The 453,564-nt window shown below is 55.0% G+C and carries 444 protein-coding genes, 2 tRNA genes, 6 pseudogenes and 1 other annotated feature (2 of these 453 only partly in view); of the genes and pseudogenes, 247 read left to right on the plus strand and 205 right to left on the minus strand.

Annotation, left to right across the window (positions count from 1 at the left end):
- Both D5067_RS09560 and ldcA read right to left on the minus strand, forming a co-directional pair.
- A protein-coding gene (locus D5067_RS09560) for a potassium/proton antiporter (RefSeq protein ID WP_119937285.1) crosses the window boundary here: on the minus strand, positions 1-995 show its 5' portion. It extends 739 nt beyond the left edge of the window; only the first 995 of its 1,734 coding nucleotides appear in the window; its start codon is at positions 993-995; its stop codon lies beyond the left edge, outside the window.
- Between the two features lie 97 nt (positions 996-1,092).
- Positions 1,093-2,007, minus strand: coding sequence for a muramoyltetrapeptide carboxypeptidase (gene ldcA, locus D5067_RS09565; protein WP_119937286.1), 915 nt, complete (start codon positions 2,005-2,007; stop codon positions 1,093-1,095).
- 106 nt (positions 2,008-2,113) lie between these two features.
- On the opposite strand from ldcA, the gene emtA reads away from it, so the two are divergent.
- Positions 2,114-2,725 (plus strand): membrane-bound lytic murein transglycosylase EmtA, encoded by a 612-nt coding sequence (emtA, locus tag D5067_RS09570; protein WP_119937287.1) that lies wholly within the window; start codon positions 2,114-2,116, stop codon positions 2,723-2,725.
- Positions 2,726-2,762: 37 nt separating this feature from the next.
- On the opposite strand, the gene ycgR is transcribed toward emtA, so the two are convergent.
- On the minus strand, positions 2,763-3,494 hold the full coding sequence (ycgR, locus tag D5067_RS09575; RefSeq protein WP_119937288.1) for a flagellar brake protein YcgR: 732 nt from the start codon (positions 3,492-3,494) through the stop codon (positions 2,763-2,765).
- Between the two features lie 206 nt (positions 3,495-3,700).
- On the opposite strand from ycgR, the gene D5067_RS09580 reads away from it, so the two are divergent.
- Together D5067_RS09580 and D5067_RS09585 are read left to right on the plus strand one after the other, a co-directional pair.
- The gene (locus D5067_RS09580) at positions 3,701-3,955 is read left to right on the plus strand and encodes a GlsB/YeaQ/YmgE family stress response membrane protein (protein ID WP_119937289.1); all 255 of its coding nucleotides are present in this window, start codon (positions 3,701-3,703) and stop codon (positions 3,953-3,955) included.
- 118 nt (positions 3,956-4,073) lie between these two features.
- Entirely contained in the window at positions 4,074-6,176 is a 2,103-nt protein-coding gene (locus D5067_RS09585; protein ID WP_119937290.1) for a TonB-dependent siderophore receptor, read from the plus strand.
- Between the two features lie 184 nt (positions 6,177-6,360).
- Here D5067_RS09585 and D5067_RS09590 read toward each other — a convergent pair whose 3' ends face one another.
- Both D5067_RS09590 and D5067_RS09595 read right to left on the minus strand, forming a co-directional pair.
- Positions 6,361-8,043, minus strand: coding sequence for an alpha,alpha-trehalase (locus D5067_RS09590; protein ID WP_119937291.1), 1,683 nt, complete (start codon positions 8,041-8,043; stop codon positions 6,361-6,363).
- A 159-nt stretch (positions 8,044-8,202) separates the two neighbouring features.
- Positions 8,203-9,159: an AraC family transcriptional regulator gene (locus D5067_RS09595; protein WP_119937292.1), complete on the minus strand. Its 957-nt coding sequence runs from the start codon at positions 9,157-9,159 to the stop codon at positions 8,203-8,205.
- Positions 9,160-9,274: 115 nt separating this feature from the next.
- On the opposite strand from D5067_RS09595, the gene D5067_RS09600 reads away from it, so the two are divergent.
- Positions 9,275-10,462 carry an MFS transporter gene (locus tag D5067_RS09600; RefSeq protein WP_119937293.1) on the plus strand — a complete coding sequence of 396 codons (1,188 nt, stop codon included), beginning with the start codon at positions 9,275-9,277 and terminating at the stop codon, positions 10,460-10,462.
- A gap of 38 nt (positions 10,463-10,500) precedes the next feature.
- Here the strand turns inward: D5067_RS09600 and D5067_RS09605 are convergent.
- The 4 genes and pseudogenes from D5067_RS09605 to D5067_RS09620 all read right to left on the minus strand — a co-directional run bounded on the left by D5067_RS09605 (position 10,501) and on the right by D5067_RS09620 (position 14,200).
- Positions 10,501-10,982: pseudogene (locus D5067_RS09605) on the minus strand (Hcp family type VI secretion system effector).
- A 210-nt stretch (positions 10,983-11,192) separates the two neighbouring features.
- The gene (locus tag D5067_RS09610; RefSeq protein WP_119937295.1) at positions 11,193-11,897 is read right to left on the minus strand and encodes a hypothetical protein; all 705 of its coding nucleotides are present in this window, start codon (positions 11,895-11,897) and stop codon (positions 11,193-11,195) included.
- 233 nt (positions 11,898-12,130) lie between these two features.
- A complete protein-coding gene (gap, locus tag D5067_RS09615) occupies positions 12,131-13,141 on the minus strand; it encodes a type I glyceraldehyde-3-phosphate dehydrogenase (RefSeq protein WP_119937296.1) in 1,011 nt (336 codons plus the stop codon).
- Positions 13,142-13,219: 78 nt separating this feature from the next.
- Complete coding sequence (locus D5067_RS09620) at positions 13,220-14,200, minus strand: GlxA family transcriptional regulator (RefSeq protein WP_119937297.1); 981 nt, start codon at positions 14,198-14,200, stop codon at positions 13,220-13,222.
- Positions 14,201-14,437: 237 nt separating this feature from the next.
- Here D5067_RS09620 and D5067_RS09625 point away from each other — a divergent pair, with 237 nt between their 5' ends.
- Complete coding sequence (locus D5067_RS09625; RefSeq protein WP_119937298.1) at positions 14,438-15,409, plus strand: fatty acid desaturase; 972 nt, start codon at positions 14,438-14,440, stop codon at positions 15,407-15,409.
- Positions 15,402-16,190, plus strand: coding sequence for a phosphate/phosphite/phosphonate ABC transporter substrate-binding protein (locus tag D5067_RS09630; RefSeq protein WP_119937299.1), 789 nt, complete (start codon positions 15,402-15,404; stop codon positions 16,188-16,190). Before D5067_RS09625 ends, D5067_RS09630 begins: the two co-directional genes overlap by 8 nt.
- On the opposite strand, the gene D5067_RS09635 is transcribed toward D5067_RS09630, so the two are convergent.
- From D5067_RS09635 to D5067_RS09670, 8 genes are all read right to left on the minus strand, one after another.
- A complete protein-coding gene (locus tag D5067_RS09635; protein WP_119937300.1) occupies positions 16,170-17,510 on the minus strand; it encodes an LLM class flavin-dependent oxidoreductase in 1,341 nt (446 codons plus the stop codon). The two genes, D5067_RS09630 and D5067_RS09635, sit on opposite strands and share 21 nt — an antisense overlap.
- Before the next feature lie 44 nt (positions 17,511-17,554).
- Complete coding sequence (locus D5067_RS09640) at positions 17,555-18,454, minus strand: ABC transporter substrate-binding protein (RefSeq protein WP_119937301.1); 900 nt, start codon at positions 18,452-18,454, stop codon at positions 17,555-17,557.
- 36 nt (positions 18,455-18,490) lie between these two features.
- Positions 18,491-19,162 (minus strand): ABC transporter permease, encoded by a 672-nt coding sequence (locus tag D5067_RS09645; RefSeq protein ID WP_119937302.1) that lies wholly within the window; start codon positions 19,160-19,162, stop codon positions 18,491-18,493.
- Positions 19,162-19,791 (minus strand): ABC transporter permease, encoded by a 630-nt coding sequence (locus D5067_RS09650; RefSeq protein ID WP_119937303.1) that lies wholly within the window; start codon positions 19,789-19,791, stop codon positions 19,162-19,164. Before D5067_RS09650 ends, D5067_RS09645 begins: the two co-directional genes overlap by 1 nt.
- A complete protein-coding gene (locus D5067_RS09655) occupies positions 19,784-20,872 on the minus strand; it encodes an ABC transporter ATP-binding protein (RefSeq protein ID WP_119937304.1) in 1,089 nt (362 codons plus the stop codon). The genes D5067_RS09650 and D5067_RS09655 overlap by 8 nt, the downstream gene beginning before the upstream one ends.
- 160 nt (positions 20,873-21,032) lie before the next feature.
- The gene (locus D5067_RS09660; RefSeq protein WP_119937305.1) at positions 21,033-21,353 is read right to left on the minus strand and encodes an AzlD domain-containing protein; all 321 of its coding nucleotides are present in this window, start codon (positions 21,351-21,353) and stop codon (positions 21,033-21,035) included.
- Positions 21,343-22,095 carry an AzlC family ABC transporter permease gene (locus D5067_RS09665; protein ID WP_119937306.1) on the minus strand — a complete coding sequence of 251 codons (753 nt, stop codon included), beginning with the start codon at positions 22,093-22,095 and terminating at the stop codon, positions 21,343-21,345. The genes D5067_RS09660 and D5067_RS09665 overlap by 11 nt, the downstream gene beginning before the upstream one ends.
- 13 nt (positions 22,096-22,108) lie before the next feature.
- Complete coding sequence (locus tag D5067_RS09670; protein ID WP_119937307.1) at positions 22,109-24,397, minus strand: FdhF/YdeP family oxidoreductase; 2,289 nt, start codon at positions 24,395-24,397, stop codon at positions 22,109-22,111.
- Between the two features lie 857 nt (positions 24,398-25,254).
- On the opposite strand from D5067_RS09670, the gene D5067_RS09675 reads away from it, so the two are divergent.
- From D5067_RS09675 to D5067_RS09875, 40 genes and pseudogenes are all read left to right on the plus strand, one after another.
- Positions 25,255-25,749 carry an SH3 domain-containing protein gene (locus D5067_RS09675; RefSeq protein ID WP_119937308.1) on the plus strand — a complete coding sequence of 165 codons (495 nt, stop codon included), beginning with the start codon at positions 25,255-25,257 and terminating at the stop codon, positions 25,747-25,749.
- 21 nt (positions 25,750-25,770) lie between these two features.
- Positions 25,771-26,274, plus strand: coding sequence for a type VI secretion system lipoprotein TssJ (gene tssJ, locus D5067_RS09680; protein ID WP_119937309.1), 504 nt, complete (start codon positions 25,771-25,773; stop codon positions 26,272-26,274).
- A 28-nt stretch (positions 26,275-26,302) separates the two neighbouring features.
- A complete protein-coding gene (gene tssK / locus D5067_RS09685; protein WP_119937310.1) occupies positions 26,303-27,646 on the plus strand; it encodes a type VI secretion system baseplate subunit TssK in 1,344 nt (447 codons plus the stop codon).
- Positions 27,647-27,663: 17 nt separating this feature from the next.
- Positions 27,664-28,902, plus strand: a complete 1,239-nt coding sequence (locus D5067_RS09690) for a DotU family type VI secretion system protein (protein WP_119937311.1) — start codon at positions 27,664-27,666, stop codon at positions 28,900-28,902.
- A 3-nt stretch (positions 28,903-28,905) separates the two neighbouring features.
- A complete protein-coding gene (tssM, locus tag D5067_RS09695; RefSeq protein WP_119937312.1) occupies positions 28,906-32,526 on the plus strand; it encodes a type VI secretion system membrane subunit TssM in 3,621 nt (1,206 codons plus the stop codon).
- Between the two features lie 16 nt (positions 32,527-32,542).
- Positions 32,543-33,259: a type VI secretion system-associated protein TagF gene (gene tagF, locus D5067_RS09700; protein ID WP_119937313.1), complete on the plus strand. Its 717-nt coding sequence runs from the start codon at positions 32,543-32,545 to the stop codon at positions 33,257-33,259.
- A gap of 11 nt (positions 33,260-33,270) precedes the next feature.
- Entirely contained in the window at positions 33,271-34,287 is a 1,017-nt protein-coding gene (gene tssA, locus D5067_RS09705; protein ID WP_119937314.1) for a type VI secretion system protein TssA, read from the plus strand.
- Positions 34,288-34,362: 75 nt separating this feature from the next.
- Positions 34,363-34,887 carry a type VI secretion system contractile sheath small subunit gene (gene tssB / locus D5067_RS09710; protein ID WP_119937342.1) on the plus strand — a complete coding sequence of 175 codons (525 nt, stop codon included), beginning with the start codon at positions 34,363-34,365 and terminating at the stop codon, positions 34,885-34,887.
- A 3-nt stretch (positions 34,888-34,890) separates the two neighbouring features.
- A complete protein-coding gene (gene tssC / locus D5067_RS09715) occupies positions 34,891-36,387 on the plus strand; it encodes a type VI secretion system contractile sheath large subunit (protein ID WP_119937315.1) in 1,497 nt (498 codons plus the stop codon).
- A gap of 98 nt (positions 36,388-36,485) precedes the next feature.
- Positions 36,486-37,151, plus strand: coding sequence for an Ssp6 family T6SS pore-forming effector (locus tag D5067_RS09720; protein WP_235843301.1), 666 nt, complete (start codon positions 36,486-36,488; stop codon positions 37,149-37,151).
- Positions 37,144-37,356, plus strand: a complete 213-nt coding sequence (locus D5067_RS09725) for a hypothetical protein (RefSeq protein ID WP_119937317.1) — start codon at positions 37,144-37,146, stop codon at positions 37,354-37,356. The genes D5067_RS09720 and D5067_RS09725 overlap by 8 nt, the downstream gene beginning before the upstream one ends.
- Before the next feature lie 476 nt (positions 37,357-37,832).
- Positions 37,833-38,315: an Hcp family type VI secretion system effector gene (locus D5067_RS09730; RefSeq protein ID WP_119937319.1), complete on the plus strand. Its 483-nt coding sequence runs from the start codon at positions 37,833-37,835 to the stop codon at positions 38,313-38,315.
- 57 nt (positions 38,316-38,372) lie between these two features.
- Positions 38,373-38,915: a hypothetical protein gene (locus D5067_RS09735; RefSeq protein WP_119937320.1), complete on the plus strand. Its 543-nt coding sequence runs from the start codon at positions 38,373-38,375 to the stop codon at positions 38,913-38,915.
- Positions 38,906-39,313, plus strand: coding sequence for a putative T6SS immunity periplasmic lipoprotein (locus D5067_RS09740; protein ID WP_119937321.1), 408 nt, complete (start codon positions 38,906-38,908; stop codon positions 39,311-39,313). Before D5067_RS09735 ends, D5067_RS09740 begins: the two co-directional genes overlap by 10 nt.
- Positions 39,314-39,425: 112 nt before the next feature.
- Positions 39,426-39,779, plus strand: coding sequence for a T6SS amidase immunity protein Tai4 family protein (locus D5067_RS09745; RefSeq protein WP_119937343.1), 354 nt, complete (start codon positions 39,426-39,428; stop codon positions 39,777-39,779).
- Between the two features lie 42 nt (positions 39,780-39,821).
- Positions 39,822-40,811, plus strand: a pseudogene (locus D5067_RS24145) (hypothetical protein).
- Position 40,812: 1 nt separating this feature from the next.
- Positions 40,813-41,211 (plus strand): hypothetical protein, encoded by a 399-nt coding sequence (locus D5067_RS09760; protein ID WP_119937322.1) that lies wholly within the window; start codon positions 40,813-40,815, stop codon positions 41,209-41,211.
- A gap of 111 nt (positions 41,212-41,322) precedes the next feature.
- Positions 41,323-43,080 carry a type VI secretion system-associated FHA domain protein TagH gene (gene tagH, locus D5067_RS09765; protein ID WP_119937323.1) on the plus strand — a complete coding sequence of 586 codons (1,758 nt, stop codon included), beginning with the start codon at positions 41,323-41,325 and terminating at the stop codon, positions 43,078-43,080.
- The gene (locus D5067_RS09770; protein ID WP_119937324.1) at positions 43,077-43,874 is read left to right on the plus strand and encodes a PP2C family protein-serine/threonine phosphatase; all 798 of its coding nucleotides are present in this window, start codon (positions 43,077-43,079) and stop codon (positions 43,872-43,874) included. The genes tagH and D5067_RS09770 overlap by 4 nt, the downstream gene beginning before the upstream one ends.
- Before the next feature lie 16 nt (positions 43,875-43,890).
- A complete protein-coding gene (locus tag D5067_RS09775; protein ID WP_119937325.1) occupies positions 43,891-44,883 on the plus strand; it encodes a hypothetical protein in 993 nt (330 codons plus the stop codon).
- A 9-nt stretch (positions 44,884-44,892) separates the two neighbouring features.
- Entirely contained in the window at positions 44,893-45,705 is an 813-nt protein-coding gene (locus D5067_RS09780; RefSeq protein ID WP_119937326.1) for a type VI secretion system accessory protein TagJ, read from the plus strand.
- On the plus strand, positions 45,698-46,261 hold the full coding sequence (gene tssE / locus D5067_RS09785; RefSeq protein ID WP_119937327.1) for a type VI secretion system baseplate subunit TssE: 564 nt from the start codon (positions 45,698-45,700) through the stop codon (positions 46,259-46,261). The genes D5067_RS09780 and tssE overlap by 8 nt, the downstream gene beginning before the upstream one ends.
- Before the next feature lie 2 nt (positions 46,262-46,263).
- The gene (tssF, locus tag D5067_RS09790; RefSeq protein ID WP_119937328.1) at positions 46,264-48,135 is read left to right on the plus strand and encodes a type VI secretion system baseplate subunit TssF; all 1,872 of its coding nucleotides are present in this window, start codon (positions 46,264-46,266) and stop codon (positions 48,133-48,135) included.
- Complete coding sequence (gene tssG / locus D5067_RS09795; RefSeq protein WP_119937329.1) at positions 48,132-49,175, plus strand: type VI secretion system baseplate subunit TssG; 1,044 nt, start codon at positions 48,132-48,134, stop codon at positions 49,173-49,175. Before tssF ends, tssG begins: the two co-directional genes overlap by 4 nt.
- Positions 49,176-49,207: 32 nt before the next feature.
- Positions 49,208-51,823 (plus strand): type VI secretion system ATPase TssH, encoded by a 2,616-nt coding sequence (gene tssH, locus D5067_RS09800; protein ID WP_119937330.1) that lies wholly within the window; start codon positions 49,208-49,210, stop codon positions 51,821-51,823.
- Positions 51,824-51,847: 24 nt separating this feature from the next.
- Complete coding sequence (locus tag D5067_RS09805; RefSeq protein ID WP_119937331.1) at positions 51,848-53,263, plus strand: serine/threonine protein kinase; 1,416 nt, start codon at positions 51,848-51,850, stop codon at positions 53,261-53,263.
- 21 nt (positions 53,264-53,284) lie between these two features.
- A complete protein-coding gene (locus D5067_RS09810) occupies positions 53,285-54,088 on the plus strand; it encodes a DUF8093 domain-containing protein (RefSeq protein WP_119937332.1) in 804 nt (267 codons plus the stop codon).
- On the plus strand, positions 54,072-54,518 hold the full coding sequence (locus D5067_RS09815; protein WP_119937333.1) for a hypothetical protein: 447 nt from the start codon (positions 54,072-54,074) through the stop codon (positions 54,516-54,518). The genes D5067_RS09810 and D5067_RS09815 overlap by 17 nt, the downstream gene beginning before the upstream one ends.
- A gap of 19 nt (positions 54,519-54,537) precedes the next feature.
- The gene (locus D5067_RS09820; RefSeq protein WP_119937334.1) at positions 54,538-55,005 is read left to right on the plus strand and encodes a hypothetical protein; all 468 of its coding nucleotides are present in this window, start codon (positions 54,538-54,540) and stop codon (positions 55,003-55,005) included.
- Positions 55,006-55,070: 65 nt separating this feature from the next.
- Complete coding sequence (locus tag D5067_RS09825; RefSeq protein WP_243544826.1) at positions 55,071-57,029, plus strand: type VI secretion system Vgr family protein; 1,959 nt, start codon at positions 55,071-55,073, stop codon at positions 57,027-57,029.
- A gap of 21 nt (positions 57,030-57,050) precedes the next feature.
- Entirely contained in the window at positions 57,051-58,121 is a 1,071-nt protein-coding gene (locus D5067_RS09830; RefSeq protein WP_119938560.1) for a PAAR domain-containing protein, read from the plus strand.
- Positions 58,122-58,145: 24 nt separating this feature from the next.
- Positions 58,146-58,592 carry a hypothetical protein gene (locus D5067_RS09835; protein WP_119938559.1) on the plus strand — a complete coding sequence of 149 codons (447 nt, stop codon included), beginning with the start codon at positions 58,146-58,148 and terminating at the stop codon, positions 58,590-58,592.
- A gap of 14 nt (positions 58,593-58,606) precedes the next feature.
- The gene (locus D5067_RS09840; protein WP_119938558.1) at positions 58,607-59,680 is read left to right on the plus strand and encodes a hypothetical protein; all 1,074 of its coding nucleotides are present in this window, start codon (positions 58,607-58,609) and stop codon (positions 59,678-59,680) included.
- Positions 59,681-59,824: 144 nt separating this feature from the next.
- Positions 59,825-60,262, plus strand: coding sequence for an immunity protein Tsi6 family protein (locus D5067_RS09845; protein ID WP_233606838.1), 438 nt, complete (start codon positions 59,825-59,827; stop codon positions 60,260-60,262).
- Between the two features lie 186 nt (positions 60,263-60,448).
- Positions 60,449-62,377: a type VI secretion system Vgr family protein gene (locus tag D5067_RS09850; protein ID WP_125913533.1), complete on the plus strand. Its 1,929-nt coding sequence runs from the start codon at positions 60,449-60,451 to the stop codon at positions 62,375-62,377.
- 11 nt (positions 62,378-62,388) lie between these two features.
- On the plus strand, positions 62,389-63,183 hold the full coding sequence (locus tag D5067_RS09855) for a DcrB-related protein (protein WP_119937655.1): 795 nt from the start codon (positions 62,389-62,391) through the stop codon (positions 63,181-63,183).
- A gap of 2 nt (positions 63,184-63,185) precedes the next feature.
- Positions 63,186-64,526 (plus strand): PAAR domain-containing protein, encoded by a 1,341-nt coding sequence (locus D5067_RS09860; RefSeq protein ID WP_119937656.1) that lies wholly within the window; start codon positions 63,186-63,188, stop codon positions 64,524-64,526.
- Entirely contained in the window at positions 64,526-65,626 is a 1,101-nt protein-coding gene (gene tri1 / locus D5067_RS09865; protein ID WP_119937657.1) for an ADP-ribosylarginine hydrolase Tri1, read from the plus strand. The genes D5067_RS09860 and tri1 overlap by 1 nt, the downstream gene beginning before the upstream one ends.
- A gap of 129 nt (positions 65,627-65,755) precedes the next feature.
- On the plus strand, positions 65,756-66,103 hold the full coding sequence (locus D5067_RS09870) for an immunity protein Tsi6 family protein (protein WP_119937658.1): 348 nt from the start codon (positions 65,756-65,758) through the stop codon (positions 66,101-66,103).
- Positions 66,104-66,214: 111 nt separating this feature from the next.
- Positions 66,215-66,652 carry a hypothetical protein gene (locus tag D5067_RS09875; protein ID WP_119937659.1) on the plus strand — a complete coding sequence of 146 codons (438 nt, stop codon included), beginning with the start codon at positions 66,215-66,217 and terminating at the stop codon, positions 66,650-66,652.
- Between the two features lie 597 nt (positions 66,653-67,249).
- Here the strand turns inward: D5067_RS09875 and ychF are convergent.
- Positions 67,250-68,344, minus strand: a complete 1,095-nt coding sequence (gene ychF, locus D5067_RS09880) for a redox-regulated ATPase YchF (protein ID WP_119937660.1) — start codon at positions 68,342-68,344, stop codon at positions 67,250-67,252.
- A 126-nt stretch (positions 68,345-68,470) separates the two neighbouring features.
- Complete coding sequence (pth, locus tag D5067_RS09885; RefSeq protein ID WP_119937661.1) at positions 68,471-69,055, minus strand: aminoacyl-tRNA hydrolase; 585 nt, start codon at positions 69,053-69,055, stop codon at positions 68,471-68,473.
- A gap of 273 nt (positions 69,056-69,328) precedes the next feature.
- Here pth and ychH point away from each other — a divergent pair, with 273 nt between their 5' ends.
- The gene (ychH, locus tag D5067_RS09890) at positions 69,329-69,604 is read left to right on the plus strand and encodes a stress-induced protein YchH (RefSeq protein WP_006175911.1); all 276 of its coding nucleotides are present in this window, start codon (positions 69,329-69,331) and stop codon (positions 69,602-69,604) included.
- 122 nt (positions 69,605-69,726) lie between these two features.
- The gene (locus tag D5067_RS09895) at positions 69,727-70,785 is read left to right on the plus strand and encodes a MerR family transcriptional regulator (RefSeq protein ID WP_119937662.1); all 1,059 of its coding nucleotides are present in this window, start codon (positions 69,727-69,729) and stop codon (positions 70,783-70,785) included.
- On the opposite strand, the gene dauA is transcribed toward D5067_RS09895, so the two are convergent.
- The 4 genes from dauA to lolB form a co-directional block, all read right to left on the minus strand.
- The gene (gene dauA / locus D5067_RS09900; RefSeq protein ID WP_119937663.1) at positions 70,771-72,450 is read right to left on the minus strand and encodes a C4-dicarboxylic acid transporter DauA; all 1,680 of its coding nucleotides are present in this window, start codon (positions 72,448-72,450) and stop codon (positions 70,771-70,773) included. The genes D5067_RS09895 and dauA overlap by 15 nt on opposite strands.
- 124 nt (positions 72,451-72,574) lie before the next feature.
- Entirely contained in the window at positions 72,575-73,522 is a 948-nt protein-coding gene (gene prs, locus D5067_RS09905; protein WP_003856663.1) for a ribose-phosphate diphosphokinase, read from the minus strand.
- 125 nt (positions 73,523-73,647) lie between these two features.
- Complete coding sequence (gene ispE, locus D5067_RS09910; RefSeq protein WP_119937664.1) at positions 73,648-74,517, minus strand: 4-(cytidine 5'-diphospho)-2-C-methyl-D-erythritol kinase; 870 nt, start codon at positions 74,515-74,517, stop codon at positions 73,648-73,650.
- The gene (gene lolB / locus D5067_RS09915) at positions 74,514-75,125 is read right to left on the minus strand and encodes a lipoprotein insertase outer membrane protein LolB (protein ID WP_119937665.1); all 612 of its coding nucleotides are present in this window, start codon (positions 75,123-75,125) and stop codon (positions 74,514-74,516) included. Before lolB ends, ispE begins: the two co-directional genes overlap by 4 nt.
- Before the next feature lie 223 nt (positions 75,126-75,348).
- On the opposite strand from lolB, the gene hemA reads away from it, so the two are divergent.
- Genes hemA through kdsA form a run of 6 tightly spaced genes read left to right on the plus strand, consistent with a single transcriptional unit; the run spans position 75,349 to position 80,652 of the window.
- Positions 75,349-76,605, plus strand: coding sequence for a glutamyl-tRNA reductase (gene hemA / locus D5067_RS09920; RefSeq protein WP_119937666.1), 1,257 nt, complete (start codon positions 75,349-75,351; stop codon positions 76,603-76,605).
- A 41-nt stretch (positions 76,606-76,646) separates the two neighbouring features.
- The gene (prfA, locus tag D5067_RS09925) at positions 76,647-77,729 is read left to right on the plus strand and encodes a peptide chain release factor 1 (RefSeq protein WP_119937667.1); all 1,083 of its coding nucleotides are present in this window, start codon (positions 76,647-76,649) and stop codon (positions 77,727-77,729) included.
- Positions 77,729-78,559 (plus strand): peptide chain release factor N(5)-glutamine methyltransferase, encoded by an 831-nt coding sequence (gene prmC, locus D5067_RS09930; RefSeq protein WP_119937668.1) that lies wholly within the window; start codon positions 77,729-77,731, stop codon positions 78,557-78,559. The genes prfA and prmC overlap by 1 nt, the downstream gene beginning before the upstream one ends.
- Entirely contained in the window at positions 78,556-78,948 is a 393-nt protein-coding gene (sirB2, locus tag D5067_RS09935; RefSeq protein WP_119937669.1) for an invasion regulator SirB2, read from the plus strand. Before prmC ends, sirB2 begins: the two co-directional genes overlap by 4 nt.
- A gap of 3 nt (positions 78,949-78,951) precedes the next feature.
- Positions 78,952-79,761: an invasion regulator SirB1 gene (gene sirB1, locus D5067_RS09940; protein ID WP_119937670.1), complete on the plus strand. Its 810-nt coding sequence runs from the start codon at positions 78,952-78,954 to the stop codon at positions 79,759-79,761.
- 36 nt (positions 79,762-79,797) lie between these two features.
- Positions 79,798-80,652, plus strand: a complete 855-nt coding sequence (kdsA, locus tag D5067_RS09945; protein ID WP_119937671.1) for a 3-deoxy-8-phosphooctulonate synthase — start codon at positions 79,798-79,800, stop codon at positions 80,650-80,652.
- Between the two features lie 94 nt (positions 80,653-80,746).
- Here the strand turns inward: kdsA and chaA are convergent, their stop codons facing one another.
- A complete protein-coding gene (gene chaA / locus D5067_RS09950; RefSeq protein ID WP_119937672.1) occupies positions 80,747-81,847 on the minus strand; it encodes a sodium-potassium/proton antiporter ChaA in 1,101 nt (366 codons plus the stop codon).
- 270 nt (positions 81,848-82,117) lie between these two features.
- On the opposite strand from chaA, the gene chaB reads away from it, so the two are divergent.
- Together chaB and D5067_RS09960 are read left to right on the plus strand one after the other, a co-directional pair.
- On the plus strand, positions 82,118-82,348 hold the full coding sequence (gene chaB, locus D5067_RS09955; protein ID WP_119937673.1) for a putative cation transport regulator ChaB: 231 nt from the start codon (positions 82,118-82,120) through the stop codon (positions 82,346-82,348).
- A gap of 177 nt (positions 82,349-82,525) precedes the next feature.
- Entirely contained in the window at positions 82,526-83,221 is a 696-nt protein-coding gene (locus D5067_RS09960; protein WP_119937815.1) for a gamma-glutamylcyclotransferase, read from the plus strand.
- A gap of 30 nt (positions 83,222-83,251) precedes the next feature.
- Here the strand turns inward: D5067_RS09960 and D5067_RS09965 are convergent, their stop codons facing one another.
- The 3 genes from D5067_RS09965 to D5067_RS09975 form a co-directional block, all read right to left on the minus strand.
- Positions 83,252-83,491: a DUF1883 domain-containing protein gene (locus tag D5067_RS09965; protein WP_119937674.1), complete on the minus strand. Its 240-nt coding sequence runs from the start codon at positions 83,489-83,491 to the stop codon at positions 83,252-83,254.
- 194 nt (positions 83,492-83,685) lie between these two features.
- A complete protein-coding gene (locus D5067_RS09970; RefSeq protein WP_119937675.1) occupies positions 83,686-85,470 on the minus strand; it encodes a methyl-accepting chemotaxis protein in 1,785 nt (594 codons plus the stop codon).
- Positions 85,471-85,576: 106 nt separating this feature from the next.
- Positions 85,577-85,930, minus strand: a complete 354-nt coding sequence (locus tag D5067_RS09975) for a DsrE/DsrF/TusD sulfur relay family protein (protein ID WP_119937676.1) — start codon at positions 85,928-85,930, stop codon at positions 85,577-85,579.
- A 115-nt stretch (positions 85,931-86,045) separates the two neighbouring features.
- Between D5067_RS09975 and D5067_RS09980 the strand changes: the two genes are divergently transcribed.
- Positions 86,046-86,174 carry a hypothetical protein gene (locus D5067_RS09980; protein ID WP_279400998.1) on the plus strand — a complete coding sequence of 43 codons (129 nt, stop codon included), beginning with the start codon at positions 86,046-86,048 and terminating at the stop codon, positions 86,172-86,174.
- A gap of 155 nt (positions 86,175-86,329) precedes the next feature.
- Positions 86,330-87,736: a YchO/YchP family invasin gene (locus tag D5067_RS09985; protein ID WP_119937677.1), complete on the plus strand. Its 1,407-nt coding sequence runs from the start codon at positions 86,330-86,332 to the stop codon at positions 87,734-87,736.
- A 1-nt stretch (position 87,737) separates the two neighbouring features.
- On the opposite strand, the gene narL is transcribed toward D5067_RS09985, so the two are convergent.
- Positions 87,738-88,388, minus strand: coding sequence for a two-component system response regulator NarL (narL, locus tag D5067_RS09990; protein WP_119937678.1), 651 nt, complete (start codon positions 88,386-88,388; stop codon positions 87,738-87,740).
- Complete coding sequence (narX, locus tag D5067_RS09995; protein WP_119937679.1) at positions 88,381-90,177, minus strand: nitrate/nitrite two-component system sensor histidine kinase NarX; 1,797 nt, start codon at positions 90,175-90,177, stop codon at positions 88,381-88,383. The genes narL and narX overlap by 8 nt, the downstream gene beginning before the upstream one ends.
- Before the next feature lie 308 nt (positions 90,178-90,485).
- Here narX and D5067_RS10000 point away from each other — a divergent pair, with 308 nt between their 5' ends.
- The 5 genes from D5067_RS10000 (at position 90,486) to narI (D5067_RS10020) (ending at position 98,924) form a co-directional block, all read left to right on the plus strand.
- Positions 90,486-91,883: a NarK family nitrate/nitrite MFS transporter gene (locus D5067_RS10000; RefSeq protein WP_119937680.1), complete on the plus strand. Its 1,398-nt coding sequence runs from the start codon at positions 90,486-90,488 to the stop codon at positions 91,881-91,883.
- Positions 91,884-92,264: 381 nt separating this feature from the next.
- Positions 92,265-96,008: a nitrate reductase subunit alpha gene (locus D5067_RS10005; protein ID WP_119937681.1), complete on the plus strand. Its 3,744-nt coding sequence runs from the start codon at positions 92,265-92,267 to the stop codon at positions 96,006-96,008.
- Complete coding sequence (narH, locus tag D5067_RS10010) at positions 96,005-97,540, plus strand: nitrate reductase subunit beta (protein WP_119937682.1); 1,536 nt, start codon at positions 96,005-96,007, stop codon at positions 97,538-97,540. Before D5067_RS10005 ends, narH (D5067_RS10010) begins: the two co-directional genes overlap by 4 nt.
- On the plus strand, positions 97,537-98,247 hold the full coding sequence (gene narJ / locus D5067_RS10015) for a nitrate reductase molybdenum cofactor assembly chaperone (protein ID WP_119937683.1): 711 nt from the start codon (positions 97,537-97,539) through the stop codon (positions 98,245-98,247). The genes narH (D5067_RS10010) and narJ overlap by 4 nt, the downstream gene beginning before the upstream one ends.
- Positions 98,247-98,924 carry a respiratory nitrate reductase subunit gamma gene (gene narI / locus D5067_RS10020; protein WP_119937684.1) on the plus strand — a complete coding sequence of 226 codons (678 nt, stop codon included), beginning with the start codon at positions 98,247-98,249 and terminating at the stop codon, positions 98,922-98,924. Before narJ ends, narI (D5067_RS10020) begins: the two co-directional genes overlap by 1 nt.
- Here the strand turns inward: narI (D5067_RS10020) and D5067_RS10025 are convergent.
- Positions 98,921-99,817, minus strand: coding sequence for a DMT family transporter (locus tag D5067_RS10025; RefSeq protein WP_119937685.1), 897 nt, complete (start codon positions 99,815-99,817; stop codon positions 98,921-98,923). The two genes, narI (D5067_RS10020) and D5067_RS10025, sit on opposite strands and share 4 nt — an antisense overlap.
- 107 nt (positions 99,818-99,924) lie before the next feature.
- Between D5067_RS10025 and D5067_RS10030 the strand changes: the two genes are divergently transcribed.
- Complete coding sequence (locus D5067_RS10030) at positions 99,925-100,368, plus strand: Lrp/AsnC family transcriptional regulator (protein WP_119937686.1); 444 nt, start codon at positions 99,925-99,927, stop codon at positions 100,366-100,368.
- An 84-nt stretch (positions 100,369-100,452) separates the two neighbouring features.
- On the opposite strand, the gene D5067_RS10035 is transcribed toward D5067_RS10030, so the two are convergent.
- The 4 genes from D5067_RS10035 to D5067_RS10050 form a co-directional block, all read right to left on the minus strand.
- Positions 100,453-100,537, minus strand: a tRNA-Tyr gene (locus D5067_RS10035).
- Between the two features lie 34 nt (positions 100,538-100,571).
- A tRNA-Tyr gene (locus D5067_RS10040) sits at positions 100,572-100,656 on the minus strand.
- A gap of 157 nt (positions 100,657-100,813) precedes the next feature.
- Positions 100,814-101,656, minus strand: a complete 843-nt coding sequence (gene purU, locus D5067_RS10045) for a formyltetrahydrofolate deformylase (RefSeq protein ID WP_119937687.1) — start codon at positions 101,654-101,656, stop codon at positions 100,814-100,816.
- A 46-nt stretch (positions 101,657-101,702) separates the two neighbouring features.
- Positions 101,703-102,161, minus strand: a complete 459-nt coding sequence (locus D5067_RS10050; protein ID WP_119937688.1) for a YchJ family protein — start codon at positions 102,159-102,161, stop codon at positions 101,703-101,705.
- Between the two features lie 114 nt (positions 102,162-102,275).
- On the opposite strand from D5067_RS10050, the gene rssA reads away from it, so the two are divergent.
- The 3 genes from rssA (at position 102,276) to galU (ending at position 105,389) form a co-directional block, all read left to right on the plus strand.
- Positions 102,276-103,178 carry a patatin-like phospholipase RssA gene (rssA, locus tag D5067_RS10055; protein ID WP_119937689.1) on the plus strand — a complete coding sequence of 301 codons (903 nt, stop codon included), beginning with the start codon at positions 102,276-102,278 and terminating at the stop codon, positions 103,176-103,178.
- 90 nt (positions 103,179-103,268) lie between these two features.
- The gene (gene rssB / locus D5067_RS10060; RefSeq protein WP_119937690.1) at positions 103,269-104,282 is read left to right on the plus strand and encodes a two-component system response regulator RssB; all 1,014 of its coding nucleotides are present in this window, start codon (positions 103,269-103,271) and stop codon (positions 104,280-104,282) included.
- A gap of 198 nt (positions 104,283-104,480) precedes the next feature.
- Positions 104,481-105,389, plus strand: coding sequence for a UTP--glucose-1-phosphate uridylyltransferase GalU (galU, locus tag D5067_RS10065; RefSeq protein WP_119937691.1), 909 nt, complete (start codon positions 104,481-104,483; stop codon positions 105,387-105,389).
- A gap of 206 nt (positions 105,390-105,595) precedes the next feature.
- On the opposite strand, the gene hns is transcribed toward galU, so the two are convergent.
- A complete protein-coding gene (gene hns, locus D5067_RS10070) occupies positions 105,596-106,009 on the minus strand; it encodes a histone-like nucleoid-structuring protein H-NS (RefSeq protein ID WP_119937692.1) in 414 nt (137 codons plus the stop codon).
- A gap of 551 nt (positions 106,010-106,560) precedes the next feature.
- Between hns and tdk the strand changes: the two genes are divergently transcribed.
- Positions 106,561-107,175, plus strand: coding sequence for a thymidine kinase (tdk, locus tag D5067_RS10075; protein ID WP_119937693.1), 615 nt, complete (start codon positions 106,561-106,563; stop codon positions 107,173-107,175).
- A gap of 74 nt (positions 107,176-107,249) precedes the next feature.
- Here the strand turns inward: tdk and adhE are convergent, their stop codons facing one another.
- Positions 107,250-109,928 carry a bifunctional acetaldehyde-CoA/alcohol dehydrogenase gene (gene adhE / locus D5067_RS10080; RefSeq protein WP_119937694.1) on the minus strand — a complete coding sequence of 893 codons (2,679 nt, stop codon included), beginning with the start codon at positions 109,926-109,928 and terminating at the stop codon, positions 107,250-107,252.
- A gap of 479 nt (positions 109,929-110,407) precedes the next feature.
- Here adhE and D5067_RS10085 point away from each other — a divergent pair, with 479 nt between their 5' ends.
- On the plus strand, positions 110,408-111,055 hold the full coding sequence (locus D5067_RS10085) for a YchE family NAAT transporter (RefSeq protein ID WP_119937695.1): 648 nt from the start codon (positions 110,408-110,410) through the stop codon (positions 111,053-111,055).
- 195 nt (positions 111,056-111,250) lie between these two features.
- Here D5067_RS10085 and D5067_RS10090 read toward each other — a convergent pair whose 3' ends face one another.
- Positions 111,251-111,601: a hypothetical protein gene (locus tag D5067_RS10090; RefSeq protein WP_119937696.1), complete on the minus strand. Its 351-nt coding sequence runs from the start codon at positions 111,599-111,601 to the stop codon at positions 111,251-111,253.
- 227 nt (positions 111,602-111,828) lie between these two features.
- Between D5067_RS10090 and oppA the strand changes: the two genes are divergently transcribed.
- The 6 genes from oppA to D5067_RS10120 all read left to right on the plus strand — a co-directional run bounded on the left by oppA (position 111,829) and on the right by D5067_RS10120 (position 118,296).
- Positions 111,829-113,460 carry an oligopeptide ABC transporter substrate-binding protein OppA gene (gene oppA, locus D5067_RS10095; RefSeq protein WP_119937697.1) on the plus strand — a complete coding sequence of 544 codons (1,632 nt, stop codon included), beginning with the start codon at positions 111,829-111,831 and terminating at the stop codon, positions 113,458-113,460.
- A gap of 84 nt (positions 113,461-113,544) precedes the next feature.
- Positions 113,545-114,465 (plus strand): oligopeptide ABC transporter permease OppB, encoded by a 921-nt coding sequence (oppB, locus tag D5067_RS10100; protein WP_119937698.1) that lies wholly within the window; start codon positions 113,545-113,547, stop codon positions 114,463-114,465.
- 12 nt (positions 114,466-114,477) lie between these two features.
- A complete protein-coding gene (gene oppC, locus D5067_RS10105) occupies positions 114,478-115,386 on the plus strand; it encodes an oligopeptide ABC transporter permease OppC (protein ID WP_047348245.1) in 909 nt (302 codons plus the stop codon).
- An 11-nt stretch (positions 115,387-115,397) separates the two neighbouring features.
- Positions 115,398-116,411 (plus strand): ABC transporter ATP-binding protein, encoded by a 1,014-nt coding sequence (locus D5067_RS10110; RefSeq protein WP_119937699.1) that lies wholly within the window; start codon positions 115,398-115,400, stop codon positions 116,409-116,411.
- Complete coding sequence (gene oppF / locus D5067_RS10115) at positions 116,408-117,412, plus strand: murein tripeptide/oligopeptide ABC transporter ATP-binding protein OppF (RefSeq protein ID WP_119937700.1); 1,005 nt, start codon at positions 116,408-116,410, stop codon at positions 117,410-117,412. Before D5067_RS10110 ends, oppF begins: the two co-directional genes overlap by 4 nt.
- Positions 117,413-117,426: 14 nt before the next feature.
- Positions 117,427-118,296, plus strand: a complete 870-nt coding sequence (locus D5067_RS10120) for an ion transporter (protein WP_210433806.1) — start codon at positions 117,427-117,429, stop codon at positions 118,294-118,296.
- 31 nt (positions 118,297-118,327) lie between these two features.
- Here D5067_RS10120 and D5067_RS10125 read toward each other — a convergent pair whose 3' ends face one another.
- Together D5067_RS10125 and cls are read right to left on the minus strand one after the other, a co-directional pair.
- Complete coding sequence (locus D5067_RS10125) at positions 118,328-118,657, minus strand: HI1450 family dsDNA-mimic protein (protein WP_003856748.1); 330 nt, start codon at positions 118,655-118,657, stop codon at positions 118,328-118,330.
- A gap of 33 nt (positions 118,658-118,690) precedes the next feature.
- On the minus strand, positions 118,691-120,151 hold the full coding sequence (gene cls, locus D5067_RS10130) for a cardiolipin synthase (RefSeq protein ID WP_119937701.1): 1,461 nt from the start codon (positions 120,149-120,151) through the stop codon (positions 118,691-118,693).
- Between the two features lie 142 nt (positions 120,152-120,293).
- Here cls and D5067_RS10135 point away from each other — a divergent pair, with 142 nt between their 5' ends.
- From D5067_RS10135 to leuE, 4 genes are all read left to right on the plus strand, one after another.
- Entirely contained in the window at positions 120,294-120,467 is a 174-nt protein-coding gene (locus D5067_RS10135) for a YciY family protein (RefSeq protein ID WP_125913554.1), read from the plus strand.
- Between the two features lie 118 nt (positions 120,468-120,585).
- Positions 120,586-120,714, plus strand: a complete 129-nt coding sequence (locus D5067_RS24150; protein WP_210433807.1) for a KPN_01571 family protein — start codon at positions 120,586-120,588, stop codon at positions 120,712-120,714.
- Between the two features lie 12 nt (positions 120,715-120,726).
- Complete coding sequence (locus tag D5067_RS10140) at positions 120,727-121,137, plus strand: Exc2 family lipoprotein (protein WP_119937702.1); 411 nt, start codon at positions 120,727-120,729, stop codon at positions 121,135-121,137.
- A gap of 68 nt (positions 121,138-121,205) precedes the next feature.
- Positions 121,206-121,841, plus strand: a complete 636-nt coding sequence (leuE, locus tag D5067_RS10145; protein WP_119937703.1) for a leucine efflux protein LeuE — start codon at positions 121,206-121,208, stop codon at positions 121,839-121,841.
- A gap of 36 nt (positions 121,842-121,877) precedes the next feature.
- On the opposite strand, the gene D5067_RS10150 is transcribed toward leuE, so the two are convergent.
- On the minus strand, positions 121,878-122,174 hold the full coding sequence (locus D5067_RS10150) for a YciI family protein (protein WP_119937704.1): 297 nt from the start codon (positions 122,172-122,174) through the stop codon (positions 121,878-121,880).
- 221 nt (positions 122,175-122,395) lie between these two features.
- Here D5067_RS10150 and tonB point away from each other — a divergent pair, with 221 nt between their 5' ends.
- A complete protein-coding gene (gene tonB, locus D5067_RS10155) occupies positions 122,396-123,118 on the plus strand; it encodes a TonB system transport protein TonB (RefSeq protein ID WP_119937705.1) in 723 nt (240 codons plus the stop codon).
- A gap of 38 nt (positions 123,119-123,156) precedes the next feature.
- Here the strand turns inward: tonB and yciA are convergent, their stop codons facing one another.
- The 5 genes and pseudogenes from yciA to D5067_RS10180 form a co-directional block, all read right to left on the minus strand.
- Positions 123,157-123,552, minus strand: coding sequence for an acyl-CoA thioester hydrolase YciA (yciA, locus tag D5067_RS10160; RefSeq protein ID WP_119937706.1), 396 nt, complete (start codon positions 123,550-123,552; stop codon positions 123,157-123,159).
- 98 nt (positions 123,553-123,650) lie between these two features.
- Positions 123,651-125,837, minus strand: a complete 2,187-nt coding sequence (locus D5067_RS10165) for a TonB-dependent siderophore receptor (RefSeq protein WP_119937707.1) — start codon at positions 125,835-125,837, stop codon at positions 123,651-123,653.
- A 180-nt stretch (positions 125,838-126,017) separates the two neighbouring features.
- Positions 126,018-126,557, minus strand: coding sequence for a septation protein A (locus D5067_RS10170; RefSeq protein ID WP_119937708.1), 540 nt, complete (start codon positions 126,555-126,557; stop codon positions 126,018-126,020).
- A gap of 13 nt (positions 126,558-126,570) precedes the next feature.
- Positions 126,571-127,314 (minus strand): YciC family protein, encoded by a 744-nt coding sequence (locus tag D5067_RS10175; RefSeq protein WP_119937709.1) that lies wholly within the window; start codon positions 127,312-127,314, stop codon positions 126,571-126,573.
- Positions 127,315-127,339: 25 nt separating this feature from the next.
- Positions 127,340-127,432: pseudogene (locus D5067_RS10180) on the minus strand (YkgJ family cysteine cluster protein); the annotation flags it as partial.
- Positions 127,433-127,600: 168 nt separating this feature from the next.
- On the opposite strand from D5067_RS10180, the gene ompW reads away from it, so the two are divergent.
- Positions 127,601-128,233, plus strand: coding sequence for an outer membrane protein OmpW (gene ompW / locus D5067_RS10185; protein WP_119937710.1), 633 nt, complete (start codon positions 127,601-127,603; stop codon positions 128,231-128,233).
- Between the two features lie 40 nt (positions 128,234-128,273).
- Here the strand turns inward: ompW and D5067_RS10190 are convergent, their stop codons facing one another.
- The gene (locus tag D5067_RS10190) at positions 128,274-128,504 is read right to left on the minus strand and encodes a hypothetical protein (RefSeq protein WP_233606839.1); all 231 of its coding nucleotides are present in this window, start codon (positions 128,502-128,504) and stop codon (positions 128,274-128,276) included.
- Between the two features lie 319 nt (positions 128,505-128,823).
- On the opposite strand from D5067_RS10190, the gene ymcF (D5067_RS24235) reads away from it, so the two are divergent.
- Complete coding sequence (gene ymcF, locus D5067_RS24235; RefSeq protein WP_509161687.1) at positions 128,824-128,994, plus strand: cold shock small protein YmcF; 171 nt, start codon at positions 128,824-128,826, stop codon at positions 128,992-128,994.
- 38 nt (positions 128,995-129,032) lie between these two features.
- On the opposite strand, the gene yedF is transcribed toward ymcF (D5067_RS24235), so the two are convergent.
- From yedF to trpL, 8 genes are all read right to left on the minus strand, one after another.
- A complete protein-coding gene (yedF, locus tag D5067_RS10195; protein ID WP_003856774.1) occupies positions 129,033-129,266 on the minus strand; it encodes a sulfurtransferase-like selenium metabolism protein YedF in 234 nt (77 codons plus the stop codon).
- Entirely contained in the window at positions 129,263-130,474 is a 1,212-nt protein-coding gene (yedE, locus tag D5067_RS10200) for a selenium metabolism membrane protein YedE/FdhT (RefSeq protein ID WP_119937712.1), read from the minus strand. The genes yedF and yedE overlap by 4 nt, the downstream gene beginning before the upstream one ends.
- 171 nt (positions 130,475-130,645) lie before the next feature.
- Entirely contained in the window at positions 130,646-131,455 is an 810-nt protein-coding gene (trpA, locus tag D5067_RS10205; protein ID WP_119937713.1) for a tryptophan synthase subunit alpha, read from the minus strand.
- Positions 131,455-132,648, minus strand: a complete 1,194-nt coding sequence (gene trpB, locus D5067_RS10210; protein ID WP_119937714.1) for a tryptophan synthase subunit beta — start codon at positions 132,646-132,648, stop codon at positions 131,455-131,457. The genes trpA and trpB overlap by 1 nt, the downstream gene beginning before the upstream one ends.
- Positions 132,649-132,658: 10 nt before the next feature.
- Entirely contained in the window at positions 132,659-134,017 is a 1,359-nt protein-coding gene (gene trpCF / locus D5067_RS10215; RefSeq protein WP_119937715.1) for a bifunctional indole-3-glycerol-phosphate synthase TrpC/phosphoribosylanthranilate isomerase TrpF, read from the minus strand.
- A 3-nt stretch (positions 134,018-134,020) separates the two neighbouring features.
- Entirely contained in the window at positions 134,021-135,616 is a 1,596-nt protein-coding gene (gene trpD, locus D5067_RS10220) for a bifunctional anthranilate synthase glutamate amidotransferase component TrpG/anthranilate phosphoribosyltransferase TrpD (protein ID WP_119937716.1), read from the minus strand.
- Positions 135,616-137,178: an anthranilate synthase component 1 gene (locus D5067_RS10225; RefSeq protein ID WP_119937717.1), complete on the minus strand. Its 1,563-nt coding sequence runs from the start codon at positions 137,176-137,178 to the stop codon at positions 135,616-135,618. Before D5067_RS10225 ends, trpD begins: the two co-directional genes overlap by 1 nt.
- A 23-nt stretch (positions 137,179-137,201) precedes the next feature.
- Positions 137,202-137,296: a sequence feature (Trp leader region), on the minus strand.
- A complete protein-coding gene (gene trpL, locus D5067_RS10230; protein ID WP_119937817.1) occupies positions 137,273-137,317 on the minus strand; it encodes a trp operon leader peptide in 45 nt (14 codons plus the stop codon). It overlaps the preceding feature by 24 nt.
- Positions 137,318-137,457: 140 nt before the next feature.
- Here trpL and rnm point away from each other — a divergent pair, with 140 nt between their 5' ends.
- The 3 genes from rnm to rluB all read left to right on the plus strand — a co-directional run bounded on the left by rnm (position 137,458) and on the right by rluB (position 139,928).
- A complete protein-coding gene (gene rnm / locus D5067_RS10235; protein ID WP_119937718.1) occupies positions 137,458-138,339 on the plus strand; it encodes an RNase RNM in 882 nt (293 codons plus the stop codon).
- On the plus strand, positions 138,336-138,956 hold the full coding sequence (locus D5067_RS10240; protein WP_114977039.1) for an L-threonylcarbamoyladenylate synthase: 621 nt from the start codon (positions 138,336-138,338) through the stop codon (positions 138,954-138,956). The genes rnm and D5067_RS10240 overlap by 4 nt, the downstream gene beginning before the upstream one ends.
- Before the next feature lie 96 nt (positions 138,957-139,052).
- A complete protein-coding gene (gene rluB, locus D5067_RS10245; RefSeq protein ID WP_028013408.1) occupies positions 139,053-139,928 on the plus strand; it encodes a 23S rRNA pseudouridine(2605) synthase RluB in 876 nt (291 codons plus the stop codon).
- A gap of 36 nt (positions 139,929-139,964) precedes the next feature.
- Here the strand turns inward: rluB and cobO are convergent, their stop codons facing one another.
- Entirely contained in the window at positions 139,965-140,555 is a 591-nt protein-coding gene (cobO, locus tag D5067_RS10250) for a cob(I)yrinic acid a,c-diamide adenosyltransferase (RefSeq protein WP_119937719.1), read from the minus strand.
- A complete protein-coding gene (locus D5067_RS10255) occupies positions 140,552-141,313 on the minus strand; it encodes a YciK family oxidoreductase (protein WP_119937720.1) in 762 nt (253 codons plus the stop codon). Before D5067_RS10255 ends, cobO begins: the two co-directional genes overlap by 4 nt.
- A gap of 251 nt (positions 141,314-141,564) precedes the next feature.
- Between D5067_RS10255 and sohB the strand changes: the two genes are divergently transcribed.
- A complete protein-coding gene (gene sohB / locus D5067_RS10260) occupies positions 141,565-142,611 on the plus strand; it encodes a protease SohB (protein ID WP_119937721.1) in 1,047 nt (348 codons plus the stop codon).
- A 35-nt stretch (positions 142,612-142,646) separates the two neighbouring features.
- Here the strand turns inward: sohB and D5067_RS10265 are convergent, their stop codons facing one another.
- Entirely contained in the window at positions 142,647-142,898 is a 252-nt protein-coding gene (locus tag D5067_RS10265) for a YciN family protein (RefSeq protein ID WP_119937722.1), read from the minus strand.
- Between the two features lie 399 nt (positions 142,899-143,297).
- On the opposite strand from D5067_RS10265, the gene topA reads away from it, so the two are divergent.
- The 6 genes from topA to acnA all read left to right on the plus strand — a co-directional run bounded on the left by topA (position 143,298) and on the right by acnA (position 150,785).
- Entirely contained in the window at positions 143,298-145,895 is a 2,598-nt protein-coding gene (topA, locus tag D5067_RS10270) for a type I DNA topoisomerase (protein ID WP_119937723.1), read from the plus strand.
- Positions 145,896-146,081: 186 nt separating this feature from the next.
- Positions 146,082-147,056, plus strand: a complete 975-nt coding sequence (gene cysB / locus D5067_RS10275; RefSeq protein ID WP_010431770.1) for an HTH-type transcriptional regulator CysB — start codon at positions 146,082-146,084, stop codon at positions 147,054-147,056.
- A 337-nt stretch (positions 147,057-147,393) separates the two neighbouring features.
- A complete protein-coding gene (locus tag D5067_RS10280; protein WP_233606840.1) occupies positions 147,394-147,534 on the plus strand; it encodes a YmiA family putative membrane protein in 141 nt (46 codons plus the stop codon).
- A 2-nt stretch (positions 147,535-147,536) separates the two neighbouring features.
- The gene (locus tag D5067_RS24240) at positions 147,537-147,707 is read left to right on the plus strand and encodes a YciX family protein (RefSeq protein ID WP_263069894.1); all 171 of its coding nucleotides are present in this window, start codon (positions 147,537-147,539) and stop codon (positions 147,705-147,707) included.
- 138 nt (positions 147,708-147,845) lie between these two features.
- A complete protein-coding gene (gene ymiC, locus D5067_RS10285) occupies positions 147,846-147,944 on the plus strand; it encodes a small membrane protein YmiC (RefSeq protein WP_374208610.1) in 99 nt (32 codons plus the stop codon).
- 165 nt (positions 147,945-148,109) lie between these two features.
- Positions 148,110-150,785 carry an aconitate hydratase AcnA gene (gene acnA / locus D5067_RS10290; protein WP_119937725.1) on the plus strand — a complete coding sequence of 892 codons (2,676 nt, stop codon included), beginning with the start codon at positions 148,110-148,112 and terminating at the stop codon, positions 150,783-150,785.
- Between the two features lie 37 nt (positions 150,786-150,822).
- Here acnA and ribA read toward each other — a convergent pair whose 3' ends face one another.
- The gene (ribA, locus tag D5067_RS10295; protein ID WP_119937726.1) at positions 150,823-151,413 is read right to left on the minus strand and encodes a GTP cyclohydrolase II; all 591 of its coding nucleotides are present in this window, start codon (positions 151,411-151,413) and stop codon (positions 150,823-150,825) included.
- Positions 151,414-151,610: 197 nt separating this feature from the next.
- On the opposite strand from ribA, the gene pgpB reads away from it, so the two are divergent.
- The 5 genes from pgpB (at position 151,611) to yciH (ending at position 155,263) form a co-directional block, all read left to right on the plus strand.
- A complete protein-coding gene (gene pgpB, locus D5067_RS10300) occupies positions 151,611-152,378 on the plus strand; it encodes a phosphatidylglycerophosphatase B (RefSeq protein WP_119937727.1) in 768 nt (255 codons plus the stop codon).
- Positions 152,379-152,526: 148 nt separating this feature from the next.
- Positions 152,527-152,835: a LapA family protein gene (locus D5067_RS10305; protein ID WP_119937728.1), complete on the plus strand. Its 309-nt coding sequence runs from the start codon at positions 152,527-152,529 to the stop codon at positions 152,833-152,835.
- 6 nt (positions 152,836-152,841) lie between these two features.
- A complete protein-coding gene (gene lapB, locus D5067_RS10310) occupies positions 152,842-154,011 on the plus strand; it encodes a lipopolysaccharide assembly protein LapB (RefSeq protein ID WP_119937729.1) in 1,170 nt (389 codons plus the stop codon).
- 188 nt (positions 154,012-154,199) lie between these two features.
- Entirely contained in the window at positions 154,200-154,937 is a 738-nt protein-coding gene (pyrF, locus tag D5067_RS10315; RefSeq protein WP_119937730.1) for an orotidine-5'-phosphate decarboxylase, read from the plus strand.
- A complete protein-coding gene (gene yciH / locus D5067_RS10320; RefSeq protein WP_119937731.1) occupies positions 154,937-155,263 on the plus strand; it encodes a stress response translation initiation inhibitor YciH in 327 nt (108 codons plus the stop codon). Before pyrF ends, yciH begins: the two co-directional genes overlap by 1 nt.
- A 105-nt stretch (positions 155,264-155,368) precedes the next feature.
- On the opposite strand, the gene osmB is transcribed toward yciH, so the two are convergent.
- The 3 genes from osmB to D5067_RS10335 all read right to left on the minus strand — a co-directional run bounded on the left by osmB (position 155,369) and on the right by D5067_RS10335 (position 156,823).
- Positions 155,369-155,587, minus strand: coding sequence for an osmotically-inducible lipoprotein OsmB (osmB, locus tag D5067_RS10325; protein WP_008501216.1), 219 nt, complete (start codon positions 155,585-155,587; stop codon positions 155,369-155,371).
- Positions 155,588-155,849: 262 nt separating this feature from the next.
- On the minus strand, positions 155,850-156,602 hold the full coding sequence (gene yciT, locus D5067_RS10330; RefSeq protein ID WP_119937732.1) for a DNA-binding transcriptional regulator YciT: 753 nt from the start codon (positions 156,600-156,602) through the stop codon (positions 155,850-155,852).
- 38 nt (positions 156,603-156,640) lie between these two features.
- A complete protein-coding gene (locus tag D5067_RS10335) occupies positions 156,641-156,823 on the minus strand; it encodes a YciZ family protein (protein ID WP_119937733.1) in 183 nt (60 codons plus the stop codon).
- 193 nt (positions 156,824-157,016) lie between these two features.
- On the opposite strand from D5067_RS10335, the gene D5067_RS10340 reads away from it, so the two are divergent.
- A complete protein-coding gene (locus D5067_RS10340; protein WP_119937734.1) occupies positions 157,017-157,886 on the plus strand; it encodes a crotonase/enoyl-CoA hydratase family protein in 870 nt (289 codons plus the stop codon).
- On the opposite strand, the gene pdeR is transcribed toward D5067_RS10340, so the two are convergent.
- From pdeR to pspF, 13 genes and pseudogenes are all read right to left on the minus strand, one after another.
- Positions 157,883-159,874 (minus strand): cyclic di-GMP phosphodiesterase, encoded by a 1,992-nt coding sequence (pdeR, locus tag D5067_RS10345; protein WP_119937735.1) that lies wholly within the window; start codon positions 159,872-159,874, stop codon positions 157,883-157,885. The two genes, D5067_RS10340 and pdeR, sit on opposite strands and share 4 nt — an antisense overlap.
- Before the next feature lie 323 nt (positions 159,875-160,197).
- On the minus strand, positions 160,198-162,132 hold the full coding sequence (locus D5067_RS10350) for an exoribonuclease II (RefSeq protein ID WP_119937736.1): 1,935 nt from the start codon (positions 162,130-162,132) through the stop codon (positions 160,198-160,200).
- Between the two features lie 88 nt (positions 162,133-162,220).
- Positions 162,221-163,207: a CMD domain-containing protein gene (locus D5067_RS10355; RefSeq protein ID WP_119937737.1), complete on the minus strand. Its 987-nt coding sequence runs from the start codon at positions 163,205-163,207 to the stop codon at positions 162,221-162,223.
- A gap of 156 nt (positions 163,208-163,363) precedes the next feature.
- Positions 163,364-164,152 carry an enoyl-ACP reductase FabI gene (gene fabI / locus D5067_RS10360; RefSeq protein ID WP_119937738.1) on the minus strand — a complete coding sequence of 263 codons (789 nt, stop codon included), beginning with the start codon at positions 164,150-164,152 and terminating at the stop codon, positions 163,364-163,366.
- Between the two features lie 412 nt (positions 164,153-164,564).
- Entirely contained in the window at positions 164,565-165,200 is a 636-nt protein-coding gene (locus D5067_RS10365; protein ID WP_119937739.1) for a DUF421 domain-containing protein, read from the minus strand.
- On the minus strand, positions 165,200-165,655 hold the full coding sequence (locus tag D5067_RS10370; protein WP_119937740.1) for a DUF3290 domain-containing protein: 456 nt from the start codon (positions 165,653-165,655) through the stop codon (positions 165,200-165,202). The genes D5067_RS10365 and D5067_RS10370 overlap by 1 nt, the downstream gene beginning before the upstream one ends.
- A 196-nt stretch (positions 165,656-165,851) precedes the next feature.
- The gene (sapF, locus tag D5067_RS10375; protein WP_119937741.1) at positions 165,852-166,658 is read right to left on the minus strand and encodes a putrescine export ABC transporter ATP-binding protein SapF; all 807 of its coding nucleotides are present in this window, start codon (positions 166,656-166,658) and stop codon (positions 165,852-165,854) included.
- Between the two features lies 1 nt (position 166,659).
- The gene (sapD, locus tag D5067_RS10380) at positions 166,660-167,652 is read right to left on the minus strand and encodes a putrescine export ABC transporter ATP-binding protein SapD (protein WP_119937742.1); all 993 of its coding nucleotides are present in this window, start codon (positions 167,650-167,652) and stop codon (positions 166,660-166,662) included.
- On the minus strand, positions 167,652-168,542 hold the full coding sequence (gene sapC, locus D5067_RS10385; protein ID WP_119937743.1) for a putrescine export ABC transporter permease SapC: 891 nt from the start codon (positions 168,540-168,542) through the stop codon (positions 167,652-167,654). The genes sapD and sapC overlap by 1 nt, the downstream gene beginning before the upstream one ends.
- Positions 168,529-169,494, minus strand: coding sequence for a putrescine export ABC transporter permease SapB (gene sapB, locus D5067_RS10390; protein ID WP_119937744.1), 966 nt, complete (start codon positions 169,492-169,494; stop codon positions 168,529-168,531). Before sapB ends, sapC begins: the two co-directional genes overlap by 14 nt.
- Complete coding sequence (gene sapA, locus D5067_RS10395; protein ID WP_119937745.1) at positions 169,491-171,131, minus strand: ABC transporter substrate-binding protein SapA; 1,641 nt, start codon at positions 171,129-171,131, stop codon at positions 169,491-169,493. Before sapA ends, sapB begins: the two co-directional genes overlap by 4 nt.
- Before the next feature lie 66 nt (positions 171,132-171,197).
- Positions 171,198-171,365, minus strand: a pseudogene (locus D5067_RS10400) (site-specific integrase); the annotation flags it as partial.
- 1,824 nt (positions 171,366-173,189) lie between these two features.
- Positions 173,190-174,182 (minus strand): phage shock protein operon transcriptional activator, encoded by a 993-nt coding sequence (gene pspF / locus D5067_RS10405; RefSeq protein ID WP_162497945.1) that lies wholly within the window; start codon positions 174,180-174,182, stop codon positions 173,190-173,192.
- Positions 174,183-174,333: 151 nt separating this feature from the next.
- On the opposite strand from pspF, the gene pspA reads away from it, so the two are divergent.
- The 15 genes from pspA to D5067_RS10480 all read left to right on the plus strand — a co-directional run bounded on the left by pspA (position 174,334) and on the right by D5067_RS10480 (position 188,777).
- Positions 174,334-175,002, plus strand: coding sequence for a phage shock protein PspA (pspA, locus tag D5067_RS10410; RefSeq protein ID WP_119937747.1), 669 nt, complete (start codon positions 174,334-174,336; stop codon positions 175,000-175,002).
- A gap of 54 nt (positions 175,003-175,056) precedes the next feature.
- A complete protein-coding gene (pspB, locus tag D5067_RS10415; protein WP_119937748.1) occupies positions 175,057-175,281 on the plus strand; it encodes an envelope stress response membrane protein PspB in 225 nt (74 codons plus the stop codon).
- Positions 175,281-175,640 carry an envelope stress response membrane protein PspC gene (pspC, locus tag D5067_RS10420; protein WP_119937749.1) on the plus strand — a complete coding sequence of 120 codons (360 nt, stop codon included), beginning with the start codon at positions 175,281-175,283 and terminating at the stop codon, positions 175,638-175,640. Before pspB ends, pspC begins: the two co-directional genes overlap by 1 nt.
- A gap of 12 nt (positions 175,641-175,652) precedes the next feature.
- On the plus strand, positions 175,653-175,874 hold the full coding sequence (gene pspD / locus D5067_RS10425) for a phage shock protein PspD (RefSeq protein ID WP_119937750.1): 222 nt from the start codon (positions 175,653-175,655) through the stop codon (positions 175,872-175,874).
- A gap of 199 nt (positions 175,875-176,073) precedes the next feature.
- Positions 176,074-177,771: a sugar phosphorylase gene (locus D5067_RS10430; protein WP_119937751.1), complete on the plus strand. Its 1,698-nt coding sequence runs from the start codon at positions 176,074-176,076 to the stop codon at positions 177,769-177,771.
- Positions 177,772-177,786: 15 nt separating this feature from the next.
- Complete coding sequence (locus tag D5067_RS10435) at positions 177,787-179,079, plus strand: ABC transporter substrate-binding protein (protein WP_119937752.1); 1,293 nt, start codon at positions 177,787-177,789, stop codon at positions 179,077-179,079.
- Positions 179,080-179,101: 22 nt separating this feature from the next.
- On the plus strand, positions 179,102-179,983 hold the full coding sequence (locus tag D5067_RS10440) for a carbohydrate ABC transporter permease (protein ID WP_119937753.1): 882 nt from the start codon (positions 179,102-179,104) through the stop codon (positions 179,981-179,983).
- Positions 179,970-180,812 carry a carbohydrate ABC transporter permease gene (locus D5067_RS10445; protein WP_119937754.1) on the plus strand — a complete coding sequence of 281 codons (843 nt, stop codon included), beginning with the start codon at positions 179,970-179,972 and terminating at the stop codon, positions 180,810-180,812. Before D5067_RS10440 ends, D5067_RS10445 begins: the two co-directional genes overlap by 14 nt.
- 28 nt (positions 180,813-180,840) lie before the next feature.
- Positions 180,841-181,893, plus strand: coding sequence for a D-guloside 3-dehydrogenase (ycjQ, locus tag D5067_RS10450; RefSeq protein ID WP_119937755.1), 1,053 nt, complete (start codon positions 180,841-180,843; stop codon positions 181,891-181,893).
- A 16-nt stretch (positions 181,894-181,909) separates the two neighbouring features.
- Entirely contained in the window at positions 181,910-182,698 is a 789-nt protein-coding gene (gene ycjR / locus D5067_RS10455; protein WP_119937756.1) for a 3-dehydro-D-guloside 4-epimerase, read from the plus strand.
- Positions 182,699-182,709: 11 nt separating this feature from the next.
- Positions 182,710-183,768 carry a D-glucoside 3-dehydrogenase gene (ycjS, locus tag D5067_RS10460; protein ID WP_119937818.1) on the plus strand — a complete coding sequence of 353 codons (1,059 nt, stop codon included), beginning with the start codon at positions 182,710-182,712 and terminating at the stop codon, positions 183,766-183,768.
- Positions 183,762-186,044: a glycoside hydrolase family 65 protein gene (locus D5067_RS10465; RefSeq protein ID WP_119937757.1), complete on the plus strand. Its 2,283-nt coding sequence runs from the start codon at positions 183,762-183,764 to the stop codon at positions 186,042-186,044. Before ycjS ends, D5067_RS10465 begins: the two co-directional genes overlap by 7 nt.
- Complete coding sequence (pgmB, locus tag D5067_RS10470; protein ID WP_119937758.1) at positions 186,034-186,711, plus strand: beta-phosphoglucomutase; 678 nt, start codon at positions 186,034-186,036, stop codon at positions 186,709-186,711. The genes D5067_RS10465 and pgmB overlap by 11 nt, the downstream gene beginning before the upstream one ends.
- Positions 186,712-186,713: 2 nt before the next feature.
- Positions 186,714-187,796: an ABC transporter ATP-binding protein gene (locus D5067_RS10475; RefSeq protein WP_119937759.1), complete on the plus strand. Its 1,083-nt coding sequence runs from the start codon at positions 186,714-186,716 to the stop codon at positions 187,794-187,796.
- A gap of 66 nt (positions 187,797-187,862) precedes the next feature.
- Complete coding sequence (locus tag D5067_RS10480; RefSeq protein ID WP_119937760.1) at positions 187,863-188,777, plus strand: OmpG family monomeric porin; 915 nt, start codon at positions 187,863-187,865, stop codon at positions 188,775-188,777.
- Positions 188,778-188,811: 34 nt separating this feature from the next.
- On the opposite strand, the gene D5067_RS10485 is transcribed toward D5067_RS10480, so the two are convergent.
- The gene (locus D5067_RS10485; RefSeq protein ID WP_119937761.1) at positions 188,812-189,822 is read right to left on the minus strand and encodes a LacI family DNA-binding transcriptional regulator; all 1,011 of its coding nucleotides are present in this window, start codon (positions 189,820-189,822) and stop codon (positions 188,812-188,814) included.
- A gap of 154 nt (positions 189,823-189,976) precedes the next feature.
- Here D5067_RS10485 and D5067_RS10490 point away from each other — a divergent pair, with 154 nt between their 5' ends.
- The 3 genes from D5067_RS10490 (at position 189,977) to tyrR (ending at position 194,077) form a co-directional block, all read left to right on the plus strand.
- Positions 189,977-191,374 carry a YcjX family GTP-binding protein gene (locus tag D5067_RS10490; RefSeq protein WP_119937762.1) on the plus strand — a complete coding sequence of 466 codons (1,398 nt, stop codon included), beginning with the start codon at positions 189,977-189,979 and terminating at the stop codon, positions 191,372-191,374.
- The gene (locus D5067_RS10495) at positions 191,371-192,423 is read left to right on the plus strand and encodes a YcjF family protein (RefSeq protein ID WP_119937763.1); all 1,053 of its coding nucleotides are present in this window, start codon (positions 191,371-191,373) and stop codon (positions 192,421-192,423) included. Before D5067_RS10490 ends, D5067_RS10495 begins: the two co-directional genes overlap by 4 nt.
- Before the next feature lie 112 nt (positions 192,424-192,535).
- Positions 192,536-194,077: a transcriptional regulator TyrR gene (tyrR, locus tag D5067_RS10500; RefSeq protein ID WP_119937764.1), complete on the plus strand. Its 1,542-nt coding sequence runs from the start codon at positions 192,536-192,538 to the stop codon at positions 194,075-194,077.
- A 37-nt stretch (positions 194,078-194,114) separates the two neighbouring features.
- On the opposite strand, the gene tpx is transcribed toward tyrR, so the two are convergent.
- On the minus strand, positions 194,115-194,621 hold the full coding sequence (gene tpx, locus D5067_RS10505; protein WP_119937765.1) for a thiol peroxidase: 507 nt from the start codon (positions 194,619-194,621) through the stop codon (positions 194,115-194,117).
- A 107-nt stretch (positions 194,622-194,728) separates the two neighbouring features.
- Between tpx and ycjG the strand changes: the two genes are divergently transcribed.
- On the plus strand, positions 194,729-195,694 hold the full coding sequence (gene ycjG / locus D5067_RS10510) for an L-Ala-D/L-Glu epimerase (protein ID WP_119937766.1): 966 nt from the start codon (positions 194,729-194,731) through the stop codon (positions 195,692-195,694).
- Here ycjG and mpaA read toward each other — a convergent pair.
- Positions 195,685-196,398 carry a murein tripeptide amidase MpaA gene (mpaA, locus tag D5067_RS10515; protein ID WP_119937767.1) on the minus strand — a complete coding sequence of 238 codons (714 nt, stop codon included), beginning with the start codon at positions 196,396-196,398 and terminating at the stop codon, positions 195,685-195,687. The genes ycjG and mpaA overlap by 10 nt on opposite strands.
- Before the next feature lie 185 nt (positions 196,399-196,583).
- On the opposite strand from mpaA, the gene D5067_RS10520 reads away from it, so the two are divergent.
- Positions 196,584-198,200 (plus strand): peptide ABC transporter substrate-binding protein, encoded by a 1,617-nt coding sequence (locus D5067_RS10520; RefSeq protein WP_119937768.1) that lies wholly within the window; start codon positions 196,584-196,586, stop codon positions 198,198-198,200.
- Positions 198,201-198,373: 173 nt separating this feature from the next.
- On the opposite strand, the gene D5067_RS10525 is transcribed toward D5067_RS10520, so the two are convergent.
- From D5067_RS10525 to D5067_RS10535, 3 genes are all read right to left on the minus strand, one after another.
- Positions 198,374-198,556, minus strand: coding sequence for an Ecr family regulatory small membrane protein (locus D5067_RS10525; RefSeq protein WP_119937769.1), 183 nt, complete (start codon positions 198,554-198,556; stop codon positions 198,374-198,376).
- A gap of 30 nt (positions 198,557-198,586) precedes the next feature.
- Positions 198,587-199,819 carry a sensor domain-containing diguanylate cyclase gene (locus D5067_RS10530; protein ID WP_119937770.1) on the minus strand — a complete coding sequence of 411 codons (1,233 nt, stop codon included), beginning with the start codon at positions 199,817-199,819 and terminating at the stop codon, positions 198,587-198,589.
- Positions 199,820-199,911: 92 nt separating this feature from the next.
- Entirely contained in the window at positions 199,912-202,041 is a 2,130-nt protein-coding gene (locus D5067_RS10535; RefSeq protein ID WP_119937771.1) for a putative bifunctional diguanylate cyclase/phosphodiesterase, read from the minus strand.
- Positions 202,042-202,654: 613 nt separating this feature from the next.
- Between D5067_RS10535 and D5067_RS10540 the strand changes: the two genes are divergently transcribed.
- On the plus strand, positions 202,655-203,650 hold the full coding sequence (locus D5067_RS10540) for a methyl-accepting chemotaxis protein (protein WP_374208611.1): 996 nt from the start codon (positions 202,655-202,657) through the stop codon (positions 203,648-203,650).
- Positions 203,651-203,682: 32 nt separating this feature from the next.
- Here D5067_RS10540 and D5067_RS10545 read toward each other — a convergent pair whose 3' ends face one another.
- On the minus strand, positions 203,683-204,861 hold the full coding sequence (locus D5067_RS10545; protein ID WP_235843314.1) for a GGDEF domain-containing protein: 1,179 nt from the start codon (positions 204,859-204,861) through the stop codon (positions 203,683-203,685).
- 151 nt (positions 204,862-205,012) lie between these two features.
- On the opposite strand from D5067_RS10545, the gene zntB reads away from it, so the two are divergent.
- The 3 genes from zntB (at position 205,013) to dbpA (ending at position 207,855) form a co-directional block, all read left to right on the plus strand.
- A complete protein-coding gene (zntB, locus tag D5067_RS10550; RefSeq protein WP_119937774.1) occupies positions 205,013-205,996 on the plus strand; it encodes a zinc transporter ZntB in 984 nt (327 codons plus the stop codon).
- Between the two features lie 275 nt (positions 205,997-206,271).
- On the plus strand, positions 206,272-206,454 hold the full coding sequence (gene ynaL / locus D5067_RS24065; RefSeq protein ID WP_119937775.1) for a proline-rich small protein YnaL: 183 nt from the start codon (positions 206,272-206,274) through the stop codon (positions 206,452-206,454).
- A gap of 27 nt (positions 206,455-206,481) precedes the next feature.
- Entirely contained in the window at positions 206,482-207,855 is a 1,374-nt protein-coding gene (gene dbpA / locus D5067_RS10555) for an ATP-dependent RNA helicase DbpA (RefSeq protein ID WP_119937776.1), read from the plus strand.
- A 42-nt stretch (positions 207,856-207,897) separates the two neighbouring features.
- Here the strand turns inward: dbpA and ttcA are convergent, their stop codons facing one another.
- From ttcA to D5067_RS10615, 12 genes and pseudogenes are all read right to left on the minus strand, one after another.
- Entirely contained in the window at positions 207,898-208,833 is a 936-nt protein-coding gene (gene ttcA / locus D5067_RS10560) for a tRNA 2-thiocytidine(32) synthetase TtcA (RefSeq protein ID WP_119937777.1), read from the minus strand.
- 49 nt (positions 208,834-208,882) lie between these two features.
- On the minus strand, positions 208,883-210,121 hold the full coding sequence (locus tag D5067_RS10565; protein WP_119937778.1) for a site-specific integrase: 1,239 nt from the start codon (positions 210,119-210,121) through the stop codon (positions 208,883-208,885).
- Position 210,122: 1 nt separating this feature from the next.
- Positions 210,123-210,335, minus strand: coding sequence for an excisionase family protein (gene xisR, locus D5067_RS10570; RefSeq protein ID WP_014884030.1), 213 nt, complete (start codon positions 210,333-210,335; stop codon positions 210,123-210,125).
- A 64-nt stretch (positions 210,336-210,399) separates the two neighbouring features.
- Complete coding sequence (locus D5067_RS10575; protein WP_047651440.1) at positions 210,400-210,642, minus strand: DUF4060 family protein; 243 nt, start codon at positions 210,640-210,642, stop codon at positions 210,400-210,402.
- Positions 210,639-211,472, minus strand: coding sequence for a DNA adenine methylase (locus tag D5067_RS10580; RefSeq protein WP_119937779.1), 834 nt, complete (start codon positions 211,470-211,472; stop codon positions 210,639-210,641). The genes D5067_RS10575 and D5067_RS10580 overlap by 4 nt, the downstream gene beginning before the upstream one ends.
- 34 nt (positions 211,473-211,506) lie before the next feature.
- A complete protein-coding gene (locus D5067_RS10585) occupies positions 211,507-212,592 on the minus strand; it encodes a RecT family recombinase (RefSeq protein ID WP_119937780.1) in 1,086 nt (361 codons plus the stop codon).
- 9 nt (positions 212,593-212,601) lie between these two features.
- Positions 212,602-215,811 carry a RecE family exodeoxyribonuclease gene (locus D5067_RS10590; protein WP_119937781.1) on the minus strand — a complete coding sequence of 1,070 codons (3,210 nt, stop codon included), beginning with the start codon at positions 215,809-215,811 and terminating at the stop codon, positions 212,602-212,604.
- Positions 215,812-215,951: 140 nt separating this feature from the next.
- The gene (locus tag D5067_RS10595) at positions 215,952-216,116 is read right to left on the minus strand and encodes a YdaE family protein (RefSeq protein WP_235843308.1); all 165 of its coding nucleotides are present in this window, start codon (positions 216,114-216,116) and stop codon (positions 215,952-215,954) included.
- Positions 216,109-216,264, minus strand: a pseudogene (locus D5067_RS10600) (hypothetical protein); the annotation flags it as partial. The pseudogene D5067_RS10600 and the gene D5067_RS10595, both read right to left, overlap by 8 nt.
- 355 nt (positions 216,265-216,619) lie before the next feature.
- Positions 216,620-217,462, minus strand: a complete 843-nt coding sequence (locus D5067_RS10605; protein ID WP_235843309.1) for a DUF6414 family protein — start codon at positions 217,460-217,462, stop codon at positions 216,620-216,622.
- The gene (locus tag D5067_RS10610; RefSeq protein WP_235843310.1) at positions 217,425-217,604 is read right to left on the minus strand and encodes a hypothetical protein; all 180 of its coding nucleotides are present in this window, start codon (positions 217,602-217,604) and stop codon (positions 217,425-217,427) included. Before D5067_RS10610 ends, D5067_RS10605 begins: the two co-directional genes overlap by 38 nt.
- 102 nt (positions 217,605-217,706) lie before the next feature.
- Positions 217,707-218,120, minus strand: a complete 414-nt coding sequence (locus tag D5067_RS10615) for a helix-turn-helix domain-containing protein (RefSeq protein ID WP_119937782.1) — start codon at positions 218,118-218,120, stop codon at positions 217,707-217,709.
- A 72-nt stretch (positions 218,121-218,192) separates the two neighbouring features.
- On the opposite strand from D5067_RS10615, the gene D5067_RS10620 reads away from it, so the two are divergent.
- The 4 genes from D5067_RS10620 (at position 218,193) to D5067_RS10635 (ending at position 220,665) form a co-directional block, all read left to right on the plus strand.
- The gene (locus D5067_RS10620; RefSeq protein ID WP_119937783.1) at positions 218,193-218,420 is read left to right on the plus strand and encodes a transcriptional regulator; all 228 of its coding nucleotides are present in this window, start codon (positions 218,193-218,195) and stop codon (positions 218,418-218,420) included.
- Between the two features lie 2 nt (positions 218,421-218,422).
- Entirely contained in the window at positions 218,423-218,974 is a 552-nt protein-coding gene (locus D5067_RS10625) for a toxin YdaT family protein (protein WP_119937784.1), read from the plus strand.
- 84 nt (positions 218,975-219,058) lie between these two features.
- The gene (locus D5067_RS10630) at positions 219,059-219,976 is read left to right on the plus strand and encodes a phage replication protein O (protein ID WP_162844791.1); all 918 of its coding nucleotides are present in this window, start codon (positions 219,059-219,061) and stop codon (positions 219,974-219,976) included.
- On the plus strand, positions 219,973-220,665 hold the full coding sequence (locus D5067_RS10635) for a replication protein P (RefSeq protein ID WP_119937786.1): 693 nt from the start codon (positions 219,973-219,975) through the stop codon (positions 220,663-220,665). The genes D5067_RS10630 and D5067_RS10635 overlap by 4 nt, the downstream gene beginning before the upstream one ends.
- A gap of 187 nt (positions 220,666-220,852) precedes the next feature.
- Here the strand turns inward: D5067_RS10635 and D5067_RS10640 are convergent, their stop codons facing one another.
- Positions 220,853-221,206 (minus strand): DUF1304 domain-containing protein, encoded by a 354-nt coding sequence (locus D5067_RS10640; protein ID WP_119937787.1) that lies wholly within the window; start codon positions 221,204-221,206, stop codon positions 220,853-220,855.
- A 67-nt stretch (positions 221,207-221,273) separates the two neighbouring features.
- The gene (locus D5067_RS10645; protein ID WP_119937819.1) at positions 221,274-222,467 is read right to left on the minus strand and encodes an MFS transporter; all 1,194 of its coding nucleotides are present in this window, start codon (positions 222,465-222,467) and stop codon (positions 221,274-221,276) included.
- A gap of 356 nt (positions 222,468-222,823) precedes the next feature.
- On the opposite strand from D5067_RS10645, the gene D5067_RS10650 reads away from it, so the two are divergent.
- A complete protein-coding gene (locus D5067_RS10650; protein WP_235843311.1) occupies positions 222,824-223,549 on the plus strand; it encodes a hypothetical protein in 726 nt (241 codons plus the stop codon).
- A gap of 170 nt (positions 223,550-223,719) precedes the next feature.
- On the opposite strand, the gene D5067_RS10655 is transcribed toward D5067_RS10650, so the two are convergent.
- Positions 223,720-224,091: a nuclear transport factor 2 family protein gene (locus tag D5067_RS10655; protein WP_308446514.1), complete on the minus strand. Its 372-nt coding sequence runs from the start codon at positions 224,089-224,091 to the stop codon at positions 223,720-223,722.
- 147 nt (positions 224,092-224,238) lie between these two features.
- Here D5067_RS10655 and D5067_RS10660 point away from each other — a divergent pair, with 147 nt between their 5' ends.
- Together D5067_RS10660 and D5067_RS10665 are read left to right on the plus strand one after the other, a co-directional pair.
- Positions 224,239-224,679 carry a GNAT family N-acetyltransferase gene (locus tag D5067_RS10660; protein ID WP_119937789.1) on the plus strand — a complete coding sequence of 147 codons (441 nt, stop codon included), beginning with the start codon at positions 224,239-224,241 and terminating at the stop codon, positions 224,677-224,679.
- Between the two features lie 277 nt (positions 224,680-224,956).
- Complete coding sequence (locus D5067_RS10665; RefSeq protein WP_119937790.1) at positions 224,957-225,175, plus strand: hypothetical protein; 219 nt, start codon at positions 224,957-224,959, stop codon at positions 225,173-225,175.
- Between the two features lie 341 nt (positions 225,176-225,516).
- Here the strand turns inward: D5067_RS10665 and D5067_RS10670 are convergent, their stop codons facing one another.
- Positions 225,517-226,698, minus strand: a complete 1,182-nt coding sequence (locus tag D5067_RS10670) for a diguanylate phosphodiesterase (protein ID WP_119937791.1) — start codon at positions 226,696-226,698, stop codon at positions 225,517-225,519.
- Between the two features lie 487 nt (positions 226,699-227,185).
- On the opposite strand from D5067_RS10670, the gene D5067_RS10675 reads away from it, so the two are divergent.
- From D5067_RS10675 to D5067_RS10850, 36 genes are all read left to right on the plus strand, one after another.
- Positions 227,186-227,635: a VOC family protein gene (locus tag D5067_RS10675; RefSeq protein ID WP_023324738.1), complete on the plus strand. Its 450-nt coding sequence runs from the start codon at positions 227,186-227,188 to the stop codon at positions 227,633-227,635.
- Between the two features lie 364 nt (positions 227,636-227,999).
- Positions 228,000-228,224: a DinI family protein gene (locus D5067_RS10680; protein ID WP_119937792.1), complete on the plus strand. Its 225-nt coding sequence runs from the start codon at positions 228,000-228,002 to the stop codon at positions 228,222-228,224.
- 106 nt (positions 228,225-228,330) lie between these two features.
- A complete protein-coding gene (locus D5067_RS10685; RefSeq protein ID WP_235843312.1) occupies positions 228,331-228,573 on the plus strand; it encodes a hypothetical protein in 243 nt (80 codons plus the stop codon).
- 39 nt (positions 228,574-228,612) lie between these two features.
- The gene (locus tag D5067_RS10690; RefSeq protein WP_119937793.1) at positions 228,613-229,215 is read left to right on the plus strand and encodes a DUF1367 family protein; all 603 of its coding nucleotides are present in this window, start codon (positions 228,613-228,615) and stop codon (positions 229,213-229,215) included.
- A gap of 5 nt (positions 229,216-229,220) precedes the next feature.
- The gene (locus D5067_RS10695; RefSeq protein ID WP_119937794.1) at positions 229,221-229,421 is read left to right on the plus strand and encodes a hypothetical protein; all 201 of its coding nucleotides are present in this window, start codon (positions 229,221-229,223) and stop codon (positions 229,419-229,421) included.
- Between the two features lie 2 nt (positions 229,422-229,423).
- A complete protein-coding gene (gene rusA, locus D5067_RS10700) occupies positions 229,424-229,786 on the plus strand; it encodes a crossover junction endodeoxyribonuclease RusA (RefSeq protein WP_119937821.1) in 363 nt (120 codons plus the stop codon).
- Entirely contained in the window at positions 229,783-230,616 is an 834-nt protein-coding gene (locus D5067_RS10705) for an antitermination protein (RefSeq protein ID WP_119937795.1), read from the plus strand. Before rusA ends, D5067_RS10705 begins: the two co-directional genes overlap by 4 nt.
- A 205-nt stretch (positions 230,617-230,821) precedes the next feature.
- A complete protein-coding gene (locus D5067_RS10710; RefSeq protein ID WP_072049799.1) occupies positions 230,822-231,133 on the plus strand; it encodes a hypothetical protein in 312 nt (103 codons plus the stop codon).
- A gap of 125 nt (positions 231,134-231,258) precedes the next feature.
- Positions 231,259-231,450: a hypothetical protein gene (locus tag D5067_RS10715; RefSeq protein WP_119937796.1), complete on the plus strand. Its 192-nt coding sequence runs from the start codon at positions 231,259-231,261 to the stop codon at positions 231,448-231,450.
- A gap of 706 nt (positions 231,451-232,156) precedes the next feature.
- Positions 232,157-232,375, plus strand: a complete 219-nt coding sequence (locus D5067_RS10720; protein WP_048979552.1) for a class II holin family protein — start codon at positions 232,157-232,159, stop codon at positions 232,373-232,375.
- Positions 232,359-232,853, plus strand: a complete 495-nt coding sequence (locus tag D5067_RS10725; RefSeq protein ID WP_048979553.1) for a lysozyme — start codon at positions 232,359-232,361, stop codon at positions 232,851-232,853. The genes D5067_RS10720 and D5067_RS10725 overlap by 17 nt, the downstream gene beginning before the upstream one ends.
- Positions 232,850-233,311 (plus strand): lysis protein, encoded by a 462-nt coding sequence (locus D5067_RS10730; protein WP_095449126.1) that lies wholly within the window; start codon positions 232,850-232,852, stop codon positions 233,309-233,311. The genes D5067_RS10725 and D5067_RS10730 overlap by 4 nt, the downstream gene beginning before the upstream one ends.
- Positions 233,312-233,674: 363 nt before the next feature.
- Entirely contained in the window at positions 233,675-234,088 is a 414-nt protein-coding gene (locus tag D5067_RS10735; protein WP_119937797.1) for an Ivy family c-type lysozyme inhibitor, read from the plus strand.
- 451 nt (positions 234,089-234,539) lie between these two features.
- Entirely contained in the window at positions 234,540-235,526 is a 987-nt protein-coding gene (locus D5067_RS10740; RefSeq protein ID WP_119937798.1) for a terminase small subunit, read from the plus strand.
- Complete coding sequence (locus D5067_RS10745; RefSeq protein WP_119937799.1) at positions 235,504-236,811, plus strand: terminase large subunit domain-containing protein; 1,308 nt, start codon at positions 235,504-235,506, stop codon at positions 236,809-236,811. Before D5067_RS10740 ends, D5067_RS10745 begins: the two co-directional genes overlap by 23 nt.
- Before the next feature lies 1 nt (position 236,812).
- Positions 236,813-238,201: a DUF4055 domain-containing protein gene (locus D5067_RS10750; protein ID WP_119937800.1), complete on the plus strand. Its 1,389-nt coding sequence runs from the start codon at positions 236,813-236,815 to the stop codon at positions 238,199-238,201.
- Between the two features lies 1 nt (position 238,202).
- Complete coding sequence (locus D5067_RS10755) at positions 238,203-239,300, plus strand: phage minor head protein (protein ID WP_119937801.1); 1,098 nt, start codon at positions 238,203-238,205, stop codon at positions 239,298-239,300.
- Between the two features lie 80 nt (positions 239,301-239,380).
- Positions 239,381-240,151, plus strand: a complete 771-nt coding sequence (locus D5067_RS10760; RefSeq protein WP_119937802.1) for a hypothetical protein — start codon at positions 239,381-239,383, stop codon at positions 240,149-240,151.
- A 12-nt stretch (positions 240,152-240,163) separates the two neighbouring features.
- Positions 240,164-241,114: a major capsid protein gene (locus D5067_RS10765; protein WP_119937803.1), complete on the plus strand. Its 951-nt coding sequence runs from the start codon at positions 240,164-240,166 to the stop codon at positions 241,112-241,114.
- Between the two features lie 2 nt (positions 241,115-241,116).
- Positions 241,117-241,395, plus strand: a complete 279-nt coding sequence (locus D5067_RS10770) for an Ig-like domain-containing protein (RefSeq protein WP_263069989.1) — start codon at positions 241,117-241,119, stop codon at positions 241,393-241,395.
- Positions 241,396-241,431: 36 nt separating this feature from the next.
- The gene (locus D5067_RS10775; protein WP_119937804.1) at positions 241,432-241,914 is read left to right on the plus strand and encodes a DnaT-like ssDNA-binding protein; all 483 of its coding nucleotides are present in this window, start codon (positions 241,432-241,434) and stop codon (positions 241,912-241,914) included.
- Position 241,915: 1 nt separating this feature from the next.
- Entirely contained in the window at positions 241,916-242,266 is a 351-nt protein-coding gene (locus tag D5067_RS10780; RefSeq protein ID WP_119937805.1) for a hypothetical protein, read from the plus strand.
- A gap of 1 nt (position 242,267) precedes the next feature.
- Complete coding sequence (locus tag D5067_RS10785) at positions 242,268-242,852, plus strand: hypothetical protein (RefSeq protein ID WP_119937806.1); 585 nt, start codon at positions 242,268-242,270, stop codon at positions 242,850-242,852.
- Positions 242,849-243,259, plus strand: coding sequence for a DUF4128 domain-containing protein (locus D5067_RS10790; protein WP_020690993.1), 411 nt, complete (start codon positions 242,849-242,851; stop codon positions 243,257-243,259). The genes D5067_RS10785 and D5067_RS10790 overlap by 4 nt, the downstream gene beginning before the upstream one ends.
- A gap of 68 nt (positions 243,260-243,327) precedes the next feature.
- On the plus strand, positions 243,328-243,999 hold the full coding sequence (locus D5067_RS10795; protein WP_119937807.1) for a phage tail protein: 672 nt from the start codon (positions 243,328-243,330) through the stop codon (positions 243,997-243,999).
- A 60-nt stretch (positions 244,000-244,059) separates the two neighbouring features.
- Positions 244,060-244,371, plus strand: a complete 312-nt coding sequence (locus D5067_RS10800) for a phage tail assembly chaperone (protein WP_023344275.1) — start codon at positions 244,060-244,062, stop codon at positions 244,369-244,371.
- 92 nt (positions 244,372-244,463) lie between these two features.
- Positions 244,464-244,682 (plus strand): DUF1799 domain-containing protein, encoded by a 219-nt coding sequence (locus D5067_RS10805; RefSeq protein ID WP_308446515.1) that lies wholly within the window; start codon positions 244,464-244,466, stop codon positions 244,680-244,682.
- Positions 244,679-247,591 carry a phage tail tape measure protein gene (locus tag D5067_RS10810; RefSeq protein ID WP_119937808.1) on the plus strand — a complete coding sequence of 971 codons (2,913 nt, stop codon included), beginning with the start codon at positions 244,679-244,681 and terminating at the stop codon, positions 247,589-247,591. The genes D5067_RS10805 and D5067_RS10810 overlap by 4 nt, the downstream gene beginning before the upstream one ends.
- Positions 247,592-247,711: 120 nt before the next feature.
- Positions 247,712-248,068: a hypothetical protein gene (locus tag D5067_RS10815; RefSeq protein WP_119937809.1), complete on the plus strand. Its 357-nt coding sequence runs from the start codon at positions 247,712-247,714 to the stop codon at positions 248,066-248,068.
- A gap of 62 nt (positions 248,069-248,130) precedes the next feature.
- Positions 248,131-248,478, plus strand: a complete 348-nt coding sequence (locus D5067_RS10820) for a phage tail protein (protein WP_119937810.1) — start codon at positions 248,131-248,133, stop codon at positions 248,476-248,478.
- On the plus strand, positions 248,475-249,230 hold the full coding sequence (locus tag D5067_RS10825) for a phage minor tail protein L (RefSeq protein WP_119937811.1): 756 nt from the start codon (positions 248,475-248,477) through the stop codon (positions 249,228-249,230). The genes D5067_RS10820 and D5067_RS10825 overlap by 4 nt, the downstream gene beginning before the upstream one ends.
- Before the next feature lies 1 nt (position 249,231).
- The gene (locus D5067_RS10830; protein WP_119937812.1) at positions 249,232-249,945 is read left to right on the plus strand and encodes a C40 family peptidase; all 714 of its coding nucleotides are present in this window, start codon (positions 249,232-249,234) and stop codon (positions 249,943-249,945) included.
- A gap of 39 nt (positions 249,946-249,984) precedes the next feature.
- Entirely contained in the window at positions 249,985-250,632 is a 648-nt protein-coding gene (locus D5067_RS10835) for a hypothetical protein (protein WP_119937813.1), read from the plus strand.
- 97 nt (positions 250,633-250,729) lie between these two features.
- Complete coding sequence (locus tag D5067_RS10840; protein WP_235843313.1) at positions 250,730-251,326, plus strand: tail assembly protein; 597 nt, start codon at positions 250,730-250,732, stop codon at positions 251,324-251,326.
- A 52-nt stretch (positions 251,327-251,378) separates the two neighbouring features.
- Positions 251,379-255,233, plus strand: coding sequence for a TipJ family phage tail tip protein (locus D5067_RS10845; protein ID WP_243544827.1), 3,855 nt, complete (start codon positions 251,379-251,381; stop codon positions 255,231-255,233).
- A 66-nt stretch (positions 255,234-255,299) separates the two neighbouring features.
- On the plus strand, positions 255,300-256,778 hold the full coding sequence (locus D5067_RS10850; protein ID WP_235843290.1) for a phage tail fiber protein: 1,479 nt from the start codon (positions 255,300-255,302) through the stop codon (positions 256,776-256,778).
- A gap of 2 nt (positions 256,779-256,780) precedes the next feature.
- Here the strand turns inward: D5067_RS10850 and D5067_RS10855 are convergent, their stop codons facing one another.
- The gene (locus D5067_RS10855; protein WP_119936517.1) at positions 256,781-257,605 is read right to left on the minus strand and encodes a tail fiber domain-containing protein; all 825 of its coding nucleotides are present in this window, start codon (positions 257,603-257,605) and stop codon (positions 256,781-256,783) included.
- Positions 257,606-257,687: 82 nt separating this feature from the next.
- Between D5067_RS10855 and D5067_RS10860 the strand changes: the two genes are divergently transcribed.
- The 3 genes from D5067_RS10860 to D5067_RS10870 all read left to right on the plus strand — a co-directional run bounded on the left by D5067_RS10860 (position 257,688) and on the right by D5067_RS10870 (position 260,108).
- Complete coding sequence (locus D5067_RS10860; protein ID WP_119936739.1) at positions 257,688-258,245, plus strand: recombinase family protein; 558 nt, start codon at positions 257,688-257,690, stop codon at positions 258,243-258,245.
- Between the two features lie 172 nt (positions 258,246-258,417).
- On the plus strand, positions 258,418-258,837 hold the full coding sequence (locus tag D5067_RS10865; RefSeq protein WP_119936518.1) for a translesion error-prone DNA polymerase V autoproteolytic subunit: 420 nt from the start codon (positions 258,418-258,420) through the stop codon (positions 258,835-258,837).
- 2 nt (positions 258,838-258,839) lie between these two features.
- Positions 258,840-260,108, plus strand: coding sequence for a Y-family DNA polymerase (locus D5067_RS10870; RefSeq protein ID WP_119936519.1), 1,269 nt, complete (start codon positions 258,840-258,842; stop codon positions 260,106-260,108).
- A 373-nt stretch (positions 260,109-260,481) separates the two neighbouring features.
- On the opposite strand, the gene D5067_RS10875 is transcribed toward D5067_RS10870, so the two are convergent.
- Together D5067_RS10875 and D5067_RS10880 are read right to left on the minus strand one after the other, a co-directional pair.
- A complete protein-coding gene (locus D5067_RS10875; RefSeq protein ID WP_125913632.1) occupies positions 260,482-260,820 on the minus strand; it encodes a hypothetical protein in 339 nt (112 codons plus the stop codon).
- Positions 260,821-260,993: 173 nt separating this feature from the next.
- Positions 260,994-261,221 (minus strand): hypothetical protein, encoded by a 228-nt coding sequence (locus D5067_RS10880; protein ID WP_108417350.1) that lies wholly within the window; start codon positions 261,219-261,221, stop codon positions 260,994-260,996.
- 147 nt (positions 261,222-261,368) lie between these two features.
- On the opposite strand from D5067_RS10880, the gene D5067_RS10885 reads away from it, so the two are divergent.
- Positions 261,369-261,533: a YnfU family zinc-binding protein gene (locus tag D5067_RS10885; RefSeq protein WP_213729873.1), complete on the plus strand. Its 165-nt coding sequence runs from the start codon at positions 261,369-261,371 to the stop codon at positions 261,531-261,533.
- A 241-nt stretch (positions 261,534-261,774) separates the two neighbouring features.
- Here D5067_RS10885 and D5067_RS10890 read toward each other — a convergent pair whose 3' ends face one another.
- Complete coding sequence (locus D5067_RS10890) at positions 261,775-261,993, minus strand: cold shock domain-containing protein (protein WP_119936520.1); 219 nt, start codon at positions 261,991-261,993, stop codon at positions 261,775-261,777.
- A gap of 287 nt (positions 261,994-262,280) precedes the next feature.
- Between D5067_RS10890 and cspF the strand changes: the two genes are divergently transcribed.
- Positions 262,281-262,493 (plus strand): cold shock-like protein CspF, encoded by a 213-nt coding sequence (cspF, locus tag D5067_RS10895; RefSeq protein WP_119936521.1) that lies wholly within the window; start codon positions 262,281-262,283, stop codon positions 262,491-262,493.
- A gap of 51 nt (positions 262,494-262,544) precedes the next feature.
- On the opposite strand, the gene D5067_RS10900 is transcribed toward cspF, so the two are convergent.
- Positions 262,545-263,219, minus strand: coding sequence for an SOS response-associated peptidase (locus D5067_RS10900; protein ID WP_119936522.1), 675 nt, complete (start codon positions 263,217-263,219; stop codon positions 262,545-262,547).
- Between the two features lie 720 nt (positions 263,220-263,939).
- On the opposite strand from D5067_RS10900, the gene D5067_RS10905 reads away from it, so the two are divergent.
- Positions 263,940-264,137 carry a hypothetical protein gene (locus D5067_RS10905; RefSeq protein WP_119936524.1) on the plus strand — a complete coding sequence of 66 codons (198 nt, stop codon included), beginning with the start codon at positions 263,940-263,942 and terminating at the stop codon, positions 264,135-264,137.
- Positions 264,138-264,140: 3 nt separating this feature from the next.
- Positions 264,141-264,557, plus strand: a complete 417-nt coding sequence (locus D5067_RS10910) for a GFA family protein (RefSeq protein ID WP_119936525.1) — start codon at positions 264,141-264,143, stop codon at positions 264,555-264,557.
- Here D5067_RS10910 and D5067_RS24070 read toward each other — a convergent pair.
- The 4 genes from D5067_RS24070 to nifJ all read right to left on the minus strand — a co-directional run bounded on the left by D5067_RS24070 (position 264,554) and on the right by nifJ (position 270,086).
- Positions 264,554-264,679, minus strand: coding sequence for a hypothetical protein (locus tag D5067_RS24070; protein WP_263069568.1), 126 nt, complete (start codon positions 264,677-264,679; stop codon positions 264,554-264,556). The genes D5067_RS10910 and D5067_RS24070 overlap by 4 nt on opposite strands.
- 31 nt (positions 264,680-264,710) lie before the next feature.
- Complete coding sequence (locus D5067_RS10915; protein ID WP_119936526.1) at positions 264,711-264,923, minus strand: KTSC domain-containing protein; 213 nt, start codon at positions 264,921-264,923, stop codon at positions 264,711-264,713.
- Between the two features lie 139 nt (positions 264,924-265,062).
- Positions 265,063-266,172, minus strand: coding sequence for a porin OmpC (gene ompC, locus D5067_RS10920; protein WP_119936527.1), 1,110 nt, complete (start codon positions 266,170-266,172; stop codon positions 265,063-265,065).
- A gap of 389 nt (positions 266,173-266,561) precedes the next feature.
- Positions 266,562-270,086 carry a pyruvate:ferredoxin (flavodoxin) oxidoreductase gene (nifJ, locus tag D5067_RS10925; RefSeq protein WP_119936528.1) on the minus strand — a complete coding sequence of 1,175 codons (3,525 nt, stop codon included), beginning with the start codon at positions 270,084-270,086 and terminating at the stop codon, positions 266,562-266,564.
- A 271-nt stretch (positions 270,087-270,357) separates the two neighbouring features.
- On the opposite strand from nifJ, the gene D5067_RS10930 reads away from it, so the two are divergent.
- The gene (locus D5067_RS10930) at positions 270,358-270,624 is read left to right on the plus strand and encodes a putative hemolysin (RefSeq protein WP_119936529.1); all 267 of its coding nucleotides are present in this window, start codon (positions 270,358-270,360) and stop codon (positions 270,622-270,624) included.
- Here the strand turns inward: D5067_RS10930 and hslJ are convergent, their stop codons facing one another.
- The 4 genes from hslJ to D5067_RS10950 all read right to left on the minus strand — a co-directional run bounded on the left by hslJ (position 270,625) and on the right by D5067_RS10950 (position 273,727).
- A complete protein-coding gene (hslJ, locus tag D5067_RS10935; RefSeq protein ID WP_119936530.1) occupies positions 270,625-271,062 on the minus strand; it encodes a heat shock protein HslJ in 438 nt (145 codons plus the stop codon).
- Between the two features lie 126 nt (positions 271,063-271,188).
- Complete coding sequence (locus D5067_RS10940) at positions 271,189-271,317, minus strand: DUF2474 domain-containing protein (RefSeq protein ID WP_032666970.1); 129 nt, start codon at positions 271,315-271,317, stop codon at positions 271,189-271,191.
- On the minus strand, positions 271,317-272,327 hold the full coding sequence (cydB, locus tag D5067_RS10945) for a cytochrome d ubiquinol oxidase subunit II (protein WP_119936531.1): 1,011 nt from the start codon (positions 272,325-272,327) through the stop codon (positions 271,317-271,319). Before cydB ends, D5067_RS10940 begins: the two co-directional genes overlap by 1 nt.
- The gene (locus tag D5067_RS10950; protein WP_119936532.1) at positions 272,327-273,727 is read right to left on the minus strand and encodes a cytochrome ubiquinol oxidase subunit I; all 1,401 of its coding nucleotides are present in this window, start codon (positions 273,725-273,727) and stop codon (positions 272,327-272,329) included. The genes cydB and D5067_RS10950 overlap by 1 nt, the downstream gene beginning before the upstream one ends.
- A 392-nt stretch (positions 273,728-274,119) precedes the next feature.
- On the opposite strand from D5067_RS10950, the gene ymcF (D5067_RS10955) reads away from it, so the two are divergent.
- The 7 genes from ymcF (D5067_RS10955) to patD all read left to right on the plus strand — a co-directional run bounded on the left by ymcF (D5067_RS10955) (position 274,120) and on the right by patD (position 281,442).
- Positions 274,120-274,308, plus strand: coding sequence for a cold shock small protein YmcF (ymcF, locus tag D5067_RS10955; protein ID WP_119936533.1), 189 nt, complete (start codon positions 274,120-274,122; stop codon positions 274,306-274,308).
- Positions 274,309-274,390: 82 nt separating this feature from the next.
- Positions 274,391-275,800 carry an aminotransferase-like domain-containing protein gene (locus tag D5067_RS10960; protein ID WP_119936534.1) on the plus strand — a complete coding sequence of 470 codons (1,410 nt, stop codon included), beginning with the start codon at positions 274,391-274,393 and terminating at the stop codon, positions 275,798-275,800.
- A gap of 274 nt (positions 275,801-276,074) precedes the next feature.
- A complete protein-coding gene (ydcS, locus tag D5067_RS10965) occupies positions 276,075-277,220 on the plus strand; it encodes a putative ABC transporter substrate-binding protein YdcS (protein ID WP_119936535.1) in 1,146 nt (381 codons plus the stop codon).
- Positions 277,221-277,237: 17 nt separating this feature from the next.
- Complete coding sequence (locus D5067_RS10970; protein WP_119936536.1) at positions 277,238-278,251, plus strand: ABC transporter ATP-binding protein; 1,014 nt, start codon at positions 277,238-277,240, stop codon at positions 278,249-278,251.
- A 1-nt stretch (position 278,252) separates the two neighbouring features.
- Complete coding sequence (locus D5067_RS10975) at positions 278,253-279,197, plus strand: ABC transporter permease (protein ID WP_119936537.1); 945 nt, start codon at positions 278,253-278,255, stop codon at positions 279,195-279,197.
- The gene (locus D5067_RS10980) at positions 279,187-279,993 is read left to right on the plus strand and encodes an ABC transporter permease (RefSeq protein ID WP_119936538.1); all 807 of its coding nucleotides are present in this window, start codon (positions 279,187-279,189) and stop codon (positions 279,991-279,993) included. The genes D5067_RS10975 and D5067_RS10980 overlap by 11 nt, the downstream gene beginning before the upstream one ends.
- A gap of 24 nt (positions 279,994-280,017) precedes the next feature.
- Positions 280,018-281,442, plus strand: coding sequence for an aminobutyraldehyde dehydrogenase (gene patD / locus D5067_RS10985; protein WP_119936539.1), 1,425 nt, complete (start codon positions 280,018-280,020; stop codon positions 281,440-281,442).
- 40 nt (positions 281,443-281,482) lie between these two features.
- Here patD and D5067_RS10990 read toward each other — a convergent pair whose 3' ends face one another.
- From D5067_RS10990 to D5067_RS11000, 3 genes are read right to left on the minus strand one after another with little or no spacing between them, the layout of a single operon-like run.
- Positions 281,483-281,665, minus strand: a complete 183-nt coding sequence (locus D5067_RS10990; RefSeq protein ID WP_014070439.1) for a DUF1869 domain-containing protein — start codon at positions 281,663-281,665, stop codon at positions 281,483-281,485.
- Positions 281,666-281,668: 3 nt separating this feature from the next.
- Positions 281,669-282,022, minus strand: a complete 354-nt coding sequence (locus D5067_RS10995; RefSeq protein WP_119936540.1) for a TehB family protein — start codon at positions 282,020-282,022, stop codon at positions 281,669-281,671.
- 27 nt (positions 282,023-282,049) lie between these two features.
- Positions 282,050-282,376 carry a TehB family protein gene (locus D5067_RS11000; RefSeq protein ID WP_119936541.1) on the minus strand — a complete coding sequence of 109 codons (327 nt, stop codon included), beginning with the start codon at positions 282,374-282,376 and terminating at the stop codon, positions 282,050-282,052.
- A 252-nt stretch (positions 282,377-282,628) separates the two neighbouring features.
- Between D5067_RS11000 and D5067_RS11005 the strand changes: the two genes are divergently transcribed.
- Both D5067_RS11005 and D5067_RS11010 read left to right on the plus strand, forming a co-directional pair.
- Positions 282,629-282,802: a GhoT/OrtT family toxin gene (locus D5067_RS11005; RefSeq protein WP_119936542.1), complete on the plus strand. Its 174-nt coding sequence runs from the start codon at positions 282,629-282,631 to the stop codon at positions 282,800-282,802.
- Positions 282,803-282,888: 86 nt separating this feature from the next.
- Positions 282,889-283,641: an alpha/beta fold hydrolase gene (locus tag D5067_RS11010; RefSeq protein ID WP_119936543.1), complete on the plus strand. Its 753-nt coding sequence runs from the start codon at positions 282,889-282,891 to the stop codon at positions 283,639-283,641.
- A 34-nt stretch (positions 283,642-283,675) separates the two neighbouring features.
- Here D5067_RS11010 and D5067_RS11015 read toward each other — a convergent pair whose 3' ends face one another.
- From D5067_RS11015 to D5067_RS11025, 3 genes are read right to left on the minus strand one after another with little or no spacing between them, the layout of a single operon-like run.
- Positions 283,676-285,850: a virulence factor SrfC family protein gene (locus tag D5067_RS11015; protein WP_119936544.1), complete on the minus strand. Its 2,175-nt coding sequence runs from the start codon at positions 285,848-285,850 to the stop codon at positions 283,676-283,678.
- Complete coding sequence (locus tag D5067_RS11020) at positions 285,847-288,828, minus strand: virulence factor SrfB (RefSeq protein ID WP_119936545.1); 2,982 nt, start codon at positions 288,826-288,828, stop codon at positions 285,847-285,849. The genes D5067_RS11015 and D5067_RS11020 overlap by 4 nt, the downstream gene beginning before the upstream one ends.
- Before the next feature lie 4 nt (positions 288,829-288,832).
- On the minus strand, positions 288,833-290,164 hold the full coding sequence (locus D5067_RS11025; protein WP_119936546.1) for an SrfA family protein: 1,332 nt from the start codon (positions 290,162-290,164) through the stop codon (positions 288,833-288,835).
- A 282-nt stretch (positions 290,165-290,446) separates the two neighbouring features.
- Between D5067_RS11025 and D5067_RS11030 the strand changes: the two genes are divergently transcribed.
- Together D5067_RS11030 and D5067_RS11035 are read left to right on the plus strand one after the other, a co-directional pair.
- Positions 290,447-292,045 carry an ABC transporter substrate-binding protein gene (locus D5067_RS11030; RefSeq protein ID WP_119936547.1) on the plus strand — a complete coding sequence of 533 codons (1,599 nt, stop codon included), beginning with the start codon at positions 290,447-290,449 and terminating at the stop codon, positions 292,043-292,045.
- Between the two features lie 103 nt (positions 292,046-292,148).
- Positions 292,149-292,382 carry a YdcY family protein gene (locus D5067_RS11035; RefSeq protein WP_119936548.1) on the plus strand — a complete coding sequence of 78 codons (234 nt, stop codon included), beginning with the start codon at positions 292,149-292,151 and terminating at the stop codon, positions 292,380-292,382.
- 3 nt (positions 292,383-292,385) lie between these two features.
- Here the strand turns inward: D5067_RS11035 and D5067_RS11040 are convergent, their stop codons facing one another.
- Entirely contained in the window at positions 292,386-292,835 is a 450-nt protein-coding gene (locus D5067_RS11040; RefSeq protein WP_119936549.1) for a DMT family transporter, read from the minus strand.
- Positions 292,835-293,350, minus strand: a complete 516-nt coding sequence (locus tag D5067_RS11045) for a GNAT family N-acetyltransferase (protein WP_119936550.1) — start codon at positions 293,348-293,350, stop codon at positions 292,835-292,837. The genes D5067_RS11040 and D5067_RS11045 overlap by 1 nt, the downstream gene beginning before the upstream one ends.
- Positions 293,351-293,500: 150 nt before the next feature.
- On the opposite strand from D5067_RS11045, the gene D5067_RS11050 reads away from it, so the two are divergent.
- The 3 genes from D5067_RS11050 to D5067_RS11060 all read left to right on the plus strand — a co-directional run bounded on the left by D5067_RS11050 (position 293,501) and on the right by D5067_RS11060 (position 296,106).
- Positions 293,501-294,076 (plus strand): helix-turn-helix domain-containing protein, encoded by a 576-nt coding sequence (locus D5067_RS11050; RefSeq protein WP_119936551.1) that lies wholly within the window; start codon positions 293,501-293,503, stop codon positions 294,074-294,076.
- Positions 294,077-294,144: 68 nt separating this feature from the next.
- Complete coding sequence (curA, locus tag D5067_RS11055; protein ID WP_119936552.1) at positions 294,145-295,185, plus strand: NADPH-dependent curcumin/dihydrocurcumin reductase; 1,041 nt, start codon at positions 294,145-294,147, stop codon at positions 295,183-295,185.
- Between the two features lie 252 nt (positions 295,186-295,437).
- Positions 295,438-296,106: a GntR family transcriptional regulator gene (locus tag D5067_RS11060; protein WP_119936553.1), complete on the plus strand. Its 669-nt coding sequence runs from the start codon at positions 295,438-295,440 to the stop codon at positions 296,104-296,106.
- Between the two features lie 137 nt (positions 296,107-296,243).
- On the opposite strand, the gene pqqU is transcribed toward D5067_RS11060, so the two are convergent.
- Positions 296,244-298,358, minus strand: a complete 2,115-nt coding sequence (gene pqqU, locus D5067_RS11065; RefSeq protein ID WP_119936554.1) for a TonB-dependent receptor PqqU — start codon at positions 298,356-298,358, stop codon at positions 296,244-296,246.
- A gap of 242 nt (positions 298,359-298,600) precedes the next feature.
- On the opposite strand from pqqU, the gene yncE reads away from it, so the two are divergent.
- A complete protein-coding gene (gene yncE, locus D5067_RS11070; protein WP_119936555.1) occupies positions 298,601-299,662 on the plus strand; it encodes a 7-bladed beta-propeller protein YncE in 1,062 nt (353 codons plus the stop codon).
- A 91-nt stretch (positions 299,663-299,753) separates the two neighbouring features.
- Here yncE and ansP read toward each other — a convergent pair whose 3' ends face one another.
- Both ansP and D5067_RS11080 read right to left on the minus strand, forming a co-directional pair.
- Entirely contained in the window at positions 299,754-301,250 is a 1,497-nt protein-coding gene (ansP, locus tag D5067_RS11075) for an L-asparagine permease (protein WP_119936556.1), read from the minus strand.
- A gap of 331 nt (positions 301,251-301,581) precedes the next feature.
- The gene (locus D5067_RS11080; protein ID WP_119936557.1) at positions 301,582-302,469 is read right to left on the minus strand and encodes a LysR family transcriptional regulator; all 888 of its coding nucleotides are present in this window, start codon (positions 302,467-302,469) and stop codon (positions 301,582-301,584) included.
- A gap of 112 nt (positions 302,470-302,581) precedes the next feature.
- Between D5067_RS11080 and D5067_RS11085 the strand changes: the two genes are divergently transcribed.
- From D5067_RS11085 to pptA, 11 genes are all read left to right on the plus strand, one after another.
- The gene (locus tag D5067_RS11085; RefSeq protein ID WP_119936558.1) at positions 302,582-302,980 is read left to right on the plus strand and encodes a (R)-mandelonitrile lyase; all 399 of its coding nucleotides are present in this window, start codon (positions 302,582-302,584) and stop codon (positions 302,978-302,980) included.
- Positions 302,981-303,109: 129 nt separating this feature from the next.
- Complete coding sequence (locus D5067_RS11090; RefSeq protein ID WP_119936559.1) at positions 303,110-304,111, plus strand: LLM class flavin-dependent oxidoreductase; 1,002 nt, start codon at positions 303,110-303,112, stop codon at positions 304,109-304,111.
- Entirely contained in the window at positions 304,108-305,229 is a 1,122-nt protein-coding gene (locus tag D5067_RS11095) for an amidohydrolase (protein ID WP_119936560.1), read from the plus strand. Before D5067_RS11090 ends, D5067_RS11095 begins: the two co-directional genes overlap by 4 nt.
- A gap of 16 nt (positions 305,230-305,245) precedes the next feature.
- Positions 305,246-306,562: an LLM class flavin-dependent oxidoreductase gene (locus D5067_RS24245; protein WP_119936561.1), complete on the plus strand. Its 1,317-nt coding sequence runs from the start codon at positions 305,246-305,248 to the stop codon at positions 306,560-306,562.
- A 14-nt stretch (positions 306,563-306,576) separates the two neighbouring features.
- Entirely contained in the window at positions 306,577-307,509 is a 933-nt protein-coding gene (locus D5067_RS24250) for an ABC transporter substrate-binding protein (protein WP_119936562.1), read from the plus strand.
- A 9-nt stretch (positions 307,510-307,518) separates the two neighbouring features.
- Positions 307,519-308,028 carry a GNAT family N-acetyltransferase gene (locus D5067_RS11105; protein WP_119936563.1) on the plus strand — a complete coding sequence of 170 codons (510 nt, stop codon included), beginning with the start codon at positions 307,519-307,521 and terminating at the stop codon, positions 308,026-308,028.
- A 9-nt stretch (positions 308,029-308,037) separates the two neighbouring features.
- The gene (locus D5067_RS11110) at positions 308,038-308,964 is read left to right on the plus strand and encodes an amino acid ABC transporter permease (RefSeq protein WP_119936564.1); all 927 of its coding nucleotides are present in this window, start codon (positions 308,038-308,040) and stop codon (positions 308,962-308,964) included.
- Complete coding sequence (locus tag D5067_RS11115; RefSeq protein WP_119936565.1) at positions 308,948-309,721, plus strand: amino acid ABC transporter ATP-binding protein; 774 nt, start codon at positions 308,948-308,950, stop codon at positions 309,719-309,721. The genes D5067_RS11110 and D5067_RS11115 overlap by 17 nt, the downstream gene beginning before the upstream one ends.
- Positions 309,722-309,731: 10 nt before the next feature.
- Positions 309,732-310,619 carry an ABC transporter substrate-binding protein gene (locus D5067_RS11120; protein ID WP_162497939.1) on the plus strand — a complete coding sequence of 296 codons (888 nt, stop codon included), beginning with the start codon at positions 309,732-309,734 and terminating at the stop codon, positions 310,617-310,619.
- 41 nt (positions 310,620-310,660) lie between these two features.
- On the plus strand, positions 310,661-311,278 hold the full coding sequence (locus tag D5067_RS11125; protein ID WP_119936566.1) for a glutathione S-transferase family protein: 618 nt from the start codon (positions 310,661-310,663) through the stop codon (positions 311,276-311,278).
- Between the two features lie 37 nt (positions 311,279-311,315).
- Entirely contained in the window at positions 311,316-311,546 is a 231-nt protein-coding gene (gene pptA / locus D5067_RS11130; RefSeq protein ID WP_039028695.1) for a tautomerase PptA, read from the plus strand.
- Between the two features lie 52 nt (positions 311,547-311,598).
- Here the strand turns inward: pptA and D5067_RS11135 are convergent, their stop codons facing one another.
- Positions 311,599-312,495, minus strand: coding sequence for a LysR family transcriptional regulator (locus D5067_RS11135; RefSeq protein ID WP_119936567.1), 897 nt, complete (start codon positions 312,493-312,495; stop codon positions 311,599-311,601).
- A gap of 130 nt (positions 312,496-312,625) precedes the next feature.
- Between D5067_RS11135 and D5067_RS11140 the strand changes: the two genes are divergently transcribed.
- From D5067_RS11140 to D5067_RS11150, 3 genes are read left to right on the plus strand one after another with little or no spacing between them, the layout of a single operon-like run.
- Positions 312,626-313,933, plus strand: a complete 1,308-nt coding sequence (locus D5067_RS11140) for an MFS transporter (RefSeq protein WP_119936568.1) — start codon at positions 312,626-312,628, stop codon at positions 313,931-313,933.
- 15 nt (positions 313,934-313,948) lie between these two features.
- Positions 313,949-315,016 carry a tartrate dehydrogenase gene (locus tag D5067_RS11145; RefSeq protein WP_119936569.1) on the plus strand — a complete coding sequence of 356 codons (1,068 nt, stop codon included), beginning with the start codon at positions 313,949-313,951 and terminating at the stop codon, positions 315,014-315,016.
- A 4-nt stretch (positions 315,017-315,020) separates the two neighbouring features.
- Positions 315,021-316,283, plus strand: coding sequence for a glycerate kinase type-2 family protein (locus tag D5067_RS11150; protein ID WP_119936570.1), 1,263 nt, complete (start codon positions 315,021-315,023; stop codon positions 316,281-316,283).
- A gap of 61 nt (positions 316,284-316,344) precedes the next feature.
- Here D5067_RS11150 and D5067_RS11155 read toward each other — a convergent pair whose 3' ends face one another.
- Positions 316,345-316,644, minus strand: a complete 300-nt coding sequence (locus tag D5067_RS11155) for an ArsR/SmtB family transcription factor (RefSeq protein ID WP_119936571.1) — start codon at positions 316,642-316,644, stop codon at positions 316,345-316,347.
- 160 nt (positions 316,645-316,804) lie between these two features.
- Between D5067_RS11155 and fusA the strand changes: the two genes are divergently transcribed.
- A complete protein-coding gene (gene fusA, locus D5067_RS11160; RefSeq protein WP_119936572.1) occupies positions 316,805-318,904 on the plus strand; it encodes an elongation factor G in 2,100 nt (699 codons plus the stop codon).
- A 62-nt stretch (positions 318,905-318,966) separates the two neighbouring features.
- On the opposite strand, the gene D5067_RS11165 is transcribed toward fusA, so the two are convergent.
- On the minus strand, positions 318,967-319,539 hold the full coding sequence (locus tag D5067_RS11165; RefSeq protein ID WP_119936573.1) for a flavin reductase family protein: 573 nt from the start codon (positions 319,537-319,539) through the stop codon (positions 318,967-318,969).
- A gap of 135 nt (positions 319,540-319,674) precedes the next feature.
- Here D5067_RS11165 and D5067_RS11170 point away from each other — a divergent pair, with 135 nt between their 5' ends.
- The 4 genes from D5067_RS11170 to nhoA all read left to right on the plus strand — a co-directional run bounded on the left by D5067_RS11170 (position 319,675) and on the right by nhoA (position 323,944).
- Positions 319,675-320,367 (plus strand): ABC transporter ATP-binding protein, encoded by a 693-nt coding sequence (locus D5067_RS11170; protein ID WP_119936574.1) that lies wholly within the window; start codon positions 319,675-319,677, stop codon positions 320,365-320,367.
- The gene (locus D5067_RS11175; protein ID WP_119936575.1) at positions 320,364-321,332 is read left to right on the plus strand and encodes an ABC transporter substrate-binding protein; all 969 of its coding nucleotides are present in this window, start codon (positions 320,364-320,366) and stop codon (positions 321,330-321,332) included. Before D5067_RS11170 ends, D5067_RS11175 begins: the two co-directional genes overlap by 4 nt.
- A gap of 39 nt (positions 321,333-321,371) precedes the next feature.
- Positions 321,372-323,027, plus strand: coding sequence for an ABC transporter permease (locus D5067_RS11180; RefSeq protein ID WP_119936576.1), 1,656 nt, complete (start codon positions 321,372-321,374; stop codon positions 323,025-323,027).
- 71 nt (positions 323,028-323,098) lie between these two features.
- On the plus strand, positions 323,099-323,944 hold the full coding sequence (gene nhoA, locus D5067_RS11185) for an N-hydroxyarylamine O-acetyltransferase (protein ID WP_119936577.1): 846 nt from the start codon (positions 323,099-323,101) through the stop codon (positions 323,942-323,944).
- Between the two features lie 119 nt (positions 323,945-324,063).
- Here nhoA and narI (D5067_RS11190) read toward each other — a convergent pair whose 3' ends face one another.
- From narI (D5067_RS11190) to D5067_RS11215, 6 genes are all read right to left on the minus strand, one after another.
- A complete protein-coding gene (gene narI, locus D5067_RS11190) occupies positions 324,064-324,744 on the minus strand; it encodes a respiratory nitrate reductase subunit gamma (protein ID WP_119936578.1) in 681 nt (226 codons plus the stop codon).
- Positions 324,741-325,436 (minus strand): nitrate reductase molybdenum cofactor assembly chaperone, encoded by a 696-nt coding sequence (gene narW / locus D5067_RS11195; protein ID WP_119936579.1) that lies wholly within the window; start codon positions 325,434-325,436, stop codon positions 324,741-324,743. The genes narI (D5067_RS11190) and narW overlap by 4 nt, the downstream gene beginning before the upstream one ends.
- Complete coding sequence (gene narH, locus D5067_RS11200; RefSeq protein ID WP_119936580.1) at positions 325,436-326,980, minus strand: nitrate reductase subunit beta; 1,545 nt, start codon at positions 326,978-326,980, stop codon at positions 325,436-325,438. Before narH (D5067_RS11200) ends, narW begins: the two co-directional genes overlap by 1 nt.
- The gene (locus tag D5067_RS11205) at positions 326,977-330,717 is read right to left on the minus strand and encodes a nitrate reductase subunit alpha (protein ID WP_119936581.1); all 3,741 of its coding nucleotides are present in this window, start codon (positions 330,715-330,717) and stop codon (positions 326,977-326,979) included. The genes narH (D5067_RS11200) and D5067_RS11205 overlap by 4 nt, the downstream gene beginning before the upstream one ends.
- Before the next feature lie 67 nt (positions 330,718-330,784).
- Entirely contained in the window at positions 330,785-332,170 is a 1,386-nt protein-coding gene (locus tag D5067_RS11210) for a NarK family nitrate/nitrite MFS transporter (protein ID WP_119936582.1), read from the minus strand.
- A gap of 211 nt (positions 332,171-332,381) precedes the next feature.
- Entirely contained in the window at positions 332,382-332,957 is a 576-nt protein-coding gene (locus D5067_RS11215) for a TetR family transcriptional regulator (RefSeq protein ID WP_119936741.1), read from the minus strand.
- A gap of 116 nt (positions 332,958-333,073) precedes the next feature.
- On the opposite strand from D5067_RS11215, the gene D5067_RS11220 reads away from it, so the two are divergent.
- On the plus strand, positions 333,074-334,561 hold the full coding sequence (locus D5067_RS11220; RefSeq protein ID WP_119936583.1) for an MFS transporter: 1,488 nt from the start codon (positions 333,074-333,076) through the stop codon (positions 334,559-334,561).
- A gap of 80 nt (positions 334,562-334,641) precedes the next feature.
- Here D5067_RS11220 and D5067_RS11225 read toward each other — a convergent pair whose 3' ends face one another.
- Genes D5067_RS11225 through D5067_RS11255 form a run of 7 tightly spaced genes read right to left on the minus strand, consistent with a single transcriptional unit; the run spans position 334,642 to position 341,102 of the window.
- Positions 334,642-335,868: a Zn-dependent hydrolase gene (locus D5067_RS11225; protein WP_119936584.1), complete on the minus strand. Its 1,227-nt coding sequence runs from the start codon at positions 335,866-335,868 to the stop codon at positions 334,642-334,644.
- Positions 335,865-336,347: an L-2-amino-thiazoline-4-carboxylic acid hydrolase gene (locus tag D5067_RS11230; protein WP_119936585.1), complete on the minus strand. Its 483-nt coding sequence runs from the start codon at positions 336,345-336,347 to the stop codon at positions 335,865-335,867. The genes D5067_RS11225 and D5067_RS11230 overlap by 4 nt, the downstream gene beginning before the upstream one ends.
- Before the next feature lie 17 nt (positions 336,348-336,364).
- Entirely contained in the window at positions 336,365-337,522 is a 1,158-nt protein-coding gene (locus D5067_RS11235) for a branched-chain amino acid ABC transporter substrate-binding protein (protein ID WP_119936586.1), read from the minus strand.
- 38 nt (positions 337,523-337,560) lie between these two features.
- A complete protein-coding gene (locus tag D5067_RS11240; RefSeq protein WP_119936587.1) occupies positions 337,561-338,280 on the minus strand; it encodes an ABC transporter ATP-binding protein in 720 nt (239 codons plus the stop codon).
- Positions 338,273-339,040 (minus strand): ABC transporter ATP-binding protein, encoded by a 768-nt coding sequence (locus tag D5067_RS11245; protein ID WP_119936588.1) that lies wholly within the window; start codon positions 339,038-339,040, stop codon positions 338,273-338,275. The genes D5067_RS11240 and D5067_RS11245 overlap by 8 nt, the downstream gene beginning before the upstream one ends.
- On the minus strand, positions 339,037-340,143 hold the full coding sequence (locus D5067_RS11250) for a branched-chain amino acid ABC transporter permease (RefSeq protein WP_119936589.1): 1,107 nt from the start codon (positions 340,141-340,143) through the stop codon (positions 339,037-339,039). The genes D5067_RS11245 and D5067_RS11250 overlap by 4 nt, the downstream gene beginning before the upstream one ends.
- Positions 340,144-340,151: 8 nt before the next feature.
- Complete coding sequence (locus tag D5067_RS11255) at positions 340,152-341,102, minus strand: branched-chain amino acid ABC transporter permease (protein ID WP_119936590.1); 951 nt, start codon at positions 341,100-341,102, stop codon at positions 340,152-340,154.
- Positions 341,103-341,273: 171 nt separating this feature from the next.
- Between D5067_RS11255 and D5067_RS11260 the strand changes: the two genes are divergently transcribed.
- Complete coding sequence (locus D5067_RS11260; RefSeq protein ID WP_119936591.1) at positions 341,274-342,218, plus strand: LysR substrate-binding domain-containing protein; 945 nt, start codon at positions 341,274-341,276, stop codon at positions 342,216-342,218.
- On the opposite strand, the gene D5067_RS11265 is transcribed toward D5067_RS11260, so the two are convergent.
- The 3 genes from D5067_RS11265 to yddG form a co-directional block, all read right to left on the minus strand.
- Positions 342,208-342,648: a GFA family protein gene (locus D5067_RS11265; protein WP_119936592.1), complete on the minus strand. Its 441-nt coding sequence runs from the start codon at positions 342,646-342,648 to the stop codon at positions 342,208-342,210. The two genes, D5067_RS11260 and D5067_RS11265, sit on opposite strands and share 11 nt — an antisense overlap.
- Positions 342,649-342,726: 78 nt before the next feature.
- Positions 342,727-343,809, minus strand: coding sequence for a porin OmpC (ompC, locus tag D5067_RS11270; protein ID WP_119936593.1), 1,083 nt, complete (start codon positions 343,807-343,809; stop codon positions 342,727-342,729).
- Between the two features lie 632 nt (positions 343,810-344,441).
- Positions 344,442-345,320: an aromatic amino acid DMT transporter YddG gene (gene yddG, locus D5067_RS11275; RefSeq protein WP_119936594.1), complete on the minus strand. Its 879-nt coding sequence runs from the start codon at positions 345,318-345,320 to the stop codon at positions 344,442-344,444.
- Between the two features lie 221 nt (positions 345,321-345,541).
- On the opposite strand from yddG, the gene fdnG reads away from it, so the two are divergent.
- From fdnG to fdnI, 3 genes are read left to right on the plus strand one after another with little or no spacing between them, the layout of a single operon-like run.
- On the plus strand, positions 345,542-348,589 hold the full coding sequence (gene fdnG, locus D5067_RS11280; protein ID WP_160117941.1) for a formate dehydrogenase-N subunit alpha: 3,048 nt from the start codon (positions 345,542-345,544) through the stop codon (positions 348,587-348,589).
- An 11-nt stretch (positions 348,590-348,600) separates the two neighbouring features.
- The gene (fdxH, locus tag D5067_RS11285; RefSeq protein WP_119936597.1) at positions 348,601-349,488 is read left to right on the plus strand and encodes a formate dehydrogenase subunit beta; all 888 of its coding nucleotides are present in this window, start codon (positions 348,601-348,603) and stop codon (positions 349,486-349,488) included.
- Positions 349,481-350,137 carry a formate dehydrogenase-N subunit gamma gene (gene fdnI / locus D5067_RS11290; protein WP_119936598.1) on the plus strand — a complete coding sequence of 219 codons (657 nt, stop codon included), beginning with the start codon at positions 349,481-349,483 and terminating at the stop codon, positions 350,135-350,137. The genes fdxH and fdnI overlap by 8 nt, the downstream gene beginning before the upstream one ends.
- Positions 350,138-350,202: 65 nt before the next feature.
- Here fdnI and ppk2 read toward each other — a convergent pair whose 3' ends face one another.
- A complete protein-coding gene (ppk2, locus tag D5067_RS11295; RefSeq protein ID WP_233606846.1) occupies positions 350,203-351,045 on the minus strand; it encodes a polyphosphate kinase 2 in 843 nt (280 codons plus the stop codon).
- A 178-nt stretch (positions 351,046-351,223) separates the two neighbouring features.
- Here ppk2 and D5067_RS11300 point away from each other — a divergent pair, with 178 nt between their 5' ends.
- Both D5067_RS11300 and araJ read left to right on the plus strand, forming a co-directional pair.
- Entirely contained in the window at positions 351,224-351,868 is a 645-nt protein-coding gene (locus D5067_RS11300) for a QnrE family quinolone resistance pentapeptide repeat protein (RefSeq protein ID WP_119936599.1), read from the plus strand.
- Between the two features lie 120 nt (positions 351,869-351,988).
- Positions 351,989-353,164, plus strand: a complete 1,176-nt coding sequence (araJ, locus tag D5067_RS11305; protein WP_119936600.1) for an MFS transporter AraJ — start codon at positions 351,989-351,991, stop codon at positions 353,162-353,164.
- Between the two features lie 7 nt (positions 353,165-353,171).
- Here the strand turns inward: araJ and D5067_RS11310 are convergent, their stop codons facing one another.
- From D5067_RS11310 to D5067_RS11340, 7 genes are all read right to left on the minus strand, one after another.
- The gene (locus tag D5067_RS11310; protein ID WP_119936601.1) at positions 353,172-354,263 is read right to left on the minus strand and encodes an alkylhydroperoxidase domain protein; all 1,092 of its coding nucleotides are present in this window, start codon (positions 354,261-354,263) and stop codon (positions 353,172-353,174) included.
- 10 nt (positions 354,264-354,273) lie between these two features.
- Positions 354,274-355,263: a putative FMN-dependent luciferase-like monooxygenase gene (locus D5067_RS11315; protein ID WP_119936602.1), complete on the minus strand. Its 990-nt coding sequence runs from the start codon at positions 355,261-355,263 to the stop codon at positions 354,274-354,276.
- Entirely contained in the window at positions 355,260-356,867 is a 1,608-nt protein-coding gene (locus tag D5067_RS11320; RefSeq protein ID WP_119936603.1) for a dipeptide ABC transporter ATP-binding protein, read from the minus strand. Before D5067_RS11320 ends, D5067_RS11315 begins: the two co-directional genes overlap by 4 nt.
- Positions 356,864-357,715, minus strand: coding sequence for an ABC transporter permease (locus D5067_RS11325; RefSeq protein ID WP_119936604.1), 852 nt, complete (start codon positions 357,713-357,715; stop codon positions 356,864-356,866). The genes D5067_RS11320 and D5067_RS11325 overlap by 4 nt, the downstream gene beginning before the upstream one ends.
- Positions 357,712-358,656, minus strand: coding sequence for an ABC transporter permease (locus tag D5067_RS11330; RefSeq protein WP_119936605.1), 945 nt, complete (start codon positions 358,654-358,656; stop codon positions 357,712-357,714). The genes D5067_RS11325 and D5067_RS11330 overlap by 4 nt, the downstream gene beginning before the upstream one ends.
- A gap of 10 nt (positions 358,657-358,666) precedes the next feature.
- On the minus strand, positions 358,667-360,286 hold the full coding sequence (locus tag D5067_RS11335; RefSeq protein ID WP_119936606.1) for a TIGR04028 family ABC transporter substrate-binding protein: 1,620 nt from the start codon (positions 360,284-360,286) through the stop codon (positions 358,667-358,669).
- A gap of 140 nt (positions 360,287-360,426) precedes the next feature.
- Positions 360,427-361,629: an NAD(P)/FAD-dependent oxidoreductase gene (locus D5067_RS11340; RefSeq protein WP_119936607.1), complete on the minus strand. Its 1,203-nt coding sequence runs from the start codon at positions 361,627-361,629 to the stop codon at positions 360,427-360,429.
- A 130-nt stretch (positions 361,630-361,759) separates the two neighbouring features.
- Here D5067_RS11340 and D5067_RS11345 point away from each other — a divergent pair, with 130 nt between their 5' ends.
- The gene (locus tag D5067_RS11345) at positions 361,760-362,266 is read left to right on the plus strand and encodes an RrF2 family transcriptional regulator (protein ID WP_119936608.1); all 507 of its coding nucleotides are present in this window, start codon (positions 361,760-361,762) and stop codon (positions 362,264-362,266) included.
- A gap of 43 nt (positions 362,267-362,309) precedes the next feature.
- Here the strand turns inward: D5067_RS11345 and adhP are convergent, their stop codons facing one another.
- On the minus strand, positions 362,310-363,320 hold the full coding sequence (adhP, locus tag D5067_RS11350) for an alcohol dehydrogenase AdhP (protein ID WP_119936609.1): 1,011 nt from the start codon (positions 363,318-363,320) through the stop codon (positions 362,310-362,312).
- 244 nt (positions 363,321-363,564) lie between these two features.
- Between adhP and D5067_RS11355 the strand changes: the two genes are divergently transcribed.
- Entirely contained in the window at positions 363,565-364,164 is a 600-nt protein-coding gene (locus D5067_RS11355) for an inorganic diphosphatase (protein ID WP_119936610.1), read from the plus strand.
- A gap of 37 nt (positions 364,165-364,201) precedes the next feature.
- Here the strand turns inward: D5067_RS11355 and D5067_RS11360 are convergent, their stop codons facing one another.
- The 7 genes from D5067_RS11360 to D5067_RS11390 form a co-directional block, all read right to left on the minus strand.
- The gene (locus D5067_RS11360) at positions 364,202-365,911 is read right to left on the minus strand and encodes an ABC-F family ATP-binding cassette domain-containing protein (protein WP_119936611.1); all 1,710 of its coding nucleotides are present in this window, start codon (positions 365,909-365,911) and stop codon (positions 364,202-364,204) included.
- A 359-nt stretch (positions 365,912-366,270) separates the two neighbouring features.
- Positions 366,271-367,380 carry a glycosyltransferase family 9 protein gene (locus tag D5067_RS11365; protein WP_119936612.1) on the minus strand — a complete coding sequence of 370 codons (1,110 nt, stop codon included), beginning with the start codon at positions 367,378-367,380 and terminating at the stop codon, positions 366,271-366,273.
- Positions 367,381-367,490: 110 nt separating this feature from the next.
- On the minus strand, positions 367,491-369,188 hold the full coding sequence (locus D5067_RS11370; RefSeq protein WP_119936613.1) for an NAD-dependent malic enzyme: 1,698 nt from the start codon (positions 369,186-369,188) through the stop codon (positions 367,491-367,493).
- A 175-nt stretch (positions 369,189-369,363) separates the two neighbouring features.
- Complete coding sequence (sra, locus tag D5067_RS11375) at positions 369,364-369,501, minus strand: stationary-phase-induced ribosome-associated protein (RefSeq protein ID WP_013096533.1); 138 nt, start codon at positions 369,499-369,501, stop codon at positions 369,364-369,366.
- Between the two features lie 95 nt (positions 369,502-369,596).
- Positions 369,597-369,812, minus strand: coding sequence for a biofilm-dependent modulation protein (bdm, locus tag D5067_RS11380; protein WP_119936614.1), 216 nt, complete (start codon positions 369,810-369,812; stop codon positions 369,597-369,599).
- A 139-nt stretch (positions 369,813-369,951) separates the two neighbouring features.
- Positions 369,952-370,473, minus strand: coding sequence for a VOC family protein (locus tag D5067_RS11385; protein ID WP_119936615.1), 522 nt, complete (start codon positions 370,471-370,473; stop codon positions 369,952-369,954).
- A gap of 51 nt (positions 370,474-370,524) precedes the next feature.
- Positions 370,525-371,376: a Vmh family MBL fold metallo-hydrolase gene (locus D5067_RS11390; RefSeq protein ID WP_119936616.1), complete on the minus strand. Its 852-nt coding sequence runs from the start codon at positions 371,374-371,376 to the stop codon at positions 370,525-370,527.
- A 111-nt stretch (positions 371,377-371,487) separates the two neighbouring features.
- Between D5067_RS11390 and D5067_RS11395 the strand changes: the two genes are divergently transcribed.
- On the plus strand, positions 371,488-372,366 hold the full coding sequence (locus tag D5067_RS11395) for a LysR family transcriptional regulator (protein WP_233606847.1): 879 nt from the start codon (positions 371,488-371,490) through the stop codon (positions 372,364-372,366).
- 75 nt (positions 372,367-372,441) lie between these two features.
- A complete protein-coding gene (locus D5067_RS11400) occupies positions 372,442-372,870 on the plus strand; it encodes an OsmC family protein (RefSeq protein ID WP_119936618.1) in 429 nt (142 codons plus the stop codon).
- Between the two features lie 23 nt (positions 372,871-372,893).
- Here the strand turns inward: D5067_RS11400 and D5067_RS11405 are convergent, their stop codons facing one another.
- Entirely contained in the window at positions 372,894-373,799 is a 906-nt protein-coding gene (locus D5067_RS11405; protein WP_119936619.1) for a LysR family transcriptional regulator, read from the minus strand.
- Between the two features lie 142 nt (positions 373,800-373,941).
- On the opposite strand from D5067_RS11405, the gene D5067_RS11410 reads away from it, so the two are divergent.
- A complete protein-coding gene (locus D5067_RS11410; protein WP_119936620.1) occupies positions 373,942-374,691 on the plus strand; it encodes an SDR family NAD(P)-dependent oxidoreductase in 750 nt (249 codons plus the stop codon).
- Here the strand turns inward: D5067_RS11410 and D5067_RS11415 are convergent.
- Genes D5067_RS11415 through D5067_RS11450 form a run of 8 tightly spaced genes read right to left on the minus strand, consistent with a single transcriptional unit; the run spans position 374,688 to position 382,498 of the window.
- Positions 374,688-375,665, minus strand: a complete 978-nt coding sequence (locus D5067_RS11415) for a mannuronate-specific alginate lyase (protein ID WP_119936621.1) — start codon at positions 375,663-375,665, stop codon at positions 374,688-374,690. The two genes, D5067_RS11410 and D5067_RS11415, sit on opposite strands and share 4 nt — an antisense overlap.
- Positions 375,665-376,594 carry an oligopeptide/dipeptide ABC transporter ATP-binding protein gene (locus tag D5067_RS11420; protein ID WP_119936622.1) on the minus strand — a complete coding sequence of 310 codons (930 nt, stop codon included), beginning with the start codon at positions 376,592-376,594 and terminating at the stop codon, positions 375,665-375,667. The genes D5067_RS11415 and D5067_RS11420 overlap by 1 nt, the downstream gene beginning before the upstream one ends.
- Complete coding sequence (locus D5067_RS11425; protein WP_119936743.1) at positions 376,587-377,573, minus strand: ABC transporter ATP-binding protein; 987 nt, start codon at positions 377,571-377,573, stop codon at positions 376,587-376,589. The genes D5067_RS11420 and D5067_RS11425 overlap by 8 nt, the downstream gene beginning before the upstream one ends.
- Positions 377,573-378,466, minus strand: coding sequence for a D,D-dipeptide ABC transporter permease (gene ddpC / locus D5067_RS11430; RefSeq protein ID WP_119936623.1), 894 nt, complete (start codon positions 378,464-378,466; stop codon positions 377,573-377,575). Before ddpC ends, D5067_RS11425 begins: the two co-directional genes overlap by 1 nt.
- Complete coding sequence (locus D5067_RS11435) at positions 378,463-379,485, minus strand: ABC transporter permease (protein WP_119936624.1); 1,023 nt, start codon at positions 379,483-379,485, stop codon at positions 378,463-378,465. The genes ddpC and D5067_RS11435 overlap by 4 nt, the downstream gene beginning before the upstream one ends.
- A 22-nt stretch (positions 379,486-379,507) precedes the next feature.
- Positions 379,508-381,040 carry an ABC transporter substrate-binding protein gene (locus D5067_RS11440; protein WP_119936625.1) on the minus strand — a complete coding sequence of 511 codons (1,533 nt, stop codon included), beginning with the start codon at positions 381,038-381,040 and terminating at the stop codon, positions 379,508-379,510.
- A gap of 15 nt (positions 381,041-381,055) precedes the next feature.
- A complete protein-coding gene (gene ddpX / locus D5067_RS11445) occupies positions 381,056-381,631 on the minus strand; it encodes a D-alanyl-D-alanine dipeptidase (protein WP_119936626.1) in 576 nt (191 codons plus the stop codon).
- A gap of 12 nt (positions 381,632-381,643) precedes the next feature.
- Positions 381,644-382,498 carry a MurR/RpiR family transcriptional regulator gene (locus D5067_RS11450; protein ID WP_119936627.1) on the minus strand — a complete coding sequence of 285 codons (855 nt, stop codon included), beginning with the start codon at positions 382,496-382,498 and terminating at the stop codon, positions 381,644-381,646.
- A gap of 266 nt (positions 382,499-382,764) precedes the next feature.
- Here D5067_RS11450 and D5067_RS11455 point away from each other — a divergent pair, with 266 nt between their 5' ends.
- From D5067_RS11455 to dsbG, 11 genes are all read left to right on the plus strand, one after another.
- Positions 382,765-384,267 carry an alpha/beta hydrolase gene (locus tag D5067_RS11455; RefSeq protein ID WP_119936628.1) on the plus strand — a complete coding sequence of 501 codons (1,503 nt, stop codon included), beginning with the start codon at positions 382,765-382,767 and terminating at the stop codon, positions 384,265-384,267.
- 74 nt (positions 384,268-384,341) lie between these two features.
- Positions 384,342-385,553, plus strand: a complete 1,212-nt coding sequence (locus D5067_RS11460; protein ID WP_119936629.1) for a diguanylate phosphodiesterase — start codon at positions 384,342-384,344, stop codon at positions 385,551-385,553.
- Positions 385,554-385,631: 78 nt separating this feature from the next.
- Positions 385,632-386,534, plus strand: coding sequence for a fructokinase (gene cscK / locus D5067_RS11465; protein ID WP_119936630.1), 903 nt, complete (start codon positions 385,632-385,634; stop codon positions 386,532-386,534).
- Positions 386,535-386,706: 172 nt separating this feature from the next.
- Positions 386,707-388,224, plus strand: a complete 1,518-nt coding sequence (locus tag D5067_RS11470) for a carbohydrate porin (protein WP_119936631.1) — start codon at positions 386,707-386,709, stop codon at positions 388,222-388,224.
- 67 nt (positions 388,225-388,291) lie between these two features.
- Positions 388,292-389,662: a sucrose-specific PTS transporter subunit IIBC gene (locus D5067_RS11475; RefSeq protein WP_119936632.1), complete on the plus strand. Its 1,371-nt coding sequence runs from the start codon at positions 388,292-388,294 to the stop codon at positions 389,660-389,662.
- Positions 389,662-391,068: a sucrose-6-phosphate hydrolase gene (locus D5067_RS11480; protein ID WP_119936633.1), complete on the plus strand. Its 1,407-nt coding sequence runs from the start codon at positions 389,662-389,664 to the stop codon at positions 391,066-391,068. The genes D5067_RS11475 and D5067_RS11480 overlap by 1 nt, the downstream gene beginning before the upstream one ends.
- Before the next feature lie 26 nt (positions 391,069-391,094).
- On the plus strand, positions 391,095-392,111 hold the full coding sequence (locus tag D5067_RS11485; protein WP_119936744.1) for a LacI family DNA-binding transcriptional regulator: 1,017 nt from the start codon (positions 391,095-391,097) through the stop codon (positions 392,109-392,111).
- 95 nt (positions 392,112-392,206) lie between these two features.
- A complete protein-coding gene (locus tag D5067_RS11490) occupies positions 392,207-393,751 on the plus strand; it encodes a methyl-accepting chemotaxis protein (RefSeq protein WP_119936634.1) in 1,545 nt (514 codons plus the stop codon).
- A 132-nt stretch (positions 393,752-393,883) separates the two neighbouring features.
- Positions 393,884-394,303, plus strand: a complete 420-nt coding sequence (locus D5067_RS11495) for a hypothetical protein (protein ID WP_119936635.1) — start codon at positions 393,884-393,886, stop codon at positions 394,301-394,303.
- 5 nt (positions 394,304-394,308) lie between these two features.
- Positions 394,309-394,866: an RNA polymerase sigma factor gene (locus tag D5067_RS11500; RefSeq protein ID WP_119936745.1), complete on the plus strand. Its 558-nt coding sequence runs from the start codon at positions 394,309-394,311 to the stop codon at positions 394,864-394,866.
- A gap of 40 nt (positions 394,867-394,906) precedes the next feature.
- Positions 394,907-395,683, plus strand: a complete 777-nt coding sequence (gene dsbG / locus D5067_RS11505; protein ID WP_119936746.1) for a thiol:disulfide interchange protein DsbG — start codon at positions 394,907-394,909, stop codon at positions 395,681-395,683.
- A gap of 43 nt (positions 395,684-395,726) precedes the next feature.
- Here the strand turns inward: dsbG and D5067_RS11510 are convergent, their stop codons facing one another.
- The 3 genes from D5067_RS11510 to D5067_RS11520 form a co-directional block, all read right to left on the minus strand.
- Entirely contained in the window at positions 395,727-397,019 is a 1,293-nt protein-coding gene (locus D5067_RS11510; RefSeq protein ID WP_119936636.1) for a glycoside hydrolase family 10-like protein, read from the minus strand.
- Between the two features lie 7 nt (positions 397,020-397,026).
- Entirely contained in the window at positions 397,027-397,314 is a 288-nt protein-coding gene (locus D5067_RS11515) for a VF530 family protein (protein ID WP_119936637.1), read from the minus strand.
- A 134-nt stretch (positions 397,315-397,448) separates the two neighbouring features.
- Positions 397,449-398,930 carry a UbiD family decarboxylase gene (locus D5067_RS11520; protein WP_119936638.1) on the minus strand — a complete coding sequence of 494 codons (1,482 nt, stop codon included), beginning with the start codon at positions 398,928-398,930 and terminating at the stop codon, positions 397,449-397,451.
- 113 nt (positions 398,931-399,043) lie between these two features.
- Here D5067_RS11520 and D5067_RS11525 point away from each other — a divergent pair, with 113 nt between their 5' ends.
- Positions 399,044-399,928, plus strand: a complete 885-nt coding sequence (locus D5067_RS11525; RefSeq protein WP_119936639.1) for a LysR substrate-binding domain-containing protein — start codon at positions 399,044-399,046, stop codon at positions 399,926-399,928.
- Here D5067_RS11525 and D5067_RS11530 read toward each other — a convergent pair.
- The 4 genes from D5067_RS11530 to D5067_RS11545 form a co-directional block, all read right to left on the minus strand.
- Positions 399,919-400,830, minus strand: coding sequence for a LysR family transcriptional regulator (locus D5067_RS11530; RefSeq protein ID WP_119936640.1), 912 nt, complete (start codon positions 400,828-400,830; stop codon positions 399,919-399,921). The two genes, D5067_RS11525 and D5067_RS11530, sit on opposite strands and share 10 nt — an antisense overlap.
- A gap of 11 nt (positions 400,831-400,841) precedes the next feature.
- A complete protein-coding gene (locus D5067_RS11535) occupies positions 400,842-401,819 on the minus strand; it encodes an MBL fold metallo-hydrolase (RefSeq protein WP_119936641.1) in 978 nt (325 codons plus the stop codon).
- Between the two features lie 106 nt (positions 401,820-401,925).
- The gene (locus D5067_RS11540; RefSeq protein ID WP_119936642.1) at positions 401,926-402,810 is read right to left on the minus strand and encodes an SDR family oxidoreductase; all 885 of its coding nucleotides are present in this window, start codon (positions 402,808-402,810) and stop codon (positions 401,926-401,928) included.
- A 111-nt stretch (positions 402,811-402,921) separates the two neighbouring features.
- Complete coding sequence (locus D5067_RS11545) at positions 402,922-403,449, minus strand: GNAT family N-acetyltransferase (protein WP_119936643.1); 528 nt, start codon at positions 403,447-403,449, stop codon at positions 402,922-402,924.
- Between the two features lie 132 nt (positions 403,450-403,581).
- Between D5067_RS11545 and treZ the strand changes: the two genes are divergently transcribed.
- Genes treZ through glgX form a run of 3 tightly spaced genes read left to right on the plus strand, consistent with a single transcriptional unit; the run spans position 403,582 to position 409,922 of the window.
- Positions 403,582-405,369 carry a malto-oligosyltrehalose trehalohydrolase gene (treZ, locus tag D5067_RS11550; RefSeq protein ID WP_119936644.1) on the plus strand — a complete coding sequence of 596 codons (1,788 nt, stop codon included), beginning with the start codon at positions 403,582-403,584 and terminating at the stop codon, positions 405,367-405,369.
- Positions 405,366-407,834 carry a malto-oligosyltrehalose synthase gene (gene treY / locus D5067_RS11555; protein WP_119936645.1) on the plus strand — a complete coding sequence of 823 codons (2,469 nt, stop codon included), beginning with the start codon at positions 405,366-405,368 and terminating at the stop codon, positions 407,832-407,834. Before treZ ends, treY begins: the two co-directional genes overlap by 4 nt.
- A 15-nt stretch (positions 407,835-407,849) precedes the next feature.
- Positions 407,850-409,922: a glycogen debranching protein GlgX gene (gene glgX / locus D5067_RS11560; RefSeq protein WP_119936646.1), complete on the plus strand. Its 2,073-nt coding sequence runs from the start codon at positions 407,850-407,852 to the stop codon at positions 409,920-409,922.
- Between the two features lies 1 nt (position 409,923).
- Here the strand turns inward: glgX and D5067_RS11565 are convergent, their stop codons facing one another.
- Positions 409,924-410,469, minus strand: a complete 546-nt coding sequence (locus D5067_RS11565; RefSeq protein ID WP_119936647.1) for a winged helix DNA-binding protein — start codon at positions 410,467-410,469, stop codon at positions 409,924-409,926.
- Positions 410,470-410,713: 244 nt separating this feature from the next.
- On the opposite strand from D5067_RS11565, the gene D5067_RS11570 reads away from it, so the two are divergent.
- The 3 genes from D5067_RS11570 to D5067_RS11580 are packed head-to-tail and all read left to right on the plus strand — an operon-like array spanning position 410,714 to position 413,424.
- Positions 410,714-411,436 carry a DUF969 domain-containing protein gene (locus D5067_RS11570; protein WP_119936648.1) on the plus strand — a complete coding sequence of 241 codons (723 nt, stop codon included), beginning with the start codon at positions 410,714-410,716 and terminating at the stop codon, positions 411,434-411,436.
- Positions 411,433-412,419 (plus strand): DUF979 domain-containing protein, encoded by a 987-nt coding sequence (locus D5067_RS11575; RefSeq protein WP_119936649.1) that lies wholly within the window; start codon positions 411,433-411,435, stop codon positions 412,417-412,419. The genes D5067_RS11570 and D5067_RS11575 overlap by 4 nt, the downstream gene beginning before the upstream one ends.
- Before the next feature lie 9 nt (positions 412,420-412,428).
- Entirely contained in the window at positions 412,429-413,424 is a 996-nt protein-coding gene (locus D5067_RS11580) for a DUF2891 domain-containing protein (RefSeq protein WP_119936650.1), read from the plus strand.
- Positions 413,425-413,466: 42 nt separating this feature from the next.
- Here the strand turns inward: D5067_RS11580 and D5067_RS11585 are convergent, their stop codons facing one another.
- The gene (locus D5067_RS11585) at positions 413,467-414,855 is read right to left on the minus strand and encodes an MFS transporter (RefSeq protein ID WP_119936747.1); all 1,389 of its coding nucleotides are present in this window, start codon (positions 414,853-414,855) and stop codon (positions 413,467-413,469) included.
- 117 nt (positions 414,856-414,972) lie between these two features.
- On the opposite strand from D5067_RS11585, the gene D5067_RS11590 reads away from it, so the two are divergent.
- Complete coding sequence (locus D5067_RS11590) at positions 414,973-415,896, plus strand: LysR family transcriptional regulator (RefSeq protein WP_119936651.1); 924 nt, start codon at positions 414,973-414,975, stop codon at positions 415,894-415,896.
- 25 nt (positions 415,897-415,921) lie between these two features.
- On the opposite strand, the gene D5067_RS11595 is transcribed toward D5067_RS11590, so the two are convergent.
- Positions 415,922-417,187 (minus strand): MFS transporter, encoded by a 1,266-nt coding sequence (locus D5067_RS11595; protein WP_119936652.1) that lies wholly within the window; start codon positions 417,185-417,187, stop codon positions 415,922-415,924.
- A gap of 253 nt (positions 417,188-417,440) precedes the next feature.
- Here D5067_RS11595 and D5067_RS11600 point away from each other — a divergent pair, with 253 nt between their 5' ends.
- On the plus strand, positions 417,441-418,511 hold the full coding sequence (locus D5067_RS11600; protein WP_119936653.1) for a LacI family DNA-binding transcriptional regulator: 1,071 nt from the start codon (positions 417,441-417,443) through the stop codon (positions 418,509-418,511).
- Positions 418,512-418,520: 9 nt separating this feature from the next.
- On the opposite strand, the gene D5067_RS11605 is transcribed toward D5067_RS11600, so the two are convergent.
- Both D5067_RS11605 and D5067_RS11610 read right to left on the minus strand, forming a co-directional pair.
- Positions 418,521-419,144, minus strand: coding sequence for an NUDIX hydrolase (locus D5067_RS11605; RefSeq protein WP_119936654.1), 624 nt, complete (start codon positions 419,142-419,144; stop codon positions 418,521-418,523).
- An 89-nt stretch (positions 419,145-419,233) separates the two neighbouring features.
- Positions 419,234-420,610 carry a PTS transporter subunit EIIC gene (locus D5067_RS11610; protein WP_119936655.1) on the minus strand — a complete coding sequence of 459 codons (1,377 nt, stop codon included), beginning with the start codon at positions 420,608-420,610 and terminating at the stop codon, positions 419,234-419,236.
- Positions 420,611-420,889: 279 nt separating this feature from the next.
- Between D5067_RS11610 and D5067_RS11615 the strand changes: the two genes are divergently transcribed.
- On the plus strand, positions 420,890-422,089 hold the full coding sequence (locus D5067_RS11615) for an enolase C-terminal domain-like protein (RefSeq protein WP_119936656.1): 1,200 nt from the start codon (positions 420,890-420,892) through the stop codon (positions 422,087-422,089).
- Here D5067_RS11615 and D5067_RS11620 read toward each other — a convergent pair.
- Entirely contained in the window at positions 422,077-422,796 is a 720-nt protein-coding gene (locus tag D5067_RS11620; protein WP_119936657.1) for a GntR family transcriptional regulator, read from the minus strand. The two genes, D5067_RS11615 and D5067_RS11620, sit on opposite strands and share 13 nt — an antisense overlap.
- A 203-nt stretch (positions 422,797-422,999) precedes the next feature.
- On the opposite strand from D5067_RS11620, the gene D5067_RS11625 reads away from it, so the two are divergent.
- Positions 423,000-423,653 carry a LysE family translocator gene (locus tag D5067_RS11625; protein WP_119936658.1) on the plus strand — a complete coding sequence of 218 codons (654 nt, stop codon included), beginning with the start codon at positions 423,000-423,002 and terminating at the stop codon, positions 423,651-423,653.
- Between the two features lie 243 nt (positions 423,654-423,896).
- Here D5067_RS11625 and D5067_RS11630 read toward each other — a convergent pair whose 3' ends face one another.
- The 8 genes and pseudogenes from D5067_RS11630 to D5067_RS11660 all read right to left on the minus strand — a co-directional run bounded on the left by D5067_RS11630 (position 423,897) and on the right by D5067_RS11660 (position 428,932).
- Entirely contained in the window at positions 423,897-425,003 is a 1,107-nt protein-coding gene (locus tag D5067_RS11630) for a PTS fructose transporter subunit IIC (protein WP_119936659.1), read from the minus strand.
- A 42-nt stretch (positions 425,004-425,045) separates the two neighbouring features.
- A complete protein-coding gene (locus tag D5067_RS11635; RefSeq protein WP_001028229.1) occupies positions 425,046-425,357 on the minus strand; it encodes a PTS fructose transporter subunit IIB in 312 nt (103 codons plus the stop codon).
- Between the two features lie 55 nt (positions 425,358-425,412).
- Positions 425,413-425,877, minus strand: a complete 465-nt coding sequence (locus tag D5067_RS11640) for a PTS sugar transporter subunit IIA (RefSeq protein ID WP_119936660.1) — start codon at positions 425,875-425,877, stop codon at positions 425,413-425,415.
- Between the two features lie 83 nt (positions 425,878-425,960).
- Positions 425,961-426,089: pseudogene (locus D5067_RS24155) on the minus strand (transketolase-like TK C-terminal-containing protein); the annotation flags it as partial.
- 131 nt (positions 426,090-426,220) lie between these two features.
- A complete protein-coding gene (gene alsE, locus D5067_RS11645) occupies positions 426,221-426,898 on the minus strand; it encodes a D-allulose 6-phosphate 3-epimerase (protein ID WP_119936661.1) in 678 nt (225 codons plus the stop codon).
- Positions 426,899-426,920: 22 nt separating this feature from the next.
- Entirely contained in the window at positions 426,921-428,183 is a 1,263-nt protein-coding gene (gene ulaA, locus D5067_RS11650) for a PTS ascorbate transporter subunit IIC (protein ID WP_119936662.1), read from the minus strand.
- Between the two features lie 31 nt (positions 428,184-428,214).
- Positions 428,215-428,481: a PTS sugar transporter subunit IIB gene (locus D5067_RS11655; protein WP_119936663.1), complete on the minus strand. Its 267-nt coding sequence runs from the start codon at positions 428,479-428,481 to the stop codon at positions 428,215-428,217.
- Positions 428,482-428,491: 10 nt separating this feature from the next.
- A complete protein-coding gene (locus tag D5067_RS11660) occupies positions 428,492-428,932 on the minus strand; it encodes a PTS sugar transporter subunit IIA (RefSeq protein WP_119936664.1) in 441 nt (146 codons plus the stop codon).
- Between the two features lie 222 nt (positions 428,933-429,154).
- On the opposite strand from D5067_RS11660, the gene D5067_RS11665 reads away from it, so the two are divergent.
- Positions 429,155-430,207 (plus strand): LacI family DNA-binding transcriptional regulator, encoded by a 1,053-nt coding sequence (locus D5067_RS11665; protein WP_119936665.1) that lies wholly within the window; start codon positions 429,155-429,157, stop codon positions 430,205-430,207.
- Between the two features lie 58 nt (positions 430,208-430,265).
- On the opposite strand, the gene D5067_RS11670 is transcribed toward D5067_RS11665, so the two are convergent.
- Positions 430,266-431,468, minus strand: a complete 1,203-nt coding sequence (locus tag D5067_RS11670; RefSeq protein ID WP_119936666.1) for a multidrug effflux MFS transporter — start codon at positions 431,466-431,468, stop codon at positions 430,266-430,268.
- Positions 431,469-431,847: 379 nt separating this feature from the next.
- On the opposite strand from D5067_RS11670, the gene D5067_RS11675 reads away from it, so the two are divergent.
- Together D5067_RS11675 and D5067_RS11680 are read left to right on the plus strand one after the other, a co-directional pair.
- Positions 431,848-432,219 (plus strand): VOC family protein, encoded by a 372-nt coding sequence (locus tag D5067_RS11675; RefSeq protein WP_119936667.1) that lies wholly within the window; start codon positions 431,848-431,850, stop codon positions 432,217-432,219.
- Positions 432,220-432,373: 154 nt separating this feature from the next.
- The gene (locus D5067_RS11680; protein WP_119936668.1) at positions 432,374-432,736 is read left to right on the plus strand and encodes a TIR domain-containing protein; all 363 of its coding nucleotides are present in this window, start codon (positions 432,374-432,376) and stop codon (positions 432,734-432,736) included.
- Positions 432,737-432,740: 4 nt separating this feature from the next.
- Here D5067_RS11680 and D5067_RS11685 read toward each other — a convergent pair whose 3' ends face one another.
- The 4 genes from D5067_RS11685 to D5067_RS11700 form a co-directional block, all read right to left on the minus strand.
- On the minus strand, positions 432,741-434,078 hold the full coding sequence (locus D5067_RS11685) for a type II toxin-antitoxin system HipA family toxin (RefSeq protein ID WP_119936669.1): 1,338 nt from the start codon (positions 434,076-434,078) through the stop codon (positions 432,741-432,743).
- Complete coding sequence (gene hipB / locus D5067_RS11690) at positions 434,078-434,344, minus strand: type II toxin-antitoxin system antitoxin HipB (RefSeq protein ID WP_119936670.1); 267 nt, start codon at positions 434,342-434,344, stop codon at positions 434,078-434,080. Before hipB ends, D5067_RS11685 begins: the two co-directional genes overlap by 1 nt.
- Before the next feature lie 145 nt (positions 434,345-434,489).
- Complete coding sequence (locus D5067_RS11695; protein ID WP_119936671.1) at positions 434,490-435,782, minus strand: glycoside hydrolase family 28 protein; 1,293 nt, start codon at positions 435,780-435,782, stop codon at positions 434,490-434,492.
- Between the two features lie 113 nt (positions 435,783-435,895).
- Complete coding sequence (locus D5067_RS11700) at positions 435,896-436,657, minus strand: DeoR/GlpR family DNA-binding transcription regulator (RefSeq protein WP_119936672.1); 762 nt, start codon at positions 436,655-436,657, stop codon at positions 435,896-435,898.
- 86 nt (positions 436,658-436,743) lie between these two features.
- On the opposite strand from D5067_RS11700, the gene D5067_RS11705 reads away from it, so the two are divergent.
- Positions 436,744-437,328, plus strand: coding sequence for an NUDIX hydrolase (locus D5067_RS11705; protein ID WP_119936673.1), 585 nt, complete (start codon positions 436,744-436,746; stop codon positions 437,326-437,328).
- An 83-nt stretch (positions 437,329-437,411) separates the two neighbouring features.
- Complete coding sequence (gene tam / locus D5067_RS11710; protein WP_119936674.1) at positions 437,412-438,170, plus strand: trans-aconitate 2-methyltransferase; 759 nt, start codon at positions 437,412-437,414, stop codon at positions 438,168-438,170.
- 10 nt (positions 438,171-438,180) lie between these two features.
- Here tam and D5067_RS11715 read toward each other — a convergent pair whose 3' ends face one another.
- The 5 genes from D5067_RS11715 to D5067_RS11735 form a co-directional block, all read right to left on the minus strand.
- The gene (locus D5067_RS11715; protein ID WP_119936675.1) at positions 438,181-439,371 is read right to left on the minus strand and encodes a cytochrome c biogenesis protein DipZ; all 1,191 of its coding nucleotides are present in this window, start codon (positions 439,369-439,371) and stop codon (positions 438,181-438,183) included.
- 137 nt (positions 439,372-439,508) lie between these two features.
- Complete coding sequence (locus tag D5067_RS11720) at positions 439,509-440,807, minus strand: ATP-binding protein (RefSeq protein ID WP_119936676.1); 1,299 nt, start codon at positions 440,805-440,807, stop codon at positions 439,509-439,511.
- Positions 440,804-441,544, minus strand: coding sequence for a response regulator (locus D5067_RS11725; RefSeq protein WP_119936677.1), 741 nt, complete (start codon positions 441,542-441,544; stop codon positions 440,804-440,806). The genes D5067_RS11720 and D5067_RS11725 overlap by 4 nt, the downstream gene beginning before the upstream one ends.
- Positions 441,545-441,588: 44 nt before the next feature.
- Complete coding sequence (locus D5067_RS11730; RefSeq protein ID WP_119936678.1) at positions 441,589-442,584, minus strand: alpha/beta fold hydrolase; 996 nt, start codon at positions 442,582-442,584, stop codon at positions 441,589-441,591.
- 171 nt (positions 442,585-442,755) lie between these two features.
- Positions 442,756-443,226, minus strand: a complete 471-nt coding sequence (locus tag D5067_RS11735) for a GNAT family N-acetyltransferase (protein ID WP_119936679.1) — start codon at positions 443,224-443,226, stop codon at positions 442,756-442,758.
- 118 nt (positions 443,227-443,344) lie between these two features.
- Between D5067_RS11735 and D5067_RS11740 the strand changes: the two genes are divergently transcribed.
- The gene (locus D5067_RS11740; RefSeq protein WP_119936680.1) at positions 443,345-443,893 is read left to right on the plus strand and encodes a GNAT family N-acetyltransferase; all 549 of its coding nucleotides are present in this window, start codon (positions 443,345-443,347) and stop codon (positions 443,891-443,893) included.
- Here D5067_RS11740 and D5067_RS11745 read toward each other — a convergent pair.
- The 9 genes from D5067_RS11745 to D5067_RS11785 all read right to left on the minus strand — a co-directional run.
- Complete coding sequence (locus tag D5067_RS11745; protein WP_119936681.1) at positions 443,881-444,795, minus strand: bestrophin family protein; 915 nt, start codon at positions 444,793-444,795, stop codon at positions 443,881-443,883. The genes D5067_RS11740 and D5067_RS11745 overlap by 13 nt on opposite strands.
- Before the next feature lie 201 nt (positions 444,796-444,996).
- Positions 444,997-446,448 (minus strand): tagaturonate reductase, encoded by a 1,452-nt coding sequence (locus D5067_RS11750; RefSeq protein WP_119936682.1) that lies wholly within the window; start codon positions 446,446-446,448, stop codon positions 444,997-444,999.
- 118 nt (positions 446,449-446,566) lie between these two features.
- Positions 446,567-447,094, minus strand: a complete 528-nt coding sequence (locus tag D5067_RS11755; RefSeq protein ID WP_119936683.1) for a GNAT family N-acetyltransferase — start codon at positions 447,092-447,094, stop codon at positions 446,567-446,569.
- An 81-nt stretch (positions 447,095-447,175) separates the two neighbouring features.
- Positions 447,176-448,141, minus strand: coding sequence for a sensor domain-containing diguanylate cyclase (locus tag D5067_RS11760; protein ID WP_119936684.1), 966 nt, complete (start codon positions 448,139-448,141; stop codon positions 447,176-447,178).
- A 53-nt stretch (positions 448,142-448,194) separates the two neighbouring features.
- Positions 448,195-449,187: a sensor domain-containing diguanylate cyclase gene (locus tag D5067_RS11765; protein ID WP_119936685.1), complete on the minus strand. Its 993-nt coding sequence runs from the start codon at positions 449,185-449,187 to the stop codon at positions 448,195-448,197.
- Positions 449,188-449,367: 180 nt separating this feature from the next.
- Positions 449,368-450,816 (minus strand): GGDEF domain-containing protein, encoded by a 1,449-nt coding sequence (locus D5067_RS11770; RefSeq protein ID WP_119936686.1) that lies wholly within the window; start codon positions 450,814-450,816, stop codon positions 449,368-449,370.
- 114 nt (positions 450,817-450,930) lie between these two features.
- Positions 450,931-451,287 carry a DUF4186 domain-containing protein gene (locus D5067_RS11775; protein WP_119936687.1) on the minus strand — a complete coding sequence of 119 codons (357 nt, stop codon included), beginning with the start codon at positions 451,285-451,287 and terminating at the stop codon, positions 450,931-450,933.
- Positions 451,287-452,189 (minus strand): glutaminase B, encoded by a 903-nt coding sequence (glsB, locus tag D5067_RS11780; RefSeq protein WP_374208613.1) that lies wholly within the window; start codon positions 452,187-452,189, stop codon positions 451,287-451,289. The genes D5067_RS11775 and glsB overlap by 1 nt, the downstream gene beginning before the upstream one ends.
- 86 nt (positions 452,190-452,275) lie before the next feature.
- Positions 452,276-453,564, minus strand: partial view of a methyl-accepting chemotaxis protein gene (locus tag D5067_RS11785; protein WP_119936689.1) — the 3' portion only. 301 nt of this gene lie beyond the right edge of the window; only the last 1,289 of its 1,590 coding nucleotides appear in the window; its start codon lies beyond the right edge, outside the window; its stop codon occupies positions 452,276-452,278.

Raw genomic sequence — 453,564 nt, forward strand, 5'->3', positions numbered from 1 at the left:
TCGCGCAGGTTGAAGCCGCGAAACGGCAGCAGACCCGCAAACACCGACAGCGGTCGCGCAAAGAAAATCATCCAGGCCGACAGCAGCAGCGCCGGAACGGCGATCGGCAGGAGATCGGAAGGGGTGACCAGCAGGCCGAGCACGAGGAACATGCCAATCTGCGCCAGCCAGGCCAGGCCGTCGAAGTTCTGCAAAATGGCGTGGCGGTTGCGAATCGGGCGGTTACCCAGCAGGAAGCCGCACAGGTAAACGGCAAGAATGCCGCTGCCGTCCAGCGCCGTGGTCACGGCAAATATCAAAATCCCGCCGCTCAGGGCCAGCAAGGGGTATAGCCCGGCAGGCAGAGAAATGCGGTTGATCATCTGCTGCAGAAGATAGCCGCCGGAAAGGCCGATGATAATCCCCAGGCCAAACTGCTGAAGGATATGCCAGGCAAACATCCAGCTTAATCCGGTTTCGTGCTGCTGGATCATCTCAATCAGCGTAATGGTGAGAAACACCGCCATCGGGTCGTTGCTGCCGGATTCAATTTCAAGCGTGGAGCCCACGCGTTCGTTCAGTCCTTTGCCGCCGAGCAACGAGAAGACCGCCGCCGCGTCGGTGGAGCCGACAATGGCGCCAATCAGCAGGCCTTCCATCATATCCAGCTTAAACAGCCACGCCGCCATCATGCCGGTCAGTCCGGAGGTGATAAGCACGCCGACGGTCGCCAGCGACAGCGCCGGGCCTAAGGCAACGCGAAAGGAGCTCGCCTGGGTGCGCATCCCGCCGTCCAGCAGGATCACCGCCAGCGCGAGGTTACTCACCATGTAAGCGAAAGGGTAGTTATCGAATGGGATACCGCCGATACCATCAATGCCGGCCAGCATGCCGATGGCAAGAAAAATGACAAGAATAGGTATGCCGAGACGCGATGAAAATGAACTTAATAAAATACTACAGGTTACAAGCACAGAACCCAGAATGAAAAGACTGATAATCGCTGCGGCATCCAATGTTGTCTTACTCCCACCTCAATGTTAATGCTGTTATTAAAACCCTAACATATTAACGACAGAAACAGCGTTTTATTGAGGCGGAAAGACGGCTTTTTTATGCCTTTAAGACCGGATGGCCGCTGATTGTGAGCCGACTGCCCGCATCGTCGTGTTTCAGGGTCGCCCGAGCGCCCAGCGGCAGGGTAACGGTTTGCTGCTCATGGCCAAAAGCCAGCCCGGTGATGACGGGAATATCCAGCCGGGAGCGGATGAAATCGACCATCGTCTCAAGAGAATATCCGGCATCGTAATCATTGGGCTGTGCGCCGCTAAAACTGCCCAGCACGATGGCGGACTGACGCGCAAGAATGCCCGCGTGGTAAAGCTGCAGCAGCATGCGCTCGACGCGGAACGGGTGCTCGTTAATATCCTCCAGCACCAGAATGCCGTCTTCAATCTGCGGTAGCCACGGCGTGCCTGTCAGCGACACCAGCATTGCCAGGTTGCCGCCCCACAGCTGGCCTTCACACTCCCAGTGCGGCCCGTTACCCTGCCACTCCACGCTGAAGGTTGGGTTTTGCAGGGCGCGCCAGAAATGTTCATAGGTGAATGCATCCAGTTCCGGCGCGCCGAAGTTACCGGCCAGCATCGGGCCGCTGAAGGTAATGACGTTATGCAGGGCCAGAAGCCCAAGCTGAACGGCGGTGAAATCGCTGTGTCCGCATATCAGCAGCGGATCCTGCTGCTGGCGCGCCGCCAGACCCTGCCAGTCGATGCTCTCCAGCAGCCGGCTCGCCCCGTAGCCGCCGCGTACGGCGAGGACGACGGTGTTCTCACCCTTCAGGTTTACCAGGTCGTTGATATCACTCAGCCTCTGCGCCTCGGTACCGGCAAAACGCTGCTGGCGGCGGGGTATAATGGTCTGATTTTCTACCCGATGCCCGGAATCAAGCAAACGCTGAACGCCCCGCTGCGCCGCGTCCTGGTTGATGCAGTAGCCCGACGGTGCGATGAGATGAAACTGAGACATGGCAATTCCTTGCTGAATGAGAATCTAATTGTCTATATCATGCCGCGTATACGCTGCCTGCTTCAAGGGGGGCGTACCGCGATGACCGGCTATAAGGATAGATGACGTGAAATTGAGATGGTTTGCTTTTTTGATTGTGTTGCTTGCAGGCTGTAGTTCAAAACAGAACTATCAAAATCCGCCCTGGAACCCTGAAGTGCCTGTGAAACGGGCCATGCAGTGGATGCCAATCAGCGAACAAGCCGGCAAGGCCTGGGGCGTCAGCCCGCGGCTGGTGACGGCGATCATTGCGGTGGAATCTGGCGGCAATCCTACGCTTGTGAGTAAATCAAACGCGGTGGGACTGATGCAGCTTAAGGCCTCAACGGCCGGGAAAGAAGTGTATCGCTATATGGGCTGGAGCGGGCAACCGTCGACCAGCGAGCTGAAAAACCCGGAGCGCAATATCTCAATGGGAACCGCGTATCTGAGTATTCTGGAGCACGGTATTCTGAAGGGCATTGACGACCCTGAGGTGATGCAATATGCGCTGGTGGTGTCGTACGTTAACGGCGCCGGAGCGCTGCTCAGAACCTTCTCTTCGGATCGCAAAGAGGCGATTGAAGAGATCAACGACATGGACAAAGATGAGTTCTTTGAGCACGTGGTGAAGAACCATCCGTCACCGCAGGCACCCCGTTATATCTGGAAAGTTCAGAAAGCGATGGATGCCATGTAATGCCGCCGTCGGGCGGCGGCACGCTGCCCGACGCTCTTCACAACACCTTATTCGCACGCTCCCGCGCTTCTCGTTCCAGCGAAAAGATAATGCGCTGCAGCTCGCGTTCAGCTCCCGGCCCCACGTTCAGGAAGCGGAAGCTCAGGCGTGGCGTGGAAATGGTTTCGTTTTTGCTGTCCACGACCTTACGCTCGCTGATGGCAATCAGCTGGGCGTCAAAGTAAAACCGTCCCCAGCCTCCCATATCCAGTTCAATCTGCGAGAAGCGCATTCCTTCGATCAGCCCGTCGGGCTTTGGCGTGTCCATCAGAGCGCCCATCCCACCGAGCGAGAGATCGAAGAGGCGAAAGCGAAACTCTTTTTTGTCCGGCATTTTGGCTTTGCAAAAATAGGCCGGCTGGAGCGGGGCGCTGATGCGAAAATACTCGCGGCGCTGTACAAACCAGAGGTTCGTGGGAAGCGGTGTCACAAACGCGGGTAGCCCCTCATACTCGCTCAGCGTCAGCTGCGGCAGAACGAACTCCACTTTTGCGCCCTGGGTTTCAGCCATCACCGAGATTTTTTCCGCCCGCAGCACGGCGCGGTTCTCATATTCCTGACTACCCAGGTCGATGACAAGGCGATCCGACGAGGCGTCCAGGATCCTGCTGATGAACTGATTGGTCGTCCAGCTCATGCGCAGCGGCACTTCACCTTTTTTCAGATCGCGCAATACCCCTAATACAGCCAGCGGATTTTGTTTCAGGAATTGCTCACTGTAATTACTCACGCCAGATGGCTCCTCGATGTGTGACAGACTGTCTGAGAATTATCGGCAGACTGAATTGAAACTTAATACAAACCGGTGAGTTTTTTTTATTACGACGCTATTTTAAGTCGGTGAGATGAAAATGATTTTCTGCCGATCGCCTATACTTAAGTCACTTGCGCAGAAGGTTTTCTGCGTATGCGTTAAACCTGTAAGAGGGCATCGCTATGGGTATCATCGCCTGGATTATCTTTGGTCTTATCGCCGGCACCATCGCTAAACTTATCATGCCGGGGAATGACGGTGGCGGCTTCATTTTGACCTGCGTTCTTGGGGTTGTTGGTGCGGTTGTTGGCGGATGGCTGGCGACCATGTTTGGAATGGGAGGCAGCATCAGCGGGTTCGATCTGCACAGCTTCCTGGTGGCCGTGGTGGGCGCAATAGTCGTCCTCGGCATATTCAGGCTCCTCAGACGGGCATAAATAAAATGCGTAAAGGCGGCCCTCACGGAGGGCCGTTTTTTTTGGTGCGCGTATTGATTTGCTAATCGAAATGATAATAATTGTCGTTCCCAGTTTGTTCTCATAACAAGATGACAATATGAACACCTCACGTTTTGCGTTATGTGCGTTGGCAGGAGCCGTGGCGCTGGCATTGCAGGCACAGGCTTTCGCCGAAGAATCTACCATCGTGGTCACAGGAGCAGAGCAGGGAAGTGAGCTTCCTTCCTGGACGAACAGCGCGACCAAATCCGCTGTTGCGGAAAGTAAAACACCGCAGGTCATTAACACCCTCTCTGCTCAGGAGATTGCGCAGCGCCACGCGAATTCCGTGAATGAAATTCTGCGCTATGCGCCCGGGGTTTCAACCGAAGTGCGCGGTAACACCTCATATATGAGTGAATATAAAATCCGTGGCTTCACCGTCGATCAGGAGTTTTATAACGGGCTTCAGTTACCCTATAACGTCACCGGGAACACCAAAGCGCGTATCGATCCGCTTTTGATTGAGAGCGTGGATATTCTGAAAGGGCCATCGTCAGTGCTGTACGGTGGCGGGTCGCCGGGCGGGCTGGTCAACATCCAGAGTAAAAAGCCGCAAAAAGAGGCCAAAACCGAGCTGGGCTTCACCACCGGGACGCGCAATCTCAAAGAGGGCTATCTCGACTCAACCGGACAGATTGCAGACAGCGACTGGAATTACCGCCTGCTGGGGAAAGCGACGGAAGGCGACGATCAGCCACACACCACGCGTTACGAAAACTATCTGGTTGCCCCCTCTGTTACCTGGCAACCGGACAGCAAAACGCGCCTCACTCTCGATGCGCTGGCGCAAAACACCCCGAGCCTGTCACCGTCTAACCCTCTGCCGCTCACGTACCTGCGCTCGAAATATGCCGATCGCCGCGACTACGCCGGCGACGAGTGGAGCGGCTTTAAGCAGCGCCAGTGGATGCTGGGCTACAGCTTTGAGCATGAATTTGATAGCGGCTGGGGCTTTACGCAAAAAGCGCGTTACTTTGACGTGGACACGCATCAGCGCAGCGTCTATTCAACGGGGACAGGCGCAGAGGTTTATCAGCTGAACCGTTTTGCCTACACCACGGATGAAGACCTGCAAAGTTTTAATATTGACAACCAGGTGACCAAAACGGTCGCCCTGGGGGAATGGAAACACCATCTGCTGGCCGGGTTTGACTACCAGAAGCTGAACTCCCACTTCCACTATCGCTACGCCTCGGCAACCCCGGGAATCGACATGCGTCATCCTGACTACTCCCAGATTGATAACGGGGCGCTGGGGCTGTATACGGCACAGAAAAACCGACTCAGCTATCAGCAGAACGGTTATTACCTGCAGGATCAGGTGGAGTTCGGCGGGTTAAATCTCCTGGGGAGCCTGCGTTATGATGATTACCGCTCCGTCACCACCGACTATCTGCAAAGCGGCGATAAGGCCTGGGTATCCCAGGATCGCGTGACCAAACGTCTCGGGGCGCTCTACGCCTTCGAGAACGGGCTCTCGCCGTTCATCAGCTATTCAGAAGGTTTCGCACCGGTGTCGCCTCAGGGGACGCTGACGGCAAAAGACGTCAAGCCAACGACCAGCAGGCAGGTTGAAGGCGGGGTGAAATATCTTCTTGAAGAGTACGCCACGACCTTTACCGCGTCGGTGTTTAACATCCGCCAGAAAAACGTGGTCACGAGCGACCCGGGCTTCCTGAACTATCGCCAGACCGGGGAGGTGGAGTCCAAAGGTGCCGAACTCTCCGCTGTCAGCCGTCCGACGGATAATCTGACGCTGATTGCCAATTATGCCTACACGCATGCCATCAATACGGAAGATGACAAGTACCAGGGCAAGCGCCCGACGCAGGTGCCTGAAAATGCCTTTAACCTGTGGGGAGACTACACCTTCGACGGCACGCCGTTTAAAGGGCTGACGCTGGGCGCGGGGGCACGCTACACCGGCCCGATGGAAATCTCGCAGAGCAACGACGCGGGTAAACTGGGCGGCACAACCCAGTACGACCTGGCGGCCTCTTATCGCATGGGTGAAATCGTGCCGTCGCTGGCAGGGTTAACGCTCAAGGCGAGCGCGCAGAACATTACTAACAAAGAGACGCTGACCTGCTACGACGTAACCAACTGCTGGATTGGGCGTGACAGGACGTTGCAGGTTGGGGCGAGCTACAGCTTCTGATGACCTTTTCCCTCTCCCCCCAAATAATGTCTGCACGGACGACCGCCTCTCCCTTGTGGGAGAGGGCTGGGGTGAGGGGGGAACATACGACTCAGGTGGTCATTCCGTTCACTAATCGCTTCCAGTTTAAAAAAATACTGGGGAACTCTCTCCCCGTACGGGAAGAGAGTGATGAGGAGGGGAATTACTGCGCCGCACTCTTTGCTGGCGCCACATCGTCATTCGCCGCAGGCTGATTTTCCGGCACTACGTCACAGGGTTTCTCTTTCGGACACACCAGATCGAGCATTTTCAGCGTCACGCCGTTGCTCCAGCCAAAGCCGTCCTGCAGGGGATACTCGCCGCCGCCGCCGCCCGTACCGGTGGTCGAGACGTCATATTTCTCCACCAGCTTCTGCTCGCGGTCGTAGGTATGCTGAACGTTTTTCAGGAAGCGCCAGGTCACGTCCATCGCCACCTTTTTCTGCCCGTAGTTCTGCAGCCCTTCCGCTGCGACCCACTGCAGCGGTGCCCAGCCGTTTGGCGCATCCCACTGCTGGCCGCTGTTGATGGTGGTGGTGGAAATGCCGCCCGGCTTCAGCAGCCGTGAGGCGGTCGCCGCTGCCACTTTATCCGCGCGGTCCTGCGAGGCGGCTTTCACGTAAAGCGGGAAAAGGGCGGCGGCGGTCAGCTGATTACGCACCTTTTTGCTTTTCAGATCGTAATCCGCGTACCAGCCCTCTTTAGCATTCCACAGGTTGTCTTCAATCCCCTTCTGGCGCGCGGCTGCCAGCGCCTCGTACCTGCTGGCGGCTGCGGCATCGCCATCCTCCTGGCCTGCGCGAGCCAGCAGTTTTTCCATCTTAAACATCAGGGCGTTGAGATCTACGGGCACAATGCTGGTGGTGCGGATCGTGCCGAGTTTCTGCGGGTCGTCCATCCAGCGGGAGCTGAAGTCCCAGCCGGAGGCGGCGGCTGAACGCAAATCGCGGTAGATCTCCGTTGCCGGACGGTTAGGGTTATTTTTGGCCGTCGTGACGTCATCCAGCCAGGATTCCGGGCGTGGCGTATCGCGATCGTCCCAGTAGCGGTTAAGAATTGCCCCGTCGTCCAGCTTCACGACGCGTTTATTGGCCTGGCCCGGCTGCAGGGCATCGGCACCCTCCATCCAGTAGGCATACTCTTTTTCCATCTGCGGACGGTATTTTTTCAGCGCGTCGCTGTCGTGCGTAGCCAGCAGTTCCACCATCAGGGAGAAGAACGGCGGCTGCGAGCGGCTAAGATAGTAGCTGCGGTTGCCGTTAGGAATGTGGCCAAAGGTGTCCAGCTCGTAGGCGAAGTTGTCTACCATATCGCTGATTTTGTCCCAGTGGCCGCTCTCGGCTAAGCCCAGCATGGTGAAATAGCTGTCCCAGTAGTAGACCTCGCGGAAACGGCCGCCGGGTACAACGTACGGCTTCGGCAAGGGGAGGAGCGAGTCCCATTTGGCGGCTTTGTCCGTAGTGCGCGTCAGCACTGGCCAAAGATCGTCGATGTGCGCGCGTAACGTTTGGCCAGCGGGCGGGACGTATTTTTCACCTTCCGCGGGCAGGGTAAAGTTCATTTCAACAAAGTGCCGCAGGTCAAAGCCGGACTGGGTGTGCTGCATCCGGTAGTCCGCCAGGATCATCAGCGGGTCGCTTTTGGGCACCGCATCGGCAAAGGTTTTTTGATCGGGATAAAGTTTGGCGCTCTGAACGTCGTTAAAAAGGGGGCCGAGCAAAATGTCAGGGGGAGTTTTCTGGCTCGCTGGCTGTTCCTCAGCATAACCCAAAGCGGCAACACCGAGCAGCGCGCCGCCTAACGCAAGGGGCAAAAAGGCGGGGCGTAGTGTACGAGGTCTTATCATCGGTTCGTCTCCTGTCTTCACTGAGCAGCGTGACCGCTGTGGTCAATTACCTGAAAACCTTAGACGAATATCCTTCACTTCGCGTGTCGAATATCCCATTTTTCGCATAACCAGACAATTCGCCCGCGCGTGAGATATCTGTTCGCTTCTGGAAAAGGGTTAGATCGCTTCCTGGGTCTGGCCGGCTTCCCGCAAGGATCCTGGCGCATGCCCGACGATACGCTTAAATGCCCGGCTAAAGGCCGCCAGCGAACCGTATCCCAGGCGGAGCGCCACCGTTTCGATGGGCTGGTTTTCGTAGCGAATGTACTGAATCGCCAGGCGCATCCTCAGCTCGCTGAGATATTTTGCCGGCGTGGTGCCGGTGGCCGATAAAAACCGTTCGGCGAAGACGGAGCGTGATGTTCCGGCCTCTTTCGCCAGGTCCGCCACGCTCCAGTTCACGCCCGGCTGCTGGTGCATTGCGTAAATCGCCCGGCTGAGTCGCGGATCGCGCAGCACCTGCACCCAGCCGGTCGCTTTCCCACACCCCGCTTCGACCCAGCCGCGCACAATCAACGCGGCAACCACGTCCGCGAGGCGAGCCAGGATCCCGGCGAACCCGACCTGACGCGTCATTGACTCCCGTTCCATCGCCGCCAGCAGCGGGTGGATTTCCGGCCAGGTCGACATTAGCCGGCTTACCATCATCACTTCCGGCATCGCTTTGATCAGGGGCTGCATTCCACCCAACTCAAAATCCATGCATCCGCTGAAGATAACGGTGTGCTCCTTCTCCGGACACGGCTCACAGGTGATGGCACAAACAGAACTGCAGATTGGCTCGCTTGGGAAGGCGCTGACCGGGGTAATGTCGGCGTGTTCGTCCGAGAGCAGGGCATGGGCGTTGCCGTTTGGGATAAACAGCGCGTCGCCGCCGTTCAGTTCGAACGTCGCGCCGCTCTCCATGCGCAGCAGGGCAGTACCGTGGCTAACAAAGTGGAATTGCGCCTTGCCCGGGGCCTGATGAAAGGCCACGCCAAACGGGGCGCTGGCTTCAATCCGCCGGTATTTCACGCCGGACAGGCGCATGCCGCGCAATAGTTCGCTGATTAAATCGGGTGACTGAACGGTCATGGCGCAACTCCGGACGAATAATCAATAAGTGGAGATTATATGTCATAGATCGTCCAGGGTGAACACACTATGCTTCTGCGACATTAGTCACATTTTTATAACGGGAGTACAACAGATGAATGCATGCGTTGCGGCGAGAGAGGCAGTCGCCCCTGCAAAACCCGCCTGGCGAGCGGTCTATTCACTGGGGCTGGGCGTTTTTGGTTTAATCACGGCGGAGTTCCTGCCCGCCAGTTTGCTCACCCCTATGGCCGCGAGTCTTGGCGTAACGGAGGGAATGGCCGGGCAAGCGGTGACCGCAACGGCGCTGGTGGCGCTGGTTACCGGGCTGCTGATTACCTCTGCGACGAAAAGTATCGACCGCCGCTGGGTACTGATGTTTTTCTCGGTGCTGCAAATCATCTCCAGCCTGCTGGTGGCCTTTGCGCCCACGCTCCACGTTCTGCTGATGGGGCGTTTGCTGTTGGGCATCGCCATCGGCGGTTTCTGGGCGATGTCGACCGCCACGGCGATGCGTCTGGTCCCTGCGGACAAAGTGCCAAAAGCGCTGGCGGTGATCTTCTCCAGCGTGTCTATTGCGACGGTAGTGGCCGCGCCGCTGGGGAGCTATCTCGGCAGTTTGATCGGCTGGCGTAACGTCTTTATTCTCTGCATCCTGCCGAGCGTGCTGGCGCTGCTGTGGCAGCTGTGGGTACTGCCGTCGATGAAGCCGGAAAGCAACGGCAGCCTCGGCACGCTGTTCCGCGTGCTCCGTCGTCCGGGAATGATCGGCGGAATGCTGGCGACTATCCTGATCTTCAGCGGCCATTTTGCCTTCTTTACCTATCTGCGCCCGTTCCTTGAAACGGTAGGACAGGCGAGCGTGGAGAGTATTTCGCTGATCCTGCTCGGTTTTGGCCTGGCTAACTTTGTCGGCACCTCTATTGCCGGGCATCTGCTGGCCCGCAATCTGCGCCTGACGCTGGCGCTGGTGCCGTTCGTGATGGGCGTGCTGGCGCTGACCATGGTGGCGTTTGGTCATCTGGCAATGCTCGACGGACTGCTGGTCGCGCTGTGGGGCTTTGCCTTTGGCCTGGTGCCGGTGGGTTGGTCAACGTGGCTTGCCACCACCGTTCCGGATGAAGCGGAAAGCGCAGGCGGTCTACTGGTGGCATCAATTCAGTTCGCAATCGGTGCGGGAGCGGCAGGCGGCGGGGCGGTGTTTGACCTTAACGGTGCGAGCGGCGTATTTGCCGGAAGCGGTCTACTGCTGGTGAGCGCGATGGTGATTGTGCTGATGGGCGTGAAGGTGAAGGCGGACTGATGGCTGTCCCTCTCCTGTGGGAGAGGGACTCTGTATATTCATGCAATTGCTCTTTCATTCCAGGTATCTTTGAACGTTATGTTTCCGTCGCAATATTTCCATTCAATAGATTCATAACGTAGCTCGACTTCTTCCATATGTGTACTTGCGATACCCAGCGGGTGTAGTACTGGAGAGATTCTGGTGATTATTACGTTTTCAAGGATCACGTTGAAGTATTCACGTTCGATTCCGGCATCATCAATTTTGTACATCTTAATTAGTGCTGATTTAAATGTTCTCCCCGTGCAGACAGCGCGAAATAAGTAGGGTGTGATGCGATCTATTTCTTTCTCAAAGGTTATAGGTACATGAAGACGCGTTGCCGTGAGTTTCCCGGTGTTAGGGCTTGTCGGTATCCAGACCGAGTGGTTAAGTGATTTTAGTTCAGTAGACCCCAATCTGGTGGGAATTAAACACCCCCCCCCAGAATAGGGCTATTATTTTCATCGGTGAACCATATGTGTGCGGGTATAGACATTTCCTTATTCGTTCCATTTATAGAAATAGGTAATATAAATAACGGCTAAAACAATCAATCCGACGACCGACATTGCTGTTTTAGGATTTTCAATAAAGGTTGCAGGTATCGTTGATAGAAGCAGAATGATGAAAACCATCGCGCATGCTTTTATATCATTCCTCATGTCTTCCAGTATGAGATTAAAAATTCCTCTAAAAAATTTTCGCATTATTTTGCCATTTTCATCAATGCATTGGATATATCATTATTGGATGCTGTGGAAACATTTATGTGTCCGGCTTTCGTTACGACTGGCTCAATAAGGAAGTACATCATTTCAATTTGCTCCATATAGAGTGCATTATAAAAGAGAGGTAGAAGGTTTTTGAGGTTGTTTGCACTGTCAGCCGCGTGTTGAACCATTGCATAGGCATTTAGCGCTAAAATTCCCCCACCCACTCTACCAGCATTTTTTTTCATGAATGCACTCTGTACTGCGGCATTCATCTTATTGCCATAGCAGATATATTTTGCAACTGCATAGATTAGGCTGAATTTTGAGGCTTGCTTGATTGAATAATTTGTCGTAAAGGGGATGACCTTTTCGAGGATGCTTTTTTTATCGTTTTCACTTTTATTTTTAAGCAAGGTTTCTATGTATATCTTAACCATGCGGAATACAATATCTTTATGCTTAATTAATTCTTCAATCCCAAATAGAAACCTCTTATCTTCTGAAGCCAATCGTTTACACTCATCCTGATAATTATCAGTAAGGCACGATGTATAATAAAGCAAGCGTGTAGCGGCATCTCCCAGATTGTTTACATAATCACTAACGCCATCCTTTACTCCTGACACGGCGCGATCGAGCCTTAAAGCCAGTTCTTTATCGGAACCTATTCGTTCTATGATTGATTTACTGTAATACATAACATTTCCCTGTTTTATAGAGAAATAATGATGGCTATGCTAGTGAATAAGAAAAGTGATCTTTCTCTCATTTAGTAAAACTAACAGGTGAGAAATAATTATTTATTCTTTTAGTTAATGAGATGGATATTACAATTGACGGTATGAATTAGGGGCTTACTACGTTATTTTCATTTATCAGGTAACCATGTTTAATGCAGGCCGGGTAAGCGCAAGCGCCACCCGGCTCCGGTTTACAATCCTTTATTCTCCATCAGCACCGCCAGATCAACCAGGCGGTTTGAGAATGCCCACTCGTTGTCATACCAGGCCAGGATTTTAACCATGTTTCCGCCAATCACCAGCGTGGAGAGCCCGTCGATAATCGAGGAGCGAGGATCGCCCTGATAATCGCTCGAGACCAGCGGTTCATCGCTGTAGCCCAGTATACCTTTCAACGGGCCGCTGGACGCGGCCTGGCGGAAAGCGTTATTAACCTCGTCGGCGGTCACCTCCCGGCTCAGCGTCACGGTCAAATCCACAATCGACACTACGGGAACCGGCACGCGTAAAGAATACCCGGTCAGCTTACCCTCTAACGACGGGATCACTTTCCCCAGCGCCTTCGCCGCGCCGCTGGAGTAGGGCACAATCGACAGGGCCGCAGCGCGGGCTCCGCGCAAATCTTTCTCCGGCTGGTCGTGCAGCGCCTGGCTGTTGGTGTAGGCGTGCGTGGTGTTCATCAGCCCGTGCTCTATACCAAACTGCTGATGCAGCACCTGCGCCGCCGGAGCCAGCCCGTTAGTGGTGCAGCTCCCGTTACTGACCACATAGTGCTGCGCAGGGTCGTACAGCTCGTGGTTCACGCCCATCACTACCGTCAGGTCGTCGTTCTTACCCGGTGCGGAGATGATGACGCGCCTGGCGCCGCCGCTCGTAATATGCACCGCCGCTTTTTCTCGTTCGGTGAAGAAACCGGTCGCTTCAATTACCACGTCAACACCCGCGTCGCGCCACGGAATGTTCGCCGGGTCACGTTCGCTAAACACGGTGATGCGCTGGCCGTCCACCTGCAGCGCGCCGTCTGCGGCTTCAACGGGCGCGGGCAGGGTGCCGAGGAGAGAGTCATATTTGAGGAGATGGGCGAGAGTTTTGCTGTCCGTCAGATCGTTAATGGCCACAATCTGAAGCTCCGGGTTGCCCAGCGCCGCGCGCAGAACGTTACGTCCAATACGGCCGAAACCGTTAATACCGACCTTAACCATGATGCACTCCTTATCTGTGTTGTCTGGAGTCACTCTAGGCTTCAGGTCAAATGGCGTAAACGACAAAAAAGGATCATATTACGCCATCTTGCGGCAGTGGAAGCGCTGGCGATACTCGCCCGGCGTAAGGTGTAGCTGTTTCTCAAACACGCGACGCAGGTTGATGCTGGTGCCAAATCCGCTTTTTTCAGCAACCGTCTCAAGCGAATCGTGGGTCTGCTCGAGAAGCTGTCGGGCGGCAGCGAGGCGAGCCTCTGATACGTACCGGGCCGGAGAGGCGGCGGTATCGCGGGTAAAAACGCGGGTGAAATTGCGCGGGCTCATGGCGGCTTTTTCTGCCAGCTTTTCTACGCTGAGGTCGGCGGTCAGGTTTTGCAGGATCCAGCCTTGCAGCTCGCTGATGGGGCCGCTTGCGCCGGACGGCTGCAGGCTATAGCGGCTGAACTGCAGCTGGCCGCCGGGGCGGCGCAGATACATCACCATATCCTGCGCCACGTCGCGGGCGAGGGAAAAACCATAGTCGTCTTCCACCAGCGCCAGCGTCAGGTCAAACCCGGAGCTTACGCCGCCGGAGGTCCAGACGGGGCCGTCCTGAATATAGAGCGGGCCACCTTCTACCCGGATGGACGGGTAGGCTGCCTGCATGGCGTCAAGCAGCCGCCAGTGGGTGGTCGCACGCCGCCCGTCGAGCAGCCCGGTCTGCGCCAGCAGCATCGCGCCGCCGCAGATGGAGGCGATCCGTCGGGCATGCGGCGCGGCCAGATGCAGCCAGTCGACCACCGCGGTGCTCTCAAGCTCGTTCATGCCGCGCCCGGTAATAATGATGGTATCCAGAGGTTCACGCGGATCCAGCTCCGGCAGGCGATAGTCCGCGAGCAGGTTTAAGCCGGACTGGCCGTGGATAACCTGATGGGGCTGCGTGGTGGCGATAATAATGCGGTAGCAGGGCTGAGCGAGGCCTTCCGGGTGCAGACGGTTGGCCTGCATCAGAATGTCTGCGATACCGGCGGCTTCAAACAGCATGCCGCCGTCGGGTACGATAATCAGGATTTTCTTCATGTCCTGAAAAGTACCTTCATCGCAAAATAAGTCAAGCGGCCGGTGAAGGGGCGACCTCCGGGGAGCTGACCTTTTTCATCGGGATGGCGGCGACGCCCTTGACGATCCAACCCGCGGTGGCGGACAGCCGTTACCCGCTTTTTTGGCAAAGCAAAGCGATTTAACTTCTTTGTTATTTCAGGCGTTATCCCGGATTGTCAGAGCATATTATCACCGACGGAAACGGCGTCTGAAGGCATGGGTAAACGGCACTCCCTCTATTTACACGAGCAGCAGCGAAACCATATTCGCCGCCTCGCCGCGGGTTTCCTGTGGCGAAGCGAGCTGCCCACCTGGCTTTTAATCATCACGATTTATGGCGGCTGGTTTACCAGCCTGGCGCTCTGGCAAACCCTCGGCCTGCTGCCCGCCACGCTGTTGCTTATCTGGTTTACCGCCTGGTATATGTCGCTCCAGCATGAGCTGATCCACGGGCATCCAACCCGCGTCGCCTGGCTGAACCAGCTTTTCGGCACCCTGCCGCTGGCGGTCTGGTATCCGTATGGCCTGTACCGTGATTCCCACCTCGCGCATCATCGCCACCACCATCTGACCGTACCGGTAGACGATCCGGAATCCTACTATTTTACCCACGAGAGCTGGGCGCGCTTTAGCCCCTGGCAGAAGCGCATCATTCATCTGCGCAATACCTTCGTTGGCCGGCTGTTGCTGGCTCCGCTGCTGGATATTGTGCAGACGCTGGGTAGAGCCGTCGCGGCCTTTTGTGACCTGAACGTGCGGGCAATGGTGATGTGGCTGGTGCACGGTTTACTGCTGGCGGGGTTATTTGCGTGGATGGTGCGCATCGGTTTCTCGCCCGTCTGGTTTGTGCTGGCCGTGAGCTATCCTGCACTGGCGCTCACGAAAGTACGCTCGTTCCTGGAACACCGCGCGGCGGACGACCCGCTGGCGCGCTCGGTGATTAACGAGGCCGGGCCGTTCTGGCGGGTACTGTTTTTGAATCTCAACTACCATTCAGTGCATCATGATTTGCCGGGCGTGCCCTGGTACGGGCTCAAGGCGGTCTACCTGCAAAACAGGGAAGCGTATCAGCAGCGCAACCACGGTTTTCTGGTAAAAGGCTACGGCGAATGGCTGCGCCAGTTCTGGCGCAAGGCGGTAGACGTCACCGTACATCCGCAGGGTAAACAGGGGGAGGGGCATGAGTAATACGCTGGCGTTTCCAATGTACGCCGTCAATCGCGCCGATAACGAGGCGCTCTGGCAGGCGGTCCAGAGCCTGCTGCTGGCGCGCGGCGTGTCCGCAGGCCCATCGTCAGAGACTGACCTGCTGGCGCACTGGCAAGAACCCGACGTGATCCTCAGCCAGACCTGCGGCTACCCGCTGGTGACGTTGCTGCCGGACGTGCAGGTGGTCGGCTGTTTTCACTACGTCGCGCCGGGGTGTGACGGGATTCATTACCGCAGCTTTCTTGTGGCGCGCGAGGAGGATAAACATCGGACGCTGGCTGATTTCCGCGGGCGGCGGGCGGTGTGCAATTCGCTGGACTCTCAGTCCGGCTACAACGTGCTGCGAAAAATGGTGACGCCGCTTGCGGTTAACGGCCGTTTTTTTGCCCATGCGCACGTGAGCGGCAGCCATCGGCAGTCGCTGATTGACGTCAGGCGCGGCGTGGGGGATATCGCAGCGATTGACTGCGTAACCCACGCCCTGCTGCTCCGCCATGAACCGCAGCTGCTCGACGGGCTGGCGGTGATAGACCGCAGCCCGCTGGCGCCGGGGTTGCCGCTGATAACCTCCCCGGGAACCACGCCAGCCACCCTCCGCGCCCTACGCGAGGCGCTCAACGCGCTGGTCACTGCGCCAGAATACCGTGCGGTCTGTGCCGCAACGCTGATAGGTGGGTTTAGCGAGGCATCGCGCCAGACGTACAGCCTGTTGCTCGACTGGCGCGACGAAGCCGAAAGGTCAGGACTGCTGGGGCTCTGACGACGAGGAGAAGCGATTTTTCGCAGCCGGCAGCCCCAGCTTCTCGCGCAGCGTGCCCGGCGCATATTCGCTTTTCATGACCCCTTTGGCCTTCAGCAGTGGGACGACCCGGTCAGCAAAACGGTCAAAATCGCCCGGCAGCAGAGGGAACATCAGGTTAAACCCGTCCGCTGCGCCAGAAAGATAGATATCGGCCAGCGTGTCGGCGACCTCCTGAGCCGTGCCGATGACCAGCCAGCTGTCTGAACTTTGCAGCAGCAGCCGCCCCAGTTCAAGAATGCTCAGGGAAGGGTCGTAGTCCCGAATTAACGACAGCGTTGTGCGGATGCCGTCAAACGTGGCTTCATCAGGCAGCGGCGGCAGCGGCCTGTCGCTCGGGTAGGGGCTGAGATCCAGTTTAAGGTAGGCCGAGAGCAGATCGATGGCCATCTGGTCACTCATCAGCCGTTCGTTCAGCCGCTGACGTTCCGCTTTTTCCTCGTCTGAATCCACCACTACGGGGAGCACCCCGGCAATGATTTTGAAGTGCTCCGGACGGCGGCCCAGTGCCGCAAGCCGCTGGTCGATCTCCTGGCGATACGCCAGCCCCTGTTCGACAGATTTTATAAATACGAAGTGCATATCTGCCCAGGCTGTCGCCAGCCGTTTTCCCGCCTCAGACGAACCCGCCTGAACCAGAACGGGATGGCCCTGCGGTGGACGCGGCACGTTTAAGGGACCGCGAACCCTGAAAAAATCACCCCAGTGCGCCAGATGATGTACGCGGTTTTTGTCCGCAAACAGGCCGGCGCGTTTATCAAAGCGCAGGGCGTCATCGTCCCACGAGTCCCACAGCCGGGTCACGACGTCGATAAACTCCCCGGCGCGCTGATAGCGAGCGTCGTGCTGGGGGATCTGCTCCAGGCCGTAGTTCGCCGCTTCTTCTTCCAGCCATGAGGTCACAATGTTCCAGCTGGCGCGCCCGCTGCTGAGAAAGTCGAGCGAGGCGAAGTAGCGAGCCAGATTATACGGCTCGGTATATGAGGTGGACGCCGTCGCCATCAGGCCGATGTTTTCCGTGACGGCAGCGAGGGCTGAGAGCAGCGTCAGGGGTTCAAGGCGCGCGTTGGCATAATGGGATAAACCGCTGTCCCAGATGCCCGTATGGTCGGCGATAAAAATGGCGTCAAGGGTGGCGGCCTCGGCCTTACGGGCCAGGTCGGCATAGTATTTCAGGGTAAAAACTTCACGTTCTGGCGCATCGGGATGGCGCCAGGAAAACCGGTAATCGCCCTGGGGATTGAAGAAGAACAGATTCAGGATCATGGTGTTGTGCGACATGTTGGGCCCGCTTCAGGTTACGGCCGCTCCCTGGCCTTCTCATCTTACTGTGTTGTCAGGTTGCTGTTGACCCAGCTCTCCGCTACGGCGGTGGGATCTTTGTGCTGAAGGTCAACCTGCTTGTTGAGCTCTACCAGCGCCGTGTTGTCGAGCCTGCGGGACACGTCGTTAAGAACGGCGTCGATCTTCGGCGTGAGCGCGGCTTTGCGCACCAGCGGGACAACGTTCTGGCTTGGCTGCTCGTGTTTGTCATCCTGCAGAACTACCCAGTCTTCTTTCGCCAGCGAACCCTGGGTTGACACCACGGTCGCGACGTCGATTTTTCCCGCGTTCAGCGCCAGACGAGAGAGTGGTCCGCCCATATCCAGCGACTTCACCTCTTTAAACTCCAGACCGTAGACGCGCTTCAGCCCCGGCAGGCCCAGCGCGCGCACCGGCAGCTCCGGTGGACCGCCGATGACCAGCTCATGGGCAATGGGGGTGAGATCGGAGAGTTTGGTCAACCCGTATTTTTTCGCCGTCTCGGCACGCACTGCCCAGGCCGTCACGGAGCTGGCTGAGGAGGGGGTCAGGAGGGTAAAGTCGCCGGGTAAGACCTTAGCGAGTTCAGCGCTAACGTCGCTCTGGGTCGTCGCCAGGGTTTTGCCGTCATAGTAGTTAAGCAGCGCGCCGATGTATTCCGGGACGATATCGATCTCGCCGCTCTGCAAAGCCGGAATAATAATTTCGCGGTTGCCAAGGTTAAGACGGGTTTTGACATCAATATTATTTTTCTTCAGGGCGCTGGCATAAATATTGGCGAGAATAGAGCTTTCGGTAAAATTCGCGCCGCCGACAGTGACCGTTTCCGCTAAGGTAGAAAAGCTTAAGCTGAATAATCCCGCCGCCAGAAGGGAGAGTTTAAATCCACGGCGGTGAAATGCGTGCCAGAATGTTTGCTTCATATTGCCTCTTATTATTGCAGGTGGTGTTTATTGGCGTTAATTCACCGCAGGCACGGCCTGAGGTTGAAATAACCGTTTATTGATAAGGGAAAATAACAGCTCACAGGCGACGGCCAGCAGCGTCACGACGAGAGAGCCCGCGATGACCTGCGGCATATCGCGCTGGCCGAGGCCGTCTATCAGAAAGCGTCCGAGCCCGCCCAGTCCGGCGTAGGCCGCAACAACCGCGGTTGCGATAAGTTGAAGCAGTGCGGTACGAACCCCGGCAAAAATCAACGGGATCGCCAGCGGGATGCGCACTTGCCACAGGCTCTGTAACGGCGTCATACCCAGCGCCGTGGCGGCATCGCACAGTGTTCGGTCGGCATGATAAATCCCGACCCAGGTGTTAGTCAGAATCGGGGGGATCGACAGGGCGACCAGGGCAAGGAAAACGGGGATATCGTTGAACCCGAAAAGAATGATGCAGAGTAAAATCAGGCCCAGGGACGGGATCGCCCGGCCAATATTGAACAGGTTGATGACGATGAATGCCCCCTTGCGCCAGTAGCCCAGCGCCACGCCCAGCGGCAGCGCGATAAGTGCGGCTATCGCCATGCTGATCAGGACATACCACAGGTGTTCGCGCAGCCGTATAAGTATGCCGGCTGTGCCGAACCAGTGTTCCGGCAGCATGAACCAGCTGAAGGTGGCCGTTATGATCTCCATCATCGTGTCCAGGGGGTAATCCAATAGCCGAGGCGCGCTATCAGAGAGTCAAAAATAAACGACAGCATCAGGCTCAGCGCCACGCTGACGACAATAGGCGTCAGAAAATCCTGGTTAAAGCCCGAGAGCAGCAGCTGCCCCAGACCGCCCTGGCCAATCAGCGCTGTAACGGTGACCAGCCCTACCAGCGTGACCGACGCAATGCGCAGCCCGGCAAACAGGGACGGCGCAATCAAATGCAGCTCCACGTCAACAAAACGATGCCAGCGCGTGTAGCCCAGCGCCCGGGCCGATTCCAGAACGTCGACGGGCAGTTTTTCAATCCCAGCCACAACGTTGCGCAGCAGGATCAGCAGGGAGTAGAGCGTCAATCCGATGATCGAGGTGGTCATCGACAGCCCCGTGAAGGGGATCAGCAGGATAAACAGCGCCAGCGAGGGGATCGTGAATAACATGCCGCACAGGTAGAGAAGCGGCGGGGCCGCAGCGGGCCAGCGCAGCGTGATACCGATGAGCATGCCGGTCAGGAGGGTGCCGAAGAACAGCGACACCACCACCAGCTGCGTATGTTGCCAGAGCAGAGCGGCAATCGGCATCTGGTTATCCACTATCCATTGCCAGTCAATCATAGCGGTGAATGTCCACGTGCCCGTCCAGCACGCGCTGGAGCAACGTATGAGAGACGCTGCCCTGGTACTGCCCGTCGCCATCGACGCGGACCAGCACGCCTCCCGGGGCATCAAGCAGCGCGCTGTAGGCAAAACGCAGGGTGTGCAGCGCCTTCAGCGTCAGGGACACCGGCAGCGTTACGCGGCGCTCGGGATCGAGCCAGTACAGCGGGCGCTGATGTTTATCGAGCACCAGCCGTAGCGGGCTTACCACCGTCGGATGTTGGCTGGAAATCGGCGTGAGCGCCTCATCGACGAGGGTCACATCGTGGCGCGGAAGTTGGCCAACCTGCAGCCTGCCGAGGCGCTTCAGGTTTGGCTCAGGCCCGATGAAGCGCGCCACAAAATCGTTGGCCGGATGCGCCAGGATACGATCGGGCGTATCGAACTGGACCAGCACGCCGCCTTCCTGGAAAATCGCGATTTTATCGCCGAGACGAATGGCCTCGTTGATGTCGTGCGTCACCAGGACAATGGTTTTGTGCAGGCGCTGCTGCAGCGCCAGCAGCTCGTCCTGCAGCTTTTCGCGAACGACCGGGTCGATCGCTGCGAAAGGCTCGTCCATCAGCAAGATCGGGGGATCGGCAGCCAGGGCTCTGGCAATCGCTACGCGCCCCTGCTGTCCGCCGGACAGCTGATGTGGAAAGCGAGAAAGCAAGCTCGGGTCGAGGGACATCACCTCAACCAGTTCTTCTATACGCTGCTGAATATGCTTTTTATTCCAGCCCAGCAAACGCGGTACGGTAGCAATATTTTGCGCAACGCTACGGTGCGGAAATAAGGCCGCACTTTGCATCACAAAACCTATTTTACGGCGCACCTGAATAATGTCAGCCTCGGCGATTTTAATTCCCTGCACGTAAACCGAGCCCGCGTCGGGAATATCCAGCTGGTTGATCATCCGTAACAGCGTCGTTTTTCCGCAGCCGCTTGGCCCAACGAAAGTGCAAAACTCGCCGTCGCTGATGTCGATATTTAAATTACGAATAGCGGCATGCGTACTGCCAGGGTACGTTTTGTTTATGTTTTCAAGTTTGATCATGGGAAACAATTGCGCCCTGGGATTATTGCAGTGACATAAAGCACAAATTACAGAGGCGAAGGGAGGGCGGCAAATATGATATTTGCATTTATATTGCCGCTAATTGTCTTTGCCGGAGGCGCAGGGTAGGCCCCTCTCACCGGCGGAGAGAGGGAGCACGCTACATCAAAAAATAGCTCAGGCCGGAAAAGGCCACCATGCCCGCAATGACGGTTGCGAAGAGGCTGCGGGACACGATGCCCGCGAAAGCCGCGATTGCGGCGGCCAGAAGCGAAATACTTACTCCGGATGGCGTCAGCGCCGGTTTGCCCAGCAGCTCTGCGGTGACGATTGCCGCCATGATGGCCGCCGGAATAAAGCTCAGCCATTGCTGTACAACCGGAGCCAGCCGGAAGCGCGACAGCAGCAGAATGGGTACCGTACGCATCAGCGCGGTGATCAGGGCTGAAATGAAAATCGCGAGCAGAATATTACGCTCCATCCTGTTTGCCTCCTTTCGGGAAGAAACGTAGCCCCAGCGTAGCCAGCGTGGCCGAAACGGAGGCGGCAACGATCACCACCACGCTGGTATCCATGTGCGGGGTGCTCAGCACGGTAATCACCACCGCGGCAGCAATACTGAACGATTCAAGGGCTTTTTTCCGGCTGGCAAACCAGATAGACAGCACCAGGCCGATAAACATGGAGACCAGGCTGAAGCTCAACCCCTCCATTAATGACGCTGGAAGGGCAGAAGCCAGCACCGCGCCCACGACGCAGGCGAGGATCCAGTTCAGCCATGCCGCAAGGTTCAGCCCAAGCATCCAGGCGTAGGGAACGTGACCGTGCTGGCTGCCTCGCTGCACGGCAACGCCAAAGGTTTCATCGGTGAGCAGCAGGCCACTGATAAGTTTGTGCGCGGTGCTCTGTTCGCGGAAGAAGACGCTCATGGCCGAGCTCATCAGCAGGTAGCGTAAATTGACCAGGAAGACGCTGAACACGACCGAGGCAACTTCCGCCCCGGCAGCCCAGAGCGAATAAAAGAGAAACTGCGCCGACCCGGTATAAAGCACGCTTGCCAGCAGCGCGGTTTGTACCGTCGTAAAGCCGGAAAGGGTGCCGATCGCACCGGCGGCAAAGCCAATGCTCCAGTATCCGGGAATGGTGGGCAGGCAGGCGGTAATTCCTGCCCTGAATTCTGCTCTGGCCTCCGTCTTATGGGAGGCTCCGGTTTTCATTAACATCCATGCTCCAGGGTTACAGCTGTCGAATGTCTTTTGAACGCAACCTGATGTTCACCGGCACCGACTTATAGGAGGGTGTACCACTCTCTTTATCAAGATAATCAAGCGGTACCAGCACGTTCGCCTCAGGATAGTAAGCTCCGACGGTGCCGGAAGCAATGTTATACGCCACCAGCGTTATGTCGTTCAGACGCTGAAGCTTACCCGGCAGCGCGGTTTCGATGTCCACCCGGTCGCCGTGCTCAAGCCCCAGCAGTGCCATATCCCCTTCGTTCATAAACAGCACATCCCGGCGGCCAAAGACGCCGCGGTAGCGGTCATCGAGAGCATAGATGGTGGTGTTGTACTGATCGTGGCTGCGCAGCGTAATCAGGCGCAGGACGTTATCGCCTTCACCGCTGACGTTTTCGTCCACGCCGTCAAACACGGAGAACATCGCCTTGCCCGTCGCCGTCGGCCAGACGCGCTGCGTGGGCGGAAGCGGCATGCGAAAACCGCCGGGGATACGGATTCGTTCGTTATAGCGATCGAAGCCCGGGATCGTCTGTTCGATCAGGGTACGGATGCGATCGTAATCCGCCACCAGCTCGAACCAGTCTACGCGGGTATTTTTGAGGGTGGCTTTCGCCATGCCGGCCACGATGGCCGGTTCGGCGCGCAGCTGCGGGGAGGCTGGCTTCAGCTTGCCGGACGAGGCATGCACCATCGACATGGAGTCTTCTACAGTAATCGACTGACGCCCGGTCGCCTGAAGGTCCAGTTCGGTGCGGCCCAGACACGGCAAAATATAGGTCTCTTTGCCGACCAGCAGGTGGGTACGGTTCAGCTTGGTGCCAACGTGGACGCTCAGATCCAGCGTATTCATTGCCGGAAAACCCCTCTCGTGATCGGGCATCGCTACCGCGAAATTGCCGCCGAGGCAGAGCAGCGCTTTCGAGCGCCCGTCGATCATCGCCTGCGTTGCGGCGACCGCATCATGGCCGTGCTGAGCAGGAGGTTCAAAGCCGAATACGTCCTTAAGGCGGCCCAAAAATTGCGCGGTGGGCTTCTCGGTGATCCCAACGGTGCGGTTGCCCTGCACGTTAGAGTGGCCGCGCAGGGGACAAATCCCCGCGCCGGGCTTACCGATATTGCCGCGCATCAGCAGCAGGTCGGCGATCAGCCGCACGTTCGCGGTCCCCTTGTTGTGCTGCGTGATGCCCATTCCGTAGGTGATGATGGTGGCGTTCGATTTGGCATACGCTTCGGCGACGCTTTTCAACGCCGCCCGCGCCAGCCCGGACTCACGTTCGATATCCTCCCACGCTGTCCGGGTGATATCCGCCGCAAAATCATCAAAACCGTGGGTGTGTTCGGCAATGAACGCGCGATCGAGAACGTCGCCGCGCTCGGCTTCCATCTGCAGAAGATGTTTGGCAATGCCTTTTAGCGCCGCCGCGTCGCCCCCTGCCTTAACCTGAAAATAGGTTGAGGCGATATCCGTCGACCCGTAGGTCGCCATCTCGATAACGCTTTGCGGATCGGCAAAGCGTTCCAGCGCGCGCTCGCGTAACGGGTTAAAGACAATAATGGGCACGCCGCGGCGGGCCAGCTCGTGCAGGGTCCCCATCATACGCGGGTGGTTTGTACCGGGATTATGACCAATTGAGATCACCAGCTCCGTTTTATCAAAATCATCCAGCGATACGGTTCCTTTGCCGATGCCAATCGAGCGCGGCAAGCCGACGCTGGTGGCTTCGTGGCACATGTTGGAGCAGTCCGGGAAGTTATTGGTCCCGTACTCGCGGGCGAAGAGCTGGAACAGATACGCCGCTTCGTTAGAGGCGCGGCCGGATGTGTAGAATTCAACGCTATCCGGCTCAAGCCCGCGCAGGACTTCACCGATGCGCTCAAAGGCGTCATCCCACTCCACGGGCTGGAACGTGTCGCTGTCGCGGTCATAGCGCAGCGGGCGCGTGAGTCGACCGTAGCCTTCCAGTTCAAAGTCTGATTTTGCCAGCAGCGAGGTAACGGTGTTTTTTGCCAGGAATTCCGGCGTCACGCGTTTGCTGGTGGCCTCCCAGGTGACGGCCTTCGCGCCGTTCTCGCAGAACTGGAACGTGGATTTATGTTCTTTATCGGGCCACGCGCAGCCCGGGCAGTCGAAGCCGTCCGGCTGGTTGGTGCGCAGCAGGGTGGCGGGCGCGTCAAGGGTATCCATTTGCGTACGCACGGCGATGGCCGTGGCTTTCAGCGCACCCCAGCCGCCAGCAGGCCCGTCATAGTGCCTGATTCCGGGGACGGCGCGTCTGTTCTTGTTCATACCAACTTACCTTATTTTTACAGCGGGCTATGCGCAGTTCAGACCAAAATTATAACGAATTATTATCATTTTTTTAATAAGTCTCATCATCTGTGTTGCCCTCCCTGAAGGTTCTGGCACTCAGGTGACTATGTAGCAGTAGTAACATTTCTACTGCGTGAGAATAGGGGGGTTAACGTTTGGTAGCGGAAGAGAGCGTCTTACAACAGGCATAAGCGTATTGAAGGTTTAGTCAGGCTTAATTGTTAATTGATGAGTGAAAAGAGAAGAGGGCATGAAAAGGATTAAATTGTGGGGGTTATTTTGCAGGGTGAAATAAACGTTTCTCATGGCGCCTGAGAAATTTCATTAAAGTGATAGAACCAAAAATTAATAAAACATACTTTGCAGATGCAACAAAAAATTCATGAAGGATATATTCAAAGAAACCTCAGAAAATCGATAATCTACTAATTATGGTAGTGGTTGAAATAACGTAATTGCGTTATTGATAGCGATTCTCTCTTGTGTTTTTTGTTTATTAATCATGATGTTGCGAGATTTGCACCTGTGTGAATAAGAAGATTTCACCTAAGGGCTAATTAACCTAGGATTAATCCTATAATGAGCTGGCGGCGTCATTTAACATCCGTTATGAAAAACGAAATATTGAATTGATGACACGCTTATGTAAACTTGCTTACCGTTTGTCAAAATATGTCAGGAATGCGTTGGGCCTTATTCTGAGAGGTTCGTGCGGTAGCTATGCCTCAAAATAGTTACGCTGTGAAATTAACCTGATTATTTTAACAATAGCACTTAAGTCAAATTTGACCTCCCTTATCTTTATTCATCTCAAAATCGCTACGGAAAAGCATATGAAAATGCGCGTACTGTTTTCACTTCTGTTTGTTATGGCAGTGGCGGGCTGTAAAGCGCCGCAGAAACCTGCGATCACCGACGATACTGTCGTGACCAGTCAGGTCAATGGCGTCACGTTAACTCACCGCCACGCGGTGCTTCCTCCCGCGGAGTTTTCCCCGGTGAACGAGCCATACCGTGCCATGTATCCTGCATCCCTGATGAGCCGCCCTGACTACGGTGGAAAAGTGATTCGCACGCTTGAAACCGGCAAAACCTACGTGGTTTTGGGCCAGGTTGAGCATTTCTGGATGGCGCTTGCCGATGAGGGAAGTGAACAGCTGATTGGTTACGTTCCGATGCGCGCCGTCATCAAGGCCGATCAGTATGAAGCCACGGTGCGTAAACAGGCCATACGTCCAAAAGCACGCAAGAAAACAACCTGTGTCGATGTGGATGGTAACAGTAAAGCCTGCAAAGACAGCGCTAACGGTACCTGGATCCTGAACTAACGGGTTTCCTGAGCATATTTTATGAACAATAAAAATTTTCATAAGCTGTGGTTAGCCTTTTACGCGGTGATTTTCGCCCTGGTCAGTGGTTGTACGTCGTCTTCACACAGCGACCCCTCCCGCTACAATCTGCAGTTTCAGGCTCACCCCCAAATCAACGATTCTGCGCCGCTTAAAGTGAGAGTGCTGCTGCTTAAATCCGATGCGGATTTCATGTCCAGCGACTTCTATTCCCTGCAGAACAACGCGTCAGCCACGCTTGGCGCCAACCTGCTCAACAGCGATGTTTTCTTCCTGATGCCGGGCCAGCTTTCGAAAACGCTGAGCGGGCAAAGTTCGCCTGAGGCGCGCTACATCGGCGTAATGGCGGAATATCAGGCGCTGGATGGAAAAAAATGGCGCGTCTCACTCCCTTTGCCTGTTCCCGGCGAAAACCATCTCTACCAGTTCTGGAAATGGTCAGCAGATGAACTCCAGGCCAACGTTTTTCTTGACGTAAATGGTATTCGGGTCATCAGCCAGTAACGCGCTTCATAACAGGAATCACAACATCATGACGAAAGCAGAGAAGGTCGTCTGGACCGAAGGCATGTTCCTGCGTCCACACCATTTTCAGCGGACAGAGAGCTACCTGCTCAACCACGTTCGGGAATGGGGTGCGCTGCAGCGGTCCTACCTGTGGGGTTTTCTCGACGTTGAGCTGGATGAGGCGATGCTTCGCCAGGGCTGTGTTGCCCTGAGCTACTGCAGCGGTTTGCTGCCTGACGGCACCTTTTTCCAGGTGCGCCAGGATCGTAACGGCCCGGTGCCGCTGAAAATCCCCGATAATCTCACCAATGAAAAGGTGGTGCTCGCGCTGCCGGTTCGCCGGGGCGATCGTGAAGAGGTTATTTTTAGTGAAGAACAGGCGTCGCTGGCGCGTTTCATCACCTTTGAACAAGAGGTCGAAGACGATAACGCTATAGCCGTTGGTGATGCAACGGTGCAGTTTGGCCGCCTGCGCCTGACGCTGATGCTGGAAAAAGATTTGACCGCCGAATGGACGGCGATAGGGGTGGCGTTCGTCACGGAAAAACGCAACGACAACCATGTGCGGCTGGATAACAGCTACATCCCGCCGATGCTGAATGCAAACAACAGCCCGCAGCTGTACGGCATGGTTAACGACCTTCACGGCTTACTGGTGCAGCGAAGCCAGCAAATTGGCGGTCGTTTGCGCCAGCCTGGCCGCTTCAACACTTCCGAGCTGATTGAATTTACATTGCTCTCTCTGGTTAACCGGCATCTGGGTGACGTCTCGCATTTAAAAACCCTGCCTCTGCTTCACCCGGAATCGCTCTGGCGCAGCTGGCTGCCGTTTGCCACCGAGCTTGCCACCTGGACCTCCCAGCGCAGTGCCGAAAGCGTATTGCCGGTCTACGACCATGATGACCTTGCGGTTTGTTTCAGCAAGCTCATGCTGATGCTGCGTCAGGGGCTGTCGCTGGTGATGGAAGACCATGCTATTCAGCTGCCGCTTAACGAGCGTTCCCACGGGCTTAATATCGCCACCGTGCCGGAAACCAGCATGGTGCGCGAGTTTGGTTTTGTACTGGCGGTCAAAGCCAACGTCCCCGGCGACCATCTGCAGACCCATTTCCCTGCACAAATGAAAGTTGCACCGGTGTCTAAAATCCGCGATCTGGTTCAGCTTCAGCTGCCCGGCATTATGCTGCGCGCAATGCCCGTTGCGCCGCCGCAGATCCCCTGGCATGCAGGTTACAGCTACTTCGAACTGGAGAAGGGCAGCGAGCTGTGGCACGAGATGGATAAGTCCGGTGCCTTCGCCCTGCATCTTGCAGGGGAGTTTCCGGGGCTGGATATGGAGTTCTGGGCCATCCGTAGCCCGACAGAATAATAAAGCGAGCGCTTAATATGCAGGAACGACAGGACACCGGCAGCGATGCCGCTTTTACCGGAGCCAATAGCAACAACCATCTGGTGGCGGCCGCCAGCCCGCTGCTCAATGCGATTCCGCAGATCCGTCATTCGGTATCCCATGACGACCAGGTCGCGTTACGCCAGCGTCTGATCGATGAGATTCGCCGTTTTGAAGTTCGCTGCCAGCAGGCGGGGCTGCCCTACGAAGTGATCGTCGGGGCGCGTTACTGCCTGTGTACGGCGCTCGATGAGGCCGCCGCGCTCACCCCCTGGGGCAGCAGCGGCGTCTGGTCAAGCAACGGCCTGCTGGTCACGTTCCACAACGAAACCTGGGGCGGTGAGAAGTTCTTCCAGCTGTTGGCGCGCCTGTCGCAAAACCCGCGTGAACATATTCTGCTGCTGGAGATGATCAACTACTGCCTGCTGCTCGGTTTCGAAGGACGCTATCGGGTGCTGGATAATGGCCGCACCCAGCTTGAGACCATTAAGCAGCGCCTGTGGCAGATGATCCGCAGCGTACGCGGCAGCTACCCGCCACCGCTTTCACCCCACCCGGAAGACAGCCCGGTGCTGCGCAAGCTGTGGCGCCCTATGGTGCCTCTGTGGGCCTGCGTGGCGCTGGTTGGGTTTATTGCCTGCCTGTTCTACATCATTCTGAACTGGCGTCTTGGCGACAATACCAACCCGGTGCTGGCGAAAATTTACCAGTCGCAGCTGCCGGAAACCACTATTCAGCAGCCCGCCCGCCAGCTGCCTGCCGTACTGAACCTGCGCGGCTTCCTGAAGCCGGAAATTGATGCCGGCCTGGTGGCGGTGAAGGATGAAGCCGATCGTAGCGTGGTGATCCTCAAAGGCGACGGGCTGTTTGCTTCGGCTTCAACCGTGGTACGCGATCGTTATCAGCCCGTCATCAACCGTATTGCACAGGCGATGAACAACGTTAGCGGAAAAATTTTGGTGGTGGGGTACAGCGATAACGTGCCGATCCGCAGCGCGCGCTTTGCCTCTAACTATGAGCTCTCGCTGGAGCGCGCCCGGTCTGTGCAAAAACAGCTGCAGGGTAGCCTCTCACAGCCCGATCGCGTGAAAGCCGAAGGGCGGGGCGAGATCAACCCGGTAGCACCAAACAATACGCCTGAAAATCGCGCCCGTAACCGCCGTGTGGAAATTACTCTGCTGGTGTCGCCTGAAAATACCCAGGCTGAGCTGAACGGATTGCCGCAAGGAAACTAAGGAATGCTGACTACTCTTCTATCTATATTGACCAATCGCATTCTGTGGAGCTTCCTCGGCGTCACGGCGTTCGCGGCGGTGATCTGGATGATTGGCCCGCTGTTGTCCATTGTGGACACCCGCCCGCTTGAATCTGAGCAGAACCGCGTTATCAGCATTGCGTTGGTGTATCTTATCTGGGCCCAAAGCCACATCCTGCCGCGGCTGTACAACGCCTGGCTGAACCGTAAGCTGATGGACAAGCTCAACGAGAACGCCGCTGACCCGGACGCGGCGGATCCGCAAAAACGTCTGAACAGCGAGGAGCAGATCCTCGCCGGGCGTTTTGATGAAGCCGCGCAGATGTTAAAAAAGGCCCACTTCAGCAAAGCGGGCAACAGCGCGCAGTGGACGCAGCGCTTTAGCTCTCAGTATTTATATCAGCTGCCGTGGTATGTGATTATCGGCGCGCCGGGTTCAGGTAAAACAACCGCGCTCGCCAATTCTGGCCTGCAGTTCCCGCTGGCCGATCGTTTCGGCAAGACCGCGCTGCGCGGCATTGGCGGGACCCGAAACTGCGACTGGTGGTTCACCAACGAGGCCGTACTGCTGGATACCGCAGGACGCTACACCACCCAGGAGAGTGAGCAGGTCCAGGATGCCGGCGAATGGCTGGAGTTCATCGGGTTGCTGCGCAAGTACCGCCGTCGCCAGCCTATCAACGGCGTCATCATCACCATCAGTATTTCCGACCTCCTTACGCAGTCTGCCGAAGCGTCCCGCCAGCAGGCGGTGAACCTGCGCCAGCGGCTTTCCGAGCTGCACGAGCAGCTGGGCATTCGCTTCCCGGTCTACGTCATGGTCACAAAAGCCGACCTGCTCAAGGGTTTCCGCGCCTGGTTTGCTGAATACGACAAAGCGCAGCGCGATCAGATTTGGGGCTTTACGCTGCCGTGGGAGCAAACCCGCCACGCGGATTACGATCTGATGGGTAACTTCCAGCAGGAGTTTTCCCTGCTGCAGCAGCGTCTGGATGCCGGTCTGCCGGAAACCATGCTGAAAGAGCACGATGCAAAAACGCGCGCCGAGGCGTATCTCTTTCCGCAGGAGTTTGCCGCGCTGCGTCCGCTACTGGCCGATTATCTGAGTACGGTGTTTGCCCGCTCTAACTTTGAAACCGAGTTCTCGCCGCGCGGGATCTACTTCGCCAGCGGTACGCAGGAAGGCATGCCGTTTGACCGCGTGATGGGGGAGCTGAACCGCGCCCTGTCACTGCCGGAGGGCGAGGAGAGCGTACGCTGGGATTCGGTCAGCAAAGAGGCGCCGATCCCCGGGGCAAAAGGACAGAGCTTCTTTATCAAGAACCTGCTGCAAAACGTCATTTTCCAGGAAGCGGGTATCGCGGGTGAAAACCGCTGGTGGGAGCTGCGTAACCGCGCGGCGATCTGGTCTGGCTACGCGGCGCTGCTGGCGCTGCTGGTGATCCTTGGCGGACTGTGGCTGACCAGCTACGCCAAAAACAAGGCCTACCTGGAAGAGGTTGACGCGAAGGTGCCGGTGCTGGAACAGCAGAGCAAGGCCCTGCAAAATCAGCCCCAGCGCGATCTTTTTGCACTTCTGCCGCTGCTTAACGGCCTGGTGGATCTGCCGAAGAGCGACGCATTTGACGTTAACGATCCGCCGATTTCTCGCCGCATGGGGCTCTACCGGGGAGATGACGTCAGCGATGCGTCGCAGTCTTTGTACCAGAAAGCGCTGGATCAGATGCTGCTACCCGCCGTGGCGATGCACATCACCACCTGGCTACGCAACGACAGCGGCAGCGACGTGGAGTACAGCTACGAGGCGCTGAAGGCCTACCAGATGCTCTATCAGCCGAAGCACTATGACGGCAAATTCCTGCACTCGTGGGTAATGCTCAACCTGCAGCGTAACCTGCCGCAAAACGTCACTCAGGCACAGCTCCAGCAGCTCGAATGGCATCTGACGCAGCTGCTTGAGCCGCAAATTCAGTCTTCCCCTTATGCGCTGGATGAGGAGCTGGTCGCGCGGGAAAGGGCGCTCATCAACCAGCAGCCGCTCTCAACCCGCGTATATGGTCGCCTGAAACGTCTGCTTGAGCATGATGAAAACCTGAAGCCGGTATCCCTCTCTGACCTCGGCGGCCCGCAAAGTGAGCTGGTTTTTTCCCGTAAAAGCGGCAAGCCGGTGAGTGAAGGCGTACCGGGACTCTTTACCCCGGATGGCTACTGGAAAAGCTTCAATGGTCAGATTGACAGCGTAACCAGCGCCCTGCATGAAGATGACGCCTGGGTATTGGGCGCAACGTCGGACGATGAGGACAAACAGCAGATTGATAACGCCGTGCGCCAGCTCTACATGCGCGACTTTATCGCCAGCTGGGATCGCTTCCTTGCCGACATTCAGCTCAACAGCAGCGCCGATCTCTCCCAGCGTATCAATACCGCGCGTTTGCTCTCGGGCACAAACTCGCCGCTGCGCCGTCTGGTGCAGAACCTGAGCAAGGTGCTGACGCTGTCGCGCGAAGCGCCAGCGCCAGCGGATGCAGATAAAGCGGAAGAGCAGAGCAACCGCGCTACGCGTACTCTGCAGGCGCTATTCAGCAACAGCGATGGCGCGCCAGCGCAGGGCGCTGTAGAGATTCAGGCACCGGAGCAGCTGGTAACCGACCACTATGCGCCGATGATTGAGCTTGCGCAGCCGCTGGAGAAGGGCGGTAAGACCATCGTTTTTGACGATTTTCTCAAACAGGTTGATGAGCTCTATCGCTACCTGACGGCCGTTCAGGACGCTGCTAACAGCGGTATGCCTGCGCCGGGCGGCGACGCAATTAGCCGCCTGCAGGCCAGCGCGGGGCGTCTGCCGGGCGGGTTGCAGACGATGTTCAGCAATATGGCCGTAGGCGCCAGCAGCGATACCCAGCGCCGGGATCTGGAAAACGTACGTAAGCGAATCAACGTGGAAGTGGGGGGATTCTGCCGCCAGGCGATTGCCGGGCGCTACCCGCTAGTGCGCAGCGCAAGTACCGAGGTAACGCCAGACGACCTCGCCCGCATGTTTGCCCCCGGCACCGGGCTAATGGACTCCTTCTTCCGCGACAATCTGACCAATAAGGTTGACACCACTCAGGCAAACTGGCGCTTTATGCCGGGCATAGACGGTAAAACCCTGCCGGGGAGTGAAGGACTGCTGCGTCCGTTCCAGCAGGCGCAGTCTATCCGCGATGCCTTTTTTGCCAACGGTGCCACCACGCCTTCTTTTAAGGTGACGGTACGTACCGTGCGGATGGATAACACCATTTTGAACCTCACGCTGGACGTTGACGGGCAGCTGTTGCGCTATAGCCACGGCCCGCAAGCCGTTCAGATTATGAACTGGCCGGGTCCGGGCGGTACGAATCAGGTGCGTATGCAGCTGGGGCTGGCCAACGGCAGCACGGCGACGCTGGTGACCAACGGTGCCTGGGCGCTAAACCGCTTCTTTGATAAAGCGCGCACCAGCCCGGGTGCGGGCAGCCTGAGCCGTCAGGCGACATTCAACGTTGACGGTCATCAGGTCACGCTGGAGTTTGCGCCAAACAGCATTCGCAACCCGTTCCAGCTTCCCCGTTTCTCATGCCCATAACCGCAAGGACAGCCGTATGACGAATACCCCTGCGATGAACCGCTACAGCTGGTATGGCAAATTGCCCAGCGCCGGTGACTTTCTGCAGCGTCGCTTTCCTGACTCCTTACAGCGCCAGTGGTCACACTGGTTTCAGGTCGGCCTGCTTGCCTGGCAGCAGGAAGAGCAGCGCAGCGGCGAACGCCGGTTTACGAAAGCCCCCGTGTGGAATTTTGTTGTTCCGCCGATGCTGGGAAGCCAGATGATCCAGATGGGGTGCCTGTTGCCCGGACGCGACAGCGTTGGCCGACATTATCCTGTTTGCATTCAGCTTAGCTTCACGCCCGCTGAGTGGTCATCCTGCCTGCTGGGTCAAGCTGAAGGCTGGTATCAGCAGCTTGGACGCGTGGGTTTACACGCGGTGCGCAACAGCTTTTCCGCTTCACAGCTGGATGAGGTGCTAATGGCGATCCCCGCACCGCAGCCGGTAGAGCCGCAGAAGCGCTCTGATATCCTGGACGTGATTGGTTACGAAGAGGATGGTCAGACGACGCTCGGCTGGCCGCAGGCGGCAGAGTGTTTCGATCCGCTGCGACAGACCAGCTTCTGGTGGACAAACCGCTGCGACGGTTACCCGCTATACACCCACGTTCACAGCGGCAACTTCACCGGGCAGCTCTTTACGCTGCTGTTCGATCCGGCAGGCGGCGCCCGACCGGGCCGTCATGGCCTTTATCCGCCCATGTTTGAATAAGCAGGGACTTCATGAACATCGAAGAATTTCTCGCGCCGATAAGCACCGACCGCCCGTGTGGTGAAAATCTGGAGTATGACGCTGACTTCCAGGCCATGGGGCAGGCGAGCCAGGGCAAAGCCGAGCAGCAGTTCGGCGACACCATTATCCCCGCGGAACCCGCAGACTGGAACACGGTAGAAAAACATGCCACCAGCCTGCTGAGCCGCACCAAAGATCTTCGCGTCATGCTGGCATTAACGCACGCGTGGACGCGCCGCCGGGGGCTGCCCGGCTACGCAGACGGCCTGCTGCTCGTGCAGGAGGCGCTTTCCCGCTACTGGGAGACGCTCTACCCGCTGCTGGAAGAGTATGGCGAAACGGATCCTTTTTACCGTATCAACGCGCTCGCCGGGCTGAGTGATAAATCAGACCTCACGCTTGCGGTGCGCAACGCCTCGCTGCTGCGTTCAAACGGCGATGAGATTTCCCTGCGCGACGCCCAGGCGCTGCTTGACGGCAGCAAAACCGAATGCCCGGATTATCCCGGCGGCCGCCCGCGTCTGATCGACGAGCTGGCCCGCGGCGACCAGCCGGGCACCGCAGCCGTGCCGTTGATCAACGCGCGCCTGTTGGCCATCCGCTCGCTGCTGATCGGCCACCTCGGTGAAAGCGGCGTACCGGAAATGGAGCAGCTGCTGAAGACCACCTCACTGGTTGCCAGCGCCTGTGAGGTCACCGATATCAGCAAGCTACTGCCAAACCGCGAAACGCAGGCCGGGCAGCCGGACGCGCCTGCCGCCGCTGCCCCTCAGGCCGTACAGCCGGTGGCTGACTGGCGCAGCATGCAGGTGACCAGCCGCGCGGATGCGCAGCTCATGCTGGAAAAAGCAAAGCAATACTTTGCGCAGTACGAACCCAGCCACCCCGCGCCGCTGATGATCGAACGGGTGCAGCGGCTGTCTGAACTGAACTTTATGGACATTATCCGTGACCTGGCGCCAGACGGCGTTAACCAGCTGGACAACATCTTTGGACGCCGCGAATAGCGCGTCCTGGCATTATGACGACAGGCATGGAGCCTGCCGTTTCATCTTCAACGCGCATCTTTGATGGAGAACATCATGGCAATGAGTAACAGTGGACAGAAATTCATCGCACGTAACCGTGCTCCCCGCGTGCAGATCGAGTACGACGTAGAGATCTACGGTGCAGAACGCAAGATCCAGCTGCCGTTTGTGATGGGCGTTATGGCCGATCTGGTCGGCAAGCCGGTGGAAAACCTGCCAGCCGTCGACGAACGTAAATTCCTCGAAATCGACGTTGATAACTTTGACGAACGCATGAAAGCGCTGAAGCCGCGCGTGGCGTTCCATGTGGACAACACGCTAACCGGCGAAGGGAAGCTCAACGTCGACCTGACCTTCGACAGCATGGACGACTTCCTGCCGGATGCGGTGGCGCGCAAGGTTGAACCGCTGAACAAGCTGCTGGAGGCCCGTACTCAGCTTTCAAACCTGCTGACCTACATGGACGGCAAAAACGGTGCGGAAGAGCTGATTGCGAAAATTCTGCAGGATCCGACGCTGCTCAAATCACTGAGCCAGGTGCCACAAAATGACGATAGCGTGAAAGGTAGCGAGGAATAATCCATGAGCAATCAGACTCAACACGAGCAGCAGGCCGGTCAGGCATTCAGCCAGGATGAATTCAGCGCGCTGCTGAATAAAGAGTTTCGCCCGAAAACCGATCAGGCGCGTTCTGCCGTTGAGAGCGCGGTAAAAACCCTGGCGCAGCAGGCGCTGGAAAACACCGTCACCTTCTCAAACGACACCTACCGCACCATTCAGAACCTGATCGCCGGTATCGACGAGCAGCTCTCGCAGCAGGTAAATCAGATTATTCACCATGACGAGTTCCAGAGGCTGGAAAGCGCATGGCGCGGCCTGAGCTATCTGGTGAATAACACCGAAACGGACGAGATGCTGAAAATCCGCTTTATGAGCATCTCTAAACAAGAGCTGGGACGTACCCTGAAACGCTATAAGGGCGTGGGCTGGGACCAGAGCCCAATCTTCAAGAAGGTATACGAACAAGAGTACGGACAGTTCGGCGGCGAGCCGTTTGGCTGCATCGTGGGCGACTACTATTTCGACCACAGCCCGCAGGACGTTGAGCTGCTGGGGGAGATGGCGCGCATCGGTTCTGCCGCGCACTGCCCGTTCATCACCGGTACCGCACCGGGCGTGATGCAGATGGAGTCCTGGCAGGAGCTGGCTAACCCGCGCGACCTGACTAAAATCTTTCAGAACACGGAATATGCGGCCTGGCGCTCGCTGCGTGAATCCGAAGATGCCCGCTATCTGGGCCTGGTGATGCCGCGCTTCCTGTCGCGCCTGCCGTACGGCATTCGGACAAACCCGGTCGACAGCTTCGATTTTGAAGAGCAGACCGACGGCGCGAACCACAACAGCTACTCCTGGGCGAACGCCGCCTATGCGATGGCGGCAAACATCAACCGCTCCTTCAAAGAGTTCGGCTGGTGTACCTCAATTCGCGGCGTAGAGTCCGGCGGGGCGGTGGAAAACCTGCCGTGCCACACCTTCCCGAGCGATGACGGCGGCGTGGACATGAAATGCCCAACCGAAATCGCTATCAGCGACCGTCGCGAAGCCGAGCTGGCGAAAAACGGCTTTATGCCGCTCGTTCACCGTAAAAACTCCGACTTCGCTGCCTTTATTGGCGCGCAGTCTCTGCAAAAACCGGCCGAGTATCACGATCCGGATGCGACCGCCAACGCCCGTCTGGCCTCGCGTCTGCCGTACCTGTTCGCCTGCTGCCGCTTTGCCCACTACCTGAAGTGCATCGTGCGCGACAAAATCGGCTCCTTCCGCGAGCGTGAAGAGATGGAGCGTTGGCTGAACGACTGGGTCATGAACTACGTGGACGGCGATCCGGCTAACTCCTCTCAGGAGACCAAATCGCGTAAACCACTGGCGGCTGCGGAAGTGCAGGTGCAGGAGATTGAAGACAACCCGGGCTACTACGCCGCGAAGTTCTTCCTGCGCCCGCACTACCAGCTGGAAGGTCTGACCGTTTCCCTGCGTCTGGTTTCTAAACTGCCGTCGCTGAAGACGAAAGACGCGTGATGACGAGTGCCGACCCAGGAGGGTCGGCAAAGTAAGCTACATTGGCATAATTCATACAGAAAACCATCGACATTCATTAACTTCAGAAGGAATCAACATTGGGAACGCGTTCACCAAAAGAAATTGCAGATGGCATGTTGAAGATTTTTGATACGCGTAAACAGAGTGGCCCAGAAATTTTCGCTCGCAGCGCGGTCGATGGTTTTATGTCAATCCCAGAAGACCTGTGGATGTTAACCAAAGATTTTCTGGATACAGACCATCGGTGGCGAAATGAAACAGATAAAATTAGGTTGTTGACGCTAATCAAAAAAGGGCTTACATCAGAAGATGTGCGTCGGTTAATCAATACAGTGGTCAAACGCTATCTGTCTGGTTTATCTGAAGAGCAATCTAAGGAACTCCTCCTTAAAGTAGGTGGGTCGCAAGTAGGTGGTATAGCCTTTAAAATGGTTTTCGTGAATGAATTAATTACGCTATTCGTTTCAAAAATTGTTCCGCGATTTCTTGTTTCTGCAGGGCTTACCGGTGTATTAAGCGTGGGAGCTTCAATTTCTCGCTCAGTTTATACCTCATACGATCTGTTAAAATTAAACAAAAATATTTACTTTGAGTTGCGTGGGGCGGGTGATTTAGATTTGTTATATTTTCTCGTTGAAGATAATGTTAAGCCATTTATTGAAGCTATAAATTTCCAACAGAGTCATGGTGCTATAGATAAAGAGATTTTTAGCCAATTTTTAGCAGGAGTTACTCGTGTTTGAAAAAGCATCAAAGTACGTTATAGTCTATCTCATGCTTATTGTTTCATTTATGCTTTTTTTCTCAACTCTTGGCTATTATATTTTTGTTTATGATTGGTCGGCATCTACCATAGAAATAACGATAAATGCAGCTCTGTTAATCATTCTTTTAGTTGCATCTATCGCTATTTACTATTTTGCGGAAAAAATTAAGTCAAGGCTTTGATTTACGCAAGAACTTAAGCGAGAAGTAAAATGCCAAAAGGATGACTAGCAGGAAAACTAATTTCCCAAAAAGTAAGCCTGCAGAAGTTGTAGTGATTTTTTCTAATGAGAATACATACCAGGCTGATTGGAGAAGATCTATAGTTGTGAAAATTGCGATAATCAAAAATACAATGGTAAGTATTAATAACAATATTTTCTTCATGTTCTGTTGCCTTAGATGAATGATAGACGATTGAAAATATTCTAGATGATACAGTGAATCATTGTCTAGCGCTTAGTTACCATGAAGTGTGACTAACAAAATTTAGGGTGGTTGCAATTGCAGGCACTCTGAAGAGTCTGTACGAAGTTCGAATTCGTCAGGCTAGAGGCAGAGGTAAAATATGGACGGTTTTATTCAGCCCCATGCTTTCCTGTTTGCCATATAAGGGCTTTTTCGAAAGCATTATTGTTCATCCACGAAGAGTAGATATTATGGCTATTGATATGTTTCTGAAGGTTGAGGGTGTTACGGGCGAATCTAAAGATTCTAACCACACCGGCTGGACTGACATTACCTCCTTCTCCTGGGGCGCGTCCCAGCCGGGTAATATGAGTGTTGGCGGCGGCGGCGGTGCCGGTAAAGTTAACTTTAACGATCTGCACGTTAATGCCCTGATCGACAAATCTGCTACAGCAATCCTGAAGCACTGCGCAAGCGGTAAACACCTCACCAAAGTTGAGCTGTCCGTGTGTAAAGCGGGCGGCCAGCAGGTTGAATACACCCGCATCACGCTGGAAGACGTACTGGTGACCTCTGTTCAGTACACCGGTGCCGACAACGGCGATACCGTGGGTGTAACCTACGCATTCCAGGCTGCGAAAGTGAAACAGCAGTACTGGGAGCAGACTACTGCCGGTGGCAAAGGTGCTGAAAGCAGCGCTGGCTGGAACATCAAAGAAAACAAAGAAGCATAATTGCATATGTGGCCGGGGAATTTTCCCCGGTCTTTATCATTCGGGAAGGAAGGTAGCATGGCAAGTTTGCAGGAAGGAGTCGCCCGTCCTCTCACCATTGGCGAAATCGCGCTGGCGCGCTCGGTTTTTGGTGACGCAATAAAGTATTCTGAAGTTAAAGTCCATAATAAAAGCTATTTGCCGTTTAATATGCAGTCGACAGAAGTCGCGATGACTCCCAATGGTGAGCTCTATTTTCGCGAGCCGCATTATCGGAATGACTTTTCAATAGAGGTTCCGCGATATAAACACTGGTTTATTCACGAAATGGTGCATGTACTGCAGCATCAGATTGGAATGAATGTTCGAACCCGAGGCGCATTCAGTTGGGCAGCAAGTTATAATTATTCTCTGCCCCCCGAAAAAAAATTATCGGACTTTGGTATGGAGCAGCAGGCTTCTATCATTTCAGATTTTTATTATCTGATAAATTACGGTCTGGGTGATTTCCGAAACATTGCAGGTTTTGAGGGAATTATCGGGCCCGACCTGAAGAATAAATATCTGCAGGTATTATCGTTGTTTATTCAAAATCCTAAAGACCGGCGGGTATGGTTATGAAACAGTTACTCAGTGTTGTAGCAATCGCATTAACGGTGAGTGCCTGTGTCTCTCATCCTGCACAATATCAGTCGCTTACGGTTACGCTAAAGAACAACGACCCCTGCTTTGCTATTCCCGCTAACTCCGGGTTAGACACGCCTGTCACCAGCCATTCGCCCACCATAATGAAACGCGCGGGAAATGAATGGAAAGCGATATCGCCGCCGTCAACGTTTAGCCCTGAGGTGACGTTAACGACCCAACAGTGTCACCAGTGGAAGGGGATTGCGTGGAAAGCGGGAGAATATGATGTTGTCCTGAAGGTGTCAGGCAAAAATGATTCTATTCGCTATGCGGCCCGCTTCACCTTACAAGAAGGTCCCTCAGGCCAGTTTAAGCTTACGCAGACTGAATAGAATGTGTTAACCCCAAATGCTGCGGTTCACGCCCCGGGCGGATGCCGATATTCTCGGTATTGATGACTACTGTTTACCGGGCACGTACCAACGCAACATTTTGGAGCCTGAAATGAAACGTTTACTGCTGCTCGTGTTGCCATTAAATGCCTCTGTGGTTTATGCCCAAACGCTGCCTGATATCAGCGCTTTTTCGCAGCAACAAATTTTTGAAAACTGGGTGCAAAACCGGTGTATCGGTAAGATTGCGGACAGCAAAGCCCTGAAAGCTGATGCAGAGGCCAGCGCCGCCGCCTGGCTCGAAGCAAGTAATCTCCCTGCTGAGAACTTTGAAAAAGCCGACAAGGTGATTGTTTCTTTACTGAAAGAGAAAGTAGGCGGTACTGAACCGGGTCATTATCAGGTATTGAAGTGCAGCTTAATCGCCATTAGCGACGCGATTCGTCCGCTGAATTCCCTAAAGTAGCATTTCACCATTTATTTATGCATTAGACTTAAGGAGTTTTTCATGGCAAATCAGTCAAAGGTTGCTCCGGGTTACTGTGTGGTACAGCAACCAAGTACGCTTGATTTACAGGCAAGACAACTGTTTGGGAATTCACGTAATGAAAAATCCGAATATTTTATGCAGCTGAATAAAGATACAGCTTGGGTTAAACCTGGGCAGATATTAATTGTTGCTGATCCGCAGAGCGTTAATCAATCTCATCAAATTAATGACTTGGCTATTGCCAAAAAGAAAGTAAATAACGCGCTTGCAACGATTGATGGGGATGCGGCGGAATTTTTAAAGAATAATTTTGATAATATTGCTGCCATAACTGCATGGGGTGATACCTTAGTAGGAAACGCAAGCAGTGCGGGGGAGTCTTACTTTAAATAAATTGAAAGCATTTTGATTAAAATTGAAAAGACATATCAAAATCAGTATCGAACGCAAGGTGCTCTTATTGGGCAGCAGTTTTATGCAGAACGTAATGCCCTTCTTGCACAACTCAAGCCGCTATTAAATAAACTAACGAAAAAACAGCTCAAATTTAGAGATTATGCAGATCTTAAAAGAGCATTGGGACTTTCCACAAAATCAATTGTTCATGAATGGAGTACGGTTGGTATTGGTGCGATTCCAGGGTACTCAACGTATATCGACCGGGCGTCAAAAATTACGGTTTATATGAAAGCAGGTGGATGGGTTGCATTAGGTTTTTCTTTTGCGAATACGACTAACGAAGTCTATCATGCATGCACCCTTGGTAGAGAACATGAATGTGGCAAGGTTGCAGTGAGCGAATATAGCAAATTTGGCGGCGGTGTTGCTGGTGCAGCGTTAGGCTCCTCACTTGCTGCTCCTATTTGTCTTGCATTAGGCGTACCAACAGCGGGAACAGGCACCCTCGTTTGTGGTCTTGTCGTCGGCGCAGTGGGGGCCGCCGGGGGAACAAAGGTTGGAGGATTTGTAGGAGAGCAAATGAATAACTTAATATTTAGCGGAGAATAGTGTGATTACTGATAATTTTTACTCTGCTTTTATTATCTGTGTTTTTGCCGTTTTTATAGTTCTTGTGCTAACGTTCTATGTTGATTACCGGAAACATTCCGATCAGGTTGATAAAATCTATGAGTTGCTCATTCAGAAGAATTTTCTCAAGGAAGAGGATTATCAGACCTGGAAAAATCTTGGGTTTTGGGGATTTGGTTTTCGCACCACAATTTTATCAAGGCTTGTGCGGGGCAAGCGTATAAAGTTAACTCAATCACGTTGGCTTGAACCTCAATCTTGCAACAATGTTTTATCTAACTTCGAATTATCCTGGATTAATTTATATAACAGAAAGGTTAAAGTTGCCACGGCTTTGTTTGTACTGCTTTTAATACTAGCAGGCGTTAATGAAATTTAATTATACATTAAAGATTTAAATAATGCTTTTTTTGGGGTGACCCCAAACGCCGCCGTTCTCGTCCCGAGAGCGGCAGCGTTTGAGCGCTAATCATACCAGCAGGAATACGCCATGCGATTCACGATTATTTCTACGAAACCCGGTCATCAGCCGCCGCAAAGCAGCTGTGATTTTTATGCTCCCGGGGGCACCATTGGTCGCGGTACGGATAACAATCTGGTGTTGCCGGATAATGACCGCACCATCTCTCGTCTGCAGGCTATTGTCCACGTTGACGCCCAGGGCGAATGCCGTATCACCAACCGTGGCAGCGTCACCCGCGTGGTATTAAATGACATTCCGCTCGAGCGGGGGCGTCAGGTAGAGCTGCAGGATGGCGACATCCTCGGTATCGATGACTACCGCATCGAAGTCAGCGAACTGATCCACGACACGCAGCCGGTGAGCCGTATGGCTGCCAGTATGCAGCAGCAGACCCGACCGGCTATTTCACCTGCAGCGGTACCTGCCGCAGAGCCGAAGCCGGCCAGCACCGCACCGCGCGGGAAGTCTGAATCGACCGCCGTGCCGACGGAAATCTGGGACAGCCTGATGCAGGAGTTCTCGATCTCTGACAGCATCTCCAGCAACCGGGCAAAACCGCAGCCCGCAGCGTCATACGATCCGTTCTCACAGCCCGCTGCGCCGGAACGTAACACCGACGATCCCCTGGCGATGTTTAACGACGCGGATCCAAAGCTCGATCGTCAGAATGTTGACCCAGACTCGCTGTTTGCCGATGAGGCGCTGTTCAAAAAAGAGAGTATTTTTGACGACGTCACCCCGTCCGCGCTGGTGCCGCCTGATGAGCACACGCCGTCCCAGCCAAAAGACGAAGCGTCGGATGAGCTCGATCCGCTGGCGCTGTTTGGCGGTTCGGCCAGCGCACCGGCTGCACGGAATGATGACCCGCTCGGCCTGATGGGCGGTGCGCCGTTGACGCCGCCTGATGAGAAGATTGCTGAAACTCAGGAGCCCGCGCCGCAGGAGGACGTGCTTGCCGAGTCTCCGCTGTTTGCGCCTGAGCCGCAGGAACAAGCCCCTGCGGAGGAAGAGCAACCGGCGCGTCCGGACTACGCAGGTTTCACCATGCCAACCCCTCAGGCGGTCGCCCGCAGCAATGCACAAACGCCAAAAGGCCGTTTGCGGATCGATCCGGTTCAAAACGCCGCGTCAACATCCTCTGCGCACAGCGCCGAGAAGGGCGAGGTGCTTCAGGGCGAGCTGCTGGATGCCTTGCTCGAAGGCATGGGCCTGAGCGAAATGCAGCCGGTCCCGCAGTTTGACCGCGAGAATATGCGCCAGCTGGGGCAAATCCTCGGGATGTTCTCTCAGGGCACCGTGGCGTTGCTCTCTTCACGCTCCATTCTGAAGCGCGGCGTTAAAGCCGATATGACGATGGTGCTCGACGACGCCAACAACCCGTTCAAGCTGTTGCCGACCGGCAAAACGGTCTTGATCCAAATGTTCGGCACGCCGATGCCGGGCTTTATGCCGCCGACAAAATCCGTGCGCGACGCGCTTATCGATCTGCAGGCGCACCAGCTGGGGATGATCTCCGGTATCCGCGCCATTATCGCGGCGATGCTGCAGTCCTTTAATCCGGAACAGCTGGAGGAGCAGGCGAAGCAAAACGGCATGACTTCGCGACTGGCGCTGCCGGGCAGCCGAAAGGCCGCGCTGTGGGACTACTTCGTTCGCAGCTATGGCGAAACGGCAGGTGAGATTGAGGATGACTTCCATACCCTGTTTGGCGAAGCCTTCCTTCATGCCTACGACATGGAGGTTAATCAGTACAAAGACTCACAAAGCGGATCGGAAGAAAAATGAATATCGCAACGGCTTCTCTCTCCCGCCAGGGGACGCGCGCCAGCAACCAGGATCAGACGGGAGAAACCATAGGGGAACGTTCGGCCTGCTTTGTCGTCTGCGACGGCATTGCCGGGCTGCCTGGCGGAGACGTTGCTGCGGAACTTGCCCGCAACAGCATTATTTCCCGCTTCGACGGGGAAAAACACCTCAACGCGCAGCATATTCGCGACTACGTGCAAACGGCAAATCGCACCATCCTCAGCGAGCAGCAGGCGGTGCAGGACTATCGCCGGATGGGCACCACGCTGGTCAGCCTGTTTATCGACAGGGATTACCGTCTGGCCTACTGGGCGCACGCCGGGGACAGCCGCCTGTACCTTTTTCGTCGCGGCTGGCTGTGGCATGTCACCACCGACCACAGCCTGGTGCAGCAGATGAAGGATGCCGGGCACCAGACCGATAACCTGAACAGCAACCTGCTTTATCTTGCGCTGGGCATTCAGAACGGCGGGCCGGAAGCAAGCTACAGCGACGTGGTGCAGGTGGAAGACGGCGATGCTTTTTTACTCTGCACCGATGGTTTCTGGCACGGCGTCAGTGAAGATCAGATGAAGCAGTCGCTGCACATGGTCAACACCCCGCAAGAGTGGCTGACGTTGATGCACCAAATAATTCAAAAGAATGCCGAAAAGGAGGGGAATGCTCAGGATAACTATACCGCCGTGGCGGTGTGGATGGGCAACCCTCAGGATACCACTTTACTGCATACGCTCTCTGACGCAGCGCAGTTCCTTCCCTGCGGAACTGATTAGACACACAAGGACTGATATGAAACTTTGGCTATCGGGTTTGGCTCTTCTGGCGGCGACGTCCACCGCACAGGCAGAAAATTTCCGCATCGTGCAGTCGCCTGCGCAGAAGCTGGATATCTGGATTGACGGCATTAAAGACAACACGCCGCAAAGCTGGTGTAAATCTGACGTCGCGCTGCGTATCGTCGCGAACGGTAATAAGGACATCTCTGTACTCGAAAACTTCGTGCCGCGTCTGGGCTCGCTGCTGGAGCACCAGTGCAGCAAGCTGAATAAGCTGAACTGGACGCTTAACGATCCCGCGGGCGTCACGCTCGCACAGGGCACTGCAGGCAAAGCGCAGGACTGGGCGCTGGTGGTGAAACAACAGGAGGCGGCCGCTGCTTCCACCTCTGCCTCACCTGCTGGCGCATTGCTGCCGCCGGAGCAGAACCCTGAAACCCACACGGTTACCGCCGACCGTACGCCGTGGCAGGAGTTTACCCTTCAGGATGGCTGTCACCTTCGCACCTTCTGGGAAGGCGGTTCCTCTGCGCCCGCGCTGTTCATCCCGGATTCAGACACTACCCGCTGCGGCAACGGCAGCTGGCTGAGCGGCCATACGGTTATCTCCCAGACCCGCAACGGCACGCAAAAAGAGATGCCCGTCACGTACATTCACGGCTTCCCGGTGCTGGGTCTGAATAAAAGCGCCGACCCGGAAAACGCCCTGATCACCTCCGTCAACAAAGAGCGCATGGTCTTCAGCACCCCGAACAGCGATCAAAGCTGGATGATCCTGCCCTACGACAGCAGCCTCAGCGGCTGGAAAAGCAACGGCACGGTCGCGGTGGAGATCTCCCGGGAGACCGCAAGCGACGACGCAAAACTGCAGGCGCGTATTGCAGCGGTGAAAAAGACCTGGAGCGCCTGGGTGGCGCCGGGTACCTCGCTCAATATTGTTCTGATTGATACCCTTCGCCCGCAGCTGCGTGATCCGGCCGTGGGTGCATGGCGCGCGGCAAACTAAGGAATGGCTATGAATACGCTTTATCAACAGCTGGCGGGTGAATCGCTCAGTGACGCGTTACAGCGCATTGAAGCCGGGATCAAAGCGCAGCCGGCGAATGCCGACCTCCGCGCCGCGTTTGTACAGTTTTTAGCGCTCAGCGGCAACTGGACGCGGGCGCTGACCCAGCTGAAAAGCTGGCTGGCGCTGAAGCCTCAGGCTAAACCGACCGTGACTCTGCTGGAACAGGCCATCCAGGGCGAGCAGCAGCGCGCGCAGGTCTTCGCGGGACAGGCGCGACCGTCTATGCCGGACGCGCAGTGGCCCTGGATGTCCCTGCTGGCGGAAGCGCTAACCGCGAGCGGCGAGCGCGCACGGGCGCTGCGCCTGACGGCGCTGGATCAGGCGCCTGCAACACCCGGTCAACTTCTCTTTGAAAACGATGAAACGCGCGCTTTTGAATGGCTAATGGATGGCGATGCGCGGCTCGGGCCCGTGTGTGAGACCCTGGTTAACGGCCGCTATTTCTGGGTGCCGTTTTGTGCCATTGAGGCGATCCGCTTTCAGGCTCCCGCCAGCGTGACCGATCTGGTCTGGCGACACGCGCTGGTGCGTCTGACTGACGGGACGGAGCAGGTTTGCCAACTCCCGGCGCGCTATCCTTTCGGTGATGACGCGTCTGATGCGGTCAGACTTGCCCGCACGACGGAATGGCTGCCGCTCGACGTCGACGGCGCGCTGTACGAAGGAATGGGGCAAAAGGCCTGGCTCAGCGAACAAAGCGAAAGCCCGCTGCTGTCCCTGAGCCTTGTGACTTTTGCAGCGGATGGGGAAAATGAGTAATTCCGCAGGCGAAAGCGATCTGCTGCGCAGCGGCTGGCAGGCCCGCGGCAGGCAGGAGAAAGTGGGGGCGCGTGACAAAATGCAGCCCTCGCTGCTGGATCGCCTTACGGATAACCATCCGGAAAAAAAACGCGAGTCGGCCAACAGCAATCTGATTACCCATGCCGCCCTGCGCCAAAGCGTCCTGCGGGACCTGCAGTGGCTCTTTAATACCATCAACCATGATGCCTCCCGCGATCTCAGCGCGCTGCCGCAGGTGAACCGTTCCGTCATCAACTTCGGCGTGGCGCCCCTGGCGGGAAAACGCATGTCGGATATCGAATGGCAGGATATTCAGCGCAAGCTCACCGAAGCAATCGTTAATTTTGAACCGCGCATTTTGCCCCAGGGGCTGCAGGTTCGCTGCGTGTCGGACACCTCCTCGCTGGATCTGCATAACGTGCTGACCATCGAGATTAAAGGGCGTTTGTGGTGCGTACCGTACCCGCTGGAATTTCTGTTCCGCACGGATGTCGATTTGGAAAACGGCCATTTTGAACTCAAAGATGCGGGGTAATCATGGAAAGTAAACTGCTCGATTATTACAACCGCGAGCTGGCCTATCTGCGCGAGATGGGGGCCGAATTTGCCGAGCGTTACCCGAAGGTGGCCGGGCGCCTGGGTATGCGCGGCATCGAGGTGGCGGATCCGTACACCGAACGCCTGATGGAAGGCTTCGCCTTTCTGACCTCTCGCGTGCAGATGAAAATGGACGCCGAGTTTCCGCGCTTCTCCCAGCGCATGCTGGAGATGATTGCGCCGAATTACCTCGCCCCAACGCCATCGATGGCGATTGCAGAGATCCAGCCTGACAGCAGCCGCGGCGACCTGAGCAACGGTTTCGTGGTGCCGCGTGGCACCATGATGGACAGCCTGGCGCTAAAGAAAACCGGCGTCACCTGTAGCTACTCTACGGCGCACGAGGTCAACCTGCTGCCGGTGAAAATCGAAAAGGTCGAGCTGGGCGGCGTGCCCGCCGATTTGCCGCTGGCACAGCTCGGCCTGAGCCAGCGCGGCATTAACGCGGCCTTACGGATCCGCATTGCCTGCGATGGCCCGCAAAACCTCGGGCATTTGAACTTTGATCGGCTGGAGTTTTTCCTCAGCGGCCCGGATATCGACGCGCTCAAGCTGCTGGAACTGGTGATGGAAAACCACGCCGGAATTGTCTGCCAGACCGTCAGCCCGCAGCCGCAGCGCCAGCTGCTGACGCCGGACGCGCTGCGTCAGGAGGGCTTTGAGCCAGAGCAGGCGCTGCTGCCCGACGATTTGCGCAACTTCGACGGCTACCGTCTGCTGCAGGAATATTTCGCCTTCCCGGCACGCTTTCGCTTCATTAGCCTGAGCGGCCTTGGCAAGCTTGTCAGCCGCTGTGAGAATGAAAAAGCGTTTGATATCTTTATCCTGCTGGATAAAACCGATACGCAGCTTGAGCGCGTGGTCGATGCCAGCCACCTGGCGCTGCACTGCACGCCGGTGATCAATCTGTTTCCCCGCGTAGCGGCGCGTCAGAAGCTGAATGAAGGGCAGCATGAATATCATCTGGTGGTCGATAACATTCGTCCGCTGGATTACGAGATATACGCGGTCAATAAAATCCATGGCAGCGCCGACGGTCAGCGTGACGACCGGACGTTTCGTCCCTTCTGGAGCACCTGGAGCGGCGACAGCGGCAACTATGGCGCCTATTTCTCGCTGCGCCGTGAACAGCGCGTGCTGTCTGAGCATGCCCTGCGCTACGGCACCCGTACCGGCTACATCGGTTCGGAAGTTTTTGTTTCCCTGGTGGATGCGCAGCATGCGCCGTGGCAGGACAACCTGCGCTATATCTCCGCTGAGGTACTGTGCACCAGCCGCGACCTGCCGCTGATGCTGCAGCAGGAGCTCGGACAGTTCATTATGGCCGACTCCATGCCGGTAAAATCCCTGACCCTGCGTAAAGGCCCGACGCCGCCGCGCCCGGCGCTGGCCGAAGGGTTCAGCACCTGGCGGCTCATTAGCCAGCTGCAGATGAATTACCTCAGCCTGATGGACAGCGAAAATGAGGACGGCGCTGCGGCGCTGCGTCAGCTCCTGGGGCTGTATGCCAGCCTGGCGGAGACGCCTGTGGCGCGCCAGGTGGACGGCGTTCGCCACTGCCTGCTGGCGCCGGTTCACCGCCGCGTGCCGGAGCCGGGACCCGTCGTTTTCGCCCGTGGGATAGGCATTACCCTGACGGTGGACGAACGCGCGTTCTCCGGTGCCAGCCCCTGGCTTTTCGGCAGCGTGCTGGAGCGCCTCTTTGCCCGCCTCGTGTCTATTAATAGCTTCACAGAGTTCACGCTGAAAAGTCAGCAGCGCGGCGACATTGGCTACTGGGCGCCGCGCATGGGTAAAAGGGCGCTGATATGAGTGACCTCACCACCGTACCGCTGCGGGTGCACCGCCTGACGCCTCTGCCGGATGCATTCTGGCAGGGCGTGCGCGAGACGCCGTGGCGCTACGACCTGTTTCAGCTGTTAAGGCGCATTGATGCCCAGGGCGGCGAACGTTATCCGCTGGGACGCGCACCTTTGCCGAAGTTTGAACCGCTGCGTATCGGCCAGCAGCCCTATATGGGGTTTGCTCCTTCGACGGTGGCGGACGCTCGCCAGCGCGACGGGAACGGTCTGCACGACGTGTCGATTTTGAGCTTCGGCCTGTTTGGTCCAAACGGCCCGCTGCCGGTGCACATGACCGAATACGCCCGGGAGCGCATTCATCACCATCAGGACTACAGCCTCAGCGCGTTTGCCGACCTGTTCCACCACCGCCTGACGCTGCTGTTCTACCGCGCCTGGGCGGATGCGCAGCCCACCGTGTCGCTCGATCGCGCCGACGATAAACGCTTTGAGGGCTATCTGGCCTCGCTTATCGGCATGGGACAGCCCGGTCAAATGAGCAAAGGCAGCCTCAGCGGGCATGCGCGTTTTACCCATGCCGGACACCTGACCCGTAACGGACGCGATCCGGAAGGGTTGGGGAAGATCCTGCGCAACTATTTTAAAGCCCCGGTGAACATCGTCGGCAACGTGCCGCAGTGGATGCCGCTCTCCCGGCGCGAACAGGCGCAGCTGGGGGAAGGGCGTCGCCTGCCGCGCATGGGCGAGTCTGCGTTTCTTGGCGTAGCGGTACGCGATGTGCAGCACAAGTTTCGCATCGAAATTGGCCCGCTGGGTAAGCAAGAGTACAACCGCTTTTTGCCTGGCGAAGCGTGGGTCACCGAACTGCGCGACTGGGTACGCGAGTACGTCGGGGTTGAATTCGAGTGGGATACGCGGGTGATCCTGCGCGCCGACGCGGTGCAGGGCGCCGTGCTCGGCGGCGAGGCGCGTCTCGGGTACAACGCCTGGCTGGGCGTTCAGCCTCAGCCCGCCCCTCGTGGCGATCTGGTTTATCGCACAGAGCGATAATTTTCAAACGAATGTTTTTAACGGAACAGAACATGTCAGAAATTAGCCGTGCCGTGCTTTTCGGCAAACTGGATACGCTGTTATTTACCTCTCTTGAAAGCGCAACGGCGTTCTGCAAGCTGCGCGGTAACCCCTACGTTGAGCTGGTGCACTGGCTGCATCAGCTGATGCAGCAGCAGGACGGCGATCTGCAGCAGGTGATCCGACATTTCGCCCTTGATGAACAACAGCTGACGCGCGACGTGGTTTCGGCCCTGGATGCTCTGCCGCGCGGGGCCAGCTCGGTGTCCGACCTGTCTGAACATATCGACAGCGCCGTCGAGCGCGCCTGGGTGTTCGGTTCGCTGAAGTTTGGCGTCAGCCGCATTCGCGGCGGGCATTTGCTGATTGGTATCCTGAAAACCTGGAATCTGGCGAACGTGCTGAAAGGCATTTCGGCGCAGTTCACCCGCCTTAACGTCGAAGTCTTGATCGAACAGTTTGATGTCATTTGCGCTCAGAGCAAAGAAACGCAGCAGGCTGCGGCAACCGTGGATGCCCCCGCCGGTACGGTACCTGCTGCGCAGGGAACGCTGGCCCAGTACGGTCAGGACCTGACCGCCCGCGCCCGCGAAGGCAAGATTGACCCGGTCGTCGGGCGCGATGAAGAGATCCGCCAGATGGTCGATATTCTGATGCGCCGCCGTCAGAATAACCCGCTGCTGACCGGGGAAGCCGGGGTGGGTAAAACGGCGGTTGTTGAAGGACTGGCGCTGCGTATCGCTGAGGGCGACGTCCCGGAGCCGCTGCAAAATATTCAGCTGTGGCTGCTGGATATCGGCATGCTGCAGGCTGGCGCAGGCATGAAGGGCGAGTTCGAGGCCCGGCTGCAGGCGTTAATCAATGAAGTTCAGTCCAGCGCGACGCCGATAATTTTATTCATCGATGAGATCCACACCCTGATCGGTGCGGGTGGGCAGCAGGGTACCGGCGATGCCGCCAACCTCCTAAAGCCCGCGCTGGCGCGCGGGCAGCTGCGAACCATCGGCGCGACCACCTGGGCGGAATACAAAAAGTATATTGAGAAGGATCCGGCGCTGACCCGTCGCTTCCAGACGGTGCAGGTGCACGAGCCGGACGAAGCTAAAGCCGTCCTGATGCTGCGCAGCACCGTCTCGCCGCTGGAGACGCACCATCAGGTCCTGCTGCTTGACGAAGCGGTCAGCGCAGCGGTGAAGCTGTCCCATCGCTATATCCCGGCGCGCCAGCTGCCGGACAAAGCCGTTGCGCTGCTGGATACCGCCTGCGCCCGCGTCGCGGTCAGCCAGAGCGCGCCGCCTGCGCAGCTGGAAGACTGCCTGCGCCATCTTGCCGCGCTGGACGTGGAAATTGAGATTGCTGAACGCGAAGCGCGCGTCGGTGCAGGTGACGCTGAGCGCGTAGCGACGTTACGCGTCGAACGCGACGCGTATGAAACAAAACGCGAAGCCCTGGCCCAGCGCTGGGAAGAAGAGCGCAGCCTGGTGCAGGAGATTATTCGCCTGCGCGCGGCGCTGTTCGCGGCGAGCGATGAAGATAGCGCTGAGCTGCGCGGCCAGCTGACGGAACAGCAGCAGGCTCTGAACGCCTTACAGGGCGATGAACCGCTGCTGTTTGCGGCTGTGGATGAAAACGTGGTTGCCGCGGTGGTCTCAGACTGGACCGGGATCCCGCTGGGCCGGATGGTGAAAAACGAGATCGACGCGGTGCTCAACCTCGCCGACACGCTGAACCAGCGCGTTATCGGCCAGCGTCACGGTCTGGATCTTATCGCCCGCCGCGTGAAAACCTCGCGGGCGAAGCTCGACGATCCCAACAAACCCGTTGGCGTCTTTATGCTGTGCGGCCCGTCCGGCGTCGGTAAAACCGAAACCGCGCTGGCGCTGGCGGAGTCGCTGTACGGCGGCGAGCAGAACGTTATCACCATCAACATGAGCGAGTTCCAGGAAGCGCACACCGTTTCCACCTTAAAAGGTGCGCCTCCGGGGTACGTAGGGTATGGTGAAGGCGGCGTGTTAACCGAGGCCGTGCGTCGTCGCCCTTACAGCGTGGTGCTGCTGGACGAAATTGAAAAAGCGCACCCGGACGTTCACGAGATATTCTTCCAGGTCTTCGACAAAGGCTGGATGGAGGACGGCGAGGGGCGTCATATTGATTTCCGTAACACCATCATTATTTTGACCTCTAACGTGGGTACCGAGCTGATTAGCGCCATGTGTGCTGACCCGGAACTGATGCCCGACCCGGACGCGCTTAGCGGCGCGCTGCGTCAGCCGCTGCTCCAGGTATTCCCGCCGGCGCTGCTGGGCCGCCTGCTGGTGGTGCCGTACTACCCGCTCAGCGACGAGATGCTGGGGCTGATTGTTCGCCTGCAGCTCAAGCGCATTCAGCGTCGTCTGGAAGAGAATCACAGCATTATTTCTGAGTTTGACGACAGCGTGGTGGAACAGATTGTTCAGCGCTGTACCGAGGTGGAGTCCGGCGGCCGCATGGTGGACGCTATTCTGACGAACACCTTACTGCCTCAGATGAGCCAGATTTTACTTACCGCCAGCCGCGGCGACGAGCAGTATCGATGTCTGCGCGTCACCTGCGAGCAGGGCGAGTTTCACTGTCAGTTTGCCGCGTAATAATCATCAAGAGAACTGTAAAAGATGACGGATAATGATAACAATCGGACTGTCCCCAACGCGCTCCCGGTCGGGTACCGCTTCAACGAGTTTGAAATTAAAGAGGTGATCGGCGGCGGCGGTTTTGGCATCGTCTATCGCGCCTGGGATCACCAGCTCGAACGCACTATCGCTATCAAAGAGTTTATGCCTTCTTCGCTCGCCGTGCGCGGCGACGATATGACGCTGGTGCTGCGCAGCGAGCGCTTCGGCAAAGCCTTTTCCGCAGGCCTGAACAGCTTTATTCAGGAGGCGCGCCTGCTGGCGCGCTTCAACCACCCGAATCTGCTGCACGTGCTGCGCTTTTGGGTGCAAAACGATACGGCCTATATGGGCACGCTGTTTTACAGCGGCACCACGCTTTCCCGTCTGCGGGAGGAAAAGCCGGAGCTGATCAACGAGGCCTGGATACGCCGCATGCTGCCGATGCTGTTTGGCGCGGTCAAAACGATCCACGACGAAGGGTATCTGCACCGCGATATCTCGCTGGATAATATTCAGATCCAGGACAACGGCCTGCCGGTCCTGCTTGATTTCGGCTCCGCGCGCCGCACCATCGGCAACCTCTCAGATGAAACGGAAACCATGCTGCGTCCGGGCTTTGCGCCTATTGAGCAGTACACCGACGATAACGAAAGCGAGCAGGGCCCGTGGACGGACATTTATGCCCTCGGCGCCGTGCTGCGTACCCTTATTGTGGGTTCGCCGCCGCCGGTAAGCGTGGTGCGTTCAATTCAGGATACCTGCAAACCGCTGGTGGAGATCATGCCGCAGGGGTACTCCATCCCGCTGCTGCAGGCCATAGACCGTGCGCTGGCGCTGCACATGGAAGATCGTCCTCAGACTATTGAAGAATTCGCGGCGCTTATCGACATGCCGGTTGCGGGCATTGGTGACGTGCTGACGGCCAAAAAGCCTGGCACGATGCTGGTCCCCGTGGAAGAGGATGCAACGACGGCGCTGGACTGGCGACGCTACAAAATACCGGCAATGGTCGCCGCAGGCGTGCTGGTTGGGGTTGTCGCGGGCGCAATGCTCTTTAGCGGGGGAAGCCACGATGCGCCCGAGCAGACGGCACAAGCACCTGTCGAAAATCGCCCGGTGGAAACGGCCGCACAGGCACCGGAGGTGAAGCCGGAAACGGCGCAGGCGAGCGAGCAGGCTGCGAAACCTGCCGCTGTGGCTGACGCCAGCCCGGTCGCGTTGGTGTATATCCACATGCTGGACGGCGAGACGCTGAAGGTTAATGGCGAGCCAAAAGCGCTGCGTCCGGCGAATAACGGCTATGCGTCGCTTAAGCTGCCCGCGGGCGAAACCACGATTGAACTGCAGGGAAATGGGAGAACGCGTTCCCAGACGTTGACTATCGGCCAGCCTGGCACCTGGCTGGTGAATCCGTAAATACGACAAACAGGGATCCTTATGGAAGTGTACGATCTTCGAAGCCAGAGGCTTCAGCCAAAAGAATTTGAAAAGATTGTCGCTCCTGTTTATGCACGGAGCGATATTGGGCGTGAATTTGTTGTTGTGCGCGGAGCATCAAATCCGTTTCACAGCATCGATGGATTGACGTTACGACATCGCTTCGAATTTAACCCTAACGCGGTGTTTGATCCGCTTTACGCGCAGAATCTTAATAAGATTGAACGCTTGATTGATTCAGGCGAAGTCGTGTTAATCGATCGTCGCCAACGAACGAAAGCCATCTACCCCTTCTATATCTCTGAGTCTGGAGAGTTATTTTGTGTAGATGAGGCTATGTACCGTCCGGCTTTTGTAAATTTTGTCCTCGAACGATACCGACACAATGTTGCTCTGTTTGGAAAACCCGCGCCAACGAGAGATGCTTTTATCCCCTCCACGGCTAAATATGGTCCTGGATACTGGAAGACGGTAGATAATGATTATCATGGCACGAAAAATGTCGTAATTATGGCGATTAACCGGCTGACGAGTATGGGGGATGAGGGGCGAGTGTTTGGTTCTGATGGCAAAGATTATATGAATACCTCGCGGGACAAAATCCAACACTGGACGCCTTTACCCGGCGATTTGGATGGTGATTCACGCGCATTATTGTCTGAAAAGTCGGTCATCAGGCGATTTGGGGAAGAGCGATCGATTTATCAAAAGTATCAGGAAGGGGATGATGCCTGGGCTGTAAGCGGTAAATCCTGGCAATGGATACCTGGAGTCAGAGAAGAGGATTATGAATTTAAAAAGTAAATTATGGTATTTCTGGGGCGGGATGGATATCCTGGCGATTTTGTTCTACTGCGTTAACGCAGGCCTGCAGAACAGGATCCCATTTATTTCAGATATCATGGCGTTTAGCGGACTTGCGAATACGGTTTCAGGTGGTGGTTACAGCGGCCTGGTAATGGTGTTTTTTATTTTTGACCTGCTCTTGCTCCTGTCACTCTTTGCTTCCGCCTGGTTTTTCTTCAAGCGAAAAGCCTTTGCGATTAAATTTGCGCTTGTTCAGGAAGTGTTTCGTCTCATTTCGTTCCGGTGTTCAGTTTCGATTTTCCCAGTAGCGTTGAGTTTGTTTGGTATATCAAATGTCTGGCTGAACTTAGGCTTGTTTGTTTTGTCAGAGGGTCTAAAAGTCTATTCTCTACTTTTTTTGATGAGAGAGAAAGAAAGCGTGCGTTGAGTTTCTTGTCAGGATAAATATGACTGCGAAAGAAAAAGTCTTTTACTTCTGGGGAGTGATGGATGCCGTTGGAGCAGTCTATTACTCCTATGGTTCATGGGAGTTTCTTGGCGGGAATTGGGTTTTAGCAACGGTTAACCTGGGGATGATATTCTATCTGGCGATGTTTGGCGGGGTAGATGAGATGCTGAAAGGGACTTATTATCTTATTTATACGCTGACACCGCTTACGCTGATTCTTTCTTCCTGGTTCTTTTTCAAGAAAAAATACTATGCCGTCGAGTTCGCCATGGCACAGGAGATTTTTCGCATTATTGCCTTACGATGCTCATTACCTCTTCTCCCCATGATAGTGAGTGGATTCGGATGGAGTGGGTTAACAATAAATATTTCCATTCTTGTTTTTTCTGAAATATTAAAAATTGGCTCACTGATTTATGTCATAAAAAAACAGCCAGCCACGAATATCACGTCTGAATCTAAATAGCATTCTGCATCGCAGGTTTACCGTTCCGCTCATTTGTACCGCATAAGCCATATGGAATAACAATTATGCTCAACCGAATTACCGTTCAGCTCCCGGTGGAGGGGCTTCTGTTCTGGAAACTGACGGGCCGCGAGGCGATGTCCGAGTCGTTTGCGCTGACGCTGACCGTGCTCGGCACGGACGCGCGCATCGACCGCAGCAAGCTGCTGGGCCAGCCGGTTACGGTGACCATCCCGACGCAGAGCCTGCTGACGTTCCGCTATGTTAACGGCAAGATTACCCGCGTGGCGGTCAGCGCCGTTGAGCTGACGGGCACCCGCTATGCGGTGTACCAGCTGACGGTGGAGCCGGACCTGTGGCCGATGAAGCGCGACCGTAACCTGCGGATCTTCCAGGGGCAGACGGTGCCGCAGATTGTGAAAACCCTGCTGGGCGAGCATCAGGTTAACGTTGAGGATAAACTCACCGGCAGCTACCGGGTGTGGGACTACTGCGTGCAGTATCAGGAGTCGAGCCTGGACTTCATCAGCCGCCTGATGGAGCTGGAGGGGATTGCCTATCACTTCCGCCATGAGGCCGACAAGCACACCCTGGTGCTCACCGACGCCGCCACGCAGCATCAGCCGTTCAGCGGCTATGAGGTTATTCCTTACCACCAGACGCCGTCAGGCGGCAGTACGGACGAAGAGGGCATCAGCCAGTGGGCGCTGGAGGACAGCGTGACGCCGGGGATTTACAGCCTCGACGACTATGACTTCCGCAAGCCGAACGCGTGGCTGTTCCAGGCCCAGCAGAACCCGGCGTCGCCGAAGCCGGGCAGCATCGACGTGTACGACTGGCCGGGGCGCTTTGTGGAGCAGGGGCACGCGGAGTTCTACGCCCGCATCCGGCAGGAGCGCTGGCAGGTTGAGCATCAGCAGATTCAGGCCACCGCCACGGCGGCGGGGATCGCGCCCGGGCACACCTTTACGCTGACCAATGCGCCGTTCTTCAGCGACAACGGTGAATATCTGGTGACGGCGGCGGGCTACCACTTCGAAGAGAACCGCTACGCCAGCGGCGAGGGGGATACCATTCACCGCACCGATTTCACGGTGATTCCGTCGGCGGTGGTCTACCGTCCGGCGCAGACCACGGCGTGGCCGCGCACCTACGGCCCGCAGACGGCGAAAGTCGTGGGGCCGAACGGCGAGAGCATCTGGACGGATAAATATGGCCGCGTGAAGGTGAAGTTCCACTGGGACCGCCTGGCGAAGGGGGACGACACCAGCTCCTGCTGGGTGCGCGTGTCGAGCGCGTGGGCGGGCCAGGGCTACGGCGGGGTGCAAATCCCGCGCGTCGGCGATGAGGTGGTGGTGGACTTTATCAACGGCGATCCGGACCGGCCGATTATCACCGGTCGCGTGTACAACGACGCGAGCATGCCGCCGTGGGCGCTGCCGGCGGCGGCGACGCAGATGGGCTTTATGAGCCGCAGTAAGGACGGCCACAAAGATAATGCAAATGCCCTACGATTCGAGGATAAGGCCGGGCAAGAGCAGATCTGGATTCATGCTGAAAAAAACATGGACACCGAGATCGAGAACTGCGAGACACATGACGTAGGGGTAGACCGTAAAAAAATTATCGGCCGGGATGAGCACGTAACTGTTAAGCGTAACCGCGACGTCAACGTGGGGGCGAATTCAACCAGCAACACGGGTAATCAGCACAAATTCAATGTAGGTAAAAACCAAACCGTATTGACTATGGATAAAGAGGGAAATGCTCTGCTGGAAGCGACAACCTCGATTAAGTTAAAGGTGAATGATAATTACATTCTTATCACGCCATCGACAATTGAAATTATCGTTTCCGAAGGCACACTCAAGGCTGAGAGTATTACTGAGGCATCCTTCAAAGGGACGGAGTTGACGAAGTTAGGCGGTGGGATAAATACCGAGATAAAAGCTAATGATACTCTTAATCTCAATGGTACAAACCTGACAGATATTAAAGGCGCTGTTGTTAAAATAAACAGCTAATATGTAGAAGGATTTTTGAATATGGGACAGCCTGCCGCCAGAGCGACCATAGATGTCAGCGGACATTCGGGGCCAATACAGTCGGGAAGCCCGGACGTCATCGTCGGTGGTTTTCCCGCCGCTCGAAAGGGGGATACGTTATCCTGCTCGACACACGGCAGCGGTATTATTGTGGGGGGGGCCGGTACCGTCTTCGTTAACGGTATGCCGCTTGCACGTCAAGGAGACAGGACGAAGTGTGATGGTAGCGGCTTACCGACGCCTGCCATACTGAAAGCAGCAGCACCTCAATATTGGGGGGGCACGCTGGCGAAAAATGCCGGCGAAGATGGGATGATGCACGGCAAACATTATGATGCTCGTGTTCTGGGTGCGTACGCCAGCCTCGAAGATAAAAACCTCAACGGTGATTTTGATACCGCTTCAGCTGGTTTTGCGTTGGCGGATATTACCATTGGGAATATGAAAAGCAAGGATCTGCTGCGGGCAGAAATGCGTAATAAACTCGCCGTCGCCAATGCGACGGGGTCTCTGTATGGTGGCGGCAACAATATTTATGGCTTGAATGCGAATGCCGCTGCGACAGGTGAGCAATACGGCGGTTCGGTAGCTGCGGGTAAAGAAGGAACGTTGTATGGTGGAGTATCAGGGGATGTAACTATCGGTACAGCAGAAGCAAAAGCCGTATTAGAAGTTTATACCGGCAATGATGGGAAGTATGGTTTGACGGCTGACGCTGGTGCGGAAGCGAAAGGGGTGAAAGGCGAAGTTTCGGGTAACCTTGATATTCTGGGCATCGTTTCCGGAGAAGCAAAAATCGACGGTAGCTTAGGGTCTGCTGGTCTCGCGGGAGGTGGAAGCGCTTTCTGGGACACTAAAGATTATTCCGTTAACGTCAGGGTGACTGGTGGGGCCGCAGGGCTCGTTGGGCTTAAGGGTGATGCAAGTCTGAAAGTGGCATTTAAGCCTATACTGGATTTCTTTGACTATTTGTATGGCGAAGAGGATGAGCCAGCCGTCACCTCTGTTACGACAGAAAGCGGGGATGGGACAATTATTACCGGGTGTGTTACTGTTTTGATCGGCGATTAAAGGATGTGAGAGGACAATGAAATAATGAAATGGGCTGGCTTAACGATTTTTATTTTAATCACTTTGATCTATATCTGGAATGGAAAAGATCTGTATACAAAACAAGAATGGCGCGGTTTTGGAATAAAATTCATTTCAGTACTGATTGGTGCATTTGTATTGGTCATTGTTTTGGTTGGCCTTTCTAAGTTCATCCCGTTGCTTACCAGAGAAACTGCACGGTCATTATCAGTAATAATACCTGCTTCTTTTATGGCAGTGCTTCTATCGAAATTTTTTGTCGTGATGTTGAATAATATTTTCGATATTATTATGCGATTCCACAGGCGCTATAACACGGCAGCAAACTATTCAAAGTTATTATCGCTATCTGGTAAGTATGGGGCAAAATTACGCCTGGTAGTAAAGTGTCTAGCATCGTTAGGCTGTATCTTAATGTTCTATGGCATCTGGTTTGGCAGCACGGTCTGAGTTGAAGAGGTTTTATGAACACTGATAATAATTATGCTTTTCCCGTCGTCTCAACCGCAAGCAATGAAGAGATTAAGGCGAACTACTGGAAATGCCTGTATACCTCTGCTGATAAAAAAATGCTTCAGTACTGGGTGATTTTGCCAAATCGTGTTAAACCAGCTGAACTAACACCGCAGCACCTTCCTGAAGTCGGCTTGACGAACTTGGGTCGCTATGCCAGCGATGATGCTCAGCCCTATATGGAAGTTTGGGCCGCTTATGAACGCTGTCAGTGGGAGATGAATCCCTCGGATTGGCTGTTTAATAAACTGGAACTGATGGGCGAGAAAGTGTTGAACCAGCGCTTGATTGCGCATCCTTCCGGTAGTGGCCTTTTTGCAGATGTGCTAACTCTCAAAACGCACTCGTCCGGCGACGAGGTCATTTCACGTTATACCGTACAGAAAGATTACAATCCGCAAGAAGGTGGCGGGAATTATTTCCTGATTAAAGCGGCCTGTGCCGCTCGTGACTACCCTGCGCTGGCGAATGATATTTACTTGACTGTAGTGAACTGGGATTTACTGCATCGTAGTAACCTGGCTCTGGCTGAACTGCTTAAGACCGTGAGCCTCAGCGCTAAAAACAGCAGTGGATTTAAAGTACCGGAATCCTGGCAGGTGAATCCCCTTACAGAAACGCGTCTGGTGGTCGAGCACTCGTTTGATGGCACTAACTACGGCGTCATTAATCTTTGCTTTTTTTCGCAGGAGATGTTGTTTACCGCGCAGGATGTTTTTAGCGTTTCGATTAAACGGTTTCACGATCGAGAACCTGCCGTTACGCTTAAGACTGAAGCACTTGCTACTATTCCAAATGAGTTTAATCCATCCCTGGGAAAAACACTGTGGACATGCCGGGGGGAAATGTTCAGCGCAGAGGAAGAAATGCGCGCTGTTTACCAGTGCTATATTTTTAGCGTGGGCAAAGTCTGGTGCTATGCTGAACTGATTGGCAGACACCGTAACTATCTTGATTACCACTTCGAGGCGAATAAGCGCTGCCTCGAAATCATCCTGTCAACATTCCATATAGAAAATGTCTAATCTTTGACTCGATATTGAGGACAAATTCATGCGTAAGCGTAACTTTTCTTTTTTTTAGATGATCGGTGACTTTGGCGATTTCCCTGCATTGTTAATATCATCTCCAGCCTAAACCGTCACGATCAGGAGTCGAGGCTGGACTTCATGAGCCGTCTGACGGCGCGCTGGAGGGATTATGCCAGAGCAAGCTTTCACAGATGCTTTCAAGCGAAAAGGATATATTTAAGGTGGAGCATGCGTAAAGAAAATTACACTGCGCTGGATTATATCAATGATGCTATTGATGCAATTAATCATCGATTAGAACAAAACCCTATATTTTCTTTATATGTTATGGCGAAGAATCAGTTAGATTATATTAAATCTATTCTCGTCGGTATTGAAAAAGATAAAGGTAAATTACACACATTAAATCTTGGAGTGCTTGCGTCCAAAGAATTTCATACTACCGATGCCGAACTTGCTCAGCATTTGTCTAATGCTAATTATATAGCTTCGCAGATGTTACAAGGATTGAAGATTATTCTTCCCCATGAGCAAGACCTGGAGTACTTGAAAAGGCAAAGAAGATATCGCAAGTGATAAGCAACGTTTGATTAACGATTTAAATGTAAACGTTCTGATATCGAAACGGAAAAGTAGTTTTATTTTTTGGCAAGCGAAGTCAATCTTACAGTTACTCATTATCACATCAAGGGCGTTTCCGCTTTGCATATTGAGATGAGTTAACTTCTGGTACTGAGATTCGTCCATAGTGGAATAAAGATTATGCTCAACCGAATTACCGTTCAGCTCCCGGTGGAGGGGCTTCTGTTCTGGAAACTGACGGGCCGCGAGGCGATGTCCGAGTCGTTTGCGCTGACGCTGACCCTGCTCGGCACGGATGCGCGCATTGACCGCAGCAAATTGCTCGGGCAACCGGTCACGGTGACCATCCCGACGCAGAACCTGCTCTCCTCCCGCTATATCAACGGCAAAGTCACGCGCGTGGCGGTGAGCGCCGTTGAGCTGACGGGCACCCGCTACGCGGTGTACCAGTTGACGGTGGAGCCGGACCTGTGGCCGATGAAGCGCGACCGCAACCTGCGTATCTTCCAGGGGCAGACGGTGCCGCAGATAGTGAAAACCCTGCTGGGCGAGCATCAGGTCAACGTGGAGGATAAACTCACCGGCAGCTACCGGGTGTGGGACTACTGCGTGCAGTATCAGGAGTCGAGCCTGGACTTCATCAGCCGCCTGATGGAGCTGGAGGGGATTGCCTATTACTTCAGCCACGAGGACGATAAACACACCCTGGTGTTGACCGACGCCGCCACCCAGCACCAGCCGTTCAGCGGCTACGAAGTCATCCCTTACCATCAGACGCCGTCCGGCGGCAGTACGGACGAAGAGGGGATCGGGCAGTGGGCGCTGGAGGACAGCGTGACGCCGGGGATTTACAGCCTCGACGACTATGACTTCCGCAAGCCGAACGCGTGGCTGTTCCAGGCCCAGCAGAACCCGGCGTCGCCGAAGCCGGGCAGCATCGACGTGTACGACTGGCCGGGGCGCTTTGTGGAGCAGGGGCACGCGGAGTTCTACGCCCGCATCCGGCAGGAGCGCTGGCAGGTTGAGCATCAGCAGATTCAGGCCACCGCCACGGCGGCGGGGATCGCGCCCGGGCACACCTTTACGCTGACCAATGCGCCGTTCTTCAGCGACAACGGTGAATATCTGGTGACGGCGGCGGGCTACCACTTCGAAGAGAACCGCTACGCCAGCGGCGAGGGGGAAACCATTCACCGTACCGATTTCAGCGTTATCCCGGCGTCGGTGTCGTACCGCCCGGCGCAAAGCACGGCGTGGCCGCGCACCTACGGCCCGCAGACGGCGAAAGTCGTGGGGCCGCAGGGGGAGAGTATCTGGACGGATAAATATGGCCGCGTGAAGGTGAAATTCCACTGGGACCGCCTGGCGAAAGGTGATGACACCAGCTCCTGCTGGGTGCGCGTGTCGAGCGCCTGGGCGGGCCAGGGCTACGGCGGGGTGCAGATCCCGCGCGTCGGGGATGAGGTTGTGGTGGACTTTATTAACGGCGACCCGGACCGTCCGATTATTACCGGCCGCGTGTACAACGAAGCCAGCATGCCGCCGTGGGCGCTGCCGGCCGCGGCAACGCAGATGGGCTTTATGAGCCGCTCGAAAGACGGCTCCGTGGACAATGCGAATGCCCTGCGATTTGAGGACAAAGCGGGCGCAGAGCAGGTGTGGATCCAGGCCGAGCGCAACTTGGATATCAACGTCAAAAACGACGAGTCGCATTCTACTGAAAAAAATCGTACTCAGTTTGTTGGGGAAGATGAAACCTTACGGGTAGCAAAAAATCAGACCGCGGGGGTTAAAGAGAACGTCATTTGCCTGACGGGTAACAGTCGCAGTGATAAAGTGGTTAACGACTATATTCTTTCGGCGGGTAATACGCTGAGGCTGGAATGCGGTGAAAGCGCCATTGAATTATCGAAAGATGGCAGCGTTAATATCATTGGCAATAACTTTAACTTTACCGCTAAGCAGAATGCGCAAATAAACACGCTTTCCGGCGAACTGCATTTAAACCCTGATGATGGAAGCAATGCCATCGATCCTCCTGGCGCATCCCATCAGGGTGAAATCCAGCAGGAAGTGGATAGTTTTTTTGTTATTAATGGCAATAAGTAAGAGTAACCTGAATGGCTGAATATATTCTTCAGGAAGCATCCCTCGCCTTACCTGATGTGTTTAAAGACAGAACCATGAATTTATTTACCCTGAGTGATAACGGAGCCAGCGAGTTTACTTTTGTTGTTTCTCGTGCGAGTGCTAAAAACGAAGATAAAGTTCATGATGCGGCAACACGGCTGGTACGTGAACTGGAAATTACGGTGCCCGATTTTCGTCTCGAATCCTCTCAGATGACCTCTGTTGATGGTCACCCGGCGGTTGAGCTTTTTTATCAGTTCAAAAATGATAATGCGATCATCTTCCAGAGGCAGACCGTTATTTTGCTCGGTGACCATCCTGGCGGCCAAAAGATGGTGTGTTATATCGGTACTTGTCCGGGCGAGTTTAGTGATTATTATCATAATCAATATCAGGAAATTATCCGCAGTATTAAGTTCCACAAACCTGCTGAGACTGAAACCCAAGAAATGCTCGCTGCCGACAGCCAGGGGCCATTTTTTGCGCTTGATAGTGAGAGTAAGGTACTGAGTGTCTTTGAAAACATTCAGGAACTGTATGGCCACCTTTCGCTTCAGCGGGCGAAAGAGGGGCAGTATTTGCTTTTTGAAAAGCGGGGTAAACCACTCAGTATTGCACCCGTTCCGGACAGCCAACCCCTTCGTTACGCGCTCTGGACGACTTCCTCAGACAAATCACATCACTTGCTTTCACAGCTTTCCGTATGCCGCCAGGTCTCTGGTTCTGACCAACTTAATACACCCGATCGGATACGTGGGTATCTGATGGCACAGCGAGCCGAATAGTCATGTCTGAATGTCTGGCCGCTCGCGTAGATGATGAGATTGCTCATACAGCCTCAAAAGGCTGGATGATCGCGGGATTGGTTGGTGGGGCAATTCTGGGCGCAGCTGCCGTTGTCGTCACCGGAGGGACCGCGCTGGTTGCTGTTTCTGCCGTTGCGGCTGGGGCATGTGCTGCGGGTGGGTTGGGTGAGCTCCTCGGTAGTATGTCATGGGCTCCACGCCATACAACCGGTACGCTAAAAGAAGGTTCTCCCAATGTCTTTATCAACAGCCGAAAGGCTATCCGCGCTCATCTGTCAGCCGGAGAGTGTGATGAGCACAGCGGTAGCCTGCAACGGGTTGCGGAAGGTTCGATAAAAGTTTACATCAACAACTTTCCCGCCTCTCGCACAGGCGATAAGTTGACTTGCAGCGCCGAGATTAGCCAGGGATCGCGAAATGTTATTATCGGTGGAAGCAGGGTTCAGACAGATGAAATAAGTCCTGAAATACCGGAATGGGTGAACTGGACGATGCTCGCCGTTGGTGCCGGAGCCATGGCGGTGCTGGCCAGTCCGGCAATCGCACTTCTGAGTACACTCGGTGCGATGGGCGGTGGAACTGTGGGTAGCTACGCGGGTGGAATGCTGTTTGGCGAAGGCAGCGACGGTCAGAAATGGGGGATGCTGATCGGCTCCGTTATCGGCGGTGGAGCTGGCATCAAGGGTGGGGCAAGGCTTGATGCGTGGCGGGCTGGTAAAATACCGGCAGTCAGACCTGTCGAAGCAAGCCCATTAGGCGCTACAGCTTTAAATAAACCGAAGATAAGTTTATCCGAGGCTGTAGGTAAAGACCTGTCGAATACATGGATAACGAAGGGAAGACAACTTGCTGAACAAGGGGATAAACGACTCTCCTCCCTGCTAACTGATGATGAAGTAGGGGCTCTTTATGGTTATACTACGAATGAAGGTTATCCGATGGTTAACAATGCGCTAAGAGGTCAGGCTGAACTTACACCAGAAATACAAGCCTTTGCGGATCACGCCACTAACGCGCTTGATAAGCTTCCTTCCTATAAGGGGATAACATATCGAGGCGCGATGTTACCTGAAAACGTACTAATGGAAAACCAGGTGGGTAATGTTGTTTCTGATCCAGCATTTATGAGCACCGATCAGAAAGTTCCTTTTTCAGGAGATATCACGATTAAAATTAATGGTAAAACAGGTAAGCCTATTGATTTTCTTTCTGAATATAAAGGAACTGAAACGGAAGTGCTTTTCAAACCAGGTACCAAATTTGAAGTTGTTGAGCGTGTTGATTCTGGTGGTAAAACCGCGCTTACATATAAGGAATTATAATGATCGATCTGCACACTGATTTAAATACGTTACTAAAGTATGTGGACAAATATCGACACTACTTACCCGTTAGCAGTCCTTTGGTTCAGCGGAGGATGCAGTATACTTATGATAATAAACCCTTAGAATCATCGTCGAATAGTGATGCACAAAAACAATGGGACTTAACACCGTCATGTAACATCTCACTAGCGGAATCGCGAGATCGTGCTGTTGGTGCGCTTATTGGTCTTGCTGTTGGAGATGCTGTAGGGACGACACTCGAATTTTTACCTCGTGACAAAGCACACGTCAAAGATATGACAGGTGGTGGGCCATTTCGACTTCGCGCAGGCGAATGGACGGATGATACATCCATGGCATTATGTCTTGCGGAAACGCTTCTTGAGAAAGGTGATGCGGATACTATATGCTTCCGGAATAAGCTTTTGGCATGGTATCAGCATGGTTATAACAGTTCAAATGGCGTCTGTTTTGATATAGGTAATACAACGCGATTTGCTTTAGAACAATATTTAACAATTGGCCCAGGATGGAGCGGAAATACTGCGCCAGAAACTGCAGGTAATGCTTCTATTATCAGACAAGCCCCTGTCTCTATTTTTTTTAGAAAGTCATTAAGCAAAGCGTTTTATGAAGCTAAAAAACAGAGTATCGCAACACACGGTGCCGCGGAAGCAATAAATAGCACACAGTATTTAAGTTATTTGCTTGTGCATATGATTAACGGTAGCAATAAAGATTTTGTTTTTTCTCCGCACGTTATGCCGCTTCAGCCACGCGTAATGATTATCAACGCGGGTGAATATAAGCAAAAAACTCGCGATCAGATTCGTTCAAGTGGTTATGTTATCGATACGCTTGAGGCAGCGATGTGGTCGGTATGGAATACGGATAATTTCCGAGATGCAATTCTACTGGCCGCCAATCTTGCCGATGACGCTGACAGCGTTGCGGCGACGGCGGGGCAATTAGCTGGAGCATTATATGGTTATTCCGGTATTCCGCAGGATTGGAAAAATAAACTCGTGCAACACGAACGTATCGCCACAATGGCAGGTGAGTTATTCGATAGAGCACCTGAGGACAATTTTTTATAATTGTATAATCCCTATGGCACGGCTATTTTTCCGTGCCTGATATTTGGTCAGTAAAAAAATATCTCTTCTAGTCATTAGGTGGAGGATTACAGTATATTTTCAATATAAAAGATATGTGTAAGATTGCTCATGAATAAAGAAAATTATACCGAGTTGAATTATATCAATGATGCCCTTGATATAATCAATCAACGATTGGAAGCAAAGCCTGATTTTTCACTGTATGTTATGGCGAAGTGCCAGTTGGATTATATCAAATCAATTTTAATAGGTGCTGAAAAAGATAAAAGTAAATTACATGCATTGAATCTTGGAGTGCTCGCGTCCAAAGAATTTGATACAACAGATGCCGAGCTTGCCCAGCATTTATCTAATGCTAATTATATAGCTTCGCAGATGGGGCAAGGATTAAAGATCATTCTTCCTCATGAACAAGATGTGGAATATTTGAAAAGACAAAAAAGATATCGCAAGTGATTGAGGTTTTTTTGTTTTAATGTCTGATAGACTGTGAACATTCTAGCCCCGATTGGTTTTATTTTTACTGTTTGCATGGCGACGAATAAAAAATGAGTGGAGAATGAAAAGATGAAATGGATTGGTTGTATGTTTTTCATTCTTATCACTTTAGCATACATCTGGAATGGAAAAGATTTTTTCGGCAAAAAAAAACAATGGTTTCTGGCTGGGCTGATGTTCGTTCTGGTGCTAGTGACTACGGTTATTATTGGCTTTACGTTGAAATGGATCGCTCTGTCAATGTCATTATTCTCCGTCGCAACGGCGAAACAATATTCGATTATCTTTTCCATGTCTTTCCTGTGTGTATGGGGATTAAAGGTTACCGTTGTGCTGCTCTGCACGATTTTTCACGGGGTCATAGGGGCGCATAAAAAATACAATGCAGAAAATTATGAAAAAATATCGTCTATAACACGCGTCGTTGGGCCTGGCTTGCTTATCGTTGCTAAAAGCGTAGTTTCCCTGGCTTGCGTCCTTATGTTTTCAGGTTTATGGCTTAAATAAGCACGATATTAACTTAAAAATATCTCAGTGAAACTACAGGAAAAGTAGTTTTATTTATTGGCAAGCGAAGCAATCTTACAGCTACTCATTATCACATCAACGGCGTTTCATCTTTGCATATTGAGCTGAGTTAACTTCTGGCACTGAGATTCGTCCATAGTGGAATAAAGATATGCTCAACCGAATTACCGTTCAGCTCCGTTGAGTTGACGGGTGGTATATTAGCTGATGGTGGAGCCGGACCTGTGGCCGATGAAGCGCGACCCACCTAAATGCTGAGCACTATTCCTAACGTGTTTAATGCCTCTTTGGGTGACAAGCTTTGGACCTGCCGAGGAGAGATCGTTAGTGCTGAAGAAAAAATGCGTGCTGCAGACCAGAGTTATATTTTCAGTACAGTAAAACTCTGCTGCTATGCGTAACTGGTGGGTAAACGCCGTAACCATCGCTATTATCACTTCGAGGCGAACAAACGCTGTCTTGAAATTATCCTTTCAACCTTGATGTTATAAACGGCTTTAATTCATTTTGACGCGGTAGCTTATTCTGTAGAAAAAAATCCACGCCAGGGCGTGGATTTTTTTGACTCAAGACGAATCAGACGTTGAACAAGAAGTTCATCACGTCGCCATCTTTAACGATGTAATCTTTACCTTCTGCACGCATTTTGCCGGCTTCTTTCGCGCCCTGCTCACCCTTGTAGGTGATGAAGTCTTCGAACGCGATAGTTTGCGCACGAATAAAGCCTTTCTCGAAGTCGGTATGGATCTTACCGGCCGCCTGTGGCGCGGTTGCACCAACAGGGATGGTCCATGCACGCACTTCCTTCACGCCAGCGGTGAAGTAGGTTTGCAGGTTCAGCAGCTCGTAGCCCGCGCGGATCACGCGGTTCAGGCCCGGCTCTTCGATACCCAGCTCGGCCATAAATTCTTCGCGGTCGGCATCGTCCAGCTCGGCAATGTCGGATTCGACAGCCGCACACACGGCCACCACCACAGAACCTTCCGCCGCGGCGATTTCACGCACTTTGTCCAGGTATGGGTTGTTTTCGAAACCGTCTTCGTTAACGTTGGCGATGTACATGGTTGGCTTCAGGGTCAGGAAGCTCAGGTATTTGATCGCCGCTTTGTCTTCGTCGGTCAGGTTTTTCAGCGCACGCAGCATGCCCGCGTTTTCAAGCTGTGGCAGACATTTTTCCAGTGCCGCCTGCTCGGCTTTGGCGTCTTTGTCGCCACCCTTGGCACGCTTCTGCACGCGGTGTAACGCACGCTCGCAGGTGTCCAGGTCAGACAGCGCCAGCTCGGTGTTGATAACATCGATGTCGTCAGCCGGGTCCACTTTGTTGTTCACGTGGATAATGTTGTCGTTTTCAAAGCAGCGCACAACGTGACCGATAGCTTCGGTTTCACGGATGTTGGTCAGGAACTGGTTACCCAGACCTTCACCTTTAGACGCGCCTTTTACCAGACCCGCAATGTCCACGAATTCCATGGTGGTTGGCAGAATGCGCTGCGGCTTCACGATTTCCGCGAGCTGGTCCAGACGCGGATCGGGCATAGGTACAACACCGGTGTTCGGCTCAATGGTACAGAACGGGAAGTTTGCCGCTTCAATACCGGCTTTGGTGAGCGCGTTGAACAGGGTGGATTTGCCAACGTTAGGCAAACCGACGATACCGCATTTGAATCCCATCTCTAAATCACCTTAATATCTTGATAATCAACCAGTTAGGGGTAACCGATTGAAGAAAAGTAAATAACTACGCCTATTATACACGTAACCCGCATCCCGCGCGGTAAAAAAGCCGTATGACGCCGATTATTGCGCCTTAAAGGCGTGGAGGCGGTTAGTTGCTTTTGTCAGGCCGTCTTTGATCCAAATTTCGGTACAGCGCGCCGCTTCGTCGACAGCCTCATCTATTAATTTCTGCTCAGAAACCGGCGGCTTACCGAGCACGAAACCGACAACTTTGTTTTTATCGCCCGGATGGCCGATTCCCACGCGCAAACGGTGAAAATTCGGGTTATTCCCCAGCTTGCTGATGATGTCTTTCAGACCGTTGTGGCCGCCATGGCCGCCGCCCAGTTTGAATTTTGCGACGCCCGGGGGCAGGTCTAGCTCATCATGAGCAACCAGAATTTCATCTGGATTAATGCGATAAAACGTCGCCATGGCGGCAACAGCTTTGCCGCTGAGGTTCATAAAGGTCGTTGGCACAAGCAGACGCACGTCCGCGCCGGCAAGGTTGATACGTGAGGTATACCCGTAGAATTTCGGTTCTTCACGCAGGGGGGCACGTAACCGTTCAGCCAGCAGATCAACGTACCAGGCACCGGCGTTATGGCGGGTGGCTGCATACTCTGCGCCAGGGTTGGCGAGGCCGACAATCAGTTTAATCGTCACGATTCACTTCCTAATGGGTTCCGGATCTGGCGCGTAGTTTACTGTCTGACGCGCCGCTTGACAAAATTCTGCGCCATCAAGGTCAAAAAGCGAATAATTACTCATTTGAACCATTAGAATTTCAAGCTGTTCAACGTCTTATTTGTAAACTTTTGTCTGGGCGTTATCCGTAAATGTGATCATTCACGCAACTCATATAAGCGGTGTTGTCTATACTTTACACACAAGGAATAGGGACTTATTCCCTACAACCCAAAGTTCCGGAGGTGACACATGAAACGCAAAAACGCTTCGTTACTCGGTAACGTCCTGATGGGGTTGGGACTGTTCGTGATGGTGGCCGGTGTGGGTTATTCTATTTTAAACCAGCTACCGCAGCTTGACCTCCCGCAATACTTCGCGCATGGGGCGGTGCTGAGCATCTTCCTCGGTGCGGTGCTGTGGCTCGCCGGAGCGCGTGTGAGCGGCCATGAGCAGGTCAGCGACAGATACTGGTGGGTGCGCCATTACGATAAACGCTGCCGCCGCGACCAGCACAAGCACAGCTAGCGTGTGAATATAACGAACACCGAAACGACTCTTTGCGGAGTCGTTTTTTTTTGCATGATGGGTTGACCCTCACGTAACGTAAGGCTCCAGAGTAGCGCTGATGGCAAAGAAAAGGAGCAGTTATGTTGATTCAGGTGGGGGAGCTGGCAAAACGCGCCGGGATCACCGTGCGCACGCTGCATCATTACGAACAAACAGGCTTACTGCTGCCTTCTGCCAGAAGTGCGGCGGGTTACCGGCTTTATAACCTGGCGGATGTACAGCGTCTGCATATGATCCAGGCGCTGGCAAAAGCGGGGCTGGAACTTGCTGAAATCCGAGGTTTCCTCGAACAGGAATCGCTTTCGCTAATGGAGCTTCTCGATGCGCAAATCAGCCTGCTGGACAAGCAGCTACGCAGCATTCATACGCTGCGTGAACGACTGGTGGAGTTGCGTACCGGGCTTGCCGTTGACGAGGCACCTGACCTGGAATCCTGGCTACAGACTCTGGAGTTAATGAACATGTACGATCGCTGGTTTAGCAAAGAAGAGTTACAGCAGCTGCCGTTTGCCGTGCAGAAAGAGGCGCTGGAGGCCATCTGGCAAGCGTTGGTCACAGAAGCAAAAACGCTGCTGGAACAACACATCGATGTCACCGATCCGCGCGCGATGGAACTTGCCACGCGCTGGATGGTGCGTCTTGAGCAAGATACCGCAGGAAAGCCGGAATTTCTTGCCCGACTGAATGAGATGCACAGCGTTGAGCCTCAGATGCGCGAACAAACGGGGATCACCGCGGAGATAACGGATTACATTACGCGGGCGTTCGCGGAGTCAAAGCTTATCATCTGGCAGGACTATCTTTCGTCTGAGGAGATGGCCTTTACCCGGGCGCACTATTTTGACCGGATGATGGAGTGGCCGCCGCTGGTGGCGAAACTGCATCAGGCGCAGCGTGATCGGCTTGAGCCTTCGTCCGAAGCCGCGCAGACGCTGGCTGAAAACTGGCTGGAGCTGTTCCAGTCCTATGCGGGCACTGACCCGGCAACGCAGCAAAAGTTTCGCCTGGCGATGCAGCAGGAACCGCATCTGATGAAGGGAACATGGATGACGCCTGCCGTGCTTGGCTGGCTCCAGCAGGCCATCGCAGTGATGATGCAGAGACGTTTCTCTGCATCAGGCGGCTCACAGATCCGCTAACGCCGCTTCGCGGTCAGGATAAAAGGCAAGGCGGCCAGGGATTGGCTGCACGCCCGCACGCGCCATGGTGCGCAGAGGCTGGAATTCAAGGTTACTGACCCGCAGCTCGCAGCCTTCCGGCAAACGCTGAACAAAGCGCTGGAAGGCATCCAGCCCGCCTGCATCAAGTACCGGTACGGCATCCCATTTCAGCACCACAATCCGTTTGCCCGCGATGCGGGACTCAAGGTCGCTGAACAGCCCCTCCGCAGCGGCAAAGAACAGCGGACCTATCACGCGCAGTACCAGCACATCGTCAGGCACCTCGACGTTAACCGGGGAAAGGCGCGTCATTTGCGCGATGCGGCGCATAAACAGCAGCGACGCCAGCACAATACCCACGCTGATGGCGATAACCATGTCGAACAGTACGGTCAGCGACATACAGATCAGCATCACGATGATGTCGTCCTTCGGCGCGCGGCGCAGCAGGTTCACCACCTTGTGCGCTTCACTCATGTTCCAGGCCACCATCAGCAGCAGCGCCGCCATTGCCGAGAGCGGGAGCCAGGAGAGCCACGGAGCAAGAATGAGCAGGGCAAGGATCACCAGCACGGAGTGGATCACCGCGGAGACGGGTGACGTTGCCCCGGCGCGCACGTTAGCCGCCGAACGGGCGATGGCTGCCGTTGCCGTAATACCGCCGAAGAACGGGGCGATGATGTTGCCAAGACCCTGACCGACCAGCTCGCTGTTCGCTTTGTGCTTGGTGCCGGTCATGCCGTCGAGCACGACGGCACAAAGCAGGGATTCAATCGCCCCCAGCATGGCCATGGAGAAGGCGGCGGGAAGCAGGGCGCGCAGCGAATCCCAGCTAAGCGTAAAGCTGGAACCCGGCATATCCCACGGCAGAACCAGCTGCGGCAGCAGTTGCGGAATACCGCTGCCCTGAGAACCGTCCGCCAGAACATAGTGGAACTGCGAGCCGATGGTGGCGACATGGCCACCGAACATGTTGACGATAGCCATTACCGCGCAGCCCAGCAGCAGCGCAGGCAGGTGGCCCGGCAGGCGAATGCCCAGCCGCGGCCAGACGATCAGCGTGCCAAGCGTCACAATTCCGATGGCCGCATCGCCCAGGTTGGCGGTTGGCAGCGCCATCGCCAGCGCCCCTACTTTTTGCAGATAGTGTTCAGGGACGTGGGCCATCTGCAGGCCCAGGAAATCCTTGATCTGCATGGTACCGATGGTAATACCGATCCCGGATGTGAACCCCAGCGTCACGGAAAGGGGGATGTACTCGATCAGCCGGCCAAAGCGCGCCAGACCGAACAAAATCAAAAAGACGCCGGACATCAGGGTGGCAACCAGCAGCCCTGCCAGACCAAACTGCTGGGAAACGGGGTAGAGGATCACCACAAAGGCGGCGGTCGGGCCGGAGACGCTAAAGCGCGATCCCCCCGTCAGGGCGATGACAATACCGGCAACGGCCGAGGTGTAAAGGCCATACTGCGGCGCAACGCCGCTGCCAATCGCCAGCGCCATCGCCAGCGGGATAGCGATAATACCGACGGTGATCCCGGCAATCAGGTCACGAACAAAGCGTGACGAGGTGTACTTCTCTTTCCAGCAGGCGTCGATGAGGGCGCGAAAGGGCAGAACATGTGAGGAGGTTACGTTTTTCACAATTATCTATCATCCGTGTGCGCATCATCTGTCATGTGAATGGCAGGTGATTATTGCATTAGTCATACAAATAAATATCAGAAATAAAAAAACCCGCCGCAGCGGGTTTATCGGCCGTGTTCGATCAGTGTTCGAACATTGCTGAGATGGATTCTTCGTTGCTGATACGACGAATCGCTTCGGCCAGCATCCCGGACAGGGTCAACGTACGCACGTTTGGCAGTGCTTTAATCTCGTCGCTCAGTGGGATGGTATCGCACACCACAACTTCGTCAATAACGGAGTTGCGGAGATTGTTTACGGCATTACCGGAGAAGATTGGGTGAGTTGCGTAAGCGAACACGCGCTTGGCACCACGTTCTTTCAGCGCTTCAGCCGCTTTGCACAGCGTACCGCCGGTGTCGATCATGTCGTCAACCAGCACGCAGTCACGGCCCGCAACGTCACCGATGATGTGCATCACCTGAGAAACGTTAGCGCGCGGACGACGTTTGTCGATGATCGCCATGTCGGTATCGTTCAGCAGCTTCGCGATAGCACGGGCACGTACCACGCCGCCGATGTCCGGAGAAACCACAATCGGGTTGTCCAGGTTCAGCTGCAGCATGTCTTCCAGCAGGATTGGGCTGCCGAATACGTTATCAACCGGAACGTCGAAGAAGCCCTGGATCTGCTCTGCGTGCAGGTCAACGGTTAGTACGCGGTCAACGCCAACGCTGGACAGGAAGTCAGCGACAACTTTGGCAGTAATTGGCACACGCGCGGAACGGACGCGGCGGTCCTGGCGGGCATAGCCAAAGTAAGGGATTACAGCAGTAATACGACCTGCGGAAGCACGGCGCAGGGCGTCGACCATAACAACCAATTCCATCAGGTTGTCGTTCGTTGGAGCACAGGTGGACTGGATGATGAAAATATCACCACCGCGTACATTTTCGTTAATTTGTACGCTGACTTCGCCGTCGCTAAAGCGACCTACAGCGGCGTCGCCGAGGGAAGTGTACAGGCGGTTGGCAATACGTTGTGCTAGTTCCGGGGTGGCGTTACCAGCAAAAAGCTTCATATCAGGCACGAGAAGAACCTCAGGCATGCGTCCAGTGGTGGATAACCTTCGCCAAAAACTGTGCGGGCCAGGCGAATGCTATCCAGGCGGTGTATTAAAGAGCGCGATGCAACGTCTGGAACAGGGTGACGTTGTCACCGAAACTCAGTCTGCGCCAGAATGGTCTGCTGTAGGGGGGAGGTGTTCATCCCGCGTGCTACAAAACCATGCAGCCAAACCGGCGCTTGCTCAAGCACCTGACGAGCGGCGGATTCGGTGTCAAATTCAGCAAAGACACAGGCCCCTGTACCAGTCAGGCGCGACGGCGCGTATTCTAACAGCCAGGAAAGCACCGCATCAACCTCGCGAAAACGTTTTCTTGCGATATCCTCGCAATCGTTGCTGAATTCACAATTTAATAACGTTTCTATTGACCGCACCGGGGTATCTCTTTTCAGGTCCGGATCGTTAAAGATAACCGGGGTCGGAACGTTCACGCCAGGGTGAGCCACGAGATACCATTTTTCCGGCGGTTCGACCGGGGAGAGAATTTCCCCCACGCCTTCGGCAAACGCCGCATGACCGCGAACAAATACCGGCACATCAGCCCCCAGCGTTAACCCCAGGCGGGCCAGTTCGTCTGTAGACAGCCCGCAGCCCCAAAGAGAGTTTAGCGCAACCAGCACGGTGGCGGCATTCGATGAGCCTCCGCCCAGCCCGCCTCCCATGGGCAGACGTTTCTCAATGCTGATATCCGCACCGCTTCCTGCGGGCAGCCGGCCGGACTCTGCTGCCGCTTTCATCAACAGCCGGGCAGCGCGCACGATCAGGTTATCTTCCTGCGCCACGCCTTCCACGGGAGTCAGAAGGCCAATGTGGCCGTCCTGACGCAGCGTTATGGAGAGTGTGTCGCCGTAGTCAATAAACTGAAACAGCGTCTGCAGCGTGTGATAACCATCAGCACGCCGTCCGGTGATATATAAAAACAGGTTGAGTTTTGCCGGTGAAGGCCAGTGGGTCATCATTTAACGATCCAGTTGTCCATCTTCAGCTTGATGCGCTGGCTGCCCTGGGTCAGCTCCATGTTGGAGGGCAGAGAAGGCTGCGTTTTGCTGTCATAGGCGCTGTAGACCACCTTCCAGGTTTTGCCGTTCTGGGTGTAATTCACCTGGCTCAGACGGTATTGATCGTCGAGGGTGTAGTCGGTCGCCTCACCCGGGAGGCCGAGGATCCACTGGCGCAGGCTGTTCAGCGGGATTGGCATCCCGGTCAGTTTGCCAATCATCTCTTCGGCATCGGTCGCGGTGTAGTGCTGGCCTTTATTGTCGGTGATCTGCGCTTCACCCGGTTTGGCAATAAGCTCCAGTTCAGTGCTGCCCAGTGGGTTCAGCAGCAGCAGGCGATAGTTATCCTGCCCCGTTTGCTGCCAGAAGAAACGCGCATACACTTTTTGCTCGTCAGACAGATAGGCGAAGGCACCGCGGGTCTGGTACTGACTCAGGTTACGCACGTCCTGCTGGTGTTGACGCCACTGCGGCGAGTCAGGGCTTTTGCCCGGGCCCTTGGGTTGATTAACAGAACAGGCGGTCAGAACCAGGGCCGCCAGAGGCAGCAGGCGAATCAGTCGGGTCATAATGATGACAAATCCTTGAGATACGTTGCAGTTATAACTGTTAATGCTAGCGTCCCACAGTGCTACCGTCTACGTTCAAATTATCTCAAAGCGTTGTATCAGCTTGAAGTATGACGGGTATAAGCTATTACTCCGAAAGGGGGCAGTCTCTTTTATTGATCTCGCGCATCCTGTATGATGCGTCCTGCTAACCTTATTAACGCTGGTACTACTCCCGCTCAACATGACCTTATTAGCACTCGGCATCAACCACAAAACGGCCCCGGTTTCGCTGCGAGAACGCGTTACGTTTTCGCCGGATACGCTCGACCTGGCGCTGGACAGCCTGCTTGCACAGCCCATGGTGCAGGGTGGGGTGGTGCTCTCGACGTGCAACCGTACCGAGCTTTATCTCAGCGTAGAAGAGCAGGACAACCTGCATGAAGCGTTAATCCGCTGGTTATGCGACTACCACAACCTCAACGAAGAAGAGCTGCGCAAAAGCCTGTACTGGCATCAGGATAACGATGCGGTCAGCCATCTGATGCGCGTGGCCAGCGGTCTGGATTCGCTGGTGCTCGGCGAGCCGCAGATTTTGGGGCAGGTGAAAAAGGCGTTTGCCGATTCGCAAAAAGGGCATCTGAAGGCCAGCGAGCTGGAGCGTATGTTCCAGAAGTCGTTCTCCGTGGCGAAGCGTGTGCGAACCGAAACCGACATTGGTGCCAGTGCGGTTTCCGTTGCTTTCGCAGCCTGTACCCTCGCACGCCAAATCTTTGAATCCCTGTCCACCGTCACGGTGCTGCTGGTGGGCGCAGGCGAAACCATCGAACTTGTGGCGCGCCATCTGCGCGAACACAAGGTGAAAAAGATGGTTATCGCTAACCGTACCCGGGAGCGCGCGCAGGTGCTGGCGGACGAAGTGGGCGCGGAAGTGATTGCGCTAAGCGATATCGATGAACGCCTGAAAGAGGCGGACATTATTATTAGCTCAACCGCCAGCCCGCTGCCGATTATCGGTAAAGGAATGGTGGAGCGCGCCCTTAAATCCCGCCGGAATCAGCCGATGCTGCTGGTCGATATTGCCGTTCCGCGCGATGTCGAACCGGAAGTGGGCAAGCTGGCTAACGCCTATCTTTACAGCGTGGATGACCTGCAGAGCATCATTTCGCACAACCTTGCCCAGCGTAAAGCGGCGGCGGTTCAGGCGGAAACCATTGTCGAGCAGGAAACCAGCGAGTTTATGGCCTGGCTGCGCGCGCAAAGCGCCAGCGAGACGATCCGCGAGTACCGCGGGCAGGCAGAGCAGGTGCGTGATGAACTGACTGCCAAAGCGCTGGCGGCCCTTCAACAGGGCGGCGACGCAAACGCCATTATGCAGGATCTGGCCTGGAAACTGACCAACCGCCTGATCCATGCACCAACCAAATCTCTCCAGCAGGCAGCCCGCAACGGGGATGATGAACGCCTGACTATTCTGCGCAACAGCCTCGGGCTGGAATAGCGCCCTATACCCATTTTCTATTACAAGGTGCATTTACGCCTATGAAGCCTTCTATCGTCGCCAAACTGGAAGCTCTGCACGAGCGCCATGAAGAAGTACAGGCGCTGCTCGGTGATGCCGGGACTATTGCAGACCAGGAACGTTTTCGCGCGCTGTCGCGTGAATACGCGCAGTTAAGTGATGTTTCAAAATGCTTTACCGACTGGCGACAGGTTCAGGAAGACATTGAAACCGCGCAGATGATGCTCGACGACCCTGAAATGCGCGAGATGGCGCAGGAAGAGTTGCAGGACGCGAAGGCGCGTTCGGAAGAGATGGAGCAGCAGCTCCAGGTCCTGCTGCTGCCTAAAGATCCTGACGACGAGCGCAACGCGTTTGTTGAAGTCCGCGCCGGGACCGGCGGTGACGAAGCCGCGCTGTTTGCCGGCGACCTGTTCCGCATGTACAGCCGCTACGCCGAAGCGCGCCGCTGGCGCGTGGAGATCATGAGCGCCAACGAAGGCGAGCATGGCGGTTACAAAGAGGTTATCGCGAAAATCAGCGGTGACGGCGTTTATGGGCGCCTGAAGTTTGAATCCGGCGGCCACCGCGTGCAGCGCGTTCCGGCGACCGAATCACAGGGGCGAATTCATACCTCCGCCTGCACGGTTGCGGTCATGCCGGAGGTGCCGGAAGCGGAACTGCCGGATATTAACCCTGCGGACCTGCGCATCGATACCTTCCGCTCCTCGGGGGCGGGCGGTCAGCACGTTAACACCACCGACTCCGCCATCCGCATTACCCACCTGCCAACCGGCATCGTGGTAGAGTGTCAGGACGAGCGTTCCCAGCACAAAAACAAAGCCAAAGCCTTGTCCGTTCTGGGTTCACGTATCCGCGCCGCTGAAATGACGAAGCGCCAGCAGGCGGAAGCCTCTACCCGCCGTAACCTGCTGGGCAGCGGCGATCGCAGCGATCGTAACCGTACCTATAACTTCCCGCAGGGCCGCGTGACGGACCACCGTATCAACCTGACGCTGTACCGTCTGGATGAAACAATGGAAGGCAAGCTCGATATGCTGATTGAGCCTATCGTGCAGGAATATCAGGCCGACCAGCTGGCGGCGCTGTCCGAGCAGGAATAATGGATTTTCAACACTGGTTACGCCATGCCGCCAGTGCGCTTTCTGAAAGTGAAAGCCCGAAGCGCGACGCCGAAATTTTGCTGGAGTACGTCACGGGGAAAGCCCGCACGTATCTGCTGGCTTTCGGCGAAACCGAGCTGACAGCTGAACAACAGTCGCAGCTTGACGCGCTGCTTGCGCGCCGTAAAATCGGCGAGCCGGTGGCGCATCTGGTTGGCGAGCGCGAGTTCTGGTCGCTGCCGCTTTATGTCTCGGCCGCCACCCTGATCCCGCGTCCGGACACCGAGTGCCTGGTGGAGCAGGCGCTGGCGCGTCTACCCGCAGCGGGCTGTTCGATTCTCGATCTCGGTACCGGCACGGGCGCGATCGCGCTGGCGCTGGCCAGCGAGCGGCCCGACTGCACGGTGACGGCGGTGGACGTGATGCCCGACGCCGTGGCGCTGGCGCGGCGTAACGTGGAACGTCTTGAGGCCAGCAACGTGACGGTGCTGCAAAGCAGCTGGTTTACCGCGCTGGACGATCGGGCGTTTGACATGATAGTCAGCAACCCGCCTTACATCGACGAACGCGACCCGCACCTGGCGCAGGGCGATGTGCGTTTTGAGCCGCTCACCGCGCTGGTTGCAGCCAACGCGGGTTTGGCCGATCTTGATCACATTGTGACAACGTCACGAAAGCATTTGCTTCCCGGCGGCTGGCTGCTGGTGGAACATGGCTGGACGCAGGGCGAAGCCGTGCGCGCGCTGTTCGCCACTGCAGGTTACACCGCAGTGGAAACCTGTCGCGACTATGGCGGCAATGAGCGCCTGACGCTGGGCCAGTGGTCATGAGTTTGTTTAACGTGCTGCTCGCCGTTCACCTGATTGCCGTTGCGCTCACCATCGGCTTTTTTGTCGTCCGCTACGGCTGGCGCTACAGCAATAATCCCATGATTGACGCCCGCTGGGTGCGCATTGCGCCGCACTGTATAGATACGGTGCTGTTCCTTTCAGGCGCAGGCTTAATGTGGAAGACCGGCTATCTGCCATTTACTGATAAAGGCGCATGGCTGACTGAAAAGCTGTTTGGCGTTATCATCTACATCGTTTTGGGTTTTATCGCGCTTGGGCGTCGTCGTCCGCGCAGCCAGCAGGCGGGCTTTATTGCCTTTATGCTGGGTCTGGTGGTGCTGTACATCATCATTAAACTCGCCACCACTAGAATACCGTTACTGGGGTAAGTCATGAGGTCCTTAGCCGATTTCGAATTTAACAAAGTGCCGCTCTGCGATGGCATGGTCCTGATTTCTGAGATGATTCGCGACGATTTTACGTCGCAGTACGTCTACGACGAGCTGGAGAGTCTGGTCAGCCTGGCGCGTGAAGAGATCAATCAGGCGCGTCCGCAGGACTGGCAGTTAGAGAAGTTAATTGAACTTTTCTACGGCGAATGGGGTTTCTGCGACACGCGTGGCGTGTATCGCCTGTCTGACGCATTATGGCTGGACCAGGTCTTAAAAAATCGTCAGGGCAGCGCCGTTGCGCTGGGGTCTATTTTGCTGTGGGTCGCGCACCGTCTGGATATTCCGCTGGTGCCGGTCATCTTCCCGACGCAGATGATCCTGCGCGCGGAGTGGCTGGACGGGGAGATGTGGTTAATCAACCCGTTTAACGGCGACACGCTGGACGAGCACACGCTTGACGTGTGGCTGAAAGGCAACATCAGCCCGGTCGCCGAGCTCTTCAACGAAGATCTCGACGAAGCGGATAACGCCGAAGTGATCCGCAAGCTGCTGGATACGCTGAAGTCTGCGCTTATGGAAGAGCGTCAGATGGAGCTGGCCTTACGTGCCAGTGAAGTGCTGCTGCAGTTTAACCCGGAAGATCCGTACGAAATTCGCGATCGTGGCCTGATTTATGCGCAGCTGGACTGCGAGCACGTGGCGCTGAACGACCTGAGCTATTTCGTCGAGCAGTGCCCGGAGGATCCGATCAGCGAAATGATCCGCGCGCAGATTACCGCTATTTCGCACAAACAAATTACACTGCATTAATCTTAATTCCGATTCACACCTGAATAAGGCGATCCTATGAAACAAAAAGTGGTTAGCATTGGTGACATCAAGGTAGCAAACGACCTGCCGTTCGTGCTGTTTGGCGGCATGAACGTGCTGGAATCCCGCGATCTCGCCATGCGCATCTGCGAGCACTACGTGACCGTGACCCAAAAGCTGGGCATCCCTTACGTGTTCAAAGCCTCTTTTGACAAAGCCAACCGCTCCTCTATCAACTCTTACCGCGGCCCGGGCCTGGAAGAAGGGATGAAGATTTTCCAGGAGCTGAAGCAGACCTTTGGCGTGAAAGTGATCACCGACGTGCACGAAGCGTCTCAGGCGCAGCCGGTAGCAGACGTGGTTGACGTGATCCAGCTTCCTGCGTTCCTGGCTCGCCAGACCGACCTGGTTGCCGCGATGGCGAAAACCGGTGCCGTGATCAACGTGAAAAAACCGCAGTTCGTGAGCCCTGGCCAGATGGGCAATATCGTCGATAAGTTTATCGAAGGCGGCAACGACCAGATTATCCTGTGCGACCGTGGCGCTAACTTCGGTTACGACAACCTGGTTGTGGACATGCTGGGCTTCAGCGTGATGAAAAACGTCTCCGGCCAGTCTCCGGTGATCTTCGACGTGACCCACGCTCTGCAGTGCCGCGACCCGTTTGGCGCGGCATCAGGCGGCCGTCGCGCCCAGGTGACCGAGCTGGCGCGTGCGGGCATGGCGACCGGCCTGGCGGGCCTGTTCATTGAAGCACACCCGGATCCGGCCAACGCGAAATGCGACGGCCCGTCCGCGCTGCCGCTGGACAAGCTGGAGCCGTTCCTGAAGCAGATCAAAGCGATTGACGATCTGGTGAAGAACTTCGAGGAGCTGGATACCAGCAACTAATAAAAAAACCCGCTTCGGCGGGTTTTTTTATGTTTTCTCCCTCTCCCACCGGGAGAGGGTTGGGGTGAGGGCATCAGGCCGCACCGGATCAATTTCACGCAAAGATCGTCATCAAATACGCAATAAACAAGGCCATATGCGCCGCACCGTTCAGCACATTCGTGCGTCCGGTGGAGAACGAAATCTGGCACAGCAGCAGCGACGCCACCATCACAATCATCTCAGGCGCACCCAGCGCAAAATGCAGGTCATTACCGGTCATAAAGGCAATCAGCGTTACTACCGGAACGGTCAGGGATATGGTCGCCAGCACGGAGCCGAAGAACAGGTTCATCGCACGCTGCACCTGATTGTTCAGTACCGCTTTCAGCGCGCCCAGGCCTTCAGGTGACAGGATAAGCAACGCGACCAGGAAGCCGGTAAACGCCACCGGCGCGTTTAGCTCGGTTAACAGGGTCTCCAGCGGGTTGGCGTTCATCTTGGTAACGGCGATAACCGCAATAAGATGCACGATCAGCCAGACGGTATGCCAGGCGCTGCTGTGCGCTGAGGGCTTGCCATGGTGCGGGTCGTCGTCGTCGCCGTCGTCTTCATGCTCGTAAACAAACAGGCTCTGGTGCGTTTTGGTCTGAATCAGCAAGAATACGCCGTACATGGCCGCAGAAATCAGCGCGACCAGCAGCGCCTGGCCGGTAGTGAAGTTTGCACCCGGCAGCGCCATCGGGAACACCAGCACGATAATCGCCAGCGGAAAAAGGGCGATGAGATACTGCTTAATGCCAAACAGGTTCATATACTGAGTGGCGAATTTGCGACCGCCCAGCAGCAGGGAAAAGCCGACCAGACCGCCGGTGACGATCATGATGATGGAATAGAGCGTATCGCGCATCAGGGTTGGCGCGGCGTCGCCGGTTGCCATCAGCGCAGAGATCAGACTGACTTCAAGGATCACAACGGACAGGCTGAGGATTAATGAACCGTACGGCTCGCCCAGACGGTGGGCTAAGACATCCGCGTGGCGCACCACGCTAAAGGCGCTGGTTAAAATGCCCACCAGCGCAAGAATATTGATACCAACCACCACTGGCAGTGACTGACTGCTTCCCCAGAAGACCAGCACAGCCAGTGCCAGAACCGGGAAAATGAGAGACGTCTCCTTGTGGCGGGTCTTTACCGCCTCGTGTGCTGCTGTCATGTGCTTCTCCATCAATGCAGGTGCTTGTAATTATAGATAGATTTTTGAGGTCATTAAACTAACAGATCTCTGTTAAATACCCTTGAATTTTTACTCACTTTTACTGTTAATAGGAAAAAGACAATCTGATGCTTATAAAAATGAGTTATCGCTAAATAGCTATTATATAACAGATGATTAGTTCAGTGATGTACGCATAATTTAAATTGCACTGGCACCTGGCGGTATCGTCGCCCACACTTAACTCTTTAGCAAAAAGAGAGGTTAGCGATGCCGTACAAAACGAAACGTGAATTACCCGAGAGCGTACAACACGTGCTCCCCGCCCATGCGCAGGATATCTATAAAGAAGCCTTTAATAGCGCCTGGGATCGATACAAAGACAAGGACGATCGACGGGATGACGCCAGCCGCGAAGAAACCGCACACAAAGTCGCATGGGCCGCCGTAAAGCATGACTATGAGAAAGGTGACGATGATAAATGGCATAAAAAGAAATAGCCGCGAAATAATAAGCTGCCTTCATTTTGACTTTTCAGGCGGTTCATCTTCCGCTGTATTGCAACTGGCCCGTGAATTGCTTATCGTTGACGGACTGCTGTTAAAATGAACAGCAACTAATGCCGGGAAGGCGAATTACAGATGTCGCAAGGAAGCATGCAGTGGCGGAGGTGGAAAGTGTTAACGCGTGATTTCTTAATGAAGGCAGATTGTAAGACGGCATTTGGTGCTATTGAGGAATCGCTTCTCTGGTCGGCTGAACAACGTGCGGCGTCGCTTGCTGCGACGCTGTCGTGCCGTCCGGATGACGGCCCGGTATGGATTTTTGGCTACGGTTCACTGATGTGGAACCCGGCTCTGGAGTTTGTCGAATCGGCAACGGGTACGCTCCCGGGCTGGCATCGCGCATTCTGTCTGCGCCTGACGGCCGGACGCGGCAGCGCATGTCAGCCGGGACGGATGCTTGCACTGAAAGAGGGCGGGCGCACCACGGGCGTCGCCTATCGCCTGCCGGATGTGACGCTTGAAGATGAGCTAACGCTGCTCTGGAAGCGTGAAATGATCACCGGCTGCTACATGCCGAGCTGGTGCAGGCTGGAACTTGACGACGGTCGCCTCGTCAACGCGCTGGTGTTTATCATGGACCCGCGCCACCCGCTGTATGAAGCGGATACCCGCACGCAGGTGATTGCTCCGCTGATTGCCGCCGCCAGCGGGCCGCTGGGGACCAACGCGCAGTATCTCTTCTCACTCGATCAGGAGCTGACTCGCCTCGGCATGAGGGACGACAGCCTGAATGAGCTGGTGATGAAGGTAAAAACGCTGCTCGAAGGAAACTCGCTGAATAACCCGCTGCGTCCGGGGTTTGCCTGAAAAAACGCCCGGCTGGCCGGGCGTCTGTTTTTATGCGGCAACGTAGCTGACGGAATGCTCCAGCGACTGGCTGTGGCTGTCAATCAGGACGTCCCACGTGCCGGTATAGGGCACGGTCAGCCACGCCTTGTCATCCTGCACCGTCAGAATATCCGCCTGCGACTGCGTTTGCGTCGTTGAACTCATCAGATGAATACGGCAACGCTCTGAGCAGCGTACCACTACCGTATCCCCGCCAAACAATTTCAAACTTGTTTTCACCCGTGCCATGTTTTACCCCGTCGTTAATGCGCTTTCTGAGCGTGATGTTGTTCACAAATTACTCACTGCATAACACCAAAGGGGAGGCTGACGGATGCTGATTTTGATCAAAAAATGGCATAACGTTTAAACAAAAATGACAAAATCCCTGAAAGCATTCAGCTTACGCGCGTTTCGCCTGCGAAACGCGCGCGGGAAGAAAATTAAATGCGGAAATGCCCGGCCGTTTCAGCAAGGTCGCCCGCCTGGCTCTGCAGGGCGCTGGCTGCCGCAGCGGACTGCACCACCAGCTCGGCATTCTGCTGAACCATGCGGTCGAGGTGCGTTACCGCATGGTTGATTTCGTGAATGCCTTTCATCTGCTCGCTGGTGGCGATAGAGATTTCGCGCATGATGCCGGTCACGCTGACGATGCTTGAGCGGATCTCATCCATGCTTTCGCCCGCCAGGTGAACGTAGCGAGAACCAGTAGCCACGCTGTGGGTCGTGGAGTCGATAAGCGTCTTGATCTCCCTGGCCGCCTGGGCGCTCCGGCTGGCGAGGTTACGCACTTCGCCGGCAACCACCGCAAAGCCGCGCCCCTGTTCACCGGCACGCGCCGCTTCTACCGAGGCGTTCAGCGCCAGAATATTGGTCTGGAAGGCAATACCGTCAATAACGCTGGTGATATCACCGATTTTGGCTGACGCCACTTCAATCGACTGCATGGTGCTGATGGCCTGTGAGACCACGTCGCCGCCGCGCGACGCGGCCGCGGAGGCAATGCCCGCCTGATCGTTGGCCTGCGCCGCGGACGCGTTCGACTGCGTCACCGAGGCGGTAATTTCCTCAACGGCGCTGGCGGTTTCGCGAAGGCTGGAGGCCGCCTGCTCGGTACGCCCGGAGAGATCCTGATTACCTGCCGCAATTTCCCGCGCCGCGTTTTTCACCGAGTCGCTGGCGTCGCGCAGCTGCACCATGACCACCGCAAGCTTGTCGCTGAAGGCGTTAAACGCCTGCGCGATCTGCGCCACTTCATCCTCGCCGCTGTCGGGCAGGCGCCGGGACAGATCGTTGGTGCCGTTGGCGATGCTATGCATGGCGTCGCGGATTTCCGACAGACGTTTCAGCAGGCGGGCAATCAGGAAATGAACGATGGCGCCGCTCAGCAAGGCCAGGATCACCAGCGAGAGGGCCGAGGCTTTCAGTAAAGAACGCATGCCGGAAGTAGCGTCGTTGTTATCGAGCGCGACGATCAGCATCCACGTGGTGCCCGGCACCGCCGTGGCGGCAAAGGTTTTTTCCACCCCGCTGAACGTGCCGTCGACCAGGTTTCCGCTTTTCAGCGCCGCCAGGTCGACGCCCTTGATGGCTTCACTAAAGGGCTTCAGCGTGAGCACCGGATCGTTGGCGGCAATAATAGTGCCATCGCTGTCGATCAGTAGGCCGCTGCTGGCCGGTGTCGGGTGGATGCCGCGCACGTTAGCGACCACGCTGTCCATCGCCACATCCCCCGCGACGACCGCCTTCAGCTCGCCATTCTTTTTCACCGGCAATGCGAAGGTGACCACCAGCTTGCCGGTACCGGCATCGACATACGGCGCGGTAACGACGGGCGCACCGGCGCTGGCCGCCTGCTGATACCACGGGCGAACGGTTGGGTCGTAATCCGCAGGCACGCCGGCAGGATCGGAGAATTTTGCCGTTTTACCGGCATAGCCCACGTAGACGTTAGTGAACCCGCCCGCCTGCGCAAGCTGTTTAAAGACGGGAACCGGATCGTCGCTCAGGGCAATGGGCTGGGCTGAGGCGATTACCGCCATTTTGCTGCCTACCCAGTCGGCAATCGCCATGTTGTGGCTGGCGCTGGTGCTGTTCAGGATATCGCGCTGTGACTGCTGGTTATCCTGACGCGTGACCTGGAAGTTAATGACGGTATTAAGAAGAAGGGCGACGACCAGACAGCCTGTCGTCGCGGCGATGATGCGAGCACGAATGGACCTGAACATAAGTGAAATACCTGCTGTGTTGTTTCCATGCCTATCGGCAGGCGAGCAGGTAAACTTGATGCTGAAACCGCGTCCATAAGAAAATAATATTTTTATATGTTTATTATTAGAAAGTTAATACTTTGTCAGCGGTAAGAGTCCATTCTGCCAGCTCGACAAGCGTGCCAATTTCCACGCCCTCAATCAGCGGAAGAGCGGTAATGCCGCGCCCGTCCGTGCAGGTTTTACACAGTTTGACCGGGACATCCTGCGCCGTCAGGATCTCGAGCATCTGCTGAATATTGTAGCCCTCGGCCGGTTTCTGCCCCTTCAGTCCCGCCGTGACGGCGTCAGACATCAAAAAGAGGCGCAGTTCGGGCGCACTGTCTCGATCGCGCAGGGCAATGGCCAGCCGCAGGCTGTTAAAAAGTGATTCGCTGCCGTAGGCTGCGCCGTTGGCGATGATGACAATCTTCTGCATGATGACTCCTGTTCTGTTAAAAGGCGCGGATAATGCTTAACTCCCCGAACTGTACCGATCCGGAGGAGATAAAATGACGATAGTGGCAGGCTAATCGCCCGGCGCGCTAGTGCATATGCTCAGTATCGTCCCTCAGCTCAGCGACAGCATTGACGATCCGCAAATCGCGGGCCGTTTTGTTGCACTTTACAGCCTGATGCAGGGCAAAGAGCTGGTGGCGCTCACGCTTACCCGAACTGCATAAGCGTGCCGACCCCGTAGGTCGGGTAAGGCGCAGCCGCCACCCGACAGTAGTTTTCAGGTTATTCCTGAAATTTCCAATCAGACTGCAATTCGCGCGTGATGGCGTTAACATAATAAGAGTTTATTCATTTACACAGGCTTAGATTTACGACCTTGATGGCTGTTTGGTCCCGCATTCGTTCGCTGTTCTTACTCCCCCTTATTTCGGCTGGAGCCGTTTACGGTGCGCCGAATTCCTTTATGCAGCAGGCGCAAAATCCGTTTGATAATAACGGTGATAACCTGCCGGATCTCGGCATGGCGAAACCTACAGCTGAAGGCGAGAAACACCTGGCCGAAATGGCAAAAGCCTTTGGCGAGGCCAGTATGACCGATAACGGCCTGACGACGGGCGAGCAGGCACGTCAGTTCGCGTTTGGTCAGGTCCGTGACGTGGTGAGCGGGGAAGTTAACGATCGCATTGAATCCTGGCTCTCGCCGCTGGGTAAGGCCAGCGTGAATCTGCTGGTGGATGACGAGGGGAGATTCAACGGCAGCAGCGGAAGCTGGTTTATTCCATGGAGTGATAATAATCGCTATCTGAGCTGGAGCCAGCTTGGCCTGACCCAGCAAAAGGACGGACTGGTCAGTAATGCCGGAATAGGGCAGCGCTGGATCGCCGGACGCTGGCTGCTGGGCTACAACACGTTTTACGACAATTTGCTGGATGAAAACCTCCAGCGTGCCGGGCTGGGTGCCGAAGCGTGGGGAGAAAATCTCCGCCTCTCTGCCAACTACTACCAGCCGTTTGCCAGCTGGCGAGACAGCTCGGACGTTCAGGAGCAGCGTATGGCCCGCGGATACGATGTCACCGCCAAAGCCTGGCTGCCCTGGTTCCATCATCTGAATACCAGCGTCAGCTTTGAGCAGTATTTTGGCGACAGCGTCGATCTGTTTAACAGCGGGACCGGGTATCACAACCCGATGGCGGTCAACCTGGGGCTGGATTATACGCCCGTTCCGCTGGTCACGCTTTCTGCCGCGCACAAACAGGGCGAAAGTGGCGTCAGCCAGAATAACCTGGGGCTGAAGCTAAACTATCGCTTCGGCGTTCCGCTGGCGAAACAGCTCTCTGCCAGCGAGGTGGCGGCAACGCGCTCGCTGCGCGGCAGCCGCTATGATTCACCAGAGCGGGATAACCTTCCGGTTATGGAGTTTCGTCAGCGCAAAACGCTATCCGTTTATCTTGCCACGCCGCCGTGGGACCTGAAGGGCGGGGAGACCGTGATGCTGAAGCTGCAAATTCGCAGCACGCACGGCATCCGTCAGATCCACTGGCAGGGCGATACGCAGGCACTGAGCCTGACGTCACCGGCGAAAAGCAACAGCAGCGAGGGCTGGAGCGCGATCATGCCTGCCTGGAATGACGGTGACGGTGCGAAAAACCAGTGGCGCCTGTCGGCAGTGGTGGAAGATGAGAATGGGCAGCGTGTCTCTTCCAATGAGATCACGCTTACCGTGGTGCAGCCGCTCGTTGCATTGCCGAACGACGATCCACGGTGGAAGTTGCTGCCGGAGGAGTAAGTTAAAAAATGCGGTCCTGATGCACCCACACGGCGGCTTCGACGCGGGATTTTAACTTCATTTTCTTCAGCATGTGTTTCACATGCACTTTCACCGTACTTTCAGTGATATCCAGACGGCGGGCGATCATTTTATTGGGCAGGCCCTGGGCAATCAGCTTCAGAATATCGCGCTCACGCGGGGTCAGCTGGCTGACGTCACGGTCTGAGGTTGCGCGGTTTGCGCGCAGGCTGGCGGCCAGTACGGGCGTTAAGGCTTCACTTAGCACCATCTCACCGGCGGCGGCCTGCTGCAGTGCCTTGAGCAGATCCTCTGGCTCCATATCTTTCAGCAGATAGCCGTCCGCGCCGCGTTTCAGCGCCGTGACCACGTCTTCCTCATGATTTGAAACGCTAAACACCACCACGCGCCCGGAAAGGGATTTTTCGCGCAGCTTGTCCAGCGTCTCCAGGCCGTTCATGCCCGGCATATTGAGATCGAGCAGAATTAAATCAGGATCGAGCGATTCGGCAAGTTCAATACCCTGTTCGCCGTTACTGGCTTCACCGACGACGGTGATATCTGGCGCCATGCTGACAAGTTGCTTAACGCCGGTGCGCAGCATCGGATGGTCATCGATCAACAGGATGGATGCCGGTTCCTGATTAGTCATGGTTTTCTCCTTGAGCAGTTGTAAGGGGCTTTTCGGGAATGAAGGTGACGACGACGTCGGTGCCACCTGACTCTCCCTGGCGAACCTGGCAATCACCGCGCAGGCTCTGCGCGCGATCTCGCATGATGATTAAACCATAGTGGTTCGTTCTTTCGGCATTTTCCGGCACGCCGCAGCCGTTATCCTGAACCGTGAGCTTCACCTGATTATCGTGGGCGCTTACGGTCACGGTTACCGCCGTCGCGCCGGAATGCTTGAGCACGTTGCTCAGGGCTTCACGGGCGATTTGCAGTAAATGAATGGCCTGATGGGAGGGAACAAAACGCGGCGGAAGCTGGTAATCAAGCTTCACCGGGAACCCCAGCCGGGCACTGAATTCATGGCAGCTGGACTCCAGGGCTGGGCGCAGGCCCGGCTCGGTCAGCTGCAGGCGGAAGGTGGTCAGCAGCTCGCGAAGCTGGATCCAGGACGTATTGAGTTCGTTGCGGATCTGGCTAAGCAGCTGTTTGCTGTTTTCCGGCATGCCCGCGTCCTGCATCTGCAGGCAGCTCACCTGCATTTTCATACAGGAGAGGGACTGCGCGATAGAGTCGTGAAGTTCGCGGGCGATGGTGGCGCGCTCCTCCATAACGATCAGCTGCTGCTGTTTCTCCTGATGCCGGTCAAGCGCCAGCGTGGCCGTAAGTTGCTCAACCAGCGTATCGACCAGCTGCTGCTGGTCATGGCTGAGATGACGGCCGATAGGCAGCGTCGCCAGCAAAATACCGTACTGGGTATGGCTGTCCGTCAGGCGCCACTTCAGCGTAGTGCCGCCGGTTGTCAGAGGTGGCATTCCGCGCGGGCAGAGGTGACAGCCTTTATCGTCGCAGGACATGTCCGACTGGCAGGTGAACTCCTGGTGATTTTCTTCGTCTTCAACGTCGTAAACGCGCAGCTCCAGATCGTGCAGCAGCGTAAGATTTTGCAGACCGTTCAGCACCGGCGAGAGGCGCTCGCACAGCGGAACCTGCATATGCAGACGTCGGTTAGCCTGCCAGAGGAAAGAGAGGATTTCGTTTTTCTGCTCAAGCCCGGCGGTTTTTTCCTGAACGCGTTGTTCCAGTACCGCATAGCTTTCGGAAAGCTCTTCCGACATGGTGTTGAGCGCCTGGCCCAGCATCGCCATCTCGTTACGCCCGCTGATGTGCGTGCGCTGGGTGAAATCTCTGTCCGTAACGGCCCGCGCCATTGCCAGCAGCTGTTTCCACGGATTCAGCAGCCGCGCGCGCAGCCAGATGATGGTAAAGATCAGCAGCAGGCCCATAAAGAGCGCCATTGCCCGGTGAACCATCACCACGCGATCGATGCGCATTTCGGTCGTTTGGTCGAACGAGGAGACCAGCGCATCAATGCGCGCAACAAAGCCGGCAACGTCATGAGCAACGGTATCAGCGCTTTTCGCCTGTTTTAACCCCGGCTGAAGCTGCGTGTGCCAGTAGCCCTGGAGCGCCTTAAGCTGGGATTCCTGACCGTCGCGGTGAGCCGCTCTTTCCAGCTCCGGGCTGAAGGCGGTACGCTCCATTTCGTCGATCAGCGGCTGGTCGTCCTGCGTCAGCGGCACTGCCGCCAGCAGGCGGTAACTCTGCATACGTAGCGACCCTGCCTCGTTAATGGCATGCGCATTACCCTGTACGCCCTGTACCAGCCAGCCGGAAATAGCCATGCCGGTCACGCCGATAGCGGTGGACAGCAGAACGATAAGCGCGAGCTGGTTAACCAGCGTGAGCGGGGAAAGACATCTTTTTAACATAGGGGGGCCGGGCTCCTGACGTGACCTGTTGCAGGAATGGCGCTATTCTCGTGCATACCCTGGAGTATACCCATACCAATAAAGGATTACCTCTAAATTGCCAGTGGGGTAATGGTTGGGGGGAGGGAGTAGCACGTCACCCTCAGCACTGTGATAAACCACATCTTTTTTGCCGGAAATACCTACTCATTTAGAGTGATGCTTTTATTTTGACCGCAATTCCTCCCACTTTTCCTTTGATTTATATCAACTTACCGCCGCGCTAAAACCCTAATGTTTGCAGCATCTTTCAAGAATCAGAGGTGTCTATGAGTCACTCATCCGCTCCCGAAAAGGAAAGTGGTTCCGTTATTACAGAATGGCGTCCGGAGGATCCGGCATTCTGGCAACAGCGCGGCCATCGCGTTGCCAGCCGTAACCTGTGGATTTCCGTCCCGTGTTTGCTGTTAGCGTTTTGCGTATGGATGTTGTTTAGTGCTGTTGCGGTAAATCTGCCAAAAGTTGGCTTTACCTTTACCACTGATCAGCTGTTTATGCTGACCGCGCTGCCGTCATTGTCGGGAGCGCTTTTGCGCGTGCCTTACGCCTTTATGGTGCCGGTCTTTGGCGGCCGCCGCTGGACGGCGTTCAGCACCGGGATCATGATCGTTCCTTGCGTTTGGTTAGGTTTTGCGGTGCAGGATACCTCTACGCCGTTTAGCGTGTTCGTGATTATCTCTCTGCTGTGCGGTTTTGCGGGTGCAAACTTTGCGTCGAGCATGGCGAACATCAGCTTCTTCTTCCCGAAAGCGAAGCAGGGCGGAGCGCTGGGTATCAACGGCGGCCTGGGCAACATGGGCGTGAGCGTGATGCAGCTGATTGCACCGCTGGCGATCTCTGTATCCATCTTCGCTGCCTTTGGCGGCGGTGGCGTGACGCAGCCGGACGGTTCCTCTCTGTTCCTGCAGAACGCGGCCTGGATTTGGGTTCCGTTCCTGGTGATATTTACGCTGGCGTCCTGGTTCTTTATGAACGACCTGTCTGCGTCTAAAGCCTCCCTGAGCGAGCAGCTTCCGGTCCTTAAACGTGGTCACCTGTGGGTGATGGCGCTGCTCTATCTGGCAACCTTCGGCTCGTTCATCGGCTTCTCGGCAGGCTTTGCCATGCTGTCGAAAACCCAGTTCCCGGAAATTCAGATCCTGCACTTTGCGTTCTTTGGTCCGTTTATCGGCGCGCTGGCGCGTTCTCTGGGCGGGATGATTTCTGACCGTCTGGGCGGAACCCGCGTTACCCTGGTGAACTTCGTGGTGATGGCTATCTTCTGCGCGCTGCTGTTCCTGACGCTGCCGGTCGACGGGCAGGGCGGTAATTTCTTCGCCTTCTTCGGCGTGTTTATGGTGCTGTTCCTGACGGCCGGGCTGGGCAGTGCCTCTACCTTCCAGATGATCTCCGTTATTTTCCGCAAGCTGACCATGGATCGCGTAAAGGCGCAGGGTGGAACGGAAGAGCAGGCTATGCGTGAAGCGGCGACAGATACCGCGGCGGCACTGGGCTTTATCTCCGCTATCGGCGCCATTGGCGGCTTCTTTATCCCAAAAGCGTTCGGGATCTCGCTGGACCTGACCGGCTCCCCGGCAGGGGCAATGAAAGTGTTCCTCGTCTTCTACATCGCCTGCGTAGTGATTACGTGGCTGGTGTATGGCCGTAATACCAAGAAAAATAAGTAAGATTGATTATCCGTTTGCGCGGCCTCAGTGCCGCGCTTTTTTTATGACTTCATTAGTTACAACATACTTATCATGTCTGCGCCATGTCGCAGCGCGTAACACTGTGACCGCCATCGCTTTGCAGCGGTTTCTACCCCTTAATACCTAAGATGTTAAATTTAGCCCTGCTTTTTGTACGATAAATAAAAAATATCCATATAAATCATGAATATAAAAAATTAAAAAATCTACCGCTTTGGTGGTATGCGATGTAATACCTCCCTCATCAGACCCCGCTCGCCTTGATCGTTATCAATTCTCACCATCTTTCATAGCGTTACCTTCGCTGCAAATCAGCAATGTCGATTTAGAGAGCCACAGGCTCCATACAGGAGATACCCGATGAGCAAATTTTTGGACCGGTTTCGCTACTTCAAACAGAAGGGTGAAACTTTTGCCGATGGGCACGGCCAGGTTCTGGAGACCAACCGGGACTGGGAAGACGGTTACCGCCAGCGCTGGCAGCATGACAAAGTCGTCCGTTCTACCCACGGCGTAAACTGCACTGGCTCATGTAGCTGGAAGATTTTCGTTAAAAACGGCCTGGTGACCTGGGAAGTGCAGCAGACGGACTATCCGCGCACGCGCCCGGACCTGCCAAATCATGAGCCTCGCGGCTGCCCGCGCGGCGCAAGCTACTCCTGGTATCTCTACAGCGCTAACCGCCTGAAATACCCGTTGATGCGCAAACGCCTGATGAAAATGTGGCGTGAAGCTAAAGTTCAGCACAGCGATCCGGTAGAGGCATGGGCATCCATTATCGAAGACGCCGACAAAGCGAAAAGCTTCAAGCAGGCGCGCGGTCGCGGTGGCTTTGTCCGCTCCTCCTGGAAAGAAGTCAACGAGCTGATTGCCGCCTCTAACGTCTATACCGTAAAAACCTACGGTCCTGACCGCGTAGCGGGCTTCTCGCCAATCCCGGCGATGTCGATGGTCTCTTATGCCTCCGGCGCGCGCTACCTCTCCCTGATTGGCGGTACCTGCCTGAGCTTCTACGACTGGTACTGTGACCTGCCGCCTGCGTCTCCGCAGACCTGGGGCGAGCAGACCGACGTGCCTGAATCCGCCGACTGGTATAACTCCAGCTACATCCTGGCATGGGGCTCCAACGTTCCGCAGACCCGTACCCCGGACGCCCACTTCTTTACCGAAGTGCGCTACAAGGGCACCAAAACCGTTGCGATTACCCCTGACTACGCCGAAATCGCCAAACTCTGCGACCTGTGGCTGGCACCGAAGCAGGGTACCGATGCGGCAATGGCGCTGGCGATGGGCCACGTAATGCTGCGTGAGTTCCACCTTGATAACCCAAGCCAATACTTCACCGACTACGTGCGTCGCTATACCGACATGCCGATGCTGGTGATGCTGGAAGAGCGCGACGGCTATTATGCCGCAGGCCGTATGCTGCGCGCCGCTGACCTGGTGGATGCGCTCGGTCAGGAAAACAACCCGCAGTGGAAAACCGTTGCCTGTAACAGCAGCGGCGAACTGATCGCGCCAAACGGCTCTATCGGCTTCCGCTGGGGCGAAAAAGGCAAGTGGAACCTGGAACAGCGTGACGGCACGTCCGGTGAAGAGACCGATCTGCGCCTCAGCATGCTGGGCAGCCAGGACGAAATCGCCGACGTCGGTTTCCCGTACTTCGGCGGTGAAGGCACCGAGCACGTCAATAAAGTTGAGCTGCAAAACGTCCTGATGCATAAGCTGCCGGTGAAACGCCTGCAGCTGGCCGACGGCTCTACCGCGCTGGTCACCACCGTGTACGATCTGACCATGGCCAACTACGGCCTGGAGCGCGGTCTGAACGATGAAAACTGCGCAACCGGCTACGACGACGTAAAAGCGTACACCCCGGCATGGGCTGAGCAGATCACCGGCGTCCCGGCGGCGCAGATCACCCGCATCGCGCGTGAATTTGCAGAGAACGCTGATAAAACGCACGGTCGTTCGATGATTATCGTCGGTGCCGGTCTGAACCACTGGTATCACCTCGATATGAACTATCGCGGCCTGATCAACATGCTGATCTTCTGTGGCTGCGTCGGCCAGAGCGGCGGCGGCTGGGCGCACTATGTGGGCCAGGAAAAACTGCGTCCGCAGACCGGCTGGCAGCCGCTGGCGTTTGCCCTCGACTGGCAGCGCCCGGCGCGTCACATGAACAGTACCTCCTACTTCTATAACCACTCCAGCCAGTGGCGCTACGAGACGGTTACCGCGCAGGAATTGCTGTCACCGATGGCGGATAAATCCCGCTACAGCGGACACCTGGTTGACTTCAACGTGCGTGCTGAACGTATGGGCTGGCTGCCGTCCGCACCACAGCTGGGTACCAACCCGCTGCGCATTGCCGAAGAGGCGAAGAAAGCAGGCATGACCCCGGTGGATTACACCGTTAAATCCCTTAAGGAAGGTTCTATCCGCTTCGCGGCTGAACAGCCTGAAAACGGTAAAAACCACCCGCGCAACCTGTTCATCTGGCGTTCAAACCTGCTCGGTTCTTCCGGTAAGGGCCACGAGTTCATGCTGAAGTATCTGCTCGGGACCGACCACGGTATCCAGGGTAAAGATCTTGGCAAGCAGGGCGGCGTGAAGCCTGAAGAAGTGGAATGGAAAGACAACGGCCTGGACGGCAAGCTGGATCTGGTGGTGACGCTGGACTTCCGTCTGTCGAGCACCTGCCTGTATTCCGATATCGTTCTGCCAACGGCGACCTGGTACGAAAAAGACGATATGAATACCTCGGATATGCATCCGTTTATTCATCCGCTCTCTGCTGCCGTTGACCCGGCGTGGGAATCGAAAAGCGACTGGGAAATCTACAAAGGCATCGCCGAGAAATTCTCCGAAGTCTGCGTAGGGCATCTGGGCAAAGAGACCGACGTTGTCACGCTGCCAATCCAGCACGACTCCGCAGCCGAGCTGGCGCAGCCGCTGGACGTGAAGGACTGGAAAAAAGGTGAATGCGACCTGATCCCAGGCGTGACCGCGCCGCACATCATTCCGGTTGAGCGCGACTACCCGGCAACCTACGAACGCTTTACCTCTATCGGCCCGCTGATGGAGAAAATCGGTAACGGCGGTAAAGGGATTGCCTGGAACACCCAGAGCGAAATGGACCTGCTGCGTAAGCTCAATTACACCAAAGCAGACGGCCCGGCCAAAGGCCAGCCGATGCTGAATACCGCCATTGATGCCGCTGAGATGATCCTCACCCTGGCACCGGAAACCAACGGCCAGGTAGCCGTGAAGGCCTGGGCAGCGCTGAGTGAATTCACAGGGCGCGACCACAAGCACCTGGCGCTGAATAAAGAAGACGAGAAGATCCGCTTCCGCGACATTCAGGCCCAGCCGCGCAAAATCATCTCCAGCCCGACCTGGTCAGGGCTTGAAGATGAGCACGTGTCCTATAACGCGGGCTACACCAACGTTCACGAGCTGATCCCGTGGCGCACCCTGACCGGTCGTCAGTCTCTTTATCAGGATCACCAGTGGATGCGTGACTTCGGTGAAAGCCTGCTGGTCTATCGTCCGCCGATCGACACCCGTTCGGTGAAAGCGGTAATGGGCGAGAAGTCCAACGGTAACCCTGAGAAAGCGCTGAACTTCCTGACGCCACACCAGAAGTGGGGTATCCACTCCACCTACAGCGACAACCTGCTGATGCTGACGCTGGGTCGCGGTGGTCCGATTGTGTGGATGAGCGAAGCGGATGCGAAAGATCTGGGCATTGTGGACAACGACTGGATTGAAGTGTTCAACACCAACGGTTCGTTAACCGCGCGTGCGGTAGTGAGCCAGCGCGTGCCGGCGGGGATGACCATGATGTACCACGCGCAGGAACGTATAGTGAACATTCCTGGCTCAGAAATCACCGAGCAGCGCGGCGGTATTCATAACTCTGTCACCCGTATTACGCCGAAGCCGACCCACATGATTGGCGGCTATGCGCAGCTGGCCTACGGCTTTAACTACTACGGCACCGTAGGATCTAACCGCGATGAGTTCGTGGTGGTACGTAAGATGAAGAATATTAACTGGTTAGACGGCGAAGGTAATGACCAGGTACAGGAGAGCGTAAAATGAAAATTCGTTCACAAGTCGGCATGGTGCTGAATCTGGATAAATGCATCGGCTGTCATACCTGCTCAGTCACCTGTAAAAACGTCTGGACCAGCCGCGAAGGTACCGAGTACGCGTGGTTCAACAACGTTGAAACCAAGCCGGGCACCGGCTTCCCGACCAACTGGGAAGATCAGGAGAAATACAAGGGCGGCTGGATCCGCAAAATTAACGGTAAAATTCAGCCGCGCATGGGTAACCGCGCGATGCTGCTGGGTAAAATCTTCGCTAACCCGCACCTGCCGGGCATTGATGATTACTACGAGCCGTTCGATTTTGACTACCAGAACCTGCATAACGCAGCGGAAGGGAAACATCAGCCGATTGCCCGTCCTCGCTCGCTGATCACCGGTCAGCGCATGAACAAGATCGAGAAAGGCCCGAACTGGGAAGACGATCTGGGCGGCGAGTTTGAGAAGCTGTCGAAAGACAAAAACTTCGAGAACATGCAGAAGGCGATGTACGGCCAGTTCGAAAACACCTTCATGATGTACCTGCCGCGCCTGTGCGAGCACTGCCTCAACCCGGCGTGCGTGGCGACCTGCCCGAGCGGCGCCATCTACAAGCGTGAAGAAGACGGCATCGTCCTGATCGACCAGGACAAGTGCCGCGGCTGGCGTATGTGCATCACCGGCTGCCCGTACAAAAAAATCTACTTCAACTGGAAGAGCGGCAAGTCAGAGAAGTGCATCTTCTGCTATCCGCGCATTGAAGCAGGCATGCCGACCGTCTGTTCTGAAAGCTGCGTGGGCCGTATCCGTTACCTCGGCGTGCTGCTGTATGACGCGGACGCGATTGAAAGCGCAGCGAGCACCGAGCACGAGAAAGACCTCTATCAGCGTCAGCTCGACGTGTTCCTCGATCCGAACGATCCGAAAGTGATCGAACAGGCGCTGAAGGACGGCGTGCCGCAGAGCGTGATCGACGCCGCGCAGCAGTCTCCGGTCTACAAAATGGCGATGGACTGGAAGCTGGCTCTGCCGCTGCATCCGGAATACCGCACGCTGCCGATGGTCTGGTATGTGCCGCCTCTGTCACCGATTCAGTCTGCCGCTGACGCGGGTGAACTGGGCAGCAACGGCATTCTGCCGGACGTAGAAAGCCTGCGTATCCCGGTTCAGTATCTGGCGAACCTGCTCACCGCAGGCGACACCCAGCCGGTCCTGCTGGCGCTGAAGCGTATGCTGGCGATGCGCCACTTCAAACGTACCGAAACCGTAGACGGCGTGATCGACACCCGTGCGCTGGAGGAGGTGGGTCTGACCGAAGCGCAGGCGCAGGAGATGTACCGCTACCTGGCGATTGCTAACTACGAAGACCGCTTCGTGGTGCCGAGCAGCCACCGCGAGCAGGCTCGCGAAGCCTTCCCGGAAAAAAGCGGATGTGGCTTTACCTTCGGTGACGGTTGCCACGGTTCAGACACTAAATTCAACCTGTTCAACAGCCGCCGCATCGACGCGATGGATGTGACCAGCAAAACGGAGCCGCACCAATGATTGAACTCGTCATTGTTTCGCGTCTGCTCGAGTACCCGGATGCTGCGCTTGCGCAGCATCAGCAGGAACTCTTTGATGCACTCGCGTCATCTGAAAACCTGGACAAAGAGGATGCCCAGACCCTGGGCGTTTTCCTGCGCGACCTGTTAGCACGCGATCTGCTGGACGCCCAGGCGGACTACAGCCAGCTGTTTGACCGCGGTCGCGCCACCTCGCTGCTGCTGTTTGAACACGTTCACGGTGAGTCCCGCGACCGCGGCCAGGCGATGGTGGACCTGATGTCCCAGTACGAGCAGCACGGCCTGCAGCTCGACAGCCGAGAGCTGCCTGACCACCTGCCGCTGTATCTGGAATATCTTGCGCAGCTGCCTAAAGAAGAGGCGCTTGGCGGTTTGCAGGACATCGCACCGATTCTGGCGTTGCTTAGCGCGCGTCTTCAGCAGCGCGAAAGCCGCTACGCCGTGCTGTTCGACCTGCTGGTGAAGCTGGCAAACGCCTCGGTCGACAGTGAGAAAGTGGCGGAGAAAATAGCGGACGAAGCCCGCGACGATACTCCCCAGGCGCTGGATGCGGTCTGGGAAGAAGAGCAGGTGAAATTCTTTGCTGACAAGAACTGCGGCGAGTCTGAAATCTCTGCTCACCAGCGTCGTTTTGCCGGGGCCGTTGCTCCGCAATATTTGAATATCTCTAACGGAGGACGGCAATAATGCACTTCCTGAATATGTTCTTCTTTGACATCTACCCGTATATCGCGGGCACCGTGTTCCTGGTGGGAAGCTGGCTGCGTTATGACTATGGCCAGTACACCTGGCGCGCCGCCTCCAGCCAGATGCTGGATCGTAAAGGAATGAACCTGGCGTCTAACCTGTTCCACATCGGGATCCTGGGCGTGATTGCAGGCCATGCATTCGGAATGTTGACGCCGCATTGGATGTATGAAGCGTGGTTGCCGCTGGAAGTGAAACAGAAGATGGCAATGTTCGGTGGCGGTGCGGCGGGTCTTATGTGTCTGGTTGGCGGCCTGTTGCTACTCAAACGCCGCCTCTTCAGTCCTCGCATTCGCGCTACGACAACCGCAGCAGATATTCTGGTGATGTCGGTACTGGTTATCCAGTGTGCGCTGGGTCTGCTGACCATCCCATTCTCTGCGCAGCATATGGACGGCAGCGAGATGATGAAGCTGGTCGGCTGGGCGCAGTCCGTCGTGACCTTCCACGGCGGTGCGTCTGAACACCTGGACGGCGTGGCGTTTATTTTCCGCATGCACCTGGTGCTCGGCATGACCCTGTTTGTGCTGTTCCCGTTCTCTCGTCTGGTACACATCTGGAGCGTGCCGGTGGAATACCTGACGCGCAAATACCAGATTGTGCGCGCTCGTCGCTAATTGACCGTTTTGACCTCAACCCCGCACTCGCGGGGTTTTTTTTCGCCCCAGCCCAGATTGTTGCCCGCGGCAGCAAACAAAATTAACGCGCCGCCCGCCAGCTGCGTGAGGTTGAGCGAGTGCCCGAACACCAGGTTATCGACAACAATTGCGACTACCGGATAGATAAACGATAGCGAGCCGGTGATGGGGGTTGGCAGTTTCTGAATGGCGCTATAAAGCAGCTGGTACATGATCCCCGTGTGCACGATACCCAGCGTCAGCAAAATCGGCCATGGGAATTCCGCGCCGAAAGTGGGCAATTGCGCCAGCGGCAGAAGCATCACTACGCCCGTCACCACCTGAATAAAGGCAATATGCTGCGGTGCGATGGATTTTAGTTTGCGTGCAATGATAGCCGTCAGCGCATAGAAGAACGCCGCACCCAACGCCAGCCCGATACCCGCGAGCCATTCGCTGCCATGAGCGTTAGTCAGCTCGCTGGAAAGCAGAATGACGACACCACCGAATGCCAGGAGCAGCCAGCCCCATTTCACCAGGCTGACGCGTTCGCCTAAGACGATCCCCATTATCACCAGCATAAACGGCTGAGTGTTATAAACCACGGTCGAAAGGCCGATCGAAATACGCTCGTAGGCCGCAAACAGCAGCAGCCAGTTCACCACGAGCGCTACGCCACCGAGAATAGCCAGCAGCAGCGTGGTGCGGGTGAGGGGGCTGAACGGTTTTTTGCTTATCCGGATGAAAACAAACAGCGTGATGGCGCCAATCAAGCATCGCCAGAAAACAACCTCTGTTACCGGCAGGCCTGAGAGGAGCACAAAGGCTCCGATTGAGCCGGAAATTAACATCGCCAGGCTCATTTGCCAGACGCCTTTCTGTATATCACGCATCATCCACCTCCTGATTAATGACCCTATTGTCGAAAATCGCTGTCGGGTTTTACAGGGCTGATATAAGGTGAAACAGGTTAATGGCTTTTTAAAATTAGGTGAAAGTGATGGAATGCCTGCTTGATGATATCGATCGGCAAATATTGGCTTGTCTGGTAGAGGATGCGCGAGTGTCGCTGAAGGTGCTGAGTGGTCGTGTGGGGCTGACCTCGCCCAGTACGGCAGAGCGTCTTAAGCGGCTGGAAGAGCGAGGAGTGATTCAGGGATATGGTGCGCGGGTGAATCTGGCGGCGTTGGGATATACGCTGCAGGCGCTGGTGCGCGTGCGGCCTTTGCCTGGGTTACTACATAAGGTGGATAAATATATTCAGGCGATGCCAGAGTGCATTGAGAGTGACAAGGTGACCGGAGAAGATTGCTTTGTGATTCGGCTGGTGGTGCGCTCGATAGAGCAACTGGATGTATTGCTGGACGGCCTGGCAGAGCATGCACAGTGTAATACATCGATCGTGAAGAGTTCGCCGGTGAGGCGTCGTTTGCCGCCGATGTAGCCCTCTGTCGCCGGGTGACGGCTGCGCCTTACCCGGCCTACGAAGGTGGACTCGGTTCGATTTTGTGATGATTTTTGAAAGTGATGGTGGTGGGGGAAGGATTCGAACCTTCGAAGTCGATGACGGCAGATTTACAGTCTGCTCCCTTTGGCCGCTCGGGAACCCCACCAGGGGTATTCATATTTTGAGGTAACGCTGAGAGATGGTGGTGGGGGAAGGATTCGAACCTTCGAAGTCGATGACGGCAGATTTACAGTCTGCTCCCTTTGGCCGCTCGGGAACCCCACCACGGGGTAATGCTTTTTACTGGCCTGCTTCCTGCTGGAAGCGGGGCGCATCATATCAAATGAGACGCCCCTGTAAAGCATTCCTTTAGGTAAATGCAGTTGTTTGCCTGCTTTTTATCCGTAAAGGTGCAAAGCTAATCAATTCATTTTCCGAAGGATTAAAGAATGATCGTTCTGTTACCGTAAACGAAGACGCGCTGGGCCAGCACCTGATACAGCGCACGGCTTAACACATTTTTCTCAACGTCACGTCCGGCGCGCATCATGTCTTCTGCCGTGTAGGTATGATCCACGTGGATCACGTCCTGCATGATGATGGGACCTTCGTCCAGATTATCATTCACGTAGTGCGCCGTTGCGCCGATGATTTTTACGCCGCGCTCGTAGGCCTGGTGGTAAGGACGCGCGCCAATGAATGCCGGCAGGAACGAGTGGTGGATATTGATGATCTTGTTCGGGAAGCGCGACACGAAAGAAGGGGTCAGTACGCGCATATATTTCGCCAGCACCACGTAGTCTGGATTATGCGCTTCAATGGCCTGGGCCATCAGGTCGTCGTGTTCTTCACGCGTGTGGCCTTCGTGGCTCACCAGCTCGAAGGGTATATCAAAACGCTCAACCAGCGTTCTCAGCGTCTCGTGGTTGCCGATGACGGCGGCGATGTCGACATCCAGGCCACCATAGTTCGCTTTCATCAGCAGGTCACCCAGGCAATGCGCCTCTTTGGTCACCAGAATCACGATGCGGCGACGGCCCGCAGGCGTCAGCTCACGGACGGAACCCTCCGGCAGGGCGCTATCCAGGTCCGCAAGCAGGGTCGTGTCGTTGAAAATGCCTTCCAGCTCGGTGCGCATGAAGAAACGACCGGTACGGTGGTCAACGAACTCGTTGTTCTGCACGATATTCAGTTCATGCTTGTAACAAATGTTGGTAATTCGTGCGATCAGCCCTTTTTGATCGGGACAGATGGTGCGCAGCACTTTACGTTGTAGTGATTGCATTGCCGGGAAATCCTGTTTGTATTTGCGAAGTCTGGGTTGTCAGGCACTACTGCCCGCAACACTTTTTAAATTTTTTACCTGAACCACAAGGGCAGGGATCGTTACGACCGAACTGAGGGCGCGTTCCGTCAATATAATACCATCGCCCGCCTTCCTTTAAGAACCGGGAACGTTCGATAATAGCGCCAGGCTTGTTGTGTTCGGTAAACCGGGCGGCGAAACTCACGTAACCTTCGTTGTCATCGCGTCCAGGTGCAGCCTCAAAGACGGTCAGTCCAAGCCAGACGGTGTTGGCGAACCCGGCTTCAATGTCATGCCGGAAATCGACAGCATGGCAGGACGGATGCCAGGTCTTGATTAAATAGTCTGCGTCTTTGATCACAAAAGCAGTATACCGCGAACGCATTAGGTGTGACGGGTCTGGTGCAACCTGCTCGCCAGTAAGATATCGCTGGCAACATAGGCTATACTCCAGAGCGCTACCACAGGGGCAGAGTTGAGACACGATTCTCTTCCTGGAACAAAAAATAAGGGCGTTAAACGCTTAAGGTAGCACCATGTTAACTGAGCAGATGCGTTGACGCTATGTTGGGGATCCAGGGGAAGTAAAACAGGGCTAATGAGAAAAGTAAAAATTGGACTGGCGTTGGGCTCAGGTGCAGCCCGGGGCTGGTCACATATTGGCGTTATCAATGCCTTGAACAAGATGGGTATTGACGTTGATATCGTAGCAGGGTGTTCAATTGGTTCGCTGGTCGGGTCCGCCTATGCCTGCGGTAAGCTTCCGGAGCTCGAAGGCTGGGTTCGCGCCTTTAGCTACTGGGACGTGCTGCGCCTGATGGACCTGTCCTGGCAGCGTGGCGGCTTGCTGCGCGGTGAACGCGTCTTTAACCAGTTCCGTCAGATCATGCCCCTTGATGACTTTAGTCATTGTCAGCTGCCGTTTGGTGCCGTCGCCACGAACCTCAGCACGGGACGAGAGCTTTGGCTTACCGAAGGCGATCTTCATCTTGCCGTGCGTGCATCCTGCAGTATGCCTGGGCTAATGGCGCCCGTGCCGCATAATGGCTACTGGCTGGTCGATGGCGGTGTGGTCAACCCTGTGCCCATCTCCCTGACGCGGGCAATGGGCGCAGATATTGTCATCGCCGTGGATTTGCAGCACGATGCCCACCTTATGCAGCAAGATCTGATGCCTGTGAATCTTCAAAACGAAGATGCTGAAGGTGAAAAGCTCGCCTGGCATGAGCGTTTACGAGGTCGAATTGGGCGCATGGCGGCTCGTCGTGCGGTAGCGGCTCCAACCGCTATGGAAATCATGACGACGTCGATTCAGGTGCTTGAGAACCGCCTTAAGCGAAATCGCATGGCCGGTGATCCTCCCGATATTCTGATTCAACCCTATTGTCCTCAAATCTCAACCCTTGATTTCCATCGGGCTGAGGCCGCCATTGCCGCAGGTGCCTTAGCCGTCGAAAAAAAAATAGATGAACTGTTACCGTTTGTGCGAACAGCACTTTAAGCATCTTATTTGATTACTTCAGCAAAATCTGACAGGCGATAGTACCAATAGCATGCCACTATTGAGTTACTGTCAGCCAGGGGAGGAACCATGACGCAGCCATTGGCCGGAAAACACATTTTGATTGTTGAAGACGAGCCCGTTTTCCGCTCACTGCTGGATTCGTGGTTATCTTCGCTAGGGGCACTGACGTCCCTTGCTGAAGATGGTATCGACGCGCTGGAGAAAATGGTCACGGTCATTCCCGATCTGATGATCTGCGACCTTGAGATGCCGCGCATGAATGGGCTTAAGCTGGTTGAACACCTGCGTAATGAAGGTAACCAGACGCCGATTCTGGTGATCTCGGCGACGGAAAATATGGCCGATATTGCCAAGGCATTGCGTTTGGGGGTGCAGGATATTCTGCTCAAGCCCGTTAAGGATTTAAACCGCCTGCGTGAGACCGTTCTGGCCTGTCTGTATCCCAACATGTTTAATTCCCGGGTTGAGGAAGAAGAACGCCTGTTTCAGGACTGGGACGCCCTCGTCAGTAATCCGCTAGCCGCCGCAAAATTGTTGCAGGAACTCCAGCCTCCTGTGCAGCAAAATATTTCCCATTGTCGGGTAAATTATCGACAGCTGGTGGCCGCCGATCAGCCAGGCCTGGTGCTGGATATTGCGCCCCTATCCGATTCCGACCTGGCGTTTTATTGCCTGGACGTCACCCGGGCAGGGGACAACGGTGTATTAGCGGCGTTGCTACTTCGTGCGCTATTTAATGGTTTATTGCAGGAACAGTTGTCGCATCAGGGACAACGGCTGCCTGAGTTAGGCAGTTTGCTAAAACAAGTTAACCAACTTTTCCGCCAGGCCAATTTACCCGGGCAGTTTCCTCTTCTGGTTGGTTATTATCACAGCGGATTGAAAAACCTCATTCTTGTCTCTGCGGGTTTAAACGCCTCTCTGAATACGGGGGAGCACCAGATTCAGGTGAGCAATGGTGTTCCGCTGGGAACAATGGGAACGGCTTATCTCAATCAAATTAGCCATCGCTGTTCCTCCTGGCAGTGCCAAATTTGGGGGGCAGGCGGGCGGTTACGCTTAATGTTGTCCACGGAATAAGCAGTTGAGATTTATTCCTCAGATTGCTTTACCTGAGGTTTGTTGGCGGTGCTACTATCACGGCCAGATTCATTCGTATTTATCCTAATTGATCGGCAACGCGTTGTTTTCAGACCCGCGCTCATGGGGGAGGCTGATATACTCAACGCGTTATTTAATGCATAAAAGTTCAAAACTTGAACAGCTCAGGAGAATTCAATGGCTGCCCTAAATTCGAAAGTCAGAAAGGCCGTCATCCCGGTAGCGGGATTGGGGACCAGGATGTTACCAGCAACAAAGGCAATCCCTAAAGAGATGCTGCCTTTGGTTGATAAGCCATTAATCCAGTATGTCGTTAATGAATGTATCGCAGCAGGCATTACTGAAATTGTGCTGGTGACGCACTCATCTAAAAACTCTATCGAAAACCACTTCGATACAAGTTTTGAACTTGAAGCAATGCTGGAAAAACGCGTTAAGCGTCAGCTGTTAGCGGAAGTTCAGTCTATTTGTCCTCCACACGTTACGATTATGCAGGTTCGTCAGGGCCTGGCTAAAGGCCTGGGCCATGCGGTGCTGTGTGCGCATCCTGTTGTCGGTAATGAGCCTGTGGCGGTTATTTTGCCAGACGTTATTCTGGATGAATTCGAATCCGATCTTTCTCAGGACAACCTGGCAGAGATGATTAAACGCTTCGACGAAACCGGCAGCAGCCAGATTATGGTTGAGCCTGTAGAAGACGTTACCGCTTATGGCGTCGTGGATTGCAAGGGTGTTGCCCTACAGCCGGGTGAGAGTGTTCCTATGGTCGGTGTTGTTGAAAAACCGAAAGCTGACGTTGCGCCATCCAACCTTGCGGTTGTTGGCCGCTACGTACTGAGCGCCGAAATTTGGCCACTGTTGGCGAAAACGCCTCCGGGAGCCGGGGATGAAATCCAGTTAACCGACGGCATCGATATGCTGATCGAAAAAGAGACCGTAGAAGCCTACCATATGAAAGGTAAGAGCCACGACTGCGGTAATAAACTCGGTTATATGCAGGCGTTTGTTGAATATGGTATTCGCCATAATACCCTGGGCGAAGAATTTAAAGCCTGGCTTAAAGATAGCGTGGGTATTAAGAAATAGTCTGATATTCGGCTGAACAAAACCGGTGTGGCGATGCCCACCGGTTTTTTTTATGCCCATAACGGCTGGCTTGAAGTCTGAGGCACGATTGTAAGGGACGTAAAAGAGTCTGTTATCGCATATGACAGACTGTAAAAGGTTGTACCGCGCAAATTGCGGACATAAAAAATCCCGCATTTAGCGGGATTTTTCAGAATGTATCCAGATTAATCCTTAATCAGGAAGTCATCCAGCTGTTTACCTTCTTCATCCATCGCTTTTTTGATAACAGCAGGAGTACGGCCCTGGCCGGTCCAGGTTTTCTCTTCGCCATTCTCATCGATATAGCTATATTTAGCCGGACGCGCAGCGCGTTTTGCTTTGGTGCCGGTTTTAGCAGCAGCCATGCTGTTCAGCAATTCGTTTGGATCGATACCATCTGCAATCAGCATTTCACGGTATTGCTGCAGTTTACGAGTGCGTTCTTCGATTTCAGCAGCAGCAGCGCTTTCTTCTTCACGACGCTCATTAACTACAACTTCTAATTTTTCCAGCATTTCTTCAAGCGTTTCAAGGGTACATTCTCTTGCCTGCGCACGAAGAGTACGGATGTTGTTCAGAATTTTAAGTGCTTCGCTCATTGTAGTAATCTCAAACTTATAATGGGGGGTGGTTTGTTGTCCTAATAATAGAGCGATAAATTCAGATGTGCAATAGCTGGGAATGTAAGGAATTCAAAAAATACTAAATAATCGCGACTATTATTAATTACGCTAACTTAAATTTCGATGCTTGTCTGGCCAGTAAGATATCACCTCAAACGGCAAAAGCCTGCGCAACGCATGTTTGTTTTTGTGACATTTCCCCCAGGAATTATAGTTGCGCCTGATAAATATCAGCCTTTTGTATTACCCGGTGAGCGGGCGACCAGAGCAAAAATAGTTAATAAATAGTGAATTTTAATGATTGCCGATACCAGTATAAAAAGAAGTGTTAAGTTTGGCTGGCCAGTTTGGTTATTCACCGCGTAGTGAAGGGTTACTCTCTGTTTTAACGGATTATTTTCTCTATCTCCCGATGGCTTATAGCATACCAGGCCGCATAGTCTGTGCGGTGTATCGCTGATGGCAAGACAAAATATGGTACAATGATTCATCGGGAATATTACACATTGATTAGGGTTCTTCGGCCAATGGCACAACTTTATTTCTACTATTCGGCAATGAATGCAGGGAAATCGACGGCGTTACTGCAATCCTCATACAATTATCAGGAACGAGGCATGCGCAGCCTTGTATACACTGCAGAAATCGACGATCGGTTTGGTGCAGGGAAGGTAAGTTCGAGAATAGGGCTCTCGTCGCCAGCGCGGCTGTATAACCCGACAACTGACCTGCTGGAAGATATCCGTGCCGAGCATGCGTTGAAGCCCATCCACTGTGTGTTAGTAGACGAAAGCCAGTTTCTGACGCGTGAACAGGTTCATGCGCTTTCTGAGGTCGTTGACGAGCTTGATATACCCGTTCTTTGCTATGGTCTGCGTACAGACTTCCGTGGCGAGCTATTTCCAGGCAGCCAGTACTTACTCGCGTGGTCAGATAAGCTTGTTGAACTTAAAACCATCTGTTTTTGCGGCCGTAAAGCCAGTATGGTGCTTCGTCTCGATCAGTCGGGTAAACCCTACGCCGATGGCGAGCAGGTGGTGATAGGGGGCAATGAACGCTATGTCTCTGTCTGCCGCAAGCATTATAAAGAGGCACTTGCTGTCGGCTCGCTGACGGCTATTCAGACTGATAACCGGAAGTAATGCTCAAAGCTAATGGCCCTGATGAACAGGCATAAAAAAACCCGCCACTGGCGGGTTTTTTATTTGGCTGTCAGTTAAGCGCTTTTCTTCGCTTTCTTGTCAGCTTTCACGACGGGTACTTCAATCTTTGCTGCAGCAACGCCGCCTTCGCTAAACTCGCGACCGTAGTAGGTATCCAGCAGGATCTGTTTCAGCTCGGAGATCAGCGGGTAGCGCGGGTTCGCACCGGTACACTGGTCATCGAAGGCATCTTCAGACAGCTTATCCACGTGAGCGAGGAAGTCAGCTTCCTGAACGCCTGCTTCACGGATAGATTTAGGAATACCCAGTTCAGCTTTGATGCTGTCCAGCCATGCCAGCAGCTTCTCAATCTTCGCAGCAGTACGGTCGCCCGGTGCGCTCAGACCCAGGTGGTCAGCGATTTCTGCATAACGACGACGCGCTTGTGGGCGGTCATACTGGCTGAATGCAGTCTGCTTGGTTGGGTTGTCGTTGGCGTTATAACGGATAACGTTGCTGATCAACAGGGCGTTCGCCAGACCGTGAGGAATGTGGAACTGAGAACCCAGCTTGTGCGCCATTGAGTGACAAACACCCAGGAAGGCGTTCGCAAACGCGATACCGGCGATGGTTGCAGCACTGTGTACACGCTCACGCGCAACCGGGTTTTTAGACCCTTCGTTGTAAGACGCTGGCAGGTTTTCTTTCAGCAGTTTAAGAGCCTGCAGCGCCTGACCGTCAGAGAACTCAGAAGCCAGTACGGAAACATAAGCTTCCAGGGCGTGAGTCACCGCATCCAGACCACCGAATGCACACAGTGATTTCGGCATGTCCATCACCAGGTTGGCATCAACGATAGCCATATCCGGCGTCAGCGCGTAGTCAGCCAGCGGGTATTTCTGACCTGTTGCATCATCAGTTACAACCGCAAACGGCGTCACTTCTGAACCGGTACCGGAAGTGGTGGTGACGGCGATCATTTTCGCTTTCACGCCCATTTTCGGGAACTTGTAGATACGTTTACGGATATCCATAAAGCGCAGCGCCAGCTCTTCGAAGTGGGTTTCCGGATGCTCATACATGACCCACATGATTTTCGCGGCGTCCATTGGGGAACCGCCACCCAGTGCGATAATCACATCTGGTTTGAAGGAGTTTGCCAGTTCAGCACCTTTACGAACAACGCTCAGGGTTGGGTCTGCTTCAACTTCAAAGAAGACTTCAGTTTCAACGCCAGAGGCTTTCAGCACAGAGGTGATCTGGTCTGCGTAACCGTTGTTGAACAGGAAACGGTCAGTCACGATGAGCGCACGTTTGTGGCCATCAGTAATCACTTCATCCAGCGCGATTGGCAGAGAGCCACGGCGGAAGTAGATAGACTTAGGAAGTTTATGCCACAACATGTTTTCAGCTCGCTTAGCAACGGTTTTCTTGTTGATCAGATGCTTAGGACCAACGTTTTCAGAGATGGAGTTACCACCCCAGGAACCACAACCCAGAGTCAGGGAAGGTGCGAGTTTAAAGTTGTACAGGTCACCGATACCACCCTGAGATGCCGGGGTGTTGATCAGGATACGGGCCGTTTTCATCATCTGACCGAAGTGCGCGACGCGTTCTGGCTGGTTATCCTGGTCGGTATACAGGCAAGAGGTGTGACCGATACCGCCCATGGCTACCAGTTTCTCCGCTTTTTGTACCGCGTCGTCGAAATCTTTCGCACGGTACATTGCCAGCGTTGGAGACAGTTTTTCGTGAGCAAACGGTTCGCTTTCGTCAACAATGTTGACTTCACCGATCAGGATTTTGGTCGTTGCAGGTACGGTGAAACCAGCGAGTTCAGCAATTTTGTATGCTGGCTGACCTACGATAGCAGCGTTCAGCGCGCCATTTTTCAGGATGATGTCCTGAACGGCTTTCAGCTCTTTACCCTGCAGCAGGTAGCCGCCGTGGCTGGCGAAACGTTCACGAACGGCATCGTATACGGAGTCAACAACCACAACAGACTGCTCGGACGCACAGATAACGCCGTTGTCGAAGGTTTTAGACATCAGTACAGAGGCAACTGCGCGTTTGATATCTGCAGTTTCATCGATAACAACAGGGGTGTTACCTGCGCCTACACCGATGGCTGGTTTACCGGAGCTGTATGCAGCTTTAACCATACCAGGACCACCGGTCGCGAGGATCAGGTTAATGTCCGGGTGGTGCATAAGCGCGTTGGACAGTTCAACGGAAGGTTGGTCGATCCAGCCGATCAAATCTTTTGGCGCACCAGCGGCGATTGCAGCCTGCAGAACGATATCTGCTGCTTTGTTGGTAGCGTCTTTCGCACGTGGGTGCGGGGAGAAGATGATGGCGTTACGGGTCTTCAGGCTGATGAGCGATTTGAAGATGGCAGTAGACGTTGGGTTGGTGGTTGGCACGATACCGCAGATGATGCCGATAGGTTCAGCAATAGTGATGGTACCGAAAGTGTCGTCTTCAGACAGCACGCCACAGGTTTTCTCATCTTTATAGGCGTTGTAGATATACTCAGAAGCGAAGTGGTTTTTGATCACTTTATCTTCAACGATACCCATGCCGGATTCAGCAACGGCCATTTTAGCGAGAGGGATTCGAGCATCTGCAGCAGCCAGAGCGGCGGCGCGGAAGATTTTATCAACCTGTTCTTGAGTGAAATTGGCATATTCACGCTGGGCCTTTTTCACGCGCTCGACGAGTGCGTTCAGTTCAGCGATATTAGTAACAGCCATAATGCTCTCCTGATAATGTTTAAACTCTATTAGTAAACCAGCGCTCGATACGAGAATCAGTATAGTCAGAGCCACTAGTACTTGCGTAACACACAATAAAACAACGGGTTACTTACCGCTCCTGCGCACTAATTTACTAAAAGAGCCTTACTTAAGCATCATCCTTTTTTGATAGGTTCCTCCTCCAGGGTGTAATCAAGATTACTCACTTCTGAGTACGAAAATCATGATCTACGTCAATTTTCCCCTAAGCTGATACCTTTCAGCAGGGTTATTTTGCCATTAATTTTCCACTGTTAATTAATTACGTAACTATTGGAAGTGGCGCTATCATTGATTATACAAATATTTAACATGATGAATTGATACCAATTTGCCACAGATTTCTGGTGAAGTGTGCTGATAAAAAGCGTATCTTCTGCGCGGATTTACCTTAATGAAATAACTGTCCCTGACCCTGCTCATTCGCGGAGCTACATGTGATTCAAACGCTTTTTGATTTCCCTACATATTTTAAGTTTTTTATTGGCCTGTTTGCGCTGGTCAACCCGGTAGGGATCATTCCTGTCTTCATTAGTATGACCAGCTACCAGACGGCAGCGGCCAGAAACAAAACTAACCTGACGGCCAACATGTCTGTTGCCATCATTTTGCTGACCTCGCTTTTCCTCGGCGACGGAATACTTCAGGTTTTTGGCATCTCTATTGACTCATTTCGTATAGCCGGCGGGATTCTGGTGGTTACCATCGCAATGTCGATGATCAGCGGCAAGCTGGGAGAAGATAAACAAAACAAGCAGGAAAAATCAGAAACGGCGGTCCGGGAAAGTATTGGCGTCGTGCCGTTGGCATTACCGCTTATGGCTGGCCCGGGGGCAATCAGTTCGACTATCGTGTGGGGGACGCGCTACCACAGCCTGATGCATCTTATTGGTTTCTCCATCGCCATCGCACTTTTTGCACTCTGCTGCTGGGGCGTATTCCGCATAGCACCCTGGCTGGTAAGGTTGCTGGGGCAGACCGGCATTAACGTCATTACGCGTATCATGGGTCTGCTGTTAATGGCGCTCGGTATTGAATTTATCGTTACCGGCCTGAAGAGCATTTTCCCCGGATTACTGCACTAATCCTTCATGTGAAAGAACGGAGCCAGCGGCTCCGTTTTTTTTACGTGATTATCAGCAAATCATATAAATAAAGTTGAAATGGGCACATGCCATAATAAATTCTACTAATAATAGTCTTTACTGATATTTCAATGAGTTAATTATTCCGCACCCTTCCGCCTGCGCAGAAATCCTTCGAACGCTCTGTTATTTTACTCACATGATACTCTGGGGCTTGCTGAGCGATAACCGAAATGATATTAGTAATTTCAACGCTCCCTTAGAGGAATGTGCTAAATAATAACCAGTTGTTAAATTTTCGTACAAAACCATTCGATGATAGCGCAGCGACGCGCTCATAGAGGGAATTCCCTCTATCGTATTGAATAACAGGGCGATTCCCTGGTGTTTGATGTCTGGCAGGGCTGCCCCCGAAGAAACGGTAATCACCGTAAAAGAGAATTGCTTAACAAATTTGCAAAATGTATTGGCGAGAGTTGACGCCATTTGGTACTTTCCGGCCTTATATTTTGCACCGTTAAACAAGTAGATGAGAATTATTTTCATATAGTCCTCTTCTCACGTATCCAGCGCACCTCACGGACAGGGTAGAGGTGTTATGAATCGACGCAAGACGGCCATACGAGCGGTCAGTAATAAAGAAAGTCGGTGATAGCAAGAAGTAAAAAAAGAACCTGACAGCAGCAAAAAAAACTCCTGCGCTGTACAGGCCCCAACAGGGGATTACACAGCTGGCGAAGGCCAGTAATTATAATGAGTGGAGTATCAACACAATGTCCATCATCACAAAAAAAAGTTTGGTAGCGGCGGGGATTTTAACTGCGCTAATCGCGGGAAACGCTGCAATGGCTGCGGACGTTCCTGCAGGTGTCCAACTGGCTGAGAAACAAACGCTGGTACGTAACAACGGTGCGGAAGTTCAGTCACTTGACCCGCACAAAATTGAAGGTGTTCCCGAGTCTAACGTCAACCGCGACCTGTTCGAAGGCCTGCTGGTCACCGACGTAGACGGCCACCCGGCTCCGGGTGTGGCAGAAAAATGGGAAAATAAAGATTTCAAAGTCTGGACCTTCCATCTGCGTAAAGATGCAAAATGGTCCGACGGTACTCCGGTCACCGCCGAAGATTTCGTGTATAGCTGGCAGCGCCTGGCGAATCCAAATACCGCCTCTCCCTACGCGAGCTATCTGCAGTACGGTCACATTGCCAATATCGATGACATCATTACCGGCAAAAAACCTGTTACCGACCTGGGCGTAAAAGCCATCGACGCTAATACCTTTGAAGTGACGTTGAGCGAACCCGTTCCGTACTTCTATAAGCTGTTAGTACACCCGTCCGTATCTCCGGTTCCGAAAGCGGCCGTGGAGAAATTTGGCGAGAAATGGACCCAGCCTGCCAATATCGTTACCAACGGTGCGTATAAGCTGAAAGCATGGGTGGTTAACGAACGTATCGATCTCGAGCGTAATACCCAGTACTGGGACAACGCAAAAACCGTGATTAACCAGGTGACCTACCTGCCAATCGCCTCTGAAGTGACTGACGTTAACCGCTACCGCAGCGGTGAAATCGACATGACCTACAACAACATGCCGATTGAACTGTTCCAGAAGCTGAAAAAAGAGATCCCTAAAGAAGTACACGTTGATCCGTACCTGTGTACTTACTATTACGAAATCAACAACCAGAAAGCGCCGTTCACCGACGTGCGCGTGCGTACTGCACTGAAGCTGGCACTGGATCGCGATATCATCGTGAATAAAGTGAAGAACCAGGGTGACCTGCCTGCCTATAGCTACACTCCTCCGTACACCGATGGCGCGAAACTGACCGAGCCAGAGTGGTTCAAAATGACGCAGGAACAGCGTAACGCAGAAGCGAAAAAGCTGCTGGCCGAAGCGGGTTATACCGCTGACAAGCCGCTGACCTTCAGCCTGCTTTACAACACGTCCGATCTGCACAAGAAGCTGGCTATTGCCGTCTCCTCGATCTGGAAAAAGAACCTGGGTGCGAACGTTAAGTTGGAAAACCAGGAGTGGAAAACCTTCCTGGACAGCCGCCATCAGGGCACCTTTGATGTGGCGCGTGCGGGCTGGTGTGCGGATTACAACGAACCGACTTCCTTCCTGAACACCATGCTGAGCGACAGCTCAAACAACACCGCGCACTATAAGAGCCCGGCGTTTGACAAGCTGATTGGCGACACGCTGAAAGCGACTGACGAAGCGCAGCGTACTGAGCTGTACTCCAAAGCTGAGCAGCAGCTGGATAAAGATTCCGCGATCGTTCCGGTTTACTACTACGTTAACGCCCGTCTGGTGAAACCGTGGGTGGGTGGTTATACCGGTAAAGACCCGATGGATAATATCTACGTTAAAAACTTGTATATTATCAAGCATTAATGGCAATGAGTGGGGCGAGGTTGCTCGCCCCACGGTGTCTAACCAACGTCACATAATATAGGCACACGCCAGAAGGTACGGGCAATGTTGAAATTTATCCTACGTCGCTGTCTTGAAGCGATTCCAACGCTATTTATTCTAATTACGATTTCCTTCTTTATGATGCGTCTTGCACCGGGAAGTCCATTTACCGGTGAACGTACGTTGCCGCCAGAAGTCATGGCCAACATTGAAGCGAAATATCATTTAAACGATCCTATCTCCACGCAGTACTTCAATTATCTGAAGCAGCTGGCGCACGGTGATTTCGGACCGTCATTCAAATATAAAGACTATTCCGTTAACGACCTGGTAGCATCAAGCTTCCCGGTATCGGCAAAATTAGGTGCTGCTGCATTTATCCTGGCCGTTGTTCTCGGGGTCACAGCGGGCGTTATCGCCGCGCTAAAACAAAATACCAAATGGGATTACGCCGTAATGGGGGTCGCAATGACCGGGGTCGTCATCCCCAGTTTCGTTGTCGCGCCGTTACTGGTCATGATATTTGCCATTACCCTTAAATGGCTGCCCGGAGGCGGCTGGAACGGGGGGGCGCTGAAGTTCATGATTTTGCCGATGGTGGCATTATCACTGGCGTACATTGCCAGCATCGCGCGTATCACCCGTGGTTCGATGATTGAAGTGCTGCACTCTAACTTCATCCGCACCGCGCGCGCAAAAGGGCTGCCGATGCGTCGGATCATTTTCCGCCATGCGCTCAAGCCTGCACTGCTGCCTGTGCTCTCATACATGGGGCCTGCTTTCGTCGGTATTATTACGGGTTCAATGGTTATTGAAACCATCTATGGCCTGCCGGGTATTGGTCAGCTGTTTGTTAACGGTGCGCTTAACCGTGACTATTCGCTGGTGCTGAGCCTCACGATCCTCGTGGGTGCGCTGACTATTCTCTTTAATGCCGTTGTCGATGTGCTGTATGCCGTTATCGACCCGAAAATCCGTTACTAACTGGAGCACGCCATGATGTTGAGTAAGAAAAACAGCGAGGCGCTGGAAAACTTCAGTGAAAAACTGGAAGTAGAAGGTCGCAGCCTCTGGCAGGACGCCCGTCGTCGTTTTATGCATAACCGTGCCGCCGTCGCCAGCCTGGTTGTTCTGGTGATCATTGCACTGTTTGTGACCCTGGCGCCGATGCTGTCACAATTCACCTATTTCGATACCGACTGGGGCATGATGTCCAGCGCGCCAGATATGGAGTCCGGTCACTATTTTGGTACCGATTCCTCGGGACGTGACCTGCTGGTCCGCGTGGCGATTGGTGGCCGTATCTCGTTGATGGTCGGAATTGCCGCCGCGCTGGTGGCCGTGATCCTCGGCACGCTTTACGGCTCGCTTTCCGGCTATTTAGGCGGAAAAGTGGACTCGGTGATGATGCGTCTGCTGGAGATCCTGAACTCCTTCCCGTTCATGTTTTTCGTGATCCTGCTGGTGACCTTCTTTGGTCAGAACATCCTGCTGATCTTCGTGGCCATCGGGATGGTGTCCTGGCTGGATATGGCGCGTATCGTACGTGGCCAGACGCTGAGCCTTAAACGCAAAGAGTTCATCGAAGCCGCACAGGTTGGGGGTGTTTCCACCGGCAATATCGTGGTTCGCCATATTGTCCCTAACGTGCTGGGCGTGGTCGTGGTGTATGCCTCACTGCTGGTACCAAGCATGATCCTGTTTGAATCTTTCCTGAGCTTCTTAGGCCTTGGCACGCAAGAGCCGCTGAGCAGCTGGGGCGCGCTGCTGAGTGATGGCGCAAACTCCATGGAAGTGTCACCGTGGCTGCTGCTATACCCGGCGGGTTTCCTGGTTGTGACCCTGTTTTGTTTCAACTTTATCGGCGATGGCCTGCGTGATGCCCTCGACCCGAAAGACCGTTAAGGAGCGCCGTCATGACAATTATTGAAACGGCCACAGCGCCACAGGCGCAGCAGCAGAGCTCGCTTCTGCTGGACGTTAAAGACCTCCGCGTAACGTTCAAAACGCCAGACGGGGATGTGACCGCCGTTAACGATCTCAATTTTAACCTGCGCGCAGGCGAAACGCTGGGGATCGTAGGGGAATCTGGCTCCGGGAAATCGCAAACGGCGTTCGCGCTGATGGGGCTGCTGGCGTCTAACGGTGTTATCGGAGGGTCTGCGACATTTAACGGTCGTGAAATCCTCAACCTGCCCGAGAACGAGCTGAACAAACTGCGCGCCGAGCAAATCTCGATGATCTTCCAGGATCCGATGACGTCGCTGAACCCGTACATGCGTGTGGGCGAACAGCTGATGGAAGTGCTGATGCTGCATAAAGGGCTGGGCAAGGCTGAAGCCTTTGAAGAGTCCGTTAAAATGCTGGATGCGGTAAAAATGCCGGAAGCGCGTAAGCGCATGCGCATGTATCCGCACGAGTTCTCCGGCGGTATGCGCCAGCGCGTAATGATTGCGATGGCGCTGCTCTGCAGGCCAAAGCTGCTGATTGCTGATGAACCGACGACCGCGCTGGACGTGACGGTCCAGGCGCAGATCATGACGCTGTTGAATGAGCTTAAGCGTGAATTCAATACGGCGATAATCATGATCACCCACGACCTGGGCGTGGTTGCAGGCATCTGTGACAAAGTGCTGGTGATGTATGCCGGACGCACCATGGAATATGGTCAGGCGCGCGATGTGTTCTATCAGCCTGCCCACCCGTATTCCATTGGTCTGCTGAATGCCGTACCGCGTCTGGATGCCGAAGGGGAATCTCTTCTGACGATCCCGGGTAACCCGCCGAACCTGCTGCGTTTGCCAAAAGGCTGTCCGTTCCAGCCACGCTGTCCACATGCGATGGAAATCTGCAATAGCGCTCCGCCGCTGGAGGCGTTTGCACCAGGCCGCCTGCGCGCCTGCTTTAAGCCGTATGAGGAGCTGGTATGAACGCACTCGATCAAAAAAGAAATGTGCTGCTTGAAATCGCCGATCTGAAAGTACATTTCGACATTAAAGACGGCAAACAGTGGTTCTGGCAGCCGGCTAAAACCCTTAAAGCGGTCGATGGCGTCACGCTTCGCCTGTACGAAGGTGAAACCCTGGGCGTAGTAGGCGAGTCTGGCTGCGGTAAGTCGACGTTTGCCCGTGCGATTATCGGCCTGGTGAAAGCGACCGACGGTAAAGTGGCCTGGCTCGGCAAAGACCTGCTGGGTATGAAACAGGACGAATGGCGAGCAGTACGCAGCGATATTCAGATGATTTTCCAGGATCCGCTGGCGTCCCTGAACCCGCGTATGACCATCGGCGAGATTATTGCCGAGCCGCTGCGCACCTATCATCCTAAAATGGCGCGTCAGGAAGTGCGGGACCGCGTAAAGGCAATGATGATGAAAGTGGGGCTTTTACCCAACCTCATCAACCGCTACCCTCACGAGTTCTCCGGCGGCCAGTGCCAGCGTATCGGTATTGCGCGCGCGCTGATCCTGGAGCCGAAGCTGATCATCTGTGATGAACCGGTTTCCGCGCTGGACGTGTCAATTCAGGCGCAGGTGGTCAACCTGCTGCAAAAACTGCAGCGCGAAATGGGGCTGTCGTTAATCTTCATCGCGCACGACCTGGCGGTGGTGAAGCACATCTCTGACCGCGTGCTGGTGATGTACCTTGGCCATGCGGTAGAGCTGGGCACCTACGATGAGGTGTATCACAATCCGCTACATCCTTACACCAAAGCGCTGATGTCTGCGGTTCCGGTCCCGGACCCGGATCTGGAAAAGAATAAAACTATCCAGCTTCTGGAGGGTGAATTGCCTTCGCCGATAAATCCGCCTTCGGGCTGCGTATTCCGCACGCGATGCCCGATGGCCGGGCCAGAATGCGCGCAAACGCGGCCGGTTCTGGAAGGCAGTTTCCGCCATGCGGTTTCCTGCCTGAAAGTAGACCCGTTATAATCGCAAGGGCTGACATGATGTCAGCCCTATTTTTTTGCGAGGTTAAGGTGTCGCGATTGTTTACGTCGGCCCGTCAGCGGCTTTATCACATTTTATTCGATCCAAAAACGGTCTCCGGGCGTCGCTTCGAAGGGGTTTGCGGGTTATTCGCGCTGCTGAGCGTGATTATCATCTTCGTCGAGTCGGGAGCCGGGACGCAGTACCATCTGACGTTTGATGAATGGCACGTCTTTGTCTGGCTGGAGCTGTTTGTCACCCTGGTCTTTACTCTAGAATACGTGCTGAGGGTTGTCAGCTGGCCGAATCCGGCGAAATATGTCTTCAGCTTTTGGGGGCTAATTGATTTAGCCACTATCCTGCCGCTATACGTCATGTGGCTATGGCCGGAAATCAGCCTGAGTTATGTTTTTGCCTGGCGGGCAATGCGCGTTATTCGCGTGCTGCGTATTCTCAAACTGCTGCGATTCATGCCCTCGCTGCGGGTATTCTGGAGCGCTATAGTCAGCGCCCGTCATCAGCTGATCCTTTTCTACTCGTTCATCGCCATTGTGATGGTGGTTTTCGGCGCGCTGATGTACCTGATAGAGGGGCCGAAATACGGTTTTTCAACGCTGAATGCGTCCGTTTACTGGGCCATCGTGACGGTCACGACAGTAGGCTACGGCGATATCACGCCCCATACGCCGCTTGGGCGCATTGTGGCATCGGTATTGATTCTGATTGGTTATTCGGTGATTGCTATCCCTACGGGGTTAATTACTACCCATATGAGCAGTGCCTTTCAGAGCCGAAAGCAGCAGCGTAAATGTCCGAACTGTCGGCAGGGGGAACATGAGCATAGCGCGAGGTTTTGTAACCGCTGCGGAAGTGAATTACCGGATTAAATAAAAAAGGCTGCAAACGCAGCCTTTTTTATTATTCGCGCCAGAGTATATGGCACAGCTTGTGGTCTTTTTCACGACAGAGCAGGACGCGCGCGAATATATCGTTAATTTCGCCGCCGTCTTCATCCGCCAGGCCGATGACAACCTCAGCAAAGAAGTCAGGGTTGAGGTCGAAATCTACATGTTCAGCCCAGTCTTCCGCTGGATCAAACAGCTCGGCGCCGCCGCGCTCTTCAAACTGAAGGTTGAAGAGAATGACGTCTGCGGGATCGAGGTTATCAACCGCCAGTTCGAGAAAAATGTCATAGGCCTGCTCGAGCGTTTCGTCTTCGGTCAGGCGATTGTTCAGATCCATTTCCATGATGACTACCTGTTTAACATCGTTGGGCACGTTTTACAGCAACGGGCTGAAGAAGTAAAACAGTCGTTCGGCAATTCTCTGCCACAGCGGACGTTTCACCCACAGTCTTGCATCCAGCAGACGGGAGCGGGAGATATAGTCGTCCTGAACCGCCGCCAGATCGCCGCCGAAGCCGGCGTCATCGATCACCAGGGTTATTTCAAAGTTCAGCCACAGGCTGCGCATATCCAGGTTAACGGTACCCACCAGGCTCAGTTCACCGTCGACCAGCACGCTCTTAGTGTGCAGCAGGCCACCTTCAAACTGGTAGATTTTCACCCCGGCAGCAAGCAGCTCGCTGAAGAACGCCCGGCTTGCCCACCCCACCAGCAGCGAATCGTTTTTGCGCGGCATAATAATGCTCACATCGACCCCGCGCTGCGCGGCGGTACAGATGGCGTGCAGCAGATCGTCGCTCGGCACGAAGTAGGGCGTTGTCATGATCAGGTACTCACGCGCGGAGTAGGCCGCGGTAAGCAACGCCTGATGGATCAGGTCTTCGGGGAATCCCGGCCCGGAAGCGATAGTGTGAATGGTATGCCCGCTGGCCTCTTCAAACGGCATGATATTGCCGTCGGGCGGCGGAGGCAAAATGCGTTTTCCGGTTTCGATTTCCCAGTCGCAGGAATAAACGATCCCCATTGATGTTGCGACGGGTCCCTCCATGCGCGCCATGAGGTCGATCCACTGTCCGACACCGGAGTCCTGCTTGAAGAAGCGAGGGTCAACCATGTTCATGCTGCCGGTGTAGGCAATATAGTTATCGATCAGGATCATCTTGCGGTGCTGGCGCAGGTCCATACGGCGCAGGAAAACGCGCAGCAGGTTCACCTTTAGCGCCTCGACTACTTCAATCCCGGCATTACGCATCATGCTTGCCCACGGGCTGCGGAAAAACGCAACGCTGCCCGCGGAATCCAGCATCAGGCGGCAATGGATGCCCCGTCGCGCGGCGGCCATCAGCGATTCCGCTACCTGATCCGCCATGCCGCCCGGTTGCCAGATATAAAACACCATCTCGATATTGTGGCGAGCAAGCTGTATATCCCGTATTAGCGCCTGCATAACGTCATCAGAAGAGGTCATTAACTGCAGCTGATTGCCTTTAACGCCCGCAATGCCCTGGCGACGTTCGCAGAGTTTAAATAGCGATGAGGCAACGCTGCTGTTCTCTTCAGCAAAGATGTGCTTGCAGGCTTTGAGATCGTTAAGCCATTTTGCCGTCGAGGGCCACATGGCGCGGGCACGTTCGGCGCGGCGTTTGCCCAGGTGGAGCTCGCCAAACGAGAGATAGGCAATAATGCCCACCAGCGGCAGAATGTAGATAATCAGAAGCCAGGCCATGGCAGAAGGGACGGCCCGGCGCTTCATCAGGATGCGTAACGTCACCCCCGCGATTATTAGCCAGTATCCCAAAATGACCAGCCAACTCACCACGGTGTAGAAGGTTGTCATAGGTAAAAAATCCTTTTGAAAGCGTATTGTTATGAGTGTACGCATCAGGATTCATCTGGCAAATAAAAACGGCAGATAAAACGCTGGTTTGCTGCAGGGTTGGGTTTATAATGACGTTTCTGTTAGAGGAAGAGTTGTAGACATGAAGCGCAGTAGAACAGAAGTAGGGCGCTGGCGCATGTTGCGACAGGTGAGCCGTCGTAAGGCTCGTTGGCTGGAAGCACAATCCCGCCGCAATATGCGTATACACGCCATCAGAAAATGTGGGCTGAGCAGACACCGTAACGCGTTGCTGTTTGCAGTTCAGGATATCTGAGAACCAAGAGGGCACCGTCAAGGTGCCCACTGTTTATACAGGGACTATCAATTTTCGCACTCTTTTCCCGCCTCGTTCCACGCTATAATGTGCTCGCCTTACACCATGAAATTATAAAATGAATCCATATCTCTGGGTATTTATTGTGCTTTTAGCGCTGGACGCGCTCAGGGAAAATTTAGGGCTGTCGTCACTTCTCTCTCTGGCTGAGTCTATTTTTGCCTGGGTGATACAGTCGCTTAACTAAAAGGAACAAGGGATGAAGGGAAAAGCGATCGCTGTAATCCTTGGGATTGCGGTATTAAGTGGCTGTGCCGGTACAAAAACTTCACCAGAAAGGCACGCGTATTATTTTGTCTCGCACAAAACCAGCTTCACTGGCGGTAATTTTACCTCTAGCGTGCCTGAAAATTACCGGCTGAACGTTCCGCAGTTCCGCGAGCTTAATGCACGGGGAAAAGCTGACCGTGCTGAAGGACGCACGCTGGCGGAAGCTAACGAATACGCACAAAGCATTCGTGACCAGCTGAAGGAAAATGCGAAATCTCAGCAGTCCTTCTCAGGCAATGCGAATGATAAATGGTCTTCGGATATGGATATGAAGGATGCCATTCTCTTTGGGAACGAACTAGCCGCGACTTATCTTGACGGCTATAACGGCGTACAATAGCGCGACTGATTTTGGGGATACCGTTTTGCAGCGGTATTCTCGTTGTTTTTTAGCAAAAGGAGGGAGAAGTGTTTACGGAGTTTGGAGTACTGAATTTCTGGACCTATGTCGTCGGCGCGTTTTTCATCGTGCTGGTTCCCGGTCCGAATACCCTGTTTGTGCTGAAAACAGGGATTGGTCATGGGGTTAAAAAAGGTTACCTCGCGGCTACCGGTGTGTTCATCGGCGATGCCGTTCTGATGTTTCTGGCCTGGGCTGGCGTCGCCGCACTGATCCAGACCACACCCGTTCTGTTCAATATTGTTCGCTACCTTGGCGCGTTCTATCTTCTGTGGCTCGGCGGGAAAATGCTGTGGTCGGTAATTACTCATAAGAGCAACGCGCACGAGGGCGGTACCGAACCGGCAAGCATGATCATGAAACGCTCGCTGGTGTTGAGCCTGACGAATCCAAAGGCGATTCTCTTTTACGTTTCGTTCTTCGTGCAGTTTATTGATGTACGCGCGGAAAACACCGGCACCTCATTCCTGATCCTTGCCACCACGCTGGAATTGATTAGCTTTATGTATATGAGCTTCCTGATCTTCTCCGGGGCATTTGTCACTCGTTACCTTAAAACGAAAAAGAAACTGGCAAAGCTGGGGAACGGGCTGATTGGCCTGCTGTTCGTGGGGTTTGCGGCAAGGCTGGCGTCGCTGCATTGATTTTGTTAAAGGCTCCTGAGGGAGCCTTTTTTAATATCAGAACACTTTCTTATAAGGTCGTACCGTTACCTTTGCGTAAACGCCGGCGGCAACATAGGGGTCGGCTTCTGCCCAGGCGTTGGCGGCTTCGAGAGACTCGAACTCGGCAATCACCGTTGATCCTGCAAAACCCGCAGCGCCGGGATCGTTGCTGTCGACGGCAGGCATCGGACCTGCGGTAACCAATCTGCCTTCATCCTGCAAAAGCTGCAGGCGCGCCAGGTGGGCAGGGCGCACGGAGAGACGTTTTTCCAGGGAATCAGCGACATCTTCGGAATAAATCACGTAAAGCACGGTGAAGCTCCTTAACCGTTAAAAGTGTCGTTTACGTTATGTGAAAGCTGAAATGTCTGCAATGTAAAGATAGAAACAATGTTAATACCCTGATCTGGATGCGCCTTTTTTAGCCTCTCTTGCGCTTAAATTGCGTCAGAACAAAGTGTCTTATTGAATATGATTGCTATTTGCATTTAAAATCACAGTTCGGTTTTTTAACGTTGATGATTATGACTTCGATGACCCTGGATTTACCTCGCCGCTTTCCATGGCCGACACTGCTGTCAGTCGTTATTCACGGTGCTGTCGTGGCAGGTCTGCTCTATACTTCGGTTCATCAGGTTATTGAAATGCCAGCGCCCGCGCAGCCAATTTCTGTGACCATGGTATCGCCCGCAGATCTTGAACCGCCGCAGGTTACGCCTCCACCGCCAGAGCCGGTTGCTGAACCCGAGCCAGAGCCAGAACCGATTCCGGAGCCACCTAAAGAAGCCCCGGTAGTGATCCACAAACCGGAGCCGAAGCCAAAACCTAAGCCGAAGCCAAAACCGGTGAAGAAGGTCGAGGAACGCCCGAAACGTGAAGAACGTCCGGTAGAGCCTCGCGCGACGCAGCCTGTCGAGAATGCTGCGCCATCACGTCCGGTAATGAATAATTCTCCGACGGCCGCTAAGCCGACGGTTACGGCTCCTGCCGGTCCGCGCGCTCTGAGTCGTAACCAGCCGCAGTATCCGTCACGAGCCCAGGCACTGCGTATTGAAGGACGAGTACGTGTGAAGTTTGACGTTACGTCGGACGGTCGCGTTGAGAACGTTGAAATTCTGTCTGCCCAGCCTTCTAATATGTTTGAGCGCGACGTGAAATCGGCGATGCGCAAATGGCGTTATGAACCCGGAAAGCCCGGTCGCGGATTGATTGTGAACATTGTCTTCCGCCTGAACGGCGGGGCACAGATGGAATAAAAAAAGCCTCCGAAAGGAGGCTTTTTTTTGCCTGACGATCAGGCTTTAGGGAACTGCCGAGGTTTACCCTCGTTGTCGACCGCCACGTAAATAAACAGCGCTTCTGTAGCTTTGTAACGCTGTCCAATCGGTTCGGATGAAACCTTCTTCACCCACACTTCGATATTGATGGAGATTGACGTGTTGCCGCGTTTAACGCATCGCGCATAGCAGCACACCACATCACCCACGGCCACCGGACGCAGGAAGGTCATACCGTCTACCCGGACCGTCACCACTCTCCCGTGCGCAATCTCTTTTGCCAGGATTGCGCCTCCCATATCCATTTGCGACATTAACCAGCCGCCAAAAATATCGCCGTTGGCATTCGTATCCGCAGGCATTGCCAGCGTGCGTAAAACCAGTTCGCCCTGAGGGGCGTCGTTTATTGTCATTGTTTTTAACTCGTAACTGAAGACTTCAGGCGGGATGCTACTATGAATCGTGGCTATAGAGAATAGGGTATAGCGCCCGCACAGCGGGCGCTTGAGGGTTAGAAGGAAAGGGTTACGCCTGCATAGTATGCGCGGCCGGGTTCGTTGTAGGTCGATGCGCCGTCATTTTCTCGGTAGATCTGCTTATCAAACAGGTTGCTAATCCCGGCGTTCAGGCGCAGTTTTTTAGTGAGCTGATATTGGCTGCCAATCCCGACGATGGAATACGCGCCGATCTCTTTATCTGACATGGCGCCTTTCTCATTGCGAATTTCAGCATTTTCACGCGGCTTCTGGCGTCCGTACATTGTCCAGCTGACGTTCGCTGAAAGCTTGCTGTTAACCTCCCAGTCGAGCATCGTGTTGACGGTATATTTGGGGATAATCGACAGCGGGTTGCCGGTGTCTTTATTTTCAGACTGGATCATATATGTCGCATTGGTACGCCAGGTAAGCGCGTCGCGGATAACCGGTACGGTCAGATTCCCTTCCAGCCCCTCAACCACGGCTTTTCCGCCATTCTCCCACTGGAGAATATTCACGCCGCTGCTCGTCTGGCCCAGTACGTCAGTGCCTGAAACGATCTTGTTCTTGTAATCATTTCGGAACCAGGTGATGCCTGCCTCGTATCCTTCCAGCGCAAAGGCCAGGCCAATCTCTTTGTTAACGCTGATTTCAGGATCCAAATCCGGATTACCTAGCAGGTAACAGCTTCCCTCGCTAACGTTCGTCGGACAGCCGTTGCCGCGGGTCGAAAGTAAATACCCTTCGCTTGACTGGTAAAGGTTAGGCGCTTTAAACACCCGGGCGATGCCCGCCTTAACCTTGAACATTTCGCCGAGATCCTGGGAAACGTTCAGGCTGGGGCTCCAGTTGCTGCCGAATGCGTTGTGATAATCAAAGCGGATCCCGGGAATGAGGTTGGTGCCCTGGCGCGCTTCAATATTGTCCTCAAGATAGATGCCGGTGAGGTCAGCGCTGTTTTTGCTGTTGCGCTCGGACGCCGTGCCTGGAACGCCGTTAATCACTTCCCCGGAGACGTTTGTCGCCTGCATGGAGGCAGGGTCATTAAGCTCATCGCGGTTCCACTCTGCTCCGACCGTCAGAGTCTGTTCAACCAGCCAGAACAGCGGAATGTTCAGCTCTCCGGTTGTACGGTATGACTCGAGCCGGCTGGTGTTGTACTTGTCGCTATTGATCATCCCCTCAACTTTGCCCGTTGAGCCTTCCTCCAGGCGGGTATTATTGGTCTTCTCATAATAGACGCCGACCTTTGACTGGCCCCAGTCCCAGATCCCGTTGTGGGTCAGGCCATAGCTCTGGCGGTACATGCGGTTGGTTTCGTGCCCATACAGGGACGAGACGACGCCATTGGGGCTAAGGTTGCCGTTGCTGTACTGGGTATCGCCTGCATAGATGTTGCCCTGGCGGCTGTAGCCGTAATCAAAATCGATAATCTGCAGCGGTGTGAGTTTCCAGGAGAGCAGGGCGTTGATGTCTTTATTGCGTACGCCTTCGCGCCCGGCGGCATAGGAGCCATTTTGTGCCGTGTTGATATCCTGAGCGTCCGCGTCGGTTTTATTGATGTTCCCGTACAGGCGCATGGTCAGCGCATCGCCTGCTAACGGCCCGTTGATATCAAAATTTGCGCGCCTGGTCGCCCCCTCTTTGTCATTTTCGGGCTGATTGGTGTAAAGGGAGAGCGAGCCGTGCCAGTCTGTGGTCGGGCGTTTAGTAATAATGTTGACGACGCCCCCGGCAGCGCCCGAACCATAGCGGGCGGCTGCAGGCCCACGAAGCACCTCAATGCGCTCGACCATTTCTGGCGGTACCCAGTTCGTATCACCGCGGCTATCGCGCTCGCCGCGCCAGCTGTAGCGTACCGAGTTGCGGGAGGTTACCGGAACACCGTCAATCAGAATCAGGGTATTCTCCGGTCCCATGCCGCGAATGTCTATCTGACGGTTATTACCACGGCTGCCCGTCGCGCTGTTACCGGTGAGGTTAACCCCGGGCATTTTGCGAATAATTTCTGACAGGTCGTTAACCAGTGGATCTTTCTCAATGTCCTTTGCCGTGATGATGGAAACCCCGGGCTGTTGCTTCAGCGCTTCTTCGGCAGTCGCCTGAACGACCATGGTTTCACCCTCGGCGAGGGTATCATCTGCTGCGTGCGCGCCATGGCTTAATGCCGTAAGAATGGCCAACGTAAGTGAAGCGGGGGCAAATCTTATTATATTGTTCATCAACTCATTTCCATTTGTTAAAAATGCGATGAAGAATATTAATGATAGTGATTCTCATTACAATAAAGTGACAGCAATCTCCACAAAATCTTCATGATTCAGACATTGTTGAAGAAGACGGTTTAGATTGTGAAAGGAAAGAGGAGAAGGCCAGACCGTGCCGCGATCTGGCCAGGAACATCAGTTTTTATCGTCCTGAGGCATGTGTCGGTAGATATAGACGCCACTTAACAGCGTGAAGATAAGCGTCAGCGCCGTGAGACCGAAGACTTTAAAATTGACCCAAATATTCTGCGGCAGCCAGAAAGCGATGTAGATATTGGCCAGGCCACAGAGGATAAAGAACACAGCCCAGGCGATATTCAGACGGGACCAGACCTCCTGCGGCAGCGTCAGCTCTTTACCCAGCATGCGCTGGATCAGCGGCTTTTTCATCACCCACTGGCTGATCAGCAATGCGCCCGCAAACAGCGCATAAATCACCGTGACCTTCCACTTGATGAACTCATCGTTGTGGAAAAACAACGTCAGGCCACCAAAGACGGCGACCATAAGGAACGTGATCAGCGCCATTTTTTCAACTTTGCGATAACGAACCCAGCTGTAGATCAGCACGATGGCGGTAGCGATAATCAGCGCCGTCGTTCCGGCATAAATGTCATACAGCTTGTAAAACGCGAAAAAGACGACCAGCGGTAAAAAATCAAGAAACTGCTTCATTCTGCGATCCCAGTTACTGACGAATTAACATATACAGGCGGAACAAGTAGACCAGCAGAACTGCTGAAATCAGGTTGCTCAGCGTATTGGCAACGACCGCGCCGACGTTTGGCGTTAATACAGCGAAATTCGGTGCAAATAACAGCAGCAGCGTTTTGGCAAGAAGCCAGCCGATAACGGCCGGTGCCACCAGACGCATATTCGCCCACGCCAGCCTCATGCTGCTGCGCATGGCGGTAAAAATACCCATTTTGTCCTGCACAACCATGATTGGGGCGAAAGAGAGCACGATGGCCAGTAACACGCCCGGTACCACGACCAGCATAATCCCCATCTGAACCAGCAGAGTGGTCAGGAAGATGAGGATAAACAGTTTGGGTAAGACGGGGGCGCTGGCACCAATCGCACGAAGAGCACTGATACGTTGTCCTGCTGAAACCAGCTGAATCATCAGCAGGACACCGCCCGCCAGAACCGCATTCCCGATCAGACCCGAAAACGTGGACGCAGCGGATGCCCGCAACAGGATTTGCTGCTGCTCCGGCGTCATGTTCTGCACAAGGTCAAACAAACCTACGCTGCCTGCAAGATGATCCCCCTGGCTCAGGCTGGCTATCTGTTCATCACTGGGTGAGAACGCATGACCCAGCACCACCGTAATAAAGGCGCACAACAACGCGATCAGTAAAAAGGTAATGAACTGATTGCGGAAAAAATTTCCCGTGTCACGGTAGACAGACTTCGCCGTGATAGACATGCACTCTCCTTGAGTATTGCAGGTGTTAATTAGCCGGCAATTGTACACCGGATAGGACGCTGGTGGCAGCATCAAGGCTTGTATGGAAAAGCATATCTTTGTAAAGCAGGAGTAATCCAGCAATTCATGAGCGCATCAAGATTCGCGTTGAGTCAACGTTCGTAAAAATTAATCTGGATCAATAAATGTTAAGTTACTGGTTTTAATGTGATCCAGGTTAGATCACTTATTACTTATTTGTAGGTATATTCACCTCCGCTATTAAAACCACAACGATGGAGCGGATATGAAAAAATTAGCGGTGGCAGCCCTTGTCTTAAGCAGTCTCTCTGGCGGCGCGTACGCGCATGAAGCAGGCGAATTCTTTATTCGTGCCGGTTCGGCAACGGCGCGTCCAACGGAAGGCTCAGACAGCGTGCTGGGAATGGGCGGTTTTAACGTCAGCAACAATACCCAGCTGGGCTTGACTTTCACCTACATGGCAACGGATAACGTTGGCGTCGAGCTTCTTGCGGCCACGCCTTTCCGTCACCGCGTTGGCTTAGGGCCGACCGGAGACATCGCCACGGTGCACCATTTACCGCCAACGCTGATGGCGCAGTGGTACTTTGGTGATTCCAGCAGCAAGGTCCGCCCGTATATTGGCGCAGGCGTGAACTACACAACCTTCTTTGATGAGAAATTTAACGATACCGGCAAGGCTGCCGGGCTGTCTGACCTCAGCCTGAAGGACTCATGGGGCGTGGCGGGACAGGCCGGGGTGGATTATCTGATTAACCGCGACTGGTTAATCAACGCCTCGGTCTGGTATATGGATATCGACACTGACGTCCGCTTTAAGGCGGGCGGCGAGCAGCAGAGCATTAGCACTCGCCTGGATCCGTGGGTATTTATGTTCTCGGCGGGTTATCGTTTCTAATCAGAAAGATTCAGCTGGCCGCATTGCGGCCAGTTTTCATTCAGAACGAGGGAAAAACAGGTCTTTCATCCAGCTTTGCGCAGTGCCTGAGCTGCGATTCGCCATCATATAAGTAGCTGAAGGCATCGCTTGAAATAGAATGGAACAAAATATCACCGTTCGCGAACGGAATGATTTCCGTATCTCCGGAACGCTTGTGTCCTGCGCCGGTTTCAAAATTACCGCGCCATTTTTCCTGAGTATGTCCATATACGTGCAGGATAACTTCCACCAGCCCTCTGTCAGGGCAGTTCAATCGTAGAAGCGTTGAAGAGAAATTCAGAGACGAAGCGTGAAGCGGAACCAAAAGTATAAAGCACAGCAAAACTCTAAAAAACATTAACCCAACAAAACCTTACTCAAACCAGACGTGAGATTTTACTTAGGTAAAAAAAAGATGCTTTGCCGTGGATCAATAACACATATTTTTCAAGAAGATGGCCGCTTTAGCTGAAGCCAGCGCCTGATAATCCAACGATATATCCCTGTTAGCCTGATAATTACGGTATGGTGGTTCTTCAATACATCTGGATGGAGGGGATATCCCCAACATTAAATTTGAGTGTCCGGTATGTGCGGGAAAACATTTTCATTTCACCCGTTTTAGCACAACACATAACCAACCTCATGGTGCAGTTTGCTCAGTCTGCGGAACGCGGCTCACCACACATTCTTGCCTCCCGAAACTAAAGCGACGACGGTGGCTGAAGCCAGTGATTTAAATTAAAGGCCTCCCCAGAGGCCTTTTTTGATCGCGGCGTTACTTTTGAATCAAATACCGAATGGTGGGGCCATCCTGCTGTATATCGAGCACGGTGTAACCGTGGTTTTTAGCATCCAGCGGAATGTTATTAATGGACTGCGGACAGTCGCTCACCACTTCCAGTATTTCACCTTTTTTCAGCTGCGGTAGCGCTTCAAGGGTGGCAACGGCCGGATAAGGGCAGGGTTCACCCACCATATCAAGCCGGTAATCAGGCACAATCTCTTTCATGCAGCGTTCTCCTGCGTTTCAGTTTTAACAGCGGCACGGCGAAAGAAGCGTTTCTCCTGCGCAACTACCAGTAAAAAGGCGATCAGTAAAAGGGCATAGGTCACCATGTGGCCGCCAAGTGGTCCAAAGGTGTTAAGCAGGTTGACCTTGTCCCAGTTCGTGGCCAGGACGGGAGACAAGTCATCCCAGTAGTACGCCAGGATCGTAGAGCCAATTACATTCCCCAGACCTACCCACCAGTAATGTACCTGGCCTTCAACGGCGCGATACATCCAGCCGGTTTCACATCCGCCTGCCAGCACAATGCCAAAGCCGAACAGCAGCCCACCGATTACGGCATTCGGGCCGGCCCACATGATTTTCGGTTCCACGCCAAGCTGCACGTAGCTGAAGATACCGATTGCGCTGACGGCCATCCCGGCAATAATGGCTTTTGCCATCATGGTGCGCCCGGTGATCCACATGTCGCGAAACGCTGAGGTAAAGCAAATCTGTGCACGTTCGATCAGCAGACCGAAGCCTACGCCAAATAACATCGCAAGGCCCAGCTTGGGTTGGTTGAGCGCGGTGCAAATAGCCCAGGCAACCATGGCGAAAAAGACCAGCATACCCAGCCGGAAGCGGCGGCGCGCCTGCGCAGGTTTCTGCGTTAAGGGCGATGCGGCGCTGACTTTGGTCATTTTTACCGGAATACGGAAAAACGGCAGCAGCGTGAATTTTGCGCCGAAGTAAGAGCCAATCGCGGTTGCGACGGCAAAGAACCAGGCGTGAAGAGAAAACTGCGGAATGCCGGTAAAGAAGGCGGCAAGGTTACAGCCCATAGCCAGACGTGCGCCAAATCCGGCGATGATCCCACCGACAACCGCCTGCAAAATACGAACACGGCTTTTCGGCATTCTCAACTTAACGTTGTTTGCCCACAGCGCCGCCGCGAAGCACCCGCCAAACATACCGATAATCATCATCCCGTCGATTCGCGTCAGCGGCGTGCCGTCCAGATGAATCAGTTTGAAATATCCCCACTCTTCGGCGTGCACGCCCGCCAGCTGCAGCAGCTGCCCGCCCCAGCGGGTAAATTCGCCGGTGACGGCCCAGAAGGTGCCGGTAATTCCGAAATAATAAGTAGATAAAATGCCCGCCGCGATAACGGCCGGAACAGGTGACCAGAACTTAACCAGGTAAGTCTGCTTGAAGTGATGCCATGACATGTGTAAGCCTCTGAACTCAGAAGGTATCAACAGAAAGAAACCGAATCATACGCTTACGTCAGAGTTTGAAAAGCCAGTCACGCCGAGAATATCGATGCGATCAATTTTCACATAACCCTTAAGGAGGGGAAGAAGAAACCGTCTGGCAGAAGCGCCAGACGGGCTATAGCATCAGGCCTTACGGGTTGCCGCTTTCATCTCGGTCACGAATGTTTTCAGCTCAGGCAGCATCTGCTCTGGTTTATCCACGTTCTTTTCGATGATTTTCACAATTGCGGAACCGGAAATGGCGCCGGCTGCCTTCGCATCAATTGCCGCAGTAACCTGCTCCGGAGAAGAGATACCGAAGCCCTGCAGAGGCGGCGCCGCGTGATACTCGGCCAGTTTTTCCACCAGATGGTGCAGCGGCATCGCAGCTTTATTCTCTGCGCCGGTCACACCTGCACGGGAGAGCAGGTAGGTATACCCGCGACCATAGGAGGCAATCTGGCGCAGCAGTTCGTCATCGGCGTTTGGCGGGCAGATGAAAATCGGCGCGACGTTATGGCGCATCGCAGCCTGACGGAAAGGCGCTGACTCCTCAACAGGTACGTCGGCCACCAGCACGGAGTCGACGCCCACGCGTGCGCACTCGGCATAAAACTCATCGATGCCACGGCTAAACACCAGGTTGGCATACATCAGCAGGCCAATCGGAATGGTCGGGTGCTTCTGACGAATGGTCGCCAGCATTTCGAAACACTGTGTAGGCGTAACGCCTGCAGCGAACGCGCGCAGCGTCGCGTTCTGGATAGTCGGACCATCGGCCAGCGGATCGGAGAACGGGATACCCAGCTCCAGCGCATCGGCACCCGCTTCAATCAGGGTATCGATAATTTTCAGCGACTGCGCCGGGCCCGGATCGCCCAGGGTTACGAAGGGAACGAACGCGCCTTCCTGGCGAGCCTTCAGCTGTGCAAATGCATTATCGTAGCGTTCCATCAGATTTCCCCTCGTGCTTTCAGAATATCGTGAACGGTGAAGATATCTTTGTCACCGCGGCCGGAAAGGTTCACCACCAGCAGCTGTTCTTTTTCCGGGTTCTCTTTAATCATTTTCAGCGCATGCGCCAGAGCGTGTGAAGACTCCAGCGCCGGGATAATCCCTTCGTTGCGGCACAGGGTTTTAAAGGCTTCCAGCGCTTCATCATCGGTAATGGAAACATACTCCGCACGACCGGTGCTGTTCAGGTACGCATGCTGCGGCCCCACTGACGGGAAATCCAGACCGGCAGAAATGGAGTAAGATTCCTCAATCTGGCCTTCATCAGTCTGCATCATCGGGGATTTCATACCGAAATAAATCCCCACGCGGCCATGCTTCAGCGGCGCACCGTGCTCGCCGGATTCAATCCCGTGACCGGCAGGCTCAACGCCAATCAATCCGACGCGGGTATCGTCGATGAAGTCTGCAAACATGCCGATGGCGTTAGATCCGCCGCCGACGCAGGCGATCACCGCATCCGGCAGGCGCCCCTCTTTTTCAAGGATCTGCGCTTTTGTCTCTTCGCCGATCATGCGCTGGAATTCACGCACGATGGTCGGGAAGGGGTGCGGTCCTGCGGCTGTACCGAGCATATAGTGCGCGGTGTCGTAGCTGCCGGACCAGTCGCGCAGCGCTTCGTTACAGGCATCCTTCAGCGTCGCGGAGCCGCTGTGTACCGGGATCACTTCGGCACCCATCAGGCGCATACGGAACACGTTCGGGGACTGACGCTCAACGTCTTTCGCTCCCATGTAGATGCGGCATTTCAGGCCGAGCAGGGCGCTGGCAAGGGCTGACGCCACGCCGTGCTGTCCGGCACCGGTCTCAGCGATAATTTCGGTCTTGCCCATGCGTTTGGCGAGCAGCGCCTGCCCCAGCACCTGGTTGGTTTTGTGCGCGCCGCCGTGAAGGAGATCTTCACGCTTGAGGTACAGCGTGGTTTTTGTGCCTTCCGTCAGGTTCCGGCACTTGGTTAACGCGGTAGGGCGGCCCGCGTAGTTTTTTAGCAGGTCGGTAAATTCAGCCTGAAACGCCGGGTCTTTCTGCGCGCTCACAAACGCTTCTTCCAGCTGGCGCAGGGCAGGCATCAGGATCTGCGGAACGTACATTCCGCCGAACTCGCCAAAGTAGGGGTTTAATAATGTCGTCATCTTCTCTTCCTTAATATGCACGCAGAGTTTTAAATACCGAGGCCAGCTTGCTGGCATCTTTAATACCCGGTTCTGACTCTACGCCTGAATTGAAATCGAGGCCTGCGCAGCCGGTTTTGGCAGCTTCTACGCAGTTATCCGGGCTTAGCCCGCCCGCCAGCAGGACGTTGCCGAGCTTTTCGCCGTTCAGCAATGACCAGTCAAAACGCTGACCAGTGCCGCCCTGACCGTTGTCGAGCACGTATTTATCAACATGATTCAGGTTGCGTGCTGGCAACATGTCGCCGACGCTCTGCGCTTTCCAGATTTGCACCTGAGGTGCCAGCGACGCGCGCAGTGAATCAATGTAAGCCTGGTCTTCATCACCGTGCAGCTGCACCGCGCTCAGGGACAACCTTTCGGCTTTCGCCGCCACGTCGGCGATCTCCGCGTTACGGAACACGCCCACATAGCTAAGCGGCGCGGCCGCCATCACCTTGCGCGCCTGCTCTTCGCTTACTGCGCGAGGGGAAGAGTCCACAAAGATCAGCCCGCCGTAAATCGCCCCGGCTTCGTATGCGGCCTGCGCATCCTGTTCGCGGGTTAAGCCGCAGACTTTGTTTTCACCCAGCAGCACGCGGCGCACCGCGGCGTTGAGATCGTCATGCTCCATCATGGCAGAGCCAATCAGAAAACCGTTGGCAAAGTGGCTCAGCTCGCGCACGTTGGCATAGCTGTTAATCCCGGATTCGCTGATCACCGTGACGCCCGATCCCAGACGCGGCGCCAGCTGACGGGTGCGGTTCAGGTCAATCGACAGGTCGCGTAGATCGCGGTTGTTGATGCCAACCACTTTGGCCTTCAGCGCAATGGCGCGTTCCAGCTCTTCTTCGTTGCTCACTTCGGTCAACACGCCCATATTCAGGCTGTGCGCTACGGCAGAGAGCTGGCGATACTGTTCGTCGTCTAGTACTGAGAGCATCAGCAGGCAGGCGTCGGCCTGGTAGAATCGCGCCAGCCAAATCTGGTATGGGTCGATAATAAAGTCTTTGCACAGGATCGGCTGCGGCGCGATGCCGCTGACGATGGGCAGGAAATCGAAGCTGCCCTGAAAATATTTTTCATCCGTCAGCACGGAGATGGCCGACGCATGGTGCTTGTAAATTCCCGCTATACGCGCCGGGTCGAAATCGTCACGGATCACACCTTTTGACGGGGAGGCCTTTTTGCACTCAAGAATAAATGCGGTGCGCGCGCCCTGCAGGGCATCGTAAAAACGACGCTGGCTTGGGACGACCTCATTCTGGAAACTGGCAAGCGGCTGTTGCTGCTTGCGTGCTTCTACCCAGATGGCCTTATCGGCAACGATTTTCGCTAAAACGGTCTGCATTCTTTACCCTCTTGCCGCAAGTGCGGTAACGCGATCGTAAGCTGCGCCGGAGCGCAGTACGTCCAGAACTTTTTGGGCGTTGGCCTTCAGGTCTTCCTCACCGTGCAAACGCATCAGCATCGCGACGTTGGCAGCAACGGCGGCCTCGTGGGCGACCTCACCTTTACCTTGTAATAAGCGCGTGAGAATGTCACGGTTTTCTTCAGGCGTACCGCCGGCCAGCGCCTCCTGATGGTACGGCGCCAGGCCGAAGTCAGAGGCCTCGAGCTGGTAGCTCTGAATTTCGCCGTCGCGCAGTTCAGCAACCAGCGTAGGCGCATGGAGAGACACTTCATCCATCCCCCCGCTGTGGACCACCGCGGCACGTTGATAACCCAGAACGCGAAGGGTCTCCGCAATCGGCAGCACCAGCTCAGGGCTGTAGACGCCAATCAACGCCAGCGGCGGATGAGCCGGGTTAATCAACGGGCCGAGGACGTTAAACAGCGTGCGGGTCTTGAGCTGCTGGCGAACCGGCATCGCATGGCGAAAACCGGTGTGATACTTCGGTGCAAACAGGAAGCATACGCCCAGGTCGTCCAGCGCTTCACGGGAGCGTTCGGCCTGCATGTCCAGATTAATACCGAAAGCCGCCAGTAAATCGGACGATCCAGAACGGCTGGATACGCTGCGGTTACCGTGCTTCGCCACTTTCAGGCCACACGCTGCCGCGACAAAGGCGCTGGCGGTAGAGATATTAATACTGTTGCTGCCGTCTCCCCCCGTGCCGACGATATCCGCAAACTGATAGTCGGGACGAGGGAACGGGGCGGCATTTTCCAGCAGAGCCGTGGCGGCGCCGGCAATTTCCTGCGGGCTCTCGCCGCGCACCTTCATGCTTACCAGCGCGGCGGCGAGTTGTTCAGGCTTCAGCTCGCCGCGAACGACGGCGGAGAAAAGCTGGTGGCTCTCCTGCTGGGTCAGGGTGTGTGCCTGATACAGCTTTTCCAGAATCGGCTGCAGGGTGTTGGTCTGCTCCAGTTTCAGTAACGCCCAGTCGAGCGTCTGCTCCAGCAGGCGCGCGCCGTTTGAGGTCAAAATTGATTCCGGGTGGAACTGCAGGCCGCAAACGCGATCGACATCGTGACGAACTGCCATCACCATTCCCTCAAACGAGGCGTTGATGGTCAGGCCGGCCGGAATGTTACTGCCCACCAGCGAGTGGTAACGGGCGACCGGAAGGGGATTCGGCAGCCCGGCAAACATCGCCTGGCCGTCGTGTTCAATGCTGGACGCTTTACCGTGCAGGATCTCCCCCGCCTGACCCACGTAGCCGCCATAGGCTTCCACAATGGCCTGGTGCCCAAGGCAAATACCGATAATCGGCAGCTTGCCGCGCATACGGGTTAAGAGCTCTGGCATACAGCCCGCTTCGCTCGGCGCGCCGGGCCCTGGGGATAGCATCAGCACCGGGTTTTGCATGGTGCCCAGACGTTCAATCAGCGTCTGCGCCGGAACATGGTTACGGTAAATAACGACGTTGTGGCCATTCGCACGCAGCTGATCTGCCAGGTTGTACGTGAAGGAGTCGATATTATCGAGCAGCAGAATGTCAGCCATCAGAAAATCTCCTGTGCATGGTGTGCGGTAGCAATGGCGCGAAGTACCGCGCGCGCTTTACTGCGTGTTTCGTCAGCTTCAGACTGGGGCACTGAATCAAGAACAATTCCTGCGCCTGCCTGCACGGTGGCAATACCGTCTTCAACGTACGCGGAGCGGATCACGATGCAGGTATCCAGATCACCGTGCGCGGTGAAATAGCCCACGGCCCCACCGTAGCTGCCGCGACGACGGCCCTCGGCTTCAGCGATCAACTGCATAGCGCGCACTTTCGGCGCGCCGCTCAGGGTGCCCATATTCATGCAGGCGCGATAGGCGTGCAGCACGTCGAGGTCGTGACGCAGTTCACCGACCACGCGCGAAACCAGGTGCATCACGAACGAGTAACGGTCAACTTTGGTCAGATCCGCCACGTAGCGGCTGCCGGGAGTGCAAATACGCGCCAGATCGTTACGCGCCAGGTCTACCAGCATCAGGTGTTCTGAAAGCTCTTTATGGTCGGTACGCATCTCCAGCTCGATGCGGCTGTCGAGGTCGCGATCAAGTGAACCATCGGCACGGCGGCCGCGCGGACGGGTTCCGGCAATCGGGTAGATCTCAATCTGGCGGCTGGTGGCGTCGTACTTCAGGGAGCTTTCCGGTGACGCGCCAAACAGCGTGAAGTCGTTGTCCTGCATGAAGAACATATAGGGGCTTGGGTTGCTTTTCTTCAGCACGTCATAGGCGGCCAGCGGCGACGGGCAGGGCAGGGAGAAGCGACGGGACGGTACCACCTGGAAAATTTCACCGGCGCGGATCGCCTTTTGCATTTGACGAACGACGGCACCGTACCGATCGTCAGTCTGGTTCACGTCGCAGGCCATTTTCTCAATGCGCTGTACCGGCAGCGCAGGCGGTTCTTCCGTCATTTGCTGTTGTAATTGCGCGATGCGCTGCTCAAGGCGGTTCTTTTCACCGGCAGACGGCGTGAACAGGCTCGCCTGGACGCGGGTGTATTTTTTCTGATGGTCGATCACCAGCAGGGTTTCGGCCAGGTAGAAGCAGTAATCCGGGCAGCGGTTGCCCTGTTCGGTTTCAGGTAAATCTTCGAAACCGGCGACCAGATCGTAAGCAAACAGCCCGCCAAAGAACATGGCTTCACGTTCATCTTCAGGCACAGAGACCAGATTTTGCAGCAGGCGGAAGGCATCAAAAACAGACAGTGAACAAAGACGCGCGTCTTCGTCTAACAGCTGGCTGACCGGCGGAAAATGAAGGACGCGCATTTCCGGGTGACGTTCGTTGTCGATGCCAGACGGCAGGGCGGCATCCAGCAGAGGCAGCAGGGAGGCGCCATTGTCCGACAGCGCTTTGATGGTAACGGTGTCGCCTAATGCGGTAATGCGCAGCGCGCTGTCGACGAGCAGCAGGCTCTTAAGATCGTCCTTGCTGTCGATATCCGCAGATTCCAGCAGCAGGGTTGCCGGACGTGCACCGCACACCTGATGAAACAGCGCAGTTGGGTTGTGGCGATAGGCCGCCTCGCAGGTAAGCAGTTCGAGGTGTGGTTTGGCTGTTTGCATGATGTTGTTCTCATATTTTGTTCAAAAAAAAGCCCGCTTCGGAGCGGGCTGGGTATCTGTTTGCGTTTCGCAGACGAGTGACACTGCCCGTTAATCAGGAAGTGCGCCACCAACCGTGCAGAGCAAAATATGCAGTCATTTTCAGATACCTTTCTCGTGTGAACTTGCGTACTAGTTAACTAGTTCGATGGCGTGTTGTCAACCCTTGATTTCAGAATTTCGCGGCAAGTCGTTATCATAGGGTCTTTGCGTTGTCTCCAACCTGTAACGGGAAGTGCTTTGAGCGATACCACCTACGCCATAATTTACGATTTACACAGCCATACTCAGGCTTCTGATGGTCTGCTTACGCCCGAAGCGTTGGTTCATCGCGCCGTTGAAATGCGTGTTGGCACGCTGGCAATAACCGATCACGATACGACTGACGCCATTCCGGCCGCGCGCGCTGAAATTGCCCGCAGCGGACTGGCGCTGAATCTGGTCTCCGGCGTGGAAATCTCAACGCTTTGGGAAAACCATGAAATTCATATTGTTGGTCTGAACATCGATATAGAACATCCGGCAATGTGTGCCTTTTTGCAAGAGCAAAAAACGCGACGCAACCATCGCGCAGAGATGATTGGCGAGCGCCTGGAAAAGGCGAATATTCCGGGCGCGCTGGAAGGCGCGCGCAGTATGGCAAACTGTGGGGCGGTGACCCGCGGTCACTTTGCGCGTTTTCTGGTTGAGGCGGGAAAAGCCACGACCATGGCGGATGTCTTCAAAAAGTACCTGGCACGCGGGAAAACAGGATACGTTCCGCCACAGTGGTGTACAATAAAACAAGCTATTGATGTCATTCATCATTCTGGCGGAAAGGCTGTGCTGGCCCATCCTGGGCGGTATAATCTTTCTGCTAAATGGCTGAAAAGACTGCTGGCACACTTTGCCGAATGCGGCGGTGAAGCGATGGAAGTCGCTCAGTGTCAGCAGGCTCCCAATGAGCGTGCGCAGCTTGCGGCCTACGCCCGTCAGTTTGGCCTGCTTGGGTCGCAGGGGTCGGATTTCCATCTTCCCTGCGCGTGGATTGAACTGGGGCGCAAGCTCTGGTTGCCCGCTGGCGTTGAGCCTGTCTGGCAACTCTGGGAACAGCCACAGCACATTGAAGAGAGGGAAGTATGAGTCAGTTTTTTTATATCCATCCGGATAACCCACAGGCGCGTTTGATCAACCAGGCCGTGGAGATCGTCCGTAAGGGCGGCGTTATCGTCTACCCAACCGATTCCGGCTACGCGCTGGGCTGCAAAATTGAAGACAAAGGGGCGATGGAGCGTATCTGCCGCATTCGCCAGCTGCCGGACGGCCACAACTTTACCCTGATGTGCCGCGACCTTTCCGAGCTGTCGACCTATGCTTACGTCGACAACGTCGCATTTCGCCTGATTAAGAACAACACGCCCGGCAACTACACCTTCATTCTGAAAGGGACGAAAGAAGTGCCGCGACGTTTGCTGCAAGAAAAACGTAAAACAATCGGTATGCGCGTGCCGTCGAACCCGATTGCGCAAGCGCTGCTGGAAACCCTCGGCGAACCAATGCTCTCTACCTCACTGATGCTGCCGGGCAGCGAGTTTACTGAATCCGATCCGGAAGAGATTAAAGATCGTCTGGAGAAGGTGGTTGAGCTGATCATTCACGGCGGTTACCTTGGCCAGCAGCCGACGACAGTCGTCGACCTGACCGAAGACGCGCCGGAAGTGATTCGTGAAGGCGTGGGCGATGTTAAGCCTTTCTTGTAAAGGTGTAAGCAGCTATACTACGCGGCCATCAAAACACGGCTCAGCCCTGTTTTGACCTGATTCGACGCCTGTGAAGGCGACACCTGAGGAAGCTCAATGAGCGAGAAGTTACAGAAAGTGCTGGCGCGCGCCGGCCACGGTTCACGCCGTGAAATCGAAGCCATTATTGAAGCGGGCCGCGTGAGTGTGGACGGTAAAATCGCCACGCTGGGTGACCGCGTTGAAATCGTGCCGGGGCTGAAAATCCGTATTGACGGGCATCTCATCTCCGTAAAAGAGTCCGCTGAACAGATCTGTCGCGTGCTGGCTTACTACAAGCCGGAAGGCGAGCTGTGTACCCGCAATGACCCTGAAGGTCGCCCGACGGTATTCGACCGTCTGCCTAAACTGCGCGGCGCCCGCTGGATTGCCGTGGGTCGCCTGGACGTGAACACCTGCGGTCTGCTGCTGTTTACCACCGATGGTGAACTGGCAAACCGTCTGATGCACCCAAGCCGTGAAGTTGAACGCGAATACGCCGTGCGTGTCTTCGGCCAGGTTGATGAAAATAAGCTGCGCGACCTGTCGCGTGGCGTTCAGCTGGAAGATGGCCCTGCGGCGTTCAAAACCATCAAATTCACCGGCGGCGAAGGCATCAACCAGTGGTACAACGTGACCCTGACCGAAGGCCGTAACCGCGAGGTTCGTCGCCTGTGGGAAGCGGTAGGCGTGCAGGTTAGCCGCCTGATCCGCGTCCGCTATGGTGATATCCTGCTGCCGAAAGGGTTACCGCGTGGCGGCTATACCGAACTGGATCTGACCCAGACTAACTACCTGCGCGAGCTGGTAGGGTTAACGCCGGAAACCACCTCTAAAGTGGCGGTGGAGAAAGATCGTCGTCGCATGAAAGCGAACCAGATCCGTCGTGCGGTGAAACGCCATAGTCAGGTGAACAGTAATCGCCGCTCTGGCAGTCGTAATAACAACGGTTAAAAATGAAAGCCCGGCTAACAGAGCCGGGCTTTTTTCTTAATAATCAATGCCGATTTGCGCCTTGATACCTGCATCAAAAGCATGTTTAACCGGACGCAGCTCGCTGACGGTGTCCGCAAGCTCCAGAATATCCCGATGGCAACCGCGCCCCGTAATAATCACCGTCTGATGCGCAGGACGGTTTTTTAACGCCTCCAGTACGGCTTCCAGCGGCAGGTAGTCATAGGCCACCATATAGGTTATCTCATCCAGCAGCACCATATTGAGCGCGGGGTCGGCCAGCATACGTTTGGCATGCTCCCAGACGGCCTGGCAGGCGGCGGTATCAGTTTCCCGGTTTTGCGTATCCCACGTAAAGCCTGTCGCCATCACCTGGAATTCAACGCCGTGCGGCTCCAGTAAATTACGCTCACCGTTAGGCCATTCGCCTTTAATGAACTGAATCACGCCCACCTTCTGCCCGTGTCCGACGGCGCGCGTGGCGGTGCCAAATGCGGCCGTAGTTTTGCCCTTGCCGTTGCCGGTAAAGACGATGACGATACCGCGCTCGTCCTGCGCGGCCGCTACGCGAGCATCAACCTGTTCTTTCAGGCGCTGCTGACGCTGCTGGTGACGTTCTTCACTCATTGCGATATCCCCGGTTTACGGCCCGGCTGGGCGTCAAAGGTCATCCCGGTTTTGCGGCGGCTGTCGTCGCCCATCAGCCAGAGATAGACCGGCATAATATCTGCGGGCGTTTTAAGCTTCTGCGGATCTTCCGTCGGGAACGCGCTGGCGCGCATTTTCGTGCGGGTACCGCCGGGGTTAATGCAGTTCACGCGCAGATGACGGCTTTGATACTCTTCGGCCAGCACCTGCATCATTCCTTCTGTGGCAAATTTTGAGGCCGCATAGGCTCCCCAGTTGGCCCGGCCCTGACGGCCCACGCTGGAGGAGGTGAAGACCAGCGAACCGGATTCCGAATTGAGTAATAAAGGAAACAATGCCTGGGTCAGGAAGAAGGTTCCATTAACATTCACCTGCATGACCTGCTGCCAGACCTCCGGGTCCTGCTCGTCCATCGGGCGAACTTCACCTAACAGGCCAGCATTATGTAAAACGCCGTCCAGTCGTGGATAGTGCGCGCCGATACGCTGCGCGAGGGCTCTGCACGTTTCGGGCGTGCAGGTGAGCAAATCGAGGGTATACCAGGGAGTTGGCGTGCCGCCCGCCCGTTCAATTTCCTGCGCGACGCCTTTCAACTTTTCTTCGTTACGGCCTGTCAGGATGACGCTCGCGCCATATTCAGAATAGGTCAGCGCGGCTTCGCGACCAATCCCGTCGCTGGCCCCGGTGACCAGAATAATCCGGTTCTGCAGCAGATTTTTTTGCGGTTGATAATGCACGGTGACTCCTCAGACGCAGCGGCATAAATTGCGTCTTCTTATTATGACTTTTCGGCTTTATGCCCGAAATAACATGAGAATTCAATCAGTCTACAGGAGGCAACGCTGCGAAATTAACAATTTGCAAATATTTAAACCAGATTCGGGGATTTCTGAAAGCGGCTCGCACGGGTAATGTCATGAGCGAGACGCCCGTGCAGGGCTGTTGTACACTGGCGTGTAGGAATCGTGGTTAAATCAAGGTGGAACGCGTGGAATTACTTTCTCAATATGGGTTGTTTTTGGCCAAAATCGCGACGGTGGTGATCGCCATCGCGGTGATAGCCGTTCTGATTGTTAACCTGACGCAGCGCAAGCGTCAGCGTGGTGAGTTACGCATTACCCGCCTGAGCGAGCAGTATCAAGAGATGCAGGAAGAGATGTCGCTGGCGCTGCTGGACGAGCATCAGCAAAAGCAGTGGCTGAAAGCGCAGAAGAAAAAGCACAAGCAGGAAGCGAAAACTGCAAAGGCGAAAGCGAAGAGCAATACGCCACCGACGGACGTAAAACCGCGCGTTTATGTGCTCGATTTTAAAGGCAGCATGGATGCGCATGAGGTCACCTCGCTGCGTGAAGAGGTAACGGCCGTACTTGCTGTCGCCAGAGCGCAGGATCAGGTGGTTGTGCGTCTGGAAAGCCCGGGCGGCGTGGTGCATGGTTACGGGCTGGCCGCATCACAGCTTCAGCGCCTGCGTGACAAGCAGATCCCGCTCACCGTGGCGGTGGATAAAGTCGCGGCAAGCGGCGGCTATATGATGGCCTGCGTGGCGGATAAAATTGTCGCGGCACCGTTCTCTATCATTGGCTCTATCGGTGTTGTTGCCCAGATCCCCAACTTTAACCGCTTCCTGAAAAACAAAGAGATCGACATCGAGCTGCATACGGCAGGCCAGTACAAACGTACCCTGACGCTTCTGGGCGAAAATACGGAGGAGGGCCGTCAGAAATTCCGTGAAGATCTGAATGAAACGCATCACCTCTTTAAAGACTTTGTGCACCGTATGCGCCCAGCGCTGGATATTGAACAGGTTGCTACCGGTGAACACTGGTACGGTACGCAGGCCCGGGAGAAAGGGCTTGTTGATGACGTCGGCACCAGTGACGATCTGTTGCTGAACCTGATGGAAGGGCGTGAGCTCGTTGGCGTGCGCTTTACGCAGCGTAAACGGCTTCTTGACCGTTTCACCAACAGCGCCGCTGAAAGCGCCGACCGCCTGCTCCTGCGCTGGCTGCAGCGCGGTCAGAAGCCGCTGCTGTAAACAAAAACGCGAGGCTTATGCCTCGCGTTTTTGCATTAATCGACCAGGTGATATTTCTCTGAGAGCGTGTGCGCCAGGTATTTAAACATGTTAAATACCGCGGTGCTCTTTGGCGTCGGTAACCCTTGTTCATCAAGGTAGTACTCGCCGCTGAATACCAGCACGCCGTTTCGTTGCTCTACGCCGGTGGCTTCAATACCCGCCAGCGTATCTTCATGGTTGCGGATCAGTTTGTTCGCTTCGATAAGCAGAGAAGCGCGATCGATAGGTTGGGTCGTATTCTGCATAATCTACTCCTTAAACAGTGGCATTAGTCTACGCCGAGGGCGCTGTGGGGGCAAATTTTCCCTGATATCTGAGAGGTTAAGGGGCAGGGGGGCGGCTGGCGGGATTTGCTTTTGCATGCTAATAAAGTTGCGTAACGAATTTTATCAGGTACAGTGTGCGCTTTCGTCATTCTGGCAACAGAATTGCTTGACATTCCACCGGGAATTCGTCACGAATTATATTGGGTGTGAGAAAAATACCTAATAACTCAATGACCTGGGTGTCATCTGTTTGACCTCCGGCACGACAAAGGGGTTGATATCCCCTGACACAGTCGCAATATCATTGGCTCGTCGTCAGCGGAAGGGAAATCAACGTGCGGCGTATTCCTGGAAGAATTAAATTAGGTAAAGGTGAATATGGGTAAAGCTCTCGTCATCGTTGAGTCCCCGGCAAAAGCCAAAACGATCAACAAGTATCTGGGTAATGACTACGTGGTTAAGTCCAGCGTGGGTCATATCCGCGATTTGCCGACCAGTGGCTCAGCCAGCAAAAAGAGCGCAGACTCTACCTCCACCAAAGGGGCTAAAAAGCCTAAAAAGGATGAACGTAGCGCGCTTGTCAACCGCATGGGTGTTAACCCGTGGCACAACTGGGATGCACAATACGAAGTGCTGCCAGGCAAAGAAAAAGTCGTTAACGAGCTGAAGCAGCTTGCTGAAAAAGCAGACCACATCTACCTCGCAACCGACCTTGACCGCGAAGGGGAGGCCATTGCATGGCACCTGCGGGAAGTGATCGGGGGTGACGACAAACGCTACAGCCGTGTGGTGTTTAACGAAATTACAAAGAATGCGATTCGTCAGGCCTTCGAAAAGCCGGGTGAACTGAATATCGACCGTGTAAACGCGCAGCAGGCACGCCGCTTTATGGACCGCGTTGTGGGTTACATGGTTTCTCCACTGCTGTGGAAAAAGGTTGCGCGTGGTCTGTCAGCAGGCCGCGTACAGTCCGTTGCCGTACGTCTTGTTGTTGAGCGTGAACGCGAAATTAAAGCATTCGTTCCGGAAGAGTTCTGGGAAGTGGATGCCAACGTCACCACGCCAGGCGGCGACGCGCTGCCGCTGCAGGTAAGCCATCACAACGACAAACCTTTCCGTCCTGAAAACCGCGACCAGACGATGGCCGCCGTGGCGCTGCTGGAAAAAGCGCGCTATCAGGTACTGGATCGTGAAGACAAGCCGACCAGCAGCAAACCGGGTGCGCCGTTCATAACCTCCACGCTGCAGCAGGCCGCGAGCACGCGTCTGGGCTATGGCGTGAAGAAAACCATGATGATGGCCCAGCGTTTGTATGAAGCGGGTTATATCACCTATATGCGTACTGACTCTACAAACTTGAGTCAGGATGCGGTCAGCATGGTGCGGGATTACATTAGCGATAATTTTGGTAAGAAATACCTGCCAGAAAACGCAAATCAGTACGCCAGCAAAGAGAACTCTCAGGAAGCGCACGAGGCCATTCGTCCTTCTGACGTCTCCGTCCTGGCTGAATCGCTAAAGGATATGGAAGCGGATGCGCAGAAGCTGTACCAGCTGATCTGGCGCCAGTTTGTAGCCTGTCAGATGATGCCTGCGAAGTACGATTCCACGACGCTGACCGTCGGTGCGGGTGATTACCGTCTGAAGGCTCGCGGCCGTATTCTGCGTTTCGACGGCTGGACGAAGGTGATGCCTGCGCTGCGCAAAGGCGATGAAGACAGAACGCTGCCTGCGGTAAACAAGGGTGATGAACTGTCTCTCGTTGAGCTGATTCCGGCGCAGCACTTCACCAAGCCGCCAGCACGCTTCAGTGAAGCCTCGCTGGTTAAAGAGCTGGAAAAACGCGGTATTGGCCGTCCGTCCACCTATGCGTCGATTATTTCGACCATTCAGGATCGTGGCTACGTCCGTGTTGAAAACCGTCGTTTCTACGCTGAAAAAATGGGTGAGATTGTCACCGACCGTCTGGAAGCAAATTTCCGCGAGTTGATGAACTACGATTTCACCGCGCAGATGGAAGACAGCCTCGACCAGGTTGCCAGCCATCAGGCCGAATGGAAAAAAGTGCTCGATAGCTTCTTCAGCGACTTTACCAACCAGTTGGATAAAGCCGAGAAAGATCCTGAAGAAGGCGGCATGTTGCCTAACCAGATGGTACTGACCAGCATCGACTGCCCAACCTGCGGCCGTAAGATGGGGATCCGTACCGCCACGACGGGCGTATTCTTGGGCTGTTCTGGCTATGCGCTGACGCCGAAAGAGCGCTGCAAAACCACCATCAACCTGGTGCCGGAGAATGAAGTTCTCAACGTGCTGGAAGGTGAGGATGCAGAAACCAACGCACTGCGCGCCAAACGTCGCTGTCAGAAATGCGGCACGGCAATGGACAGCTACCTGATCGATCCAAAACGTAAACTGCACGTCTGCGGTAACAACCCGACCTGCGATGGATACGAGATCGAAGAGGGTGAGTTCCGGATCAAGGGTTACGACGGCCCGATCGTTGAGTGTGAGAAATGTGGCTCTGAAATGCACCTGAAAATGGGGCGTTTTGGTAAATACATGGCGTGCACCAACGACGAGTGCAAAAACACGCGTAAGATCCTGCGTAACGGCGAAGTTGCTCCGCCAAAAGAAGATCCGGTTCCGCTGCCAGAACTGCAGTGTGAGAAGTCGGACGCCTATTTCGTGCTGCGTGACGGTGCTGCGGGGGTCTTCCTTGCGGCCAACACCTTCCCGAAATCACGTGAAACGCGTGCTCCACTGGTGGAAGAGCTGCATCGCTTCCGCGACCGTATGCCGGAGAAACTGCGTTATCTGGCCGACGCGCCGCAGCAGGATCCTGAAGGCAACAAGACCGTTGTGCGCTTCAGCCGTAAAACAAAGCAGCAATATGTCGCGGCAGAGAAAGACGGTAAAGCGACCGGCTGGTCTGCCTTCTTTGTTGACGGTAAATGGGTCGAAGGTAAGAAATAATCTTCCCTTACCGCCACTTACCCGTGAAAGGGCCGGACTTCCGGCCCTTTTTTATTACGCTGTTATTATTTTTTGTTCCGTACTATACAGTCGAGCTATAAATGATATAGTGGTTATAGTTAACCCTTTTCTTATTATCAAATCGTCTTAAACGATTGACCCGTGCGCTAATTCGGATGGTCTGGCATGAAACTACAGCAGCTCCGCTATATTGTTGAGGTCGTCAATCACAACCTCAACGTCTCTTCTACCGCAGAAGGACTCTATACCTCGCAGCCCGGCATCAGCAAGCAGGTGCGCATGCTGGAGGATGAGTTAGGCATTCAAATTTTTGCTCGCAGTGGTAAACACCTCACTCAGGTCACACCGGCAGGGCAAGAGATCATCCGAATCGCGCGGGAAGTGTTGTCCAAAGTGGACGCCATTAAATCCGTTGCGGGTGAACACACCTGGCCAGACAAAGGCTCACTCTATATCGCGACCACACACACCCAGGCGCGCTATGCGCTGCCCGGCGTGATTAAAGGTTTCATTGAGCGTTACCCGCGCGTGTCGTTGCATATGCACCAGGGGTCGCCGACGCAAATTGCGGAAGCCGTCTCTAAGGGCAATGCTGACTTCGCTATCGCAACGGAAGCGCTGCACCTCTATGACGACCTGGTGATGCTGCCGTGCTATCACTGGAACCGTTCAATTGTGGTTACCCCAGACCATCCCCTGGCCGGGAAAGGGTCAGTAACCATTGAAGAGCTGGCACAATATCCGCTGGTGACCTACACCTTCGGCTTTACCGGCCGCTCCGAGTTGGATACGGCCTTTAACCGCGCAGGGTTAACGCCGCGCATTGTCTTCACGGCGACAGATGCGGACGTCATTAAGACATACGTACGCCTGGGGCTTGGGGTAGGGGTTATTGCCAGCATGGCGGTTGACCCGGTCTCCGATCCGGATCTGGTGCGTCTTGATGCGCATGATGTTTTCAGCCACAGCACGACGAAGATCGGTTTTCGTCGCAGCACTTTCTTGCGTAGCTATATGTATGATTTTATTCAGCGCTTCGCTCCGCATTTAACGCGTGACGTTGTCGATACCGCCGTTGCATTACGCTCGAATGAAGACATCGAAGAGATGTTTAAAGACATTAAGCTTCCTGCTAAATAATCACACCCGGTATCTTTCCCCCGCGGAGAGATACCGAAATACCCTCTCAAACCTAAATTAGAATTATCATCATCTACCCGCCGCTGCCATATAATGTCATTACCCATTTAATCTTTAAGGTTTTACTGTCGCAAATTTGCGACAAAAGTAGAAAGTAATTTACGGCTTCGCAAATTTTTCTTTTCAATTATTTATTTCTGGTCAAAAGAATGAATTTTTCCTTATGCCATAAGCACAAATTCACTGGCTTTTCGGCTAAAGTTTCTTTAGGATTTATCTCAACAGATGATTAATTGTACCAATTGTTTGGTCTAAAATGATAAGCGATGTCGATTGTATGAGGTTAGCAATGCCTTCAGGAAGTGAAGAACCGCAAAGGGATCCTGCGCTAAAGCGTAAAGCCTGGCTGGCGGTCTTTCTCGTCTCCGCCTTGTTCTGGGCGGTGGTTGCTCTCCTCGCCTGGAAATATTGGGGTTGAATATGACAGTGACGGTACGGACAGAAACGGTTAAGCAAATGTGTCAACATCGTGACAATGGTCATCAAGCGCGAAAAGCGCCTGCGACCACCGTTCCCGCATCATGGAAGCTAACGGCGCAGCAGCAAGCCTTTATTGATGTGTTCGCAGAAGACGAACCCAAAAAACAATAATTTAGTTAATTGCGTAATGATGCAAATACATTGAATAATGTCTTTGCGCTTTTGTACTCGTTTAATAATACACATCAGCAATATAGAACTGAGGGCAGACCTCAGCATGTTTAATAATTAAAGCCTGGTGTCCCTATGATGAATAACATGACAATTCCCAAATACTGGTCGTGGATCGGCGTGTTCTCCGTATCGATTCTCTTCTGGTGTCAGCTCATCTGGCTGGCCTTCCTCTAAATCCTGAAACCTCGCTTTGGCGGGGTTTTTTGTTTCACACGCCGCGCGGGATCAATCCGAAATTTATCAATTCGGGTTGTTATCAAAACGTTACGACATCTATGTGTTATCTTTAAATACAGCCCTGATGATTGTCAGGACATCTCTGTAATTAAGGAGGAGCTTATGTCGTTAACCCTACGCGAAGCCAGTAAGGACACATTACAGGCAGAAAATAAAACCTGGCACTACTACAGCTTACCGCTGGCCGCCAGAACGCTTGGGGACATTTCGCGTTTACCCAAGTCCTTGAAAGTTTTGCTCGAAAACCTGCTTCGCTGGCAGGATGGCGACTCCATCACCGAGGAAGATATCCAGGCGCTGGCGGGGTGGCTGAAAAATGCCCATGCCGACAGAGAAATCGCCTATCGCCCGGCCAGGGTCCTGATGCAGGATTTCACCGGCGTGCCTGCCGTCGTTGATTTGGCAGCCATGCGCGAAGCCGTTAAGCGCCTTGGTGGCGATACGGCAAAAGTTAACCCGCTCTCTCCCGTTGACCTTGTGATTGACCACTCCGTGACCGTGGACCACTTTGGCGATGACGACGCCTTTGGCGAGAACGTCCGCCTGGAGATGGAACGTAACCACGAGCGCTACGTGTTCCTTAAATGGGGGCAGCAGGCATTCAGCCGGTTTAGCGTGGTACCGCCGGGCACGGGGATCTGCCATCAGGTTAACCTGGAATATCTCGGTAAGGCCGTATGGAGTGAGCTGCAGGATAAAGAGTGGGTCGCGTATCCCGATACGCTGGTGGGGACAGATTCCCATACCACCATGATTAACGGCCTGGGCGTGCTGGGCTGGGGCGTCGGCGGGATCGAGGCCGAAGCGGCCATGCTGGGTCAACCCGTCTCCATGCTGATCCCCGACGTGGTAGGCTTTAAGCTGACCGGTAAGCTTTCGGAAGGCATTACCGCGACAGACCTGGTTTTAACCGTGACGCAGATGCTGCGCAAGCACGGCGTCGTCGGTAAATTTGTTGAATTCTACGGCGACGGGCTAGATTCTTTGCCGCTGGCGGACCGCGCCACCATCGCGAATATGGCGCCGGAATATGGCGCAACCTGTGGCTTTTTCCCGATTGATAGCGTCACGCTGGAGTATATGCGCCTTAGCGGCCGCAGCGAGGAGCAGGTCGCTCTGGTTGAGGCCTACACCAAAGCCCAGGGAATGTGGCGTAACCCAGGCGATGAGCCGGTGTTTACCAGCTCGCTTGAGCTGGATATGGGCACCGTTGAGGCAAGCCTTGCGGGGCCAAAGCGTCCGCAGGACCGCGTTGCGCTCAACAACGTGCCAAAAGCCTTTGCTGCCAGCAGCGAACTGGAAGTGAATACCGCGCAAAAGGATTGCCGTCCGGTCGACTATGTCCTGAACGGACATCAGTATCAGCTGCCTGATGGCGCCGTCGTGATTGCGGCGATCACCTCCTGTACTAATACCTCAAACCCAAGCGTACTCATGGCCGCCGGGCTGCTGGCGAAAAAAGCGGTAGAGCTGGGCCTGAAACCGCAGCCTTGGGTCAAAGCCTCTCTGGCGCCCGGCTCCAAGGTAGTATCCGATTATCTTGCGCAGGCGAGACTGACCCCGTATCTGGATGAGCTGGGGTTTAACCTGGTCGGCTATGGCTGTACCACCTGCATCGGCAACTCTGGCCCGCTTCCTGAGCCAATAGAAGTGGCGATCAAGCAGGGCGATTTGACCGTTGGCGCGGTGCTCTCCGGCAACCGAAACTTTGAAGGGCGTATCCATCCGCTCGTTAAAACCAACTGGCTAGCCTCACCGCCGCTCGTCGTGGCGTATGCGCTGGCCGGTAACATGAATATTAACCTGGCCACCGACCCGATTGGACACGATCGTAAGAATGATCCTGTCTATCTTAACGACATCTGGCCGTCGTCGCGCGAGATTGCGCGGGCAGTAGAGAAGGTCTCGACGGAGATGTTCCGCAAAGAGTATGCCGAGGTGTTTGAAGGCACGCCGGAATGGAAGGCGATCGGCGTTACGGGCTCAGACACTTACGGCTGGCAGGATGATTCAACCTATATCCGCCTGTCGCCGTTCTTCAACGACATGCTGGCTGAGCCTGCACCGCTGAAGGACATCCACGGCGCGCGCATCCTTGCGATGCTCGGTGACTCCGTCACTACGGACCACATCTCTCCGGCGGGCAGCATAAAAGCCGACAGCCCTGCGGGACGTTATCTGCAGGGACGCGGCGTGGAGCGAAGAGATTTTAACTCCTACGGATCGCGACGGGGTAACCATGAAGTGATGATGCGCGGGACATTTGCCAACATCCGCATTCGTAATGAAATGGTGCCGGGCATCGAAGGGGGCATGACCCGCCACTTGCCGGGGTCAGAGGTGGTCTCGATATACGATGCGGCGATGAAGTATCAGCAGGAAGGGACGCCGCTGGCGGTCATTGCCGGGAAAGAGTACGGCTCTGGCTCCAGCCGCGACTGGGCGGCAAAAGGGCCGCGCCTGCTCGGCGTGCGGGTGGTCATTGCGGAGTCCTTTGAACGTATCCACCGTTCTAACCTGATCGGGATGGGGATCCTGCCGCTGGAATTCCCGCAGGGCGTTACGCGCAAAACGCTGGCGCTAACGGGGGAAGAGCAGATTGATATCAGCGATCTGCAAAGCCTGCAGCCGGGTAAAACGGTGCCGGTTACGTTAACGCGCGCGGACGGGAAAACCGAGGAGCTGGCGTGCCGGTGCCGCATCGATACGGCAACGGAGCTAACCTATTACCAGAACGACGGCATTTTGCATTATGTGATTCGTAAAATGCTAGATTGAGGAAGCAAGCCCGGCTTTCGTGCCGGGCTTTTCGCGATCACTCGCTCAGAAGGTGGCCCATTTTAGCCGCTTTGGTATCGAGGTAGTGCGCATTCTTGGGGTTACGCCCAACGATCAGCGGCACGCGTTCAACGATATTGATGCCCGCTTCGGTCAGGATTTCCACTTTCTTAGGATTATTGGTCAGCAGGCGAACTTCATCCACGCCCAGCAGCTTGAACATATCTGCGCAGAGGGTGAAATCACGTTCGTCAGCGGCAAAACCAAGTTGATGGTTGGCTTCAACCGTGTCGTAACCCTGATCCTGCAGCGCGTAAGCGCGGATTTTATTCAGCAGACCAATATTACGACCTTCCTGACGGTGATATAGCAGAACTCCACGGCCTTCCTCTGCAATATGAGTCAGGGCAGCTTCCAGCTGGAAGCCGCAATCACAGCGCAGGCTGAACAAGGCATCGCCGGTCAGACACTCCGAATGGACGCGAGACAGTACCGGTGTCTGTCCTGAAATGTCGCCAAATACCAGCGCGACGTGATCTTGTCCGGTTGCCAGTTCTTCAAAACCCACCATCAGGAAGTCGCCCCATGGGGTTGGCAGTTTGGCTTCTGCCACACGTTTAAGCTGCATGTGATTCTCCAGAGTAGGCTGACACGTTTCGTGCCTTCCGCCCGTTTTGCTTTCTGTATTCGATCATTTTGCCACAAGCTCGGTAAGTTCGCCTAATCAGCACCATGCTATATGAACGTTAAACGCACGATCCGACATATCCACCCGGTCGACGAATTTCAGTTATGATTGTGACGCTTAGCGTAAAAGGAGAGGACATGTTTTCAATCGCCAGACGAACGGCAGCCGGTGCAGCCGTATTGCTTATTATGCCCGTGGCTTTATGGTTTTCCGGCTGGACGTGGCAGCCCGGTCAAAACAGCACGTGGCTTAAAACCCTGTACTGGATAACGGAGACGGTGACGCAGCCGTGGGGCATTATCACACACGTTCTGCTGTGTGCCTGGTTTCTGTGGTGTCTGCGTTTTCGTCTGCGCCCAGCGATCGTGCTGTTTGCCATTCTCGGCGGCGCCATCATTATTGGCCAGGGGGTGAAATCCTGGGTGAAGGATCGCGTGCAGGAGCCGCGGCCCTTCGTCGTCTGGATGGAAAAAACGCACCATGTTCCGGTGGATGAGTTCTACAATTTAAAGCGTAAAGATCGCGGTGCGCTGGTGAAAGAACAGCTTTCGGAACAGCCGGACATTCCAAAATTTTTGCGTAAACACTGGCAGAAAGAGACCGGTTTCGCGTTCCCTTCCGGACATACAATGTTTGCCGCAAGCTGGGCGCTACTGGGTGTCGGCCTGCTGTGGCCGCGCCGTCGCACGGTTACCATCGCGATTTTGCTGCTTTGGGCAACGGGCGTGATGGGCAGCCGCTTGCTGCTGGGTATGCACTGGCCGCGTGATTTGGTGGTCGCTACGCTAATTTCATGGCTGCTGGTCACGCTGGCGACCTGGCTTGCTGAACGGTTCTGCGGGCCGCTCATGCCGCCGCCGGAAGAGAAGAAAGAAATTGCCGAAAGGGAGCAAAGCGGAGGCTGAAGGTTGATTTTCCGCATTTAGCCCATAAATCCATGGCTGGCGCGTCACTTTTTCCATTTCGCGCCTGTCGCTAAAATGGTAGTTTATAAGGCTGATTGCGGTGAGTTGAACACACTTTATTCGCTTGAACCACATAACGGGAAGTCATGTGAAATATTTACTCATTTTCTTACTGGTGTTGGCGATTTTTGTCATTTCCGTCACATTGGGTGCACAAAACGATCAACAGGTAACCTTTAACTATCTGCTGGCGCAGGGTGAGTACCGCGTATCGAGCCTGCTGGCCGTTCTGTTTGCGGCCGGGTTTATCATCGGCTGGCTGGTGTGCGGCTTGTTCTGGCTTAAAGTTCGTGTTTCTTTGGCGCGCGCTGAACGTAAAATTAAACGACTTGAACATCAAATTGCGCCCGTGACTGACATTCCGGAAAGCTCTGGTGTGCCGGTAGTCAAGGAATAATCGAATATGCTGGAGTTGTTGTTTCTGCTTTTGCCTGTAGCCGCAGCCTATGGCTGGTATATGGGCCGCAGAAGTGCGCAACAAACTAAACAGGATGAAGCTAACCGACTCTCCCGTGACTACGTTGCGGGGGTGAACTTCCTGCTGAGCAATCAACAGGACAAAGCGGTAGACCTGTTCCTCGACATGCTTAAAGAGGACACCGGAACCGTAGAGGCGCATCTCACCCTGGGGAACCTGTTCCGCTCACGCGGCGAGGTTGACCGTGCCATTCGTATTCACCAGACGCTAATGGAAAGCGCGTCGTTGACCTACGACCAGCGCCTGCTTGCGGTTCAGCAGCTGGGCAGGGATTACATGGCCGCGGGTCTTTATGACCGCGCGGAAGATATGTTCTCACAGCTGGTGGATGAAACCGATTTTCGCATCAGCGCACTTCAGCAGCTCCTGCAAATTTACCAGGCAACCAGCGACTGGCAGAAGGCCATTGAGACGGCAGAGCGCCTGGTGAAGCTGGGCAAAGATAAACAACGCGTCGAGATTGCGCACTTCTACTGCGAGCTGGCCCTCCAGCAGATGGGAAGCGATGACATGGATAAAGCCATGACGCTGCTGAAAAAAGGCGCCGCCGCGGATCGCAACAGTGCGCGCATCTCCATTATGATGGGCCGCGTTTTCATGGCGAACGGTGAGTTTGCCAAAGCGGTAGAAAGCCTGCTGCGGGTGATTGACCAGGATAAAGAGCTGGTCAGTGAGACTCTGGAAATGCTGCAAACCTGCTACCAGCAGCTGGGCAAGCAGGACGAGTGGGTTGCGTTTCTGCGTCGATGCGTAGAAGAGAATACCGGAGCGACGGCAGAGCTGATGCTTTCAGACGTCGTTGAGCAACATGAAGGCAGCGACACGGCGCAGGTATACATTACGCGCCAGCTGCAGCGTCACCCGACGATGCGCGTATTCCATAAGCTAATGGACTACCATCTCAATGATGCAGAAGAAGGGCGCGCCAAAGAGAGCCTGATGGTTCTGCGTGACATGGTGGGCGAGCAGGTGCGCAGCAAGCCTCGTTATCGCTGTCAGAAGTGCGGTTTTACCGCATATACGCTTTACTGGCACTGCCCATCGTGCCGCGCCTGGAGTACCATAAAGCCTATTCGTGGGCTCGACGGGCAGTAATACTTTTTTTAAAACGCATCATTTTAGTTACAACATACTGTGATGTTTTTTGACTTGCCGACCACCGTGCGGTCCCGGGTCAGGCAGGAAAGGAAATCGATTCTGTCAATTTGCGGCGCCGGCAGGTAGAATGCTGGCCGTTTATCTGTTCCGCGCCGCTGCGCGCCCATAGACGAAAAGGGCTGGTCATGACGTCTGTTACTTCTTTCACTTCCCGCGTAAGTACCGATTCTCCCGTTGTTGTCGCGCTCGATTACAATAAGCGCGATGCTGCGCTGGCCTTTGTCGATGGTATCGATCCTCGCGATTGCCGCCTGAAGGTTGGTAAAGAGATGTTCACGCTGTTTGGCCCGCAAATCGTACGCGATCTGCAACAGCGCGGGTTCGACGTTTTCCTGGACCTGAAATTCCACGATATCCCAAACACCACCGCGCATGCCGTTGCGGCAGCAGCAGAGCTGGGCGTGTGGATGGTTAACGTTCATGCTTCGGGTGGGGCGAGAATGATGACGGCCGCGCGAGAAGCGCTTGTGCCCTTTGGCAGCGACGCGCCGTTACTGATTGCGGTGACCGTGCTGACCAGTATGGATGAAAGCGATCTGCGCGACCTCGGCGTGACGTTGTCACCTGCCGAGCACGCCGAGCGGCTGGCGCGTTTAACGCAAAACTGTGGCCTTGACGGAGTTGTCTGCTCTGCGCAGGAAGCCGTGCGCTTTAAAACCGAACTGGGGCACAATTTCAAACTGGTAACCCCGGGGATCCGCCCGGCGGGTAGCGAAGTGGGCGATCAGCGACGTATCATGACGCCGGAGCAGGCGCTGGCTGCGGGCGTTGACTATATGGTTATCGGGCGTCCTGTTACCCAATCTGCACACCCGGCAGACACGCTTAAAGCGATCAATGCTTCACTGAAAAAGGGGGCCTAATGTCCGATTCCAATAGCCGTCTGGTCTATTCCACTGATAGCGGGCGCATTGACGAACCGAAAGAAAAAGTAGAACGTCCGAAGGGGGACGGCATTGTACGTATTCAACGCCAAACCAGCGGGCGAAAGGGAAAGGGTGTCTGCCTGATTTCCGGGATTGATCTCGAAGATACAGAGCTGGCGAAGCTGGCGGCTGAGCTGAAAAAGAAATGTGGCTGCGGTGGGGCCGTAAAAGACGGCATTATCGAGATTCAGGGCGATAAACGAGATTTAATTAAATCCCTGCTCGAAGCCAGAGGCTTGAAAGTAAAACTGGCGGGCGGTTAAAATAAATAAGCCACGGCAAATGCCGTGGCTCTTTTTTTATACGTGCGAAGTCAGACCTGAAATTCGAACAATATATTGTCAGACCAATGAAGGCTTATCGCGTAATTATTTGCCAACCTGGTGACCGATAATACCGCCGACAGCAGCACCACCCAGTGTACCCAGCGTACTACCATCCGTTAATACAGCACCACCAAGAGCACCAGCACCGGCACCAATAGCGGTGTTGCGGTCACGTTTTGACCAGTTAGAGCAAGCGCTCAGGGACATTGCTACAGTGATTGCCAGAACAGCGGCGGCTAATTTTTTGCTGGTTAAGGTCATAATACTTTCTCCTGAATTATCGATTCATGGAAAGAGGTACGCTTTAAGTATAGACAATATGCATACTTAAATTCTAAATTCCATGAAAGCTGGTCGCGCAGGTGTTACGTAATCACGCAGGTGATAGTCACTTCCTGTTATATCGCTAACATTAATTTTACGTCTTTAATGCAGGTTATACAGGTAAAAACTCTTAAATAAAGGTTCAGAATCATCTCAGAGAAGGGGGTATATGCGCCCTCAATCGGGCGCGACCAGGTCATCAGGCGGAATTTTTAACGATATCTACGGCCAGGCCATCCCGCTCCAGCTGTTGGCGGTGTTCTTCGCTCAGGCGCTCATCGGTAATCACCCGGCTAAAGCGGCTGGCTGGGCCCATTGTGTAAGGGTGTACGGCACCAAATTTTGAACTGTCGGTGAGGACAATCGCCTCACACTCTTTTTCCAGCACGGCATTGACCACATCAGAGCGCATCATATCCCGGCCGGTGAAGCCGGTGTCAGCCTGCCAGCCATCAATACCAATGAACGCCTTGCTGAAATGAACCTGCTGCACGTACTGACGCGTGAGCGGCCCCACCATGCTTTCGCTTTTCTTTTGATAGATTCCGCCGAGCAGGATCACCTCACAGGGTGTTTCCTTGAGCAGATGCGCAATGTAGCTGCTGACGGTGATAATCGTAATATCTTTCTGTTCAGCGAGCGTGCGCGCAAGAAGCGCATTGCTGCTGCCATTTTCAATAAAGACCGTTTCACCGTTATTTACCAGGGTTGCAGCAAACTCTGCCAGCTCCCGCTTTAGCGCATAATTGTTCATCATGCGAGTTTCGACGTCTTCACTGTCCAGCGGGACGGCATACCCGTGCGCGCGGCGCAGGTAGCTCTGCTTTTCCAGAAGATTAAGATCCTGGCGGATGGTGACTTCTGAGACGCCGGTTGTTTTAGCGAGATCGACCACGCTCACGCGACCCTGATCGATCACCATCTGCAAAATGATTTGTTGTCGGGAATTCATAGCATCCATTTATTAAAACGAGAGCGGAAACAAGGGAGTTACACTTCCCACGGCGCTTTAGGCTGTACGGTTTCGGGTGCGGATTCGCTGCCATTCTGAGCCAGTAATTCTGATTTCAGTATCTCAAGATTGCGAATAGCAGAGTGATAATCTCCCGCGACGAGGATATCCAGCACGGTATCAATACGTTGTGCCACGGTTTGTGCATCAATAGTCGACATAATCTCACCCCAGGAGCGAAAAGTTAATATTTTCAATGATGCAGAAAATAGATTCAAAAGAGAAGGGAAAAAGTTCAATAACCAAATTACGTAAATGTAAGGGATAAATTTAGCGACTCCTGTGCAGGGGCCTGAATGCGTGGATTAGTCTAAAAATGCGCGCAAGGCGCTTTTTTATATGAGGAATCCGACTATGACAGTTATCAATCAGGCTACCTGTACGCTGTTTACCGATGATGAACGTTTCACTCAGCTAGCGGCTTATTATGAAGAGGAACGACATACCGTGTGGATGATGCTGCGTGCGCAGCCGCGGCCCTGCTTTAACCATGCATTGATTGAAGAGATCATGAATCTCTCCTGGCTGGTACGCCAGTCCGGCTTTGTTGTCGATTTTTGGGTGACCGGCTCGCTGGTGCCCGACATGTACAATGCAGGCGGCGATCTGCAATTCTTTGTGGAGTGTATTCAGCATGGACGGCGCGAGGCGTTACGCGCCTATGCTCGTGCCTGCGTAGATTGCGTGCACGCCGCATCACGGGGGTTTGATACCGGCGCTATCTCACTGGCCATGGTGGAAGGGAGCGCTCTCGGCGGCGGTTTTGAAGCTGCTCTGGCGCACCATTTCGTACTGGCCCAGCGCGACGCCCGGTTGGGCTTTCCTGAAATCGCCTTTAACCTGTTCCCCGGAATGGGGGGCTATTCTCTGGTAGCACGCCGTTCAGGCATGAAACTGGCCGAGGAGCTTATTTACAAAGGGGAGTCGCACACCGCGGAGTGGTACGAACAGCACGGGCTGGTCGATGTATTATTCGAACCGGGGCAGAGCTATATGTCGGTGCGGACCTTCATTGATACCTTACAGCCGAAGATAAACGGTGTCAGAGCCATGTTGCGTGCACGTCGGCGAGTTTTGGAACTTCCCCGCAGCGAGTTAATGGATATCACTGAAGACTGGGTCGACGCTGCGTTTTGCCTCGAACCTAAAGATATTGCTTATATGGAGCGCCTGGTGACGCTGCAGAACCGCCATCACGCGGCGGGGTTACGCAAAGCCAGCTAACGCATATTTCTGGCTTGATAGCGCTTTATCCAGCGCTCGAACGCGGCAGCGGGCATGGGCTTAGCAAACAGAAAACCCTGCCGCTCGTTGACGCCATTCTTGGTCAGAAAGGCGTCCTCTTTAGCGCTCTCAACGCCTTCCGCAATCACCTGCAAATTCAGCGCCTGCGCTACGGCGACAATCGCACGAACCAGAGACTGCGAGATAGACTGCTTGTGGATATCCCGGACAAAAGACTGATCGAGCTTGATGGCGTCGATAGGAAAGCGGGCCAGTTGCGACAGGGACGAATACCCGGTGCCAAAATCATCAAGGTGGATTTGCGCGCCAAGGCGGCTGAACTGCTGGATCACAGAGAGCGCCAGTTCCTCGTTTTCAATGAGACAGCTTTCCGTTAATTCAACATCGATAGGGCAGTATTCAAAATTCAGGTCTTTTAGCGCCTGCTTAAGGTCGCTAAAAATTGTCTGGTCGGCCAGCTGCCGGGCTGAGACGTTAACCGCCACGCGAAGGTTGATGCCTTTGTCGCGCCATTTAGCCACCTGACGGACCACATCCAGCATCACCCAGCGCCCAAGCGGCACGATCAGGCCCGACTCTTCTGCGTAGGAGATAAATTCCAGGGGAGGGATCAGGCCACGCTCGGGAGATTGCCAGCGCACCAGCGCTTCAAGACTCCTCACCTCGCCGCGCCAGGTTATTTTCGGCTGGTAGTGGATTAAAAGCTGATCCTTATCCAGGGCTTTGCGCAGGTTGGTATCCAGCCAAAGGTATTCAAACACCCGCTGGTTCATCTCCGGTGAGAAGACGCAAAATTTCCCGCGTCCGTTCTCTTTCGCCGTATACATGGCGGTATCGGCATTTCGAATCACGCTCTCGCGATCGTTACCATGATGCGGCGCGAGGGCGATCCCCAACGAGCAGCCGGTGTATATCTCAATCAAACCAATACGGAACGGTTGACGCAAGCGGGTCAGAATACGTGACGCCATGGCCTCCAGCGATCCCTGTGAGGTATCGGTAGCCATAACGATAAACTCATCTCCGCCCAGGCGGGCCAGCGTCTGTCCTTCATCAAGACAGCTTAAAATAGCCAGGGCGACGGCCTGGAGCAGCTGATCCCCGAACATATGTCCGTAGGCATCGTTCACCTTTTTGAAATTGTCCAGGTCGAGATAAACCACCCCTACCTGTGTTTCACCCCTGGCATTGATCGCATCGGAAATCAGTTCGTGGATCGCGTTTCGGTTTGGCAGCCCGGTAATGGTGTCGGTATTCGCCAGCACGCGCAGACGCTCCTGAGCGCGGCGCTCTTCAGTGATATCAGTGCCTGAACAGATAAGGAAAATTTCATTTTTGCCGCTGCCGCTGTGCACAAACTTGTTTCTGAACAGAAACAAGCGTTGTCCTTTTCGCGTCTTGATCCAGCGTTCGACTTCGTAAGAGCTGCCGTTGCGAAAAAATCCGGTAATGTTGCGTTTGGATGCTGCCGCTTCGCTGCGGCTCATAAATAGCTTGAAGACGTTTTGCCCGATAACTTCCTGCTCTTTTAGCCCGGTATACTCTTCACTCAGCCGGTTGAAACGCTGGATATTGCCGTGCTGGTCGAGGATGACGATAACGGAATTGGCCTCTGAGACGACCTGCTCAGCAAAGGAGAGACCTTGCGCCAGATCGCGGGCAACGGAAGGGGTATCGTTCCACGCAGAGGCCGTGCCTGCCCACTCTTTTTTATTAATTTTGCGCCCGACCAGATGAACGGGTACATCAACGCCGTACAGGGACAGGGTCATTGAGATGCTGGAAGTAATGACGGTTAGCTGGCGAACGAGATCGGCCTGCTCATCGTCTAATGCCACAACCTGGATAACGTCCGTGCTCTCGCTGGCAGCGAGATGCAATGCGTTGCTGTCTGCCGTTAACCGCCACCATGGACTGTGCGTGCCCATGTAACGAAACAGCAAATTCGGTTCCAGATCGTCCATCATGCCTTCTCCCGCGGCTGCCTGTTAGCGCAAAAACTATTCATCAGCAGTCGACTTTTCCGTAGTGAAATAGCGGTACAACCGGAGTGAACGTATTGTTTTTCAGAGATTTTTTATCATAAAGCGAGTCGCGCTAAAAAGCATACCTGGCGTATAAAAATTCACGTAACCGAATATGACGGCTCACATTTACTGTAGATAATTCTGGCGGGTTTTGGCGGCTAAAGGCTGAAATTAATCAGAAAAAATGATGATTTTGTGGCGTGGATAAAAGAAGGAACTGTCGGCCTTTCCTTAAATGAAATGGCCGACAATTTAGCGCCTTATCAGGCGACAGGGCGCGCGATAATGCTGCGGGTTTCCATGCGAACCTCGGCGATGTTCACATCAATCACATCCGTGACTTTGTAAACCGTTTCACCTTTGATTTGCACCGTACCCGTTTCCTGGCTACAGACCAGTTCATCGCGAACGGCGTGCAGGAATGGCGCTGGAATAAAGGCTACAGCACCGTTGTCCACCAGGCGCACGCGCATACCGCCACGGCTGATGTCGATGATTTCAGCCGGGAAGCGGGTGTCCGTTCCTGCCTTGTCATTGAGGAAGCGCGCGTACAGCCAGTCACCGACATCGCGCTCGGCCATGCGGTTCAGGCGACGACGCTCTGCCATCTGCAGCGTGGTATCGTCCTGAGGACGCGCAGCGGATTCCCCTTTAACGATCGCTTTCAGCAGACGGTGGTTGACCATGTCGCCGTATTTACGAATCGGAGAGGTCCAGGTTGCGTAGGCTTCCAGGCCCAGGCCGAAGTGCGGGCCTGGCTCAGTGCTGATTTCAGCAAAGGACTGGAACCGGCGAATGCGGCTGTCGAGGAAACCGGAGGGTTGTGCATCCAGTTCGCGACGAAGTTTGCAGAAGCCCGGCAGCGTCAGTACCTCTTCAGGATCGACGTGTACGTCATGCGTTTTCAACAGGGCGGCCAGCGCTTCGGTGTTCGCCGGGTCAAACCCGGTGTGCACGTTATAGATGCCGAAACCTAATTTGTCGCGCAATACCCGTGCGGCACAAATGTTGGCGGAAATCATGGCTTCCTCAACGATGCGGTTAGCGATGCGACGCGGTTCAGCCACGATGTTCAGCACTTCGCCTTTTTCGCCTAACACGAAGCGGTAGTCCGGACGATCTTTAAAGACCAGCGCATGGGTTTTTCGCCACTCGCTGCGATTCAGGCACACGCGGTGCAGCAGTCGAATCTGGGCGGCAATAGCGTCAGACTGCGGTTTCCAGCTGCCGGTATTCTCCAGCCAGTCGGAAACGTCGTCGTAGGCCAGCTTGGCCTTGGATTCGATGGTCGCAGCGAAGAATTCAATCTCGTCTTCAATCGTACCGTCGGCTGCGATTGTCATGCGACAGGCAAGCACCGGACGCAGTTCATTCGGACGCAGTGAACAGAGGTCGTCTGAGAGTTCGCGCGGCAGCATCGGGATGTTGAAGCCCGGCAGGTAGTTGGTGAACGAACGCACTTTAGCCATATCGTCCAGCTTGCTGCCTTCCGCAATCCACGCGGTTGGGTCAGCAATGGCAACGGTCAGCAGCAGTTTGCCGTCTGTAGCCTCTTCAACATACAGCGCATCATCCATATCTTCGGTGCTGGCGCTATCGATGGTGACAAAGTCCAGCGCCGTCAGATCGCGACGCGCAAGGCCTTCGTCCAGCATTTCTGTTGCAACGCCGTTGGGAGCCTCTTTCTCAAGATTGTGGCGCGCCAGCGTTACCCACCACGGCACGAAATGATCGTCGCCAAAGGTGATGAACTGAGTCAGTTCAGCATAGAAACCGCGATCGCCTTTCAGGGGGTGACGGCGCATTTCAGCTACGGCCCAGTCACCCTCTTTAAATTCATGCTCAACGCCACGATCTGCACGGCACTGAATCGCATCTTTCAGCAGGGGATGGTCCGGAACGATAGAAAGACGGTCGTCTTTTTTATGTACCTTACCCACGAAGCGAGTCAGGAACGGCTCGATAAGTGCTTCCGGCTCGGCGGATTCGCGTTCCTTTTCGGTATGAATGACGGCCGTAATACGATCGCCATGCATGACTTTTTTCATCTGCGGAGGCGGGATGAAATAGCTTTTCTGCCCGTCAACTTCAAGGAAGCCAAAGCCCTTTTCCGTGGCTTTTACGACCCCTTCTGCACGCGGCGTCTGGGAATGCAGTTGCTGTTTAAGCTGCGCTAGCAGCGGGTTGTCCTGAAACATAATGTTCTATTTTCGTAGCCATTGAGCGGCTGACAGTTTTACGCGATTCTCACTGCTACAGCAAGCGCTCATTGGGTAATGTGTAAGGTTATTCTTCACTTCCAAGCCCCACCTGGAGACGATTGACCCAGCCGCAAAATGCGCTTTGGGTAAGAAGGGTGATAGCGCTGACTTCAGCGATCCCGGCATCCGTCAGCGGGGTGAACTGTGCAGCGCTAAAGCGGTCCGGCGAGTGCGTCAGTAGCGCAATTGCCGCCGAGAGCGCTGGCAGCGTCGACGGCTCGCCGCCACGCGTGTTTATCAGGATCTCACCGGTCAGGTTGAGCAACATCGGTTCATGGCAAAGCGCTGGCGTTAGCGCCTGAAGCTCAGGCTCTGCCTGCCAGCGAGCAAGCGACTCAAGCTGCTGTGCGCTGGCGTAACGCAGTTCAACAACGGGCACCACAGGTTTCCAGGCGCTGAACGTGAGTGGAAGGGTATGAGGCTGAATATGGTGCCCCGGCAACCAGCGCACAGGATGCCCCAGCAGCGCCTGAAAAACGGCCACCACGCGTGCCTGAAAACCGATAAAGCCGATTATCTGGTTAATCAGCACAATGTCGTAGGTTGTCAGGCCCACTTCATCGAGCTGATTTTGTGCTTTAACGTCGATAACGTCCGGGGAACTTGAAAGCTGGCGGGCGTACTGTGTGATTTCTGCCAGACGGCGGTTACTTTCGCGGGAAGAGTCGGGGCCGGGAAGCGGAGCAAGCAGGGCGGCGTAGTGATTACAAAGCCTCTGCACGCCGCACGCCTGCGCAACCGTCAGCGCCGTGCTTAGTCGGTCATATGCGCTGAGCGTATGCAGCCGATTAACGGGAGTATCAAGCGGGAACAGCAGATGGCATAAGGCTCTTGCCGGAGCGAGCCAGCCATCACAGGCGGCGACAATCTTTTCTGAAAGGGCTAAATCGAGCAAAAAACGATCGTCGACGTTAGCGGCTTCGGGCACCAGAGGCAGAACATCCGTCTGCGAGTGATTCGACTGGGTCTCATGATACCAGTGGCCTTTGCCGGAAAAGCGGCGTTGTTCCATGGGCGTTCCTTGATCTCAAAATGGCGATCAATATCCTGGCGTAAGGCGGATGAGGGGAAAAATATTGTTAGGTGATAACAAATAGCAGAACGGAATAACGGGGGAAAAGCGAGGGGGAGAGAAACTCTCTTCCCGAATGGGAAGAGAGTGACAGGCTTACTTAATTTCCAGCTCGTTCATTGCGGCGATGTTGAAGCCGCCGTCAACGTGAACCACTTCACCTGAGATACCGGCGGAAAGGTCAGAGCACAGGAATGCAGCAGAGTTACCCACGTCTTCAATGGTAACGGTACGGCGAATCGGCGTAACTGCTTCGCAGTGTGCCAGCATTTTACGGAAATCTTTAATACCGGAAGCCGCAAGGGTACGGATTGGGCCCGCGGAGATACCGTTAACACGCACGCCTTCTGGGCCCATTGCGTTCGCCATATAGCGCACGTTTGCTTCCAGAGAGGCTTTCGCCAGGCCCATAACGTTATAGTTAGGGATAGCACGCTCTGCGCCCAGGTAGGAGAGGGTCAGCAGGGCAGAGCCCGGGTTCAGCATGGTACGGCAAGATTTAGCCATCGCCACGAAGCTGTAAGAGCTGATGTCGTGCGCGATTTTGAAGCCTTCACGGGTAACCGCGTTCACGTAGTCACCGTCCAGCTGGTCGCCAGGCGCGAAGCCGATGGAGTGAACGAAACCGTCGAATTTCTCCCACGTTTTCGCCAGTTCAGCGAACATGCCATCGATGCTTTCGTCTTGAGCAACGTCACATTCCAGAACAATGCTGGAACCCAGCTGCGCGGCAAACTCTTCAACACGGCCTTTCAGCTTGTCGTTCTGGTAGGTGAATGCCAGCTCAGCGCCTTCGCGATGCATTGCCTGTGCGATGCCGTATGCGATGGACAGTTTGCTGGCAACGCCGGTCACCAGAATGCGCTTACCGGAAAGAAAACCCATAGCTTTAATCCTTATATTCATTGCTTGTTTTTTGCCTTGTAAATCATAGCATTACAGGCAGCATTTCAAAGTCATTCGAAATTAGCTCGAAATTATAGCCCACTCACTGCCCCTTGTGTCACGATTTTTCTCGCCCATCTCCGAGACTAATGTTCCGGAAGCTATTGAACGAACTTGCGATCGCGCTGCCTCGCAAGCGCTTGTGCGCCCGCTCGGCGCGACGCAAGGAAGGGGCGGGCCAGTTAAGCAGGCCAGTATGGCAGCATTGTCATCCAGTATATCACCGTGCACGATGTTCACCTCATCCAACCAGAGCGACGGCAAAATCGCGACTCTTAGTCCGAAGGGACAGGGGTAATGAAGGTCAAGCTAACTACGGAAAACCGTTGCCAGCTTATGGGCATCAGATAAGTTATTGACTATATCCGTATAAATTCAGTCTTCCGGACAGATATTCTCCGAGATAGACCTCGCTGATTTTCTTAAACCCTTGCTCAGCGACTTTTAACTCCAGCCACTCTGCATCTTTATTGATAATCTCGAGTACGTCGAAATTTGCTAAGCCATCCACAATGATGGGATAGCGAATATTCTCATCGCCGATTTCAATGATGGTAAGTTGCCCATTTTGTTCAAGAATCACGCGTTTGAGTTTTTCAACCTCGTAAACCCCATTGGCTCTGAGCTTAAACATGAGATCGTTAGCAGATATTCCATTTCTTAAGCACTCCTGGACATCAACGCTCCCATTATAAATTAATGTAATAGGTTTGCCGTCAACAATACGTTTCACAAGATGATTATGTTCTTTAGAGAACTTAAGCATAAAAACAAGCAACGTCCATATGATTAAAACCAGTACGAACTGTAATACTGTGATGGACTCGTTATAGATTACCCCGCCTATAATACCGCCAAGGACATAGTTTTGGACCTGATCCATTGCGGATGTTGGCGATAAATTACCTTTGCCCATTAAATTAATTTGAATGATGAGACACAGGATCCCGAGTCCAAGTTTGATTATTATGGGAGTATAAATTGGCATTATCTGTCCTTGCTTTTAAGAATGGTGATTGTTGGGTTTATTAAACCAATCTCTTGTAAGCTATAGCTATTTTGATCTGCGCTCAGGTTTACGCGGAAGAACTGCTCGTTGATTTTGACGATGATCCCATCTGTAAATTGTACGGAATTAGAGTAAATGCTGTTGATACTCACGTTTTTTTGTCGGGATAATAAATTAACAAAATTAACCATCTGGGAAGATTGCGAATGGGCGCTCTCACTGTTGGTGTATTCAGAGTATTGAACTCCCGAAATGAAAAGTAAAAACAGGAAGGCAATGATTGTCAAATCCCTGTATTTTGTTTGAAGTCTGTGCCGCATATAGAGGCTAAAAACGACAATCGTGATGAAGAGGGTGCTGAATATAACAATATACTTCAGATAGTCATTCAAATTTGACTGGGCCTGAAGATAATCTATGCCATAAAAATTCATCTTTACCACCTTGGCTAAAAATCCTTTGTCTTACCAGATAACAGAGTAACTTACCGCCACTGTCCTGGCACATCGATTTCACAGCGGATCCGGTAACAGACTGGGCGGCGAACAACTATCAGTACCGACGTTGAAACGTGTCGATAATTTCACCTGCAGCGCCCTGGGCAAGGCCGGCCATTCTGTGGAACCGAGGTTATCGATCTTTTCTCCAGGCGTCAGCGGTCAGTGCTTCACCAAAATGCCCTGCGATAAGCCGTTTTGTCAGATCATGCAGGGGGGAAGCCAGCACGTCAGCCGTGCTGCCGCGCTCGACTACTTCGCCCTGATGCATGACAAGCACCTGATCGCTGATGTGTTTCATCATGCCCAGATGCTGGGTAACGTAAATATAAGCAATACCCTGTTTTTCCTGTAGTTCCAGCATCAGGTTAATTAACTGCGAACGCATCGACATATCCAGCGAGGCCAGCGCTTCGTCGGCGATAATCACCTTCGGGCGCAGGATAAGCGCGCGGGCCAGCCCCAGACGCTGCTTTTGCCCCGGCGCCAGCATGTGCGGGTAATAGCTCACATGGTCAGGCAGCAGGCCCACCAGACGCAGGGTCTCAACAATGCGTTTGCGTCGGGCTTCTGGCTCCAGGTCGGTATTCAACCGCAGCGGGAAATCCAGAATCTGCGAAATGCGCTGACGTGGATTAAGGGAGGTTGACGGATCCTGAAAGATCATGCGGATGCGCTGGCTTCGAAAGGAGTAGTCCCCAAACGCCAAGGGGTGATCGTCTATCAGCACTTCGCCACCGGTGGGCTCAACCATGCCCGCCAGCATTTTTGCCAGCGTGGATTTACCCGAGCCGTTTTCGCCGATGATCGCCAGCGTCTGTTTTTCCCGAAGGGTAAAACTCAGGGGTTTGACCGCCTCAACGTTTTGGCGGTGAAAAAGCCCCGTACGGTAGCGAAAGGTCTTACTCAGGTTACGCACTTCAAGCAAGGTTTCGACCATTTCACTCTCTCTCCATGTTCAGCGGGAAATGACAGGCAAAAAGATGGTTTTTAGCCCCTGTCAGCCGCGGCGTCTCGATGCATTTACGCTGTGCATACGGGCAACGAGGCCCCAGACGGCAGCCAATGGGCAACGACTCCAGAAGCGGAATTGCGCCCGGCAGGGTATTCAAACGGCTTTTGTGCGGCATCGCGCTGCCAAAGTCCGGGATCGCGCGGATAAGCGCCTGGGTATAGGGATGGTGCGGTGTATTGACCAGCTCTTCACTGACGGCGGTTTCGACCGTTTGTCCGCAGTACATCACGTCAATTTTATCCGCCCATTTGCTCAGCATCTGCAGGTCATGACTGATCAGCAAAATGGTGGTGTTGTTGTTCTGGTTCAGACGCGTCAGCAGGCGGAAAATCTGCGCCTGTGTAGTCGGTTCCATGGCATTTGTGGGTTCATCAGCAATCAGCAGGCGCGGCTGGTTCGCGAGGGCGATGGCGATCATCACTTTCTGACACTCGCCGTCGGTCAGTTCGTAAGGGAAGCTTCGCATCGCATCCTTATGATCCTTGATCCCGACGCGGTGCAGAAGCTCAATGGCGCGGCGCTTGCGCCAGCCTAAACGCTGCCACCAGCGGCCCTTGTAGGTCCAGCCTGGGATGTTTTGCATCAGCTGTTTGCCCACGCGCTCGGACGGATCGAGACAGGACTGCGGCTCCTGGAAAATCATCGAGACGTTATGGCCCACCAGCTTGCGTCGCTCGCGCGGGGAGAGGCGCTGCAGGTCGATATCATCGAAGCGCATCCGGTCGGCCGTGACGCGCCAGTTGTCTTTGGCCACGCCGCAGATGGCTTTGGCAATCAGGCTTTTGCCCGAGCCGGATTCTCCCACCAGCCCGCGGATCTCACCTTCCGCAAGCGTAATGCTGATGCGGTCCACGGCTTTGACCCAGCCTTCACCGGTCTTAAACTCGATCGTGAGGTTGCGAATATCAAGTAACGGCATTATTCAACCCCCGCATTGATGGCACGGCGAATACCGTCGCCGAGCAGGTTGACGAGCAGAACGCTAACCATTATGGCGGCCCCCGGCAGCATCACTGTCCAGGGCGCGACGTAAATCAGCTCCAGCGCATCGCCGAGCATGGCGCCCCATTCAGGAGAGGGGAGCTGTGCGCCAAGGTCGAGGAACCCGAGCGCAGCGATGTCCAGAATCGCCATCGACAGCGCCCGCGTAATCTCCGTCACCAGCCCCGCGGCAATATTTGGCAGCACGGCAAACCATAAAATGTTCATTGTGGTAGCGCCGTCCAGACGGGCCGCGACCACATACTCTTTTTCCAGCTCGTCATGCACCAGGCTGTAAACCGAGCGCACCATGCGCGGCAAAATCGCCAGCCAGACGGCGAACATCGCGTGCGACAGGTGAGGTCCGGCAAAGGCCACCACGATAATAGCCAGCAGCAATGACGGAATAGAGAGCAGGGTATCCAGAATATGGTTAAGCACAGCCGACCGCAGGCCGTGGGTCGACCCGGCAAAAATACCGAGCGCCAGGCCAAAGACGGTTGCCGCCAGCGTCACCACAAACGCTCCGCCCACCGTAGGCGCAGCGCCGCTCAGCAGGCGGCTTAAGACGTCGCGGCCAAGGTCGTCGGTGCCGAGGAAGAAGGATACCTCGCCGTAGCGCGACCACGACGGCGGCAGCAGCTGATACCCGAGAAACTGCTGGTCGATACCATAGGGCGCAAACCATGAGCCAAAAACGCACAGCAAGGCCAGGCCGGCACAGCCGTAAAGGCCGATCATTGCCGTGGTGTCACCATAGAATTTACGCCACACGGTACGTAGCGCACCGGGCGTGCGCTTTTCACTGTAAACGTTATCGTAAGGCATACCATTCCTTATGCTTCAACGGGTTGGCCATGGCACCCAAAATATCGGAAAGCACGTTAACAATGATCACCAGGGAGCCAATCACCATGACCCCGGCGGAGATCGCGGCGTAATCCTGCTGACGAATGGCGTTAATCAGCCAGCGGCCTAAACCCGGCCAGCTAAAGACCATCTCGGTGATCATCGCCAGCGTTAACATGGTCGAAAACTGCAGCCCGAGACGCGGGATCACCGGCGGCAGCGCATTATGCAGCACGTGGCGGCGTAAAATAGTCAGACGCGATAGCCCGCGGGTGGCAGCGGCTTTTACGTAGTTCTGGTCAAACACCTCAATGGTGCTGATTCGCATCAGGCGGATCACCTCCGTGGTCGGCGCCACGGCCAGCGTCAGAACCGGTAAGACCATATGGCGCAGGGCGCTGACGATCATCTCATGGCGCCAGACGGAATCGGAGAGCCAGGCGTCGATGATAGCGAATCCGCTCACCGTTTTGACCGCATAGAGAAGATCGAAGCGGCCGGAAACCGGCAGCCAGCCGAGCGTCAGCGAGAAGAACAGGGTGAGCAACAGCGCCAGCCAGAATACCGGAATCGAGAAGCCCAGCAGGGCGAGGGCGCTGATGAATTTGTCCTGCCATTTGTTGCGGTAAATTCCTGCCAGCATACCGACCGGGATCCCGACCATCAGGGCAAAGCCAAAGGCCAGAATGCACAGCTCCATCGTCGCCGGAAACACCTCTTTGAGCTGCTCGGAAATCAGCTGTCCGTTAATGCTGGATACGCCAAAATCCCAGTGCAGCAGACCGTTAAACCAGAACAGCCATGCATCCCACAGAGACGACCCCTGCAGCGGGGCGTGCGGGGTAAAGTAGCTCAGGCTAAAGCCGACAAAGGTCAGAAAGAACAGCGTGACCAGCAGCAGCAGCAAGCGACGTAGGGTAAATATGATCATGGCTTCTTCACCTCTTGTGCTTTCTCGCGCGTGACGCCCGCGAAGGAGGCATTACCAAACGGGCTTAGCACCAGCCCTTTAATATCGTATCGGTAGGCCTGCAGACGCAGGGAAGAGGCGAGAGGCAGCACAGGGAGCTCCCGTGCCAGAATATTTTGCGCTTCGTCATAGGCTTCAATTCGCGAAGCAAGCTGCTGTGACGCCAGCGCTTTTTGCAGCACGGCATCAAACTCTTTATTGCACCAGTGGGCGTAGTTGGTTTGCGAATTGATCGCCGCGCAGCTCAGCAGAGGGCGGAAGAAGCTGTCCGGGTCATTACTGTCGGTGGACCAGCCCGCGAGCGTCAGATCGTGATTCATGTCCATCAGGCGAGCTTCCTGGAAACGGCCTTCGACGGGGACGATGATCACCTTGACGCCCACCTGAGCCATATCCGCCTGCAGCAGCTCTGCGGTTTTGAGCGGGCTTGGGTTCCACGCCTGAGAGCTGGTGGGGACCCACAGCTGCAGCGTCAGGTTTTCAGCGCCCAGCGCTTTTAGCTGCTCACGCGCTTTCGCCGGATTGTACTCCGTTATTTTAGCTTCGCCGTCGTAGGCCCAGGAAGCCCTCGGTAAAATGGAGGCCGCCGTTTCAGCGGTACCGTAGTAGATCGACTGCATCAGGCGCTGGTTATTAATCGCCAGGGCCAGCGCATGGCGAACGGCCGGATTATTCAGCGGCGGTTTATCGGTGTTAAACGCCAGATAGGCAATGTTCATTCCTGGACGCAGCGTCAGGCGAAGACGCGGATCGTCACGCAGAATGGTCAACTGGCTGGCGGCAGGCCAGGCGAGCACGTCGCACTCGCCGGTCAATAGCTTCGACAGGCGGCCGGTGCCGCCAGAGCCTAAATCGACCACCACCTGAGGCATCAGCGGCTTCCCGCGCCAGAAGTGTTCGTGGCGTTGCAGACGAATGTATTGCCCGGAACGGTACTCCGCCATCTGGAACGGCCCCGTGCCAACAGGCTGTCGGTCGAGCTGCTCCTGACGGTCTTTTTTGGTGAGCTGCGCCGCGTATTCCGCAGACATAACGGACGCATAGTGCGTTGCCAGGTGCCACAGGAAAGAGGCATCCGGGCGCTTCAGATTGAACTCAACCGTGCGGTTATCCAGCTTACGCACGCTTTTCACGGTGTCGGCAAACTGAAGGCTGTCGAAATAAGGGAAGCTGCCGCCGTTGACGTTGTGCCAGGGATGGTTACGGTTAAATATCCGCTGGAAGGTGAAGACCACGTCATCCGCGTTGAGCTTACGCGTAGGGGTAAACCACGGGGTGTGCTGGAAGGCGACATCATCGCGAAGGTGGAAACGATAGGTTGCGCCGTTATCCAGAACCTCCCAGCTTTCTGCAAGCTCGGGCACCAGTCGATACGTGTAAGGGTCAACGTCAAGCAGGCGATCGTAAAGCTGCGCGGCGAGCGTATCGACAATCAGGCCGCTGCCCGCTTTTTGCGGGTTAAAGGTATCAACTTGCCCACTGACGCAGTAGACAAAGCCGCTATCGCGAATATCGGGTAGCGCAGCGCGTTCAGGCGCAGCAAAAGCCAGGTTGCTGAACAAACCTAGTGCAAACAGGGACGATAAAACCAGACGCATAATTTTTAAGGTATTATTTATTAAGTGGCTATCCTACTAATTTTAAACGATATTATCCAGTGTCGTTTAAGCCTGAGGGCATATTGGGGGCAGTAACGCATGCAGTCGGTCATTCAGCATCACGACCCGATCCACGTTCATACCTGCAATCCACTTTGAATATACCTCATAAACTATCTTAGCATTTTCATGTCCCATCTGACTCGCTATAAACGAAGGATTCGCGTTAGCAGACTGTTACACGATGCCTGGACGTGGCATGGCTACACGCCATGTATGCCTGTGAAAAGTAAGCCGCCGCCGGCTCAATGTCTGGCCATATCAACAATGGGCTGAAAAGATGCCTGAGCACGAAGATGGCTTGGGTAAGTGAAGGGGCACCATGGTGATGCTTACCCTGTGCGTTACTGCAGAGGTTATATCATGAATTTAACGCATTGTTTTTAGGAGTAAAATAGAGAGACAATGAGGCGGGGGTGTTCACTTTTCGGGCAGATGATATGCGCGGGCGCGCTCCCTGAAGGCCATCTCGTTGCAGTCAGAACATTCGGTCCAGAGCGGCAACAGAAGTAATTTTAACGCACATCCGTGACAAAACGATAACAGGTTCTACTATTGGTTAAGGAAAAATTGATTACACGGAGTTCCCAATGTTTTTTTTCGTTGCCGTAGCCTTATCCTGCTGTTTGTTCGTATCCAGTCTTATCTACATTTTGCAGGAATTAGTGAGCATTGGGTGCGATCCAGAAAAACACTGAATATCTTACCGACACCCTTTTAGCACTCATCGCGAAAGGATTCCTGCGAGAAGCCGGCCCGGGGACGTTGTCAAAATGCACGCCGGGATGCACCCGGCACTCAGGCAGGCTAGCCAAACGACAGGCTGTTTGTCCGCAGCCTTTTTTTATCCCGAATTCAGCAGCGGCTAACCTTTTTTAACATGCACGATTTTATTAGCGTCTTTGGCGTTGGAAAATACGCTCCTGGCTAATAATAAACCTGGCGAAATAACGGAAATTAACAAGCGTAAACGGTAAAAATATAATTTAAATAAATACCCTAATGATATCAACGCCAATCTTAAAGCGTAAGCACTTAAACAGTAATATCGCTGATAATAAGTCATGAAAATTTAATAATGACCTATAGTTAACAGGCAAAATAACTTTGCATACCCTACTGGAGTTTTACAATGAAATCTTCAAGTGTAAATTCTCAAAAAGACCAATCAAAACAGCCTGAAAAGATGCCTAAAGACGATAAAGGCAGCCAGAAACCTAATAAGTCCAGATAATATCCAACTGACATAATTCGGAGGTGCTATGGTCGATCGCCCTGATATAGTAGACCCGCAACCGGGGTCAGAACCAGTTCCGGATGATGATTTTCCTCTGGATCCCGATGTAAACGATCCGCTGGACCCTGAAGGCCCGGAAATCGAGAGGTAGTCAGTAGAATTTGGTTTATTATAAACCGCCTTACGGGGCGGTTTTTTATAGATTCTTACTTCGAGCCTCCCTTACTGACTGGTTAATATCAAGATTAATAATGTCATTCATTTGCGTGAAGGGAAAAAAATTAAATAATAGCCTTAACCGACTCGTTAAATCAGAGCGTATGATATTTATCATACATTAGGTTTCGTCGAAATTTAGGCGGTCAAAAGTGCATACGGTGATGAACAATGGGCACTTACTTAACTGCCCTGGGGAAGATCAAAGGGCTGGCTCTATTTCTGTTCCACCTAAAAGATCTGGCGATAAAGACATCACTGAATCGCCAGTAAATAGCGGGAGAAATTTTATACAAGTCTTCCTGACGTCTGTTGTTATACGTGGATAACCTGCTGAGATATATCAATTAAAATGAATGCTCACGGTGCAGTTGTTTTATCGTCACTGTAACTAAAAGCGTGCTTAAGATCACACCAGTTATTGTAGAGATACCCGCTGATAGACGCCGTGGTTGAGTAATCCCATAACCCGGCGTTTGACGAAAGTTTGGTGGAGGAGCTAACGCCTGCTTCGCAAAAGTATCTGCGGGTAACTGCTGAAAATGTCAGCGCATTTGATGTTTTTTGAGCAATGCCCTTAATTGATGGTAGGTCAGGCCCAGTAGCTCAGCCGCCTGTTTCTGATTATATTTCGCCTGCTTCAGGCTTTGTTCCAGCAGCTGCTGCTCCTGAACGTGCTGGAACTGACGCAAATCGAGCGGCAGGGCGGGGACATCGTTTATTCCGTCTGGCACAGCAATCGGTTTAGTACTGCGCTGGAAAGGGTCGAGAATAATGTTGTCCAGCTCGGTTTCGCTGCTGCCGTGGCGATAAACGGAGCGCTCGACCACGTTTTTCAGCTCACGGATGTTGCCCGGCCAGTGGTAGCCGAGCAGCGTCTCGGTGGCATAGTCGCTAAATCCGGGAAAGAGCGGCAGCCCGAGCTCCCGGCACATCTGAATGGCGAACTGTTCTGCCAGCAGCATGATATCGCTCCGGCGCTCGCGCAGCGGCGGGAGCTGCACCACATCGAACGCGAGCCTGTCGAGCAGGTCGGCGCGGAACTTATCTTCTGCCACCATTGCGGGCAGGTCGGCGTTCGTCGCGCACACCAGGCGCACGTTAACCTGCAGCGGCTGGCTGCCGCCCACGCGCTCCAGCTCGCCGTACTCGATAACGCGCAGCAGCTTTTCCTGCACCAGCATCGGCGCGGTGGCCAGTTCATCAAGGAACAGCGTGCCGCCATCTGCGCGCTCAAAGCGGCCCGGATGGCGTTTTTGCGCACCGGTAAACGCGCCCGCCTCATGGCCGAACAGCTCGGTGTCGAGCAGGTTTTCATTCAGCGCCGCGCAGTTAAGGGAAATAAATGGCCCATCCCATCGTCCGGATAAATAATGAAGGCGATTGGCGATCAGCTCCTTTCCCGTACCGCGCTCGCCGATAATCAGCACCGGTTTGTTGAGGGGCGCCAGGCGGGAAACCTGCTCGAGCACTTCCAGAAAGCTGTTTGCTTCGCCGAGTAAATTATCTTTGTATCCAGCCATGATGAAATTAACCACTCCTTAGTGATATTGACCAGTTGAGGATAGTCTGAGACTGATGTTAAATCAATCACCTCCAGTTAAATCAATAGGATAAAAAGTTGGCATGAGATTTGTATTAACTGTTCAGCAGGGCATAGCCCGATAACAGAACTGTGAGGATTGAATTATGGGTATTTTTTCTCGTTTTGCCGACATCGTGAACGCCAACATCAACTCGCTGCTTGAGAAAGCGGAAGATCCGCAGAAGCTGGTGCGGCTGATGATTCAGGAAATGGAAGATACGCTGGTTGAAGTCCGTTCAACCTCTGCACGTGCGCTGGCTGAGAAAAAGCAGCTGACGCGTCGTATTGAGCAGGCTACCGCCCAGCTTAACGAATGGCAGGAAAAAGCAGAACTGGCGCTGCGTAAAGATAAAGACGATCTGGCCCGCGCGGCGCTGATTGAAAAACAGAAGCTCGTGGATATGGTCGCTACGCTGGAACATGAAGGGACCCTCGTGGATGACACCCTGGCCCGGATGAAGAAAGAGATCGGCGAGCTTGAAAATAAACTCAGCGAAACCCGCGCGCGTCAGCAGGCGCTGGCGCTGCGTCACCAGGCTGCAAGCTCGTCCCGTGACGTTCGTCGCCAGCTGGACAGCGGCAAGCTGGATGAAGCGATGGCGCGTTTTGAATCCTTCGAGCGCCGCATCGACCATATGGAAGCAGAAGCGGAAAGCCACAGCATCGGGAAGCAGAAAACGCTGGATCAGCAGTTTGCTGATTTGAAAGCAGACGACGAAATCAGCGAGCAGCTGGCCGCGCTAAAAGCCAAAATGAAACAAGACAATCAATAATAATACAGGCGGCACCCGAGCGTGCCGCCACTCAACGTAAGACAAGGAGTACACATGAGCGCGCTTTTTCTGGCTATTCCCCTGACCATTTTCGTGCTGTTTGTTCTGCCGATTTGGTTATGGCTGCACTACAGCAACCGTTCGTCGCGCGGTGACCTGTCACAGAGTGAACAACAGCGCCTGGTACAGCTGTCCGATGAGGCGAATAAAATGCGCGACCGTATTCAGGCGCTGGAAGCTATTCTGGATGCGGAACACCCGAACTGGAGGGATCGCTAATGGCTGGACTAAACCTGAACAAAAAACTGTGGCGGATCCCTCAGCAGGGGATGGTGCGCGGCGTTTGTGCCGGTCTGGCGCACTACCTCGACGTACCGGTAAAGCTGGTGCGCGTTGTGACCGTGCTGTCGATTTTCTTCGGTCTGGCGTTTATCACCCTGGTAGCCTACATCATTTTGTCATTCGTGCTTGACCCAATGCCCGAAGGGGAACTGGATGCAGAAGGCGCACCGCGCAGCAGCGATTTATTGAACAACGTAGATGCGCAGCTTGCCGCTGGTGAGAAACGACTGCGCGAAATGGAACGCTATGTCACGTCTGACACCTTTACGCTGAGAAGCCGTTTTCGTCAGCTTTAAGAGAGAGCAAACATGAAGCAAAACTGGCAACAGGCCGGTCAGAAGGTAAAACCCGGCCTGAAAATCGCAGGTAAACTGGTCCTGCTGACGGCGTTACGTTTTGGCCCGGCAGGTGTAGCGGGTTGGGCGATCAAATCTGTTGCCCGTAAGCCAGTAAGAATGTTGCTGGCCGTGGCGCTGGAACCTATGCTGCAAAAACTGGCTAAACGCGTCTCCCGCCGCTACTTCTCCTGATACTTCCCGCTTTTGCGAGCCCTCTTTTCTTCTGAAGGAGGGCTCGCTGCATTACGCCTCTTTTACGTTCATTTTTACTCATTCTTTGCATCAGCTCACATTAATGCCTTGAGTTGTTTTCATAACGCGATTTTCTGCCTCCCGGTCCGTTGACAGATATTTACCATGGGAGTAGATTGCTTTCCGTGGGACCGCTACCATGGAAAATAATGTGAACGCTAAAATTAACCATTTAATAGATTTTGTTTACGGCGAAACGTTTTCTGATGCGCATTTAAAGATGCTTTTGGAAAAAATAGAAAACGCCAGGACTGTTATTACTGAAAAGCGTAAGCTGAATTGGGATGAAAACGACGTTGTCCTGATCGCATACGCCGATCAGTTTTCTGCAGAAGGGGAGGATGCCCTGCCGGTTTTTACCCGCTTTTATAATAAATGGCTATCTCACTCCTTTTCACACGTCCATCTTTTGCCTTTTTACCCGTGGTCCTCTGATGATGGATTTTCCGTAATCGATTATCATCAGGTGGCGCCGGGTACCGGAACGTGGCAAGACGTTGCTGAATTAAATAAATCAGCTAACCTCATGTTTGATTTCGTTTGCAACCATATGTCGGCGAAAAGCCAATGGTTTGCAAATTACCTTGCTCAAAAACCCGGATATAACGATTTCTTTATTGCCGTCGACCCAGAAACAGATCTATCAGCCGTGACGCGTCCCCGGGCACTACCGCTACTAACGCCCTTTACATGCCAGGATGGCAGCGTCCGTCACCTGTGGACCACCTTCAGCGAGGACCAGGTTGACCTCAATTTTGCCTCACCTGAGGTGCTGATTGCGATGGTCGACGTGCTGCTTCATTATCTGATGGAAGGCGCGAGCTACATCCGCCTGGATGCCGTCGGATTTATGTGGAAGACCCCTGGTACAAGCTGTATTCATCTTGAAAAGACGCATTGCCTTATTCAGCTTTTCCGCGCCATTACGGACGCTGTCGCGCCGGGAACGGTGATTATCACCGAGACCAACGTTCCCCATAAAGACAACATCTCATACTTTGGTGACGGTGAAAATGAAGCACAGATGGTCTATCAGTTCTCCTTACCACCACTTGTGCTGCACGCCGTGCATCATCAGGATGTCCGGGCGCTGTGTCAGTGGGCTACGTCGTTAACGCTGCCGTCCAGGAAAACCACCTGGTTCAACTTCCTCGCTTCGCACGATGGCATTGGCCTGAATCCGCTGCGCGGCATTTTGCCCGAGTCTGATATCCTTTCGCTGGTAGAAAAACTCCAGCAGGAAGGGGCGCTGATTAACTGGAAAAATAACCCTGATGGCACGCGCAGTCCTTACGAAATTAACGTCACCTATCTTGACGCATTAAGCACGAGGGATTGCGATGATAATAGTCGTGTTGCCAGGTTTATACTGGCGCATGCGGTGTTATTAAGTTTTCCTGGCGTACCTGCCATCTATATACAAAGTATTCTTGGTTCTCGTAATGACTATGACGGCGTGGAACGCTATGGGTATAACCGCGCAATAAACAGAAAGAAATATGCTGCCGGAGAAATGGATCGTGCGCTGGATGTTAATAATAGCCTGCGTCATAAGGTTTACCATGCATTGACCAAACTGATTGCGGTACGTCGCTCGGAAAAAGCCTTTCATCCTGACAGTAAGGTTGTTTTTGATACAGCAAGTAAACATGTATTGAAAATAGTGCGCGCTGCCGATAATGGTGAGTGCATAACCGGGGTGTTTAATTTCAGTGATGATATTCAGGAAGTTTATTCAGACATTCGCGCAGGCAGGGAGTTGATCGCCGGGTGTGATATTAGTGGAACGACTCTGACCCTTAATCCATGGCAGGTTATGTGGATTAAAGAAAACTAAAAAAGGACCTTAAAAATGAAAATGCCCAAAATTGTGCTGTTATCAGCACTGGTTTCGTGCGCCCTGCTGTCAGGCTGCAAGGATGACAAGAAATCAGCTGTCACCATTGAATTTATGCACTCGTCGGTTGAACAGGAGCGGCAGGCGGTTATTACAAAACTGATTGAGAAGTTTGAGAAAGAGAATCCCACCATCACAGTGAAACAGGTGCCGGTGGAAGAAGACGCATACAACACCAAGGTGATAACGCTCGCCCGAACCGGGGCGCTGCCGGAGGTTATCGAAATCAGCCATGATTACGCCAAAGTCATGGATAAGGAGCAGTTGCTGGACCGTGAGGCCATTAGCAACGCTATTAAGGCAGTGGGGGAAACGACGTTCTACGACGGTATCTTACGCGTGGTGCGCACCGAAGACGGCGACGCGTGGACCGGCGTACCGATCAGCGCCTGGCTTTCCGGTATCTGGTACCACAAGGACAGGCTAGCGGCGGCAGGCATCGCCGAGCCAAAAAACTGGGAGCAGCTCCTGAAGGCCAGTCAGATGCTCAACGATCCGGCGAATAAACATTACGGCATTGCGCTGCCAACTGCAGAAAGCGTTATGACTGAGCAGGCATTCTCCCAGTTTGCGCTGTCGGGCGGTGCGAACGTGTTTGATGCAAATGGAAATATCGACATTGATACACCTGAAATGTCAAAAGCGCTGGCGTTATACAAAGGGCTGGCGGCAACCACCATGCCGGGCTCGAACGATGTCATGGAGATCAAAGATGCCTTCATGAACGGATCGGCGCCTATGGCGGTTTACTCCACCTACATTCTTCCTGCTGTCTATAAAGATGGCAATCCTGCAAATCTTGGCTTCGTGGTCCCGACGGAAAAATCGTCAGCCGTTTACGGCATGGTCACGTCGCTGACGATCACTACCGGGCAAACCGAAGCGGAAACTCAGGCAGCAGAGAAATTTGTCACCTGGATGGAGCAGGCTCAGAACGCAACGGACTGGGTAATGATGTCACCCGGCGCGGCGCTGCCGGTAAACAAGCTCGTTGTCGGCACAGAGACCTGGAAAGACAACGATGTCATCAAAGCCTTTGGCCAGCTGCCTTATGAGCTGATCGCACAGTTTCCGAACGTGCAGGTGTTTGGCGCGGTGGGTGACAAAAACTTCACCCGTATGGGCGACGTGACGGGCTCAGGCATCATCAGTTCCATGGTGCATAACGTCACGGTGGGTCAACAGGATCTCAGCGCAACGCTAGGCAATAGCCAAAAGCGGCTGGCCGATCTGATTTCACAACGATAGGAGCGCTCTGCGGAAGGGAATTATGAAGACGTTGTTTTCGGGTCGTTCAGATATGCCTTTCGCCATGCTGCTGTTGGCCCCCAGCCTGTTATTGCTGGGGGGCCTGGTGGCCTGGCCGATGATTTCTAACGTTGAAATCAGTTTTTTACGCTTGCCGCTCAACCCGCGCATTGATGCGGTTTTTGTCGGGCTTGATAACTACATCAGCATTTTGAGTGACGCGGCGTTCTGGCATTCGCTGTGGATGACGTTCTGGTATACGGCGCTGGTCGTGGTTGGCAGTACGGGGCTGGGGCTGGCCGTCGCCATCTTCTTTAACCGGGAGTTCCGTCTGCGGAAAACGGCGCGTTCGCTGGTGATCCTGTCTTACGTCACGCCGTCAATTTCGCTGGTGTTTGCCTGGAAGTATATGTTCAACAACGGCTACGGCATCGTGAATTATCTTGGGGTGGACCTGCTCCATCTGTACGACCAGGCACCGCTGTGGTTCGACAACCCGGGCAGTAGCTTTGTGCTGGTGGTGCTGTTTGCCATCTGGCGCTACTTCCCGTATGCGTTCATCTCGTTCCTGGCGATACTCCAGACGATCGATAAATCGCTGTACGAAGCGGCGGAAATGGACGGGGCTAATGCCTGGCAGCGTTTTCGCATCGTTACGCTGCCTGCAATTATGCCTGTGCTGGCGACGGTAGTGACGTTACGCACCATCTGGATGTTCTACATGTTTGCGGATGTCTACCTCTTGACCACCAAAGTCGACATTCTGGGCGTCTATCTCTACAAAACCGCCTTTGCCTTTAATGACCTGGGTAAAGCGGCGGCCATCTCTGTGGTGCTGTTTGTGATCATCTTCGCCGTCATTCTGCTGACCAGAAAAAGGGTAAACCTCAATGGCAACAAATAAACGCGTGCTCGGCCGTATTGGTTTCTATCTGGGGCTGGCGGTATTTCTGTTTATCACGCTGTTCCCGTTTTTCGTGATGCTGATGACCTCATTTAAGAGCGCGAAGGAGGCAATATCGCTGAACCCGACCATTCTGCCGCAAGAGTGGACGTTACAGCATTACGTCGACATCTTTAACCCGCTGATTTTCCCCTTTGTGGACTATTTCAGGAACAGCATGGTGGTGTCGTTGACCTCATCCGTCATTGCCGTTTTTCTCGGTACGCTGGGTGCTTACGCCTTATCCAAACTGCGCTTTGCCGGGCGGACGACGATTAATGCGAGCTTTTATACCGTCTACATGTTCTCCGGGATTTTGCTGGTCGTGCCGTTGTTCAAGATCATCACCGCGCTCGGGATCTATGACACCGAACTGGCGCTCATTATCGCTATGGTGACCCAGACCCTGCCTACGGCGGTATTCATGCTGCGCAGCTATTTCGACACCATACCGGACGAAATAGAAGAAGCAGCGATGATGGACGGCCTCAACCGCCTGCAAATCATCTTTCGCATCACCGTGCCGCTGGCCATATCGGGCCTGGTGTCTGTCTTTGTCTACTGCTTTATGGTGGCGTGGAACGACTACCTGTTTGCCTCCATTTTCCTTTCCAGCGCCAGTAATTTCACCTTGCCGGTAGGGCTGAACACGCTCTTCAGCACGCCAGATTATATCTGGGGTCGCATGATGGCGGCGTCGCTGGTGACCGCACTGCCGGTCGTCATCATGTATGCGCTGTCAGAACGTTTTATTAAAAGTGGTTTGACCGCCGGTGGCGTTAAGGGCTAAGGCGGCCAATTTTAACAAGGAGTCAGTCATGAAAAAGTTAGTAGCGACAGCGCCTCGCGTGGCGGCGCTGGTTGAATATGAAGATCGTCCGGTCGCCGTACATGAAGTGAAAATTCGCGCGCGTTTTGGCGCGCCGAAACACGGCACCGAGGTTGTGGATTTCAGAGCGGCAAGTCCATTCATTGATGAAGAGTTTAACGCGGACTGGCAGTTATTTACGCCGCGCGAAGAGGGGGCCGCTCGCGGTATCGAATTCGGTAAGTTCCAGTTGGGCAACATGATCGTCGGTGACGTGATCGAATGCGGTGCAGACGTGACGGAATACCAGCCGGGCGATCGCGTTTGCTGCTACGGTCCGTTGCAGGAAACCGTCATTGTGAATGCCGTCAATAACTACAAGCTGCGAAAAATGCCGCAGGGTTCATCGTGGAAAAACGCTGTCTGCTACGACCCGGCACAGTTCGCCATGAGCGGCGTGCGTGATGCCAACGTAAGGGTGGGCGATTTTGTGGTGGTTGTCGGCCTGGGCGCGATTGGTCAAATTGCCATTCAGCTGGCGAAGCAAGCCGGCGCATCCATTGTTATCGGTGTTGATCCTATCGAACACCGCTGTGAGATTGCGCTCCGACACGGTGCCGACCACTGCCTGAACCCTATCGGTACGGATGTGGGTCTGGAGATTAAAAAGCTCACCGGCAAGCAGGGCGCGGACATCATCATTGAAACCAGCGGCTTTGCCGATGCGCTGCAGTCTGCGCTGCGCGGGCTCGCCTACGGTGGCACCATCTCCTACGTAGCCTTCGCTAAACCCTTTGCAGAAGGCTTCAACCTCGGTCGCGAAGCTCATTTCAACAATGCGAAGATTGTCTTCTCCCGCGCCTGCAGTGAGCCAAACCCGGATTATCCTCGCTGGAGCCGCAAGCGTATCGAAGAGACCTGCTGGAAACTGCTGATGAACGGTTATCTCAACTGTGAAGATCTCATTGACCCGGTGGTCACCTTTACCACCAGCGCTGAGAGCTACATGAAGTATGTCGACCAGCACCCGGAGCTGAGCATCAAAATGGGCGTCACTTTTTAAGCTAAGGAGAGCAACAATGAAAATCGCAACGCAAAATCAGGCCTTTTTCCCTGCGTCAATTCTGGAAAAATTCCAGTACATCAAGGCCATGGGTTTTGATGGCTATGAGATAGACGGCAAACTGCTGGTGGACAATCTTGATGAGGTGAAAGCCGCCATCAAAACAACGGGCCTGCCGGTCACCACAGCCTGCGGTGGTTATGACGGCTGGATAGGTGACTTCATTGAAGAACGTCGCCTGAACGGGTTGCAGCAAATTGAACGCATTCTGGAGGCCCTTGCTGAGGTCGGAGGAAAGGGCATTATTGTTCCTGCCGCCTGGGGAATGTTCACATTTCGCCTGCCGCCGATGACCTCGCCGCGCAGCCTGGACGGCGATCGCAAAGCGGTAGGCGCTTCGCTGCGCTGGCTGGACGAGGTGGCGGCACGCACCGGGACGACAGTCTACCTTGAGCCGCTGAACCGCTATCAGGATCACATGATCAACACCCTGGCGGACGCGCGTCGCTATATCGAAGAGAACGCGCTGAAACATGTGCAGATCATCGGTGATTTTTACCATATGAACATCGAAGAAGATTCTCTGACGGACGCGCTGCACCACAACCGCGATCTGCTTGGGCACGTACATATTGCAGACAATCATCGTTACCAGCCGGGAAGCGGCTGCCTGGATTTTGCAGCGCTTTTCGATCGGCTGCGTGCTGATAACTATCAGGGTTACGTGGTCTATGAATGTCGCGTTCGGGCTGACGATCCGGCTCAGGCTTATCAGGACTCACTCACTTACTTGCGTAATTGCTAAGGATGACGAGCGTGATGAGTGCTTCAACACCTTCGCCTCTGCGCGTTGCCATTATTGGCGCCGGGCAGGTCGCGGACAAAGTGCATGCCTCGTATTACGCCACACGCAGTGATGTTCAGATGGTGGCTGTCATGGACAGCCGCCTGGAACAGGCACAGGCGTTTGCGGAGCGTCATGCAATTCCTGACGCATGGCAAGATGCACGAGAAATGCTGCAGGCGGTCAAACCCGATGTGGTTAGCGTTTGTTCCCCAAACCGCTTCCATTTCGACCATGTCCTGCTGGCGCTGGAGGCCGGGTGCCATGTGATGTGTGAAAAACCGCCCGCCATGACCCCACAGCAGGCCGATGAGATGCGGATTGCTGCTCGCAAGGCGGGAAAGGTACTGGCGTATGATTTTCACCATCGTTTCGCTGAGGATACGCAGCTTCTGCGTGACGCAGTGCTTAACGGAACCCTGGGTGAAATCTACTTCACGACAGCGCAGGCCCTGCGCCGCTGCGGCGTACCGGGGTGGGGCGTCTTTACGAACAAATCGTTGCAGGGCGGCGGGCCGCTGATTGATATCGGCATTCATATGCTGGACGCGGCGATGTACGTGCTGGGGTTCCCGGCAGTCAAGCGCGTCACGGCGCACAGCTTTCAGCGGCTGGGCAACCGTAAACACAGCGGTCAGTTTGGCGAGTGGGATCCTGCTCAGTTTACCGTTGAAGACGCGCTATTTGGCACGATTGAGTTCTGCAACGGCGGCATCCTGCGTCTGGATACCTCCTTTGCCCTGAATATCCGCGAGCAGTCCATCATGAATGTGGCGTTTTGCGGCGAGAAAGCCGGTGCCACGCTGTTCCCTGCGCATATTTACGCTGATGAAGCCGGTATTTTACAGACTATTACCCAGCGGGAAGAGGCAGACGACCAGCGGCACTTACGCAGTATGGATGCCTTTGTTCGCCACGTTATGGGGGAGCCGGTAATGATCGCTGACGCGGAGCAGGGCCTGGTGATCCAGCAATTGGTCGCTGCGCTATATGAAGCGGCGGAAACAGGGGAAAGCGTAACCTTATGCTGAACCTGTCTGTATTAACCGAACCGGGTTTTTGCCCGCACAGCCTGAATAAATACGCGTCTGTTATGGCATGCGGTAACGGCTACATAGGCATTCGCGCGACACATGAGGAAGACTACACCCAGCAAACGCGCGGGATGTACCTTGCGGGTCTTTATCACCGGGCCGGGCGCAACGAGACGAACGAGCTGGTTAACCTTCCCGACGTTACCGGAATTGAAATCGAACTGGATGGGGCGAATTTTACTCTGCTGGCAGGGGAGATACGTCACTGGCAGCGAGAGCTGAATTTTGCTAACGGTGAACTGCGCCGCAGCGTTCTGTGGCGTTCGCCTGCGGGTCAGCAGTATCGCATTGAGAGCCGGCGTTTTGTCTCACTGGACCAACTGCCGCTGGTCGCGATGCAGCTTTCCGTTACGCCAGTTGATGCTTCTGCAGAGATTGTGTTTAAAACGGGTATTGATGCGACTCAAACCAACAGTGGCAGACAGCATCTGGATGAGGTCTCGGTCAGAGTATTCGACCCGCACTACGTACAGGGTATCTACGAAACCCAGGACCGCGCCACTGAGGTAGCGATCTCGGCAAGCTGTCGTCTTACGATGAGCGACAGCAGTAGCTGCTTTAGCGCGAAAAATCGCCGCATCACGGCCCATCACTCGGTAACGGTTTTGCAGGGTGACACTGTCACGCTAGAAAAGCTGGTGTGGATCGCTCACCGCAGCGACAAAGCGCTGTCGCAGGAGTCCTTTGCGCGTAACGCGCTGGCAGAACTCAAAGGCTGTGTGGCTCGAGGCTACGGATCGTTGCTGGAGCAGTCTGCCTCAGCCTGGGAAAAAATCTGGCGCGACAGCCGGGTGGCAGTGGCTTCTGCGGAGCCGAGCGATCAGCTCGCGCTGGATTACGCGGTGTGGCATCTGACTGCTATGACGCCTGCCCATGACGAGCGCAGCAGCATTGCGGCCAAAGGCCTGACCGGAGAGGGCTATAAGGGACACGTATTCTGGGACACCGAAATTTTCCTGCTGCCTTTCCATCTTTTCACCCGACCTCGGATAGCCCGAAATCTGCTGCGCTATCGCTGGCTTAACCTGCCAGGGGCAAGGGAAAAAGCGCGCAGTCACGGCTGGTCAGGCGCACTGTTCCCCTGGGAAAGCGCGGCGAGCGGGCAGGAAGAGACGCCAGAATTTGCGGCGATCAATATCCGTACGGGGCTGCGCCAGAAGGTCGCTTCTGCCCTTGCAGAGCACCATATTGTGGCGGATATCGCCTGGGCCGTCGTCGCTTACTGGCAGGCAACGCATGACGATGATTTTATGCGAAATGAAGGGCTGACGTTGCTTATGGAGACGGCATCGTTCTGGATGGCGCGCGCGACGGAAATCAATGGCCGCCTGGAAATCCATGACGTCATCGGTCCGGACGAATACACGGAGCACGTCAATAACAACGCCTATACGAACTATATGGCCTGGCACAACGTGGCGAGTGCGCACCAGTTTATGGCGATGTTTGAGCGGGATGACGCGCATTTCACGCAAAAAGCGTCACATTTCCTTGCGCGCTTATGGCTCCCTGAGATCGATGAACAGGGGGTGCTGCCGCAGGATGACAGCTTTATGACCAAACCGGCAATTGACCTGAGCCGTTATAAAGCCAAAGCCGGCAAGCAGACCATTCTGCTGGATTACTCGCGTGCGGAAGTGAATGAGATGCAGATCCTGAAGCAGGCCGACGTGGTGATGCTCAACTACCTCCTGCCGGAACGGTTTACGCCCCAGCAGTGTGCCGCGAGTCTGGCGTTCTACGAGCCGCGCACCATCCACGACTCATCCCTCAGTAAAGCCATACACGGGATTGTCTCTGCCCGCTGCGGAGATATGCAAAGCGCATATGCCTTCTGGCGTGACGGCATTGCTATTGACCTTGGTGACGATCCGCACAGCTGCGATGACGGTATTCATGCTGCCGCGACGGGGGCGATCTGGTCCGGCGTGATACAGGGCTTTGCCGGGTTGCAGATTGTGGAGGGAGAATTACACCTTGCCCCGAGGCTGCCTTCTCACTGGACGAGGCTCGCTTTCCCGCTGCGCTGGCGCAATGCAACCATGCAGATCACGTTCGACATGGGCGTCTTGACGATTGATACCTCAGCTCCCGTCACGTTAACCCTGTGGGGAAAAACGGTGACGGCAACGGGGCGGCAAGTCTGGCCGTATGAGGATTTTCTTACGTCTGTTAATGGGATCGCTACCACGGAGGTGAGTGATGGCGCTTAAGGCTGTTGTATTCGATTTGGATGGCGTGATTACCGACACCGCGCATCTTCATTTCCTGGCCTGGCGTTCCGTGGCGCAGGAAATTGGCATCAGGTTTGACGAGGCTTTTAACGAAGAACTCAAAGGGATCAGCCGCATGGATTCGCTGCTGCGGATCCTGCGGCACGGTGGAAAAGAAGGGGTGTTTAACGATAAGCAGTGCCTGGCGCTCGCCGGTAAGAAAAACGATCTCTATGTCCAGTCTCTGGCATCGCTGACGCAAGCATCATTGCTTCCGGGTATTCGCGAGGTGCTGGCTGAGATCCGCGCGGCGAACGTAAAAATTGGGCTGGCCTCCGTTTCTCTCAATGCTCCCGCCATTCTTCACGCGCTGGCTATCCACACGGCGTTTGATTTTTGCGCCGATGCATCCCGGATTGTCTACTCAAAGCCTGACCCCGAGATTTTCCTTGCGGCCTGCGCGGGGCTGAACGTCCGCCCCGAAGAGGCTATCGGTATCGAAGATGCGGCCGCAGGCGTAGAGGCAATTAACGCGGCAGGTATGTTGTCGGTAGGGATTGGGCCTGGACTAGGCCACGCGGGACTACAACTTCATTCAACGCGGGAACTGAGCTGGAAATGCCTGAGCGATTTCTGGTCATCCCGGTCAGTACTGGAAAGGAATTAACAATGGCTCAAGTCTCCCTGAAACACATTCAGAAAATCTACGATAACCAGGTTCACGTGGTTAAAGATTTCAACCTCGACATTGAGGATAAGGAATTTATCGTTTTCGTGGGGCCGTCAGGCTGCGGGAAGTCGACAACGCTGCGCATGATTGCCGGGCTGGAGGAGATCAGCGGTGGAGAACTGGTGATTGGCGGGGTCTGCATGAACGATGTCCCTGCTAAGTCTCGTGATATCGCCATGGTTTTCCAGAACTACGCGCTCTATCCGCACATGACGGTCTACGACAACATGGCTTTTGGCCTCAGGATGCAAAAAATTGCGCCTGCGGTCATCGAAGAGCGGGTTAACTGGGCGGCGCAGATCCTTGGCCTACGCGATTACCTCAAGCGTAAGCCGGGCGCGCTGTCCGGTGGCCAGCGCCAGCGCGTGGCACTCGGCAGGGCGATTGTTCGTGAAGCCGGCGTATTCCTGATGGATGAGCCGCTCTCTAACCTGGATGCCAAGCTTCGCGTACAGATGCGGGCGGAAATCAGCAAGCTTCACCAGAAGCTCAACACAACCATGATTTACGTGACGCATGACCAGACCGAAGCCATGACGATGGCGACCCGCATTGTGATCCTAAAAGATGGCTTCATTCAGCAGGTTGGGGCGCCAAAGCAGGTTTATAACGAACCCGCAAACATGTTTGTAGCGGGCTTTATCGGCTCACCCTCAATGAACTTCATTCGTGGTGCGATAGACGACGGCTTCTTCGTGACGGAAACGCTGCGCCTGGCGATCCCGGAAGACAAACTCGCGGCACTCAATGCCATGGGGTACCAGCGTAAGGCCGTGGTGTTTGGGATCCGGCCGGAAGACATCTTCACCCCGCTGGGTGAGGGGACAACTATCCCTGCGAAAGTCAGCGTTGCAGAACTGACGGGAGCCGAGTTTATGCTCTATGCCACCGTCGGAGGGCATGAGCTGGTCGTCCGGGCTGGGGCCGCGGATGACTATGCAGCGGGAGATAATATCGGTATCCAGTTTGATATGAATAAGTGCCATTTCTTCGACGCGGAAACTGAAGCGGCTATTAGATAAGAAAGGTGTTCGCCGGAAATAACCATTTCCGGTTTTTTGTTTGTTAATTATATAGGGAATATTGTGATGAGTACTCTACTAAAAAGTGCTGCGCTCGTTCTGTGCGCAGGGGTTAGCTGCGCGCAAGCAACAGAAACAGCAAAACACTGGGAGTTTAACATCGGTGCCATGTATGAAATTGAAAACGTCGAGGGTCAGGGCGACGATAAAGATGGATTATATGAGCCTTCCGTGTGGTTTAATGCAACATGGGATGCGTGGACAATATCAATGGCCATGTATCAGGAAGGCCCCGTTGATTACAGCAGTATGACTCGTGGGACCTATTTTGATCGCCCTGAATTAGAATTACGCTATCGCTTTATTGGCACCGACGATTTTACGTTCGGGCTTACCGGCGGTTTCCGAAACTATGGTTATCATTTTAAAGACGAACACGGTGCCAAAGACGGAAGCGCGAATATGCAGCGCTATAAAATCCAGCCGGACTGGGATATTAAATTAGCCGACGACTGGCGTTTTAGCGGCTGGTTTGCAATGTATCAGTTTGCAAACGACCTGGAAAAAACAGGTTATTCTGACAGCCGTGTCGAAACGGAAACCGGCTTTACCTGGACGATTAACGAAACCTTCGCGGCGAGAGTTAATTACTACCTGGAGCGTGGTTTCAACATGGATAGTTCACGTAATAACGGAGAGTTTTCCACGCAGGAAATCCGTGTGTATCTGCCCATTTCGTTAGGCCAGACTACGCTCACGCCTTATACCCGCCTGGGGCTGGACCGCTGGTCAAACTGGGACTGGCAGGACGATCCCGATCGTGAAGGCCATGACTTCAACCGACTGGGCCTCCTGTACGCCTATGATTTTAACAATGGCCTGTCCATGACGCTGGAGTACGCTTACGAGTGGGAGAATCACGATGAAGGCGACAGCGATCGCTTCCACTATGCGGGCGTTGGTGTGAACTACGCGTTCTGACGAGCGGTGAATCAGGGGCCGCTGGCCCCTGATATTAGCGAAGAGAGTCAGCACACATAAAGTGGGTATCAACCAGAACGTTATGTTCAGCCGGTTCACCGGCAATGCGTTTAAACAGCAGGTCGCAACTCTCTTCACCCAACCTGCGGGTCGGGATATCGAATCCACCAGGGGCAGGCGTCAAAATGAGAGACAGCATGGGGTCGCTGTAGCCCGCGACGGCAAGCTGTTCGGGGATCATCAGATTCAACTCGTCGGCCGCACGATAGAGGCTGAGCAGCTTCATGCTGTCTGTCGCGAATACCGCATCGGGTGGCGCAGACGAGGAGAGCAATTGAACGGCTGCCATGAGCGCGCTCTCATGGGTGTATCCCCCATCGATGATCCACTCCGGGTTAAGCGCAATGTTGTGCTTTTCCAGACTGGCTTTATAACCCGCCAGGCGATCAATAGATACATGATAATCAAGCGGTGCATGCAGGCAGGCAATTTTACGACGGCCGTTAGCGATGAAATTATCCGTTAACGTAGCGCTGTCATGGAAATTATCCGTGTCGACGGAATGGATATTCTGGAATTCCCCCTCAACTTTACCAATGACCACTACCGGCACACCGTACGTGTCCAGCGTTGAGAAAAAGGATTCATTTGCTGGCGAACTCAGCATGATGATCCCTTTAATCATTTTTTGTTTTATTTTGCTCACGCATTTTAGCAGGTCGTCTTCACTGCTTTTGGACGTCTGTAAAATTACGTCGAATCCTTTTTCTTCCGCTTTCGCCGTAATGGCATGAAGAACATCAGAAAAGAAAGGATTGCCAGCCGTGGTTTTCGTTGAACGGGTCGAAATAACCATAATGGCGTCAAATCCCGAAGAGGTCAGGGCGCGGGCCAGTTTATTCGGTTGATAATTTAATTCTTCAATCGCCTTCAGCACTTTTTCACGCGCTTCAGGGGAAATATTCGTTTGCTTATTCAGAACTCGCGACACGGTTGATTTCGAAACGCCAGCAACACGTGCAATATCATAGATGGTGGGTGACATACACCTTACTCACTCCAGACGGACAGCAATTCCGTTCATCTTACTGGAGAAAAAACGGCAATGGCAATAATTAAGAATTGATAATCAACGATCTGCCCCCATTTCCTGTATTCTGAAGCGACTCATTCAGGCCTTCAGGCAAAAAGGGACGGCGATGAAGCGACTTAAAAACGAACTTAACTCTTTGGTGAACCGCGGCGTTGACCGCCATCTGCGTCTGGCGGTAACGGGGCTGAGCCGCAGCGGGAAGACGGCGTTCATCACGGCGATGGTGAACCAGTTGCTGAACCTGCATGCCGGTGCGCGCCTGCCGCTGCTGAGTGCCGTGCGGGAAGACCGTCTGCTGGGCGTGAAGCGCGTGCCCCAGCGCGACTTCGGCATTCCGCGGTTTACCTATGATGAGGGGCTGGCCCAGCTGTATGGCGATCCCCCCGCCTGGCCAACGCCAACGCGCGGCGTGAGCGAAATTCGCCTTGCGCTGCGTTTTCGATCCAATGAATCGCTGATGCGACACTTCAAGGAAACCTCCACGCTGTACCTTGAAATTGTGGACTATCCCGGTGAGTGGCTGCTCGATTTACCGATGCTGGCGCAGGATTACCTGAGCTGGTCACGTCAGATGACCGGCCTGTTGCAGGGGCAACGTGCGGAATGGTCAGCGAAATGGCGCGCACTGTGCGAGGGCGTCGATCCTCTTGCGCCTGCGGATGAAAACCGTCTGGCGGCCATTGCGGAAGCCTGGACTGATTACCTGCACCAGTGCAAGCAGGAAGGGCTGCATTTCATTCAGCCGGGTCGCTTTGTTCTGCCCGGGGATTTGGCAGGGGCACCCGCGCTTCAGTTTTTCCCGTGGCCGGACGTCGACGGCATCGGTGAAGCAAAACTGGCGCAGGCGGACAAGCAGACCAACGCCGGTATGCTCCGGGAGCGCTATAACTACTACTGCGAAAAAGTGGTTAAGGGCTTCTACAAAAATCACTTCCTGCGCTTCGATCGCCAGATTGTGCTGGTGGACTGCCTGCAGCCGCTGAACAGCGGACCGCAGGCCTTCAACGATATGCGGCTGGCGCTGACGCAGCTGATGCAAAGTTTTCACTATGGGCAGCGAACGCTGTTCCGTCGCCTGTTTTCACCGGTTATCGACAAACTGCTCTTTGCCGCCACCAAGGCGGACCATGTGACGGTCGATCAGCACGGGAACATGGTGTCGCTGCTCCAACAGCTGGTCCAGGATGCCTGGCAAAATGCGGCGTTTGAAGGGATCGGCATGGACTGCCTGGGGCTGGCATCGGTGCAGGCAACCCAGAGCGGCCTGATTGACGTTAACGGCGAAAAAATACCGGCCTTACGCGGTCATCGCCTGAGCGACGGTGAGCCGCTGACGGTTTACCCGGGCGAAGTGCCTGCCCGTCTGCCGGGCCAGGCGTTCTGGCAAAGCCAGGGCTTTCAGTTTGAAGCGTTCCGGCCGCAGGTCATGACCGTTGACCAGCCCCTGCCGCACATACGCCTGGATGCCGCACTGGAGTTTTTGATTGGAGATAAATTGCGATGACGGAACCGTTGAAACCGCGCGTAGACTTTACCGGCCAGCTTGAACAGGAACAGCTGGAGGCCTTTAAGACGGCGCAGACCTTCACAGGCACCGAGGCGGAGAAATTTGCCCCGGCGCTGGCTGATGAGGCGCTGGTCGAAGAAGGCGAGGCCGAAGCGGTGGTCGATGCCGCCTTACGGCCTAAGCGCAGCCTGTGGCGCAAGATGGTGACCGCCGGGCTGGCCCTGTTTGGCGTCAGCGTCATCGGGCAGGGCGTGCAGTGGGGCATGAACGCCTGGCAAACTCAGGACTGGGTTGCCATGGGCGGATGTGCTGCCGGTGCCCTGATTGTGGGAGCAGGCGTGGGATCGGTGGTAACCGAGTGGCGTCGCCTGTGGCGGCTGCGCCAGCGCGCGCACGAGCGTGATGAAGCGCGCGATTTGCTCCACAGCCACGGGACCGGAAAGGGGCGTGCCTTCTGTGAAAAGCTGGCGAGCCAGGCCGGGATTGACCAGTCCCACCCGGCGCTTCAGCGCTGGTACGCTGCAATTCACGAGACGCAGAATGACCGCGAGGTTGTAACGCTCTATTCCCATATCGTACAGCCCGTACTGGATGCGCAGGCACGACGTGAGATCGGCCGCTCAGCCGCTGAATCCACGCTCATGATTGCCGTCAGCCCGCTGGCGCTGGTGGATATGGCCTTTATCGCCTGGCGTAACCTGCGCCTGATCAACCGTATTGCGAACCTGTATGGTATTGAGCTTGGCTATTACAGCCGCCTTCGCCTGTTCAAGCTGGTCCTGTTGAACATTGCCTTTGCCGGTGCCAGCGAGCTGGTGCGAGAAGTGGGCATGGACTGGATGTCGCAGGATCTTGCGGCCCGTCTGTCTGCTCGTGCGGCACAGGGCATCGGGGCAGGCCTGCTGACCGCCCGCCTCGGTATTAAGGCGATGGAGGTTTGCCGACCGCTTCCCTGGATTGACGGCGATAAGCCGCGGCTGGGGGATTTTCGTCGTGAATTGATTGGGCAGCTTAAGGAATCGCTCAATAAGAAACCGGTACAGTGAGGATTTGTTTACTAATCGTGCGGGCTGTCAATATTTGTTGACAGCCACCTTCCCGATCACCGTGATCTGACATATCATTTTAAGGTTACTGGCTTAAAACGGTGAATTTCCCATGCGTCTGGAAGTCTTTTGTGAAGACCGTCTCGGTCTGACCCGCGAGTTACTCGATCTTCTTGTTTTACGTAGCATTGATTTACGTGGTATTGAGATCGACCCCGTCGGGCGAATTTACCTCAATTTTGCCGAAATTGAATTTAACACCTTCAGCAGCCTGATGGCGGAAATCCGCCGTATCGCTGGCGTTACGGATGTACGCACCATTCCATGGATGCCGTCCGAGCGCGAGCATCTTGCGCTGAGCGCGCTGTTAGAAGCGATGCCAGAGCCGTTCCTCTCCCTGGATCTGAAAAGCAAGGTCGAACGCGTCAACCAGGCGAGCTGCCAGCTGTTTGCCCAGAGCCAGCAAAAGCTCAGCGCACATCATGCCACGCAGCTTATCCCCGGCTTTAATTTCCAGCGCTGGCTGGACAGCAATCCGCAAAATACCCACAGTGAGCACGTCGTGATTAACGGGCAAAATTTCCTGATGGAGATTACGCCCGTCTATCTGAAAGGGGAGAATGACGCCCGCGTGCTGACCGGTGCGGTGATCATGCTCCGTTCAACCGTGCGGATGGGCCGTCAGCTGCAAAACCTCTCCAGCCAGGACGTGGGGGCGTTTAGCCAGATTATTGCCGTCAGCCCGAAGATGCGCCATGTCGTGGATCAGGCACGCAAGCTGGCAAATCTGACCGCGCCGCTGCTGATTACCGGCGATACCGGAACCGGCAAAGACTTGCTGGCTCACGCCGTACATCTGGCCAGCCCGCGCGCGGCCAAACCCTATCTGGCGCTGAACTGCGCGTCTATCCCCGAAGATGCGGTTGAAAGTGAACTGTTCGGCCACGCGCCGGAAGGGAAAAAGGGCTTCTTTGAGCAGGCAACTGGAGGGTCAGTTCTGCTGGACGAGATCGGCGAGATGTCGCCGCGCATGCAGGCCAAGCTGTTACGTTTTCTGAACGACGGGACCTTCCGTCGCGTGGGCGAAGATCATGAAGTGCACGTAGATGTGCGCGTCATCTGCGCCACCCAGAAAAACCTGGTTGAGCTGGTTCAGAAAGGCGTCTTCCGCGAAGATCTCTATTATCGCCTGAACGTGCTGACGCTCAATATCCCGCCGCTGCGCGATTGTCCTCAGGACATCATGCCGCTGACGGAACTCTTTGTGGCCCGTTTTGCCGATGAACAAGGGGTGCCGCGTCCGAAGCTCTCTGCGGATTTGGGAACGGTGCTGACGCGCTATGGCTGGCCGGGTAACATTCGCCAGCTGAAAAACGCCGTTTACCGGGCGCTGACCCAGCTGGAAGGGTACGAGCTGAGACCGCAGGATATTTTATTACCGGATAATGATGCCGGAACGGTGTCGGTGGGCGAAGAGGCAATGGAAGGATCGCTGGATGATATCACCAGCCGCTTTGAGCGTTCTGTCCTGACCCAGCTCTATCGTAGCTATCCGAGTACACGCAAGCTGGCTAAACGCCTGGGCGTATCGCATACCGCAATTGCGAACAAGCTGCGTGAATATGGGCTGAACCAAAAGAAAAGTGACGACTAAAACCAAAAAGCCTCTTTGCAGAGGCTTTTTTTTACGATTACGCTTTCAGCACATCAAGTGCCGCGGTGTAATCCGGTTCGGTCGTGATTTCGTTAACCAGCTCGCTGAAGACGACGTTGTCGTTTTCGTCGATAACCAGCACGGCGCGCGCGGCCAGGCCTTTCAGCGCGCCTTCAGAGATGCCAACGCCGTATTTCTCAAGGAAATCCGGGCTGCGCAGGGTAGAAAGGGTGATGACGTTGCTCAGGCCTTCTGCACCGCAGAAGCGAGACTGGGCAAACGGCAGGTCAGCAGAAATGCACAGCACCACGGTGTTGTCCACTTCGGTCGCCAGCTGGTTGAATTTACGCACGGACGCGGCACACACGCCGGTATCGATGCTTGGGAAAATGTTCAGGACTTTACGCTTGCCGGCAAACTGGCTCAACGTGACGTCAGACAGATCTTTAGCCACCAGAGTGAAAGGCTGTGCTTTGCTACCAGACTGAGGAATGGAACCTGCAACAGCAACCGGGTTGCCCTGGAAATGAACGAGTTGTGACATAGATATCTTCCTGTTTACAAATAGTTAACGTCGTGGCTAGTGTATGTCATCCGCGGATAACACGGCAAACCAATTTTTTCGCCTAACCGGGCTGCAAGGAGTCAGTGATGAGAAGCGTTAAGGTCTATGAAGAAGCCTGGCCATTGCATTCCCCGTTTGTGATCTCTCGCGGCAGCCGCAGCGAGGCCTGCGTCGTGGTGGTCGAAATAGAAGAAGAGGGCATCAAGGGGGTTGGGGAGTGCACGCCCTATCCGCGCTACGGTGAGAGCCTTGCATCGGTGATGGCCCAGATCATGACGCTGGTGCCCGATCTGCAAACGGGACTCACGCGTGAAGCACTCCAGCAGCGCCTGCCTGCCGGCGCGGCGCGCAACGCGATTGACTGCGCGCTCTGGAGCCTGGAAGCGGCTAAACAGCAACGATCCTTACCTGCGATCCTGAACGTCACGCTGCCCGCAACGGTGACAACGGCGCAAACGGTGGTCATCGGCGAGCCGGAACAGATGGCGGGCAGTGCCAAAGCGCTGTATGACGCCGGCGCGACGCTGCTGAAGGTGAAGCTCGACGATCGCTTAATTAGCGAACGGATGGTCGCCATTCGTGCAGCCGTGCCGGAAGCTACGCTGATTGTCGATGCGAATGAATCATGGCACAGCGAAGGGCTGGCCGCGCGCTGCCAGCTGCTCGCTGATTTGAACGTCGCCATGCTAGAGCAGCCCCTGCCCGCAAATGAAGACGCCGCGCTGACGAATTTTATCCATCCTCTCCCGATTTGTGCCGATGAAAGCTGTCATACCCGCGCCAGCCTTGAGACCCTGAAAGGCCGCTACGAGATGGTCAACATTAAGCTCGATAAAACGGGAGGGTTGACCGAAGCGCTGGCCCTGGCGAAAGAGGCGCAGACCCAGGGGTTTGCGTTGATGCTGGGCTGCATGCTTTGTACCTCAAGGGCGATTGGGGCGGCATTGCCGCTGGCAAACCTGGTCCGCTTTGCCGACCTTGATGGCCCAACGTGGCTGGCGGTAGACGTCTCACCAGCGCTTAAATTTACCACCGGCGTACTTCACCTCTGAGGTTGCCAGCGCAGAAGATCCGCCATCGCCTTGAGGTATTTTTCACTCGCCTCATCCGAGGAAATTGGCGGGAATTCTGCGGTAATACAGTGCAAGCCCAGATCGCTGCACCAGCTTCCAAAGGAACCGGGTGTCTCATAGCCCACGCTGGTCACGAGGGGAAGGCTGAACGCCTCTGACAGCCACTGCCCAAGCGCCGTATGGCGGGGGTCTTCAATACAGGCCAGCGGGTCATGGAACGAGACGACCCAGGCGGGATGGATCTTGTGAATCAGCTGGCACAGCGCCTGTGTTTCTGGCTCCGAGCCGGGCTTTTCTCCCGTCAGTAAGACCACGTCACGCTCCTCGGCGGCGCTGTTCCAGCGATACACCGTCTCACCAGCTCGCCAGTTTGCCGCCGGGAAATTACGGTTTAAGTCGATCCCCCTCGCATTGGCGCGTAGTCCAAGCTGACAGCCGTCGGGGTTAACGGTCAGAATAACGTGGTGACGCCGTAATTCAGGACTCAGCGTGCGCAGCGCGCAGGAGAGCGTCACGATAGAGGAATTCTCATCCCCGTGCGTGCCGGCGATAATCAAACCGCTGTTGCGGTCGGCTTCCGGAGCCGGGAACCAGATTAGCGACGCGCCCAGAAATGAACGGCCGTACTGCTCGGCACCTGGCGGAAAGGCGCCACGTTCCGCTCTTGGTCGGGTGAATGCCATATGAAATCCTGATAAAGAAGTCTCTAGTGGCAGTGTTGTGCAAAACCCGCGCTTAATCAAATAGTTTCCGTACACGCACAAAATTGCCGGACATCAACTTTCCCGGTTAAGGTATTTGCATTTCTCTTTGTCGAAACAAATAATTACGCATCTGCTCGTTACCTGAACTCATTAAAGGGGATCTTATGAAGCACCCTGTTTCGCGTCTGTGTATGGCCCTGTGGCTGTGCGGACTCTCTTCACTCTCTTATGCTGCGGATGTGCCGAAGGGCGCGGTGCTTGCGCAAAAGCAGGAGCTGGTTCGCCACATCAAGGATGAGCCTGCTTCTCTGGATCCCGCAAAAGCCGTGGGGCTGCCGGAAATTCAGGTGATCCGTGACCTCTATGAAGGGCTGGTCAACCAGAATGAGAAAGGGGAGTTAACGCCCGGCGTGGCGACGCGCTGGCAAAGCAACGATAACCGCGTCTGGACCTTCACGCTGCGCGACAACGCGAAATGGTCAGATGGTACCCCCGTAACGGCGCAAGATTTTGTCTACAGCTGGCAGCGTCTGGTCGATCCGAAAACGACCTCTCCGTTTGCCTGGTTTGCGGCGCTGGCTGGCATCGCTAACGCGCAGTCAATTATCGACGGCAAAGCCGCGCCCGATACGCTCGGCGTGACTGCGGTTGACGCTAAGACGTTGCGCGTACAGCTCGACAAACCGCTGCCCTGGTTCAGCAACCTGACGGCCAACTTTGCGTTATATCCGGTTCAAAAAGCGGCGGTTGAAAGCGGTAAGGAGTGGACGCGGCCGGGCCACCTGGTCGGCAACGGGGCCTACGTGCTGAAAGACCGCGTGGTCAATGAAAAGCTGGTGGTTGAGCCGAATCCGCACTACTGGGATAACGCCAAAACGGTTCTGAAGAAAGTGACCTTTATACCGATCAACCAGGAATCCTCAGCGACAAAACGCTATCTGGCAGGCGATATCGATATCACCGAATCGTTCCCGAAAAACATGTATCAAAAGCTGCTGAAAGATATTCCAGGGCAGGTCTATACACCACCGCAGCTGGGTACCTATTACTATGCCTTTAACACGCAGAAGGGGCCGACCGCCGATTCCCGCGTGCGCCTGGCGCTGAGTATGACGATCGATCGCCGCATTATGGCGGAGAAAGTGCTGGGGACGGGTGAAAAACCTGCCTGGCATTTCACGCCGGACGTGACGGCCGGTTTTACCCCCGAACCCTCGCCGTTTGAGCAGATGTCTCAGCAGGAACTGAACGTGCAGGCGAAAACATTATTGCAGGCGGCAGGCTATGGCCCTCAGCGTCCGCTGAAGTTAACGCTGCTGTATAACACGTCTGAAAACCATCAGAAAATTGCGATAGCCGTGGCCTCAATGTGGAAGAAAAATCTGGGCGTGGACGTGAAGCTGCAGAACCAGGAGTGGAAAACCTACATTGACAGCCGCAACACAGGTAATTTTGATGTTATCCGCGCGTCCTGGGTGGGGGATTACAACGAGCCGTCGACCTTCCTGTCACTATTAACCTCAACGCATAGCGGCAACATCTCACGTTTTAACGATCCCGCGTACGATAAAATTATCAACCAGGCGACGCTCGAGACTACGGTGAAAGCGCGCAATGTGGATTACAACATGGCAGAGAAGATCCTTACCGAAAAAGCGCCTATTGCCCCTATTTATCAATACACGAACGGTCGTTTGATCAAGCCGTGGGTGAAAGGTTATCCGATTAACAATCCCGAAGACGTGGCGTATAGCCGCACGATGTATATCGAAAAGCACTGACGAAAACGTCGCGTGAAAAATAAAAAATGCCCGTCAGAGAACGGGCGAAAAAGCAAATGATGTATTGATTCGTTAGCCACCAGCGTGGTGGCTAACGGCAAGTATTCTACGTGGCTGTATCATGCGGCAACAGCTGACAAAATCGGTAGGTGAAACAAGAAATTAAACGTGCGTCACGGGGCTTCTATTGTCGGATAGAGACAATGTTCAAAATAATTTACAAGAATCCAAATCTCACCGCTAAAAATAAACCAGAAGCCGAATATAATAAGGCTTAAAATAATTAAGATGAGTATTATTTCTGTTTTTCCCATCGCAGAGTTACCCACCTGACGTCTGATTCTAAGTGGGGGCATTGTAGCGGGGGTTGCCTTATTACACCAGTTTCATGCCGCTAACACTTTATTGCGGCCGTCATTTTTGGCGCGATAAAGCGCATCATCGACGCGTTTAAACAAGTCATCAATACTCTCGCCCTGGTTATGGCGTGCCACGCCAATGCTGACGGTAAAGCGAGGTAGCCCGGGGATTGTGATTTGCGCCACCGCGGCGCGGAGGGTTTCTGCTATCTGCAGTGCGTGTTCAAGCGTCGTGCGCGGCAGTAAGATCACAAACTCCTCACCGCCCCAGCGGAAAACATAGTCATCTTTACGGCTGCAGTCTTCTAACATCCGCGAGAGCGAGATGAGAACTTCGTCGCCCTTTTGATGCCCAAACACATCGTTGATGTTTTTGAAGTGGTCAGTATCCACCAGCAGCAGACTGAACTGCTGCTGGGCGGGAAGGTCCGCGGGATTTGTCTGTTCGGTAATGTTGTAAAACTGACGGCGATTAAGCAGACCGGTCATGGAATCGCGCAGGGCAGCATGCTCCAGCTCCTGCTCCAGCCGCTTTTGTTCGGTAATATCATGAACGATGCACAGCATCAGTTTGTCACCGTAGATTTCAATGGGCCCCGCGTAAGTCTGCACGTGTCGGGTTGTCCCGTCCGCCAGTCGATGCACGAAATTAAGGGGCTTGTGCCCGCCTGGAAGGCTGGCGATCTCGGTCATGACGGGCAGGATGTCGCGCCCGAGGGTATTAATCTCCCAGGTGTGTTTGCGGCACATCTCATCGTGGGCGTAGCCGTAGAAATTAAGCGCCGCCAGGTTTGCATCCACAATCTGACCATCCCGAGCCGGGTCAATGAGCAGCATGGGGGCGCTGTTGGTCAAGAAAAAACGGGCGAAGAAACCCTGTTTTTTTCGCTGATAGGTGGCGGAGCGTGTCGCCTTAAGTCCTGACGGCGCCTGCTGGGAGAGTCCTTCAAAAACAATGATGTCCCCATAAGGTGCAATTTGGGTCAGCGTCAGGCGGCAGGTCAGCGTGCTTTCCTGATTGTGACGCCAGACGGTCAGTATTTCGACGATTTCCAGTTCGGTTTTGAGGTCAGGCACATACATTGAAAGTACTGTTTGCGCACTGGCGGAATAGGTTCCACTGCGCATATCGTGAAATGTTTTATCACGCATAACCATTGTCGCCGCGTCGTTGGCAAAAATAATATTTTCAGCGACAGGTGAGATCAGCCACACGGGTGTTTTAATCACATTCAGCGCATCGAAGCAATATTGCGACATAGGGAATTCCTGCACATCGGCACGGTGTGCCTGACGATCACGACGGAATTGACTCGCGTGGGCTCAACCGAAACATACCTTACTTAATACGATCAGGCATGATTTTTTTGTGCAACAAAAGGCGATTCCGTATGAATTTTACCGATTGGTATAATTTGTTTATCTGAATTCTTTTGCAGCAGCAACCATGGAACCTGTTCCGCCGGTAAGGGGCGCGAGAATAAGAATCCTTGCAGGTAATCACAGCCCAGGCTGGCCAGCACGGCCTGTTGCTCTTCAGTTTCAATTCCCTCTGCGACAACATTCATTTCCATTGTCCGGGCAATATTAATGATTGTTTCTACTAATTTTCTGCTTTTTTCATTTTCCAGCATTGAGCTTACGAAGCTCTTGTCGATTTTAAGTTCTTTTGCAGGAAGCACGCTAAGCATCAGTAAATTCGAATACCCCGTACCAAAGTCATCTATCGAAACGGTAATCCCGGCCTGGTTAAACGCGTTCAGCAATTCAATACTACGGTCGAGGTTTTTGAGCGCGGTACTTTCCGTCACTTCAAGGATCAATCTGGAAGGGGCAAGGTTATATTTTTGCAACGTAGAGGAGATAACCTGGAATATATCCTGTTGCTCAAACTGCACGGGAGAGAGGTTAAATGACAATGTCCACTGGCCGAACCCTTGCTCTGTCCAGAAGCTTAGCTGCCGGCATGCCGCTTCAATCGCCCAGTTGCCGACCGGGACGATAAGCCCCGTCTGTTCCAGAGACGATAAAAACAGATTGGGTAGCAGAACCCCCTGTTCCGGATGGCGCCAGCGCAGAAGCGCCTCGAACCCATGAATAGTATTTTGGTCAGCAAGGTAGGTTGGCTGGTACCACAGCTCGAACTGCTCCCGTTCCAGCGCCTGCGCCAGCTCTTGTAAAAAAGCGGGCTTTGCGGGAACGGCCGTTGACATCTCAGCGCGATACACGGCCCAGCCGTTGCGGCTCTCCTGCTTAACATGGTGCATCGCCGAATCCGCTTTGAGCTTGAGCTCATGCAGCGTTTCACCATGCTGAGGATAAAGGCTCACGCCCGCACTGGCCGTAATGTTTAACGTATGTCCGCAAACGGAGAGCGGGCGGCGGATGTCGTCCAGCAGGGCGCAAAGCACGTCGTTAAGCTTGTCATCATCGCATTCCGGCACCAGGAGAATAAACGCATCACCCCCCAACCGCGCCAGCGTCATTTCACGGGTTAAGCGGGCGGTAACGCGTCTGGCAATGTGAATCAGTAGCTCATCGCCGACGTTGTGTCCCCAGGTATCGTTAACCCGCTTGAAGTGATCGATATCGAAGAAGATCACCGCAAACTGTTTTTTATTAAGCAGCGCGCTGTGCAGGCAATCCTGCATTCGCATATCCATCTGGTGACGATTGGCGAGGCCGGTTAGCGCGTCAAAGCGTGCCTGCAGCTCGAGCTGCCGGTTTAGCTGGCGCAAGTTATCCGTCAGGCGGCCGGCATGCCGGTGAGAATCCACCAGCGAAATAATTAACATGAGCCCAAGAAGGCACAGCGTCGTGACCGAAACCCAAATAGATAACCCGAGTTCGCTAATGCCGCCGGGCAGGGTGTGTTCCATTACATGGAAATGCGCAGCGTGCATGCCGGTATAGTGCATGGCGCAAATGGCCGCACCCATTACCAGGGCTGCCGCTATCCGGTTGATGAAAATGCCTTTACGCTTTTCCCGCAGATGGAACGCTAACCAGAGCGCTGCGCCAGAGGCAATGAGAGCAATGCCTACCGAAAGCATGACGATACGCGTGTCCCAAATTATGCCGCCTTTGAGCATTAACGCCGCCATGCCGACGTAGTGCATGGATACCACGCCAGCACTGAGGATCAGCGTGGCGAGGATCAAACGAAAGGGAGAGAGCGACTTGCCCGGAACGGCGATGTTAATGGCAAGGGTCGAAGCCAAAACGGCGACGCCCAGCGACCCGAGCGTAAGCCAGAGGTGGTAACTCATGATCATCGGCATTTTCATTGCCAGCATGCCAATGAAATGCATCGACCAGATACCGATCCCAAGCGTTACTCCACCGGCAATACGCCAGAAAAGAGCCGCTTTACGGCTGGAAAGGGGGATTTTACCCGCGCTGTCCAGGGCCACAAAGGAGGCGATAAATGCCACCAGAAATGAGATGGCTATTAAAACAGGGTCCCACGACACGTTGAGCATTATGCAGTCCCACGCCAAAAGGTTACAAGTTCGCCTGCCGGGCATGCTTTGTATCTCTACGAAGCATGCGCGCTCAAATTATATTAGTAATTCATTGCGAAAAATGACCAGCCATATTTATGTAATCTGTTAATGAAGAATATAAAATATATTATCAACATTAACCTATTAAGCACGGCTACACTCTCGCAGCGTTTTGCTGCAATGTACCTTAAATACGCCTGCAGTCATATTGCGTCACTAAAGAAGATGGTATCGCTTAAGCGTGGCGTAAACCAGAGCGGCAGGACGCTATGCATAACATTTCCAGTATTACCCTTTTTTATTTTTACTTAAGTAAAACTACGGCAGTCAAACTGCGAAACTTCAAACCAGCGCAGATCGTGAGGACAAAATTACAGCCCAATGCTATAAAACTTAATGCCGACCAAAATATAAAGTTGTAGGAAAACCTATGCTAAGAAATATTAGTGTTAGAACGTTCATTATCTATTTCCTTTTATGCGTCTTTTTGGTAAATGATGGAGTGATTGCGTTATTCTCTGGCAGTGTTTCACTATTTTTCGCGGTGAATATTGTACAATTCACCGCGTTGTTTTTGCTTTGGGCGTACATGACAAAATATCTTGTGACGCCGATCAACACTGTGAAAAAAAGTATTGAAGAAGTGACGTCGGGCAAACTTGGGGTAGCGATCCCTGAATTTGGCAATAACTGTGCAGGACGTTTGATTCCTGGGATCAACAGCTTATCCAGCAACATCGCAACGCTGGTGCGCGAAATTCGGTCCTCATCACAAACGGCAATGACGCTGGCTGACCAGCTCTCTTCACGCAGTGCGCAACTGTCGGTAAAAACCGAACAACAGTCTGCCTCCTTAATTCAAACGGCTGCCAGCATGGAGCAAATGGCGGCAAGCACCAAAAACAATGCGGACAATACCCGGTTAGCCAGCGAACAGGCGAATGTGGCGACGCTACAGGCACGCAAGGGAGGGGAGTTAATGGGGCTGGTTGCAAATAATATGCAATCCATCACTGAATGCGCCCAGCAGATGACGGAAATCATCTCTCTTATTGATGGGATCGCTTTCCAGACCAACATTCTGGCGCTGAATGCGGCCGTTGAGGCTGCCCGTGCAGGCGACCACGGTAAAGGGTTCTCTGTGGTGGCGGGTGAAGTGCGAAGCCTGGCTCATCGCAGCGCTGAGGCGGCGAAAAACATCAAATCGCTGATTGACGTTACCAGCAGCAACGTGACGCAGGGCGTGACCGTCGTGTCGGAAGCCGAAAGGAATATGCATGACATTGTGGCCGGGTCGGGCAACGTCAGCCGGTTAATGGACGATATCTCGGCGTCGACGTCAGAGCAGGAAAAGGGCATTTCGCAAATCACTCAGGCGTTGTCTGAACTGGAGCGCGTGACGCAAAGTAACGTCGCCATGGTGGAAGAACTTAACGGATCCTCTGATGTACTACGTAAACAGGTCATTGAGCTGCAGGCCCGCACACGCAGCTTCCAGCTTGAAAGCGGATACCAGACGGGAGAGCTTTCGCCGATGCAGCCTCGCACTGTGTTGGCGTCTGCGCAACCCCGGCACTCAGTGTGATGAAATTAAAAGCCTGGCTCGCCAGGCTTTTTCTATTCTGCCACTGTCCAGCGATTGCGCCCTTGCTGCTTCGCCATATAGAGCGCTTTATCAGCCCTGGCAATGACGGACTCAGCCGTCTGGTGGGCTTCCCAGATCGTTAACCCCTGGCTCACGGTCACGTACGGGCTGACGGGGGACACCGCACGCGGCAGCGCCTGGTTCGCTAATGCACTGGCGATGGTGTTTGCCAGACGTTGCACTGCAGTGATATCGGCATCAGGCAGCAGTATCACAAACTCCTCACCTCCAATGCGTCCGACAACGCCAGCATTATCGCGGGTGGCGATCTCAAGCGTTCGGGCAATCACGGTCAGACACTCGTCCCCACGCTGATGGCCGTAATGGTCGTTGTAAAGTTTGAAATGATCCACATCCACCATAATCAGACCAAACCGCTTTCCGTCGCGCCGGTGAGTGAGGATTTCTTGCTCCATGCGCGCCTCAAACGCCCGACGGTTTGCAATGCCGGTGAGCGGATCTTTACTCGCCAGCTGCCCCAGCCGTTGAATGAGATCGGCATTTTCCTGTTCACGGCGTAACGCGAGCAGAAACCAGCTGTTCAGCATCCGCCGACCCGACTCAAGCAGCCCCGCCAGCAACACCCACTGGAGCGCATTCAGCACGGTGAGGCTGGAGCGGTGAAACAGGGTGGTAATCAAAATGGTCACCCAGACGGGTACAACAAATCCGAGCAGGACCTTTGGATCAAAATAGAGTGAAATCAGGGCGGTAAAGAGCAGCAGTGCGGCAAAGGGGAAAATGATGCGCACGTCATCGCTGGAAATCAGCACGTAAAAACACACCGCCCAGCAGACGCTTAGCGCAAGAACAGTGCTTTTGGAGAGCATCGTCAGCCACTGAGCCTGCTGCACTGGCGCCATGCGTAGGACAAAAAGTATGCCTGAAGAGAGGATCAGATTAATGATGACCATCGTCTCCAGCAAACCCGCAGGGCGTAAGAAAGGCGTGGACGCATCGAAAGGAGAAAAAAAGCGCCGACCCAGAATGAACAACGAGAACAAAATGTTTACCCACAGGAACCACTTCATACTCGTTTTGATGGCGATGGCCCGCATTTCAGCCAGCCGCAAATCGAAGGCGGCACAGTGCTTCTTTATTGTCACCTGTTTTCTCCAACCTACATCTAGAACAAATCCGCAGCATTTCATTAACTCTAACAATTTGCCGGCGCCTGTCTACTGGAACCTGGAAAGGAATGCGCAATTCCTGAGCTAATTCAGCGCGATGCTCCATATATCGGTTGCTTAACCCTGGACGAAAGCTAGACTGACACCGTAAGCGATAAAAGGTGGAGGCGCTGTGGAGAGTATTAAAGGGTCTGAAATAAACGTTCCTGACGCGGTTTTTGCGTGGGTGTTCGATGGCCAGGGCGGGGCGAGGCCGCTGGAAGATCGAGACGATATCGATCGTGAACATCCCTGCTGGCTGCATTTGAACTACACGCACCCGGACAGCGCCCAGTGGCTGGCCTCAACGCCGCTATTGCCGAATAACGTTCGTGATGCGCTGGCAGGGGAAAGCCTGAGGCCGCGCGTCAGCAGGATGGGTGAGGGGACGCTGATCACCCTGCGCTGCATCAACGGCAGTACCGATGAGCGCCCCGACCAGCTGGTCGCAATGCGTCTTTATATGGACGAGCGGATGATTGTCTCCACCCGTCAGCGGAAGGTGCTTGCCCTCGATGATGTGGTCAACGATTTGAAAGAGGGGACGGGCCCTACCGACTGCGGAAGCTGGCTGGTGGACGTCTGCGATGCACTGACCGATCACGCCAGTGAGTTCATTGAAGAGCTGCACGATAAAATTATCGACCTGGAGGATAATCTGCTCGATCAGCAGATCCCACCGCGCGGCTTTCTTGCCCTGCTGCGCAAACAGCTGATCGTCATGCGCCGCTATATGACGCCGCAGCGGGACGTTTACGCGAGGCTGGCCAGCGAACGCCTGAGCTGGATGAACGATGACCAGCGCCGCAGAATGCAGGACATCGCCGACAGGCTTGGCCGCGGTCTGGATGAGATCGACTCCTGCATTGCCAGGACGGCGGTGATGGCGGACGAAATCGCGCAGGTGATGCAGGAGTCACTTTCGAGAAGAACCTATACGATGTCGCTGATGGCGATGGTCTTTCTCCCCAGCACCTTCCTGACCGGGCTGTTTGGCGTCAATCTGGGGGGCATTCCCGGCGGTGGCTACCATTACGGCTTTACCACCTTTTGCGTCATGTTAGTGGTTTTGATTGGGGGTGTTGCATGGTGGTTGCATCGCAGTAAATGGTTGTAAAATTGCGATTTTCCTGGCCGAACCATGCCTCAAAACGTGATGTTAATTGAGCGAAGTCAATAAACTGCTACCCCGTAAGGTGCATTATTACTCCCGCAGGTGAATGCAACGTCAAGCGATGGGCGTTGCGCTCCATATTGTCTTACTTCCTTTTTTGAATTACTGCATAGCACAATTGATTCGTACGACGCCGACTTATTAGTCGGCTTTTTTTTTTACCTGCTGTTTCTCAGGGTCTACCCTAAAGAGGTCGACACGAAAACCTGGAGGTAAAGATGAGCATTTCGCTTACTCTGCAACTATCGCATTCGATTCCGTCTGACCCTATACCCACCGATCCTACGCCGATGCCCGATCCGATCCCCCGGCCGCAGCCCATGCCGGACCCGCCGCCCGATGAAGAACCGATTAAAATGTCGCATCAAACTCCGAGATCTGCGAGGATACGCGCCATCTGACTGCTAAGATGACCACGAGAGACTACTGTGACCGCTTTTTCTACCCTTAATGCCCTGCCTGCCGCCCAACTCGACAACCTGAACGAGCTGGGATACCTGACGATGACGCCTGTTCAGGCAGCCGCGCTGCCCGCTATTCTTGAAGGACGGGACGTGCGCGTGCAGGCAAAAACGGGCAGTGGGAAAACGGCTGCGTTTGGTCTGGGGCTGTTGCAGCATATTGATGCGGCGCTGTTCCAGACGCAGTCTCTGGTCCTGTGCCCGACGCGCGAGCTGGCCGACCAGGTCGCCGGAGAACTGCGTCGTCTGGCGCGTTTTCTGCCAAATACCAAGATTTTAACCCTTTGCGGCGGGCAGCCTTTCGGTGCGCAGCGTGATTCTCTGCAGCATGCGCCGCACATTATCGTGGCGACGCCGGGCCGTTTACTCGACCACCTGCAAAAGGGCACGGTTTCTCTCGATGCTCTGCAAACGCTGGTGATGGATGAAGCCGACCGTATGCTGGATATGGGCTTTAGCGATGCCATCGATGAGGTGATTCGCTTTGCACCCGCGAACCGCCAGACGCTGCTCTTCTCCGCAACCTGGCCTGAAGCCATTGCGGCTATCAGCGGTCGCGTTCAGCAAAACCCACTGACGATTGAAATTGATTCCGTTGATGCGCTGCCGGCCATTGAGCAGCAGTTCTTTGAAACGTCGCAGCAGGGCAAAATCCCGCTGCTGCAAAAACTGCTTAGCCAGCATCAGCCTGCTTCATGCGTGGTGTTCTGTAACACCAAAAAGGATTGCCAGGCGGTATGTGACGCACTCAATGCCGCAGGGCAGAGCGCGCTTTCGCTCCATGGCGATCTCGAACAGCGCGATCGCGATCAGACCCTGGTGCGTTTTGCTAACGGCAGCGCGCGCGTTCTGGTGGCAACCGACGTCGCGGCCCGTGGCCTGGACATTAAATCGCTTGAGCTGGTAGTTAACTTTGAGCTGGCCTGGGACCCGGAAGTGCACGTCCACCGTATTGGCCGTACCGCGCGAGCCGGTAATAGCGGCCTTGCTATCAGCTTCTGCGCGCCGGAAGAGGCGCAGCGCGCCAATATTCTCTCTGAAATGCTGCAGATTAAGCTGAACTGGATGCCTGCGCCAGGCAATGTCAGCATCGTGCCGCTTGAGGCAGAAATGGCAACGCTGTGCATTGATGGCGGTAAAAAGGCCAAGATGCGTCCGGGTGATGTATTAGGCGCGCTGACCGGGGATATTGGCCTGGACGGAGCGGATATCGGTAAGATTGCGGTACATCCGGCGCACGTCTACGTGGCGGTTCGCCAGTCGGTAGCACAAAAGGCATGGAAGCAGCTGCAGGGCGGGAAAATTAAAGGCAAAACGTGCCGCGTTCGTCTGCTGAAGTAAGAATAAAAAAGCGTCTCGGAGAATATCTGAGACGCTCATGGATTATTTTACTTCGACCACGTTGAGACGCAGTTCTTCGAACTGACTGTCATCTTCTTCCGGCTGCCAGCCAGCAGGCTGCATGGGGATTTCTTCACGATCGAATGCAAGGTCGCCGCCATCCACCACTTCTGAGTCATGGTTGATGCCTTTGAAGTCGAACAGCTCTATATCTGCCATGTGTGAAGGGACCACGTTTTGCATCGCGCTGAACATCGTTTCGATACGGCCAGGATAACGTTTATCCCAGTCGCGCAGCATATCGCCAATCACCTGACGCTGCAGGTTCGGCTGAGACCCGCACAGGTTGCATGGAATGATTGGGAAACCTTTCGCCTCGGAGAAGCGTTCAATGTCTTTCTCACGGCAGTAGGCGAGAGGACGAATAACGATATGCTTGCCGTCATCGCTCATCAGCTTCGGTGGCATACCCTTCATTTTGCCGCCGTAGAACATGTTCAGGAACAGCGTTTGTAGAATATCGTCACGGTGATGGCCGAGAGCAATTTTCGTCGCGCCAAGTTCCGTTGCGGTACGATAGAGAATGCCGCGACGCAGACGAGAGCAGAGTGAGCAGGTCGTTTTCCCTTCCGGGATCTTCTCTTTCACAATACCGTAGGTGTTCTCTTCTACGATTTTGTACTCAACGCCCAGCTTCTCCAGATACTCCGGCAGAATGTGCTCAGGAAAGCCCGGCTGTTTTTGGTCAAGGTTGACCGCCACCAGAGAAAAATTCACCGGTGCGCTTTGCTGAAGATTGCGCAGGATCTCCAGCATGGTGTAGCTGTCTTTACCGCCTGACAGGCAAACCATGATGCGGTCGCCTTCTTCAATCATGTTGAAGTCTGCAATGGCTTCGCCGACGTTACGACGCAGACGCTTTTGCAGTTTGTTCAGGTTGTATTGTTCTTTCTTTGTATTTGATTGATTTTCTTGCATTTATTACTACCTTCGGAGCCAATAGGGGCATAATAGGGGCAAAAATTTTTCAGCGTGCGAGCTTATCGTTAAGCATCAGCACCTGTTCGCCATTCATTTCTTCAATCCACGCACCGTAGACTTCATAAACCATTTGCGCGTTTTCATGCCCCATCTGGCTGGCTATGAAAGACGGGTTAGCGCCGGCAGATAAAAGCCAGCAGGCAAAAGTATGCCGCGTATGGTACGGATTCCGGCGGCGAATACCAGCACGTTTTACAGCTGCGTTAAATCTGGAGCCGATACTCGATAAAGAGTAGTAGGCCTTCTGTATGCCCTTGCGCATCCGGGGCATGAAAACAAACCGCAGGTTCTGATATTCCATCGCACCATACTCTCGGTGATGAAACACAATCTCGGTTTTAGGCTGAAACGAAGTCAGCGTACGCTGTGCCTTCAAGGCCTCTAGTGCTGGCTCTAATAGCGTGATAACTCGATCACCTGCATCGGTTTTTGGTGGGACGAACATTCCTAGCGCATTAAGGTTGCGCTGTATATGAGCCGTACCTTTTTCCCAGTCGATATCTTCCCAGGCAAGAGCTGCAAGCTCTCCATGACGGACACCAGTATAAACTGCGAACGTCCACATATTGAGGCTTTGGCCACGTTCGGATGCCGCAAGCAAACTAAACTCCTGCTTCGTTAAAGGATCCGGTTTTACTTTCCCTTTGTGTAGTTTCTTGACCCCTTCAAAGGGTTTGCCACTGATAAAGCCAGATTTGTGTGCAAACCGAAGAAGGGAGCAAAGTAGCGATATATAGTTATTCACGGTACGCACAGTGCGTCCCTGTTTGTTGCATCTGGGATTTGCCAGGTAAAGAGTCTCACCGTTCAACAGTTCCTTCCTGTATTTCAGAATGTCGCTGTGGCGTATAGTTGAAACAGGCGTGTCTTCGTTAATGATGTGCATTAACGTACCGAGTTGTGAGCGCGTCTTACGCATCGTATTCGCGCTAATTTCTGTTTCTTTAATGTTCGTCCACAGTTCACACAGCTCTGAAAAGGTTTGAACTGAAACAGTGGTTACGGTTTTTTTTGCTCTGGAAGATGAAGGAAAGCGCTGATGGTAATCAAACTCTCCAAGGTTGATCTCGCTAACGATCACAGCCCGAAGATTCCCGGCTTTTTTGATGTTCGCCGGGGTGTTAATCCAACCTTTTAGAATTTCGCGGCAACGCTTTCCCCGGTACATAAACCAGATACAAATCTTATTGTTTCTGATTTCGACACCGGTAGGCAAAGCTGTCATCTTACGCATCCCTTATTAACTGATTAATTCTCGGATAGTTATACCAGGTTGTGCCACGCAAGGTTTTTTCTCCAGAAGGAGATACACGTTTAAAATGGACACCTTCCACCCAACAGCCCTGGCGATACTTCTCAATCTGTCGTTCGGTCAGGCCTGTTTTTTCTGTGAGCCTGGCGCCAACAACCCATTCTTCGTTAAAAATTACCTGCGACATGGTTCACCTCAGGTAACCGGCATGAGTATAAATATGCCGGTCTTTAGTCGTTGATATTTCAGTTTCAGTTTGCCTGGCCGGGCAGGGAACGCAGTCGGCGCATGCCGGTCATTGCTGTGGCCACGTAGCTTGCCTTGCAGTTGACCACTTCAACCCAGACCTTCACGCCTTCCACTCTTACCGTATAGGTCTCTTTCATCTTGCTGCGCCCATAATCACCGTATCTTTGCTGGTGGGCTGCGAGTGCGATTTCACATGCCTGGCGAGCCAAAGGGGATTGCTTACTTCCTCGATTAATCAGTTTCATACTGCACGCTCCGCTTGTTGCGCCTGTGGATTAATCCATAAGCATTCAGTACGAACTTTTGTGCCACGCCTTGCGCTGATGAGTGCTCCTTTTGTAAGCTTTGCCCACCCGTTTAACATGTCGTTATACAGATCAGTGTCGTAGCCACTGATCATCACCATTCCGAGCATCGCTCTTGTCGCTGAGAGCAAATGCACGTGCTCCTCTATAGTCATTTCATGTCTGTAATAACGGTTACCCTGTACACGGGTTTCAAGTACATAAGGTGGATCGATGTAGTGCAGTGTGGTTTCAGCATCATGAGCGTGCATTACTGCCAGAGCATCTTTATTCTCGATAATGACCCCCTGGAGGCGCTGACCTACAGCTGCCAAATTTTCCGGATAACGGACCCAAAGATGTGCAGCTGTCGCATATTTCCTTTTGCTGTCACTACGGAAGCCGGAATTACCACCGATTCCGGCTGCTGAACCGAAGCCCATGCTGGCGCGTACAATCATGCGCCTGGCCCGTTCAATCGGCTCGTCTGTTGCATCTCGGGCTGCGCAAAATTCGTCCCGAGAATAAGGTGTTAGCATGCACGCTTCCTGCAGACGTTGGTTCATCTCGACGTCGCGCAGCACGCGAAACAGGTTGACTACCTCGCCATCCAGATCGTTATAGACTTCTGCATAGCTTCGAGGTTTTTGCAGCAGCACGCCGGCTGCGCCGCCGAAAGGTTCTACGTAGCAAACGTGCTGAGGCATCTGTGGGATAATCCATGAAGCCAGACGGAACTTACCACCGTGGTAGCGAATTGCTGGATGTTTTATAGAGTTCTGATTTTGCATTCCTTTTCCGGGAGGGCTGACCCTCCCGCCTCCATTAGCCAACGTATTCCGGTTTCATATCCGCCAGGGTGATGCTGAACTGACCATGCAATTCGTCGCCCAGATGGCGTTTAGACGATGCAAGAACGCGCTCTACCTCTGCAAACCGCGCAGCTGAATCGGGTTCATCTGAAGGTGGCAAAGAATTGATGGCTGCTTCGACTTTGTTCCTTGCATCAACCAGGTAATAACGCTTCACGGCTTTGTTTTTCAACTCAGTGAACAGGGCAGAACCCAGCGTTGCTTTCACGGTTTCAATATCTGCGCGCAGAGCTTTAGCGCTATCCACATCCTGAGCCGCCTCGATGCGGTCACGAAAATCATCAGCAAGTGCATCGATGTTTTGAGCTGATTCCTGAGCCGTTTGAGTCGTAGTGACGTTGTCACCTGAAATTTCTGCAAGACTAACGTGCTGCGCCGGTGCCGGGTTTACCTCTCGTTCTTCACGGCGATCATCCAGTTCATCCGGGGTGTAAACGCCCAGAATCACATCCGGGCAGAACAGTCTCGCCCAGCGTTTAACGGCCAGGTACGCCAGCTGCTGGCGAGGGTCGTCAGCCCAAAGGGTAGAGTTTCGGGTTCGGGCCTGAGCCAGCAGTAAATCAAGTTCCCTCGGCTGATCTTCACCTTTAAGCGTTGCGCGGATAATGATGCCGATCCCGGCTTCGTCAGCCAGGGTCCAGCCCGGGACGCGGTACTCGCCTTTGTCGCCTTTACGGATGTGGAATTTTCCAACCACCTTTTCCCATGGCCCGTACCATTCATATTCAAAGCGGCTGGCCAGCACGCCGCTTCGTGAAATGACGGCATTAACCAGCTGAGCTTCATACCCGAGCACACCGTTAATCAGGTGCGTCTTCTGCGCCACGGCAAAGGGATTCATCTGCCACTGTGCCGCTTGCATCGCCACAGCCATGCAGTCGGCCTGATTGCCCTGCAGGTGCTTAGGAACAGTAGCGGTGCCTTGGGCCATAATCTGCGCGAACGTGCTGATGGCGTTCAGATACTGGGAATCGAACAAAGCCACGTTGGAGTTAATAACGGTGTTCTGGTCAGCAACGGTAACGTTTGTGTTATGCATAAATCCCCCTTAAGCCTGAGCGCGCAGCGCTTCGAGGCGGCGCAGGTCGAAATCGTTCAGTTCATCTGTGTAATCGGTAGTGATCGGCGCTGGCCATTCGCCCGTGTCGAATCCAGTTGCGATGGCGCGCATTGTTTTGCGGTACTCGAGCATGCCCAGCTCCAGCAGTTCGGTTGACGCCTCAATGATGGCGATCCAGTGGTAGTTCTCGTCTTTGTTGACGAAAATCCAGAAGAACTGGTCCAGCGCCGCGGTCTCGCAATACATAGCCGCACTGAGGTGGTAGTCCCGCTCTATGATTTCCCGATGCAGCCTGGCGCGCAGGCTTTCTTGCTTCACATTCCACATGCTGATGGTTTTCAGGTCAGCACCGATTCGCACGCCGTCCAGTTCAATCTCGAGGTCCGGACGTACACGCACTTCTAAACCTGTTTCGTCGTCAAAACCGAAGTAGCTCACTTCAACGGCGCGGCTTGGATGTGTCAGCAGCATGCCGGCGGTCGGGTGCGCTAGGAGTGCAGACTGAATTGCTCGCGCGGTGGCCAACTGCTGGCGGGTAACCAAAATCTTTTCGCCAGGGTTGTCGCGCCAGGCATCCAACAGTTCGTCGGCGAACACAGCCTCCTGATTGACAGACTTCACAGCCTGAATCAGGTCGTTTTTTGAACCAGACACTTTCAGTGGTACTGGTTTTTGTGCTTCCTGAGCCACAATGTCAGGGTTGATGATTGCCAACTGCTCTAGCAACGCGTCACGGCTGCCGCTGGTTTTCATCTGCGCGGGCAGGGTGGCGTTGTACTCTTTGATGCAGGCCTTCATTGCGGTGGCGGTCTTTTTCTGGTCAGCGCCGATACGCTGGAATTCAGCCGGCAGCGCCATATAGCTCTGCGCGGTTTCTTCCAGACTGCCGCCCATCGGCACTTGCGCGGGCAGGGTGGCGTTGTGCTCTTCCAGCAGCGCTTTGAGATCGTCAGCGCTCAGCAGCGCCGGCAAGCTGGCGTTATGCGTGTCAATGAACTCGCGCAGGGTGGCCGCAGTGGTGAATGCACCTTCAGGGATGACAGGCTCAACGCTGAACTCTGCATCAAGCAGCTCGGGCTGCAGCGCCAGCGCATGCACCAGGTTACCCATATCCAGCACTTTGGACGGTACGCGCGGGATGGTTTTAGCCACGTGACGCGCGTTGAAGTACATCAGGCTGACGCGGGCATCCTTTACCTGAGTTGAGCTGATCCCGTTTGCAGCGTGATACACGTCATTCGGCAGACCTTCATAGCGGCCCGGTTCGAAGAAGGCAGGGTATTCAGGGACCGGTTGTGATGGTTGCTCTTCCAGGGTGCTGGCGGTTTCTTCTGGCACTTCGGTGTTCGATTCCGGCACTGTGGCGTTCGCCAGTTCCGGCGCTGCGGCAGCCAGCACCTCAGCCGGGTTCAGGGCAACTGTTTGCGGATCAGCTGCATCAGAACTTTCGCTTGGTGGAATCGCGTCAACACTTTCTCCTTCCGCTGGGTCAGTCTCTTCCATCTGCACATCGCTGGTGGTCTCCTCTGTAACCGATGAACGGTCATCTGTTTGTGGTTGGTTTTCGTTCATCAGGCATTCGATGGAGAACATGCCGCTGCCGAGATTTGCAACCTTAGGCTGTTCGGCTGCAACTTCGGTCTCAACAGCAGTAGTAGACAACGGTAGTAACTCCACAGCAGAGTTAAACTCAGCCGTCATGGTTTTATTAACGAACTCAAGATGAGCCGCTGGCGTGTGGTGGATGTTTTCTGGCGCGATGCGGATCAGATTGAAGGTTGCCGCACGGTTCACCGCCAGTACGCCGGGCTGATTACGCAGGATGGCGCTCCATGATTTCCATGGTTCTTCTTTCTTCGCCACGATTTCTTTGGCGCGACGCAAAACGCTTGAGGGGATTTCAAAGTGATGGAAATCCATAGGCAGCAGGGCACAGGCGATCTCAAGATCGAGAGAGTCCAGAGTGTGGTGCGCGCCTTCGCCGCGATCCGTCACATAGCCACCGTCTGCATTGGTCCTAGAATCAGTGCGCTGAACATTACTGATACGATTACCGGCTGCCCATTCGCGAACGAGAATGCCGCGATCGATATAATCAGTTGCCGCCCAGATTCGGGTGAATCGGAGAACCAAAGCGAGTTCGTGACGCTTTTCCTGGCTGAACACTTTGCGAATGGCGTCGGTATAGCGCCACAGGTCTTTGGTGTCGTAACCCTTAACCTCTTCGCAGTTTTCTGCCGCCAGCAGCAGGTTCTGGACATAGCTGTTGTCAGTGTCCATCTCCAGCGCGCTGATACCTTCGTATTCTTCGCGGGTTAAGTGGTGGCGCAGTTCGTCGGCGGTGAACTGGGCGAGTAGCTGCTTGCGGAAGGGCATACGAACGACTGGATAACGAGTGGTTTCGTCATCATTCTCGTCAATCTGGATACCGTTATCAGGTTCTGGATCCTGATCGGTTGTAACGCCGGTTTTGCTGGTGCTTTCTGATTTGAGAAGAGTAAGCTTTCCGCTTCTCCACTCTTCAACTAACTGATTGCGGTCGCCGGCATCAACTCTCGCCCAGTCAGCCATGAATGCAGCGATAACTTCAGCTTCGTGCTTTTCATCTGGCGCGAAGACCTGCTTAATAGCCTGAACTAGTTTCCACTCAGCGCTCAGGCTGAGTTCGGCAACTTCAGGGATGTCGTTTTTCGCCAGCAGCAGGTTCTGGAGATAGGTGTTACCTTCATCCAGTGACATTTCGCTGGCAGCCAGTTGCTGCTCTTTAGAGATGTGTGACTGGTATTTGTCGCTGGTCAGGTGGACGGCAAAACGGACCGCTGGAGTGCGGTTTTCAAGCGGAACATTATCGACGGCAGTTTCGACTTTAACGGTCGTTTCCGGTGCGGTAGTGGTGTCCACTGGTCCAGTCAACTCAGCACCAGCCTTTGGCAGCCAGGTGCGTCCATCGTCCTGGAGGGCGTAGCGTTTGCACCAGGTGTAATCCACGGTGCTTTCTTCCGGCAGGTCGTTGTAAACAGGGAAATCGGTGCGAACCGGTTTTGAGTAATTCTTACCGCGGCCGGTTTCAATACCGGCATCTTCCAGCTCAACATCGAGCTGCAGGTTTGCACGGGCTTCAGATTTCGCGGTGAACCAAATCACTGCGTCTTCTTTGCCAGATTTCTGCGTAGCCTTAACTACATAGAAAAATTCCATGTGAGATCCTCTTTTTTGGATGTAAGATCCCCGGGCCAGAGATAGCGCCCATTGGGTGAACTTTGGTTTTTTAAGTAGTTTTCCGGTGTAACTTTGGTCGGGAGCACCGGACGTACGGGCCGCCTTGCGCGGCTTTTACGTTATGCCTCGTGGGCCATCTGGTCGTACGAAGCACAACGTTCAGAGCAGTATTCTTTTTCTTTGCGCGCCAGCTGTGCGCCGTTGCGATAGAGAAGGGTACTTTTTACTATTTCCTCTGATTTAACCGGATTGCCGCAGTACCCGCATTTCCTTGAGTTACACATCTGGATTCCCCTTTTGCGCCAGCAGGTAGCACAGGCGGCGAAGAATCACCTCGAAGAAGTTCAGCTTTACAGCCCGCTGCCGTCCTGGTTTGCGTGCGAAATCAATCATTCTCACCCTCGTTTGCCTTATCGCCGGCCAGCGGAACGTTTACACCTGATGCGCGTTAATCTCTCCACCTCATCCGACTATTCGTATGCCGTCGGCGGCTACTTCGTGGGCATCCTGCCTTGGTGGTTCGTAGTGCGTCTTGGTTAGTTAGATTAAATCACTGGTTTATGCTCGTGTCAACTTTAGGTTAATGATAGTTGTAAATCTGAGGTTTATATTGCTGGTTTTTGTGACGTGTCTGCCGAATCGCAGGCAAAAAAATCCCGACGGAAAGGTCGGGACAGGGAATTCGGGAAGGTGACTTTGAGGCGAATCTAGTGGGTGAGGGAACAAAAAACCGGCGTTGCTGCCGGATTTTTGAGGTATGTCTGGTTTAAAAAAATAGTAACAAAAGTTACGGGTTAGCCAATTTTCTAAAAATAACTAGAGGCGTGATTCCATAAGAATCATCACCACGCCCGGCTAATGTTTTGATTCCATTAAGCATCTCAGAAATGCCATCTTTTAGTGGATTAATCGGAAAGTTCAGAGATGATGAATCAAAATGAGTGTCAGGCAGTGCGTCAATCATGCCGACCACATACCAATCGCCAGGTATTTTGCCGCCATATTTCAATACCATATCGTCAGGGTTAATCGTTAAGAAATCACGATTAATAGTCATCCAAATCGTATTACCTTGCTCGTCTATAAAGTCTACTTGAAGCGTATTTGGGATAACATTAAGGATATCTCTAACCATTCCGACTGTCACGCCAGGAGCAACTTCAATATCATCAGCGTTGGGCTGTTTTTTTTGCGCTTTTGGAGGGAGTTTAGGGGGCTCTTGGCTAAACATTCTACTGACAAAAGGTATGCTTTTTTGAAGCATGGAAATATCAAAAATACGCATATTACCTTTAACGGATACGGTATTACCCAATTGTTCACCATTAAGTCCGTGGCGAATGAATCCAGCTTCAGAGAGTTGATCTAAGAGATTTATAGGTAAAGACCAAGAGGCATCAAACTGTTTTTCTTGAGTGTGACTTATAGCTTCCTCAACGGCGGTGTTGCCTTTGAGAATTTTAACATCAAGGCCGACGCCTTTAGTGGATTTATCGGTGTCTGAGGTTACCATTTTTATAGCTGTAACTACACCTGGACCATATAGCTGTGCTGTAAGAGAGCTTGCTCTAATTTTATCTATATATAAAAAATCATACAGTGAATCGATGCTTGGTTGTTCTTGCTCCACTCAAACGTTCCTCTCGTAATTTCGCTTTTTCTTCAGCGATTTTCCTTTGCTTATCATCAATATCCTCATAAAGCTGCACAAGCTCATCCACGCCACTATTTGGCGCTTTAGCTTTAGCTTTATCAAAGAGCTTCTTCAGCATGATGATTACCTAGAGAGAACGTAATGATTAAATTATGTTCTCTAAAATGCCAAAAATCAATCGGGATCCTATTAAGGCGTCTGGGTTATGAGAACCCTTTCGCTAATCGCGACTGTGTTTTATCCGTCCTTTCATGTACTTCTCATACAATTCGTCCAGTTCTTTCAGTCGAATCGCAAAGATCCGAAGCATGTTCTGCTGCTCTTCTTCCGGTAACTGGCGGTAGAGCTCCAGCAAGCGCTGTTCGTCCGGCTTAAGTCCGTCTTTTTCTCCAACGTCCTCACCAAGTAGCCATGCGACAGAAATGCCTACAGCCTCGGCTATGGCCAGTGCCGATTTCTTACTAATCACACCTTTTTTGAACCAGCCGTTTACGGCCTGAGGGGTGACTCCAGCTATTCGTGCCATGTCTGCTTTTGTAACGCCGCGATCAGTGATCTCAGTAAGGCGCTCTACCAGAACGAGGTTGGGTTCTTCTTTTCTCATAGGTTCATTGTAAATATTTGGTTTATACACACAATAAATCCTTAGTTTGCATGATTTATAAATCTGTGGTTTACTTCCGCTATCAACAAGCAGGAGAAGCACATGTCCGCACTCGATAAAGCAATTAAAGCCGCTGGCTCAGCCAGAAAGCTCAGCATCGCGCTTGGTGTGACGAGTATGTCTGTAAGTCATTGGAAGAATCGTGACCAAGGGGTCGTCCCGCCAAGTTATATCTTCCCGATTTTCAAAATGACAGGCGTGACTCCCCACGAGCTGCGCCCCGACCTCTATCCAAACCCAACTGATGGTTTACCTAAACAGGAGCCTTAACAATGCAAACTGTTTCATTTCAACAGAGTAGCAGAGCTTCCTCTAATCATCTGATATTCCAGTGTCATCAAAGCGAATCGGCAGCGCAGGATATTGATCATCGCGATATCTGCCCAGCGGTACGAGCTTGGGCTGCGGTAGAAGGGCGCATAGCTGTCGCTCTTCAGATCCAAGAAGCGGCGGAAGAACTTCAACTTGATGGCGTGGATTTCTCTGGCCAGGCCGATGTCTGGAACGTGAAGCTGTTCCGTTGGTTGGACAACAAAGAAGACTCTGCATCTTACCGAAAGAACGTCGAGCAACTCGTGCCCGCGATCATGTCTGTCTTACCACTTCGATACCGCGACCGTGTCGTTAAAAACGACTCGTTTGCCTACCGCATGGCCAGGTTGGAAAAAGAGGTGAGTGAGGCGAAGCAAGCTCTGATGCTCGATGCACCGAAGAAGGAAAAGCTAAAGGAGTTAGGCGAGGGGATTTTCGAAATGTTCCGTGTCGATCCTGACCTTACGGCGCCGCTACTGGCGATGGTCACAACCATGCTGGGGGCAATGTGAAGACTTCAGAAAAGGCGAAAGCCGCGGTGCTCGAACACCAACGGCTTTCAGGTGCAAAAACGGAGTGTAATTGCGGAGCTAAGTATGTCAAATACAGCTGAAATTATCAATTTCCCCCACAGAACCGAACAACCGGGAGGTCGTATGGCCGACCTGTCGAACGGGTATACCAAGGTCGCTAACGAGATCCAGCAGCTTAAGCCTCGCCTGAGAATGTCAGGCCGGGAGTGGCAATGTTTTGAGGCGGTGATCTGGCTTACCTACGGCTGGAACAAGAAACAGGACCGCGTTACGAACACGGTTATCGCTGAGCTTACAGGGCTGAGTGATTCCCACGTTTCTGATGCGCTCAAGTCACTCGCAGAACGCAAAATTATCTTCAGTCAAAAGCAGGGCGTGATGAAAACGGTCGGTATAAATACTGACCTTTCAGCCTGGATTTTAGACAAACCGAAAACGGGAAAAGTCTTCCCGAAATCGGGAAAAGTGTTACCGAAAACGGGAAAAACCTTCCCGGAAACGGTAGACACCCAAGACTATAACAAGAACAATATTAAAATATCCTCGTCTCGGAATTCTGACGAATCCCGAAACCAGAAAACTCAAAAGTTTCTCTCACGCCATCCAGAAGCTGCCGCCGGGATATACACCCCGGCAGGTAAATCATGGGGATCCGCTGACGACCTCAAGGCCGCACGCTGGATTTACGACAGGCTTCTCACCGTCAACGCATCACTATCCGAACCAAACTGGGCTGAATGGGCAAACACCATCAGGCTGATGCGCGTCCAGGACAAGCGCACTCACTACGAAATCTGCGACCTGTTCCAGTGGGCCAACAGGGATGAATTCTGGAAAGACAATATCCTGAGCCCTTCGAGTTTGCGCAAGCAGTGGGATCAACTCACAACCAAACGGCTGCGCGCAACCGGGGCGGCAAAGTCATCGCGGGGCGGCGTTGACCTGCATAACACCGACTGGATTGACGGGGTGCTGGAATGAAAAATCTTGCCGAGAGCATTCGCAATTTTGACAGGGAACAGGCTCGCCGCGTGGCGCACAACATGCCTGAGCAGTACACCGAACGCGAACAAACGCAGCAGGTGGCTCAGATTATCAACGGGCTGTTCGTACAGCTGGCGGCCGCGTTCCCAGCAAGCTTGGTTAATCGCAGCCAGGAAGACGTGAACGAGATCCGCCGTCAGTGGGTGCTGGCCTTCAAAGAAAACGGGATCACCACTCTGGAGCAGGTTGAAGCCGGCATGCGCATGGTGCGCCGTCAGGAACGCCCATTCCTGCCTTCGCCAGGCCAGTTCATCAAGTGGTGCAGGGAAGGGCGCTGCGTGCTGGGGATCACCGTCACTGATGTGATGGCCGAATACTGGAAGTGGCGCAAGCTGGTGTTCCGGTATCCGAGCAGTGAACAGTATCCGTGGCCTAAACCCATTTATTATCACATCTGCCTCGAACTGCGGCGCCGGGGAACCGATGGCCAGTTGAGCCATAAAGAGCTCGAGCGTGAGGCCAGCGACATTCTGGATATGTGGGAAAAGCGGGTGCTGGCCGGGAAACCGATTCCGCCAGTGCGTCGGGCGCTCGCCGCACCGGTATCGCCGAAGGGACCAACCCCTGCGGAGCTTCTGAAAGCCAAATACGAGCGGATGAAGACCGATGGGAGGCCAGAGCGATGAATTGGTCTGCTATGAGCGAGGAACGGACATTGCTAACAGCCTTCTGTGTGAATTATCAGGGAACACGTCAGATTAATCGACCCTTCCCGCAAAGAGCTAAGGCTCTGGCATTTCGTGCTGTTCTCCTGGTATAACAGCCAGTCGCAGGTAAGTATTATTGAATGAGGCACAGGCGCGACTTGCGCCGTTACAGTCCCATACACAGCGCAATTAACGCCAGCAATGCGGGCAGCGCCTGCACATAAAGAATTTTCCTGCTGGCGGTGATTGCGCCAAACAGACCCGCAATCAGCACGCATACCAGAAAGAACAGTTTAAAATGGAAACCACCGTCGCCCAGCCACAGCCCCCAGAATAATCCCGCCGCTAAAAAACCGTTATACAGCCCCTGATTGGCGGCTAGCACCCGGCTGTCTCGGGCGAAATCAGCGCTGAGATTAAAGGCCTTACAGCCTGTTTTCGTGTCCCACAAAAATATCTCAAGCACGAGAATATGGATGTGTATAACGGCGACAAGCGCGATAAGGACGGAAGCGATCAGGAGCCACTCTCACAAAGAAGAACGCAATATCAACATTATATACTGAGCAGATGGTTTGCGGCGGCCATTATGCCGTAGCCGATACCCGTCCGGCCGCGCGCCACCAGACAACTAATGCCGCAAGCGCCACCCCCCCAAGCGTCGCAAACGCCATGCGCCATGACGAATGCGCGACGATGCTGCCCGCTAGCGCCGGGCTGAACGCGGCGCCCGCGCCCTGCATCAGCATAATCACGCTCTGCCCCGCGTTGATGTGCCCGGACCCGCGTAGCGTGTTAACAATATAGCCCGGCACCGCGACACCCAGGATCCCGGCGGCGACGCCATCCAGAATTTGCACCGGAATAACGGATAACGGCCCGGCAAAACTGGCGGCCAGTGCGGCGCGCACTGGCAGTACAATAAGCGCAATCAGGATAAGCCGCCGGTAGCCATAGCGCTGCGCTTGCACGGAGGTCAGAAGGGCGACCGGGATCATCACGCATTGCGAAATCACTACCGTCGCCGCAGCATAGATTCCAGGGCTCCACAGGCTGCTGCCTATAGCAGCCACGCGCATGCTGAGCATTGGCAGCAGCGCAGCGTTTCCGAGGTGAAACAGCAGCAGTGTGATGCCGGTCGTCAGCAGCACCGGATGGCGCATCAGCACTGACAGCTGCGGCACCACCTGCGCCTTATCGCCGGTTTCAAGGCCGCGCGCCGCGTCATGATCGATATCCTGCTCGCGGATCGCCAGTACGCTAAGCGCGGTGAAAACCGCCATGCCCGTCATCAGGACAAAGACCGCGCCGATGCCCCACAGCCACATCGCGCCGCCTGCCAGCACTGCTGCCACCATATTGCCGCCGTGGTTGAACGCCTCGTTGCGGCCCATCTGCCGCGTGAAGCCGCGCTGGCCGGTCAGGCCCAGCGTGATCCCCGCCACCAACGGGCCAATCAGCGCGGCGACCAGCCCGGAAACAATCTGCGAAAACATCGCAATGCTATAACGGGTGCTGTACCAGAGCATGAGCGTCGCCAGCGTGACCAGCGCGCAGCAGGCGAGCAGCAGCAGGCGCTTTTTGCGCGTGGCATCGATCATAATCCCTGCGGGCACCGTCGCCAGCAGCGCCGCGATCCCGCCTGCGGTCATCACAAATCCAATATCATCCGGTCGCCAGTGCTGTTCAGTGAGATAAATGCCGAGAAAGGGGCCGAGCCCATCGCGCACATCCGCCAGAAAAAAGCTCATTAGGCAGAGCGCCTGTAGCGATCGCAACATCTTCATTCTTCTCCCTGCAAAAGGTTGTAACCCAAGATGATGTTATCATATTGTTATCAATGCATTATGGCAGCATTGAAAAAAGGCTCGAAAGTTAAAACTAACCAAATGAAACTGGCAAACGGTTGTGCCCGACGTCAATAAACCCGCAGCGAGCAACGCTTCATTTGAGAGGTTATAGTGACCCTTTCCCCGTTGAACAACACTGATGGTTGTTAACTACTTCCGCTTCTGGCAAATTTCTCTCGCTGAACCCTCAGCTTCACGACGCTTTCAAAATCAATGTTGGTAGGTTGTAGATCTTAGCGATACTAACTTAAGCTAGCACTCGGGATTTTTTAGGTAGGGATTTGGTTATGTCAGTATCGAATCATCTTAGCTGGGGCGGGCTTGTCGCGCTTGGCGGCGCGCTGTTGGCAGGATGTATTCCGTATCCGCGAGAAAGGCCAGGGTATATCGACCTCTGCCAAAGCGAGTATACCTTTACTGTCGATGGCCCAAACGGAAAGCAAGAGATTGTACTAGAAACCTATATCTATGATCACGGTATGCCCGGCAACTATATGCCTGATAAACGCAGCAGTTTCACTATTCCGCATGTCCAGGGGCCTGAGGCGAGGCCGGAATTTTATGTCCAGTTGATTGCCTATAACAAAGGTCGTCAGCGCCCTTCTCGTCCGGGAGCTACAGGGCTGCCAGCAGTACCGATTTTTATCGACACTCGTAATGCCTATATCGACTTGGGTGATGGTAAACAGCTTAGCGCGCGGCCAGAAATTTACCTCGGCACCACATCATTCCCGTACGATTTTCCGGAAGATAAACAGGGATATGCAAGGCCATCGCCTTACGACATTAATAGTGATGAAGTACATCGCAATGTCCCACGAATTACCAATAACGATGACTACGGCTCAGCGTATGTAGTCTTTAAAATTTATGACGGCAACGCGAATACGAAATGGGCTGTCCATTTAGGCGACCTTGACGTTAATGGCGTGAAAGTGGCGTTACCCGCGCTGAAACTGTGTTATCAGCCAACGCTGAAGTGGATTGGTATTGAGCCGCTCATGCGTCCATAAGTACCGCCTTGGGTAATCCGATGACATCCGCTAATGTTTTTTCAAGGATGTCCCTTCCACAAGTCATTCCAAGGCTTTGCGGCCGTGCAACTTTGAACCTGGCACAAATAGGACAAGCTCAGAGAGCTGGAGGTCCACTTTGAGCGAGGAGCGGACGTTGAATATGACGACTATATGCTCTGTGCCTCAGGTGTTCCCTGATGGAATACCAATTTCCATTGCCCGTTCTCAGAGATTTCCCAGCATGAAGAACGAAGGGATGCATGACTTCCATCTGGATGGACCGTTCTGTAATGCAATATTGCGAAATTATCTCTAACGATGATAAGCCGGAAATCACTACTAAGAATAACTGGAACGCTGTCTTCCCCCGAAAGGGCTTCAATAGTCTGTACACGATCAACTAATACTCCTGAGCGCGTTATTTCGCTAAATCTGTCATGGAGTATCTGTTCAAGCCATTTCCGATCTTTCCGCCTGCTGCCATGAAGAAAACATTCGAGTCTTTTTAACGTATCCAGTAGCATAGTATTTGCCCTCATCACAATCGAACATTAACTCTTAAAGTGACAATCGTTGGGATGCAACTTCCGTCCTCTGCACAGATCTAATGTGAAATGCGGCGCTGTTGATCTGCTATGAGCGTGTTAATCATCAAAATTACACAGTATCTTGAATGGAATAATACGATGAATATTAGGACAAGATTAGCTCTACCCTCTGATATAAAGGGTATTTTTGACGTCAGGACTTCGGTTAAAGAAAATCATCTCAGTCGAGAAGAAATGGAGCGGATGGGAATTACCGAGAGCGTTGTCACCAATATGATTGAAAAAAGACGTTGCGCATGGGTTGCTGAAGAAGATGGGAAAGTGACCGGTTTTTCAATGATTTTGCCTGAAGAAGCATGCCTTTTTGCGGCATTTGTTCTACCTAAATATGAAGGCCGAGGTTTAGGTCGCATACTTGTTGGACTCGCAGAACAAGAAATTTTCAAACATCATGAGGTAGCTTGGCTTGAAACCGACAAAAACAGCCGCGCGGCAGGATTTTATAGGCGGCTGGGCTGGATTGAGAAAGGAAATGTTAGCGAATCCGATATTAGATTAGAGAAACTTCGCTGCACTTGAAGAAGACCTCTTTCGTAAACGTCCGCTCCTGGCACAAAGCTGACGTCTCAGCCTGCGTATGACCGTAAAAGCTACCTTCACGTGATAAGCCGCTTCGGGTAATGACGAGGCGCTTTTGCGACATGCTGAAAGACCTACTTCGATGTTTCCTGAAAGCCTGATTGCACAGGCTAAACGACCCTTAGAAAATTCTATGGCGAAATAGTCACATAAGTCTTCTCCACGTGTGTTATAACCGAGTTTCAAATCGCCACCACTGGCGGTTAAGAGGCATCTCATGAAACTACGTATCACAAGAGCAATCGGCCTCAGCAAGTTCTCGCCACGTTGGGTTAAGGTTATCTGTTTACGGTTGACTAAAAACGATATTGAGCGCTCCCTCAACGCGCTTCTGGCTACAATTGATGAATCTGAACTTTCTCCAGAGCAAGTCAAAGCATTAAGGGAATGTGTTGACAGAATTAACATGGCAAGGGGAAAGGGGATGCAGGCGTGAGCACTTTTGATAAAAGGTAAGCCAACACTGTATTTGCGCGGCGCGTTTGCTGCGCAAGTATCGCTGACCGTTCGATACCAGCTGAGCTTTTAAAGCCAAATTTAATTGGATCAATGCTGGTGGGAGGGGATAGAGATGAACTGGTTCCTGTGAGCGAAAATGAGGCCAACAATCTAAGCCTGCTCGGTTTAACGCATCTTACTGAGTACTGAAGCATTGCCTTTGCACCCGCCGGGCCCGCTGACTTTTCCCTAAGTATTAGTTCACCCACTTCCAGCTTGACACCTACCGAGTATGACTGCGTTAATCCTATGAAAAAGTAATAAGTCTACAAGTTCTTTTTAACATTCGCTGAATTCATTAGATTCTGGCCAGAAAATCTTCAAATATCCATTTTTATCATATTTTGAAAAAAGATTGCCCTGGAAGCAAAATATCCCAGCGGATTCGAGCCACATCCATTCTTCTGTCTGCTCGACTCCTGTAGCACAGATTCTTATTTCCAAAAGTTCACAGCAGCGGATTAAGCTTAGGAGTATAGCCTGCTTGGAACCTTCTTTATGTATATTGTGTATCAGTTGCGGGTGTATTTTGAGCTTCTCAGGCTGGAATTTCGAAAGAAACAATAAACCTGCATTACCCATACCAAAGTCATTAATAGCAACGCTTAATCCGCAACTTTTGAGTATCTGCACTGAATGCGCGAACTCATCAATTTCAGGGATTATTTCGCTCTCTGAAAACTCAACTATAACTTGTTCTGGGTATAAGTTACTTTCTCTGATAAAATCGAGCAATATTTCAATCGCATCAGGCACCCTCAGTAAGGTTAAAGGCAGGAGTGTTATTGATACTCGTTGTGAGGAGTTAATGAACCTCCCTGCGATTTTTAATAAATCTTTCTTCGATTCCAAATCAAAAAATAAATTATTAGCTTTTATATCGTCTTTGTCTGATTTTGCACTCAAGACAAAAGAATGAATCTGGCTAGCGAGAGGATCTATAACTGCATGCATGTTTTGGATTATAGCGGGATCGACCGATGATACATCTATTTGCTCGGATGAAAAAAACCAACTGAATCTATCAGGAAGTACATAATAGCTATCTGTCTCAGCCGAATCTATAAATGTACGGAAAAACCTTAAAGCTCTGTCGTTGTAAAGCAATTTATGTTGGGTTGTTCCACGTTGAAGAACCCTGTCCAGACACTCGTCTTTACTGAATAGTCTTATATCAATTAATTCCATGCCGGAGCGACCAAATCGTCGATAGGGGGCATAATCGGATAAGAGTTCTACAATGTTAAAGTGAAGTGTATCCAGACAAATCTTTTTATAGATTTGCATAACAGCTACTTCATCACCTTCAAGAAGCTGTAGGAAATGAATCCCATTGAAAAGTAAAACACCAGTTACTCCCGCACGTTCATTTCGGGAATTGGCTTCACTGACCATGTCAATAATGGATTGAATTGGTGCATCAGCTCGCAGGTGGCTTCGGTAGATGAGAGTAGTAAGCATTGTTGCACACTTTTAAGGATTTTCTTCTAAAGTAGCATGAGAAAGGACAGTTAGTGCTATTTTACTGAAAAAATTTACAAAAAAGAGTTCTGTGACCTTAAAATTGTCTATGAAGAGTAAAATGCTTCACAAAAAAACCATTCAATAGACATGGTTAAAGCCCGCGAGATATGTTTGGCTCTGCAACATCAAATCGCCTGGTGTGCACACGTGACAAAGTAAAAATTAATTCTAAGATTGTGGTAGTAAAAATGATTACATGGAGTTTCTAATGGTTTTTATTGCGGCTTTAACTTTATCTTTTCTTCTGTGCGTAGCGGGCCTTATCTTCATTTTGCTGGAGTTAGTTAGCATAGGCTGCAACCCTGAACGACATTGAACAATACGTGCAAGAAATTCAGCAAATCATTGATTGAAAGGCTCTTGACCTCAAGTTAACTTGAGCTTTTAAGATGGCGATTCTGGAGATAGTCAAAGGATTAGCCTAATGAAAGAGATTGATGTCGGTTTTACGCACGTTGCGTTTGTTGTTAGAGATTTGGATAAAAGTATTGATTTTTACGGCCGTTATGCTGGCATGGAAGTCGTACACAGGCGAGAGCCTGACCTTCCGGAGGCACGTAAAGTCGCGTGGTTAAGTGACCTAACTCGCCCTTTTGCGCTTGTCCTTGTCCAGGTTGATGCTGTGACTGACACCCCTTTAGGTAATTTTGGTCACTTGGGAGTAGCTTGTTCAAGCATTGAAGAAATCGACAATAAAGTAGCGATGGCCAGGATGGAGGGCATCTTGCGAAAAGAACCGGTTCAGGCAGGGGAACCGGTAGGTTATTATGTCTTCTTCGCTGATCCTGATGGTAACACACTTGAACTTTCTTATGGTCAGAAAGTCGGGATCGAGGCTTTTCGTCATTATGATACAGTGCCTGCATCTCAGTAAATTTCGATAACCGGTTGGATTACATTACGCTCTGGTAATGTTTCATATCGTTTTAGAGCTTGCTGACTAATTTGTTGCTAGTAACAGCAAGCTCCATATTAGCCTTTACAGATTTTCATTTTATTGATCTCATTTCTAAGCCACAATTTAGTAGCGAAACTGCACCAAACTCCGCTGAAATCTATTCAACATAACTATTGTGTAGACCTCCAAATCTGAGATCTGCCCCATATCGTACTTAAAACATATACCTGTAAGCCTGCAGGCGATCCATCCTTCTAACACTCTTTAATCGTTGCAAAATCCGTAAGATATGTTTATAAATATACTGTATATGCATACAGTTGTTCGTTGCGGAGGAAAAATGAAAATCGAGTTAACCATTGATCGCATGAAGAAACTTCCTGTTGGAGCTATACCTGCGCTCGAGTCAGAACTGCTCAAAAGACTTAGCAAGCAGTTTGATGGTTGCCAGATTACGATTAAGCGTGCCAGCAATGATGGGTTGACTGTTTTCGGAGGCGACAAGAAAGAGGTCGAACATATCGTGCAGGAGACCTGGGAAAGCGTGGACGAGTGGTTTTATTAATCGCGTGAATTTCACTGGAGCAGTTTCAAAGAGTATCGCTGTTTGCGTTCCCCTGGCTGTTCCCGATTACTGTTTACCGCGTCAATAAGTCGCTCTGGGGGAAATAGTGTGTAGTGCAGATGCCTTTAATGCAGATGATCAATGGTACGACTTGGTCAGAAGGGCCGATAAAGCAGTTATCTATAGCTTCCCGGCGGAAGGGAGATATCTGGTTTATCGAGTAAATGGAATAGTTTCATTACGACCGTTACTCGAAGAGGAAGAAATCTTCACTCTCAACGGGTTTATGCAATTTGCAAAACGACTGGGGTACCGAGTTACACCACCGTCTGATATTATTCTTTCATAGGCCTGAACACCCTATACCTGATGCGCCACGGAGAGAACCATGGCGCTAGAATTACAACTTATCAAACACCACTCAGGAATACTGATCCCGGCTACGCCCGAGACCAGCGATATCCTGCAATCCAAAACCCGACTTGGCGATGTTCTTGTTGCCGAGTTCAAGCGGTTACGTAACCCTGCATTTCACCGACGCTTTTTCGCGCTTCTCAATCTCGGTTTTGAATACTGGGAACCGACCGGCGGGGCTATCTCTAGCAACGAGCGGAAGCTGATCACCGGCTACGCCAAGTTCCTGGCTTCGTATGGCGGGAAAGAGGGTGCGCTGATCGATGCAGCTGAGCAGTATCTTGAGCAGGTTGCTTACCGGCGCGTCACGAATGGCATTAGCCTGTGTAAATCCTTTGACGCGTACCGTTCTTGGGTGATTGTCGAGGCAGGGCACTTTGATGCCATTCAGCTACCTGACGGAACACTTAAAAAACATCCTCGTAGCATCTCATTCGCAAACATGGACGAACTTGAGTTCCAGCAGCTCTATAAAGCTGCGCTCGATGTCCTCTGGCGCTGGGTCCTGTCCCGTTCATTCCGCAGTCGCGATGAGGCCGAAAATGTCGCCGCGCAGCTGCTTGGCTTCGCGGGGTGACGGACATGAAATATACCTGGTTCCACCACACCGATTGCAGCACCGAACAGACCGACGAACTGGTTAAGCGTTACAAAGCGCGCGGCGTCCGTGTTGAGTGTAGCCTTAACCCGGATTACGTGACCTGGACTGTCAGTGCATTCCTGCCGACTTCAAATACACCAGCGCGCCCGGACAGTCGCTGGCGAAACCGGATGTGGGGGTGAACGTGAAGACATATCAAATCACTTTGCCCTGGCCGCCGAGCAATAACCGGTATTACCGGCACAACCGCGGGCGAACGCACATTAGCGCCGATGGCGTCGCGTATCGCTATGCGGTGGCCAGCGTCATTCAAAGCGCCCGGCTTAATATTCGGACAGCTGCACCACTCAAAATCCGGATTGAATGTCACATGCCCGACCGCCGGCGCCGCGATCTGGATAACCTTCAGAAAGCTGCATTTGACGCTTTAACCAAGGCGGGATTCTGGCTGGATGACTGCCAGGTTGTGGATTATCACGTTGTGAAAATGCCTGTCGTTAAAGGCGGGAAATTAGAACTTACCATTACCGAGCTGGAGACCGCATGAATCTTGAAAACACCCTCAAATATCACTTCGCCAAATCGACAATGATCAGCGACTCTCCGCGTGCAACGGCGTCAGACTCATTAACCGGGACGGATATTATGGCTGCGATGGGCATGACGCAGGAACGGGCCGTCATGGGATACAGTGCCTTCCTCGGCAAGATGGGCATCAGTTACAACGATCGGGCGAGGGCGATTGAATTGCTGGCTGAGTACGCGTTAACCAAATGCGATAAGGTTGCCGCGCTGCGCAAGCTTGACGAGGAGATTAAGCCACCAGTAATGCGCCAGTTGGCCACCTTCGCGTTCGAGGACTATTCCCGCAGCGCCGCCAGCGTGAAGCAGTGCGATGGCTGCAATGGGGAAGGGTTTATTGACGCTGAGGTTTTCAGCATGAAGTCTCACACTCCGGCAAAAGAGAAGAAGTTCATGAAGATCTCCCTGCACATGGGCGTCGAGCATATTCGTCCTTCTGAGTATGAGTTGCGCAGACAGGTCAGGGAGGTAGCGCGCGTTCTATGCCCTCAGTGTAAGGGTAAGAAGGTAGTAAGTTGTGCCTGTAAAGATTGTCATGGCCGCGGGAAAGCTGTGAATCAGGCTCTTACAGAGCAGCAGGGCGTTCCGGTACTTGCTGATTGCAAGCGCTGCAGTGGGCGAGGGTTTGAGCGAATTCCTTCAACTGAGGCTTACGCCGCGGTGTGTCAGATAACGGATGCAATCAGCCTCGATACATGGAAGAAATCTGTTAAGCCATTTTACGATCAGCTAATCACCAAGTTTGATATCGAAGAGGCCTGGGCTGAAACGCAGCTTAAGCAGATTACAAAATAGGGCGTGAATTTATCGTGAACTATTTACTTTTACCGAATCTGTGGTAATTTTGCTCTAACGATGGGTTATTGCCTTCGTTTAAAGCCCTGCGGTTAACCCCGTGGGGCTTTTTTATGACGTCAGAATGCATTTTAAAACCCCCAAAGAGATTAAATATTATGATAATGTGAATATAAATTCACTTTCAGACATTTAATGGAGGGGTATGATTGTAAGAACATGGCATGGTTGCGTACCAGTACGACACGGTGATGGGTTTGCTGCGCATCTTGAATTAACGGGAGTTAAGCACTCTAAAAGTGTTAATGGCAACCAAGGTGCATACGTACGGCGTGAACGACAGGGAGAATGGGAGCATTTCTTTCTGGCAACTTATTGGCGTGATCTCTCATCCATTAAGGCTTTCGCAGGTGAAAATTACCACGTAGCGGTAACCTATCCAGACGATGAGCAATTTGAGCTTCTTTCTGATCCCTATGTCTTTCAGTTTGAAGTATCTGAGATGAATGAGATCTGACTGAGTAGTTCGGCAACAGTGATGAGGAAGTCCTATCCTCATGACAGAAATAAATCCTGAGTATATCTAACGCCATTCATCTCAACTCAGCAATATACTCATCTCATCATGTTAAGGAGATGATCATGCAAGAAGGTTACTACTGGATTCAGCACAACGGCAGGATTCAGGTTGCTTACTACAGCAATGGCGTTACTGAAGACCTTGAGACGGGACTTATTTTTAATGGTATTTGGCATCTGACACAGGGTGACGACATCTGCGATAACGGAGAGGCCGAGGTGATTGAAGGCCCTCTTCCTGTACCATTCAAATGAATATATTCATTTGATTACGTGGCAGATTCTTCATACTGCACATATGCTTCTTAAGCATCCTGCAGAATGGATGTTTCTGAAAGCGTTTTAGTGGTGGATCCCCCTAAGCGGAGGGGCGGTTCAGCAGGACATTTCTCCAGAGTGTCTAACCAGCGCGCGGGAATGAATGCTGTGATCATTTCCACCGGGAGGCACCCGGCACCACTCCCTCAGTTATTGCCAACTTAGCTATTTATGCCTGCTTGTCCGAGCAGGCTTTTTTTTTGCGAATGTTGAATAGTATTGACCGGGTGAATGCTTCATGAGTAATTTATGCATGTGGTGAATCCTTTCTAAGCGAAAGGGCGTTCCAGTCAACTGCGCTCTGCAGGTATGCACGCGGCCTTGCTGACTGGGGTAGGGTCACCGGGAGGCACCCGGCACCATGACAACAACAATAAAAGATTAAAATTCCTTGAGAGCCTGCCATAAAACGCAGGCCTTTTTTTATGGCTTGGAAAACTACTGCTACTCTTTAAGTCGTGAGAAGTTACTGAATGCCCGGTGGTTCTCCTGATACTAATGTGAATCAGTCGATACAGTCTCACTACTGAGGTATTGGTTTCACTCACACCTACCTTACAAATAGTTAACTCATTGGCCCGCTTCAAAAGAGCGGGCTTTTTTTATTCTCAAATTCAGCACCCGCACAAAGCGAGGTGAGAGTATGTATCGCATGGACAAACTAACCACCGGTGCTGCATACGGCGCTTCAGCCGGTAGCATCCTAAACGGCATGCTGAATGCCTACAGTCCCGAGCAGTGGAACGCTATCGGCGTGCTGGTGGGTATCATCATTGCAGTGATGACGTACCTGACAAACCTCTATTTCAAGATCCGTGAAGACAACCGCCGCAGCAGGAGCCGAGATGAACCCGACACTTAGGAATAAGCTGGTGGGCGCCATTGTTGGCGGAACCGGTGCAATCTCTATTGCTGCTGTCATGCTGGGCAATGCAGATGGTCTTGAAGGACGTCGGTATTACGCTTATCAGGATGTTGTCGGCGTCTGGACTGTATGTGACGGTCACACAGGTGCAGACGTTCGCCGCGGTCACCGATACACCGATAAGGAATGTGACGCCTTGCTGGAATCAGATCTGCGTAAGGTGGCAAATGCTATCGACCCGCTAATTAAGGTTAATATTCCTAAGCCTACCCAGGCTGCGCTTTACTCCTTCACTTACAACGTGGGAACTGGAGCGTTTAGCAGATCGACGCTGCTGAAGAAACTGAATGCCGGTGATATTCCGGGTGCATGCAACGAACTGCAGCGTTGGACGTATGCCGGTGGAAAACAGTGGAAGGGGCTGATCACCCGTCGTGAGATTGAGCGGGAAGTTTGCGAGTGGGGCCAGAAATGAGCCGTTTAACAGCCATCATCTGCGCTGTCTTTATCTGTCTGCTGGGTTTCATGGCCTGGGCGGTTAACCACTACCGCGACAACGCCATCGCTTATAAAGACCAGCGCGATAAAGCCACTGAGAAACTCAGCCTGGCGAACGCCACCATCAAAGACATGCAGACCCGTCAGCGAGATGTCGCTGCACTGGATGCCAAATACACGAAGGAATTAGCTGATGCGAAATCTCAGCTTGAAGATCTGCAGCGTTGCGTTAACTCTGGTAAGTGTGGGCTGCACGTCAACGCCAGATGTCCCGCGAACGGAACGGCCGGCGCCAGCGGCGTGGGCGATGCTTCCGGCCCCAGACTTACTGACTCCGCTGAACGGGATTATTTCACCCTCAGAGAAAGAATCGTCACAGTGACAAAGCAGGTCGGATATTTGCAGGACTATATCAAAGAGCAATGTCTGAAATAGAGCCTCATCCGTAAGGTTCTGTCACTATCTCGCTCTTGGACACTAGCATTATCAAAAATTTTAAGCGCAACCTGATAGGTTGGGTGATTCCAAAAAAAAGCCCTCGCAAGGAGAGCTAAAGGAGTCTCAGTTTCACTTGCTCTTTTTATCGATGATTCCCTGGAGTTGGCATTCTCCGCATCAGAGTCCTGAACAGTCTGGCAGTCAGGCAGTAATCAACAAGCATAAGCGCTAGTGATTAAGATAATCCTTACCTAATCATTTGGGCCGGGCAGTAACTTCAAATGCTCTGATTATCCATAGGGCTGACATAGCGACTGCAAAGGTATAGAGTTGAGGTGTCTTTATGGATTGAGGAATAATATGAAAGGTAAAGTGATTCTCGCTGCTATGGCTTTGGTTTCGTTCAGTGCTGTTGCTGACGAGGGGCAGTATCTTTATGACTTCGCCAGTGCAAAAAGTACCTCTAAAAGCTACTCCCAGCTTATTAGTAAAAGCAAACTTCCTGCATGGGTGAAAAGTGGTGGCACAAGCACGCCATCAACCGAAGTTACGGTTGCAGGGAAAAAGTATATTGCCCTGTCAGGGTGTAAACCTCATAGTTGTCCAGAACAGAATATTGCTGTTCTTTACTCACCTGATAGCGGTGATATCCATGGTGTGTTTTCTGATTTCAATGTAGAAAAGAATCGTGAGACATTGACTTGGTTAAACCTGGATCCGATTGATTCTGATGCGATGAAAAATGCGCTTTTCAATCGGCTGTACGGCAATTAAATAACCCAAGCTTCAAACTGTAATCCACCAGTTTGAAGCTTCAATACACGAATCAATCGTCTCACAGTGTGTTTGTCGCTCACATCGCACCCTCATTCCTCTTAACTTTAGCAATGAATTCCTCTGTGATTGATAGGCCCGCTATGATTTCCGAATTTAAGACGGAAGCACCAAATTGGCTTACAAGGTCCAGAAGCGTTTCATATGTCTGGATGAGTTCCATTAGATCAGAAATGACTATTTGGTCATGCTCAGTGTGTAGATGAGTCCGTGCAGAGGCTTGATGCACTATCCACTCGAGATTGGCCTTGATTTTCTGTACGTCATCGTAGTTATACATATTTCATGAGCTTAAATCCTCATTTCAAGATTTATTTGAGAAAAATACGTCGTTGCTTCAAATAATGAAGCTGTGAGTGACATCTAATATTCATTCAATTTAGAGGTAATAATGGCTAAGCCGGACTGGGGCGAGCTGCAGAAGCGGTTCCTGTCTGATCACGCTGCTACTGGCATATCCCCTAAGGAATGGTGCGAGGCACATAACCTTAATTATGTAACTGCTCGCCGCTATATCAAGAAAGCTACTGCGCAAAATACAAAAATTTACGCGCGAAAGATAGCGCGCACTGCGCAGAAAGATAAATGCGCAGAAGAGCTGGTGGACATAAGGCTAAGCGCGAAGGTAAAGCGCTTTATTGCTGAATACCTGAAGGACAATAACGCCACGGCCGCCGCTGCGCGTGCTGGGTATAGTGACCCAAACTACGGACGTCAGCTCATAGCGAATCCTAACGTTGCGCAGTCTATTGCGCAGCAGCAAAAAGCCTCCATTGCGCGCACGCTTGGCAGTGCCGATGAGGTTCTTGCGCAGATGTGGCAACTCGCTACCTTCGATGCAAACCAGCTTTCGCAGTATCGCCGCGGAGCTTGTCGTTACTGCTGGGGCTTCGGTCATCACTACCAGTGGCGCGATGCAGTTGAGTTCGAAGAGAAAAGACTCGAGGCTGTTGAACGTGACAGACGTGAACCAGAGGATTCTGGTGGTTACGGTTACGACCACAACAAAGAGCCTAACCCAGAATGCCCGCGCTGCAACGGCGATGGCATTGGCCAGCCTTACTTCCCGGACACCCGCAAACTTCCGGCAACTTCTCGGCTCGCTTACTCCGGCGTAAAGGTCGGCAAAAATGGCGTCGAGATATCGGCAATCAACCGCGAAAGAATGTTCGAAGCGGTAATGAAACGCCTTGGCCTGGCTGATAGCGAGTTCGCGCAGCGCCTGCAGCAGATTGAAATCGAACGTCGGCAGCTGGAGGTCGAGAAACTCCGTAAAGAGCTGGCGGGTGATGGTGAGGACGATGAACCAACCCCAGTTCAAATCAATATCAACGTAGTGGACGCGAGGGCGGACGATGGGGATCAGCCCGACACTTAATATCCCTCAAGCGCGCTTCCTCGCGATGCAGCATAAGTTCAAAGCCTATGTTGCCGGGTTCGGTTCCGGAAAGACGTGGGTGGGTTGTGGCGGTATCTGTAAGGGGATGTGGGAGCACCCTAAAATCAACCAGGGTTATTTCGCGCCGACGTACCCGCAAATCCGTGACATCTTCTACCCGACGATTGAGGAGGTGGCCTTCGACTGGGGGCTGAGCGTCAAAATCAACGAGGGGAACAAAGAGGTTCACTTCTACGAGGGGCGACGATACCGCGGGACCACAATCTGCCGCTCTATGGAGAAGCCCGGCTCGATAGTTGGCTTCAAAATCGGAAACGCGATGGTCGATGAGCTGGACGTCATGGCGGCTGCCAAAGCGCAGCAGGCGTGGCGAAAAATCATAGCCCGTATGCGCTACAAAGTTGATGGGCTGCGTAACGGCATCGATGTAACGACAACGCCGGAAGGCTTCAAGTTCGTCTACCAGCAGTTCGTGAAGGCTGTGCGTGAAAAGCCCCAACTGGCGGCCCTGTATGGGCTGATTCAGGCCAGCACATTCGACAATGCGAAGAATCTACCGCCTGATTACATTCCATCGCTGCTGAGTTCTTACCCTGACGAACTGATTCAGGCCTATCTGCGCGGGAAGTTCACCAACCTTAACAGCGGGACTATTTACCATACCTTTAACCGCAAGCTGAATAACTGTTCTGACGAGATTCAAGACGGGGATCCGCTGTTTATCGGTATGGACTTTAACGTGGGGAAAATGGCCGCGATTGTTCACGTAAAGCGTAACGGCCTTCCGCGCGCGGTTCGTGAACTGGTGAAGGTTTACGATACTCCGGCGATGATTAAGCGCATCCAGGAAGAGTTCTGGCGATATGAGGATGGTCGTTATGTTAAGAGCCGGGAGATTTACATTTATCCGGATGCCTCTGGCGACTCCCGCAAATCGCAGAATGCCAGCAAGACCGATATTGCTCAGCTCAACGATGCCGGATTCAGCGTCATTGTTGATGATGCCAACCCGCCGGTTAAAGACCGCATCAACTCAATGAATGCTATGTTCTGTAACGCCAACGGCGAGCGCCGCTATCTGGTGAACGTCCACAACTGCCCGGTTTATACCGAAAGCCTCGAGCAGCAAATCTGGGCGGCAAATGGCGAACCGGACAAATCAGCAGATAACGATCACCCCAATGATGCTGGTGGGTACTTCATCGTGAAGGATTACCCGATTGTGAAACCGGCATACTCAATCACCATGGACACTACTTTCTGATATGGCAAACGACGATATCACCTGGGTTCGACCAGAACACCGGGCGGCTTCTGCTGCCTGGCGGAAATACAGGGACTTCTGCAAAGGAGCTGAGGCCGTAAAGGCGGCGGGTAATAAATATCTGCCGTATCTCGACCCAACCGATAAATCCACGCGTAACCGCAAACGCAACGAAGACTATCTGAGTCGCGCGGTGTTCTATGCCATTGCGGGTAATACGAAGATCGGCATGCTTGGCATGGCATATCGAAAGGATCCCACCTTTAACGGCCCGGAGAAGCTCAAATATCTGTTAGACAATGCTGACGGGGCCGGCACCAGTATTTACCAGCAGTCGCAGCTGGTGACCGAGAACGTGCTGGAGGTTGCGCGAGAGGGCATTTACGTCGATTACGCTGAAGCCTCCGATGAGGCGATCATCCTCCGCTATCCGGCAGAGAACATCATCAACTGGCGAACAAAGCGTATTAACGGACGCGATCAGCTGGTGCTGGTGGTCCTGCGCGAATGCGTAGAAGAGCCGGATGGTTACGCTTACAAGGATGAAATCCAGTACCGCGAGCTGGCGCTGGAAGAAGGGAGGTTCATATGCCGCGTATGGCGCCGGGCAGGTGGCACAGCAAGCGGAACCTACACCGTCGACAGCGAATATCATCCTAAACCCAAAGGAAAGGACTACTGGGATGAAATTCCGTTTACCTTTGTCGGCGCCCAGAACAACGATCCCACTATCGATGACTCTCCGCTGGCTGCGCTGGTGGAAATAAACCACGGTCATTACCGTAACAGTGCTGACTATGAAGACAGCGTGTGGTTCTGTGGCCAGGTGCAGCCGTATATGACCGGGCTCGATACCAACTGGCGCGACCACCTTGAGAAGAAGGGCGTGAAAATTGGTTCCCGATCACCGCTTTTGCTTCCCAAAGAAGGCTCGTTTGGTTACGCCCAGGCGCAGCCCAACATGCTGGCTAAAGAGGCCATGGACAGTAAACGCGATTACATGGTGCAGCTGGGCGCCCGACTGATTGAGCAGAACGCCACGGCGAAGACTGCGACGCAGGCGAGCGGTGAGCAAACATCATCAACATCGGTGCTCGGTATCTGCGTTTCAAACGTTTCTGAGGCCTACACGCTGGCGCTTGGCTGGTGTGCAAAATATCTCGGCATCAAGGGTGAATCGACGAGCTACACGATCAACCAGGAATTCATTGCGAAGGTTGCCGAGTCGGGAATGGTGACGGCAATCGTCAACGCCTGGCAGTCCGGTGCGCTGCGCGATAGCGATATGATTCGAGCACTGCAGAAGCTTGATCTCATTGACCCGGCCGACAGTCCGGACGAGGTTATTGATGTGCTTCGCAATCAGGCACCAACGCTTACTGGGGGCTAATATGGCAACCGTAAACGAAAGCCTGCGCGATGAGTCGATCGCACATTCCGTCTGGTTAAGCCGCTATGCAACAGGCGTGGCAAACCGGATGGTGAAGTTGCTCAACGAGACGGACGCAGACCTGTCGGCACGCCTGCTCGATGCGCTCGACAGATTGCCTCCTGAGAGCTTCACCGTTAGCCGTCTGCAGAGTTTACTGGGCAGCGTGCGCGATCTTAACCATCAGGCCGTAGCCACCATGCAGGCCGGGCTCGAGAGTGAGCTGGTGGCGCTGGCAAAGAACGAGGCCAGTTATCAGATGAGCCTGTTCGATTCCCTTCTGCCTTCACAGGTCCTGTCTCACTATCCGCTGCAGGGCATCAACGCCGATATGGTGTATGCCGCGGCGATGGCGCAGCCCTTTCAGGGTAGGCTGCTGAGTGAGTGGGCGGAGAATCTGGAATCGGACAGGCTGGCGCGTATCGTGAACGCCGTCCGCAGGGGGTATCTTGCCGGCGACACGGTAGAGACAATCGCGCGCAGTGTTCGCGGCCACGCCAACAAAGACTATCGCGACGGCGCGCTGCAGATGAGCAGGGCAAACGCTGCCAGCATCGCTAAAACAGCCGTGAATCATCTGGCTGCCACAGCACGCAACAGCTTCACCAGCGCCAACAGCGATATCGTAAAAGGCAAACAGTGGCTATCTACGCTGGACAATAAAACCAGCCACGACTGCATTATTCGTGACCTGTTGCGTTACACCCTGGATAACAAACCGGTCGGGCATAAGGTGCCTTACCTGCAGGGACCCGGGAAGATTCATTTCTGCTGTCGTTCTACTGAAACCCTGATCCTCAAGTCGTGGCGCGAACTCGGCATCGATATCGACGAGATGGACGAGGGGAGTCGGGCCAGTATGGATGGACAGGTACCGGGGAAAACATCATATCTGGAATGGCTCGCGCGCCAGCCGGCACAACGCCAGGATCAGGTTCTGGGTGCCGAGCGTGGCCGTTTGTTCCGCGCGGGTGAAATCGACTTGGCTGATATGTTCACTGACAAAGGCGAATGGATCAGCCTGGAACGTCTGAAGCAGCTCTCAGGCACAGACAACTAACAATCACATCTTACTCCACGCCCTGGCATCCGCCGGGGCTTTTTTATGGGCGAGGCCCGGCAAAATCCCGAGGGGAAATTATGTTAATTCGAAACATGCTTCTGAAATATTACGCACCTGAAAGCGGCGGTGAGGGCGGCGGTGGCGGTGGTATCGAAATCACTCCTGAAATCCAGAAGCTGATTGATGAGCGCGTGACCAGCGAAGTCACTGGCCTCAAAACGAAAAATAGCGAACTGCTGGGCACCATTAAACAGCAGAAAGAAAACCTGTCCCGCTTTGAAGGTATCGATCCAGACGCTGTACGCGGCATTCTCCAGCGTTTTTCTGACGACGAAGAGGCGAAGCTTATCGCCGCCGGAAAAATTGATGAGGTGCTCGATAAGCGCACCGAGCGCCTGCGTGCTGATGTCGATAAAAAGATTAAAGCAGCAAATGACCGCGCGGACAAAGCCGAAGCGTTCTCCAACAAATTCCGGGACCGCGTCCTGGGTGATGCAATCCGAGCTGCAGCCGCGAAGACAGGCGCGCTGCCGGAAGCATCAGACGATCTGATCCTGCGTGCTAAAGGCACATTCCAGCTCAACGACGAAGGCGAGGCCGTAGCAGTTGATGCAAATGGCGATGTTCTGTTCGGCAAAGACGGCAAAACCCCACTAAGCCCGCTTGAGTGGGCGGAATCTCTCAAGGAGACGGCTCCGCATCTGTTCCCTCGTGCAGAAGGTACTGGCGCGGGAGGACACAAGCCAAACGGTGGTGGCAGCCTGAAACGTTCCGAAATGAGCGCCAGCGACAAGGCGGACTACATCCGCAAGCATGGCCAGCAGGCCTTCCTCAAACTTCCGAAATAAGGCGTTTCCCGTATGACGACTGCTAATACCGACCTGATTATTTATGACGACCTGGCACAGACCGCTTTCCTCGAGCGCCGACAGGACAACCTGGCAATCTTCAACGCCTCTTCCAACGGGGCTATCCTGCTGGATAACGAGCTGATTGAAGGCGATTTCCGCAAGCGAGCCTTCTACAAGGTGGGCGGCTCCATTGAATCTCGCGATGTGAACTCCACCGATAAAGTGACGGGCAAGAAGATCGGCGCTGGTGAAGCCGTGTCTGTCAAAGCACCGTGGAAATATGGCCCATACGAAACCACCGAAGAGGCATTCAAACGCCGCGGCCGCTCTGTAGACGAGTTCTCCGAAGTGATCGGCACTGATGTGGCTGATGCGACACTTGAGGGCTACGTGAAGTACGGTCTGAAGGCGCTGACGGCAGCAATTGGCGCCAACGCTGACATGGTGGTAACCGCCGACATCGAGACCGACGGTAAGAAGACCCTGACGCGCGGCCTGCGTAAGTACGGCGATAAGTTCAACCGCGTGGTGCTCTTCGTTATGCACTCCGCCACCTACTTCGACATCGTGGATGAGGCGATAGCCAACAAAATCTACGAAGAGGCGGGCGTGGTGGTCTACGGCGGGCAGCCGGGTACGCTGGGTAAACCGGTACTGGTGACCGACACCATGGATGTTGATGCGATCCTAGGGCTGGTCACTGGCGCAGTGACCGTCACCGAGTCTCAGGCTCCGGGCTTCCGTTCCTATGACATTAACGACCAGGAAAACCTTGCCATCGGCTACCGCGCTGAAGGTGTGGTTAACGTCGATCTGCTTGGCTACAGCTGGGACACTGCCAAAGGCGATAACCCTGACCTGACCAAAATCGGCACTGCCGGCAACTGGAAGAAGCACTTCACCAGTAACAAATCTACGGCAGGCGTGCTGATCAAACTGGAATCCGCGGTGGGGGAGTAACGCTGTCAGCGGATAAAACCTCCGCAACTGCTGACAGCACTGATGCGGTCACTGTTTCCCTGAAATACTCCCTTAATGGCGCCGGTGTCTCCGGCAAAACCGTCGCGTGGACGTCCACAGGCGGCACGCTCAGCACGGCCAGTTCTCAAACCGGCTCTGCTGGTGGTGCAACGGTGAAACTCACATCAGACGTTGCTGGCACCTTCAAGGTAACCGGCACGGTTGACGGCGTGGCGAAATCCACAGAGGAGATCACCTTCACTGCGCCTGCCGGAGAATAACGAATGGGGCGAAAGCCCCATAAACAGGATGAATCGATGATCAATACCGATATCACCTCTCCTGATGCCAACAGCTACGCCAGTGAAGAGGGTCTTGCCTCATTTGCGGAAATACGCGGCATTGAACTGCCTGATAAGCTCACGCCTTTGCTGATTAAGGCAATGGATTACCTGGAAGGGCTGGATTGGGTTGGCTCAAAAGCTGACCCGAGACAGGCTCTGGCATGGCCACGCGTGAATGTCGTTCTGGATGAACATGATTTCCCGCCGGATGAAGTTCCACGGCAAGTTATAACCGCACAGTGCATGCTGGCGGTAGAGGCAATCGACGGCGATTTACTCTCCAGCGTGCGCGAAGCCGCTGTGAAAACTGAACGTGTGGAAGGTGCTGTCACCATGACCTATGCGGTCGCAGATGGTGAAGTCTTCACGCCGTCCTATCCTGCCGTTATGGCGCTGTTGGGCGACCTCGCCGGTGGTCGTGGTTACGCCATCAATTCATTTGCTGAGAGGGCCTGATATGGCGATTGATTACCAACGTATGCAGGCCAGAACGACCCGCATGCTCAGGCAGAACGGCGCGACTTACAACTTCACCCGTAAAGGCTCGATAACGGTTATCGGCGGCGTTGAGCATAAAACTGAAGAGGTCTGTTTTACTGCTGTGGGCGTGAAGACCGAGTACGCGCCAGGCGAAATTGATGGAACGGTCATCTTTAACGGCGACGTGCAGATCGTTTTTACGGCAGAGCAGGAAATTAAAATCGGCGATGTGGTCGATATTGACGGCACAGCCTGCCGTGTTGTCAAACCGAATCCGGTAAAACCTGCCGTGCTGGTGCTCTGCTACAAAGCGCAACTGAGGGCTTAGCATGGGCGAGAACGCGGCTTTCCTGGCTGAAATCACGGCTTTCGTTAACAAGGCGAAAACGAATCAGGAAGCAGTGGTGCGCGCCGTCGGAATCAAAATTCATAACCAGCTGGTGGTGATGTCCCCAGTAGGCAACCCGGAGTTGTGGGGAGTTAACCAGACAGCCGTTTCCTATAATCGCGCTGTTTACGACCACAACGAGGCGCAGCGGGCCAATCCCGATAACCTGACCAAAACCGGGCGACTGAAGAAAAAAGCCCGGGTGGTGGATGGGATGGATATCAAAGCACCGCCGGGGTATACGGGCGGACGCTTTCGCGGTAACTGGCAGGTGTCCTTTGATGCGCCAACGACTGACGAGACAGGCCGGGTTGATAAGACCGGTGACCTGACAAAAGCTGCCGGGAACTACACGCTGTCGCTCTTCAAAATCGGGATGAAGGCCATTTATTTCTGCAACAACGTGCCCTATGCCTACCCGCTTGAAATGGGGCATTCCACACAGGCTCCGGGCGGCATGGTCCGCATAACTGCAGCAGAGTTTCAACGCTTCTTTGAAGAAGCTGTCAGGGAGGTGACTAAGTGATTCCTGATATTGCATCTGCACTGGCCGCCAGACTGGGTACCTGGGCCGATGCTGAGGGCATTTCGGTTGCATGGGAGAACGTGCCGTTCACACCTCCTGCTAACGAGATGTACCTGGCCGTTCACGATATGCCCGTTACGCCGCGAACAATCGATCTCGGTCTGCGCTGCCGTACTTATTCTGGCGTGTACCAGATTAATGTCGTGGCGCCAGCCGGCTCCGGCCGTACCTCCGTCGTTGCCCTGGCGGGCAGAGTAGCGGAGTTGTTCCCCGAGGGGCTGGAAATTGCAGGCAAAGACTTTACCTGCTGGATTAGCAGCGCGCCTGGCATATTCCGCGGCGTCCCTACACCTGTGTCCTACACCGTTCCTGTCAGCCTGAATTATCGGGCAGACATTAACAGCTGATTCCCCTCTGATGCCCCACAACTGACCGGCCTTGAGCCGGTTTTCCCGTTTCTGAAGGAGAAACCATTATGGGCTTTGCACTGCCTAACGGCGCTCATGTTTATCTGGCGTCGGGCTATGGCCCGGCCATTACTTTCACCGGCGCGACGAATGCTGAGCACGCGGTGATCACCGTCAGCGCCGCGGACGAAATTGCGGTCGGCGATATCGTTCACGTGAACTGCAACTGGTCGGGTATTGATAACGTTATCGCGAAAATCGACGCGATTGCGGAGAATGCTGTCACTCTTCGCAACATCAATACCACCAACAAAAACAAATACGCGGCGGGTGGCGGTTCCGGCTCTATTCGCAAAATTGAAGAATGGACCGAACTGCCACAAATCACTGAGGTATCGAAATCTGGTGGTGATCAGAACACCACGCAGATTCAGTTCCTCAGCGATGATCGCCAGCGCAACCTGAATACCTTTAAATCCGCTGTCTCTCAGACTTACTCGATCGCGCATGACTCCACGCTCCCAGTTTATCCGCTGCTGCGCCAGCTGGACGAAGACGAAGAGACTGTGGCGGCGTACATGTACGTGCCGAAGGCGAAGGAGAACCGTTACTGGGCGGCCACGGCATCTTTTGACGACACCCCGGCCACGGCGGTGAACGAAGTCGAAACGGTAAGCGTCGTGCTGAACCTGCAATCGCCTGCGATGACCTTCTATAAAATTACAGGCGCCGCGGCATAAGCCGGGCATAACGAAAATCTGAGCCTCCTCCATGGAGGTTTTTTTTACTAAGAGGCAACGATGGCGACTAAATTCACCCTTCAGCCCAAACCAACTTTCAAGGCCAACGTCTCGATCCCGCGCGCTGGCGATGAGGATGGTGTACTGACCTTCACGTTCAATCATAAGCCACTTAAAGAGCTTGCTGATCTGGAAAAACTGGAAGGCAAAACTGCCACTGATTTTCTGATGGAAATTATTTCTGGCTGGGCGCTCCCCGATGCATTCAACGCGGAAAATCTGTCGGTGCTGCTGGAAAACTATCCGGCTGCAATGAAGGCTATCCCTGAAACCTACTATCGCGAACTGATGGGGCAGCGCGAAAAAAACTGATAGCGGTTGCCTCTGCATTCTATACGCCTGAACCCACAGCGGCAGACCTAGCACCCTATGGGCTTACGCCGGATGACTACGACGATCAATACATCGACGTCTGGCCAGATGTATGGCCTTCATTCCTGGTGTTTCAGGCTGTCAGCACGCAGTGGCGCACGGGCATGGGAGGCGCATCAGGGCTTGATTACAACGTGCTGCCCTGGGTGATGCGCCTGCACCACGTTGACGACGAGGCAACCGCGCTTTCGGACATCCGAATCATGGAGAGCGCCGCACTAAAAGTTATGCATAAAGAGAGGGCGGAATGAGTAACGACATCGCCACGATTTCCCTGCGCGTAAATACCAGTGAGCTGGAGCGCGGTAACCAGGCACTGGAGCGCTTTCAGGAGACCGCGTCCGCCGCGGCAGGTAAAGCGGATGACCTGAACAGCACGTTCCGCACCGGTATCGATAACCAGAAGAAAAACAGCGAAAGCCTGAAGCAGCAGCGTCAGGAACTACAGAACCTGCTGAATAAAATTAGTCCGGTAAACAAGGCGCTGGATGAGCTGGACACTATCCAGGAGAGCCTGGCGAAATTTCGCGGTAAAGGGCTGGTGGGAGACGAGGACTTTACTCGTTACAACAGCGTGCTTGAGACGACGCGGGCTAAACTGGCGCAGGTCATGGAGTCTGAGACCGCAGAGGGGCGGGCTCGCATTGAACAGGCTCAGGCAGCGCAGCGGGCAGCTGCAGCGGGCAAAACCTTTATCGATTCGCTGGAGGAGCAGGTCACAGCAATCGGTAAAACGCGCGCAGAACTGTTAGAGCTAAAAGCTGCCCAACTGGGCGTATCCGATCGTGCTGCCCCAATGATCGCAAAGCTGAAAGAGCAGGAAGAAGCATGGAAGTCTGGGGCTGTCAGCGCTGGCCAATATCGCAATGCAATGCGTTATCTCCCGATGCAAATGACCGACATTGTGACTTCACTGGCTTCCGGCATGCCGATTTATATGGTCGCTATTCAGCAGGGCGGTCAGCTCCGTGACTCGTTTGGCGGTGTAGGCAATGCTCTGAAAGCGATGTTGTCGATGGTGACCCCTGCCCGAGTAGCCATTGGTGGCCTGGCTGGCGTTGTACTGATTGCGGCCAAAGCGGGATCGGACTACTTCACCGCCTACGACGAAATCAACAAGGCCATTATCAGGACTGGCAACATTGCCGGCACGTCAGCGCTTCAGATCATGGCTTCCTCCCAGTCTATTGCTGCCTCTACTGGCGCTACTGTAGGAACCGTTCAGAGTTTGATGACTGAGCTGGTTGGCATGGGAACGCTGACACAGCAGCAACTTGAAAAAGCAGCGGGCTCCACGGCGCTGGCGATTCAGACCGGTATAGTCTCGGCGCAGGACATCACCAAAGCCTATAAGGACATCGAAAAAGACCCTGTTAAAGCGCTGCAGAGTCTCAACGAACAATATAATTTCCTGACCGTTTCACAACTTAAGCATGTTGACGATCTGATAAAGCAAAAGGACCAGACCGCGGCCGTTACGCAGGCTATGGACCTGTTTGGCGATACGATGGCAAAACGTGGGGAGCAGGCTTACGACTCGCTGACGCCGTTTGGTCGCCTGTGGCTGGACATCAAGGGCTGGGCGTCTGAGGCCATGCAGAGTATCGGTCAGTGGGTAGCTGAGCTGGCATCAAACACCCTGAAGGAATTCAACGCAATTTATTACAGCGTTGCGATCGTTTTCCAGAAGCTGAACCAGATCATTTCTTCCTCTATCGCTGCCGCGATTAACCTCGTTCCCGACTGGGCGAAAACAGATACTTTGCAGGGATGGCAGGACTACAACGAACAAATGGCCGGCGCTTATGGCGACAGCGTTTCTCAGCTGAAAAAAGACTGGGATGCGGCTGATATCAGTGCAGGTAAATACCTCGATACGACCAGAAAGATAAGTACCGCAACCACCCAGAAGGATCGTGAAGGAGTCGCTTCTTTTGGTAAAAAAACCAAAACCGGAAAGCAGGGCACTTTATCGGCTGGCGATCGCAGCACGGATGCTGCCCAGACCGAATTACTGGCGCTTCAGGCACAGTTACGCGCGCTGCAGCAGCATAAAGGGCTGAACGACACTATCAGCCAGCAGCGCAAAGATCTGTGGACGACTGAAGCGAAATTTCAGGTGCTGGAGGAGGCCTCGCGTTCACGTTCACTGACAAAGCAGGAACAATCCCTGCTGGCCAGTAAAGACCAGGTGCTTCAGTTGGCACGGCAGAAAGCCCTGTTAGGTGATCAGATTACCGCACAGGAACAGCTGAACAAGCGCATGGATACCTCGCAGAAATACATCACGCAGATGGCAGAGAAGCAGGCTGCATTAGTGAACGGTGCCGGGATGAGTGACCGTCAGGCACAACGTGAGCTGGCAAAGAGCCAGCTTTCTTCTGGATGGATCAACTCAGGCGGCACGTTTGACGACGAGGGTTATCAGAAGCAGCTTAAAGCGGCGAATGATTACTATGATGCTGAGGATCGGTTACGTGGCGACTGGCTGACTGGCGCGAAAAAGGGCTGGGCTGAATTTGAGGACAGCGCGACCAATGTTTACTCGCAGGTGCAGACGATTACCAGCAATGCGTTCACCGGGATGGCCAGCACGCTCACCGACTTTTTTACTACTGGTAAATCCAACTTCTCAGACTTCCTGACTACCTTCCTAAAGGGCATCGCCCAGATGCTGACTCAACTGGCTCTGGTTAATGGAATGAAGTCAGCCTTTGGTGGAACGGGTATCGGGGCGTTCTTTGGTTTTGCCGGCGGTGGCTTGGTTCCCGGTTTTGATAGTGGCGGCTACACCGGTGATGGCGGTAAATACCAACCGAAAGGCGTTGTACACGGCGGTGAGTTTGTTTTTACGAAGGAAGCGACCAGAGCATTGGGTGTCGGCAATCTCTATGCGTTGATGCGTGGAGGACAAGGGTATGCCGATGGTGGTTACGTTGGCCGGGCGCCAACGTATGGCCTGCAATCTCCTGCTGCTGGTGGCGTAAATGTTCAAACGTCTGTAGTCGTTCAAAACCAGAACTCTCAGCAGCAGACTTCAGGCAGCAACGACGCTATTTCACGGGCTTACAAACAGACCATCGATCAATCTGTTCGTGCTGGGATTGCCAAACAGTTGCAACCTGGGGGGCTAATCTGGAATGCAACGAAATCTAGATAATTAACAGGAACTCTCATTTGTAGTACCCCTATTTTTGGTAATCGTATCAAGAATACAGACCATCCTCATACTGAGGTGTTATGATTATCTCCTTGAAATTAATAAGTTAAGGTTTTTTGAATGGCTTCAATTAAAGTGACAGCCCTGTGGGTAGGGGATGGAAAATCAAGCATTTCATTCGTTTCTCCAGTCCTGAATGACAAAAAGCTAAATTATGACTCTGCTGCCTTCGGTTTTGGTTTTGTAGAAAACTTTGAGACATGGGGAGTTGAGCGTTACCCATTCGTAATGGAAGAATTTGGGGATGGGTTAGCTCTTCTGGATTGGGGTTCAACAATCCAAAAAAACACCGCAACAATTGATATTCTTGATATCCCCCTAAATGTAGACGGTGTCATTACATATAACGAAACTGACGAGGACGGAATGCAGCGTGGCCCTTATGTCTACCGAATTTCGACCATAGAAACGTTTTAATACCTCGTATGCACTCTTGTGAATAACCCGCTTCTGCGGGTTTTTTTATACCCGGAGGATAAGTGGCGATCCAAACATTCACTTGGCGAACCCAGATACATGCAGGAATGGAGGGGGAGTTCAGCTACTCAACTCGTTCTGCATCCTTTGGTGACGGTTATGAGCAGATCGTTGGGGATGGAATTAATCCTGAAAAACAGTCCTGGCCAATGACTCTTACTGGGAAGAAGGCAGAGATACTTGCAGCTCTGAGTTTTTGCCGCGAACACATTACAAAATCCTTTATCTGGACATCCCCTGTTGGCGAAACCGGTTTATACCGGATAGAAGCTGATTCCATTAAAGCCCAGCCGCTCTCCAGCAAAGTGATGATCATAAAAGCAACCTTCAAGCAGGCATACGCACCATGATTACCGAAGATTATCAACGCCTCGAACCTGGTGAAAAAATGCGTCTTCTCGAGGTGGACGGTTCTGCGTTTGGTCTGGACAACGTTCTGCGCTTTCATGCATATAACTTGCCGCATACCGAAGATGAAATTGCGGCTGCTGGTGGCGACGAATCAAAGCTTAAGGCGAAGAGCATCTGGTGGCAGGGCGAAGAGTATGGTGCCTGGCCATATAAGCTGGAGGGGCTGGAAGCCTCTACCGATGGCAGCAGTGCGCAGCCTACGCTTACCGTGGCAAATATTGACAGCTCAATCACGGCGCTCTGTCTTGCTTATGACGATATGCTGCAGGCCAAGGTCACTATTCATGACACATTTACGCATTATCTCGATGCGCGCAATTTCCCGGATGGAAATCCCACAGCAGATCCCCTGCAGGTGAGGAAACGAGTTTTCTACATCGACGGTAAAAATAGTGAGTTGCCCGGCGAAAGTATTGAGTTTGTTCTTACCAGTCCGATGGACCTGCAGGGATTGATGATCCCGACACGTCAGCTTCATTCTCTGTGTACCTGGTGTATCCGGAATAAATATCGCACCGGCGACGGCTGTGACTATGCCGGAACCCGCTATTTCGATAAAAACAACAACCAGGTGAGCGACCCTTCTCTGGACGAATGCAACGGCACGCTTACGGCCTGTAAGCTCCGGCATGGAGACGGCAACGAACTGCCGTTCGGTGGGTTCCCAGGCACGTCTTTGATCAGGAGCTGATATGCGTCAGAAAACCATCGATGCGATTATGGCCCATGCTGCAGCTGAGTATCCTCGCGAGTGTTGCGGCGTGGTGGCGCAGAAAAGCCGTGTTGAACGTTATTTCCCGTGCCGGAATCTTGCCGTGGTGCCGGAGGACAATTTTGTACTTTGCCCCGAAGACTATGCAGCTGCTGAAGACTGGGGGAAGGTCATTGCCATCGCTCACAGTCACCCTGATGCCACGACGCAACCGAGCGAACTGGATAAAGCGCAATGCGATGCAACCCTTTTACCCTGGCATATCGTGAGCTGGCCGGAGGGGGATTTACGGACCATTCAGCCGCGTGGAGAACTGCCGCTGCTCGAGCGTCCGTTTGTACTTGGTCACTTTGACTGCTGGGGGCTGGTAATGAGCTATTTCCGGCAAACGCATGGTATCGAGCTTCACGATTACCGGGTCGATTATCCCTGGTGGGAAAACGACTATCCGGACAATTTCTATCAGGATTGCTGGTATGAGTGCGGATTCCTTGAATTCGACGGGCCGCCAAAACCAGGCGATATGGTGATCATGCAGGTTCAGGCTGATAAGTGGAATCATGCGGGGATTCTGCTGGAAGGCAACATGCTACTGCATCACCTTTATGGGCACTTGAGCCAACGGGTTCCTTATGGCGGTTATTGGCGCGATCGAACAATGAAAACAGTTCGTCACAAATCGCTTTTTATTTAATAATAATTGTCTTAAACATTAATTAGGCTGGTCTAATGCATGCAACTAAACAATGAAATAAAGGGTTTTTTAAAATGGATTTTAATATTAAGCCCTACCATAATTGGTGGTTTACTTTTAGTTAATAATATTTTCAGTTGCGATTTCAATCTATGGACTGGCGGTGGGCAACTATTCACAGGGCTTGGGCTGACATTGTTTTTATTTAGATGGATTACATGGGGTGACTGTGATTTCAAAGTTGGCGGAGGGATGTTCGCTTTAGGAGTCGCATTTGGCATTTTCGGTGTGTTCTCAAGCTCTAAGGCTTTGGATCAAGACTATGTAAGGCTGCGATCTGATTTGCAAGACGCATTCGTAGATGCTTCGGCTAATTGCCAGGGGGATGGGAAATCCTATCTCAATGCAGCGCAAATTTGTGCTATGGCACCAGTTATGGAAGTAACAGATTTGAATTATCAGTTGATGAAGGCGAAGTATCTTCCTCCAACTGCCTCACTTATTGATGGCATGTACCACTCCACCGATGATGCGAAGATTGATGCTTGTTTAGTGAGCTATTTTTCACTATCCGCAAAATGCCCTAATAGCTTCGTAACATTCAATCTAAACCACCCTGAAATGAAGTCGATTGAATCACTGAAACAGTGTTCTTCATTTTGGAAATGGATTCAAAGTTGGGTTTAAATCTATATTCAATCAACTTTCTAATCTAATTGCCATATGCCATGTAATTACGCAGCGCCCATCTTAATCAATGGGCTTTTTTGGGAGTGGATTGCTTGTGATTAAAGCACGTGACTCAATCAGAACGATTCGCCTTTACGGAGTCCTCGGGGCTACCTTTGGTCGTGAATTCAAACTATATGTTTCTTCTCCAAAAGAAGCAGTTCGAGCCCTATGTGTCATCCTTCCCGGCTTTGAACGTTTCCTGAATACCAGTAAGCAACGGGGCCTGACTTACGCGGTTTTCAGCGGTAAGCGTAACCTGAACAATGATGAACTCGTCATGGATCAGAGCTCGGCTGATATTCGCATAGCGCCAGTTATCGTTGGGAGTAAGCGAGGAGGTATCTTCCAAACCATCCTCGGTGTTGCACTTGTTGCTGCTGCAATCTGGATGCCTGGAGTAGGTATCACCGCGAGTAACATTATGTTCCAGATCGGAGGGGCAATGGCCTTGGGCGGCATTGTGCAGATGCTCTCGCCGCAGACAACCGGACTCGCCAGCAAGCAATCGGCGGACAACAAGGCCAGTTATGCCTTTGGTGGAGTCACAAATACGACAGCCCAGGGGAATTCGGTACCGCTCCTGTATGGTCGCCGGCGAATCGGTGGCGCGATTATTTCTGCCGGGATTTATGTTGAAGATCAGCAATAAATAAATACCTTCTTTCAGGCCACCTTCGGGTGGCTTTTTTTATGGGTGCAATATGGCAACTGCAATCGCTATAAAAGGCCGCAAGGGCGGCAGCTCCAGTTCCCGAACCCCTACCGAACAGCCTGACGATCTGCAATCTGTAGCGAAGGCTAAAATACTGGTTGCGCTTGGGGAAGGGGAGTTTGCAGGGCAGCTAACCGGCAAAGATATCTACCTGGACGGAACGGCTCTGGAGAATGCTGACGGCTCCCAAAACTTCAGCGGTGTGACGTGGGAGTTTCGGCCAGGAACTCAGGCACAAAAATACATTCAAGGGATCCCGGGTACCGAAAACGAAATCAGCGTGGGAACTGAGGTATCGAGCGCTACAGCGTGGACGCGCACGTTTACCAATACGCAGCTTTCAGCGGTTCGCCTGCGTATGAAATGGCCTTCGCTTTTCAAGCAGGAGGACGACGGCGATCTGGTAGGTTACTCGGTTAATTATGCGATTGACCTGCAGATGGACGGCGGTACATGGCAGACGGTACTCAATACCAGCGTGACCGGCAAAACGACTTCTGGTTACGAGCGCAGCCACCGTATTGATTTACCTCAGGCTGGCAGCACCTGGACAATCCGACTACGTAAGATTACGTCTGATGCCAACAGCGCGAAGATCGGCGACACGATGATGCTGCAGAGCTTCACCGAGGTAATTGACGCCAAATTACGCTATCCAAACACAGCGCTGCTTTATATCGAATTCGATTCCAGCCAGTTTAACGGCTCTATCCCGCAGATCTCCTGCGAGCCCCGCGGCCGAGTTATCCGCGTACCGGATACTTACGACCCCGAAACCCGCACTTATAGCGGTACGTGGGCTGGGACATTTAAATGGGCCTGGACCGATAACCCTGCATGGATTTTCTACGACCTGGTGGTCAGCGACCGTTTCGGACTTGGGGATCGTCTTACAACGGCCAACATAGATAAATGGACGCTCTACCAGGTTGCACAGTATTGCGATCAACTGGTACCGGATGGCAAAGGCGGAAGTGGTACCGAACCACGTTATACCTGCAACGTATACATTCAGGAACGCAACGACGCTTATACGGTCCTGCGTGATTTTGCTGCTATCTTCCGCGGGATGACCTACTGGGGCGACGACCAGATTGTAGCGCTGGCGGACATGCCGAGAGATGTTGATTTTACATACACTCATGCGAACGTTATTGATGGCCGATTTACCTATTCCAGCAGTACTACAAAGAACCGTTACACCAATGCGCTGGTGTCCTGGTCGGATCCTGATAACGCCTATTCTGATGCGATGGAGCCTGTTTTTGAGCAGGCACTTGTTGCGCGTTATGGGTTTAATCAACTTGAGATAACTGCGATCGGTTGTACCCGTCAGTCGGAAGCGAATCGGAAAGGGCGATGGGGGATCCTCACCAACAATAAAGATCGCATTGTTACTTTCAATGTAGGGGAAGATGGCAACATTCCACAGCCCGGCTATGTAATCGCTGTAGCGGACCGAAATCTCTCCGGGCGCGACTTGGGCGGCCGTATCTCTGCGGTGAATGGTCGCGTGCTGACCCTGGACAGGGCTCCGGATGCTTCGGCAGCCGACAGGATGATTGTCAATCTTCCATCGGGTGTTTCACAGTCTCGCACCATTCAGTCGATAACGGGCAATAAAGTGACCGTTACGACCGCTTACAGCGAAACGCCTGTGGCTGAGGCCGTATGGGTCATTGAGTCTGATGAACTCTACGCACAGCAGTATCGCGTTATTACGGTAACTGATAATAATGACGGCACGTTCACAATCGTCGGTGCAAATCACGAACCGGATAAATTCGATCGCATTGATACCGGAGCCATCATTGACCAGCGGCCGGTGAGCGTGATCCCGCCGGGCAACCAGTCGCCACCTGCGAACATCGTGATCAGCTCGTTTTCAGTGGTGCAGCAAAATATCAGCGTCGAAACGATGCGCGTGAGCTGGGACCAGGCGCAGAACGCTATAGCCTATGAGGCTCAATGGCGGCGTAACGACGGGAACTGGGTAAACGTGCCACGCAGCTCTACCACGTCATTCGACGTCCCCGGGATTTATGCAGGGCGCTACCTGGTGCGCGTGCGCGCAATCAATGCCGCAGAAATCTCGTCCGGCTGGGGCTATTCAGAAGAGAAAACACTGACGGGGAAAGTGGGCAACCCACCGAAGCCGGTTGGCTTCATCGCTTCTGAAAACGTGGTATTCGGTATCGAGCTGAACTGGGGATTCCCGGCTAATACCGACGACACGCTTAAGACGGAAATTCAGTACAGCCTGACCGGTACCGAGGACGATGCGATGCTGCTGGCCGATGTGCCTTATCCGCAGCGCAAATATCAGCAGATGGGCCTTAAGGCTGGGCAGATTTTCTGGTACCGCGCGCAGCTGGTGGACCGCAGCGGCAACGAATCAGGGTACGCAGAATGGGTGCGAGGACAGGCCAGCATCGATGTTTCCGACATCACAGATGTGATCCTGGAGGAAATTAAAGACTCCGATACGTTCAAAGACCTGATCGAGAACGCGGTAGACAGCAATGAAAAAATTGCTGGCATGGCTGACGACATCAAACAGGCCAACGATGAACTTGAGCTGCAGGCGCTGGCCATCAAAGAAAATGCTGACGGGCTGGCCCAGGCCGAAGTTAAGATTGATGAAATTTCTGTCTCTATGGACGGCATGACGGGCGGGGTGAAAAACTCAGCCATTGCCATTATCCAGAACGGGCTGGCGCAGGTGGCTACGCGTAAAAGGCTATCCGCAACGGTCGCCGGTAACAGTGCGCAGCTGGATCGTATTGATGAGGTAATCGTTAACGAGAAGGAGGCAACGGCGCGCTCGCTGCTGAGCCTGCAGACGGACGTCAACGGCAACAAGGCATCCATCAACAGCCTGAATCAGACGTTCTCCGACTATCAGCAGGCTACGGCCACGCAGATAAACGGCATAACGGCGACGGTGAACGGGCATACCTCAGCCATTACAACTAACGCTCAGGCGATAGCGAACGTAAATGGCGACCTGAGCGCGATGTACAACATCAAGGTTGGCGTCTCCAGCAACGGGCAGTATTACGCCGCGGGGATGGGGATCGGCGTTGAGAATACGCCATCCGGGATGCAGTCGCAGGTTATCTTCCTGGCTGACCGTTTCGCGGTGACTCACCAGGCCGGAGCGACCGTTACGCTTCCGTTCGTTATTCAGAACGGGCAAACGATAATCCGGGACACGGTCATTGGTGATGGGACAATCAGCAACCTAAAAATAGGCAGCTACATCCAGTCGACAACCTGGGACGGGACAGGGAACGTTGGCTGGCATATCAACAAATCCGGTTATGCAACATTCAATAATGTGACCATCCGTGGAACTGTGTATGCAACCAATGGGAGTTTTACCGGAGAGATAAATGCAACGAGTGGAAAATTCAAAGGCACGGTTGAGGCAACAAGTTTCATTGGCGACGTAGCTAACGGTTATGTATTTGCAGATACAGAAATGACTGCGGGAAACACCGATACAAAAAGGTCGTTCAGATATACTGACAGCACTACAGGCTCCCTGGACAAACAAGTACTCGTTATGTGTATGATTGATTCATACCGCCCAGCAACAGCAGGCACTGCGAGAGTAACGGTCACTATCGCAGGTGCATCTAAACAGTTTGTCGTTCAGTTAAGTAATCAAGGGGTTTCTGCATACAGCACTACAGATTGCTCAGCCATTATATTTTCTGTAAGAACATCAGCCAGAGTAGTTGATTGCTCTATTGTTGCGAGGGCTGAAGGTGGTGGTGTATCAATTAAATCGCCTGCGATGTTGATTATGCGAGGCACCGGTTCGTTTACACAGTTGTAATTACAATAATCAATTTATTGTTCTCAAACCCGCTATTTGGCGGGTTTTTTATTGTCTGGAGAAAATATGCTTTATAACACTGGAACCATAGCCATTAACGGAAACACCGCCACCGGCACCGGCACAAACTGGACAGCACCCGCCAGCCAGGTTCGCGCTGGCCAGACGATTATCGTGATGTCTAACCCGGTGCAGCTGTTCCAGATTTCATCTGTGAACAGCGCCACGTCAATGACGGTTACGCCTGCAGCTTCCCCTGCGCTCAGCGGCCAGAAGTATGGAATTCTTGTATCGGACATTATCTCAGTCGACGGCCTGGCGCAGGCCATGTCGCAGCTCATCAAAGAGTATGACGAGAACATTGGCGCGTGGGAGACGTTCGCCACCACCTCTGCAAACCAGAGCATCACAGTTACCATCAATGGAACCTCTGTAACGATCCCCGGCATCGGTAAACTGGCACAGAAAGGGAGTAACGGTGCGCTGGCTGTTGCTGACGGAGGAACCGGAGCAGCTAAGGCAGAAGACGCTCGCACAAACCTCGGTTTGGGAAACAGCGATAATGTTGCCTTCAGTAATTTGAATCTTACGCGAGATAACGATTCTTCAGCTTCAGGAATTTTAACGACAACATCGAAGGACAACAGCGGGTCAATCAAAAACTATGCCCGCTTCTATGCTGAAAGGCGCGCAGACGGTATCGACTACCTGACGCTACACATCAACGGAGCCAATAACACTTTAAATCGCTACCTCTCTCTTCGCGCTAATGACGGGGCTATCATCGCCTCAGGCGCAGCACTTGGGACTGGTTTTGATTCTCAGATCGGGAACGTTGCACAATGTATGAACGAGCGAAGATTAAATGGCGGTACAGCTGCGTTTCGCACTTTAAATTCAGACCTCGTTATTGGCGGGCAGACCTTCCAGTATGGTGCCTCTCTTTACTTCCGCGCGGGCGATACAGCTTCAACGTTGTGGGTAGATTACAGAACCGGTAATGCGATGATCTCCGCAGGTAATGATTCCAGCATTTCTGCAGGCACAGCTCAATACAACAATCTTTGGGGAACAAAAAACACTACAGTCGATGCCAACGGTTTCATTAAGCGAGCATCTCCCATTGTGAAAGTATTTTCTGACGGCTGTAGTGAGGTTAACGACGAATCAGAAGGATGTACTGTTCTACGTATTGCACCAGGGCAATACCTGATTGAGGGGTGCTGTGGTCTAAATTCTGACGCTATCTGGGGCGGTATTGATGGGGGATTCGAGATACCAACCGACCGAAATAAACAGCCGCTCATCTGGCTGGATTATGAGGTCCATGCTGACGGTTCGGTGTTGGTGAAAACCTATCACCGCACACACCCGGAAGCGCCGGCGTTCGCCAGGAACGAACGGGACGGCTTGAGTAATGGCGATCCGGTCGATATTCCTCACGATCAGTTTGTGTCTGTGCGCGTTGAGATGCCTGTTAACTCTCCTTACAACCTTAAACAGCAGCAACAGGAAACGTTGCCACTTCCAACTGATGGGGATTAAGCCTATCCTTTCCCACGAGATACTTTAAGGTCTTCTTCAAGCCTACTCACCCGTTCGGCCAGCTCCTTAATCGCTTCCACATACAGTGCGCTTATTGCGCTGTAGTCCACGGTTTTGAGATCGTTAATCTCTTCTCCGGTCGGTGTAGTGCCGGTCCCGCCAGAACTTACAGCAACGGGCAACACCTTTTCCAAATCCTGAGCGATGATGCCTGCGCTCTGCAGCGATTCCGATTCAGTCAGTTGGATGCCGAACGTATAACCCGTCAGGGAGCAAATCTTCTCCAGAGCGTTACTGACGGGTTCTTTGTCGAATTTCACACGCTCATCTGAGGTCTGATTCATCGTGACGCAGGTGAACTTACCATCAGCCCCAAATGCAAACGAGTAACCGTTAGAGCCGCCATTATCATTGTTGTCAGGACGGATCTGAATAATTCCTGTTTGACTGGAGTAAATAACCCCCCTGGATGCACCTCCGGTACCATAGAACCATAGGTGGGCATTTTGATTGTCAGCTGAAGCTAAAACAGCAATTTTAGTTTTGCACTCCATGTCAGAAGTGGTCGCAATCTTTGCAGAAGCGCTAATGCTGTTCTGACAGGTAATAGGGTTACGAAATTCGAAGCTATCGCCAATGAAAACGTATTTTCCGGCGTAGAATGTGAAGTCTCCTTTCCCTATCGCACCATTAGAATTGCCGCCGCACAGAATGCGCGCGTCATAGTCGTTAGTGCCAAGAAAATGAAAATCAACAAAGCTTGCCGAAGAGGGTTTTTTGGCTCCAACTTCGAGGCTTCCGAAGTTGGCTGTGTTGGTATCTCCCAAACCGACGTTTTATAGATTGCCCTGAGGCTACCTGGCCGATAACTTCACCTGATTTTTTTGCAGAAATTATTGGATGAAAAATATGCAAATTGGCTATGTAAGGGTGTCAACAAATGACCAAAATACAGATCTGCAGCGACAAGCGCTCGAACGCGCAGGATGTGAACAAATTTTCGAAGAAAAAATGAGCGGAACGGTGGCGAACCGTCCGGCCCTCAAAAAGCTTCTGAAAACCCTGAATGAGGGCGATACGCTGGTGGTGTGGAAGCTTGATCGCCTCGGGAGAAGCATGCGTAATCTGGTGCTGCTTGTGGACGAACTCCGGCAGCGCGGTATCCACTTTAAGAGCCTCACGGACAGTATCGATACATCCAGCCCGATGGGGCGCTTCATCTTTCATATCATGTCAGCTCTGGCAGAAATGGAGAGGGAGTTGATTGTGGAGCGCACCCGGGCAGGTCTGGCTGCAGCTCGTGAGAAGGGACGAATAGGTGGAAGGCGTCCGAAACTTACCGAGGAGCAATGGGCACAGGCAGGCCGACTGATTGCGAACGGCATGGACAGGAAGGAGATAGCGATAATTTATGACGTTGCCGTATGCACGCTTTATAAAAAATTTCCCGCTTCAAAGTCGGCTTAATTTTGCTCACATAGAATTGCGGCCATAAAATTTACAAAACTCATAATTCGAAGCGACGTAGAAACTTAGAAACGAAACGGCGAAGCTTTAATCAGTCATGGCAGACCCTCTGTCTTGCGTGCATACTCAAATGAAACTACTGTATATAAAAACAGTGTTCGAGGTGTGTCGTATGGAGTTTATCAGGCCTGCAGAACTGCGAGAAATTATTGCTCCCCCGCTTTTCAGTGACTTAGTGCAGTGTGGTTTCCCTAGCCCCGCAGCTGATTACGTTGAACAGCGCATTGATCTCAATGAGTTACTTGTCGCTCACCCGAGTTCGACATATTTCGTCAAAGCCGCGGGTGATTCTATGATCGAAGCCGGTATCAGCGACGGTGATCTGCTGGTGGTAGACAGCTCCAGGACTGCTGTGCACGGTGACATTGTCATCGCAGCGGTGGAAGGGGAGTTCACTGTTAAACGCCTGCAGTTGCGCCCGACCGTGCAACTCAATCCAATGAACAGCGCCTACAGTCCGATCATTGTTGGCAGCGAAGACACGCTGGACGTTTTCGGCGTCGTGACTTTCATCGTTAAATCGGCGAGCTGAACGTGTTCGCGCTCTGTGATGTGAACTCGTTCTACGCATCATGCGAGACTGTATTCAGGCCGGACCTGAGAGGGCGGCCGGTAGTCGTTCTCTCGAATAATGATGGCTGCGTAATCGCTCGCAGCGCCGAGGCCAAGGCGGCTGGAATTACCATGGGAGAGCCGTTCTTTAAGCAGAGAGAACTGTTCCGACGAGCTGGCGTTGTCTGCTTCAGCAGTAACTACGAGCTGTATGCTGATATGTCGAACCGGGTAATGACGACGCTAGAGGAAATGAGCCCCCGCGTCGAAATTTACAGTATCGATGAAGCTTTTTGTGATCTTACTGGAGTGCGAAACTGCCGGGACCTGACCGAGTTCGGCAAGGAGATCCGCGCTACGGTTCTGAAGCGTACGCACCTCACCGTTGGCGTTGGCATTGCCCAGACAAAAACACTCGCTAAACTCGCCAACCACGCCGCAAAGAAATGGCAGCGGCAGACTGGCGGAGTAGTTGATTTATCGAATATCGATCGCCAGCGCCGACTCCTTGCCCTAGTACCCGTAGAGGACGTTTGGGGCGTTGGCCGTCGCATAAGTAAGAAGCTTAACGCCATGGGCATTAAAACGGCTCTGGACCTCTCAGAACAAAGCACATGGATTATCCGTAAACACTTTAACGTGGTACTCGAGCGAACGGTCCGGGAGTTGCGCGGCGAGCCTTGTCTTGATCTGGAGGAGTTTGCGCCAGCAAAGCAGGAAATCGTCTGCAGTCGGTCATTCGGCGAACGCGTCACGGACTATGAGCAGATGCGCCAGGCTATTTGCAGCTATGCGGCCCGTGGCGCTGAAAAACTACGTGGTGAGCACCAGTATTGTCGTTTTATCTCGGCGTTCGTGAAGACGTCACCTTTTGCCCTGAATGAGCCATATTACGGCAACAGTGCGTCAATCAAACTTCTCACCCCCACTCAGGATTCCCGCGACATCATTAACGCCGCGGTAAAGTGCCTGGACAAAATCTGGAATGACGGACACCGATACCAGAAAGCTGGCATTATGCTTGGCGATTTCTTTAGTCAGGGCGTGGCCCAGCTCAACTTGTTTGACGAGAGCGCTCCGCGGGCAGGTAGTGAAAAACTAATGTATGCGCTGGATCATCTGAACGCTAAAGACGGAAAGGGAACCCTCTTCTTTGCCGGGCAGGGCATACAGCAGCAGTGGCAGATGAAACGGGATATGTTATCTCCACGATATACTACGAGGTATTCAGACCTAATAAAAGTTAGATGATTCTTAAATCGGTCCATTCATCCGAACCTAATTACCGGCTATGAGTATTAACAATAATATGTCTACGACTATGCTTTTGTAATGTAAATAAGCCCCTGCAATTATACAGGGGCTCACGGATATGATGCCGGGTGCCTCCCGGTGAGTCATTGAACTAACCACTCGTGACTCGCTGCTTCAGAAATTCACGATGAGCCGCTTGATATACAAATCATCAGGTTAATTAGCCCTGCCGCTGAGGAGGATTCATCATTAAACCGAATGTAACAGCAATGCTTAGCAAATGATACAGTATTTACTGATGTGTATCATGATTTTTCGCAGTTTGCACGGTCAAAGTATTTTCAGATGGTGAAGGTTAAAACATCGATGTTCATTTTTTTAATTTAAGTCTTGAAACAAAGGTTAATGTTTTATCTTCTGGGCAAATCATTAGAAAAATTGCTGTGGGACATTCTTCTAAACGTATAATTCGATGCAGCATCTGGTAGAGTCTTTTTTTTAGTTTTTCTGCTCCATCTTTTTCAGACTCCCACTCTAAAACTGCCTGACCCTCTGAACCAACGAATGCATGGGGTGGAAGTTTAATGCCTCGGTTTGACTTACTTGAATAGTTTCGGTCATGCAAGAGATCCAAGATGAGAGGGTTGATATTATTATCTGAGGATTGGGCTTCAGCAACTATTAATACTGTGTAATGTAGGATTTTCATGGAAGCCTTATGGTTGCTTCAGCAATAGAGTGATATTGCCATGGTGTTGAATGTCCATATCTTAATTATAAATGTCTGTATGGGGGTAAAAAAAAGCCTGCATTAAACAGGCTATAAAAATGAAACGTAGTTATAATAATTATTTCATGAATGTTGGTGTTGAATCCCTGGCGTCAAAGATACTTTTGCGCCGCATCTAATATTTCCTGAGAGGTAAGCTCTCGATCTGATGCCACATAAACCACTTCATGGTCACCTGTTAAAGAGGGAAAACCTGCTGACATTATCTGAAGGTTCATCACTTCTCCATTAGGATATTCTTCGCGTATTGATGTCACTCCTTTAAGCACAGTGATAACTTTACTTGGCTTACCATTAAAAAAAATGATTACTTTTTTCATATATCACCATGTATTTTTAGGGTTTCTAGCCCCTGCAGGTGGTCGAAAGGGTTCTGTTTGTTCATTTTTTTTCCTCTTTCGAAATTAAAACAAGCATTATACTTTCTTAACGTGTACTGTAACGGTCCATTTGAACTGGAGAAGTCTATGTCTGCACGTAAAAACACTCAATTCCGCCGAAATTATTTAGTAAAATGTCCTTGTCCAAACTGCTCAAAAGATTCCGAACATAGTTACAATCGTGTACAAAAGGGGGCTCAGTTGGTGTGCCCATACTGCTGTGCTTTGTTCAAATCTTCCCAGCGCTTCTAAATAAATTATTAAAAAAATAAGAAGTGATGCTTTTGGAGGCTGCCTAACCTCTTACGCACTTTAGTATTTTATAAGCAGTTAGCTTCTGCTTTGAGACTGTTCATGCAGCAGTCCTGCATTTCATCACATCGGTCAGCAAACTTGATGGTAAGTAAATATGCTGGCCTGTTGTAATGATGTGAGTAATCGAACGTCACCTTTCACTGATAAAGTCATGCTGCCTTAAGTAAACTATCTAAAATTATCTATCGCAAAGTGTTACATTTGCAGCGATTGGACCTTTAGTTCCACCTATGATAGCGAATTTGACTTTTTGTCCTTCAAATAGAGTATTAAATGTTTCTCCCAGCAGGGAAGAAGTGTGAACAAGAACATCTTTACTTCCATCGAGTGGGGAGATAAAGCCAAACCCCTTATCTTCGTTAAACCACTTAACAAGACCTATGATTTTAGATGACATACAAACTCCGTTTGAACATTTCAAACTGACAAGCAAGCTCATGATAAGAAACGTATGCTGGTATATGTATGGACTCAAGAGGAGGGATATCAGAGATAACACCTAGTTATGAGAACGGCTTTTGGAAAAGTTAGATTCATCATCGCAACGAATCAGCCAAACCATTAAGGCACGTGTTGAATGATTAAGCAAATTTTATTTTAGCCTTCTAGAGGTCCGTTGAAATAAGGTTAGCTATTATTAACTAATCCTGTATAGTCAAATCTGGATTACCATTAGGAAAATATTTGTCGCGTAAAATGACAGGAATTGTCAAAAGTTTTGACTTCAAGAGCGGAAAGGGATTGATTATCCCATCAGATGGCAGAAAAGATGTTTTTTTGCATGTTTCTGCATTAAGTAATAGTGAAAGCCAAACGTTAAAGCCAGGTGTTCGTGTTGAATTTTATCGTATAAATGGACTTAGTGGTCTGATGGCTGCAAATATATTTGTTTCTTAAAGTAAGATAATATTGAGCCAAATATAAAGTGCGCATCAAAAGTACGGAAGATTATATATCTGTTTGTTCTATCAATTTTCTCCCCTGATTTTTTACATTTCCAACATCACGTGCCACCGCATGCCAGATAAACATCTCAGCTGGCACAGTGCCGTCGGCTGCGATCTCTTCAGCTTCTTTCCCACCTATTTCTTGTTGCATCCATTCCCGAGCCGCTTCAGGTGACAGAACAAGCGGCCGCCGATCGTGAATATCGACCAGACCTTTATCAGCTGCAGACGTCACAATCAGAAAACCTTCTGCTTCATCGCCGCGCTCAAATGGCGTGCTTCCGATCGCCGCCATGAATATGGGCTGGCCATCGGAACGGTGAATAAAGTAGGGCTGTTTCTTGTCACCTTCCTTCTTCCATTCAAACCATCCGTCGGCAAAGCAGATCGCCCGGCCATGCTGCCATAACGGCTTGAACATCCGGCTCGTGGCCGCAGTTTCGACGCGCGCGTTTGTCAAAGGTGCTTTATCCCACCATCCTGGCGCGTAACCCCACAACACAGGATCGAGGTGCAATTGATCGTCGCGTTCGCTCAGCAGCAACACCTTTGTGCCGGGTGCCACGTTGTAACGTCCGATTGGTTCAGGGTCGTACGCGATGTCGCGATCGGCTTCATCGGCCAGGTAAGCCAGATATTCTTCACGGGTTTGTGCTTGTGCAAAACGTCCACACATAGAAACCTCCAGTCAGTCAGACTGAAAGTATAGGGCAGAGAGAAAAAGAGGTACGTACTGAGAAAAGTTAGGGGCAAATTTAGGGGCAAAAATGCGGAATAGGGGCAAAAAAAGGGCACTGAAAATGTAGGTCTGGGTAGCTTTAGGGAGAAGTTATTATGCTATAACTAATTGAATAAGTAGAGAAAATAAATGATATCAATGAGTTGGGAAAATCAGCGTAGCTTATTCAGGTTGTATTGCTCTTTTTTGTTAATCTCTTGATTTTGCGACATTTATAGTTTACTCAAATCTCAAAGGGGGCACCGGTGAGGCAAATATGCCCATCAGGGCACCAGCATCGCAATATGGTACGGATTGCGGCGACGAAAGCCAGCACGTTTTACCCTTGTGCACCCGTTTTCTTGAGATATTTTCCTGCCATAAAATTGGTGACGATAAGCACGGGAATGGCAATGAACCTGGGGATATCTGAACCATCAAGCCATTCAGTGCTTATCTGGTTAGCTAGCGCTATACAGCCGTAGACGTTGATGAACATAAGCCAGGGCATTATGAAGATTCTCACGGCTATCATCCTTATTCTTGATTATGTTGAGTAATATTGCGCTGAGAAGAGAGAAAAGCAACGGTCCCTGACAATCTGAAATGAGAGGTGAACTCCAGCGCGTTTTTCGGTACTCCTGCTAATCTTTTCATTGGTACACAGGGAGCATTGGCATGAAGAACAAAGACGAACAAACAGGATTGGTTGGGCTAGCGATTGGTGCGGCAGTCATTGGCCTGGTATCGGCGCAAAAGCATATCAACCGTGAAAGCATTGTAGATGAACTGATCAGGCTCGGCAGGCAGAAGGGCGATGGCGTGGAAGATGAGGTATTCGTTAAGGCGGCTGAACTCGTGAGAAAAGGGGTATAGACGATGGCTGAAATTCGTCATGCGCAGTGTCATTGCGGCGCGGTGGCATTTACCGTTGAGCTAACTGACGGGCTGAAAACCGCGCGGCGCTGTAGCTGTTCTTTTTGCCGGATGCGGGGAGCGGTCGTGGTTTCCGCACCGTTATCCGGTATTAGCGTCACCAGAGGCGAGGACAAGCTCACCGAGTATCGTTTTAACACCGGAACGGCACGGCATTTTTTCTGCTCGGTATGCGGCATTTATACCTTTCATCAGAGACGCTCTAACCCTGACCAGTACGGCGTTAACGTCGCCTGCTTCGAAAACGTCTCGCCTTTTGATTTCAAGGAGGTGGTGGTAATGGATGGCGTCAACCACCCGATGGACGGCGACAGCGGTATATTTGGCTATCTGTCGTTTCGTCAAAGCGAGGTGGATTAATCAGCGTCCAGCACGTTTAGCAGTTCACCAAGATGGTGAACGATGCCGCCTAAATCAAAAATCAGCGCGATCCAGACGCAGCCTAACAGGGCCAGAAGAACGAGAGATACTCGGGTAAACACGCAATATCCTTATTTTATCAAAGTGCAGTATTTACTGTACTTTGATCTCCTTAAACTTGCCCTTAACGACGCCGTCATAAAACCTGCCTTTTGAGACCACGCTCAAAAAATCAGAGAAAACTCGCGAGGGAACGCGCTGATATTGCAGCGTGGTACGGTCGCGAAAGCGGATTTCGAGCGTTGCACTTTTTTCATCGTAGGCAACGGAGGCAATTCGTGATGATTTGACTGGATGATGAACCATGGTGAGATGCCCCTTACCGCGCTGACAGGAGCGTTAATCATCTTACAGGAGGGGGCAACTGTGCAAGTTGAAACTATTATAACGTTTACTGTTTAAATATATAAAAGGTTAGCCCGCAGGAGTCTGCGGGCTATTACACTTAGAACTGGTAAACCAGACCTAACGCTACAACATCATCAGTGCCGATGCCGTTGTTTTTGTAGAAGGAATCATCTTCATCCAGCAGGTTGATTTTATAATCAACATAGGTAGACATATTTTTGTTGAAATAGTAAGTTGCGCCGATGTCCGCATATTTAACCAGATCCTGGTCGCCCTGGCCGTTGCCCAGATCTTTCCCTTTGGACTGCAGGTAAGAAATAGCCGGACGCAGGCCGAAGTCGAACTGGTATTGCGCCGTTACTTCGACGTTCTGCGTTTTATTTGCAACCGCGTTTTCATTGTCACCGTACGGCGTCATGTTGCGGGTTTCAGAATACATTGCCGCCAGGTAGATGTTGTTCGCGTCGTATTTCAGGCCCGCCGTCCATGCGTCCGCTTTGTCACCGCCAGCGGTGGTATAGGTCACCTGGTCATTGGTACGGTCAGAAGAGGTGTAAGCGGCACCTGCGGTGATACCCATGCCGAAATCATAGGTGGTGGAGATACCAAAACCGTCACCGTTCTCGTGGCGAGTATCGCGCCCGTTGTTCGTACCTTCCTGGTTGTTGCTGGCGTCTTCGTTATTACCCTGATACTGCAGCGCGAAGTTCAGACCCTGCACCAGGCCGTAGAAGTCGGTATTGCGGTAGGTTGCCACACCGTTGGCACGACCGGTCATGAAGTTATCCGCTTTGGTGTAGGAGTCGCCACCGAACTCTGGCAGCATATCGGTCCAGCCTTCCACGTCGTACAGGACGCCGTAGTTTCGACCGTAGTCGAATGAACCGTAGTCGCCCACTTTCACGCCCGCAAACGCCAGACGCGTCCAGGACTGGTTATCAGAGCCTTCAGTATTGTTAGCCTGAACGTTGTACTCCCACTGCGCGTAGCCCGTCATCATGTCGTTGATCTGGGTTTCGCCTTTAAAGCCCAAACGCATGTAGGTCTGATCGCCATCAGCACCTTTGTCGTCAGAGAAGTAGTGCAGACCATCTACTTTCCCGTACAGATCCAGTTTATTACCGTCTTTGTTATAAATTTCTGCAGCGTGTGCAGCGCCAGCCATTAACAGCGCTGGGATCACGAGGGCCAGTACTTTTCTTTGCATTGTGATATTCCTTTGCAATCATTTTTATTTAATTACTGAGTGAACTTTCCGAACTGGAAAGAGGTGCCATGCTAAATCACTCCTGTGGAGGAGTAATAAAATATAATTGTTACGATTTAAGTAAAATCTCAACCAAATAATGCCGCTGACATCATGATTGATTCCGTGAATGATTTATCTTCAATTATACAAAATTAAAATTATTAATTACTTTGCGGAAAGGGTAGTCTTCGGCCCGTTATATGCCTTTAAGATGTCTTATTCCATAATTCACATGAATGCTTTTTAATGTATTAAAAGGTTATTCTTTGATTATCTGGATGGCCCGATGTAAATACATCGGGCTTTTTTTACGGCAAAAAAATGCCCGGACGCGCCGGGCAGTGAAGTTATTCGCTAGCGGACTTTTCCGCTTTCCCGGCCATTTGCGCCAGGAAGTCATAGCGTTTTTGCAGATCGGCCGCGGCATCTTTCCAGAGCTGTTCCGCAACGTCTGGCTGCTGCGCGTTGAGACGGCGGAAGCGCTGCTCTTGCATCAACGTCTCCGCGAGCGCATCCGAAGGCGGACGTGAGTCCAGTGCCAGCGGCAATTTACCTTCATCGGCGCGGCGCGGGTCAAAGCGGTAGAGCGGCCAGAAGCCGGTAGCCGTCAGCTGACGCATCTGATCGTGGCTGAGCGCAAGGTCGTAACCGTGCTCTTCGCACGGGCTGTAGGCGATAATCAGGGACGGGCCCGGGTAAGCCTCCGCTTCCTGAATCGCTTTGACCGTCTGGTTAAGCTGTGCGCCCAGAGAGATTTGCGCGACGTAAACGTGGCCGTACATCATCATGCTGACGCCAAGATCTTTCCGAGCCTTGCGTTTACCGTGCTCGCCAAACTTCGTGACCGCACCTAACGGCGTGGCTTTTGACGCCTGACCCCCGGTGTTGGAATAACACTGGGTATCAAGCACCAGAATATTGACGTTTTCGGTCAGGCTCAGCACGTGATCCAGACCGCCAAACCCAATATCGTAAGCCCAGCCGTCGCCGCCAATCAGCCAGATAGATTTCTCCACCAGCGCGTCGGCATCCGTCAGCAGTTGTTCTGCCCCTTGCACACCCTGCAGCGCGTGACGCAGTTCGTCTACCTGCGCCCGGCGAACCTCCGGCGAGGCATCCGCATGCAACGCGTCGTTCAGCTCAGACGGGATCTTATCGGCGAACGCATCCAGCAGGCGCATCACGCGGGCGCGGTGCTGATCGACGGTCAGGCGGAAGCCAAGCCCAAACTCGGCGTTATCCTCAAACAGCGAGTTCGCCCACGCCGGACCACGGCCGTTAGCGTCGGTGGTATACGGCGTGGAGGGGAGGTTACCGCCATATATAGATGAACACCCTGTGGCGTTAGCGATCAGCATGCGATCGCCATACAGCTGCGTCAGCAGCTTGATGTACGGGGTTTCGCCGCAGCCGGAGCAGGCGCCGGAGTATTCAAAGAGCGGGGTAATCAGCTGCGAGGTACGAATATCGATACGTTCCAGCTTCGTGCGGTCGATTTCCGGGAGATCGAGGAAGAAGTCGTAATTCACCTTCTCTTCTTCAACGTGCTCCAGACGCGACATCATATTGATGGCTTTGATTTCCGGGTTTTGACGATCTTTAGCCGGGCACACCTCGACGCACAGATTACAGCCGGTGCAATCTTCTGGAGCAACCTGGAGAACATACTTCTGCCCGCGCATATCGCGGGATTTCACGTCCAGCGAGTGCAGGCTGGCCGGCGCCGAGTCCATATCCTCTGGCGAAACCACTTTGGCACGAATCGCCGAATGCGGACAGGCCGCTACGCAGTGGTTGCACTGGGTGCACAGCTCTTCTTTCCAGATAGGGATCTCTTCAGCGATGTTGCGTTTTTCCCAGCGCGTGGTGCCCATCGGCCAGGTACCGTCTGGTGGAAGGGCCGAGACGGGCAGGGCGTCGCCCAGTCCGGCAAGCATGGCGGCTGTAACGGTTTTGACAAAATCAGGCGCCGCATCGGACACGACCGGTGGACGGTTCGGGCTGCTGGCGTTCACCTGCTGGAGCGGTACTTCGGACAGGGATTCCCGCGCCAGCGCTAACGCCTGCCAGTTACGCTCAACCAGTTCCTGGCCTTTGCTGCTGTAGCTTTTGGCAATGGCGCCCTGCAGTTCCATCAGGGCGCTGTCGCCCGGCAGAATGTTGGTCAGGTGGAAGAAGGCCATCTGCATGACGGTGTTAATACGCGCGGCAAGACCGCATTCGCGGGCTATTTTCGCAGCGTTGATGACGAAGAGGCGTGCTTTCTTCTGATTCAACACAGCCTGCACTTCCTGCGGCAGTCGCGCCCAGACTTCGTCAGGGCTGTAGGGCGTGTTGATCAGGAAAATACCGCCGGGCTTAAGGCGCTCGGCCATCTGGTATTTGTCGATAAACTGCAGCTGGTGACAACCAACAAAATCTGCCTGTGAAATCAGATACGCCGAGCGGATTGGCTGTTCGCTGACGCGCAGGTGGGAAACGGTCAGGCCGCCTGCTTTTTTGGAGTCATAGACGAAGTAGCCCTGAGCGTACCACGGCGTCGAATTGCCGATGATCTTGATGTTGTTCTTGGTCGCCGAAACGCTGCCGTCGCTCCCTAAGCCGTAGAACAATGCTTCAAGTTTGGCGGTCGATGGCAGGGTGTTTTCCGGCAGGGCCAGAGAGAGGTTGGTCACATCATCATAAATGCCGACCGTGAAGCGCGGCTTCGGTTTCGCTGTACTCAGCTCGTTAAACACCGCCAGCACGCAGTCGGGGCCGAACTCTTTGGACGACAAGCCGTAGCGACCACCGATAACGCGCGGCAGGGTTTCGCGCTCGCCGTTGCTAAAGGCTTCTGCCAGCGCGGTCATGACGTCAAGATACAGAGGCTCCGCGTGGGCGCCTGGCTCTTTGGTACGATCGAGCACCGCCACGGAGCGCGCGCTTTCGGGCAGCGCGGAGAGCAAGTGTTTGGCCGAGAACGGACGATAGAGGCGAACTTTCAGCACGCCAACTTTCTCGCCGCGCGTCAGCAGCTCGTCCACAACTTCCTCGCAGGTGCCAATCGCTGACCCCATCAGCACGATGACGCGCTCTGCCTGCGGGTGTCCGTAATATTCAAACGGTTTGTATTCGCGTCCGGTCGCGCTGGCAAAGTCATTCATTGCCTGTTCCACGTGGTCATAGACCGCGTTGTACCACGGGTTTGTCGCCTCGCGGGACTGGAAGTACGTGTCCGGGTTGGCGGACGTGCCGCGAATAACCGGGTGCTCCGGGTTCAGGGCGCGGGCGCGGTGGGCGTCAATCTCTGCCTGCGGAAGCAGGTTGCGGATGGTGTCATCGGACAGCGGGACAATTTTGTTAATTTCGTGAGAGGTACGGAAACCATCGAAGAAATGAATAAATGGCACGCGGCTTTTCAGCGTCGCAACGTGCGAAATCAGCGCGAAGTCTTGCGCTTCCTGCACGCTGCTGGCGCACAGCATCGCGCAGCCGGTCTGACGTACGGCCATTACGTCTGAATGGTCGCCAAAGATGGAGAGGGCGTGAGTGGCGACGGTACGCGCCGCAACGTGGAGGACAAACGGCGTCAGCTGGCCTGCCAGTTTGTACAGCGTTGGGATCATCAACAGCAGTCCCTGCGAGGAGGTAAACGATGTTGAGAGGGCACCGGTCTGAAGCGCGCCATGCACGGTGGCAATGGCCCCGGCTTCGGACTGCATTTCTACCACTCTTGGAACATCACCCCAGACGTTTTTTAACCCGTTGCCGGCCCAGGCATCGGCCTGTTCGGCCATCGTGGAGCTTGGCGTAATCGGATAGATGGCGATAACTTCGCTGGTGCGAAACGCGACAGACGCGACTGCACCATTACCGTCAATAGTTTGCATAGGACGACACCCTTACATTGCGCAAAAAAGAGGGACCCGTAAAACGGCAACGAGTCCTGATAATTATTCCCTTATTTTAGCAAAGGTCAGGTTTTACGATTTTCGCTTTTGTGTCCTGCATATTCTCGCTATCAATGAGTAGATCAAAGTTTGGGCGAAAAAATTGCGAGAAATTGTTTCCATAGCGCATAAATACGCACTTCCGCTCTCGACGATGCGGCGCACGATGCCTATTATGCATAGGTTTCGCTTAATTAATGGGGAAGAGAACATGCGTTCAGCATTTTGGGTAGGGTGTGCCGCGTTACTGTTATCGGCATGCAGCAATGAACCCGTTCAGCAGGCAACGGCGGCGCACGTGACGCCGGGTATGAAGGCCGCGATGTCCAACTCAGGGCAGGCTAACTGCGCGATGATTGGCGGTTCTCTGTCCGTGGCTCGCCAGCTCGATGGCTCCGCGACGGGCATGTGCGCGTTGCCCAATGGCAAACGCTGCAGTGAACAGTCGCTTGCCGTGGGATCCTGCGGGAACTACTGATTATTCAGCGCGCTTAAACATTAGCGTTTTTTCAGCTGTCGCCAGCGTCAACTGGTCTTCAGTCAGGTCGACCTGTGCACCTTTGCGCAGCATGTCGCCGATGGCCTGATCCAGTTCGTTAAGCTGTGGCTCGCTACACATTTTTCGGGTCATCGCCAGCGTTTTAACGGTGAGTGCGCCTTCGGACAATTTCCCCTGTCCGTTAAAGCTGTTGCACATCACGCCTGAGACGGTGATGTTTTTAACCAGGCTGAGGTCTGACAGCGCGCTAAAGGCGATCTCAGGCTGTGCTGACGTTTTGGTGACAGCTTTACCATCGACGTTTTCCAGTACAAAACGGTGGTTTTGCAGCTGCTCCGGCTGGACGGAAGCTTTGCCAGGGTTAACGCAGCCCGTCAGAGCCAGGCTTAAAAACAGTACCGCAACGCTCTTTTTCATTTTTCTTCTCAAATATTAATGCTGTGAATCTATTTCAAGTGTAACGATAAGCCCGCTTGAGTTAATGGGCTTTATCTGAAAGTGCGAGAAGAGACCGGGCAACAGCGCTGCGCCCGGTACGGTGAGTTAGTGAGATTTAAACCCCGCCGCCGTCATCAGCATGCGGAAGAACATACTCACAGCGGCCAGCGCCAGGACGCTGCCGCCCCAGATGATGGCCAGCCACATCAAACGTTTCCAGACAGGTTGTTGCATCAGTGATAACCCTCCCCATGCTGAACTTTGCCGCGAAAAACGTAATAGCTCCAGAAGGTATAGACCAGAATCACCGGAATGATTAACAACGCCCCCACCAGCATAAAGCCCTGACTTTGCGCGGGCGCCGCAGCCTGCCAGAGCGTGATTGAGGGCGGAATAATATGCGGCCAGATGCTGATCCCAAGCCCGCTGAAGCCAAGAAAAATCAGCCCCAGGGTCAAGACAAACGGCAGGTTATGGCTATTGCCGCAGTTCAGGCTGCGCCACTGGAAAATGCTGAAGACGATAACCAGCGCCGGGACGGGCAGCAGGTAAAACAGATTAGGCAGCGTGAACCATCGCGCCGCAATAGCGGTGTGGGCCAGCGGCGTCCAGACGCTGATGGCCGCAATGATAACCAGAAGCGCGATTAATAACCCTTTTGATACCCGACGCATACGCTGCTGCAGCGTGTTTTCACTTTTCATGACCAGCCATGTCGACCCCAGGAGCGCATAGGCCACGACCAGACCTACGCCGCAAAAAAGGTTAAACGCGGTAAACCAGTCAAAGGGGCCGCCGCCGTATGCACGCCCGGTGACCGGGAAACCGTTAATCACTGCACCCACCGTAATGCCCTGCGTGAAGGTTGCAAGAATCGAACCGCCAATAAAGGCCTTATCCCAGAAGGGACGGTGCGCGGGAGTGGCTTTAAAACGAAACTCAAACGCCACGCCGCGGAAGATAAGCCCGATCAGCATTAACGTCAGGGGAATGGTAAGAGCATCAATAATCACCGCGTAGGCGAGGGGGAATGCGCCAAACAGCGCGGCCCCGCCGAGCACCAGCCAGGTTTCATTTCCGTCCCAGACAGGCGCGACGCTGTTGACCATCACATCGCGGTCGTCGGCGTTTTGAATGGCCGGAAACAGAATGCCGATCCCCAGATCGAAACCGTCCATCACGATATACATCAGCGTGGCAAAGACGATAATAACGAACCAGATAATGGAAAGGTCGATACCCATTATGGTTGCTCCTTAAATTCAGTGGTGACGGCGGAAAGGGGGCGAGCCGGGCGTCCGTCTGATTCGGTGGCGAAGGACTCATGCGGCTGAGGGCCTTTCTTAATGAGCCGCACCATGTAGCTGTAACCCACCCCAAACACCGAGGTGTAAACAACGAAGAAGGCCAGCAGGCTGATGCTCATATACAGATCGCCGTGGGCCGAAACGGCATCTTTCGTGCGCTGCAGTCCATAAACAACCCACGGCTGACGGCCAACCTCCGTTGTGACCCAGCCTGCCAGAATAGCAATCAGGCCGGACGGTCCCATCAGCAGGGCAAACCACAGGAAGGGCCGCGAGGTATAAAGACGCTTCCTGTAGCGCAGCCACAGCGCCGCAGCGCCGAGCAACAGCATCAACATCCCTAAACCGGCCATAATGCGGAAAGACCAGAAAACAATGGTGGAGTTGGGGCGATCTTCTTTCGGGAACTCTTTCAGTGCCGGAACCTGCTTTTCCAGACTGTGCGTCAGGATCAGGCTCCCGAGCGCGGGGATCTCCAGCCCGTAACGGGTGCGTTCCTGTTCCATGTCCGGCCAGCCAAAGAGCAGCAGCGGCGTCGGCTCGCCCGGTAGATTTTCCCAGTGGCCTTCAATCGCCGCAATTTTCGCAGGCTGGTGTTTTAAGGTATTCAACCCGTGCATATCCCCGACCATGGCCTGAATGGGTGCCACAATCAGCGTCATCCACAGCGCCATTGAGAACATCGCGCGAATAGCGGGCGTAGTGTTGCCTCGCAGCAGGTGCCACGCCGCGGAGGCGCAGACAAACAGCGCGCTGCTGAGGAATGCCGCGATCGACATATGCAGCAGGCGATAGGGGAAAGAGGGGTTGAAGACCACGGCAAACCAGTCCACCGGCACGACCTGACCGTTGACTATCTCATAGCCCTGAGGCGTCTGCATCCAGCTGTTTGAGGAGAGGATCCAGAAGGTGGAGATGATTGTCCCCAGTGCCACCATGCAGGTCGCGAAGAAGTGCAGCCCCGGGCCGACCTTCTTCCAGCCAAACAGCATCACGCCGAGGAACCCCGCTTCGAGGAAGAAGGCGGTCAACACTTCGTAGGTCAGCAGCGGGCCGGTGATACTGCCCGCAAACTGCGAAAACCCGCTCCAGTTAGTGCCAAACTGATATGCCATCACGAGGCCGGATACCACGCCCATGCCAAAGTTAACGGCGAATATCTTCGACCAGAAATGGTACAGCGAACGCCAGACCGGATTTTTTGTTTTCAGCCATAGCCCTTCCAGGACGGCGAGATAGCTCGCCAGACCGATGGTGATCGCCGGAAAAATAATGTGAAAGGATACGGTAAACGCAAATTGTATCCTCGCAAGGTGAAACGCATCTAAACCAAACATGCACAGCCTCAATGTCAAACGGTGTGCTGTTATGGTATGGCGCGGCGAAGAAGACTATCAGACGCAGAAAAGTGAAATTTATGTATAACAGTTCCGGTAATCACGCCTTTTTGATTATCTGATATGGTCTGAATAATGAATAAAAAAAGAGTTTTTATGATTTTTACGCATTAAACCCCTTGCATAGTCGTCAGCGAAATGCGTTAATGGTCTTCTGGTTTTGAGTCCAAATAAATATCTGACGTAGTTTTATAAAGCAGTTCTCATCACGTTGTGCCTCTCCGCAGCCTCTCTTGGGTCTTTATCTACTTTCCGATTAGTTTTGTTTAAAACCATTTTTGCCTGATCGGCCCATTAGTTATTTACGTTCTAAACGTTTACAGGAGAATCCTATGACTTCTTATATCCATTTCCGCTGCCCGTGCTGTCACGGCTCGCAGTACCGTACCTCAGCTTTTGATGTGTCTGAGAAAAACCCCTTCGGCGCAAAATGCATCTTTTGCAAATCGTCGATGGTTACGCTCGACCACCTGGCCGCTGCGCGATCTGCACAAAGCCACATCACTGAGTTCCGTAAGTAATAAACACCGTTTTTCATAACAGTTAGCAAAATCTTCTCTTTTTCTCCTGCTGATATACACTGTCGGCAATAAGGAGAATCTGATGAAAAAATACCAGCGTCTGGCGCAACAAATTATCTCGCAGATTGAGCTTGGCGTATGGTTGCCGGGCGATAAATTGCCTTCGCTGCGAGAGCAGGTGGCGAGCAGCGGGATGAGTTTTATGACCGTTGGCCACGCGTATCAGATGCTGGAAAGTCAGGGGCGCATTGTCGCCAGACCGCAGTCGGGCTACTACGTTGCCTCGCGCCCGACCGCACAACAGCCCGCGCCGCCCGCCCAGGTCATGCGTGACGAAGTGGTGGATATCAACACCTACATCTTCGACGTATTACAGGCCAGCCGCGACCCGTCCGTTGTTCCCTTTGCCTCTGCGTTTCCCGATCCCCGACTTTTCCCGCTTCAGCAGCTCAACCGCTCGCTGGCGAACGTCAGCAAAACCGCCACGGCGATGAGCGTGATTGAAAACCTCCCGCCGGGGAACGTCGATCTACGCCACGCCATTGCGCGCCGCTATGCCCAGCAGGGCATGAACATCTCGCCTGACGAGATTGTCATTACCGCTGGCGCACTCGAAGCGCTCAACCTCAGCCTGCAGGCCGTCACGGAGCCGGGAGACTGGGTGATTGTCGAAAACCCCTGTTTTTACGGCGCCCTGCAGGCGCTCGAACGCCTGAAGCTTAAAGCGTTGTCGATTGCGACGGACGTTCGCGAAGGCATCGATCTGAACGCCCTTGAGCAGGCGCTGAATGAGTACCCGGTAAAAGCCTGCTGGCTGATGACCAACAGTCAAAACCCGCTTGGCTTCACGCTCAGCGCTGAGAAAAAGGCCCAGCTTGTGGCCCTGCTGACGAAGCACAACGTCATGCTGATTGAAGATGATGTTTACAGCGAACTCTACTTTGGCCGTGAAAAGCCGCTCCCGGCGAAAGCCTGGGATCGCCATGACATGACGCTGCACTGCTCGTCATTTTCAAAATGCCTGGTGGCGGGCTTTCGTATCGGCTGGGTGGCGGCAGGTAAGCATGCGCGCCGCATTCAGCAGCTGCAGCTGATGAGCACGCTGTCGACGAGTTCCCCTATGCAGCTGGCGCTGGTGGATTATCTGGCGACCAAGCGCTACGACGCCCACCTTCGCCGCCTGCGCCGCACGCTGGCAGAACGGAAACAGCATGCCTGGCAGGCGCTGTTGCGCCACATGCCCGCGGGCGTCAAAATCCATCATAACGACAGCGGCTACTTTTTGTGGCTGGAGCTGCCGATACCGCTTGATGCGGGGCTTCTGAGTGAAAAAGCCCTGACTCACCATATCAGTATTGCACCGGGTAAGATGTTTTCGACCTCAGACGTCTGGACCCCGTTCTTCCGCTTTAATACCTCCTGGTCGTGGGGAGAGCGAGAAGAGCAGGCGGTTGTTCAGCTGGGGAAATTAATTAGCGAGATGCTGGAATAATACTTTCAGCCCCTTTGTGTAAATAATCCTTCCTTATCGTTATGGCGGCACGTCTGCGATTTCGCACCGCCGCTTCATAGGAAATCTGCATACTCCCGCCTGCGCCTAACTCCTTGTCTATAATCCACTTAACGGGGAATGCGCCCTCTGTCACACCTTGATGAAATTTCCTGAAGCCGTACGGTGCGGCGCATTTGCCCGGTCTACGTTTAATGAGGGAGATATTTTTACGGCACGGCTGCCGCTAAATTTCGTTGCGACAGGAGTACACCTAATGAGCAAAAAATTTGCACGCAGCAGCCTGTGCGCGCTCGGCATGACGATCGTGACAGCGCAAGCCGCAGAGCCACCTAAGGCTATCGGCGATGGAGAAGGACGACTCGATATTATTGCCTGGCCCGGCTATATCGAACGCGGACAGACCGATAAAAACTATGACTGGGTGACTCAGTTTGAAAAAGAGACCGGCTGTGCGGTTAACGTCAAAACGGCAGCGACCTCTGATGAGATGGTGAGCCTGATGGCAAAAGGGGGCTATGACCTGGTTACGGCCTCCGGTGACGCCTCGCTTCGTCTTATCATGGGGAAACGCGTTCAGCCGACTAACCCCGATCTCATCCCAAACTGGAAAACCATTGACCCGCGCATCGTAAAAGGAGAGTGGTTTAACGTCGGCGGCAAAGTCTACGGCACGCCGTATCAGTGGGGGCCAAACCTGCTGATGTACAACACCAAAACCTTCCCGACGCCGCCGGACAGCTGGAATGTGGTCTTTGTGAAGCAAGACCTGCCGGACGGCAAAACCAATCAGGGGCGCGTTCAGGCCTATGACGGGCCCATCTATATTGCCGATGCGGCGCTGTTCGTTAAAGCCACGCAGCCGGCGCTGGGTATTACCGACCCCTACCAGTTAACGGAAAAACAGTATGCCGCCGTGCTTAAGGTGCTGCGCGACCAGCATGCGCTGATCCACCGCTACTGGCACGATACCACCGTTCAGATGAGCGACTTCAAGAATGAAGGCGTCGTGGCGTCCAGCGCCTGGCCGTATCAGGCGAATGCCCTCAAGGCCGAAAACCAGCCTGTCGCCACCGTTTTCCCGAAAGAAGGGGTTACCGGCTGGGCAGACACCACCATGCTGCACGCTGAGGCGAAGCACCCGATGTGCGCCTACAAATGGATGAACTGGTCGCTGACGCCAAAACTGCAGGGCGATCTGGCCGCGTGGTTTGGTTCATTACCTGTGGTCGCCGAAGGATGTAAAGCCAGCACGCTGCTGGGCGATAAAGGCTGTGAAACAAACGGGTATAACTCTTTCGACAAAATCATGTTCTGGAAAACGCCGATCGCGGAAGGGGGCAAGTTCGTGCCCTACAGCCGCTGGACGCAGGATTACATTGCCATTATGGGCGGCCGTTAATCGCCCGGGAGCAGAACATGACGTACGCGGTCGAATTTAATGACGTATCCCGCCTGTACGGCGAAGTCCGGGCGGTGGATGGCGTCACCATTGGCATTCGTGACGGGGAATTTTTCTCCATGCTGGGGCCGTCTGGCTCCGGCAAAACCACCTGCCTGCGCCTGATAGCCGGTTTCGAACAGCTGTCAGGCGGTGCGATTAGCATCTTTGGTAAAGAGGCCAGCGAACTTCCCCCGTGGGAACGCGACGTGAACACCGTGTTCCAGGATTACGCTCTGTTTCCGCATATGTCGATCCTAGACAACGTGGCCTATGGCCTGATGGTGAAAGGGGTCGACAAGAAAAGGCGTCACGCTCAGGCCCGGGAGGCGCTGGAAAAGGTCGGCCTGAGTTTTGCCGTCGCGCGCAGGCCTTCACAACTTTCGGGTGGACAGCGTCAGCGCGTGGCGATTGCCCGCGCGCTGGTCAATCAACCGCGCGTATTACTTCTGGACGAACCCCTTGGCGCGCTCGATCTTAAGCTGCGCGAGCAGATGCAGTTTGAGCTTAAGAAGCTTCAGCAGGAGCTGGGCATCACCTTTATTTTCGTTACCCACGATCAGGGGGAGGCCCTGTCGATGTCCGACAGGGTAGCGGTCTTCAACAACGGCCGCATTGAGCAGGTGGATACGCCCCGCGAGCTGTATATGCGTCCGCGCACGCCGTTTGTGGCCGGCTTTGTAGGAACCTCCAACGTCTTCGATGCCGCATTAGCCCGGCGGGTATGCGGTATGGAAGGGATGTACTCGCTGCGCCCGGAGCATATTCGCCTCAACGAAGGGGGTGACGTTCAGGTTCAGGGCGTGGTGCAGGCGGTGCAGTATCAGGGGGCAGCCACGCGTTTTGAGCTACGGCTGGAAGACGGAGCGAAACTGCTGGTCAGCCAGGCGAATCTGAGCGGCGGCACGGTGCCTTCAGGGTTAGCCCCCGGAGAGCAGGTGCTGGCCTCCTGGTCGCGTGAGGCCATGGTGTTGCTCCATGAGGAGAGGTGAAATGGATATGAGCGTTTCACCGTCCCCCGCGCCGCGGAGCAGGCTAAGCCGTCTTACCGCGCTGTTCTGGCGCAAGCCGTCGCTTGGGCTATTCCTGCTGTTGCTTGCGCCGCTAATGTGGTTTGGCATCGTCTATTTAGGATCGCTCCTGACGCTGTTGTGGCAGGGGTTTTATACCTTCGACGACTTCACGATGTCGGTCACGCCGGACCTCACGTTCGCGAATCTGCGGGCGCTGTTCAACCCGGCCAACTACGACATCATCCTGCGCACGCTGGTGATGGCGATCGCCGTCACGCTGGCCAGCGCGATTCTGGCGTTTCCGATGGCCTGGTACATGGCACGCTACACTCGCGGCAGGTGGAAAGCCTTTTTCTATATCGCCGTGATGCTCCCCATGTGGGCCAGCTACATCGTTAAAGCCTATGCGTGGACGCTGCTGCTGGCGAAGGATGGCGTAGCGCAGTGGTTTCTTAGCCATATGGGGCTGGAGCCGATCCTGACCGCACTTCTTACGCTGCCGGCCGTTGGCGGTAATACCCTATCGACCTCGGGGCTGGGGCGCTTTCTGGTCTTCGTCTACATCTGGCTGCCGTTTATGATCCTGCCCGTACAGGCGGCGCTGGAAAGGCTGCCCGCGTCTTTACTGCAGGCATCGGCTGACCTCGGCGCGCGTCCTCGCCAGACCTTCCGCTACGTTGTTTTGCCGCTGGCGATACCTGGCATTGCGGCGGGGTCGATATTCACCTTCTCCCTGACGCTGGGGGATTTTATCGTCCCGCAGCTGGTGGGGCCGCCCGGGTATTTCATCGGCAACATGGTCTATTCCCAACAGGGCGCTATCGGCAATATGCCCATGGCGGCCGCGTTCACGCTGGTGCCGATTGTTCTTATCTCTCTCTATCTGGCGTTCGTGAAGCGTCTGGGAGCGTTCGATGCACTCTGAGCGCGCACCGCTGTTCCTGAAAGTGGCGGCCTGGGGCGGGGTTATCTTCCTGCATTTCCCGCTGCTGATCATCGCCACCTATGCCTTCAATACGGAAGATGCCGCCTTTAGCTTCCCGCCGCAGGGGCTGACGCTGAAGTGGTTTAGCGTGGCGGCAGGACGAGGCGATATCATTGAATCAGTGACGTTGTCACTTCAAATCGCTGCGCTCTCTACCGCCATTGCGCTGGTACTTGGCACGCTTGCTGCAGCAGCGCTGTGGCGCAGCGAGTTCTTTGGCAAAAATGCCGTTTCTCTGCTGCTGTTGTTGCCGATTGCCCTGCCGGGCATTATCACCGGCCTGGCGCTGCTGACGGCGTTCAAGACCATCAATCTGGAGCCGGGGTTTTTCACCATAGTCGTTGGGCACGCCACCTTCTGCGTGGTGGTGGTGTTTAACAACGTGATTGCCCGGTTCAGGCGCACCTCCTGGAGCCTGGTTGAGGCGTCGATGGATTTAGGTGCCGACGGCTGGCAAACCTTCCGCTACGTGGTGCTACCCAACCTTGGGTCAGCGCTGCTGGCGGGCGGCATGCTGGCGTTTGCACTGTCGTTTGATGAGATTATCGTGACGACATTTACGGCGGGGCACGAGCGCACGTTACCGCTGTGGTTGCTGAACCAGCTTGGCCGTCCCCGCGACGTGCCGGTGACCAACGTGGTCGCGCTGCTGGTGATGCTGGTCACAACCATCCCCATTCTGGGAGCCTGGTGGCTAACCCGCGACGGCGAAGATATCGCTGGCAGCGGAAAATAACGTCGATTTCAACGGGACAATGCTATGCAAAATCTACTGCTGATTAATGGTGAACTGATTGCCGGCGAAGGGGAAAAACAGCCGGTCTATAATCCCGCCACCGGAGAGGTGCTGCTGGAGATCGCTGAAGCCTCTGCTGCACAGGTGGATGCCGCCGTGCAGGCAGCCGATCGCGCGTTTGGAGCCTGGGGCCAGACGACGCCAAAAGCCCGTTCTGAATATCTGTTAAGGCTGGCAGATGTGATTGAAGCGCATGCGCAGGAGTTTGCTCGACTGGAGTCCCTAAACTGCGGCAAGCCGCTGCACTGCGCGTTGGGGGATGAAATTCCCGCCGTGGTCGATGTCTTCCGCTTCTTTGCCGGGGCGGCACGCTGCCTGAACGGGCTTGCCGCCGGGGAATATCTTGAGGGGCATACCTCGATGATCCGCCGCGATCCGGTAGGCGTGGTTGCCTCCATTGCGCCGTGGAACTACCCGCTGATGATGGCGGCCTGGAAGCTGGCGCCCGCGCTGGCGGCAGGAAACTGCGTGGTCATAAAGCCCTCCGAGATCACCCCGCTGACGGCCCTGAAGCTCGCTGAGCTGGCCAAAGAGATCTTCCCGGCGGGCGTGCTGAATGTTCTCTTTGGACGCGGCAAAACCGTGGGCGACCCGCTCACCGGGCATGTGAAGGTGCGCATGGTCTCGCTTACCGGCTCCATTGCGACCGGAGAGCATATCATCGGCCATACGGCCTCGACGGTTAAACGTACGCATATGGAGCTGGGCGGTAAAGCGCCGGTTATTGTCTTTGACGATGCCGATCTGGATGCGGTGGTGGAAGGTGTGCGCACCTTCGGCTTCTACAATGCCGGACAGGATTGTACCGCGGCCTGCCGCATCTATGCCCAGAAGGGAATTTATGATGCGCTGGTTGAAAAGCTCGGGGCCGCCGTTGCCAGCCTGAAGATGGGCGCGCCGGAAGATGAGTCCACCGAGCTGGGTCCGCTGAGTTCTGCTGCTCACCTGGCGCGCGTTTGCAGTGCGGTTGATGACGCCAAAGCGCTGGGCCATATCAGCGTCGTGACCGGCGGGAGCAAGAAAGAGGGGCCCGGTTATTACTTCCAGCCAACCCTGCTGGCCGGAGCGAAGCAGGATGACGCGATCGTTCAGCGCGAGGTGTTTGGTCCCGTGGTCAGCGTGACGGCGTTCGACGATGAGGCGCAGGTGCTGGCCTGGGCCAACGATTCCCAATACGGGCTTGCCTCGTCCGTCTGGACAACCGACGTTGGGCGCGCGCATCGCCTGAGCGCGCGGCTGCAGTACGGCTGCACCTGGGTCAATACCCATTTCATGCTGGTGAGCGAAATGCCTCACGGCGGCATGAAGCTATCGGGCTACGGGAAGGATATGTCGGTGTACGGGCTGGAGGATTATACCGTCGTGCGGCATGTCATGATAAAACACTAAGAGCAGAACCCCGGCAGCCTTCGCTGCCGGGTATTTCGTCCTACCAGCCGCATACCTCGTGTTCATTTTCGGTATCGTAAGCCCGGACGGTATTCACCAGGTCTTTGACCACGTCTGCCGCGACGTCAGGGATTAACAGCTCCATCGGGGCCTGAGTTTCATAATCCACCGACACGCCGTTGCTGTTATTGGTGACGGTCACGGTATAAGTTGCCTTACCCATGGTTTACTCCTTATGCGTGTTAACCACTTTACCAATACCCGCACCGGTCAGCGTGACCTCAGGATCGGCGAAAAAGTCGATATTGAAGTAGGTATCGTCGGTTAACAGCTCGATGCGGTGCCACTTCTGCGGCGGGGAAATGCCAAAAGAACCGGCTTCAATCACCAGCTCAAGATCCGGCTCCGTGGCATCGCCATCGGCAAAGCCAAAATAGCGCACGGCACCCTGCATAACGGACAGGCGCCCGTAGACCCCGGCTTTTGTATTGTGATGGGTGAAGAGGGCCTGCGGCGCGGTTTCTTTATTCCAGAACGGGGTGGCGCGGGTATGAACAAAATTCTCAGGAATACGTAGCATAATGGTTTCCTTTTCGGTGTCAGGCACTTAAAGAGACTTCAGCACGTCGGGTTCGACAAAGAAGTCGATATTAAACAGGGTGTCATCCGTCATGACTTCGATGTGGTGCCATCTCTCAGGCGGAAAAACGCCGAAATGACCCGCATCGATAATCAGCTCGCTGTCAGGCTCTGGCGTGAATTCATCAGCATAGCCTAAATAACGTACCGCTCCCTGCGAGACCGAAAGGCGAGGATAAACGCCAGGGCAAGTGCCCGTGTCGAGATGCCGCTGAAAAATTCCTGCGGGTGCCGTCTCTTTGTTCCAGAAAGGTGTGGAACGGGTGTGAATACAACTTTGCGGAATGCGTAGCATGTGTCCTCCCTTAAAAGCCTGCCTCTATTACACTGCTTTCTGACGGGGAGGATTTATCAAAAAGTGCATTTATAATGCATGTTATCCCAAAAGATGACCTGGCTTGCCCTACGATTGTTACATGCCATACCCAGTTGTTATTATCCATAATAATTAAGTGGTTATGATGTAACGAAAAAACTTGATCTGTGTCAACGTATGACGCATATTGCGTGCGGTTATTTTTACGGCACAGGTAAACAGGTAAACAGAATGACGTTGTATCATAAGATGTTGGTTTTTTACGCAATCATGGCGTCCATCTGCGCACTTATTACCTGGTTCCTGACAAAAGATAAAAAACGTATTCGGCTGCTGAGCGCATTTCTGGTCGGGTCTACCTGGCCGATGAGCTTCCCCGTTGCGCTGCTGATTTCACTTTTCTGAACCACGCTTCCCGTTTTAAAAACCGGCTATAGCATTCCTGTACTGATGGCTGTATAAATACACAGTACATCAACAAAGGAATGCTTATGAACAGCTTGTATTCACAGATAGCCGGCTGCCATGTACGCTGGCACGATCTTCCCGGCACCGGCGATCCCTTGGTGTTCGTCCACGGTCTTGGCTGTGCCTCTTCTTATGAATATCCCCGCGTAGTAAGTGACCCTCATTTTGGTACGCGCAGAGCCATTCTTATCGATCTCCCCGGCAGCGGCTACAGCGACAAACCCGCAGACTATAGCTATCGCACCAGCCAGCAGGCGCAGGTGGTCGTTGAGGTGTTGAAATACCTCAAACTCGAATCGTTCTGGCTGTATGGGCACAGCATGGGGGGCAGTATTGCCATCGAAACGGCGGCCTTGCTCCCCTCCGGCCTGAAGGGACTGATCGTCTCAGAGCCTAATTTCCATGCGGGTGGCGGCACGTTCAGCCGCGGAATTGCCGCGCAGGCCGAGTCTGAGTTTGTGGAACGGGGATACAAGGCGATGCTCCAGGCAGAGACATCCGCCTGGGCGGGAAGTTTGCAGAGCAATGCCCCATATGCCGTGTGGCGCGAGGCGTCAAGCCTGGTGGCTGGCGTTGAACCCGAATGGGCAACGCAGTTCTTATCGTTAACCTGCCCGGTGACCCTCATTTTTGGCGCATGGTCTTTACCCGATCCGGATTTCGACGAAATTCAGCAGCAGGGCGTGACGATAAAAATCATACCCGAAGCCGGGCACTCAATGTCGTGGGAAAACCCGTCAGCGCTGGCGCAGGCGTTAGCCGACTGCATGACGTAAGCGTAACAGCCCGCACTGCTGCGGGCGGAAAACGTTAGCGCAAAATAGCCTGGAGCTGTTTACGTGCGGCAGGCTGAACGTCGTGCGGATGCTGATAGTCAATGTTATCGATGGCCCGGCTATAAAGCGCCACCAGCCAGTCGTAAACGTAGACGGTAGCAGCATGAACAGGCTGCTCGCCCAGGCGGGTAAGGCGCGGCGTAGCGCTGCTGACGACAGGCGTAACAAAAATTGCCTGACCTTTACGGACCCGGCTTGCCGGACGTTCTGACGCCGGCGTCTGCTCATACCCGAGCCAGCCAACGAAGTTCCCTATCACCGCATGAAGTTGTGCCGCGCTGCCTTTATCTGCCTCAACGATACGCTGCAGCTGCAGCGGCAGATTCAGGCGATAGCTTGAGACGATCAGCACGTCGGCAATCTGCTGTAGCACCGCCGGCTCCAGGCCTAAACGGGCTGCCGCGGCGTCATTTCGGCTCCACTGGCGCAGATGGTTAATCCAGACCTTATGCGCGAGACGCGCGTTGTCTTTGGTCTGGAGAGCGCCGCTGCTTTCCGGCGTGCCCTCCGCGAACAGATCAATCACGTCGGTAAACAGCCCGTTGACCTGTTCTTCCCGGGGCTGCTGAACCGCCAGCAGCGTCTCAAAGGCTTTCAACGGCGGCAGAAGTCCTTCAAGCAGCTCACCGTGTCGTGCGGCACTGTTTTGCAGCATGCGCACCATATTTTCCGCCTGAGCACGTCTTTCGCCCGGCGCAAGCGCGAGCGGTGACAGGTAAGCCTGCATCAGCGAGGAGAGGTCCTGCTGCAATAGCCGTTTCAACGCACGCAGCCGCTCCTGACGCTGCGCCGCCAGGGTGGCCTGTGATAGCCACTCGATCACGCGCTGCATGCTGTGCGTATCCAGCGCCTGCAGCGTACCCCAGCGCAGGCCCGGTTTACCCAGCAGCTGCTGCACGGCCTCATCGAGATTTTGCTTCGTGGTAAAACGCGCGTCGTGCGGCGTGATGGCCCAGACCAGCCCCGGCAGCGCGGACGCTTCGGGAGGCTGTGTCTCTTTGACCCAGTTCAGCAGCGTTTTGGCCGTTTTGGCCGTTTGCGCATGCTGCGCGGTCGCGTTACAGATAACCAGCACGTCGGGCTGCAGCTGCTGGCGATAGTGCTCAAGCAGCCACAGGCTTTTCGCCTGGGTCAGCAGCGGCGTGTTCTCGACGGAGAGCGCCGGGATATCAATGATGTCGACATTATCAAGCACGCAGCCTTCAACCGGCAGCACCAGCTCACGGGTCAGTAACGCCAGCGTGTCGACGGGAATGCTGATGGCGTTAAGCATCTCGCCGTTGCTCACTGGATGCAGCAGCGCTTCCTGGGCTCCCGGCGCGGAAAGATCGTCGTGCGTCAGAAAACCTTCGCCCGGCAGGCCAAAATTATCCACCAGCAGGCTCAGCGGGGCGGCGAGCGTGGGGGCATGGCTGGTCTGGTGGAGAACATGCGCGAGCTTAAGCCACTGCTGGGTTAACTCCTGTTGTTCTCCCCACAGCAGCGACCAGACGCTGGCGCGGGTGCTGAGATCGAGCGACGGAACCAGCAGCGCAAACTGGTGCCACAGGGCGTCATCGATCTGTTGTTTTGCGACCGGCACGGTACCTTGCCAGAAGCGAGCTATCGCACCGACTTCCTGCGAGGCGATCCCCGGAACGCCCTGCGGCTGACGCAGGGCGCGCCATTTTTCAAGCCGGGTTTCAATGACCGATTTTTCCACCGGGCGGATCTGCGGGTGCAGCGTGGTGCGCGCAATAAACAGCTGCACCAGTTCGGCTTCGGTCACCAGGCTCAGGCGCAGGGGGAAAGCCTCATCGGCAATCTCACGCTGTTCACGGGTAAAGCGAATGGCCATATTCGTCAGGGCATGGCCCGGATTAATATGCGAGAAGTAGTCGAAAGTACGCTGGCCGGGCGTTACGTTCAGCCGACCGTTACCGCTGCCGCACAGTGACGTCAGCAGGTGGGCTTTCGCCGCCTGAGAATGGCCGTACAAGCCAATGCTGCTCGGGTTGGCAAACGCGCGGTCGATCGCCTGTTCCCGCGCCTGCGCGGCGTTTAATCGCGCCAGCAGGGCATCGGCATCGTTATCCAGCATCGGGGCGTGCAGGCGCGTCTCGTTAATCCACTCGATTAAGGCCTGAGTGGTGGCAGTCGTCGCAGTCATTTCAGGTATACGCTCCCGCTGTCGATCCAGTAGTGGCTACCGCTATGACGGCGATCGGCCAGAGTATTCAGTTTAAAGGTCAACGCATCCGGTGGAACCGGCGTGCCGTCCTGTAGCCAGGCATCGCTCAGCTCAAACGCTTCCGGGCCTTCCTGCTTATTGCCGCCGCGAAGCTTCAGGCGCACGTTCAGCACGCCGTCGCCCGCAATGGCTTTCGCCAGCTCGGCAGAGTTGATGCTCAGCGTATAAAGCGGCGTCGCGGGCCAGCGGGCGTTCGCCAGCTGGCGGAACCCGAGGGTGACGTTGCCGCGCAGCGGGAAGTGCAGGCGCGCGTCGAGCTTTGCGCCCGGCTTATCGAGGTCGATATCCTGATACCAGACGTTCTCTTCGCGCAGCGTATTGATGGTGTTATCCAGCACGCCCAGATAGCGCACCGTAGAGTAGGCGCCGATATCGGCCGCTTTAAAGTTAAAGCGCGGCAGTCGTAAATCAAGCGCCAGGCTGCAGAGCATCGCGCCGACGGCGGCGGTCGATTTCGGGTTGCCGATGCGCCCCTGCTGGCTGAACGGATACCATTCGTGGACCTGATACTTGTCCAGCCAGACGATACGGTTTACCGGCACGGGCTGCAGGTGACGAATCAAGGCCTGCACGCCCGGCAGGCAGCCCGGACGGCCGGTGATCAGTAAAATATCGCAGCTGTAGTGGGAGATCGCCTCGCACACCGCGTGCAGCGGTGAGGCCAGCGTGAACTGTCCTGCCAGCATGGCGTCCTGCATCTCGCGGAAATTCACGTGCAGCGGAACGGCGAAGAGATCAAACGCATCCGAGCCCGCAGGCAGGGCGTGATCGATGGCCTGCTGAAGGTAGTTCATCACGTTGCGGGTAGGCTTCTGCACAAGGAGATCGCCAAAGGTGGCATGCAGCCCCGCCAGCGGATCGTCGATGTCGCTGGCTTCCCACGCCGCCAGGATCGCATGACCAATCGGCATAAAGAGCTGAAGCGCCGTTTGCTGGCGCAGCACGGCCTGCGTATCAATGCGTCCGGAATCACCAAACAGCGATGCCATCAGCAGGGAAGCGTCCGCAATGCCCGCTTTCTGCAGCTGGGTTTGCAGGGCAGGCAGCACGTAGCGCTGGATCACGTCCAGCAGGGTGTCGTCTCCGGCAACCTTAAACCCTTCGCGGAACAGCAGCTGCGGGGTAATTTTAACGTTGTTACCGGAACCGTCATCCAGCTGGTAATGCGTAATCGCCATATCCGTGGTGCCGCCGCCGATGTCGATTGAGGCAACGCGCAGGGAACGTCCCGGCTGAACGCCCGGCTCAGGCTCGCGGTCCGGGCGGGCGAAAGAGGCGAAGAAGGCCTCCGTCTGGCCGCCAAAGTGGGAGATGGCCTCATTGTACAGCCACACCAGCTGGCCGCAGCTGGCCTCGTCCCATTCCATCTGGATCTCAGGAACCGGCACCACGCTTTTTTCCTGCTGTTTGCGGCTGGCGAAATCCTCGTCCTGCGGGTGCCAGCCCATCGCCTTCCAGACGATGGCGATGGCTTCGAACATGCGGCGACGGAAGATTTCACGCTCCTGCTTCGGCATCGCCGAGGGCAGGGTCAGGATCAGCGTGCGCAGCTGACGCGGAGAGGCCGGGAAGCCCAGGCGTAAACGGGTCGCGACGCTGTTAATCTGCCCCAGCGCCTGCGCCAGCAGCTCGCACAGCATATGCGTCATCAGCGTGCTGCGGCTGTACTGCGGCGAAAAGACCGGCAGGCGCTCATCCTGTGGCAGCGTAAACAGCGGCTCGCCGTCGTCATTCATCAGGTTCATCAGCGGGAACGCGGTAGCCAGCGGTTCCCGCTGGGTTTTGCTGTTCATCTGGCTGAAGCGCCAGTCCTGTACCACCGGCGTTTCGTCCCACAGGTAGCGACGCGGGCTGGAGATCCCGCTGTTGCCTTCGGTACCCAGACGCTGCATCGCCAGCTTGCGCGCCTCATCGCCCACGCGAACGATAGAGGGCCAGACGAAGGCATCTTCACGGCCGCTTTCCACCGAGAAGTGCTGCTTGCCGAAACGGGCTTCAGAAAACTCCAGACGGCTGGTAAAGAGTGGCTCGTTCAGGAACTGGGGTTCGCTTAATGAACGCACCTGAAGCTCGGCGGTCTGTCGAAGGCCATCGTTCGCATCGCCGTGATCTTCAATAATGACGCCGCAGGTATGGGTGTTCCCCACGTCGAGGATCAAATCAACCGGGATAGCGGGCGTGCTGAGCGTGTGCGTCACAAACTTCACTTCAGGAACGGTAAGCTGTTCTCCGAGCATGGACAGCAGGTTAAGCCAGTGTGCCTGGTACTCAAAGCTGCGCATCGCCTGGTGTAAATCCCGCTCCGCGCGGTTTTCCACGCCGGTTGCAAACTGGGTAAAGGCTTCGCGCAGCCAGCCGTCAATCCAGGTCAGGTCAAGGAAGCTTGCCACCTCATCATCGCGCCAGGCGAGGGCGAAACGGGTGCCGTTGAGAATATCGTTCTCAACCGGCGACAGCGCGGACGTGGCGTGCTCCGCAATCTGGCTGTCGAGGGCGAGGGTAACGCGATGGGTATTGCCTGCGGTATCCGGCGCATCCAGCTTTCGCACCTGCACGCGCGCCCAGTTATCCGGGCCATCCACAAACGTGCGGGGCGGGTTAAAGCGCAGGAACGGGACAGGCAGCCATACGCCGTCGAGGATCGCCAGGGAGTGATGCAGCGGGATTGTCGTTTCCGGCTTCACGACTTCCGGCAGGCCGCCTCCCGCGGCGGGAAGGGTGTAGCGGCCATTAACCACGTCGAAATCCAGGCGCAGCAGCGGGCCGTTTGCCGTTTTACGCACGAAGCGACCGTTGTTGGCGGTATCCTGCGGCGTCAGGCCAAAATCAAGAAACTGCACGCCGCTGTTGGCGATGAGCGTTACGCTCTGTTTGTAATCGCAAAGATTAACCAGCATAGGGTCAGGCACCTGCTTTCTTGAACGTCAGTGGAACAACGGTTTTGGCGTCATACCGTGCGCTGCATTCCGCCACATCGCTGGTGCCGGCTTTGCAGGCGACCTCAGGCATCGGATAGCGCGAACCGTCCGTGCAGCGAGCGTTACCGCGGGTTTTGATCATCAGCTCGCCGTTGCTGTGCAGCCCGGAGAAGACCTCAACGCGGCAAACGATATTGTCACCGTGAACCACGCGGGCCGTGCCTTTGTTGTTCTGGATCTGATAGCGCAGGGACGGTGGTTTGCCGGTCACCGGATCTTTAACGTCCAGCATGGCGCGCCAGGTGCCGTTCAGGAAGCGCGTCGAACCGGCTTTGACCTGGTTGGCCTCCATGACCATGGCATCTTTCGGGATCGCGGCTATAACGACGGGCTCGGGAGCGGGCTCTACCGCTTTCGGCGCAAGAACGTCGGCCTGATGCAGCGGAAGCGTCAGTGCCAGTGGTTCGACCGTCTTAACGGGTTTAGGGGCGATGGCTACGGGCGCAGGGGCTGGCATAGCCACGACGGGCTCCGCAGAGGGTGCCGGCTTCGGCCATAACAGCGGGGTGGCAACGGCCGCCACAATCACTGCTGCTACAGGCAGCGACCACAGGGGGACGCGGCGTTTTTTGGGGACAATTACCGGTGCGGGTTCTTCAACAGGCGGAACGCTCATCCGCACTGGTTCTGGCTCGTAAAGCGCATCGTCGGTGATTCGAACGGTCGTTGCGGGGGTAATAAGCGGCTCGTCGGCTTGTTCAAACGTGACAACCGGCATCGGCTCGGGTTCGGGTTCGGGATCGTCAATAACCACCGGGTCAGGCTCGGGAACGAGGGCTTGACGCAGACAGGCGAGCACGTCGTCGCGCGCATTCTCGTTAAGGTTCACAAAGCCCCAGAAGCAAATAACCGGCTTGCCGTCGACCAGGAACAGGAAGTTTTCGCCGGGGAACTGAAAGGCTTTCGAAAGCAGGGAGCCAAACAGCTGCTGTGCCGTTTTGGGGGACTGCATACACTTTTTGCTCAGCGATTCAACGCTGGCGAGGGTGTTTTCCAGGTAGCGCAGCGCGCGGTAGCGATCGTCTTCATCTGCCGCTTTCCAGCTTAAGACCGCACCGTCAACGGGAGAATACCAGTCAACGCGATCCCCGCCGTCGTTCACCTGAGGAATGGCCAGACAATCCACAATGGCCTGTTGCCTGCGCAAACGAAGCGCTTCACGGATTTGCAACGCTGATTCAAAAACGGCCTGTCCGCCGCCGCCAACGGCCTGAAAATCATCCAGATTACCGCTGCGTAAAAGTGTTTTTGCCACGATTTGGTCCCATAGACTTCTTCACACCGTTACTTTAACGAAACCGGAAAGCAAGCAAACGGCTGAGGAGACGCCAAAAGGACTGATTTCTTGCCGCATAGATCGTGACGGTTGTGCTTGACGAACAATGGCACTTAAGGCAAATCAATTTTTGCGCGCTGAATGTAAAACCAGCGAAAAACGCTGCTTTAGAATAACCTGATAGTGTTTCGTTATTTGCCAGGTGATAACGGCTGTGCTGTTATTACTCACCTTTATAATAAAACAATTAAGGTTATAACCATGTCTACAGGGAAAACACTGCTCGCCCTTGCGCTGAGCACGCTTTTACCGGCAAGCGCCGCATGGGCGGCAGGCAATGACACCATCATCTACTGCTCCGAGGCATCACCCGAATCGTTCAACCCGCAAATCGCCAGCTCGGGACCCACTTTTGTTGCCAGCTCGCAGGTGCTGTACAACCGCCTGATCAATTTTGACCCGGTCAAGAACACGCCGGTTCCGTCGCTGGCGGAGTCCTGGACCATTTCGCCGGACGGTAAGACCTACACCTTTGCGCTGCGCAAAGGGGTGAAGTTCAACAGCAATAAATACTTTAAGCCGACCCGTGATTTTAACGCGGATGACGTTATTTTCTCCGTGATGCGTCAGAAAGACCCTAAGCATCCGTACCATAACGTCTCGCAGGGTAATTATGAATACTTCAACGACGTTGGTCTGGACAAGCTGATTCAGGATGTGAAAAAGGTCGATGATTATCATGTCCAGTTTACCCTGAGCGAACCTAACGCCGCGTTTCTGGCAGACTGGGGAATGGACTTCGCGTCGATTCTGTCTGCCGAATACGGTGACGCGATGCTGAAGAAGGGAACGCCGGAGAACGTTGACACCTGGCCTATCGGCACCGGTCCGTATGTGCTGCAACAGTACAAAGTTGACTCGCTGATCCGCTACGTCGCAAACCCAAACTACTGGGATGGGGCGGTTCCGACCAAACACCTGATTTTCTCCATTACGCCGAATGTCGAAACTCGTCTGGCAAAGCTGCAGACCAACGAGTGCCAGATTATTCCTGCGCCGTCGCCGGTTCAGTTTGATGCGATCAAGAAAAATAAAGACCTGACGCTCCACTCGGTGGATGCGCTCAACGTGGGCTATCTGGCATTTAATACCGAGAAAAAGCCGTTCGATAACGTGCTGGTTCGCCAGGCCCTGAACTATGCGACCGATAAAAAAGCGATCGTGAATGCGGTCTTCATGGGGTCCGGCACGGTGGCAAAATCGCCTATCCCGCCGAACATGCTGGGCTTCAACAAAGATTTGAAGGATTACGGCTACGATCCCGAAAAAGCGAAAGCACTGCTGAAGCAGGCCGGTCTGGAGCAGGGCGCGGAGGTCACGCTGTGGTCGATGCCGGTTCAGCGTCCGTATAACCCGAACTCGCGCCGCATTGCGGAGATGATTCAGGCCGACTGGGCGAAAGTGGGCGTGAAGGCAAAAATTGTCTCCTACGAGTGGGGCGAATACCTTTCCGGGATGCGTAAGGGCGAGCACGACTCGGCGCTGTTTGGCTGGATGTCCGACAACGGCGACCCGGATAACTTTGCTGATGTGCTGCTGGGCTGTAACAGCATCAAAACCGGATCGAACGCCGCACGCTGGTGTGATAAGGGTTATGATGACCTGGTACAAAAAGCCAAACTGACCAGCAGCCCGGCTGAGCGCGCGAAGCTCTACGGCCAGGCGCAGGAAATCTTCTACCAGCAGGCTCCGTGGATTGCACTGGCAAACGGTAAAACCTTCTATGCCACCCGCAGCAATATCACGGGTTACAGCGTTAGCCTGATGGGAAGTGATTTCTCGAAAGCGAAGTTGAACTAAGTGCATGAGATGCCGGGTGGCGGCTACGCCTTACCCGGCCTACATAACGCACCCGTAGGCCCGGTAAGCGTAGCGCCACCGGGCTTTTAAACAAGGAGTGACAATGTCACATTTAAGCGAAGTGATTGCCCGCGTGGACGCTGCCGTAGAAGAGAGCGTCATCACCCACATGAACGAGCTGCTGATTGAGCTTAGCGATGATGCAGAGCTCAGCCGCGACGATCGCTACGCGCAGCAGCAGCGTCTGCGTACCGCCATTGCGCATCACGGGAAGCAGCATAAAGAAGAGATGGAAGCGCGCCACGAGCATCTGACGAAGGGCGGCACCATTATCTGACCGTCAGAACTGGCGGCGGGCCACCAGCCAGGCGCCCACCACCAGCATCACCGCACCGCACACCGGGCCAACCAGCGCGCGCAGCGGAATACCGTGGCTTCTCAGCACGTCCAGCGCCAGCCCACCAATCAGCTGGCTGGCGACCAGCACGGCAATTGTGGTTGCCGCGCCGACATTCTGATACCCGCTAATACTGGCAAAAACAAAAAATGACCCCAGCAGGCCCGGGATTAACGTCCACCAGCGGATCGTCGATGCCAGTTCGTTAAAACCGGCGAAGCCCTGTTTGATCAGCAAAATGGTGACAAACAGCACAATCCCCACCAGCGAGTTGAGCAGCATGGCGATGAGAATGGTGGATGCGTTCTGGGTGATGCGCACCATCAGGGTATTTTGCACTACCAGCCCAATACCTGCCGCGACCAGAAATGCCAGCGTTAACGATTGATTCATCAGATTGCGTCCGGATCGCTGCGTTCGTCGAGCTGCAGCTGCATAAAGGTTAAATCCAGCCAGCGGCCAAACTTGGTGCCCACCTGCGGCATCTGCCCGGTGGTGACAAAGCCAAGCGTTTCGTGCAGGTGAATCGACGTCTGGTTCTGCGCCTCAATCCCGGCCACCATCACGTGTTTACCGATTTTGCGCGCTTCGACGATCAACGCTTCCATGAGCGACCGGCCAATGCCTTTGCCCTGGTGCTGCGGGTGAACATAGACAGAGTGCTCAACCGTATGGCGAAAACCGTCGAACGCGCGCCAGTCGCCGAAAGAGGCATATCCTGCCACCACGCCCTCATTCTCCATGACCAGAACGGGATAACCCGCCAGCGTGCGCGCTTCAAACCACGCAATGCGGTTGTCGGTATCGACGGTTTTATCGTTCCAGATAGCGGCCGTATGCAGCACCGCGTGGTTATATATTTCGCCGATCGCGGCGCAATCCTCTTTGCTGGCATGACGAACAATCATGGGTGACCCTCTCTGTGTACTGTTCACTATAGTAGTACGATATTGTCACGATATTACACAAGAGACCGCCCGTACCGCTACGGCATAAGCCATATTTTTTTGTTATGAAAACAGCATTGTAATGCGCTTCATACACTATAGTATGACGTCATGAACACTATGACAGACAATATGAATCAACGGATTAGCGCGCGAATTCGCATCGAACGCGAGTCCCGCGGCTGGTCGTTGAGCGAGCTGGCTGACCGGGCAGGCGTCTCGCGGGCGATGATCCACAAGATAGAGCGCGGGGACAGTAGCCCAACGGCGACGCTGCTCGCGCGGTTATCCGGTGCCTTTGGTATCAGCATGTCGACGCTGATTGCGCGAGCGGAGATGCAGGAAGGCAAGCTTCTGCGCCTGGCCAATCAGCCCGTCTGGCGCGATCCGCAGTCCCACTACCTGCGTCGCCATGTGTCCCCCCGTACGGATTTGCCTATCGACCTGGTCCAGGTTGAGCTTCCGGCAGGCAGCGATGTGCCGATGCCCGCATCGTCATACGCCCTCGCACGTCAGCTGATCTGGCTGCAGTCCGGCGAGCTGGTGTTTCAGGAAGGGGATACGCGGCATGAAATGAAGGCCGGAGATTGCCTGGAACTGGGGCCACCGAACGACTGCCGCTTTATCAATGAAACGGATGAATCCTGCATTTATCTGGTCGTTCGGCTTAATCAGTCCGGCTCGTAATGCTAAAGCGGCCTGTCCGATAAGGGTCTAGTCTCTACTGACATTTGCACGACATACAGGAGCGATCTATGAGTCAATCTACCACGCAAAATCGTCGCTGGGTGCTGGCCTCCCGCCCGCACGGCGCGCCGTCTGCAGACAATTTTCGGTTAGAAGAACAGCCGGTTCCCACCCCCAAAGAGGGGCATGTGCTGCTGCGCACGGTCTGGCTTTCGCTGGATCCTTACATGCGCGGCCGCATGAGCGATGCGCCTTCCTATTCACCGCCGGTAGAAATTGGCGCGGTGATGGTGGGCGGTACGGTCAGCCGCGTCGAGCAGTCGAACCATCCCGATTTCACGCCGGGCGAATGGGTGCTGGGCTACAGCGGCTGGCAGGCGTATGAGCTGTCAGACGGCAGCGGCCTGGTGAAGCTGGGCGAAAACCCGTCGCATCCGTCCTGGGCGCTGGGCGTGATGGGGATGCCGGGCTTCACCGCGTATATGGGTCTGCTCGATATCGGCCAGCCGAAGGCGGGTGAAACCCTGGTGGTGGCTGCGGCTACCGGGCCGGTTGGCGCGACGGTGGGGCAGATCGGTAAAATCAAAGGCTGTCGGGTTATCGGCGTTGCGGGCGGTGCTGAGAAATGCCGCCATGCCGTCGAGGTGCTGGGATTCGACCAGTGCCTGGATCACCGCGCTGCTGATTTCGAGGCGCAGCTGGCGGCGGCCTGTCCGCAGGGTATTGACGTTTATTATGAAAACGTGGGCGGGAAGGTCTTTGATGCCGTGTTGCCGTTGCTGAACACCGCCGCGCGCGTGCCGGTGTGTGGGCTGGTGAGCGGCTACAATGCGACAGGTCTACCGGACGGACCGGATCGCCTGCCGCTGCTGATGGCGACCATCCTCAAGAAACGTATTCGCATGCAGGGGTTCATCATCGGGCAGGACTATGGACACCGCATCAGCGAGTTCCAGGAAGAGATGGGACGCTGGGTTCAGGAAGGCAAAATCCACTATCGTGAGCAAGTCACTGAGGGGCTGGAGAAGGCGCCAGAGACGCTCATTGGCCTTCTTGAAGGCAAAAATTTTGGTAAGGTCGTGATACGCGTCGCAGCGGACAACGGTTAAAACGGTTATGGCGGGTTTTTCCCGCCATATTTATTTGTGAAGATACGATATATTGTCTTTAATTAACCTGCACAGCTTACCGCTTCGTCAACGCTGATGAGTAAGCGAGCAATAAATAAACAACTTTGTACGACTTGGCGTTTAATACGCACTTCCCACCACCAGGCATGCGATACAGGATATATCGAAGCCGCGTCATTTTTTAAACTGGCGCTTAAAAAAAGCATAATGTTTTTGTTATGGGAATAGAACATGCTTGATTTGGATCATTTACAAAAAGCGCAAAGAATCAGTCTTACTATGCAAGTTGAGATTAGCCTGAAAGGAGCTTTAATTACCGGTTCACTAAAACCCGGCGCCCGGCTGATCACCAAAGAGATTGCTGATAAATTAGGCACCAGCATCACGCCAGTTCGGGAGGCATTGCTGCGGTTGGTCTCCGCAGGCGCGCTCCATGCCACACCCGCGCAGGCGTTTCTGGTGCCCGAAGTCACGTTGGATCGTTATAACGAAATAAATGCTATCCGCAAGCAGCTTGAACCGATGGCGGTCGCTGCGGCCTGCGCAAATATGTCGGATACGAAACTCAGCGCGTTACGCACGCTGTCTGACAGTTTCCATGACGCAATGCAGAAAGGGAACGTACAGCAGGCGCTGCATGCCAACCGCGTATTCCGTTTTACGCTCTATGAATATGCAGAAATGCCGACGCTGAGCGCGCTGATTGAGCAGCTCTGGGTGCGTATCGGACCGTGCATCAATTATTTGCAGGAAGAGCTGAAGGATGTCCCATCCGAAACCTACCACTACGCCGACCTGCTGTCCGCGCTGGAGCGAAGGGACGTCACTGCCAGCCAGAAAGCGATCGACAGAGCCATTGATGAAGCCAATATACTTTTACAACGGCAATATTTTAGTTGAGGGATTATTTCGGCGTGCACGAAAGGTATATTTCGACTTTTTTAAATAAAAAGTCCCTAATGCAAATTATATCTGGAACGTTATTTCATTTTCGCAAGTCGCTAATTTCCCGGCAGCGCTGCGCTGCCGGGTTTTAGTTACTCGAAACGATAAGAGACCGACAGTCCTACGCCATAGTTACGGCCAGGTGCCGGTTCGTAATAACGCCCGTTAGATTCATTCACAATCACCGAACCAACGTACTCTTTGTCGAACAGGTTATCGACGCGACCAAACACGTCCATTCCCCAGCTGCCGTAGTTGAATTTATACCCGGTGTTCAGACCGACCAGCGTGTAGGACGGTGCTTTCGCGGTATTTTCATCGTCCGCCATGATATCGCTCATGTAGCGCACGTCCGTTCCCGCGTACCAGCCTTCTTCAGGCTGCCAGCCAAACGAGGCGTAACCCATGTTACGGGCAATGCCCGGCATCCGGTTGCCGTTGCAGTCCGCGTCACCGCACACGTTGGTGCGGTAGGTGGCGTCCAGATACGTCCACGCCATTTTCAGCTTCCAGTTTTCAGCAAACTGCTGATCGAGGGAAACTTCCACGCCCTGACGGCGAGTTTTGCCGGCGTTTTTATAGCTGGTGCGGCCGTCCGAACTCGCGTCGGTCACGATCTCATCGTCGGTGTCGGTGCGGAACAGCGCTGCCGTCAGCAGGCCGTTGCCGACGCGCGTTTTGCTACCCACTTCATAAGTATTGTTGGTGGACGGCTTCAGGCCAATATTCAGTCCGCCTTTATCGTCTGAACGGTAGGAGAGTTCGTTGATGGTTGGCGTTTCAAAACCACGTCCCGCCGCCGCGTAGAGATTCCATGCGTCAGTTACCGCGTATTTCACAGAACCTGCAGGAAGCCACTTGTGGTAGCTCGCGTCGCCGCTGTCATCGCCGTTGCCCGGCGTAACGTAATGGTCGTTGGAGTCAAACCAGACGGAGCTGTAACGAACGCCAGCATCAACGGACAGCTTTTGCGTGAGCTGCCAGCGGGTTTGCAGATACGGGTCGACGTTCCACATCAGATTGCGTTCGTTGCGGCGTTTGTCCCCCTTGACGCCGTACTCCGGCACGCCGTTGTTCATCGCGAAGTTCTCATATCCGCGACGATCTTCGCTCATGTTTTCGTAATTCAGGCCGGTGGTAAAGGTAACCGGCACCAGAAGTTCACCGCGGTGCGTCCAGCGGGTATCAATGCCCTGATAATGCCGCTGCATGTCGATCACACCGCCGGAGTGGGTTGGCTTCAGCTGCGGCTGATACGGAATGGACTGATACTGCGTCATTTCACGCTCGCCGGCGTACATCATCACGCTCAGGTCGTCCTGCTCGCCGAGCTGACGGTCATAGCGCAGCCCCGCCTGGGTCTGCTTGATGGTCTTGCGCGTGTTGTACTGATCGCCGCGCGGAGACTGGCGCGGATTGTCCCGCCACTCCTGATAGTCCAGCCCGCCCGGATCGTTGGCCTTCATGTCCACGCTGTTGAAGATCAGCGTCAGCTTGCTGGCATCATCAATGCGCACCCCCAGCTTCGCGTTGGCGAGGTTTTTACGCGCGCCGCTGTGATCGCGGTAGCCTTTTGTGGTGAAGCGGGTGGTGGAGACGGTGTAGTCCACATCGCCTGCATGGGTACCATCGCCCATCGCGCCGGTGGCTTTCATCCCGTAGCGCCAGGTTCCGTAGCTGCCATAGTAGCTGCTGGCTTCAATGGTCGGCGGCTGTTGCCCGGTTTGGGTGTTGATGTTAATCACACCGCCCGAGGCGTTACCGTAGAGGGCAGAGAACGGCCCGCGCAGCACTTCGACGCTGTCGATGCTGCTGAGGTCGATGTTTGAGGTCTGGCCCTGACCATCCGGCATGGTGGCCGGAATGCCGTCAACGTACATGCGAATACCGCGCACCCCGAAGGTAGAGCGCGCGCCAAATCCACGCATGGAAAGCTGCAGGTCCTGGGCATAGTTCTGGCGGTTCTGAATTTGCAGGCCGGGCACGCCGCCAAGGGATTCAGACAGGTTGATACGCGGTGCAGCCTGGCGCATATCATCGCCATTCACCACGCTGACCGCCGCTGGCGTATCAAGCTCCGAAACGGTTTGCGGTGTGGCGCTGACGATCATGGTCTGTTCCTCTGCGCCCATTGCGATGAAGGGGGCAAAAGTAACGGGAACCAGCAGCAGCGGAAGCGTCGCCTTACGGGCAGAAATGATTTTCATGAATAAAACCGGTTGTGGAATGGTAACGAACCAAATGGAACATGTGCATGCATGTTAAATCTTTTGTAAATGTTTTGAAAACTATAACCGCACATTGCGTTAATGAAAGGGCCGAGAGGAAAGAAAAACTCCACATTCATCGGATTAATGATTACTATTCTCATTCAAATAACGGCAATGCCATGACGCTGCCGGATGGAAGCGATGTCAGCAGTACACACCTCTTATAAAAAGGAATTGTTATGTCTTTACGTCATCTGTGCTCGCCGCGCCTGCGTGGTTCTCTGCTGTTAGGCTCTTTACTGTTCGCCGGATCGTTCCAGGTTCATGCTGCCGAAGAGATGCTGCGCAAAGCGGTAGGTAAAGGCGCCTATGAAATGGCCCTGAGCCAGCAGGAGAATGCGCTGTGGGTTGCGACGTCGCAAAGCCGTAAAACCGATAAGGGCGGCATTGTTTACCGTCTGGATCCGGTCACGCTGGACGTGACGCAGGTCATTCATAACGATCTCAAGCCGTTCGGCGCGACGATTGATAACGCCACCCAGACGCTGTGGTTTGGTAACACCACCAGCAGCGCGGTGACCGCGATTGACGCGAAAACGGGCGATGTGAAAGGGCGCCTGGTGCTGGACGATCGTAAGCGCAGCGAAACGGTCAAACCGCTTCAGCCGCGCCAGCTGGTGGCAGATGACACCACCAACACGGTTTACATTACGGGTATCGGCAAAGAGAGCGTGATTTGGGTGATTGATGGCAAAACGCTGAAGCTCAAAGACACCATCGCCAACACCGGTACGTTCAGCACCGGCCTGGCGCTGGACGCGCAGGCAAAACGCCTGTACACCACTAATGCCGACGGCGAGCTGGTAACGATTGACACGGCAACCCATAAAATTCTGAGCCGCAAAAAAGTGCAGGACGACGGGAAAGAGCACTTCTACCTGAACCTGAGCCTGGATACCGCAGGGCAGCGCGCCTTTGTGACCGATTCCAAACAGCCTGAAGTGCTGGTAGTGAGCCTGAAGGACGGCAGCGTGATGGCAAAAGTTGCTGCGCCAGAATCGCTGGCGGTGCTGTTTAACCCGGCGCGCAATGAGGCCTACGTAACGCACCGTGAAGCAGGGAAGGTGAGCGTGATTGACGCGAAAACCTACAAAGTGACGAAAACCTACGATACGCCGGTATATCCGAACAGCCTTGCGCTGTCTGCCGACGGTAAAACCCTGTACGTGACGGTGAAACAGAAGTCGACTCGCCAGCAGGAAGCCACTCAGCCTGACGACGTCATTCGTATCGCGCTGTAAGGTTGGAATTGCCCGGCGGCGCTGCGCTTACCGGGCCTGGAAAACTTCGAACTATAGCCGGGTAAGGCGTAGCCGCCGCCCGGCTTTTTTATTAACGCGACGTCTCTTCAACCAGCGGGCGGCCCGGTTTTTCATCATCAGGATGAACCGGCGCGGTGCTGTGAATTTCGTTAACGCGTTTACGCACGCCAAACCAGCCTGCAATCAGCAGCACGGCCAGCAGCGGAATGGTCGCAATGGTGTAAGTGCCGTTCGGATAGTCGAACGCCATCAGCACCAGCACGCTGAACAGGAACAGCAGGGTGAGCCATGAGGTGACGGGCGCGCCCGGCATTTTGAAGCTAACGTCAGCGGCTTTTCCTTCTTTGATCGCTTTGCGCAGGCGCATCTGGCACACCACGATAAACGCCCAGGAGGCGATAATGCCCAGCGCGGCAACGTTCAGTACGATCTCAAATACCTGAGACGGAACCAGGTAGTTAAGGAACACGCCAAACACGTATACGACCAGCGTCGCAAGAATGCCCGCGTAAGGTACCTGCTGCTTGCTCATCTTCGACATGAACTTCGGCGCAGAGCCACCCATCGACATCGAGCGCAGAATACGGCCAGTAGAATACAGGCCAGAGTTCAGGCTTGAGAGCGCCGCCGTCAGCACCACGATGTTCATAATGCTGCCTACGTAAGGCACGCCCAGCTTAGAGAAGAAGGTCACAAACGGGCTTTGACCCGCCTGATAGGCGTTCCACGGCAGAAGCAGTACCAGCAGCACCACGGAACCCACATAGAACAGGCCGATACGCCAGATCACGCTGTTGATGGCTTTTGGCACCATCGTCTGCGGATCCTTACATTCGCCGGCCGCCGTCCCCACCAGTTCGATGGAGGCAAAGGCAAACACCACGCCCTGAACCAGCACCAGCGCAGGCAGCAGGCCGTGCGGGAAGAAGCCGCCGTTATCGGTTATCAGGTGGAAGCCCGTGGCATTGCCGTCCAGCGGTTTACCGCTGCCGAGGAATACCGTACCCACCACCAGGAAAATCACGATCGCCAGCACTTTCACCAGCGCAAACCAGAACTCCATCTCAGCGAACCACTTCACGCCGATCATGTTCATGGTGCCGACAATCGCCAGCGCGCCGAGGGCAAAGACCCACTGCGGCACATCGCCGAACGCGCCCCAGTAGTGCATGTACAGCGCAACGGCGGTGATATCGACGATACCGGTCATCGCCCAGTTAACGAAATACATCCAGCCCGCAACGTAGGCCGCTTTTTCGCCGAGGAACTCACGGGCATAGGAGACAAAGCTGCCGCTTGAAGGGCGGTGCAGTACCAGTTCGCCCAACGCACGGAGAATAAAGAAGGAGAAAATCCCGCACACCAGATAGACCAGTGCCAGGGCGGGGCCTGCCATCTGGAGACGCGCGCCAGCCCCTAAAAACAGACCTGTACCGATAGCGCCGCCGATGGCGATCATTTGAACCTGACGGTTGCCCATCGCTTTGTGGTAGCCCTCTTCATGAGAGTTCAACCAGCGACGTTTCGCAGCGTGATGATCGGCTGCGCTTTTATTGCTTGTTTTCATTAAGTTACCTGTTTGCCTGTCTGAACCATTAACGTGATAGTCCTGCCTGGCAGAGAGCGAAACAAACGATTGCTTCCGCGCAGGCACATGTCACCTTTCCAGTCATTCTGCGTATGGATAAGGTGAAACATGGCGTGGCATCCTACCCGCAATTGATAAGTGACGCAAAATATAAGCGTGCCGAAGGTGATACATGTCGAAGGAAATCGTGTGGTCAGAGCAGACGAGGCTCACAACGCGCTGAATCGTGGCGATTTTTTAGACAATGCGGTCAGTGAACAGGGGATTTAATCATCAGATATGCTTAATAGTTACAAAGTGGTACAGCCCGCTATTCTCGCAGTGCCTCCATCAGCAGTGTGAAAGCGGTAGTGTGCTGCCGACGGCTTGGATAATACAAATGATAACCCTCAAAGGCCGGGCACCAGGCGTCCAGTACCCGGACTAAGCGTCCGTCAGCGAGGGCGTCCAGAATGGTGTCTTCCGGCACGTAGGCTAACCCCAGCCCGTTCTCAGCGGCATCAATGCGCTGCGGCAGGCTGTTAAGCGTCAGCTGCCCCTCGACCCGCACGCGGATCTCGCGTCCGTCGCGTGCAAACTCCCAGGCATACACTCCCCCGCGCGTGGGCAGGCGCATGTTGATGCAGCGGTGCGCGTCGAGCTGCTCCGGCGTTTCCGGAACGCCGAAACGGGCGAGATAGGCCGCCGAGCCCACGACGGCCATGCGCATATCCGGCGCGATCCGCACCGCTATCATATCCTTCGCCACCTGCTCACCCAGACGTACTCCCGCGTCGAATCGCCCATCCACGATGTCCGTCAGGCCGTTATCCACGGTGACCTCAACGTTGATGTCAGGATACTGCGCCATAAAGGGTTTCAGCACCGGCCAGAGGACGGAGGTCATCGCATGTTCGCCGGCGGTGATGCGGATATTCCCGGCGGGCGTATCACGCGTGTCGCGAAGGGCGGTCAGCTCCTGCTCAATCTCCAGCAGATGCGGGCTCAGGCGCACAAAGAGCCGTTCGCCGGCTTCGGTTGGGGCAACGCTGCGGGTGGTGCGGGTCAACAGTCGAACGTCCAGCCGCGCTTCGAGGTTACGCATCGCGTGGCTTAATGCCGATTGTGAAACCCCCAACTGCGCCGCCGCGCGGGTGAAACTGCGCTCGCGTGCGACAACCATAAAAGAGAGTAAATCGTTAAAATTGTCCTTAAGCATCGCGGTTTACCTCATTTATGAATTGTGTTCATGGTTCCTTTCTGATTATGCAGTCTAATGCTCACGCCACCTTTGCGCTACTGTTAGCGAAACAGCCAACGAGGAGTACAGCATGAAAATTATTCGTAGCGGTTCATTACCATCGATTCAGGGGCCCGAGGCCTGGTTTACCGGCACGGTACGTATTGATGCGCCATTCCAGGCGACGGAGCCGGCAAAGGTGGGTGGGGCGACGGTCACCTTTGAGCCCGGCGCGCGTACCGCCTGGCACACCCACCCGCTTGGGCAAACGCTGATCGTCACCCAGGGGCGCGGCTGGCTGCAGGAGTGGGGCAAAGAGGCAGAGCCGCTGAACCAGGGCGACATCGCGTGGATCCCACCGGGCGTTAAGCACTGGCACGGTGCGTGTGCGCAAACCGCGATGACGCATATTGCCATCGCCGAAGCGGTGAACGGCAGCCCGGTAGAGTGGCTGGAGAAAGTGACCGACGCACAGTACCCGAAAGTCTAGCCTTATGCGACACCGTTAGCAGGGTTATCCATTTCTGATTTCCGGCAATCCAAATGTAAATTAATTGTTTCTCAGAGGTGAAATTCGCCTTTAATAATGACGACATGTTAAGTCAAACGAGAACGCAACATGTCCTGGCGAATCAGCATTCTGGATAAAAGCCCCGTCGCAGAACACGAAACGGCCGCCGATGCGCTGGCACGTACCTTAACGCTGGCGCAGCAGGCGGAAACACTTGGTTATCACCGCTTCTGGATTGCCGAACACCACAATACCCCTCAGCTGGCCAGCCCTTCACCGGAACTGCTGATTGCCTGGATCCTCGGGCAAACAAAGCGCATCCGCGTCGGCTCTGGCGGCGTCATGCTTCAACACTACAGTCCGTATAAAGTCGCCGAAAATTTTAACGTCCTGGCCGCGCTTGCGCCGGGGCGCGTGGATCTTGGCGTCGGGAAAGCACCGGGCGGCCTGCCGCTCTCAACCCGCGCGCTGCAGCAGGCCCTGAACGCGCAGGAAAAGGGCAGCTTTGCTGAACAGCTGGCGCAGCTTGACGGCTGGATCCGTCCTGAAAATCAGACTGCAGAAGAGGCCGTTCGCGCCACGCCGCTGCCGCCGGTCCCCGCGCAAGGGTTCCTGTTGGGCGCCAGCACCGAAAGCGCGCTGCTGGCGGCGTCGCTCGACTGGAACTTTGTCTTTGCCGCCCATCTGAACGGCGATCCCGATCTTCTGCGCGATGTCGTCACGACCTGGCGTAAACACAGTGCCCGCGAGGTGATTGTGGCGGTACAGGCAATTATTGCCCCGACGCAGCACGAGGCCGAGGCATTAGCGGAGAAGGTAGAAGTCTGGGGCGTTGAGCTGGCAAACGGCCAGCGCGTCACCGTCGCCAGTGAAGAACAGGCCTACGCCTTTGCGCGTCAGGCGGGGAGTGAACCGGTCCGCATTGCCCGCCGGGCGCAGTCCCTGCTGGCAGGTACTGCAGAGTCGGTGCTGGATCGGCTCAACGGTCTGCATCAGCAGTGGGGCATTGACGAATTTATCATCGACACGCCGGTCGCGGAGGGGGCAACGCGCGTCGCGTCGCTGCGTCTGCTCGCCGAGGCGCGTCTTAACAGGGAGGTTACCGTATGAGCTTTGGTGAACAGCTGATTGCCTGGCGGCGCGAACTGCATCAGAACCCCGAGCTGTCGGGTCAGGAAGTCGAAACCACCGCGCGCCTGCGTCAGTGGCTGACGAACGCCGGTATTACTCCGCTGCCTTACGACCTGTCGACCGGGCTGGTGGCGGAAATTGGCACCGGCAGCAAGCTGATTGCGCTGCGGGCCGATATTGATGCTCTGCCGATCGAAGAGCGCAGCGGCGTGCCGTTTACCTCCCAGCGAGAGGGCGTGATGCATGCCTGCGGGCACGATATCCACACCAGCGTGATCCTCGGCGCGGCCTTGAAGCTGAAAGAGCGTGAGGACCAGCTTAACGGGCGCGTGCGCATCCTGTTCCAGCCTGCCGAAGAGAACTTCGGCGGCGCCAAAAGCATGGTGCGTGCCGGTGCGCTGCGCGACGTCAGCGCCATATTTGGCATGCACAACGAGCCGGGCCTGCCGGTCGGCGAGTTCGCCACGCGCGGGGGTCCGTTCTATGCCAACGTTGACCGCTTCGTGATCCGCATTACCGGCAAAGGTGCGCATGCCGCGCGTCCTCACGAAGGGAATGATGCCATCGTGCTGGCAAGCCAGCTGGTGACGGCGCTGCAAAGCGTTGCCAGCCGCAACGTCAACACGCTTGATTCGGTCGTGCTCAGCGTCACGCGTATCGCAGGGGGGAATACCTGGAACGTGCTGCCAGAGAGCGTCGAGCTGGAAGGCACGCTGCGCACGCACCGCACGGAAGTGCAGCAGAATGTGAAAGCGCGCGTCGGTGAAATCGCCGCCGGGTTTGCCAGCGCCTTTAGCGCGCAGATCGACATTATCTGGTATGCCGGACCGACCGCGCTGGTGAACGATGAGCGCTGGGCAGAATTTGCCACCTCGGTTGCCCGCGAGTCGGGCTACGAAACGCAGCATGCCGAGCTGCATATGGGCGGGGAAGATTTCGCCGTCTATTTACAGCAGATCCCGGGCGCGTTTGTCAGCATCGGCAGCGCCAGCCCGTATGGTTTGCATCATCCGGCATTTAATCCAGATGAAGCGCTGATTGAGCCCGCCGCCCGCTATTTTGCACAGCTTGCGGAAAAAGCCCTGCAACACGTTTAATTCATAAGAGGTGAATATGTCTGCAACCCGACAACTGCGGCTGGGAACCATTTTGCATGGTGCTTCCGGGAACATGTCTGCCTGGCGCCATCCTGCGGCCGCCGCGGATGCCAGTATTAATTTTAATTTCGTTAAAGAGACGGCGTTAAAAGCGGAAGAGGGCAAACTCGATTTCTTATTCGTCGCCGATGGCCTCTATATTAATGAAAAATCGATCCCGCATTTTTTAAACCGTTTCGAGCCGCTAACTGTATTGTCCGCGCTGGCCAGTATTACCTCACGTCTGGGGCTGGTTGGAACCTTATCAACGTCCTACAGCGAGCCGTTCACCGTGGCGCGCCAGTTCGCCAGCCTCGATCACCTGAGCAACGGACGCGCGGGATGGAACGTGGTGACGTCGCCGCTGGAAGGTTCGGCAAAGAATTTTTCACGCGAAAAACATCCCGAACACGCGCTGCGCTACCGTATTGCCGATGAGTATCTCGACGTCGTAAAAGGGCTCTGGGACTCATGGGAGGGCGATGCCTTTGTGCGAAATAAAGAGAGCGGCCAGTTTTTTGACCCGGCGAAACTGCATACCCTGGATCACCACGGAGACTTCTTTCAGGTTGCCGGGCCGCTGAATATTGGCCGCACGCCGCAGGGGCGCCCGATTGTTTTCCAGGCCGGCGCGTCGGACGACGGGAAAAAGCTGGCCGCGAAACACGCGGATGCCATTTTTACCCATCACGAAACGTTCGATGAAGCCAAAGCGTTTTATCAGGATGTAAAACAGCAGCTGGAAGCCAACGGCCGCCGCGCGTCAGATTTACACATTTTCCAGGGCGTCAGCGTGATTGTGGGCAACGATGCCGACGATGTGGAAAACCAGTATCAAGCCACGGCGGCGCTGGTGTCGATTCAGGATGCCCTGAACTACCTCGGGCGTTATTTTGAGCATCACGATTTCAGCCAATATCCCCTCGACGAGCCTTTCCCGGACGTCGGCGACTTAGGCAAAAACAGCTTTCGCAGCACCACGGATGAAATTAAACGCAATGCCGTCGAACGCGGCTTAACCCTGCGTCAGGTGGCGCTGGAGGCGGCCTCACCGCGCCCGCGCTTTTCCGGCACGCCGGAGCAGGTGGCGGACGGGCTGCAGGCCTGGTTTGAAGGCTACGCGGCGGATGGCTTCATTATTCAGGGCGGTACGCCGGACACCTTCCCGCGCTTTGTCGATCGGGTTGTGCCCGTTTTACAGGCTCGCGGCCTGTTCCGCACCGAGTACCCCGGCACCACGCTGCGCGAAAGCTTAGGTCTGGACGAACCCAAAAATCAGTTCACACAACAATAAAAGAGAACCCCGCTATGCAGAAAACATCGCTTGTTCTGGCGCTCGCGCTGGCCTTTACCCCTGCCGTCTGGGCAGAGAACGTGAACATTAACGGCACCGGCGTGAGCATCGAGGCCAACAAAACGCCGGTCAATACCGCCAAAAATAACTACGCGGTCGCGCAGCTGCCGAAAGACTACCGTTTTGCCGTGCCGGGCAAGTTTACCGTTGCGGTGGCGGGGCTGAACCAGCCGCCGCTGACGGTATTTTCCGACGACAACAAAACGCTGCTCGGGAGTGAAGTCGACGTCGCTCGCCTGGTCGCCGACAGCCTCGGGCTGGAGCTGAACGTGGTGCCAACCTCGTGGGAGGACTGGCCGCTGGGCGTGGCCTCCGGGAAATACGATGCGGCCATCAGCAACATCACCGTCACCAAAGAGCGCAAGGAGAAGTTTGACTTCGCGACCTATCGCAAGGATTCCCTTGGCTTCTACGTGAAGTCGACCAGCCCAATCAAGACGCTTGAAAAGGCAGAAGACATCGCCGGGCTGCGCATTATCGTCGGCTCAGGCACCAATCAGGAGGCCATCCTGCTGGCGTGGAATGCTGAAAACCTGAAGAAGGGGCTGAAACCCTTTACTCCGGTCTATACCAAAGACGACGCGGCCCAAACGCTGGCGCTCCAGTCAGGACGCGCGGATGCCTACTTTGGTCCGAACGTGATTGGCGCATGGAAAGCCGCGCTCAACGGTAAAACCAAACTGGTCGGCAGCGTCGACGGCGGCTGGCCGAAGGCGGCGCACATTGCGGTGACGCTGAAAAAAGGCGGCGGGCTGGTTGAGCCGGTGCAAACCGCGCTGAACGGCGTAATTAAGAACGGTGACTACGACAAGGTGCTGAACCGCTGGGGGGAAGGCGTTGAGCGTATCCCGAATTCGGAAGTGAACCCTGCGGGCCTGGGCGACTAAGGAGGCGCTATGCGCGAACAATTTCGTGACGTTTCGCCGGAGGACGCCGAACTTCAGCCCGTTATAGAAGGGCTGTTCGGTGAGTACGCCGCGCGCTACGGGGACTACTTTTCCAAAGATGCGGAAGTGGAACTCACCGAGTGGTACCTGGCGCCGCAGGGGCTGTTCATCGTCCTGGAGCGCGACGGGAGGATCATCGCGACCGGCGCGTACAAGCCCTTTGACGATCGCACCGCGGAAATCAAACGCATCTGGACCGATAAAACCCTGCGTCAGCAGGGGCTCGCGGGCCGCGTGGTGCAGGAGCTGGAGCGCAGGGCGGTGCTGGCGGGCTACAGCCAGATTTACCTGACCACGGGCTTCCGCCAGCCGGAAGCGGTGAAGCTCTATCTCAGCCAGGGGTATCAGGCGCAGTTCGATCTCAACCGCGATCCGGAAGAGTACAGCCAGCCGCCGTTCGATGGTCGGCTGCGCTTCACAAAAACGCTGGTGCGCGAAGCGTACAGTAAAACCGCATGAGGAACGACGATGAGCAACGTTGAAACCATTAAGGTGGTCCCGGCACGCTACCCGCTGCGCGCCGTCGGCGCCGCGGCTGCCCTGTTTGTGCTGGCCGTGGTGATCCAGTCCGTCGCGTTTAACCCGCGCTGGGAATGGGCGGTGTTCGCCCGCTGGTTCTTTGACCCGGTGATCCTTGAGGGCGTAGGGCAGACGCTGCTGCTGACGCTCATTGGTACCGCGCTGAGCGTGGTGATTGGCGGCCTGCTGGCGCTGGCGAGGCTCTCTTCGTCCTGGCTGCTGAGCAGCCTCGCCTGGGGCTACATCTGGCTGTTCCGCTCTCTGCCGCTGATCGTGGTGCTGATCATCCTTTACAACTTCTCCTACCTGTACGACACGCTCTCCCTCGGCGTACCGTTTACCGGCATCACCTGGGGCAGCTTCGACACCATTAACGTGCTGGGGCAGTTCTCTACCGCCGTGGTGGGGCTGACGCTGGTGCAGAGCGCCTACACCGCCGAAATCATTCGCGGGGGCTTCCTTGGCGTCGATCACGGCCAGTATGAGGCCGCCGCCGCGCTCGGTCTGCCGGCCTGGCGCCGCACGCTGCGCATCATCCTGCCGCAGGCGCTGCGCACGATTTTGCCATCCGGCTTCAATGAAATCATCAGCCTCGCCAAAGGCACGGCGATGGTTTACGTGCTGGCGATGCCGGAGCTGTTCTACACCATCCAGATGATCTACAACCGCACGCAGGAGGTGATCCCTCTCCTGATGGTCGGCGCCGTCTGGTATCTGGCGATCACCACCGTGTTGTCCGCAATTCAGCACGTTGTCGAGCGCGGTCTCGCCCGCAGCGAGCGCCGCTCCGCCGTAAACCAGAACCGGGCGACCAGCCGCGCCCGTTCCGTGACCACTACGCAAACGCAGGAGCCCGTCCATGCAAGCCTCTCCTGAAGGACACATTTCCATTACCGGCGTCAGTAAGTTCTTCGGCCGCCACAAGGCGCTCGATAACGTTACGCTGGAGATCCCGCCGGGCTCCGTGACGGTGATCCTCGGTCCGTCCGGCTCGGGCAAATCGACGCTGCTGCGCACCATTAACCATCTGGAGCGCGTCGACGAAGGGTTTATTCAGATCGACGGGGACTACATCGGCTACCGCCGTCAGGGTGACAAACTCTACGAGCTGAAGGAGAAAGAGATCCTCAAACAGCGCGTCAACGTGGGCTATGTGTTTCAGAACTTCAACCTCTTCCCGCACCTGACGGTGCTGGAAAACCTGATTGAGGCCCCCATTGCGCACAAGAAATTCAGCAAAAAAGAGGCTGTTGAAAACGCCTACGGCCTGCTGGACGTTGTCGGACTGCGGGATAAAGCCGACGCCTGGTCCCGACACCTCTCGGGCGGGCAGCAGCAGCGTATTGCGATTGCGCGCGCGCTGGCCCTGCGTCCCCGCGTGATGCTGTTCGACGAGCCGACCTCCGCGCTTGACCCGGAGCTCGTCGGGGAAGTGCTGGACGTCATTAAGAAACTCGCCCGCTCGGGCACGACGCTGGTGGTGGTCACCCATGAGATCGGCTTTGCTCGCGAAGTGGCGGATCAGGTGGTGTTTATGGTCGACGGGAAAATTGTAGAGCAGGGCAGCAGCGATGAGGTGTTGAACCGCCCGTCGCACGCGCGAACGCGCCAGTTCCTCTCCAAAGTGCTGTAAAGGAGCGCAGATGAAATATGGACTTTTGGCGGGGCTGGTTCTGACGACGGCAGGCCACGCGAGCATTGATGTTAAAGCAAACGAGCAGCCGCTGCCGGTAACGCTCGATCGGCAGGCGGTGGCGAAGATCCCGGCGAACTATAAGTTCGTTGAGCCGGGAACGCTCACGGTGGCGATTTCGGCCCTCAACTCGCCGCCCCTGGCGCTGCTGGCCAGCGATAATCGCACGCGCATCGGCAGCGATCCGGATATCGCCCGACTGCTGGCGGGCAGCCTGGGGCTAAAGCTGAAGCTGGTGCCGACGGCGTGGGAGGACTGGCCGCTGGGGATCGCCTCCGGGCGCTATGACGTGGCGCTGGTGAACATCGCCGTCACCGAGCAGCGTAAGGAGAAGTTTGATTTTGCAACCTACCGCGTTGACTCCCTGGCGTTCTCGGTGAAGTCCACCAGCGACGTTCAGTCAATCAAAAGCGCGGAAGACCTCGCGGGTAAAAAGGTGATAGTCGGCTCCGGCACCAATCAGGAACGCATTCTGCTGGGCTGGAACGACGAAAATAAAAAGGCCGGACGCGAGCCCGCGCTGCCGGTTTATCTGACAGACGATGCTTCCGGGAATTTGTACATTCAGTCCGGCAGGGCGGACGTCTTCTTTGGCCCGCAGTCGGTGTCTGCCTATAAGGCTGCGCTGACCGGCAAAACGCGCGTGGTGGGGCTAGGCCCGAAAAAAGCCTATGTCGCAACGACCACCAATAAAGGCAACGAGCTTGTCTATGCGCTGCAGGCCGCGCTGGACGGGGCAATCAGGCGCGGAGAGTACCAGAAGGTGCTGGCGCGCTGGGGCGAGCAGGGCGAAGCGGTGGCGCAGTCGGAGGTTAACCCGCCTGGGATAACCTATTAATGCTGCTCTACACTTAGGGTTTTCATCCCGGTGGGGGCTTCATGAATAAACTCTATGGCGTACCCGGCTGGGGATCGGCAATCAGTGAGGTGATGCTGACCCTGGCAAAGATTCCCTATCAATTTATCAACGTGGACGGGTTTGACCAGCCCGGCCCCCGGCGCGAGCTGCTGCAAAAGCTCAACCCGCTGTGTCAGGTGCCCACCCTGGCGCTGGAAAACGGCGAGATTGTGACCGAAACGGCTGCGATCGCGCTTATTATCCTTGACCGCTGTCCCGATCTTGCTCCTCCCGTCGGCCAGGCCGAACGCCAACAGTTTCAGCGGTTGCTCATCTGGTTTGTGGCGAACGTCTATCCCACCTTTACCTTTGCTGACTACCCCGAGCGCTGGGCGCCGGACGCCCCGGAACAGCTGAAGAAAAACTGCATCGAGTACAGAAAATCCCTTTATCTGTGGTTTGACAGGCAGCTCAGGGCCTCGCCCTTTGCGTTTGGCGAACGGCTGACCCTGCTCGACGTCTATATTGCGGTCGCGCGCACCTGGGGGCCGCGTCATGAGTGGTTCGCCGCTAACACGCCCAATATTACGTCGATCGCAGATTCCGTCTGCGCGCTGCCGGAACTGCACAAGGTGTTAAAGGCAAACGAAATTATCTGATAACGTGGAACGCTCACACACAACAGGACGCCTGCACATGCCACACGTTGATATCAAATGTTTTCCCCGCGATCTGAATGACGAACAAAAAACCGCCCTGGCGGCGGATATTGCCGAGGTGATTACGCGCCATCTGAACAGCAAGGACCGCTCCATTTCCGTTGCGCTGAATGAAGTTCAGGAAGCCGACTGGAAAGCGCAGGTCTGGGATACCGAGATCGGACCGAAGCTGGACGAGCTGATTAAGAAGCCCGGGTATTCGATGTAAGCGCTGTCGCGGTTTTTGTAGGCCGGGTAAGGCGAAGCCGCCGCCCGGCGATTCACTCGTACAATTCCGAATGCGCCACCAGCATTTCCAGCATCGCGTCCCGAATTTCATCTTTTGCTTCCCGCATCCATACCGCTTCCAGCGGCATTCCCGTGGCTTCTGACCCCGTAATCCGCACGAACTTCACGCCTGCCATTTGAAAACGGCTGCTCCATGAGGGCACGATCGCCAGGCCAATGCCCGCCGCGACGAGGTTGATAATGGTCTGTTTCTCATCCGCCATTTGTGACACTGTCACCTGAATCCCCGCATTGTGAAACAGATTCATGGTCAAATCATGACTATGCGGACGGGACCGCCGCTCAGGCAGGATCATCGGCATACCTTCCAGCTCGGCAATGTTTACCCATTCCCGTTCGGCAAAAGGGTGGCTGACGGGAAGCGCCAGAATGCCCGGCTCATGACATAAAAACAGGCGGCTAAACTGCGCATCGAGCTGTGACGGCGGCCGAATAAAAATCAGATCCAGCCTGCCGCTTTTCAGCTTTGGCAGCAGATGAACCGTCTTGTCTTCAAAAAGTTGGATCTCTACTTCCGGGTGGGTCTGGCGGAAAAGCTGCAGTAAACCTGGCAATAACCCGATCGCCGCGCTGTCGATGGTTCCTACCCGCAAAAGCGGCTGTGAGCGGCGCGGATTTTGACGAAATTGCAACATAATCGCATCCGCATGCGCGAGCAGCTTTCGCGCCTCTTCACGCAGCAGGATCCCGTTCTCGGTTAACGCCACGCGGCGCGTTGAACGCGTAAAGAGCCGTGTGCCAAGTGCCTCTTCTAAAAGACGTATATTTCTGCCGAGCGCCGATGGCAGCATATCCAGCCGATGGGCTGCCTCGCCAAAATGCAGCGTTTCGGCCACCGCCAGAAAACAACGTAAATGCTGAAGTTCCATTTTTCACCGCCCTCGATTATTGCATTTTTTTGTATAAACCGTAGCGCATGATCCTGCAAGAAAAATCCGCATACTCAACTGAGCAGCACGACTGCGAACCCTACATATAAAATTATAAGGAACACCTCTCATGACCTGCACAATCGAACAACGGGTCATGCGCAAGATAACCTTGCGCATCGTACCCTTCATCATGCTGTTGTACTTCATCGCCTTCCTTGACCGCGTCAACATTGGTTTCGCGGCGCTCACCATGAACGAAGACTTAGGTTTTTCTCCCGCCGTATTTGGTTTCGGCGCCGGGATCTTTTTTCTCGGCTATTTCCTGTTTGAAGTGCCGTCAAACCTGATTCTGCATAAGGTCGGGGCGCGTATCTGGATCGCCAGGGTAATGATTACCTGGGGGCTGGTCTCCGGCGGGATGGCCTTCGTTCAGGGCACCACCAGCTTCTACACCCTGCGTTTTCTTCTCGGGGTGGCGGAGGCCGGTTTTTTCCCGGGGATCATTCTTTATTTAAGCTACTGGTTTCCTTCACAAAAGCGTGCGCAGGTGACAGCCATCTTTATGGCGGCGGCGCCCATCTCCACGGCGCTCGGTTCACCGGTTTCCGCTGCGCTGCTGGAAATGCACGGACTGATGGGCTTTGCCGGGTGGCAGTGGATGTTCGTTCTTGAAGCCGTGCCGGCGGTGATCCTCGGCGTGATGGTGCTCTTCTGGCTGACCGACCGCCCTGAAAAAGCGAAATGGTTGAGCGAAGAAGAACGCGGCTGGCTGACCGGCACGCTGGCGCGCGAGAACGCGGCGAAGCAGGCCACGGCGCAGCACAGCATCTGGAAAGGGCTGTTCGATAAACGCGTGCTGGCACTGTCGCTGGTCTACTTTGGCACCTCCGCCGGGCTCTATACGCTGGGGATTTGGTCGCCGCAGATCATCAAAAACCTGGGCGTCTCATCAATGACGGTTGGGCTGCTGAACGCAATTCCTGCGGTACTCGCGGTCTGTGCGATGGTGCTGTGGGCGCGGCACTCTGACAAAACGGGCGAGCGTTCCTGGCACGTCATTGGCGCGTGTTTACTGGCTGCGGTGGGGCTGTTTATGGCCGGGAGCGCGGTCAGCCTCCTGGGCGTGATCCTTGCGCTGACCCTCGTTAACTGTGGGATAAGCGCCTCTAAGCCGCCGCTGTGGAGTATGCCAACGCTGTTTCTTTCGGGTGGGGCCGCCGCTGCGGGCATCGCCACCATTAACTCGCTGGGCAACCTCGGTGGATTTGTTGGGCCGTTTGCGATCGGCCTCATTAAGCAGCAGACCGGGAGCTACGCGTGGGGCCTGTGGTTTGTCGCCGGGCTGTTGATTCTCTCTTCTCTCGTTGTGCTGTGGCTGTCGGCATCTGCCCGTAAAGTCCAGATCAACGGCACATTAGTTCATCCAAAACATTAATTAAGGAATAGACACATGAAAGATTACGCAATCGCCGCTATCCCGGCCGACGGTATTGGCCCGGAAGTCATTAACGCAGGCGTTGAAGTGCTTCATGCGCTGGCTGAACGTCAGGGAAATATGCGCTTCTCGGTTCATACCTTCGAGTGGGGCTCGGATTACTACAAAAGTCACGGCGTCATGATGCCGGAAGACGGGCTTGAACAGCTTAAAGCCTTTGATGCCATCTATTTTGGCGCGGTAGGCGCCCCGGACGTGCCGGATCACATCACGCTCTGGGGCCTGCGTTTGCCAATCTGTCAGGGCTTCGACCAGTATGCCAACGTACGCCCGACCAAAATTTTGCCGGGCATTCAGTCTCCGCTGCGCAAGGCCGTGCCGGGCACGCTGGACTGGGTGATTGTTCGCGAGAACTCAGAAGGGGAATATTCCGGTAATGGGGGCCGTGCGCACCGTGGGCTGCCGGAAGAGGTCGGCACCGAAGTGGCCATTTTTACCCGCACCGGGGTAACGCGCATTATGCGCTATGCGTTCCGCCTGGCGCAGACGCGCCCGCGTAAGCTGTTAACCGTCGTCACCAAGTCCAACGCCCAGCGTCACGGAATGGTGATGTGGGATGAAATCGCTGCCGAAGTGGCCCGTGAGTTCCCGGACGTCCGCTGGGATAAGATGCTGGTAGATGCCATGACCGTTCGCATGACGCTGCACCCGGAATCGCTGGATACCATAGTGGCAACGAACCTGCATGCGGATATCCTCTCGGATCTGGCGGGGGCGCTGGCCGGAAGCCTGGGCGTAGCGCCTACCGCCAATATCGATCCCGAGCGTCGATTCCCCTCGATGTTCGAGCCTATCCACGGTTCGGCGTTTGATATCACCGGTAAGGGCATCGCTAACCCGGTCGCCAGCTTCTGGACGGCGGCGCAAATGCTGGAACATCTGGGGGAGGCGGATGCCGCCGCTCGTTTGATGAGCGCCGTTGAAGCCGTCTGCGCCCAGGGCATTATGACGCCGGACGTAGGCGGCACGGCCAACACGCGGGAGGTTACCCAGGCGGTGATCCGCGCCATCCGTGAAGGTTAAGCCTATGGCTCAGACATCCGACAGCGCCCTGAGAGGGGCGCTTACTGAAATCTTCATGGCGGCAGTGAAAAGTGCCGATCCTTATGAAGCCCTGATAAGTGCGTTACCCGAGAAACCCCAGGGGCGCTGTATCGTGGTAGGCGCCGGGAAGGCCAGTGCCGCTATGGCTGCCGCGCTGGAAGCCGCCTGGCCCGAGGTGGAGATGCAGGGCGTGGTTGTCACGCGTTACGGTCACGCGGTGCCCACGCGCAGGATCCGCGTCGTCGAAGCCGCGCATCCCGTCTCGGATGCCATGAGCGAAGTAGCGTCAATGCTGATGATGGAGCAGGTGAAAAACCTCAGCGCCGAGGACTGTGTCATCGCCCTGATCTCCGGCGGTGGGTCGTCGCTGATGGCCTTACCGCGCCAGGGCATCACGCTTGCGGACAAACAGGCGGTGAATAAAGCACTGCTGAAAAGCGGGGCGACGATTCAGGAGATGAATACCGTTCGTAAGCAGCTCTCCGATATCAAAGGCGGTCGTCTGGCGCTGGCGGCGCTTCCGGCGCGGGTGATTACGCTCATCATCAGCGATGTGCCGGGTGACGATCCGCAGAGCATTGCCTCTGGACCGACGGTAGCCGACACCTCCACCCCGCAAGAAGCCCAGGATATTATTCATCGTTACGGTCTTGAGCTGCCTGAGAACGTGCTGCGTGTATTGAACACGCCGCGTAAGCCCGTTACGCCTGCGGAAATTACTCAGGATGTCAGATTGATCGCAACGCCCTCGGGCGCGTTAGCCGCCGCAGCGTCGGTGGCCGAGAAAATGGGCTACACGCCGCTGATCCTGGGCGATGCGCTGGAAGGCGAAAGCGCGCAGCTGGGGATAATGATGGCCGGGATTGCAAGGTCCATCAAACGGCACGGCGTACCGGTAAAAGGCCCTGCGGTGCTGTTGAGCGGCGGGGAAACCACGGTGACAATAGGCGCTGCCGGCGCAGGACGCGGGGGGCGGAATACGGAGTTTTTACTCTCGCTGGCCTGCGCCTTGAAAGGCGAGGAGGGGGTTTACGCCATCGCGGGCGACAGCGATGGCATAGACGGGACGGAGGATGCTGCAGGGGCAATTGTGACCCCGGAAACCCTTTCGCGCTCAACGCTTGATGCGAAGGCGACGCTCGCGGCGCATGACAGCTACAGCTATTTTGCTTCGAGCGGAGATCTGGTGATCACCGGCCCGACCCTCACCAACGTGAACGATATTCGGGCGGTCATTGTGCTTTAACGTGAAATTAAGCCGGACGGCGGCGGATGTCCGGCTTACGCGATCTCTTCTTATTATCCCGCTATCTCGCCTGCAGTAAAATTTCCATCAGCCCCGGAAAGCGGGCGTCCAGATCCTCTCTTCGTAAAGAGATTAAGTTCTCTCGCCCCTGAGGGCGCTGCCAGATCACGCCGCTGTCGCGCAGCACGCGCCAGTGGTGGGTCATGGTGGACTTCACCACGTCCTCCGGGCGTAGCGCGTTGCAGCTCAGTTCACTGCCGTCGGCCAGCCTGCGGATAATCGAGAGCCGGAGCGGGTTGCCGAGGGCAAACAGCACATTTTCCAGCAGTATTTGTTCAGGTTCCGGGTGGTTTGGGATCATCGTTTTCCTGCGTCTCACGTCAGATTGAGCTATATCAACAATAGGCCAACCGTTAAAAAATAGTTCGATAATACTCGTACAATAAGACTATTATAGCAAACGAACGAATACGCGACCATCCCGGTCGTCACAGACAAGTCAAAAGACTTAAGGAAATATCATGCCCCGACCCATCCCCCTCGAACGTTATCGCAACATCGGTATCTCCGCGCATATCGATGCCGGCAAAACAACCACTACCGAGCGCATCCTGTTTTACACCGGGATGAGCCACAAGCTGGGTGAAGTACACGATGGCGCGGCAACCACCGACTGGATGGCGCAGGAGCAAGAGCGCGGGATCACCATTACTTCCGCGGCCGTAAGCTGCTTCTGGCCGGGTATGGACGGAGGCTTTGAACCGCACCGGATCAACATTATCGACACCCCGGGGCACGTGGATTTCACCATTGAGGTGGAGCGTTCCATGCGCGTGCTTGACGGCGCCGTCATGGTGTATGACTCGGTTGGTGGCGTGCAGCCCCAGTCCGAAACGGTGTGGCGTCAGGCCAACAAATACCACGTCCCGCGCCTCGCGTTCGTTAATAAGATGGACCGTCCGGGCGCGGATTTCTTCCGCGTAGTGCGGATGATGCAGGAGCGCCTGAAGGCCAATCCGGTACCGATTGTGATCCCGGTGGGGGCAGAAGAGCATTTCACCGGCGTGGTGGATCTGATCAAGATGCGCACCATTCTCTGGGACGATGCCACCCAGGGCATGGCGTTTAGCTATGCGCCGGTGCCTGACGATTTGCTCACTACCGCGCAGGAGTGGCGGGAAAAAATGGTTTCCGCGGCGGCTGAAGCCAGCGATGCGCTGATGGATAAGTACCTGGAGACGGGCGATCTCGATGAAGCCGAAATTATTCAGGGGCTGCGTATTCGGACCATTTCCGGCGAGATACAGCCGATGCTGTGCGGCAGCGCGTTCAAAAACAAAGGCGTGCAGCGCATGCTTGACGCGGTTATCGAGCTAATGCCTTCTCCGCTGGACGTTCCCGCTATTGACGGTGTGGATGAGAAAGGGCAGCACGCGGAGCGTCACCCAAGCGATGACGAACCCTTCTCAGCGCTGGCGTTCAAACTGATGAGCGACCCGTACGTCGGGCAGCTGACCTTCATCCGCGTTTACTCTGGCGTGCTGAGAAAAGGCGACGCGGTGTATAACCCGGTAAAAGGGAAAAAAGAGCGCATCGGGCGTATTGTGCTGATGCACGCCAACGATCGTCATGAAGTGGACGAACTGCGCGCGGGGGATATCGCGGCCTGCGTTGGGCTGAAAGATGTCACCACCGGTGACACCCTAACCGACCCGAACGCGGTGATTACGCTCGAACGGATGGAGTTCCCGGACCCGGTGATTTCTCTGGCGATCGAGCCGAAAACCAAGGCCGATCAGGAGAAGATGGGCCTCGCGCTGCAGCGTCTGGCGGCGGAAGATCCGTCGTTCCGTCTGCACACTGACGAAGAGTCCGGCCAGACGATTATCTCCGGAATGGGCGAGCTGCATCTGGAAATTATCGTTGACCGCATGAAGCGCGAGTTTGGTGTCGAGGCGAACATCGGTCGTCCGCAGGTCACCTACCGCGAAACGCTGCGTAAAGCGGTGAAGGATATCGAAGGCAAATTTGTGCGTCAGTCCGGCGGTAAAGGGCAGTACGGCCACGTGGTGCTGAGCCTGGAGCCGACGGAGCCCGGCAGCGGCTTCACGTTTGAAGATGCCACCAAGGGCGGCGTGGTGCCGCGCGAGTACATTCCGTCCGTGGAAAAAGGGCTTCGCGAGGCCATGAACTCGGGCGTGCTGGCGGGCTATCCGGTCGTCGATGTAAAAGCGACCCTGACCTTTGGTTCGTATCACGACGTCGACTCCTCGGAGATGGCCTTCCGCATGGCGGCTATCCTCGGTTTTAAAGAGGGTGCACGCAGAGCGGACCCGGCGATCCTGGAGCCCGTGATGCACGTCGAGGTGGAAACGCCGGAAGAGTACGCCGGAAACATTATGGGCGATCTCTCTTCCCGCCGCGGCATGGTGCAGGGCATGGCCGAGCAGTACGGCAGCCAGATCATTCGCGCCGACGTACCGCTGGCTGAGATGTTTGGCTATGCCACCACGCTGCGCTCGATGTCGCAGGGGCGTGCGACGTACACGATGGAGTTCCATCACTTTGCGGAAGCACCGCGAAATGTGGCGGATGAAATTATTGCTCGGCGCGCGAAGTAGTTAATTAACTGCACATGACAGCCTTTGGGCTGTCATGTGTTTTTTTATTATAATTATCACAGTCAATCCAGCGCCTTCACCATCTTCCCGCTCGTCACAAACGTTCCGGCTCCCAGATGGTGCAGCGTGTTCAGTTTATCCCCATCAAACTGCCATCTTCCGGCCACAAACGCGCGTTCATCGGCAGCCGCACTGACCACTTCACCAAACAGCGTATCGTATTTCTCTGCCGCTGAGGTTACAGGTAATAACCGGCACTCCATCCACGCCAGGCATTTCTCTTCGATCACCGGCAGGCCCAGCTCCGGCCCGTTTACAACCGGTATACCGTAGCAGTTGAATTTATCTTCATCGCGCCCGCTGACGCTGCCCACGGCGTACGTCCAGTTCGCTGCCGCCACCCCCGGAATGACGATGCCAAACGTGCCGCTGCGCTCAATCAGCTCCCGCGACCAGGCGCTTTTATCCACCACGATCGCAATGCGCGGCGGCTCAAACTCGACGGGCATCGACCACGCGGCGGCCATGACGTTACGCCTGCCGATACTCTCATCGCGGCTGGTAATGAGTACCGTCGGGCCATGATTCAGTAAACGGCTGGCATGTTTTAATTCAACAGGGCGAAACGCGCTCATCGTTTTTCCTTTCAATATGTTTTTTGCAGTAAGCGCCTCAAGGATAGCCGAAATCAAGACGCAATATTAACGTCATAATTTCGTCACGCTCGCTCCCTACAGTGGCGGACAGTAAATCCCAAAGAGGATAACAGTATGCTGACCTCCATAACGCTCAAAAGCGTCTCGTACGCTTTTGGGTCGAATACCGTTTTACATCAGATCGATCTGCACATTGAGGCAGGCAGCGTGGTTGCGCTGCTGGGACCATCGGGCTGCGGGAAAAGTACGCTGCTACGGCTGCTGGCAGGGCTAACCCAGCCAGCAGCGGGCGACATTTTCTTCGGCGATCGTCAGGTTGCGAAAGCTGGCTGGTCGCTGCCGCCGGAGGCGCGCGATATCGGCATGGTCTTCCAGGACTATGCGCTCTGGCCGCATATGACGGTGGCGCAGAACGTGGCCTTTCCGCTCAGGATGCGCAATATCCCCCGTCAGGAACGCGACGCGCGCGTTGCTCAGGCGCTCTCCCGCGTAGGGCTGAGCGCGTTTGCCGATCGCAAACCGGCCGGGCTTTCCGGCGGACAACAGCAGCGCGTGGCGCTGGCCCGCGCGATTGTCGCCGAACCCCGGATCCTCCTCTTTGACGAGCCGCTTTCCAACCTCGACAGCGAATTGCGCGAATCGCTGTGTCAGGAGATGGCCACCTTACTGCGCCAGCTCGGAACTACCGCCGTGTATGTGACCCACGACCGCCGGGAGGCTGAAATCCTGGCCGATCGCATCGTGCATTTATCTGCCGGCAGCGTCGCTGCCGATAGTTTGATTTCATCCTCAGGGGAGTTTGCATGAAAGCCACCATGTCCGTGAAAAAAGGAGTTCTGCTCGCAATGGCGTTATCTTCCGTCATGATGTCCAGCGCCCATGCGCTAACGGTGTACACCGCCGGTCCGGGTTCGCTGGCTAAAAATCTGGCAAGCGGATTTGAAAAGAAAACCGGCGTGAAGGTCGATATTTTCCAGGCAACGACCGGGAAGGTGATGGCGCGTCTGGAGGCGGAGCAGGCCAGTCCACAGGCCGATATTTTGATTTCTGCATCATGGGACACCGCCGAAGATTTGCACGCGCGCGGCTGGCTGCTGCCGTATCAGAGCGCGAATGCGGATAAGGTACCCGCCGATCTGAAATCTGCCGATTACGTCGCGCAGGGCGTCTCGGCGCTGGGGATCGTCTGGAACACAAAAAGCGGTACGCCGGAGCCGAAAGAGTGGCAGGATCTGACCACCGACGCGTTTAAAGACAAAGTGACGACGCCTGACCCGGCGCTTTCGGGCGCATCGCTTGATTTGCTGATCGGGTTGCAAAACGGCATGGGTGATAAAGCCTGGGCGCTGTTTGATGCGCTGAAAAAGAACGGCATGGTGGTCAGCGGCCCGAACGCGCAGGCGGTTACGCCGGTGATGCAGGGCGCGAAGGCCGCCGTGTTTGGCGCGGTTGACTACGTCTCCTTTGGCAACATCAATCAGGGTGAATCCCTGAAGGTGATCTTCCCGGCCAGCGGTACGGTGATTGCGCCACGCCCGATGATGATCCTCAAATCGACGCAGCACGCCGACGATGCGAAAGCCTTCATAGATTATGTTTTGTCTCCAGAAGGTCAGGCGATGGTTGCCGATGCCTGGCTTATGCCGGCACGTGAAGACGTCAAAGCCAGGCGCCCGCTGCTTAACGAGCTGAACGTGCTGCCCACAAAAAGCGACGGCGCCAGCGCGCGCAGCGATATCCTCAAGCGCTTCAACGCGATTTTCTCCCTGTAATTCAACCGACGGGGGTAACCCCGTCTTCAGGATTGCCCTGTGAATCAACGAATGTTGTCGGTGATGACGCTGACGCTGCTGGTTGTGCTGGTGGGGTTACCGTTGTCGTTTATCGCGCTGCAGGCGGTGTTTCCGCAGTTCAGCGCGGGAGTTTTAACCGGCGCATTTAGCGGCGTGCAGACGCTCCTTGCTGAACCGCAGCTGCCCACAATGCTCGGCGGCACGCTTCAGGTGGGGATCGGCGTCGCGCTGGTCAGTGCGCTCATCGGTTTTCCCCTCGGCGTCGCGCGCGGCCTGCTGAACCTGCCGCTGCCGCGACTCTGGGACGTGCTGTTTTTGATCCCGTTTCTCACGCCGCCTTATATCGCGGCGCTTTCCTGGATGCTGGTGCTGCAAACCAACGGGTATTTGCAGCAGCTCACCGGTATCAACCTTAACGATCTGCTGTTCAGCAAAACCGGGATCGTGCTGGTGATGGCGTTGAATATTTTTCCGGTAGTCTATTTTGCCGTCTCGCGCAGCCTGCTGGCGAGCGGGCAGCGTCTGGCGCTGGTCGCGCGCGTGCACGGCGCAAGCGCGGGAAGGGCGTTCTGCCATATCACGCTGCCTATGCTGTCGCCGTCGCTGGCCGCGGGGATGCTGCTGGCGTTTACCCTGGCCATTGAGGAGTTCGGCGTGCCCGCCGCGCTCGGTACCCGAGCCGGCGTGCTGATGGTAACGACGGATATCGAAAAGAAGCTGGCCGACTGGCCGGTCGATCTGTCCGGAGCATCCATGCTCTCCGTGGTGCTGGTGGTTATCGCGCTTAGCGCCTGGGCGATACAAAAAAAGCTGACCGGTCATCACGACGTTACCAGCATTACCGGCAAACCTACGGAAAATACGGGCGCGGATGCAGGCGTTTTTACGCTGCCGAGTGTAATGCTGTTAGCTGCAGTGGGCATTCTCACCGCGATCCTGCCCGGAATATCGATGGCGTTATCCGGCGTGCTGGGAACATTATCAGGGGGCGTGACGCTCGAGAACGTGACATTGTCACACTACAGGGCGCTGTTTAGCCAGCAGGGGGATGCACTTTCCGCCCTCGGAACCAGCTTGTCGCTGGCGCTGGCTACTGCTCTTATTACCGGGGCCGTCGGCCTGCTGGCCTCATGGCTGGTGGTGGTGCAGAAAATAAAAGGGCGCGGCGTAATGGATGCGCTGTCGCTGATGCCAGCCGCGCTGCCGGGTATCGTGGTCGGCGTCGGGCTGATCCTGCTCTGGAACCGCGCCTTCTGGCCGATCTCGCCTTACAACACCTGGGTTATTCTGCTGCTTTCCTATTGCTGCCTGCTGCTACCGTGGCCGGTGCGATACGTAGGCAGTGCGCTTCGTCAGCTGGGGGGGAATCTTGAGCCCGCCGCACGCGTCCATGGGGCTTCGGCGTTTCAGGCCTTGCGGTTTATCGTTATGCCGCTGGTGTCGCCCGCGCTGCTGGCGGCGATGCTGATGGTATTCGCGATTGCCTCGCGCGAGCTGGTGACCTCTCTGCTGCTGGCCCCGGCGGGCACCCAGACGGTGTCGGTGTTTATCTGGCGTCAGTTTGAGCAAGGGTCGGTTGGACAGGGTATGGCAATGGCGACGCTGACGCTGCTTACCGGGCTGGTGTTGATGCTAAGCGCCCTTGGCATAATGCAGCGTAACACGCGACATTAAAAAGCACTTTTGCGCATGTGGGCGTGAGAAAATAGTTTATAAACAGGGAATATCACATCAAGGAGCGAATCATGTCCCCATTTCTGAGTGCTTATTTTGCCCGCACGGGCTGGCAACACCCCGTACAGGTGGATATCGACACCCTGCGCGCGCTGCATTTACACCACAACTGCGCGATCCCCTTCGAGAATATTGATGTCGTATTGCCGCGTGAAATTCACCTGGACGATCAAAGCCTGGTGGACAAGCTGGTGGCGTCACGTCGTGGCGGATACTGCTTTGAGCAAAACGGGCTTTTCGAGCGCGTGCTGCGCGAGGTGGGGTTTACGGTGCGCAGCGTGCTGGGTCGCGTGGTTTTGGCCAATCCACCGCAAATGCCGCCGCGCACGCACAGGCTGCTGCTCGTGGAGCTGAACGGAGAGCGCTGGATTGCCGACGTTGGCTTTGGCGGGCAGACGCTGACGGCACCGATTCGCCTGGCTGCCAACGAGGAGCAGGAAACACCGCACGGTCTTTATCGTCTTCTGAGCGAAGGGAACGACTGGGTGCTGCAGTTCCGCCACCACGAACACTGGCAGTCAATGTACCATTTTGACCTTGTGACGCAGTACTTCAACGACTACGTAATGGGGAACTTCTGGTCGGCCCACTGGCCGCAGTCCCATTTCCGTCATCATCTGTTGATGTGTCGCCATCTGCCGGACGGCGGCAAGCTGACGCTGACCAACTTTAACTTTACCCACTGGCTGAACGGTCACGTAGAAGAGCAGATTCATCTGGCCGATGCTGAGGCGCTTTACGCCCTCATGCAGGAACGTTTTGGGCTGGGCGTTGACGACCCGAAACACGGCTTTTCTCTGGCCGAGCTCACGGCCGTCATGGCGGGGTTTGAAACGCATCCGCAGGCGGGAAAATAGGCAATAGTGGACCGTAGGGGCTGATGCCCTCACCCGGGCCCTCTCCCACAGGCAGAGGGGGCAAACATAACAACGGCAACGAAGGTTGCCGTTCTACGTTTACCACGCCACCCGACACACTAGCGGCGCGATCTCACTACCTGGTACCGGCGGGTAAAATACTCAAACGGCGCGCTCCACACGTGTACGAGACGCGTGAACGGGAAGATCAGGAAGATGGTCATTCCCAGCACCAGGTGAAGGCGGAAAATCGGGGCAACGCCGCTTAACATCTCAGACGAGCCGCCTTTGAAGGTCACGATACCCTGCGCCCAGCCGACCAGCTTCATCATCTCGCTTCCGTCGGGATACTGCGCTGAGAAGGGGATCGTAGTAAGCCCCAGGATGCACTGGATCAGCAGAATGCTCATGATAATGATATCGGGCGTGGTGGACGTGGCTCTTACGCGCTGGTTGAACAGGCGGCGGTAGAGCAGCATAGAGCCGCCAACCAGGGTCAGCACGCCGCAGACGCCGCCCGCCATCATGGCCAGCTGCTGTTTCACGGCAACGGGTAAAAACCAGGCGTACATCCAGTGCGGGGTCAGCATCCCGAACAGGTGCCCGAAGAATATCCCCAGGATCCCGATATGAAACAGGTTGGACGCCCAGTTCATCCCGCGCTTGCTCAGCAGCTGGCTGGACGATGCGCGCCAGGTGTACTGGCCGTAGTCATAGCGCAACCAGCTGCCGAGGAAGAAAACGGTCGCGCAGATATAGGGGTAAATGTCATAAAAAAACACGTTGAGGTAGTGCATCATTTTGGGCCTCCGGCGCTGACGTCCACGTACTGCGGCGCGACGTCCTGGCTAAAGCGTCGTTGATATTGCTGCATCGGCGAGGTGTCGCACGCCGTCGCGTTGTCTTCGATAAACTTCACCTGTTCCTCTTCCCAGACGGCGTCAAGCGCCTGACGGGTGTCATCCCGCTTTTCACCTGAAACCTGTTTCGCCACGCTGTCGCTGGTAAGCCGCGTTCCCGCCAGCGTCAGAAGGGCGTCAAAAAGTTGATACTGTGCCACCGCGCGCTGCTTAAGGCGTCCGCCAATCAGCGCCAGGATAGGCGCAACGTTTTGCAGGCCCTCTCGCGCCTCGTCGTCGGTAACGATGCTGAGATACTCAAGGTAAAGCGGCAGATAGTCCGGCAGCTCGCGGCAGTCCAGCTCCAGTCCGGCTTTCTCGTACTGGCTCATCAGATCGACCATCGCCTGTCCGCGATCGCGGGACTCGGCGTGAACGTGCTCAAACAACAGCAGCGAGGTCGCGCGCCCGCGTTCAAATACTTCACACCATTCGGCCTGCTTGTCCAGCAGCGGGGCGCTCAGGTGCTGCTGCGCGAACGGCAGCAGCATCGGCGCGTCCTGTTCAACCAGGGCAAGGGCTTCATCGCGATTTTCCCAGAGCAGTTCATCGGGATACTCAATGAGCAGCGCGATGATTTTAAGGATCTGCATTATTCTCCCTCCCCGTGTTCGCGCACCTCGGTGATGTTGATCGCGTCGATGCGGCTGCTGTTGAAGAGGTTAAATTTGGTGTCGGAGCCGTGGCAGCCGTCGCCAAAGGTAAAGCCGCAGCCGTTTTTCTCCGGGAAGGCGTCGCGCGCCATTTCACGGTGGCTGGTCGGGATCACGAAGCGGTCTTCGTAGTTGGCAATGGCCAGATAGCGATACATCTCCTCAACCTGGGCTTCGGTCAGGCCCACCTCTTCAATAGCGCGGGTGTCGGTCACGCCTTCAACGGTCTGAGAGCGTTTGTAGTGACGCATTGCCATCATGCGCTTAAGGGCACGCAGCACCGGGCCGGTATCGCCCGCGCTGAGCATGTTGGCAAGGTACTGCACCGGAATACGCAGGTTCTCAACGGCCGGAAGCACGCCGTCGCTCATCGGCAGGCCACCCGCGTCGGCGTAGGACTGAATCGGTGACAGCGGCGGAACGTACCAGACCATCGGCAGGGTGCGGTATTCCGGGTGCAGCGGCAGGGCCAGCTTCCAGTCCATCGCCAGTTTATAAACCGGTGAACGCTGGGCGGCATCAATCACGTTCTGCGGAATGCCCTGTTTCACCGCTTCTTCAATTATTGCCGGGTCGTGCGGGTCCAGGAACACGTCGCACTGGCGCTCGTACAGATCGGTTTCTCGCTCGGTGCTCGCCGCTTCTTCAATGCGGTCTGCGTCATAAAGCAGCACGCCGAGATAGCGTATGCGCCCAACGCAGGTTTCGGAGCAGACGGTCGGCTGGCCGGATTCAATACGCGGATAGCAGAAGATGCATTTTTCCGACTTGCCGCTCTTCCAGTTAAAGTAGATTTTCTTGTACGGACAGCCGCTGATGCACAGGCGCCAGCCGCGGCATTTATCCTGGTCGATTAGCACGATGCCGTCCTCTTCGCGCTTGTAAATCGCGCCGCTCGGACAGGTCGCGGCACAGCTCGGGTTCAGACAGTGCTCGCACAGGCGCGGCAGGTACATCATGAAGGTGTTTTCGAACTGGCCGTACATCTCTTTCTGGATCTTCTGGAAGTTGCGGTCGCGGGCGCGCTTTTCGAACTCGCCGCCCAGCAGCTCCTCCCAGTTTGGCCCCCAGACGATTTTGTCCATCCGTTTGCCGTCAATGAGCGAGCGGGGCCGGGCGGTAGGCAGATGATCGCCTTCCGGCGCGCGGTGCAGATCCTGATAGTCAAAGGTGAAAGGTTCATAGTAATCGTCAATTTGCGGCATGACGGGGTTAGCAAAAATCTTCGACAGTACGCCGAGCCTGCTGCCAAGACGCGGAGTGAGTTTGCCGTGAATGCCGCGGATCCAGCCGCCTTGCCACTCGTCCTGATCTTCCCAGTTTTTCGGGTAGCCGATCCCCGGCTTGGTTTCGACGTTGTTAAACCACGCATATTCCATGCCTTCGCGCCCGGTCCAGACGTTCTTACAGGTGACCGAGCAGGTGTGACACCCAATGCATTTATCGAGATTAAGTACCATGCCAACCTGTGAGCGTATTTTCATTTTTTCGCCTCCTGTACCTGATCCCGACCTTCGCCATCCAGCCAGTTAATGTTTTTCATTTTGCGGATCATGATGAACTCGTCGCGGTTGGAGCCGACGGTGCCGTAATAGTTGAAGCTGTACGCCAGCTGCGCGTAGCCGCCAATCATGTGCGTGGGTTTAGGGCAGATGCGCGTCACCGAGTTGTGGATCCCGCCGCGCCGTCCCGTTACCTCTGAACCCGGGATATTCAGGATGCGCTCCTGGGCGTGATACATCATGGTCATGCCCGGCGGCACGCGCTGGCTGACCACCGCGCGGGCGGTGAGGGCGCCGTTGGCGTTGAAGGCTTCGATCCAGTCGTTATCTTCGATGTCTAATTCACGCGCGTCGGTCTCGCTGATCCAGACGATCGGCCCGCCGCGCGACAGCGTCTGCATCAGCAGGTTTTCGCTGTAGGTGGAGTGGATGCCCCACTTCTGGTGCGGCGTCAGGAAGTTCAGCGCTTTCTCCGGGAAGCCGTTCGGCGGGATCTCGCGCATATGGGTAACGCTGCGGGTATCAATCGGCGGACGGTAGGCCACCAGACTCTCCCCGAAGGCGCGCATCCAGGCGTGGTCCTGATACAGCTGCTGACGACCGGAAAGGGTGCGCCACGGGATCAGCTCGTGCACGTTGGTGTAGCCCGCGTTATAGGAGACGTGCTCGCTCTCAAGACCGGACCACGTCGGGCTGGAGATGATTTTGCGCGGCTGCGCCTGGATATCGCGGAAGCGGATTTTCTCATCTTCTTTGTTCAGCGCTAAATGGGTATGGTCGCGTCCGGTAAGCTGTCCAAGCGCTTCCCAGGCCTTCACCGCCACCTGGCCGTTGGTTTCTGGCGCGAGGGCGAGGATCACCTCGGAGGCGTCAATTGCGGTTTCAATGCGCGGGCGGCCCTTGGCCGGGCCGTCGAGCTTGACGTAGTTCAGCTTGCCGAGGAAATCGACCTCGTTCTGCGTATTCCACGAAATGCCTTTCCCGCCGTTGCCGAGTTTGTCCAGCAGCGGGCCGAGCGAGGTAAAGCGCTCGTAGGTTTCGGGATAGTTACGTTCAACGACGGCAATGCTCGGGGCGGTTTTTCCAGGGAGGAGGTCACACTCGCCCTTGCGCCAGTCCTGAATATCAAACGGCTGAGACAGTTCTGCCGGGGAGTCGTGCTGCAGCGGCTGCAGCACCACGTCGGTTTCGGTACCCAGATGGCCGATGCAGATCTCGGAGAATACTTTGGCGAGGCCCTTGTAGATCTCCCAGTCGCTGCGCGATTCCCACGCCGGATCGACGGCGGCGGAGAGCGGGTGAATAAACGGATGCATATCCGAGGTATTCATGTCGTCTTTTTCGTACCAGGTGGCGGTCGGCAGCACAATATCCGAGAACAGGCAGGTGCTGGACATGCGGAAGTCGAGCGTCACCAGCAGATCGAGCTTGCCTTCGATGGCTTTCGTTTGCCACTCCACTTCTTCAGGCTTGACGTCATCGGTCGAGCCCAAATCTTCACCCTGAATACCGCTCTCGGTGCCGAGCAGGTATTTCAGCATGTACTCATGGCCTTTCCCGGACGAGCCGAGCAGGTTAGAGCGCCACACGAACAGGTTACGCGGGTGGTTTTTACCGTTGTCAGGCTGTTCGCAGGCGAAGCGGATATCGCCCGATTTCAATGCCTGAACGGTGTAGTCCTGCGGGGTCATGCCTGCTGCTTCGGCGCGCGCCTTCACGTGCAGCGGGTTAAGGTTGAGCTGCGGGGCAGACGGCAGCCAGCCCATGCGCTCGGCGCGGACGTTGAAGTCGATCAGGTGGCCGGTGAATTTCGAGGCGTCCGCTAGCGGAGAAAGCAGCTCCTGCGCGGTCAGCTTTTCATAGCGCCACTGGCTGGCGTGGTTATAGAAGTACGAGGTGCTGTTCATCTGGCGCGGCGGACGGTTCCAGTCCAGCGCGAAGGCCAGCGGCAGCCACCCGGTCTGCGGGCGCAGCTTTTCCTGACCGACGTAGTGCGACCAGCCGCCGCCGCTCTGCCCGACGCAGCCGCAGAAGACCAGCATGTTGATCATGCCGCGGTAGTTCATGTCCATGTGGTACCAGTGGTTCACACCGGCACCGAGGATGATCATCGAACGGCCGTGGGTTTTGTGCGCCGTGTCGGCAAACTCGCGGGCGATTTTTTCAATCAGATAAGCAGGTACGCCGGTGATTTGCTCGCCCCAGGCCGGGGTATAGGCCTTAATTTCTGCGTAGCTGCCCGCCGCGTTGCTGTCTTCCAGACCGCGATCCAGGCCGTAGTTTGCCAGCACAAGATCGTACACGCTGACAACGCGTCTCTGGCTGCCGTCGGCGAGCGTCAGGGTTTTGCTCGGCACCCGGCGCGTGAGTACCGGCTCCTGCTTCACGCTGCGGAAGTGCGGGTTTTCATTGCCGCCAAAGTAGGGGAAGGCGACATCCGCCACGCTGTCGTGGGTGATCAGCAGGGAGAGGGTCAGCTCGGTTTCCTGGCCTGCGGCCAGCGACTCGAGGTTCCATTTGCCTTTTTCTCCCCACCGGAAGCCAATCGAGCCGTTCGGCACCACCAGATTACCGGCTACGTCGAAAGCGATGGTTTTCCACTCCGGGTTATTGGCCTCGCCGAGGCCGTCGGCCAGGTCGGAGGCGCGCAGCATACGCCCCGGCACCACGCGACCGTCCTCCTGCTCGTCCAGCAGCACCAGCATCGGCATGTCGGTGTAGCGGCGGCAGTAGTTGAGGAAGTAGTCGCTCGGGTTATCGAGGTGGAACTCTTTGAGGATCACGTGGCCCATCGCCATCGCCAGCGCGCTGTCGGTGCCCTGTTTTGGCGCCAGCCACTGGTCGCTCAGCTTGGCGACCTCAGAGAAGTCCGGCGTGATGGCAACGGTCTTGGTGCCCTTGTAGCGAACCTCGGTGAAAAAGTGGGCGTCCGGCGTGCGCGTCTGCGGCACGTTTGAGCCCCAGGCGATGATATAGCTGGAGTTGTACCAGTCGGCGGACTCCGGAACGTCGGTCTGCTCGCCCCAGGTCATCGGCGACGCGGGCGGGAGGTCGCAGTACCAGTCATAGAAGCTCAGGCAGGTGCCCCCGAGCAGGGAGAGGTAGCGCGTACCGGCGGCGTAGGAGACCATCGACATCGCCGGGATCGGCGAGAAGCCGGCCACGCGATCCGGGCCGTAGTTTTTGATGGTCCAGACGTTAGCGGCGGCAATTAGCTGGTTCAGCTCTTTCCAGCTTGAGCGGATGAAACCGCCGCGGCCGCGCGCCTGCTTGTAGCTTTGCGTTTTTTGCGGATCGCTCTGAATCGCATCCCAGGCCAGTACGGGATCGTTATGCTGTGCCAGCGCCTCGCGCCAGAGTTCAATCAGCCTGCGGCGCACCAGCGGGTATTTGAGACGGTTGGCGCTGTAAAGATACCACGAGTAGCTTGCGCCACGCGGGCAGCCGCGCGGCTCGTGGTTGGGCAGGTCAGGGCGGGTGCGCGGGTAGTCGGTCTGCTGGGTTTCCCAGGTGACCAGCCCGTTCTTGACATAAATTTTCCAGCTGCAGGAGCCGGTACAGTTAACGCCATGGGTGGATCGCACAATTTTGTCAAACTGCCAGCGCTGGCGATAACTGTCTTCCCAGTCACGGTTGGTGTTGTACACCTGCCCGTGCCCGTTGGCGAAGCTGTCGCCTTTGGTTTTGAAATAACGAAAGCGGTCCAACAGTTTACTCATGACATTTCTCCTGCTTCGAGAGCATAGCCGGAGGGGGCTGCATTACGCTCCGGCGGTAATGTAGTTATTATTTTTTTGCGGATTTGCGGCCATACACCAGCCAGGTCACGAACACACAGACGATGTAAAACACGAGGAAGATTTTCATGGCGCCGACCGGCGAACCTGTCATGGCCAGCGAGGTGCCAAAGGCTTTCGGAATGAAGAACCCGCCGACGGCACCAATAGCCGAGATAAAGCCCAGCGCTGCGGCCGTCTCGGTCACCGCTTCGTGCTGCGCCTGCTCGTCGGTGCCACCCTGCTGCTTCACGCGGGCGATCGTGATTTGGCGGAAGATAACGGCGATCATCTGGAAGGTTGAGCCGCTGCCTAACCCGGCGGTGAGAAACAGCCCCATAAAGACCAGATAGAAGGCGATAAAGCTGCCGGAACCGGAGCCCGGCAGCGTCAGGAAAATCAGGGCGCTGAACGCGGCCATAAAGACGAAGTTAATCAGCGTCACGCGCACGCCGCCGAGCCTGTCGGAGATCATCCCCCCGGCCGAACGCGCCAGCGCGCCAATCAACGGCCCGAAGAAGGCGAGGTGGAGGATATTCACGTCAGGAAACTGGGTTTTCGACAGCATGGCAAAGCCGGCAGAAAAGCCGATAAACGAGCCGAAGGTGGCGAGATAGAGCAGGCTCAGGAGCCAAAGGTGAAAACGCTTCAGAACCGGAAGCTGGCTGGCAATGGACGCCTTAGAGCTGGCGATATCGTTCATGCCAAAGAACGCGGCAACGGTTGCCAACAGCAGGAGAGGCGCCCAGATCCAGGCCGCGTTGGCCAGCCACAGGGTTGAGCCGTCATCCTGCGGGACGCCGTGCACGCCGAGGAAGCTGAACATGGGCAGGAAAATCACCAGCGGCGCGACCATCTGCATGACGCTGACGCCCAGGTTACCGAGCCCGCCGTTAATGCCCAGCGCGCTGCCCTGTTTAGATTTCGGGAAGAAGAAGCTGATGTTGCCCATGCTTGAGGCAAAGTTGGCGCCCGCAAAGCCGCAGAGCAACGCGATCGTAATAAACACCCAGTACGGCGTCGCGGTGTTCTGAATGGCGATCCCCAGCCAGACGCAGGGAATAATCAGGATCACGGTGCTTAATACCGTCCAGTAGCGCCCGCCAAATATCGGCACCATGAAGGAGTAGGGGACGCGTAAAATAGCGCCTGACAGAGAGGGTAATGCCGTTAGCATAAATAGCCGATCGGTGGTGAAATTAAATCCCACCTTATTTAGATTCACCGCAACGGCACTAAATAACATCCATACGCAGAAGGCTAACAGCAGACAAGCAACCGAAATCCAAAGGTTTCTTCGTGCAATATGTTTCCCTTTATTCTCCCAGAATTGTGCGTTTTCCGGTTTCCAGTTACTCAACAGATAATGATTATTCTTCTCACTTTGTTGTGACATATCGCCCTCGTACTTGCCTGAAAGAAGGAAAAAAGACAAATAAAACAGCCAGATGTCTAGCTGTCTGGGTGTGGAAATTATTGGATGTTTTGGGATGCTTCAGAAAGGATAGATAAAAAAGCGAACCCCTGAGATTGGAATGGGTATAAGGGATCGCTTTATGTGTTACTAATTGTAACTATGTTCGAGAATTAATACTCCAAGAGGAGTATTAAAACAATTCAAGGCCGATAAGTTTATCCAGATGCTTATTAAATGCCGCATCGTCCATGTCCGGCATATTTAAAACGTAAATACCGTCGAGGCCGCATACCAGCCCAATTAAGCGCCAGGCGATATTTTCTGCCCGGTCGGTAAGGGTAAATACGCCAGCCTTGTGTCCTGCGTGGATAATGGCGACCGTCTCCTGATGCCACATTTCCATCGTCAGAACGTATGCGCCCTTCATTTCAGGATCGCGGCTGGCGAGGATCTGCGCTTCTCGCCACAGGCGGATGTAGGGTTCTAAACCGCCCTCATCGCTGCCGAGCATCGCGTGCAGACGCTCGCGCCAGGTGGCGTTTTCGCCCACCACCTCGGCATCCAGTAACTCGCGGATGATGCGAATGAAGGCCAGTGATTTTAGCTCGCCGCCGGAGGCGAAATGGTGGTGGACCTGCCCGGTTGCGACGCCGGCTTCGGCGGCAATGCGCCGAACCGTCATTCCCGACAGCCCTTCGGCCAGCGCCACGCGCATGGCGGCCTGTAAGATCTCTTCCCGCCGCTCGTCCTTGCTCAGATAACGCATTTTCACTCACTCTCAATGGGGACGAAACGAGTGTAACAAAGAGCTGGACAAGTGTTCAACTTTACGTAGGATCGCGTCCTGGACATGTGTCCAGGTTTTGAGTGAAAAGGAAATTTATGTTTCGTCAGTGGTTAGCGTTAGTGATTATCGTGCTGGTCTATATTCCGGTGGCGATTGACGCGACGGTGCTGCACGTGGCTGCGCCGACTTTGAGCATGACGCTGGGTGCCAGCGGCAACGAATTGCTGTGGATCATCGATATTTACTCGCTGGTGATGGCGGGGATGGTTTTGCCGATGGGCGCCCTGGGCGACCGCATCGGCTTTAAGCGCCTGCTGATGATTGGCAGCACTTTATTTGGCCTGTCGTCGCTGGCGGCGGCCTTTGCCTCGTCTGCGGGCTGGCTGATTGCCGCGCGCGCGTCGCTGGCAATCGGTGCAGCGATGATTATTCCCGCCACGCTGGCGGGGATCCGCACGCTGTTTGTCGACGTGCGGGATCGCAATATTGCGCTCGGCGTGTGGGCGGCGGTGGGATCCGGCGGGGCGGCGTTTGGTCCTTTGATTGGCGGCATGCTGCTTGAGCACTTCTACTGGGGCTCGGTGTTTTTAATCAACGTGCCGATCGTGCTGGTGGTGGTAACACTTGCCGCGCGCTTCGTACCCGCCCAGCAGGGACGGCCTGAACAGCCGCTCAATATAAGCCACGCGATCATGCTGATTGTGGCAATTCTGCTGCTGGTTTACAGCGCGAAAACGGCGCTGAAAGGCGCACTGTCGCCGTGGCTGGTGGCCGGTACGCTGCTCACCGGGGCGGTACTGCTGTTTGTCTTTGTGCGCATTCAGCTACGCGCCCGTGTGCCGATGATCGACATGCGTTTGTTCTGTCATCGCATCATTCTCAGCGGCGTGGTGATGGCGATGACGGCCATGATTGCGCTGGTGGGCTTTGAGCTGCTGATGGCGCAGGAGCTGCAGTTTGTCCACGGCTTTACGCCGTTTGAGGCCGGCATGTTTATGCTGCCGTTGATGGTCGCCAGCGGGTTCAGCGGGCCGATTGCCGGCGTGCTGGTCGGGCGTCTCGGCCTGCGGATTGTGGCGGCGGGCGGCATGGGGCTAAGCGCGGTGAGCTTTATCGGCCTTTCGATGCTTGATTTCAGCAGCCAGCAGCTGCTGGCATCGGCCCTGATGGTGCTGCTCGGCTTTAGCGCCGCCAGCGCGCTGTTGGCCTCCACGTCAGCCATTATGGCCGCTGCACCGAAGGAAAAAGCGGCCGCCGCCGGGGCGATTGAAACCATGTCCTATGAGCTGGGCGCCGGTCTGGGGATCGCGATTTTCGGCCTGCTGTTGACCCGCAGCTTCTCGGCGTCAATTGAACTGCCGCAGGGGCTGAACGCGTCGCTAGTCGATAAAGCCTCGTCATCGATTGGTGAGGCGGTCAAGGTCGCGCAGGATCTCACGCCTTCGCTTGCAGAGTCGGTGATTGAGGCGGCGAAAGCGGCGTTTATCACCTCCCACAGCGTCGCGCTCGGCAGCGCTGGCGCGATGCTGCTGATGCTGGCGGTGGGGATTTGGTTTAGCCTGGCGAAGGTGCCAAAACAGTAAAACACGCCTGCTGGCGTTCCCTCTCCCAGTGGGAGAGGGGTAGTGAAAGTAGGCCGGGTAAGGCGAAGCCGCCACCCGGCTTATTTTTCCTGCGCCGCAGCCAGCACGCTGTGCAACAGCACGTTGGCTCCTTTCTCTGACCACTCCGGCAGGATCCTTTCCTCTTCGTTATGGCTGATGCCCTTCACGCAGGGGATAAAGATCATGCTGGCCGGGGCAATTTTGCTGACATAGCAGGTATCGTGCCCCGCGCCGGAGACCATCGGCTTCGACGAATAGCCCAGTTCCGCAACGGCTTTTTCGCTACGCGCCAGGCACTCGGTGTTAAAGGCAATCGGCGCGTAGTCGAAAATACGCTCGACGCCTGCCGTCACGCCTCGTGCGGCAAGGCTCTGTGCAGCCTCCTGCAGCGCCGCCTCCATCGCTTCGAGCGCGCTCTGCTCAGGATGACGAAACTCCACGCTGCACACCACCTGCGAGGGTACGACGTTGCGCGAATTCGGCGTCACGTGCGCCATGCCGATGGTCGCGCGTCCGTCCGGCGCATGCTGATAGCCTATCTCTTCTACTTTCAGCGCCAGCTCCGCAAACGCCGTTAGCGCATCGCGACGGCTGTGCATCGGGGTTGTGCCCGCATGGGCAGCAAAACCGTCCAGCGTAATCGTAAACCAGCGCTGGCCCATTGCCGCCCGCACCAGCCCGATATCAATGGCTTCATCCTCCAGAATTGGCCCTTGCTCAATATGCAGCTCGTAGCAGGCGTGTACCGGAAAAGCGCGGGCGGGCTGTTCACCGCGGTAACCTATGGCCTCAAGGGCGTCGCGAACCGTGACGCGCTTGCTGTCCATTCTGGCGTAGGCAAACTCCTCGGTAAGCTGACCCGCCCAGACTCCGGACGCGAGCATGGCCGGCGCAAAGCGCGCGCCTTCTTCGTTGGTCCAGTTCACCAGCACGATATCGCGCTCGGTTTCAACCCGGTTGTCGTTGAGCGTGCGCAGCAGCTCCAGCCCGGCCAGCACGCCGTAAATGCCGTCGTAGTTGCCGCCGAGCGGCTGGGAGTCCACGTGCGAGCCGGTCATCACCGGTGCAAGATCCGAATGCAACCCCGCGCGGCGGATAAACATATTGCCCATGCTGTCCACATCGCAGGTGAAACCGGCCTCCAGCGCCCAGTCGCGCAGCAGGTCACGCGCAATGCGATCCTCCTCGCTCAGCGCCAGACGGGTAACGCCGCCGGCGGGCGTGCCGCCGATTTGCGCCATCATCGCAAGCGTCGTCCAAAGACGTTCTGAGTTTACGCGGATCATGCCGTGTCCTTTTTGCTGCGGTAGCGGAAGTCGCAGCAGGATCCGCCCTGCATGATGGTGGTGGTGCGGGTCAACTCAACGTCCGGCGCGTAGCCGACGATAAACTTCTCATCGCGCGCGCAGGAAAGAAGGTGGCCGATCTCACCCAGCCCCATCTCGTGGTACATCTCGGCGTAGCGGCAGCGGGTCACGTTGTAGTTGTACTGCTGGTCGTCCGCGTCGATCACCTTCACGTCCAGAGCGTTATCTTTCTCCCACAGGTACTGCAGGGCGATAAAGCTTTTCACGTCTGCGCCATCCGGTTCTTTGCTGGCAAATTCTTTGCCTGCGTTAATTGCGGCCTGCTCAATGGCCTCGCCAATTACCGCCTGGGCGCGGGTTTTCCCTATCTCGCGCACCAGGATTTCATAAATTGGCTTGATAATTTCTGCTTCAATTTTGCGGCGGGCGAGAATGCCCAGCTCGTTATTATCACTCATCACATTGCCTCACTGCGTTACTTAGCGTTTGCGCCGCCCAGCACGGTCTGCGGCTGCCATTTGCCCTCCACGACCTTATAGACGGTGAAGGACGGCGATTTCAGGTTGCCTTCTTTATCAAACGCGATTTGTCCGGTCACGCCCGAGTAGCTGATGGCGCGAAGGGCAGGCAGATACTCAGAAGGATCGACGGAGTCTGCTTTTTCCATTGCAGCCACAAGCACGCGGGTGGCGTCATAGGCGAACGGGGCGTGCAGTTCAATATGCGTGTGGTAGCGGGACTGGTACGCCTGCTCAAACGCTTTGCCGCCAGGCATCTGGTCAACCGGCAGGCCCGGCTCAAGGGCGACAACGCCTTCACCTTCCTTCTGCGCCAGCTGCAGGAACGTCTGGCTGACAAAACCGCCTGCGCCCATCAGGGTCGCGTTCATGCCCAGCTGTTTGATACGGCGCGCGAGCGGCGCGGCCTGGCTGTCAACGCCGCCGAAAAAGATCAGGTCGGCATTTTTACTGCGAATGGCGGTCAGCACGGCGCTGAAGTCCACGGTTTTGTCGTCGACGTACTGACGGTCAACAATCTTCACGCCCTGGGCGTCCAGCGATTTAATAAATTCGTCCGCCAGACCCTGACCGAAAGCGGTACGGTCGTCGATCACCGCAATGCGCTTCGCTTTCAGGGTATTGACCGCGTACTGGCCGGCAAACTGGCCGCCGTCGTCGTCGTGGCCCATCACGCGGAAGCTGGTGTCAAAACCCTGTCGGGTATAGGCGTGACCGGTCGCCACCGGTGCGACCTGCGCGATGCCCGCATCGTGATACACCCGCGCCGCCGGGATGCTGGTGCCGGTGTTCCAGTGGCCGACTACGCCCGCCACGCCGCTGTCCACCAGACGCTGAGCGACGGCAACGGCGGTACGCGGGTCAGACTGATCGTCTTCGGACTGCAGCCTGAAGGTCACCGCTTTGCCGCCGATGGTCGGGTGCTGCTTGTTGATGTCGTCAATGGCCAGCTGCGCGCCGTTCTCCAGATCTTTACCAATACGGGCAGACGGGCCGGTGAGAGGGCCCGCCAGGCCGATGGTCACGGTTTCGCTGTCGGCTGCCCCTGCGCCCGCGGTGGCAAACCCGCCGAGAAGAATTGCGGCGCTGAGCGCACTCATTTTTACTGTTTTCATTATTGTTCCCTGGTGTTGGTTGGTGTTGGTTGGTGTTGTTAAACGGGCATTTCGCCCAAATAAATCTGCGCTATCTGGTCGTCTTCCAGCATCGCTTTCGATCCGCCGTGATGGATAATGCTGCCGCTGTCCATCACCCAGGCGCTGTCGGTTACCTCCAGCGCGAGCCTGGCGTTTTGCTCGATAAGCAGCAGGGCGACGCCGCGCGCGCGCAGTCCGGCGATAACGGCAAAAATATTCTCGACCATCTTCGGGGCAAGCCCCATCGACGGCTCGTCGAGGATCAGCAGGCGCGGGCGGCTGAGCAGCGCGCGGTTGAGCGCCAGCAGCTGTTGCTCGCCGCCGGAAAGCAGCCCGGCAAGCTGATGCTGGCGCTCCCCCAGGCGTGGGAAGCGCTCAAAAATCTCATTCATCTCTTGCCTGACGGTGACAGTGTCACGCCTGAGCCAGGCGCCCATCTGCAGGTTTTCCAGCACCGTCATGCGGGCGAAAATGCCGCGGCCCTCCGGGACCATCACCAGCCCGTCGCGCAGGAGCGCTTCTGGCCGGTGCTTGCGGACGTTTTTGCCGTTGAATGCAATGGTGCCGCTAAAGCTTTCGAGCCCGGTAATGGCGCGTACGGTTGAGCTTTTTCCCGCGCCGTTAGCGCCAATCAGCGTGGCCTGTTCGCCCTCATGCAGGGTAAAGGAAACGTCGCGGACCGCCTGAATGCCGCCGTAATGCACGTCCAGACGTTCGACTTTCAGTAATTCAGACATGGGCGTTGCCTCCAAGCCAGGCGGCGATAACGGCAGGATCGCGGCGCACGTTCTCCGGCGTGCCGCTGGCGAGCGTTTTGCCATAGTCAAGCACCGTCAGCCGGTCACAAATCCCCATCACCAGCTTCACGTCGTGTTCAATCATCAGCAGGGTTTTTCCGTCATCGCGGATGCGGATGAGCAGCTCCCCCAGCGCCATTTTTTCCGCCGCGTTCATCCCGGCGGCGGGTTCGTCCAGCGCCAGCAGAAGCGGGTCCGTTGCCAGCGCGCGGGCGATTTCGAGACGGCGCTGATGGCCGTACGCCAGGTCGCAGGCGCGGTAGTGAGCAAACTTCGCGATGCCGGTGTACTCCAGCCAGCGCCAGGCCTGCTCGCGGGTGTTGGCTTCTTCCTCGCGAGCGCGCTTATGGCGGGTAAGCGCCGCCCACAGGCCGTTGCGGGTGCGCACGTGTCGGCCAACCATCACGTTTTCCAGCACGGACATTTCGTTAAAGAGACGCACGTTCTGGAAGGTACGCGCGATCCCGGCGGCGGTAACTTTCTCTATCTGCGTCGGAAAATAGGGCCTGTCGGCAATCGAAAACTCACCGCTGTCCGCCGGATAAAGCCCGGTAATTAGGTTAAAGCAGGTCGTTTTTCCCGCCCCGTTGGGTCCGATCAGCCCGTAGATTTCACCCTGATTAATCGAGAGTGAAACGTTGTCCACGGCGGTCAGGCCGCCGAAGCGCTTGGACATATTGCGTACGGTTAACAGGCTCATGCTTTTCCCTCCTTGTGGCGAACCGGCCAGATACCTGACGGGCGAACCAGCATGACCAGGACCAGCGCCAGGCCGTAGAACAGCTGGCGTAAAATTTCCGGATCGATCAGCACCGTGCCGAACAGCGCCTGCTGGACGGGCGCGGCCTGGCTGCGCAGCAGTTCCGGCAGGGCGGTAAGCAGGACCGCGCCGAGTATCACGCCGGGAATGTGCCCCATGCCGCCCAGCACTACCATCGCCAGTACGGCAATGGATTCCTGCAGCGTAAAGGATTCCGGTGAGACAAAGCCCTGAAACGCGCCAAACAGCGCACCCGCTACGCCGCCAAAAGAGGCGCCCATGGCGAAGGCCAGCAGCTTGTAGTTGCGCACGTTGATGCCCATCGCCCGGGCGACGTCTTCATCCTCGCGGATGGCGTGCCAGGCGCGACCAATGCGCGAATGCTGCAGGCGCAGGCAAACGAAGATAATGGCCACGATGAACAGCATCAGCAGGTAATACCACAGCCAAAGGGCAGGCACTTTAACGCCGAACCAGTGATAAACGCCGCTGAACTTCAGGCCGAACAGGTTCAGGGTATCGACGCCGGTAATACCTTTCGCACCGTTTGTGATGTTTACCGGGCGGTCAAGGTTGCGCATCAGGATGCGGATAATTTCACCAAAGCCCAGGGTGACGATCGCCAGATAATCGCCGCGCAGCTTCAGCGTCGGCGCGCCGAGTACAATGCCGCATACGGCAGCGACCAGCGCGGCCAGCGGAATAATCAACAGGTACGAGGTATGCAGGCCGTTCGGGAACCAGGCGGCAAGGGCGGGAAAGACCTCAAGCAGGTGCGGGGAGGCCATCAGCGCCGCGAGGTAAGCGCCAACGGCGTAAAAGGCGATAAAGCCCATATCCAGCAGGCCGGTGTAGCCGACGACAATGTTCAGCCCCAGCGCCAGCATGATGTAGAGCAGGGCGAAGTCAATCACGCGTACCCAGTAGTTGCCGCCAAGCTGTGTGGCAACGATCGGGGCAATAAGCAGCGCGAGGCAGAACAGCGTCATGCCTGACCAGAATTTGCGCGTTGTGGCCGTAGCCTGTAGTTGTGCGGTTGTCATAGTATCCCTTACGCCCTGTGCGCCACGCGCTCGCCCAGCAGGCCTGCCGGACGGAAGACCAGCACCAGAATCAGCACGATAAACGCAAAGACGTCCTGATAGTTACTGCCGAAGACGCCGTTGGTCAGTTCGCCGAGATAGCCCGCGCCCAGCGCCTCAATAAGGCCCAGCAGGATCCCGCCAATCATCGCGCCGCGAATGTTGCCAATCCCGCCCAGCACGGCGGCGGTGAAGGCTTTAATTCCCGGCAGGAAGCCCATCGAGAAGCTGGCGTTGCCGTAGTTGCTCGCCATCATCACGCCTGCCAGCGCGGCAAAGACGCCGCCGATGGCAAAAGTGAGGGTAATGATGGCGTTCGGGTTCACGCCCATCAGGGTGGCGACGCGCGGGTTTTCCGCTACGGCGCGCATGCCGCGGCCAAGGCGGGTATATTCCACCAGAAGCCACAGCCCGCTCATCACGGCCAGCGCCAGCACCACGGTAACGATGCCGGTCACGGTCACGATGGCGGGGGGATGCATTTCACTTCCCGACGTCACGGCAATTGGGTCCATGGGGAGGATCTGCGGGAACATCAGCGGATTGCGCGTCCAGACGATCATCGCTACGGTTTGCAGCAGTACCGAAACGCCAATCCCGGAGATCAGCGGCGCCAGGCGCGGGGCGTTACGCAGGCGGCGGTAGGCAAAACGTTCAACCGCCATCGCCAGCAGGGCGCAAACGGCCATGGCAATCAGTAACGCAAAGCCAAGCTGCAGCAGCAGCGGCATGTGCGGAAAAGCGCTGTTCAGGGCGTTAATGGCCGAGAGCGTTGTGAGCGCGCCAACCATCAGAATATCGCCATGAGCAAAGTTAATAATGCGCAAAATGCCATACACCATGGTATAGCCCAGCGCGATCAGCGCGTAGATGCTTCCCAGCATCACACCGTTGATCAGTTGTTGTATGAGTGTGTCCAACGTAAGTACCCGACAAATTACTTTTGCAGTGGCTACCATCCAATAAATGAATAAAATTGTAAAATACACATATATTATTTCTTATGATAAACCGGTATTGTTATATCTTGATGATTTATATAAATATATTAATTAGCCGCCACAGGGCAAAAACCCTAAAGAAATCAATATATGAATAAAACAGAACAATTGACGAGCCTGCCGGCCTTTGCTGAAAGCCGCCTGGCAAACGATCCGCCGCTGCGGGCGGTGCGCGCTTTCGAAGCCATCGCCCGTCTGGGCAGCGTGACGCTGGCGGCCCAGGAGCTGGATATTTCTCCCTCCGCCGTGAGCCATCAGCTCAAGGTGCTTGAGGGGTATCTGCAAATGCCGCTGACGGCGCGGCAGGGAAGGAAGCTGGTGCTGAGCCAGCAGGGGCGTGACTACTATCGTTCCATTCGCGCCGCCTTTAACGTTCTGCGTCAGGCGACGGAGCACCTGGTGGAGCAGGCGCAAACGCGGCAGGTGACCATCAGCCTGATCCCGCTCTTTGGTATGGGGTGGTTTATTCCACGTCTGCCCGCCTTTATGCGCGCCAACCCGCAGACGGAAATCAACGTCGTTTATGCCAACCACCGTAACTACCTGAGCGATGCGTCAGATATGTCGATTCGCTTCGGCAACGGCCAGTGGGCGGGATATCAGAGCGAAAAGCTGATCTCCGGACAGATGGTGCCCGTGTGCAGCCGCGCGTTTTTGCGCGTTCACGGCCATATCGATACGCCAGAGCAGCTGCTGCAAATGCCGCTGCTGCATGACGAGGAGCGTTCGACCTGGCAGCAGTGGTTTACGCAGCAGGGGGTGAAGCGGCCCGTACGCCGAAGCGGGCCCATGTTTGAGGATGGGCTGCTGACGCTGGCCGGCGTTCAGGCGGGTCTGGGCTGCGCGCTGATGCGTGAACCGCTGATCGCGCCTTACCTTGAGAGCGGGGAGCTGGTGAAAATTTTCGATTTACCCATCGACGACGGACGTGATTACCATCTCTGCGTACGCGCGGACTCGGACATGACCGAGGACGGTAAGCTGCTGCAAAACTGGCTGCGGCGTGCCGCCGGCAGCGAGCAGCCTACTGCGTGAGCAGGCAATGATTTTCCAGCGCCTCAATTTCCGTCCCGCTGTAGCGCGCGTACTGCCCGGTGAGGCCAAAGAATGCAGGCTGAGTTTCGGTATAGATTTCTGCGGCTAGTACCAGACGGCGTCGCTCGTCTTCGCTCATCTCCAGCAATGTCCAGGGGATGAAGTAACGTTCCGTTGAGGTCAGTTTGAACCACAGCGGGCAGCCGCAGCCGGGGCAGAACCCGCGTTCGCCGCGTGCAGACGAAGAGAAATGAGAGGGGGCTATAGAGTCTTGTTCAACTAGCGGCTGGCCCTGCGCCTCAAGGTACATGGCAATACCACCCGACCACTTCTGGCACTGCGTGCAATGACACGCATAAACATCGAAATTGTTGAGGCTTACGCTGAACTGACTCATCCCACACAAACAGCGTCCTTTAAAAATGTGCATGGCGTTCTCCTTTATCACGCCAGTCTAACGTAATAAAAAAGGCCAGCCACGAAGGCTGGCCTTTTATACAGACAGATCTTAGAACTGGTAGGTCAGACCTACTGCTACGATGTTGTCGGTAGCAACGCCAGCAGCTTTGGTGAAGCTGTTGTCGTCAACCAGGTTGATTTTGTAATCAACGTAGGTAGACATGTTTTTGTTGAAGTAGTAGCTCGTGCCAACTTCAATGTATTCAACCAGATCCTGGTCGCCGTATGAACCCAGGTCTTTACCTTTGGATTTCAGGTAAGCGATGGATGGACGCAGGCCGAAGTCGAACTGGTACTGAGCAACCACTTCGAAGTTCTGCGCTTTGTTCGCGATATAACCATCACCGAAGTTGGTCATGTTGCGGGTTTCAGAGTAGGTGGTTGCCAGGTAGATGTTGTTTGCATCGTACTTCAGGCCAGCAGCCCACACTTCTGCGTTCTCGCCACCCGCGTTAACGGTGTTCGCTACGCGACCTGCAGCAACCTGACGGTCAGTACGGTCAGATTTCGCGTAGGTTGCACCTACACCGAAACCGTCCATTTCGTAGGTAGAAGACAGACCCCAGCCGTCACCGTTCGCTTCGGTGATATCACGGTCATCGTTTTTACCCTGGTACTGAGCGGCAAAGTTCAGGCCGTCAACCAGACCGAAGAAGTCGGTGTTACGGTAGGTTGCAACGCCAGTAGTACGGCCAGTCATGAAGCCATCGGTCTGGGTCCAGGTATCACCGCCGAATTCTGGCAGAACGTCAGTCCATGCGCCGATGTCGTAAGCAACACCGTAGTTACGACCGTAGTCGAAAGAACCGAATTCGTTGAATTTCAGACCTGCGAACGCCAGACGCGTTTTGCTGCCGTCAGAACCCTGAGATTCAGAACGGTTGCCTTTGAACTCATATTCCCACTGGCCGTAACCGGTCAGCTGGTCGTTGATCTGAGTTTCGCCTTTGAAGCCCAGACGTACGTAAGTTTTGTCGCCGTCGTTGTTGGTGTCATCAGAGAAATAGTGCAGACCTGTTACTTTGCCGTACAGATCCAGTTTGTTACCGTCTTTGTTAAAAACTTCAGCCGCATTTACAACGCCTGCTGCCAACATGGAAGTCACTGCCACTGCAACTAATTTAAGTTTCATCTTAAATATTCCTTATAATTTTCTTAGGTATTTCCTGAGCCATTTTTAAACGAATGCTAAACGAGGCTGCTCGTCAATGGCATGCTATTTTTAAGAATCTTGTAGCCTGCTTTCAATAATAAGTTTCAAAATATTAAAGGTAATTTCAATTAGTGTGATCCTGATCTGAAAAATTGCCGTTAAATCGCCTCGTCTGATTAATATTCAAACGCAAATTGAGTATTTACTCATCAGGATAATTGGGTTGTATATAATTTATGGCTGTACTAGTTGTTTTGGGTAATTATCGGGTTAACCGAAAGGAAAGTAGAGGTGATGTTATGATAAATCACTACAAAACAGTAAGTTATAAATTTCATCTTACGGTATTTGTGAGCCGGGCCTGAAATATCCTGAAATAAACTATTGCAGTTCGTGCTATATAGTGTGTGAATATTCGCAGGAAACTAATTACTCCGCGTTGTCAGTTTGTGTCAATTAACGCATGGGGCATTTACGAAAGAGCGGTAATATAAACAGAAATTAAACGCATTCTCTAACGTTATGAACAATATTCTGACTGTTGGTCACATTTTAAATATTTGTTAAATTTTAGCCGAGCAAGCAACATGCCCGGCGAATTAATTAAGGCGTTATTTCCGCGTGGCGTACCAGCACAAAAGCGACCCGACGCAGACCATTATTGCGCCTTGCCAAAAGGAGAAGGACAGCGGGGAATTCAGCAGCGCTGCGGCCAGCGCGGCAGACAGAACCGGTGTAAAATACGATACCGCTGCCAGCACGGTAACGTTGCCATGGAGAATGCCGATATTCCAGGACGCATAGCCAAAGCCAAGCGCAATACCGCACATCAACAATTTCACCACCACGGGTACGCTAAACACCATTTCCGGCTGGTCGCTGACGGCGTACTTCACCCACAGGCTAAGCGCAGTAAGCAGGACGAAAAGGGTAATGCCGTTTTGCCCTTTGGCAAATTTGCTGGTGACGGTGCAATAGGCTGCCCAAATAAACGCGCCGGCAAACGCGAGCGCGTAGCTGAGCGGGCTTGAGACCACGTTGCGGATGATTTCATCAACATGTAGCCCGTTCTCACCGCCTAATACCCAGCACACGCCCAGCAGCGATATCGCTAACCCAGGGATCACCCACAGGGTGGTTTTTTGACCGTTGAATAAAATCGCAAACACAATCGTCAGGCTCGGCCAAAGGTAATTGACCATCCCGACCTCAATTGCCTGAGACCGCGTTGCGGCATACCCCAGCGACAGCGCCAGGCAAATTTCATAGCTCACGAACAGAACGCTGCCCGCAATAAGATAGCGTGGAGAGAATTTGCGAAGATCGGGAAATCCTACCGTCACCAGACACAATAATCCGCTGACGGTGTATATCATCGCTGCTCCGCCAACCGGCCCAAGCCCTTCACTGACGCTGCGAATAAGCCCGACCATCGTGCTCCATAAAAGGATTGCCGCCAGCCCAATGAGCGTTGCTCTCTTTCTGTCCATTACCTTGCCATCGTTATAAAAAGTAAAGGAAAAACTTATAGCACTAAACGCGCGCCTGCCGCGAATTATTCTGTTAGCCCGCTAATCATAAAGGGGTAATCAAATTCGGCAGGGGTGACTATTAAGGGGGCGAAAAATGATGACCTTGATTTGACGCAAAAAAAACAGGGACTTTGATGTTAGTTTGCGGCCCGAAGTCTTATTTGAAAACGAGGACAACAATGGACGTCAGCCGCAGACAATTTTTTAAAATCTGCGCGGGCGGTATGGCCGGAACCACGGCAGCCATGCTGGGATTTGCTCCCAAAATGGCGCTGGCTCAGTCGCGCAACTATAAACTGCTGCGTGCGAAAGAGATCCGTAACACCTGCACATACTGTTCCGTAGGTTGTGGGCTTTTAATGTATAGCCTGGGCGATGGCGCGAAGAACGCCAAAGAAGCGATTTACCATATTGAAGGGGACCCGGATCATCCGGTGAGCCGCGGTGCACTTTGCCCGAAAGGGGCGGGGCTGCTGGACTACGTCCACAGTGAAAACCGCCTGCGCTACCCGGAATACCGCGCGCCGGGTTCCGACAAGTGGCAGCGAATCTCCTGGGATGAGGCCTTCTACCGAATCGCCAAATTAATGAAAGCCGACCGCGATGCCAACTTTATTGAAAAGAACGAGCAGGGCGTAACGGTTAACCGCTGGCTTTCCACCGGGATGCTGTGCGCATCTGCGGCAAGTAATGAAACCGGCATGCTGACGCAAAAATTTGTGCGCTCTCTCGGCATGCTGGCGGTAGACAACCAGGCACGCGTTTGACACGGACCAACGGTAGCAAGTCTTGCTCCAACATTTGGTCGCGGTGCGATGACCAACCACTGGGTTGATATCAAAAACGCTAACGTCGTGGTGGTGATGGGCGGTAACGCCGCTGAAGCACACCCTGTCGGCTTCCGCTGGGCGATGGAAGCAAAAAACAACAACGATGCAACGGTTATCGTCGTCGATCCGCGCTTTACGCGTACGGCATCGGTGGCCGATATCTATGCGCCAATCCGCTCCGGTACGGACATCACGTTCCTCTCCGGCGTGCTGTTGTACCTGATTGAAAATAACAAAATTAACGCGGAATACGTTAAGCACTACACCAACGCAACTCTGCTGGTGCGGGATGATTTTGCCTTTGATGACGGGCTTTTCAGCGGGTATGACGCTGAAAAACGCCAGTACGACAAGTCTTCCTGGAACTACCAGTTTGATGAAAACGGCTATGCGATGCGTGATGAAACGCTGACGCACCCGCGCTGCGTGTGGAACCTGCTGAAAGAGCATGTATCCCGCTATACGCCTGACGTCGTGGAGAACATCTGCGGCACGCCGAAAGCCGACTTCCTGAAAGTGTGTGAAGTGCTGGCCTCAACCAGTGCCGCAAACAGAACGACCACGTTCCTGTACGCGCTGGGCTGGACGCAGCACACGGTCGGCGCGCAGAACATCCGCACCATGGCGATGATCCAGCTGCTGCTCGGCAACATGGGTATGGCCGGTGGCGGCGTGAACGCGCTGCGCGGTCACTCTAACATTCAGGGGCTTACCGACCTTGGTCTGCTCTCAACCAGCCTGCCGGGCTACCTGACGCTGCCTTCTGAGAAGCAGGCCGATCTGCAAAGCTATCTGGCGGCGAATACGCCAAAAGCGACGCTGCCGGATCAGGTGAACTACTGGAGCAACTATCCGAAGTTCTACGTTAGCCTGATGAAATCTTTCTACGGCGACGCGGCGCAGAAAGAGAACGACTGGGGCTTTGAGTGGCTGCCGAAGTGGGACCAGGCTTACGACGTCATCAAGTATTTCAACATGATGGATAAGGGCAACGTCACGGGCTATATCTGCCAGGGCTTTAATCCGGTGGCCTCCTTCCCGGACAAAAACAAAGTCGTTCGCAGCCTGAGCAAGCTGAAGTACATGGTCGTTATCGACCCTCTGGTGACCGAAACCTCAACGTTCTGGCAGAACCACGGCGAATCAAACGATGTCGATCCGGCAGCGATTCAGACCGAAGTGTTCCGCCTGCCGTCCACCTGCTTTGCGGAAGAAGACGGTTCCATTGCTAACTCCGGCCGCTGGCTGCAGTGGCACTGGAAAGGTCAGGATGCGCCGGGCGAAGCGCGCAACGACGGCGAGATCCTCGCCGGGATTTACCATCGCCTGCGCGAAATGTATCGCACCGAAGGCGGCAAGGGCGTTGAGCCGCTGCTGAAGATGGGCTGGGACTATAAGCAGCCTGACCATCCTGAGTCAGAAGAGGTCGCGAAAGAGAACAACGGCGTGGCGCTGGCCGATCTCTATGATGCCAGCGGCAACCTCGTGGCGAAGAAAGGCCAGCTGCTGAACAGCTTCGCGCTGCTGCGTGATGACGGTACGACGGCATCGTCCTGCTGGATCTACACCGGCAGCTGGACGGAGCAGGGCAACCAGATGGCCAACCGCGACAATGCTGACCCGTCTGGGCTTGGCAATACGCTGGGCTGGGCATGGGCGTGGCCGCTGAACCGTCGCGTGCTGTATAACCGCGCCTCGGCAGATATCAACGGCAAGCCGTGGGATCCCAAACGCATGCTGATCCAGTGGAACGGCGCGAAGTGGACGGGGAACGATATCCCTGACTACAACACCGCGGCACCGGGCAGCAAAACCGGGCCGTTCATCATGCAGCCGGAAGGTCTGGGCCGCCTGTTTGCTCTCGACAAGCTGGCGGAAGGGCCGTTCCCGGAGCACTACGAGCCGATGGAAACGCCGCTGGGGACCAACCCGCTGCACCCGAACGTGGTCTCCAGCCCGGTGGTGCGTATCTACGAAGAGGACGTGCTGCGATTAGGTAAAAAGGACAAGTTCCCGTACGTGGGGACGACCTACCGCCTGACCGAGCATTTCCATACCTGGACCAAGCACGCGCGGCTTAACGCCATCGCACAGCCGGAACAGTTTGTGGAGATCAGCGAAACGCTGGCGGAAGCGAAAGGCATCGCCAACGGCGACCGCGTGACGGTAAGCAGCAAGCGCGGCTTTATTCGCGCCGTTGCCGTGGTCACCCGTCGTCTGCAGTCGCTGAACGTGCATGGTCAGCAGGTGGAAACCGTGGGAATCCCGCTGCACTGGGGCTTCGAGGGCGTGGCGCAGAAAGGCTACATCGCCAACACCCTGACGCCAAACGTCGGCGATTCCAACTCGCAAACGCCGGAGTACAAAGCGTTTCTGGTCAACATCGAGAAAGCGTAAGGAGCGATTAAATGGCGATGGAAACACAAGACATTATCAAACGCTCCGCGACCAACCCGATTACTCCCGCGCCCCGCGCGCGGGATTATAAGGCAGAGGTCGCCAAGCTTATCGATGTCTCCTCCTGCGTGGGCTGTAAAGCCTGCCAGGTGGCCTGCTCAGAGTGGAACGACATTCGCGACGAGGTGGGGCACTGCGTCGGGGTTTATGACAACCCGGCAGATCTGAGCGCCAAGTCCTGGACGGTGATGCGTTTTAGCGAAACCGACCAGAACGGCAGGCTGGAATGGCTGATCCGCAAAGACGGCTGTATGCACTGTGAAGATCCGGGCTGCCTGAAGGCGTGCCCGTCTGCCGGCGCGATTATTCAGTACGCCAACGGGATTGTCGATTTCCAGCAGGATAACTGCATCGGCTGCGGCTACTGCATTGCGGGCTGTCCGTTTAATATCCCGCGCCTCAATAAAGAGGATAACCGGGTCTATAAATGTACGCTGTGCGTGGATCGCGTTAGCGTCGGGCAGGAGCCTGCCTGCGTGAAGACCTGTCCGACCGGGGCTATCCACTTTGGCACCAAGAAAGAGATGCTGGACGTGGCGCAGGAGCGGGTGGACAAGCTAAAGGCGCGCGGTTACGAGAATGCGGGCGTTTACAACCCGCAGGGCGTGGGCGGTACGCACGTGATGTACGTATTGCACCATAACGACCAGCCGGAGCTGTACCACAATCTGCCGAAGGATCCGGCGATCGATACGTCAATTAACCTGTGGAAAGGGGCGCTTAAACCGCTCTCTGCGGCAGGCTTTATCGCCACCTTTGCCGGGCTGATTTATCACTACATCGGGATCGGGCCAAACAAAGAGGTAGATGACGACGAGGAGGAAGAACACCATGAGTAAGTCGAAAATGATTGTGCGCACGAAGTTTATCGACCGCGCCTGTCACTGGACGGTGGTGATCTGCTTCTTCCTGGTGGCGGTATCTGGGATTTCGTTCTTCTTCCCGACGCTGCAGTGGCTGACCGAAACCTTCGGTACCCCGCAGATGGGGCGTATTCTGCACCCGTTCTTCGGCGTGCTGATATTCGTCGTGCTGATGTTTATGTTCGTGCGTTTCGTGCACCACAACATCCCGGACAAGCAGGATATTCCGTGGGTGAAAGGGATCGTCGAAGTCCTGAAAGGGAACGAGCATAAAGTGGCGAAAGTCGGCAAATACAATGCCGGGCAGAAGATGATGTTCTGGACCATCATGAGCATGATTTTTGTGCTGCTGGTGACCGGGGTGATTATCTGGCGTCCCTATTTCGCCCAGTATTTTCCGATTCAGGTGATTCGCTACGCGCTGCTGATCCACGCGACGTCTGCCATTATTCTGATCCACGCCATCCTGATCCATATGTATATGGCCTTCTGGGTGAAGGGATCGATTAAAGGGATGGTTGAAGGGAAGGTGAGCCGCCGCTGGGCGCAAAAACACCATCCGCGCTGGTATCGTGACGTTGAACGTCTGGAAGCGAAAAAAGAGAGTACGGAAGGGATGAAGTAAGGTGAGCCCTGCGCCGTCGGCTTTGCCCGGCGGCGCTTCGCTTGCGCGGGCCTACTTCTGCTATTTCAGAACCGCTCCTCCACATACCGGAACGGGTATTTTGTGGGTTTGGTTTTACCGATTTTACGCTTCGGTAAATCCATGGTTTCAATATGCAGGTCTTTATACGGGATCTGCGAAAGCAGGTGGGAAATAATATTCAAACGTACCCGCTTCTTATCCTCTGAACGCGCGACAAACCAAGGTGCCCAGGCCGTGTCGGTGGCTTTAAACATCGCATCACGCGCGGCGGTATACTCATCCCACATATTGAAAGATTTAATATCCATCGGAGAGAGTTTCCAGGTTTTGCGGCCATCGTTAATACGGTCGCGCAGCCTGCGCTCCTGCTCTTTTGGCGTCACCTCAAGCCAGTATTTCAGCAGAATCGTCCCGGCATCCACCATGGCCTTTTCCATCACCGGGGTACCGTCCAAAAATTTCTCCACCTGTTCTTCGGTGCAGAACCCCATCACCCGCTCAACGCCCGCGCGGTTATACCAGCTGCGGTCAAAGATGACGATTTCGCCCGCAGAGGGCAGGTGCGGTACGTAGCGCTGGAAATAGAGCTGACTCTTTTCTTTATCGGTCGGGGCCGGCAGCGCAACAACGCGAAACACGCGAGGGCTGACGCGCTCGGTAATGGCCTTGATGGTACCGCCTTTACCCGCACCGTCGCGTCCTTCAAAAACAATACACACTTTGAGTCCTTTGGCGACCACCCACTGCTGGAGCTTAACCAGTTCCACGTGCAGGCGACGAAGCTCTTTTTCGTACTCTTTGGTCTTCAGCGTGGGCTTAACCCCGCTATCGGCGCTGGCTTTGATCACGGTCTTTTCTTTCGTTTTATTCTGCTTTGCGTTTCCCATGATTACCCTCATTTTCGGATCGGGTGACGAGCTTAGAAGGTACTAACACTTTGAAGTGTAATACTGACTGGCAACCTTCGCGGGAATTTTGACCGCTGTTTCAGGCGCGACGGTTTCGCTTCGTCCGGGAACGGGTTAGAATGCGGTGATGTACTGTATGAATAAACAGGTTAGTGAGATGGCATTGATTCTTGAATGTGAAAAAATAGGTCGAAACCGTTTTACCGGCGAGAAAATTGAGAATGCGATCTTTCGTAACTGCGATTTTTCAGGCACGGATTTAACCAGTACGGAATTCATCGGCTGTCAGTTCTATGACAGGGAAAGCCAGCAGGGCGGTAAGTTTACTCGGGCGCAGCTTAAAGATGCTATTTTCAAAAGCTGCGATTTATCGATGGCGGATTTCAGGCATTCGAATGCCTTAGGCATCGAAATTCGTGAGTGCAGGGCGCAAGGGGCTGATTTTCGCGGGGCCAGTTTTATGAACATGATCACCACGCGGACCTGGTTTTGCAGCGCTTACATTACAAAAAGCAACCTGAGCTATGCCAATTTTTCGAAGGTGGTACTGGAAAAATGCGAACTGTGGGAAAACCGCTGGAACGGCGCGCAAATACTCGGTGCGACCTTCAGCGGTTCAGATCTCTCAGGAGGCGAGTTCTCCTCATTTGACTGGCGGGCGGCCAACGTTACCCACTGCGATCTGATCAATTCTGAACTGGGCGATCTGGACGTGCGCGGTACTGATTTACAGGGCGTTAAGCTGGATAGCTATCAGGTAGCCCAGATGATGGAGCGGCTTGGCATTGTTGTTTTGGGGTAGCGGTATTCACAACCCCACCTGAATTAATGGATTAATGTGTCAGAGAGCCGCTTGCAACTGGCTCAGCCTATACGTTTATTCAATAATGTCCGTTGCAAACTTTTAACCAGTGGTTGAAGTATGAAAAAGACAATTTTTTCGTTGGCACTTGGCACCTTTGGTCTGGGAATGGCTGAGTTTGGCATTATGGGGGTGCTAACCGAGCTGGCCCATGACACCGGCATCTCGATACCCGCTGCCGGGAACATGATCTCCTTTTACGCCTTCGGCGTGGTCATCGGCGCCCCGATCGTCGCACTTTTCTCCAGTAAGTTTTCGTTGAAAACGACGCTGCTGTTTCTTGTCGCCCTGTGCGCGGTGGGTAACGCCATTTTCACCTTTTCATCATCCTATTTCTGGCTGGCAGTAGGGCGCTTAATCTCTGGCTTCCCGCACGGCGCCATTTTTGGCGTCGGGGCGATAATCCTGTCGAAGATTGCGCCACCGGGTAAAGTGACGGTCGCGGTCGCGGGTATGATTGCAGGCATGACGGTCGCCAATCTGGTAGGAGTGCCGCTGGGCACCTGGCTGGGGCATGAATTCAGCTGGCGGTATACTTTCCTGGTGATTGCCATTTTCGATGCGCTGGTGATCCTCTCGGTTCTGGTGTGGGTGCCGAAAATCCATGATAAATCAGTCACCAGACTGACAGAGCAATTTCACTTTCTCACGAAGCCAGAACCCTGGCTGATCTTTGCCGCCACCATGTTTGGCAATGCGGGCGTGTTCGCGTGGTTCAGCTTCGTGAAGCCGTTTATGGTCAACGTCTCGGGCTTCTCCGAGGGGCTGATGACGGTCATCATGATGTTAATGGGGCTGGGCATGGTGCTCGGGAATCTGTTCAGCGGCAAGCTTTCCGGGCGCTTCAGCCCGCTGCGCATCGCGGCGACCACCGACATGGTCATTGTGGCCTCGCTGCTGCTGCTTTTCGCTTTTGGCGAGCAGAAAACGGCCTCGCTGGTGATGGGGTTCATCTGCTGTGCCGGGCTGTTTGCGCTCTCTGCACCGCTGCAAATCCTGCTGCTGCAAAATGCAAAAGGAGGCGAGATGCTGGGCGCCGCGGGCGGGCAAATGGCATTTAACCTGGGCAGCGCCATTGGCGCCTATTTTGGCGGGATGATGATCACGCTCGGCTTCAGCTGGAGCTACGTTACGCTACCGGCGGCCATTTTGTCCTTCTCGGCCATGACCTCTCTCTTACTTTACGGCCATTTGATTGCCAAAAAGCGTCAGGCCAACGCGCGCGCGCTGGCCTGATACCTAATCAGGAAAGCCAGGGTTCGCCCAGGGTCAACATCAGACGGTTGGCCCAGGCGAAGAACGCGGTGGACTGGACCAGATCCAGCTGGGCAAGCGTGTCCAGATCCTGTTTTTGCAGCGCAGCAAGGTGCAACGGCGAGGCGGCAGGCGGCGTGACCGACAGCGCCGCCGCAAAGTTGATTTCCGCCTGCCAGCGAGCAGACTGCCCCTCGCTCAGGGATTGCCCCGGGCGTACCGCCAGCAGCGCGTCTATCGCACTGTCATCCTTCGACAGCTGGCTGGCCTTACGCGCATGGACAGATGCGCAGTAAATGCAGCCGTTAATTTTGCTGGCCACCGTGGCGGCCAGCTCGCGTTCCGCGCGCGGCAACCCTCCCGGTGTGTAAAAAATCCCTTTGTCCGTTAACGTGCGCTGCTCCAGAACCGGCAGGTTGCGTCCCAGCAGGCGGAAATAGTCTGAGTCGGTATGGCCGAATTTCGCCAGAATGGCGACCTCATCGTCGCGAAAATCCGCCAGCGGCCTGGCGGCAAGCCACGGCTCCCAGCCGAGCTCCTGTTGGGTAAACGCCACAGGTGCCGCCTTGCCGGTTATCGTCGTGGCGTTGGTATGCCAGACGCCAGCCACGGGCGCGACGTCGCTCGCCGCCACGGGGCGATCGTTCAGCAGGCGCAGCCCGGCGATGAGTCGGCTCTGAAAACTGACAAAGGCGATCAGCTGCGCCAGGGTGACAATGCCTTCCTTGCTCCATCCGGCCTGAGTCAGGGCGTTGAGCGCGCCCGGCGTAGCCTCAGCGGGGGAGAAGGTGAGCAGGCGGGCGAAGCTGAGCGCCGGGGTAAGCCGTGCAGAGATCGGGTCGGCAAGGCCAAACCCGGCATAGTGCGCAGCCAGTGCCTCGGCGTTATGCCATTTGGCGACTTTTGCCGCGACGGCAAAACGTTCGTCCAGCGCAAAGTCGCGGTCCTGCTGGCTGAACAAGATTTCGTAGCTTCCCTGGGCGTGACGCGTCGCAGCCTTGCGCGCGGCGCGCGCCTCCGCCAGCGGCGAACCGGGAGCAATCTCCGCCAGCTCGGCAAGAATATCCTGACTTAATGCCATAGGTTTCTCCTCAAAGAATGTGTGGGGCGATATGTTCTGCAATCAGCTCAATCGAGCGCAGGGTGTCGCGGTGCGACGGTTCAACCGAATGAACCTGGAATGAGACGTCCGTTGCGTGAGCCAGCACCGAGTCAGCCTTCAGCGAGGCCAGCACCGTATCCGGCGAGCCAATATGGGCATCAAACTGGCGGCGGTAATCCTCGACGGTGTCGCCTTTAACCACGTGTCCGGCGGCGCGATGCTGCTGAGCCTGTCTGGCTAATCCCGGCGCAGCGATCTTCAGCGCATAGTCGTCGCTATCGGCAACGAACGCGGTGCGGGAGGCGAGGATCCGCGGCGCAACGCCTGCGGGCAGCGCATCAAGATAGGCATCGATAATCGGGTTCTGGATCGCGTCGAGCGTGATATCCAGCCGATCAGCCGGGCGCGGCTGGGTGCGGGAAAGCATTAAACCCTGTCCCGCCCGTGCGGCCCGCACGGCGCCGTCAACGGAGAAGGTCGCTATCCAGATGCGTTCAGCCAGCTGCGGTGCGGGCGGGTAAAGATGGTTATCGGGATGGGTGAGTGAATCCCCGCGCCAGGCGCTTTGGATAACGTGAAGATGGTCAGCAAAGGCCGCGCCGCGTTCTTCAAACGTCAGGCCAAACGGCAGGAAGGAGGTCGGCGTACCGCCGGAGCCGAAACCCACCTCAAGGCGCCCGTCTGAGAGCAGATCCAGTACGGCGGCATCTTCAGCAACCCGCAGCGGATTTTCCATCGGCAGGGTGATAATGGCCGTGCCAAGGCGGATGGTTTTCGTATGGGCGGCAACGTGCGCGAGGAACAGCAGCGGCGACGGCAGTCCCCCCTCATTTTCATGGAAGTGGTGCTGCGCAATCCAGGCGCTGTCAAAGCCGTGGCGTTCCGCATGGCGGATCTGTTCCGTCGCCAGGCGATAGCGCTCCTTTGGCGTGGCATCATCAAGCAGGCGGGTGAAAAACCCCAGGCGTTTTCGCGTCATGCGAACTCCTCCGTAACGGGTGAAAAATGGGGGATAGCGTCGATCAGTTCGCGGGTGTAGCTGTTCTGCGGTGAGGCAAACAGCGTGTCGACCGCACCGTGTTCAACAACCTGGCCGCTGCGCAGCACCGTGACGCTGTGCGCAATGCGGCGAACCGTGGCCAGATCGTGCGTGATAAAGAGATAGGTCAGCCCCAGCTGCTGCTGTAGCTGCTGCAGCAGCGCCAGGATCTGCGCCTGCACCGTGACGTCCAGGGCCGACGTGGCTTCGTCAAGTACCAGAATGGTTGGATTCAGAATCAACGCCCGGGCGATGGCTACGCGCTGGCGCTGCCCGCCCGACAGTTCGCGCGCGGTGCGTGTCAGCACGTCAGTCGGCAGGGCAACCCGCTGCGCCGCGGTTTCAACCCGGACCTTACGTTCCGCCTTACCGATGCGGCCAAAATTCTTCAGGGGCTCTTCGATAATGTCAAAGAGCGTCTGACGCGGGTCGAGAGAGGCAAACGGGTTTTGATAGACGAACTGGATTTTCTGCCGCAGCTGTCGACGCGCCTCATGGCTGAGGGCGGTGGCATCGATGTCATCGATAATCACGCGACCGCTGTCCGCCTGCTCAAACCCGAGCAAAATGCGGGCGAGGGTCGTTTTCCCCGATCCCGATTCGCCGACCAGCGCGTGCGTGCTGCCGCGCGTGACGTCGAAACTGACGTCATCCAGCGCCTGCAGCTGATGCCCTTTCCCGAGGGAAAACCGTTTGCTGATGGACCGAGCGCGAATGGCGGGCGAGGCCAGCGGACGGCCTGACACGGGGGCAATGGTCAGGCGCTCCCCCTGCAGATCGCTTAACAGCTGGCGCGTATAGATGTGCTGCGGGGCGCGCAGGATATCACCCGTAACGCCTTGTTCCTGGACCTCACCCTCGCGAAACACCAGCAGCCTGTCGGCGCGCTGTGCGGCCAGCGCCAGATCGTGGGTCACAAACAGCACCGCGGTGCCGGATTCCCGACGCAGCACGTCGAGCAGGTCCAGAATGCGCTTTTGCACGGTGACATCCAGCGCGCTGGTTGGCTCGTCGGCCACGATGACGTCCGGGCGCAGGGCAATGGCGATGGCAATCAGCACGCGCTGCTTCATGCCGCCAGAAAGCTGATGGGGATACTGCTTCATGCGCTGTGCCGGGTGACTCAGCCCAACCTTTGTCAGCAGGGCGAGCACCTGTTCGTCGCGCTGGGCATGGCTCACTTTCTGGTGTAGCTGAATAATTTCGCCTACCTGCGCGCCGACGGTTTTTACCGGGTTCAGCGAGTTACCCGGGTCCTGCGGGACGAGGCTAATTCGCGCGCCGCGAAGGGCGTCGAGCCGTTTAGCCGACCACTGGCTTATCTCTTCGCCGTTGAGGCTGATTTTTCCGCCATCGCGCCGGGCGTTTTCCGCCAGCAGGCCAATAATCGCCTGTGCCGTGGTGGTTTTCCCGGAGCCGGATTCGCCGACGAACGCCAGCATTTCGCCGCGCTTGAGGGTAAAGCTGACCTGATGGACCACCTCGCGCCACTGGCGCGCGGTGCGGTAGCTGATCGTCAGGTTTTCCACTGAGAGAACGGTCATGAACGGCCTCCGCTAAACTGTTGGCTGATGCGGTTGGTGGCCAGCACGACGGCGATGACCACCAGACCGGGGAAGGTGGTTAGCCACCAGGCGGTAGAGAGATAGTTTCGGCCTTCGGCGATCAGCAGGCCCCACTCAGGAACGGGCGGCGGCGTGCCGTAGCCGAGGAAGCTCAGCGTCGACAGCGCCAGAATAGCCTGACCGAACTGCAGCGTAGCAAAGGCGAGAACCGCGGTTAACGAGTTGGGCAGAATGTGCCGCCACAGCACGGCGAAGAACGTTCCGCCGCTGCCGAACGCGGCTTCGACATAATCCGCGTGGCGAATGCGCACCACTTCACCGCGCGCCAGGCGGGCGAAGCTGGCAATGGAGGCGACGCCAACGGCAATCGCCGCGTTAACGGTGCCAAACCCGAGCAGAATGATAACCGTCAGCGACAGCAGCAGGGACGGAATGGACAGCAGCACGTCAACGACGCGCATCAGCAGGGACTCCACGCGTCCGGCAAACGCCCCGGCAGTTACGCCCAGCCCGGTGCCAACCAGCAGCCCCAGGGTGACGGCGGCGAGGGCGGCGCTGAGGGAGTGCGACGCCCCGTAAACAATGCGGGCATACACGTCACGACCAAGCTGATCGGTGCCGAGCCAGTGGCCCGCCTGCGGAGCCAGACGCTGCGCCCCGGCGATCCCTTCTATCGGGCTGTAGTGGGTAAACAGGCCCGGGGCAACGGCCGCGAGGGCAGCGGCGATAATCACCGCCCACGCCAGCCAAAGCCCCGGCTGCCATTGCAGCCCTTGCCACGTCGGGACGCGTTTTCGCGCAGCGGCGGCGTAATCGACAAGGCTCATGAAGCACCTCCGGTAACGGTTTGCAGGCGCGGGTCAAACAGCGGCATCAGCAGATCGACCAGCAGGTTTATCAGGACAAAACCGAGCGCGGAAATCATGACGACGGCCTGAAGCACGGCGATATCCTGGTTATTCACCGCCTGTTGCGTCAGCTGGCCAAGCCCGCTGCGGCCAAATACGGTTTCGGTGATCAGCGCCCCGGCAATCAGCTCGCCTAGCAGCAGTCCGGCGATGTTCAGCACCGGCAGTAGGGCATTGCCGGTGACGTGACGCCACAGCACGGCGGTTTCGCTCAGCCCTTTTGCCCGCGCAACGGCCACAAACGGCTGCGCTGCGACCTGGTCCAGGCTGCGCATCAGGATTTGCGCCAGCGGGGCGGAGATCGGAATGGCAACGGTCACGATCGGCAGGATCAGTCCCTGCAGCGGCGACGGGTTAATCACCGGGATCAGCCGCAGCTGGAACGAAAAGAGTTGAATCAGGGCGATGCCCAGCCAGAAGGTCGGCAGCGAGATAAACAGCACGGGCAGTGACTGAATGGTATTGCTCAGCCAGCGCAATCCCGGCAGACGAGCGGCAAAGGCCAGGGCAAACGCCAGCAGTACGGCGAGCACAAAGGCGGGCAGGGCGAGGCTCAGGGTATCCGGCAGATTGCTGGTAATCAGCTCGCTGACCGGCACGCCCGCCTGCAGTGAATAGCCGAAATCCCCGCGCAGCATCGCCAGCAGCGTGTGGGCATATTGTTGCCACAGAGGGCTATCCGCGCCGTAGGCCACGCGCATCTCCTCGATTTGCGCCGGGCTTAAGCCAAGGTCCGGGTTCTGAAATTTAATCAGCACCGCGTCACCCGGCAACACCTGAAGCAACACGAACGAAAGGGTGAAGGCGGCCCATAACACCAGCAGCCCGTGCCCTAAGCGTTTAAGCAGTGCGTGGCTCATCGTTGGCTCCTCAGTGTTTCTCGATCCACGCGCCGTAGAACGACGGGCGGCCTACCGCTTCAAAACTCACGCCCTTCAGCCAGGGCGCACCGGCAAACACCTGTGGCTCCTCGAAGATCGGAATAACGTAGGCGTTATCCAGCAGGTAGCGCTGGGCATCGCCGGTCAGCTGCAGGCGTTTTTGCGGATCGACTTCGGCAGAAATGTTTACCAGCAGCGCATTCAGCCTGTCGTCGCGGAAGTTCTTCACCCTGTCGCTGGAGCCGCCTTTTTGCAGCAGCGCGTCGCGGTTAGCGGGGTAGAACATGCTTTTAACCACGTCCGGGTCGGCGCGGCCCACTTCGGATACGGTCAGCGGCGTTTTCAGCGGGTCGAGGTTATCCAGCGTGCGGCTGCCTGCGTCACCCGCTTTAACGCTCAGCGCCACGCCAACCTGACGCCACTGCTGGGCAACAAGCTGCAGCACCTCTTTGTTTTGCGGCTGCGGAAGGGATTCATACACCGTCAGCGCCAGACGCTGGCCGTCTTTGACGCGGATCCCGTCGCTGCCTGCTTTCCACCCCGCCTCGTCCAGCAGCTTGTTGGCCTTTGCGGGATCAAAGGTCAGTTTGTCGCTGAGATCGACAAAGCCCGCTGCGGAATCGGCAATAACCGATTTAGCCTGCGGATAGTTTGGCGAGAAGAGGGTATCGACCACCTGCCTGGCATTGGTGGCGTGAAGCAACGCCTGACGAACGCGAATATCCGAGACCAGCGGATTATCCGGGCGGAAGCTGATGCTGTCGTTTACGCCGCGCGTAGGCGCCGCGTAGATTTTGTAACCCTGGTCGGTCGCCTGTTTTTCGTCGTAGGCCTGAACCTGACGAATAAAATCAGCCTGACCTGCCAGCAGCGCGCCGACGCGCACGCTGTCTTCCTGAGTGACAATAAACGTGATGCCGTCCAGATTGGCTGGCCCCTGCTGCGCCAGGTTTTTCGGCCCCCACCGGTAGTCCTTACGTGCTTCCAGCGTCACTTCGCGACCCAGCTTCTCGTCTTTTACCACAAACGGGCCCGAGCCGATGATATGGCGGGCATCGCCCAGCTCTTCGAAGTTGCGTTTGAGGGTGCTTAACGATACCAGGCCCGAGCCGATGGTGGCGGTGCCCTGCAGAAAGCCCGGCGACGGTTTTTTGAAATAGAACTTCACGGTTTGAGGATCGACCACTTCACTGCGATCGTAGTTGTTGATCACTTCTGACACCGGCAGGCGCTGCGCCTTGTTGCCCAGTCCGTAAGTATCAAAGTTTTTTGCCACGGCGCTGGCGTCCAGCGGCGTCCCGTCTGAGAAGGTGATCCCGGGACGGATTTTAAAGGTGTACTCGGTCTTATCGGCGTTGGTGGTCCAGCTTTCGGCGACCCAGGGTTCAACCTGCAGCGTTTTCGGGTTCTGCCAGGTCAGTTTGTCCGTGATTTGATTCAGAATGCCGCCGTTGGGATAGAAGCCACCGGCAGGCGGATAGAGGTTTGTGTGCGCCTGTTGCTCCAGGTAAATCAGCGTGCCGCCCTTGACGGGTGACTCAGCAGCCCATGCGCTGGTCGTAGCCAGAATCAGCGCCGTCAGCAGCGGCAGGCGAAAGGAGGTTTGCATGGTGAATTCCTTTGTTATCTTCTTGTTAGCGTCGGGATCATCATCGGGCGCGTGGGAAAACAAGGGAACAAAGGAATTGAGATAAGGATTGCCGGAATCTGAAAATAAAAGCGCCCCGGAAACGGGGCGATATCAGGGAACTAGACGAATTTCGCCAGCGGGTCGGCGGCGGCAAAGGCGACCGCTTTGTCTGCTGCCGGCGGGTAGATTAGCTCGTTGGTGATGGCGATTTTTATCTTCTTCGCCTCGTCGCGTACGGATTTAACCTCCTGTTCCCAGCCCTCGGTGTAGACCGCACCCCAGGCACCTAAATCCAGGCAGGTAACGTAGTTCACCTGGCGATAAGGGTAGGGATCGATGTTCAGCAGGCTGGCGGCCGCATTATGTCCGGCAAATTTCCCGAGCTGGATCGCATGCTGGCAGGTCATCAGCGCCGTGTTACCTGCATCGTCGGTTTTGGCATGCGCCATATCGCCCGTGGCGTACACGTCCGGATGTGCAGGAACCTGCAGAGATTCGGTGACCTTTAACCGCCCCTGGCCGTCACGCTCGCCGTCAATCTGCTGGCTGAGCGTGTTTGCCTCAACGCCCGCCGTCCAGACGACGGTAGAGGCGGCAATACGTTCGCCATTTTTTAGCGTCACGCCGTTCGCATCAATGGCTTCCACTTCCGCGTTGAGACGCCATTCAACGCCCAGCTCGCGGCTTGCGTCTTCAATGGTTTGACGCAGGGCTTCGCTGTAGCGACCGCCGATAACCGCGCCGCGCTCAACTACGATAACTTTAGTCTGCGAATCATTGCCAAAGCGTGCGCGAAGGCGGGCAGGAAGCTCGGTTGCCAGCTCAATTCCGGTGAACCCTCCGCCGCACACCACCACGGTGTTACGCTCTGGCGAGGCGGGGCGCGTAGTCAGTGAATCAAGATGCTGCTCGAATACCTGCGCAGATTCAAGCTGGTCGATATCAAAGGCGTATTCGGCTAGCCCGGCAATGGCGGGACGCCTGGTCTGGCTGCCCGTCGCCAGCACTAAACGTTCGTAGGTGACGGTGGATTCGGTGCCATTCCGATCGCGCCACGTTACCGTTTTAGCATTTGCATCAATACGCTCTGCGCTTCCGGCAAGGAATTCTATACCCAGCTCTGCAAAGAGTTCGGTCAGCGGGGCGACAAGCGTAGAAACCTTTTCCTCATAGAAGCGCGGGCGGACGCGCAGCTCCGGGACGGGCGCCAGAACGGCGATCTTAAGACTGTGTTCTCCTTCTAATGCTGACAGGCGAGCCGCGCTGACCGCAGCCCACATACCGGAAAACCCGCTACCCACGATTAAAATCTGCTTCTTCATATTCGATCCTTTTGATCGTCAGGCCGTACGTCTGACATAACTGCAACTATACTTGTCGGAGTTAACTGCGACAACTTTTTTCTGAGTTAAAAATCGTTATAATGGCCCGAACAGCAATCTGGAGTTAACCATGGCGTTTTACAGTTCCGGTGTGGAATACGGCATTCACAGCCTGATGTGTATGGTGGATGCGAAAGGCAACGAGCGTGAGATGAGCGTCCGGGAAATGGCGGCCCTGCAGGGCGTGCCGTACGATTACCTCGGGAAAATCTTCACCCGTTTGTCACGCGCCGGGCTGGTGAGCAGTACGGAAGGCAAGGGCGGAGGTTTTAAGCTGGCGCGCCCGGCGGAGCTTATTTCCGTTCTGGATGTAGCGCAGGCCATCGACGGTGTGAGAAATACGTTTGAGTGTCGTGAGGTGCGGCAGAGGCTGGCGGTGTTTGATGAAACGCCACCCGCCTGGGTGTGTGACGGCCCGTGCGGGGTCCGTTCGGTGATGGACAGCGCGCAGCAGCGAATGGAAGAGGAGCTGGCGCGCCACACCATTCTCGATCTGGCGCGTAAGATGTACCGCAAAGCGCCGGACACGTTCCAGATTGAGGTTCAGGCGTGGATTTCTGACCGGCGTTCGTCGTAGCGGTAAGCCGGGGAAGGCGAAGCCTCCACCCGGCAACAGGCGATTACGAGCGTAAATCAATCACCATACGGCCACGGATCTGGCCCTGTTCCATCTCTTTGAAGATGGCGTTGATATCCTCCAGCGGACGCATTGTCACTTTTGGCACCACTTTGCCTTCAGCGGCAAACTGGAAGGCTTCTATCAGGTCCTGACGGGTGCCGACCAGTGAACCCACCACCTGAATGCCGTCCAGCACCAGACGAGGAATATCCAGGCTCATTGATTCTGGCGGCAGACCAACCGCGACCACGCGGCCACCGGCACGCACGGCATCCACCGCTGAGTTAAATGCGGCTTTAGCAACCGCGGTCACCACTGCGGCATGTGCGCCACCGGTTTTTTCCTGAATGATTTTTGCGGCATCTTCACTGCGGGAGTTAACGGTCAAATCCGCACCCATGCTGGCAGCCAGTTTCAGCTGCTCGTCGTTGACGTCAATGGCGATGACTTTGGCGTTAAAGACGTTTTTAGCGTATTGCAAAGCAAGGTTACCCAGCCCGCCCAGACCATAAATCGCAATCCACTGGCCCGGTTTGATGCCGGAGATTTTCACCGCTTTATAGGTGGTTACACCGGCGCAGGTAATGCTGCTGGCTTCCGCAGAACCCAGACCGTCCGGCACTTTTACCGCGTAGTCAGCAGTGACGATGCACTCTTCCGCCATCCCGCCGTCAACGGAATAACCGGCGTTTTTAACATCGCGGCAAAGCGTTTCATTACCGGAGTTACAGTATTCACAGTGGCCGCACCCTTCGAAGAACCACGCCACGCTGGCACGGTCGCCAACTTTCAGCGAATGTACGCCCGGTCCGATCTCTTTTACGATACCAATCCCTTCGTGGCCGAGGATCACCCCGGTCTTATCGCCAAAATCACCGTTCTTAACGTGCAGGTCGGTGTGGCAAACGCCGCAGCATTCCATCTTAAGCAGGGCTTCGCCGTGCTTCAGCGTGCGTAAGGTTTTTTCGGTGACGTTGACCTGATGATCCTGTGTAACGACAGCAGCCTTCATGTGTTTCTCCTTGTTCATGATGAGTATCTGCATAGCAGGTGTGATACTCCCTAAGGATTAAGAGTTTGTCGCTGTAATGCAAGGCGGCGGCAACATAATGTTATAATTTCAGTCGATTTCAGATTAAGAATACGACGATCCTCTAATAAATGGTGGGGAATAAATCTGCAAAAAAAGCGTCATGTTTCTGTCATCCATCAAACGTAACGTGTTGTCTTCCAAATAACCGAAGAGTTAAAAGACAATGCATCTGGTGAAAAAACTTATCGCAATCAGCATCCTCCTGTCCGCTTCCGTACAGGCGCAAAACATCCTCGAATTCCCTCAGCCGGACAACAACCCGGAAGAGTTTTATGCCGTTACCGAAATTCCGGCAGGTGGCATCATTAAATACGAAACCGATGCTAAAACGGGCTTTATCGTCGCGGACCGCTTCCAGTCCATGCCGGTTGCGTACCCGGCGAACTACGGTTCTTTGACGCAGTCCCTGGCCGGTGATGGCGATCCGCTGGATGTGATTTTCTACACCCGCGCGCCGATGGCGCCGGGTACGCTCATCAAACTGCGCGCAATTGGCGTGCTGAAGATGGTCGACGGCGGCGAGAAAGACGACAAAATCGTTGCCGTTCCGGCAAGCAAAATCGACCCGACCTATGACGACATCAAAGAGCTTAGCGACCTGCCGAAAATCGAAGTGCAGCGTCTGGAGTCGTTCTTCCGCGTTTACAAGCAGCTGCCGGAAGGACGTAAAAAAGTGGAGCTGAGCGGCTTTAACGATGCGGCGACGGCGAAGCAGGAAATCAAACAGGCATGGGATGCCTGGAAAGAGAAAAAACCGCAGTAAAAAAAAGGGCCCGACGAGGCTACCGCCGGGCCCAGTCTTACAGCTGTGCTTCTATCACCTCAATCTCTTTACGCCATTGCGCCTGCAGCTGCGGCTTTTGATGCTTCGGCTTACGCGCCAAATCCTCCTCCAGCAGCGTTTCCAGCGCGACCAGTCGTTCAAGCAGATCGTCAAACTCCGACGGCGGCTTGTTTTGTGGCGCAGTTGATTCGGCCGCAGGAATTAATCCTGCGTCTCCACGCAGCCGTTCAAATACCGCCTCCGCATCGTGCCATTCGCTCAGCATGCCGTCTTCAATGAGCCAAAAACGGTTGCAGCTTTGGCTGATCAGCTGACGGTCATGGCTGACCAGCAGCACGCCGCCTTCGAACTGCTGTAAGGTCTCCGCCAGCGCTTCTTTGCCTTCCATGTCCAGATGGTTGGTAGGCTCATCCAGCATCAGCAGGCTGTAGCGCGCAAGCGTCAGGCCGACGAACAGCAGGCGAGAACGCTCGCCGCCGCTGAGCGTACTGACCTTTTGCCCGTGACGCGCCCAGGGGAACCCGGCGCCGATCAGGGCCATTTTGCGGTTCTGCGGATCCGGTGCGAAAGGCTCCAGCGCATCAAGCAGGGAGGCCTCGTCCGGCAGCTGGTGCAGCGTCTGATCGTAATAGCCTGGCGAGACGCGAGGATGGATGTTCAACCCTGACTCTGTCGACGCCTCGGTAAAATGTCGCCAGATAAGCTTCATCAGGGACGATTTACCGCAGCCGTTACGGCCGACGATGGCCACACGGTCGCCGCTTTTTAAGCGCGCTATTTCAACCTTAAACAGTTCGGGCAGGCCCGGGGCCGGCGGCACGCCGAGGTTTTCCATCTCCAGCAGGCGATCAGCCCGTAACGCGTCGCCGCGCAGAGTTAACGTCCACTGGCTGCCCGCCGTGACCTCGGTCTGGCTCTCCTTCAGCCGTTCGACCTGTTTTTCCATCTGTTTGGCTTTGCGCGCCAGATCTTCGTTATCGTAGACTTTTCCCCACGTCGCCAGCCGTTTGGCGCTGGCGGCCACGCGGTCGATCTCCTTCTGTTCCGCCTTGTGACGCTGCGCATCGCTTTCGTCTCTGGCCACCAGCGCGCGTCGCGCGGCGGTGCAGGGAAGGGCAAAATAATGCAGCGTTTTGTCACGCAGGATCCAGCTGCCGTTTGTGACGGCATCCAGCAGCTGTCTGTCATGCGAGACCAGCACGAAGCTGCCTGACCAGTTCTGTAGAAAGTGTTCCAGCCAGAGCATGGTTGGCAGGTCAAGGTGGTTGCTGGGTTCATCCAGCAGGAGGAGATCCGGCTCGCTGATTAATGCGCGGGCCAGCAGCAGACGCGTATGCTGTCCACCGCTCAGCGTCGCGGATTGCAACGCCATATCCTGCGGCGTGAAGCCCATGCTCGCCAGCAGCGTTTCGGCTTTCCAGCAGAGGCTGTCGCGTTCAGCCGACGGCAGCTGAGCCAGTACGGCATTTAGCATGGTCAGGGGATAAATATCTTCAGGCAGGTGTTGTTCCACACGCTCCATCAGGCAGTGCCCGGCCAGCGCAACCGTTCCTGCAGCAGGGGAATCCGTACCGTCGAGGACTTTTAAAAGCGTACTTTTGCCGCAGCCGTTATCGCCCAGAAGGCCAATGCGGTCGCCTTTTTTCAGCGTAAAGGAGAGGGAGTCGAAAAGCGTGCCAAACGCCGTATCAACGCGTAAAGATTGTGCAGTAAGTAAAGTGCTCATTGTTGCTTACCCAAGAGTTACAGGCATGTTTATGCCTCGTCAAACATCGCTGACGATAACTCAGTAAGCCCGAGAGAAGGGATTTCAGGGGTTGGTGTCTTCGCTCAAGCAGAAGTTATCGCAGCACGATACCGATAACGCTTGAGCTGGTGCGATCACCAAATGTATGTGAAACATTGAAAATTTCACGATACAGCATAATTAGCCTCCTTATATTTTTTCAGTTGGTAAGTGACTACCACTATACAACTGTTTTCAGCATAAGCCCAGGGGTCTTTTCGTAGGCATGCGCGCATGCAGCATGGTGAAACGGGGAGAATCCTTAACCTTGAACCGTCTCGAATAATCCCCGTTAATCATTATCCTAATGCGCTTTCTTTGGCTGCAATATCTTTTAACTGTTCGTCAATTAACGACAGTATAGGTCCAACGTCGGCATCCATAACGCGGCGTTCTTTGAGTTTCACCTGTATAGCCGAAGGATAGTTCGGCCCCCACACGTCAGCGTTATCTGCAGATACGCCGATTATTTTGAAGGGATAGAGACAAATTAATTTCTTATTGAACGCTCTGGATACATGAACGAATGATGTGTCAGGCGAGATGACCAGCGCGCTGTCCTTAATTATTTGTGCCGCTGAAAAGAACGATGGCGTTGTATTCCTGGTGACGTTAGCTGAGTCAGGTATGGCTTTTATTTTATGCTGCTCGCCAAGGATGATTAGGTGAAATAAATCCTCATATTTAGCAAGATGGCCGGTGATGGCTTCAATCTGTGCGGTAGAGAAAAAACGCTCGCTCACGCTACCGTAAGGAATGAATGAAACAATTTTTTTATCAGTGGTTTTTTTAATGAACTCTTTTGCCTTTTGCGCATCTTCATCGGGAATGTGCACCGCGTAATCAAAGTCCTGCACAGAAATCCCCAGGTGCTGGAGCAGGTCAATGTAGCGGGTGCTGATGTGCCCCAGGGGCTGGCTGATATGGATAACCTCATCATATAGACGATACTTGCTGGTAAATCCTATCGTTCTTTGTGGCTTGATCAATCTGATTAAATTGAACGTTTCGACATTAGAGTGAGTGATTTCGTGCGAGTCTACAAATACAAATGGAGGAAGTTTCCTTAACGTCTTGACTAGCTCTTTTTTCGTGTTAGCGTCATAAAAATAAAGCGCGTCAACATTACGCCACTCTTTAAACAGGAAGTGGGTTCTTTTGTCTGCGATAATAGATACGCGAAAATTGTTTTTTACCAGCGTGTCAATTATCCCTCCAATAACAATAGCGTCACCAATGCCCTTGGCGATGAAAGGTATCACCAAATGGTTCGTGTCTGACTTACGTTCGGGATTTGATGGGCGGGTCAGGGCAGTTATATTGCTCATCAAATTTAACTTAAATCTTAGCTTCGCTCTTTTCAGAATATAATTTTTAGAACGGTTTACTTTCCTGAGCCATTTGATCACGAACTTCCCCTTGTAAAATAATCTGGCAAATTTGACGCTAGCTATCTGTTATTACGAATTTGAGGGTGTATATCCCTCTCCCATCGGGAGAGGGACGATCGTAACCTGAATTAAATCGAGGTACGACGATAGCTCCGGTATTCCGGCATCCAGTAGTTATCGTCGATAGCCTGCTGCAGCGCATCGGCAGAGGTATTTACCGCCACGCCCTGCTGCTGCGCCATTTTACCCACCGCAAACGCAATCGCGCGGGACACTTTCTGAATATCCTTCAGCTCCGGCAGCACCAGACCTTCCCCGTCGTTGACCAGCGGAGAATGTTTCGCCAGGGTTTCACTCGCCGACATCAGCATTTCGTCAGTAATGCGCGATGCGCCGGAGGCGATAACCCCCAGGCCAATGCCCGGGAAGATGTAGGAGTTGTTGCACTGGGCGATCGGATAGACCTTGTCTTTCCACACCACCGGATCGAACGGGCTGCCGGTAGCAACCAGCGCGTTACCCTCGGTCCAGGCGATGATGTCCTGCGGCGTGGCTTCCACGCGGGAAGTCGGGTTAGAAAGCGGCATTACGATAGGGCGTTCGCAGTATTTGTGCATCTCGCGAATGATCTCTTCGGTGAAGAGGCCGGTCTGCCCGGAAACGCCGATCAGAATATCCGGCTTCACGTTGCGTACCACGTCCAGCAGGGAAAGCACTTCGTTGTCGGTGTCCCAGTTTTTCAGTCCTTCGCGCTTTTGCACCAGCTTGGTCTGGAACGGCAGCAGGTTTGGCATGCCGTCGGTCAGCAGGCCAAAGCGGTCAACCATAAAGACGCGGGAGCGCGCCAGCTCTTCGCTTAACCCTTCGCGCTGGGTCTGGGCGATAATCTGCTCGGCGATACCACAGCCCGCAGAGCCTGCGCCAAGGAAGACAATTTTCTGATAGCTCAGCTGGCTGCCCGCCGCGCGGCTGGCGGCGATCAGCGTGCCCACGGTGACCGCGGCGGTGCCCTGAATGTCGTCGTTGAACGAGCAGATCTCATCGCGATAGCGGTTCAGCAGCGGCATGGCATTTTTCTGCGCGAAATCTTCAAACTGCAGCAGCACGTCCGGCCAGCGGTGCTTAACGGCCTGGATGAAATCATCCACAAACTGATAGTACTCGTCGTCTGTAATGCGCGGATGACGCCAGCCCATATACAGCGGGTCGGTCAGCAGCTGCTGGTTGTTGGTCCCTACGTCCAGCACTACCGGCAGGGTGTAGGCCGGGCTGATGCCGCCGCAGGCGGTGTAGAGAGAGAGTTTACCGATTGGAATACCCATCCCACCGATACCCTGGTCGCCAAGGCCCAGGATACGTTCACCGTCCGTCACCACGATCACTTTGATGTTGTGGTTAGACACGTTCTGCAGAATATCGTCCATGTTGTGACGGTTCTGATAGGAGATGAACACGCCACGGGAGCGGCGGTAGATCTCAGAGAAGCGTTCGCAGGCGGCACCGACCGTTGGGGTGTAGATCACCGGCATCATCTCTTCGAGATGGTTTTGCACCAGGCGATAGAAAAGCGTTTCGTTAGTGTCCTGTATGTTGCGCAGGTAGATGTGCTTGTCGATTTCTGTTTTGAAGCCCTGATACTGGATCCAGGCGCGCTCTGCCTGTTCCTCAATGGTTTCAACCACTTCAGGTAACAGACCGAGCAGGTTAAAGCTGCTGCGCTCCTCCATGCTGAAGGCGCTGCCTTTGTTCAGCAGGGGGAATTCCAGTAAAACCGGACCGGCATAGGGAATATAAAGGGAACGATGTTTTTTCAGTTTGTTGTCCATGTCACTCACTCATTTTTTGAAGATCCGTCCCTGGCACTGCTGTTTGTCATCTTTCTGGCCTGTGCGGCGGGGTGCGGTCGGGCGGTATTATAGAGGAGCTAAATGTTAATTACCGCAACACATAAAAAAAACACCATCGGGATTACCGATGGTGCCGTGGATTTCGTACTGGAACTTACTTGCCTGCGTGGCGTTTTCTGCCGGTGGCGTGGGTGACCTGCGTTTCGCTGTCGCCCTCAATGACCACTTTTCGCTGGTTTGACAGCTTGTAGTTCAGCCCCAGAATATGGCGTGCCTGACGGTTCGATTTCATGTTAACTCCTCAATCCTGTTGATAGTTTTAAGGACAAGTTCGCTTGCGCAAACGAAATGTAACCCCTTAGGTTGCAGATCCAGCTTAGCAGGTTTTTACAAAGGTGCGTTTTGCCCGCTGACAACGTAGTTAATGGTCTGCTGGTAGATGTCACTGAGGATGTCATTGTCTGTGGCTTCCACCCACCGGGTCAGCTCCATCAAAATGTCATCTTCAGTCACAGCACCGTGCTCGGCGTGAAGTCCCTGTGCAATTGCGTTAACGAGCTCAGGTTGTGCTGATGTAGTATTTGCCGGGTAATAAGTAAACATGCTGCCTCCGTTCGTTATCTGTTTAATGTTACGGCTTGCAAAATCTTAATTCATAAACAGAGTGACAAATATTTTCGCCGTTGTGGTTCAGATTCGTCCTGGAAATATAAACATCATATTCCATAGCACAGAATTTAAATTAAGGTTTCCAGCGGCGTAAATTTGTCTTTTTTTCATAGGGCATTGGGGAAGGCCAGGAGATGAGTTCAACAATGCTGCCCCAGGGCGTTTGACCGTAGCAAAAGGCATTCCCTTCGCCCTGCTCATCCGGGAAGGTCAGCGGTTTTGGCTCGGTAAACATCTCACCGCCGGCCGCGGTGAACGCGGAGAGGGCATTTTCAAAATTATCAACATAAACAGCAAAGTGCTGCAGGCCGAAGTCGCTGGCGCGGGCGGGCATACCCTGTTCAGGCCCGTGCATTTCGAAGAGTTCTATACCGGGCCCGTGCGGCATGGCAAGCATGCGGATGGCGCTGATGGTGGTGCCCGGGAATAATCTTAAGGTGTGCTGCTGCGCGCTGTGGTCGATATTATCCGTTTCAGCGTCAACGGAGTGATATAAAACCTTTGCCCCGAAAGCCCGTTCAAAAAATAGGGTGGCCTTTTCGATGTCGGGAACCGTAATACCGATATGGTCGATACCCCTTACTGAAGATTGCATATATTTCTCCTGCTATAAAAATAGTAAATATAGCAGGAGAATATCAGGCTATTACCACTTCATTTCGCCGGTGTTCACCTTTGCGCTCAATTCTAACGAGCTGGCTTCAGCAAGGTTCGGCCACTGTTTTTTCATCGTACTGATGACGCCAGCTGAGTCCTTATGCGTCGTCAAAGCCTGCTCGAACTGCTGCAGATAGCTCCGGGTAAAGTCGATAGCGCCCGTTCCCGCTGGCGGCGTCCCCAGGTAGTGGCCGGGAATGACGCGCTCTGGCTTATGGGCTGCCATGTTATCCAGAGTGTGCTGCCACTGCTGACGGCTTGCTTTGGTCTGAGTATCCGCCGTCCAGACGTGAATGCCCCAGGAGACGCCGGTCCCGCCCAGGATAGTTTTCGCTGACGGGATCCAGACGTAGGCCGCATAGCTGTCAGGCTGTTCGATATCAATCTTCTCGCCGTCAACCATAAAGGTGGTGGAGGCGATAACCTGCGGCACGACGAGCTGCGTTGGCGCACCGTCCTTCATCTGCGGACCCCAGAAGGCGAGCTTGGCGTCCTTAGTGGCGTTGATATGGTCAACCACCTGCTGCGTCGCCACCACTTTTGCATTCGGGAAGGCCTTAACCAGCGGCTGAAGGCCGAAGTAGAAATCCGGGTCGCCGGAGGTGATCACAATTTTGTTCAGCGTTTTGCCGCTTCGACGGATTTTTTCAACCAGCGCCTCGCCATCCTTCACGCTGAACTGCGCATCAAACAGGACGGCTTCCGTCGGGCCAGACACGAGCGTTGAGGATACGGCAAAAATCCCTTTCTCCTGCGGGTTGTAGGTGTCAACGGTTAGCGGCGCAGCAAACGCGGCCGGGGAGAAAAGGGCGCATACGACAGCAAGGTGGGTGATTTTCATTCTGGTATCTCAGTTATTCAGGAAAGTCTCTATTGTACGGATATCTGCATTTGCCAGAATTCCTGAAACAAGACATGCTTAGTTTCATAAATCGAGCAAATGGAGCTAAGAATGGATCGCGTAATCGCTGCCCAGGTGTACAACCGCATATGCGAACTGGGGAGCTTGAGTGCGGCGGCGCGGGCGCTGGGCATTTCTCGCCCTATGGTCAGCCGCTATCTTGAGCAAATGGAAAAGTGGGCGGGCGCGCGGCTGGTTAATCGCTCTACGCGCAGGCTGACGCTCACGGCCGCAGGAGAGAAAGTGCTGCTTAAAACGCGGACGCTTTCGCAGATCTCTCAGGAAATTGAGGACCAGTCGGCAAAGGATCTGCCCTCCGGCACGCTGCGGGTGGCCTGCGCGCACTTTACCGCCATGCAGATTATCGCCCCGGTGCTGCCGGATCTTCTGTCGCGCTATGCTCAGCTGCGAATCGAGCTGGACGTAAACAACCACCCGGTAAGCCTGGTGGGAGAGCGAATCGACGTTGCGATCCGCATTACGGATAACCCGGAGCCGGGGATGATTGCCCGCAGGCTGGGAGAGTGCCGCTCAGTGCTCTGTGCTTCACCGGAATATCTCGCCAGGCACGGTATTCCCGAGCAGCTGGAGGATTTAGCCCGGCACAACTGCCTGCACTACAGCTTTTTTGCCGGGCAGTCGTGGAATTTTATTACGGCAGAAGGCAATGCCGTCTCGACGGCGGTAAAGGGGAATTTGAGCGCCAGTATCTCCTCCCTGCTGATGGACGCCGCGATTAACCACTGCGGGATTGCCATGCTGCCGGAACGCGAGGCTCAGGAGGCGCTAGCGCAAGGCCGCCTGGTGCCGGTGCTAACCGCGCTCACGCCGAAGCCTATCGGTATTTTTGGTATCTATCAGTCTCGGGATTATCCGCCCGCGGCGCAGCGCGTGTTCCTTGACGCCCTGGCGAACGCTCTTGGCGGTTAAGACTCGTCTGTGTTCCCTGCAAAATACGCTTAGCGTCCTATACTTAACCCTTTGTAAGCCAAAAGGAGAGCAAGAATGACGATTCATAAGCACGGTTCGGCACACTGGTCTGGCGATATTAAGCGCGGGAAAGGGACGGTCTCTACAGAGAGTGGCGTTCTTAACCAACAACCTTACGGCTTTAACACCCGCTTTGAAGGTGAGAAAGGTACCAACCCGGAAGAGCTGATCGGTGCGGCGCACGCGGCCTGTTTCTCGATGGCGCTGTCGCTGATGCTGGGCGAGTCGGGCTACACTGCCGATTCCATTGACACCACAGCGGACGTGTCGCTGGATAAGACCGACAGCGGTTTTGCCATCAGTAAAGTCGCGCTGCAAAGTAAAGTCACGGTGCCCGGCATCGATCCTCAGCAGTTCGACGGCATTATTCAGAAAGCAAAAGCGGGCTGTCCGGTTTCGCAGCTGCTGAAAGCTGAAATCACGCTGGATTACACGCTGAACTAAACCTGAGCCGGGCCTGTGCCCGGCTATCCTCTGAGCGCCGCAGGGAACACCTCGGCCAGCCAGGCAATAAACACCCTCAGGCGGTGCGTCAAATGGCGGTTCTGGGGGTAAACAACGTGAAAAGGATAGGCCTTCGGACGCCAGTCGCGGAGGATCTCAACCAGGGCGCCGGCCTGCAGGTGAGACTGAACGGCATAACCAAACGTCTGAACAATTCCCAGGCCTGCTACCGCAGCCGCCAGGTGGGCATTACTTTCGTTGATTCCAAGGTAGTGCGGTACGCTAATTTCCAGCGCCTCGCCGTTCTCCCTGAAGCGAAACGGAAAGGCACGCCCCGTGACGGGTGAAAGATAGCTCACAAGCTTATGTCCGTTGCACAACTCCTGCGGATAGGCCGGAACGCCATGATTTTTGAGGTACCCGGGGGCCGCGCAGGTGAGAAGTTCGGCCTCACCAATATGCCGGGCGATGAGGGTGGAATCATCGAGCGGGCCACCGCGGATTACGCAGTCAACGTTACCGCTGATTAAATCGACGGGACGGTCGGCTACGCCCAGATCGATGCGGATATCCGGGTTACGCTGCATAAAGTCCGGCAGAAGGGGGATCAGCACGTCCCGCGCCGTTGAGCCGCCAACGTCAATCCGCAAATGTCCTTTTGGCGTACAGCATGACGCGCGAAACGAGGTGTCGATATCCTCGATATCGATAAGAACCCGCGAGGCCTTTTCGTAATATTCCTTACCCTCCGGCGTAGTGACCACGCGCCGCGTGGTGCGGTGCAACAGCCGGGTTTCCAGATGCGCTTCCAGCGATTTCACCAGCTTGCTCAGGGTGGCGATCGGCATGTTCAACGAGTCAGCCGCCCGGGTAAAACTCCCTGCTTCAACTACGCGCGCGAAGGCGCGCATCGCCATGAGTTGGTCCACGCTGCTGCCTCTTATTATTTCTGTATGTGAATAGTCATTTTCATTTTTGCCTGTTTTTCACTAATTCCGCAAGGGCTACAGTCTGTTCAACGCAGGCGAAAGGTCGCTCGCAGCCTAAAACCCTCTACACAAGGTAAACAACATGAACACGACGCTCACGGGAAAAATCGCACTGGTCACCGGCGGTAGCACCGGTATTGGTCTTGCCACGGCGCAGGAGCTGGCGGCACAGGGCGCTAAGGTCTACATCACCGGCCGCCGTCAGGCCGAGCTTGACGCTGCGGTCTCGGCAATTGGCTCATCAGCGGTGGCGATCCGCGCCGATGTTTCTAAGCTTGCGGACCTCGATGAGGTTTATGCCCGCATAGCCAAAGACGAAGGGCGGCTTGATATTCTCTTTGCCAACGCGGGCGGCGGCGACATGCTGCCGTTAGGCGCGATCACCGAGGAGCAGTTTGACCGTATCTTCGGCACCAACGTGCGCGGCGTGCTGTTTACGGTACAAAAGGCGCTGCCGCTGCTGACGGCCGGGTCATCCATCATCCTCACCGGGTCAACGGTGTCGGTTAAGGGCACGGCAAACTTTAGCGTGTACAGCGCCAGTAAAGCGGCCGTGCGCAACTTCGCCCGCTCATGGGCGCTGGACCTGCAGGGGCGTGGGATCCGCGTCAACGTGGTGAGCCCTGGCCCGATCAAAACCCCGGGGCTGGGTGACCTGGTGGCGGAAGAACATCGTCAGGGGCTGTACGATGCGCTGGCCGCGCAGGTGCCGCTGGGTCGCCTTGGGGCGCCGGGCGAAGTGGGTAAAGCGGTGGCGTTCCTGGCCTCGGATGCCGCCAGCTTTATCAATGCCGTCGAACTGTTTGTTGATGGTGGCATGGCCCAAATCTAAGGCGGGTATAGCGCCGTGAGATCGCCGCCAAGGCGGCGGTCTTTCAGCGGACGCTGCGCATCCCGCATCGATATCGTGACGTTGTCACATTTCACCAGCGTGCAGTACGGCGCCAGCCACTGAAGATCGTGATTATCGTGGCGCAATACGTACGAGGCAAGCCTCTGCAAGGCCCGGTCGTGTTCGGCTAACAGGTTAACGCGGTTAGCCTGGGCAAAGCTCGCCATCATCACTAAAGGCTGTAGCGCATAATTATGATAGGCCACGGCGCGCTCGCGCCGCTTGCGCTCGTTCGGTAGCGTGCCGTCGTGGCCAATCTGTCCGGCAGCAATCCGATACTCTTTCACCGACCAGTTAAACAGATCTCGCCGGTTAAGCGCCACGGACGTCGCCATCACCGACCAGGCCGCCCAATAGCTGTGGTTATTGGTTTCTGCCAGCGGCAGCCCGTCCCAGTCTTTGACCACCTGCTCGGCCAGCAGCCCGAGCCAGCGTTCGACGCTCGCCGCCTCGCCGGCCGGTTTTCCGGGCATAAACTTCAGCTCCAGCCAGCCGGTTGCCAGCTTGGCAAGCGCCCATTTGCGCATCGAACGCCCGGTATGGTTAGCCTGCGTGGAGGAGAGGGCGTTCGCGTCGGCCCAGCGCTGATAGCCTGACACAATGCACCTCAACGTCAGGGGATCGCCGCTTCGCTTATATCGCCAGATCATCTGCGAGATGCCGCGTTCAAAGTCGGTTATCGATTTCGTTTCTGCGCGATAAGCCTGCTCCGCTTCAGGATTAAGCGTGGCGCGGGCGCTGTCCGAACCCTCATATTTGCTGTGAAACTCGAGGGAAGCGGTGTAAGGCGCAGGCAGGTTAACGCACCTTCCCCGTTCGGTGTGCGGGAGGGCCCGGGTAAATCCTGCGGGAGGCACAAGCTGTGCCGCACAGGCCAGCGCCGGTGAGCACAGCAGGATCAATAAAATGCGCATCAGCCGACTTTACGCCAGCAGCGAACGTCGCGTCCATCGGCCGTGTGCTGTAGCACCTGCGGGATCTCGCACCCCTGTCCTGCCAGCGGGCAGCGGTCGCGGAAAAAACAGCCGGCGGGCAGGCGTCTGTTCCCCGGCAGATCCGTTTTGCGCAGCGCCAGCCCCTCATCCAGCGGCTGGCCGGTTCTGGGAACGGAATCGAGCAAGAGCTGCGTGTAAGGATGGCGCGGCTGAACCAGAACCTGGGCGGCGGTGCCCAGCTCAACAATCTGACCGAGATACATCACCGCCACGCGATCGCTCATGTGCCTCACCACCGAGACGTTGTGGGAGATCAGCACGTAGGTGAGGTTGCGCTGCTGCTGGAGCGTCACCAGCAGGTTGAGGATCTGCGCCTGCACGGAGATATCCAGCGCGCTGGTCGGTTCATCCAGCACGATGATGTCCGGGTCAGACGACAGCGCCCGGGCGATGGCAATGCGCTGGCGCTGGCCGCCGGAAAACGCGTGCGGCAGGCGGTCGAGATACTCCGGGCGGATCCCGACAAGCTGCGCCAGGCTTTCCGCGAGCCGGCGGCGCTCGCGCTCACCGCTGCGTTTTTGTACCCATACCGGCTCGGTGATAATCCGCCAGACCGGCAGGCGCGGGTCAAGCGAGGAGAGCGGATCCTGAAACACCATCTGCATCCCGCCTGCATGCTGCGTTCGCTGGCAGGCCCCGGCGCTCGGTTTGAGCATCCCCATTAGCAGCTGCGCCAGCGTGCTTTTTCCGCAGCCGGATTCCCCCACAATGCCCAGCGTTTCACCCCGGCGGATCTGCAGGTCCATTCCGTTGAGGGCGTGAACCTGTTCCGTTACGCGGCCCAGCCAGTTTTTGCGCGCGGGAAAATTCACGTGCACGCTATCGAGTTCCAGCAGGACATCAGACATGGTGTTCCTCCCGTTGTGGATACCAGCAGGCGGCCCGTTGGCCGTCCGCACCGTTGGGCATTAATCGCGGCGTTTCACCGCATTTCGCACCCGCAGCGAAGCAGCGTTCGCGAAAGGCGCAGCCGCGCGGAAGCTGGCTGAGGTTGGGCACCGTACCGGGAATAGCCGGCAGCGCGGCGCGCGGCTCGCCGTTTTCCGGCGCGCACTGCAGCAGGCCGATGGAATAGGGATGAACCGGATGGTGGATCAGGGTCTGCGTGCTGCCGCTTTCAATCACGCTTCCCGCGTACATCACGTACATCCGGTCGCAAAGCTGTGAAACAACCGCCATATCGTGGCTGATAAACAGCACCGACGTCCCGCTGGCGCGGGCTTTATGCTTAAGCAAACGCAGGACCTGTAGCTGCACGGTCACGTCCAGCGCCGTCGTTGGTTCATCCGCAATAATCAGCTCTGGCTCGCAGGAGAACGCGAGAGCGATCATCACCCGCTGGCGCATCCCGCCGGAAAGCTCAAACGGATAGCGATCCATCACCTCTGCCGCGTCCGGGATCTGCATCTCCTCCAGCAGGCTAATGGCCTTTTGCTGCGCGTCCCGGCGGGAGAGCGGCTGGTGCTGGCGGATCACCTCAACCATCTGCTTACCGATGCGCCGCGTAGGGTTAAGCGCCGTCATCGGCTCCTGAAAAATCATCGCCACTTTTGCGCCTCGCCACTGGCGGAGCTGTTTCTCCGTGGCGTTCAGCACGTCTTCACCCAGCAGCGTGACCTGCCCGTGGTGAACCCGGTAGCTTCCTTCCGGCAGCAGGCGCATGGCCAGCATCGCCGTGACTGACTTCCCCGAGCCGGATTCGCCCACCACGCCGACAATTTCGCCCCGCTTAATCTCCAGCGAAACGTGGTTGAGCGCGTGGACGTCACCGCGATAAATCGGGAAGCTCAGGTGTAAATCTTCAATGGTTAATACCGAATCACTCATCATTGTCTTCCCCCTGATTTCGGGTCCAGCAGGTCGCGGATGCCGTCACCAAATAAGTTAAAACCGACGGCGGTGATGAGGATGGCCGCGCCGGGGAAGGCGCAGTACCACCACTGGTCAAGCACGTAGTTGCGTCCGACAGCGACCATCGCGCCCCATTCTGCGGTGGGCTGCTGGGCGCCGAGGCCGATAAACCCCAGCGTGGCGGCCATTAATATGGCGCTGCCGATATCCAGCGAGGCCTGCACAATCAGCGGCGGCAGGGCGTTGCGCAGGATGTGCCAGCTGATCAAATGCCACCGCGAGGCGCCAAAGGTGCGCGCGGCCTGCACGTAGGTAAACTGACGCACCACCAGCGTTTGCCCACGCGCCAGGCGGACGTAAAAGGGGATGCGCACAATGGCAATTGCCAGCATGGCGTTGAACAGGCTCGGGCCCAGCGCGGCCGCCAGCGCCATGGTCAGTACCAGCGAGGGGATAGAGAGCATAATGTCCATTATCCGCATAATCATGGCGTCACCGCGCCCGCCCAGCACGCCGGACAGACACCCCAGCAGCGAACCGATCCCGCCTGCAATCGCCACTACCGCCAGCCCGGCGGTGATGGACTGCTGGCTGCCGACCAGCACCCGGCTAAACAGATCGCGCCCGACCTCATCGGTGCCAAACCAGTGCTGAGCGGAAGGCGCCTGCAGCCGGGCGGTCAGATCCAGCGCGTTTGGGTCGTGCGGGACGATCCACGGCGAAGTGACCATCAGCAGCAGCATCAGGATCATAATAACGCCGCCAACCAGCGTGAGCGGGCTCTTGCGCAGCATCCAGAACAGCTTTGCCCAGTCGATGCGCGGTTTTTCGGTCTTTTCGGGGACGGGCGTTTCCTGAGTCAGCATCATTCGGCACCTCCGCGCCCGATTCGCGGGTCAATCCACAGATACAGCAGATCGACCACCAGGTTAACAAACACGTAGGCCAGCGAAACCACCACCGCAAAGCCCATGACGGCAGGAAAATCGAGTGCCTGAATAGAGGTCACCACCCAGGCGCCCATTCCCGGCCAGGCGAAAACGGTCTCGGTCAGTACCGCGCCGTAGAGGAGGTCGCCCAGCGCCAGCCCGAGAACGGTAATCGAGGGGATCATCGCGTTCGGCAGGGCGTAGCGCAGGACGATATACCAGCCCGGCAGGCCGCTGGCGCGGGCGGTGCGGATGTAGTCCTCGCTGAGCTGCTCCAGCATCGCCGAGCGTACCTGACGCGCGACAATGCCAAGATGCACAAACGCCAGCGTTAGCGAGGGTAAAATCAGGTGCTGCACGGCGTTAAAGAAGACCTCGCCGTTGCCTTCCAGCAGGGCATCAACCATATAAAAGCCGGTAACGTGGGCGGGTGGGTCGAGCCAGTCGTCCAGCCTGCCGCCGCCCGGCAGGATCTGCAGCTGCCCGTAGAACAGGACGATGACCCCCAGCCCCAGCCAGAAGGCAGGCGTGGAGATCCCGGTCATCGCCATGAGCCGGACCAGGTGATCGAGCCAGCGGTTGCGGTAGACCGCCGACAGTATGCCCAGCGGAACGCCAATCACCAGCGCCAGCAGCAGGGAGCAAAACGCCAGCTCGAGCGTCGCGGGGAAAAAGGCCTTCAAATCTTCCGCAACCGGACGACCGGTGCGGATAGAGGTTCCAAAATCACCGTGGGCAAGCGCCTCAACGTAGCGGCCAAACTGAACATAGAGCGGCTGATCCAGCCCCAGCTGCTGGCGGATGCTCTGCACAATTTCATCGCTGGCGCGGTCGCCGGCTAAAAGACGCGCCGGATCGCCGGGGATCATGTGTGAAATAATAAAAGTAATGATACAGACACCTGCCACTACCAGGAATAACCCCCAGCAGCGCTGGCGCACAATGCTCCAGAACGTCATACGCTTTCCCCCGGCGAAATCATTATTTACTCATGGTCGCGATGTTGAACACCTGCTCGAGCATGGGGTTAAAGGTGAAGCCTTTGACCTCTTTGTTCATCGCCAGCTGGTAGTTTTTCTGGAACAGATAAACGTAGGCCGCCTCGTCGATTACCACTTTCTGAGCCTGCTGATAATCCTTCGTGCGCTCCGTCTGATCGGTGGTTTTCAGCGCCGCCCGCAGCAGGGCATCGACATCGCTGTTTTCATAGAACGCGCGGTTACCCGGCAGGCCTTTTTTGTCCGACTCAAACCAGTAGTTCATGAACATGTACGGATCGGCAAAGTCCGGGCTCCAGTTACCGATGGCGATGTCGTAATCGCCTTTACCTACCCGGTCGCGCATGGTGGCGTTCGCCAGTTTTTCCAGCTTGACGCTAATGCCGAGCTTGCCGAGGCTGGCCTGGGTGGAAAGGGCGATGGGCTCCCAGTTAGGATCGTTGTCGGAGTAGAGGAAGGTCAGGCTGGCCGGTTTATCTTTGACCTTCTCCAGCGCCGCTTTGGCTTTGGCCTCATCGTAGCTGTACTGCATTGCGCTGGCATCGAAGCCCCACATGCCGTCCGGGATCGGGCCGCGCATCTGCTTGCCGTTGCCGCTGAGTATGCCTTTCACCATGCCCTCATAGTCCGTCGCCCAGGAGACCGCGCGGCGCAAATCGACCTGATTCATCGGCGCTTTGCCGTTGTTGAGGTACAGGTAGGTCACGCGCAGGGAGGGGTATTCTGCAACTGCCACCTTGCCTTCCTGCTTCAGGGCGGAAAGCTGATCCACCGGCAGAGAATCGGCAATGTCCAGATCCCCACGAGAAAGCTGCAGGCGCCGCGACGCGCTCTCGCCGATGATTTTTACCGTAACGCGCTTGAAGTGCGGCTTGTCGCCCGGCCAGTGCGGGTTAGGCACCAGCACCAGCTGTTGCCCCTTTTGCCAGCTTTTCAGCATAAACGGCCCGGAACCGGCGGTATGCTGTGCCAGATAGCCGCGCGCATCGTCGGCGGCGTTGGCCTTCAGCACCGCCGGGTTAATGATGGAGGCGCCGTCGTTCGCCAGCGTGTAAAGGAAGGGGGCAAACGGCTGGCTGAGGGTAAATTTCACCGTGCGGTCATCCACCGCCTCAATCCTGAGATCTTTCGGAAACGCTTCCGACGGCCCCTGGCCGATTTTCAGCAGGCGCTCAAACGAGAGCTTGACCGCCTCGGCGGTGACCGGGGTGCCGTCGGAGAATGTTGCGTTATCCGTCAGGGTAAAGGTCCACTCCTTCTGGTCTTCGGACGCTTTCCAGCCCGTCGACAAATCCCCCTCGACCTCGGTGGTGCCCGGCTTGTACTTCACCAGACGCTGATAGGACGGGTAGGTCACCGTCCAGTCGTTGTTATCGATGGTTACCGCCGGGTCGAGCGTTTGCGGATCTGCCGCTTTGCCGATCGCCAGCATGTCTTTCGGGACGGCAGCCAGCGCAGCCGGGGCGCTCAGCGCCAGCGTGGCGGCAATCAGGGACGTAAGAAGCGTTGTTTTCATGGCAGTGCTCCAGAGTTAAAGGGACGTGTGCGTCAGGGGAAAACAGTCGAAACGATCGTCAAGAAGGGGGTAGCTCGCCGCCTGGGGCAGTTCGAAATGCCACCATTCGCTGCCGATCCCCACAAAGCCCCCGCCAAACATAATGGCGTTGAGCAGCAGGCGGTTACGCTGGGCATGGGGAGGAACGGAGGGATGGTAGGGATGAGAGCGATCGTGCATTTCATCAAACCCGGCCCCCATATCCAGCACGTTGTTGTCGTCATCCATCAGCGTCACGTCGATGGCGGTCCCGCGGCTGTGATTGGAGCCGATGGCCACGTCGACCACGTATTCCGGGTTCGGGCAGGCGTCCCAGAGCTGCGCCTGCGCCTGCTGCGGGCGATAGGCGTCGTACACCACCAGCTTCAGGCCTGCCAGCGTTGCGATGCCGATGGCTTTCGCCAGCGCGGTAGCGGCATCGGTATGCAGCAGACACCGGGCCTCCTGATAAATTGGCCGACCGGTGATGTTGTCAGCGGTGGCGTATTTGAGGTCGATATGCAGCGTGGGAAAGGTTTTTGCCACGTCTATCAGTTCACTCTCATCGGGCATAGCTGCGCTCCTTTAGCGTTCGAATTGACCAAACTCTTGCTGTAGTTGTCGGTTTACCGCCAGGCGGTCAGGCAGGGCATCGCCCAATGCTTCAACTACGCCCGACAGCAGCAGGTTGAACAGGCAGCTCACCGGGGCCAGCGAATCCCAGAAATGGCCGGTATCGGTTTTAACCTGTAATAAATCAAGGGGGTAATCCCGCGCCCATGGACACCAGATATCGGTGATCAGCGCCATTTGAACCCCTTTCTCCGTCGCCACCCGGCAGTACTGGCGGGCAATGGCGGAGTACGCGCGGGTATCCGTCAGAACGACATAGGGATGCGCAAAACCGGAGTTCAGCGACTCTACCCAGCTCCCGGACAGCCCTTCGGAGTAGCTGACGCGAGGGCGCAGATATTCAAGATGGCTGAAGAACGCGTTGGCTATGCCGCGCGTTGACTGAATACCGAGCACGAAGACGGCATCCGCATGCGTCAGCCGATGGACAACCCGTCGAAATATGTCGCTTTGCGCCAGCTGATAAACATCCGTAATCGCCTCCACCTCCAGCGATAGGGAGTGCTGAACGCGGCCTGACAACGGCTGCTGCTGTTGCCAGGAATCAAGGCGGTCGTTCATGCCCCAGGGCTGATACGGATCGCGTAGGCTTTTCTTGGCATCGTCAAGATTGCGGTATCCCAGCCTGCGCAGGAATCGCCCGACCGTAATCCCGCTGGTGCCGGTTGCCAGCGCCACGCTTTCTGCCGTCTCGAAGGGGATCTGCCCGGCATGCGCCAGCATCCAGCTCGCCACGCGTTTTTCAGTGGGCGTGAGCTGGCTGAACGTCGCTTCGATACGCCGCAACATTTCGGGTTGTGATGTCATACCGCCTCGCTGTTAACTGGCTGTCAAATGCCGGATTTCTGTTATGTGATTAACAATGCAGGACGCGTGCCATGTTGGCAGAGCGGGCTAAACCCGCTGCGCGGCAAAGTTAATGCAATATTTATTTAACTGATGATCAACATTTGTGCAGCCTGGTTCACTTTTGGTGCACTGTCTAAGGCTGTGCAGGGATATTTGATGAATACGCCAGTGCCTTCACATTTTTGTTAAGCTGTAAGCAATGTGAATAAGAAAGGGATATCGGCATGGCGAATTGGCCCTGGCGCGTCAGCGTGCGCGTCATCGTTCTGGCAAAGAAAATCGCAATGGTGTTGGGGATTATTCTGTTCGTGCTGCTTGCGGTGCGGGTTTATCTCTCCCAGCAGGGCCCGGAACTGCATCTCTGGCACACCTGGCGCGCGGACGAGCTGACCGTGCAGGAGATGGATCGCGCGAGCTATGCGCAATACGTCGCCCGCGAGAACGCCATCTTCAGCGATATGGACGCGGCGGTAACGGCAAAGACGGCAGGGGATGAGCGTACGCCGCTGAACCGGTACTACCGCCAGAGCCTGGTGTGGCCGGGGAAATTCTCACCCGACGCTAACCGTTCGTTTGTACTGATGCCGGAAGGAACGCCGCGCGGGGCCGTGGTGCTGCTGCACGGGCTAACGGATTCGCCTTACAGCGTTAAGCATATCGCGCGTGATTATCAGCAGAAGGGATTTGTCGCCGTGGTTCCCCGGCTGCCGGGACACGGGACCGCGCCAGGCGCGCTCACGAATGTTGACTGGGAGATGTGGCAGGCGGCGACGCGCCTGGCCGTGCGCGAAGCCACCCGTCTGGCGGGAGACGAGGTTCCCCTGCATCTGGTGGGCTATTCCAACGGCGGGGCGCTGGCGCTGAAATATGCCCTTGACGCGCTCGACTCTCCGACGCTTCGCAAGCCTCAGCAGCTGGTGCTGCTCTCTCCGATGGTGGGTGTTACCGCGTTCGCTCGCTTTGCCGGCTTTGCCGGGCTGCCCGCCATTTTACCGGCGTTTGCCAAAGCCGCGTGGCTGAACATTGCTCCGGAATATAATCCTTACAAATATAACTCGTTCCCGGTCAATGCGGCGCGCCAGTCCTGGCTACTCACGCAGGCGCTGCAGCAGCAGCTTAGCCGGGACGCGCGGGAGAACAAACTCGCCGCGCTGCCTCCGGTACTGGCGTTCCAGTCGGTGATGGATTCGACCGTCAGCACGCGGGCGGTGGTGACCGAGCTTTTTGACCAGCTCCCGAAAAACGGCAGCGAACTGGTGGTGTTTGATATCAATCAGGCCGCCAGTTTCCGCCCGCTGTTTAAACCCTCGTCGTGGACGGCGCTCACCGATCTGCTGCCCGCAGCGCAGCGGCGCTACGGCGTGACCGTGATTACCAACGCCCGGGCAGACGGTTTCGAGACCGTCGCGAAAATAACCCCTGCAGATTCCACGCAGGAAAAGATCCTGTCGCTTGAGGTCGCCTACCCGCAGGACGTCTATTCGTTATCGCACGTCGCCGTGCCTTTTCCACCTGATGACGACCTGTATGGCCGAGATCCTCAGATAAAAAACCGTTACGGCATCAGCCTCGGCACGATTGCGCTGTGGGGGGAAACCTCCGTGCTGAGCGTGGGAAAAGAGGCCTTGATGCGCGTCACGTCGAACCCCTTTTACGGCTATATGGTCGAGCGAATAAACGGGCGGATTGACGCAGAGAGCCACGCGGCGAATCATTTGCGGGATTGATATATTAATCGGTCCCGTTGACGTATGCTAAGGCATAGCTTATAGGCGTATGCCTCACATCGGGATCTCTTTCTGTGCTGACTACACTCATATATCGAAGCCAGTTAAATGCATCCTGCCGATCCGCGCAGCTAGCTGCGCTGGTCGAGCGGGCCAGGATCCGCAATACGGGGTTAAACATTACCGGCATACTGCTTTCTAATGGCCACGAGGTTTTACAAATTCTCGAAGGCGCGGAAGAGAGCGTGGTAAAACTTTTCAATAAGATCCGCGAAGATAAACGCCACACGGGCGTGGTTGAGCTGATGCGTGACTACGGCCCCCGCAGACGTTTTGAGAACGTGGGTATGTTGTTGTTTGATCTGGAAGTCACTTCGCCAAAAGAGGTGCTTCAGTCGGTCCTTCACTACAGCAAGCTTGAAAGCTACCTCACGTCTGACGATCGGGTGTTTAAATTTATTCAGTCGTTTATCACCGGAAAGAACACCTCGCTGACAGGTATACGCATTGACGCGGATAAATGGACGCTCACGCGTGAGCATTTGCCGTTTGGCGAGAGAATAGGGCTAATCCCCGATCAGGCCTGTCAGTTCGCCTTCCAGCCGATAGTCGAACCTTCCGAAGGCAAAATCAGCTCGCTCGAAGCCCTGATTCGCGGCAACGACGGCGGCAGCCCGGAGCATTTCTTCAATACGCTCGACCAGAACAAGATCTACGAAGTGGATCTCCAGACCAAGGCCTACGCCTTTGCGCTTGCCGAAAAGCTGGGTATTGGGGGGCATAAGATTGCGGTGAATTTGCTGCCGATGTCACTGGTCAACGTGCCTGGCGCAGTGGAGTTTCTTGTCACGCAGATCAAGAAACACGGCCTTCAGCCGGAGCAGGTGGTGGTTGAAGTGACCGAAAACGAGATGATTTCCGGCTTCAACAAGTTTAATAGCGCCATCAAACAGCTGCGCGCCGAAGGCATTGGTCTGGCGATCGATGATTTCGGTTCCGGGTACGCGGGGCTTTCTCTTCTGACAAAATTCCAGCCGGATAAAATTAAGATCGATCGCGAAATCGTCAGCAACATCCATCTGAGCGGCCCAAAACAGGCGATTGTGAAGTCGATTGTGAGCTGCTGTACCGATCTTGAAATCACCCTTGTGGCGGAAGGCATTGAGAAGATGGAGGAGTGGTGCTGGCTTGAGTCAGCCGGAATTCGCCGCTTCCAGGGCTTCCTGTTTGCCCGACCGCAGCTCAACGGCGTGGGCGATATTAGCTGGCCCCATCTGGCGCGTTAGCGCAATTCTGTTTCCCCTTCATCGCGCCTGTGCTTAAATAGCTAAAACGGTTTAACACAGTTTAGCTAAGGAGATGACATGGAGAGAATCTGGGTGCTTGGGGATGCGGTAGTGGATCTCCTGCCGGATGGCGAAGGTAGGCTGCTGCAGTGCCCCGGCGGCGCGCCGGCCAACGTCGCGGTAGGCATTGCCCGTCTGGGCGGTAACAGCGCGTTTATTGGCCGGGTAGGCGACGATCCTTTCGGACGGTTCATGCAAAAAACGCTAGCCAGCGAGCAGGTTGACGTGCAGTGGATGCGGCGCGACCCGGCGCATCGCACGTCGACCGTGGTGGTTGACCTGGACGAACAGGGCGAGCGGTCGTTCACCTTTATGGTTCGTCCGAGTGCCGATTTGTTCCTGGAGCCTGGCGATCTCCCGCCATTTCAGGCCGGCGAGTGGCTGCACGTCTGTTCGATTGCGCTGAGCGCTGAACCCAGCCGTTCCGCGGCGCTGCAGGCGATGGCGGACATAAAAAAGGCCGGTGGCTTCGTCAGTTTTGACCCGAATATCCGCGCCGATCTCTGGAACGATGACGTCGAGCTGCGCCGATGCCTCGAGCAGGCGTTAGCCCGTGCGGACGTGGTGAAACTCTCCGTTGAAGAACTGGCGTTCCTGACGGGCAATGCGTTTGTTGAGGAGGGGCTGTCGGCGCTCATGCGCACCTGTACTGCCGGCCTGGTGCTGGTCACGCAGGGGAAAGAGGGGGTCACGGCCTGGCATGAGGGCAAGACGATTCACTATCCCGCTGCGCCGGTCACCTGCGTTGATACAACCGGCGCCGGAGACGCCTTCGTCGCAGGGCTTTTGTTCGGCCTGGCCGGGGCGGGTACAGCCGTAACCGACATTGCCCCGATCCTTGCCTTAGCGCAGCGCTGCGGCGCGCTCGCCACCACGGCGAAAGGCGCCATGACCGCGCTGCCTTACCATCACGAGCTGTAATTCCCTCTCAACGGCCGCCGCCCGGCGGCCTGAATTGTCGCCCCGATCACACTTACTAAAACGGTTTAGCAAAAAATGTTGCCGATCCAAAATCCTCAGGTTTAGTATCATCAACCTAAACCGGTTTAGCAATTTAGCAACGATCAAACACCTCTTTTAGGGATGCGACAAAATGTATAAAAAACGCAGACTTGCCGTGATGATAGGCATGCTGGCCGGCAGTACCTCTGTTTTCGCCCAAACGGATATGACAAGTATTGAATCTCGCCTCGCGGCGCTGGAGCAGCGGTTGCAGGACGCGGAAACCCGCGCGCAGGTTGCTGAAAAGCGCGCAACGGTGGCGGAACAAAAAACGCAGCAGCTGGTGGCAGCCCAGCAGCAGGCGCAGACCTCAGCGCAGGAGGTGGCACAACGTACCGCCGTACTGGAAAAGAAAGCCGATCTGAGCAGCGGGTTTGAGTTCCACGGCTACGCCCGCTCGGGCCTGCTGATGAACGATGCGGCGTCGAGCAGCAAAAGCGGCCCTTACCTGACGCCAGCGGGGGAAACCGGCGGGGCGATTGGGCGTCTCGGCAATGAAGCGGATACCTACGTTGAGCTGAACGTGGAGCACAAGCAGACGCTGGACAACGGTGCGACTACGCGCTTCAAAGCGATGCTTGCCGACGGACAGAAAACCTATAACGACTGGTCTGCCGACAGCAGCGACCTCAACATTCGCCAGGCGTTTGCGGAACTGGGCAATTTGCCCGATTTCAGCGGGGCGCTGAAGGGCAGCACCTTCTGGGCGGGTAAACGTTTTGACCGCGACAACTTTGACATTCACTGGCTGGACTCCGACGTGGTGTTCCTCGCCGGTACCGGCGGCGGCGTCTATGACGTGAAGTGGAACGACGCGCTGCGCAGTAACTTCTCGATTTACGGGCGTAACTTCGGCAGCGAGGAGGAGATCGACAACAACGTTCAGAACTATATCCTCAGCATGAACCATTTCGCCGGGCCGGTGCAGGTGATGGTAAGCGGCCTGCGGGCAAAAGATAATGACGACCGTAAGGACGGTAACGGCGATCCGGTGAAAACCGACGCGGCCAATAACGGCGTACATGCCCTTGTCGGCCTGCATAACGAAAGCTTCTACGGCCTGCGCGAAGGATCGGCCAAAACGGCGCTGCTCTATGGCCACGGGCTGGGGGCAGAGGTGAAAAGCATCGGTTCTGATGGTGCGCTGCTGTCTGATGCCGATACCTGGCGCTTTGCAAGTTACGGCGTCACGCCGCTCGGCGGCGGATGGCATATCGCGCCGGCGGTGCTGGCACAGAGCAGTAAAGATCGTTACGTCAAAGGCGACAGCTATGAGTGGGTTACGCTCAACACCCGCCTGATAAAAGAGGTCACGCAGAATTTCGCGCTCGCGTTTGAGGGCAGCTACCAGTACATGGATTTAAATCCGGAAGGCTACAAGGATCGCAGTGCGGTAAACGGCAGCTTCTACAAGCTGACCTTTGCCCCGACGCTTAAGGCAGGCAAGATCGGCGATTTCTTCAGCCGTCCGGAATTGCGCCTGTTCGCGACCTGGATGGACTGGAGCAGCAAACTGGATAACTACGCCAGCGATGATGCCTTTGGCAGCAGCGGCTTCAACGCGGGCGGGGAATGGAACTTTGGGGTTCAGATGGAGACCTGGTTCTAGCCCTCCACGCTCCCGCGCCGCGGGGGCGTTTCGAATATCATAAAAATGACGTCAGGCAGAGGTATCTATGGATTTTAATAACATTGCCCGCGAGCTCATCCCGCTGCTCGGCGGCAAGGAAAACATCGCCAGCGCCGCGCACTGCGCAACGCGGCTGCGTCTGGTGCTGGTCGATGATGCGCTCGCCGATCGCGAGGCTATCGGCAAGGTTGACGGCGTGAAAGGGTGTTTTCATAACGCGGGCCAGATGCAGGTGATCTTTGGCACGGGCGTGGTGAATAAGGTGTATGCCGCGTTTATTCAGGAAGCCGGGATCGGCGAATCCAGCAAATCCGAAGCGGCTGATATTGCGGCGCGCAAGCTCAACCCGTTCCAGCGCGCTGCGCGCCTGCTGTCTAACATCTTTGTGCCGATCATTCCTGCCATTGTGGCGTCCGGTTTGCTGATGGGCCTGCTGGGCATGGTGAAAACTTACGGCTGGGTCAATGCGGACAACGCGCTCTACATCATGCTGGATATGTGCAGCTCGGCGGCGTTTATCATCCTGCCGATCCTGATTGGCTTCACCGCCGCGCGTGAATTTGGCGGCAACCCCTATCTGGGCGCAACGCTGGGCGGGATTTTAACCCACCCGGCGCTGACCAACGCCTGGGGCGTGGCGTCCGGCTTCCACACCATGAACTTTTTCGGGTTTGAGATCGCTATGATTGGCTACCAGGGCACCGTATTTCCCGTGCTGCTGGCCGTCTGGTTTATGAGCATTGTGGAAAAAAATCTGCGTCGGGTTATCCCGGATGCGTTAGATCTGATTTTGACGCCGTTTCTCACCGTCATTATTTCCGGCTTTATTGCGCTGCTGATCATCGGCCCCGCCGGACGCGCGCTGGGCGACGGCATCTCGTTCATCCTGAGCACGCTGATTGCACACGCGGGCTGGCTGGCCGGGCTGTTGTTTGGCGGCCTGTATTCGGTGATTGTGATCACCGGGATACACCACAGCTTCCACGCCATCGAAGCCGGTTTGCTGGGGAATCCGTCGATTGGGGTCAACTTCCTGCTGCCGATTTGGGCAATGGCGAACGTCGCGCAGGGCGGCGCGTGTCTTGCGGTATGGTTTAAAACGAAGGATGTGAAGATCAAGGCCATTACCTTACCGTCGGCATTTTCCGCCATGCTGGGTATCACCGAAGCGGCGATATTCGGTATCAACCTGCGCTTTGTGAAACCGTTTATCGCTGCGCTGATCGGCGGCGCGGCGGGCGGGGCCTGGGTGGTATCGGTCCACGTGTATATGACCGCCGTCGGGCTGACCGCTATCCCCGGAATGGCGATCGTACAGGCCAGCTCGCTGCTTAACTATATTATCGGTATGGTGATTGCCTTCGGCGTCGCCTTTACCGTCTCCCTGCTGCTGAAATATAAAACGGACTCTGAATAATGACGCTACCCTCGCGCTGGCCTGCCGTGCTGCAGGCCGTCATGAAAGGCCAGCCGCGCGCGCTGGCGGACAGCCATTATCCGCAGTGGCACCTGGCGCCCGTGACGGGGCTGATGAACGATCCCAACGGTTTTATCTTCTTTGCCGGGCGCTACCATCTGTTTTACCAGTGGAATCCGCTGGGCTGCGATCATCGCTACAAATGCTGGGGACACTGGCGTTCGGATGACCTGGTTCACTGGCATCACGAGCCGCTGGCCCTGATGCCGGACGAAGAGTATGACCGCAACGGGTGTTACTCCGGCAGCGCCGTGGACAACCGCGGCGTGCTGACGCTGTGCTATACCGGCAACGTAAAGTTCGACGACGGCAGCCGCACCGCCTGGCAGTGTCTGGCCGAGGAGCAGGAGGACGGAAGCTTCAAAAAATGCGGTCCGGTGCTGGCGCTGCCTGAAGGCTATACCGGGCACGTTCGCGACCCGAAAGTCTGGCAGCATGAGGGCATGTGGTACATGGTGCTCGGGGCGCAGGACTGGCAGCAGCGCGGCAAAGTGCTGCTGTTTCGCTCCGAAGACCTGCACAGCTGGCAGCCCTGCGGGGAGATTGCCGGACAGGGCCTTAATGGCCTTGAGGATGCCGGGTACATGTGGGAGTGTCCTGACCTGTTTGCGCTCGATGGGACGCATGTTCTGATCTGTTGTCCGCAGGGGCTGGCGCGCGAGCCGCATCGCTACCTGAACACCTATCCGGCGGCCTGGATGAGCGGGGCGTTTGACTATGAACGGGCCACGTTTGAGCACGGCGCGCTTCGCGAGCTGGACGCGGGGTTTGAATTCTATGCCCCGCAAACGGCGCTTGCAGAAGACGGGAGACGGATCCTGATCGGCTGGATGGGCGTACCGGACGGAGAGGAGATGCTCCAGCCAACGCGTGCGCAGGGCTGGATCCATCAGATGACCTGCCCGCGAGAGCTGCGGTATCGCGACGGCAGGCTGTGGCAAACACCCGTCCGCGAGCTGCAACGGCTGCGAGAGGCCGAACGTCAGTGGCAGGGTTACGCCAGCGATGCGCCCATTCTGAATGCGGCGCGGCTTGAGTTTGAGCTTATCGCCCCGTGCGTAACGGTAGATTTCGCCGGCGCGCTGCGCCTCATCGTTGAAAAGAACGGAGTTCGTCTGGAGCGCGCCAGTCTGCAAACGGGCGAAACGCTGACCCGCTACTGGCTGGGAGACGTGCGCCATTTACGCGTTCTTTGCGACCGCTCCAGCGTGGAAATTTTCATTAACGAGGGTGAAGGGGTGATGAGCAGCCGCTATTTTCCTGACGCTCCCGCGCAGATACGTTTCGAAGGTGCGTCCAATATCACATTACGCTACTGGTCGCTGCGCAGCTGCATGATAGAATAGAGGTTTTGGCAGCCGGATCGAACGTGGTGAGAAAAACAAAGCGCGTCACAATAAAGGACATCGCGGAGCTGGCGGGGGTTTCAAAAGCCACCGCCAGCCTGGTACTTAACGGACGCAGCAAAGAGCTTCGCGTCGCCGAAGAGACCCGCGAACGCGTGATGGCGATTGCGAAAGAGCATCACTACCAGCCCAGCATTCACGCGCGTTCGCTGCGTGATAACCGCAGCCACACCATTGGTCTGGTCGTCCCCGAAATCACCAACTACGGTTTTGCGGTGTTTTCTCACGAGCTTGAGACGCTGTGCCGTGAGGCGGGCGTTCAGCTGCTCATCTCCTGCAGCGATGAAAATCCGGGGCAGGAGACCGTGGTGGTGAACAATATGGTTGCGCGCCAGGTTGACGGTCTGATTGTCGCCTCCAGCATGCTCAATGATGCCGACTATCAGAAGCTGAGCGAACAGCTGCCCGTGGTCCTTTTCGATCGCCACATGAACGACAGCACTTTGCCGCTGGTCATCACCGATTCCATTACCCCGACGGCGGCCCTGGTGGCCGACATTGCGCGTCAGCATCCGGATGAGATCTATTTCCTCGGCGGCCAGCCGCGGCTTTCCCCGACGCGAGACCGCCTGGAAGGCTTTAAGCAGGGCCTGCGCGAGGCTAACGTCGAGCTGCGCCCGGAGTGGATCATTCATGGTAATTATCACCCGAGCTCCGGGTATGAGATGTTTGCCGAGCTGTGCGCGCGACTGGGCCGCCCGCCTCAAGCACTCTTCACCGCCGCCTGCGGTCTGCTGGAAGGGGTGTTGCGCTACATGGGCCAGCACAACCTTCTGCAAAGCGACATGCGGCTGGCGAGCTTTGACGATCATTATTTATATGACTCGCTCTCCCTTCCCATTGATACCATCCGCCAGGATAACCGCCAGCTGGCATGGCACTGCTTTGACCTGATAGGCAAACTGATCGAAGGTGAAACGCCGGAGCCGCTGCAGCGGAAGCTGGATGCCACCCTTCAGCGACGTTTTAAAGCGGCAGAGTAAAAGGTGACCGGCTGATGGATACTTCAATAACTTTAATTAATTAAAGATCTGAATCAGCCGATAACCAAAGGGAAATTATTTCCCTGAGGTGTTTTATGTCGTTGAAGAAATCGTCACTTATCGTATTGTTATCCTTGTTATTTTTCTTTGTAGCCAGCACCATCACCAGCGTTGGGCTCATCATAAAAAGTAATAACTCCCTGGATAACGTGAATAAAGAAATTCAGGTCGTCTTGTCAATTATCGATCCCATCAACCATAGCCGCACGCTGCGCGTGAGGGTAATGGAGTACGTGAAGATGGTAGAGGCGGGAGACGCAGCAGACCAGTCTGCGAAACTGGCGGCCGTCAAAGAGGCGCTGACCAAAGCCGACCACGCCTTTGCGGCCTTTATGGACGAACCGCGCCTGACGGATGAGGCACCGCTGGTCAGTGCCTATCAGGACGCCTGGCAAAACTACCGCAACCAGGGGCTTGAGCCGCTGATTAACGCGGCCGCCGCGCACGATGTCTCGAAATTTAACGCGCTTATCCCCGCGGTATCCCGGCTCGATCGTCAGTATGAAATTGTGCTCGACCAGGTCCTCTCCGTGCACCAGAAATACGCCAAAAGCCTGAACGAGGATGCGCGCAGCAACTTCGTTTTCGGCCTGGCGATTATCGCAGGCTTTGCTCTGCTGTTTGTGTTGGTGATTATCGCGGTCAGCGTGCTGATGAAGCGCTTCGTATTTGCGCCGGTGGACCTGGCGCGCGAACACTGCAGCCAGATCGCAGCCGGCAAGCTGGATATCCCTGTACCGGTGAAGGGTCGTTCCGGGAATGAAATCGATCGTCTGATGGGGTCAATGGAGCAGATGCGCCAGGCGCTGCTCTCTACCCTTGCCCAGGTGCGTGACGCAAGCCACACCGTGACCTACGCGGCGCAGGAAATTGCTTCCGGGAATAGTGATCTCGCTTCGCGTACCGAACAACAGGCTTCTGCATTGACGCAGACGGCGGCCAGCATGGAGGAGCTGAGCGCAACCGTGGCGAATAACACGGACAATGTCTTCCAGGCCGGGAAGCTGGTACAGGACGCGGTGAAGAACGCCCATACCGGGGAGGCCGTTACCCGCGAAGTGATCCAGACGATGAATACCATCGCCTCGAACTCTAAGCGCATCGAGGATATTACCAGCGTCATTAACAGCATTGCTTTCCAGACCAATATTCTGGCGTTGAACGCTGCGGTCGAAGCGGCGCGTGCAGGCACGCAGGGGCGAGGCTTCGCGGTGGTGGCGAGCGAGGTGCGGACGCTGGCGCAGAAAAGCGCGGTTGCCGCAAAGGATATTGAAGGCCTTATCGCCCAGTCCGTTTCCAGCGTGAAGAATGGTGCCGAGCTGGTGAATCGTTCGGGCGAGGTGATTGATTCAATTATTTCATCGGTGAATAAAGTGAACGCGCTGATGGAGCAGATCTCCGTGGCGTCTGAAGAGCAAAGCCGGGGGATTGGTCAGGTAGGCCAGGCCGTGACGGAAATGGACGGCGTGACGCAGCAGAACGCGGCGCTGGTGCAGGAGTCAGCGGCCGCCGCGGCATCGCTGGAAGAGCAGGCGCAGCAGCTGTCGCGGAGTATTTCGCGCTTTAGCCTGCCGGCATAATACGCCGTTTTTGTGCCCGTCAGCGCTGTGCCTGCACGGGCCTAAAAAATTTGCACATTTTTAGCAATATTTTCTCCTCTCATTCGTCTACCTCAACACACGTCATAATCATTCAACGTAAACGAGGTACAGATGAGAGGTTTTACTCTGCGCGAAAGAGGTCACGGACGCGGGTTTGGCCGCCACCGTATGGGCAAAGGGCTGATGATTGGTGCGGTGATTTTCGTCGTGCTGGGCCTGCTGGTGATGTCCCTTTGGAATGCTTTACTCCCGGCTATTCTGGGCGTTAAGGCTATCGGATTCTGGCAGGCGCTGGGCATCCTGGCGTTGAGCCGCATTTTGTTCGGCGGCCTGGGGTTCCGCCCGGGGATGTTTGGCGCGCACCGGCGCATGCACGAGCGCTGGATGAACATGACCCCAGAACAGCGTGAAGCCTTTATTCAGCAGCGCCGCGAAGGGTTTGGCCGTCACGGCCACGGTCACTGCGGCCGACGCGGCCAGCGCGATGACGCGCGTGACGATGGCACCCCGAAAGCGCCGGATGCAGAGTGAGCGATATGAAAGCGGGGGAGGCAGGGGATTCATTGCTGATGTCAGCGCTTAACGCCTGCCGGACCCGGCTGAAGGCCTTCATACGCGGCCGGACGGCGGTTCGGGATGATGCCGATGACATCCTGCAGGAGGTCACGTATCAGCTGATGAAGGTTGAACACCCGGTGGAAAACGTCGCCGCCTGGCTGTTTCGGGCTGCGCGCAATGAAATGACCGACAGGGCGCGGAAAAAGCGCGAGGTTCCACTTTCCGGCCACTTTGCCGACGACGATGCGGACATCGCGGAAGATGAGCTGGCGGAAACCCTGTTCGGCGTGCCGCAAAACCCGGAGGAGGAGTATCTCAAAACGCTGCTGTGGGAAGAGCTTGTTCGGGCGCTGTCGGAACTGCCGCCCCTACAGCGTGAGGTTTTCGAGAAAACCGAATTCCAGGGCTACAGCATGAAAGCGCTGGCCGATGAAACGGGCGACAGCGTGCAGGCCTTGTTGTCCCGCAAGCACAAAGCCGTCCTTTTTTTGCGTAGTCGCCTGCAGGATATCTACGATGCGTTGACAGGGGAATGAAGTTCGACCACTCTGAAAACTCTATGTGAAAGAGGTGGTTATGCTTCAGCGGTTATCAACGAAAAAAATGCTCCTGGTTTCTGCCCTGATGGCCTCCGGGCTGGCCAGGGCCGAGGTGGCGGTGCCTGATGTGGTAAAAAACTTCAGCGAGCAGCAGGACATCAAAATCATCAAGAAAATAGAGGCTCCCGGCGGCGCGCCTGCCTGGCTGGGGCAGTATCAGGATATGGGCGTCACGCTCTTTTTAACGCCTGATGGAAAGCATGTGGTCTCTGGCTATCTGTACGATGAAAAGGGAAAGAACCTCAGCGAGGAATATTTCCAGAAAGAGATTTACGCCCCGATGGGCCGCGAAATGTGGAAAAAACTCAATGCCGCGCACCCGCTGAAAGAGGGCGCAGAAAATGCCCCGCGCAAGGTGTTCGTCTTCGCCGATCCGTTCTGCCCCTACTGCAAGGCATTCTGGGCTGAAGCACAGCCGTGGGTGAACGCGGGCAAGGTTCAGCTTAATACGCTACTGGTTGCGTTTCTCAACCCTGACAGCGGTCGTAATGCGTCCGCTGTCCTGAATGCGAAAGATCCGGTTTCTGCCTGGAAGGAGTACGAACTGTCCGGCGGAAAAAAACTGCCGAAACAGGAAGGCAGCGCGACGCGTGAGACCGTTGAAATACTGCAGAAACATCAGGTTTTAATGGACAGCCTCGGCGCCAATGCCACCCCGGCCATTTACTATCTGAATGCGCAAAACGAACTGCAGCAGGTGGTGGGGATGCCGAACGAGAAACAGCTCGTGGAGATGTTCGGGCCGAAACCCTGACATCGCGGGCAGAAGCCGGGTGCTTCTGCCCGTTTTTAGCCGGTCAACTCCCCCAGCGTCCTCTCAGATAGCTGACCGCTTCCTGAGTCTGCGGCTGGTTCAGGTAGTCTTCACGAAACAGGATCGTACCGTTCACGTTGGGCAATGAATCGTTTAAATCGAGCTGTTTTTTCAGCTCCGGCACGCCGCCCTTCACCGTCCAGTCAGGCTCGTTTTTTGACGGGGCACCCACTTTGTAAAACGCGATACCGATGTAGAGGCGGGTGTGGGTCGGTTTCACCACGTCAGCCCACCATTTTGTCAGCACATCGTAACGTGCAGCATCCCGCGCGAAGGGCCAGTAGATCTGCGGTGCGATGTAGTCCAGCAGGCCCTGCTGCACCCACTTACGCGTGTCAGCGTAGGATTCATCATAGGCTGCGGCACCTCGCGTTTCAGAGCCCGCCGGGTCGAAGGAGCGGTTTCGCCAGACGCCCGCCGGGCTGACGCCGAACTCAACGTCGGGTTTCGCCAGCTTGATCGCGCGTGATACCTGCACAATCAGCTCTTGCGTATTGTGGCGACGCCAGTCTGCTTTCGAGGCAAATCCCTGCCCGTAACGCCTGTAGGTCAGCGAATCATTCAGATTAGAGCCCGGCGTTTCGGTGTAGAAATAGTCATCAAACTGCACGCCGTCTATCGCGTACTTCGTCACGACCTCGATCACGACCTGCGTTATCCAGTCCCGCACCTCGGGGATACCCGGGTCGAGAACGAAACGATCGCCGGAGACCCGCACCCAGTCCGGGTGTTGTACGTACACGCTGGACGGATGCAGGGTGGATGTCCGGTTGAGTTCGGCGACGGTTGACGGTTTGGTGTTGGTGGATACGCGATAGGGGTTAAACCAGGCGTGGACCTTCATTCCGCGCTTATGGGCTTCATCGAGCATAAACTGCAGCGGGTCGTAGCCGGGATATTCCCCAATATTTCCCGTCAGGGTGTCAGACCACGGGAGTATTTTGGACGACCACAGGGCCGTACTGTCGGGTTTCACCTGGAAAAACACGGTATTAATGCCGAGGCTTTGCAGCTTATCGAGCTTATCTTTTAGCGCCTGCTTCTGCTGGGCAATACGCAGCTCCGGGCTTTTACCATTCACCCACGATACCGGCGGCCAGTCAAGGCGGGAGACCGTTGCCAGCCAGATCCCGCGCATCGGTTCGTTTGCCTGCGGCACGGGTTTATTTACCTGCGTGGGGGGCGTAACGAGAGACTTTGGTGGCGTTGAGGTGCAGCTAACAAGTAAAAGTGCGCAGCCAACCAGCGCACCAATCCGTTTTACATGTCGTGTCATCGATGTATTAGCTCTTAGCGATCCGACTATTGGCCCACGGGTTAAAGGCAGGTTCATCAGGTTCAGCGGTGTCTTTATCGGCCAGAGACTCGAGATACAGTGCTTCAACTTCAGCGCGCGCCCACGGGGTGCGGCGCAGGAATTTCAGGCTGGATTTCACGCTCGGGTCTTTCCTGAAACAGTTGATTTTGATTCGGTCCCCCAGTTCGCTCCAGCCATATCGCGCAACCAGGGCAGTAACCTGCATTTCGAGGGTTACGCCATGCAATGGATCGTTGGAAGTATGTGCAGTCATAGGCGTCGGCTTGTCTCATTTTTTGTGGGGTTGGGTTTAACGCTGAAAGAGTACAAGAAAGAAGGGGAAGCGGCAATTTAAGCATGGGATCCTTCACCCCGATAAGGGGGAAGGATCGGCTTTACGTATTAACGTTACTTGTTGAACAGCTCAGGCGCCCACGGCGTAGGGTCAACCTCCATAAACGGCGCGCGTTCAAACCGGGATTTCAGCGCCCAGGGCACCGTACAGTCAAAGATGGTTTTGCAGGTGATGCCGTTGCCGCGGATCGAATTGCTGTAGTCCGAAGCCTGAGACGGATCGAGCTGGTGGCCTCGTATTCCCGGCAGGTTGGTGATGCTGACATCTCCCTGCATGCGGGTGGTCATCGCCCACAGAATGTCGTCACTGTCGAAAATATCCACGTCTTCGTCGACGAGAATAATATTTTTCAGTTCTGAATAGGTTGCCAGCGCGATAAGCGCAGCCTGGCCCTGACGCCCTTCGTCAGACGGCTGGCGTTTTTTCACCTGTAAAATGCCGAGGAACTTCCCGCCGCCGGCGGTATGGGCATACACATTTTGCAGGAAACCGGGAATCGCTTCTTCAACCGCGTTGCGGATGCTGGCTTCCGTAGGTAGCCCGGCCAGCGTGGTGTGCTCTTCGCCTGGCCCCACCAGCGTCTGCAGGATCGCCTGGTTGCGCATCGTCACCGCTTTCACTTTGATAACCGGCAGGGAGGGATTCGCCTCGCCGCAGTAGCCCGGGAATTCCGGCATCGCGTGCCCGGTATTGGTATGCTGATCTTCTCTTACGCGTACGCCCGGCAGCAGCTCGCCTTCAATAATGATCTCCGCCCGCGCGATTGCTTTCTCCTGAACGGCCACGCCCTGGACCAGCTCAACCGGTTTTTGACGCAGCGCACCCGCCACGCCCAGCTCGTTGTAGCCAAACGGGGTGGTAGGGGCTTCGAAGCACGCGCCTATGTAGATTGCCGGATCCAGCCCCATGTTGATGGTGACCGGCAGCGGCTTACCGGCGTCCTCAGCCTTTTTGCGGAACACTTCGATATGGCGACCCGCGGCAAGGAACATGGAGAGCTCATCCCGCTCCTGCACGCAGAGGCGGTGGATAGTGACGTCGGTCAGGGACGGATCTTCCGGATCGCTAGCCAGCACCAGGCCAAGGCAGAAAAACGGGCCTGCATCTATGGGGGTATTGGTCGGCGCGGGCAGAAGTTTACGCAGGTCGAAATCGGGGTCGTCGGCGTAAAAAACCTGCTCCTGGCAGGGAGCCTGCAGGGCCGGAACAACCACCGGGGCAACCGGGTTTTTCACCGCCTGGCCAACGTGCTTAGCCAGTTCGGAGGGTTCGCAGCCTAAAAGCAACGCCGCCCGTTCCCTGCTGGCGTGCATCCCCACGAGGATGCGCGAGTCCGGATAGCCCTTAATGCTGTTAAACATCATGGCAGGGCCCGTACGGGTCGGCCGTTTTACCGTACCGCCTGCGCCAATGTGTCGGTATACGCCCGCCAGTTCGGCGTTGGGATCGACCGGATGGCTGGTTTCAATATACTGTCCTTCATGATGCTGCAGCAGTTCGATGGCGCTTCTGAGATCGTTGATTGGGTTTTCCATAGTGTCCTCCCTCGAATGAATGCGTCCATTTTTATCCGAACGAGTGATACCATCAATGGCATCATTAATGCTATTTTGATAAGTAATTTATTATCAATGTGTGGCGATGTGTTATGCAGTTTCGTTTAATGCGCAATTTCACCGTGGTGGCCGAAGAGCTTCACATGCACCGGGCGGCAGAGCGGCTGAATATGGCGCAGCCCGCCCTCAGCCAGCAGATCAAGACGCTTGAGGAGCGTCTGGGCGTAACGCTTTTTAGCCGGGCGAACCGTCGCCTGACCCTGACGCCCGCAGGCGTAGCCTTTCTCAACAAGGCCAGAATCGCCATCTCAATGACGGAACAGGCGATCCTGGATGCCAGACAAACGGCCAGGGGCGAGCAGGGGGTATTGAACCTCGGGTGCGTATCAAGCGCGATGTTTGACAGCAAACTGCCCGCGACGCTCCGCGAGCTGCATGCGCGGTGGCCGGCGATTACCATTTCCCTGATGACGGGGAACGTGCAAAGCCTGTATGCCGCCGTGCAGAGCAACCAGCTGGATGTTGCCATCATCCGCGCGCCGCTTCCGCTCCTTCCCGACGATCTGCAAAGCCGTCCTTTTACCACTGAGAAAACGGTTCTTGCGCTGTCCCGCCAGCATCCGCTTGCCGGATCCGCCGCGCTCACGCTCTCTTCCGTGAAGGACGAAAGGTGGATCTCCCTGCGCGACCCGGAGGGCATGGGGCTGGAGCAATACTTTTACGACGCCTGCAGCAGCGCAAGGTTTCAACCCCATGTCGTGCAAAATGCGACAGATGTCCCCACGGTGATAAGCCTGGTCGCGGCGGGGTTCGGCCTCGCGTTACTGCCAGCCTCTGCGCAGGCGGTGAGCCTGGAGAATGTGGTTTATGCCGACATCATCGATCGGCTGAAAGAGAGCGAGCTGACGCTGGTGTGTCACCGCATCATCCGCTCAGAGGTGTTAAAGCGGTTTCTGCACACGCTCGATCAGCGCTGACGTCCGGCAGCCTGCAGCAGCTGTTCGCGCAGCCACGCGTTGGCCGGATCCTGGCTGTTCTTAGGGTGCCAGTACATGCCGATGGCGATGGGCTGGAGGGGAAGCGGGGGCGGGAAAATATCGAGCGTCCGGGCGAAACGCTGCAGCATGCGGCGCGGCAGGGTGCAAAGCAGATCCGTGCCGGCGACGATCGGCGGGGCCATGGCGTAGCTTTGGGTGGACATCACCACGTTACGCTGATACCCCAGTCCTGCCAGGTTCTGGTCAACAAATCCGGAAAAGGGATCGCCCTCGGAGGAGACAACCAGATGGGACAGGGCGCAATAGCCTGCGATATCTAACGGTCCCGTTCCGCGCGGATGCGCCTTTCGCTGCGCCGTGGCAAATTCATCCTCGAAAAGCGTACGTCTGATCCACCCCTCTTGCGCTCCCGCATTTACGCCAATATAGACATCCACATCGCCGCTCTCCAGCTGCCCGGGCAGCTTAGCCATTTCGGGCAGGGCAAAGCGCAGGCGAACTCCCGGCGCCTCACGCCCGAGCTGATTTAACAGCTCAGCCCCCAGCATCAGCGCCGGGTTTTCGTGCAGCGCGATGACAAAGGTTCGGGTGCTGCTCTGCGCGCTGAACGTAGACGGCTCAAGCATGGCGGCGATGCCCCGCAACACCCCGGCGACCTGCGGCCTGAGCGCCTCGGCTCTCGGGGTTGGCAATACCCCGCGTCCATGCGGGGAGGGGATAAACAGCGGTTCACCAAACAGGGCGCGCAGGCGAGCAAGCCGCGCGGACATCGCAGGCTGGCTCACGCCCAGCCGCGCCGCGGCATGGGTGATGTTTCGGTCCTGGAGCAGGGCATCCAACGTCAGGATCAGGTCAATATCGAGGTCTGAAATTGGCGTCATAGGGCATCCCTTTATTTTGCATCACGATTGGTATAGGTCACGGGCACCCAGGCGTAGCCGCTGCGTTCGCCTTTCGCCACATAGCCAATGCCCGGGAACGGCAGATGCGGCGCGGCGACCAAATCTTTATGCTTCACGAAATCCGCGAAGGCGTTGTTGCGCACCCGGGCCGCACCGTCCTGATCCTGGTCGTAGGCGATGGTGATATTGGGCTGCGGGAACTGTACCGCAGCGACGTGGATAATGTCGCCAACAAAGGTGAGCTTTTCACCTTTGCTTTCCAGCGTATAAAACGCTGAACCCGGCGTGTGCCCGGGGTGAACCGTGCCGGTAATGCCGGGCAAGAGTTCGGCGCTGTCGGAAAATGTCTGCACTTTTCCGGCATCCAGGTAAGGCTTCAGCGTTTTGCGCGCAACGTCAAAATAGTTCTGGCCGTAGCCCGTTTTTTTCTGATTTTCCGCGTTAAAGAAAAAGTCGATATCCGGTTTGCCGACGTAAACCCGTGCGTTTGTGAAGACGCGCTGGCCGTCTTTCACCAGGCCGCCTGTATGGTCGGAGTGGGCGTGGGTCAGCAGGATGTCGGTAATATCCTGCGGCTTGATGCCCTGCGTTGCCAGGCTTTCAATCAGCCGGCCGCCATTGCCCGGGCCAAACAGCTGACCGGATCCGGTATCCACCAGAATGTTGTGGCCGGGTAACGCAATGTAATAAACGTTGATGGAGGCTTCGACGGGGTTGGTCTGGAAGTTCTTCGCCAGCAGCGCGTCGGTGTTTTGCGCGGTCGTCCGGCGCAGCAGTGAATGAAGATCCTGCGACACGCTGCCGTCGGTAAACGACGTCACGATGACATTTCCAACCTGAATGTTGTAACCGCCAGCCTGCTGCTTAACAACGTGCTGTGGGGTACTGGCCGCTGCGTGGATGGCAGGGTAGAAAAGGAACGATCCTGTCAGGAGCGTTGATACAGCGAGTTTTTTGAACGTGAACATGAGGGTCTCCTTGTAAGTAAACCCATCATAGTTCAACTGAGATGTTTGAGAACGGGGGTAGAGTCAATGTGACCTATCCATGAGATGGATAGGTCACAGAGGAGCGTTACAGCACGCCCGTGCCGCCGTCGGAGCACCATACCTGGCCGGAGGCATAGGAACAGGCGTCAGAGGCAAACAGCACATACAGCGGGGCGATTTCAACAGGCTGGCCCGGTCTGCCAAGCGGCGTGTCTTCGCCGAAGTGCTGAACCTTCGACTGCGGCTGGCCGCCGCTCGACTGCAGCGGCGTCCAGTATGGGCCAGGCGCGACAGCGTTTACCCTTATGCCGCGCGGGCCTAGCTGCTTGGCGAGGGATTTGGTAAATGCCACGTTGCAGGCTTTGGTTTGGGCATAGTCCACCAGGATCTCGCTGGGCTTAAACGCCTGAACGGACGAGGTGTTGATGATAACAGCGCCTTCCTGCAGATGACGCAGCGCGGCCTTAGTGATCCAGAAGGGCGCATAAACGTTGGTTTTGAACGTAGCGTCAAAATCGGCGGTGGTGAGATTGTCGATGGACTCGCAGTACTGCTGACGCCCGGCGTTGTTGACCAGAATGTCCAGGCCGCCCAGTTCGGCAACGGCTTTTTCTACCAGCGTGTCGCAGAACGACTCAACCCGAATGTCGCCGGGGATGGCGACTGCTTTACGGCCTTCGGCCTCAATGAGGGCAATCACCGCTGCCGCATCAGATTCTTCCTCCGGCAGGTAGCCAATGGCCACATCCGCGCCTTCTCGCGCATAGGCGATGGCCACCGCGCGGCCAATACCGGAGTCGCCGCCGGTAATCAGCGCTTTTTTGCCCGCGAGCTTTCCTGAACCGATATAACTGGTTTCACCATGATCCGGTAACGGCTTCATTTCCGATGCCAGCCCGGGTGCCAGCTGCGGTTGTTCCACAAATGGCGGACGAGGGTAATGCAGCGTGTGGTTATTTCCTGTAGACATACCGGTCTCCTTAATAGTGAATTTCAAGATTAGCCGTAAATTACGCGCAGGCGCGCAAAACGAGCAAATTCAGATAAATCTATATTCCTTTGGCCCGGATAAATACAGGCGTTACGCCAGCATGTAATACCAGAACAGCGCAATCTCCTCTTTTTCCGGCAGGGCGTTGTAAAGGTAACGGTCGTATCCGCCGAGGGTAAATCCGTAATTACGGTAGAACAGGCAGGCAGAAACATTCACGTTTTGCGTCTCCAGCGTTAATCCCGCGGCATTAACGCTGCGCGCCCACACGTGGGCAGCGGCCATCAGCTTGTGCGCCGCGCCGGTTCGCCGTTTAGACCGTTCAACGGCGATGTAATCGACGGAAATAAATTTATTCCAGCTGCTGGATGCCGTAATAAATCCGGCGATATCGCCTTCATCCGTTTCGGCGACCAGAAATATAGCATCCGGATTAACGCAATGATTTTCCAGCGTCTGGAGATCGAGTTCATACGTTTTTAGATATGGCTCATCTATCGCTTCGATTTGCAAATCACAGTGGATAAAAGGCTCTCTGGCAATATGGTTAACGGTGAAAGAAAAATCACAGCATTCAAGACGGCTGAGGTCTGTACTTAATCCTTTTCGAATCTGCATAGCGTTCCTTGTGTGAGAGTCATCAATTAATGATAGACGAAGCGGTTAATATTACGGCCACAACACTCTTTTAATCCTGGTCTAAGCTTGTACTTCATTCCGCCTAAAAGGTGGGTCATGCGAGGACAATAAATGGAATTCAGGACATTTCAAAAGCAGTGGGGTGCTGAGTTTATTTCCCATGATGTTGTTCGTTTTCGCGTCTGGGCTGAAGGGCAAAAAGAGATAACGCTGCGTCTGACGGAAAACGATATTCCGATGATGGCGGCCGGTAACGGCTGGTTTCAGGTGGATGTTCCGGGCGTAACTCACGGCGCAGAATATCTGTTCGTGCTGGAGGATGGCCTGGCCGTCCCCGACCCGGCTTCACGCGCGCAAAAGGGCGACGTGAACGGGCCTTCCGTGGTTATCGATCCCCGCCGTTTTCCGCATGCCAACCATGACTGGAAAGGACGAGCCTGGGAAGAGACCGTTATTTACGAACTGCACATCGGCACCTTTACCCCACAGGGCACCTTCCGCGCCGCTATCGATAAGCTTCCCTATCTGGCCGAACTTGGCATTACGCAGCTGGAGGTGATGCCCGTTTCGCAGTTTGGCGGCGACCGCGGGTGGGGGTACGACGGGGTGCTGCTTTACGCACCGCACTCGGCCTACGGTTCACCGGAAGATTTCCATGCGTTTATCGACGCTGCGCACGGGCTGGGCCTCTCCGTGGTGCTGGATATTGTGCTTAACCACTTTGGGCCGGAGGGGAATTATTTACCCCTGCTGTCGCCCACTTTTTTCGACGCGGATCGCACGACGCCCTGGGGCAACGGCATTGCCTATGAGAATGACGCGGTCCGTTCCTACATCACTGAGGTCCCCCTCTACTGGCTCACCGACTATCGACTGGACGGCCTGCGGTTTGATGCCATCGATCAGATTAAAGATCCCTCGCCGAAGCATATTCTGGAGGAGATCGCAGAGCGTATTCGCGAAAACCTGCCTGACCGGCATGTCCATCTCACCACGGAAGACAGCCGCAACGTGATTTTTCTGCATCCGCGCGACGAACAGGGCGGTACGCCGCTGTTTACCGCCGAGTGGAATGATGATTTTCACAACGCCGCTCACGTCTTTGCCACCGGCGAAACGCACGCGTATTACCAGGATTTTGCGTTCGAGCCGGAGAAAAAATTCGCCCGCGCGCTCACCGAGGGGTTTGTCTATCAGGGCGAGGTTTCTCTCCAGACCGGCGAATCGCGCGGCGTGGAGTCTCACGCTCAGCCCCCGGCATTTTTTGTCGACTTTATTCAGAACCACGATCAGACGGGCAATCGGGCGCACGGAGACCGGCTCATCACCCTGGCCGGCGCGGATAAAACCCGCGTGCTGCTCGCGGCGCTGCTGCTTTCTCCCCACATCCCGCTGCTGTTTATGGGAGAAGAGTTTGGCGAAACCCATCCGTTCCTGTTCTTTACCGATTTCCACGGCGAGCTGGCGAAAGCCGTGCGGGAAGGACGTGCAAAAGAGTTTACCGGCCACGCCGGGCATGATGGATCCGTTCCGGATCCGAATGACGTGAAGACTTTTGTTCGCTCGCGGATTGACTGGAACAAGGTGGCAACGGACGAGGGCAAGAGGTGGCTTCGCTTAACGCGAAACCTGCTCACGCTGCGGCATCGCCACATCGTGCCCTTGCTTCGTCAGGGAGGAACCGTGGAGGGTTCGGTGCTGAAGACGGCACCCGGCATGGTTGCCGTGCGCTGGCGCTTCCCGGGCGGAACGCTGTCGCTGGCGCTTAACATAGGTCAGAAGAGCGTTGACCTCCCGGAGATGGCCGGAAAATGTCTGTTTGCCTGGCCGGAGCAGTCCGGTGCTTTGGCGCCGAACAGTATTGTCGTGAAATTTGCTGATGGAGAAGCAGCGCTATGATCCCTTCCGCGACCTATCGTATTCAGTTTCGCAACGGCATGACCTTCGATCGGGTGGTTGAGCTTATTCCCTACCTGAAAGACCTCGGTATTAGCCACCTCTATGCCTCACCCATTTTTACGGCAACGACCGGGTCTACGCACGGCTATGACGTTACCGACCCTAACGAGATCGACCCGGAACCAGGCGGAAGAGAAGGCTTCAATCGTATGGCCGCCGCCCTAAAACAGGCGGGAATGGGGCTGATTCTGGATATTGTCCCTAACCATATGTCGACGTCCCTGGAAAACCGCTGGTGGCGAGACGTCATTGCCCATGGCAAACAGAGCCGCTACGCCGGCTATTTTGATATTGACTGGTCGCGCCCGCTGACGCTGCCTTTCCTCGGCGACACATTTGAGGCGGAGCTGGAGAAGGGGGCCATTACACTTAAGCGTGACAGTGTCACCGGCGAGGCGGCTCTGGCGTACTACGAGAATGACTATCCGCTCAATCCTGGCACCTTTGCCGAGGATAAAAGCATTGCCGACATCCACGAGGCGCAGAGCTGGCGGCTCATGTCCTGGCGGGAAGCGCCTAAAAACCTGTCGTGGCGTCGCTTCTTTGAAATTACCGGTCTGGTCGGCGTCAGGGTGGAAGACGAGGCGGTTTTTGACGATACGCACCGGCTGATCCTCGAGCTCGTTCACGGCGGCGTCGTCGACGGTCTGCGAATTGACCACATCGACGGCCTGGCGGATCCGCTGGGCTACCTGCAGCGCCTGCGCCAGGCGACCGGTCCGGACTGCTACATAACGGTGGAGAAAATTCTCGGGAAGGGAGAGCAGCTTCCTCCCGACTGGCCGGTATCGGGAACCACGGGGTATGAATTTATCGCCTCGCTTGCGGAAGTGCTGGTGGACGATAGCAGCCTGGAGCGTCTGGAGAGGATCCATAACGAGACGCTGGGCGTAACGGCAGACAGGCGCGCCGAGCTTCGCGATGCCAAAGGGCTGATGACCGATCGCAATTTCGAAGGAGAGTTCACCACGCTGCTCGCTCTCGCCGCGGCGCTGGCCGAGCGCAACGGCGTGGAGCTGCAGCGGGACGACGTTCGCCATGCGCTGCGCGAGCTGCTTATCGCGTTTCCGGTTTACCGTACCTACGGCACGGCGGAGGGGCTTACGCCGCCCGACGTCGCGCTACTCAACAGGGTGATTGCGGGCGTGAACGCCTCCGAAGCCGCGCTTAGCCTGATTGTGCGGATCCTGCTTGGCGACCTGCCCGAGAGCGATCGCGATACGGCAGCCCTTTTCAGAACCCGTTTCCAGCAGCTCACCGGACCGCTGATGGCGAAATCCGTGGAAGATACGCTTTTCTTCCGCCACAACCTGGAGCTTGCGCTTAACGAAGTGGGCGCGGACCCTACGCCGCGCGCGTTCTCACTATCACGTTTTCATCAGGAGATGCGTATCAGGCTCGCGCGCCAGCCCGACGCGCTGCTCGGCACGTCAACGCACGACACCAAGCGCGGCGAGGATGCCAGGGCGCGTCTGTATACCCTGACCGAAGCCCCCGAACGGTGGGGGGAAAACCTGGCGCGCTGGCGGCAAATGAACCAGACGCAGGTGCGCTTCCTCAATGACGGTACCGCGCCGAACGCCGCCGATACCTGGATGATTTATCAGGCGCTGGCCGGAGCGTGGCCTGCAACCCTCTCTCCGGACGACCGGGAGGGGCTCAAATCCCTTGAAGCGCGTTTCCTCGGCTTTATTGAGAAAGCGCTGCGCGAGGCCAAGCAGCGTACTGACTGGATCGACAGCAACGAGGGCTACGAGAACGTGGTGATGGACTATGTCCGGCATCTGCTTTCTCCGGACAACACGCTGTTCCTGCATGATTTCAGCGAGTCGCTGCAGCCCTTCATACGCGCCGGGCTGATGAACAGCCTCAGCCAGACGGCGATCAAGCTTACCGCGCCCGGCGTGCCGGATATCTACCAGGGCAGCGAGGCGCTGAATTTCAGCCTGGTTGACCCGGATAACCGTCTGGAGCCGGACTTCCCCGCGCTGGTGCAAAACCTCAGCACCGCCGGGCCAGAGGTGTTCAGCGATGAACAGTGCTGGCGTGACGGCAGCGTGAAGCAGTATGTCACCGCCGCGCTGCTCCGGCTCCGGCCACATTACCCGGAGCTTTTCCGCTACGGCGACTGGCTGCCGCTGAGGGTGTCCGGCGAGCGCGAGGAGCACCTGATTGCTTATGCCCGGGTAAGGAACGACGAGGCGCTCATCGTTGCCGTCCCGCGTCTGGTCTTTAACGTGACGGACAATAAAAAGCTGTGGGCCAATACCGTCGTCACGCTTCCCGACGAGCTGGCCGGGAAACGCTGTCGGGACGTGTTTAGCGGCGAGAGCTGTACTCTGCAAGGGACCCTGGATTTAACATCAGAAAAGGGATGTTTGTTGGTTCTGCTTACCTGCGAATAATCGTGGAGAATAAAAATGCCAAAGGATAACAGGTTTGAAATTCGGGCCGGTCACGGCCAGCAGTTAGGGGCAAATTACGACGGGAAAGGGGTTAACTTTGCGCTGTTTTCCGCGCACGCGGAGCGGGTAGAGCTGTGCCTGTTCGATCCGTCCGGAAACACGGAGATCGCCCGGCTGGAGCTGCCGGAATATACCCATGAAGTCTGGCACGGCTATGTGCCAGACCTGAAGCCCGGTGCGCTCTACGGGTACCGCGTCTACGGGCCGTATGATCCGGAAAACGGCCATCGCTTCAATCCTAATAAATTGTTGATTGACCCTTACGCCCGCGAGCTGACGGGCAATCTCGACTGGAACGAGGCCCATTTTGGCTACGAGCTGGGGCATGACGAACTCGATCTGAGTTTCGATTCCCGCGACAGCGCGGCCTTTACGCCGAAGTGTAAAGTGATCGACCCTGATGCCTTTGACTGGCGCGACAGGAACCGGCCGAGCGTTTCGTGGCCGAATACCGTCGTGTATGAGAGTCATGTAAAGGGCTTTACCCAGCTTAACCCGGCGATCCCTCCTGAACTGCGCGGCACGTTCGAAGGCATGGGGCATAAAGCCTCGGTCGATTACATTAAAAGCCTCGGGATTACCTCAGTTGAGCTGCTTCCCGTTCACTGGTTTCCGGACGACCAGCATCTGCTGGACCGCGGCCTGAAGAACTTCTGGGGGTATAACACGCTCGGCTTCTTTGCACCGGCGTCACGCTATTACGGCCCGGCGGGGCTGCAGGGCTTTCGCGATATGGTGCGCGCATATCATGACGCGGGCATCGAGGTGATCCTCGACGTGGTCTATAACCACACGGCGGAAGGTAACGAGCTCGGGCCCACGCTCTCGTTTAAGGGCATTGATAACTATAGCTACTACCGCACGCTGCCGGACCAGCACCGTTACTACATTAACGATACCGGAACGGGAAATACGGTGAATACCTCCCACCCGAGGGTGCTGCAGATGGTGATGGACTCCCTGCGCTACTGGGCGGAATCGATGCACATTGACGGCTTTCGCTTCGACCTGGGGACCATCCTCGGGCGTGAGCCTGAAGGTTTCGATCCGCGCGGCGGCTTTTTCGACGCCGTGACGCAGGACCCGGTCCTGTCGAAGCTGAAGCTTATCGGTGAACCCTGGGATATCGGCCCCGGCGGCTATCAGGTGGGCGGCTTCCCGCCGGGCTGGGGTGAGTGGAATGACAAATACCGTGATACCGTGCGCGAGTACTGGAAGGGGGACAGCGTCTCTAACGACTTTGCCGCGCGCCTGCTCGGGTCCGGCGATTTGTACGATCTGCGCGGACGGCGCCCGTGGGCGAGCGTCAACTTTATTACCGCCCATGATGGCTTCACGCTGAATGACCTCGTCTCCTACAACGAGAAGCATAACGCCGACAACGGGGAAGATAATAACGACGGGCATAACGATAACCGGTCATATAACTACGGCGAGGAAGGACCCACCGATAGTCAGGACATCATCGCCACTCGCGAACGCCAGAAGCGCAATTTTCTGACCACGCTGCTGTTTTCACACGGCACGCCAATGCTGCTGGCGGGCGATGAGTTCGGCCGCACGCAGAAGGGCAATAACAACGGCTATTGTCAGGATAGCGAGATCTCATGGATCAACTGGAAAGGGTTGTCCGAAAACGACGTCGCGCTGCGCGAATTTACCCGCCGCTTGATTGCGCTTCGCGCCGCACAGCCCCTGCTGCGTCGGGAAAGCTGGCGAGACGGGCTGGAGATCCGCTGGTTTAACGCAGGCGGCGGGCCTCAGCAGTCAGAGCAGTGGGACGAAGGCTCGACGCTGGGCGTCTCCATCAGCCGGCCGGACCTCAGGGAGCAAGGCGTCTGGCACGATGTGCTGATGCTCTTTAACCCGTTCGAAGGTCCGGTATCGTTCCAGATCCCGCAGTTTGGTGAGGGGGGCTGGGTGCTTGAACTGTCTACGGCTGAAGATACTGCCGCCGGAACGGTCATCACCAAAGCCGTAGATTACGAACTGGCCGGGCGCAGCATCTCGCTTTTCAGACGCCCCTAACTCACAGTGACGCCGCCGCCCGCGCGGCGGTGTCATACAGGGAGGAGATCGTGCGCAGCAGCTGCGCGGTTTCCCCGATAGACGCGCCTGAAATTCCGCTTTCTCCATGGATGTTAATCAGGCAGGCTTCCCGCACGTCGCGGTATTTCATGCACAGCGCTTTGCCTTCCTCCGTCGTGGAGAAGAAAAGTTCCTTTCCCGCTTTTTCACTCGTCACGTAGCCCGCCTTAACCAGCTTTTTCAGGGCATACGTCACCACGTGCGTATCCTCCACGTTCAGCACGAAGCAAATATCGGCCAGCTTTTTCTTGCGGTCCCGGTGATTGACGTGGTGCAGCAGCGATACGTCAAACGCGCCCATATCCGGCTCGCCGGCGGCCGTCATACAGCGAACCATCCACTTATTGAACGCGTTGCTGGTCATGATCAGCGCGTACTCCAGCTCTGACAGTTCCGCGCACCGCTCGGAGACCAGATGACGAGAGGAGACAATGCGGCCGTCGGTAATATCGTCGCGTTGTGATGTTGCCTGTTTTTTTGAGGTCATAACGTTCCTTACGGGAGTGTGACGCTTGCCCGGAAATGTAAACTCATCGATAAAATAAGAACATTTTATTGATAAATTGTTTACATGTTTTTGCGCTTCAGATATAGCTTTTTAGTGCAGGTTCCGTGGAGCCTGACGCAAAACACAACATCGCGCGCCGCATTGCACCCACTTCGCCATGATGTGAAGTATTAAAAAAATAGCCGTCGGCGCGCAACGCTCACTTTGGATAGGGTAAACGTTTATGGACGGTTCTACGCTGTTGCCGCTTATCGGGATACCGGTGGTGGTTATTGGTTTTGCTCTGCGCTTCAACCCGCTGCTGGTTGTCGTTGTGGCAGGGTTAGCGACGGGTCTGCTGGTGGGCATGGATTTCGGTATGCTGCTGGAAACCTTCGGCGAGAAGTTCGTTAACAGTCGTTCTCTCGCAACCTTCATTCTGATCCTGCCGGTTATTGGCCTGCTGGAATACTACGGGCTTAAGGAACGCGCTCAGGCCTGGGTAGCGAAGATCGCCAGCGCGACCTCGGCGCGTATTCTGATGCTCTATTTTGTGGCGCGAGAGGGGACGGCTGCGCTTGGGCTGATGTCCCTGGGGGGCCATGCCCAGACGGTGCGTCCGCTGCTGGCACCGATGGCCGAAGGGGCGGCGCTGAATGAATATGGCGAGCTGCCGCAGCATATCCGCGACAAAATCAAAGCCCACGCCGCCGCCTGCGACAACATCGCGGTCTTCTTCGGTGAGGATATCTTTATCGCCTTCGGCGCGGTGCTGCTGATTGACGCCTTCCTGAAGGAGAACGGGATCGAGGGGATCGAGCCGCTGCACATCGGCCTGTGGGCGATTCCTACCGCCATTGCGGCATTGATTATTCATATGACGCGCCTGCTGCGCCTGGATGCCAGCATCCGCCGCGACGTGATGGCCTGGAGAGCAGAACAGGGTACGCAGGAGGCCGCACAATGATGACCTTAATTACCATTAACCGCGTTTATTACCTGATTGGCTTTGTCGTTATGCTGCTGGTGGTTATGACCCTGCGCGATCGCGCGAATCCTAAGCGTTTTACCACCGCGCTGTTCTGGTTCCTGTTCGGCGGTATCTTCCTGTTTGGCGATCTGATGGTGCAGGAGCTGGGAAAATCGCTGGCTTACCGGATTATTGGCGGCGCCGTTATCGCTATTGCCCTGCTGGCGGGCCTTGGCCTGGTCGGGAAAGGGCACTATAAAATGTCTACCGACGAGGAGCGCGTTGCCTCGTCAGAGCGGCTGAAAAACTGGCTGTTCCTGCCTGCGCTGATGATCCCCGTGGTGACGGTGATCGGCACTCTGTTCCTGAAGGGCGTTTCCATTGGCGGCGTTTATCTTCTCGACCAGAAGCAGCTTACGCTGGCGGCGCTGTGCGTGGCCTGCGTGGCGGCGATCCTCACCGGCTGGTGGCTGACGAAGGGCACGCCGCTGCACGCCGTGCGTCAGTCACGTCGTCTGGTGGATACCATCGGCTGGGCGGTGATCCTGCCGCAGATGCTCGCCATGCTGGGCGGGGTGTTCGTGGTCGCCAATACCGGTGATTCCGTGCAAATGGTGGTGAGTCTGTTTGTTAACCCGGATAGCCGCTTCATGCTGGTCGTGATCTACTGCGTGGGGATGGCGCTGTTTACCATGATCATGGGTAACGCCTTCGCGGCCTTCCCGGTACTCAGCGCCGGTATTGCGTTGCCGTTCCTGATTAACGTTCACCACGGCAACCCGGCGCCGCTGCTGGCCATCGGCATGTACGCAGGCTACTGCGGCACGCTGATGACGCCGATGGCCGCAAACTTCAATATCGTCCCTGCGGCGCTGCTGGAGCTGAAGGATAAATATCAGGTCATCAAGATCCAGATCCCGACCGCGTTAACCCTGCTGGTGGTGAACGTGTTCTTAATGTATTTCCTCGTGTTTCGCTAAGGAGCTGTCATGGAATTAACGCAACATCAGGCCGACGCCTTTGCCCGGATGCCTTTGACCTATTTACGCCAGGAATATCCGAACCACATCATGCACCTGCTTAATGATGATAGTGACGTCCAGCCGCCTCGCGAGCTGCACCCCATATTCTACGGCTGCTTTGACTGGCACTCGGCGGTGCACGGCTACTGGCTGCTGCTGCGCTGCGTTCGGCTTTATCCTGAGCTGTCCTGCCGGGACGAGATCGTCTCGCTGTTTGACGAACACATCACGCACGAGAAGGTGGCGCAGGAGCTGGCCTATTTCAACGCGCCGTTCCGCGCCTCGTTTGAGCGACCTTATGGCTACGGCTGGCTGCTGGCGCTGGCGCAGGAGCTGAAGCAGTCCACGGTGCCGCAGGCCGAAAGCTGGTACCGGACCCTGCAGCCGTTAACCCAGGATATTCGCAGCCGGCTGGTGGACTACCTCAGCAAGCTCACCTATCCCATTCGCGTCGGGACGCACTACAACACGGCGTTTGCGCTGGCGTTAGGGCTGGATTATGCCCGTGAAGTGAAGGATAGCGCCCTTGAGCAAGCCATACTTGATGCCTCAACGCGGTTTTACCTCGCGGATACGCGCTATCCGGCGCACTACGAGCCGGGCGGCGACGAATATATTTCCGGGGCGCTGACCGAAGCGCTGCTGATGAGCAAGGTCGCGGATAACTTCCCGGCGTGGTTCGATGATTTTCTGCCTGACGTGGGCTCGGTGGCGGCGCTGATGAACCCGGCAGAAGTGAGCGACCGTACGGATCCGAAAATTGCGCATCTTGACGGGCTAAACCTCAGCCGCGCCTGGTGCATGAAGCATATTGCGAAAGCCTTGCCGGAGAATCATTCCGCCCAGCAGGCGCTGGACCAGGCCGTAGAGAAGCACCTGGCGGCGAGCGTCGAGCACGTGGTTGGAAGCCACTATAGCGGCGGGCACTGGCTGGCAAGCTTTGCGCTGCTGGCGCTGGAGTAAAAGACGTTCGGGTGCAGCGGTAACGTGACGCTGCACCCGATCCTATGCGGGCGACCGCACCGCTTTTAGCAGTCGGCTCGCGCTGAACATAACCGCCACAGCGGAAGTCGCCACGGCGATCCAGAGCGTCAGATGAACGGCCGCCTGATGAGCCACCGCCAGCAGTACCCCCACAGCGGCTGCACCAAGACACTGACCGAACGTTCTCGCGATGGACAGCACCCCAGAGGCGTAGCTCGAATACTCTCTGGACACGTTTGAGAGCATCTCCCGGTTGTTAGGACTCTGGAAACACCCGAATCCAATGCCGCAGACCAGGCTGCGCAGGCAGATGTCCCAGGCCGAAGGGCTGACGGGCAAGGTCGCCAATAGCGCTAATCCGAGAACGAAAATCACCAGCCCCAGGGTGGAAATCAGCGGCGCAGACATCGTATCCGCCCAGCGCCCCGCGTGCGGCGCAATCAACACAATCCCTATTGGCCAGGGCGTAAACAGCAGCGCGGAAACCACGGGGGTGAAGCCATACACGCTCTGAAACAGGAAAGGCAGCGCGATAAAGGTGATGCCCTGGCTCACAAAGGACGCCAGCGAGGTTAAAGCCGCAAGGGTAAAGCGGCCGTTCTGGAAAATGGCGGGGGGCAAGAGTGGATTGCGAACGCGGCGGATATGCCAGATAAACGTCATGCCGCTGGCCAGTGCGAGTACGCCCCATCCGATTGACCCGGCGCTAAGGTTATCGCCCGACGACAGGCTGTTGGCTGCCACGATCGTCGTACCAAGAAACGTGGCTGAAAGAACGGCGCCGGCCGTATCGAAAGGCGCGCTGATGGACGCCGGTTCACGCGGCAATACCCGAAATGCCAGCCAAAGGGCAATGCTGCCGGGGATCGCGTTTATGGCAAACAGCCATTGCCAGCCGAGCGTATCCACAATCGCGCCGCCCAGCACGGGGCCAACGGCGCTGCTGGAGGCAATAAGCAGGGCATGCAGCCCCAGGATGCGGCCAAGCAGCCTCCCCGGGAACACGGAACGAAGGATTGCAGGCGCGATACTCAGCGTTGCCGCGCCGCCGATCCCCTGCAAAATACGCATGCCGGTGAGCAGCTCCGGCGCGTTTGACAGGGCGCAGCCTACTGAGGTCAGCGTAAACGTAGCAAGACCCGCCAGAAAAACCGGACGATATCCCACGCGGGTGGCGAGAGCCGCAAAGATGGCCAGCGTCATTGCCGCGGAGAGCAGATAGCCGTTGGCGAACCAGACCGCCACATTCGCGGGGATCTGCATCGAGGTTGCCATAGCGGGCAGCGCAACGCCAATCATGGTGCCGTCAAATACTCCCATCAGCGTGGCGATCATCACGGCGGCCATCACCCGGGCGCGTTCCTGGCCCGGCAGGCCTTCATCGCCGGGCTGATTTGTAAAAAGCGTCATCATGTGTACTCCAGGAGAGAATGTAGATGACGAAACTATAATCATGGGTTATACAGGGCGGAAGACGCAGCAGTTGCACCTGATTGTTGCATACAACGCCTGCTATGAGGTTTTCCCGTGTCCGATCCCGATTTCAATTTACTCGTCGCGCTGGACGCACTGTTGGCCGAGGCCAGCGTCGCAGGCGCGGCGCGACGCTTAAACCTGAGCACCTCCGCCATGAGCCGCACGCTTGGCAGGCTGCGAGAGGTGACCCGTGACCCGATCCTGGTGCGGGCAGGGCGAAACATGGTGCTGACGCCCTGGGCCGAAGCCACGCGCGAGCGCGCCCAACGCGCGGTGTTTGAGGCGAGGGCGGTGCTGCAGCCTTCGCTGGAGACGCTGAAGGTGGAAAACCTCGAGCGGCTTTTCACCCTACGGGCAAATGACGGCTTTGTGGTGGCATTCGGCCCCGCGCTGATCGCTGCGATAGCGGAGGCTGCGCCCGGCGTCTGTATCCGCTTTGCGCCCAAGCCTGAGAAAACATCGCGCTACCTTCGGGAAGGATTGGTCGATCTGGAAATAGGCGTGCAGAGCAATATGGGGCCAGAAATTCGTCTGCAAAGACTGTTTCAGGACCGGTTTATCGGTGCGGTTCGCAGGGATCACCCGCTCGCGTCGCTGCCGGAAATAGGCGTCGATGAGTATATTGCCTGGGGACACGTTGTGGCCTCGCCAGAAGGCACTCTTCACGGTTTTGTCGATGAGGTGCTGGCGGAATCTGGCCGCACGCGAAACGTGGTCAGCGTTGTGCCGGGTTTTCCAACGGCGTTATCCGTAGCGCTGGCGTCGGATCTGATTGCCATGGTCCCCGCGCTTTACCTGCTCAATCAGCAAATGACCGATAAATTACATGTTTTTGAACTACCGTTTCCAACCCGCAGCCTGACGGTGTCGCAAATGTGGCATCCAAGAATGGAAAACGATCCGGGGCATCGATGGCTGAGGGCGAAAATTCGCGAAGTGTGTAAGGCCGTGCAGGACGGTAAGGCAGCCCTGTGAAGGCTGCCTGATTCAAACCTCGCGGTTACGTCGCGCTCTTGAATTCCGAGGCTGGCAGCAAGGTTTTACTGCCTTTAAGCGTGAACAGGGAAATGACGGTAAAGCTCAGTGTAATAGAGCCCAGGACAAGATAGGCCTGGTGGAAGCCCACGGTGTCATACATCCGTCCGACCCACGCCGATAATACAACGCCCGACAGCTGTTTCGACAGGTTGAAGCCGATTAAGAACAGCGTTGCCGACAGCTTAGGGTTAAAGGCGGAGGAGATGTATTTGAACGTCCCGACCAGCAGGAACGGCAGTTCAAACATGTGCAGCATTTTCAGAATCACCACTTCGACGGCCGAAGAGGCAAATGACGAACCTAAAATACGTGCCGACATAATCACGCCTGCGGCAAGCAGGGCGTTCTTCGCGCCAATTCGGTTTACGATAGCGGGGGCGAAGAACATAATGGTCGCGTTCAGTAATTCCCCTCCGGTCGTGACAAAACCAAACACTTCGGTTCCGCGCTGCGGGCTGGAGAAAAAGCCCTTAAAGAAGTTAGCAAACTGCTGGTCGAAGACGTCATAGACGCTGGCCACGCCCACAACATAGACGATAAATCCCCAGAAGCGCGGCATGCGCAGCAGTTCGGCCGCGGTGCGCATTGAGAATGCCTTCCGGTTCGCACCCAGCGCGTCGATGACAAGCTCGCTGTTACTGCCTTCAGGCTTTGACATCCACAGCAGCACGCCGAGCACCAGGGCGAACCCGGAGGCGATCCAGAAGGTGATGTTAGGATCGATACCAAAGAGAATGCCGGTGATTGACGCACACAGCGCCCAGCCCACACAGCCTGAGACGCGCACTTTTCCATATTCAAAACGGTTAGCGCGGCTGACGCGCTCAATATAGGCTTCCACCGCGCCGGAGCCGCTTGAGAAAACGACCCCCAGATAGATCCCGCCCGCCAGCGCGCCCGCGAAAATATTCATCTGCAGCAGCGGCGATAATACAAATATAAAGAAGGGGGCAAACAGAATCAGTAAGATCGTAATGGTCCAGAGCAGATGCTTGCGCAACCCCAACTTATCGGAAATCAAACCAAACACTGGCTGGAAGATAATCGCAAACAGCGAAATTGAGGAGAAAACAATGCCCGTCTCTGTTTTGGTGAGATGGTTAACGTCCGCCAGCCAGACCGGGAAAAAGGGGAAATAGGCAGACATAATGAAGTAGTAGAAGAAAAAGAACAGCATAAAGTAAATGAAGTTATGCCGTTCTTTGGGGGCCAGTTCAGAGAGTTTCATTGCGACTGTTCCATATTGTTATGCCTTCAGGTGTGGAAGAGCGATTGCATTGGCGTATCTGCTGCCCGGCGGCAAATGTCATTCGCCTGACAATATGGACGATTTATCAGATATTTTCTCTTGGCCCGCAACGATGTGGGTTTTGAAATTTATTAACGATCACGAAACACCACCCTAACGGTGTCATTTTGTCGTTTTATCGACATAGAATGTTAGCGAACGACATTGTTACTTATGAGTTAAGGAAAGTGTGATGCAGCGCCGCACGGCAACCCTCGAAGATGTGGCTCGCGAAGCGGGCGTTTCAGAACAGACCGTCTCACGCGTGCTTAATAAACCCCACGTGGTTTCTGAGCGCACCCGCGAGAAGGTTATCCGGGCGATGCAGGCCTTACACTATGTGCCTAACCGCTCTGCACAGCTGCTGGCGGGAAAATCTGCACCTTCGATCGGGTTGATAACCGCCTCCTTAACCCTGCATGCGCCTTCCCAAATCGCGGCTGCGATAAAAAGCCACGCCAGCACGCGCCAGCTTGAGGTGGCTATTGCGATGCCTGCGATGGCCGACTACGACTCGCTTCAGGCTCGTCTCAACGAGTTCCGCGCGCAGAACATTCGCGGTGCGATTATCAACCTGCCGCTGGAAGGGAGCATTGCCGAGAAGCTGGTCAGTGAGAATCCTGATATTTGCTGCCTGTTTTTGGATATTTCACCGGAGACCAACGTTAGCTGCGTACGCTTCGATCATCATGAGGGCTGCGGCGCGTGCGTCAGCCACCTTTGGGCGCTGGGGCATCGGCATTTCGGGTTGCTGGCCGGGCCCGAGAGCTCGGTATCAGCACGTATGCGCCTGAGCAGCTGGCGTGAGGCGCTCCATCGGCACGGCGTGAGCAATGCGGTGACCGTCTTTGGCGACTGGAGTGCCGCCAGCGGCTGGCGTAAGGCTTTCGAGCTGCTGCATCAGTATCCGCGCATTTCGGCGATCGTCGTGGCGAACGATCAAATGGCGCTGGGCGTTCTGAGCGCCCTGGCGCAGCTCAACCGCACGGGAAGCCGGGCAATTTCCGTCACCGGCTATGACGATACGGCGGACAGCCTCTATTTCCAGCCGCCGCTGACGACCGTGGCGCAGGATTTTAACACGCTGGGAAAACGGGCCGTTGAGCTGTTAATTCAGCAGGTGGACGCACCGCAGATGCGCATCCGCGAGCTTCTGCCCACGCGACTGGTAGTCCGTCAGTCAACGTGGGCCGTCGCGGGTGAAGCTGTAGAAGATAATGAGCAGCTCATCGCGCAGCTAAAATCTCTGGTTGAGAAACTGTAGCCCCGGGGCTTAGTCAAACCAGGTAGGACTATCCGTGGTGGCAATATCCATGCTTACGGTCAGCTCTTCCGGCACGACGCGCGTGAGCGAAAGCTCGGGTAGGTCATTAATGTCGAAGAACCCAATATCGGTAGATTCATGGCTGATGGCCAGGCTGCCGCCGATCTCCTCGCACAGGAAAATGAGCTTGTAGACGTGCCAGGGAAGTGGAGGGTGACCATGCAGATTGCGGTCCCAGACGCCCAACAGCTTTGTGACCTTAACGCGCAGTCCCGTCTCTTCTTCTACCTCACGGCAGACGGCTGCGGACGGGGTATCACCGACATCGGCCCAGCCGCCGGGTAAACTCCATTTACCATCGTCAGCTTCTTTAACCATCAGGATCTTGCCGTCGCGAACGATAAAGGCGCGAACGTCGCTCTTCGGTGTCGCGTAGCCCGACTCGGAGACGTGGTTAAGCGTACCGTCATCGACGTTGAATCGGGAGCGGAACAGGTCGCAGGCGATTTGCCGGAGCGTTTCATACCGTTCCTGATCGAACACATCTTTTGAGTAGGTCAGCCCGGTCTGGGCGATGGCGTTAAGCTTCTGAGCGAGGATGTTGATATCAATATCTTTCAGCGTGTCGGACATTTTTTCACCTGTGTCTGCAGAGTGGAGATCCCATCTGCAGACAACCGTACCAGTAAAATCAGGGATTTGTAATGGCCAGGGGCGTCGGACTACTCCTGTTTAGCCTGTTCTTTACCCACGAGCAGGGTGGTTAAGGCGAAAGACAGAACCAGCGCTATCGCCACGCCTGCGAGCGCAAACATAAAGTATGGCCCGATGTAGGCCGGCAGGCTGAAAATGCTCGACAGGATATAACCGTAAATCCGCACGCCGAAGAAGGCGATAAACGCTGAGGCCAGGGAGCTGGCAACCGTGGCGGCAATAAAGGCCTTTTTATAGCGCGTCAGTACGCCAAACAGCGCCGGTTCGGTAATTCCCAGCAGGGCGGAGATGGCGGCTGACAGCGTGACGGTTTTTTCCTGGCGATTTTTACTCAAGCGCCAGATAGCGAACGTCGCACCCGCAATGGCCATATTCGCCATAAACATCATTGGCATCAGCATGTCGTAGCCGCGATCGCTGAAGTTCTGCAGGGCGATGGGCGTCATGGCGTGGTGCATGCCCGTCAGGATTGCCACCGGTCGAATCGCGCCAACAATCAGCCCGGCAAAGCTTGCCGACACGCTGAACAACCCTTCAATAAATAACGCCAGCCCTTTGCCTAACCAAATGCCAATTGGCCCAATCACGACGAGGGCTGCCAGCGCGCCGATAAACAGGGTTAGGGTAGGGGTGAAGACCGTTTTCAGCACGTCCGGCATGATGCTGTCCACCCAGCGGTGGATATAGCTCAGGGCGAGGATCGAGAAAATCACCGGAATCACGCTGGCGGAATAGTTAAACACGGAGACCGGGATCGCATTGAGCAGCCAGAGCGCGCTGACCGCGCCTTCCTGGTGCGTCGCCAGGGCCTTTGCGGCATCAATCAGCGATGGATACATCAGGCAGGCCGCGATGGCCGCCGCCAGATATTCGTTCGTTTTGAAGATTTTCGCCGCGGATACCGCAAGGAAAAACGGCAGGAAGTAAAAAACGCCGCTGGCGATAAGGTCGATAATCATGACCGTTTCGCTTTTTGCGGATACCACTTTCAGCGCGATTAACCCGGCCAGCAAACCTTTGATCATCCCGGCGCCGGCAATCGCTGGTACGATTGGGCCGAAGACGCCGGACACCGTATCCATAAACAACGATATCAGGCTCTTGCGTCCTTTCGGCACGGCGGTATCCGAAGCGGTTTCAGTACCCAGAACGTCAAGCATCTGTTCGTACCAGCTGTTCACCTTTGGTCCGATAATGACCTGAAACTGGTCGCTCTGGAGCTGCGCGCCCAGCACGCCGGGCAGTTTTTTTATCTCATTTTGATCTACTTTATTATCATCAATTAAATCGAAGCGCAGCCGCGTCATGCAGTGCCAGACTTTATTAATATTCCCCTGTCCACCGACCAGACGAATAATATTATTGATGGCTTCTTGCGTCCCCATAAAGACTCCTGCCAGGTGTTGTTGTCGTTTTAATGTTGCCCTGAAGGATAATTAAACCCGACTTACAAAACAAACCAATAAATTTTGACGTGGCTCACAAAGGCTAGTCTTTTGGGATTGAGAAACGGTTATTCGCCTTAATTGGTATGATTTATACGGGATATTTAAACAAATATCAGACCAAAATAAATAATGGAAAAAAGGGTTTACCCGTCCTCAATTTTAGGGGGATGATATTCGCCATATTGTCTTCCCACAGTGCAGTAAAGGAGTTATTTCGTGACGCCTGCGATCATCAAAAATATCGAATGTTTTATTACTCGTCCGGACAGACACAATCTGGTAACGGTGCGTGTCACAACGGATCGGGGCGTCACGGGGCATGGCTGCGCGACGTTTCAGCAGCGGCCGCTGGCGGTAAAGACGCTGGTTGATGAGTACTTAAAACCGTTGCTCACGGGCCGCGACGCGAACAACATCGAAGATCTTTGGCAGATGATGAACGTCAACGCATACTGGCGCAACGGCCCGGCCATGAATAACGCGATTTCAGGCGTTGATATGGCGCTGTGGGACATCAAAGGTCAGATTGCTGGAATGCCGTTGTATCAGCTGTTTGGCGGCAAATCCCGCGACGCGATCCCGGCTTACACGCACGCCAGTGGCGAAACGCTGGAGCAGCTGTTCAGCGCCGTAGACTCGCTGATTGCGCAAGGCTATCGCCATATTCGCTGCCAGCTTGGCTTTTACGGCGGCACGCCGTCCGACCTTCACGCGCCTGAAGATCCTACCCCGGGAGCATGGTTCGATCAGCAAGAGTACATGCGCAACACCGTCGAGATGTTTCGCGCGCTGCGTGAGAAATACGGCTGGAAGCTTAATATTTTGCACGACGTCCACGAGCGTTTGTTCCCGCAGCAGGCCGTGCAGCTGGCAAAACAGCTTGAGCCGTATCAGCCTTACTTTATCGAAGATATTTTGTCCCCGCAGCAGAGCCCCTGGCTGGAGCAGGTACGCCAGCAAAGCTGCGTTCCGCTGGCAATGGGGGAGCTTTTCAATAATCCGGCCGAATGGCATGACCTTATCGTAAACCGACGTATCGATTTCATTCGCTGTCATGTATCGCAAATTGGCGGGATCACCCCGGCGCTCAAGCTGGCTCATTTCTGCCAGGCTTTTGGCGTACGCCTTGCCTGGCATGGCCCTGGCGATATGACGCCGATTGGCGTCGCGGTGAACACGCATCTCAATATCCACCTGCACAATGCGGCCATTCAGGAATTCATTCCACGCTCGGAGATGACGGATAAAATATTCCCCGGCGCGCCCTTTGTTAAAGACGGTTTCGTTTATCCGCCGGTGAACGCGGGAACGGGGGTAGGGTTTAATGAAGCGCTGGCGCTGGCGCATCCGGTTGTCTATCGGCCACATGAATGGACGCAAAGCCGCCTGCCGGACGGCGCCATTCACACCCCTTGATTCTGACGCCAGGTTAAGTTGTCGCGGTTATAGGGGATAACGTAGGTACAGTTATAGTTGATATCAATGATATCGCTGACCTCGAACACCTGGCCGCCGTCGAGAATTCCGCGATTAGTAATGTGCATTGCCGGGCTGCCTTTCTTGCAGCCCAGTATGGCCGCCTGTTCCCGATTCACGCTCACGGCGCGGTAGGTGGTGAGCATATGAGAAATGGTTAGCCCTTTGCTCAGCACGTACTGCTGGATGGATCGCTCAATTGCCTGCTGATTTAGATCCGGAAATTCCGCCACCGGCATGCTGGAGATTTCCAGCTGTACAGGCGCATCGTCTACATAGCGCAATCGACAGAAATGCCAGATGAAACTCTCTTCATCGATGCCAAAAATCTGCTGTGCTGCGCGATCGGGGCGCTTCTTATGCAGGCTAATCATCCGGTAGCGGATCTGGTCGAAGCGTTTTTCAGTAATGGAGTTGTACACCAGCGGGTTAGCGCGCGCCTGTTCGTTAATCCACGTACCCGATCCCTGGACAATTCGCACCACGCCAATGTTGACCAGTTTTTCCAGCGCCTCGCGGATAGTCGAGCGGGACACGCCGTACTCCTGGGCGAGCTGCCTTTCCGGCGGTAATCTGCGTGGCCCGGGCGTGGTCTGCTGGTAAATTTTGCTGAGCAGATCCTGGGTTACAAACTCTTTTTTCTTCATGACGTTTACCTGAATGAAATCAATCACTGCCCGTGCGCTAAGACTATCATTCAAGGGAAAGGGATGAAAAGCCGGGGAGGGCGCTGATAATTCGCTGCGCTCTGCTCTAATGTAACCAGGCGCGGATGCTGCAGTATATTTCGCTTTCGGCTTGAATCGGACTGAGGTAACGTAGCGGAAATATTTTTTCTGACTCGACCAAGATGCCTTCCATCGAAACCTTTATAACTTTCCTTCTCGCGCTGACGCTTCTGGAGATCTCTCCCGGGCCAGACATGATGCTGACTATCGCCAGAGGGGTCGGTCAGGGAAGACGAATTGCGCTGCTTACGGTATTGGGAAATGTCTTTGTAGCAGGTTTTGTGCAAGTTTCGTTTCTTGTCCTGGGGCTGGTCACCGTTGTTCATGCCTGGCCAGTTGCGCTAGATCTGCTAAGGTGGGCTGGGGCGGGCTATCTGGTGTGGTTAGGCGTAAAAATGATTCTGACATCGGGTACTGATACGCGCCTGCGAAAAACTGCAAAAATTTCTGACTGGAGTGCCGTTAAGGAAGGGGCTCTGAACAGCCTGACTAACCCAAAATCCCTGCTTTTCATGTTTGCTTTTCTTCCTCAGTTTGTCGATCCCGCCGCGGGCCCTGTCTGGCTGCAATTGCTTGTTCTGGGCAGCGTCCAAAAGCTGGCTGGAATTGTTTCCCTGGGATCGGTTGCGATGGCATCAGGAACATTTGGAAACTGGCTAGGTAAACACCCTAGCGTTATCAAATGGCAGGAACGATTTACAGGGGTTGTCATGATTGGCCTCGGTATCCGCATGCTGTTTAGCGGGGCGGGCGTAGTACCGAAATCTGCCAGTTAAGTTTTACCGAAGCGGTCAACCCGGCGTCCGCTTTAAACACTTGCTATCAGAAAAGCAATCAGCGGTTACGCCCAGCAGGGGCATTTCAATATCCTTGTTTAGTTTTACAGTTTGCATGACGTTATCATCCAGCTGTTGTGTTTTTCTTTCCGTAAGAGATGCAGGTATATATCTGCATCTCTTACCTATGCTCAGAATGTATCTGGCTGGTTATTTCCAGCCTGGATGCTGTTATGACTGTACTTAACTAATCTTGATATCGTCGAGGTTGATCTCTTCCTCTTCATGATCATTGTTGATAACAACATCACGAGGGACATCTTTTTTGATGACGGCGTAGACGGTTGCCGTTACTACTATATTAACTAACAACGCCATAATACCCGCCATTGGATTTGACATTGTTGGGATCATCAATATACCCCCAAAAGGTACCGTTGCATCTGCACCATATACCATGGTGATTGCACCACCACAAGCGCCGCCAATTGCAGCAGCAGCAATACCTCGAACGATATCATTCATCACTATAGGTATAGAACCTTCAACAATATTCACAACCCCCATAGGAACTGCCGATTTTAACATTTCGATTTCTTCATTATGATAGATGTTTTTGCGAAGAACTTTGGCGATGAAAAATGCAAGCCCAAAACCGATAGGTGTTGCCGTGTTAACAAGCTGAAGGGCAGTAATTGGCTCATTTATTCCCTGTGCCTGAAGCGTTAAAACGAATGCGAAGCAAGTTTTGTTGATCGGTCCGCCAAAGTCAACAATACACAATGCCCCAATAACTGCACCTAACAGTAAATTAGATGAAGTTCCCATACTTCTCAGGAACGATGTAAGAGCATCGGTGAAAATACCGATCGGCGTACCGATGATATAGACCATGAGCAGAGCACTGATAGTGGATGCAAAAAATGGCACAATCAGTGTAGGCATTAAACCTCGAGCCCAGTCAGGAACCTTCACATTTTTAATGATAGCAAGTGCAATATATCCGGAAATGTAGCCGCCGAGCATCCCACCGATAAAACCCGCACCTATAGCGTTAGCCGCCAGACCTACAACAAAACCTGGAGCAATACCGGGCTTACCCGCGATCGAGCCGGAAATCCCGATGGCGATAACGATGGGTAATAGTCCGAGCGCCTTAGCCCCCATGGTCGCGAAGGCCTGCCACAGATCAAATTGACCCGATACTAAAGTGTCCTGAACCGTCCCCCCAAAACCCATACCGATGGCAATAATAAACCCAGCACCACAGACAATCGGAATCAAGAATGAGATAGCAGTCAGCAGATGACCTTTAGGGTTTGCTGCCTTCCATATTTCTTTTATATTCATAAATTACGCCCTTTAATTTTATAGGATACGCACAGGTAAGTGTTATGAATTTACTAATTCACCGAGTTTTTCGATAAGTTTATTAGGTGATTTAACCGCCATTTCCGTTGGTACTTTCACGACTTTCTTTCCCGCGAATCGTTCTTCACCGGAAACTTTTACATCGGCGGCTAACAGGACGATATCGGCTTGTGCGATTTCTTCAGCGGTTAAGGCATTCTCGATACCTATAGTGCCTTGCGTTTCAATTTTGACATTGTGCCCGGCTTTTTTTGCTGCTATTTCAATTTTCTTTTGCGCAATATAGGTGTGTGCAATGCCTACAGTGCAAGCTGTAATTCCAACAATATTCATAACTATACTCCGGTGTTTGATAGTTTTCGATGCAATGATGACTGTGATAATTAAGTTAAGCGCTAGCTTCTTCAGCGTTCAAAAGATCAATAATTTTCTGAGGGGAATTTTCCTTCAGTAATTTCTGTACTATCTCTTCATCGGCAAGCGAACCTGAAACCTGTGATAACAATCGGATGTGGGTGGCATTTTGATCAACCAGAGAAACAGCAAATAAAATAATGCAGCGAACATCGCTACCGTCCATTGTTTCCCAGGGGATCTGATGCTGGGTTCGTCCAATCGCCAGTGCAGTACGGGTTACTCCCGAGGATTTCCCATGCGGGATCGCAATATGATTTTCGAATCCAGTGGAACCCTGTTCCTCGCGTAACCAAACATCTTTCAGGAAAACATCTTTATTAATGACAGCCCCATCACTTACTAATAATTCAGCTAACTCTTCAATTGCTTCTTCTTTACTCTTAGCCATCATGTTCAATTTGATATTTTTTACATTAAGTACACTCGAAATGTCCATAGGTTACCTTCGTTAATATAATTTAATGATTGAGTATCAGTGGGCTTGTCTCGATGCGCACTGATATAAGGGCGTTTATAAAATGCTTTTGCTTGCGCGACGACGTTTTCGATGGTGAAGCCATACTCTTCTAACAGCTGCTCAGCTGGCGCAGACTCACCAAAGGTGGTCATGCCGACGATAGCGCCGCTCAGGCCCACGTATTTGAACCAGGGCGCTCCCGATATAAAAGGGTTACAGCGCCCTCAACCGTATAAATCAAACGTGAGGGCAAAGAGACAGACCGGTTAAATAGACTCTTTGCCCTGCACAATGGCTCAATACGGCTGAGCGCGCTGCAATTTTAAGCAGCGACTTCGCGCTGGTAGATATCGACCATTTTATCCCATGCATCGCTGACATTATCCGCCAGGGAGAACAGGCCCGAGGTTCCCACGATAAAGACGTCAACACCCGACCGGGAAATGACATTGAAGGTTTTCTCGTTGCAGGAGCCGTCAATTTCGGTCAGGTAGTGGTAACCATTTGCTTTGCGCATAGCAATCAGCTGTTTGATTTTGTTAAGTGATTCCGGAATAAACTTCTGCCCCGCGTAGCCTGGATCAACCGACATGACGGTCACTTTATCCAGCAAGTGCGCGTACTCCTTGATAGCATCAGCCGGAGTAGCAGGATTCAACACCACGCCGCAGCGGCGACCCGCATCTTTAATCTGGTTCAACAGACGAAATATTTTGTTATTCGCTGTCTCCGGATGGAAGCTGATAATATCGGCCCCTGCATCAATGCACATTGGAATAATATCTTCCGGGTGATTTACCATCAGGTGCACATCAATCGGCACATCGGTAATTTTCTTCAGGTTCTCGATAAAGAACGGTGACAGCGTAATGTTTTTCACATAGCTACCATCCATAATATCGACGTGATAAAAATCAGCCCGACCGTTCATTGCCGTAATCTGCTCTCTGAACTGTGTTAAATCCATGCACATTAACGAGGGCGAAAATTTAGCTGCCATACCTTATCTCCAAAAGAATTAATTAGTTAAACAGTGACACGACGTGCCCAAGGATGATGCCAACAACGCCGAAGTCCGCATCACCAAAGGTGGTGGATGCAAAGCCCAGGTCGCCCATAAGAGGCAGCAAAATTGCAGGCAAGAATGAAATCAACAGACCGTGAGCGAATGCCCCTACCACCGCACCGCGACGACCACCGCAGATGTTGCCGTAAACGCCTGCCGTCGCGCCGCAGAAGAAGTGCGGCACCAGTCCAGGAACAATGACGCTCAAACCAAACAGTGGGCACAGGAACATACTCACCAGACCGGCGGCAAAGCTTGAAAGAAATCCGACGATCACCGCGTTCGGAGCAAACGGGAAGACAGTAGGGCAGTCGAGCGCCGGTTTGGCGTCTTTCACCAGCTTGTCGGCGATGCCTTTAAAGGCCGGAACAATTTCGGCGATGATCATGCGAACGCCCGCAAGGATGATCCACACGCCTGCCGCGAAGGTCAGCGACTGGATAATGGCGAAGATGATAAAGTTCTGACCACCACTGATGCTGGTCTCAACAAACTCTTTGCCTGCTACCAGCACCAGAATCACAAACAAGATCATCATCGTCAGCGAGATGGCCACCGAGGAATCACGCAGGAAGTTCAGCGATTTCGGCACCTTCAGCTCTTCAATCGACGGACTGCCTTTACCGATCGCTTTCCCCACCAGCGCTGACAGCAGATAGCCGGTTGAACCAAAGTGACCCAGCGCCAGGTCATCGGTACCGGTTATTTTGCGGGTAAACGGCTGCAGAATGGCCGGAGAGACCACCATCATGATGCCGAGGATCACCGCTCCCACCAGTACTACCCAGAACGGCGACAGACCGCCGACAGAGAGGATGACAGCCAGCATCGCCGACATATATAGCGTGTGGTGCCCCGTCAGGAAGATGTACTTCAGTGGCGTAATACGGGCAAGGACAATGTTAAACAACATCCCCAGCACCATGATCATTGCCGTCGCGGTACCGTAGTTTTTCTGCGCCAGTGCCGCCATGGCGTCAGTGTTGGGTACGACCCCCTGAATATGGAATGAGTGTTCAAAAAGCTGGCTAAAAGTCGTTAATGTCGTGGCGATAATCGCCGCTCCGGATGTTAATATCACAAAACCCATAATGGTTTTGAGGGTTCCGGAAATAACGTCGGAAAAGGCTTTTTTCTGCAATAATAAGCCGATCAGGGAAAACAGACCGACCAGTATTGCTGGTGTGCCCAGCACATCATGAATAATAAACTGCAGCATAGAATGACTCCGTAGGGCCGCAAATAATTAATCAGAGATTTTCAGAAAGGATTTCTTTAATCTTATTGTTATCCAGCAGATTCGATAAGCCAAATACCCGTGCAGAATGGCTGGATAGATGTTCAGCTATATCTTTGGCGCTAAGAATAATATCGGCAATTTCACTTTTGGCTGAAGTCAGATCGGTATGGGAAACCTCTGCTTCTTTATTCAGCTCTTTAATGATTTTTTTCACATTCATCTCAACGATAAAGCTGCTACCTAAACCGTTACCACAAACAATCAGAACCTTTTTCATCTCTACCTCACTATACGTTGATAACGGCTTGAATTGCTTCCATTGATGATGCTTTCAGCAGTGCTGAGAGTCGTTCATCATCACTAAAAATGTCTGCCAGGGCTGTAATCATATTGATGTGCTCATCTCCCGAAAGCGCACAAAGCATAATCACGACGTAAATAGGGTCATTTTCTTCCGCATCAAAAGAAACGCCTTGTTTAATATGTAAAAGCGATAGCCCATTTTTTATAGACCCTTGCTCCGGGCGAGCATGAGGCATCGCCAGGCCAGGCGCTAAAACATAATAAGGACCAAGTTTTTCGTGGCTGTTAAAAATGGCCTGAATATAATCTTCAGTAATCGTCTCTTTCGCCAACAAGGGTTGGGCCGATAACGTAATTGCCTGTTTCCAGTTGCTGACTGAATCCACAATCTGGATATTTTCCGTTGGTAACCAGGTCCTAATCATAAATACCCCGATAGCGTTGAAAGTGAGCTTACTATAGTGGAATATCTTCGCGAGTTACCGTGATCTGTATCTCAAAGTTAGCGCTAACATGGCGATAATGTTAAAATTCTTGTTACCGCTAACTTTGTTGCCCATACTTATCATTACTTTGCAGTTGGGCAATGCGCAAAATGCCAAACATCATTTACAATGGCTGCCCAGTCAGGCAAAAGGAGGACATCAGTGCAGACGTTAGAAGCGGACGATAGCGCGAGAGAAAAACGCAGGAAAAACACGGGTAAAATTACGCTCGCTGAAGTGGCAAAACTGGTCGGCGTTAGCACGATGACCGTGTCACGCGCGTTACGCATGCCTGAAAAAGTGAATCCTGAACTGCGCACACGCATCGAAGCAGCGGTAAGCGAGCTGGGCTATGTGCCAAATCTGCAGGCCCGTAGCCTTGCCTCTGCTGACTCCAGCCTGGTGATGGGTGTGGTGCCTTCTTTTTCCTCTCCGGGCTTTCTTGCTGTCTCCGAAACACTGCAGACCGTGCTCGCGACCCAGGGCTACAGCATGATGTTTATCGAGTCCGGCCAGGGTGGACAGAGTGAAGAAAATGCGTTTGCGCAGATGCTCGCTTACAACCCGGCTGCTATTGTCCAGTTCAATATTGATAACATCAGCAGTTGTTCGCAAATGATAAGTAACACGGGTGTGCCGGTAGTTGAGATTGGTGCCATCAATCGCGATGCAAGCTGGGTCAGCATTGGTGTTGACTACGCTGCGGCCATCAAAAAGCTGGTCACATCGCTTGTTCAGGCCGGATACAAAAATATCGGCCTGCTCTGCACTGCCGCCAATAACATTATGTTTCGCCAGGTACTGAGCGGTTGGAACAGTGCAATGATCTCCCTTAACCACTCACCACATCGCGTAGTGACCTCTCATCTCCCTGCAGGTATTACAACCGGTTTAAATCTGCTGGGCGATATTCGTATCACCTGGCCTGAGTTGGATGCGTTGATTTGCACATCGGATGAAATTGCCTGCGGCTGCATTATGGCCTGCCACGGTACGGGGCAAAAAGTGCCCAACGCCCTGGCATTGGCAAGCTTGAGCGGTGGTACCCTCGCTGCAGTTTGCTCACCGGCTCTCACTGCGGTCGAATTCCCATGGAGTGAAACGGGAACTGTCGCAGGAAAAACATTGCTTGATCTACTGGATGGCACATCCACAGACAGAGCCATAGAATTACCCTCTACTCTGCAAGTTCGCGCCAGCACCAGAAAACAGTAGAGTTCCGGGTGTAAGATAAGAGGGAAGGGTGGTCTTGTCTTTGGCAACGGGTATAACGCTATTTTTTTGCCTTAAAAGTTAATGCCATCAAGGCACTGGCCGCCGTAAACAATCCAATTATCCAGCCCATCGTCCATGGTGTGCCGTCACTGAGCAGGGCGAGAAGTAGTGAAGAGATGATGCCGCTTCCGTATTGCAACGCACCCATCAGAGCAGATGCTGAACCTGCAAGATTAGGAACTGCGTCAAGTGCGCAAGCCGTGGACGTAGCAGCGATAATGCCGTTCATAGAGAAGAACACAAACACAGCGCCAACAATCACGGTAATTCCACCTACGCCCAGGCCGGTGGTGATCGCCAGCACCATAGCCGCAATAGTGGCGATAAAGACGGCATTCTTGAGCAAAGTTTCCAGAGGATAGCGGTGAACCAGGCGTCTGTTGACCATGCTCACGGCCATTAATCCAACAATGTTTACTGCAAACAGCCAACCGTAATGCTGCGGGTCAACGCCGAAGTACGTGATGTACACAAACGGAGAGCCTGTGATAAAGGCGTAGGCCGCGACGTAGTAGAACGTCAGGCACAAAGTGAACCGCATGTATCGGGCGTTGGTGAGCAAGGCATAGTAGTTGTGAAAGGCTTTGTTTACGGAGGCTTGCGAGCGTTTTTCAGCAGGTAAAGTCTCCGGCAACCAGAATAAAGAGATGAGCATTAATGTTCCGATAATTGCCAGCAGCCAGAAAATGGCATGCCATGAGGTCACTTTAATCATTTGCCCGCCAATCAGAGGCCCGGCAATCGGGGCGATGGCCATAATGATCATCAGAGTCGAAAGCATCTGTGCTGCACGAGTACGGCTAAACAGGTCACGGATCATTGCTCGGGCCAGCATCGGACCGGTACAGGCACCTAACGCCTGAAAAACACGCCAGAAGACAATTTGTACGATATCCGTTGATAACGCGCAGCCCACCGAGCCAACAATAAATAGACCTAAACCGATGAACAGCGGGAGACGGCGCCCGTAACGATCGCTCACAGGGCCCCAAATCAGTTGCGCAATGCAAAACCCGATAAGGAACCCTGTGATTGTCAGCTCTGCATCTCCCTGTAAATCTTTTGCCATGACGGGCATAGCCGGAAGATAGATGTCGGTTGATAAAGAGGTAACAGCCATCAACGCGCTGAGAATGAGAACAAATGACAGACCGTTTTTTTTAGCCGTCAAAGACTGCGTTCGTGCATTTTGATTGAACATGGTAATCCGCATGTAACAGGAGGGAACTGCTGCATGTTAACGGATCAAGGTCCGATGATAATGGCTTCGTGGAGGATAAGCGCTATGAGCAAGATTCATCAATGAAATGATGCAGTGAGTCATAACACTGGCTGGCAGAAAACAATCAGAGGAAAGCGGGTAGGTTTTAACTACGTGGCTTATGAACTTACGCCATATTGCATTTAACATAATATACATTATGCGCACTAACATCATATGAAACGATTTCTGCCATTTTGGCTGCATAGTTTGATTGCTTGATTTTAGGACCTCCGTCACACGGTCATCCCCGATCCCGTCCGCGATTCCTCGCTGATTCTATACTTACTGTCTCCCAACTGATTTGCAGGTATCAAGAATGTTTGACCATCTCAAATTCGGCGTCAGCGATTACGAAAAAAGTAAAATCTTTTTCCTGAACGCGCTCCGGCCCCTTGGCATCGAGATCATTGACGAAGGCTCGGCAGACTACGGTGTTGAAATGAGTTCTGGAAATGTGTCGCTTTGTCTTTTTCAAACGAATGAGAAACCTTCACCACTTCACCTGGCATTTGTGGCCGAAACCCGTCAGCACGTCGATGATTTTTATTATGCCGCGCTTCGCGCTGGCGCACAGGATAATGGCGCTCCGGGTCTGCGGTCCTACGGCAAGAACTACTATGCTGCATTTGTTATCGCGCCTGATGGCCATAATATCGAAGCCGTTTGTCACGCACCCGATCGTTCATAGCATTACCCCTCTGTAACGTTATGCGATTAATCCTTCCTGCACTAATTTGCTTGTATTTGCACGACAATGCTTATTATGATGTTCTGTGAGCGTTATTCTCGGCTGAAAATCCTTATTCGTGCAATTTAACGCATTTTCACTTACAGAGGTATTTATGACCCAACAGTTGATTTTAATCGCCGGCCCCTATCGCAGCGGCACGGATGGTGTGCAGGAACGTATTGACGCTAACCTTGCAAAGCTCGAAAACGCCGCGCTTGCGGTATATCAACGTGGCCACATTCCGGTGATTGGGGAATGGCTGGCATTGCCGCTGGCAAAAGCGGCAGGTTCGACATCCGTTAGTGATGAAATCAGCCAGGCGATGCTCTATCCCGTGGCTCACCGGCTTATTGGAAAGTGCGATGCCATTTACCGTATTGAAGGTAAATCGAAAGGTGCCGATATGGACATTGAGGTTGCCCGTAAGCTGGGACTACCTGTGTATCATCACGTCGACAGCATTCCTCAGGCTTAAAAATTCAACGTACGCCTGTCCCGGCTGCAGACAGGCTTTTCGCTAATCGCGCGTGCAGTCTCAGGACGTTAGAGGTGATTGATTCTGTTACCTTTTCAGAAAAGCCATCCGGCAGTAAGTCAGTAACGCGTTCGAGCGCCTGCGGCACCTCTTCGGCAAACGCATGCATAATCTCCAGCATCTGATCCTGCGGGAAATGCACCGCCTTTGCGGTTGCCAGAAAATGGCGCGGGTGTATTTTGTCGACGGCATTTTTACGGCCTTTTGATGCATTCAGGCTCATTGCCAGCTTCAGATCGCTGATATGAATGCCCGCACCTCCCAGTACAGGAAACGCGGAGATAATGTCGTAAAATGGCGTTAACCGATAGCTTCCGCGCGGCTGAATAAAGATCGAGAAGTTCTTCGCATGTCCATCCGTTGCCCCCAACAGCCACTGAAAAACGCTGAACTTCATGAAATTATAGCGATCGGTCAGCGCATCGCTGGAGCCGAGTAAAAATTTCATAATGTGTGCAATCCCGGGACCGCCGTCTGATTCATATTTCAGCGATGACGGCAGGCCAAAGGCCTGACACATATCTTCCTGCGGCAGCCGGAACAATACCGAGCGGTCAGCGCTCCAGCGTCGGTCAAAGCGTTCAACCGCCAGCGCCCGAATTCCTCCCGCGGTTATAATCTCTGCATTCGGCACGTCGAAACCTAGCCGTCTCGCCAGCATAAGGCAGAAGTATTCGTTATCAACGCTGTCACTGAGATCCAGCGTGGCATTGGGTTGCCTGATTTCACCGATCGGCAATTTGATAATGTGTGTGGTTGGCGTTGTCGCTTTAGGAATACACCAGTCGTTCCCCATTTTCATTAGCGCCGTTTTTTCCTGCGCACCCGCGACCGAAATGCGGAAGTCACTTTCCTCATTAATCATGCCCAGCGGAATGTCAGATTTATAGGCTGACAGAACCGTTTCCAGCTTGTGCTCGCTCAGCTTCTCCCACGTCATACCCGCTGCATTGATGGCTTCATCCACAGGCAGTAACGTCACCGCCCCAACGCTGTCGCGCCCTACTTCGGCCAGCAAATCAAACGGTTGTTTTGAACGCGCATGATAGCGTTTGACGATACGATCTCTGACCACCGGGCTGTCTGGCAGCAGATTATCAAAGAAGTTGAAAACGGCATCGGACGTTATATTGCCAAACTGCAAAGGCAGCGAGAGCGACAGCGGCCGTGCAAAGCGACTGGACATCCAGCCGCTGTCATATTTAAACGTATGGGCTCCGTTGGGCAGTTTTGTTAATTCGCCAACGCGCTCATTATTCATCCATGTCACAAGTTTAGGCATTACCAGTCCAGATCCTGCATATCATTATTCGCCTCGGCCTGGACGTCACCGCTTTCGTACAGCGCCATGGTCATACCGAGCGACTGTAAAACCTTAAAAAAGGTGGTCAGGGTTGTCTTATCGGGATTGTTTTCAAAATTAGAGATAGTGGCCTGCTTAATCCCGATTTTTTTGGCCAGCTCGCTCTGCGTCCAGTTGTTTTTCTGACGAACCAGCTTCATGTAGTTTGCCAGCTGAATCGGACTGTAAATCATTGGTGGTGTCATGCGATCTACTTCCCAAAGTTTTTATCCCCTTATAGGGATACTGGAAGTATTATCCCTGCAAGGGGATAGTGTCAATGTTCAGATGACATTATCCCTTACTGCGGATATCAGGCACATTATCCGCATTAAGGGATAAGCGAGCAGGTTAGCGCGAATAGTCGTCATTTTTATCCTCAGTGACAGCGGCTGCGGTGACGAGAACATGATTAAAGCACAGTCCGTCTACGCCTGATATTTTGCCAAACTCGCAGGCATCGATACTCATAGACTGCAGCGTTAGCGCCCTGACGGGACGGTCCGGGTAGCCCTCAATAAAAAATGCGCGTGAGAAAAGTTGGCTGTTTGAACGGCAGGCAGTGATGTTCTCCAGCGTAAGATGGCAGACCTCAGTCAGCCCCTCCTCTCCTTCTACGCCCTCCGCCAGCTTGCGCCAGTGTTCAGGTTTATCCGCCAGGTTGGCATTATCGCCATAGCTGTACTGCGGGAACCAGTTTAGCTGGATGAGGACAGGAAAACGCACATCCAGAAGCTGAAGGTGGCGGACGGTGATATGGCGAATAAACCCGCCGCGATTGCGGGCCGACTTGATACGAAAGCCAACCCCCGTACCGTTAAAATGGTTGTTTTCGATCAGCACGCGCTCAATTCCACCGGACGTTTCGCTGCCTAAGGTAATCCCGGATCCTTTATTCAGCGTGCAATCACGAATAACGATGTCCCTGGCCGCACGGGCTTTTTGCGCGGCTTCACGACCACGCCCCGCTTTGATACAGATGTTGTCGTCATTGCATGAGACCGTACAGCGCTCAACCCGAACCTGCTCGCAGGAATCGATATCAATCCCGTCCGTGCTGGGACCTGCAGAATTGCTGATATGCACACCTTCGACGGCAACATGCCGTGAATAGCACAGATGCACATTCCAGAAGCCAGACTCGCGGCTGGTAAAATCTTTAAGCAGGATGTTTTCGCTTTCATAAACAAGAATATTACGCGGTCGCTGGCAGTCATAGTCGACCACCCAGCGTAAGACTTTGGCGCTGTATTCCCCTACCATTCCGCTCTGTTCGTCATCGCCCCAGAAACGCTGCCACCAGACACGTCCTTGCCCGTCAAGGGTGCCCGAGCCGGTAATGCTCACGTTCTTACATCCGATCGCATTAATGATCCCGGCCGGCCACCGCATGTCAATGCCGGCTACGCGGGTGTCGATAAGCGGATAATCCTCCAGACGCTGGCTGCCAAGCACGTGCGCGCCGGGTTCAACGTGCAGCCGAATGTCGCTTTTAAGGAAGATCGCGCCAGTGAGAAAATGTCCTGCGGGAATAACGACGGTATCGCCAGGCTGCGCGATGTCGATGGCCTGCTGGAAAGCGGATGTTGACAGGCGTTCAGCGCGGGGGTCTGCACCAAACGCAAGGATAGAAATGTCTGCCATGTGAGGGCCTTATACTGTTGAAAATTCGCAGTATAAGAAGCGGCTTAGAGGATAACCTTTACCTCACCGACAGCCTGGCCGGTAAGCTGGCAGAAACCCGGTGATCCGCATGTTCAACCGGAGGTTTTTACGATCGTCACGCCCTTCTCTTCTACGGCGGCGATCCAGCTTTCGTCCGTATCGTCTTCAACCACAAGGGTGTTCGCCAGCGTCAGATTGCCAATGACAAAGGATGACGCGGCGTTAATTTTTTCCGGCGACGCTAGCACGATGGTTTCTGCCGCTCTGCCGGAAAATGCACGTTTGATGCACGCTTCTTCAAAATCGCCGGTGGTTAGCCCCGCTTCAGGATGGATACCCGTCACGCCCATAAAGAACAGATCGGCATGAATGTTCTCAATACCTTCAATCGCCGCTGCGCCCACCGTGACAATAGAGTGTTTATACAGGCGGCCGCCGATGAGGATAACCTCAATGACAGGGTGTTCGACCAGCGCCAGCGCAATGCTGGGGCTGTGGGTAACCACGGTAATCTGCAGGTCTGGCGGCAAGAAGGCGATCAGCTCTGAGGTTGTCGTCCCGCCGTCAACGATCACCACCTGGCCTGCGGAAATTAACTCTGCGCCCTTTCTGGCGACATTTTTCTTAGCATCCATTTTTACGGATTTGCGCTCGGCAAACGGCACCGTCGCGGAAGATGCCGGCAGCGCGCCGCCGTGCACGCGCTGCAAACGGCCTTCTGCGGCAAGCTCGCGCAAATCGCGACGGATGGTGTCTTCGGACACCGCAAAATGGAGGCTGAGCGCCGTGGACTGAACCTGGCCTTCAGCCTCCAGCTTTTCGAGAATTAATTGCTTGCGTTGGCTAGTGAGCATCTTCCCTTCCTGATATTGCATGTTTTATCTTGAAAGTACACGATAGTGCTGTTTATGATGTCTACTTTACGTAAGGAGTGACAATCGTGCAATCAAAACGCGCAGATATACGCATTATCGAGAGTGAAATCCTGTCCCATAACTGGTACAGCCTGAAGAAATATACCTTTGAACAACAGCGCCGTGACGGTGAATGGCAACGACAGAGTCGCGAAGTTTACGATCGGGGCAACGGCGCGACGATATTGCTCTACAACCGCGAGCGGAAAACGGTCATCCTCACCCGCCAGTTCCGCTTCCCGGTGTTTATTAACGGTCACGAGAGCAATCTGATTGAAGCCGCGGCAGGGCTGCTCGACAACATGGATCCGGAAAGCCGAATCAAGGCGGAGGCGGAAGAAGAGACGGGTTTTAAGGTCGCACGCGTGCAGAAGATATTCGAAGCGTACATGAGCCCGGGTTCGGTAACGGAGAAACTCTATTTCTATGTCGCAGAATACCAGCCTCAGGATCGAACCGGCGCGGGCGGCGGGGTTAAATCAGAAGGTGAAGATATCGACGTACTGGAAATCTCGCTTGAAGACGCGCTTCGGTATGTAGAAACCGGCCAAATCGTCGATGGCAAAACCATCATGCTACTCTATCACGTGGCGCTGAAAGGCATATTCTAAACTGCGCTGATTCAGATACCTGCCGCAGTGCAGGTATCTGCCTGTGCTATTCTTGCTGAACACGGCAAAAGCGGAGATGCGAAATGGCTGACTGGAACCCTTCTCTTTACCTGCAATACAGCGCAGAACGTACACGTCCCGCAGCGGAGTTGCTCGCGCGGGTTCCGCTGAATGACGTTAACGCGGTCGTTGATTTGGGATGCGGTCCGGGGAACAGCACCGCATTGCTGAAACAACGCTGGCCCTCTGCACAGATCACCGGGGTGGATAACTCACCCGCCATGCTGGAGGAAGCCCGTAACGCCCTGCCTGGCTGCCTGTTCGTCGAGTCGGATATCCGCCAGTACAAGCCAAAGCACCCCATCAACCTTATCTACGCCAACGCCTCTTTGCAGTGGATCCCGGACCATTATGACCTTCTGCCGCACCTTGTTTCCCTGCTGAGTTTAAACGGCGTGCTGGCATTTCAGATGCCGGACAACTGGCTCGAACCTACACACGTGCTAATGCGCGAAGTGGCCTATGAGCAAGGTTATCCCGACAGGGGCCGCGAGCCGCTGCCGGGCGTTCACGCCTATTACGATATTCTGACGGATGCGGGTTGCGATGTAGACATCTGGCGGACTACGTACTTTCACAAGATGAGTTCGCACCAGGCGATAATTGACTGGGTGAGCGCGACGGGGTTGCGCCCCTGGCTGCAGGAGCTAAACGAAAGCGAGCGGAAAAATTACCTGAAGCGTTATCACCAGCTGCTGGAAGAGCAGTATCCGCTCCAGGAGAACGGGCAGATACTGCTGGCCTTTCCGCGACTGTTTATCGTCGCTAAGCGTGAGCCCTGAGGCGCTAAGGCTACGAACGTGCCTCTTTAAGTAATTGCTGAATGACCTGCTCTTGCTTCTCGTAATTACCTTCTCCAAACGAGGTGTAGCGCAGCTGCCCCCTGGCGTCAAAGTAGTAATGCGCGGGCCAGTACTGGTTACCAAATGCATTCCAGATTTGATAGTTGTTATCCGCCACGATCGGGTAAGGCAGCTGCCATTTATTGACCGCATTTTTGACGGACGCGAGCGGTTTTTCCCACGGATATTCGGGGGTATGCACCCCTATCACCACGAGCCCCTGCGGCTGGTATTTGTTTGCCCATTCCCGAACGTGCGGAAGCGTATGTTGGCAGTTAATGCAGTCCCAGGTCCAGAAGTCGATCAGCACCACCTTGCCTCTCAGAGATTCTGGCGTGACAGGGTCACCGTTTAGCCACCCCGTCCCTCCGCTTAGTGAAGGCAGCTGGCTGCTCGGTGCGGTTTGTACCACCGGCTGCAATTTCAACGGCGCTGAGCTGGGTTTGGCCAGGGTTAAGAGGGAATTTTCCAGACGATCGGCCATCCTGTTCGCCCCCTTAAGGGCGGAGGCCATTCCGGTGACGTTAAATATGACCGCCGCCAGCATCGTTGCCCCTGCCGCCTGGCGCAGCCGTTCCATAAGCGCAGATTTTTCTCTCAGCGGCACGATAAGCTTACGCCCTCCGGCAACGAGCAGGCCTAGCATCAGTGCGTATCCGCTGCCGTAGGCCACAAGCAGTGAGGCGGTAGTCATCGAGGAATGGCCGGCAATGTTGATACTAAAAATCGCGCCGAGGATCGGCCCCGCACAGGGGGACCAAAGTAAACCAACCGCCAGCCCCGCCAGAAACGCGGAAGGCATTCCGCGCGCTTGCCCGCTGCGGGCGTTAAGCCTGTTTCCCGCGCTAACGGCAGGCCCTGCGATCCGCTGTGCAAACGTGGGGAAAATCAGCGTCAGGGCCGCAATAGCCAGAATGAAGAGCGCGAGCCAGCGGCCAACTATCGTGGCCTGGGCGATCCACGCGCTGGCGGCCGTGACGGCCATGGCCACCAGGGTAAACATCACAACCATTCCGCCGAGTAGCGCGAGAATGTGTCGCCGTTGCCCCTGAAATCCAGCAAAAAGCAGAGGTATAACGGGAAGCGTACAGGGGCTAAGCAGGCTTATAATGCCGCCTAAAAAAGCAATTATCAGAAACATAATGACCTCACATTACAGTATTGCTGCGAAGCTGCAGTGAGGTCATTTCAACCTAGTGTTGTATTCAGGATATGTGCAAAACGGCGGGTTTTGTCTGGCTACGTATCGATGCAGAAGCCAGATACAAAACCCTACAATCAACGTCTCGGAAGCCTGATGGCGGCATCCAGTCCGCCCTCGGCGCGGTTCGTCAACGTCAGATGTCCGTCCAGCTTTGCAGCAAGCTGCGCGGCGATCGCCAGCCCTAGCCCGGTGCCTCCGGTATCACGATTACGTGACGTTTCTACACGATAGAATGGCTGTAAAACAGCCTCGAGCTCGGCATCGGGTATTCCCGGGCCGCCGTCGATGACGTGGATGACAACCCAGTCAGGGTGTGAAAGCGTAATTTCAACGGCGGCGTAGTCGCCAAACTTAAGGGCGTTATCCAGCAGATTGGTGAGGATCCTGCGGAGCGCCTGCGGCCGCGTGACGAGGGGCAAACGCAGCGCCTGGGCCCGAAACTGCACGTTTTTACCGATGTCCTGGTAATCAGACGCGATGCTGTTAACCCAGGCGTTGAGCTCCAGCTTGAGCGGCGTCTCTTCGAGTGATTCTGATGACCGGGCATACGCAATGCCTTCCCGCACCAGGCGCGACATATTGTCCAGGTCATTCAGGAGCTTGTCGCGCAGCTCGGGCTGTTCGGCCATCTCAACGCGAAGCTTCATGCGCGTGAGTGGCGTCTGGAGGTCGTGAGATATTGAAGCCAGTATTTGCGCTCGCTCCTGAAGGTAGGACTGAATTCGCGATTGCATCGCATTGAACGCGTGTGCCGCACGACGCACCTCGATCGGCCCGTTTTCGCTCATCGGGCTGTTGGCGGCCGGATCGAGCGAGTCTACCGCGCGCGTAAATTGCGAAAAAGGCCGTACAACCTGACGTACGGCGAACCACGAACAGAGCGCGACAAGCAGGAGCTGCAGGACCAGCACTACCGGAAGCCAACGGGCCACGGGCGGCATGCGTGGGATGAGGTCAATGGTGAGCGGCGCGCCGTCACTTAACGTCAGGTGCGCCTGGATATGCGAGACCGGCCCGGGTACGGCCGTAAAGTGAAGCGGATAGTTCGCCGCCAGCGTCTCTGTTAGGGTGCGGATCGCATCCTGAGACCGTTTATCCTGCGGCGCGGCGCCCGGTTCACCGGGGCCAAGAAGGTAACGGTAATTTCCCCGATCGAGCCGCCCAAGCCATTCAGCCCGTTCGCTCGCCGGAAGCCGGTCGAGAATGGCTACGCTGGTCGCCACGTCATACTCCAGGTTTCCCAGCATGACGCTGCGGGCGCTGCGCATGCGTTCAACCATCACCAGGGTCAGGCTGAGTGAGTTGGCGAGCAACAGCCCGAGCAGGACGATAATAAGTAGCCGGGTCAATAGCGAACGAGGCCAGAGCGTCATTCATTAACCTCTTTGATCGTCACCGGCATAGTGAAGACATAGCCTTCGCTGCGCACGGTCTTGATATAGGCGGGCGTACGAGCATCTTCGTTCAGCCGCTGGCGAACGCGGCTGACCAGCAAATCGATGGAGCGTTCGAACAGTTCCGCATCCCGGCCCTGCGTCAGGTTCAGAAGCTGGTCGCGGGTCAGCACGCGCTGCGGATGATCGAGAAAAACGCGCAGCAGACGGTATTCCGCACCGCTGAGGGCCACAATCATCCCTTCGCCGTCAATCAGATGGCGCGCGACGGTATCGAGCTGCCATTCACCAAACTCAACCAGACGCCCTGCTTCGGTAACCTGTAGATTAGGCGGCATGGTGCGAAACCGGCGCATAATCGCCTTTATGCGCGCCAGCAGTTCCCGGGCGACGAAGGGTTTTACAACGTAATCGTCTGCCCCCATCTCCAGGCCAAGGATGCGATCCGTCTCCTCATTGCGTGCGGTAAGCATCAGGATCGGCAGATCTTTATGCCTGCTGCTGCGCAGCTGTCGACAAAGCGTGAGTCCGTCGTCGCCGGGCATCATCACGTCCAGAACCACGAGGTCGATATGCTGTTTATCAAGCACGACGCGCATCTCTTTGCCGTTGGCGGCTCCCGTCGCGTGATAACCCGACTTCACGAGATAATCGACAATCAGTCCACGAATATCCCTGTCGTCATCGACGACAAGGATATGATCAATATGCTCCACCGCAGGCTCCTGAATGAAGGGTAACGGATTGAAAATAGCACATTTTAGAGTTTATCCGCGTCGACAACCGCTTTAACGAACGCCTGGGGATCTTCTTGTGGTGGGTTGTGCCCTACGGTTGCGCCGAAGGTGCGGTGTTCATATTTACCGGTAAATTTGCTGGCATATGCCTGCGGAGCAGGATGCGGCGCCCCGTTGTTCCCGCCCTCTATGGTGATGGTCGGTACGGTAATATTCGGCAGTTTTGCCAGCGTTTGCTCGTAGCTGTCGTATTTGTGTTGCCCTTTTTCCAGCCCTAAACGCCAGCGATAATTGCTGAGGGTCACGGCAACGTGGTCCGGGTTATCCAGGGATTTGGCGCTGGCGTTAAAAGTGGCGTCGCTAAATTTCCAGTCTGGCGAGGCCTGGGACCAGATCAGGCGCGCAAAGTCATGGGTGTTTTTAGCATACCCTGCAGCCCCGCGCGGGGTGGCGAAATAGAACTGATACCACCACTGGAGTTCCGCTTTCGGCGGCAGCGGCTGTTTGCCAACCGCCTGGCTGCCGATCAGATAGCCGCTGACCGAGACCAGCGATTTTACCCGCTCAGGCCAAAGGGCGGCGACGATATCTGCCGTGCGTGCTCCCCAGTCGTAGCCGGCGAATACCGCCTGTTTGATGTTCAACGCATCCATCAGGTTTACGATGTCTTTGGCCATCGCTGAGGGCTGGCCGTTACGCGGGGTTTTATCCGAGATAAACCGCGTGGTTCCGTATCCTCGCAGTGAAGGAACGATAACGCGGTACCCTTTCGCCGCCAGCGCGGGAGCGACCTCGGCATAGCTGTGAATATCATAAGGCCAGCCATGTAATAAAATAATCGGTTGTCCATTTTTCGGGCCGATATCGACATAGCCGACGTTCAAATCGCCGGCGTTAATTTGCTGAGGTTGATTGAATGCGGCCGCGTAGTCAGTGCCGGTGGCTTCAGCCTGACAGGACATCACGGTGCCGAGGGAAACGGTCAGAGCAAGCGTAGAGTAAGCGAGTTTATTAAACATGTTGGTATCTCCGGTTGAATACAATTCACGGGGATATAACACCAATTTTTTGTATAAGGGATATGTGCGAATTCGGCTTTTTTGCAAGCCTGTGTATGTATCTCCTGCACGGATACAGTGTGATACAAACACAGGGCTTAATGCGGAACATGGCGGTCGCGTACTGCGGGTCTACACATCAATAGCCATGTTAAAACAGCGCAGTTCAGCGTCGGCCAGGCGGGAAAGCCACTGCGTCTCGCCCAGCGTGACAAACCCGCATTTTTGATAAAACGAATGGGCGTTTGGGGTCGACGCGAGGGTTAAGCGCGGAATGCCTCGCGCCTGCGCCTCTTCTTTCAGCGCATCGATAATTTGCGTAGCCATTCCCTTGCCGCAGGCCGCGGGCAAGGTAAACACCGCTTCGATGCAGTTCGTTTTCAGATCCAGATAACCGGTCGCGGCCACCGCGCCGCTCTCGTCTTCTGCAACAAAGAAGGGATTTTCGACCACCATTGTCCGGTAGTGCTCCGGCATATCGTCGGGCGTCCAGCGCGTAATGACGTCTGGGTCGTAGCAGGATTTACAGCCGCTGCGGATCGCCTGGTTACGGATGTTCCAGAGTATTTCAGCCTCTTGCGGCTCTGCCCGTCTTATTACCATGATTCCCTCTGCGAATTTTAGTGGTGAATGATTTACAGCATGTCGGAATGGATTGTGATAATGATGAAAATACCAGAAGGCAAACAGAAACATAACGCTTAAAAAAGGAGATGCGCGGATGCCGATCCCCACGCTTACCACTGAACGTTTGATGCTCAAACCCCTGGTCGCCGAAGACGCGCCTCAAATCCAGCAGCGTTATCCGCGCTGGGAGATCGTGCGTTACATGGTGTCTTCAGTGCCCTGGCCCTATCCGAATAACGGCGCGGAATATTACGTTAACCACGTTGCGCTGCCGGACATGGCAAAAGGCATCGCCTGGTTCTGGAGCATCCGGCGGCGTGAAGCCCCTGACGAACTGATGGGGATCATCTGCCTGTACGACGTGGATGATAACAATCGGGGATTCTGGCTGGCGCCGGAATTTCAGGGCAAGGGGTATATGCGAGAGGCCAGCATTGCGGCAACCGACTACTGGTTTAATACCCTGAACAAACCGGTGCTGCGCGCACCGAAGGCGGCTGACAATGACCGCTCCAGGCGTATTTCAGCCAGTAGCGGCATGCGGCTCATCAGGACGGAAAAGAAAGAGTACGTCAGCGGCCTGCTGGATTCCGAGCTGTGGGAAATCACTCGCGACGAGTGGAACGCCCATCAGGTCAGCTGATAGTACTTATCCGGGAATTTCCTTTCGGGGATATTCTCTTCATCGTTCATCTGCAGCAGGTCGCGTTCCATCATGTTGCAGATGGCATCGAGCGGCAGATCGTTGTCTTCCGTCCCAAAGGGATCTTCCAGCTCTTCTGCCAGCGTATCCAGCGAGATAAAGGTGTAGGAAATCAGCGCGGAGACGAACGGCGTCATGTAATGCAGATCCACGACTAGCGCAAAGGGCAGCATGATGCAGAACAAATAGACCGTGCGGTGCAGGATCAGCGTGTAGGCAAACGGAACGGGCGTTGTGGCGATACGCTCGCAGCCTGAAAGGACGATAGACATATCGTTCAGGCGGTTGTTCAGGCTGTGGAACAGGATGTCTGAAAGTTGTCCGTTGCGGCGGCGTACGGCCAGCCACTCCCCCATGATCAGCAAAATACGGTTCGCGGGCGAGTTCGAGCCCATCACTTTACGCAGATCGTCAGGCGCAAGATACGGCGAAAGCTGTTCAGCGTCGGTTTCCCGGCGCAGCGTCATGCGCAGGCAGTTTGCAAAGGCAATCTGCAGCCGGACGAACTCACCGAGATGCTTATCTTCCGGTAAGGTGTTTTTTACCTCGCGAAACAGCGAGCGTGCCGCTATCATCAGTTGCCCCCAAAGCTGGCGAGCTTCAACGTAGCGTGAATAGCAGGCGTTGTTTCTGAACCCGAGGAAGATGGCGATGGCCACACCTAAAATGCTGAACGGTGCGACGGTGAATTTGATGCCCAGCGAGGTATACCACGGCAACATCAGAATGACGGCGATAGAGAGCAGGAAGTTAAGCAGCAGGCGGGTGTAGATTTTTGGCAGGACTGAACCGTGCCAGACGAAAATCAGTTGTAGCCAGTGCTGTTGTGGACGAACAATCATAGTCAGCTTCAGGAAAGGAAAGAGCGCGGCTATTAAACGTGATCCCTCTCACAGTTGCAAGCTTGTTAACAGGACATTGCATAATTCGCCCTGCTTGACTTAAAACGCACGGTGCTGCAGGTGCTTTTTAAAAAAAGCAGCACATAGTATGTTGTAACTAATGCAAGCGTGATAAAACCCGGCCGTAGCCGGGAGGAACAATTAGCACAGCGGTTTCACCGCGGCACGCATGCCCTGATGCAAAATTGCATCGAGATCCAACGTAACCTGTTCTACCAATCCCTGAACCTGAGTGAGATCCTGTTCCCAGTGCTCGCTTACGCTCAGAACCGCGTTTACCAGTTCGCGGGTGCCAATCTGTTTGTCGTGATGCTGCGCCCACAGCTGCTGATAACGCTCAAGCCAGTGCGCATCATCCTGAACCGGGTAGCTCTCGCCATTACGCTCGGCGCGGTAGAACGCAATCAGCGCCGCCAGCGCAAACGTGAGGCGTGCAGGCAGTTTGCCGGTAGCCTTCTGCCCTGCCAGCAGCTGCGGCAGGATGCGCGTGCGGTACTTGGTCATGCCGTTGAGGGCAATCGACAGAAGCTGGTGCTTGATGTACGGGTTACGGAAGCGGCCCGTTACGGCGCTGGCAAAGGATTCCAGCTCGTCACGAGGGAGATCGAGTACCGGGATAATTTCCTGATAAATCGCCTTTTCAACAAATGCGCAAACGTCAGCATCGTTCATCGCCTCGCCCACGGTATCCAGCCCGGCCTGGAAGGCAACCGGCACGAGCGCGGTGTGCGCGCCGTTCAGGATCGCAACCTTGCGTTCTTTATACGGCTTAATGTCATCAACAATCAGGACGTTAAGCGGGAATTTATCCAGGCGCAGCTCGGCTGCCAGAGAGGCTGGCCCCTGAATCACAAACAGGTAGAAGTGTTCAGCCGTATCCAGGAACCCGTCGTGATAGCCCAGCTCAGCTTCCAGCGCCGCCACCTCATCACGCGGATAACCGGTTACGATACGGTCAACCAGGGTAGAACAGAAACTGTTGGCTTCGTTGAGCCACTGGATGAATTCTGCAGGCAGCGCCCACTCCTGCGCATAACGTAACACCAGTTCACGCAGCGCATCACCGTTATAGTCGATGAGCTCGCACGGAATAATGACCCAACCTTTGTCCAGCGCGCCGTTGAAGTGGCTGTAGCGCTCGAACAGCAGGCGCGTCAGCTTCGCCGGATAGCTTACGGCAGGCGCATCGTCGAATTTGTCGCCCGCATGGTAGCTGATGCCCGCTTCCGTCGTGTTCGAGAACACAAAGCGCATATCCGGGTTATGAGCCAGCTTGAGGAATTCATCATATTGACCGTAAACGCTGATTTCGCGGTTCACAGAGCGGATAAGCCGCGCGTCGCTGACCGCCTCGCCCTGCTCGTTCAGGCCGCGGATGATGGTGGTGTACAGGCCATCCTGGGTGCTCAACGACGGTGGGAAATCACTCTGAATGGGCCGCACGATGACCACGCCGGCATTCAGATCGGTGTGCTCATTTAACAGGTCAATTTGCCAGTCCACGAAGGCACGCAGGAAGTTGCCTTCGCCAAACTGAATGATACGTTCAGGATAGAGCGCTCCGGGGAAATCACGACGGTTGAGTGTGTTCACAATGGGGGTCCTTTTATGATTAGTCATACAGCCTGATAAGATTGGTGTGATAACTTATCAAAACTTCACAACCAAGACCCCTGTTTTGATCAATTCATGGTGCAGTTGTGAAAAATACTCATAAGAATTTATAGAACACCGATGTCGCCGTCATTGCACCGTCAGGCATCAGGGCATAGCGCGGGATCTCGCCCACTTTTTGCCAGCCAGCGCGCTGATAAAACGTCTCGGCTCCGCTGCCGGTTGAGGTATCGAGCACGAGCACCGAGAGCCCCTTCTCGCGCGCGGCCACTTCCAGCGCCTCCATTAGCGCCATAGCCGCCCCTTTACGACGCGCTTTTTCATGTACCAACAGTTTTGCCACGTCCGCGCGGTGCGGCTGGTTCTCGGGTTGATCGGTAATGAGCTGTACGGTGCCAATAATGCCGTCCTGCTCGTCGATGCAGGCCAGGACGGTACGTTCGCCGCGCCCTGCGCTTTCGGCCACGCCGAGCCAGAATGCTCGCGCCTTTTCACCGCTGAAGGGCAGCATAAAGCTCACCGACGCGCCGCCGTTAACGCAGTTTTCGAGGATGCCGGACAGCACGTCAATGCGGGAGAGAATATCGTTCCGCGAGAGGGTTTGAATGCGCAGTGGAGAGTTCATGGTTTTTCCTTATGATGAATCTCTCCACATTGCTATTAACATTTATTTAACGCAACAACTTAGGCATAGGCTTTTGTTATGTCACCTCTCCGCGTGGCGCTGCTGCTTCATGGCATACATTTTTTGATCGGCGCTTTTAAGCCACTGCTGCATATCGTTGCTGCTATGGTCGTATTCACTCAGCCCCCATGAGAACTGTAGCGACCAGGGGTGTAACTTGCGTGCGTTATAGTTTTCCGTCTGCTCCGTGAGATATTGCATGGCAATCCAGGCACCCTGCTCATCCGTATCGGCAAACAGCACAGCAAACTCATCGCCGCCAAAACGCACCAGCAGGTCTGCCTCTCTGAACGAAGCACGCATCAGGCTGGCCATAACTTTCAGCGCTTTATCCCCCTCCTCGTGGCCAAAACGGTCGTTGATGGCTTTGAAATGGTCGAGATCCAGCCAGCCCAGCGTTAAAGGTTCGGCCCGACGCTTTGCGACCGAAAGGGCAAACTTCACCAGCTGATTAAAGCCGCGACGGTTAAACAGCCCGGTGAGATCGTCGGTGGTTGCCGCGCTGACCGCCGCAAATTCGTCCTCCGCCAGGGCGCTGAGGTCGCTCAGCACGGCGAGATCGGCCGCGGAAAATTCACGGGGAGAAAAATCAATCAGGCAGAGCGAGCCGACGCTTGCACCGTCCGGCAAACGCAGCGGGAAGCCCGCATAGAAGCGGATCCCGGGGTCTCCGGCCACCAGCGGGTTATCGGCAAAGCGCTCGTCCTGATACGTATCGCCCACCACCAGCGGCGCCTCGCTGAGAATGGTGTGGCCGCAGAAGGAGATGCGGCGAGGCAGCGTCTTGCTCGCCTGCCCTTCGGCAGACTTCACGATAAGCGAATGCTCGTCAACAAGGTTGACCATCGCCAGCGGCACGTTGAAGAAGCGCTTTGCCAGACGCGTCAGGCGGTCGAACGCCGGTGAACCGTCGAGTTCAAGCAGCCCGGACTCACGCAGCGAGTTCAGACGTTCCGTTTCATTTGCAGGGGTTGCAGGTGCTTTCATAACGTCTCCTGACGCTTGGCTTTATTAAAAGCGTAGCTTAAACAGAAGCTTTGTCAGTGAGCGAATATTCTGTTCTTGCCTTCACGCTTGGCGTGGTAAAGAGCGCTATCGGCCGCCTGCAGCCAGTCGGTCACGCTGTCCATATCGCGCGTGGCGCAGGCGATCCCAATACTGAGCGTGCAGTGCACGGCTTCTTGCGCTACCTCTTTCATTACCGCCGTCGCTTCCATAATACGCGTGGCGACAATTTGGGCCTCATCGGCGGTGGTATCCGGAAGTAAAATCACAAACTCATCGCCCCCCAGGCGCGCCGGAGTGTCCGTAGGACGCGTGGCCAGGTGCAGAATCTGCGATACGGTCGCCAGCATCGCGTCGCCCACCTTGTGGCCGAAACGATCGTTCACGTCCTTAAAATTATCGATATCAATGAACATCAGTGCAGATTCACGGCAGGTTTGGCGCAGTTTATTAAGCTCGTGATCGATACGCACCTCCAGCAGGCGGCGGTTGGCGATATCCAGCAAAGGATCCAGCATCGCGATCCGTTCGAGTTCGCGGCTTTTGACGCGGAGCCGCAGCGCAATACTGTCAGTGAGTACGCTCAGGGCAATGACGTAGATCGCGATCAGCGGTAGGGTCGCAAGCATCGTTTGCTGAGTCACAAGCAGATCCACCTCCATCCCCTGCGTCAGCCAGCTCACGAGGAACACGCCCAGCATGGTCAACGCCGCCTTTATCAGCAGCCTGACGCCGCCTGCAGCGAGCCTGTCGGCCAGCAGAATGGTCGCTATCACCACCGAAGGCAGAGGGTTAACCGCCATCATAGCGATCCAAAACCCCCCGGCACCCGCATCGAATACCAGGTTCTGGTGCTCGGCGGCGAGAGGGTCCGGTGATGTTCGTGCGCGCAGCCAGGCGACGGTCGGCCAGATAAAGGCGTTCGCCCCGAGAAGGATCATTAGCCACACTGAACGCTTATGCTCAATTAAAACGGACAGAACGGGAATAAAGCAGAGAAACGTACCGAGTATACGCATCCAGTACATGCGTTTGACAAACCGACTTCCCGGTAAGCGAGGCTTCGTAGTGAGTCTGTCCGTTGCATTCATGCTAAGATTTTTCCGATATGTTTCTTGCGGTATCTTATTGAGCTTAAAAATACGTAGCAAGCAATTTATCCGATAATCATTAACATCAATGCCGCGCCGTCACTGAAATGGTTACGTTTACACCCGTGAGGTATCACCCGGCTGTTCAGAGGGAGGAATATCGCCTGCCATACGCGCACTGGTACGATTTCGCCCTGCTTTTTTCGAGCGATAAAGATAATCGTCAGCTTCGGCCATCAGCCTGTTAAAAACTTCCGTCAACTCCCTCGCTTCCGATTTACCGCTGCCCAGACCGATACTGACCGTCAGGAACAGCTGCTGCTGTCGCCATGCAAACGGATGGCTGGAAATGGATAATCGAATGCGCTCTGCCATTTCCAGGCCAGATTGCGCGTCGCCGGAGTTAACCACAACCGCAAACTCTTCTCCCCCCATGCGTGCCACCAGCCCCTCTTCGCCGACAACCTCCTGAACCTTTTGGGCAAAAGCCGATAACACGCGGTCACCACACTCGTGGCCGTAGTTATCGTTGATGCTCTTGAAGTAATCGATATCAAGCAGCATCACCGTGAGGAAACGCGAGCGTTGATGGGTTTCCTCTTTCTTTAGCGCTTCATACAGGCCAGAGCGAGAGTAAACGTGGGTCAGGAAATCATAATCCGCCCGCAGCGACACCTGTTGAATGAGCGAGTTGATCGCCGCGACGCTTGCGGAGACCATGACCGGGCAGATCGCCATTGTCGCAATCCCAAGGCGCGCGGAGAACATCAACGGGGTAGACAGCGGAGCCGCGACGGCAATGTTAATAATCGAATTGGCGACGAGGACGATTTCCACCGCCCCGGTGACAAACGTCAGCAGGCAGGTTGCAGGCAGCGAATAACGTACCGCGCACCAGATAAGCGCAGGCAGCGGAAATACCAGGCTCCCTGCGCCCCCAATCACCACCGAAGCCATAACGGAAACGACCAGCGCAAGGATCGGCAACAGCTGTTCGGGACGAAATCTGACCCACCGCGTGGGCACTTTTACCGTCAGCATGCAGGGCACTATCAGCACGCCCGTTGAGAACTGCTCGCTGAACCAGTCGGCAAAGAGCGGCCAGAACGTCTGGCTGTCTATCCCGACGGAACCCGCAGCACCCAGCAGCGCGCACAGCACGGCGGCAAACAGACAGTAGTTAAACAAACGCAGGGCATTGATGGGGTCCGGCGTTGCGCGCCTCATACGCTTATCGCGTAGCACCAGCAGCGCAACGGTGCCGATGAAGAGAATATTCGAGGCGTTAATCGCCAGGGAGGCTAACCCCCAGCGGGTCGTCACCGCGTCATACAGCAGCATCGCAACGTACGACACGGCATAATAGCGAACGCGGTTAAGGTAAGCATAGCGGGCGAACACCCCTGCCATTACGCCATTCAGCGGCCAGAAAAGGGATAACGCTTCCACCAGCCGCAGCTGTGCACCCACAAAATAAAACAACGTGGTGAGCAGGAATATCCCCATCGCGTTTCGCAGGGGGCTTTCCGGTCGAAAAAGAGTGAAATCAGACATCGCAGAACGCATTAAAGAGCAATCCCTGTAATGACTTATGGCAACTATTTGCGGTCATCAGCAACCGTGGGGAAAACGTAGCATCCATCTATAGCACATTTATAACGCGATCATCACCCGCCAAATTCAGGCGTTCATTTGCTGCACCAGCCAGTGGTGGATCACGCCGACGATGTAATGCTGTTGCTCAGCGTTCAGCTGAACGCCCTGCGGAATATCATGCCATTTTGCCAGACACCCGCGGCAGCAGGTGGCGGTAGCATGCTGAGCGATAAACACCGGATGGCCGCGCATTGGCGTTTGTTTACCGTCGTTTGCAGGCTGCGCCGGGGCAAGGCGTTTTGCAATAAAATCGGCAGCATGCCTGTCGATAGTTTCAGCGCCCTTCTCCCAGCAGTAGGCACGCTCTTTTTGGCCTAAACGAAAGCGCGAGCGAAAGGTTGACCGCGCCAGGCGGGCAAATAGCGGATCGAATGTCGACATCAGTAAACGGAACGTCCAAGCCGCTGCGTCAGTTGCTCCAGTACCGCCACGCCGGCAAGTGAATTTCCGGTTTCATCCAGCTCCGGGCTCCAGACGGCAATCGCCATCTCATGCGGGACAATCGCTACGACGCCGCCGCCTACGCCTGATTTCGCCGGTAAACCGACGCGCCAGGCAAACTCTCCGGCATTCTGATACATCCCGCTGGTCGCCATTAAGGCATTAATCTGGCGGGCCTGCATGGGCGAAACGACGTCCTGAGCAAGATGCGGCGCGAAGCCCTGATGGGCCAGAAATAAAAACGTCTGCGCCAGCTCAACGCAGCTCATCTTCAGCGCGCAGTAGTGGAAGTAGTTTTGCAGCACGGTGGCAACGTCGTTGTGGAAGTTGCCGAAGGATTTCATCAGCCACGCAATCGCCGCATTCCGCGCGGAGTGTTCAAACTCCGAACGCGCCACAACCGGATCGTAGGCGATATCTGACGTGCCGGAAAGCTGGCGCACAATTTCAAGCATCCGCTGTCGGGGGGCGCTGAGCCGGCTTTGCAGCATATCGCAGACCACCAGCGCACCGGCGTTGATGAACGGGTTACGCGGTTTACCCTGCTCGATTTCTAGCTGAAGGAGCGAGTTGAACGGCTGGCCGGACGGATCCTTACCCACGCGCTGCCAGATCTCATCCTCTTCGTACTGCCGCATCGCCGCCACCAGGCTCAGCACTTTCGAAATCGACTGAATGGAGAAGCGTTCGCTGGCGTCACCGGCCTGAAAGCGCTGTCCGTCTACCGTGCAAATGGCTATGCCCAGCTTGTTACCGCTGACCGAGGCCAGCGCGGGAATATAGTCGGCAACCTTACCCTGTCCCAGTAACGGACGAACCTGCGCCAGAATATCGTCCAGCATTTCATTATGGATGACCGCAGCCACACTTTGCTCCTTGCCCTCAGGCTAAAACGGGCTGCGAGTATACCAGAGGCTTAACCGTCACGTCAGGCCGGGAGGCGAAAACGCGAGACGGCCTGCAGCAAAAGATCCGACTCCTGATGAAGACGCGCGGACGCATCCGACGCGTTGGAGACCAGCACATCCGTCTGACGCGACACCTGGTTCAGCGCCTGAAGCTGACGGGTCATCAGATGAATACTTTCCCCCTGGCTCATCGTGGCGCTGGAGATGTCGTTCAGCAGGCTGCTAAGATTCGCCACCAGCCCGGTCACCTGCTGGAGATTATCCTCCAGGCGGATCACGGCTTTGGAGCCGTCCTCTATCCCCTGAAGAGAGTGATCGATCAGCTCCTGAATGGTCTGCGTCGAATGGCTGCTTTTTCTTGCGAGCAAGCCCACCTCTCTGGCAACGACCGCAAACCCGCGCCCCTGGTTCCCCGCATGCGCGGCTTCAATCGCCGCATTCAGGGCCAGAATATTGGTCTGAAACGCCACGCTGTCGATCATCGCGACGATCCCGCGCATCTCGGAGGATCGGTCGACGATCGTCTGCATTGACGCATTCACCGTCGACATCATGCGATCGCCGCCTGCAGCCGCCTGCCGCGCCTCGTCGGCGCGGGAGCTGGCAAGCTTCGCGTAGCCGGTATTTCCTTCAACGTGCATTTCCAGCGCGGCGATGTGCGCGGTAACATCCTCAAGCTCTTTCACCTGACGCGCTGACTGCTGATACAGCTTTTGATTTCCCTGTGCCAGAGAGCCAATATTTTCGACCATTGAGGCGGTGGCCTCGCTGACCTGCGTAACCAGCTGCTGTAAGCCATTTTGCAGGGTGAACACGCTGTCGCTCAGCTGGCCAATTTCACGGTTAAAGCGTGTGACGTCCGGCGGCGTACCGGACAAATCCCCCGCGGCGAGCCGGTTGATATGCGTGATGACGCGACGAAGCGGCACGATCACCCACTTCGCCATCCCGAACCACACCACAATCGCGATAGCCAACAGCACGACGGGCGCAAGCAGGAACAGCGTTTGCAGACCGGAGAGTTTCCCCATAAGCGCTTCTCGCCCCGCCACGGCCTGCTTTTCACTCCACAGCTGGTGGCGGGCATAGCTATCGTTAAAATCGGTTTGAAAAGCCTGCGCGGGTACGGCGAAGAAGGCGTCAATAGAATGGGTTTTGGTCAGCCCTTCCGCCTGCTCTTTGATGGCACCGTAGAAAAGCTGATAGCTGTTCACCAGCGCCTCGTCTTTCGGCGGCGCAAGCGCCAGCCACGCACTCCAGGCCTGCTGCGAGGTTTCGAGCGCTTTTTGCGCCTCGTCCATCAGGCTAT

It is taken from the genome of Enterobacter huaxiensis, assembly GCF_003594935.2.
GTDB classification, from domain to species: domain Bacteria; phylum Pseudomonadota; class Gammaproteobacteria; order Enterobacterales; family Enterobacteriaceae; genus Enterobacter; species Enterobacter huaxiensis.

Excerpts from the sequence above, each read along its gene's own strand:
- D5067_RS11545 (WP_119936643.1), bottom strand. The coding sequence starts at position 403,449 with ATGCAGATTCGAAAAGGATTAAGTACAGACCTCAGCCGTCTTGAATGC.
- D5067_RS11155 (WP_119936571.1), bottom strand. The coding sequence starts at position 316,644 with ATGATCCCAAACCACCCGGAACCTGAACAAATACTGCTGGAAAATGTG.
- D5067_RS10975 (WP_119936537.1), top strand. The coding sequence starts at position 278,253 with ATGGATATGAGCGTTTCACCGTCCCCCGCGCCGCGGAGCAGGCTAAGC.
- ddpC (WP_119936623.1), bottom strand. The coding sequence starts at position 378,466 with ATGATGCTGACTCAGGAAACGCCCGTCCCCGAAAAGACCGAAAAACCG.
- D5067_RS09825 (WP_243544826.1), top strand. The coding sequence starts at position 55,071 with ATGCTCAACCGAATTACCGTTCAGCTCCCGGTGGAGGGGCTTCTGTTC.
- D5067_RS10990 (WP_014070439.1), bottom strand. The coding sequence starts at position 281,665 with ATGGGTAAGGCAACTTATACCGTGACCGTCACCAATAACAGCAACGGC.
- tonB (WP_119937705.1), top strand. The coding sequence starts at position 122,396 with ATGACCCTGGATTTACCTCGCCGCTTTCCATGGCCGACACTGCTGTCA.
- tssA (WP_119937314.1), top strand. The coding sequence starts at position 33,271 with ATGAACATCGAAGAATTTCTCGCGCCGATAAGCACCGACCGCCCGTGT.
- D5067_RS11095 (WP_119936560.1), top strand. The coding sequence starts at position 304,108 with ATGAGCTTTGGTGAACAGCTGATTGCCTGGCGGCGCGAACTGCATCAG.
- D5067_RS10825 (WP_119937811.1), top strand. The coding sequence starts at position 248,475 with ATGATTACCGAAGATTATCAACGCCTCGAACCTGGTGAAAAAATGCGT.
- D5067_RS11715 (WP_119936675.1), bottom strand. The coding sequence starts at position 439,371 with ATGTTTCTGATAATTGCTTTTTTAGGCGGCATTATAAGCCTGCTTAGC.
- topA (WP_119937723.1), top strand. The coding sequence starts at position 143,298 with ATGGGTAAAGCTCTCGTCATCGTTGAGTCCCCGGCAAAAGCCAAAACG.
- oppA (WP_119937697.1), top strand. The coding sequence starts at position 111,829 with ATGTCCATCATCACAAAAAAAAGTTTGGTAGCGGCGGGGATTTTAACT.
- D5067_RS11215 (WP_119936741.1), bottom strand. The coding sequence starts at position 332,957 with ATGCGTTATCTGAGCAAGGACGAGCGGCGGGAAGAGATCTTACAGGCC.
- bdm (WP_119936614.1), bottom strand. The coding sequence starts at position 369,812 with ATGTTTACTTATTACCCGGCAAATACTACATCAGCACAACCTGAGCTC.
- pptA (WP_039028695.1), top strand. The coding sequence starts at position 311,316 with ATGCCACACGTTGATATCAAATGTTTTCCCCGCGATCTGAATGACGAA.
- D5067_RS10620 (WP_119937783.1), top strand. The coding sequence starts at position 218,193 with ATGTCCGCACTCGATAAAGCAATTAAAGCCGCTGGCTCAGCCAGAAAG.
- ompC (WP_119936527.1), bottom strand. The coding sequence starts at position 266,172 with ATGCAAAGAAAAGTACTGGCCCTCGTGATCCCAGCGCTGTTAATGGCT.
- D5067_RS11745 (WP_119936681.1), bottom strand. The coding sequence starts at position 444,795 with ATGATTGTTCGTCCACAACAGCACTGGCTACAACTGATTTTCGTCTGG.
- D5067_RS10940 (WP_032666970.1), bottom strand. The coding sequence starts at position 271,317 with ATGCAACAACCTGTCTGGAAACGTTTGATGTGGCTGGCCATCATCTGG.
- D5067_RS09980 (WP_279400998.1), top strand. The coding sequence starts at position 86,046 with ATGCTCAGTATCGTCCCTCAGCTCAGCGACAGCATTGACGATCCGCAA.
- D5067_RS11625 (WP_119936658.1), top strand. The coding sequence starts at position 423,000 with ATGCCTTCCATCGAAACCTTTATAACTTTCCTTCTCGCGCTGACGCTT.
- D5067_RS10125 (WP_003856748.1), bottom strand. The coding sequence starts at position 118,657 with ATGGAAATGGATCTGAACAATCGCCTGACCGAAGACGAAACGCTCGAG.
- D5067_RS09805 (WP_119937331.1), top strand. The coding sequence starts at position 51,848 with ATGACGGATAATGATAACAATCGGACTGTCCCCAACGCGCTCCCGGTC.
- purU (WP_119937687.1), bottom strand. The coding sequence starts at position 101,656 with ATGCAATCACTACAACGTAAAGTGCTGCGCACCATCTGTCCCGATCAA.
- narW (WP_119936579.1), bottom strand. The coding sequence starts at position 325,436 with ATGCAGATCCTTAAAATCATCGCGCTGCTCATTGAGTATCCCGATGAA.
- ppk2 (WP_233606846.1), bottom strand. The coding sequence starts at position 351,045 with ATGGGAAACGCAAAGCAGAATAAAACGAAAGAAAAGACCGTGATCAAA.
- D5067_RS09965 (WP_119937674.1), bottom strand. The coding sequence starts at position 83,491 with ATGGCACGGGTGAAAACAAGTTTGAAATTGTTTGGCGGGGATACGGTA.
- D5067_RS10980 (WP_119936538.1), top strand. The coding sequence starts at position 279,187 with ATGCACTCTGAGCGCGCACCGCTGTTCCTGAAAGTGGCGGCCTGGGGC.
- D5067_RS11610 (WP_119936655.1), bottom strand. The coding sequence starts at position 420,610 with ATGGGGACGCAAGAAGCCATCAATAATATTATTCGTCTGGTCGGTGGA.
- tssF (WP_119937328.1), top strand. The coding sequence starts at position 46,264 with ATGGAAAGTAAACTGCTCGATTATTACAACCGCGAGCTGGCCTATCTG.
- D5067_RS09840 (WP_119938558.1), top strand. The coding sequence starts at position 58,607 with ATGAACACTGATAATAATTATGCTTTTCCCGTCGTCTCAACCGCAAGC.
- D5067_RS10780 (WP_119937805.1), top strand. The coding sequence starts at position 241,916 with ATGGCGATTGATTACCAACGTATGCAGGCCAGAACGACCCGCATGCTC.
- yedE (WP_119937712.1), bottom strand. The coding sequence starts at position 130,474 with ATGTCATGGCATCACTTCAAGCAGACTTACCTGGTTAAGTTCTGGTCA.
- D5067_RS10910 (WP_119936525.1), top strand. The coding sequence starts at position 264,141 with ATGGCTGAAATTCGTCATGCGCAGTGTCATTGCGGCGCGGTGGCATTT.
- D5067_RS11635 (WP_001028229.1), bottom strand. The coding sequence starts at position 425,357 with ATGAATATTGTTGGAATTACAGCTTGCACTGTAGGCATTGCACACACC.
- D5067_RS10565 (WP_119937778.1), bottom strand. The coding sequence starts at position 210,121 with ATGACAGCTTTGCCTACCGGTGTCGAAATCAGAAACAATAAGATTTGT.
- D5067_RS11740 (WP_119936680.1), top strand. The coding sequence starts at position 443,345 with ATGCCGATCCCCACGCTTACCACTGAACGTTTGATGCTCAAACCCCTG.
- D5067_RS10590 (WP_119937781.1), bottom strand. The coding sequence starts at position 215,811 with ATGGAATTTTTCTATGTAGTTAAGGCTACGCAGAAATCTGGCAAAGAA.
- D5067_RS24250 (WP_119936562.1), top strand. The coding sequence starts at position 306,577 with ATGCAGAAAACATCGCTTGTTCTGGCGCTCGCGCTGGCCTTTACCCCT.
- pspD (WP_119937750.1), top strand. The coding sequence starts at position 175,653 with ATGAAGCAAAACTGGCAACAGGCCGGTCAGAAGGTAAAACCCGGCCTG.
- cls (WP_119937701.1), bottom strand. The coding sequence starts at position 120,151 with ATGACAACCTTCTACACCGTGGTGAGTTGGCTGGTCATTTTGGGATAC.
- D5067_RS11165 (WP_119936573.1), bottom strand. The coding sequence starts at position 319,539 with ATGAGCGCGTTTCGCCCTGTTGAATTAAAACATGCCAGCCGTTTACTG.
- D5067_RS10710 (WP_072049799.1), top strand. The coding sequence starts at position 230,822 with ATGATTGTAAGAACATGGCATGGTTGCGTACCAGTACGACACGGTGAT.
- D5067_RS10280 (WP_233606840.1), top strand. The coding sequence starts at position 147,394 with ATGAGGTTAGCAATGCCTTCAGGAAGTGAAGAACCGCAAAGGGATCCT.
- trpB (WP_119937714.1), bottom strand. The coding sequence starts at position 132,648 with ATGACGACATTATTAAACCCCTACTTTGGCGAGTTCGGCGGAATGTAC.
- tdk (WP_119937693.1), top strand. The coding sequence starts at position 106,561 with ATGGCACAACTTTATTTCTACTATTCGGCAATGAATGCAGGGAAATCG.
- D5067_RS11345 (WP_119936608.1), top strand. The coding sequence starts at position 361,760 with ATGGCGTTTTACAGTTCCGGTGTGGAATACGGCATTCACAGCCTGATG.
- ldcA (WP_119937286.1), bottom strand. The coding sequence starts at position 2,007 with ATGTCTCAGTTTCATCTCATCGCACCGTCGGGCTACTGCATCAACCAG.
- D5067_RS11435 (WP_119936624.1), bottom strand. The coding sequence starts at position 379,485 with ATGACGTTCTGGAGCATTGTGCGCCAGCGCTGCTGGGGGTTATTCCTG.
- sapA (WP_119937745.1), bottom strand. The coding sequence starts at position 171,131 with ATGCGTCTGGTTTTATCGTCCCTGTTTGCACTAGGTTTGTTCAGCAAC.
- sapF (WP_119937741.1), bottom strand. The coding sequence starts at position 166,658 with ATGGTCGAAACCTTGCTTGAAGTGCGTAACCTGAGTAAGACCTTTCGC.
- D5067_RS09775 (WP_119937325.1), top strand. The coding sequence starts at position 43,891 with ATGAAACTTTGGCTATCGGGTTTGGCTCTTCTGGCGGCGACGTCCACC.
- D5067_RS11630 (WP_119936659.1), bottom strand. The coding sequence starts at position 425,003 with ATGAATATAAAAGAAATATGGAAGGCAGCAAACCCTAAAGGTCATCTG.
- D5067_RS10495 (WP_119937763.1), top strand. The coding sequence starts at position 191,371 with ATGACGGAACCGTTGAAACCGCGCGTAGACTTTACCGGCCAGCTTGAA.
- araJ (WP_119936600.1), top strand. The coding sequence starts at position 351,989 with ATGAAAAAGACAATTTTTTCGTTGGCACTTGGCACCTTTGGTCTGGGA.
- D5067_RS09830 (WP_119938560.1), top strand. The coding sequence starts at position 57,051 with ATGGGACAGCCTGCCGCCAGAGCGACCATAGATGTCAGCGGACATTCG.
- lapB (WP_119937729.1), top strand. The coding sequence starts at position 152,842 with ATGCTGGAGTTGTTGTTTCTGCTTTTGCCTGTAGCCGCAGCCTATGGC.
- D5067_RS11230 (WP_119936585.1), bottom strand. The coding sequence starts at position 336,347 with ATGAGTGATAATAACGAGCTGGGCATTCTCGCCCGCCGCAAAATTGAA.
- D5067_RS11640 (WP_119936660.1), bottom strand. The coding sequence starts at position 425,877 with ATGGACATTTCGAGTGTACTTAATGTAAAAAATATCAAATTGAACATG.
- D5067_RS10670 (WP_119937791.1), bottom strand. The coding sequence starts at position 226,698 with ATGCTTACTACTCTCATCTACCGAAGCCACCTGCGAGCTGATGCACCA.
- prfA (WP_119937667.1), top strand. The coding sequence starts at position 76,647 with ATGAAGCCTTCTATCGTCGCCAAACTGGAAGCTCTGCACGAGCGCCAT.
- tri1 (WP_119937657.1), top strand. The coding sequence starts at position 64,526 with ATGATCGATCTGCACACTGATTTAAATACGTTACTAAAGTATGTGGAC.
- yncE (WP_119936555.1), top strand. The coding sequence starts at position 298,601 with ATGTCTTTACGTCATCTGTGCTCGCCGCGCCTGCGTGGTTCTCTGCTG.
- D5067_RS11085 (WP_119936558.1), top strand. The coding sequence starts at position 302,582 with ATGAAAATTATTCGTAGCGGTTCATTACCATCGATTCAGGGGCCCGAG.
- D5067_RS09895 (WP_119937662.1), top strand. The coding sequence starts at position 69,727 with ATGTTGATTCAGGTGGGGGAGCTGGCAAAACGCGCCGGGATCACCGTG.
- D5067_RS09815 (WP_119937333.1), top strand. The coding sequence starts at position 54,072 with ATGAATTTAAAAAGTAAATTATGGTATTTCTGGGGCGGGATGGATATC.
- D5067_RS10950 (WP_119936532.1), bottom strand. The coding sequence starts at position 273,727 with ATGTTTGGTTTAGATGCGTTTCACCTTGCGAGGATACAATTTGCGTTT.
- ompC (WP_119936593.1), bottom strand. The coding sequence starts at position 343,809 with ATGAAACTTAAATTAGTTGCAGTGGCAGTGACTTCCATGTTGGCAGCA.
- D5067_RS10875 (WP_125913632.1), bottom strand. The coding sequence starts at position 260,820 with ATGAAAATCCTACATTACACAGTATTAATAGTTGCTGAAGCCCAATCC.
- D5067_RS09665 (WP_119937306.1), bottom strand. The coding sequence starts at position 22,095 with ATGTTAATGAAAACCGGAGCCTCCCATAAGACGGAGGCCAGAGCAGAA.
- D5067_RS09690 (WP_119937311.1), top strand. The coding sequence starts at position 27,664 with ATGCAGGAACGACAGGACACCGGCAGCGATGCCGCTTTTACCGGAGCC.
- D5067_RS10485 (WP_119937761.1), bottom strand. The coding sequence starts at position 189,822 with ATGTCACCCACCATCTATGATATTGCACGTGTTGCTGGCGTTTCGAAA.
- D5067_RS11655 (WP_119936663.1), bottom strand. The coding sequence starts at position 428,481 with ATGAAAAAGGTTCTGATTGTTTGTGGTAACGGTTTAGGTAGCAGCTTT.
- alsE (WP_119936661.1), bottom strand. The coding sequence starts at position 426,898 with ATGGCAGCTAAATTTTCGCCCTCGTTAATGTGCATGGATTTAACACAG.
- pspA (WP_119937747.1), top strand. The coding sequence starts at position 174,334 with ATGGGTATTTTTTCTCGTTTTGCCGACATCGTGAACGCCAACATCAAC.
- chaB (WP_119937673.1), top strand. The coding sequence starts at position 82,118 with ATGCCGTACAAAACGAAACGTGAATTACCCGAGAGCGTACAACACGTG.
- D5067_RS11040 (WP_119936549.1), bottom strand. The coding sequence starts at position 292,835 with ATGAATCAATCGTTAACGCTGGCATTTCTGGTCGCGGCAGGTATTGGG.
- D5067_RS11760 (WP_119936684.1), bottom strand. The coding sequence starts at position 448,141 with ATGAAAGCACCTGCAACCCCTGCAAATGAAACGGAACGTCTGAACTCG.
- D5067_RS09620 (WP_119937297.1), bottom strand. The coding sequence starts at position 14,200 with ATGAAGAAAATCCTGATTATCGTACCCGACGGCGGCATGCTGTTTGAA.
- D5067_RS09580 (WP_119937289.1), top strand. The coding sequence starts at position 3,701 with ATGGGTATCATCGCCTGGATTATCTTTGGTCTTATCGCCGGCACCATC.
- ymiC (WP_374208610.1), top strand. The coding sequence starts at position 147,846 with ATGAATAACATGACAATTCCCAAATACTGGTCGTGGATCGGCGTGTTC.
- D5067_RS10490 (WP_119937762.1), top strand. The coding sequence starts at position 189,977 with ATGAAGCGACTTAAAAACGAACTTAACTCTTTGGTGAACCGCGGCGTT.
- D5067_RS10575 (WP_047651440.1), bottom strand. The coding sequence starts at position 210,642 with ATGAAACTGATTAATCGAGGAAGTAAGCAATCCCCTTTGGCTCGCCAG.
- fdxH (WP_119936597.1), top strand. The coding sequence starts at position 348,601 with ATGGCGATGGAAACACAAGACATTATCAAACGCTCCGCGACCAACCCG.
- D5067_RS11540 (WP_119936642.1), bottom strand. The coding sequence starts at position 402,810 with ATGTCTACAGGAAATAACCACACGCTGCATTACCCTCGTCCGCCATTT.
- D5067_RS10785 (WP_119937806.1), top strand. The coding sequence starts at position 242,268 with ATGGGCGAGAACGCGGCTTTCCTGGCTGAAATCACGGCTTTCGTTAAC.
- sirB1 (WP_119937670.1), top strand. The coding sequence starts at position 78,952 with ATGAGGTCCTTAGCCGATTTCGAATTTAACAAAGTGCCGCTCTGCGAT.
- D5067_RS09745 (WP_119937343.1), top strand. The coding sequence starts at position 39,426 with ATGAAACGTTTACTGCTGCTCGTGTTGCCATTAAATGCCTCTGTGGTT.
- lolB (WP_119937665.1), bottom strand. The coding sequence starts at position 75,125 with ATGACCCGACTGATTCGCCTGCTGCCTCTGGCGGCCCTGGTTCTGACC.
- D5067_RS10660 (WP_119937789.1), top strand. The coding sequence starts at position 224,239 with ATGAATATTAGGACAAGATTAGCTCTACCCTCTGATATAAAGGGTATT.
- tssE (WP_119937327.1), top strand. The coding sequence starts at position 45,698 with ATGAGTAATTCCGCAGGCGAAAGCGATCTGCTGCGCAGCGGCTGGCAG.
- D5067_RS09635 (WP_119937300.1), bottom strand. The coding sequence starts at position 17,510 with ATGTCGCACAACACCATGATCCTGAATCTGTTCTTCTTCAATCCCCAG.
- D5067_RS09835 (WP_119938559.1), top strand. The coding sequence starts at position 58,146 with ATGAAATGGGCTGGCTTAACGATTTTTATTTTAATCACTTTGATCTAT.
- D5067_RS11310 (WP_119936601.1), bottom strand. The coding sequence starts at position 354,263 with ATGGCATTAAGTCAGGATATTCTTGCCGAGCTGGCGGAGATTGCTCCC.
- tssH (WP_119937330.1), top strand. The coding sequence starts at position 49,208 with ATGTCAGAAATTAGCCGTGCCGTGCTTTTCGGCAAACTGGATACGCTG.
- D5067_RS09735 (WP_119937320.1), top strand. The coding sequence starts at position 38,373 with ATGGCAAGTTTGCAGGAAGGAGTCGCCCGTCCTCTCACCATTGGCGAA.
- D5067_RS11425 (WP_119936743.1), bottom strand. The coding sequence starts at position 377,573 with ATGAGTGATTCGGTATTAACCATTGAAGATTTACACCTGAGCTTCCCG.
- tssC (WP_119937315.1), top strand. The coding sequence starts at position 34,891 with ATGAGCAATCAGACTCAACACGAGCAGCAGGCCGGTCAGGCATTCAGC.
- D5067_RS10465 (WP_119937757.1), top strand. The coding sequence starts at position 183,762 with ATGCTGAACCTGTCTGTATTAACCGAACCGGGTTTTTGCCCGCACAGC.
- D5067_RS10635 (WP_119937786.1), top strand. The coding sequence starts at position 219,973 with ATGAAAAATCTTGCCGAGAGCATTCGCAATTTTGACAGGGAACAGGCT.
- D5067_RS09985 (WP_119937677.1), top strand. The coding sequence starts at position 86,330 with ATGGCTGTTTGGTCCCGCATTCGTTCGCTGTTCTTACTCCCCCTTATT.
- fdnI (WP_119936598.1), top strand. The coding sequence starts at position 349,481 with ATGAGTAAGTCGAAAATGATTGTGCGCACGAAGTTTATCGACCGCGCC.
- D5067_RS11010 (WP_119936543.1), top strand. The coding sequence starts at position 282,889 with ATGAACAGCTTGTATTCACAGATAGCCGGCTGCCATGTACGCTGGCAC.
- D5067_RS11150 (WP_119936570.1), top strand. The coding sequence starts at position 315,021 with ATGGCTCAGACATCCGACAGCGCCCTGAGAGGGGCGCTTACTGAAATC.
- D5067_RS11005 (WP_119936542.1), top strand. The coding sequence starts at position 282,629 with ATGACGTTGTATCATAAGATGTTGGTTTTTTACGCAATCATGGCGTCC.
- D5067_RS11680 (WP_119936668.1), top strand. The coding sequence starts at position 432,374 with ATGACCCAACAGTTGATTTTAATCGCCGGCCCCTATCGCAGCGGCACG.
- D5067_RS11600 (WP_119936653.1), top strand. The coding sequence starts at position 417,441 with ATGCAGCGCCGCACGGCAACCCTCGAAGATGTGGCTCGCGAAGCGGGC.
- D5067_RS11020 (WP_119936545.1), bottom strand. The coding sequence starts at position 288,828 with ATGCTGGTTAATCTTTGCGATTACAAACAGAGCGTAACGCTCATCGCC.
- D5067_RS09850 (WP_125913533.1), top strand. The coding sequence starts at position 60,449 with ATGCTCAACCGAATTACCGTTCAGCTCCCGGTGGAGGGGCTTCTGTTC.
- D5067_RS10545 (WP_235843314.1), bottom strand. The coding sequence starts at position 204,861 with ATGAAATGCTGCGGATTTGTTCTAGATGTAGGTTGGAGAAAACAGGTG.
- pyrF (WP_119937730.1), top strand. The coding sequence starts at position 154,200 with ATGACGTCTGTTACTTCTTTCACTTCCCGCGTAAGTACCGATTCTCCC.
- D5067_RS11140 (WP_119936568.1), top strand. The coding sequence starts at position 312,626 with ATGACCTGCACAATCGAACAACGGGTCATGCGCAAGATAACCTTGCGC.
- D5067_RS10350 (WP_119937736.1), bottom strand. The coding sequence starts at position 162,132 with ATGTTTCAGGACAACCCGCTGCTAGCGCAGCTTAAACAGCAACTGCAT.
- D5067_RS11470 (WP_119936631.1), top strand. The coding sequence starts at position 386,707 with ATGTATAAAAAACGCAGACTTGCCGTGATGATAGGCATGCTGGCCGGC.
- D5067_RS11385 (WP_119936615.1), bottom strand. The coding sequence starts at position 370,473 with ATGCAATCTTCAGTAAGGGGTATCGACCATATCGGTATTACGGTTCCC.
- D5067_RS24245 (WP_119936561.1), top strand. The coding sequence starts at position 305,246 with ATGTCTGCAACCCGACAACTGCGGCTGGGAACCATTTTGCATGGTGCT.
- D5067_RS09675 (WP_119937308.1), top strand. The coding sequence starts at position 25,255 with ATGAAAATGCGCGTACTGTTTTCACTTCTGTTTGTTATGGCAGTGGCG.
- D5067_RS11755 (WP_119936683.1), bottom strand. The coding sequence starts at position 447,094 with ATGAACTCTCCACTGCGCATTCAAACCCTCTCGCGGAACGATATTCTC.
- D5067_RS11250 (WP_119936589.1), bottom strand. The coding sequence starts at position 340,143 with ATGACAACCGCACAACTACAGGCTACGGCCACAACGCGCAAATTCTGG.
- D5067_RS10365 (WP_119937739.1), bottom strand. The coding sequence starts at position 165,200 with ATGCCAATTTATACTCCCATAATAATCAAACTTGGACTCGGGATCCTG.
- D5067_RS11355 (WP_119936610.1), top strand. The coding sequence starts at position 363,565 with ATGCATCTGGTGAAAAAACTTATCGCAATCAGCATCCTCCTGTCCGCT.
- pgmB (WP_119937758.1), top strand. The coding sequence starts at position 186,034 with ATGGCGCTTAAGGCTGTTGTATTCGATTTGGATGGCGTGATTACCGAC.
- D5067_RS10730 (WP_095449126.1), top strand. The coding sequence starts at position 232,850 with ATGAGCCGTTTAACAGCCATCATCTGCGCTGTCTTTATCTGTCTGCTG.
- D5067_RS10225 (WP_119937717.1), bottom strand. The coding sequence starts at position 137,178 with ATGCAAACAGCCAAACCACACCTCGAACTGCTTACCTGCGAGGCGGCC.
- D5067_RS10335 (WP_119937733.1), bottom strand. The coding sequence starts at position 156,823 with ATGTCGACTATTGATGCACAAACCGTGGCACAACGTATTGATACCGTG.
- D5067_RS11720 (WP_119936676.1), bottom strand. The coding sequence starts at position 440,807 with ATGACGCTCTGGCCTCGTTCGCTATTGACCCGGCTACTTATTATCGTC.
- nhoA (WP_119936577.1), top strand. The coding sequence starts at position 323,099 with ATGTCCCCATTTCTGAGTGCTTATTTTGCCCGCACGGGCTGGCAACAC.
- D5067_RS11015 (WP_119936544.1), bottom strand. The coding sequence starts at position 285,850 with ATGACTGCGACGACTGCCACCACTCAGGCCTTAATCGAGTGGATTAAC.
- D5067_RS11415 (WP_119936621.1), bottom strand. The coding sequence starts at position 375,665 with ATGCGCATTTTATTGATCCTGCTGTGCTCACCGGCGCTGGCCTGTGCG.
- D5067_RS11205 (WP_119936581.1), bottom strand. The coding sequence starts at position 330,717 with ATGAGTAAACTGTTGGACCGCTTTCGTTATTTCAAAACCAAAGGCGAC.
- D5067_RS09655 (WP_119937304.1), bottom strand. The coding sequence starts at position 20,872 with ATGATCAAACTTGAAAACATAAACAAAACGTACCCTGGCAGTACGCAT.
- patD (WP_119936539.1), top strand. The coding sequence starts at position 280,018 with ATGCAAAATCTACTGCTGATTAATGGTGAACTGATTGCCGGCGAAGGG.
- yedF (WP_003856774.1), bottom strand. The coding sequence starts at position 129,266 with ATGAAAGAGATTGTGCCTGATTACCGGCTTGATATGGTGGGTGAACCC.
- tssK (WP_119937310.1), top strand. The coding sequence starts at position 26,303 with ATGACGAAAGCAGAGAAGGTCGTCTGGACCGAAGGCATGTTCCTGCGT.
- D5067_RS11670 (WP_119936666.1), bottom strand. The coding sequence starts at position 431,468 with ATGTTCAATCAAAATGCACGAACGCAGTCTTTGACGGCTAAAAAAAAC.
- D5067_RS10175 (WP_119937709.1), bottom strand. The coding sequence starts at position 127,314 with ATGTCTATCACGGCGAAGTCTGTCTACCGTGACACGGGAAATTTTTTC.
- oppF (WP_119937700.1), top strand. The coding sequence starts at position 116,408 with ATGAACGCACTCGATCAAAAAAGAAATGTGCTGCTTGAAATCGCCGAT.
- pdeR (WP_119937735.1), bottom strand. The coding sequence starts at position 159,874 with ATGATGGACGATCTGGAACCGAATTTGCTGTTTCGTTACATGGGCACG.
- D5067_RS11035 (WP_119936548.1), top strand. The coding sequence starts at position 292,149 with ATGTCACATTTAAGCGAAGTGATTGCCCGCGTGGACGCTGCCGTAGAA.
- D5067_RS11320 (WP_119936603.1), bottom strand. The coding sequence starts at position 356,867 with ATGACCGTTCTCTCAGTGGAAAACCTGACGATCAGCTACCGCACCGCG.
- D5067_RS10845 (WP_243544827.1), top strand. The coding sequence starts at position 251,379 with ATGGCAACTGCAATCGCTATAAAAGGCCGCAAGGGCGGCAGCTCCAGT.
- galU (WP_119937691.1), top strand. The coding sequence starts at position 104,481 with ATGGCTGCCCTAAATTCGAAAGTCAGAAAGGCCGTCATCCCGGTAGCG.
- D5067_RS09585 (WP_119937290.1), top strand. The coding sequence starts at position 4,074 with ATGAACACCTCACGTTTTGCGTTATGTGCGTTGGCAGGAGCCGTGGCG.
- tssB (WP_119937342.1), top strand. The coding sequence starts at position 34,363 with ATGGCAATGAGTAACAGTGGACAGAAATTCATCGCACGTAACCGTGCT.
- D5067_RS11775 (WP_119936687.1), bottom strand. The coding sequence starts at position 451,287 with ATGTCGACATTCGATCCGCTATTTGCCCGCCTGGCGCGGTCAACCTTT.
- D5067_RS09780 (WP_119937326.1), top strand. The coding sequence starts at position 44,893 with ATGAATACGCTTTATCAACAGCTGGCGGGTGAATCGCTCAGTGACGCG.
- ttcA (WP_119937777.1), bottom strand. The coding sequence starts at position 208,833 with ATGCAAGAAAATCAATCAAATACAAAGAAAGAACAATACAACCTGAAC.
- D5067_RS10135 (WP_125913554.1), top strand. The coding sequence starts at position 120,294 with ATGAAGCGCAGTAGAACAGAAGTAGGGCGCTGGCGCATGTTGCGACAG.
- pspC (WP_119937749.1), top strand. The coding sequence starts at position 175,281 with ATGGCTGGACTAAACCTGAACAAAAAACTGTGGCGGATCCCTCAGCAG.
- hns (WP_119937692.1), bottom strand. The coding sequence starts at position 106,009 with ATGAGCGAAGCACTTAAAATTCTGAACAACATCCGTACTCTTCGTGCG.
- D5067_RS09640 (WP_119937301.1), bottom strand. The coding sequence starts at position 18,454 with ATGAAGCAAACATTCTGGCACGCATTTCACCGCCGTGGATTTAAACTC.
- D5067_RS10140 (WP_119937702.1), top strand. The coding sequence starts at position 120,727 with ATGAAGGGAAAAGCGATCGCTGTAATCCTTGGGATTGCGGTATTAAGT.
- D5067_RS11335 (WP_119936606.1), bottom strand. The coding sequence starts at position 360,286 with ATGCAAACCTCCTTTCGCCTGCCGCTGCTGACGGCGCTGATTCTGGCT.
- yciT (WP_119937732.1), bottom strand. The coding sequence starts at position 156,602 with ATGAATTCCCGACAACAAATCATTTTGCAGATGGTGATCGATCAGGGT.
- D5067_RS11575 (WP_119936649.1), top strand. The coding sequence starts at position 411,433 with ATGATGACCTTAATTACCATTAACCGCGTTTATTACCTGATTGGCTTT.
- ddpX (WP_119936626.1), bottom strand. The coding sequence starts at position 381,631 with ATGCCCGATGAGAGTGAACTGATAGACGTGGCAAAAACCTTTCCCACG.
- D5067_RS10170 (WP_119937708.1), bottom strand. The coding sequence starts at position 126,557 with ATGAAGCAGTTTCTTGATTTTTTACCGCTGGTCGTCTTTTTCGCGTTT.
- rluB (WP_028013408.1), top strand. The coding sequence starts at position 139,053 with ATGAGCGAGAAGTTACAGAAAGTGCTGGCGCGCGCCGGCCACGGTTCA.
- glgX (WP_119936646.1), top strand. The coding sequence starts at position 407,850 with ATGCCAAAGGATAACAGGTTTGAAATTCGGGCCGGTCACGGCCAGCAG.
- D5067_RS10900 (WP_119936522.1), bottom strand. The coding sequence starts at position 263,219 with ATGTGTGGACGTTTTGCACAAGCACAAACCCGTGAAGAATATCTGGCT.
- D5067_RS11125 (WP_119936566.1), top strand. The coding sequence starts at position 310,661 with ATGAATAAACTCTATGGCGTACCCGGCTGGGGATCGGCAATCAGTGAG.
- D5067_RS09740 (WP_119937321.1), top strand. The coding sequence starts at position 38,906 with ATGGTTATGAAACAGTTACTCAGTGTTGTAGCAATCGCATTAACGGTG.
- D5067_RS09975 (WP_119937676.1), bottom strand. The coding sequence starts at position 85,930 with ATGCAGAAGATTGTCATCATCGCCAACGGCGCAGCCTACGGCAGCGAA.
- rssB (WP_119937690.1), top strand. The coding sequence starts at position 103,269 with ATGACGCAGCCATTGGCCGGAAAACACATTTTGATTGTTGAAGACGAG.
- yciA (WP_119937706.1), bottom strand. The coding sequence starts at position 123,552 with ATGACAATAAACGACGCCCCTCAGGGCGAACTGGTTTTACGCACGCTG.
- oppB (WP_119937698.1), top strand. The coding sequence starts at position 113,545 with ATGTTGAAATTTATCCTACGTCGCTGTCTTGAAGCGATTCCAACGCTA.
- D5067_RS11045 (WP_119936550.1), bottom strand. The coding sequence starts at position 293,350 with ATGATTGTTCGTCATGCCAGCAAAGAGGATTGCGCCGCGATCGGCGAA.
- D5067_RS10970 (WP_119936536.1), top strand. The coding sequence starts at position 277,238 with ATGACGTACGCGGTCGAATTTAATGACGTATCCCGCCTGTACGGCGAA.
- tam (WP_119936674.1), top strand. The coding sequence starts at position 437,412 with ATGGCTGACTGGAACCCTTCTCTTTACCTGCAATACAGCGCAGAACGT.
- D5067_RS11170 (WP_119936574.1), top strand. The coding sequence starts at position 319,675 with ATGCTGACCTCCATAACGCTCAAAAGCGTCTCGTACGCTTTTGGGTCG.
- D5067_RS11475 (WP_119936632.1), top strand. The coding sequence starts at position 388,292 with ATGGATTTTAATAACATTGCCCGCGAGCTCATCCCGCTGCTCGGCGGC.
- D5067_RS11480 (WP_119936633.1), top strand. The coding sequence starts at position 389,662 with ATGACGCTACCCTCGCGCTGGCCTGCCGTGCTGCAGGCCGTCATGAAA.
- D5067_RS10520 (WP_119937768.1), top strand. The coding sequence starts at position 196,584 with ATGAAGCACCCTGTTTCGCGTCTGTGTATGGCCCTGTGGCTGTGCGGA.
- D5067_RS10120 (WP_210433806.1), top strand. The coding sequence starts at position 117,427 with ATGATGTCAGCCCTATTTTTTTGCGAGGTTAAGGTGTCGCGATTGTTT.
- D5067_RS10930 (WP_119936529.1), top strand. The coding sequence starts at position 270,358 with ATGCGTTCAGCATTTTGGGTAGGGTGTGCCGCGTTACTGTTATCGGCA.
- D5067_RS09650 (WP_119937303.1), bottom strand. The coding sequence starts at position 19,791 with ATGATTGACTGGCAATGGATAGTGGATAACCAGATGCCGATTGCCGCT.
- D5067_RS10905 (WP_119936524.1), top strand. The coding sequence starts at position 263,940 with ATGAAGAACAAAGACGAACAAACAGGATTGGTTGGGCTAGCGATTGGT.
- ycjR (WP_119937756.1), top strand. The coding sequence starts at position 181,910 with ATGAAAATCGCAACGCAAAATCAGGCCTTTTTCCCTGCGTCAATTCTG.
- D5067_RS10760 (WP_119937802.1), top strand. The coding sequence starts at position 239,381 with ATGTTAATTCGAAACATGCTTCTGAAATATTACGCACCTGAAAGCGGC.
- D5067_RS10865 (WP_119936518.1), top strand. The coding sequence starts at position 258,418 with ATGGAGTTTATCAGGCCTGCAGAACTGCGAGAAATTATTGCTCCCCCG.
- sirB2 (WP_119937669.1), top strand. The coding sequence starts at position 78,556 with ATGAGTTTGTTTAACGTGCTGCTCGCCGTTCACCTGATTGCCGTTGCG.
- osmB (WP_008501216.1), bottom strand. The coding sequence starts at position 155,587 with ATGACCTTAACCAGCAAAAAATTAGCCGCCGCTGTTCTGGCAATCACT.
- D5067_RS10800 (WP_023344275.1), top strand. The coding sequence starts at position 244,060 with ATGGCGACTAAATTCACCCTTCAGCCCAAACCAACTTTCAAGGCCAAC.
- hipB (WP_119936670.1), bottom strand. The coding sequence starts at position 434,344 with ATGACACCACCAATGATTTACAGTCCGATTCAGCTGGCAAACTACATG.
- D5067_RS11265 (WP_119936592.1), bottom strand. The coding sequence starts at position 342,648 with ATGCACATTTTTAAAGGACGCTGTTTGTGTGGGATGAGTCAGTTCAGC.
- adhE (WP_119937694.1), bottom strand. The coding sequence starts at position 109,928 with ATGGCTGTTACTAATATCGCTGAACTGAACGCACTCGTCGAGCGCGTG.
- D5067_RS11115 (WP_119936565.1), top strand. The coding sequence starts at position 308,948 with ATGCAAGCCTCTCCTGAAGGACACATTTCCATTACCGGCGTCAGTAAG.
- D5067_RS10000 (WP_119937680.1), top strand. The coding sequence starts at position 90,486 with ATGAGTCACTCATCCGCTCCCGAAAAGGAAAGTGGTTCCGTTATTACA.
- D5067_RS10890 (WP_119936520.1), bottom strand. The coding sequence starts at position 261,993 with ATGTCATCTAAAATCATAGGTCTTGTTAAGTGGTTTAACGAAGATAAG.
- D5067_RS10705 (WP_119937795.1), top strand. The coding sequence starts at position 229,783 with ATGAATCTTGAAAACACCCTCAAATATCACTTCGCCAAATCGACAATG.
- ycjQ (WP_119937755.1), top strand. The coding sequence starts at position 180,841 with ATGAAAAAGTTAGTAGCGACAGCGCCTCGCGTGGCGGCGCTGGTTGAA.
- D5067_RS10430 (WP_119937751.1), top strand. The coding sequence starts at position 176,074 with ATGGAAAATAATGTGAACGCTAAAATTAACCATTTAATAGATTTTGTT.
- cysB (WP_010431770.1), top strand. The coding sequence starts at position 146,082 with ATGAAACTACAGCAGCTCCGCTATATTGTTGAGGTCGTCAATCACAAC.
- D5067_RS09810 (WP_119937332.1), top strand. The coding sequence starts at position 53,285 with ATGGAAGTGTACGATCTTCGAAGCCAGAGGCTTCAGCCAAAAGAATTT.
- sapC (WP_119937743.1), bottom strand. The coding sequence starts at position 168,542 with ATGCCTTACGATAACGTTTACAGTGAAAAGCGCACGCCCGGTGCGCTA.
- D5067_RS10655 (WP_308446514.1), bottom strand. The coding sequence starts at position 224,091 with ATGAGGGCAAATACTATGCTACTGGATACGTTAAAAAGACTCGAATGT.
- D5067_RS11515 (WP_119936637.1), bottom strand. The coding sequence starts at position 397,314 with ATGACTGCACATACTTCCAACGATCCATTGCATGGCGTAACCCTCGAA.
- D5067_RS10725 (WP_048979553.1), top strand. The coding sequence starts at position 232,359 with ATGAACCCGACACTTAGGAATAAGCTGGTGGGCGCCATTGTTGGCGGA.
- D5067_RS10530 (WP_119937770.1), bottom strand. The coding sequence starts at position 199,819 with ATGTCGCAATATTGCTTCGATGCGCTGAATGTGATTAAAACACCCGTG.
- D5067_RS11695 (WP_119936671.1), bottom strand. The coding sequence starts at position 435,782 with ATGGCAGACATTTCTATCCTTGCGTTTGGTGCAGACCCCCGCGCTGAA.
- D5067_RS10525 (WP_119937769.1), bottom strand. The coding sequence starts at position 198,556 with ATGCCCCCACTTAGAATCAGACGTCAGGTGGGTAACTCTGCGATGGGA.
- D5067_RS11315 (WP_119936602.1), bottom strand. The coding sequence starts at position 355,263 with ATGACGCGAAAACGCCTGGGGTTTTTCACCCGCCTGCTTGATGATGCC.
- D5067_RS10435 (WP_119937752.1), top strand. The coding sequence starts at position 177,787 with ATGAAAATGCCCAAAATTGTGCTGTTATCAGCACTGGTTTCGTGCGCC.
- ychH (WP_006175911.1), top strand. The coding sequence starts at position 69,329 with ATGAAACGCAAAAACGCTTCGTTACTCGGTAACGTCCTGATGGGGTTG.
- D5067_RS10030 (WP_119937686.1), top strand. The coding sequence starts at position 99,925 with ATGGAATGCCTGCTTGATGATATCGATCGGCAAATATTGGCTTGTCTG.
- mpaA (WP_119937767.1), bottom strand. The coding sequence starts at position 196,398 with ATGGCATTCACCCGACCAAGAGCGGAACGTGGCGCCTTTCCGCCAGGT.
- D5067_RS09595 (WP_119937292.1), bottom strand. The coding sequence starts at position 9,159 with ATGACCGTTCAGTCACCCGATTTAATCAGCGAACTATTGCGCGGCATG.
- treY (WP_119936645.1), top strand. The coding sequence starts at position 405,366 with ATGATCCCTTCCGCGACCTATCGTATTCAGTTTCGCAACGGCATGACC.
- D5067_RS11220 (WP_119936583.1), top strand. The coding sequence starts at position 333,074 with ATGTTTCGTCAGTGGTTAGCGTTAGTGATTATCGTGCTGGTCTATATT.
- D5067_RS10720 (WP_048979552.1), top strand. The coding sequence starts at position 232,157 with ATGTATCGCATGGACAAACTAACCACCGGTGCTGCATACGGCGCTTCA.
- narH (WP_119937682.1), top strand. The coding sequence starts at position 96,005 with ATGAAAATTCGTTCACAAGTCGGCATGGTGCTGAATCTGGATAAATGC.
- D5067_RS11490 (WP_119936634.1), top strand. The coding sequence starts at position 392,207 with ATGTCGTTGAAGAAATCGTCACTTATCGTATTGTTATCCTTGTTATTT.
- narI (WP_119937684.1), top strand. The coding sequence starts at position 98,247 with ATGCACTTCCTGAATATGTTCTTCTTTGACATCTACCCGTATATCGCG.
- treZ (WP_119936644.1), top strand. The coding sequence starts at position 403,582 with ATGGAATTCAGGACATTTCAAAAGCAGTGGGGTGCTGAGTTTATTTCC.
- D5067_RS09660 (WP_119937305.1), bottom strand. The coding sequence starts at position 21,353 with ATGGAGCGTAATATTCTGCTCGCGATTTTCATTTCAGCCCTGATCACC.
- D5067_RS11225 (WP_119936584.1), bottom strand. The coding sequence starts at position 335,868 with ATGATCCGCGTAAACTCAGAACGTCTTTGGACGACGCTTGCGATGATG.
- D5067_RS11325 (WP_119936604.1), bottom strand. The coding sequence starts at position 357,715 with ATGAGCCTTGTCGATTACGCCGCCGCTGCGCGAAAACGCGTCCCGACG.
- narX (WP_119937679.1), bottom strand. The coding sequence starts at position 90,177 with ATGTTAAAAAGATGTCTTTCCCCGCTCACGCTGGTTAACCAGCTCGCG.
- D5067_RS11145 (WP_119936569.1), top strand. The coding sequence starts at position 313,949 with ATGAAAGATTACGCAATCGCCGCTATCCCGGCCGACGGTATTGGCCCG.
- yciH (WP_119937731.1), top strand. The coding sequence starts at position 154,937 with ATGTCCGATTCCAATAGCCGTCTGGTCTATTCCACTGATAGCGGGCGC.
- D5067_RS09630 (WP_119937299.1), top strand. The coding sequence starts at position 15,402 with ATGAGTAATACGCTGGCGTTTCCAATGTACGCCGTCAATCGCGCCGAT.
- gap (WP_119937296.1), bottom strand. The coding sequence starts at position 13,141 with ATGGTTAAGGTCGGTATTAACGGTTTCGGCCGTATTGGACGTAACGTT.
- D5067_RS11060 (WP_119936553.1), top strand. The coding sequence starts at position 295,438 with ATGCTTGATTTGGATCATTTACAAAAAGCGCAAAGAATCAGTCTTACT.
- narJ (WP_119937683.1), top strand. The coding sequence starts at position 97,537 with ATGATTGAACTCGTCATTGTTTCGCGTCTGCTCGAGTACCCGGATGCT.
- D5067_RS11620 (WP_119936657.1), bottom strand. The coding sequence starts at position 422,796 with ATGAAGAAAAAAGAGTTTGTAACCCAGGATCTGCTCAGCAAAATTTAC.
- D5067_RS10745 (WP_119937799.1), top strand. The coding sequence starts at position 235,504 with ATGGGGATCAGCCCGACACTTAATATCCCTCAAGCGCGCTTCCTCGCG.
- D5067_RS11110 (WP_119936564.1), top strand. The coding sequence starts at position 308,038 with ATGAGCAACGTTGAAACCATTAAGGTGGTCCCGGCACGCTACCCGCTG.
- D5067_RS10750 (WP_119937800.1), top strand. The coding sequence starts at position 236,813 with ATGGCAAACGACGATATCACCTGGGTTCGACCAGAACACCGGGCGGCT.
- D5067_RS10090 (WP_119937696.1), bottom strand. The coding sequence starts at position 111,601 with ATGAAAATAATTCTCATCTACTTGTTTAACGGTGCAAAATATAAGGCC.
- D5067_RS11510 (WP_119936636.1), bottom strand. The coding sequence starts at position 397,019 with ATGACACGACATGTAAAACGGATTGGTGCGCTGGTTGGCTGCGCACTT.
- D5067_RS10850 (WP_235843290.1), top strand. The coding sequence starts at position 255,300 with ATGCTTTATAACACTGGAACCATAGCCATTAACGGAAACACCGCCACC.
- D5067_RS11450 (WP_119936627.1), bottom strand. The coding sequence starts at position 382,498 with ATGACATCACAACCCGAAATGTTGCGGCGTATCGAAGCGACGTTCAGC.
- D5067_RS11570 (WP_119936648.1), top strand. The coding sequence starts at position 410,714 with ATGGACGGTTCTACGCTGTTGCCGCTTATCGGGATACCGGTGGTGGTT.
- D5067_RS11340 (WP_119936607.1), bottom strand. The coding sequence starts at position 361,629 with ATGAAGAAGCAGATTTTAATCGTGGGTAGCGGGTTTTCCGGTATGTGG.
- D5067_RS10370 (WP_119937740.1), bottom strand. The coding sequence starts at position 165,655 with ATGAATTTTTATGGCATAGATTATCTTCAGGCCCAGTCAAATTTGAAT.
- D5067_RS11770 (WP_119936686.1), bottom strand. The coding sequence starts at position 450,816 with ATGCGTTCTGCGATGTCTGATTTCACTCTTTTTCGACCGGAAAGCCCC.
- D5067_RS10795 (WP_119937807.1), top strand. The coding sequence starts at position 243,328 with ATGGGCTTTGCACTGCCTAACGGCGCTCATGTTTATCTGGCGTCGGGC.
- D5067_RS09610 (WP_119937295.1), bottom strand. The coding sequence starts at position 11,897 with ATGTATTACAGTAAATCAATCATAGAACGAATAGGTTCCGATAAAGAA.
- D5067_RS11330 (WP_119936605.1), bottom strand. The coding sequence starts at position 358,656 with ATGAGCCACGCACTGCTTAAACGCTTAGGGCACGGGCTGCTGGTGTTA.
- D5067_RS10355 (WP_119937737.1), bottom strand. The coding sequence starts at position 163,207 with ATGGAACAACGCCGCTTTTCCGGCAAAGGCCACTGGTATCATGAGACC.
- rssA (WP_119937689.1), top strand. The coding sequence starts at position 102,276 with ATGAGAAAAGTAAAAATTGGACTGGCGTTGGGCTCAGGTGCAGCCCGG.
- D5067_RS10995 (WP_119936540.1), bottom strand. The coding sequence starts at position 282,022 with ATGCTACGTATTCCTGAGAATTTTGTTCATACCCGCGCCACCCCGTTC.
- sra (WP_013096533.1), bottom strand. The coding sequence starts at position 369,501 with ATGAAATCGAACCGTCAGGCACGCCATATTCTGGGGCTGAACTACAAG.
- D5067_RS10580 (WP_119937779.1), bottom strand. The coding sequence starts at position 211,472 with ATGCAAAATCAGAACTCTATAAAACATCCAGCAATTCGCTACCACGGT.
- kdsA (WP_119937671.1), top strand. The coding sequence starts at position 79,798 with ATGAAACAAAAAGTGGTTAGCATTGGTGACATCAAGGTAGCAAACGAC.
- xisR (WP_014884030.1), bottom strand. The coding sequence starts at position 210,335 with ATGTCGCAGGTAATTTTTAACGAAGAATGGGTTGTTGGCGCCAGGCTC.
- D5067_RS10740 (WP_119937798.1), top strand. The coding sequence starts at position 234,540 with ATGGCTAAGCCGGACTGGGGCGAGCTGCAGAAGCGGTTCCTGTCTGAT.
- tagH (WP_119937323.1), top strand. The coding sequence starts at position 41,323 with ATGCGATTCACGATTATTTCTACGAAACCCGGTCATCAGCCGCCGCAA.
- D5067_RS10815 (WP_119937809.1), top strand. The coding sequence starts at position 247,712 with ATGGCTTCAATTAAAGTGACAGCCCTGTGGGTAGGGGATGGAAAATCA.
- D5067_RS10005 (WP_119937681.1), top strand. The coding sequence starts at position 92,265 with ATGAGCAAATTTTTGGACCGGTTTCGCTACTTCAAACAGAAGGGTGAA.
- D5067_RS10830 (WP_119937812.1), top strand. The coding sequence starts at position 249,232 with ATGCGTCAGAAAACCATCGATGCGATTATGGCCCATGCTGCAGCTGAG.
- D5067_RS10025 (WP_119937685.1), bottom strand. The coding sequence starts at position 99,817 with ATGCGTGATATACAGAAAGGCGTCTGGCAAATGAGCCTGGCGATGTTA.
- hslJ (WP_119936530.1), bottom strand. The coding sequence starts at position 271,062 with ATGAAAAAGAGCGTTGCGGTACTGTTTTTAAGCCTGGCTCTGACGGGC.
- D5067_RS10960 (WP_119936534.1), top strand. The coding sequence starts at position 274,391 with ATGAAAAAATACCAGCGTCTGGCGCAACAAATTATCTCGCAGATTGAG.
- D5067_RS11210 (WP_119936582.1), bottom strand. The coding sequence starts at position 332,170 with ATGTCACAACAAAGTGAGAAGAATAATCATTATCTGTTGAGTAACTGG.
- D5067_RS11395 (WP_233606847.1), top strand. The coding sequence starts at position 371,488 with ATGGATCGCGTAATCGCTGCCCAGGTGTACAACCGCATATGCGAACTG.
- D5067_RS11500 (WP_119936745.1), top strand. The coding sequence starts at position 394,309 with ATGAAAGCGGGGGAGGCAGGGGATTCATTGCTGATGTCAGCGCTTAAC.
- D5067_RS11735 (WP_119936679.1), bottom strand. The coding sequence starts at position 443,226 with ATGGTAATAAGACGGGCAGAGCCGCAAGAGGCTGAAATACTCTGGAAC.
- D5067_RS11565 (WP_119936647.1), bottom strand. The coding sequence starts at position 410,469 with ATGACCTCAAAAAAACAGGCAACATCACAACGCGACGATATTACCGAC.
- oppC (WP_047348245.1), top strand. The coding sequence starts at position 114,478 with ATGATGTTGAGTAAGAAAAACAGCGAGGCGCTGGAAAACTTCAGTGAA.
- D5067_RS10680 (WP_119937792.1), top strand. The coding sequence starts at position 228,000 with ATGAAAATCGAGTTAACCATTGATCGCATGAAGAAACTTCCTGTTGGA.
- D5067_RS09860 (WP_119937656.1), top strand. The coding sequence starts at position 63,186 with ATGTCTGAATGTCTGGCCGCTCGCGTAGATGATGAGATTGCTCATACA.
- ribA (WP_119937726.1), bottom strand. The coding sequence starts at position 151,413 with ATGCAGCTTAAACGTGTGGCAGAAGCCAAACTGCCAACCCCATGGGGC.
- D5067_RS10625 (WP_119937784.1), top strand. The coding sequence starts at position 218,423 with ATGCAAACTGTTTCATTTCAACAGAGTAGCAGAGCTTCCTCTAATCAT.
- tyrR (WP_119937764.1), top strand. The coding sequence starts at position 192,536 with ATGCGTCTGGAAGTCTTTTGTGAAGACCGTCTCGGTCTGACCCGCGAG.
- D5067_RS09625 (WP_119937298.1), top strand. The coding sequence starts at position 14,438 with ATGGGTAAACGGCACTCCCTCTATTTACACGAGCAGCAGCGAAACCAT.
- D5067_RS09600 (WP_119937293.1), top strand. The coding sequence starts at position 9,275 with ATGAATGCATGCGTTGCGGCGAGAGAGGCAGTCGCCCCTGCAAAACCC.
- narL (WP_119937678.1), bottom strand. The coding sequence starts at position 88,388 with ATGACTAATCAGGAACCGGCATCCATCCTGTTGATCGATGACCATCCG.
- D5067_RS10715 (WP_119937796.1), top strand. The coding sequence starts at position 231,259 with ATGCAAGAAGGTTACTACTGGATTCAGCACAACGGCAGGATTCAGGTT.
- sapD (WP_119937742.1), bottom strand. The coding sequence starts at position 167,652 with ATGCCGTTACTTGATATTCGCAACCTCACGATCGAGTTTAAGACCGGT.
- fusA (WP_119936572.1), top strand. The coding sequence starts at position 316,805 with ATGCCCCGACCCATCCCCCTCGAACGTTATCGCAACATCGGTATCTCC.
- D5067_RS11260 (WP_119936591.1), top strand. The coding sequence starts at position 341,274 with ATGAATAAAACAGAACAATTGACGAGCCTGCCGGCCTTTGCTGAAAGC.
- D5067_RS09670 (WP_119937307.1), bottom strand. The coding sequence starts at position 24,397 with ATGAACAAGAACAGACGCGCCGTCCCCGGAATCAGGCACTATGACGGG.
- pspB (WP_119937748.1), top strand. The coding sequence starts at position 175,057 with ATGAGCGCGCTTTTTCTGGCTATTCCCCTGACCATTTTCGTGCTGTTT.
- fabI (WP_119937738.1), bottom strand. The coding sequence starts at position 164,152 with ATGGGTTTTCTTTCCGGTAAGCGCATTCTGGTGACCGGCGTTGCCAGC.
- D5067_RS10480 (WP_119937760.1), top strand. The coding sequence starts at position 187,863 with ATGAGTACTCTACTAAAAAGTGCTGCGCTCGTTCTGTGCGCAGGGGTT.
- cydB (WP_119936531.1), bottom strand. The coding sequence starts at position 272,327 with ATGGGTATCGACCTTTCCATTATCTGGTTCGTTATTATCGTCTTTGCC.
- ispE (WP_119937664.1), bottom strand. The coding sequence starts at position 74,517 with ATGATGACCCACTGGCCTTCACCGGCAAAACTCAACCTGTTTTTATAT.
- D5067_RS09645 (WP_119937302.1), bottom strand. The coding sequence starts at position 19,162 with ATGGAGATCATAACGGCCACCTTCAGCTGGTTCATGCTGCCGGAACAC.
- D5067_RS10885 (WP_213729873.1), top strand. The coding sequence starts at position 261,369 with ATGTCTGCACGTAAAAACACTCAATTCCGCCGAAATTATTTAGTAAAA.
- sapB (WP_119937744.1), bottom strand. The coding sequence starts at position 169,494 with ATGATCATATTTACCCTACGTCGCTTGCTGCTGCTGCTGGTCACGCTG.
- tssM (WP_119937312.1), top strand. The coding sequence starts at position 28,906 with ATGCTGACTACTCTTCTATCTATATTGACCAATCGCATTCTGTGGAGC.
- ymcF (WP_119936533.1), top strand. The coding sequence starts at position 274,120 with ATGACTTCTTATATCCATTTCCGCTGCCCGTGCTGTCACGGCTCGCAG.
- D5067_RS11520 (WP_119936638.1), bottom strand. The coding sequence starts at position 398,930 with ATGGAAAACCCAATCAACGATCTCAGAAGCGCCATCGAACTGCTGCAG.
- D5067_RS11360 (WP_119936611.1), bottom strand. The coding sequence starts at position 365,911 with ATGAGCACTTTACTTACTGCACAATCTTTACGCGTTGATACGGCGTTT.
- D5067_RS10445 (WP_119937754.1), top strand. The coding sequence starts at position 179,970 with ATGGCAACAAATAAACGCGTGCTCGGCCGTATTGGTTTCTATCTGGGG.
- prmC (WP_119937668.1), top strand. The coding sequence starts at position 77,729 with ATGGATTTTCAACACTGGTTACGCCATGCCGCCAGTGCGCTTTCTGAA.
- narH (WP_119936580.1), bottom strand. The coding sequence starts at position 326,980 with ATGAAAATACGCTCACAGGTTGGCATGGTACTTAATCTCGATAAATGC.
- D5067_RS10265 (WP_119937722.1), bottom strand. The coding sequence starts at position 142,898 with ATGCAGAATACGACCCAACCTATCGATCGCGCTTCTCTGCTTATCGAA.
- D5067_RS11120 (WP_162497939.1), top strand. The coding sequence starts at position 309,732 with ATGAAATATGGACTTTTGGCGGGGCTGGTTCTGACGACGGCAGGCCAC.
- D5067_RS10650 (WP_235843311.1), top strand. The coding sequence starts at position 222,824 with ATGTCAGTATCGAATCATCTTAGCTGGGGCGGGCTTGTCGCGCTTGGC.
- D5067_RS09875 (WP_119937659.1), top strand. The coding sequence starts at position 66,215 with ATGAAATGGATTGGTTGTATGTTTTTCATTCTTATCACTTTAGCATAC.
- D5067_RS11580 (WP_119936650.1), top strand. The coding sequence starts at position 412,429 with ATGGAATTAACGCAACATCAGGCCGACGCCTTTGCCCGGATGCCTTTG.
- D5067_RS11585 (WP_119936747.1), bottom strand. The coding sequence starts at position 414,855 with ATGACGCTTTTTACAAATCAGCCCGGCGATGAAGGCCTGCCGGGCCAG.
- D5067_RS09855 (WP_119937655.1), top strand. The coding sequence starts at position 62,389 with ATGGCTGAATATATTCTTCAGGAAGCATCCCTCGCCTTACCTGATGTG.
- D5067_RS11135 (WP_119936567.1), bottom strand. The coding sequence starts at position 312,495 with ATGGAACTTCAGCATTTACGTTGTTTTCTGGCGGTGGCCGAAACGCTG.
- tpx (WP_119937765.1), bottom strand. The coding sequence starts at position 194,621 with ATGTCACAACTCGTTCATTTCCAGGGCAACCCGGTTGCTGTTGCAGGT.
- D5067_RS09870 (WP_119937658.1), top strand. The coding sequence starts at position 65,756 with ATGAATAAAGAAAATTATACCGAGTTGAATTATATCAATGATGCCCTT.
- D5067_RS11030 (WP_119936547.1), top strand. The coding sequence starts at position 290,447 with ATGTCTACAGGGAAAACACTGCTCGCCCTTGCGCTGAGCACGCTTTTA.
- D5067_RS09730 (WP_119937319.1), top strand. The coding sequence starts at position 37,833 with ATGGCTATTGATATGTTTCTGAAGGTTGAGGGTGTTACGGGCGAATCT.
- yddG (WP_119936594.1), bottom strand. The coding sequence starts at position 345,320 with ATGGACAGAAAGAGAGCAACGCTCATTGGGCTGGCGGCAATCCTTTTA.
- D5067_RS11000 (WP_119936541.1), bottom strand. The coding sequence starts at position 282,376 with ATGCTACGCATTCCGCAAAGTTGTATTCACACCCGTTCCACACCTTTC.
- ychF (WP_119937660.1), bottom strand. The coding sequence starts at position 68,344 with ATGGGATTCAAATGCGGTATCGTCGGTTTGCCTAACGTTGGCAAATCC.
- nifJ (WP_119936528.1), bottom strand. The coding sequence starts at position 270,086 with ATGCAAACTATTGACGGTAATGGTGCAGTCGCGTCTGTCGCGTTTCGC.
- D5067_RS11685 (WP_119936669.1), bottom strand. The coding sequence starts at position 434,078 with ATGCCTAAACTTGTGACATGGATGAATAATGAGCGCGTTGGCGAATTA.
- D5067_RS10665 (WP_119937790.1), top strand. The coding sequence starts at position 224,957 with ATGAAACTACGTATCACAAGAGCAATCGGCCTCAGCAAGTTCTCGCCA.
- D5067_RS11440 (WP_119936625.1), bottom strand. The coding sequence starts at position 381,040 with ATGAAAACAACGCTTCTTACGTCCCTGATTGCCGCCACGCTGGCGCTG.
- narI (WP_119936578.1), bottom strand. The coding sequence starts at position 324,744 with ATGATGCACTACCTCAACGTGTTTTTTTATGACATTTACCCCTATATC.
- D5067_RS10165 (WP_119937707.1), bottom strand. The coding sequence starts at position 125,837 with ATGAACAATATAATAAGATTTGCCCCCGCTTCACTTACGTTGGCCATT.
- D5067_RS10690 (WP_119937793.1), top strand. The coding sequence starts at position 228,613 with ATGGCGCTAGAATTACAACTTATCAAACACCACTCAGGAATACTGATC.
- D5067_RS11455 (WP_119936628.1), top strand. The coding sequence starts at position 382,765 with ATGGCGAATTGGCCCTGGCGCGTCAGCGTGCGCGTCATCGTTCTGGCA.
- ycjG (WP_119937766.1), top strand. The coding sequence starts at position 194,729 with ATGAGAAGCGTTAAGGTCTATGAAGAAGCCTGGCCATTGCATTCCCCG.
- D5067_RS11410 (WP_119936620.1), top strand. The coding sequence starts at position 373,942 with ATGAACACGACGCTCACGGGAAAAATCGCACTGGTCACCGGCGGTAGC.
- ynaL (WP_119937775.1), top strand. The coding sequence starts at position 206,272 with ATGAGCATTTCGCTTACTCTGCAACTATCGCATTCGATTCCGTCTGAC.
- D5067_RS11535 (WP_119936641.1), bottom strand. The coding sequence starts at position 401,819 with ATGTTCACGTTCAAAAAACTCGCTGTATCAACGCTCCTGACAGGATCG.
- cobO (WP_119937719.1), bottom strand. The coding sequence starts at position 140,555 with ATGAGTGAAGAACGTCACCAGCAGCGTCAGCAGCGCCTGAAAGAACAG.
- trpD (WP_119937716.1), bottom strand. The coding sequence starts at position 135,616 with ATGGCTGACATTCTGCTGCTCGATAATATCGACTCCTTCACGTACAAC.
- D5067_RS24240 (WP_263069894.1), top strand. The coding sequence starts at position 147,537 with ATGACAGTGACGGTACGGACAGAAACGGTTAAGCAAATGTGTCAACAT.
- D5067_RS11370 (WP_119936613.1), bottom strand. The coding sequence starts at position 369,188 with ATGGACAACAAACTGAAAAAACATCGTTCCCTTTATATTCCCTATGCC.
- adhP (WP_119936609.1), bottom strand. The coding sequence starts at position 363,320 with ATGAAGGCTGCTGTCGTTACACAGGATCATCAGGTCAACGTCACCGAA.
- acnA (WP_119937725.1), top strand. The coding sequence starts at position 148,110 with ATGTCGTTAACCCTACGCGAAGCCAGTAAGGACACATTACAGGCAGAA.
- glsB (WP_374208613.1), bottom strand. The coding sequence starts at position 452,189 with ATGCTGGACGATATTCTGGCGCAGGTTCGTCCGTTACTGGGACAGGGT.
- D5067_RS11400 (WP_119936618.1), top strand. The coding sequence starts at position 372,442 with ATGACGATTCATAAGCACGGTTCGGCACACTGGTCTGGCGATATTAAG.
- ansP (WP_119936556.1), bottom strand. The coding sequence starts at position 301,250 with ATGAAAACAAGCAATAAAAGCGCAGCCGATCATCACGCTGCGAAACGT.
- D5067_RS10835 (WP_119937813.1), top strand. The coding sequence starts at position 249,985 with ATGCAACTAAACAATGAAATAAAGGGTTTTTTAAAATGGATTTTAATA.
- ydcS (WP_119936535.1), top strand. The coding sequence starts at position 276,075 with ATGAGCAAAAAATTTGCACGCAGCAGCCTGTGCGCGCTCGGCATGACG.
- D5067_RS11235 (WP_119936586.1), bottom strand. The coding sequence starts at position 337,522 with ATGAAAACAGTAAAAATGAGTGCGCTCAGCGCCGCAATTCTTCTCGGC.
- D5067_RS09770 (WP_119937324.1), top strand. The coding sequence starts at position 43,077 with ATGAATATCGCAACGGCTTCTCTCTCCCGCCAGGGGACGCGCGCCAGC.
- pgpB (WP_119937727.1), top strand. The coding sequence starts at position 151,611 with ATGTTTTCAATCGCCAGACGAACGGCAGCCGGTGCAGCCGTATTGCTT.
- D5067_RS09970 (WP_119937675.1), bottom strand. The coding sequence starts at position 85,470 with ATGTTCAGGTCCATTCGTGCTCGCATCATCGCCGCGACGACAGGCTGT.
- D5067_RS11700 (WP_119936672.1), bottom strand. The coding sequence starts at position 436,657 with ATGCTCACTAGCCAACGCAAGCAATTAATTCTCGAAAAGCTGGAGGCT.
- ulaA (WP_119936662.1), bottom strand. The coding sequence starts at position 428,183 with ATGCTGCAGTTTATTATTCATGATGTGCTGGGCACACCAGCAATACTG.
- D5067_RS10340 (WP_119937734.1), top strand. The coding sequence starts at position 157,017 with ATGACAGTTATCAATCAGGCTACCTGTACGCTGTTTACCGATGATGAA.
- D5067_RS10585 (WP_119937780.1), bottom strand. The coding sequence starts at position 212,592 with ATGCATAACACAAACGTTACCGTTGCTGACCAGAACACCGTTATTAAC.
- D5067_RS11090 (WP_119936559.1), top strand. The coding sequence starts at position 303,110 with ATGTCCTGGCGAATCAGCATTCTGGATAAAAGCCCCGTCGCAGAACAC.
- D5067_RS10695 (WP_119937794.1), top strand. The coding sequence starts at position 229,221 with ATGAAATATACCTGGTTCCACCACACCGATTGCAGCACCGAACAGACC.
- D5067_RS10775 (WP_119937804.1), top strand. The coding sequence starts at position 241,432 with ATGATCAATACCGATATCACCTCTCCTGATGCCAACAGCTACGCCAGT.
- D5067_RS10765 (WP_119937803.1), top strand. The coding sequence starts at position 240,164 with ATGACGACTGCTAATACCGACCTGATTATTTATGACGACCTGGCACAG.
- D5067_RS10240 (WP_114977039.1), top strand. The coding sequence starts at position 138,336 with ATGAGTCAGTTTTTTTATATCCATCCGGATAACCCACAGGCGCGTTTG.
- D5067_RS11595 (WP_119936652.1), bottom strand. The coding sequence starts at position 417,187 with ATGAAACTCTCTGAACTGGCCCCCAAAGAACGGCATAACTTCATTTAC.
- D5067_RS10595 (WP_235843308.1), bottom strand. The coding sequence starts at position 216,116 with ATGTGTAACTCAAGGAAATGCGGGTACTGCGGCAATCCGGTTAAATCA.
- hemA (WP_119937666.1), top strand. The coding sequence starts at position 75,349 with ATGACCTTATTAGCACTCGGCATCAACCACAAAACGGCCCCGGTTTCG.
- D5067_RS10540 (WP_374208611.1), top strand. The coding sequence starts at position 202,655 with ATGACAAAATATCTTGTGACGCCGATCAACACTGTGAAAAAAAGTATT.
- D5067_RS11245 (WP_119936588.1), bottom strand. The coding sequence starts at position 339,040 with ATGAGCCTGTTAACCGTACGCAATATGTCCAAGCGCTTCGGCGGCCTG.
- D5067_RS10645 (WP_119937819.1), bottom strand. The coding sequence starts at position 222,467 with ATGTTGCGATCGCTACAGGCGCTCTGCCTAATGAGCTTTTTTCTGGCG.
- D5067_RS11105 (WP_119936563.1), top strand. The coding sequence starts at position 307,519 with ATGCGCGAACAATTTCGTGACGTTTCGCCGGAGGACGCCGAACTTCAG.
- trpA (WP_119937713.1), bottom strand. The coding sequence starts at position 131,455 with ATGGAACGCTACGATAATGCATTTGCACAGCTGAAGGCTCGCCAGGAA.
- D5067_RS24150 (WP_210433807.1), top strand. The coding sequence starts at position 120,586 with ATGAATCCATATCTCTGGGTATTTATTGTGCTTTTAGCGCTGGACGCG.
- D5067_RS10440 (WP_119937753.1), top strand. The coding sequence starts at position 179,102 with ATGAAGACGTTGTTTTCGGGTCGTTCAGATATGCCTTTCGCCATGCTG.
- D5067_RS10915 (WP_119936526.1), bottom strand. The coding sequence starts at position 264,923 with ATGGTTCATCATCCAGTCAAATCATCACGAATTGCCTCCGTTGCCTAC.
- D5067_RS11495 (WP_119936635.1), top strand. The coding sequence starts at position 393,884 with ATGAGAGGTTTTACTCTGCGCGAAAGAGGTCACGGACGCGGGTTTGGC.
- D5067_RS11525 (WP_119936639.1), top strand. The coding sequence starts at position 399,044 with ATGCAGTTTCGTTTAATGCGCAATTTCACCGTGGTGGCCGAAGAGCTT.
- D5067_RS11240 (WP_119936587.1), bottom strand. The coding sequence starts at position 338,280 with ATGTCTGAATTACTGAAAGTCGAACGTCTGGACGTGCATTACGGCGGC.
- D5067_RS09845 (WP_233606838.1), top strand. The coding sequence starts at position 59,825 with ATGAGCCGTCTGACGGCGCGCTGGAGGGATTATGCCAGAGCAAGCTTT.
- D5067_RS10535 (WP_119937771.1), bottom strand. The coding sequence starts at position 202,041 with ATGCTCAACGTGTCGTGGGACCCTGTTTTAATAGCCATCTCATTTCTG.
- D5067_RS11530 (WP_119936640.1), bottom strand. The coding sequence starts at position 400,830 with ATGACGCCAATTTCAGACCTCGATATTGACCTGATCCTGACGTTGGAT.
- ompW (WP_119937710.1), top strand. The coding sequence starts at position 127,601 with ATGAAAAAATTAGCGGTGGCAGCCCTTGTCTTAAGCAGTCTCTCTGGC.
- D5067_RS11675 (WP_119936667.1), top strand. The coding sequence starts at position 431,848 with ATGTTTGACCATCTCAAATTCGGCGTCAGCGATTACGAAAAAAGTAAA.
- D5067_RS10860 (WP_119936739.1), top strand. The coding sequence starts at position 257,688 with ATGCAAATTGGCTATGTAAGGGTGTCAACAAATGACCAAAATACAGAT.
- tssJ (WP_119937309.1), top strand. The coding sequence starts at position 25,771 with ATGAACAATAAAAATTTTCATAAGCTGTGGTTAGCCTTTTACGCGGTG.
- D5067_RS11605 (WP_119936654.1), bottom strand. The coding sequence starts at position 419,144 with ATGTCCGACACGCTGAAAGATATTGATATCAACATCCTCGCTCAGAAG.
- D5067_RS11050 (WP_119936551.1), top strand. The coding sequence starts at position 293,501 with ATGAACACTATGACAGACAATATGAATCAACGGATTAGCGCGCGAATT.
- D5067_RS11390 (WP_119936616.1), bottom strand. The coding sequence starts at position 371,376 with ATGAAAATCACCCACCTTGCTGTCGTATGCGCCCTTTTCTCCCCGGCC.
- curA (WP_119936552.1), top strand. The coding sequence starts at position 294,145 with ATGAGTCAATCTACCACGCAAAATCGTCGCTGGGTGCTGGCCTCCCGC.
- D5067_RS11730 (WP_119936678.1), bottom strand. The coding sequence starts at position 442,584 with ATGTTTAATAAACTCGCTTACTCTACGCTTGCTCTGACCGTTTCCCTC.
- cscK (WP_119936630.1), top strand. The coding sequence starts at position 385,632 with ATGGAGAGAATCTGGGTGCTTGGGGATGCGGTAGTGGATCTCCTGCCG.
- D5067_RS10735 (WP_119937797.1), top strand. The coding sequence starts at position 233,675 with ATGAAAGGTAAAGTGATTCTCGCTGCTATGGCTTTGGTTTCGTTCAGT.
- D5067_RS10475 (WP_119937759.1), top strand. The coding sequence starts at position 186,714 with ATGGCTCAAGTCTCCCTGAAACACATTCAGAAAATCTACGATAACCAG.
- D5067_RS09820 (WP_119937334.1), top strand. The coding sequence starts at position 54,538 with ATGACTGCGAAAGAAAAAGTCTTTTACTTCTGGGGAGTGATGGATGCC.
- D5067_RS11765 (WP_119936685.1), bottom strand. The coding sequence starts at position 449,187 with ATGTACTGGATGCGTATACTCGGTACGTTTCTCTGCTTTATTCCCGTT.
- D5067_RS10110 (WP_119937699.1), top strand. The coding sequence starts at position 115,398 with ATGACAATTATTGAAACGGCCACAGCGCCACAGGCGCAGCAGCAGAGC.
- tagF (WP_119937313.1), top strand. The coding sequence starts at position 32,543 with ATGACGAATACCCCTGCGATGAACCGCTACAGCTGGTATGGCAAATTG.
- pqqU (WP_119936554.1), bottom strand. The coding sequence starts at position 298,358 with ATGAAAATCATTTCTGCCCGTAAGGCGACGCTTCCGCTGCTGCTGGTT.
- D5067_RS11660 (WP_119936664.1), bottom strand. The coding sequence starts at position 428,932 with ATGATTAGGACCTGGTTACCAACGGAAAATATCCAGATTGTGGATTCA.
- D5067_RS10675 (WP_023324738.1), top strand. The coding sequence starts at position 227,186 with ATGAAAGAGATTGATGTCGGTTTTACGCACGTTGCGTTTGTTGTTAGA.
- D5067_RS11420 (WP_119936622.1), bottom strand. The coding sequence starts at position 376,594 with ATGTCTGATGTCCTGCTGGAACTCGATAGCGTGCACGTGAATTTTCCC.
- D5067_RS10810 (WP_119937808.1), top strand. The coding sequence starts at position 244,679 with ATGAGTAACGACATCGCCACGATTTCCCTGCGCGTAAATACCAGTGAG.
- D5067_RS11300 (WP_119936599.1), top strand. The coding sequence starts at position 351,224 with ATGGCATTGATTCTTGAATGTGAAAAAATAGGTCGAAACCGTTTTACC.
- dsbG (WP_119936746.1), top strand. The coding sequence starts at position 394,907 with ATGCTTCAGCGGTTATCAACGAAAAAAATGCTCCTGGTTTCTGCCCTG.
- D5067_RS10880 (WP_108417350.1), bottom strand. The coding sequence starts at position 261,221 with ATGAAAAAAGTAATCATTTTTTTTAATGGTAAGCCAAGTAAAGTTATC.
- D5067_RS11175 (WP_119936575.1), top strand. The coding sequence starts at position 320,364 with ATGAAAGCCACCATGTCCGTGAAAAAAGGAGTTCTGCTCGCAATGGCG.
- D5067_RS09590 (WP_119937291.1), bottom strand. The coding sequence starts at position 8,043 with ATGATAAGACCTCGTACACTACGCCCCGCCTTTTTGCCCCTTGCGTTA.
- D5067_RS10755 (WP_119937801.1), top strand. The coding sequence starts at position 238,203 with ATGGCAACCGTAAACGAAAGCCTGCGCGATGAGTCGATCGCACATTCC.
- tssG (WP_119937329.1), top strand. The coding sequence starts at position 48,132 with ATGAGTGACCTCACCACCGTACCGCTGCGGGTGCACCGCCTGACGCCT.
- D5067_RS10630 (WP_162844791.1), top strand. The coding sequence starts at position 219,059 with ATGTCAAATACAGCTGAAATTATCAATTTCCCCCACAGAACCGAACAA.
- trpCF (WP_119937715.1), bottom strand. The coding sequence starts at position 134,017 with ATGCAGACCGTTTTAGCGAAAATCGTTGCCGATAAGGCCATCTGGGTA.
- D5067_RS11080 (WP_119936557.1), bottom strand. The coding sequence starts at position 302,469 with ATGCTTAAGGACAATTTTAACGATTTACTCTCTTTTATGGTTGTCGCA.
- chaA (WP_119937672.1), bottom strand. The coding sequence starts at position 81,847 with ATGACAGCAGCACACGAGGCGGTAAAGACCCGCCACAAGGAGACGTCT.
- D5067_RS10610 (WP_235843310.1), bottom strand. The coding sequence starts at position 217,604 with ATGCTGAAGAAGCTCTTTGATAAAGCTAAAGCTAAAGCGCCAAATAGT.